General features: G+C 65.2%; 434 protein-coding genes, 1 other RNA gene, 1 pseudogene and 1 riboswitch (2 of these 437 cut by a window edge). Of the genes and pseudogenes, 212 read left to right on the forward strand and 224 right to left on the reverse strand.

The window, feature by feature from the left end; translation table 11 throughout:
* The 12 genes from ACMG4O_RS00815 to urtE all read left to right on the forward strand — a co-directional run.
* Positions 1 to 716, forward strand: the 3' portion of a protein-coding gene (locus ACMG4O_RS00815; RefSeq protein WP_370209788.1) for an ABC transporter ATP-binding protein. Its footprint begins 55 nt before the window's first position; 716 of the gene's 771 nt are visible here — the last part of the coding sequence; its start codon lies beyond the left edge, outside the window; it ends in the stop codon at positions 714 to 716.
* Positions 713 to 1492, forward strand: a complete 780-nt coding sequence (locus ACMG4O_RS00820; protein WP_214012434.1) for an ABC transporter ATP-binding protein — start codon at positions 713 to 715, stop codon at positions 1490 to 1492. The genes ACMG4O_RS00815 and ACMG4O_RS00820 overlap by 4 nt, the downstream gene beginning before the upstream one ends.
* Positions 1492 to 3306 (forward strand): AMP-dependent synthetase/ligase, encoded by a 1815-nt coding sequence (locus ACMG4O_RS00825; RefSeq protein ID WP_414434182.1) that lies wholly within the window; start codon positions 1492 to 1494, stop codon positions 3304 to 3306. The genes ACMG4O_RS00820 and ACMG4O_RS00825 overlap by 1 nt, the downstream gene beginning before the upstream one ends.
* Before the next feature lie 28 nt (positions 3307 to 3334).
* Positions 3335 to 4549 carry an ABC transporter substrate-binding protein gene (locus ACMG4O_RS00830; protein ID WP_414434183.1) on the forward strand — a complete coding sequence of 405 codons (1215 nt, stop codon included), beginning with the start codon at positions 3335 to 3337 and terminating at the stop codon, positions 4547 to 4549.
* A gap of 258 nt (positions 4550 to 4807) precedes the next feature.
* A complete protein-coding gene (gene atzF / locus ACMG4O_RS00835) occupies positions 4808 to 6577 on the forward strand; it encodes an allophanate hydrolase (RefSeq protein WP_194854985.1) in 1770 nt (589 codons plus the stop codon).
* Complete coding sequence (uca, locus tag ACMG4O_RS00840) at positions 6570 to 10208, forward strand: urea carboxylase (RefSeq protein WP_414434184.1); 3639 nt, start codon at positions 6570 to 6572, stop codon at positions 10206 to 10208. Before atzF ends, uca begins: the two co-directional genes overlap by 8 nt.
* On the forward strand, positions 10205 to 10927 hold the full coding sequence (locus tag ACMG4O_RS00845; RefSeq protein ID WP_414434185.1) for a GntR family transcriptional regulator: 723 nt from the start codon (positions 10205 to 10207) through the stop codon (positions 10925 to 10927). Before uca ends, ACMG4O_RS00845 begins: the two co-directional genes overlap by 4 nt.
* A 42-nt stretch (positions 10928 to 10969) precedes the next feature.
* Positions 10970 to 12271 (forward strand): urea ABC transporter substrate-binding protein, encoded by a 1302-nt coding sequence (gene urtA / locus ACMG4O_RS00850; protein WP_414434186.1) that lies wholly within the window; start codon positions 10970 to 10972, stop codon positions 12269 to 12271.
* A gap of 87 nt (positions 12272 to 12358) precedes the next feature.
* On the forward strand, positions 12359 to 14059 hold the full coding sequence (urtB, locus tag ACMG4O_RS00855) for an urea ABC transporter permease subunit UrtB (RefSeq protein ID WP_414434187.1): 1701 nt from the start codon (positions 12359 to 12361) through the stop codon (positions 14057 to 14059).
* Positions 14059 to 15198, forward strand: coding sequence for an urea ABC transporter permease subunit UrtC (gene urtC / locus ACMG4O_RS00860; protein ID WP_414434188.1), 1140 nt, complete (start codon positions 14059 to 14061; stop codon positions 15196 to 15198). Before urtB ends, urtC begins: the two co-directional genes overlap by 1 nt.
* A complete protein-coding gene (gene urtD / locus ACMG4O_RS00865) occupies positions 15185 to 16021 on the forward strand; it encodes an urea ABC transporter ATP-binding protein UrtD (protein WP_414434189.1) in 837 nt (278 codons plus the stop codon). The genes urtC and urtD overlap by 14 nt, the downstream gene beginning before the upstream one ends.
* Positions 16022 to 16087: 66 nt before the next feature.
* Entirely contained in the window at positions 16088 to 16783 is a 696-nt protein-coding gene (urtE, locus tag ACMG4O_RS00870; RefSeq protein ID WP_414434190.1) for an urea ABC transporter ATP-binding subunit UrtE, read from the forward strand.
* 18 nt (positions 16784 to 16801) lie between these two features.
* Here the strand turns inward: urtE and ACMG4O_RS00875 are convergent, their stop codons facing one another.
* Both ACMG4O_RS00875 and ACMG4O_RS00880 read right to left on the reverse strand, forming a co-directional pair.
* Entirely contained in the window at positions 16802 to 17167 is a 366-nt protein-coding gene (locus ACMG4O_RS00875; RefSeq protein ID WP_414434191.1) for an MmcQ/YjbR family DNA-binding protein, read from the reverse strand.
* Positions 17167 to 17517, reverse strand: a complete 351-nt coding sequence (locus tag ACMG4O_RS00880; protein WP_414434192.1) for a winged helix-turn-helix transcriptional regulator — start codon at positions 17515 to 17517, stop codon at positions 17167 to 17169. The genes ACMG4O_RS00875 and ACMG4O_RS00880 overlap by 1 nt, the downstream gene beginning before the upstream one ends.
* A 93-nt stretch (positions 17518 to 17610) precedes the next feature.
* Here ACMG4O_RS00880 and ACMG4O_RS00885 point away from each other — a divergent pair, with 93 nt between their 5' ends.
* A complete protein-coding gene (locus tag ACMG4O_RS00885) occupies positions 17611 to 17937 on the forward strand; it encodes a nuclear transport factor 2 family protein (protein WP_414434193.1) in 327 nt (108 codons plus the stop codon).
* 82 nt (positions 17938 to 18019) lie between these two features.
* On the opposite strand, the gene ACMG4O_RS00890 is transcribed toward ACMG4O_RS00885, so the two are convergent.
* The 8 genes from ACMG4O_RS00890 to ACMG4O_RS00925 all read right to left on the reverse strand — a co-directional run bounded on the left by ACMG4O_RS00890 (position 18020) and on the right by ACMG4O_RS00925 (position 22499).
* Positions 18020 to 18415 carry a hypothetical protein gene (locus ACMG4O_RS00890; protein ID WP_414434194.1) on the reverse strand — a complete coding sequence of 132 codons (396 nt, stop codon included), beginning with the start codon at positions 18413 to 18415 and terminating at the stop codon, positions 18020 to 18022.
* A gap of 337 nt (positions 18416 to 18752) precedes the next feature.
* Positions 18753 to 19454 carry a DJ-1/PfpI family protein gene (locus tag ACMG4O_RS00895; RefSeq protein ID WP_414434195.1) on the reverse strand — a complete coding sequence of 234 codons (702 nt, stop codon included), beginning with the start codon at positions 19452 to 19454 and terminating at the stop codon, positions 18753 to 18755.
* Positions 19455 to 19589: 135 nt separating this feature from the next.
* Positions 19590 to 19943 (reverse strand): nuclear transport factor 2 family protein, encoded by a 354-nt coding sequence (locus tag ACMG4O_RS00900; RefSeq protein WP_414434196.1) that lies wholly within the window; start codon positions 19941 to 19943, stop codon positions 19590 to 19592.
* Entirely contained in the window at positions 19940 to 20437 is a 498-nt protein-coding gene (locus ACMG4O_RS00905) for a DinB family protein (RefSeq protein ID WP_414434197.1), read from the reverse strand. Before ACMG4O_RS00905 ends, ACMG4O_RS00900 begins: the two co-directional genes overlap by 4 nt.
* 37 nt (positions 20438 to 20474) lie before the next feature.
* Entirely contained in the window at positions 20475 to 21014 is a 540-nt protein-coding gene (locus ACMG4O_RS00910; RefSeq protein WP_414434198.1) for an AAA family ATPase, read from the reverse strand.
* Between the two features lie 4 nt (positions 21015 to 21018).
* Positions 21019 to 21528 carry a hypothetical protein gene (locus ACMG4O_RS00915; RefSeq protein ID WP_278592615.1) on the reverse strand — a complete coding sequence of 170 codons (510 nt, stop codon included), beginning with the start codon at positions 21526 to 21528 and terminating at the stop codon, positions 21019 to 21021.
* A 90-nt stretch (positions 21529 to 21618) separates the two neighbouring features.
* On the reverse strand, positions 21619 to 22203 hold the full coding sequence (locus ACMG4O_RS00920) for a hypothetical protein (RefSeq protein WP_414434199.1): 585 nt from the start codon (positions 22201 to 22203) through the stop codon (positions 21619 to 21621).
* Positions 22134 to 22499, reverse strand: coding sequence for a winged helix-turn-helix transcriptional regulator (locus ACMG4O_RS00925; RefSeq protein WP_214012452.1), 366 nt, complete (start codon positions 22497 to 22499; stop codon positions 22134 to 22136). Before ACMG4O_RS00925 ends, ACMG4O_RS00920 begins: the two co-directional genes overlap by 70 nt.
* A gap of 94 nt (positions 22500 to 22593) precedes the next feature.
* Here ACMG4O_RS00925 and ACMG4O_RS00930 point away from each other — a divergent pair, with 94 nt between their 5' ends.
* Together ACMG4O_RS00930 and ACMG4O_RS00935 are read left to right on the forward strand one after the other, a co-directional pair.
* Positions 22594 to 23328: an SDR family NAD(P)-dependent oxidoreductase gene (locus ACMG4O_RS00930; RefSeq protein WP_414434200.1), complete on the forward strand. Its 735-nt coding sequence runs from the start codon at positions 22594 to 22596 to the stop codon at positions 23326 to 23328.
* A gap of 275 nt (positions 23329 to 23603) precedes the next feature.
* Positions 23604 to 23732, forward strand: coding sequence for a SymE family type I addiction module toxin (locus ACMG4O_RS00935; RefSeq protein ID WP_414434850.1), 129 nt, complete (start codon positions 23604 to 23606; stop codon positions 23730 to 23732).
* Between the two features lie 588 nt (positions 23733 to 24320).
* Here the strand turns inward: ACMG4O_RS00935 and ACMG4O_RS00940 are convergent.
* From ACMG4O_RS00940 to ACMG4O_RS00960, 5 genes and pseudogenes are all read right to left on the reverse strand, one after another.
* Positions 24321 to 24524 carry a hypothetical protein gene (locus ACMG4O_RS00940; protein ID WP_414434201.1) on the reverse strand — a complete coding sequence of 68 codons (204 nt, stop codon included), beginning with the start codon at positions 24522 to 24524 and terminating at the stop codon, positions 24321 to 24323.
* A 281-nt stretch (positions 24525 to 24805) separates the two neighbouring features.
* Positions 24806 to 25852, reverse strand: a complete 1047-nt coding sequence (locus tag ACMG4O_RS00945) for a DUF4062 domain-containing protein (RefSeq protein ID WP_414434202.1) — start codon at positions 25850 to 25852, stop codon at positions 24806 to 24808.
* A gap of 237 nt (positions 25853 to 26089) precedes the next feature.
* Positions 26090 to 26554 (reverse strand): transposase, encoded by a 465-nt coding sequence (locus ACMG4O_RS00950; RefSeq protein ID WP_414434851.1) that lies wholly within the window; start codon positions 26552 to 26554, stop codon positions 26090 to 26092.
* Positions 26555 to 26629: pseudogene (locus ACMG4O_RS00955) on the reverse strand (hypothetical protein); the annotation flags it as partial. It abuts the gene before it with no gap.
* Between the two features lie 586 nt (positions 26630 to 27215).
* Entirely contained in the window at positions 27216 to 27959 is a 744-nt protein-coding gene (locus tag ACMG4O_RS00960) for a restriction endonuclease (RefSeq protein ID WP_414434203.1), read from the reverse strand.
* Between the two features lie 268 nt (positions 27960 to 28227).
* Here ACMG4O_RS00960 and ACMG4O_RS00965 point away from each other — a divergent pair, with 268 nt between their 5' ends.
* Positions 28228 to 28524, forward strand: a complete 297-nt coding sequence (locus tag ACMG4O_RS00965) for a hypothetical protein (RefSeq protein WP_414434204.1) — start codon at positions 28228 to 28230, stop codon at positions 28522 to 28524.
* Positions 28525 to 28693: 169 nt separating this feature from the next.
* Here ACMG4O_RS00965 and ACMG4O_RS00970 read toward each other — a convergent pair whose 3' ends face one another.
* The 3 genes from ACMG4O_RS00970 to pdxH all read right to left on the reverse strand — a co-directional run bounded on the left by ACMG4O_RS00970 (position 28694) and on the right by pdxH (position 31943).
* Positions 28694 to 29140, reverse strand: a complete 447-nt coding sequence (locus ACMG4O_RS00970; protein ID WP_414434205.1) for a hypothetical protein — start codon at positions 29138 to 29140, stop codon at positions 28694 to 28696.
* A 121-nt stretch (positions 29141 to 29261) separates the two neighbouring features.
* Positions 29262 to 30575, reverse strand: a complete 1314-nt coding sequence (locus ACMG4O_RS00975) for a PIN-like domain-containing protein (protein WP_414434206.1) — start codon at positions 30573 to 30575, stop codon at positions 29262 to 29264.
* A 738-nt stretch (positions 30576 to 31313) separates the two neighbouring features.
* The gene (gene pdxH, locus ACMG4O_RS00980) at positions 31314 to 31943 is read right to left on the reverse strand and encodes a pyridoxamine 5'-phosphate oxidase (protein ID WP_414434207.1); all 630 of its coding nucleotides are present in this window, start codon (positions 31941 to 31943) and stop codon (positions 31314 to 31316) included.
* A gap of 93 nt (positions 31944 to 32036) precedes the next feature.
* Here pdxH and ACMG4O_RS00985 point away from each other — a divergent pair, with 93 nt between their 5' ends.
* The gene (locus ACMG4O_RS00985; protein ID WP_414434208.1) at positions 32037 to 32603 is read left to right on the forward strand and encodes a gamma-glutamylcyclotransferase; all 567 of its coding nucleotides are present in this window, start codon (positions 32037 to 32039) and stop codon (positions 32601 to 32603) included.
* A 1-nt stretch (position 32604) separates the two neighbouring features.
* Here the strand turns inward: ACMG4O_RS00985 and ACMG4O_RS00990 are convergent, their stop codons facing one another.
* Positions 32605 to 33627 (reverse strand): AraC family transcriptional regulator, encoded by a 1023-nt coding sequence (locus tag ACMG4O_RS00990; protein ID WP_067605056.1) that lies wholly within the window; start codon positions 33625 to 33627, stop codon positions 32605 to 32607.
* A gap of 148 nt (positions 33628 to 33775) precedes the next feature.
* Here ACMG4O_RS00990 and ACMG4O_RS00995 point away from each other — a divergent pair, with 148 nt between their 5' ends.
* From ACMG4O_RS00995 to ACMG4O_RS01005, 3 genes are all read left to right on the forward strand, one after another.
* The gene (locus ACMG4O_RS00995; RefSeq protein WP_414434209.1) at positions 33776 to 34978 is read left to right on the forward strand and encodes an alkane 1-monooxygenase; all 1203 of its coding nucleotides are present in this window, start codon (positions 33776 to 33778) and stop codon (positions 34976 to 34978) included.
* A 90-nt stretch (positions 34979 to 35068) separates the two neighbouring features.
* Positions 35069 to 35689 carry a flavin reductase family protein gene (locus ACMG4O_RS01000; RefSeq protein ID WP_414434210.1) on the forward strand — a complete coding sequence of 207 codons (621 nt, stop codon included), beginning with the start codon at positions 35069 to 35071 and terminating at the stop codon, positions 35687 to 35689.
* Positions 35686 to 36135, forward strand: coding sequence for a YchJ family protein (locus tag ACMG4O_RS01005; RefSeq protein ID WP_414434211.1), 450 nt, complete (start codon positions 35686 to 35688; stop codon positions 36133 to 36135). Before ACMG4O_RS01000 ends, ACMG4O_RS01005 begins: the two co-directional genes overlap by 4 nt.
* Here the strand turns inward: ACMG4O_RS01005 and ACMG4O_RS01010 are convergent.
* Complete coding sequence (locus tag ACMG4O_RS01010) at positions 36116 to 36919, reverse strand: siderophore-interacting protein (RefSeq protein WP_414434212.1); 804 nt, start codon at positions 36917 to 36919, stop codon at positions 36116 to 36118. The two genes, ACMG4O_RS01005 and ACMG4O_RS01010, sit on opposite strands and share 20 nt — an antisense overlap.
* A gap of 89 nt (positions 36920 to 37008) precedes the next feature.
* On the opposite strand from ACMG4O_RS01010, the gene ACMG4O_RS01015 reads away from it, so the two are divergent.
* On the forward strand, positions 37009 to 37440 hold the full coding sequence (locus ACMG4O_RS01015) for a MarR family winged helix-turn-helix transcriptional regulator (protein WP_414434213.1): 432 nt from the start codon (positions 37009 to 37011) through the stop codon (positions 37438 to 37440).
* Between the two features lie 216 nt (positions 37441 to 37656).
* On the opposite strand, the gene ACMG4O_RS01020 is transcribed toward ACMG4O_RS01015, so the two are convergent.
* From ACMG4O_RS01020 to ACMG4O_RS01030, 3 genes are all read right to left on the reverse strand, one after another.
* Entirely contained in the window at positions 37657 to 39081 is a 1425-nt protein-coding gene (locus ACMG4O_RS01020; protein WP_414434214.1) for an efflux transporter outer membrane subunit, read from the reverse strand.
* Positions 39074 to 42268: an efflux RND transporter permease subunit gene (locus tag ACMG4O_RS01025; protein WP_414434215.1), complete on the reverse strand. Its 3195-nt coding sequence runs from the start codon at positions 42266 to 42268 to the stop codon at positions 39074 to 39076. The genes ACMG4O_RS01020 and ACMG4O_RS01025 overlap by 8 nt, the downstream gene beginning before the upstream one ends.
* A gap of 82 nt (positions 42269 to 42350) precedes the next feature.
* Positions 42351 to 43538, reverse strand: a complete 1188-nt coding sequence (locus ACMG4O_RS01030) for an efflux RND transporter periplasmic adaptor subunit (protein WP_414434216.1) — start codon at positions 43536 to 43538, stop codon at positions 42351 to 42353.
* A 416-nt stretch (positions 43539 to 43954) separates the two neighbouring features.
* Here ACMG4O_RS01030 and ACMG4O_RS01035 point away from each other — a divergent pair, with 416 nt between their 5' ends.
* Positions 43955 to 44923: an AraC family transcriptional regulator gene (locus tag ACMG4O_RS01035; protein ID WP_414434217.1), complete on the forward strand. Its 969-nt coding sequence runs from the start codon at positions 43955 to 43957 to the stop codon at positions 44921 to 44923.
* A 12-nt stretch (positions 44924 to 44935) separates the two neighbouring features.
* On the opposite strand, the gene crcB is transcribed toward ACMG4O_RS01035, so the two are convergent.
* Complete coding sequence (gene crcB, locus ACMG4O_RS01040; protein ID WP_142949835.1) at positions 44936 to 45322, reverse strand: fluoride efflux transporter CrcB; 387 nt, start codon at positions 45320 to 45322, stop codon at positions 44936 to 44938.
* Between the two features lie 172 nt (positions 45323 to 45494).
* On the opposite strand from crcB, the gene ACMG4O_RS01045 reads away from it, so the two are divergent.
* From ACMG4O_RS01045 to ACMG4O_RS01065, 5 genes are all read left to right on the forward strand, one after another.
* Complete coding sequence (locus ACMG4O_RS01045; protein WP_414434218.1) at positions 45495 to 46409, forward strand: LysR substrate-binding domain-containing protein; 915 nt, start codon at positions 45495 to 45497, stop codon at positions 46407 to 46409.
* Positions 46410 to 46543: 134 nt separating this feature from the next.
* Positions 46544 to 47551 carry an isocitrate dehydrogenase gene (locus ACMG4O_RS01050; protein ID WP_335629612.1) on the forward strand — a complete coding sequence of 336 codons (1008 nt, stop codon included), beginning with the start codon at positions 46544 to 46546 and terminating at the stop codon, positions 47549 to 47551.
* A gap of 112 nt (positions 47552 to 47663) precedes the next feature.
* Positions 47664 to 47933: a DUF883 family protein gene (locus tag ACMG4O_RS01055; protein WP_142949832.1), complete on the forward strand. Its 270-nt coding sequence runs from the start codon at positions 47664 to 47666 to the stop codon at positions 47931 to 47933.
* A 3-nt stretch (positions 47934 to 47936) separates the two neighbouring features.
* Positions 47937 to 48413, forward strand: a complete 477-nt coding sequence (locus ACMG4O_RS01060) for a hypothetical protein (RefSeq protein ID WP_414434219.1) — start codon at positions 47937 to 47939, stop codon at positions 48411 to 48413.
* Between the two features lie 80 nt (positions 48414 to 48493).
* Entirely contained in the window at positions 48494 to 49435 is a 942-nt protein-coding gene (locus ACMG4O_RS01065; protein ID WP_142949830.1) for a cation diffusion facilitator family transporter, read from the forward strand.
* Positions 49436 to 49444: 9 nt separating this feature from the next.
* Here the strand turns inward: ACMG4O_RS01065 and ACMG4O_RS01070 are convergent, their stop codons facing one another.
* On the reverse strand, positions 49445 to 50434 hold the full coding sequence (locus ACMG4O_RS01070; RefSeq protein ID WP_414434220.1) for an aldo/keto reductase: 990 nt from the start codon (positions 50432 to 50434) through the stop codon (positions 49445 to 49447).
* 112 nt (positions 50435 to 50546) lie between these two features.
* Here ACMG4O_RS01070 and ACMG4O_RS01075 point away from each other — a divergent pair, with 112 nt between their 5' ends.
* From ACMG4O_RS01075 to ACMG4O_RS01085, 3 genes are all read left to right on the forward strand, one after another.
* Complete coding sequence (locus ACMG4O_RS01075; RefSeq protein ID WP_142949828.1) at positions 50547 to 51452, forward strand: LysR family transcriptional regulator; 906 nt, start codon at positions 50547 to 50549, stop codon at positions 51450 to 51452.
* A gap of 89 nt (positions 51453 to 51541) precedes the next feature.
* Positions 51542 to 52276, forward strand: a complete 735-nt coding sequence (locus tag ACMG4O_RS01080; RefSeq protein WP_142949827.1) for a glutathione S-transferase family protein — start codon at positions 51542 to 51544, stop codon at positions 52274 to 52276.
* A gap of 109 nt (positions 52277 to 52385) precedes the next feature.
* Positions 52386 to 52721 carry a hypothetical protein gene (locus ACMG4O_RS01085; RefSeq protein ID WP_414434221.1) on the forward strand — a complete coding sequence of 112 codons (336 nt, stop codon included), beginning with the start codon at positions 52386 to 52388 and terminating at the stop codon, positions 52719 to 52721.
* Positions 52722 to 52728: 7 nt separating this feature from the next.
* Here the strand turns inward: ACMG4O_RS01085 and ACMG4O_RS01090 are convergent, their stop codons facing one another.
* The 5 genes from ACMG4O_RS01090 to ACMG4O_RS01110 form a co-directional block, all read right to left on the reverse strand.
* Complete coding sequence (locus ACMG4O_RS01090) at positions 52729 to 53604, reverse strand: CHAD domain-containing protein (protein ID WP_414434222.1); 876 nt, start codon at positions 53602 to 53604, stop codon at positions 52729 to 52731.
* A 146-nt stretch (positions 53605 to 53750) separates the two neighbouring features.
* A complete protein-coding gene (locus tag ACMG4O_RS01095) occupies positions 53751 to 55244 on the reverse strand; it encodes a flavin-containing monooxygenase (protein ID WP_414434223.1) in 1494 nt (497 codons plus the stop codon).
* A gap of 181 nt (positions 55245 to 55425) precedes the next feature.
* Positions 55426 to 57147: a flavin-containing monooxygenase gene (locus ACMG4O_RS01100; RefSeq protein WP_414434224.1), complete on the reverse strand. Its 1722-nt coding sequence runs from the start codon at positions 57145 to 57147 to the stop codon at positions 55426 to 55428.
* A 263-nt stretch (positions 57148 to 57410) separates the two neighbouring features.
* Positions 57411 to 58340, reverse strand: coding sequence for a ferritin-like domain-containing protein (locus ACMG4O_RS01105; protein WP_142949822.1), 930 nt, complete (start codon positions 58338 to 58340; stop codon positions 57411 to 57413).
* 29 nt (positions 58341 to 58369) lie between these two features.
* Positions 58370 to 59215: an SDR family NAD(P)-dependent oxidoreductase gene (locus ACMG4O_RS01110; protein WP_414434225.1), complete on the reverse strand. Its 846-nt coding sequence runs from the start codon at positions 59213 to 59215 to the stop codon at positions 58370 to 58372.
* Positions 59216 to 59295: 80 nt separating this feature from the next.
* Between ACMG4O_RS01110 and ACMG4O_RS01115 the strand changes: the two genes are divergently transcribed.
* Positions 59296 to 59916 carry a TetR/AcrR family transcriptional regulator gene (locus tag ACMG4O_RS01115; protein WP_142949820.1) on the forward strand — a complete coding sequence of 207 codons (621 nt, stop codon included), beginning with the start codon at positions 59296 to 59298 and terminating at the stop codon, positions 59914 to 59916.
* Between the two features lie 4 nt (positions 59917 to 59920).
* Here the strand turns inward: ACMG4O_RS01115 and ACMG4O_RS01120 are convergent, their stop codons facing one another.
* From ACMG4O_RS01120 to ACMG4O_RS01130, 3 genes are all read right to left on the reverse strand, one after another.
* On the reverse strand, positions 59921 to 60376 hold the full coding sequence (locus ACMG4O_RS01120) for a DUF2147 domain-containing protein (protein ID WP_414434226.1): 456 nt from the start codon (positions 60374 to 60376) through the stop codon (positions 59921 to 59923).
* 182 nt (positions 60377 to 60558) lie between these two features.
* Entirely contained in the window at positions 60559 to 61692 is a 1134-nt protein-coding gene (locus tag ACMG4O_RS01125; RefSeq protein WP_414434227.1) for an alanine--glyoxylate aminotransferase family protein, read from the reverse strand.
* A 229-nt stretch (positions 61693 to 61921) separates the two neighbouring features.
* On the reverse strand, positions 61922 to 65212 hold the full coding sequence (locus ACMG4O_RS01130) for a DUF2118 domain-containing protein (RefSeq protein ID WP_414434228.1): 3291 nt from the start codon (positions 65210 to 65212) through the stop codon (positions 61922 to 61924).
* Positions 65213 to 65373: 161 nt separating this feature from the next.
* On the opposite strand from ACMG4O_RS01130, the gene ACMG4O_RS01135 reads away from it, so the two are divergent.
* The 3 genes from ACMG4O_RS01135 to ACMG4O_RS01145 all read left to right on the forward strand — a co-directional run bounded on the left by ACMG4O_RS01135 (position 65374) and on the right by ACMG4O_RS01145 (position 68829).
* Entirely contained in the window at positions 65374 to 66006 is a 633-nt protein-coding gene (locus tag ACMG4O_RS01135) for a TetR/AcrR family transcriptional regulator (protein WP_414434229.1), read from the forward strand.
* A 196-nt stretch (positions 66007 to 66202) separates the two neighbouring features.
* Positions 66203 to 68080, forward strand: coding sequence for a choice-of-anchor I family protein (locus tag ACMG4O_RS01140; RefSeq protein ID WP_414434230.1), 1878 nt, complete (start codon positions 66203 to 66205; stop codon positions 68078 to 68080).
* A 308-nt stretch (positions 68081 to 68388) separates the two neighbouring features.
* Positions 68389 to 68829, forward strand: coding sequence for a MarR family winged helix-turn-helix transcriptional regulator (locus tag ACMG4O_RS01145; RefSeq protein WP_414434231.1), 441 nt, complete (start codon positions 68389 to 68391; stop codon positions 68827 to 68829).
* 19 nt (positions 68830 to 68848) lie between these two features.
* Here ACMG4O_RS01145 and ACMG4O_RS01150 read toward each other — a convergent pair whose 3' ends face one another.
* On the reverse strand, positions 68849 to 69469 hold the full coding sequence (locus ACMG4O_RS01150; RefSeq protein ID WP_067607322.1) for an HD domain-containing protein: 621 nt from the start codon (positions 69467 to 69469) through the stop codon (positions 68849 to 68851).
* 137 nt (positions 69470 to 69606) lie between these two features.
* Here ACMG4O_RS01150 and ACMG4O_RS01155 point away from each other — a divergent pair, with 137 nt between their 5' ends.
* Both ACMG4O_RS01155 and ACMG4O_RS01160 read left to right on the forward strand, forming a co-directional pair.
* Complete coding sequence (locus ACMG4O_RS01155; RefSeq protein WP_214012487.1) at positions 69607 to 70302, forward strand: Crp/Fnr family transcriptional regulator; 696 nt, start codon at positions 69607 to 69609, stop codon at positions 70300 to 70302.
* Positions 70303 to 70426: 124 nt separating this feature from the next.
* Positions 70427 to 70705, forward strand: coding sequence for a hypothetical protein (locus ACMG4O_RS01160; RefSeq protein WP_414434232.1), 279 nt, complete (start codon positions 70427 to 70429; stop codon positions 70703 to 70705).
* 3 nt (positions 70706 to 70708) lie between these two features.
* On the opposite strand, the gene cysQ is transcribed toward ACMG4O_RS01160, so the two are convergent.
* From cysQ to ACMG4O_RS01175, 3 genes are read right to left on the reverse strand one after another with little or no spacing between them, the layout of a single operon-like run.
* Positions 70709 to 71521 (reverse strand): 3'(2'),5'-bisphosphate nucleotidase CysQ, encoded by an 813-nt coding sequence (gene cysQ / locus ACMG4O_RS01165; protein WP_414434233.1) that lies wholly within the window; start codon positions 71519 to 71521, stop codon positions 70709 to 70711.
* The gene (nudE, locus tag ACMG4O_RS01170; protein ID WP_142949810.1) at positions 71522 to 72076 is read right to left on the reverse strand and encodes an ADP compounds hydrolase NudE; all 555 of its coding nucleotides are present in this window, start codon (positions 72074 to 72076) and stop codon (positions 71522 to 71524) included.
* A gap of 56 nt (positions 72077 to 72132) precedes the next feature.
* Complete coding sequence (locus ACMG4O_RS01175; protein WP_414434234.1) at positions 72133 to 73650, reverse strand: flavin-containing monooxygenase; 1518 nt, start codon at positions 73648 to 73650, stop codon at positions 72133 to 72135.
* 133 nt (positions 73651 to 73783) lie between these two features.
* Here ACMG4O_RS01175 and ACMG4O_RS01180 point away from each other — a divergent pair, with 133 nt between their 5' ends.
* Positions 73784 to 74791, forward strand: coding sequence for an AraC family transcriptional regulator (locus ACMG4O_RS01180; RefSeq protein ID WP_414434235.1), 1008 nt, complete (start codon positions 73784 to 73786; stop codon positions 74789 to 74791).
* Between the two features lie 182 nt (positions 74792 to 74973).
* Here ACMG4O_RS01180 and hldE read toward each other — a convergent pair whose 3' ends face one another.
* Positions 74974 to 76401, reverse strand: coding sequence for a bifunctional D-glycero-beta-D-manno-heptose-7-phosphate kinase/D-glycero-beta-D-manno-heptose 1-phosphate adenylyltransferase HldE (hldE, locus tag ACMG4O_RS01185; RefSeq protein ID WP_414434236.1), 1428 nt, complete (start codon positions 76399 to 76401; stop codon positions 74974 to 74976).
* A gap of 161 nt (positions 76402 to 76562) precedes the next feature.
* Between hldE and ACMG4O_RS01190 the strand changes: the two genes are divergently transcribed.
* From ACMG4O_RS01190 to ACMG4O_RS01205, 4 genes are read left to right on the forward strand one after another with little or no spacing between them, the layout of a single operon-like run.
* The gene (locus ACMG4O_RS01190; protein ID WP_142950028.1) at positions 76563 to 77741 is read left to right on the forward strand and encodes a hypothetical protein; all 1179 of its coding nucleotides are present in this window, start codon (positions 76563 to 76565) and stop codon (positions 77739 to 77741) included.
* A 7-nt stretch (positions 77742 to 77748) separates the two neighbouring features.
* The gene (gene lpxL / locus ACMG4O_RS01195; protein WP_414434237.1) at positions 77749 to 78666 is read left to right on the forward strand and encodes an LpxL/LpxP family Kdo(2)-lipid IV(A) lauroyl/palmitoleoyl acyltransferase; all 918 of its coding nucleotides are present in this window, start codon (positions 77749 to 77751) and stop codon (positions 78664 to 78666) included.
* Positions 78663 to 79913, forward strand: a complete 1251-nt coding sequence (locus ACMG4O_RS01200; protein WP_142950026.1) for an O-antigen ligase family protein — start codon at positions 78663 to 78665, stop codon at positions 79911 to 79913. The genes lpxL and ACMG4O_RS01200 overlap by 4 nt, the downstream gene beginning before the upstream one ends.
* Positions 79879 to 80976, forward strand: a complete 1098-nt coding sequence (locus ACMG4O_RS01205) for a glycosyltransferase (protein WP_370202310.1) — start codon at positions 79879 to 79881, stop codon at positions 80974 to 80976. Before ACMG4O_RS01200 ends, ACMG4O_RS01205 begins: the two co-directional genes overlap by 35 nt.
* A gap of 3 nt (positions 80977 to 80979) precedes the next feature.
* On the opposite strand, the gene ACMG4O_RS01210 is transcribed toward ACMG4O_RS01205, so the two are convergent.
* The 9 genes from ACMG4O_RS01210 to ACMG4O_RS01250 all read right to left on the reverse strand — a co-directional run bounded on the left by ACMG4O_RS01210 (position 80980) and on the right by ACMG4O_RS01250 (position 92967).
* Positions 80980 to 82350: a lipopolysaccharide kinase InaA family protein gene (locus ACMG4O_RS01210; RefSeq protein ID WP_414434238.1), complete on the reverse strand. Its 1371-nt coding sequence runs from the start codon at positions 82348 to 82350 to the stop codon at positions 80980 to 80982.
* Positions 82347 to 83261 (reverse strand): glycosyltransferase family 2 protein, encoded by a 915-nt coding sequence (locus ACMG4O_RS01215; protein WP_194855163.1) that lies wholly within the window; start codon positions 83259 to 83261, stop codon positions 82347 to 82349. The genes ACMG4O_RS01210 and ACMG4O_RS01215 overlap by 4 nt, the downstream gene beginning before the upstream one ends.
* Entirely contained in the window at positions 83258 to 84112 is an 855-nt protein-coding gene (rfaP, locus tag ACMG4O_RS01220; RefSeq protein WP_414434239.1) for a lipopolysaccharide core heptose(I) kinase RfaP, read from the reverse strand. The genes ACMG4O_RS01215 and rfaP overlap by 4 nt, the downstream gene beginning before the upstream one ends.
* Positions 84109 to 85209, reverse strand: a complete 1101-nt coding sequence (locus ACMG4O_RS01225) for a glycosyltransferase family 4 protein (RefSeq protein WP_414434240.1) — start codon at positions 85207 to 85209, stop codon at positions 84109 to 84111. Before ACMG4O_RS01225 ends, rfaP begins: the two co-directional genes overlap by 4 nt.
* On the reverse strand, positions 85206 to 86276 hold the full coding sequence (gene waaC, locus ACMG4O_RS01230) for a lipopolysaccharide heptosyltransferase I (RefSeq protein WP_194855166.1): 1071 nt from the start codon (positions 86274 to 86276) through the stop codon (positions 85206 to 85208). The genes ACMG4O_RS01225 and waaC overlap by 4 nt, the downstream gene beginning before the upstream one ends.
* Positions 86277 to 86295: 19 nt before the next feature.
* Positions 86296 to 87342, reverse strand: a complete 1047-nt coding sequence (gene waaF / locus ACMG4O_RS01235; protein ID WP_414434241.1) for a lipopolysaccharide heptosyltransferase II — start codon at positions 87340 to 87342, stop codon at positions 86296 to 86298.
* Positions 87343 to 88266, reverse strand: a complete 924-nt coding sequence (locus ACMG4O_RS01240) for a branched-chain amino acid transaminase (RefSeq protein WP_142950018.1) — start codon at positions 88264 to 88266, stop codon at positions 87343 to 87345.
* Between the two features lie 33 nt (positions 88267 to 88299).
* Positions 88300 to 91167 carry a bifunctional [glutamate--ammonia ligase]-adenylyl-L-tyrosine phosphorylase/[glutamate--ammonia-ligase] adenylyltransferase gene (glnE, locus tag ACMG4O_RS01245; protein WP_194855167.1) on the reverse strand — a complete coding sequence of 956 codons (2868 nt, stop codon included), beginning with the start codon at positions 91165 to 91167 and terminating at the stop codon, positions 88300 to 88302.
* A 66-nt stretch (positions 91168 to 91233) separates the two neighbouring features.
* Positions 91234 to 92967 (reverse strand): GspE/PulE family protein, encoded by a 1734-nt coding sequence (locus ACMG4O_RS01250; RefSeq protein WP_142950031.1) that lies wholly within the window; start codon positions 92965 to 92967, stop codon positions 91234 to 91236.
* Positions 92968 to 93229: 262 nt separating this feature from the next.
* Here ACMG4O_RS01250 and ACMG4O_RS01255 point away from each other — a divergent pair, with 262 nt between their 5' ends.
* The 10 genes from ACMG4O_RS01255 (at position 93230) to ACMG4O_RS01300 (ending at position 105136) form a co-directional block, all read left to right on the forward strand.
* Entirely contained in the window at positions 93230 to 93910 is a 681-nt protein-coding gene (locus ACMG4O_RS01255; RefSeq protein WP_142950016.1) for a TIGR00153 family protein, read from the forward strand.
* Between the two features lie 34 nt (positions 93911 to 93944).
* Positions 93945 to 95213, forward strand: coding sequence for an inorganic phosphate transporter (locus ACMG4O_RS01260; RefSeq protein ID WP_414434242.1), 1269 nt, complete (start codon positions 93945 to 93947; stop codon positions 95211 to 95213).
* Positions 95214 to 95310: 97 nt separating this feature from the next.
* A complete protein-coding gene (gene argA / locus ACMG4O_RS01265; protein WP_414434243.1) occupies positions 95311 to 96657 on the forward strand; it encodes an amino-acid N-acetyltransferase in 1347 nt (448 codons plus the stop codon).
* A gap of 80 nt (positions 96658 to 96737) precedes the next feature.
* Positions 96738 to 98585: a dihydroxy-acid dehydratase gene (ilvD, locus tag ACMG4O_RS01270; RefSeq protein WP_142950013.1), complete on the forward strand. Its 1848-nt coding sequence runs from the start codon at positions 96738 to 96740 to the stop codon at positions 98583 to 98585.
* 34 nt (positions 98586 to 98619) lie between these two features.
* Positions 98620 to 99939, forward strand: coding sequence for a DsbA family protein (locus tag ACMG4O_RS01275; protein WP_255442663.1), 1320 nt, complete (start codon positions 98620 to 98622; stop codon positions 99937 to 99939).
* Positions 99940 to 100012: 73 nt separating this feature from the next.
* Entirely contained in the window at positions 100013 to 100399 is a 387-nt protein-coding gene (locus ACMG4O_RS01280; RefSeq protein ID WP_370185599.1) for an MAPEG family protein, read from the forward strand.
* A 14-nt stretch (positions 100400 to 100413) separates the two neighbouring features.
* Complete coding sequence (locus tag ACMG4O_RS01285; RefSeq protein WP_142950011.1) at positions 100414 to 101406, forward strand: 2Fe-2S iron-sulfur cluster-binding protein; 993 nt, start codon at positions 100414 to 100416, stop codon at positions 101404 to 101406.
* Positions 101407 to 101653: 247 nt separating this feature from the next.
* Positions 101654 to 102955 (forward strand): PqiA/YebS family transporter subunit, encoded by a 1302-nt coding sequence (locus tag ACMG4O_RS01290; RefSeq protein ID WP_414434244.1) that lies wholly within the window; start codon positions 101654 to 101656, stop codon positions 102953 to 102955.
* Entirely contained in the window at positions 102952 to 104595 is a 1644-nt protein-coding gene (pqiB, locus tag ACMG4O_RS01295) for an intermembrane transport protein PqiB (protein WP_414434245.1), read from the forward strand. The genes ACMG4O_RS01290 and pqiB overlap by 4 nt, the downstream gene beginning before the upstream one ends.
* The gene (locus tag ACMG4O_RS01300; protein ID WP_414434246.1) at positions 104588 to 105136 is read left to right on the forward strand and encodes a membrane integrity-associated transporter subunit PqiC; all 549 of its coding nucleotides are present in this window, start codon (positions 104588 to 104590) and stop codon (positions 105134 to 105136) included. The genes pqiB and ACMG4O_RS01300 overlap by 8 nt, the downstream gene beginning before the upstream one ends.
* Positions 105137 to 105932: 796 nt before the next feature.
* Here the strand turns inward: ACMG4O_RS01300 and ACMG4O_RS01305 are convergent.
* The 6 genes from ACMG4O_RS01305 to ACMG4O_RS01330 all read right to left on the reverse strand — a co-directional run bounded on the left by ACMG4O_RS01305 (position 105933) and on the right by ACMG4O_RS01330 (position 111994).
* Positions 105933 to 107150 (reverse strand): heme biosynthesis HemY N-terminal domain-containing protein, encoded by a 1218-nt coding sequence (locus ACMG4O_RS01305; protein WP_414434247.1) that lies wholly within the window; start codon positions 107148 to 107150, stop codon positions 105933 to 105935.
* Positions 107147 to 108139: a uroporphyrinogen-III C-methyltransferase gene (locus ACMG4O_RS01310; RefSeq protein ID WP_414434248.1), complete on the reverse strand. Its 993-nt coding sequence runs from the start codon at positions 108137 to 108139 to the stop codon at positions 107147 to 107149. The genes ACMG4O_RS01305 and ACMG4O_RS01310 overlap by 4 nt, the downstream gene beginning before the upstream one ends.
* Positions 108140 to 108284: 145 nt before the next feature.
* On the reverse strand, positions 108285 to 108989 hold the full coding sequence (locus ACMG4O_RS01315) for a uroporphyrinogen-III synthase (RefSeq protein WP_414434249.1): 705 nt from the start codon (positions 108987 to 108989) through the stop codon (positions 108285 to 108287).
* Positions 108986 to 109921, reverse strand: a complete 936-nt coding sequence (hemC, locus tag ACMG4O_RS01320; RefSeq protein ID WP_414434250.1) for a hydroxymethylbilane synthase — start codon at positions 109919 to 109921, stop codon at positions 108986 to 108988. The genes ACMG4O_RS01315 and hemC overlap by 4 nt, the downstream gene beginning before the upstream one ends.
* Before the next feature lie 256 nt (positions 109922 to 110177).
* Entirely contained in the window at positions 110178 to 110918 is a 741-nt protein-coding gene (locus ACMG4O_RS01325; protein ID WP_067604882.1) for a LytR/AlgR family response regulator transcription factor, read from the reverse strand.
* 50 nt (positions 110919 to 110968) lie between these two features.
* Positions 110969 to 111994, reverse strand: coding sequence for a sensor histidine kinase (locus ACMG4O_RS01330; protein WP_194855178.1), 1026 nt, complete (start codon positions 111992 to 111994; stop codon positions 110969 to 110971).
* Positions 111995 to 112113: 119 nt separating this feature from the next.
* On the opposite strand from ACMG4O_RS01330, the gene argH reads away from it, so the two are divergent.
* The 3 genes from argH to lysA all read left to right on the forward strand — a co-directional run bounded on the left by argH (position 112114) and on the right by lysA (position 115010).
* Entirely contained in the window at positions 112114 to 113502 is a 1389-nt protein-coding gene (gene argH, locus ACMG4O_RS01335) for an argininosuccinate lyase (protein WP_142949149.1), read from the forward strand.
* A gap of 90 nt (positions 113503 to 113592) precedes the next feature.
* Positions 113593 to 113766 carry an LPS translocon maturation chaperone LptM gene (lptM, locus tag ACMG4O_RS01340; protein WP_142949150.1) on the forward strand — a complete coding sequence of 58 codons (174 nt, stop codon included), beginning with the start codon at positions 113593 to 113595 and terminating at the stop codon, positions 113764 to 113766.
* 2 nt (positions 113767 to 113768) lie between these two features.
* Positions 113769 to 115010 carry a diaminopimelate decarboxylase gene (lysA, locus tag ACMG4O_RS01345; RefSeq protein ID WP_194855180.1) on the forward strand — a complete coding sequence of 414 codons (1242 nt, stop codon included), beginning with the start codon at positions 113769 to 113771 and terminating at the stop codon, positions 115008 to 115010.
* Positions 115011 to 115014: 4 nt separating this feature from the next.
* Here lysA and ACMG4O_RS01350 read toward each other — a convergent pair whose 3' ends face one another.
* Complete coding sequence (locus ACMG4O_RS01350; protein WP_414434251.1) at positions 115015 to 115872, reverse strand: 23S rRNA (adenine(2030)-N(6))-methyltransferase RlmJ; 858 nt, start codon at positions 115870 to 115872, stop codon at positions 115015 to 115017.
* A 111-nt stretch (positions 115873 to 115983) separates the two neighbouring features.
* Between ACMG4O_RS01350 and dapF the strand changes: the two genes are divergently transcribed.
* The 5 genes from dapF to ACMG4O_RS01375 are packed head-to-tail and all read left to right on the forward strand — an operon-like array spanning position 115984 to position 119551.
* Complete coding sequence (dapF, locus tag ACMG4O_RS01355; protein WP_194855182.1) at positions 115984 to 116871, forward strand: diaminopimelate epimerase; 888 nt, start codon at positions 115984 to 115986, stop codon at positions 116869 to 116871.
* Positions 116868 to 117581, forward strand: a complete 714-nt coding sequence (locus ACMG4O_RS01360) for a DUF484 family protein (protein WP_194855183.1) — start codon at positions 116868 to 116870, stop codon at positions 117579 to 117581. The genes dapF and ACMG4O_RS01360 overlap by 4 nt, the downstream gene beginning before the upstream one ends.
* Positions 117574 to 118476 carry a tyrosine recombinase XerC gene (gene xerC / locus ACMG4O_RS01365; RefSeq protein WP_414434252.1) on the forward strand — a complete coding sequence of 301 codons (903 nt, stop codon included), beginning with the start codon at positions 117574 to 117576 and terminating at the stop codon, positions 118474 to 118476. The genes ACMG4O_RS01360 and xerC overlap by 8 nt, the downstream gene beginning before the upstream one ends.
* Before the next feature lie 25 nt (positions 118477 to 118501).
* Positions 118502 to 119209, forward strand: a complete 708-nt coding sequence (locus ACMG4O_RS01370) for an HAD family hydrolase (protein ID WP_335629660.1) — start codon at positions 118502 to 118504, stop codon at positions 119207 to 119209.
* A 24-nt stretch (positions 119210 to 119233) separates the two neighbouring features.
* The gene (locus tag ACMG4O_RS01375; protein WP_194855186.1) at positions 119234 to 119551 is read left to right on the forward strand and encodes a YqcC family protein; all 318 of its coding nucleotides are present in this window, start codon (positions 119234 to 119236) and stop codon (positions 119549 to 119551) included.
* On the opposite strand, the gene ACMG4O_RS01380 is transcribed toward ACMG4O_RS01375, so the two are convergent.
* Both ACMG4O_RS01380 and ACMG4O_RS01385 read right to left on the reverse strand, forming a co-directional pair.
* Positions 119548 to 120531, reverse strand: a complete 984-nt coding sequence (locus ACMG4O_RS01380) for a hypothetical protein (RefSeq protein WP_255442528.1) — start codon at positions 120529 to 120531, stop codon at positions 119548 to 119550. The genes ACMG4O_RS01375 and ACMG4O_RS01380 overlap by 4 nt on opposite strands.
* 82 nt (positions 120532 to 120613) lie before the next feature.
* On the reverse strand, positions 120614 to 120814 hold the full coding sequence (locus tag ACMG4O_RS01385) for a hemin uptake protein HemP (RefSeq protein ID WP_142949158.1): 201 nt from the start codon (positions 120812 to 120814) through the stop codon (positions 120614 to 120616).
* Positions 120815 to 120996: 182 nt separating this feature from the next.
* Here ACMG4O_RS01385 and ACMG4O_RS01390 point away from each other — a divergent pair, with 182 nt between their 5' ends.
* A complete protein-coding gene (locus ACMG4O_RS01390; RefSeq protein WP_142949159.1) occupies positions 120997 to 121515 on the forward strand; it encodes a DUF6231 family protein in 519 nt (172 codons plus the stop codon).
* 7 nt (positions 121516 to 121522) lie between these two features.
* A complete protein-coding gene (locus tag ACMG4O_RS01395; RefSeq protein ID WP_142949160.1) occupies positions 121523 to 122194 on the forward strand; it encodes a hypothetical protein in 672 nt (223 codons plus the stop codon).
* On the opposite strand, the gene ACMG4O_RS01400 is transcribed toward ACMG4O_RS01395, so the two are convergent.
* The gene (locus tag ACMG4O_RS01400; protein WP_142949161.1) at positions 122148 to 123557 is read right to left on the reverse strand and encodes a site-specific DNA-methyltransferase; all 1410 of its coding nucleotides are present in this window, start codon (positions 123555 to 123557) and stop codon (positions 122148 to 122150) included. The two genes, ACMG4O_RS01395 and ACMG4O_RS01400, sit on opposite strands and share 47 nt — an antisense overlap.
* A gap of 132 nt (positions 123558 to 123689) precedes the next feature.
* On the opposite strand from ACMG4O_RS01400, the gene ACMG4O_RS01405 reads away from it, so the two are divergent.
* Positions 123690 to 124004 carry a helix-turn-helix domain-containing protein gene (locus ACMG4O_RS01405; protein WP_194855189.1) on the forward strand — a complete coding sequence of 105 codons (315 nt, stop codon included), beginning with the start codon at positions 123690 to 123692 and terminating at the stop codon, positions 124002 to 124004.
* Positions 124005 to 124204: 200 nt separating this feature from the next.
* Entirely contained in the window at positions 124205 to 124525 is a 321-nt protein-coding gene (locus ACMG4O_RS01410) for a helix-turn-helix domain-containing protein (protein ID WP_370184805.1), read from the forward strand.
* Between the two features lie 9 nt (positions 124526 to 124534).
* On the opposite strand, the gene ACMG4O_RS01415 is transcribed toward ACMG4O_RS01410, so the two are convergent.
* From ACMG4O_RS01415 to ACMG4O_RS01430, 4 genes are read right to left on the reverse strand one after another with little or no spacing between them, the layout of a single operon-like run.
* Entirely contained in the window at positions 124535 to 125044 is a 510-nt protein-coding gene (locus tag ACMG4O_RS01415; protein ID WP_142949164.1) for a dihydrofolate reductase, read from the reverse strand.
* Between the two features lie 28 nt (positions 125045 to 125072).
* Complete coding sequence (locus ACMG4O_RS01420) at positions 125073 to 125906, reverse strand: thymidylate synthase (protein ID WP_142949165.1); 834 nt, start codon at positions 125904 to 125906, stop codon at positions 125073 to 125075.
* Between the two features lie 4 nt (positions 125907 to 125910).
* Positions 125911 to 126711, reverse strand: coding sequence for a prolipoprotein diacylglyceryl transferase (lgt, locus tag ACMG4O_RS01425; protein ID WP_142949166.1), 801 nt, complete (start codon positions 126709 to 126711; stop codon positions 125911 to 125913).
* Positions 126712 to 126749: 38 nt separating this feature from the next.
* On the reverse strand, positions 126750 to 127556 hold the full coding sequence (locus ACMG4O_RS01430; protein WP_414434253.1) for a sulfite exporter TauE/SafE family protein: 807 nt from the start codon (positions 127554 to 127556) through the stop codon (positions 126750 to 126752).
* Between the two features lie 72 nt (positions 127557 to 127628).
* On the opposite strand from ACMG4O_RS01430, the gene ACMG4O_RS01435 reads away from it, so the two are divergent.
* Positions 127629 to 128381 (forward strand): NRDE family protein, encoded by a 753-nt coding sequence (locus ACMG4O_RS01435; RefSeq protein WP_370202383.1) that lies wholly within the window; start codon positions 127629 to 127631, stop codon positions 128379 to 128381.
* A gap of 249 nt (positions 128382 to 128630) precedes the next feature.
* On the opposite strand, the gene ptsP is transcribed toward ACMG4O_RS01435, so the two are convergent.
* Both ptsP and ACMG4O_RS01445 read right to left on the reverse strand, forming a co-directional pair.
* Entirely contained in the window at positions 128631 to 130901 is a 2271-nt protein-coding gene (ptsP, locus tag ACMG4O_RS01440; protein ID WP_194855193.1) for a phosphoenolpyruvate--protein phosphotransferase, read from the reverse strand.
* Positions 130902 to 130920: 19 nt separating this feature from the next.
* Complete coding sequence (locus tag ACMG4O_RS01445) at positions 130921 to 131421, reverse strand: RNA pyrophosphohydrolase (protein ID WP_067612855.1); 501 nt, start codon at positions 131419 to 131421, stop codon at positions 130921 to 130923.
* Between the two features lie 172 nt (positions 131422 to 131593).
* Here ACMG4O_RS01445 and ACMG4O_RS01450 point away from each other — a divergent pair, with 172 nt between their 5' ends.
* Both ACMG4O_RS01450 and ACMG4O_RS01455 read left to right on the forward strand, forming a co-directional pair.
* Positions 131594 to 132259, forward strand: a complete 666-nt coding sequence (locus tag ACMG4O_RS01450) for an HAD family hydrolase (RefSeq protein ID WP_414434254.1) — start codon at positions 131594 to 131596, stop codon at positions 132257 to 132259.
* On the forward strand, positions 132256 to 133224 hold the full coding sequence (locus ACMG4O_RS01455; protein ID WP_414434255.1) for an imelysin family protein: 969 nt from the start codon (positions 132256 to 132258) through the stop codon (positions 133222 to 133224). The genes ACMG4O_RS01450 and ACMG4O_RS01455 overlap by 4 nt, the downstream gene beginning before the upstream one ends.
* 592 nt (positions 133225 to 133816) lie before the next feature.
* Here the strand turns inward: ACMG4O_RS01455 and ACMG4O_RS01460 are convergent.
* A complete protein-coding gene (locus tag ACMG4O_RS01460) occupies positions 133817 to 134419 on the reverse strand; it encodes an outer membrane beta-barrel protein (RefSeq protein ID WP_414434256.1) in 603 nt (200 codons plus the stop codon).
* 236 nt (positions 134420 to 134655) lie between these two features.
* Here ACMG4O_RS01460 and ACMG4O_RS01465 point away from each other — a divergent pair, with 236 nt between their 5' ends.
* From ACMG4O_RS01465 to ACMG4O_RS01475, 3 genes are read left to right on the forward strand one after another with little or no spacing between them, the layout of a single operon-like run.
* Positions 134656 to 137172, forward strand: a complete 2517-nt coding sequence (locus ACMG4O_RS01465; protein ID WP_414434257.1) for a heavy metal translocating P-type ATPase — start codon at positions 134656 to 134658, stop codon at positions 137170 to 137172.
* On the forward strand, positions 137169 to 137528 hold the full coding sequence (locus ACMG4O_RS01470) for a cupredoxin domain-containing protein (RefSeq protein ID WP_194855198.1): 360 nt from the start codon (positions 137169 to 137171) through the stop codon (positions 137526 to 137528). The genes ACMG4O_RS01465 and ACMG4O_RS01470 overlap by 4 nt, the downstream gene beginning before the upstream one ends.
* 15 nt (positions 137529 to 137543) lie before the next feature.
* A complete protein-coding gene (locus tag ACMG4O_RS01475) occupies positions 137544 to 137984 on the forward strand; it encodes a DUF411 domain-containing protein (RefSeq protein ID WP_194855199.1) in 441 nt (146 codons plus the stop codon).
* A gap of 117 nt (positions 137985 to 138101) precedes the next feature.
* Here ACMG4O_RS01475 and ACMG4O_RS01480 read toward each other — a convergent pair whose 3' ends face one another.
* Complete coding sequence (locus tag ACMG4O_RS01480; protein ID WP_414434258.1) at positions 138102 to 139988, reverse strand: hypothetical protein; 1887 nt, start codon at positions 139986 to 139988, stop codon at positions 138102 to 138104.
* 204 nt (positions 139989 to 140192) lie between these two features.
* On the opposite strand from ACMG4O_RS01480, the gene ACMG4O_RS01485 reads away from it, so the two are divergent.
* Positions 140193 to 140795, forward strand: coding sequence for a LysE family translocator (locus ACMG4O_RS01485; RefSeq protein WP_414434259.1), 603 nt, complete (start codon positions 140193 to 140195; stop codon positions 140793 to 140795).
* A gap of 94 nt (positions 140796 to 140889) precedes the next feature.
* On the opposite strand, the gene ACMG4O_RS01490 is transcribed toward ACMG4O_RS01485, so the two are convergent.
* On the reverse strand, positions 140890 to 142092 hold the full coding sequence (locus ACMG4O_RS01490; RefSeq protein ID WP_414434260.1) for a class I SAM-dependent rRNA methyltransferase: 1203 nt from the start codon (positions 142090 to 142092) through the stop codon (positions 140890 to 140892).
* Positions 142093 to 142304: 212 nt separating this feature from the next.
* Here ACMG4O_RS01490 and ACMG4O_RS01495 point away from each other — a divergent pair, with 212 nt between their 5' ends.
* Positions 142305 to 143540, forward strand: a complete 1236-nt coding sequence (locus tag ACMG4O_RS01495; protein WP_414434261.1) for an MFS transporter — start codon at positions 142305 to 142307, stop codon at positions 143538 to 143540.
* Here ACMG4O_RS01495 and ACMG4O_RS01500 read toward each other — a convergent pair.
* The 3 genes from ACMG4O_RS01500 to ACMG4O_RS01510 form a co-directional block, all read right to left on the reverse strand.
* Positions 143498 to 144028, reverse strand: coding sequence for a methylated-DNA--[protein]-cysteine S-methyltransferase (locus tag ACMG4O_RS01500; protein WP_414434262.1), 531 nt, complete (start codon positions 144026 to 144028; stop codon positions 143498 to 143500). The two genes, ACMG4O_RS01495 and ACMG4O_RS01500, sit on opposite strands and share 43 nt — an antisense overlap.
* Positions 144025 to 145482: a DNA-3-methyladenine glycosylase 2 gene (gene alkA, locus ACMG4O_RS01505; protein WP_414434263.1), complete on the reverse strand. Its 1458-nt coding sequence runs from the start codon at positions 145480 to 145482 to the stop codon at positions 144025 to 144027. Before alkA ends, ACMG4O_RS01500 begins: the two co-directional genes overlap by 4 nt.
* Before the next feature lie 223 nt (positions 145483 to 145705).
* Positions 145706 to 146350 (reverse strand): TetR/AcrR family transcriptional regulator, encoded by a 645-nt coding sequence (locus ACMG4O_RS01510; RefSeq protein ID WP_067612465.1) that lies wholly within the window; start codon positions 146348 to 146350, stop codon positions 145706 to 145708.
* A 156-nt stretch (positions 146351 to 146506) separates the two neighbouring features.
* Here ACMG4O_RS01510 and ACMG4O_RS01515 point away from each other — a divergent pair, with 156 nt between their 5' ends.
* Both ACMG4O_RS01515 and ACMG4O_RS01520 read left to right on the forward strand, forming a co-directional pair.
* Complete coding sequence (locus ACMG4O_RS01515; protein WP_414434264.1) at positions 146507 to 147625, forward strand: efflux RND transporter periplasmic adaptor subunit; 1119 nt, start codon at positions 146507 to 146509, stop codon at positions 147623 to 147625.
* 2 nt (positions 147626 to 147627) lie between these two features.
* Positions 147628 to 150702: an efflux RND transporter permease subunit gene (locus ACMG4O_RS01520; protein ID WP_414434265.1), complete on the forward strand. Its 3075-nt coding sequence runs from the start codon at positions 147628 to 147630 to the stop codon at positions 150700 to 150702.
* Here the strand turns inward: ACMG4O_RS01520 and ACMG4O_RS01525 are convergent.
* On the reverse strand, positions 150692 to 151441 hold the full coding sequence (locus ACMG4O_RS01525; protein ID WP_414434266.1) for a hypothetical protein: 750 nt from the start codon (positions 151439 to 151441) through the stop codon (positions 150692 to 150694). The two genes, ACMG4O_RS01520 and ACMG4O_RS01525, sit on opposite strands and share 11 nt — an antisense overlap.
* 160 nt (positions 151442 to 151601) lie before the next feature.
* Here ACMG4O_RS01525 and ACMG4O_RS01530 point away from each other — a divergent pair, with 160 nt between their 5' ends.
* The 4 genes from ACMG4O_RS01530 (at position 151602) to ACMG4O_RS01545 (ending at position 155702) form a co-directional block, all read left to right on the forward strand.
* Complete coding sequence (locus ACMG4O_RS01530) at positions 151602 to 152357, forward strand: TSUP family transporter (protein WP_414434267.1); 756 nt, start codon at positions 151602 to 151604, stop codon at positions 152355 to 152357.
* A gap of 77 nt (positions 152358 to 152434) precedes the next feature.
* The gene (locus ACMG4O_RS01535; protein WP_335629491.1) at positions 152435 to 153826 is read left to right on the forward strand and encodes a hypothetical protein; all 1392 of its coding nucleotides are present in this window, start codon (positions 152435 to 152437) and stop codon (positions 153824 to 153826) included.
* The gene (locus tag ACMG4O_RS01540; protein ID WP_414434268.1) at positions 153823 to 154950 is read left to right on the forward strand and encodes a zinc-dependent alcohol dehydrogenase family protein; all 1128 of its coding nucleotides are present in this window, start codon (positions 153823 to 153825) and stop codon (positions 154948 to 154950) included. The genes ACMG4O_RS01535 and ACMG4O_RS01540 overlap by 4 nt, the downstream gene beginning before the upstream one ends.
* Positions 154950 to 155702 carry a VOC family protein gene (locus ACMG4O_RS01545; protein WP_414434269.1) on the forward strand — a complete coding sequence of 251 codons (753 nt, stop codon included), beginning with the start codon at positions 154950 to 154952 and terminating at the stop codon, positions 155700 to 155702. Before ACMG4O_RS01540 ends, ACMG4O_RS01545 begins: the two co-directional genes overlap by 1 nt.
* A 9-nt stretch (positions 155703 to 155711) precedes the next feature.
* Here ACMG4O_RS01545 and ACMG4O_RS01550 read toward each other — a convergent pair whose 3' ends face one another.
* Positions 155712 to 156101 carry a nuclear transport factor 2 family protein gene (locus ACMG4O_RS01550; protein ID WP_194855213.1) on the reverse strand — a complete coding sequence of 130 codons (390 nt, stop codon included), beginning with the start codon at positions 156099 to 156101 and terminating at the stop codon, positions 155712 to 155714.
* Between the two features lie 81 nt (positions 156102 to 156182).
* The gene (locus ACMG4O_RS01555) at positions 156183 to 157094 is read right to left on the reverse strand and encodes a recombination-associated protein RdgC (RefSeq protein ID WP_142949188.1); all 912 of its coding nucleotides are present in this window, start codon (positions 157092 to 157094) and stop codon (positions 156183 to 156185) included.
* A 252-nt stretch (positions 157095 to 157346) separates the two neighbouring features.
* Between ACMG4O_RS01555 and ACMG4O_RS01560 the strand changes: the two genes are divergently transcribed.
* Positions 157347 to 158969, forward strand: a complete 1623-nt coding sequence (locus ACMG4O_RS01560) for a long-chain-fatty-acid--CoA ligase (RefSeq protein WP_142949189.1) — start codon at positions 157347 to 157349, stop codon at positions 158967 to 158969.
* 64 nt (positions 158970 to 159033) lie between these two features.
* On the opposite strand, the gene ACMG4O_RS01565 is transcribed toward ACMG4O_RS01560, so the two are convergent.
* The 8 genes from ACMG4O_RS01565 to ACMG4O_RS01600 form a co-directional block, all read right to left on the reverse strand.
* A complete protein-coding gene (locus ACMG4O_RS01565; RefSeq protein ID WP_142949190.1) occupies positions 159034 to 159390 on the reverse strand; it encodes a YciI family protein in 357 nt (118 codons plus the stop codon).
* A 55-nt stretch (positions 159391 to 159445) separates the two neighbouring features.
* Positions 159446 to 160690, reverse strand: coding sequence for an RNA polymerase sigma factor (locus tag ACMG4O_RS01570; RefSeq protein WP_414434270.1), 1245 nt, complete (start codon positions 160688 to 160690; stop codon positions 159446 to 159448).
* Positions 160680 to 161078, reverse strand: coding sequence for a YciI family protein (locus tag ACMG4O_RS01575; RefSeq protein ID WP_185956931.1), 399 nt, complete (start codon positions 161076 to 161078; stop codon positions 160680 to 160682). Before ACMG4O_RS01575 ends, ACMG4O_RS01570 begins: the two co-directional genes overlap by 11 nt.
* An 81-nt stretch (positions 161079 to 161159) precedes the next feature.
* Positions 161160 to 161720 (reverse strand): gamma carbonic anhydrase family protein, encoded by a 561-nt coding sequence (locus ACMG4O_RS01580; protein ID WP_067611647.1) that lies wholly within the window; start codon positions 161718 to 161720, stop codon positions 161160 to 161162.
* A gap of 210 nt (positions 161721 to 161930) precedes the next feature.
* Positions 161931 to 163241, reverse strand: a complete 1311-nt coding sequence (locus tag ACMG4O_RS01585) for a TRAP transporter large permease (protein WP_067611650.1) — start codon at positions 163239 to 163241, stop codon at positions 161931 to 161933.
* The gene (locus ACMG4O_RS01590) at positions 163238 to 163825 is read right to left on the reverse strand and encodes a TRAP transporter small permease subunit (protein WP_194855216.1); all 588 of its coding nucleotides are present in this window, start codon (positions 163823 to 163825) and stop codon (positions 163238 to 163240) included. Before ACMG4O_RS01590 ends, ACMG4O_RS01585 begins: the two co-directional genes overlap by 4 nt.
* A gap of 76 nt (positions 163826 to 163901) precedes the next feature.
* A complete protein-coding gene (dctP, locus tag ACMG4O_RS01595; RefSeq protein WP_194855217.1) occupies positions 163902 to 164948 on the reverse strand; it encodes a TRAP transporter substrate-binding protein DctP in 1047 nt (348 codons plus the stop codon).
* A 166-nt stretch (positions 164949 to 165114) separates the two neighbouring features.
* Entirely contained in the window at positions 165115 to 166581 is a 1467-nt protein-coding gene (locus tag ACMG4O_RS01600; RefSeq protein WP_414434271.1) for an amidase, read from the reverse strand.
* Positions 166582 to 166771: 190 nt separating this feature from the next.
* On the opposite strand from ACMG4O_RS01600, the gene ACMG4O_RS01605 reads away from it, so the two are divergent.
* On the forward strand, positions 166772 to 167194 hold the full coding sequence (locus ACMG4O_RS01605; RefSeq protein WP_414434272.1) for a VOC family protein: 423 nt from the start codon (positions 166772 to 166774) through the stop codon (positions 167192 to 167194).
* Between the two features lie 13 nt (positions 167195 to 167207).
* Here ACMG4O_RS01605 and ACMG4O_RS01610 read toward each other — a convergent pair whose 3' ends face one another.
* Positions 167208 to 168515 (reverse strand): pyridoxal phosphate-dependent aminotransferase, encoded by a 1308-nt coding sequence (locus ACMG4O_RS01610; RefSeq protein ID WP_414434273.1) that lies wholly within the window; start codon positions 168513 to 168515, stop codon positions 167208 to 167210.
* A 68-nt stretch (positions 168516 to 168583) separates the two neighbouring features.
* Positions 168584 to 169813 (reverse strand): ATP-grasp domain-containing protein, encoded by a 1230-nt coding sequence (locus ACMG4O_RS01615; RefSeq protein WP_142949198.1) that lies wholly within the window; start codon positions 169811 to 169813, stop codon positions 168584 to 168586.
* Positions 169814 to 170025: 212 nt separating this feature from the next.
* Between ACMG4O_RS01615 and ACMG4O_RS01620 the strand changes: the two genes are divergently transcribed.
* Complete coding sequence (locus tag ACMG4O_RS01620; protein WP_194855222.1) at positions 170026 to 171999, forward strand: hypothetical protein; 1974 nt, start codon at positions 170026 to 170028, stop codon at positions 171997 to 171999.
* Here ACMG4O_RS01620 and ACMG4O_RS01625 read toward each other — a convergent pair.
* From ACMG4O_RS01625 to ACMG4O_RS01645, 5 genes are all read right to left on the reverse strand, one after another.
* Positions 171996 to 173093, reverse strand: coding sequence for a histone deacetylase (locus ACMG4O_RS01625; RefSeq protein ID WP_142949200.1), 1098 nt, complete (start codon positions 173091 to 173093; stop codon positions 171996 to 171998). The genes ACMG4O_RS01620 and ACMG4O_RS01625 overlap by 4 nt on opposite strands.
* Before the next feature lie 30 nt (positions 173094 to 173123).
* Entirely contained in the window at positions 173124 to 175073 is a 1950-nt protein-coding gene (locus ACMG4O_RS01630; protein ID WP_255442539.1) for a TRAP transporter permease, read from the reverse strand.
* 75 nt (positions 175074 to 175148) lie between these two features.
* Positions 175149 to 176303, reverse strand: a complete 1155-nt coding sequence (locus ACMG4O_RS01635) for a TAXI family TRAP transporter solute-binding subunit (RefSeq protein ID WP_370183857.1) — start codon at positions 176301 to 176303, stop codon at positions 175149 to 175151.
* A gap of 259 nt (positions 176304 to 176562) precedes the next feature.
* The gene (locus ACMG4O_RS01640; RefSeq protein ID WP_067607036.1) at positions 176563 to 176769 is read right to left on the reverse strand and encodes a transcription antiterminator/RNA stability regulator CspE; all 207 of its coding nucleotides are present in this window, start codon (positions 176767 to 176769) and stop codon (positions 176563 to 176565) included.
* 217 nt (positions 176770 to 176986) lie between these two features.
* Entirely contained in the window at positions 176987 to 177346 is a 360-nt protein-coding gene (locus tag ACMG4O_RS01645) for an STAS/SEC14 domain-containing protein (protein WP_414434274.1), read from the reverse strand.
* 199 nt (positions 177347 to 177545) lie between these two features.
* Here ACMG4O_RS01645 and ACMG4O_RS01650 point away from each other — a divergent pair, with 199 nt between their 5' ends.
* Together ACMG4O_RS01650 and ACMG4O_RS01655 are read left to right on the forward strand one after the other, a co-directional pair.
* The gene (locus tag ACMG4O_RS01650) at positions 177546 to 178598 is read left to right on the forward strand and encodes a methyl-accepting chemotaxis protein (RefSeq protein WP_414434275.1); all 1053 of its coding nucleotides are present in this window, start codon (positions 177546 to 177548) and stop codon (positions 178596 to 178598) included.
* Positions 178599 to 178677: 79 nt separating this feature from the next.
* The gene (locus ACMG4O_RS01655) at positions 178678 to 178851 is read left to right on the forward strand and encodes a YqaE/Pmp3 family membrane protein (protein WP_142949204.1); all 174 of its coding nucleotides are present in this window, start codon (positions 178678 to 178680) and stop codon (positions 178849 to 178851) included.
* A gap of 15 nt (positions 178852 to 178866) precedes the next feature.
* On the opposite strand, the gene ACMG4O_RS01660 is transcribed toward ACMG4O_RS01655, so the two are convergent.
* Positions 178867 to 179745, reverse strand: a complete 879-nt coding sequence (locus tag ACMG4O_RS01660; RefSeq protein ID WP_142949205.1) for a haloalkane dehalogenase — start codon at positions 179743 to 179745, stop codon at positions 178867 to 178869.
* Positions 179746 to 179873: 128 nt separating this feature from the next.
* Between ACMG4O_RS01660 and ACMG4O_RS01665 the strand changes: the two genes are divergently transcribed.
* Together ACMG4O_RS01665 and ACMG4O_RS01670 are read left to right on the forward strand one after the other, a co-directional pair.
* The gene (locus ACMG4O_RS01665; protein WP_414434276.1) at positions 179874 to 180827 is read left to right on the forward strand and encodes an aldo/keto reductase; all 954 of its coding nucleotides are present in this window, start codon (positions 179874 to 179876) and stop codon (positions 180825 to 180827) included.
* Positions 180828 to 181004: 177 nt separating this feature from the next.
* Positions 181005 to 182096, forward strand: coding sequence for an AI-2E family transporter (locus ACMG4O_RS01670; protein ID WP_414434277.1), 1092 nt, complete (start codon positions 181005 to 181007; stop codon positions 182094 to 182096).
* A gap of 16 nt (positions 182097 to 182112) precedes the next feature.
* Here the strand turns inward: ACMG4O_RS01670 and ACMG4O_RS01675 are convergent, their stop codons facing one another.
* Both ACMG4O_RS01675 and ACMG4O_RS01680 read right to left on the reverse strand, forming a co-directional pair.
* Complete coding sequence (locus tag ACMG4O_RS01675; protein ID WP_142949208.1) at positions 182113 to 182373, reverse strand: DksA/TraR family C4-type zinc finger protein; 261 nt, start codon at positions 182371 to 182373, stop codon at positions 182113 to 182115.
* A gap of 40 nt (positions 182374 to 182413) precedes the next feature.
* A complete protein-coding gene (locus tag ACMG4O_RS01680) occupies positions 182414 to 183229 on the reverse strand; it encodes a thioesterase family protein (protein WP_414434278.1) in 816 nt (271 codons plus the stop codon).
* Positions 183230 to 183377: 148 nt separating this feature from the next.
* Between ACMG4O_RS01680 and ACMG4O_RS01685 the strand changes: the two genes are divergently transcribed.
* The 6 genes from ACMG4O_RS01685 to ACMG4O_RS01710 all read left to right on the forward strand — a co-directional run bounded on the left by ACMG4O_RS01685 (position 183378) and on the right by ACMG4O_RS01710 (position 190350).
* Complete coding sequence (locus ACMG4O_RS01685; protein ID WP_194855229.1) at positions 183378 to 184592, forward strand: MFS transporter; 1215 nt, start codon at positions 183378 to 183380, stop codon at positions 184590 to 184592.
* Between the two features lie 120 nt (positions 184593 to 184712).
* Positions 184713 to 186161, forward strand: coding sequence for an alkaline phosphatase PhoX (locus ACMG4O_RS01690; RefSeq protein ID WP_414434279.1), 1449 nt, complete (start codon positions 184713 to 184715; stop codon positions 186159 to 186161).
* Between the two features lie 170 nt (positions 186162 to 186331).
* Complete coding sequence (locus tag ACMG4O_RS01695; RefSeq protein ID WP_414434280.1) at positions 186332 to 187102, forward strand: DUF3348 family protein; 771 nt, start codon at positions 186332 to 186334, stop codon at positions 187100 to 187102.
* On the forward strand, positions 187099 to 189162 hold the full coding sequence (locus tag ACMG4O_RS01700) for a DUF802 domain-containing protein (RefSeq protein ID WP_414434281.1): 2064 nt from the start codon (positions 187099 to 187101) through the stop codon (positions 189160 to 189162). Before ACMG4O_RS01695 ends, ACMG4O_RS01700 begins: the two co-directional genes overlap by 4 nt.
* Positions 189162 to 189833 carry an OmpA family protein gene (locus ACMG4O_RS01705; RefSeq protein ID WP_414434282.1) on the forward strand — a complete coding sequence of 224 codons (672 nt, stop codon included), beginning with the start codon at positions 189162 to 189164 and terminating at the stop codon, positions 189831 to 189833. Before ACMG4O_RS01700 ends, ACMG4O_RS01705 begins: the two co-directional genes overlap by 1 nt.
* Entirely contained in the window at positions 189826 to 190350 is a 525-nt protein-coding gene (locus tag ACMG4O_RS01710) for a DUF2894 domain-containing protein (protein ID WP_414434283.1), read from the forward strand. The genes ACMG4O_RS01705 and ACMG4O_RS01710 overlap by 8 nt, the downstream gene beginning before the upstream one ends.
* Positions 190351 to 190601: 251 nt before the next feature.
* Here ACMG4O_RS01710 and yghU read toward each other — a convergent pair whose 3' ends face one another.
* Complete coding sequence (gene yghU, locus ACMG4O_RS01715; protein WP_414434284.1) at positions 190602 to 191471, reverse strand: glutathione-dependent disulfide-bond oxidoreductase; 870 nt, start codon at positions 191469 to 191471, stop codon at positions 190602 to 190604.
* A gap of 233 nt (positions 191472 to 191704) precedes the next feature.
* On the opposite strand from yghU, the gene ACMG4O_RS01720 reads away from it, so the two are divergent.
* The 5 genes from ACMG4O_RS01720 (at position 191705) to ACMG4O_RS01740 (ending at position 197241) form a co-directional block, all read left to right on the forward strand.
* On the forward strand, positions 191705 to 192406 hold the full coding sequence (locus ACMG4O_RS01720; RefSeq protein WP_414434285.1) for a TetR/AcrR family transcriptional regulator: 702 nt from the start codon (positions 191705 to 191707) through the stop codon (positions 192404 to 192406).
* 131 nt (positions 192407 to 192537) lie between these two features.
* Positions 192538 to 194259 carry a class I adenylate-forming enzyme family protein gene (locus ACMG4O_RS01725; protein ID WP_414434286.1) on the forward strand — a complete coding sequence of 574 codons (1722 nt, stop codon included), beginning with the start codon at positions 192538 to 192540 and terminating at the stop codon, positions 194257 to 194259.
* Between the two features lie 6 nt (positions 194260 to 194265).
* Positions 194266 to 195516 carry an acyl-CoA dehydrogenase family protein gene (locus ACMG4O_RS01730; protein WP_414434287.1) on the forward strand — a complete coding sequence of 417 codons (1251 nt, stop codon included), beginning with the start codon at positions 194266 to 194268 and terminating at the stop codon, positions 195514 to 195516.
* Positions 195517 to 195520: 4 nt separating this feature from the next.
* The gene (locus tag ACMG4O_RS01735; protein WP_414434288.1) at positions 195521 to 196300 is read left to right on the forward strand and encodes an SDR family NAD(P)-dependent oxidoreductase; all 780 of its coding nucleotides are present in this window, start codon (positions 195521 to 195523) and stop codon (positions 196298 to 196300) included.
* A 179-nt stretch (positions 196301 to 196479) separates the two neighbouring features.
* Positions 196480 to 197241, forward strand: a complete 762-nt coding sequence (locus ACMG4O_RS01740; RefSeq protein ID WP_414434289.1) for an SDR family oxidoreductase — start codon at positions 196480 to 196482, stop codon at positions 197239 to 197241.
* 9 nt (positions 197242 to 197250) lie between these two features.
* Here ACMG4O_RS01740 and ACMG4O_RS01745 read toward each other — a convergent pair whose 3' ends face one another.
* The 3 genes from ACMG4O_RS01745 to katG all read right to left on the reverse strand — a co-directional run bounded on the left by ACMG4O_RS01745 (position 197251) and on the right by katG (position 200557).
* Positions 197251 to 197700 carry a nucleoside deaminase gene (locus ACMG4O_RS01745; protein ID WP_414434290.1) on the reverse strand — a complete coding sequence of 150 codons (450 nt, stop codon included), beginning with the start codon at positions 197698 to 197700 and terminating at the stop codon, positions 197251 to 197253.
* A 6-nt stretch (positions 197701 to 197706) separates the two neighbouring features.
* On the reverse strand, positions 197707 to 198237 hold the full coding sequence (locus ACMG4O_RS01750; protein WP_414434291.1) for a cytochrome b: 531 nt from the start codon (positions 198235 to 198237) through the stop codon (positions 197707 to 197709).
* A gap of 139 nt (positions 198238 to 198376) precedes the next feature.
* The gene (gene katG / locus ACMG4O_RS01755) at positions 198377 to 200557 is read right to left on the reverse strand and encodes a catalase/peroxidase HPI (protein WP_414434292.1); all 2181 of its coding nucleotides are present in this window, start codon (positions 200555 to 200557) and stop codon (positions 198377 to 198379) included.
* A 238-nt stretch (positions 200558 to 200795) separates the two neighbouring features.
* On the opposite strand from katG, the gene ACMG4O_RS01760 reads away from it, so the two are divergent.
* Positions 200796 to 201380 carry a TetR/AcrR family transcriptional regulator gene (locus tag ACMG4O_RS01760; protein ID WP_414434293.1) on the forward strand — a complete coding sequence of 195 codons (585 nt, stop codon included), beginning with the start codon at positions 200796 to 200798 and terminating at the stop codon, positions 201378 to 201380.
* Between the two features lie 12 nt (positions 201381 to 201392).
* Here ACMG4O_RS01760 and ACMG4O_RS01765 read toward each other — a convergent pair whose 3' ends face one another.
* Positions 201393 to 201851 carry an AAC(3)-I family aminoglycoside N-acetyltransferase gene (locus ACMG4O_RS01765; protein WP_414434294.1) on the reverse strand — a complete coding sequence of 153 codons (459 nt, stop codon included), beginning with the start codon at positions 201849 to 201851 and terminating at the stop codon, positions 201393 to 201395.
* 122 nt (positions 201852 to 201973) lie between these two features.
* Between ACMG4O_RS01765 and ACMG4O_RS01770 the strand changes: the two genes are divergently transcribed.
* Together ACMG4O_RS01770 and ACMG4O_RS01775 are read left to right on the forward strand one after the other, a co-directional pair.
* Positions 201974 to 202393: a PaaI family thioesterase gene (locus tag ACMG4O_RS01770; protein WP_414434295.1), complete on the forward strand. Its 420-nt coding sequence runs from the start codon at positions 201974 to 201976 to the stop codon at positions 202391 to 202393.
* Positions 202394 to 202406: 13 nt separating this feature from the next.
* A complete protein-coding gene (locus tag ACMG4O_RS01775; protein ID WP_414434296.1) occupies positions 202407 to 202823 on the forward strand; it encodes a PaaI family thioesterase in 417 nt (138 codons plus the stop codon).
* 21 nt (positions 202824 to 202844) lie between these two features.
* Here the strand turns inward: ACMG4O_RS01775 and ACMG4O_RS01780 are convergent, their stop codons facing one another.
* Both ACMG4O_RS01780 and ACMG4O_RS01785 read right to left on the reverse strand, forming a co-directional pair.
* Positions 202845 to 203270 (reverse strand): VOC family protein, encoded by a 426-nt coding sequence (locus ACMG4O_RS01780; protein ID WP_370209494.1) that lies wholly within the window; start codon positions 203268 to 203270, stop codon positions 202845 to 202847.
* Between the two features lie 90 nt (positions 203271 to 203360).
* Positions 203361 to 203783 (reverse strand): helix-turn-helix domain-containing protein, encoded by a 423-nt coding sequence (locus ACMG4O_RS01785; protein ID WP_414434297.1) that lies wholly within the window; start codon positions 203781 to 203783, stop codon positions 203361 to 203363.
* A 75-nt stretch (positions 203784 to 203858) separates the two neighbouring features.
* Here ACMG4O_RS01785 and ACMG4O_RS01790 point away from each other — a divergent pair, with 75 nt between their 5' ends.
* The 4 genes from ACMG4O_RS01790 (at position 203859) to ACMG4O_RS01805 (ending at position 208558) form a co-directional block, all read left to right on the forward strand.
* Positions 203859 to 204338, forward strand: coding sequence for a DUF2938 domain-containing protein (locus ACMG4O_RS01790; RefSeq protein ID WP_370209491.1), 480 nt, complete (start codon positions 203859 to 203861; stop codon positions 204336 to 204338).
* A gap of 171 nt (positions 204339 to 204509) precedes the next feature.
* On the forward strand, positions 204510 to 205619 hold the full coding sequence (locus tag ACMG4O_RS01795; protein ID WP_370209489.1) for a ferredoxin reductase: 1110 nt from the start codon (positions 204510 to 204512) through the stop codon (positions 205617 to 205619).
* A gap of 9 nt (positions 205620 to 205628) precedes the next feature.
* Positions 205629 to 206816, forward strand: a complete 1188-nt coding sequence (locus ACMG4O_RS01800) for a fatty acid desaturase family protein (protein ID WP_370203505.1) — start codon at positions 205629 to 205631, stop codon at positions 206814 to 206816.
* A gap of 116 nt (positions 206817 to 206932) precedes the next feature.
* Positions 206933 to 208558, forward strand: coding sequence for an FAD-NAD(P)-binding protein (locus ACMG4O_RS01805; protein WP_414434298.1), 1626 nt, complete (start codon positions 206933 to 206935; stop codon positions 208556 to 208558).
* A 9-nt stretch (positions 208559 to 208567) separates the two neighbouring features.
* Here ACMG4O_RS01805 and ACMG4O_RS01810 read toward each other — a convergent pair whose 3' ends face one another.
* Both ACMG4O_RS01810 and ACMG4O_RS01815 read right to left on the reverse strand, forming a co-directional pair.
* Positions 208568 to 208978, reverse strand: coding sequence for a GFA family protein (locus ACMG4O_RS01810; protein WP_142949235.1), 411 nt, complete (start codon positions 208976 to 208978; stop codon positions 208568 to 208570).
* Positions 208979 to 209006: 28 nt separating this feature from the next.
* Complete coding sequence (locus ACMG4O_RS01815) at positions 209007 to 209342, reverse strand: hypothetical protein (RefSeq protein WP_414434299.1); 336 nt, start codon at positions 209340 to 209342, stop codon at positions 209007 to 209009.
* 143 nt (positions 209343 to 209485) lie between these two features.
* On the opposite strand from ACMG4O_RS01815, the gene ACMG4O_RS01820 reads away from it, so the two are divergent.
* A complete protein-coding gene (locus tag ACMG4O_RS01820; protein ID WP_414434300.1) occupies positions 209486 to 209728 on the forward strand; it encodes a type II toxin-antitoxin system ParD family antitoxin in 243 nt (80 codons plus the stop codon).
* Between the two features lie 173 nt (positions 209729 to 209901).
* Here the strand turns inward: ACMG4O_RS01820 and ACMG4O_RS01825 are convergent, their stop codons facing one another.
* The 3 genes from ACMG4O_RS01825 to ACMG4O_RS01835 all read right to left on the reverse strand — a co-directional run bounded on the left by ACMG4O_RS01825 (position 209902) and on the right by ACMG4O_RS01835 (position 213072).
* Positions 209902 to 212100 (reverse strand): OsmC domain/YcaO domain-containing protein, encoded by a 2199-nt coding sequence (locus ACMG4O_RS01825; RefSeq protein ID WP_414434301.1) that lies wholly within the window; start codon positions 212098 to 212100, stop codon positions 209902 to 209904.
* Between the two features lie 149 nt (positions 212101 to 212249).
* Positions 212250 to 212558 carry a hypothetical protein gene (locus tag ACMG4O_RS01830; protein ID WP_370233664.1) on the reverse strand — a complete coding sequence of 103 codons (309 nt, stop codon included), beginning with the start codon at positions 212556 to 212558 and terminating at the stop codon, positions 212250 to 212252.
* A 58-nt stretch (positions 212559 to 212616) separates the two neighbouring features.
* Positions 212617 to 213072, reverse strand: a complete 456-nt coding sequence (locus tag ACMG4O_RS01835) for a GAF domain-containing protein (RefSeq protein ID WP_414434302.1) — start codon at positions 213070 to 213072, stop codon at positions 212617 to 212619.
* A gap of 150 nt (positions 213073 to 213222) precedes the next feature.
* On the opposite strand from ACMG4O_RS01835, the gene ACMG4O_RS01840 reads away from it, so the two are divergent.
* Together ACMG4O_RS01840 and ACMG4O_RS01845 are read left to right on the forward strand one after the other, a co-directional pair.
* Complete coding sequence (locus tag ACMG4O_RS01840; protein WP_414434303.1) at positions 213223 to 213663, forward strand: DUF2231 domain-containing protein; 441 nt, start codon at positions 213223 to 213225, stop codon at positions 213661 to 213663.
* Positions 213653 to 214969 (forward strand): PQQ-dependent sugar dehydrogenase, encoded by a 1317-nt coding sequence (locus ACMG4O_RS01845; protein WP_414434304.1) that lies wholly within the window; start codon positions 213653 to 213655, stop codon positions 214967 to 214969. Before ACMG4O_RS01840 ends, ACMG4O_RS01845 begins: the two co-directional genes overlap by 11 nt.
* A gap of 28 nt (positions 214970 to 214997) precedes the next feature.
* Here the strand turns inward: ACMG4O_RS01845 and ACMG4O_RS01850 are convergent, their stop codons facing one another.
* From ACMG4O_RS01850 to ACMG4O_RS01875, 6 genes are all read right to left on the reverse strand, one after another.
* Positions 214998 to 215432, reverse strand: coding sequence for a hypothetical protein (locus tag ACMG4O_RS01850; protein ID WP_414434305.1), 435 nt, complete (start codon positions 215430 to 215432; stop codon positions 214998 to 215000).
* A 223-nt stretch (positions 215433 to 215655) separates the two neighbouring features.
* On the reverse strand, positions 215656 to 216117 hold the full coding sequence (locus tag ACMG4O_RS01855) for a hypothetical protein (RefSeq protein ID WP_414434306.1): 462 nt from the start codon (positions 216115 to 216117) through the stop codon (positions 215656 to 215658).
* A 110-nt stretch (positions 216118 to 216227) separates the two neighbouring features.
* A complete protein-coding gene (locus tag ACMG4O_RS01860; protein WP_414434307.1) occupies positions 216228 to 216878 on the reverse strand; it encodes a DUF1294 domain-containing protein in 651 nt (216 codons plus the stop codon).
* 32 nt (positions 216879 to 216910) lie between these two features.
* Entirely contained in the window at positions 216911 to 217732 is an 822-nt protein-coding gene (locus ACMG4O_RS01865; RefSeq protein ID WP_414434308.1) for a GIY-YIG nuclease family protein, read from the reverse strand.
* 82 nt (positions 217733 to 217814) lie between these two features.
* Complete coding sequence (locus tag ACMG4O_RS01870; protein ID WP_370209746.1) at positions 217815 to 218108, reverse strand: type II toxin-antitoxin system RelE/ParE family toxin; 294 nt, start codon at positions 218106 to 218108, stop codon at positions 217815 to 217817.
* Entirely contained in the window at positions 218109 to 218378 is a 270-nt protein-coding gene (locus ACMG4O_RS01875; RefSeq protein WP_370209745.1) for a type II toxin-antitoxin system Phd/YefM family antitoxin, read from the reverse strand.
* A 238-nt stretch (positions 218379 to 218616) separates the two neighbouring features.
* On the opposite strand from ACMG4O_RS01875, the gene ACMG4O_RS01880 reads away from it, so the two are divergent.
* The 4 genes from ACMG4O_RS01880 (at position 218617) to ACMG4O_RS01895 (ending at position 223885) form a co-directional block, all read left to right on the forward strand.
* Positions 218617 to 219183 (forward strand): sigma-70 family RNA polymerase sigma factor, encoded by a 567-nt coding sequence (locus ACMG4O_RS01880; RefSeq protein ID WP_370209744.1) that lies wholly within the window; start codon positions 218617 to 218619, stop codon positions 219181 to 219183.
* On the forward strand, positions 219171 to 220079 hold the full coding sequence (locus ACMG4O_RS01885; protein WP_414434309.1) for a FecR family protein: 909 nt from the start codon (positions 219171 to 219173) through the stop codon (positions 220077 to 220079). The genes ACMG4O_RS01880 and ACMG4O_RS01885 overlap by 13 nt, the downstream gene beginning before the upstream one ends.
* 315 nt (positions 220080 to 220394) lie before the next feature.
* Complete coding sequence (locus tag ACMG4O_RS01890; RefSeq protein ID WP_414434310.1) at positions 220395 to 222689, forward strand: TonB-dependent siderophore receptor; 2295 nt, start codon at positions 220395 to 220397, stop codon at positions 222687 to 222689.
* Complete coding sequence (locus ACMG4O_RS01895; protein WP_414434311.1) at positions 222689 to 223885, forward strand: PepSY-associated TM helix domain-containing protein; 1197 nt, start codon at positions 222689 to 222691, stop codon at positions 223883 to 223885. Before ACMG4O_RS01890 ends, ACMG4O_RS01895 begins: the two co-directional genes overlap by 1 nt.
* A gap of 62 nt (positions 223886 to 223947) precedes the next feature.
* Here ACMG4O_RS01895 and ACMG4O_RS01900 read toward each other — a convergent pair whose 3' ends face one another.
* Positions 223948 to 224253: a hypothetical protein gene (locus ACMG4O_RS01900; protein WP_414434312.1), complete on the reverse strand. Its 306-nt coding sequence runs from the start codon at positions 224251 to 224253 to the stop codon at positions 223948 to 223950.
* 376 nt (positions 224254 to 224629) lie between these two features.
* Between ACMG4O_RS01900 and ACMG4O_RS01905 the strand changes: the two genes are divergently transcribed.
* A complete protein-coding gene (locus tag ACMG4O_RS01905; protein ID WP_414434313.1) occupies positions 224630 to 224830 on the forward strand; it encodes a SymE family type I addiction module toxin in 201 nt (66 codons plus the stop codon).
* Between the two features lie 194 nt (positions 224831 to 225024).
* Here the strand turns inward: ACMG4O_RS01905 and ACMG4O_RS01910 are convergent, their stop codons facing one another.
* The 16 genes from ACMG4O_RS01910 to ACMG4O_RS01985 form a co-directional block, all read right to left on the reverse strand.
* Positions 225025 to 229122 (reverse strand): hypothetical protein, encoded by a 4098-nt coding sequence (locus ACMG4O_RS01910; RefSeq protein ID WP_414434314.1) that lies wholly within the window; start codon positions 229120 to 229122, stop codon positions 225025 to 225027.
* A 9-nt stretch (positions 229123 to 229131) separates the two neighbouring features.
* Complete coding sequence (locus ACMG4O_RS01915; protein ID WP_414434315.1) at positions 229132 to 229515, reverse strand: DUF6375 family protein; 384 nt, start codon at positions 229513 to 229515, stop codon at positions 229132 to 229134.
* A complete protein-coding gene (locus ACMG4O_RS01920; protein ID WP_414434316.1) occupies positions 229512 to 230417 on the reverse strand; it encodes a radical SAM protein in 906 nt (301 codons plus the stop codon). Before ACMG4O_RS01920 ends, ACMG4O_RS01915 begins: the two co-directional genes overlap by 4 nt.
* A 416-nt stretch (positions 230418 to 230833) precedes the next feature.
* Complete coding sequence (locus tag ACMG4O_RS01925; protein WP_414434317.1) at positions 230834 to 231280, reverse strand: hypothetical protein; 447 nt, start codon at positions 231278 to 231280, stop codon at positions 230834 to 230836.
* 69 nt (positions 231281 to 231349) lie between these two features.
* Positions 231350 to 231655: a hypothetical protein gene (locus ACMG4O_RS01930; protein WP_414434318.1), complete on the reverse strand. Its 306-nt coding sequence runs from the start codon at positions 231653 to 231655 to the stop codon at positions 231350 to 231352.
* A 532-nt stretch (positions 231656 to 232187) separates the two neighbouring features.
* Positions 232188 to 232463: a hypothetical protein gene (locus ACMG4O_RS01935; protein WP_414434319.1), complete on the reverse strand. Its 276-nt coding sequence runs from the start codon at positions 232461 to 232463 to the stop codon at positions 232188 to 232190.
* A 203-nt stretch (positions 232464 to 232666) separates the two neighbouring features.
* Positions 232667 to 234142 carry an aminomethyl-transferring glycine dehydrogenase subunit GcvPB gene (gcvPB, locus tag ACMG4O_RS01940; RefSeq protein WP_414434320.1) on the reverse strand — a complete coding sequence of 492 codons (1476 nt, stop codon included), beginning with the start codon at positions 234140 to 234142 and terminating at the stop codon, positions 232667 to 232669.
* On the reverse strand, positions 234139 to 235515 hold the full coding sequence (gene gcvPA / locus ACMG4O_RS01945; protein WP_414434321.1) for an aminomethyl-transferring glycine dehydrogenase subunit GcvPA: 1377 nt from the start codon (positions 235513 to 235515) through the stop codon (positions 234139 to 234141). The genes gcvPB and gcvPA overlap by 4 nt, the downstream gene beginning before the upstream one ends.
* Positions 235516 to 235667: 152 nt before the next feature.
* Complete coding sequence (gene gcvH / locus ACMG4O_RS01950; protein WP_370212398.1) at positions 235668 to 236054, reverse strand: glycine cleavage system protein GcvH; 387 nt, start codon at positions 236052 to 236054, stop codon at positions 235668 to 235670.
* A gap of 25 nt (positions 236055 to 236079) precedes the next feature.
* Entirely contained in the window at positions 236080 to 237174 is a 1095-nt protein-coding gene (gene gcvT / locus ACMG4O_RS01955; protein WP_414434322.1) for a glycine cleavage system aminomethyltransferase GcvT, read from the reverse strand.
* A gap of 161 nt (positions 237175 to 237335) precedes the next feature.
* Positions 237336 to 240434 (reverse strand): Ig-like domain-containing protein, encoded by a 3099-nt coding sequence (locus ACMG4O_RS01960; protein ID WP_414434323.1) that lies wholly within the window; start codon positions 240432 to 240434, stop codon positions 237336 to 237338.
* A gap of 12 nt (positions 240435 to 240446) precedes the next feature.
* Entirely contained in the window at positions 240447 to 241808 is a 1362-nt protein-coding gene (locus tag ACMG4O_RS01965) for an outer membrane protein transport protein (protein ID WP_414434324.1), read from the reverse strand.
* Positions 241809 to 242254: 446 nt separating this feature from the next.
* Complete coding sequence (locus ACMG4O_RS01970; RefSeq protein WP_414434325.1) at positions 242255 to 243481, reverse strand: FAD-dependent monooxygenase; 1227 nt, start codon at positions 243479 to 243481, stop codon at positions 242255 to 242257.
* A 6-nt stretch (positions 243482 to 243487) separates the two neighbouring features.
* Positions 243488 to 244663 (reverse strand): FAD-dependent monooxygenase, encoded by a 1176-nt coding sequence (locus ACMG4O_RS01975; protein ID WP_414434326.1) that lies wholly within the window; start codon positions 244661 to 244663, stop codon positions 243488 to 243490.
* A complete protein-coding gene (gene pepP / locus ACMG4O_RS01980) occupies positions 244660 to 245982 on the reverse strand; it encodes a Xaa-Pro aminopeptidase (RefSeq protein WP_414434327.1) in 1323 nt (440 codons plus the stop codon). Before pepP ends, ACMG4O_RS01975 begins: the two co-directional genes overlap by 4 nt.
* A 9-nt stretch (positions 245983 to 245991) precedes the next feature.
* Positions 245992 to 246594 (reverse strand): UPF0149 family protein, encoded by a 603-nt coding sequence (locus tag ACMG4O_RS01985; protein ID WP_214012641.1) that lies wholly within the window; start codon positions 246592 to 246594, stop codon positions 245992 to 245994.
* Between the two features lie 197 nt (positions 246595 to 246791).
* Here ACMG4O_RS01985 and ACMG4O_RS01990 point away from each other — a divergent pair, with 197 nt between their 5' ends.
* The 4 genes from ACMG4O_RS01990 to ACMG4O_RS02005 all read left to right on the forward strand — a co-directional run bounded on the left by ACMG4O_RS01990 (position 246792) and on the right by ACMG4O_RS02005 (position 248242).
* The gene (locus tag ACMG4O_RS01990; protein ID WP_083209676.1) at positions 246792 to 247007 is read left to right on the forward strand and encodes a TIGR02449 family protein; all 216 of its coding nucleotides are present in this window, start codon (positions 246792 to 246794) and stop codon (positions 247005 to 247007) included.
* Positions 247004 to 247327 (forward strand): cell division protein ZapA, encoded by a 324-nt coding sequence (locus tag ACMG4O_RS01995; protein WP_142947741.1) that lies wholly within the window; start codon positions 247004 to 247006, stop codon positions 247325 to 247327. Before ACMG4O_RS01990 ends, ACMG4O_RS01995 begins: the two co-directional genes overlap by 4 nt.
* Positions 247328 to 247361: 34 nt before the next feature.
* Positions 247362 to 247545, forward strand: a non-coding RNA gene (ssrS, locus tag ACMG4O_RS02000) — 6S RNA.
* A 133-nt stretch (positions 247546 to 247678) separates the two neighbouring features.
* Positions 247679 to 248242, forward strand: coding sequence for a 5-formyltetrahydrofolate cyclo-ligase (locus tag ACMG4O_RS02005; RefSeq protein WP_414434328.1), 564 nt, complete (start codon positions 247679 to 247681; stop codon positions 248240 to 248242).
* Here the strand turns inward: ACMG4O_RS02005 and ACMG4O_RS02010 are convergent.
* Entirely contained in the window at positions 248227 to 248379 is a 153-nt protein-coding gene (locus tag ACMG4O_RS02010; protein ID WP_185956861.1) for a hypothetical protein, read from the reverse strand. The two genes, ACMG4O_RS02005 and ACMG4O_RS02010, sit on opposite strands and share 16 nt — an antisense overlap.
* A gap of 357 nt (positions 248380 to 248736) precedes the next feature.
* Complete coding sequence (gene ilvA / locus ACMG4O_RS02015) at positions 248737 to 250254, reverse strand: threonine ammonia-lyase, biosynthetic (protein WP_414434852.1); 1518 nt, start codon at positions 250252 to 250254, stop codon at positions 248737 to 248739.
* A gap of 135 nt (positions 250255 to 250389) precedes the next feature.
* Here ilvA and rpiA point away from each other — a divergent pair, with 135 nt between their 5' ends.
* The 3 genes from rpiA to ACMG4O_RS02030 all read left to right on the forward strand — a co-directional run bounded on the left by rpiA (position 250390) and on the right by ACMG4O_RS02030 (position 255961).
* Entirely contained in the window at positions 250390 to 251043 is a 654-nt protein-coding gene (rpiA, locus tag ACMG4O_RS02020) for a ribose-5-phosphate isomerase RpiA (RefSeq protein ID WP_414434329.1), read from the forward strand.
* Between the two features lie 309 nt (positions 251044 to 251352).
* Positions 251353 to 252666, forward strand: coding sequence for an outer membrane protein transport protein (locus tag ACMG4O_RS02025; protein WP_414434330.1), 1314 nt, complete (start codon positions 251353 to 251355; stop codon positions 252664 to 252666).
* A 10-nt stretch (positions 252667 to 252676) separates the two neighbouring features.
* A complete protein-coding gene (locus ACMG4O_RS02030) occupies positions 252677 to 255961 on the forward strand; it encodes an Ig-like domain-containing protein (RefSeq protein WP_414434331.1) in 3285 nt (1094 codons plus the stop codon).
* An 83-nt stretch (positions 255962 to 256044) separates the two neighbouring features.
* Here the strand turns inward: ACMG4O_RS02030 and ACMG4O_RS02035 are convergent, their stop codons facing one another.
* From ACMG4O_RS02035 to ACMG4O_RS02060, 6 genes are all read right to left on the reverse strand, one after another.
* Positions 256045 to 256638, reverse strand: a complete 594-nt coding sequence (locus ACMG4O_RS02035) for a hypothetical protein (RefSeq protein WP_414434332.1) — start codon at positions 256636 to 256638, stop codon at positions 256045 to 256047.
* Between the two features lie 254 nt (positions 256639 to 256892).
* Positions 256893 to 257288: a hypothetical protein gene (locus ACMG4O_RS02040; protein WP_414434333.1), complete on the reverse strand. Its 396-nt coding sequence runs from the start codon at positions 257286 to 257288 to the stop codon at positions 256893 to 256895.
* Between the two features lie 149 nt (positions 257289 to 257437).
* Entirely contained in the window at positions 257438 to 257713 is a 276-nt protein-coding gene (locus ACMG4O_RS02045; protein WP_370202514.1) for a hypothetical protein, read from the reverse strand.
* Between the two features lie 76 nt (positions 257714 to 257789).
* The gene (locus ACMG4O_RS02050; protein ID WP_414434334.1) at positions 257790 to 258746 is read right to left on the reverse strand and encodes an alpha/beta hydrolase; all 957 of its coding nucleotides are present in this window, start codon (positions 258744 to 258746) and stop codon (positions 257790 to 257792) included.
* Between the two features lie 292 nt (positions 258747 to 259038).
* Positions 259039 to 259407: a hypothetical protein gene (locus ACMG4O_RS02055; protein WP_414434335.1), complete on the reverse strand. Its 369-nt coding sequence runs from the start codon at positions 259405 to 259407 to the stop codon at positions 259039 to 259041.
* A 176-nt stretch (positions 259408 to 259583) separates the two neighbouring features.
* Entirely contained in the window at positions 259584 to 260198 is a 615-nt protein-coding gene (locus ACMG4O_RS02060; protein ID WP_370212436.1) for a TetR/AcrR family transcriptional regulator, read from the reverse strand.
* A 181-nt stretch (positions 260199 to 260379) separates the two neighbouring features.
* Here ACMG4O_RS02060 and ACMG4O_RS02065 point away from each other — a divergent pair, with 181 nt between their 5' ends.
* Positions 260380 to 260991 (forward strand): flavin reductase family protein, encoded by a 612-nt coding sequence (locus tag ACMG4O_RS02065; RefSeq protein WP_414434336.1) that lies wholly within the window; start codon positions 260380 to 260382, stop codon positions 260989 to 260991.
* Positions 260992 to 261009: 18 nt separating this feature from the next.
* Here the strand turns inward: ACMG4O_RS02065 and fba are convergent, their stop codons facing one another.
* The 4 genes from fba to tkt are packed head-to-tail and all read right to left on the reverse strand — an operon-like array spanning position 261010 to position 266358.
* Positions 261010 to 262074, reverse strand: coding sequence for a class II fructose-bisphosphate aldolase (gene fba / locus ACMG4O_RS02070; protein WP_142947753.1), 1065 nt, complete (start codon positions 262072 to 262074; stop codon positions 261010 to 261012).
* A gap of 43 nt (positions 262075 to 262117) precedes the next feature.
* Entirely contained in the window at positions 262118 to 263281 is a 1164-nt protein-coding gene (locus ACMG4O_RS02075; RefSeq protein ID WP_414434337.1) for a phosphoglycerate kinase, read from the reverse strand.
* 22 nt (positions 263282 to 263303) lie between these two features.
* Complete coding sequence (locus tag ACMG4O_RS02080) at positions 263304 to 264317, reverse strand: type I glyceraldehyde-3-phosphate dehydrogenase (protein WP_142947755.1); 1014 nt, start codon at positions 264315 to 264317, stop codon at positions 263304 to 263306.
* A gap of 34 nt (positions 264318 to 264351) precedes the next feature.
* On the reverse strand, positions 264352 to 266358 hold the full coding sequence (gene tkt, locus ACMG4O_RS02085; protein WP_414434338.1) for a transketolase: 2007 nt from the start codon (positions 266356 to 266358) through the stop codon (positions 264352 to 264354).
* A 137-nt stretch (positions 266359 to 266495) separates the two neighbouring features.
* Here tkt and ACMG4O_RS02090 point away from each other — a divergent pair, with 137 nt between their 5' ends.
* From ACMG4O_RS02090 to ACMG4O_RS02115, 6 genes are all read left to right on the forward strand, one after another.
* Positions 266496 to 267527 (forward strand): ArsR/SmtB family transcription factor, encoded by a 1032-nt coding sequence (locus ACMG4O_RS02090; RefSeq protein ID WP_414434339.1) that lies wholly within the window; start codon positions 266496 to 266498, stop codon positions 267525 to 267527.
* The gene (gene metK, locus ACMG4O_RS02095; protein WP_142947758.1) at positions 267520 to 268668 is read left to right on the forward strand and encodes a methionine adenosyltransferase; all 1149 of its coding nucleotides are present in this window, start codon (positions 267520 to 267522) and stop codon (positions 268666 to 268668) included. The genes ACMG4O_RS02090 and metK overlap by 8 nt, the downstream gene beginning before the upstream one ends.
* Positions 268669 to 268682: 14 nt before the next feature.
* Positions 268683 to 268758: riboswitch (S-adenosyl-L-homocysteine riboswitch) on the forward strand.
* Positions 268759 to 268778: 20 nt separating this feature from the next.
* A complete protein-coding gene (ahcY, locus tag ACMG4O_RS02100; RefSeq protein WP_194856124.1) occupies positions 268779 to 270167 on the forward strand; it encodes an adenosylhomocysteinase in 1389 nt (462 codons plus the stop codon).
* A gap of 14 nt (positions 270168 to 270181) precedes the next feature.
* Positions 270182 to 271012 carry a methylenetetrahydrofolate reductase [NAD(P)H] gene (gene metF / locus ACMG4O_RS02105; protein WP_194856125.1) on the forward strand — a complete coding sequence of 277 codons (831 nt, stop codon included), beginning with the start codon at positions 270182 to 270184 and terminating at the stop codon, positions 271010 to 271012.
* 89 nt (positions 271013 to 271101) lie between these two features.
* A complete protein-coding gene (locus tag ACMG4O_RS02110; protein ID WP_142947761.1) occupies positions 271102 to 272049 on the forward strand; it encodes a DegV family protein in 948 nt (315 codons plus the stop codon).
* A 263-nt stretch (positions 272050 to 272312) separates the two neighbouring features.
* Positions 272313 to 273197, forward strand: coding sequence for an alpha/beta hydrolase fold domain-containing protein (locus ACMG4O_RS02115; RefSeq protein ID WP_414434340.1), 885 nt, complete (start codon positions 272313 to 272315; stop codon positions 273195 to 273197).
* A 156-nt stretch (positions 273198 to 273353) separates the two neighbouring features.
* On the opposite strand, the gene ACMG4O_RS02120 is transcribed toward ACMG4O_RS02115, so the two are convergent.
* From ACMG4O_RS02120 to ACMG4O_RS02130, 3 genes are read right to left on the reverse strand one after another with little or no spacing between them, the layout of a single operon-like run.
* A complete protein-coding gene (locus ACMG4O_RS02120; protein ID WP_142947763.1) occupies positions 273354 to 274373 on the reverse strand; it encodes a helix-turn-helix domain-containing protein in 1020 nt (339 codons plus the stop codon).
* A gap of 43 nt (positions 274374 to 274416) precedes the next feature.
* Positions 274417 to 275226, reverse strand: coding sequence for a 2,5-didehydrogluconate reductase DkgB (gene dkgB / locus ACMG4O_RS02125; protein WP_142947764.1), 810 nt, complete (start codon positions 275224 to 275226; stop codon positions 274417 to 274419).
* 59 nt (positions 275227 to 275285) lie between these two features.
* On the reverse strand, positions 275286 to 276164 hold the full coding sequence (locus tag ACMG4O_RS02130; RefSeq protein ID WP_370202819.1) for a LysR family transcriptional regulator: 879 nt from the start codon (positions 276162 to 276164) through the stop codon (positions 275286 to 275288).
* Positions 276165 to 276278: 114 nt separating this feature from the next.
* On the opposite strand from ACMG4O_RS02130, the gene ACMG4O_RS02135 reads away from it, so the two are divergent.
* Both ACMG4O_RS02135 and fghA read left to right on the forward strand, forming a co-directional pair.
* Positions 276279 to 277388 (forward strand): S-(hydroxymethyl)glutathione dehydrogenase/class III alcohol dehydrogenase, encoded by a 1110-nt coding sequence (locus ACMG4O_RS02135; protein WP_142947766.1) that lies wholly within the window; start codon positions 276279 to 276281, stop codon positions 277386 to 277388.
* Positions 277389 to 277405: 17 nt separating this feature from the next.
* A complete protein-coding gene (gene fghA, locus ACMG4O_RS02140) occupies positions 277406 to 278266 on the forward strand; it encodes an S-formylglutathione hydrolase (protein ID WP_414434341.1) in 861 nt (286 codons plus the stop codon).
* Between the two features lie 2 nt (positions 278267 to 278268).
* On the opposite strand, the gene ACMG4O_RS02145 is transcribed toward fghA, so the two are convergent.
* The 10 genes from ACMG4O_RS02145 to ACMG4O_RS02190 form a co-directional block, all read right to left on the reverse strand.
* The gene (locus tag ACMG4O_RS02145; RefSeq protein WP_414434342.1) at positions 278269 to 279609 is read right to left on the reverse strand and encodes an amidohydrolase; all 1341 of its coding nucleotides are present in this window, start codon (positions 279607 to 279609) and stop codon (positions 278269 to 278271) included.
* 146 nt (positions 279610 to 279755) lie between these two features.
* On the reverse strand, positions 279756 to 281078 hold the full coding sequence (locus tag ACMG4O_RS02150; RefSeq protein WP_414434343.1) for an MATE family efflux transporter: 1323 nt from the start codon (positions 281076 to 281078) through the stop codon (positions 279756 to 279758).
* Positions 281075 to 281371: a YrhK family protein gene (locus tag ACMG4O_RS02155; RefSeq protein ID WP_370186166.1), complete on the reverse strand. Its 297-nt coding sequence runs from the start codon at positions 281369 to 281371 to the stop codon at positions 281075 to 281077. The genes ACMG4O_RS02150 and ACMG4O_RS02155 overlap by 4 nt, the downstream gene beginning before the upstream one ends.
* 75 nt (positions 281372 to 281446) lie before the next feature.
* Positions 281447 to 282556: a patatin-like phospholipase family protein gene (locus tag ACMG4O_RS02160; RefSeq protein WP_414434344.1), complete on the reverse strand. Its 1110-nt coding sequence runs from the start codon at positions 282554 to 282556 to the stop codon at positions 281447 to 281449.
* 36 nt (positions 282557 to 282592) lie between these two features.
* The gene (locus ACMG4O_RS02165) at positions 282593 to 283381 is read right to left on the reverse strand and encodes a hypothetical protein (protein WP_194856135.1); all 789 of its coding nucleotides are present in this window, start codon (positions 283379 to 283381) and stop codon (positions 282593 to 282595) included.
* 37 nt (positions 283382 to 283418) lie between these two features.
* Entirely contained in the window at positions 283419 to 284477 is a 1059-nt protein-coding gene (locus ACMG4O_RS02170) for an AI-2E family transporter (protein ID WP_414434345.1), read from the reverse strand.
* A gap of 12 nt (positions 284478 to 284489) precedes the next feature.
* The gene (locus ACMG4O_RS02175; protein WP_414434346.1) at positions 284490 to 285467 is read right to left on the reverse strand and encodes a calcium/sodium antiporter; all 978 of its coding nucleotides are present in this window, start codon (positions 285465 to 285467) and stop codon (positions 284490 to 284492) included.
* A gap of 53 nt (positions 285468 to 285520) precedes the next feature.
* Entirely contained in the window at positions 285521 to 286096 is a 576-nt protein-coding gene (gene rsmD, locus ACMG4O_RS02180; protein WP_414434347.1) for a 16S rRNA (guanine(966)-N(2))-methyltransferase RsmD, read from the reverse strand.
* On the reverse strand, positions 286093 to 287478 hold the full coding sequence (locus ACMG4O_RS02185; protein ID WP_370201775.1) for a M16 family metallopeptidase: 1386 nt from the start codon (positions 287476 to 287478) through the stop codon (positions 286093 to 286095). The genes rsmD and ACMG4O_RS02185 overlap by 4 nt, the downstream gene beginning before the upstream one ends.
* Entirely contained in the window at positions 287475 to 288797 is a 1323-nt protein-coding gene (locus tag ACMG4O_RS02190; protein ID WP_414434348.1) for a M16 family metallopeptidase, read from the reverse strand. Before ACMG4O_RS02190 ends, ACMG4O_RS02185 begins: the two co-directional genes overlap by 4 nt.
* Positions 288798 to 288945: 148 nt before the next feature.
* Between ACMG4O_RS02190 and ftsY the strand changes: the two genes are divergently transcribed.
* The 8 genes from ftsY (at position 288946) to trmB (ending at position 295344) form a co-directional block, all read left to right on the forward strand.
* Positions 288946 to 290118, forward strand: a complete 1173-nt coding sequence (gene ftsY / locus ACMG4O_RS02195) for a signal recognition particle-docking protein FtsY (RefSeq protein WP_414434349.1) — start codon at positions 288946 to 288948, stop codon at positions 290116 to 290118.
* A gap of 9 nt (positions 290119 to 290127) precedes the next feature.
* Entirely contained in the window at positions 290128 to 290808 is a 681-nt protein-coding gene (gene ftsE / locus ACMG4O_RS02200) for a cell division ATP-binding protein FtsE (protein WP_142947777.1), read from the forward strand.
* Entirely contained in the window at positions 290798 to 291781 is a 984-nt protein-coding gene (ftsX, locus tag ACMG4O_RS02205; protein ID WP_414434350.1) for a permease-like cell division protein FtsX, read from the forward strand. The genes ftsE and ftsX overlap by 11 nt, the downstream gene beginning before the upstream one ends.
* 240 nt (positions 291782 to 292021) lie before the next feature.
* Positions 292022 to 292885 carry an RNA polymerase sigma factor RpoH gene (rpoH, locus tag ACMG4O_RS02210; RefSeq protein ID WP_142947779.1) on the forward strand — a complete coding sequence of 288 codons (864 nt, stop codon included), beginning with the start codon at positions 292022 to 292024 and terminating at the stop codon, positions 292883 to 292885.
* Between the two features lie 153 nt (positions 292886 to 293038).
* A complete protein-coding gene (locus ACMG4O_RS02215; RefSeq protein ID WP_194856873.1) occupies positions 293039 to 293407 on the forward strand; it encodes a DUF423 domain-containing protein in 369 nt (122 codons plus the stop codon).
* Positions 293404 to 293601, forward strand: a complete 198-nt coding sequence (gene thiS, locus ACMG4O_RS02220) for a sulfur carrier protein ThiS (protein ID WP_194856872.1) — start codon at positions 293404 to 293406, stop codon at positions 293599 to 293601. The genes ACMG4O_RS02215 and thiS overlap by 4 nt, the downstream gene beginning before the upstream one ends.
* A 142-nt stretch (positions 293602 to 293743) precedes the next feature.
* Positions 293744 to 294523 (forward strand): thiazole synthase, encoded by a 780-nt coding sequence (locus ACMG4O_RS02225; RefSeq protein ID WP_142947782.1) that lies wholly within the window; start codon positions 293744 to 293746, stop codon positions 294521 to 294523.
* An 89-nt stretch (positions 294524 to 294612) separates the two neighbouring features.
* On the forward strand, positions 294613 to 295344 hold the full coding sequence (gene trmB / locus ACMG4O_RS02230) for a tRNA (guanosine(46)-N7)-methyltransferase TrmB (RefSeq protein WP_414434351.1): 732 nt from the start codon (positions 294613 to 294615) through the stop codon (positions 295342 to 295344).
* Here trmB and ACMG4O_RS02235 read toward each other — a convergent pair.
* Positions 295341 to 295955, reverse strand: coding sequence for an outer membrane beta-barrel protein (locus ACMG4O_RS02235; RefSeq protein ID WP_414434352.1), 615 nt, complete (start codon positions 295953 to 295955; stop codon positions 295341 to 295343). The genes trmB and ACMG4O_RS02235 overlap by 4 nt on opposite strands.
* 169 nt (positions 295956 to 296124) lie before the next feature.
* On the opposite strand from ACMG4O_RS02235, the gene ACMG4O_RS02240 reads away from it, so the two are divergent.
* Positions 296125 to 296718 (forward strand): exopolysaccharide biosynthesis protein, encoded by a 594-nt coding sequence (locus ACMG4O_RS02240; RefSeq protein WP_323745398.1) that lies wholly within the window; start codon positions 296125 to 296127, stop codon positions 296716 to 296718.
* 24 nt (positions 296719 to 296742) lie between these two features.
* Here the strand turns inward: ACMG4O_RS02240 and ACMG4O_RS02245 are convergent, their stop codons facing one another.
* Entirely contained in the window at positions 296743 to 298047 is a 1305-nt protein-coding gene (locus ACMG4O_RS02245) for an MFS transporter (protein ID WP_414434353.1), read from the reverse strand.
* A gap of 98 nt (positions 298048 to 298145) precedes the next feature.
* Between ACMG4O_RS02245 and ACMG4O_RS02250 the strand changes: the two genes are divergently transcribed.
* A complete protein-coding gene (locus ACMG4O_RS02250) occupies positions 298146 to 298661 on the forward strand; it encodes a hypothetical protein (RefSeq protein ID WP_370183762.1) in 516 nt (171 codons plus the stop codon).
* Between the two features lie 43 nt (positions 298662 to 298704).
* On the opposite strand, the gene ACMG4O_RS02255 is transcribed toward ACMG4O_RS02250, so the two are convergent.
* Entirely contained in the window at positions 298705 to 299268 is a 564-nt protein-coding gene (locus tag ACMG4O_RS02255) for a type 1 glutamine amidotransferase domain-containing protein (protein ID WP_067606006.1), read from the reverse strand.
* 174 nt (positions 299269 to 299442) lie between these two features.
* On the opposite strand from ACMG4O_RS02255, the gene metX reads away from it, so the two are divergent.
* The 6 genes from metX to ACMG4O_RS02285 all read left to right on the forward strand — a co-directional run bounded on the left by metX (position 299443) and on the right by ACMG4O_RS02285 (position 307445).
* Positions 299443 to 300594, forward strand: a complete 1152-nt coding sequence (gene metX / locus ACMG4O_RS02260; RefSeq protein WP_142947787.1) for a homoserine O-succinyltransferase MetX — start codon at positions 299443 to 299445, stop codon at positions 300592 to 300594.
* A complete protein-coding gene (metW, locus tag ACMG4O_RS02265; RefSeq protein WP_142947788.1) occupies positions 300587 to 301177 on the forward strand; it encodes a methionine biosynthesis protein MetW in 591 nt (196 codons plus the stop codon). The genes metX and metW overlap by 8 nt, the downstream gene beginning before the upstream one ends.
* Positions 301178 to 301207: 30 nt before the next feature.
* Entirely contained in the window at positions 301208 to 301807 is a 600-nt protein-coding gene (gene rdgB / locus ACMG4O_RS02270) for an RdgB/HAM1 family non-canonical purine NTP pyrophosphatase (RefSeq protein ID WP_335628359.1), read from the forward strand.
* 4 nt (positions 301808 to 301811) lie between these two features.
* Positions 301812 to 302951, forward strand: coding sequence for a radical SAM family heme chaperone HemW (gene hemW / locus ACMG4O_RS02275; protein WP_142947790.1), 1140 nt, complete (start codon positions 301812 to 301814; stop codon positions 302949 to 302951).
* Positions 302952 to 303174: 223 nt separating this feature from the next.
* Entirely contained in the window at positions 303175 to 304365 is a 1191-nt protein-coding gene (locus ACMG4O_RS02280; protein ID WP_414434354.1) for an efflux RND transporter periplasmic adaptor subunit, read from the forward strand.
* A gap of 8 nt (positions 304366 to 304373) precedes the next feature.
* Positions 304374 to 307445 carry an efflux RND transporter permease subunit gene (locus tag ACMG4O_RS02285; RefSeq protein ID WP_142947791.1) on the forward strand — a complete coding sequence of 1024 codons (3072 nt, stop codon included), beginning with the start codon at positions 304374 to 304376 and terminating at the stop codon, positions 307443 to 307445.
* 138 nt (positions 307446 to 307583) lie between these two features.
* Here ACMG4O_RS02285 and ACMG4O_RS02290 read toward each other — a convergent pair whose 3' ends face one another.
* Together ACMG4O_RS02290 and mutM are read right to left on the reverse strand one after the other, a co-directional pair.
* Positions 307584 to 307919: a hypothetical protein gene (locus tag ACMG4O_RS02290; protein WP_335628355.1), complete on the reverse strand. Its 336-nt coding sequence runs from the start codon at positions 307917 to 307919 to the stop codon at positions 307584 to 307586.
* 159 nt (positions 307920 to 308078) lie between these two features.
* On the reverse strand, positions 308079 to 308888 hold the full coding sequence (gene mutM, locus ACMG4O_RS02295; protein WP_194856226.1) for a bifunctional DNA-formamidopyrimidine glycosylase/DNA-(apurinic or apyrimidinic site) lyase: 810 nt from the start codon (positions 308886 to 308888) through the stop codon (positions 308079 to 308081).
* A gap of 86 nt (positions 308889 to 308974) precedes the next feature.
* Between mutM and ACMG4O_RS02300 the strand changes: the two genes are divergently transcribed.
* The 4 genes from ACMG4O_RS02300 to ACMG4O_RS02315 all read left to right on the forward strand — a co-directional run bounded on the left by ACMG4O_RS02300 (position 308975) and on the right by ACMG4O_RS02315 (position 314266).
* A complete protein-coding gene (locus ACMG4O_RS02300; protein WP_414434355.1) occupies positions 308975 to 310939 on the forward strand; it encodes a hydantoinase/oxoprolinase family protein in 1965 nt (654 codons plus the stop codon).
* An 87-nt stretch (positions 310940 to 311026) separates the two neighbouring features.
* A complete protein-coding gene (locus ACMG4O_RS02305) occupies positions 311027 to 312250 on the forward strand; it encodes a fatty acid desaturase (protein WP_414434356.1) in 1224 nt (407 codons plus the stop codon).
* A gap of 165 nt (positions 312251 to 312415) precedes the next feature.
* Positions 312416 to 314089 carry a sodium:solute symporter family protein gene (locus ACMG4O_RS02310; RefSeq protein WP_414434357.1) on the forward strand — a complete coding sequence of 558 codons (1674 nt, stop codon included), beginning with the start codon at positions 312416 to 312418 and terminating at the stop codon, positions 314087 to 314089.
* 45 nt (positions 314090 to 314134) lie between these two features.
* Positions 314135 to 314266 (forward strand): putative transporter small subunit, encoded by a 132-nt coding sequence (locus ACMG4O_RS02315; RefSeq protein WP_228548060.1) that lies wholly within the window; start codon positions 314135 to 314137, stop codon positions 314264 to 314266.
* A gap of 63 nt (positions 314267 to 314329) precedes the next feature.
* Here the strand turns inward: ACMG4O_RS02315 and ACMG4O_RS02320 are convergent, their stop codons facing one another.
* The 14 genes from ACMG4O_RS02320 to radC all read right to left on the reverse strand — a co-directional run bounded on the left by ACMG4O_RS02320 (position 314330) and on the right by radC (position 325703).
* Entirely contained in the window at positions 314330 to 316075 is a 1746-nt protein-coding gene (locus ACMG4O_RS02320; RefSeq protein ID WP_414434358.1) for a hypothetical protein, read from the reverse strand.
* 5 nt (positions 316076 to 316080) lie between these two features.
* Entirely contained in the window at positions 316081 to 316359 is a 279-nt protein-coding gene (locus tag ACMG4O_RS02325; RefSeq protein WP_414434359.1) for a hypothetical protein, read from the reverse strand.
* A gap of 3 nt (positions 316360 to 316362) precedes the next feature.
* Entirely contained in the window at positions 316363 to 317031 is a 669-nt protein-coding gene (locus ACMG4O_RS02330; protein ID WP_370203767.1) for a tetratricopeptide repeat protein, read from the reverse strand.
* Positions 317032 to 317095: 64 nt separating this feature from the next.
* A complete protein-coding gene (locus ACMG4O_RS02335) occupies positions 317096 to 317965 on the reverse strand; it encodes a type II secretion system F family protein (protein ID WP_414434360.1) in 870 nt (289 codons plus the stop codon).
* Entirely contained in the window at positions 317958 to 318875 is a 918-nt protein-coding gene (locus tag ACMG4O_RS02340) for a type II secretion system F family protein (RefSeq protein WP_414434361.1), read from the reverse strand. The genes ACMG4O_RS02335 and ACMG4O_RS02340 overlap by 8 nt, the downstream gene beginning before the upstream one ends.
* The gene (locus tag ACMG4O_RS02345; RefSeq protein ID WP_414434362.1) at positions 318872 to 320035 is read right to left on the reverse strand and encodes a CpaF family protein; all 1164 of its coding nucleotides are present in this window, start codon (positions 320033 to 320035) and stop codon (positions 318872 to 318874) included. The genes ACMG4O_RS02340 and ACMG4O_RS02345 overlap by 4 nt, the downstream gene beginning before the upstream one ends.
* Before the next feature lie 3 nt (positions 320036 to 320038).
* A complete protein-coding gene (locus ACMG4O_RS02350) occupies positions 320039 to 321232 on the reverse strand; it encodes an AAA family ATPase (protein WP_142947802.1) in 1194 nt (397 codons plus the stop codon).
* Complete coding sequence (locus ACMG4O_RS02355; RefSeq protein WP_194856216.1) at positions 321229 to 322401, reverse strand: type II and III secretion system protein family protein; 1173 nt, start codon at positions 322399 to 322401, stop codon at positions 321229 to 321231. The genes ACMG4O_RS02350 and ACMG4O_RS02355 overlap by 4 nt, the downstream gene beginning before the upstream one ends.
* On the reverse strand, positions 322391 to 323290 hold the full coding sequence (gene cpaB / locus ACMG4O_RS02360) for a Flp pilus assembly protein CpaB (RefSeq protein WP_414434363.1): 900 nt from the start codon (positions 323288 to 323290) through the stop codon (positions 322391 to 322393). The genes ACMG4O_RS02355 and cpaB overlap by 11 nt, the downstream gene beginning before the upstream one ends.
* Before the next feature lie 45 nt (positions 323291 to 323335).
* Positions 323336 to 323794, reverse strand: coding sequence for a TadE/TadG family type IV pilus assembly protein (locus tag ACMG4O_RS02365; RefSeq protein WP_414434853.1), 459 nt, complete (start codon positions 323792 to 323794; stop codon positions 323336 to 323338).
* 15 nt (positions 323795 to 323809) lie between these two features.
* The gene (locus ACMG4O_RS02370; protein WP_414434364.1) at positions 323810 to 324061 is read right to left on the reverse strand and encodes a hypothetical protein; all 252 of its coding nucleotides are present in this window, start codon (positions 324059 to 324061) and stop codon (positions 323810 to 323812) included.
* 430 nt (positions 324062 to 324491) lie between these two features.
* On the reverse strand, positions 324492 to 324662 hold the full coding sequence (gene rpmG / locus ACMG4O_RS02375) for a 50S ribosomal protein L33 (protein ID WP_067609584.1): 171 nt from the start codon (positions 324660 to 324662) through the stop codon (positions 324492 to 324494).
* Between the two features lie 17 nt (positions 324663 to 324679).
* The gene (gene rpmB, locus ACMG4O_RS02380) at positions 324680 to 324916 is read right to left on the reverse strand and encodes a 50S ribosomal protein L28 (RefSeq protein ID WP_414434365.1); all 237 of its coding nucleotides are present in this window, start codon (positions 324914 to 324916) and stop codon (positions 324680 to 324682) included.
* A 112-nt stretch (positions 324917 to 325028) separates the two neighbouring features.
* Positions 325029 to 325703, reverse strand: coding sequence for a RadC family protein (radC, locus tag ACMG4O_RS02385; RefSeq protein WP_142947808.1), 675 nt, complete (start codon positions 325701 to 325703; stop codon positions 325029 to 325031).
* 140 nt (positions 325704 to 325843) lie between these two features.
* Between radC and coaBC the strand changes: the two genes are divergently transcribed.
* The 5 genes from coaBC to slmA all read left to right on the forward strand — a co-directional run bounded on the left by coaBC (position 325844) and on the right by slmA (position 331015).
* Positions 325844 to 327040, forward strand: a complete 1197-nt coding sequence (gene coaBC / locus ACMG4O_RS02390; protein WP_194856212.1) for a bifunctional phosphopantothenoylcysteine decarboxylase/phosphopantothenate--cysteine ligase CoaBC — start codon at positions 325844 to 325846, stop codon at positions 327038 to 327040.
* A 25-nt stretch (positions 327041 to 327065) separates the two neighbouring features.
* On the forward strand, positions 327066 to 327518 hold the full coding sequence (gene dut, locus ACMG4O_RS02395; protein WP_414434366.1) for a dUTP diphosphatase: 453 nt from the start codon (positions 327066 to 327068) through the stop codon (positions 327516 to 327518).
* Positions 327519 to 327583: 65 nt separating this feature from the next.
* A complete protein-coding gene (locus ACMG4O_RS02400; RefSeq protein WP_414434367.1) occupies positions 327584 to 329470 on the forward strand; it encodes a hypothetical protein in 1887 nt (628 codons plus the stop codon).
* A 19-nt stretch (positions 329471 to 329489) separates the two neighbouring features.
* Positions 329490 to 330389 (forward strand): acetylglutamate kinase, encoded by a 900-nt coding sequence (gene argB, locus ACMG4O_RS02405; protein WP_142947812.1) that lies wholly within the window; start codon positions 329490 to 329492, stop codon positions 330387 to 330389.
* Positions 330390 to 330427: 38 nt separating this feature from the next.
* The gene (gene slmA / locus ACMG4O_RS02410; protein WP_142947813.1) at positions 330428 to 331015 is read left to right on the forward strand and encodes a nucleoid occlusion factor SlmA; all 588 of its coding nucleotides are present in this window, start codon (positions 330428 to 330430) and stop codon (positions 331013 to 331015) included.
* Here the strand turns inward: slmA and ACMG4O_RS02415 are convergent.
* Genes ACMG4O_RS02415 through rph form a run of 3 tightly spaced genes read right to left on the reverse strand, consistent with a single transcriptional unit; the run spans position 331012 to position 333022 of the window.
* On the reverse strand, positions 331012 to 331635 hold the full coding sequence (locus ACMG4O_RS02415; protein WP_142947814.1) for a hypothetical protein: 624 nt from the start codon (positions 331633 to 331635) through the stop codon (positions 331012 to 331014). The genes slmA and ACMG4O_RS02415 overlap by 4 nt on opposite strands.
* Before the next feature lie 2 nt (positions 331636 to 331637).
* Positions 331638 to 332285, reverse strand: a complete 648-nt coding sequence (gene pyrE, locus ACMG4O_RS02420; RefSeq protein WP_370203802.1) for an orotate phosphoribosyltransferase — start codon at positions 332283 to 332285, stop codon at positions 331638 to 331640.
* A gap of 17 nt (positions 332286 to 332302) precedes the next feature.
* Positions 332303 to 333022, reverse strand: a complete 720-nt coding sequence (gene rph, locus ACMG4O_RS02425) for a ribonuclease PH (protein ID WP_142947816.1) — start codon at positions 333020 to 333022, stop codon at positions 332303 to 332305.
* A gap of 152 nt (positions 333023 to 333174) precedes the next feature.
* Here rph and ACMG4O_RS02430 point away from each other — a divergent pair, with 152 nt between their 5' ends.
* Positions 333175 to 334038, forward strand: coding sequence for a YicC/YloC family endoribonuclease (locus ACMG4O_RS02430; RefSeq protein ID WP_414434368.1), 864 nt, complete (start codon positions 333175 to 333177; stop codon positions 334036 to 334038).
* A gap of 12 nt (positions 334039 to 334050) precedes the next feature.
* Here the strand turns inward: ACMG4O_RS02430 and ACMG4O_RS02435 are convergent, their stop codons facing one another.
* The 3 genes from ACMG4O_RS02435 to ACMG4O_RS02445 are packed head-to-tail and all read right to left on the reverse strand — an operon-like array spanning position 334051 to position 335806.
* On the reverse strand, positions 334051 to 334461 hold the full coding sequence (locus ACMG4O_RS02435; protein WP_414434369.1) for a DUF6691 family protein: 411 nt from the start codon (positions 334459 to 334461) through the stop codon (positions 334051 to 334053).
* Positions 334458 to 334895 carry a YeeE/YedE family protein gene (locus tag ACMG4O_RS02440; protein WP_185956864.1) on the reverse strand — a complete coding sequence of 146 codons (438 nt, stop codon included), beginning with the start codon at positions 334893 to 334895 and terminating at the stop codon, positions 334458 to 334460. Before ACMG4O_RS02440 ends, ACMG4O_RS02435 begins: the two co-directional genes overlap by 4 nt.
* Positions 334892 to 335806, reverse strand: coding sequence for an MBL fold metallo-hydrolase (locus tag ACMG4O_RS02445; protein WP_370201943.1), 915 nt, complete (start codon positions 335804 to 335806; stop codon positions 334892 to 334894). Before ACMG4O_RS02445 ends, ACMG4O_RS02440 begins: the two co-directional genes overlap by 4 nt.
* A 178-nt stretch (positions 335807 to 335984) precedes the next feature.
* On the opposite strand from ACMG4O_RS02445, the gene ACMG4O_RS02450 reads away from it, so the two are divergent.
* On the forward strand, positions 335985 to 336266 hold the full coding sequence (locus ACMG4O_RS02450; RefSeq protein ID WP_414434370.1) for an ArsR/SmtB family transcription factor: 282 nt from the start codon (positions 335985 to 335987) through the stop codon (positions 336264 to 336266).
* Here the strand turns inward: ACMG4O_RS02450 and ACMG4O_RS02455 are convergent.
* From ACMG4O_RS02455 to ACMG4O_RS02465, 3 genes are all read right to left on the reverse strand, one after another.
* Positions 336229 to 337878 (reverse strand): alpha/beta hydrolase, encoded by a 1650-nt coding sequence (locus ACMG4O_RS02455; protein ID WP_370201945.1) that lies wholly within the window; start codon positions 337876 to 337878, stop codon positions 336229 to 336231. The genes ACMG4O_RS02450 and ACMG4O_RS02455 overlap by 38 nt on opposite strands.
* A gap of 91 nt (positions 337879 to 337969) precedes the next feature.
* The gene (locus ACMG4O_RS02460; protein ID WP_142947842.1) at positions 337970 to 338593 is read right to left on the reverse strand and encodes a carboxymuconolactone decarboxylase family protein; all 624 of its coding nucleotides are present in this window, start codon (positions 338591 to 338593) and stop codon (positions 337970 to 337972) included.
* The gene (locus tag ACMG4O_RS02465) at positions 338590 to 339621 is read right to left on the reverse strand and encodes an AraC family transcriptional regulator ligand-binding domain-containing protein (RefSeq protein ID WP_414434371.1); all 1032 of its coding nucleotides are present in this window, start codon (positions 339619 to 339621) and stop codon (positions 338590 to 338592) included. Before ACMG4O_RS02465 ends, ACMG4O_RS02460 begins: the two co-directional genes overlap by 4 nt.
* Before the next feature lie 148 nt (positions 339622 to 339769).
* Here ACMG4O_RS02465 and ACMG4O_RS02470 point away from each other — a divergent pair, with 148 nt between their 5' ends.
* A complete protein-coding gene (locus tag ACMG4O_RS02470; RefSeq protein ID WP_228548057.1) occupies positions 339770 to 340630 on the forward strand; it encodes an SDR family oxidoreductase in 861 nt (286 codons plus the stop codon).
* A 4-nt stretch (positions 340631 to 340634) separates the two neighbouring features.
* Here ACMG4O_RS02470 and hmpA read toward each other — a convergent pair whose 3' ends face one another.
* On the reverse strand, positions 340635 to 341852 hold the full coding sequence (gene hmpA / locus ACMG4O_RS02475; RefSeq protein WP_414434372.1) for an NO-inducible flavohemoprotein: 1218 nt from the start codon (positions 341850 to 341852) through the stop codon (positions 340635 to 340637).
* A 100-nt stretch (positions 341853 to 341952) separates the two neighbouring features.
* Between hmpA and ACMG4O_RS02480 the strand changes: the two genes are divergently transcribed.
* Positions 341953 to 342390 (forward strand): RrF2 family transcriptional regulator, encoded by a 438-nt coding sequence (locus ACMG4O_RS02480; RefSeq protein WP_142947846.1) that lies wholly within the window; start codon positions 341953 to 341955, stop codon positions 342388 to 342390.
* On the opposite strand, the gene doeB is transcribed toward ACMG4O_RS02480, so the two are convergent.
* Positions 342391 to 343380 (reverse strand): N(2)-acetyl-L-2,4-diaminobutanoate deacetylase DoeB, encoded by a 990-nt coding sequence (gene doeB, locus ACMG4O_RS02485; RefSeq protein ID WP_414434373.1) that lies wholly within the window; start codon positions 343378 to 343380, stop codon positions 342391 to 342393. It abuts the gene before it with no gap.
* A 100-nt stretch (positions 343381 to 343480) separates the two neighbouring features.
* Here doeB and gmk point away from each other — a divergent pair, with 100 nt between their 5' ends.
* The 6 genes from gmk to ACMG4O_RS02515 all read left to right on the forward strand — a co-directional run bounded on the left by gmk (position 343481) and on the right by ACMG4O_RS02515 (position 350908).
* A complete protein-coding gene (gene gmk / locus ACMG4O_RS02490) occupies positions 343481 to 344113 on the forward strand; it encodes a guanylate kinase (protein WP_142948012.1) in 633 nt (210 codons plus the stop codon).
* 46 nt (positions 344114 to 344159) lie between these two features.
* The gene (gene rpoZ, locus ACMG4O_RS02495; protein ID WP_142947848.1) at positions 344160 to 344423 is read left to right on the forward strand and encodes a DNA-directed RNA polymerase subunit omega; all 264 of its coding nucleotides are present in this window, start codon (positions 344160 to 344162) and stop codon (positions 344421 to 344423) included.
* Positions 344424 to 344627: 204 nt separating this feature from the next.
* Entirely contained in the window at positions 344628 to 346742 is a 2115-nt protein-coding gene (locus ACMG4O_RS02500) for a RelA/SpoT family protein (protein ID WP_142947849.1), read from the forward strand.
* A gap of 13 nt (positions 346743 to 346755) precedes the next feature.
* Positions 346756 to 347142 carry a RidA family protein gene (locus ACMG4O_RS02505; protein WP_142947850.1) on the forward strand — a complete coding sequence of 129 codons (387 nt, stop codon included), beginning with the start codon at positions 346756 to 346758 and terminating at the stop codon, positions 347140 to 347142.
* Between the two features lie 277 nt (positions 347143 to 347419).
* Positions 347420 to 349204 carry an alpha/beta hydrolase gene (locus tag ACMG4O_RS02510; RefSeq protein WP_414434374.1) on the forward strand — a complete coding sequence of 595 codons (1785 nt, stop codon included), beginning with the start codon at positions 347420 to 347422 and terminating at the stop codon, positions 349202 to 349204.
* Between the two features lie 246 nt (positions 349205 to 349450).
* Entirely contained in the window at positions 349451 to 350908 is a 1458-nt protein-coding gene (locus ACMG4O_RS02515; RefSeq protein WP_370210147.1) for an alpha/beta hydrolase family protein, read from the forward strand.
* A gap of 76 nt (positions 350909 to 350984) precedes the next feature.
* On the opposite strand, the gene ACMG4O_RS02520 is transcribed toward ACMG4O_RS02515, so the two are convergent.
* Both ACMG4O_RS02520 and purE read right to left on the reverse strand, forming a co-directional pair.
* On the reverse strand, positions 350985 to 352091 hold the full coding sequence (locus ACMG4O_RS02520) for a 5-(carboxyamino)imidazole ribonucleotide synthase (RefSeq protein ID WP_142947853.1): 1107 nt from the start codon (positions 352089 to 352091) through the stop codon (positions 350985 to 350987).
* Positions 352092 to 352098: 7 nt separating this feature from the next.
* Positions 352099 to 352590 (reverse strand): 5-(carboxyamino)imidazole ribonucleotide mutase, encoded by a 492-nt coding sequence (purE, locus tag ACMG4O_RS02525; RefSeq protein ID WP_067610214.1) that lies wholly within the window; start codon positions 352588 to 352590, stop codon positions 352099 to 352101.
* Between the two features lie 329 nt (positions 352591 to 352919).
* Between purE and ACMG4O_RS02530 the strand changes: the two genes are divergently transcribed.
* Positions 352920 to 353354 (forward strand): CBS domain-containing protein, encoded by a 435-nt coding sequence (locus tag ACMG4O_RS02530; protein ID WP_414434375.1) that lies wholly within the window; start codon positions 352920 to 352922, stop codon positions 353352 to 353354.
* 206 nt (positions 353355 to 353560) lie between these two features.
* On the opposite strand, the gene ACMG4O_RS02535 is transcribed toward ACMG4O_RS02530, so the two are convergent.
* Positions 353561 to 354379 carry an NAD-dependent epimerase/dehydratase family protein gene (locus tag ACMG4O_RS02535; protein ID WP_414434376.1) on the reverse strand — a complete coding sequence of 273 codons (819 nt, stop codon included), beginning with the start codon at positions 354377 to 354379 and terminating at the stop codon, positions 353561 to 353563.
* A 51-nt stretch (positions 354380 to 354430) separates the two neighbouring features.
* Between ACMG4O_RS02535 and ACMG4O_RS02540 the strand changes: the two genes are divergently transcribed.
* The gene (locus ACMG4O_RS02540; protein WP_142947856.1) at positions 354431 to 355333 is read left to right on the forward strand and encodes a hydrogen peroxide-inducible genes activator; all 903 of its coding nucleotides are present in this window, start codon (positions 354431 to 354433) and stop codon (positions 355331 to 355333) included.
* 1 nt (position 355334) lies between these two features.
* Positions 355335 to 357413 carry an ATP-dependent DNA helicase RecG gene (gene recG / locus ACMG4O_RS02545; protein WP_414434377.1) on the forward strand — a complete coding sequence of 693 codons (2079 nt, stop codon included), beginning with the start codon at positions 355335 to 355337 and terminating at the stop codon, positions 357411 to 357413.
* A 175-nt stretch (positions 357414 to 357588) separates the two neighbouring features.
* Here the strand turns inward: recG and ACMG4O_RS02550 are convergent, their stop codons facing one another.
* Together ACMG4O_RS02550 and ACMG4O_RS02555 are read right to left on the reverse strand one after the other, a co-directional pair.
* Positions 357589 to 358065: a hypothetical protein gene (locus ACMG4O_RS02550; protein ID WP_414434378.1), complete on the reverse strand. Its 477-nt coding sequence runs from the start codon at positions 358063 to 358065 to the stop codon at positions 357589 to 357591.
* Positions 358066 to 358183: 118 nt separating this feature from the next.
* Positions 358184 to 359185, reverse strand: coding sequence for an AraC family transcriptional regulator ligand-binding domain-containing protein (locus ACMG4O_RS02555; protein ID WP_414434379.1), 1002 nt, complete (start codon positions 359183 to 359185; stop codon positions 358184 to 358186).
* A gap of 96 nt (positions 359186 to 359281) precedes the next feature.
* Here ACMG4O_RS02555 and ACMG4O_RS02560 point away from each other — a divergent pair, with 96 nt between their 5' ends.
* Positions 359282 to 361000, forward strand: coding sequence for an alkyl sulfatase dimerization domain-containing protein (locus ACMG4O_RS02560; protein ID WP_414434380.1), 1719 nt, complete (start codon positions 359282 to 359284; stop codon positions 360998 to 361000).
* Between the two features lie 101 nt (positions 361001 to 361101).
* A complete protein-coding gene (locus ACMG4O_RS02565) occupies positions 361102 to 361971 on the forward strand; it encodes an RsiV family protein (RefSeq protein WP_194856189.1) in 870 nt (289 codons plus the stop codon).
* 3 nt (positions 361972 to 361974) lie between these two features.
* On the opposite strand, the gene ACMG4O_RS02570 is transcribed toward ACMG4O_RS02565, so the two are convergent.
* On the reverse strand, positions 361975 to 362865 hold the full coding sequence (locus ACMG4O_RS02570; protein ID WP_142947862.1) for a LysR family transcriptional regulator: 891 nt from the start codon (positions 362863 to 362865) through the stop codon (positions 361975 to 361977).
* Between the two features lie 115 nt (positions 362866 to 362980).
* Here ACMG4O_RS02570 and ACMG4O_RS02575 point away from each other — a divergent pair, with 115 nt between their 5' ends.
* A complete protein-coding gene (locus ACMG4O_RS02575; RefSeq protein WP_142947863.1) occupies positions 362981 to 363757 on the forward strand; it encodes a ferredoxin--NADP reductase in 777 nt (258 codons plus the stop codon).
* A gap of 95 nt (positions 363758 to 363852) precedes the next feature.
* On the opposite strand, the gene ACMG4O_RS02580 is transcribed toward ACMG4O_RS02575, so the two are convergent.
* Positions 363853 to 364305: a PA2169 family four-helix-bundle protein gene (locus tag ACMG4O_RS02580; RefSeq protein ID WP_370212064.1), complete on the reverse strand. Its 453-nt coding sequence runs from the start codon at positions 364303 to 364305 to the stop codon at positions 363853 to 363855.
* 215 nt (positions 364306 to 364520) lie between these two features.
* On the opposite strand from ACMG4O_RS02580, the gene ACMG4O_RS02585 reads away from it, so the two are divergent.
* Positions 364521 to 365141: a DUF4190 domain-containing protein gene (locus ACMG4O_RS02585; RefSeq protein ID WP_142947865.1), complete on the forward strand. Its 621-nt coding sequence runs from the start codon at positions 364521 to 364523 to the stop codon at positions 365139 to 365141.
* A gap of 3 nt (positions 365142 to 365144) precedes the next feature.
* Here the strand turns inward: ACMG4O_RS02585 and ACMG4O_RS02590 are convergent, their stop codons facing one another.
* Both ACMG4O_RS02590 and prlC read right to left on the reverse strand, forming a co-directional pair.
* The gene (locus tag ACMG4O_RS02590) at positions 365145 to 365345 is read right to left on the reverse strand and encodes a YheV family putative metal-binding protein (protein ID WP_142947866.1); all 201 of its coding nucleotides are present in this window, start codon (positions 365343 to 365345) and stop codon (positions 365145 to 365147) included.
* A 5-nt stretch (positions 365346 to 365350) separates the two neighbouring features.
* Complete coding sequence (prlC, locus tag ACMG4O_RS02595) at positions 365351 to 367387, reverse strand: oligopeptidase A (RefSeq protein WP_414434381.1); 2037 nt, start codon at positions 367385 to 367387, stop codon at positions 365351 to 365353.
* A 50-nt stretch (positions 367388 to 367437) separates the two neighbouring features.
* On the opposite strand from prlC, the gene ACMG4O_RS02600 reads away from it, so the two are divergent.
* Complete coding sequence (locus ACMG4O_RS02600) at positions 367438 to 367971, forward strand: gamma carbonic anhydrase family protein (protein ID WP_414434382.1); 534 nt, start codon at positions 367438 to 367440, stop codon at positions 367969 to 367971.
* On the opposite strand, the gene ACMG4O_RS02605 is transcribed toward ACMG4O_RS02600, so the two are convergent.
* The 6 genes from ACMG4O_RS02605 to ACMG4O_RS02630 form a co-directional block, all read right to left on the reverse strand.
* The gene (locus tag ACMG4O_RS02605) at positions 367968 to 368954 is read right to left on the reverse strand and encodes a lipid A deacylase LpxR family protein (RefSeq protein WP_142947869.1); all 987 of its coding nucleotides are present in this window, start codon (positions 368952 to 368954) and stop codon (positions 367968 to 367970) included. The genes ACMG4O_RS02600 and ACMG4O_RS02605 overlap by 4 nt on opposite strands.
* A gap of 134 nt (positions 368955 to 369088) precedes the next feature.
* Positions 369089 to 369904 (reverse strand): shikimate dehydrogenase, encoded by an 816-nt coding sequence (aroE, locus tag ACMG4O_RS02610; protein WP_414434383.1) that lies wholly within the window; start codon positions 369902 to 369904, stop codon positions 369089 to 369091.
* Positions 369901 to 370809, reverse strand: a complete 909-nt coding sequence (gene hemF / locus ACMG4O_RS02615; RefSeq protein WP_370210090.1) for an oxygen-dependent coproporphyrinogen oxidase — start codon at positions 370807 to 370809, stop codon at positions 369901 to 369903. Before hemF ends, aroE begins: the two co-directional genes overlap by 4 nt.
* A gap of 1 nt (position 370810) precedes the next feature.
* Complete coding sequence (locus ACMG4O_RS02620) at positions 370811 to 371380, reverse strand: L-threonylcarbamoyladenylate synthase (protein WP_194856181.1); 570 nt, start codon at positions 371378 to 371380, stop codon at positions 370811 to 370813.
* Positions 371381 to 371430: 50 nt separating this feature from the next.
* Positions 371431 to 372510, reverse strand: a complete 1080-nt coding sequence (gene dprA / locus ACMG4O_RS02625; RefSeq protein ID WP_414434384.1) for a DNA-processing protein DprA — start codon at positions 372508 to 372510, stop codon at positions 371431 to 371433.
* A gap of 45 nt (positions 372511 to 372555) precedes the next feature.
* The gene (locus ACMG4O_RS02630) at positions 372556 to 373629 is read right to left on the reverse strand and encodes a LysM peptidoglycan-binding domain-containing protein (protein ID WP_414434385.1); all 1074 of its coding nucleotides are present in this window, start codon (positions 373627 to 373629) and stop codon (positions 372556 to 372558) included.
* A 152-nt stretch (positions 373630 to 373781) separates the two neighbouring features.
* Between ACMG4O_RS02630 and def the strand changes: the two genes are divergently transcribed.
* From def to ACMG4O_RS02655, 5 genes are read left to right on the forward strand one after another with little or no spacing between them, the layout of a single operon-like run.
* A complete protein-coding gene (gene def / locus ACMG4O_RS02635) occupies positions 373782 to 374288 on the forward strand; it encodes a peptide deformylase (RefSeq protein WP_142947875.1) in 507 nt (168 codons plus the stop codon).
* An 8-nt stretch (positions 374289 to 374296) separates the two neighbouring features.
* Positions 374297 to 375241: a methionyl-tRNA formyltransferase gene (gene fmt, locus ACMG4O_RS02640; protein WP_142947876.1), complete on the forward strand. Its 945-nt coding sequence runs from the start codon at positions 374297 to 374299 to the stop codon at positions 375239 to 375241.
* Positions 375234 to 376568: a 16S rRNA (cytosine(967)-C(5))-methyltransferase RsmB gene (gene rsmB, locus ACMG4O_RS02645; protein WP_414434386.1), complete on the forward strand. Its 1335-nt coding sequence runs from the start codon at positions 375234 to 375236 to the stop codon at positions 376566 to 376568. Before fmt ends, rsmB begins: the two co-directional genes overlap by 8 nt.
* Entirely contained in the window at positions 376565 to 377941 is a 1377-nt protein-coding gene (gene trkA, locus ACMG4O_RS02650; protein ID WP_142947877.1) for a Trk system potassium transporter TrkA, read from the forward strand. Before rsmB ends, trkA begins: the two co-directional genes overlap by 4 nt.
* Before the next feature lie 12 nt (positions 377942 to 377953).
* A complete protein-coding gene (locus ACMG4O_RS02655) occupies positions 377954 to 379405 on the forward strand; it encodes a TrkH family potassium uptake protein (protein ID WP_142947878.1) in 1452 nt (483 codons plus the stop codon).
* 1 nt (position 379406) lies between these two features.
* Here ACMG4O_RS02655 and ACMG4O_RS02660 read toward each other — a convergent pair whose 3' ends face one another.
* Positions 379407 to 380444: an amidohydrolase family protein gene (locus ACMG4O_RS02660; RefSeq protein WP_414434387.1), complete on the reverse strand. Its 1038-nt coding sequence runs from the start codon at positions 380442 to 380444 to the stop codon at positions 379407 to 379409.
* Between the two features lie 62 nt (positions 380445 to 380506).
* On the opposite strand from ACMG4O_RS02660, the gene ACMG4O_RS02665 reads away from it, so the two are divergent.
* A complete protein-coding gene (locus ACMG4O_RS02665; RefSeq protein ID WP_414434388.1) occupies positions 380507 to 381307 on the forward strand; it encodes a crotonase/enoyl-CoA hydratase family protein in 801 nt (266 codons plus the stop codon).
* A gap of 80 nt (positions 381308 to 381387) precedes the next feature.
* Here ACMG4O_RS02665 and ACMG4O_RS02670 read toward each other — a convergent pair whose 3' ends face one another.
* A complete protein-coding gene (locus ACMG4O_RS02670; RefSeq protein ID WP_142947881.1) occupies positions 381388 to 382536 on the reverse strand; it encodes an alkane 1-monooxygenase in 1149 nt (382 codons plus the stop codon).
* Between the two features lie 206 nt (positions 382537 to 382742).
* Here ACMG4O_RS02670 and ACMG4O_RS02675 point away from each other — a divergent pair, with 206 nt between their 5' ends.
* A complete protein-coding gene (locus tag ACMG4O_RS02675; protein ID WP_067606955.1) occupies positions 382743 to 383408 on the forward strand; it encodes a GntR family transcriptional regulator in 666 nt (221 codons plus the stop codon).
* 7 nt (positions 383409 to 383415) lie between these two features.
* On the opposite strand, the gene ACMG4O_RS02680 is transcribed toward ACMG4O_RS02675, so the two are convergent.
* A complete protein-coding gene (locus ACMG4O_RS02680) occupies positions 383416 to 384012 on the reverse strand; it encodes a TetR/AcrR family transcriptional regulator (protein ID WP_414434389.1) in 597 nt (198 codons plus the stop codon).
* 53 nt (positions 384013 to 384065) lie between these two features.
* On the opposite strand from ACMG4O_RS02680, the gene ACMG4O_RS02685 reads away from it, so the two are divergent.
* Positions 384066 to 384488, forward strand: a complete 423-nt coding sequence (locus ACMG4O_RS02685) for a PaaI family thioesterase (RefSeq protein WP_414434390.1) — start codon at positions 384066 to 384068, stop codon at positions 384486 to 384488.
* 900 nt (positions 384489 to 385388) lie between these two features.
* Here the strand turns inward: ACMG4O_RS02685 and ACMG4O_RS02690 are convergent.
* From ACMG4O_RS02690 to ACMG4O_RS02715, 6 genes are all read right to left on the reverse strand, one after another.
* Entirely contained in the window at positions 385389 to 386096 is a 708-nt protein-coding gene (locus ACMG4O_RS02690) for a hypothetical protein (RefSeq protein WP_414434391.1), read from the reverse strand.
* 206 nt (positions 386097 to 386302) lie between these two features.
* A complete protein-coding gene (locus ACMG4O_RS02695; protein WP_414434392.1) occupies positions 386303 to 386941 on the reverse strand; it encodes a hypothetical protein in 639 nt (212 codons plus the stop codon).
* 224 nt (positions 386942 to 387165) lie between these two features.
* Positions 387166 to 388305 (reverse strand): acyl-CoA dehydrogenase family protein, encoded by a 1140-nt coding sequence (locus tag ACMG4O_RS02700; protein ID WP_414434393.1) that lies wholly within the window; start codon positions 388303 to 388305, stop codon positions 387166 to 387168.
* A 104-nt stretch (positions 388306 to 388409) separates the two neighbouring features.
* Complete coding sequence (locus ACMG4O_RS02705; protein ID WP_335628293.1) at positions 388410 to 388859, reverse strand: OsmC family protein; 450 nt, start codon at positions 388857 to 388859, stop codon at positions 388410 to 388412.
* Positions 388860 to 388942: 83 nt separating this feature from the next.
* Positions 388943 to 391996 (reverse strand): Ig-like domain-containing protein, encoded by a 3054-nt coding sequence (locus tag ACMG4O_RS02710; RefSeq protein ID WP_414434394.1) that lies wholly within the window; start codon positions 391994 to 391996, stop codon positions 388943 to 388945.
* Between the two features lie 164 nt (positions 391997 to 392160).
* A complete protein-coding gene (locus tag ACMG4O_RS02715; protein ID WP_194856493.1) occupies positions 392161 to 393006 on the reverse strand; it encodes an esterase/lipase family protein in 846 nt (281 codons plus the stop codon).
* Between the two features lie 201 nt (positions 393007 to 393207).
* On the opposite strand from ACMG4O_RS02715, the gene ACMG4O_RS02720 reads away from it, so the two are divergent.
* The gene (locus tag ACMG4O_RS02720; RefSeq protein ID WP_194856494.1) at positions 393208 to 394128 is read left to right on the forward strand and encodes a hydroxymethylglutaryl-CoA lyase; all 921 of its coding nucleotides are present in this window, start codon (positions 393208 to 393210) and stop codon (positions 394126 to 394128) included.
* Here the strand turns inward: ACMG4O_RS02720 and ACMG4O_RS02725 are convergent.
* On the reverse strand, positions 394118 to 394993 hold the full coding sequence (locus ACMG4O_RS02725; protein ID WP_414434395.1) for a thioesterase family protein: 876 nt from the start codon (positions 394991 to 394993) through the stop codon (positions 394118 to 394120). The two genes, ACMG4O_RS02720 and ACMG4O_RS02725, sit on opposite strands and share 11 nt — an antisense overlap.
* Before the next feature lie 170 nt (positions 394994 to 395163).
* On the opposite strand from ACMG4O_RS02725, the gene ACMG4O_RS02730 reads away from it, so the two are divergent.
* Positions 395164 to 395967, forward strand: coding sequence for an SDR family oxidoreductase (locus ACMG4O_RS02730; RefSeq protein ID WP_414434396.1), 804 nt, complete (start codon positions 395164 to 395166; stop codon positions 395965 to 395967).
* A gap of 33 nt (positions 395968 to 396000) precedes the next feature.
* Here the strand turns inward: ACMG4O_RS02730 and ACMG4O_RS02735 are convergent, their stop codons facing one another.
* From ACMG4O_RS02735 to ACMG4O_RS02745, 3 genes are all read right to left on the reverse strand, one after another.
* Complete coding sequence (locus ACMG4O_RS02735; protein ID WP_142947893.1) at positions 396001 to 396549, reverse strand: YggT family protein; 549 nt, start codon at positions 396547 to 396549, stop codon at positions 396001 to 396003.
* A 96-nt stretch (positions 396550 to 396645) separates the two neighbouring features.
* On the reverse strand, positions 396646 to 397455 hold the full coding sequence (gene proC, locus ACMG4O_RS02740; protein WP_067608471.1) for a pyrroline-5-carboxylate reductase: 810 nt from the start codon (positions 397453 to 397455) through the stop codon (positions 396646 to 396648).
* 16 nt (positions 397456 to 397471) lie between these two features.
* The gene (locus tag ACMG4O_RS02745; RefSeq protein ID WP_142947894.1) at positions 397472 to 398167 is read right to left on the reverse strand and encodes a YggS family pyridoxal phosphate-dependent enzyme; all 696 of its coding nucleotides are present in this window, start codon (positions 398165 to 398167) and stop codon (positions 397472 to 397474) included.
* An 81-nt stretch (positions 398168 to 398248) separates the two neighbouring features.
* On the opposite strand from ACMG4O_RS02745, the gene ACMG4O_RS02750 reads away from it, so the two are divergent.
* The 3 genes from ACMG4O_RS02750 to ACMG4O_RS02760 all read left to right on the forward strand — a co-directional run bounded on the left by ACMG4O_RS02750 (position 398249) and on the right by ACMG4O_RS02760 (position 400947).
* Positions 398249 to 399283, forward strand: coding sequence for a type IV pilus twitching motility protein PilT (locus ACMG4O_RS02750; protein WP_142947895.1), 1035 nt, complete (start codon positions 398249 to 398251; stop codon positions 399281 to 399283).
* 13 nt (positions 399284 to 399296) lie between these two features.
* Positions 399297 to 400421 carry a PilT/PilU family type 4a pilus ATPase gene (locus ACMG4O_RS02755; RefSeq protein ID WP_370183907.1) on the forward strand — a complete coding sequence of 375 codons (1125 nt, stop codon included), beginning with the start codon at positions 399297 to 399299 and terminating at the stop codon, positions 400419 to 400421.
* A gap of 103 nt (positions 400422 to 400524) precedes the next feature.
* Complete coding sequence (locus ACMG4O_RS02760) at positions 400525 to 400947, forward strand: OsmC family protein (protein ID WP_414434397.1); 423 nt, start codon at positions 400525 to 400527, stop codon at positions 400945 to 400947.
* A gap of 20 nt (positions 400948 to 400967) precedes the next feature.
* Here the strand turns inward: ACMG4O_RS02760 and ACMG4O_RS02765 are convergent, their stop codons facing one another.
* A complete protein-coding gene (locus ACMG4O_RS02765; RefSeq protein ID WP_414434398.1) occupies positions 400968 to 401822 on the reverse strand; it encodes a pirin family protein in 855 nt (284 codons plus the stop codon).
* 34 nt (positions 401823 to 401856) lie between these two features.
* The gene (locus tag ACMG4O_RS02770; RefSeq protein ID WP_414434399.1) at positions 401857 to 402861 is read right to left on the reverse strand and encodes a glutathione S-transferase family protein; all 1005 of its coding nucleotides are present in this window, start codon (positions 402859 to 402861) and stop codon (positions 401857 to 401859) included.
* 103 nt (positions 402862 to 402964) lie between these two features.
* On the opposite strand from ACMG4O_RS02770, the gene ACMG4O_RS02775 reads away from it, so the two are divergent.
* From ACMG4O_RS02775 to ACMG4O_RS02785, 3 genes are read left to right on the forward strand one after another with little or no spacing between them, the layout of a single operon-like run.
* Positions 402965 to 403846 (forward strand): LysR family transcriptional regulator, encoded by an 882-nt coding sequence (locus tag ACMG4O_RS02775; RefSeq protein WP_414434400.1) that lies wholly within the window; start codon positions 402965 to 402967, stop codon positions 403844 to 403846.
* Between the two features lie 20 nt (positions 403847 to 403866).
* Positions 403867 to 404586, forward strand: a complete 720-nt coding sequence (locus tag ACMG4O_RS02780; RefSeq protein WP_414434401.1) for a hypothetical protein — start codon at positions 403867 to 403869, stop codon at positions 404584 to 404586.
* Between the two features lie 58 nt (positions 404587 to 404644).
* Positions 404645 to 405187, forward strand: a complete 543-nt coding sequence (locus tag ACMG4O_RS02785; RefSeq protein WP_142947902.1) for a DUF4136 domain-containing protein — start codon at positions 404645 to 404647, stop codon at positions 405185 to 405187.
* Here ACMG4O_RS02785 and ACMG4O_RS02790 read toward each other — a convergent pair.
* Both ACMG4O_RS02790 and ACMG4O_RS02795 read right to left on the reverse strand, forming a co-directional pair.
* The gene (locus tag ACMG4O_RS02790) at positions 405156 to 406508 is read right to left on the reverse strand and encodes a sensor histidine kinase (RefSeq protein WP_414434402.1); all 1353 of its coding nucleotides are present in this window, start codon (positions 406506 to 406508) and stop codon (positions 405156 to 405158) included. The two genes, ACMG4O_RS02785 and ACMG4O_RS02790, sit on opposite strands and share 32 nt — an antisense overlap.
* The gene (locus tag ACMG4O_RS02795; protein WP_194856504.1) at positions 406505 to 407167 is read right to left on the reverse strand and encodes a response regulator; all 663 of its coding nucleotides are present in this window, start codon (positions 407165 to 407167) and stop codon (positions 406505 to 406507) included. The genes ACMG4O_RS02790 and ACMG4O_RS02795 overlap by 4 nt, the downstream gene beginning before the upstream one ends.
* Positions 407168 to 407256: 89 nt before the next feature.
* Between ACMG4O_RS02795 and ACMG4O_RS02800 the strand changes: the two genes are divergently transcribed.
* Together ACMG4O_RS02800 and dsbG are read left to right on the forward strand one after the other, a co-directional pair.
* Positions 407257 to 408081 carry a prolipoprotein diacylglyceryl transferase family protein gene (locus ACMG4O_RS02800; RefSeq protein WP_414434403.1) on the forward strand — a complete coding sequence of 275 codons (825 nt, stop codon included), beginning with the start codon at positions 407257 to 407259 and terminating at the stop codon, positions 408079 to 408081.
* A gap of 3 nt (positions 408082 to 408084) precedes the next feature.
* Positions 408085 to 408696 (forward strand): thiol:disulfide interchange protein DsbG, encoded by a 612-nt coding sequence (gene dsbG / locus ACMG4O_RS02805; RefSeq protein WP_414434404.1) that lies wholly within the window; start codon positions 408085 to 408087, stop codon positions 408694 to 408696.
* On the opposite strand, the gene ACMG4O_RS02810 is transcribed toward dsbG, so the two are convergent.
* From ACMG4O_RS02810 to pyrR, 3 genes are read right to left on the reverse strand one after another with little or no spacing between them, the layout of a single operon-like run.
* Positions 408686 to 409966, reverse strand: a complete 1281-nt coding sequence (locus ACMG4O_RS02810) for a dihydroorotase (protein WP_370211295.1) — start codon at positions 409964 to 409966, stop codon at positions 408686 to 408688. The two genes, dsbG and ACMG4O_RS02810, sit on opposite strands and share 11 nt — an antisense overlap.
* Entirely contained in the window at positions 409956 to 410963 is a 1008-nt protein-coding gene (locus tag ACMG4O_RS02815; protein WP_194856763.1) for an aspartate carbamoyltransferase catalytic subunit, read from the reverse strand. Before ACMG4O_RS02815 ends, ACMG4O_RS02810 begins: the two co-directional genes overlap by 11 nt.
* On the reverse strand, positions 410960 to 411469 hold the full coding sequence (gene pyrR, locus ACMG4O_RS02820; protein ID WP_185956868.1) for a bifunctional pyr operon transcriptional regulator/uracil phosphoribosyltransferase PyrR: 510 nt from the start codon (positions 411467 to 411469) through the stop codon (positions 410960 to 410962). The genes ACMG4O_RS02815 and pyrR overlap by 4 nt, the downstream gene beginning before the upstream one ends.
* 132 nt (positions 411470 to 411601) lie before the next feature.
* Here pyrR and ACMG4O_RS02825 point away from each other — a divergent pair, with 132 nt between their 5' ends.
* On the forward strand, positions 411602 to 412147 hold the full coding sequence (locus ACMG4O_RS02825) for a cytochrome b (RefSeq protein WP_370185149.1): 546 nt from the start codon (positions 411602 to 411604) through the stop codon (positions 412145 to 412147).
* A 31-nt stretch (positions 412148 to 412178) separates the two neighbouring features.
* Entirely contained in the window at positions 412179 to 412763 is a 585-nt protein-coding gene (locus tag ACMG4O_RS02830; protein WP_142947909.1) for a YceI family protein, read from the forward strand.
* Positions 412764 to 412779: 16 nt separating this feature from the next.
* On the opposite strand, the gene ruvX is transcribed toward ACMG4O_RS02830, so the two are convergent.
* The 4 genes from ruvX to gshB form a co-directional block, all read right to left on the reverse strand.
* The gene (ruvX, locus tag ACMG4O_RS02835) at positions 412780 to 413187 is read right to left on the reverse strand and encodes a Holliday junction resolvase RuvX (protein WP_370202132.1); all 408 of its coding nucleotides are present in this window, start codon (positions 413185 to 413187) and stop codon (positions 412780 to 412782) included.
* A gap of 13 nt (positions 413188 to 413200) precedes the next feature.
* Entirely contained in the window at positions 413201 to 413764 is a 564-nt protein-coding gene (locus ACMG4O_RS02840) for a YqgE/AlgH family protein (RefSeq protein WP_142947911.1), read from the reverse strand.
* Between the two features lie 69 nt (positions 413765 to 413833).
* Positions 413834 to 414703 (reverse strand): energy transducer TonB, encoded by an 870-nt coding sequence (locus ACMG4O_RS02845; protein WP_370202131.1) that lies wholly within the window; start codon positions 414701 to 414703, stop codon positions 413834 to 413836.
* Between the two features lie 7 nt (positions 414704 to 414710).
* A complete protein-coding gene (gene gshB / locus ACMG4O_RS02850) occupies positions 414711 to 415655 on the reverse strand; it encodes a glutathione synthase (protein WP_414434405.1) in 945 nt (314 codons plus the stop codon).
* A 307-nt stretch (positions 415656 to 415962) separates the two neighbouring features.
* Here gshB and pilG point away from each other — a divergent pair, with 307 nt between their 5' ends.
* The 14 genes from pilG to gloA are packed head-to-tail and all read left to right on the forward strand — an operon-like array spanning position 415963 to position 432920.
* Complete coding sequence (pilG, locus tag ACMG4O_RS02855) at positions 415963 to 416340, forward strand: twitching motility response regulator PilG (protein WP_067606169.1); 378 nt, start codon at positions 415963 to 415965, stop codon at positions 416338 to 416340.
* A gap of 57 nt (positions 416341 to 416397) precedes the next feature.
* On the forward strand, positions 416398 to 416766 hold the full coding sequence (gene pilH / locus ACMG4O_RS02860) for a twitching motility response regulator PilH (protein ID WP_067605340.1): 369 nt from the start codon (positions 416398 to 416400) through the stop codon (positions 416764 to 416766).
* A gap of 13 nt (positions 416767 to 416779) precedes the next feature.
* A complete protein-coding gene (locus ACMG4O_RS02865) occupies positions 416780 to 417328 on the forward strand; it encodes a chemotaxis protein CheW (protein ID WP_067605338.1) in 549 nt (182 codons plus the stop codon).
* Between the two features lie 51 nt (positions 417329 to 417379).
* Positions 417380 to 419404 (forward strand): methyl-accepting chemotaxis protein, encoded by a 2025-nt coding sequence (locus ACMG4O_RS02870; RefSeq protein ID WP_370185141.1) that lies wholly within the window; start codon positions 417380 to 417382, stop codon positions 419402 to 419404.
* A 31-nt stretch (positions 419405 to 419435) separates the two neighbouring features.
* Positions 419436 to 420311: a CheR family methyltransferase gene (locus tag ACMG4O_RS02875; protein WP_142947915.1), complete on the forward strand. Its 876-nt coding sequence runs from the start codon at positions 419436 to 419438 to the stop codon at positions 420309 to 420311.
* 28 nt (positions 420312 to 420339) lie between these two features.
* Positions 420340 to 426867: an Hpt domain-containing protein gene (locus tag ACMG4O_RS02880; protein ID WP_414434406.1), complete on the forward strand. Its 6528-nt coding sequence runs from the start codon at positions 420340 to 420342 to the stop codon at positions 426865 to 426867.
* A complete protein-coding gene (locus ACMG4O_RS02885; RefSeq protein ID WP_194856856.1) occupies positions 426867 to 427904 on the forward strand; it encodes a chemotaxis protein CheB in 1038 nt (345 codons plus the stop codon). The genes ACMG4O_RS02880 and ACMG4O_RS02885 overlap by 1 nt, the downstream gene beginning before the upstream one ends.
* Before the next feature lie 9 nt (positions 427905 to 427913).
* Positions 427914 to 428369, forward strand: coding sequence for a chemotaxis protein CheW (locus tag ACMG4O_RS02890; RefSeq protein WP_142947918.1), 456 nt, complete (start codon positions 427914 to 427916; stop codon positions 428367 to 428369).
* Entirely contained in the window at positions 428366 to 429358 is a 993-nt protein-coding gene (locus tag ACMG4O_RS02895) for an MBL fold metallo-hydrolase (RefSeq protein ID WP_370211449.1), read from the forward strand. The genes ACMG4O_RS02890 and ACMG4O_RS02895 overlap by 4 nt, the downstream gene beginning before the upstream one ends.
* Before the next feature lie 25 nt (positions 429359 to 429383).
* Positions 429384 to 430367 carry a lysophospholipid acyltransferase family protein gene (locus tag ACMG4O_RS02900; protein ID WP_370185132.1) on the forward strand — a complete coding sequence of 328 codons (984 nt, stop codon included), beginning with the start codon at positions 429384 to 429386 and terminating at the stop codon, positions 430365 to 430367.
* An 18-nt stretch (positions 430368 to 430385) separates the two neighbouring features.
* Positions 430386 to 430871, forward strand: coding sequence for an FKBP-type peptidyl-prolyl cis-trans isomerase (locus tag ACMG4O_RS02905; RefSeq protein ID WP_414434407.1), 486 nt, complete (start codon positions 430386 to 430388; stop codon positions 430869 to 430871).
* A 53-nt stretch (positions 430872 to 430924) separates the two neighbouring features.
* On the forward strand, positions 430925 to 431401 hold the full coding sequence (locus ACMG4O_RS02910) for an NfeD family protein (protein ID WP_067612209.1): 477 nt from the start codon (positions 430925 to 430927) through the stop codon (positions 431399 to 431401).
* On the forward strand, positions 431398 to 432357 hold the full coding sequence (locus ACMG4O_RS02915; RefSeq protein ID WP_142947922.1) for an SPFH domain-containing protein: 960 nt from the start codon (positions 431398 to 431400) through the stop codon (positions 432355 to 432357). Before ACMG4O_RS02910 ends, ACMG4O_RS02915 begins: the two co-directional genes overlap by 4 nt.
* Before the next feature lie 17 nt (positions 432358 to 432374).
* On the forward strand, positions 432375 to 432920 hold the full coding sequence (gloA, locus tag ACMG4O_RS02920) for a lactoylglutathione lyase (protein ID WP_194856859.1): 546 nt from the start codon (positions 432375 to 432377) through the stop codon (positions 432918 to 432920).
* A gap of 57 nt (positions 432921 to 432977) precedes the next feature.
* Here gloA and ACMG4O_RS02925 read toward each other — a convergent pair whose 3' ends face one another.
* Complete coding sequence (locus tag ACMG4O_RS02925) at positions 432978 to 434666, reverse strand: amidase (RefSeq protein WP_194856860.1); 1689 nt, start codon at positions 434664 to 434666, stop codon at positions 432978 to 432980.
* A 243-nt stretch (positions 434667 to 434909) separates the two neighbouring features.
* A complete protein-coding gene (locus tag ACMG4O_RS02930) occupies positions 434910 to 435626 on the reverse strand; it encodes a 16S rRNA (uracil(1498)-N(3))-methyltransferase (protein WP_414434408.1) in 717 nt (238 codons plus the stop codon).
* 88 nt (positions 435627 to 435714) lie between these two features.
* Here ACMG4O_RS02930 and ACMG4O_RS02935 point away from each other — a divergent pair, with 88 nt between their 5' ends.
* Positions 435715 to 436707: a YheT family hydrolase gene (locus tag ACMG4O_RS02935; RefSeq protein ID WP_414434409.1), complete on the forward strand. Its 993-nt coding sequence runs from the start codon at positions 435715 to 435717 to the stop codon at positions 436705 to 436707.
* Here ACMG4O_RS02935 and ACMG4O_RS02940 read toward each other — a convergent pair.
* Both ACMG4O_RS02940 and ACMG4O_RS02945 read right to left on the reverse strand, forming a co-directional pair.
* Positions 436704 to 438038 carry a hypothetical protein gene (locus ACMG4O_RS02940; protein WP_414434410.1) on the reverse strand — a complete coding sequence of 445 codons (1335 nt, stop codon included), beginning with the start codon at positions 438036 to 438038 and terminating at the stop codon, positions 436704 to 436706. The two genes, ACMG4O_RS02935 and ACMG4O_RS02940, sit on opposite strands and share 4 nt — an antisense overlap.
* Entirely contained in the window at positions 438035 to 438733 is a 699-nt protein-coding gene (locus ACMG4O_RS02945) for a TetR/AcrR family transcriptional regulator (protein ID WP_142947929.1), read from the reverse strand. The genes ACMG4O_RS02940 and ACMG4O_RS02945 overlap by 4 nt, the downstream gene beginning before the upstream one ends.
* Before the next feature lie 114 nt (positions 438734 to 438847).
* Here ACMG4O_RS02945 and ACMG4O_RS02950 point away from each other — a divergent pair, with 114 nt between their 5' ends.
* From ACMG4O_RS02950 to ACMG4O_RS02985, 8 genes are all read left to right on the forward strand, one after another.
* A complete protein-coding gene (locus ACMG4O_RS02950; protein WP_370185123.1) occupies positions 438848 to 440290 on the forward strand; it encodes a coniferyl aldehyde dehydrogenase in 1443 nt (480 codons plus the stop codon).
* A gap of 90 nt (positions 440291 to 440380) precedes the next feature.
* Entirely contained in the window at positions 440381 to 440950 is a 570-nt protein-coding gene (locus ACMG4O_RS02955) for a Tat pathway signal protein (protein ID WP_414434411.1), read from the forward strand.
* Positions 440951 to 440990: 40 nt separating this feature from the next.
* Positions 440991 to 442601 (forward strand): GMC family oxidoreductase, encoded by a 1611-nt coding sequence (locus ACMG4O_RS02960; protein WP_335628266.1) that lies wholly within the window; start codon positions 440991 to 440993, stop codon positions 442599 to 442601.
* 58 nt (positions 442602 to 442659) lie between these two features.
* Positions 442660 to 443151, forward strand: coding sequence for a pantetheine-phosphate adenylyltransferase (gene coaD, locus ACMG4O_RS02965; protein WP_067610341.1), 492 nt, complete (start codon positions 442660 to 442662; stop codon positions 443149 to 443151).
* A 44-nt stretch (positions 443152 to 443195) separates the two neighbouring features.
* A complete protein-coding gene (gene ggt, locus ACMG4O_RS02970; RefSeq protein ID WP_414434412.1) occupies positions 443196 to 444863 on the forward strand; it encodes a gamma-glutamyltransferase in 1668 nt (555 codons plus the stop codon).
* 34 nt (positions 444864 to 444897) lie between these two features.
* Entirely contained in the window at positions 444898 to 445695 is a 798-nt protein-coding gene (locus tag ACMG4O_RS02975) for an AraC family transcriptional regulator (RefSeq protein ID WP_414434413.1), read from the forward strand.
* Positions 445696 to 445730: 35 nt separating this feature from the next.
* Positions 445731 to 446096: a VOC family protein gene (locus ACMG4O_RS02980; protein WP_414434414.1), complete on the forward strand. Its 366-nt coding sequence runs from the start codon at positions 445731 to 445733 to the stop codon at positions 446094 to 446096.
* Between the two features lie 98 nt (positions 446097 to 446194).
* Positions 446195 to 446617 carry an SRPBCC family protein gene (locus ACMG4O_RS02985; RefSeq protein ID WP_142947936.1) on the forward strand — a complete coding sequence of 141 codons (423 nt, stop codon included), beginning with the start codon at positions 446195 to 446197 and terminating at the stop codon, positions 446615 to 446617.
* On the opposite strand, the gene ACMG4O_RS02990 is transcribed toward ACMG4O_RS02985, so the two are convergent.
* Positions 446614 to 446699: the 3' portion of a monovalent cation:proton antiporter-2 (CPA2) family protein gene (locus ACMG4O_RS02990; protein WP_414434415.1), read on the reverse strand. The gene runs 1696 nt beyond the window's last position; 86 of the gene's 1782 nt are visible here — the last part of the coding sequence; its start codon lies beyond the right edge, outside the window; the stop codon is at positions 446614 to 446616. The genes ACMG4O_RS02985 and ACMG4O_RS02990 overlap by 4 nt on opposite strands.

The raw sequence follows: 446699 nt of genomic DNA on the forward strand, positions 1-446699 counted from the left end.
TGGACGGCGTCAGCTTCGACGTGGAACCCGGCGAGGTATTCACCCTGGTGGGCCCCAACGGGGCCGGCAAGTCCACCATCTTCAATCTGATCAGCCGCCTCTATGAACCCGGCGGCGGGCGGATCATTTTCGACGGCCAGGACATCACCGGCCGCCCGGCCCACGACGTGGCCGGGCTGGGCATCGCGCGCACCTTCCAGAATATCGAGCTGTTCGACCATTCATCGGTGCTGCAGAACCTGCTGATCGGCCGCCACTGCCGCCGCGATACGCGCTGGTTCGAAGAGTTGTTTTTCCTGCCCAAGGTACGGCGCAGCGAGCGCGAACACCGCCGTCAGGTGGAGGAAGTGATCGACTTTCTCGACCTGGCCGCCTACCGCGACAAGCTGATCGCCGGCCTGCCCTACGGGGTGCGCAAGGTGGTGGAAATGGCCCGCGCCCTGTCCAGCGAGCCCAAGCTGATTCTGCTCGACGAGCCGGCCTCCGGTCTGAGCGTGGAAGAAACCCAGAACATGGCCTGGTGGATCGAGGATATGCAGAAAGACCTGGGCCTCACGGTCCTCATGGTGGAGCACGATATGAGCCTGGTATCCCGCGTCTCCAACCGGGTACTGGCGGTGGCGGAAGGCCGACCGCTGGCCATGGGCACCGCCGCCGAAGTGCAGGCAGACCCGAAGGTGATCGAAGCCTATCTGGGCACGGAGGAAACCGCATGAGCGATGCCTCCCCACTGCTGCAAGTACAGAACCTGGAAGCCTTCTACGGGCCGGTGATGGCCCTGCGGGGCGTGTCCATCGACGTCTTCGAAGGCAAGGTGGTGGCCATTCTGGGCGCCAACGGCGCCGGCAAGACCACGCTGATGAAAACCATCTCCGGCACCCTGTCGCCGCGCAAGGGCAGCATCAGCCTGGCCGGTGAATTCATCCAGGGCAGCGACCCGGACAAGCTGGTGCGGAAGGGCATCGCCCATGTGCCCGAGGGCCGCGAAGTGTTCCCGTTCCTCAGTGTGGAAGAAAACCTGAGCATGGGCGCCTATACCCGCCGCGACAAAGCGGAGATCCGCCACGACATGGAAATGGTCTATGACTATTTCCCGATGCTGCTGGAGCGGCGCAACCAGCCCGCCGGCACCCTGTCCGGCGGCCAGCAGCAAATGCTGGCCATCGGTCGGGGGCTGATGTCGCGGCCGTCGCTGATGCTGCTGGACGAGCCCTCCCTGGGCCTGTCGCCGCTGCTGGTGCAGGAAATCTTCGAGATCATCCGCCGCCTCAATAAAGAGCAGGGCGTAACCCTGCTGCTGGTGGAGCAGAACGCCCGGGTGGCCTTGAACACCGCCGACCACGGCTATGTGCTGGAAACCGGCCGCATTGTCATGGACGGCAGCGCCCGGGACCTGCTCGCCAGCGACGACATCCAAGAATTTTATCTGGGCCAGTCGGCGGGGGATGACCGACCGGAAAAACGCTGGAAACGAAAGAAGACCTGGCGCTGATGATGACTGCAACCGAAACCACTCCGACCCTTCTCCACGGTTGCGACACCGTGGTCAAACTCTGGCGCCAGCAGTGCCTGGAACGGGGCGAGCGCATCGCCCACCGCGAAAAGGACCTGGGCATCTGGCAGAGCTACAGCTGGCGCGACTACTACGAACACGCCCGCGCCATTGGCGTGGCATTGCTGTCGATGGGCCTGGAACGGGGCCAGCCGGTGTCGATCCTCAGTGAGGACAATAAGGAATGGCTCTACTGTGATCTGGGCATCGCCGGCGCCGGCGGTATCAGCAACGGTGTCTACACCACCGACAGCGCCGAGCAGCTCGCCTACCTGGTCAACGACAGCGGCTCCGCGTTCCTGTTCGTGGAGAACGACGAACAGCTGGACAAGTACATGACCGTGCGCGACCAGGTGCCCACCCTGAAGAAAGTGATCGTGTTCGACCGCAAGGGCCTGCGCGATTTCCAGGACCCCATGGTGATGTTCCTGGATGAGCTCTACGAGCTGGGCAACGGCATCGCCGACGCGGAACAGCAGTTCAGCGCCAGCATCGAGCAGAGCCGGCCGGACGACATCCGCATGCTGATCTACACCTCCGGCACCACCGGCGCCCCCAAGGGCGCCATGATCAGCCATCAGAACGTGCTGTTCCAGATGGCCGCCGGCGAAGCGCTGCTGGAAGCCCGCCAGGAAGACGATCAGCTTTGCTTTCTACCGCTATGCCATATTCTTGAGCGGTTGGTGTCGGTGGAAGTGCCAATCTATAAAGGCTGCACCGTCAACTTCGCGGAAAGCCCGGAAACCGTGTTCGAAAACCTGCGCGAAGTGTCGCCGCATACCTTCGCCGCCGTGCCACGCCTGTGGGAAAAGATCTACAGCTCGCTGATGACCCTGCGCGACGAAGCCACCGGCTTCGGCCGCTGGTGCTTCGACCACGCCCTGGCCGCCGGCCGGGCCTGGCACTGCGAAAAACAGCGCTCGCCGCTGAACGCCGTGCGCTATCAGTTCTGGAACCTGTTGGTGCTGCGCAATGTGCGCGACCTGATCGGCATGTCACGGCTGCGCCGGGGCACCACCGGCGCCGCGCCTATTTCACCGGACCAGATACGCTGGTTCCGCGCCCTGGGCGTGCCCCTCTATGAAGGCTACGGCATGACCGAGACCACCGGCGTGGTGTCGCTCAACAGCCGCGAGCGGGAACAGGTGGGCAGCGTCGGCGAGCCCCTCCCGGAGACCCAGGTGCGCATCGCCGACAACGGCGAAGTGCTGGTGCGCGGCGGGCATGTGTTCGCCGGCTACTGGCGCAAGCCGGAAAAAACCGCCGAGGACATCCGCGACGGTTGGCTGCACACCGGCGACGTGGGCCGCCTGGAAGACGGCATGCTCACCATCACCGGCCGCCTCAAGGACATCATCATCACCGCCGGCGGCAAGAACATCACGCCCGCGGAAATCGAGAGCCGGCTGAAATTCTCGTCCTATATTTCCGATGCGGTGGTGATCGGCGACAAACGCAAATACCTGACCTGCCTGATCATGATCGACCAGGAAAACGTGGAAAAGTACGCGCAGGATCGTCAGGTGCCATTTTCAAACTTCGCGTCCCTTTGCCGTGCCAAAGAGGTGGTCGATCTGATCGACGGCATCATCAAGGACGTGAACAAACAATTCGCCCAGGTGGAACAGATCAAGTATTTCCGCCTGATCGATGTGCTGCTCACCGCCGAGGATGAGGAGCTGACCGCCACCATGAAGTTGAAGCGTTCCTTCGTGGAGAAAAAACACAAACACCTGATCGATTCCATGTACTAATTGTCCGCGTACGATAGGAGAGTGCATCATGAAGAAGCTCTGTCTGGCTGCCCTGGCTGCTGTAAGCCTGCTGGGTTGCAGTGATACCAAGGAAGAAGAAAAAACCGCTGAAAAAGCCGCCGAGCCGGTTCGCGGCGTCACCGACACCGAGATCAAACTGGGCGGCATGCACGATCTGTCCGGGGTGTTCGCGGCGTTTTCCTCACCCGCCGTCCAAGTGGCGAACGACATGTTCGACGAGGTCAACGCGGAGGGCGGCATCCACGGCCGCAAAATCCGCTACATCGTCGAAGACCACGCCTACCAGGTGCCCAAGGCCACCCAGGCGGTGAACAAGCTGGTCACCCGGGATGAAGTGTTCGCCATGCTGATGAGCCTGGGCACGCCCCATAACCTGGCGGCGTTCCCGGTAATGGACAGCAACAACGTGCCCAGCATTCTGCCGCTGGCGCTGTCCCGTCCGATGGAAACCGAAGGCGATTTCTCACGCCGCTTCGTGTTCGGCCCCAGTTACTACGAAGGCGTGCTCAAAGGCGCCAGCTGGATGGCCGACGAGTACGACATGGAAAAAGCCTGCGTGATGTACATTCCGTCCGACTTCGGTGAAGAAGTGAACCAGGCCATGAAAGACGCCGCCGAAGAGAACGACGCCCTGGAACTGGTGGAAAGCAGTTCCCACCGTCCGGACGAAAGCGACTTCAGCGGCACCCTGGCGCGCCTGCGCGACGCCGGCTGCGAACTGGTGGGCGTGGCCCTGCCGATCCGGCCGATCATCACCGTGGTCGCCACCGCCAAGCAGATGGGCTGGGACGACGTGAAGTTCCTGGTCTCCCAGGCCGGCTTTCACTCCGCCGTGGCCGCCGCGCCGGGTGGTGTTACCGAAGGCCTCTACGGCGTGTCGCCCTGGCAGGACATCGTCAGCCGCATGAAGGACGTGCCGGAAGCCAAGGAGTGGGCCGATCAGTACAAAGAGGAATACGGGTCCGTGCCCAGCGGCGGCGCCGTGCTCGGCCGTGTCGGCGCTGAAGTGACCATCGAAGCGCTGCGCAAGGCGGGCCCGGATCTGACCACCGAATCGTTCCTGGCCGCCATGGAGTCCCTGGACTTCAGCGACCCGGTCACCGGCGTGGACATCAAGATGAGCGCCGACAACCACCGTGCCGGCAACGACATCATTCTCTCCAAGGTGATCGACGGCATCTGGGAGCCGGTCACCACCCTGGAAGATTCCGTCTCCGAGTAAGCCTCCGCCCGGGGCGTCCCGCGACGCCCCGGCATCAACCGGCGCCTCCCCGGAGGCGCCGCGTTCCTGGCGCCAGACGCCCAACAATCGGGCAAACGCCCCACAACGATGCAGCCCGGCGCTGCCCGACGCCTCTGCCGGCCTTCCCCTTCTAGCGAAAAACACCCTCTTTTTCAGTGATTTAGACACCGCGCCCCACGCTGGCACCCGCCTTGCACTGATCGGCATACCCACTGGTATACAACGAGGTATGCGATCGTGCTTGGCTGGACCATCGATCAATGGCGCGCCGCCTACCGGAAAAAGAACGTCACTCCGGTATCGGCCATGAAAGCTCTTTCCGCTCAGCTGCAGGACAGCGAGCGGGCCCTCTGGATCCACCTGCTGGACGAGTCCAGCCTGCTGGCCCAGGCGGAGCGCCTGAGTGATCCCAGCCTGCCGCTGTACGGCGTGCCGTTCGCGGTCAAGGACAACATCGACGTGGGCAGCCTGCCCACCACCGCCGCCTGCCCCGCCTACACCTACACCGCCAAGGAAACCGCGCCGGCGGTGCAGGCGCTGCTCGACGCCGGCGCCATCCTGGTCGGCAAGACCAACCTGGATCAGCTCGCCACCGGCCTGGTGGGGGTGCGCTCGCCCTACGGCGAAGTGCCCAACCCGTTTAACCCGGACTATATCTCCGGCGGCTCCAGCGCCGGTTCGGCGGCGGTGGTCTCGCTGGGCCTGGTACCGTTCGCCCTGGGCACCGACACCGCCGGCTCCGGCCGAGTGCCGGCGGCGTTTACCAACACCGTCGGCCTCAAGCCCACCAAGGGCAGCATGAGCACGCGCGGCGTGGTGCCCGCCTGCCGCACCCTGGACTGCATCAGCGTGTTCGCGCTGAGCGTGGAGGACGCCCAGAACGTCTACGACCTGTTCCGCGGTTACGACGAACTGGACGGCTACGCCCGCCCGGCGCCGCAGCCGCTGCCCGCCGCCCTGCCGGAACGGCCGCGCCTGGGCATTCCCAAGGACACACCCTGGTTCGGCGACCAGCGCGCCGCCGCCGCCTGGCAGCGCCACCTGGAAGAGCTGGCGGAAATCGCCGAGCTGATTCCGCTGGATACCGGCGTGCTGCGCGAAACCGCCGAGCTGCTCTACCAGGGCCCCTGGGTCGCCGAACGCTACACCGTGGCCGAGCCGTTGCTGGAAAAAGACGCGCTGCTGCCGGTGATCCGCGATGTGATTCTACCCGCCAGAGACATGAGCGCCGCCGACGGCTTCCGCGCCCAGTACCGCCTGGCCGATCTGCGCCGCGAGGCCGATCAGCTGATGGCGAAGGTGGACGCCCTGGTGGTGCCCTCCACGCCGGGCATCCATACCCGCGCGGCGGTGGCCGAGGAACCGGTCAAGCTCAACAGCCAGCTCGGCACCTGGACCAACTTCGTCAACCTGCTGGATATGTGCGCCCTGGCCCTGCCCGGCGGCTTCCGCGACGACGGCCTGCCGGTGGGCGTCACCCTGATCGGCGGCGCCTGGCAGGACGGCGCCCTGGCCGAGTTCGGCCGCCGCTGGCAGCGCCACCGCCCCTGGAAGGCCGGCGCCACCGACAACGCCCTGCCCGTCCCGGCGGAGCCGGAAGCCGGCAGCGACGACGGCATGGTCACCGTGGCGGTGGTGGGCGCCCACCTCACCGGCATGCCGCTCAATCACCAGCTCACCGACCGCGGCGCCGTGCTGCTGGAAAGCACCCGAACCGCGCCCTGCTACCGGCTCTACGCCCTGGCCAACACCACGCCGCCCAAGCCCGGGCTGATCAAGGGCGCCGACGGCGCCGCCATCGAAATCGAACTGTGGAAGCTGCCGGTCAGCGAATTCGGAAGCTTCGTGGCGCTGATCCCGGCACCGCTGGGCATCGGCACGCTGGAAACCGAGGACGGCCGTCAGGTGAAAGGCTTCATCTGCGAAGGCTGGGCCATCGACGACGCCACCGACATAACCGCCCTTGGGGGGTGGAGGCACTACATAAGAGGTTTGAGCAATGCATAAAAAAGGGCTAAGCAAAGTTCTGATCGCCAACCGGGGGGAGATCGCGGTACGCATCTGCCGCACGCTCAAGGAAATGGGCATCGCCTCGGTGGCGGTGTACTCCGACGCGGACCGTAACAGCCAGCACGTCGGCGCCGCCGACGAAGCGGTGGCGCTGGGCGGCCAGACCGCCGCCGAGAGTTACCTGCGCAGCGAGCTGATTCTGCAGGCCGCCAAGGACACCGGCGCCCAGGGCATCATCCCCGGCTACGGCTTTCTGTCCGAGAACGCGGACTTCGCCGAAGCCTGCGCGGAAGCCGGCATTCAGTTTATCGGCCCGACCCCGGACCAGCTGCGCCGCTTCGGCCTCAAGCACGAAGCGCGCGCCCTGGCGGAAGCCGCCGGCGTACCGCTGGCGCCGGGCACCGGACTGCTGCAAAGCCTGGACGAAGCGAAAAGCGCCGCCGCCGAAATCGGCTATCCCATCATGCTGAAAAGCACCGCCGGCGGCGGCGGTATCGGCCTGAGCCGCTGCGACAACGAGCAGGAACTGGCGGACGCCTTTGAATCGGTGAAACGCATGGGGGAAAACTTTTTCTCCGACAGCGGCGTCTTCATCGAACGCTTCGTGGCCCGTGCCCGCCATGTGGAAGTGCAGATCTTCGGCGACGGTCACGGCAAGGTGCTGGCCCTGGGCGAGCGCGAATGCTCCCTGCAGCGCCGCAACCAGAAAGTGGTGGAGGAAACCCCGGCGCCCAACCTGCCCCAGGCCACCCGGGAACAACTGCACGCCAGCGCCGTGCGCCTGGGCGAGTCGGTGAATTATCAGTCCGCCGGCACCGTGGAATACATCTACGACGACGAACGCGACGAATTCTATTTCCTGGAAGTGAATACCCGCCTGCAGGTGGAGCACGGCGTCACCGAGGCGGTGTTCGGCGTCGACCTGGTGGCCTGGATGGTGATGCTGGCCGGCGGCGAACAACCGCCGCTGGACGCCGACTACCGGAGCCGTGGCCACGCCATGGAAGTGCGCATCTACGCCGAGGACGCGCTCAAGGATTTCCAGCCCAGCCCCGGTGAACTCACCGAGGTGTCGTTCCCGGACGACATCCGCCTGGACGGCTGGGTGGACACCGGCACCCAGGTGAGCCCGCACTACGACCCGATGCTCGCCAAGGTGATCGTGCACGGCGACGACCGCCCGGCGGCGCTGAAGAAAATGCAGGACGCCCTGGCCGCCACGCGGCTTTCCGGCATCGCCACCAACCTGGATTACCTGCGCCGCATTCTGATCGACCCGAACGTGGTGGAAGGCAAGGTCTCCACCCGCTACCTGGAAAGCTTCCAGTACACCCCCACCGCCTTCGAGGTGGTGGAGCCGGGCACCTACACCACGGTGCAGGACTACCCCGGCCGCGCCGGCTACTGGGACATCGGCGTGCCGCCGTCCGGGCCCATGGACGATTACGCCTTCCGGCTCGGCAACCGCATTGTCGGCAACCACGCCAGCGCCGCCGGCCTGGAGGCCACGCTGGTGGGCCCGTCGCTGAAATTCCACAGCGACACCGTGGTGGCGCTCACCGGCGCCGCCTGCGACGCCACCCTGGACGGCGAGCCCGTACCCATGTGGCGGCCGGTGCCGGTGCAAGCCGGCCAGACGCTGGCCACCGGCAAAGCGTCCAGCGGCTGCCGCACCTATATCGCGGTGCGCAACGGCATCGACGTGCCCGACTACCTGGGCAGCAAAGCCACCTTCGTGCTCGGCCAGTTCGGCGGCCACGGCGGCCGCACCCTGCGCAAGGGCGACGTGCTGTCGATCTGCCAGCCGCAGCTGGCCGGCTGCCCGACGCCGGCGCCGGACCATGAGCCGGCCCCGGCCCCCGAGGCGATGATTCCGGACTACCCGCAACAGTGGGAAATCAAAGTGCTGTACGGCCCCCACGGGGCGCCGGACTTCTTCACCGAAGAGGCCATCGAACAGTTCTTCGAAGCCGACTGGCAGGTGCACTACAACTCCAACCGCCTGGGCATCCGCCTGGTGGGCCCCAAGCCGAGCTGGGCGCGCACCGACGGTGGCGAGGCCGGGCTGCACCCGTCCAACCTGCACGACAACGAATACGCCATCGGCTCGATCAACTTCACCGGCGACTTCCCGGTGATCCTCACCAAGGACGGCCCGAGCCTGGGCGGCTTCGTCTGCCCGGTGACCATCGCCAAGGCGGAGCTGTGGAAAGTGGGCCAGCTCAAGCCCGGCGACAGCATCCGCTTCACGCCCGTCGCCTTCGCCGAGGCCCTGGCGCTGGAACAGGCCCAGGACGCGGCTATCGAAAAGCTGGCGCCGGTGCCGGTGGTGTCGCCGGATCTCCACGACGCGACCGATCCGGCGTTCACCTCCGCCACCATGGTCGCCGAGCTGGACGCGGCCGGCCATGTGCCGCGCATCACCTACCGCCAGGCCGGCGACAAATACATCCTGATCGAATACGGCGACAACGTGCTGGATCTGGCCCTGCGGCTGCGCGTGCACGCGCTGATGGAAAACCTTAAAGACCAGCCGGTGCCCGGCATCCTGGAACTGTCCCCGGGCGTGCGCAGCCTCCAGGTGCACTATGACTCGCGCCTGCTGGATCAGGCCGGCCTGGTGAAGGCGCTGCTGGAGCGTGAAAAAGCTATCGGCTCCGTGGACGACATGGAAGTGCGCTCCCGGGTGCTGCACCTGCCACTGGCGTTCGAGGACAGCGCCACCCTGGACGCGGTGCAGCGCTACCAGGAGACCATCCGCTCGGACGCGCCCTGGCTGCCCAACAACGTGGAATTCATCCGCCGCATCAATGGCCTGGACAGCACCGAGCAGGTCAAGGACATCGTCTTCAAGGCCAGCTACATGGTGCTGGGCCTGGGCGACGTTTACCTGGGCGCGCCCTGCGCCGTGCCGGTGGACCCGCGCCACCGGCTGATGACCTCCAAATACAACCCGGCGCGCACCTACACCGCCGAGGGCACCGTGGGTATTGGCGGCGTCTACATGTGCATCTACGGCATGGACTCGCCGGGCGGCTACCAGCTGATCGGCCGCACCCTGCCGATCTGGAACAAACACCTTAAGAACCGCCAGTTCCAGCCCGGCGAACCCTGGCTGCTGCGCTTCTTCGACCAGGTGCGCTACTACCCGGTGAGCGAAGCGGAACTGGCCGGCATGCGCGACGCCTTCCGCGAAGGGCGCCTGGAAGTGGAGATCACCGAGGAGACCTTCAGCCTGGCCGAGCACCGCCGCTTCCTGGAGAGCATCGAGCCGGAAATGGAAGCCTTCCGCGCGCACCAGCAGGCCGCCTACCGGGAAGAAGTGACCCGCTGGCAGAACGAAGACGAACAGATCGAATCCGCCTTGATGGGCAGCAGCCCGGACATCGGCGACGTGGACGGCCACCTGGTCAGCGCCGAGATCAGCGGGAACGTCTGGAAGCTGCTGGTGGAAGAGGGCGCCAGCGTGGAAGCCGGCCAGACCCTGGTGATCGTGGAAGCCATGAAGATGGAATTCGAGATCACCGCCAGCGTCGCCGGTACCGTCACCGGGCTGCACTGCAAACCCGGCACCGTGATCAACGCCGGTGACCCGGTGGTGGTGATCGACACGGAGAGCGCGGCATGAAGATCGGGCTCAAGAGCGGCCGCGGCGAGAACCTGGCCGAGCGCATCTACCGGCAATTGAAGAAAGACATCTTCGATTTCCGGCTGCTGCCCGGCGACCGCTTCAGCGAAAACGAAATCGCCGAACGCATGGGCGCCTCGCGCACCCCGGTCCGCGAAGCCCTGTTCCGGCTGGAGCGCGAGACCTATGTGCAGGTGCTGCAGCGCAGCGGCTGGCAGGTGAAACCGTTCGACTTCGACTACTTCGAGGAGCTCTACGACGTGCGCACCGTGCTGGAATGCGCGGCGGTGCGCCGGCTGTGCGACCTGCAGCAGCCGGAGATCCTGCTCGAGGACCTGATGCGTATCTGGCGGGTCCCGCCCGCCGAACGGCTGCGCGACGTGAGCACCCTGTCCGGCCTGGACGAGCGCTTCCACGAAACCCTGGTGGAGGCCGCCGGCAACACCGAGATGGCGCGCATCCACCACGACCTTACCGAACGGCTGCGCATTATCCGCCGCCTGGATTTCACCAAGCCGCCGCGGGTCGACGCCACCTACGACGAGCACGGCCGCATTCTCGACGCCATCGCCCATCACCGCACCGAGCAGGCGCTGATGATGCTCAAGGCGCACATCGAGACCAGCCGCAACGAAGTCAGAAAAATCACCCTGCACATGCTGCACGAAGCGCGCGCCAAGGGCCGTGAGCCCGAAGCCGCCGATAACAATTTCCAGTGAGACCTAACCATTTACGGATCGGAAAAGAGAAAGGGGAACACCATGAAGACCAAAAAATTCAGTCTTAAACGTCTGGCCCAGGCGGGCATCGCCGCCGGCGCCATCTCCTACAGCGGCCTGGTGATGGCCGCCGACACCATCAAGGTGGGGGTGCTGCACTCCCTGTCCGGCACCATGGCGATCAGTGAATCCACACTGAAGGACACGGTGCTGATGATGATCGAAAAGCAGAACGAAAAAGGCGGCGTCATGGGCAAAAAGCTGGAGCCGGTGGTGGTGGACCCCGCCTCCGACTGGCCGCTGTTCGCGGAGAAAGCCCGCCAGCTGATCACCCAGGACAAGGTAGACGTGATCTTCGGCTGCTGGACCTCGGTGTCGCGTAAATCCGTGCTGCCGGTGGTGGAAGAACTCAACGGCCTGCTGTTCTACCCGGTGCAGTACGAAGGCGAGGAGTCCTCCAAGAACGTCTTCTACACCGGCGCCGCGCCCAACCAGCAGGCGATCCCGGCGGTGGACTACCTGCTCGACGACCTGGGCATTGAGCGCTTCGTGCTCGCCGGCACCGACTATGTGTACCCGCGCACCACCAACAAGATCCTCGAGGCCTACCTGCAGTCCAAGGGCATCGCCGAGGACGACATCATGATCAACTACACCCCGTTCGGTCACTCCGACTGGCAGTCGATCGTGTCGCGCATCAAGGAGTTCGGCGGCGAAGGCAAGAAGACCGCCGTGGTCTCCACCATCAACGGCGACGCCAACGTGCCGTTCTACAAAGAGCTTTCCAACCAGGGCATGGACGCGTCCGACATTCCGGTGATCGCCTTCTCCGTGGGCGAGCAGGAACTGTCCGGCATCAACACCGGCCCGCTGGTCGGCCATCTGGCCGCCTGGAACTACTTCCAGAGCGTCTATACGCCGGAGAACAACCAGTTCATCGATCAATGGCACGACTACATCGGCGATGACGACCGCGTCACCAACGACCCCATGGAAGCCACCTACATCGGCTTCAACATGTGGGTGAAAGCGGTGGAGAAAGCCAAGTCCACCGACACGGACAAAGTGGCCAAGGCGATGATCGGCGTGGAAACCCCCAACCTCACCGGCGGCACCGCGGTGATGAACAAGAACCACCACCTCTCCAAGCCGGTGCTGATCGGTGAAATCCAGGACAACGGCCAGTTCGCGGTGGTCTCGCAGACCGACGGCGTGGTGCCCGGAGACGCCTGGTCCGACTATCTGCCCGACTCCAAGAACCTGATCGCCGACTGGACCGACCCGGTCAACTGCGGCAACTACAACACCAAAACCAAAACCTGCGGCGGCCAGACCGCCAAGTAAGCAGCAGCGGGTGATGCCCGCCCGGCGGGCCGGTGCGCCGGCCCACCTTTATCTCCGCGAAGGCCAGGACCAAACCGAGGGACCACCATGCCAAGGGTTCTACTACTGATTTTTATGCTGCTCGGCGCGAGCGGTACGGCGGTGGCGCAAACCAGCGCCGCGCCGGCCGATGACGCCGGGCAGACCACGATGGCTTCGCCCGACGGCGAAGACCGCCCATCGGAGTCGGTGGCGCCCGGCGTTTCCAAGGAGGAAGCGCTGCGAACGTCATTGGCCAAATTCAAGAGCCGCAATTTCGATGTCAAAGCCGAAGCCATTGAGACCATCGCCCGCTCCGGCCACGAGCGCGGCGAAGCGCTGCTGCAGGCCCTGCTCGACCGCGAGCTGCTGCACGACCTGGCCGGCGACCGCATCGTGCTGGGCGAACAGAGCGAACAGGGCTGGGCCCTGCGCGACCCGATCAGCGAAGAGGACGTGGGCAGCGCCGAGGCGCGTGCCGCGCGCCCGGTGATCATCAACAACCGGCTGCGCCAGCAAATCCGCGACCTGAAATCGGTCACCGCGCTGGCCAACCCCAATCCGCTCGCCCGCCGGGAAGCGGCTCAGCGCCTGGTGGGCAACACCGACCCGGTGGTGCTGGACGCGCTGCGCCTGCGCCAAGCGGAAGAGGCCAACCCGCTGGTCAAGGGCGTCATCGACACGGCCCTGAACATCGCCGTGCTGCGCGACCCGGCCAGCCAGCTCAACGAGCGCCTGAACGCCATCGACGCGGTGGCCGGCAGCCTGGAGCCGGCGGTGCGCAACGTGCTGCGAGACCGCCTGGCGCAGAGCGACGCCGCCGCCGAACGCAACGCCGCGGAACGGGCACTGAAGAAAATCGACCTGCGCACCGAACGCTACGAAACCGCCGACACCATTTTCTTCGGCCTCAGCCTGGGCTCGGTGCTGCTGCTGGCCGCCATCGGCCTGGCCATCACCTTCGGCGTCATGGGTGTGATCAACATGGCCCACGGCGAGCTGATCATGCTGGGCGCCTACACCACCTTCGTGGTGCAACAGATTTTTCCCGACGGCCACGAGTGGTCGCTGCTGGTGGCGCTGCCCACCGCCTTCCTGGTGTCCGCCGTCGTCGGCATCGTCATCGAGCGCGGCGTGATCCGTTTTCTGTACGGACGGCCGCTGGAGACCCTGCTCGCCACCTTCGGCGTCAGCCTGATTCTGCAGCAGGCGGTGCGGGTGATTTTCTCGCCGCTCAACCGCAGCGTGGTGACGCCGGAATGGATGAGCGGCGCCCTGCAGATCAACCCGATCTTCTCGCTCACCTATAACCGGCTCTACATCATCGTGTTCGCGCTGATCGTGTTCTTCGCCCTGCAACTGGTGCTGAAGAAAACCCGCCTCGGCCTGCAGGTGCGCGCGGTCAGCCAGAACCGCGGCACCGCCCGCGCCATGGGCATCCGCAGCGAACGGGTCAACGCGCTCACCTTCGGTCTGGGTTCCGGCATCGCCGGTATCGCCGGGGTGGCGCTGGCGCAGCTCACCAACGTGGGCCCCAACCTGGGCCAGTCCTACATCATCGACTCCTTCATGGTGGTGGTGTTCGGCGGCGTCGGGAACCTGTGGGGCACGCTCACCGCCGCTTTCAGCCTGGGCATCGCCAACAAGATCATCGAGCCCATGGCCGGCGCCGTGCTGGCCAAGATCATGGTGCTGGTGTTCATCATCCTGTTCATTCAACGCAAACCGCGCGGGCTGTTTCCGCAGCGCGGCCGGGCCGCGGAGGAATAATGCGACATTCGGATCTCACCACCGCGCTCACCGACCGCACCGCCAAGACCTTCCTGGGCATTCTGTTTGGGGCGGTGCTCATCGTCGCCCTGCTCAACCTGCTGGTGCCGGCGGAATCCGGTCTGCACGTGAGCAGCTATACCGTCAGCCTGCTGGGCAAATACCTGTGCTACGCCCTGCTCGCCCTGGCGCTGGACCTGGTGTGGGGCTACTGCGGCATTCTCAGCCTCGGCCACGGCGCCTTCTTCGCCCTGGGCGGCTACGCCATGGGCATGTACCTGATGCGCCAGATCGGCGACCGCGGCGTCTACGGCCACCCCACCCTGCCGGACTTCATGGTGTTCCTTAACTGGGAGGAGCTGCCCTGGTACTGGCACGGCTTCGACAGCTTCGGCTTCGCCATGCTGATGGTGGCGCTGGTGCCCGGCGTGCTGGCGTTCGTGTTCGGCTGGCTGGCGTTCCGCTCGCGAGTCACCGGCGTCTATCTGTCGATCATCACCCAGGCGCTCACCTACGCGCTGATGCTGGCGTTCTTCCGCAACGAACTGGGCTTCGGCGGCAACAACGGCCTCACCGACTTCAAGGACATCCTCGGCTTCTCGCTGCGCGAGGACAGCACCCGGGTGGCGCTGCTGATCGCCTCGGCGGTGGCCCTGGCCGGCGCCTTCGTGCTCAGCCGCTGGATCACTGGCACCCGCCTGGGCCGCACCGTGATGGCGGTGCGCGACGCGGAATCCCGCGCCCGTTTCCTGGGCTACCGCACCGAACACTACAAGCTGTGGATCTTCACCGTCAGCGCCATACTCGCGGGCATCGCCGGGGCGCTCTATGTGCCCCAGGTGGGCATCATCAACCCCGGCGAATTCTCGCCGCTCAACTCCATCGAGCTGGTGGTGTGGGTGGCCGTGGGCGGCCGCGCCACGCTCTACGGCGCGGTCATCGGCGCCATCCTGGTGAACTACGGCAAGACCGTGTTCACCGGCGTGATGCCGGAAGCCTGGCTGTTCGCCCTGGGCGGCCTGTTCGTGGCGGTCACCGTGTTCCTGCCCCAGGGGCTGGTGGGCCTGGCCAAGAGCCTGCTCAAACGCAAACGGCAACCCGACGCCACCGATAAGGAGGCCGACCATGAGCCTGCGTGACACCTTCCGCCGCGACCAGGTGTTCGCCCCGCTTCGGCCGGGCACCCGCCCGGTGCGCCCGGGGCAGCTGGACACCGGCGGCAAGCACATCCTCTACATGGAAGACGTCACCGTCAGTTTCGACGGCTTCAAGGCGCTCAACGACCTGACGCTCTACATCAAGCCCGGCGAGCTGCGCTGCATCATCGGCCCCAACGGGGCCGGCAAATCCACGCTGATGGACGTGATCACCGGCAAGACCCGGCCCGATACCGGCAGTTGCTTCTTCGGCCAGACCATGGACCTGACGCGCATGACCGAAACGGAGATCGCCACCGCCGGCATCGGCCGCAAGTTCCAGAAGCCCACCGTGTTCCCCGAACACACCGCCCTGGAAAACCTGGAGCTGGCCATGGCCGGCCCCAAGGGCACCTGGCATACGCTGCTGCAGCCGGTCACCGGCCAGCAGTACGACTGGATGGCGCAAACCCTGGAGACCGTCGGCCTGCTCGCGCAGAAAGACCAGCTCGCCGGCGCCCTCTCCCACGGCCAGAAACAGTGGCTGGAGATCGCCATGGTGCTGATGCAGAAGCCCCGGCTGCTGCTGGTGGACGAGCCCATCGCCGGCATGACCCGCCAGGAAGTCGAGCGCACCGCCGAGCTGCTGCAAAGCCTGGCCGGCGAGCACTCGGTGATGGTGGTGGAGCACGATATGGAGTTTATTCGCTCGATCGCCAATACCGTCACAGTGTTGCACCAGGGCAGTGTGTTGGCCGAGGGCAGAATGCAGGACGTGCAGAATGATCCGAAGGTGATTGAGGTTTATCTCGGGGAAACGGGGTAATTCAGTTAAGAGTTAACAGTGAATAGTTAATAGCGGGCGGCCTGGGGTCGCCTGGGAGAACAGCGCATGTTGAGTGTGAGTGGGTTGAATCAATATTACGGCGAATCCCACACCCTTTGGGATGTCGACCTGAACTTGGAGAAAGGTGAGTGTTTGTGTGTGATGGGGCGGAATGGGGTGGGGAAGACTACCTTGTTGAAGTCGGTGATGGGGTTGTTGCCCGCCGCTACGGGCAGGATTGAGTTTGATGGTAAGGACCTGAGCAAGAAAGCGGCCGAGGAGCGGGCGCGGGCGGGTATTGGCTATGTGCCGCAGGGGCGGGAGATTTTTCCGTTGCTTACCGTGGAGGAGAATCTGGAAACGGGGCTGCAGGCCCGGGCCGACCGGAGTCGCAAAATCCCGGCGCGTATCTATGAGCTGTTTCCGGTGTTGCATGACATGCGTCACCGGCGCGGGGGTGATTTGTCCGGCGGCCAGCAACAGCAGCTCGCCATCGGCCGCGCGCTGGCCCTGGACCCTACCCTGCTGATCCTCGACGAGCCCACCGAAGGCATTCAGCCCAACATCGTCGACATGATCGGCAAGGTAATCAAAACCCTGAACAAGGAAGAAGGCCTCACCGTGCTGCTGGTGGAACAGAAACTCCATTTCGCCCGCGCCACCGCCGACCGCTTCGCCATCATCGACCGGGGCAGCAAGGTGGCCGAGGACGACATCGGCGCGCTCAGCGATGAGCTGGTGAAGAAGTACCTGACCGTGTAGCGGCGGGCGTCGCTTCGGCTATTTCTGATTGAGGCCGAGCTCCCGATGCAGCTTCTTGGTCAGCCCCAGGGAGACGATTCGGTGCGACTCCTTGAGGTAGTATTGGAGCGTCTCATCCGTCTCTTCAGGCGCATCGTACTGTTGTATCCACCGCATCCCCCGGGACGCCAGATAGGGCGCCGGCCGGAAACCCGGCTGATCCCGCAGAATCTCGAAGTTGAGTTCCGACGCCTTAAACGTAAAGGCGGGTTGGCCGGTCTTTTCCCAGCCCCCGATAGCGAAAACCTTGCCGCCCACTTTCCAGACGTGAGCGCCGCCCCACTGGACCACATAGGTTGTGGCGGGTAACGAACGACAAAAGCAGTTGAATTCCTTGTAGGTCATCACGGCTCCCGTCCATTAGCCGCGGCCGATTGCTTCCCTTCACGCCAGGAAAGCAGCGCATCCAGCACCGGGCAAAGGGCCTGCCCCCAATCGGTGAGCTGGTACTCCACCTTAGGCGGCACTTCCGGGTAGACCGTTCTGAGCACCAGGCCGTCCGCTTCCAGTGCGCGCAGCTGTTGCGCCAGCATCTTTTGCGAGATACCGGGGATGGATTTTTCCAACTCCGAATAACGCCGCACCTGGCCACCGAACAGGTGGAACAGAAGAATCAGCTTCCAGCGCCCTTCCAGCACCTTCATCGCCGCCGCCACGTCCGCAGCCGCTGTCTCCGGCGTATACGCCTTACCCATAGGTAACCCACTTACTTTTTCGTGCGTTCTTGATGAAGGGGCGCGCCCTGATCAAACTTCAGGACCCTCCATTCACCGTCAAAGGAACCGCCAATGGCCATTCATTTCCCGGCGCCCATCGCGCTCTTCTTCCAGCTCAGCAACGACAAGGACAGCGCCTCACTGGACCGCTGCTTCGCCACGGACGCTTCCGTTCATGACGAGAAGCATACCTATAATGGGATCGCCGAGATCACCGATTGGTTTATCGAATCCAAGAAGAAGTACAGCTATACGGCGGAACCACTGGAAATGGAAGAGGCGGATACCGCCGTGATCGTTCGCGCGCGGGTGTCCGGCAACTTCCCCGGTAGCCCGGCGATGCTTCGCTATACCTTTGAGCTGGGAAACGACAAGATTCGGTCTCTCGATATCGGTTAGCCGTCCAGTCATCCGGCTTCATTCAGACCGCCGCCTTGCCCTGATTGATCATCTTCTGAGGGCCCGAACGCCACTCACCTTTTCAAGAACTTCCCGATCTCTTCGGCAAGCAGATCAAGGAATGCTTGCCGATCGGCCAACGGCTCCACCTCATCCGGCGGTGGCAGGTCCATGAAAGAGAAATGCCCGGCCCCTCGGTCACACGTACATCCAACGGCAAGCGGCCGCTCAAGGCACCAACCAGAACGTCCACATGGGCGGCCGGGGTGATCGAATCCCGCGAGCCTGCCCAAGCAAGAATGGGCGTCTGCACGGCATCCAGCGCCCCTTCGACCTGGAAAAAGCCCATCGGCGGAGTCAACAGAACTAGCCGGGTGAGTCGCCCGTCAGGCACGATCTCGACATGGCGGCCGGCGGCCAACCAGATCTGACCACCAGCCAACGCGAGCAGGGCCGCCGCACCGAGTGAGTGACCCACGCCCACCACCGTCGATCCGGACGGAGCAACGCTATCGAGGGCAAGGGTCAGCCTCCGCGCCCAAAGACGTAACTCGTCCTACCTGGGCATCGACGCGTCTAGCCCGGTGAAATGCGGTGCGACCACCGAGTATCCGGATTCGGCGAGAGAGGTCAGAAGCGGAAGATGGCGCTCCGGATTGCCGCCCGCCCCTACCGCAAAGAGCAACACAGGGGCGCCGGGCGCGGATTCAAGCACCGTAACCTTGAAGGGCTCCGACCCATCCGTAAGGCTCAATGTCGACATCTGATCTTCATCCTCTCCCACCTCCGCTTACGTTGTAGCCAGCTTCCATGCATCAGGTCTTGTCTTCAGGTACGTAGGCCTCAATATCAGACCACGGAATCAGGCGGTTGAGCTGAATGGTTTCAAACACGGTCTTTGCTTTGCCGGTTCCAGCCATCATCGACAGCATCACCAAAGCGGACTGGTAGGAAGGAATGCCACCATTGCTGGAGATACGGTTTCGATCAACCACCACATTCTGATCAAAGACCACGTCGATCTCAGGAAACTCACGTTCGAGCTGTTTCTCTCCGCCCGCCCAGGTGGTGGCACGGTAGCCATCCAGAAGTCCTGCGTGTGCGTACAGAAACGCCCCCGAACAGTTACTTCCCAACCATGCAGCGGTCTTCGCCTGGCTTCGTAGAAACGCGGTTAAATCCTCATTCTCGAACAACCAATCCATATCGTAGGCACTGGCAACGATTAACGCATCCAGCTTGGGTGCGTCGTATATGGTTGCATCGACAGGCAAGCGAATTCCTTCCTCGGTGGTAATCACCGGCTTCCGCTCTACGCCAATAAATACAACTTCGTAATCAGAGAACCACGACTTTCGCGTCGCAACCCCGAAGACTTCCGCCGGCGCTATGACATCGCTGGTAAGAACCTTGTCGAAGACCAGTATGCCGATACGCTTGTCATCAGCGAACGCGGGCGCCGCGAACAGCATATTTACCATGACAACCACCACAATGGCGGTCAGTTTATTAATCATTATCGTTGTCCTCCCTGTTACATACGCCTGGATCGTACCATTAGGTCGTCCAACCATGGGGGCGGCAAATTCAATTTCTCGATATCGATTAGGCGGATCCGACCCAGACGCCCCCGCCGTCCATTACCCCTGGATCTAGGCATAAGAGGCGAACACCTGCGTAACTTTCCCGTGGCCGTCAAACAGGAACGTCTCCGCCACCTCGTTGCCTGTTGCGCCGAGGTAGTAGAGCGTGAGCCAGGAGACGCCCCGCAGCACCTTGAGCAGCTCAAAGCGGAGGTCCGGGTAAGCGTGCAGTGCGCCCTGCCAATACTCACCGACCGCAGCCTTGCCTTTCAGGGTCCCTGACGGCTCCGCGAGCCGCTTGGCGATCAACGGCGAATTCATCTCGAAATCATCGGTATAGTGAGAAAGGATGCGATCGAGATCGTGCGCGTTCCACGCCTCGATCCACTCCGCCGCGAACGCATTCGCTTGCTTCTGGTTCATGGTTTCATTCCGATAAGGTCGGTAACGCCCACATCGACGCCGAGCTGGGTAAGAAGGGTGGTAATCTGACCGCGATGGTGCGTCTGATGATTAAAGAAATGGGACAGCGCAAACCAGAGCGGGTAACGACGAGGCTCCGGGTTCACAATACTGGTGTACACCAGATCGCCCTCCATGTCTTCCGGCGAAAGTGACGCCACCCAGTCGATGATGCGTTCGTCCTCCGCAGCCCGTTCACCCCGCAGCACGCTGAAGTCCGCGTACAGCTCCTGGTCGAGCGATCGGACCGAAAAAGGCTCACCGGTAAACCGCCCCATCCAGATCCGGTCCGCGAGCAGAATATGGTTAAGCGTGCCATGGATCGACCTGAAGAAAGCCCCCATATCACGCTTCCGATCTTCATCCGACAGGCCAGCGCAGCCGTCGTAGACCTTCTGGTTCATCCAGCGGTTGTACCGCGCCATCGTTTGAACATGGACCAGGCTCACATCCATACCCTCCTCGGGCACTCATCCGTTTGTCAGTATCCACCTAAACACCTGGGTGCCCAATAGCTTCCAGAATAAACGAAGCACGCGCCGCGACGCCGGCGCGTGGCACCTCCACCGTTTGGTACCCCCACCGCGCATACCAGCGCTTCATGCCCTCGAACACCGCCACGGACTCCTCGGACGTCTGATCGCGCTCCGAATCCATGGCGTAGATCGCCTCCCAGGGCGGCAGGAGGAACACGGTGTCATTGTAGGGAAACGTCTGGACCAACCTGGCGATCTCATCCCGCCAGAGCCCAGACTCCAGGTCCAGCATGTAAAGCGCGTCCAGCACGCCCCGGTCGAAAAAGGTGATGCCATCATGGTCCGTCGCGGCGCTGTATTGCTGCATATCCGAGTCCAGAATGGCGCGCGCGAAGGAGACGGGATCCGGCCGTGGCGAAAGCCCCGCAGCCAGCCGCTCCTTGATCAGGCGCCGGGCCGCCTCCGGCGCGATGCGATAGCCCCGTTCCGCCAGGGCGTCGAGCAGCGTGCTCTTACCGCCCCCGGGCCCACCGGTCACCACGAATCGCCGGTTCATCGCCCTACGGCCCGCAACGCCACTCACCCTGCCAGTCACGCTGAGCGCCGTCGGCCCGGTCATACGTCAACGTCGCCGGCCTGGGCGGCGACTCCCCGCCTTCGGTGGGCTCACCGGTGACCTCGATGTGGACCGTCTTGCCCTTACCGCTGAAGGTCGGCGACGCCGTCATACCATCGAAGCCACCAGGCGCGGACACGCGCTCGACATAGCCGGCGACCTTGACCACCCCCTGGGCCGCATCCGATGAATCGACGTTACCCCGGGCGAATAGCAGCGGACCCGCCTGCTCCGCTATGAACTGGCACGCCAGTTCACCGGAGAGGTTGGCCCCGCTGATATCCTCCGCAGGCAGCGCGTTTAATGTGATCTCCGAGCCATCGCCTCCCCGAGTTGGCGCGGCCAACTCCCCCGATCCCGGAACAGGGTCGGAGCAACCCGCCATCAGCGCGAGCGCCAGCAGGCTGAACGTCAGGGTTCCGATCAGGTATGTCTGGTTTTTGGGGCAAGCCATATTTCCTCCTTGAGAGTCGATGGCGATGGTGGGGGACGGCGCCCGGCGGCGTGCTTGCTGTTTCGGAAACGGCCAGGCACCTAAAAGAACCTATCTCTTACCAAAGTAGGCATTCAGCGATTTTGCATCGCTCTCGCAAGAATGTTCACGCTTACGGACAATAAAGCTCTCATAATCGCCGTCCTTTGCCCTGACCAGTAGATAACAGGACCAGCCGCCACTTCGGCCGATGGATATCGACCAAAACCGGTCGATTTGCTCTGGAGCCAGCGAAACGACCTCTCCGTTCTTTCTCGCCAAAGTCACTCCGCTTTCGTCATATGCGATTCGGCCAAACCTGTCGCCAAGAGAGTCATACTCCCAACAAAAAAGCGCCAAGCCTGCCAACAGCGCCGAAATAAGCTTCAGCAGAGACTTTCCATGTTTGAAATAGCTGTATAGCAGGCCGAAAGGAATGAGCCAGAAGTAAAAACGCAACATACCCAGGCCTGTGTAGAAAACATTTTCCGTAAAGCTGTAGGCGTACTCGATTTCCATATCAATCCAGGTCAGCAGGTTCGACGAATAAAGCACCTTTTTGCGGTAACCGCCGCCGGGCGTCGCTTCTACCGGCTGGCTTTCCGGCGGTCCATCGCTGCGGCAATGTCCTCTTCGTACGTCTCGCCCCAGCCGCAAAGCGGCTCCATGGCCCGCACCAGACTCGCCCCGAAGGGCGTCAGCGAGTAGTCGACGCGCAGCGGTATCTCCCCATAGTCGGTTCGCCGGACGATGCCGTCGGACTCCAGCTCCTTCAACTGTTGGATCAGCATTTTGTCGCTCACGCCCCGGACGCTTCGCTTGAGCTCGCCGTAACGCGTCGCGCCCTTGTTTAAAAAGAACAAAATCAAAGGCTTCCACTTCCCGGAGATCACGTGCAGCGTCGCATCCAGGCCGCAAATGAAACGTGGGTTTTCTGAGTGTTCGTTCGCCATAACGGGTACTTACCAAAAGGTGCATACTTGAACATTTGTAAGTGGCTTATATATCGTGAAGGCGAATCGAGTCAACACATACGGAGACCCAACGATGAGTCGGCTACACGGTAAAATCGCATTGATCACAGGCGGAGCCAGCGGCATCGGCCTGGCCTCGGCCCAACGCCTTATCGAAGAAGGCGCCTTCGTCTTCATTACCGGACGGCGCCAGGACGCCCTCGACAACGCGGTTGAGGCACTGGGACCCAACGCCCGGAGCATCCAAGCGGATGTGACTAAGCCGGAGGATCTCGACCGCGTCTTCGAAACGATCCAGAAAGAAAAAGGATACCTGGACGTCCTGGTGGCCAACGCGGGCGTCGGCGAATTCGCCAGCCTGGGCGAGATCACCGAGGCGCACTACGACTACATCTTCGACATCAACGTCAAAGGCACCCTCTTCACCGTCCAGAAGGCCCTGCCCCTGATGAAGAACGGCGGCTCCATCATCCTCACCGGGTCCACCGTCGGCAGCATGGGTACCCCCGCCATGAGCATCTACAGCGCTTCCAAGGCGGCCATCCGAAACCTGGTGCGCAGTTGGGCCTATGATCTGAGAGGCACCGGCATTCGCGTGAACGTCATGTCTCCTGGCCCGACCCAAACAGACAAACTGATGGAGCTGCTCCCACCCGAGGCCCTGAGCGAGATGAAACAGACCGTACCGCTTGAGCGTCTGGGCGCCCCCAGGGAAACCGCGGGCGCGGTGGCGTTCCTGGCATCCGACGACAGCAGCTTTATGACGGGGAGCGAAGTGTTCGTTGATGGGGGCTACGCGCAGGTTTAGAGGTTAGCCGGGACGGGCAAAACCGCACCCCGGAAGCATTGCGGTTTTTTTGTGCCCGAAATACGGGAATGTAATGGTCGGGAGGTCCGGCGAATAGAACACCTGCTTGCAGGGAATAGTCGGAGCAGTACCTGTTGCTGTTTCTAGCCTCCCGACCGCCCTACTTACGCAACCTAGAAATTGCACAACAGGAGCATAACCATGAACAACCGCACCCTGAAAGTCCGAAAAGGCCACTGGGACTCTATCCCAAAACGCACCCCAGCGGGAATCGCGTGGCGCCGTTCATTCTTCTGAAAGGTCTCTGGCTGGAAAAAGCCGGCTTCTCCATCGACACACCAGTATCGATCACGTTTGAGGACGGACGTCTGTCGATTGTTCGAGACCGTAATAGCTGGGACTGAAAGGTGGGCCTCGGAGAGTTGAGAGGCCTTGCCAAATTGCGCCAACATTTAGAGGCGACCTTTGCGCAGAAAAGCTGAGGATAGGCCCTTCAGGGTCGGAAAAAAATGGCATAACAGGTTAGGTATAGTCTAGCAACCTGCTGGCGCCCAAGAATAAAGGAGAACCTAAATCCAATTGATATATCAAGCAGCCGAACCAAGCCGATGGGAACGACCCGAATTGCTCAGGCCGGTACTTGATCAGCATTCAGCACACCAAAATCCCCATCAACCACTGGATCACAATTCCGATCATAAGGTGTAGAGCAAGCCAAATCGAAGAGCTAAATCTGGTCGCAAAGATAACAAAGTCATACTTCCAAACTGAAGTGAAAACTCCTCAAATTGCGGCTCCGTATAGTAAGAAGACCAGCAGAATCGCGCCGTTCGCCTCGTCAGTACCACCCTGAAGTGTATATGAGAGGTCACTGTAGACGACCAACCCCCAAAAAAAGCAAATATGACACGTAAAACCATCATGGAGAAAGTGACACTAACCGCGATTTTGAATACCGAAGGTAAAGATAGCCGGATGACCAGTCCCGTAACTCATAATGATAGATAATCCAGAATGCCATTGAGCATCATACCAACAGCAACAAGAAGCAAAACCCAGAGCAATGATCCAAAATAGAGGCCAGACCAACCAGGCTTACAATTGGCGTGCCATTTACGGCAGGCGCTCCAGTTGCGACTGTCAGGAACGCAGAAGCCAAGCCAGAAACCAGCATAGATCGGATAAAGCAATGCCATTACAGGTCTTCCCAATGATTCCGGTAAAAATACTATCGAAGGAAAACAGTCAGTCTGCACCTCCATCCTTGATGCGTTTGAGCCGCCGAATAAATTTTAGTCGGAATTCTGGAGCAAGACATTCTTCCACGTGCTCGGTAACACGGCGAATAAAATAGCTGGCTGCACAGATTAATGCGATCCAACCAAGAACATTCAGGCAACACCATTGCTTGGGGTTTCCGCAGACCATTACTCTTTCCTAACACCGCACCCACCTGTCAACCCTACGTCATAACGCCTTAATCAATCAGCGCTTCTTCCGTCTGCTGCGTTGACCGGTTAGTTTCTTTACGAAGCGCCTTTATCTGTATTAGATACTGCTCGCCAAAAGGCGTTAATTTCCAGTAGGTGTTGGTATCAGAAACAGCTCTTTTCTTCTGCCCGGGTTCCATTAACCCTAATGCCTGAAGCTGGACATGTATTTGATCTTCGCATACGTACGGAACTGACATATTTCGAGGCGAATTTAAATCTCGAACATCTGCGGGAATTGCGTGATAGTAAGCCAGTTCAATTTTCTCGTTCAGCTCATTGCTTGTACATTCACCTGACAACGCCGGGCCACAGTAAGCGAATATGTTGTCCCAGGAAACTTCTACTGTTGTTCTTTCGCCACTCCTCTCCTTTTCTTTGATCACGTTTACCGGGACCGCATATTTATCACTACCACCTTCTAAACCCTCAACATTCTTTGGCTCATAAGAGTGGGAAACTAGCGCCTGCATCTCTAGCTCGGCCACTCTTGCCCTAAGCCTCTCCATCTCTGCTACCATTTTTTGGTCAACAGCAAACCTACCTGGGACCCATCCATCAGAACGATGCTTTTTCTTTAGTTGAACCATGCTCCGTGAAACCTTCCCGCCTAAATCAGGAGCCGTAGTCCAAAACTTACAGTGCTTTTCTTGAGCTTTTCCTCTAAAAGATTCCAGTTTCGCTCTTCCTTTATCGCTCCCTTCTGTTCTGTTTGCGGGTAGCGCTTCTGGATCTTCATGAAGAAAACAGAGAATCGGTTTTTTTTGGGAGACTGCATAGTCAAACTCCATCTCTGTATAACCTATGCCATCCTGATTCGATGAACCATATTTTCCTGCTAGGATTAAAACATAATAATCGCAGCCGTCTATTACCTCTGTAATCAACGACCATGCATCTTCATCAGTCGCAGGAAATAACTCCATACCGGCAGGAATACAATCCAACTCAAGCAGCGCATGTATTACCTCTTTTCTTTCTTCCACTAGATCTCTATATGTAGACGAAACAAAGACTTGATGTTTTCTTTCCATCTCCTACTCCTGCACTTAAACAAACCTAATCCAGAGCTCCGCGAAAAAGTCGGAGTATAGCGAAAAGCTGATCTTCCCGCGACAAAATGGATAGGTTTCGTTTGACATTACCACCCTCTCGTATTCTGCCGGCGAAATATACCCAATGCCAGAGTACAACCATTTCTGATTATAGAACTGGTTGATGTAGCCGATCAGAAACACTTTCAGTTCCTGCTCGCTTTTGAACGATACGCATCAAATGAACTTCGCCTTGAGGCTGTGGAAGAACGACTGCATATGCGCATTGTCCGTACACTGGTTGGGCCGATTCATGTTGGGCCGGATTCCGTGCCTGTCCAACTCGCTCTGGATCATGTGTGCACCGTATTCGACGCCTCTGTCCGTGTAGAAGATCAACCTCGGATTGAGCGTCCTCACTCGCAATGCGTAACGTAACGCTTGCAGGGTCAGGTCCGCTGTCTTCCTGCTACCCAAAGACCAGCCAATTATCTTTCGCGAATACACATCGAGTACAACCGCCAGGTATCGCCACTCATTTCCAACCTGGATATAGGTGAGACCCGCGCCCCATTGCTGGTTCAGCCCCGCCGGAACCAGCTGATTCAGCCTGATATGCCGGTCACTCTCATAAAACCGCCCAATGCTTGGGGTTCGGCAGTATACCCTGCAAGCACGCTCGGTCCGCGAAGCCTCGCGCATCAGACTTTTCACACGTTTACGACCAGCGCTGGTGCCCTCACGGTGCAAGATCTGGTGCACTCTTGAGCTACCATAGAAGCCCCGGTTGGCCTAGTGGATTTGCCGCACCTTTTTTGCAAGTCACGGTTGGTCCGCGATTGCCGCGACTCCTCACGCTTACACCAAGCGTAATAGCCACTCCGTGAGACGCCCAACCAGCGGCAAAGGTATCTGAACCTAGTTCTCGTCCGTGAGCTTGGATCAATCCAAACCTTTCTAATGTCCATCCGCCAGAAACTATTACCACTTTCTTGGAAGGTCGTTCTCCTTATTCAGGCCGGCGTTGTCCCGCTCCAGCCTATCCAGTCATTTTATTTGCTCAGCCATAGCGCTTGCTTGTTTTTCATCACATGCATACGTTCTCGACCATCTGGCCTGATTTCGCCTTAGCACATTCCTTACGCTACCGTGAAAGCATAAATGGATGGGGATCCTGGCCTATAGCGACCTGCTGGACCTCAACGCCTTACTGATGACTCAGGTCGACAGCCTTCACCTTGAAATCCGCCAAGTACTGCCAGGCTTTACTCAGATGCTTATATCTGGGCATTGCCCACCTCCTCTCGTTAGGAGAAGGTGTCCACTAAAGCGGGGGAACTACAAAGTCTATTGCTGCTGCTTGTTAAGTGCATTCGAAAGGTACGTTCTTCTCCTGTAGCCATTTGGAAGAGAGTCTAATTATTCTTTCTAAATTGTCCAAATATTCTCCCTGGTCATCTACGAACTCTGTTATAATTTTAGATCTCATACTAAAGTCATCATTTTTACCACACAGATAAACCCTATAAGGCCCCGGCTCTACTTTATTCAGATCCAAATCCTTTTTTGATTCCCTTAGCAGCCAAGCGAGTGCCATAGCCCTTTGCCCGTCCACGCCTTTAATGCCATATTCTAGAAATCCAAATTTTAGATATTGTCCACTTTTTGAATATGCCTGATTTACTAACTCATCATAAGTTCGGTTCAAATTGACCAGTTCTTTCTCTAGGTTTTCGGCTCTACAAATAAGGATTTCTTTTTTAGCTAACTCCTTCAGCTCATCTAAAGAGGTTAAAAGTATATTGCTTTTTTTTGACTGTTTTATAGCTCCAGATTGAAAGCCTTTTTTTGATATAAGAACACCCTTATCGGCTCCAATATCACTAACAATTGACTGAAGGGCTAGTACTTTTTCTTTCGGCACTGAAGAATTCCAGTATTTGCATTCAACCACCCATTGGCAATCAATACCATTTTGTTTAAATGTCACAAAAACATCTACTTCATGAGTACCTCTTACACCTTCAACATATTTCCCGATTTCAGCTGTCCAACCAATACTATTAAATATTACTGCTGTATCTTCTTGATACTTTTGCCAACTCATATAACTTTCTCGTTGTTGATTTGCAATTAACCCGAAGTTCAGTCGCGCACTTTAGCGAATGGGCTGAAGTGATACATTAACTGATACCTGCCCAGCATGACTTGCCCGCAACATGGTTATAGGCACCTGAGTGGGTAAGAAAATATCGAGGGACGCCACAGTAAACGACATTCAATCGGGGTGTCTGGGAGAAGCACGCCACTCGATATTTGAGCCTTCCAACCGCCCTACTTAAACAACCTAGAAATTGCACAACAGGACCATAACCATGAACAACCGCACCCTCAAAGCCCGAAGCGGCGACTGGGACTATATCCCGAAATGGGCACGCTCCAGGGGAAGTCGCTCGCCCCTATTTACTACTCTGAAAGCTCTATGTTTGGAACAAGCGAACTTTAACGTCGATACGCCGGTATTAATTACAGCTGAGGACCGGCCGCTGTCGATTTTTCAAGGTCTCAGCCACTTAATTGCAGCGCGGGTCTCGGCGGTTCTTTTCGAGTTTCGCCATCTGACCGCAAAAAAGCAATGGCGCGATAGCGACAGAAGGTGGAGATTGAAGTAGGGAAAGGAGCGAATTGAACCGTTAACAATCTCGACGAATAACATATTGCACCACTCTGCAATGAACTAAAATATGTGCATGTGCGGTCAAAGCCATTAACACACAATTATAAGAGGTTCAAATATCACACTATCGACGATAGCCGCAGAAGGCGGGCCTTACCAGCGCGCTATTGATAACATCTGTTAAGCGAGGTTTTAACTTCTTCCAGCTCGTTTCTTAGCTCTTGTAACTTCTGTGTCTTGTCAATATCTGTATCAATTGGTGCTGTTACGCTAGCTGCCTTTATGAAACAGTATAACGTGCCAATAAAGCCAACAGGTCCAAAAACCGGGATCACTGACACAGTTATCAGGCCCAACGGAAGCCAGATCAGACCTTTTAATTGCTCACGATGTGCAGCATAAATAGGCGCCGAGAGATAAGTAGAACGATTCGCACCTTCAGACGTTAACGCATTATATTTTGAGATTTGGCATGTAAGGATTTTCTTCTTAGACTTAAGCGAGCGTTTAGCATATCTAGCACTAACCTTAGTGTAAGAAACTGGCACACACTTCAAAATAAACCAAACAAAAAAGCGCCAATAACGCTTTGAATTATTGGCGCCCACCATTCATTCAAAATTCATTGAAATTCCATCAACCACCTGTCTTTAAAATTTCCTCTAACGCCAGCAACAGAGATTCGATTCGGTAAGCGCCAATTCGACGTCAAAGCCAGCTTTAAAATTCATTTTAATCTTCAGGCTCGTCACCATCATATCCTTTTTCTATTAAATCAAGTAGGCGCCTAATTTCTGCGCTCATTTCTTCAATATCAAAAAACTCGTCGTTGCGTTTCCGACCTAGTATTTTAGCTAACTGTTCTTCATCTATATGCGCAATACTATTGATGCGATTAGAAATTTCTTTCCAGCGCTCAATTTCTCTAGGTGAGATGCCATCCATAGCGTCCACAACTCCTTCCCGCCGCTTATCATGATGAGCCGAAATACTGCTAATATGAGCCTGTAAATCTCTAAATCTTTCGCTGCTGACAGACGGCGCCCCATAAAGATCCATGAGATCAGACAGCTGCCTAGACGGCAAACGGTGTATTTTCTCATTAACATGTGGAGCACTTGCATCTTCAATAGAGCTCTCACTGACATCAACAGCTAAGTTCGATTTTCCATCCTCCAAAAACATTGAAGTCCGATACATATGGAAGTTTTTAATATTTGACTCTCGGTATATCTCTGCCTGCAACTCAGCCAAAGGGCCAATGGTTTTTTCTCCTTTGGATCTAATCTTATACCACCAATCTTCTTTAGCGTCGTCAGTAACAAAAACGACATGTTTAACATCATCGCTTTTTGACTTTTCGATCAACTGTTTCCAAACTATTAAGTCGCCATATTCACGTTGGTAGTAGAGGCCGTCATAAACAAAACACGACTCATCATCCGCCCCGCCTTTTCCTACATCCTTAAAACCAGGGGGTATTTTTTTATTGAAACGATTCTCACCTTCCCTATATAGATCGTCTAACCATTTTTGATCTTTTGGTTTATCGCCAACCCTCTGATCGAATAATTCATTAAGTCTGTCTCTAACCTCATCATGGGATCTAACGCATGGTTGCTCATCATCCCAAGACTGAACAGACTTTTTATATTTTGATATACTTTTTTCTATTTCTTTTTCTAATTTTTCAGTGTTTTCAAACAATTTTGGGAAGCGGCGCTTAAGAGCAAGCCTTTCAAAATCACCTTTAAATACATTCTGTATTTTTTTTAAATTATCTTCGATATCATTAAAAACGGCCTTCTCATTTTTTATAACTTCTAACCTGCGCCTTTGATACTCCAAACCTACATGGTAGGGGATCCATATTTTTTTATTAATAGCCTGTAATATATCAAAAAAATCTTCTCTAGTTTTTTTAGCATATCCGTAGAGATTCAAAAGCACGTTTGCGTCGAGCACAAAAAGCGTCTTCTCATCTTTCCACAATTTCTCTAACGTAGACTCATCTATGCTGTAGAACCCTTTAAAGTTATCTTTCATCTAAAGCCCTTGGTTAGCACTGTTCTTATAATGAGATTACAGTGCATCAAATGTTACACGCAAGACTAACGTTTGAATGAGAGCAACAGAGGCGTAGCGAGGAGTAGTGAGAGCCATCAGATTAATAGACGATAATCTCGGCATTAACATACCACCACCTAAGGTTTTTGGGTCATTAAAATCAGTCAAGGCGCTACACACTTCTATCTCGATAATCTGGCAAATTACTCGCACAAATAAGGCCATTGATCGGCGGCATTTTCTCTGGCGTGGCATCAGCGACGGTTTTCACGTGCGGCGATACCTTTATTGCACTCACACTTTTCAACTAAACAAAAAGGCGCAGCGACATCCTGAGCGCCCTCTTGGACGGGCATCCAATCTTCCCAACTACATATGAGCTCGGTAGGCACATTCACATCGGGAACGCAGCGCTGATAATCTTTCTGCTGCGCCGCAGAGGATACGAGCTGAAGATACTCCATGACCCGGTTTCGGATTCGAGCATCCACAACTTTCTTGGGAGGTCGGTCAGCCATCACTGTCCTTGTTTTAATAGCCTTACACGCCAACCCAAGCATCCGATGGTCGGCTGGCGCGTTATCACATTATTAATATTTCGATGAACTAAGATAAAACCAGAAAATTCCGCGGGGCACAAATGCGGCCATGAGGCTCGTGGAGGGATACACTCGCTCCCACGGCACACGCAGGAGCGGTATTAAATGCGGCTCTGGATCAGGGGGCCAGGCGCTCGCGGGCCCACTCACTGCCGTCCTTGATATATCGAAACCGGTCATGCAACCGACTAGGCCGCCCATGCCAGAACTGAATCTCCTCGGGCACGATGCGGTACCCCCCCCAGGTCTCCGGCATAGGGATGGTCTCGCCTTCCGGATACTGCTCAGCCAGCTTGGCCATATCCGCTTCCAACTGCTCCCGGCTGGCGGGCCGGCTCTGATGGGAGACAGCGGCGCTGAGCTGGCTGCCCCGTGGGCGGCTGGCGAAGTAGTCGCGGGATTGCTGGGCGGGGATTTTCTCGGCGCGGCCATTGACGATCAGCTGGCGGTCGAAGGGGCCCCAGAACATGACGAAGGAGACGTTGGGATTGGCGGCGATGTCGTCGCCTTTGCGGCTGTCGTAGTGGGTGAAGAAGACGAAGCCGCCGTCTTCGATGCCTTTGAGCAGCACCACGCGGCTGGAGGGGCGGCCGTCAGCGGAGACGGTGGCCAGGGTCATGGCGTTGGCCAGGGGCAGCTCGGCGTTGATGGCGTCGTCGACCCAGCGGCGGGCTTGTTCCACCGGGTCCGCCAGCAGATCAGCTTCGGTGAGGCCGGGGGCGTGGTATTCCTGGCGTACGTCTTTCATGGGGTGCTCTGCTCCGCGTTGTGGTGGGTTTTATTGTACGGAAAAGGCGTGGTGGGTGCGTTAGGCCGGGCGGGTTTGGGTTAGAATCTGGGGATGTCTTTCGATACCACCGAACTCAATAAAACCCGCCAGGACCTGAGCGGCCGGGCCGATGTCTGGCTGTTCGGCTACGGCTCGCTGATTTTCAAGGCGGACTTTCCGTTTCTGGAGCGCCGGCCCGCCAGCATCGAAGGCTGGGCGCGGCGGTTCTGGCAGGGCTCCCACGATCATCGCGGCACGCCGGAGCGCCCGGGCCGGGTGCTGACGCTGGTGGAGAGCCCGGGGACGGTGTGCGCGGGCATGGCTTACCGGGTGGCGCCGTCGGTGTTCGAGCATCTGGATGTGCGCGAGAAGAACGGCTATTTGCGGTTCGCCACGCCGATGACGTTCGCCGACGGCGGCCATGAAGAGGGGCTGGTGTACATCGCCACCGAGGATAACGCGGCCTTTCTGGGGCCGGCGCCGGAGGACGAGATCGCGCGGCACATTCATCGCAGCCACGGGCCCAGCGGGGCCAACCGGGATTATCTGCTGCATCTGGCCGAGGCGCTGCGCGAGCTGGGCGCCGAGGACGAGCATGTGTTCGGGCTGGAGCGGCGGTTGCTGGCGCTGGCGCCGTAGCTCAGGGCGCGCGACGCATTCTTAGCGGCGTGGTGCCGAACCAGCGCTGGAAGGTGCGGCTGAAGTTGGAGGGGTCCTGGTAGCCGAGCTTTTCGGCGATGCGCTCCACCGGCAGGCTGGTTTCCAGCAGGTACCAGGCGGCCAGTTCGCGGCGCACGTCGTCGAGCAGCTCCTGGAAGCTGGTGCCTTCGGCCTTGAGCTTGCGGATCAGGGTGCGGCGGGACATGGCGAATTCCTCGGCGGTGTCGTCCAGGGTCGGGTAGTCGCCGTCGCGGTCGAGCAGCATCACGCCGATGCGCTGGCTGAGCGGGCCGCCGCTCTGGATCTGCCGTAGTTGGTGCTCACAATCCCGCAACGCCGCGCGGTGCGTGGTGGGGTCGGCGGTCAGGCAGGGGGTGTCGAGCAGCGCGGCGGGCAGCGTGATGGTGAGCTGGCCGGTGCCGAAGGTCACCGGGCAGCCCAGATATTCCTCGTACACCGACGCCCAGGCGGGCTCGTCCAGCGGCAGGGTGACGGCCACGTCGCGCAGCCGCCGCGAGGTCACCGTGTCCACCAGCTGAAAGTAGGTGGCGAGGATCGAGCCGGTGACGAATTCGCGGATCTCGGCCAGGTCCACCTGCTCGTCCAGCGTCAGCACGGCGTGGTCGTCGAATTCCTCGAAGCGCACCCCCACCAGCTGGAACCTTACCCCCACGTAGCGGGACACCACCCGCAGCACTTCGCGCAGGTCCGGCGCGGACACCACCGCGTAGCCCAGCGGCCCGTGGGCGGACACCGAGGTGACGCCGGCGGTCTCCAGGCCGATCCAGGGCTGGCCGGTGAGGTCGATGGCGCGGCGGATCAGGCGCGACATCTGCTCCAGGCTCAAATAGCGGTGATCGCCCAGCAATTGCTCCCATTGCAGGCGGGTGTCCTGGAATATCACCGCGTTATCGAAGCCCCGCTCATGCAAATACGCGCACAAAAGACGCGGATAGGTGGGGTGAATCGCGGGGCGCAGCCGGTTTGTGATCTGCACGGTCATGGGTGCCGCTCCCTGGAAGCCTTCCCTCCAAGGTAGTGAATGTCAGCCGCCTTGTCACTTTATGACGATTTATTGCCACTCTAAGCGGTGCCGGTTGGCCCCGGACAGGCGGAGGATGGAACCATTACATAACAAAGAGGTGAGGTTTATGAGCAAGGCAGGTGTATTCACCGGACCGTCCGGTGTGATCTACCGCGACCGCAAACGGCATCTGTGGTTTTCGTCGCTGTTCGTGCCGGCCATCGTGTTCGTGGGCCCGGCGCTCTATTTCGCCACCGGCAACAACGCGCTGATGCTGTGGCTGCCGCTGGCGTTCTACTACCTGACCGTGCCGGTGCTGGACATGCTGATCGGCGAGGACACCAGCAACCCGCCGGAAGAGGTGGTGCCGCAGCTGGAAAACGACCCCTACTACCGCTGGATTCTGTACGCCCTGGTGCCGCTGATCTGGGGCGCTTGGTTCTACGGCGCCTGGTTCGTGGGCACCCAGAACCTGCCCTGGCACGGCGTGCTGGCGATGATCTACCTGATCGGCGGCACCTGCGGCGTGGGCATCAACCTGGGCCATGAGCTGGGCCACAAGAAGGGCAAGGGCGAGCGCTGGCTGGCCAAGTTCGTGCTGGCACCCTGCGCCTACGGCCACTTCTTTATCGAGCACAACAAGGGCCACCACAAAGACGTGGCCACCCCGGAAGACCCGGCCTCCTCACGCATGGGCGAGAGCATCTGGAAGTTCGCGCTGCGCGAGCTGCCCGGCGCCGCCAAGCGCGCCTGGCGCCTGGAGAAGGACCGCCTGAACGCCCAGGGCAAATCGGTCTGGTCCCTGGAGAACGAGATCATCCAGCCGGCGATCATCACCCTCGTCGCCTGGGGCACCGTGCTCGCCATCTTCGGCATCGGCCTGCTGCCCTACATTCTGGGCACCGCCTTCTGGGGCGCCTTCCAGCTGACCTCCGCCAACTACATCGAGCACTACGGCCTGCTGCGCCACAAGAAGGCCAACGGCCGCTACGAGCGCACCCAGCCGCACCACAGCTGGAACAGCAACCATATGTTCTCGAACTGGGCCACTTTCCACCTGCAGCGCCACTCCGACCACCATGCGCACCCGACCCGTCGCTACCAGAGCCTGCGCCACTTCGAGAACCTGCCCGAGCTGCCCAACGGCTACTTCGGCATGTTCTTTATCAGCTACTTCCCGCCGATCTGGTACAAGGTAATGGACAAGCGTCTGCTGGAACACGCCGGCAACGACGCCCGCAACATCAACTTCGACCCGGCCAAGCGCGAGAAGCTGATTCGCAAGTACGGGATCAAGCACGGCGATGCCCCGCCCAAGGTGGCGGCTTGAGTTGATAGTTGATAATTGACAGTTGATAGCTGCAAGCGCGGGCTCGGCCCGCGCTTGTCGGTTATAGCCCGCCCCAAGTAGCATTGCTCAATGACTACTGAGACCCATTTCTACGAACCCTCCGCCGGCCACGGGCTGGCCCACGATCCTTTCAACGCCCTGGTGGCGCCCCGGCCGATCGGCTGGATTTCTTCGCGTAGCCGCGATGGGGTGCTGAACCTGGCGCCGTACAGTTTCTTCAACGCCTTCAACTACAGGCCGCCGCTGGTGGGCTTCGCCAGCATCGGCTACAAGGACAGCGTGCGGAACATCGAGGAGACCGGGGAGTTCGGCTGGAACCTGGCCACCCGGCCACTGGCGGACGCGATGAACCAGAGCTGCGCGGCGGTGGGCCCGGAGGTGGACGAGTTCCAGCTGGCCGGGCTGACGCCGGAGCCGTCACGGGTGATCGGCGTGCCCCGGGTGAAGGAGACGCCGGTGTCGTTCGAGTGCCGGCTCAGCCAGATTCTGCGGCTCACCGGCGCCGACGGCACCGAGACCGACACCTGGATGGTGTTCGGCGAGGTGGTGGGCGTGCACATCGCCCGCCATCTGCTCAAGGACGGCGTCTACCAGACCGCCGACGCCGAGCCGATTCTGCGCGGCGGCGGCCCGGCCGACTACTTCGGCATCAGCCCGGATACGTTCTTTCAGATGTATCGCCCCAAATGAGTGAGCACGTCCCCTGCCCCTGTGGCTCCGGCCTGGACTACGCCCAATGTTGCCGGCTGCTGCATCATGGCAAGCCGGCGTCCTCGCCGGAGGCACTGATGCGCTCGCGCTACAGCGCCTTCGTGCGCGACAACGCGGACTATGTGCGCGCCAGCTGGCACCCGGATACCCGGCCCTCCGAGCTGACGCTGGAAGGCGGCGATCAATGGCTGGGCCTGGAGATCGTTGACGCGAAGCAGGACGGCGACGCGGGGCAGGTGCACTTCCGCGCCACCCACCGGGATGGCGATGGCTTCGCGGTGCTGGAGGAGCGTTCGCGCTTTGTGCGCGAGAACGACCATTGGTTCTATCTGGACGGCGAGCACACTGTCACGCCGCTCAAGCCCGGCCGCAACAACCCCTGCCCCTGCGGCAGCGGCCGCAAGTTCAAGAAGTGCTGCGGCTGAGTGCCTCTTTATCCTTGCGCTTTTCGAGCTGGTGGCGGTCTTCGGTGAGGCCGATCTGCCAGTAGCCGCTGGCGTAGAGGCGACGACGCTCGATCGGGCGTTCCTGGGTGAGGTAGCGCCGCACGGCGCGCACCGCGCCGCTTTCGCCGGCCACCCAGACCGACGGCGAGCCGTCCAGCCAGGGTAGCCCGACGATGGTGTCCACCCAGCCCATGGCCGGCTGTTCCGGGTGGGGGTTCACCCGCCAGATCACTTCCATGCCGGGCGGGAACGGCAGGGCCTGCCGGTCCGCGTCGTCGAGGATATCCAGCACCGCGTAGCCGCGGGCGTTGGCGGGCAGGCGTTCGATGTTGGCGCCGATGGCGGGCAGCGCGGACATGTCGCCGGCGAACAGGAACCAGTCCGCGTCGAAGTCCGCGAACTTGGGCGCGCCGGGCCCGGCGAAGCCGACGCGGTCACCGGGTCGGGCGGCGGCGGCCCAACCGGAGGCGGGGCCGTGGTCGGCGTGCATCATAAAATCCACCGCCACTTCGCCGCGTTCGTGGTCGAAGTGGCGCAGGGTGTAGGTACGTACTATGGGTCGTTCTTCCGGAGGCGCGTCGCCGAGCGGCGGCAGCGGGATCTCCGTTTGCCCCGGGCGGGGAATCAGCAGTTTGAAGTTGGCGCTTTCGTGGTTCTTCGGGAAGTCGCTGAGATCGCCGCCGCCGAGCACCACCCGTTTCATGTTCGGGGTGACACTCTCGGTGCGCAGCACTTCCAGAATACGGGGGGCCGGTCTAGGCATGGGTTACCTCATGGTGGTGGCGCTTGTGGCGCCCGTCTAACTAGTGGACAATATCAACCATAATTTCACTAGTTGATGTTGTCAACCATATGAATGACGATTCCGATATCCGCCAGGTGCTCTGGCAACTGGCGTTTCAATTCAAGGTCAACTCCAAGCGCGCGGTGCGCGATTACGATCTGCCGCTGAACGGTATGCACATACGCCTGCTGCAAATGATTCGCCGCCATCCCGATTGCACCGCCCAGCAGATCGCCAGTGTTACCGGCCGCGACAAGGCGCAGATCACCCGGGTGATCAAGGAGCTGGAGGGCATGGCGCTGATTACGCGCACGCCGGACCCGGGGGACCGTCGGGCCCAGCTTCTGTCGCTTAATGAGAAGGGGCGGGGTTTGATGGCTCGCATCAAAGACGCCGAGGACGAGGTGAAAAAGACACTTCTCAAAGGCATTAATAAGAAAGACCAAAATACCTTTATTGAAATCGGTAATCGGATGTTGGATAACCTTCGCGAACATTAGAACCGGCTTGTGGGAGCTTGCCTGCAAGCGAAAGGCCGGCTTTGCCGGGTGGCTGTAAGCCACCCTTTCGCGGGCGGGGCCCGCTCCCACAAGCCCGCTCCCACAAGGCCCGCTCCTACAGCACTCGCTCCCAAAGAGCACCTTCCCTCAAAGTCTTAAAAAAAGGGGCCGTCCTGGCCCCTGGGGTAAGAAAACGAATCAGCGCGTCGTTTTCGGTTAATCGTTTGCCGAGGCGATGGGCGCCGCGTCGCCGGGGGCGCCGGCCAGGGCGCGGTAAATGTTGACCATGGCCAGGGTTTCGGCGGTGCGGCTTTCGATCAGCGCGTCGCGGGTGTCGATCAGCTCCTGCTCGGCGGCGAGCACTTCGAAGAAGCCGATAAAGCCCTGCCGGTAACGGGTGCGAGCGAGCTCGGCGGCTTCACCGGCGGCGTCGGTGGCGGCGCCCAGGCGTTCGCTGCGTTCGCGGCTGCGGGCGTAGCGCACCAGCTGGGTTTCGGTTTCTTCCAGCGCCAGCAACACGGTCTGCTCATAGTTGGCCAGGGCCGCCTGGCTGTCCGCGTCGGCGGCGTCGATGCGGCTGCGCACCCGGCCGAAGTCGAGGAAGGTCCAGTCCACGCCCAGCGCCACCCGTCGGGTTTCCGCGCCGGCGCTGAACAGGTCGCCGCTGTCGCTGGCCACGGAGCCGATCAGCGCGTCCAGGCTGAAGCTCGGGAACAGGTCGGCGGTGGCCACGCCGATGCGGGCGCTGGCCGCGGCCAGGCGCCGTTCGGCGGCGCGGATGTCCGGCCGGCGGCGCAGCACCTCGCCGGGGCTGCCCACCGGGATCACCGGCAGGCTTTCCGGCAGCGGCGCCGGCGGCGCCAGCTCGTCCACCAGCGCTCCCGGGTTCTGCCCGGTGAGCACGGCGATGCGGAACATGCGCGCCCGCACCGCCGCCTGCAGATCGGGGATCACCGCGCGGGTGGCCTCCAACTGGGATATCGCGCGGACTTCGTCGAAGGCGGTGCCGCGCCCTGCCCCCACCCGCGAGCGCACGATCTCCAGGGACTGGCGCTGGTTGTCCACGTTGCTGCGCGCCACCAGCAGTTGCTGTTGCAGGCCGCGCAGCTCGAAGTAGCTGGTGGCCAGCTGACCGACCAGCGCCACCTGCAGCGCGGCCAGGTCGGCGCCGGCGGCGCCCAGCTCGGCCCGCTGCGCTTCGCTGGCGCGGCGCAGGCGGCCGAACAGATCCAGCTCCCAACTCAGACCGGCGGCCGCCTGATACAGCTCAACGCGGTCGTCACCGGCGCCCGGCGGCGTGCGCTCCACATCCGCCAGGTGCTGTTCGGCGGCGGACGCGGAAACGCCCACATTGGGCAGTTGCTCGGCACGGCTGCCGCGCAGCAGTGCTTCGGCGCGCTGGTAGCGGGCCAGCGCGGCTCGCAGGTCGCGGTTGGCGTCCAGGGTCTGGCGGATCAACCCCGCCAGCATCGGGTCGTCGAAGCCGGCCCAGAAGCGCTGCTCGTCGGCGCTGCCGGACGGCGTTTGCGGTGCCTCCAGGAAGCGCTCCGGCGCGTCCGGTTGCACCGGTTGATAGTCCGGCCCCACGGCGCAGCCGGAAAGCCACGCCAGTGCCGTCAGCAGGACAATGGATTTATGCATGATTGTCTCCAGAAGTCTGGCCGTGCGCTTCGCCGTCCATGGTTGAACCGTGATGGCTCACCGGCCGGCCGCCGCCGGCCAGCTTGCGCAGGGCGACGTAGAACACCGGGGTCAGGAACAGGCCGAACAGGGTGACGCCGATCATGCCGGCGAACACCGCCGTGCCCAGTGCCTGGCGCACTTCGGCGCCGGCGCCGCTGCCCAGTACCAGCGGCACCACGGCGGCGGTGAAGGTGATCGAGGTCATGATGATCGGGCGCAGCCGCAGGCGGCAGGCTTCCAGCGCCGCTTCCACGGTGCCCTTGCCTTGCAGCTCCAGCTCGCGGGCGAACTCGACGATCAGAATGGCGTTCTTGCACGCCAGCCCGATCAGCACCACCAGGCCCACCTGCACAAAGATGTTGTTGTCGCCGCCGGCGAACCACACGCCGATCAGCGCCGAGAGCATGCACATGGGCACGATCAGGATCACCGCCAGCGGCAGGGTCCAGCTTTCGTACAGCGCCGCCAGCACCAGGAACACCAGCAGAATGGAAAGCGGGAACACCACCAGCGCGGCGTTGCCCTGGGTGGCCTGCTGGTAACTCAGGTCGGTCCATTCGAAGTCCATGCCCGGCGGCAATACCTCTTCGCCGAGGGCGGTGAGGCCGGCCATGGCCTGGGCGGAGGACAGCACGGTGGGGTCGGTTTCGCCGGCCAGGTCCGCCGCCGGGTAGCCGTTGTAGCGCAGCACCGGATCGGGCCCGAAGGTCTCGGTGAGCGTGACCATGGAACCGATCGGCACCATTTCGCCGCGGTCATTGCGCGTGCGCAGACGGGCGATGTCTTCCACGCTTTCCCGGAACGGCGCGTCCGCCTGCGCCATCACCTGCCAGGTGCGTCCGAAGCGGTTGAAGTCGTTGACGTAGGTGGAGCCCAGGTAGGTCTGCAGGGTGTCGAACAGCTCCGTCACCGACACGCCCTGGGCCTTCGCTTTCAGCCGGTCCACTTCCGCGTCGAGCTGCGGCACGTTGGCCTGGTAGCTGCTGATCGGGAAGCCCATGCCCGGCGTCTGCGCCACCGCGCCCTGGAAATTGTTGACCGCGTCCTGCAGGGCGCCGTAGCCCAGATTGCCCCGGTCCTCGATAAACAGCTGATAACCGGAGCCGTTGCCCAGGCCGAGGATCGGCGGCGGCATAAAGGAAAACGCCAGCCCTTCCTTCAACGCACCGATCTTCTGGTTGATCTCCGCGTTGATTTCCGAGGCGCTGCGCTCGCGCTGCTCGAACGGCTTGAGCGGGAAGAACACCACGCCGGTGTTGGACGTATTGGTGAACTGCAGCGCGTTCAAACCGGGAAACGCGATGGCGTGCTCCACGCCTTCGGTGTTCATGGCGATGTCCACCACGTCGTTGAGCAGCTCGTCGGTGCGCTGCAGCGAGGCGCCCTCCGGCAGCTTCACCCCGGCCATAAGGTAGAGCTTGTCCTGGATCGGAATAAAGCCTGGCGGCACCACCTGGAACATGGCGCCGGTGCCGGTGAGCAACAGGATATAAACCAGGAACACCGCACCGCGTTTGCCCAGCGCCCGGGACACCGCGCCCTGGTACTTGTTGGAGCTTTTATTGAAGAAGCGGTTGAACGGCCGGAACAGCCAGCCGAACAGCGTGTCGATCACACGGGTAAGCCGGTCCTTGGGCGCGTCGTGGGGCTTGAGCAGCATGGCCGCCAGCGCCGGCGACAGGGTCAGCGAATTGATCGTGGAGATCACCGTGGAGATGGCGATGGTCACCGCGAACTGCCGGTAGAACTGACCGGTAACGCCGTCGAGAAACGCCATCGGCACGAACACAGCGCACAGCACCAGGCCGATGGCGACAATCGGGCCGGATACTTCCTTCATGGCCTGGTGGGCGGCGGCCAGGGGCGTCAGCCCCTCTTCGATGTTCCGCTCCACGTTCTCCACCACCACGATGGCGTCGTCCACCACGATGCCGATGGCCAGCACCAGGCCGAACAGCGTCAGGGTATTGATCGAGTAGCCGAGCAGATACAAGGCGCCGAAGGTACCGACCACGGACACCGGCACCGCCAGCAACGGAATGATCGAGGCGCGCCAGGTCTGCAGGAACAGGGTTACTACCAGTACCACCAGCAGCACCGCTTCCAGCAGCGTCTTGATCACCGACTTGATCGAATCGCTGACGAAGATGGTGGTGTCATAGACCGCTTCGTACTCCACCCCTTCCGGGAAACGCGGCTCCAGCTCGTCCATGATGCCGATCACCTGCTCGCGGATTTCCAGGGCGTTGGCGCCGGGGGCCTGGAAGATACCGATGGCCACCGCGTCCTTGCCGTCCAGCTGCGCGCGCAGGGTGTAATCGCCGGCGCCCAGCTCCAGGCGCGCCACATCGGAGAGCCGCACAATCTCGCCGTCGTCGCCGCTCTTGAGCACGATGTCGCCGAACTCCTGCACGGTGCGCAGGCGGCCGCGGGCGTTGATCAAAGTCAGGAAATCACTGTCGGGCATCGGCTCGGCGCCCAACTGACCGGCGGACACCTGCACGTTCTGCTCGCGCATGGCGCCCACCACATCGCTGGCGGTGAGCCCGCGCGAGGCCACCTTGGCCGGGTCCAGCCAGGCGCGCATGGCGTAGTCGCCGCCACCGAACACCTGGGCGTCGCCCACGCCCTGAACCCGCGCCAGCCGGTCCTTCACATGCAGCCGCGCGTAGTTACGCAGATAGAGGGTGTCGTAGCGGCCGTCCGGCGAGGTCAGGTGCACCACCATCAAAAAGGTGGGCGACTGTTTCTGGGTGGTCACGCCCTGGCGGCGCACCGCTTCCGGCAGCCGCGCCAGCGCCTGGCTGACCCGGTTCTGCACGCGCACCGTGGCGTCTTCCGCGTCGGTGCCGGGGCGGAAGGTAATGGTCATCTGCAGCACGCCGTCGGAGCCGGCCACGGATTTGAAGTACATCATGTCTTCCACGCCGTTGATGGATTCCTCCAGCGGCGTGGCCACGGTTTCAGCGATTTCCTTGGGGTTGGCGCCGGGATACACCGTGCGCACCACCACCGAGGGCGGCACCACTTCCGGGTATTCACTCACGGGCAGGTTGGGAATCGAGATCAACCCGACCGCGAAGATTATGATGGACACCACCGCCGCGAAGATCGGTCGGTCCACGAAAAAGCGTGAAAAATTCATCGCAATAGCTCCCATGCGGCGGGCCGCCGGCCCGCCGGATGCAGTCGTTCCCCGAGAATTAAGGTTTTAGGGTGGTAAGGCTTCAGGGCTGCGACGCGGCGACGGCCTTGTCGTCGAGGGCCGGCGCGTCGCGCATGGCGACGTCGCGGGGCGCCACTTGCATGCCCGATCCGAATACTTTTTGCAGGCCGTTGACGATCACCCGATCGCCGCTTTCCAGGCCCGATTCGATCACCAGCAGCTGGCCCACCTGGCGGCCGGTGACCACCTGACGACGGCCCACTTTGTTGTCGCCGTCGATCACGTAGACGTAGCGACGGTCCTGGTCAGTGAGCACCGCTTTGCGGTTCACCAGCAGAGCGCTGTCCAGTTCCGCCACCGGCATTTCCACGCGTGCGAACTGGCCGGGTTTAAAAGCGCCATTCGGGTTCTCCAGCACGGCGCGGTACTGCAGGGTGCCGGTGTTCGGGTTCAGCCGGTTGTCGATAAAGTCCAGCGCCCCCTGGTGCGGGAAGCCGTCCTCGCCCACCAGGCCGATGCGTACCGGCTCGGTCTTTCCCGGCTCAAGCGACTGGCCGCTCCGCACGGCGCTGTCCTCGTTGCTGTCGAAATACACGTACAGCGGATCCACCGAGACCAGCGTGGTCAGCAGCGTCTGGTCGGCGCTGGCCAGGTTGCCCTTGGTGACCAGGGCGCGACCGGCGCGGCCGTCCACCGGCGCGGTGACGCGGGTGTATTCCAGGTTCAGTTCGGCGCTCTGCAGCGCGGCCTGGGCCTGCTGCACACTGGCGCGGGCATTAAGCAGGGCGGCGCGGCGCTGGTCGTACTCCTCCTGGGAAATGGCGCGGCTCTCCAGCAGACGCTGGGCGCGGCCGGCTTCACCTTCGGCCAGCTGCAGCCGGCTGCGCGCCTGCTCCAGTTCGGCGCGCGCCGCCCGGGCGCGGGCCTGGTAAGGGCGCGGGTCGATCTGGAACAACAGGTCACCGGCTTTCACCAGCTCGCCTTCCTCGAACGCCACTTGATCGATGTAGCCGCTTACCCGCGGGCGCAGCGCCACGGTCTGCGGTGCTTCCACCCGGCCGGTGAAGGTTTCCCTCAGGGTGACCGGCTCGGCGAGTACGCGCGCGACGTCCACCTCCGGCGGTTCGCCGGCGTGCTGCGCTTCGCTGCGCGCGTCGCAGCCCGCCAGGAACACCATGGCCAACAGCAAGGGCGTCAGCCCCCAGAACAAGCCCGCGTCGCTGGCGGACTCACCGTTAAAAATATCCATGTCGTTTCTCTCCACCTGTAATAAAAAGCCACATGTAATAACGGCCACATTGAACAAGGGTCCGCCTCGCGGCCTGGCCTTGGCACTAATCGAACGGGTCGACCCGAACTCGACAGGACGGTAATTCCTCAAGTTAGATTCAGGTCAATTAAAAAATGAATGCTTTCGTCTATGGCGACGATGAAGCGCCACTTTAGGGAGAGGGCATCGGACGGCGGTAGCGTATTCCTGCCGCGTGCTTGCCCGATTCTGTTAAGCAGGGAAAGGTTCACGAAACTGTTATCTGCGTATTCCTTCCACGGGTTGCGCGATCCTGCAGGGTGCTTGCCCAAAACTGCAGGCCGTGTACGGAGTCGCTTCACGCCACCGTCGCCGGGCGTATACTGAGCCGCAAGCCAATTCGGGAGGGTTACGACGTGAAGGCAAGCACTTCCACCGTGAGCACGGAAAACGAAGCCGCCGAAGAACTGCGACTTCTCGGCGAGATTCTGTCTCGCAAGATTCTGCCCTGGGCACCGCTGGACGGCCTGCAGCCCACCCCCATCGAAGGCCTGGAACTGATTCGCTCGGACACCCCCACCACCTGTGTGTCGTCGGTGTACGAGCCTTCCCTGTGCCTGATCGCGCAGGGCGGCAAGACCGTCTGGCTGGGCGACAAGGAAATCGTCTACGGCCCGTTGAGTTGTCTGGTGTCGTCGGTGCATTTGCCGGTGCTCGGCCAGGTCACCCAGGCGAGCCCGGACAAACCCTATCTGGGCGTCAAGCTGTCGGTGGACCCTCAGGAAGTCACCGATCTGATCATCGAGTTGGGCGACGATCTCAGCGAACCGGAAGAAGAGTGCCCCGATATCTCCTGCGGCCTGTGCCGCACCCAGGCGGAAAAAGGCATGGTGGAGGCGGTCACCCGCCTGGTGTCACTGCTGGACAGCCCGGCGGACGCGCGCATCCTGGCGCCACTGGCGCGCCGCGAGATTATTTATCGGGCGTTGATCGGCGAGACCGGACCGAGAATGCGCCGCTTCGCGTCGGCGGACAGCCAGGCGCACCGTATTTCCAAAGTGATCGCCGTGCTCAAGGATCGCTTCACCGAGCCGCTGCGCATTCGCGAGCTGGCGGAACAGGCGAACATGAGCGAGTCGTCCCTGTTCCACAGTTTCAAGCAGGTGACGCGCATGTCGCCGCTGCAGTTCCAGAAGAAGCTGCGCCTGCACGAAGCCCGGCGCCTGATGCTGAGTGAGGGGCTGGAAGCGGCCACCGCCAGCTTCCGGGTGGGGTATGAAAGTCCGTCCCATTTCAGCCGCGAATACAGCCGTCTGTTCGGCGCGCCGCCGCGGGCGGACGTGATCAAACTGCGCGGCGAGACGCCGCAGGCGGTGCGCCTCTAGGCCTAACAGGGGCTACAGCCGGTCGCGCACCAGCGCCACCATGGCGAAGCCCAGGCCGGTCATCGCCAGGGAGCCGGCCACGTGCACGGCGATGCCGGCCAGCGCCACCGCCCAGCGGCCGCTTTGCAGATGCTCGAACATCTCCGCGGAAAAGGTGGAGAACGTGGTCAGCGCGCCGAGAAACCCGGTCACCAGGAACAGCCGCCATTCCGGCGCCAGCGCCGGCAGCCAGGCGAACACCCCCAACGCCAGGCCGATCAGCCAGCCGCCCAGCAGGTTGGCCGCCAGCGTGCCCAGCGGCAGCGCCGGAAACAAGGCGTTCAGCCACAGCCCCAGCAGCCAGCGGGCATTGGCGCCCAGCGCAGCGCCGCCACTGATCGCCAGTACGTATAACCACATGCGTTCGTTTCCCCAGCGGATGGAAAGGTCTATTAGCATGCCATTCCATGGGCGCGAACGTTACCCCTGGTTACCTCATTTGCACCGGCTATAACACTGAACGGTGACAACACTATGGCGTCCGCCGCCAACAGGGGTATTGTGGTAAAAAAACAACCCGCCGGTGAATGCTATGGACCGGATCCGCAGCGAGGACCTCAGGGACTTTCTTACCGTCGCCGAGGAAGGTGATTTCGCCCGCGCCGCCCAACGCCTGGGTCGCCATCCCATGTTGTTGAAGGAGAGCGTGCGGGAACTGGAGCGCGACATGGGCGCGCCCCTGCTGATCGTTAACGCCACGGCGGTGAGCCTGACCGGCGCCGGCGACGCCCTGGTGATCAGCGCCCGGGCGTTGCTCGCCAGCCAGGAAGCCAGCCGCGCGCCGCGCACGCGCCTGCCGGCCAACGGCCAGCTGCGCATCGGCGTGCCCGCGGCGCCCTTGCCGCCGCTGGTGCCCCGCATTCTCAGCGCCTTCCGCGCGCTGTTCCCGCGTATCGCCCTGAACATTCGCGAGGCCTCGGACGACGCCCAGTTACACGAACTGGAGGCGGGCCGGCTGGATATCGGCTTCGTGCACTCCGCGCAGAGCCCGGCGGCGCTGCCCTGGGAAGCGCTCACCGAGGAGCCGCTGTGCGTGATACTGCCGCCCCGACACCCGCTGCTGACGCTGCGCACCGTGGCCCTGGAGCTGCTCGCCGCGGAGCCCTTTATCCTGCCGCCGGCGGGCCTGGCCGACGGCTTCGTGGCGCGCATCACGCAGCTGTGCGCGGAAGCGGACTTCCGGCCCCGCGTCAGCCACCAGGCCCACCAGTTGTCCACCACCGCCGGTCTGGTGGCGGCCGGCCTGGGCGTGGCGATCGTGCCCTGCGCCCCGGACACCGACGATCAATATGGGGCACTGCTGCGCCCCCTGACGGTTCACGGGCGACCGGCACCGGCCACCCTGCCGCTGCTGCTGGCGCGCGGCAAAGGCCCGCCGGGCGTGGTGCTGGGCCAGTTTCTCGACACCGCGCGCCAGCTCGCCGGGCACCCGCCGACGACCCACTGAGCGTGGCACGGTCCTTGTATCCCTGGGGCCACGCCTGCACAGAAGCGGCCCTGTTCGTATAGACTAAGGTCGCTTGCGGCGCCCCCGCACGCTTGCTTGAATAGCGTCCCGAAAACCGGCAATCAGGAGTTCCCATGGCGGCAACACGCGTTACAGTCATCCCCGGCGACGGCATCGGCCCGGACATCATGAGCGCCACCATCCGTGTCCTCGACGCGCTCGATTGCGGCCTCACCTATGACTACGCGATCGCCGGGCAAACCGCCCTGGACAAAGGCGAGGACCTGGTGCCCCAGGAAACCCTGGACCTGATTGAAAAGAACCCGGTGGCGCTGAAAGGCCCGATCACCACACCGGTGGGCAAGGGCTTCAGCTCGGTGAACGTGACCCTGCGCAAGCACTTCGACCTGTTCGCCAATCTGCGCCCGGCGCTGTCCATTCCCGGCGTGCGCTCGCGCTACGACAACGTGGACATCGTCACCATCCGCGAAAACATCGAAGGGATTTACTCCGGCGAAGGCCAGACCGTCAGCGACGACGGCGAGCGCGCCGAGCTGCGCAGCGTGATCACCCGCAAGGAATCCAAGCGGTTGATGCGCTTCGCCTATGAAGCGGCCCGCCGGCTCAACCGCCGCAAGGTGACGGTGGTGCACAAGGCCAACATCATGAAGTCCACCTCCGGCCTGTTCCTGGACGTGGCGCGCTCCATCGCCAAGGAGTACGAGGACATCGAGCACGAGGAGATGATCGTCGACAACTGCGCCATGCAGCTGGTGATGAACCCGCACCGCTTCGACGTGATCGTCACCACCAACCTGTTCGGCGACATTCTCTCCGACCTGTGCGCCGGCCTCACCGGCGGCCTGGGCCTGGCGCCCGGCGCCAACGTGGGCGAGCACAAGGGCATCTTCGAAGCGGTGCACGGCAGCGCGCCGGACATCGCCGGGCAGAACATCGCCAACCCCACCGCCCTGATGCTGGGCGCGGCGATGATGCTGGAATACCTGGAACGCAACGAAGACGCCGAAAGGATGCGCAAAGCGATCCGCTTCGTGGTGGGCGAAGGCAAGGTCACCACGCCGGACCTGGGCGGCAAGGCCTCCACCTCCGAATTCACCGACGAGGTGATCCGTAACCTCTGAGCTTTTATCCGGCGCTTTATCAATCTTTTGCATGTGTCCGTAGGCAGAGGCTCTGTTCATCCTCTATGCTCGAATTCCACTTACGGATTCTTCATCGCAACAGGAGGTTGTAATGAGTCAATCGCCGGAAACCGAAGCACTCAAGAAGGACATGGACCAGCTGCGCCGCGATCTGGGCGCGCTTACCGAAGCGTTTAAACGCAACTCCCAGCAACGCGCCCAGGCCGGCGTGGAACACGCCCGCGATCAGTTCGACCAAGTGCGCCGTCAGGCCGAAGGCCAGGCCGAGCAAGTGGGTTCGCACATCAAGGAGCGCCCCTTCACCAGCGTGCTCAGCGCGTTCGGCGTGGGCCTGCTGATCGGCAAACTGATCAGCCGCTGATCGATGAATATACGCGGCCCCCTGTCCAGCCTGTTCAGCCTTAACGCGCTGGTCTGGCTGGCCATGCTCACCGGCTTCGCGGCCCTGCTTTGCCTGGCGGCCGCCGCCTGGTTCGCCATGGCGCCGTCCCTGGGCGCGCCCCTGGCGTCCCTGTTCACCGGCCTCGGCCTGCTGGTCATGGCGGTGCTGCTCGTGGTGGTGGTGCAACGTACCACCCACAAATCCGGATCCAGCGGCAAGGACAGCCGCGAGCTCTCGCGCCAGGACGAGCGCATTGAGGACAATCTCCGGCCCCTGGTGGGCGACCGCGCCGCGCAATGGACCCGGGAGCACACCGGCACGGTGGTGGTCGGTGCGCTGGCCGCCGGCATCCTGCTGGCCGCCAGCCCCAACGCCCGCCGTCTGGTTACCCGGGCGGCGGGCCCGGTGCTGACCCGCAAGGCCATGGACGCCTACAAGGATTTCTCCGACCAGGGTTGAAACCCTCGGTAACCATGGTGCCGTTCCGCGCGCCGGGATTTGCGCTAGACTGCGCTTTTTAACGGCAACCGGAGCGGGCCATGAAAAGCGAGCGCGGCGCACTGATTCTTTCCGTGGTGATGTCCCTGGTCGTGGGCGCCGCCGCGGTCACCGCCGCGTCCCTGACCCAGTCCAAGGCCATCCTTCTGGATGGCCTGTTCAATCTCATCTACTTTCTGGTCGCCCTGGTGACGGTGCGCATCAGCGTGCTGGCGGCCCAGCCCGACGACCGCAAATTCCCATTCGGCTACGGCTACTTCGAATCCCTGGTGAACGCCGGCAAGGGCCTGCTGATTCTCGGCGTGGCGCTGTTCGCGCTGGTCGACGCGGTGCTGGCGCTGCTCGCCGGCGGCCGGGAAATCGTCGCCGGCCCGGCCATCGGCTACGCCGTGTTCGCCACCCTGGCCTGCTCGCTGACCGCCTGGGCGCTGCACCGCAGCCGCCGGCACGTGGACAGCCCACTGATGCGCGCCGATTTCGAGAACTGGCTGGTGAATGCGCTGATCTCCTCCGGCGTGCTGCTCACCTTCTGCATGATCCCGGTGGCGCGCTTCTTCGATCGCGACGACATCGTGCCCTACGTGGATTCGGTGCTGGTGATCGCGGTGGTGCTGTTCTGCCTGAGCGTGCCCATCCGCATGGCCAAGGGCGCGATCATGGAGCTGCTCAACCGGGCACCGCCCCGCGAGCTGCGCCGCCCGGTGCTGGCCGCCATCGACGCGGCGCTGGCCGACCTGCCCGTGCGCCAGTGTCAGGTGCGCATGGTGCGCCCGGGCCGCCAGCTGTATGTGATGATCCATGTGGTGCTGCCGGCGGATTTTCCGCTCACCGGGCTGCCGCAGCTGGACACCCTGCGCGAGCGCCTGACCAGCGCGGTGTCGGCGGTCTACCCGCACCAGGTCACCGACACCCTGTTCACCGCCGACGCGAAGTGGGCCGAGCCCTGCGAGGCCATGCCGGTGGTGTCCACGCCCCGGCGCTAGCCGCCGCGTTCAACGCCCCAGCGTGGCCATGCCCGCTTCGCCGTAGCGTTCACCGGCGGCGGCGTCCATCGGGAAGATGCGCGCCAGGGCCTGTTGATCCTCCTCGCTGAGGGTGAGGCCCAGGGCGCCCAGGTTTTCCTGCAGATAGCGCCGCCGCTTGGTGCCGAAGATCGGCACGATGTCCTCCCCCTGGGCCAGCACCCACGCCAGCGCCAGCTGTGAGGGAAGCACCTGTTTGGCCTCGGCAAGCGCCGTCACCTGGTCCACCAGGTCCAGGTTGCGCTGAAAATTAGCGCCCTGGAAACGGGGGTTGTGCCGGCGAAAATCGTCGCTGTCGAAATCCTCGGGAGAACGGAGCGCACCGCTGAGAAAACCTCGCCCCAAAGGGCTGTAGGCAACGAAGCCGACGCCCAGCTCCCGACAGAGAGGAAGCATTGAGGCCTCCGCGTCCCGGGTCCAGAGCGAATATTCCATCTGCAGCGCGGTGATCGGATGGACCTGGTGGGCGCGCCGCAGGGTGTCCGGGGCCGCTTCGCTGAGCCCCAGGTAGCGCACCTTTCCTTCCTCCACCAGCCTCGCCATGGCGCCCATGGTGTCCTCGATGGGCACCTCCGGATCAATGCGGTGCTGGTAATAAAGGTCGATATGATCCACGCCCAGGCGCTTGAGGCTGCCCTCCACGGATCGCCGCACATAATCAGGGCTGCCGTCGACGCCACGGGAATGCGGGTTATCGCTGTCGCGGACCACGCCGAACTTGGTGGCCAGGAAAACCCGGTCACGGCGTCCGGCGATCGCTTTACCCACCAATTCCTCATTGGTGTACGGACCATACATGTCGGCGGTATCGATCAGGGTGACCCCCTGATCCAGCGCCGCGTGCAGGGTGGCGATGGACTCCCGGTCGTCGCGGCCACCGTAGAAATCACTCATGCCCATGCAGCCCAGCCCCAGGGCGGAGACTTGCGGGCCGTCCCGGCCCAAACGTCGTTCTTGCATTGCCGATACTCCTGTCGATGACGGGTCCCCAGTCTGTTCCATTCAGGAATGGCGGATAAACCGCCTCACATGGTTAACTCTATTCAGATATCTGAACAATCGAGACCGCATCATGGACCGCTTCAAAGCCATGCAGGTGTTCACCCGGGTGGTGGAAGCCGGCAGTTTTACCCGCGCGGCGGAGACCCTGGAAATGCCCCGCGCCACCGTGACCACGGCGATACAACAGCTGGAAGCCCATCTGGGCGTGCGTCTTCTGAACCGCACCACCCGGCGGGTGGCGGTCACCGTGGACGGCGGCGCCTACTACGAGCGCTGCCTGCATCTGCTGGAAGCCCTGGCCGACACCGAGGCGATGCTCACCCAGGGCCAGCGGCCGTCCGGACGTCTGCGGGTCAACCTGCCCGGCCGACCGGCGCGCCTGCTGATCATTCCCGCCCTGCCCGCCTTCTGCGACCGGTACCCGGAGCTCAATCTGGAGATCGGCGTCAGCGACCGCCCCGTGGACCTGATTCAGGAGGGCCTGGATTGCGCCCTGCGGGTAGGGCCGTTGCCGGATTCCGGCCTGGTGGCGCGCCGGGTCGGCGAGCTGCAGGAGATCAGCTGCGCCGCGCCCGGCTACCTGCGGCGTTTCGGTACGCCGACCGTGCCCGCCGACCTGGCCGGCCACCAGGCGGTCCACTACCACGCCGGTCGCACCGGCCGGTCCCTACCCTGGGAATACCTCGAGCACGGCGTGGTGCGCGAGATCACCCTGCCCGCCCGCATCACCACGGATAACACCGAGGCGTACATGGCGGCAGCGCTGGCCGGGCTCGGTTTGGTCCAGGCGCCGCTGCACGGCCTGGCGGATCACCTGCGCCGGGGCGAGCTGGTGGAAGTGCTCCCCGACTACCGGCCGGCCCCGTCACTGATGTCCGTGGTCTATCCCCATAACCGGCACCTGTCCGGGAAGGTGAAAGTGTTCGTCGACTGGCTGGTTGAGTTGCTGCGCGATCAGCCCGGCATCACACCGTAAAACCGCAATGAGAATAGATTTGTCAGCGCCCGCGCTTTGAACTACCGTTCCAGCAACGAGCCCATCCGGGCCGCGCTGGGAGGAAAACCATGCGCTATGAACTCTTCTACTGGCCCGGCATTCAAGGACGCGGCGAGTTCGTCCGACTCGCCCTGGAAGATGCCGGCGCGCCCTATCTCGATGTGGGGCTGGGCGACGCCCGCGACGGTCTCGGCCTGCCCGCCATCGACAGCTACCTCAACGGTGACGCCACCCCGCGCCCGCCGTTCGCGCCGCCCTTTCTGAAAGCCGGCAATCTGGTGATTTCCCATGTGGCGAATATTCTCCAGTTCCTCGGCCCGCCCCTGGCCCTGGTGCCCGACAACGAGCCGGCGCGCTACTGGATCCACGGCCTGCAACTGACCGTGAGTGACTGGGTGGCGGAGATCCACGACATTCATCACCCGATCGGGCCGTCGCTGTATTACCACCAACAGGAAGCGGAAGCGCGCCGCCGGGCGGTTGCCTTCCACCAACAGCGGCTGCCACGCTTTCTCGATTATTTCGAGCGGGTTCTGGAACTGAACCCGGCCGGGCCGGAGTATCTGGCCGGTGGCGAGCACTGCTACGCGGACCTGTCGCTGTTTCAGGTTATTCGCGGTCTGCAGTACGCGTTTCCGAGAACCATGAACACGCACAGGGCGCGCATTCCCAGAACGCTGACGCTGGTTGAACGGGTCGCGGCACGGCCGGGCATCCAGGCGTATCTGCAGTCGGATCGACGCCAGCCGTTCAACGAGAGCGGCATCTTCCGCCACTACCCGGAGTTGGATACCGTCGCCTGAACCGGCGCTCTTTACAGGAGTTTGCGTTTGCAGCGCGCCCCTGTGTTGTCGAAGCCGGCGACGCGGCGCACTCTGTCCAGTGAAGCGTCACACACATGGAGCGTACTGAATGAGAGCCATTGAATGGGATTCGCCCGGCGACCAGAGCGTCGCCGAGTACTACGCCAAGGACCCGAACATCGACGCCACGCCCCACAAGGGCAGCGTGCTGTCGGCCCGTTTCCAGGGCCTGGTGGCGCGGGTGCGGGTGGACGCCTACACCGACGGCACCAGCTACGGCGACGTGGTGGCGTTGATCGATCCGGAAACCGGCAAGCGGCTCACCGCGCACCAGGGTATCGCGGTGGGCGACACGGTCGCCCTGCCGGATGCGAAACGGGCCTTCGAGCCCAACCTGGAACCGGAAGAGGACGAGGACGAGGACGGCGACGAAGAGCGGGACTGAAACCCGCTCAAGCGGCGCCGGCCGCGCCGGCCAGGGCTTTGCGGAACGCCTTGGGCTTGAGGCTGTAGCAGCGGCGGGTGCGCTTGCGGCACTCCGCCACCCGGTCCGCCTCCAGGCGGGCGATCAGCTGGCGCACGATCACGAAGGGTTCTTTATCCTCGCTGTCTTTTTTGCGCTTGCGCAGATGCTCGTCAAGCACATGCAGATCGTGCAGCTCGCCGAGCAACTTGCCCAGCTTGCGGAACTCCTTCAGTGAAAGGGCGGAGTCGTCCAGGCTGCTTTCCAGCGGTTCCAGCTGATAGAGCTGATACTTAACCCGCTTGCGGAACCGGTGCCAAAGCTCCGGCTGGTTCTCCACCACCGCTTCCAGCCCCTGCTGCCGGCCGTCGGCATAGAGCCGGCCGAAGCCTTTCTTGATCAGCTCCGCATTATCCGCTTCGATGTTCAGGTTGCGCCACAGGTAGAGGTCGGCGCGGAACACGCCTTCCAGACCTTCCGGCATCGCCGGCGACGCCAGTTCCTGCTCGGCCGCCAGGGCCTGGGCGCGCACCGCGTCGATGGCCTCGCTTTCGTAGTCGCGGGCGCCTTTGCGCAAACTCTCCAGGGTTTCGCCCATCACCTGCGTATCGCGGGCGCCGGCCAGGGCCCGTGCCGCCATGCGCAGGGCTTTGTCCTGCCGGCGCGCGGTCTTCTTGTCGACCACACCGGCCATCACCCGCCAGATCGCCCGCAGCCGCTTCACGGCCACGCGCACCTGGTGCACCTGCTCCGGGGTCAGGCTGGTCTGACCTTCAAGCACGGAAAGTACGGTTTCGTCCTGATCGCAGGCGGCGCCGGCGAGGCGTCCCGGCAAATCCGAAGCGGATGTCGCGGCTTTGCTCATGGAGGGCTCCGATGTTGGCGGTTCTAATGGGGAGCCCGATTATGAATTTTTCCGGCGACAATTACCGTGACAACTAAATGACAGCGCCCGCGAACGAAAACGCCCGCCGAAAGGCGGGCGTTGAACGAGGGCGGGCCGCGTCGGTGTCAGCCGCGTGACACGCCCAGGCGACGGCGTTTACCGCCCTCCGCCTTGACGAACTCCAGGGCGTCATCGTTGAGCCGGCCATAGCGCAGGCGCGGCAGATCGTAGAGGTAGTTGCTGAGTACCTTCCAGGGGGCCTTGTCGCCCTGGCGCGGCAGCCGGTGGGCGGCGCGCTGCACATAGCCGGACTGCAGGTCCAGGAAGGTCTTGTCGGTGTCGCTGCCGTCGTGGTCCTTCGGGGTGACCTGCTGCAGCCCCTTGCGGGACATATAGTTGAGCAGCCGGCACACGTACTCGGCGGCGATGTCCGCTTTCAGCGTCCAGGAGGCGTTGGTGTAACCGAACACCATGGCCATGTTGGGCACGTCGCGCAGCATCACGCCTTTGTACACCAGCACGTCGCGGGGCTCGCGGGTCTCGCCGTCCACCGACAGCTCGGCGCCGCCCAGCAGCTGCAGGTCCAGGCCGGTGGCGGTGATGATGATGTCCGCGTCCAGCTCTTCGCCGGACTTCAGGCGAATGCCGTTTTCGGTGAAGGTATCGATGTGGTCGGTGACGATGGACGCTTCACCACGGCGCAGCACCTTGAACAGGTCGCCGTTGGGCACCGCGCACAGGCGCTCGTCCCAGGGGTTGTAGCTGGGCCGGAAGTGCTTCATGTCGATGTCGTCGCCGAGCTGACGGCGGGCGGCGGCCAGCAGGGCCCGGCGCACCAGGCCCGGGCGCTGCTTGGACAGCCGGTAGACCAGACGCTGCAGGCCGATGTTACGGGCCCGCGCCATGCGGTAGACCACCATTTCCGGCAGGAAGCGGCGCAGCTTCACCGACAGTTCGTCGCGCTCCGGCACGGTGGCGATGTAGGTCGGCGAGCGCTGCAGCATGGTGACGTGCTCGGCGTCCTTGGCCATGGCCGGCACCAGGGTCACCGCGGTGGCGCCACTGCCGATCACCACCACTTTCTTGCCGCTGTAATCCAGATCCTCCGGCCACTGCTGGGGGTGCACCAGGCGCCCTTTGAACTGATCGGCGCCGGGGAAGTCCGGCGTGTAGCCGGCGTCATAGTTGTAGTAACCGGTGCAGCAGAGCAGAAACTGGCAGGTGAAGACTTCGCTTTCACCACTGCCTTCGTTTTCCACGCGCACGGTCCATTGACCGTCGCGGGTGGAGAAGTCCGCGTCGACCATGCGGCGCTCGAAATAGATCTTGTCGTCGATGTTGTATTCGGCGGCGGTGTCGGCGATGTATTCGCGGATCGACGGGCCGTCGGCGAGCACCTTGGGTTCGGTCCAGGGGCGGAAGTTATAGCCCAGGGTGTACATGTCGGAATCCGAACGGATACCGGGATAACGGAACAGGTCCCAGGTGCCGCCGATGCGCTTGCGGCGCTCGATCAGGGCGAAGCTGCGGTCCGGGGACTGACGGCTCAGGTGACACGCCGCGCCCACCCCGGACAAACCGGCGCCGATAATCAGCACGTCGAAATGGTTATTGGACATTACTACCTCCAGCGCCGGTCCGCCGGCAGCGCGCTTCGCGCGGCTGCCGGGCGGCCAGGCTTACATTGCTCAATGGCATCTTTTCCTGGGGGGCAATAATGCCTTCGCCCGCCCGTCACCGAAAGTGCAGAGTGGGCCGTTCCGTCGTCGCTACGGCCAATCCGCTGGCGCGATCCTCCCTTCAGGCAGGCACCAGCTGATAGTCCCGCTCCTCGAACTGCGCCATCTGCCTTTGGTACTGGGTGGCGAAGCCCGGAAACATGGTGGCGTTGAAGCCGTCCTCGGTGAGGTACCAGCTCTTGCAGCCGGAGTTCCAGTTGGTTTTGGCGAGGCGCTTTTGCAGGCGCTGGTTATGGCGCTGCTGAACGTCTTCCTTCACATCCAGCATTTTCAGATTGCCGTCGAGGATGCGCAGAATGCCCTTCACCGCATAGTCGAGCTGGGACTCCATATACACCAGCGCCGAGTTATGGCCCGGGCCGGAGTTAGGGCCGAAGGTGAGGAACAGATTCGGGTAGCCGGCCACGTTAATGCTCTTGTAGGCCTGGGCGCCGCCCTGCCATTCCTCGTCCAGCCGGCGGCCGTCCAGACCCTTGACCGGAAAAGGCGTGCCGCTCTTGCTGACGTCGAAGCCGGTGGCGAACACGATGCAATCCAGCTGGTGCTCGACGCCGTCCGAGGTGCGGATGCCGTTCGGCGCCAGCCGCGCGATCGGCCAGGTAATCAGTTCGGCGTTGTCTTTCTGCAGGGCCGGGTAATAGTCGTTGGAGACCAGCACCCGTTTGCAGCCGATGCGGAAGTCCGGGGTCAGCTGCCGGCGCATCCAGTCGTCTTCCACCTGGTTATGCAGGTGCGCCAGACTGAGACGCTCGGCCACGCGGGTCAGCGGCGAGTTCCAGATCACTGCCATGGCCATGGTTTCGTGGGTCCAGAACAGCGCCTGGCGCACCGCCTTTTGGCTGGCGGGTACTTTCTTGAACAACTTCTTGTGCCAGTCCGGCGTTTTGAAATCCGGACGCGGCACCACCCAGCCCGGTGTGCGCTGGAACACTTTCAACTTGCCCACGGTTTTTACCAGCTCCGGAACAATTTGAATGCCGCTGGCGCCGGTGCCGATCACCGCCACGCGCTTGCCGGTGAAGTCGTAGTCGTGGTCCCAGCGCGCGCTGTGAATCTTCTTGCCTTTGAATTCGTCCAGGCCTTCGATGTTCGGAAAGCTGGCGTTGGACAACGGCCCCTGGGCCATCACCGCGGTGCGACCGCGCACCACCTCGCCTTTTTCCAGCGTGGCTTCCCACAGACCGGCTTTTTCCTGGAACGACAAATCGGTGACGTTGCAGTTGAAGCGAATGTGTTTTTCCAGATCGAATTCGTCCACCAGATAGTGGATGTAATCGAGAATCTCGTTGCTGCCGGAAAAGCTGCGCGACCACTCCGGGTTGGGCGCGAACGAATAGGAGTACAGATTGGACGGAATGTCGCAGGCGGCGCCCGGGTAGGTGTTGTCCCGCCAGGTGCCGCCGACGCGGTCGCCCCGTTCCAGAATCACGAAATCATTGACCCCCGCCTGCTTCAGCCGGATCGCCATGCCCAGCCCGGCAAAGCCGGCGCCCACGATCACCACCGAGGCCGGCTTCGCCTGGCGCTTGGCGGCGGCTTTTTGGGGCGCCGCTTTCTTCGCGGTGGCCTTTTTAGCCGGGGCTTTTCTGGCGGCGGCTTTCTTGGCCGTCGCCTTTTTAGCTGTCGCCTTCTTCGCGGTGGCCTTCTTCGCCGCCGCTTTCTTGCGCGGCGCTTTGGCGGCGGCATTCTTAGCGGCGCCGTTGTTAGCCGCGTTGTCTTGCGCCTTCACTTCAGGCTGGTCCGCCACACGGCTTTCGTTGCTGTTGGGGGTGTCGTCATTCATAGGAATTCACTGGCTGAAAGATCGGATTGAAAGGGTCATCGCTTGGCAAGCGGATGTAGGAGCAGGCTTTGTGGGAGCGGGCCCTGTGGGAGCGGGCCCTGCCCGCGAAAGGGTGGCTTTAGCCACCCGGCAGGATCCCAGAGACGCTGTTTGGTGTGCCCTCCCAGGCCTCTCTGGAATCCAGCCGGCCGGCGTTGCCGGCCTTTCGCTTGCAAGCAAGCTCGCACAATCTTGCTGGCGTAGTACCGGGAAATTCCGGGCCGTTACGCTGTGGGTTTGTAGGTAATGCCCTTCACCCAGGTCGGCACGCGGGACGGCATCACCCATTCCGGCACGCGGTCGGTGAGCTTGACCATGGCGTCCACCGGCGCGTGGTACATGCGGTTGCGGCGGTTCACCACCATCCGGCCGTGGCGGCTGATGATCTGGTACCAGGGGTTGTTGCGCCCTTCCTGGGTGCGGCCGCCGATGCGCTCGAACTTTCTCATCGCCGCGTAGAGGCGCTCTTCGCCGAGGCCCATCTCGATGATGTTGTCGCGCATGCGGTTGAGCAGCGGCACATAGGAGGCGACGCCGAGAATCAAACGCGGGTCGGCGATGGTGCCCAACGCTTTCAGGGTCTTCAGGTAGAGCGGACCGTGGCCCTGCATTTCCAGCACGTGGAAGCCCACGCCCAGGTGGCGGGATTCGTCGTCGTTGATCTTGGCGAACGCCTGGTGGCACACCGGGTCGTCCACGGTTTCCAGCAGGAAGGTGCAGAGCGCGCCGTCCAGGGCGATCTCCAGCATCGGAATCACCGAGCCCAGCACTTCCAGGGGCATGTCGTCGCTGTAGCGGTCCAGCCACTGGATCACCAGCTTCAGGTTCTTGTTGGGCTCGGGAATGTTGTCGCCGTCGAGCATGCCCCAGCGCTTCATCAGCGCCATTTCCGCATTGGCGTGGCGCTGCTCCTCGGCGTGGAAGTAGGTGTAGATTTCCTTGAGCGTGTCGTTGGGCGCTTTCTTGGCCATGGCCGCGAACCCGCGCGCGCCGACGTGCTCGATCCACATCAGATCGGCCATGAAGGCTTTCAGCTTGGGCCACTGCTCGGCGGTGATCCTGTCGGCGCCGGGAGCGTCCCAGTCGATGTCCGCCAGGGCCCACTGGCTGGCTTTGACTTTGGCGAGCATTTTTTCGAGATCGATGGAAGCCATGCGTGTCTCCTTCCGGTACGGAACGGGGTTCAGGGTTTGGCCAGCGTGAAGCGGCTCAGCAGGCCGGCTCCGCGCGCGTAGGTGGCGGGCAGATAGCGTTTGGCGCGCCAGATCAGGCGGGCGTCCACCTGCGGCAGCACATAAAGACGGCCCTTATCCAGGGCTTTCAGGGTGGTCGCGGCGACGCCCTCGGCGGACACGCCGGTGAGCGACACCCATTTGTTCATCAGCGGCGTCACCGAATCGTCGATGCGGCCGTCGCGGAAAATATTGGTCTTCACCACCGTGGGGCACAGCGCGGTGACGGTGATGCCGGCGCCGGCGGTTTCCGCCGCCAGCGTTTCGGACAGCGCCAGCACCGCCGCCTTGCTGGCGTTGTAGGGGCCCATGCTGGGCGCGGCGGCGAAGCTGGCGGTGGAGCACACATTGATGATGCCGCCGCCACCGCCGGCGCGCAGGCGCGGGGTGAACACGTGGCAGCCGTGCACCACGCCCCACATATTAACGCCCATCACCCAGTGCCAGTCGTCCATGGAGATCTCGCCCACCGGCTTGCCGCCGGCGCCGACGCCGGCGTTATTGATCACCAGGGTGGGCTCTTCGCCGAACCATTCCCGGGCCTGGTCCGCCAGGGCTTCCACCTGTTCCAGCACGGACACGTCGCAGGGCACCGCCAGGGCGTGGCCGCCCTGCTCCCGGATCGCCTCGGCGGTGGCCGTGGCGGTGGCCGGGTTAAGGTCGCTGCACACCACCCGGCCGCCGCGGCGCGCCAGCTCCAGCGCGAACGCCCGGCCGATGCCGCTGCCGGCGCCGGTAACCACGGCGCGGCTGCCTTTGGAGAGCTTGTTACTGGTAAACACTTTGCTGCTGAGCATCAGGGCGAACCTCGCCGAATTGACCGTGACATTGATTAATGGCAACTTAGTCCGACTAATTGTTCGGATTCAACTCGGATATGCCTCGTAAACCCCAGCAGCCGCGCGCCCACGCCACCGTCGGCGCCATCGTCGAAGCCGGCTTTATCTCGCTCGCCCGCAACGGCGTGGAAAACACCACCACCCGGCATATCGCCGATATCGCCGGGGTCAGCGTGGGGTCGCTCTATGAGTATTTCGCCAATAAGGAAGAAGTGTTCGATGCCATGCACGAGCACATGGTCCGGGAGGTGGTGGGCATGGTGCGGCCGCTGATTCCCACGCTGGTACGCATGGACATCCGCGAGCTGGTGGCGGAACTGCTCTATCGGTTCCGTGACTTACTGGAGCGCGACGACGGCCGCTACCTGCGCTACATGAGCTACGCCGCCTACTTCGCGCCGCGCGATCAGATCGAGCCGATCAACCGGCTGCTGATGGATTTGCTGATGAAGTACGTGATGCACCACCCGCAGTTGGTGCGGCTGGGCAACCTGCCGGCGATGGGCTTCATTATGATTAACGGTGGGGTGTTCACGGTGATTCGCTATCTCACCGAGCCCAACCCCACCGTCACCTTCGACGACCTGGTGCGCGGCCTGGGGGACATGGTCGCGCACTTCGTGGACGGCGAGCTGCAACGGGCGGGCAGCGCCGACTGAGCGGTTATTTCAGCAGGTCGGTTTCCAGATTGGGGGCGTCACGGTCCACGCGCTGCCAGGTCTGGCTGCGGCCCAGCAGGCTGATACCCAGATAGCCGCGCGCTTCCAGGGTGTTCTCGTCGGTCAGGGTGGCGCGGGCGCTGTAGGTCTTGCCGTTGTCCGGGGAATAGATGGTGCCGTCTTCCCACTCGTTGTCGCCGGCGTACTCCAGCCCCTTGAGCACGGTCACGCCGAGCAGCCGGCGGCCGCGCAGCTTCTCGTCCGGGTTCTCGGTGTCGTAGCGGGCTTCGCCGCTGCGCGAGCCCACCACGGTGCCCACCCAGGCGTCGCCCTCTTTATGAATCTGCACATAGCCGCCGGTATCGGTCTCCCAGATACCTTCAATGGCGTTTTCGCCGTCGGCGGCCCAGGCGGTGGCGCCGAGGGCCAGCAACACGGTAATCAGGATGGCACGGATCATGGGTCGGTCCTCTACTTCAGAACGGTCTTTAGGGGCAACATTTTGCAGCGCGCAAAAGAGTAAACAAAGTCGACCCTGTTGTCTGTCACTTTAGAGGGAAGAAACGGGGCGGGGTTCTTAAAACAAGATCAAATCGCCCCCGCGCGGACGGCGGGGGCGGAAGGCGGAACCGGCGGCGGCCCTCAGTCGAGGATTTTCGCCAGCGCCTGCTCCAGGTTTTCCACGGTGCGCTCGATGTTGTTGAGCTTGTCGAGCCCGAACAGGCCCACGCGGAAGGTCTTGAAGTCGTCCGGCTCGTCGCACATCAGCGGCACGCCGGCGGCGGTCTGCAGGCCTTCGCCGATAAACTTCTTGGCGTTGTGCATGCCGTCGTCGCCGGTGTAGCAGACCACCACGCCGGGCGCCTGGAAGCCGGTGGCCGCCACGCTCTGAATGCCGTAGCGGGTGAACAGCGCGCGCACCCGGCCGCCCAGCTCTTCCTGCAGCGCCTGTACCACCGGGAAGCCCTGGGCGCGAGTCTCTTCCATGATGTCGCGGAAGCGCGCCAGGCCGTCGGTGGGCAGGGTGGCGTGGTAGGCGTGGCCGCCGTCCTCGTAGGCACGCATGATGCCCAGCCAGCGCTTCAGGTCGGCGGCGAAGCTGGTGCTCTGGGTGTCCTCCAGGCGGCGCAGGGCTTCTTCGCCCAGCATCACCAGGGCGGCGCAGGGCGATGAGCTCCAGCCCTTCTGCGGCGCGCTGATCAGCACGTCCACGCCGCGCGCCTTCATATCCACCCACAGGGCGCCGGAGGCGATGCAGTCGAGCACGAACAGGCCGCCCACTTCGTGGACCGCCTCCGCCACCGCGTCCAGGTAGTCGTTGGGCAGCAGCATCCCGGCGGCGGTCTCCACATGGGGCGCGAACACCAGGTCCGGCTTCTCGGCGCGGATCGCCGCCACCACCTCCTCGATGGGCGCCGGCGCAAACGGCTTGGGCTCGCCCTCGCCCTCCACCTGCCGCGCCTTCAGCACGGTCTCGGCGGCGGGGATCGAACCCATCTCGAAAATCTGGCTCCAGCGGTAACTGAACCAGCCGTTGCGGATCACCAGGCATTTCTTGCCGGTGGCGAACTGACGCGCCACCGCTTCCATGCCGTAGGTACCGCCGCCGGGCACCACCGCCACGGCCTCGGCGTGGTAGGCCTGTTTCAGGGTGGCGGAAATATCCCGCATCACCTGCTGAAACGCCTGGGACATATGATTCAGCGACCGGTCCGTGAACACCACGGAGTATTCGAGCAGACCGTCCGGGTCTATCTCGGGCACCAGTTGAGACACAAGCACTCTCCCGACTTCAGTTCGTTTGCATGGTTTAGCGATAGGATAGTTGTTATAGAGCCGTGAGTCCCGGCCTGCAAGCCATCGAGCCCAAGGAAAGGGAAAGTGAATAGTTAAGAGTGAACAGTTAACAGTTAACAGCGAAACAACGCGGGCACGGCCGGTCCGCCGTCACAGGCCCCTACCCGCGCACTATTAACTGTTCACTATTCACTGTTAACTGCTTTCCTCACCATGTGTCGATCATCGGCCGGCGCTTGCCGGCGATGGGTTCGCGGCCGCCGGCGGGCGCGGCGCGCAGGCCGCGCAGCACCCAGGCGCGGGAGTCGGCCGGGTCGATGACGGTGTCGATCTCCAGGGCGGCGGCCATGCTCAGGGCCTCGCCGCGCTCGTAGAGTTTGCCCACCAGCTCGTTGAACAGCGCCTGGCGCTTCTCCGGGGTCTCCTGGGCGTCGAGCTCTTTCTTGTAGGCCAGGTTGACCGCCCCTTCCAGGCCCATGCCGCCGAATTCACCGCTCGGCCAGGAGGCGCAGAAGAACGGTGCGTGAAAGGAGCCGCCGGTCATGCCCTGGGCGCCCAGGCCGTAGCCCTTGCGGGTGACCAGGGAGAACAGCGGCACGGTGAGGCTGGCGGCGGTGACGAACATGCGGCAGGTGTGGCGCACCATGGCGGTCTCTTCTTCCTCGGGGCCGACCATGAAGCCCGGCGTGTCGCAGAAGCTGACCATCGGCACGCTGAAGGCGTCGCACAGCTGCATGAAACGCGACGCTTTGTCGGCGCCGGCGGCGTCGATGGCGCCGCCGAGCACTTTCGGGTCGTTCGCGATCAGGCCCAGCGGACGGCCCTCGACGCGCACGAAGGCGGTGATCATGCCGGGGGCGAAATCCGGGCGCAGCTCAACCACGGAATCGGTGTCGGCGAACACGTTAATCAGGTGGCGCATGTCGTAGGCGTGCAGCCGGTTTTCCGGCACCGCCCGGCGCAGCCAGCGCTGGTCCTCGCAGGTCCAGTCGGTGATGTGGCCCTGAAAATAGCTCATCAGCTTCTTGGCCAGCGCGGCGCCCTCTTCCTCGTCCCTGACCACGCAATCGATCACGCCGTTGGCGCGCTGCACCGAGACCGGGCCCACCTCTTCCGGCTTGAACGAGCCCAGGCCGCCGCCTTCGATCATGGCCGGGCCGGCCATGCCGATGCAGGCGTTCTCGGTGGCGATCATCAGGTCGCTGCAGCCGGCAAACACGGCGTTGCCGGCGAAGCAGCGTCCGGACACCACGGCGATGCGCGGCACCAGGCCACTCAGGCGCGCGTACTGCAGGAAGCTGGGACCGTCCAGGCCGGCCACCTTGGTGGCGTTGTCGGTGTCGCCGGGGCGGCCGCCGCCGCCTTCGGCGAAGAAGATCACCGGCAGTTTCTGCTGCTCGGCGATCTCCAGAATGCGGTCGGTCTTCTTGTGGTTCATGGTGCCCTGGGTGCCGGCCAGGACGGTGTAGTCGTAGGCGAGCACCGCGCAGTGGCTCCTGTCCTCGCCGAACAGGTCGCCATTCACCGAGCCGATGCCGGTGATCAGGCCGTCGGCGGGGGTGTTCTGGATCAGATCGTCCAGTGAGCGGCGGGCGCGCTGGGCGGCGATGGTGAAGCCGCCGTATTCGATAAAGCTGTCGGCGTCGCAGATCGCCGCCACGTTCTCCCGGGCGGTGCGCTGGCCGGTCTTGCGGCGCTTGGCCACCGCGTCCGGGCGCTGCTCGTCGCGCAGCAGGGCGTCACGGCGCTGCAGTTTGGCGAGATCCGGGCGGATGTAGTCCAGGTCGATCTCTTCCGCTTCCTGGTCGGCGTCGCCGGCCACCTCGCCGGGCTCGATAAAGTACAGCGGGTCGCCGCTGCCGACCGCGTCGCCCACCGCGAACGCCACCCGGCGCACCGTGCCGCTGACGCCGGCTACCACCTGGTGCTGCATTTTCATCGCTTCCACGAACGCCACCGGCTGGCCTTCGCGGACGCTGTCGCCCTCATCGACCATCAGCTCCACCACCACGCCCTGCATCGGCGTGGTCACCGCTTCGGTGCCCGCCGGCCCCTGAACGGCCGCCTGGGTGGTGGCGGCGCCGGCCTCCTCGGCGGCGCCGAAATGCAGCGACGGGTGTTCGCCCTCGCCCACCAGCTCGGCCATGTGATCGTCGACGAAGCGGGTATAGACGTCGTTCGCCGTCACCTCGTCGCGGCGCAGCAGGTTCTGCAGAAAGCCGATGTTGGTATCCACGCCCTCGATGCGGAACTGGCACAGCGCCCGGTAGCCGCGCCGCACGGTGGTGGCGTAGTCACCGCGGCCATGCACGATCAGCTTGGCGAGCAGGGAGTCGTAGTGGGGGCTGGTGCGGTAGCCCCGGTAGCCGAAGGTGTCCACGCGCAGGCCCGGCCCGGTGGGCGGCTCGAAGGTGGCCAGGGTGCCGCCGGCGGGCCGTGCCTCGCCGCTGGCTTCCATGGTCTCCATATTGACGCGCAGCTGCATGGCGAAGCCCAGCGGCTGCGGCGGGCGGGTCAGGCCCAGGTCCGCCAGGGAGGCGCCGCCGGCCACTCTCAGTTGCGCCTGCACCAGGTCCACGCCGGTGATCTCTTCGGTGACGGTGTGCTCCACCTGCAACCGGGGGTTGGCTTCGATAAAGGCGAAGCTGCTTTCGTCCGCGTCCACCAGAAACTCGAAGGTGCCCAGGCTGCGGTAGCCGACTTTCGCCGCCAACCGCAACGCCGCGTCGAGCAGCTGTTGGCGGGTATCCTCGGAGAGCGTCGGGCTGGGCGCCACCTCCACCAGTTTCTGGTTACGCCGCTGCAGGCTGCACTCGCGCTCCCACAGGTGGACCGGCGTTTCGCCGCCATCGCCCAGCACCTGCACTTCGATGTGCCGGGCCCGCTCGATAAAGCGTTCCACATAGACGGCGTCGTTGCCGAAGGCGGCGCCGGCTTCCGCCTGGCAGCGCTTGAACGCCTCGGCCAGATCGTCGCCGGGGCGCACGATGCGCATGCCGCGCCCGCCGCCGCCGGCGATCGCCTTGACGATCACGGTGGCGCCGTCACCGAGACCGTCGCGGAACGCCCGGGCCTGCTCCAGGGTGGTGTCGGCGCCGGTGCCGGGGACCACCGGCACCTGGCACTCCTCCGCCAGCACCCGGGCGCGGGCCTTGTCGCCGAGCAGGGCCAGGGTGTCCGCGTCCGGGCCGACGAAGATCAGGCCGGCGTCCACGCAGGCGGCGGCGAAATCGCGGCTCTCGCTGAGAAAGCCGTAACCCGGATGCACCGCGTCGCAGCCCTGCTCCAGCGCCACCTTTACCAGCTGCCCGCCGTCCAGATAGGCGGCCACGCCCTGCCCGGACAACGCCACCGCCCGGTCCGCCACCCGGGTGTGCAGGGCCCGTTCGTCGTCGGCGGGGTAGATCGCCACGGTGGCGATGTCCAGGTCCGCGGCGGCGCGGGCGATGCGTACGGCGACTTCGCCGCGGTTGGCAATCAGCAGCTTTTTAATGGTCATGAAGCGGGGTCCGTCTTGTTCTGGGGCGGGTACGACACGCCGAGGCGCCGTCCGGGTCAGGGGCAACATAGCCAGATACTGACTTACACGTCAATTAGCATTGACAGTGGTTTTATTTACTTCCAGATTAATTGCCACACGCACAGGAGAGGAGCCGGCGCTTGGCCAGACCGAACAAAAAATCGCAACTGGGCCAGCCGCCGATGAAGACGCGGATCAAACAGGCGGCCCGCGATTTGTTTATTCAGCGCGGCCTGGCCGACGTCAGCTACGGCGACATCGCCGAGGTGGTGAACACCACGCGGGCCAATCTGCATTACCACTTCGGCAACAAGAACGCGCTGATCGAGGCGGTGTTTCAGGAGATCTTCGACAGCCTGGAAGAGCAGTTCCAGGAAGTGTGGGCCAAGCCCGGCCTGACCCTGGATCAGCGCATCGGGCTCACCGCCGAGGACTGCCAACGCCGCTTCTATGAGTTCAACAAAGACGCCAAGGGCCGCAACCCCTGGAGCCTGTCGGCGCGGGCCCGGTTCGAAAAGCATCTGCTGTCGCCGCGCATTCAGGCGGGTATTTCCGAAATGTCCCGCCACTTCGAGGACTACGTGGCCCATGCGGTGACGCTGGCGATCGGCGCCGGCGAGCTGCGTCCGGACACGCCGGTGCGCCAGGTGGTGATGCTGATCACCCCGCTTTGGTATTTCGGCTCCCTGCTCACGCAGCACAGCGGCCTGAACAAACTGCTGGACCATTACAAGGCGGTCGCCGACACCATCGCCGCCGCTTACGGAGCCTAGGGCAAGGCATCTCTAACGGCAGCACCACCAAGGTCTCTGGCATCCCGCCGGCCGGCAAAGCCGGCCTTTCGCTTGCAAGGCAAGCTCCCACAAACCACCCAACCTCAAGGAACCTTCAAAAGTTCGTCATTGCCTTGTCATACGTTTTCGGCCCACTGCCAGGGTACCGATAAACGAATAATGACGAGGTAACTCCATGAAACTCTGGCTTGCTTTGGGGGCCGGCGCCCTTGCCGCCGCCCTGCTCGCCGGTTGCGGCGGTGACGACAGCAACGACAACCTGCCCTCCTCCGAACCGCCCGCCGTCACCGGCGTAAAACTGAACTTCATGGGCCGCTACAGCACCGGCCAATTCGATGAGAGCGCGGCGGAAATCCCCGCCTACGACGCCGGCACTCAGCGTCTGTTCGTGGTCAACGCCCAGAAAGGCGCGCTCGACGTGCTGGGCATGAACGACCCGGCCAACCCGGCGCTGGTGGATACCCTGACCACCTCGGACATCGCCGCCAACACCGAAGTAAACAGCGTGGCGGTACGTGATGGTCTGGTTGCGGTCGCGGTGCAGGCGCCGGTCAAGACCGACGCCGGCTTCCTGGCCCTGTACGACGCCGAAACCTTGGAGTTGATCAGCTTTGTCGAGGTCGGCGCGCTGCCGGACATGGTGGCGTTCACCGCCGACGGTCAGTACGTGCTCACCGCCAACGAAGGCGAGCCCAGCGACGACTACAGCGTGGATCCGGAAGGCTCGGTGAGCGTGGTGGACATCAGCGACCCGCAGAACCCGGTGGCCGCCACCGCGGATTTCACCGCCTTCAACGGCCAGGAAGACGAACTGCGCGACCAGGGTGTGCGGATCTTCGGCCCCGGCGCCAACACCGCCCAGGATCTGGAGCCCGAGTACATCGCGCTGGACGCCGACGGCGCCACCGCCTGGGTGGTGCTGCAGGAGAACAACGCCCTGGCCAAAGTGGACATCGCCAGCGCCACCGTGACCGACATCCTGCCGCTGGGTGAGAAAGACATCAGCCAGGACGGCAACGCCATCGACGCCAGTGACGATGATGGCGTAATCAACATCCGCACCTTCGACGGTGTGGTCGGTCTTTACATGCCGGACGCCATTCACGCCTACAGCGCCAGCGGCGACACCTATCTGGTTACCGCCAACGAGGGCGACGCGCGCGCCTGGGGTGAAGACACCGCCGAGTACTTCGGCACCGAAGGCGCCGGCTGCGCCGGCGACCCGAGCCTCGGCTTCGTGGAAGAATTCCGCGTCAAGCACCTGGTGCACGCGGACGGCTTCGACCGCCGCTGCGGTGATGACCTGCCGCCCCAGCTGCGCGCCCTGGGCGCCGGCGGCCTGCTCAACCCCACCACCTTCGGCTACTGCGGTGCGGTGGACGGCGATCCGGGCGACTGCCGCGAGGACGACGTGCTGGGCCGTCTGAACATCACCTGGACGGAAGGCTACCGCACCGACAGCAACGGCGACCCGGTGATGTTCACCGCCGCCGGCGTGGAAGACCCGGCCGGTGATCGCATCATGTACGACACCCTGTACGCCTACGGCGGCCGCTCGTTCTCAATCTGGGATGCCGAGGGTGCCCTGGTGTGGGATTCCGGCGACGACATCGAACAGTTCATCGCCAGCGATGACTGCATGGCCGGCGCGCAGCGCAACATTCCTTGCGCCGAGTACTTCAACAGCGGCCACGACGAAGGCAGCGACTTCGACAGCCGCAGCGACGCCAAGGGCCCGGAGCCGGAAGGCCTGACCATCGGCACCCTGGGCGGCAAGACCTTCCTGTTCCTGGGCCTGGAGCGCATGGGCGGCATTCTGGTCTATGACATCACCGACCCGACCGCGCCGGTGATGCAGGACTACCTGAACACTCGCGAGGACTGGGTCACCGAGGACACCGAATCGGTGCTGGCCAGCGCCGGCGACCTGGGCCCGGAAGGCCTGGTGTTCATCCCCGCCTCCGACTCCCCCAACGACAAAGCGCTGCTGGTGGTGGGCTACGAAGTGAGCGGCACCACCGCGGTCTACGAAGTGGAAGCGCTGCGCGACTGACGCTCCTCGCCGGTCCGCCTCCGAACGCCCGACGTGCCACGCACGCCGGGCGTTTTTCGTTGGCGGTGCGCGCGCCGTCCGCCAGGGTCAGGTTGCGTGTAAAGACGCCTTCACGCCCCGGCCGATATCCAGGCGTTAGCCTTGCGCTTCTCTACACGGCACGGCCCTGCTCTGCGGTCGACGGCTATACGGGTTACACTTTGCTGGCCCGACGACGGCGCCCCTGGGGAAAACGCTTGCAAGGCGCGCCGATCAGGGTCAACTTTTGTGACCTATACACCCGAAATCGAGACTGGTGGTGAACCAATATGGTTGAAGACGCTTCGCTGGACCGGCTGAACCAGTGCCTGGAAACCCTGCATTTCGCCTTCCGGGGCCTGGTGGCCGAACCCGACAGCATATTGAAAAGCCAGGGATTGTCCCGTATTCACCACCGATTGCTGTTTTTTATCGGCCGCAACCCGGGGCTCAGCGTCAACGAGCTGGTGGAGAGCATGCGGCTGACCAAACAGGCCATTCATAAGCCGCTGAAATCCCTGGTCGAGAAAGACATGGTCGCGGTGACCCGGGACGCCTCGGACAAGAGGGTGAAACGGCTGGCGCTGACCTCCCAGGGCGTGGCACTGGAATCGCGCCTTACCGGCATCCAGCGGGAGCTGCTCACCCACGCCTTCGATGAGGTGGGCGAAGAAGGCGCCGAGGCCTGGTTCCGGGTAATGGAGACCATGGCCCGACGCCTCGGCGTCTGACGCCGACGGAGTCACCGAATCAGGCGGTCTGGCGCTGTTCCTGCTGGTCCGCGTCGAGTTTGTTCTTGTACAGCGAGCGCTTGGGCTTGGCCATCACCCGGCGCAGCATCGGCTCGAAGAACGACAGCGGCAGGGTCTCCTGCTCCGGGTCGAAAGCGGCGGCATCGTACTTGGCGCAGAACTCCACGGTGCGGTCGAAACACGGGTGGTCACGGTATTTCTCGCGCAGCTCCGGGTCCAGGCCCAGGTGCTCGAAGAAGTAGTAGCCCTGGAAGATGGCGTGGTGTTTCACCATCCAGTGGTTTTCCTCGCTGACGAACGGCTCCAGCAGGGCGGCGCCCACGTCGGCGTGATTGTAGGGGCCCAGGGTGTCGCCGATGTCGTGCAGCAGGGCGCACACCACGTACTCCTCGTCCTGGCCGTCGCGGTGCGCCAGGGTGGCGGTCTGCAGGCAGTGGGTGAGGCGGTCCACCGGGAAGCCGCCGCAATCGCCTTCCAGCAGCTGCAGGTGGGTGATGACGCGATCGGGCAGTTCCTTGGCGAAACCGCCGAAGGCCTGGCCGATGATCTTCCAATCCTCGGCGGTGCCCTCTTCCATATGCTTGAACTGAGCGCGCGGCTCGTCGTGATGACCGTCCATACTTCTCTCCTCGGCTGGGGCTTGAACGCCCTGGCGTTTATTGGATGTATGATGGGGAGTCTAGGCCGCGCGCCGGACTGAGACTGTCAACGGTTTGACAGTTGGCGCGCGAGGCGGTGTTACGGGGTGTCCGGGCGATGGTCGATCACGTTCTCGAAGTACTGAAAAGCTGCTCGCTGCTGTCCGGGCTGCCCGAGGCGGCGCTGCGCGAGGTGGCGCCGCTGGCCCGGGTGCGGCCGTTCCGCGCCAACGAGGTGCTCTACCAGCGCGGCGAGGTGCAGTCGGCGCTGTCGGTGGTGGGTGCCGGCAATGTGCGCATCGGCTCCACCAACGCCGAGGGCCGGGAAATCATGCTCACTCTGTTCGAGCCCGGCGCCTGGTTCGGCGACACGGTGTTTTCGCCGGGCATGCCCCGGGTGTTCGGCGCCACCGCCCACACCGACGGCGAGCTGGTGGAGGTGCCCGGCCAGGACTACCGCGCCCTGCTGGCGCGCTATCCGGAGGCCTACCCGCGCACCCTGGACATGCTCAGCCGGCGGCTGTGGTCGGCGATCTCCATCATCGAGGACAACGCCCTGCGCGACATGCCCGGGCGGGTGGGCCGGCGGCTGCTGTTCCTGGCGCACATGCACGATCCCCAGCGCGGCCCCGGCCCGGTGACCTTCAAACTGACCCGCGAGCACATCGCCAACATGATGGGCATGACCCGCCAGGGCGTGCACGGCGTGCTCAAGGCCCTGGAGCAGCGCGGGCTGATCCGGTTCAGCTACGGGCGCATCACGGTGCCCGACCCGGACGCCCTGAAGGCTTACCTGGACGAACGTGCCGGGTAGTAACTATTACCTACATGATGGCACTTTGGCATTAGTTTTGTGACGCAATTAAAGGAAATCCTACTAGCGGTCGATAACATTCGGTAACAGACACCAACAGACGGAAATATTCCGGCCGTACCGAGTGAAAACGATGCCTAGCCTGCTCAACGACCTGCCCCTGGCGCTCACCCTGCCCGATTACAATCTCTGGGAAATGCTGGCGATTCCGCTGGGCGCGCTGGTGATGGTGGCGGCGGTTCTCTGGACCGGTCGGATTCGCCAGCGCCTGCTGGTCAATGTGCTGGCGCTGGGCATCATGATGCCGCTGGTGCATCTGTGCATGATCACCGCCGGCGCCCACCTGCTCAGCCAGCGCCTGCAACTGGTGCTGCTGGACGTGATGCCGACCTGGCTGACCTGATCGTCAGGCCAGCGCGGGCTCGATAAAGCGCCAGTCTTCCGCTGACTGCCCGAGCACCAGAAAGTGCGGGTTCAGCACATCCGGCTTGTTATAGCTCAGGGGCTCAAAGTGAGTGTTCACTACCACCCCGCCGGCGGCGTTGACCACCGCGTGGGCGGCGGCGGTGTCCCACTCGCAGGTGGGCGCCAGGCGCGGGTAGATGTCCGCCGCGCCTTCCGCCACCAGACACAGCTTCAGCGATGAGCCCATGGAGGTTTTCTCCACCGGGCCCAGCTGCCCCTCGATCAGGCGCTCCAGCGCCGCCACCTGCTCGGCGCCGTGGCGGCGGCTGGCCACCATCACGATCGGCGCGTGCCGCTCCCGACAACGGATCGGCGAGCGCTGGCCGCCCTCTCCCTTGAACGCCCCCAGGCCGCGGCCGCCGGAGTAGGTGATCGCGGTGACCGGCACGTGCACCACGCCCAGCACCGGCACGCCGTCTTCCACCAGGGCGATGTTGACGGTGAACTCGCCGTTGCGCTTGATGAATTCCTTGGTGCCGTCGAGCGGGTCCACCAGCCAGAAACGGGGCCAGTCCTTGCGGTCTTCATAGGCGATGCCGCCGGACTCCTCGGAGAACACCGGAATCTCCGGGGTCAGGGCCTGCAGGCGCGCTTCGATCAGGTTGTGGGCGGCGCGGTCGGCCTCGGTGATCGGGCTGTTGTCGTCCTTGTGGTCCACGTCCACGTCGCCGCGATTGTAGATTTCAAGGATGGCGGCGCCGGCGTCCACGGCGATGGCGGATACCGGGCCCAGCAGGGCGTTCAAATCGTTCATTCAGCGGTCCATCAAACGTTGGGTCATCAACAGGGCGGCGATCACGCGGGCTTCGGTCACATCCTCGCGCTGCAGCAGCTCATCCAGCCGTGACAGTTTCCAGGGAATCACTTCCAGGGGTTCGGGTTCGTCGCCGGGCAGGCGCTCTTCGTAGAGGTCCTCGGCCAGAGCGACGGTAATATGGTGGCCCATGTAGCCCGGGGACAGGGTCATGCGCTTGAGCAGGGTGAGCTTCCGGGCGCCGTAGCCGGCCTCTTCCTTCAGCTCACGGTTGGCGGCGTCGCGCCAGTCCTCGCCGTGTTCGTAGGCGCCCTTGGGCAGGGTGATCTGATACTCGTCGACGCCGGCGCCGTACTCGCGGATCAGCACCACGGTGTCGCGGTCGAGCATCGGCACGCACATGACGCCGGCGATCGGCGGGGTGCGCAGGCGTTCGTAGGTGCGTTCCACGCCGTTGCTGAAACGCAGGTGCATCTCCTCGATGCCGAACAGGCGGCTTTTCGCCACCAGGCGGGTATCGAGGATTTCCGGTTTGCGGTTGCCTTCGCGGGTCATGGCCACTCCTTTGCGACGGCGTTAAGCCTAACCGCAAAGGAAGTGGAACCCAACATTCAGGAGGCGGCTTTTTGCGCCTGGCGGACCTTTTCCCAGTGGTAAACGCGGTCCTCGACGCGGCGCGTTTTCAGCCAGTAGCGCCAGGTGCTGTAGGGCCAGATCGCCACGTTCTTGCCGTCCGCCTGCTGGTACCAGCTGCTGCAGCCACCCTGCTGCCAGACGGTGCCCGACACGTCTTCCTGGAGCTTGTCGTTGAAGGCGTCCATCTCGGCGCGCTTCACGTCCAGGTAGTCGCCGCCCTTGGCGTCCAGCTTCTGGATCGCGTCGCGGATGTATTCCGCCTGGCACTCGATCATGAAGATGATGGAGTTATGGCCCAGGCCGGTGTTGGGGCCGACCATCTGGAACATGTTCGGGTAGCCCGCCACGGTGATGCCCAGGTAGGCCTCGGAGGCGTCCGCCCAGTCGTCCTGCAGCTTGCGGCCGTCCAGCCCGGTGATCGGGAAATCCTTCATGTAAATGCGCGGGTCGACGATAAAGCCGGTGCCCAGGATCAGGCAGTCCATCTCCCGTTCGCTGCCGTCGGTGAACACGATGCTGTTCTCGCGCACTTCCTTGACGCCCTCGGTGAACAGCTCCACGTTGTCGCGGTTGAAGGTCGGGTAGTAGCGGTTGGAGATCATGATCCGCTTGCAGCCCAGGGTGTAGCTGGGGGTCAGCTTGCGGGCGGTCTCCTTGTCCTTGACCTGGAAACGGATGAACTGCTTGACCACTTTTTCCAGCAGGCCCGCCAGGCGCGGGTGGAAGATCGGCACCACCCGGGATTCGTTGCTCCAGTAGAGCCGCACCCGGTGCAGCTTGCGCAGCAGCGGGAAGCGCCGGAACAGGGTCTTGGTCAGTTTGGAGTAGGTGCGCTCGTCGCGGGGGATGATCCAGCCCGGGGTGCGCTGCACCACGGTGAGACGCGCCACTTCCGGGGCGATCTGCGGCACGTACTGAATGGCGCTGGCGCCGGTGCCCACTGACACCACCTTCTTGCCGGTGAGATCGTAATCGTGGTCCCACTGGGACGAATGGAACACCTTGCCCTTGAAGCGGTCCAGGCCGGGAAAGTTGGGAATCTGCGGCACATGCAGGGGGCCGCTGGCGAGCACCCAGTGCTGGCACACCACCTGGCTGCCGTCTTTCAGGTCCAGGGTCCAGAGCGCCTTGTCCTGGTCGAAGTGGGCGCCGCACACCTCGGCGTTGAAGCGGGTCTTTTCCTGAATACCGTGCTTCTCGGTGGTGCGCAGGATGTAGTCCTGGATCTCCTTCCAGCCGCTGTAGCGGGCGGACCAGTCCGGGTTGCCCTCGAAGGAGAAAGAATACATGTGCGACTGCACGTCGCAGGCACAGCCCGGGTAGCTGTTATCGCGCCAGGTGCCGCCCACCTGCTCGGCTTTCTCCAGCAGTACGAAATCCTCGATGCCGGCTTCGCGCAGCTTGATCGCCATGCACAGGCCGCCGAAACCGCCGCCCACGATGGCCACTTTCACCGGCCGTGCGTACTGATAGACCTTCGCTCGACTGTTCATCTTGTTCTCCCTATTACCGACCACGGTCGTTGAACCTGTTGGTCATCACTGCCCGGCACTTTACCTTGTCCCGGCCCCGGATAAAGGTGTTAAGCTGACCGGAAAATTGATAATTCCGGCCAAGGCGTTTCCCATGCCCCTGCGTTCCATTCTTGCCCTGATGTCCACCGTGGATGTGCTCGAAGAGCGGGGCGTGGACTGCGCCCCGGTTCTCGCCCGCCACGGCCTGGAGCCGGAGCGCCTGGATCCCAACGGGGAGATCGAGCGCGACCGCGAGCTGGCGGTGCTCACCGAGCTGCTGCCGCTGGCCCGGGACCCGCTGTTCGGCTTTGAGATGGGCAAGCGCTTCGGGCTGGCCGGCTACGGCCCGCTGACCATGCTGCTGATGACCAGCCGCACCGCCTTCCAGGGCTTTCAGATCGGCGTCCGCTACCAGGCGCTCACCTACCTCTACGGCAAGCTGTCGCTGGTGCCCGGCGAGGACACCACCAAACTGATCCTCGAGCCGGTGCCGCTGCCGGACAGCGTGCGGCGCATCCTTATCGACCGGGACATGACCGGCACCTTCAACCTGGTCAACGAAATCCAGACCCAGCTGGGCCTCAACCTGGCGCCGCTGGAAGTCTGGCTGCCGTTTCCCGAACCCGCCGAAGCGTCCATCTACGAGGATTTTTATCGGGCGCCGGTGAAGTTCGACCAGCCCTGGTGCCAGGCGACCATCCGCAACCAGGATATGGCCCAGCCCCTGCCCGGCTACAACCGCACCGCCCAGGAGATGTACCAGAACCAGTGCGACGCCCTGCTGGCACGGCGCCAGGCGGAAGCCCCGGAGGGCCTGCCCGACCGCGTGGCGGCCTATCTGGAGTTGTTTATCGGTGAGTTCCCCGGCGCCGACCGGGCCGCCGCCACCTTCGACATGCCCGAGCGCAGCTTCCGCCGCCGGCTCGGCGACGCCGGGCGCAGCTATCAGAAGATTCTCGACGGGGTGCGGCTGGAGAAGGCGCGCGGCTACCTGGCGGATTCGTCACGCAGCGTGGAGGAGATCGCCGGCCTGCTCGGCTACAGCGAACCGGCCGCCTTCATCCGCGCCTTCGAACGCTGGACCGGGCAGACCCCGTCGCGCTACAGAAAGACCTTGTAACCGCGGGCCTTGTGGGAGCGGGCCTTGCCCGCGAAAGGCAAGCGAAGCTTGCCGGCAGGATTCCAGAGACGCTGTTTGTGCGGCCGTCAGAACGGCCTCTGGAATCCTGCCGGGTGGCTGAAAGCCACCCTTTCGCTTGCAGGGCAAGCTCCCACAAGCGGCCCCGCTTTTGAAGCGCGGTGCTATTCGGAGCGAATCTTCTGCACGATATGGGTGGTGGAAATGTTCTCGACGAAGTCGAGGACTTCCACGCGGCCGCCGTGGCGTTTGACGATGTCGGCGCCCACCACCTGGTCGACGCTGTAGTCGCCGCCTTTGACGAGAATGTCCGGGCGCACCTTTTCCAGCAGCGGCTCCGGCGTATCGGTGTCGAAGGCGACCACGTAATCCACCGCCTCCAGGGCCGCCAGCACCGCCATGCGGCGCTCCAGGGAGTTGATCGGGCGGCCCGGCCCCTTGAGCCGGCGGATCGAGTCATCGCTGTTGACCGCCAGCACCAGCCGGTCGCCGAGGCGGCGGGCGGAGTCCAGATAGCCCACATGGCCGGCGTGGATGATGTCAAAGCAGCCGTTGGTGAACACGATCTTCTCGCCCTGGGCGCGGGCGTCCCCGATGGCGATCAGCAGCTGCTCCTCGGTCATCGCGCCGCGGCCGGGGCCGCCGGCCTGGTGCACCGCGCGGCGCAGCTCCGGGGCGGACACCACCGCGGTGCCCAGCTTGCCGACCACGATGCCGGCGGCGATGTTGGCCAGCACCACCGCCTCGGCCAGGTCGGCACCGGCGGCCAGGGACACCGCCAGGGTGGAGATCACGGTGTCGCCGGCGCCGGTCACGTCGAACACCTCACGGGCGTGGGCCGGCAGATGCAGCTCCGTCTGGCCGGCGCGCAGCAGGGTCATGCCCTTCTCGCTGCGGGTGATCAGCAAGGCGCCCAGATCCAGCTCGGCCATCAGTGCCTGGCCTTTTTCCAGCAGGGTCTTTTCGTCCGGTACCGGGCCCACCACGGCCTCGAACTCGGCCAGGTTGGGGGTCAGCAGGGTGGCGCCCCGGTAGCGGCTGAAATCACTGCCCTTGGGGTCCACCAGCACCGGCACGCTGGCCTCGCGGGCCAGGGCGATCAGCCTGGGGCAGTCGCGCAGGGCGCCCTTGGCGTAATCGGACAGCACCAGGGCGCCGCAGCCGGCCAGCCGGCCTTTGACCTTCTCGGCGAACGGCGCCGGGTCCTGGTCCTGGAAGGACTCCTCGAAATCCAGCCGCAGCAGTTGCTGCTGGCGGCTGATCACGCGCAGCTTGGTGATGGTGGGCAGCCCGGCCACTTTCTGGAAGTCGCACAGCACATCGGCGGCACCCAGGCGTTGCTCCAGAATGCCGGCGGCCTCATCCTGGCCGGTGAGCCCCACCAGTTCCGCCCGGGCCCCCAGGGCGGCCATGTTGAGCGCCACGTTGGCGGCGCCGCCGGGGCGGTCCTCCAGTTCGGTGACGCGCACCACCGGCACCGGGGCCTCCGGAGAGATACGTCCGGTCGGGCCGTGCCAATAACGGTCCAGCATCACGTCGCCGGCGACCAGCACGCGGGCCTGGCCAAAGGGGGGAATTCGCGGGTTGTGCATCACCTACTCCTGCGCCACGGGGAGCCTCAAACTGGCGCGCAGTGTAGCATAGCGGTGGATGCGAGCAGCCCCGCTGAGTACACTTTGCCGCTTGCCGGGCGGGTGCGGCCGGACCAGGGCCCTCCCCGGCGCGACTACGATTCGAGACAGGACATAATTCTATGACGGCTTTGCGCCACAACGCACTGCAGGGAAGGTGGCTGAGACTGTGGCTGACGGTCTCTTTCGCGGTCATGTTCACCGGGCCCTTCCTGTTCCACTCGCGGGTGGCGCTGCTTAACGTGGTGGACGTCCTGTTCTTCCTGCCGTCGCTGACGCTGCTCACCCGCGCCCTGGTGAGCGGCGACCGGCGCCTGCTGCTGGACCCCTGGCTGGTGCCGTTGTACGCCTTTCTGGGCTGGACCCTGCTGACCATGGTCTGGGCCGAGGACGCCAACAGCTCGCGCACCATCCGCGCCGCCGTGGAAATCATCATCCTGGTGGGCATTCTCCGCTGGGTGCATCTTTATTACCGCCACACCCTGAAACAGGCGCTGGCCAACGGCGCCATGACCGCCATGGTGGTGCTGGCGGTGATCATGGTCAGCTATTACACCATTCAGCCGCTCACCAGCCCGCTGTTCAGCCAGCCCGCCAGCCTGATCTTCAACCTGCCCCAGCCGGGTCCGCTGCTGGGCACCATGGCGCTGGTGGCGCCGTCGTTCATTCTGCTCGCCCAGACCCTGGACGAGGGCTTCACCCCCAAGGGCGCCCGCCGCGGTGCCGGCGCGCTGGTGGGTTTCACCTTCCTGGTGGCGGTGCACTGGCAGTCCGGCGCCATGCTGCTGGTGCTGGCCCTGGGCTGGGTGCTGCTGCGCTACCAGCAGCGTCTGCTGGCCGCCCTGGCCGGCGCCGTGGCGCTCTACCTGGCGCTGGATTTCGAGGTGCTGCGCCAGGCCGGCATGTATTTCAGCCACCCGCTGTTCGGCAACGGGCTCAGCCAGGAGGGCGGTGACTCCCTGCTGGTTTCGATTCCGGACGGCCTGCGCGTGCTGCCGCACCCCAACAACGTGCTGCTGGCGGTGGTGCACAGCACCGGCCTGATCGGCCTGGCGCTGTTCATCGCCGCCTGGGCGGTGCCCGCCTGGCGGCTGCCGGACGCCGGCCGCGAACAGCGCGAGGGCGCGGTGTTCCTGGTCGCCCTGCTGCCCGGCCTGCTCACCATGCTGAGCGCCGGCGCCTACCTGCTGGTGCCGTTCCACCCCAGCTGGATGTGCCTGTGGCTGCCCCTGGCGCTGATGCTGGCCAGCCTCAGCAACCGCGACACCATGCGCCGGCCGGTCCGCGCCGGTCAGGGCTAACCGCGCCATGGGGAAGCGCCGACACCGTCCGGTCTCACCGTCCGATCCGCGCCTGTGGCCCACGCGCCTGGGCCTGGCCCTGTTCTGGCTGATCGGCCAGCTGCCCTGGGACTGGCTGCTGGCCGCCGGCCGTGGCGTCGGCCGCCTGGCCTGGTACCTGGCCGCCTCACGCCGGCGGGTGGCGCTCACCAACCTGCGGCTGTGCTTTCCGGAGCTTTCCGAGCAGGAGCGCGAGGCCCTCGCCCGGCGCGTCATGATCAGCACCGGCGAGGCGATTCTGGAAATGGCCGGCGCCTTCCATAACCAGCGCATCGACCTGGACAAGCGGCTCACCGTCAGCGGCCTGGAGCATCTGGAAACCGCCCGCCGCGAAGGGCACGGCGTGATGCTGCTGGGCATGCACTTCAACAGCATCGACGTGGGCAGCCGCCTGCTCGGCAAGTTCTTCCGTTTCAGCGTGGTCTACCGCCCCAACGACAACCCCCTGCTCGATCATCTGATCACCAAGGGCCGCGGCACCTGGGTCAACCATTCCGTGGACCGCAACGACATCCGACAGACCGTGCGCCTGCTGCGCCAGGGCGAGGTGGTCTGGTACGCGCCGGACCAGGACTACGGCACCGCCCACGCGGTGTTCGTGCCGTTCTTCGGGGTGCCGGCGGCCACCATCACCGCCACCAGCCGCATCGCGCGCATGGGCAAGGCCAAGGTGATTCCCTGCGCCCACTACCGCCTGCCCGGCGGCCGCTACGAGATCGAGTTCGGCGCGCCGCTGGAGGATTTTCCCTGCGGCGACGACGAGGCGGACACCGCCCGCATCAACCGCACCATTGAAGGCTATGTGCGCAAACACCCGGAGCAGTATCTCTGGGTGCACAAACGCTTCAAACACCAACCGCCCGGCCAGGACCATCCGTACCGATGACCCGACCCCGCTCCGTCTCCGATTCCACAGGCTCCGCCCCGGTGCTGTTCAGCGGCTGGCTGACGCTGTGCTTCAGCCTGATGTTTTCCGGCTTGCTGGTATTCCCGTCCCGCACCGGTTTGATGAACGCCCTGGACGCGGTGTTCTTTCTGCCGGCGCTGATCTATGTGGCGGTGGCGTCCCGGCACCAGCCGCTGGCACTGCTGAAACGGCACGGCTGGCTGCTGGCGTTTCTGTGCTACGCCACCTTCTCCACCTTCTTCGGGCCGGCGCCCAACCCCAGCCGCTTCGGCCGCGCCCTGATCGAGATCTTCACCCTGTTCGCGTTCGTGGAGCTGGCCGTGCAGCGCTACCCGCGCGCGTTCTGGGGCGCCCTGCTGATCGGCACCGGGGTCGCCGCGGTGGCCGCGCTGGTGGATTTCTTCGCCTACTATTTTATCGTCGACCGGCCGTTCAGTTCGCAGCTGTACGGTGTGTTCGAGGTATTTGAAATCCGCCCCTGGCTGGTGCTCGACACCAACCAGCTTTACGCCAGCATGTACTGCATCACGCTGCCGTTCTTCGCTTTCTTCGCCAGCCGGCAACTGCCGCCGGGGCGTTTGACCCGGCTCGCCCCTTACCTGATCACCCTGGCGCTGCTGGTGTATCTGGCCGCCAACCAGCGCCGCTCCACCCTGGTGGCGCTGGCGGTGGGCTGCATGGCGCTGCCGATCATTACCATGAAACGGCGGCTGCTGGTGCCGCTGGTGGCGGTGGTGCTGGTCGCCGCCGCCGCGCTGGCCCTGAACCCGGAAATGATCACCGAGCGGGGCACCAGCCAGCGCCCGCAGCTCTGGTCCGCCACCTGGGAAATGATTCTGGAAGCGCCGGTGACCGGCCACGGCATGGCCAACGAAACCCGCGAGCTGCACATCGTGGTCGACGGCGAGCCGGTGGTGCAGGACCATCCGCACAACTATTTCCTGTCGCTGCTCTACCACATCGGCTTTCTGGGGCTGGGGCTGTGGGTGATGCTGTGGGCGCCGGCGCTGTGGCGCGGCTGGCGGCGCTACCCGCAGCGCATTTCGGTGTTGGCGGCGGCCATGGCCACCGGCTTCAGCGCGGTGCTGTTCGACGGCATTCATCCCTATACGCCGTTTATGTATAACTGGCCCAGCGTGTGGATCCCCATGGCGCTGCTGGTCGCCTATGTAAGACAACAGGAGACACGCAATGAAAGTGGTTCAGGTATGCAAATACCGCAATGACACCGTGGAAGGCGTGGATCTGTTCGAGGAAGTGATCCGCGCCGCCCAAGGCCACGACCGCAGTTTTTATATCTTCCACGGCGAGGCCGGCAACCTGGGCGAGCGGCTCGGCTGCGAGACGGTGGCGTTCAATTTCAGCAAGTCGGACATCAAGCGCATTCGCCCCTCGGCGGTGCTCAAGGTGCTGCGCCAGCTGCGCCGGGATAAACCGGATGTGATCATCACCCACCGCATGAAGCCGTCGGTGTTCGTGGCCTGGTGCGCCCTGTTCCTGCCCGGCGTGCGCAAGATCTCGGTGGTGCACAACATGGGCGAATTCAAGCGCCCGCGCCGGCGCCTGTTCGCCAAACTGCTAATGCGCGGCTGGAAGTTCGCCGCCTGTTCCGAGGCGGTGCGCCAGGACATGCTGCTGCGCGGCTTCACGCCGGACGAAGTGGTGGCGATCCCCAATTCCGTGAACGAAAAGATCGTGCGCGACAACCTGCTAGACCGGGAGCAGGCGCGCCGCGACCTGGGCGTGCCGGTGGACGCGCCGAGGGTGATCGGCACCGTCGGCCGCATGCGCCCGGTGAAAGGCCATAAATACTTGATCGACGCCATGCGCCAGATGGACAACCCGCCCCATGTGGTGGTGATCGGCGACGGTGAGCTGCTTGACGAAATGCGCGAGGCGGCGAAGCAATACGGCCTGGCGGACCGGCTGATTTTCGCCGGCGGCCGCAAGAACGCCTACCGCTATGTGTCCGCGTTCGACGCCTTCATCATGCCGTCGCTGCGCGAGGGCCTGCCCATCGCCATGCTGGAAGCGATCGCCGCCGGGGTGCCCGGCTACGGCACCCCGGTGGGCGGCATTCCAGAAATACTGCGGGACAAGCGCTGGCTGTTTGAAAAGGAAAGCACGGAGGCGGTGAAAACGGTGCTGGAGTATCTGGGCAGCGCCACGCCGGAACAGCTGGAAGAAACCCGCCGCGAGCAGTACCGCATTTTCGACGAATCGTTCAGCATCGAAAGCTACCACGCCCGCTTCCGGTCTCTGATGGAAGGCGGCGACGGCCGGCTGTAACCGCTAGCGGGCCGGCGGCTTTTCCTCGAACTGAACCCAGTTCCGTTTGAAACGCTTGAGATCCCGGGCCTGTTTGCGGGCCCGGCGCCGGCTGACACCACTGAAGCCGGCGCCGTCCAGGTCGATGAAGTGCACCCGGTCCTGGTCGTCGACGAGAATATTCTGCGCCTTGGCGTCGCCGTGCCAGAAGCCGGTCTCGCCGAGCCGCTTCAGCCACAGCTCCACAGATGGCGCCACGCGCCGGGCCCGCTCGCGCTGTTCCTCCATCAGAGTGCTCAACGCCAGCGTGCCTTCCAAGCGCGGAAAGGCGATCACCGCCTCGCCGTCGGCGCAGCGGCGCAGCATCGCCGGGCGCGGCGTGGGCACGCCCAGCAACGCCCAGGTCCAGCCCATCACCCAGGAAATGTCCGCGCGGGTCTTGAACAGCGCGCGGCGCAGGCGGGTCTTCGGGCCGCTTTCCCGGTAGTGCTTCACGATCCACTGGTCGTTGCCGTACACGCTCACCCGGCTGCCTTCCTTGATCAGCGCCAGACTCTTCGGGTCACGCAACCAGGCCGACAGGGCCTCGAACTCCTCGCGGTTCAGCGAACGGCGGTACAGCCATTGTTCCTGCTGTTCATGCCAGACGCCGATGGCGGAGCTTTCCCGGCGCCACTTTTTCATCGCGCTGCGCAGTCGCCGGTCACTGCGGCGGCGCACCATGGCGGCCAGCGGTTCACTGCGCAGCCCCTCCTGACGCAGCCGCACCGCCACCTGCTCCTGCAGCCGGTCACGCAGGTCCAGCGGTGCCTGGGCGCAGAACAGCGCCAGGTTGTCGAGAATCGCCGGTTCGTAGCGCAGGCCGCCGGGCAGCGGCACCACTTCGCCGGCGTCGATGACGAGAAAGCGTTCGCCGTCGAACAGAAAATTATCCAGATGCAGATCCAGCTGCCGCAGGCCGGCCCGGTAGAGCAGGAACAGGCTGTCGAGCAGGTCACCGGCGAGCGCCAGACCTTGCTCGCCGCGCAGGGTCGCCTGGCCGGACTGGCCGCCCACCCACTCCTGGATCAGCACCGCGCCCCGTTCCGGGCCCTGGTTGCCGACGGTCTCGAAAATCAGCCCCGGCGTCGGCACCCCGGCCTCCACCAGGGCGCCGTGGCGGGCCAGCTCGCGGGCGGCTTCGTCGGCGTGGCCGGCGAAGAACAGCTTGGCGAACACGGTGGCGCCGCGCCAGCGGGCGCGCACCGCGATACGGCGGCCGGGCAAATGACGCAGCACCGCCTCGGCGCGCAACGGCTCACCGTCGATATCCAGGGTAAAGCCGCCGGACCGCGCCCAGTCCAGGGCGGCCAGTTGCGGCCAGGTGAGCGGTGTGTCGGCGGCGCTGGTGGTCACGATCGCTTCCCCCGGCGAACAAAACTGGCAAGGTACCGGCGCAGATAGCGCGGCTGCAATGCCCGCCGCCAGTCGGCGCCGAGCGCGCGGTGAAAGAAAAAACGCACCTGGTCGGGCCGGCCGCCGCGGGCCGCCAGCTTGAGCAGCGACAGGGCGCGCCGCGCCCGGTAACCGCGCCGCAGCTCGCCGGCCCAGTCGGGCAGGCCGTTGTCGTCGAAGATGGCGCGCTCCAGGTCCATGCCCAGCGCCAGCGCCGCCGCCACGTCGTTGCGGCGGCTGCCGCCGTGGTGGTGTACCCGCAGCACCGGCTGGTCGCTTTTGCAGGCGTCGTAGCAGGCCATCAGATGGGCGAACACCGGCATGTCCTCGGTGTGCGGCAACGGCGACGCCAGCGGCGCGCTGTCGAACACCGACCGGTGCAGGGCGCAGGCGCCGTTGGACAGGCTCAGTTGTTTGTCCAGGTAGGCGGCGAAATTGGCTCGGCGGCTGTCGCTCACCGGCCCCGGCGCGACCCGGCGCTCGCGCTCGCCGTGGCGGGCCAGATGGCCGGCGATGGCGACGCGGCTGCGCGGGTGGGCGGCGATCAGATCGGCGAACACCCGCAGGGCGCCGGGCAACAGTTCGTCGTCGGCGTCGAGAAACACCAGCCAGTCGTGGCGGGCCAGGGCCAGCCCTTTGGCCCGCGCCGCCGCCGGCCCCTGGTTGGGCTGGCGATGATAGGTCAGCCGCTCGCCGAACTCGGCGCTCAGCTTGTCCATCACCGCCGGCGTGTCGTCGGTGGAGCCGTCGTCCACCACCAGCACTTCCACGTCGGCGCCGTCCTGGGTGCACGCCGAGGTCACCGCCCGGCGCAGGAAGTGGGCGTAGTTGTAGGCGGGAATCACGATGGAAAACGCCGGCGCGCCGCTCATATGTCCTTCCCCGGATGCTCGCAGTAGCGCAGCGGGAAGCTGGGTTCGATCTCGAAATAGCGCCGGTAGATTTTCTCCGCTTCCTTGCGGCTGGCGCGCCACAGGGCGGCGTGCTCGCGCAGCGCCTCACGCAGCGGCTGGCCGGTGTAGGCGCGCACGAAACGCAGCAGGTCGCGGTGGGTCAGGTCCAGCCGGGCGGTGGAGTAATACAGACCGCCCACGTCCTTGTTGCGCCAGCGGCGCGGCACCTTGTTGCGCACCTGGGAGCGGTGCAGATCAATCAGATACAGGGGCGCGCCGGCGTCGTGCCCGGCCACCGCGCCACGGTCGATGAGGAAATGACCCAGGTAGAAATCCCGGTGGTTCACGCCGGCGCCGTGCATGGCCCGGGCGATCTCGCCCACCCGGCGGATCAGCGCCCACTTGAAGGGCGCCGGGCCCGGGTCCAGGCGCCAGGCCTCGCCCAGCTCTTCCAGGCTGACCGTGTCGCTGAGCTCATCGGTGACCAGAAACGATTCCTGCCGCGCCGGGTTGGCGCCGCGGCAGCCGTAACCGGCGATGGTCAGGGTGTCGATGCCGGCGGCGGCCACGGCGCGGATCGCGCGCACCTCGGACATGGCGCCCAGCACCGGCGCCTTGGCCTGGGTCAGGTTCTTGATGATCTCTCGCCAGCCGATGCCGCCGTGGTACTTGAGAAAGTAAGACCGGCCGGCGGCCTCGAACCGCAGCGTGCGCCGGCCCTCGCGGGCCCGGTAGACTTCGCCGGTCTGGGTGGCGGCCTGGGCGAACGGCTCCCGCCCGCGCCAGGCGGCGGCCAGATCGTCGCGCAGGAACAGGGCCCGGGCGCTCATTGCCCTGCCCCCGGCGGCTCGCCTTCGATGGCGTCCACCGCGTGGTCGGTGAGGCTGTAGATGTCGGCCTGCTCGGCGAAGCGGGCCGCCTTTTCCCACCAGGCGGGCCGGTCCAGGGCCAGCAATTCCCGCGCGGCGGCGGCCAGCGACTCCGGGGTGGGATCGTCGAGCACCCGGCCCAGGTCCGCGTCGCGGATGTAGTCGGCGTAGCCGCAGGCGCGGGTGGTCAGCACCGGCAGGCCGGCGATGGCCGCTTCCAGCAGCACGGTGCCGGTGTTCTCGGCGTAGGCCGGGTGCACCAGCAGGTCCGCCGCCCACAGCCAGGCCGGCACGTCGTCGCGGCCGCCCATGAAGTGCACCCGCCCTTCCAGGCCCAGGCGTCGCGCCTGGCGCTGGTAGGGCGCCGCCTTGTCCTCGCCGACCACGAACAGGCGGGCGTCGCCGGGCAGCCCGGCCAGGGCCTGCAGGGCCCGGTCCAGGCCCTTGGTGCGAAAGCCGGAGCCCACGAACAGCAGCATCGGCGTCACCTCACTGATGCCCAACTCGGCGCGCAGGATGGTGCGGCGGTGCAGGTGGTCGGCGGGCTGCGCGCGGTCCCGCCGGATGCCCGGCGTCAGCGACACGAAGCGGGCGTCCGGGGTGCCGTAGTGGCGCTGGTAAAGCGCCTTCTGCGGCGGCGAGATGGAGAGCACCCCGGTGGTGGCGTCCGCCCCGAACACGGCGGCTTCCATGGCCAGCTTGCTGCGGTAGCGCGGCAGTAATGTCTTCAGGCCCTGGTAGCGGTCCGCCAGACAGCCGTCGGCGGCGTAGTACCAGTCCAGCCCCGGCATCTTGTTGAACCCCACCACCCGGTCGAAACCGTCCAGCAGCGCGGTCACGCGGCGCGCGAAATCCGCGTCGCTGGCGTGGTTGCTGCGGGCGGCGGACGGCAACGTGCGCACTTCCAGGCCGTCGACGGGGGCCGGGTCGCCGTGCCAGGCGCGGGTGAACACCGTCACTTGATGACCGCGCTCCAGCGCCTTGGTGGCGATCGCCACCATGTCCCGTTGCAGACCGCCGTAGGGAAAGTATTCGAACAGCAGGAACGCCAGCTTCATCGGCCGCCCCCCGTGGCCGGCACCCGGTCGGCGGCTCCGTCCGCTGTGACTTCCATCAACGCCTGCCAGACGCGGTGCGGCTTGAGGCTGCTGAAACAGGGCGGGTTCACCCCCTGGCCCAGGTTGCCTTGATAGGTGCACTTTTCCTGGACGCAGGGGGCGCAGGGAAACTCCGCCGCCAGGGAGCGGGCGCGCGGCCCCCAGACGCCGGTCAGGCGCGGGTCGGTGGGGCCGTACAGCGCCACGCCGGGCAGCCCGGCGGCGGCGGCCAGGTGGGCCAGGCCGGTGTCGACGGCGACGAAGCCGTCCCAGGCCAGCATCCGGTCGGTGAGCGTGGACAGGGACAGGCGCGGCAGCACCTCGACGCCGGCCAGCCCTTGCGCGATGCGCTCGGCGCGGGCGCGCTCGGTGTCGTTGCCCCACGGCAGCCACACCCGCTGGCCGGCGCCGGCGGCCCGTTCCGCCAGGGCGCGCCAATAGGCTTCCGGGTAGTGTTTGGTGGGCCAGGTGGTGCCGTGGCAGAACACCAGCTCGGCGCCGGGCCCGGCCAGCGGGCGCGGCGCGCGGGTGCGGCGCAGGCCGTAATCGGGGGCGCTGTCCGGGGCGGTGTAGCCGAGGGCGGCGGCGAACAGTTGCCGCACCCGGGTCACCGCATGGCCGTCGCGGGGCACCGGCAGCGGCCGGTCCAGCGCCAACGCCGACCAGGGCTCGCGGGCGGAGGCCTTATCCAGGCCGAACTTGGGGCCCCGCGCCAGGCGGGTGATAAAGGCGCTTTTGATCAGGCCCTGGGCGTCGATCACGGCGTCGTACTCGCGTTCGCGCAGGGCGTTCTTGAAGGTGGCCCACTCGCCGCTGCGGCGGGCGCGCCAGGGGTGCCGGCGCCAGCGACGCAGGGCGCAGGGCAGCACCCGCTCCACCGCCGGGTGGCGGCCGGCCAGGTCGGCGAAGCCCTCTTCCACCACCCAGTCCAGCCGCAGGCCGGGGATCGCCCGCGCCGCGTCGGTGATCGCCGGCAGGCTGTGGATCACATCGCCCATGGAGGAGGTTTTGATCAGCAGAACACGCATACCGCCCGTCCGTCGTGGTTCATCGCGGCACGCCCGGCAACCGTGCCAGGGCCTGAATCACCCGGTCCGGCTCCAGTTGGCGAAGACAATTGAGGTGGCCCAGCGGGCATTCGCGCTGGAAACAGGGGCTGCATTCCAGCCCCAGCCGCTCAATCGCCACCGCTTCGCCCAGCGGCGGCGTAAAGCCGGGTGAAGTGGAACCGTACACCGCCACCAGCGGCCGGCCCAGGGCGGCGGCGATGTGCATCAGGCCGGAATCGTTGCTGACCACGGCGTCGGTGACCGACAGCAGGTCCACCGCCTGCTCCAGGCTGGTGGCGCCGGCCAGGATCGCCGCCTCGCCGCGCTGGGCCTCGGGCAGCGCCTCGATGATCTGCTCGGCCACCGGCCGGTCCTTGCCGGAGCCGAACAGCCACACCCGGCCGCCCTGCCCGATCCAGTGGCGGGCCACGGCGGCGTAGTGGTATTCCGGCCAGCGTTTGGACGGGCCGAATTCGGCGCCGGGGCACAGCCCCAGCACCGGGCGGTCGTCGGCGAGCCGCTGGTCGGCGCGGGCGGCGGCCACGGCGTCACTGTCCACGCGCAGCCGGGGCGGCTGAATCGTTTCCAGGGGCGGCGGCGGCGCGTCCGCGTCCAGGGCCAGCGCCACGAAGCGCTGCACCATCAGGGGGTAACGCTCTTTGTCCAGCTTGCGCACGTCGTTGAGCAGGCCGTAGCGCATTTCGCCGCGCCAGCCGGTGCGCACCGGAACGCCGGCCCAGAACGGGATCAGGGCGGACTTGAGGGAATTGGGGAGCACGAAGGCGCGGTCGTAGCCGCCGCGCAGGGCGCGGCCTTCGGCGCGCCGCTGGCGCAGCTTCAGTTCGCCGTGGCCGAACGGCAGATCCAGTGCCTGGCGCACTTCCGGCATGCGCGACAGCAGCGGCCGGCACCAGGCCGGCGCCAGCACATCAATATCGCAGGGCCGCTGCCGCTGCAGTTCGGCGAACAGCGTCTGGGCCATGACCATGTCGCCGACCCAGGACGGGCCGACGACCAGGATGCGTGGGCGCCGCGGTTCAGACACTCAGGAAACGTGGGTCAGCCATTCCTGGTGGCGGTCGTGCTTGTCGCGCACCAGATCGAAATAGACGGTTTGCAGCTCTTCGGTGATCGGCCCGCGCTTGCCTTCACCGATGATGCGGCCGTCCAGTTCGCGGATCGGCGTCACTTCCGCGGCGGTGCCGGTGAAGAAGGCCTCGTCGGCGATGTAGAACTCATCGCGGGTAAGGCGCTTCTCGCGCACCGTGTAGCCGTGTTCCTCGGCCAGCTGGATGATGGTCTTGCGGGTGATGCCGTCCAGGCAGGAGGTCAGCTCCGGGGTGTACAGCACCTTGTCGCGGATCAAGAACACGTTCTCGCCGGAACCTTCCGCCACATAGCCTTCGTTATCCAGCAGCAGCGCTTCGTCGGCGCCGCCGGACAGGGCTTCGTTCAGGGCCAGCATGGAATTGATGTAATTGCCGTTGGCCTTGGCCTTGCACATGGTGATGTTGACGTGGTGCCGGGTGTAGCTGGAGGTGCGCACCTTGATGCCCAGCTCCAGGGCTTCCGGGCTCATGTAGGCGGGCCATTCCCAGGCGGCGACCATGACGTGCACTTTCAGGTTGTGCGCGCGCAGGCCCATGCCTTCGCTGCCGTAGAACACCATCGGCCGCAGGTAGGCGTGCGGCAGTTTGTTCTCGCGCACCGCGTCGATCTGCGCCTGGTTGATCTGTTCCTTGGTGTAAGGAATCTTCATGTTCAGGATGTGGGCGCTGTTGAACAACCGGTCGGTGTGTTCCTTGAGCCGGAAAATGGCCGGGCCCCGCGCGGTCTCGTAGGCCCGCACGCCTTCGAACACGCCCATGCCGTAGTGCAGGGTGTGGGTCAGCACATGGGTCTTGGCTTCGCGCCAAGGCACCATTTCATTGTCCAGCCAGATAAAACCGTCTCGTTGAGCCATCGACATGGCGGTCACACTCCCAATCCACAGGTAGAGCTGTTATTTCGAAAGATCGAACCAGTGTTGCCAGATCGTCCGCACGCCGTCCCGCAATTCGCGGAACTCACCGTCGCCGACGATGGACTTTTCCTTGCGCAGTGACGCGCGATGGGCCGCGGACCGGTAGGCCAGGTAGGCTTCCCGAAGCAGGCCGGCATCCTGGGCCGGCATCAATTCCAGAGCGGCGAGGGTTTCAAGCAGCCGCACATTGTCGGTGAAACGGGTCAGTTCACCGTGACGGGAGGCCCATCGTAGAACCCCGTATTGGACCATAAATTCGATATCGACGATACCACCCGGGTCCTGCTTGAGATGGAAGCAGCCGGGCTGGTTGGAGGCCAGGTGATCGACCATCTTGTCGCGCATGGCGAGCACGTCCACGCGCAGGGCCTCCTGGTCCCGCTCGCGGCACAGCACCTCGTCGCGGATCGCCTCGAAACGCTGGCGGGCACGGTTGCAACCGGCCACCACCCGGGCGCGCACCAGCGCCTGATGCTCCCAGGTCCAGGCGTCCTGCAGCTGGTATTTGCGGAACGCCTCCATGGACGACACCAGCAGCCCGGCGCTGCCGCTGGGCCGCAACCGGGTGTCCACTTCATAGAGCTGGCCGCTCATGGTGCGGGTGGAAAGAATGTGCACGATGCGCTGGCCCAGGCGGGCGTAGAACTGCTCGTTGGAGACCGGCTTGTCGCCGTCGGTGCTGCCGCCGCTGGCGGCGTCGTGCAGGAACACCAGATCCAGGTCGGAGTTGTGGCCCAGCTCGATGCCGCCCAGCTTGCCGTAGCCCACCACCACGAAGTCCGGGCTGCACGGCTGGCCGTCGTCGCGCAGCGGGCGCCCGTGGCGCTCCACCATGGGTTCCCAGGCCAGCATCACCACCTGGTTGAGAATGCTTTCCGCCAGCCAGGTCAGGTAGTCGCTGACCTTCATCAGCGGCAGCACCTCGGTGACTTCGGAGGCCGCCACGCGCAGCAGGTGGGCCTGCTTGAAGTTACGCAGCACCTCCATCTGCTGTTCCAGGTCGTCCTCGGCCACGCGCAGCAGTTGCTGGCGCAGCTCGTCGTCCAGCTGCGAGCGGGCCGGCGGTGAATACAGGGTGCTGACGTCGAGCAGTTCGTCGAGCAGCACCGGATGGCGGGCCAGGCGCTCGGCGATCCAGGGGCTGGCGCCGGACAGCTTCACCAGCTGCGTCAGCGCGCCCGGGTTTTCCACCAGCAGGGCGATATAGGCACTGCGGCGCAGCACCGATTCCACGAATGAGATCAGCCGCGCGGCGGTGACCGCGCCATGGCCCTGATAGCCGAGCGCTTCCAGCAACAGCGGCATCAGCTTGTCGAGCCGGTCGCGGCCGATGCGCTGCATGTTCTCGACGCTGCGCGAATGGCGCAGGTTCTCCAACTGATCCAACACCTCGCCGGCCTGCTGGACGCCGATCGCCTCCAGATGCGCCACCGCGGCGTCACGATCCACGTCGCCCCGCCACAGGTCGAGCAGCTCCTGGTCGCCCTCGGACACTTCCGCCTCCTGCTGGGGATCGGCGATCACCTGGCTGAAGTGGTAGCGCACCTGCTCCCGGTGGCGGCGCAGCGCCCGTTCGAACGGCGCCCGGGCGGAGAAATCCATGGCGAAGGTGAGGCGCTGCCAGCCCAGCTCGTCGTCGGGCAGGCGCTGGGTCTGGCGGTCGTTGACCGCCTGCAGGCGGTGCTCCACGTCGCGCAGAAAGACATAGGCGTCGGCCAGTTCGGCGACCACGTCCTCGGGCAGCATGCCCTCCTCCACCAGCATCGGCAGCACTTTCATCAGGTTCGGGTCGCGCAGGCTGGGCAGCTGGCCGCCGCGGATCAGCTGGAACGCCTGGACGATGAACTCCACTTCGCGGATGCCGCCGGCGCCCAGTTTGACGTCCGCCTGCATGCCCTTGCGGTTCACCTCACGCTCGATCAGGCCCTTCATTTCGCGCAGCGATTCAAACGCGCCGTAATCGATATAGCGGCGGTAGACGAAAGGGTTGAGCCGCTCGATCAGGCGCGCGCCGGCGTCCAGATCGCCGGCCACCGGGCGCATCTTGATCAGCGCGTAGCGCTCCCATTCGCGGCCCTGGTTTTCGTAGTAGCTTTCCATGGCGTCGAAGCCCACCGCCAGGGCGCCGCTCTTACCCCAGGGGCGCAGACGCATGTCGACGCGGAACACGAAACCGTCGCCGGTGGTCTGGTCGAGGGCCTTGATCAGCTGCTGGCCCAGGCGCAGGAAGAACTGGTGGTGGGTGAGATTGCGGCGTTCGCCTTCGATTTCGCCTTCGTCTTCGTAGGCGAAGATCAGGTCGATGTCCGAGGACAGGTTCAGCTCGCGGGCGCCCAGCTTGCCCATCGCCAGCACCACCAGCTTGACCGGCCGGCCCTGCTCGTCGCGGGGCGTGCCGTTGCGCTCGCAGGCCCACTGGTAGAGTTTTTCCAGGGCGGTGGCGATCAGGGTGTCGGCGAGCAACGACAGGTCCGCCACGGTGGCGTGGTAGTCCGCCAGCCCGGTGAGGTCCCGCCAGATCAGGCGCACCATATGGCGGTGGCGAAGGCGGCGCAGCGTGGCCTTGAGGGCGTCCTCGTCGTCACAGGCCATCACCGCCTGGCTGATCTCCTCGCCCAGCCGCCCGGGCTCGAGACGCGCCTTGAGCGCGCAGCCGGCCAGCCAGTCCCCCAGGTCCGCGTCGCGAATGAATTGCTCCGCCACGTAATCGGAGCCCGCCCAGACACGGGGCAGGTCTTTGAGAAGGGCGTCGGGGAGAACATGGCCCACTTCCTGGAACCGCTGCCAGTGCCGGGTCACCAACACGGAGAGTTCGTCGGGCAGGCCGGAATAGTCCGGATCAGTCATGGCCGGTATTGTCCACGGGCAAAGCGGAAAACGCCAATGTTAACGCAGTGCGCCACTCGCCGCCCCCTAGAGCAGGACGTCCTGGGAGGGGGTGACGCGCAGCACCTCTTCGATGGTGGTCAGACCCTTGGCCACTTTCTGGGCGCCGCTGATGCGCAGCGGCTTCATGCCGCCCTTGATGGCCTGCCGGGTGATCGCCTCGAGATCCGCGTTGCGCCCCACCATGCCCTTCAGGGTGCCGTGCAGCGGCATGGTCTCGTAGACGCCCATACGGCCCAGGTAGCCGGTGCCGCGACACTCCAGGCAGCCCACCGGCTGGCAGACGGTGTCCGGCACGCTCATCTTGAAGGGGCGCACCAGTTCCTGCCAGGCCGCCTCGTCGGGGCGGGTCTCGGTCTTGCAGTGCGGGCACAGGGTGCGCACCAGGCGCTGGGCCATGACGCCGATCACGGTGGCGGAGATCAAATAGGACGGCACGCCTAGGTCCGCCAGCCGGGTGATCGACGAGGGAGCGTCGTTGGTGTGCAGGGTGGAGAGCACCAGGTGGCCGGTGAGCGCCGCCTGGATCGCCATGTCCGCGGTGGCCAGGTCGCGGATCTCACCGATCATGATGATGTCCGGATCCTGGCGCAGCATCGCCTTGACGCCCTGGGAGAAGCCCACCTCGATGTTGGCCTGCACCTGCATCTGATTGAAGCTGGGCTCCACCATTTCAATCGGGTCCTCGATGGTGCAGACGTTCACTTCGCTGGTGGCCAGCTGCTTGAGGGTGGAATAGAGCGTGGTGGTCTTGCCCGAGCCGGTGGGGCCGGTGACGAACACGATGCCGTGGGTGTGGGCGGTCATCGCCTGCCAGTGCTGGTAGTCCTCCTTGCTGAAACCGAGCTGCGAGAAACTGCGCACCAGCACGTCCGGGTCGAACACCCGCATCACCATCTTTTCGCCGAAGGCGGTGGGCAGGGTGGAGATACGCAGCTCCACTTCGTCGCCGTCCGGGGACTTGGTCTTCAGGCGGCCGTCCTGGGGTTTGCGCTTCTCGGCCACGTTCAGCCGCGACAGGATCTTCAGCCGGCTGGTGACCGCCGCCATGATGGTGGCCGGCAGCTCGTAGACGTCGTGCAGCACGCCGTCGATGCGGAAGCGCATCTTGCCCAGGTCCCGGCGCGGCTCCAGATGGATGTCACTGGCGCGCTGGGAAAACGCGTACTGCAGAATCCAGTCGACGATATTGACGATGTGCTGGTCGTCCGCGTCCGGGTGGCCCTTGCCCACTTCCAGCAGCTGCTCGAAGTTGGTGATGCCGGAAAGCTCCTGGCCGCCGCTGCGGGCGGCGCCGGCGATCGAGCGGCTCAGGTTGTAGAACTCGATGCGGTAGCGGCGCAGTTGCTCCGGGTTGGCGAACACCACCTCCAGGGCGCGGTCGCCCAGCACCTGCTTGAGATGCTCCTGCCAGTCCGGTTTGAAGGGCTGATCGCAGGCCACCACCACCCGGTCGCGGTGGCTTTCCACGGCGACGATGCCGTGCCGTTCGGCGAACGCGTAGCTCATCACCCGGGTGATCTGATCCACATCCACCTTGAGCGGGTCGATGTGATAGAGGGGCAGGCCGCTTTTCGCCGCCAGCCAGTCGCTGAGGAATTCCACGTCCATGATGCGCTGGCCGTGGGCGCGGTCCACCAGGCGGTACTTGGCCACCACCTGCAACGGGTGCCAGTTGAGTTCCTTGTTTTCCCTGGGCGTGGTGGAAATAACGTTGAACTCTTCCCGGGTCACGCGCTGCTCGTCGAGCAATTCGCGCATTACCCAGCGAACGTCCACTTCCTGGCCGCGCAGATGCGCGGGAACGGCGCTGGCATTCACGGTGGTGCTCCCCCGTCTTTTGATTGTCTGTATCCGTTTGCCGATTACTGTAGACCGAGCCGGCACTTGCCGCCATCCCCGTTCCGGAGGAACCTGAACCAGGCCCGCCCAGGCGGGCTCCGGGCGGGGCGTTGGAATTGACGGAAGCTTCCCTCTATACTCGCGCCCCATCATTATGACCGTTCCGTTACAGGGTAGTCCCATGTCCTTCGGAAGCTCGATCGCCGGCCTGTTCGGCCGCTCACCGATCAAACCGCTGCAACAGCACTACGACACCGTGCACGAATGCGCACTGGGCCTGGGCGAGTTCTTCGCCGGGGTCAGCAGTAACGACTGGGAAAAGGCCAAGGCCGCCCGTCAGCGCATCGCCGACCTGGAAAACCAGGCGGACACCCTGAAAAAAGAATTCCGCCTCAATCTGCCGAAAAGCCTGTTCCTGCCGGTGTCCCGCACCGACCTGCTGGAGCTGGTGAGCGTCCAGGACAAGGTGGCCAACAAGGCCAAGGACATCGCCGGCCTGATGCTGGGCCGGCAAATGACCATTCCGCAGCCCATCGCCGAGGCCATGAACGTCTATCTGCAAGGCGCCATCGAGACCTCGGCCCAGGCCCAGAAAGCGATCAACGAACTCGACGAACTGGTGGAAACCGGCTTCAGCGGCCGCGAGATCCAGCTGGTCGAGGAGCTGATCGAGGACCTGGACCGGCTGGAACGGGCCAACGACGAGCAGCAGATCCAGATCCGTTCGCAGCTGTTCAAGCTGGAATCCGAGCTGCCGCCGGTGGACGTGATCTTCCTGTACAAAATCATCGAGTGGATCGGCGATCTGGCCGACCGCGCCCAAAAAGTGGGCGGCCGCCTGCAACTACTGCTGGCCCGCTAAAGCCTGACCCAAGCACCCTGACCAGAGGTTCGCTATGGAGTGGATGCTCGAACACAGCATGCTGATGCTGATCATCGCCGGCGCGGTCGGCTTTCTTATGGCGTGGGGCGTGGGCGCCAACGACGTGGCCAACGCCATGGGCACCTCGGTGGGGGCGGGCGCCCTCACCGTCGGACAGGCGGTGATGATCGCCATCGTCTTCGAGTTCGCCGGCGCCTATCTGGCCGGCGGCGAGGTGACCGCCACGGTGCGCAAGGGCATCGTCGATGCCAGCGTCTTCAGCGAGACACCGCACTATCTGGTCTACGGCATGCTGTCGGCGCTGCTGGCGGCGGGCATCTGGCTGGTGGTGGCGTCCTGGTTCGGCTGGCCGGTGTCCACCACCCACTCCATCGTCGGCGCCATCGTCGGCTTCGCCGCCGTCGGCGTGGGTATGGACTCGGTGCACTGGGACAAGGTCGGCTCCATCGTCGCCAGCTGGGTGACCTCGCCGCTGCTGGCCGGCTTCATCTCCTTCTTTCTGATCAAGAGCGTGCAACGCCTGGTGCTCAACCAGGACGACCCCTTCCAGCGCGCCAAGAAAGTGGTGCCCTTCTATATGTTCATGGTCGGTTACGTGATGACCGCCGTGACCCTGGTCAAGGGCCTCAAACACATCGGTCTGGACATCAGCTTCGCCGCCAGCCTGGGCTGGGCGTTGGTCGGCGGCCTGATCGTGGCGGTGATCGGCGCCAGCATTCTCAGCCGCATCCAGCCTGACCCGGAAGCCGACAAGGATTTCCGCTTCCACTCCGTGGAGCGCATCTTCGCGGTGCTGATGATCTTCACCGCCTGCGCCATGGCCTTCGCCCACGGCTCCAACGACGTGGCCAACGCGGTGGGCCCGCTGGCCGCCATCAACAGCGTGATCGCCAGCGGCGGCCAGATCGGCAAAGAAGCCGCCATGCCCAGCTGGATCCTGCTGGTGGGCGCCATGGGCATCGTGTTCGGCCTGGCGATTCTCGGCGCCCGGGTGATGGCCACCGTGGGCACCAAGATCACCGCCCTGACCCCCAGCCGCGGCTTCGCCGCCGAGCTCGGCGCCGCCACCACCGTGGTGCTGGCGTCCGGCACCGGCCTGCCGATCTCCACCACCCACACCCTGGTGGGCGCGGTGCTCGGCGTCGGCATGGCGCGCGGCATCGGTTCCCTGAACCTGCGCACCGTGGGCACCATCTTTACCTCCTGGGTGGTGACGCTGCCGGCGGGCGCCCTGCTTTCCATTCTCTTCTTCTACTTCTTCAAGGGTCTGTTCGGGGCCTGAGGCGGCTCTGGCGGGAGCGGGCCCTGCCCGCTCCCACAGGCCTTGCCTGCTGAATCTGATCTGGTCCGCACCGCCCGGCGGTGGCTATACTCCCCCAATGTCATCGAGCCCAGAGAATCCCGTGCCCAGCACCCCCAGCGCCAGCGACCAGGTCAACTGGTTCCGTAATTCGTCGCCGTACATCAACGCCCACCGCGGGCGCACCTTCGTGGTGCTGCTCGGCGGCGAGGTGCTGGACACGCCGCGCCTGCCCACCCTGGTGCACGACCTGGCGCTGCTCAACGCCCTGGGCGTGAAACTGGTGCTGGTGCACGGCGCCCGGCCGCAGATCAGCCAGCGGCTGGAAGCCGCCGGTCTGGAAAGCCGCTTCGAGCACCACACCCGCATCACCGACAGCAACGCCCTGGAGGCGGTGATGGCGGCGGTGGGCGCCCTGCGCTTGAAGCTGGAAGGCCTGTTCTCCATGGGGCTGGCCAACTCGCCGATGCACAACGCCGCGATCCAGCTGATCAGCGGCAACTTCGTGATCGCCAAACCGGTGGGCGTGCGCAACGGCTTTGACTACCAGCACACCGGCGAGGTGCGGCGCATCGAAGTGGACGCCATCCGCCAGCAGATGGACGCCGGCAATGTAGTGCTGCTGTCGCCGCTGGGCAGCTCGCCCACCGGCGAGCTGTTCAACCTGAACGCCGAGGACGTGGCCTCCACCGCCGCCATCGCCCTGGGCGCCGACAAGATGATCGTGCTCGGCGACGGCATCCGCATCGAGGACAGCCAACAGCGCCTGCTGCGCGAGCTGTCGCCCCAGGAAGCCGGCCGGCTGCTGGGCGAGGAGCGCTTCACCGACAGCGCCGTGGAACGCCAGCTCACCGCCGCCTACCACGCCGCCAGCAACGGCGTGGCGCGGGCCCACCTGCTCGACGCCAGCGAAGACGGCGCCCTGCTCAAGGAGCTGTTCACCCGCGACGGCTGCGGCACCATGGTCACCCGGGAAACCTACGAAACCCTGCGCGGCGCCCGCATCGACGACGTCGGCGGCATCCTCGAGCTGCTCGAACCCCTGGAGCAGAACGGCGTTCTGGTGCGCCGCTCACGGGAACTGCTGGAAAACGAAATCCAGCGTTTCGTGATCATCGAACGGGACGGCATGGTGATCGCCTGCGCGGCGCTCTACCCGTTCGCCGCCGACCACACCGGCGAGCTGGCCTGCGTGGCCGTGCACCCGCACTACCGCAACAGCGAGCGCGGCCTGCAGATGCTGCGCTACCTGGAACGGCGCGCCCGGGAGCAGGGCCTGAAAACCCTGTTCGTGCTCACCACCCACACCGCCCACTGGTTCCGCGAGCAGGGTTTCGACCCGGCCGGCGTGGAAGCCCTGCCCGAGCAACGGCAGCAGCTCTACAACTGGCAGCGCAACTCCAAGGTGTTCGTGAAGCGTCTCTAGCGGATAGCGCACGCATATCGGCCTTTAGCCCGGGGTGCGCTACAATCCTCGCTTTCCGATCCGAAAGCGAAGAGACCACCATGCCCCAGTACCGCTCCCGCACCACCACCCATGGCCGCAACATGGCCGGCGCCCGGGCGCTTTGGCGCGCCACCGGCATGAAGGACGATGACTTCGGCAAACCGATCATCGCCATCGCCAACTCCTTCACCCAGTTCGTGCCCGGGCACGTGCATCTGAAGGACATGGGCCAGCTGGTGGCCGGGGAAGTGGAAAAGGCCGGCGGCATCGCCAAGGAATTCAACACCATCGCGGTGGACGACGGCATCGCCATGGGCCACGACGGCATGCTCTATTCGCTGCCCAGCCGCGACATCATCGCCGACTCGGTGGAGTACATGGTCAACGCCCACTGCGCCGACGCGCTGGTGTGCATTTCCAACTGCGACAAGATCACCCCGGGGATGCTGATGGCCGCCATGCGCCTGAACATTCCGGTGATCTTCGTCTCCGGCGGCCCCATGGAAGCGGGCAAGACCAAACTGGGCGAGCACAAGCTGGATCTGGTGGACGCCATGGTGATGGCCGCCGACGACAAGGTGGACGACGCCACCGTGGCTGAGGTGGAACGCTCCGCCTGCCCCACCTGCGGCTCCTGCTCCGGCATGTTCACCGCCAACTCGATGAACTGCCTGACCGAGGCGCTGGGTCTGTCGCTGCCCGGCAACGGCTCGCTGCTGGCCACCCACGCCGACCGCCGCGAGCTGTTCCTGGAAGCCGGCCGCCGCATCGTCGATCTGGCCAAGCTGTATTACGAGCAGGACATGGAGAGCGTGCTGCCGCGCAACATCGCCTCCTTCAAGGCGTTCGAGAACGCCATGAGCCTGGACATCGCCATGGGCGGCTCCACCAACACCGTGCTGCACCTGCTGGCGGCGGCCCAGGAAGGCGGCGTGGACTTCACCATGGAGCACATCGACCGGCTCAGCCGCAAGGTGCCGTGCCTGTGCAAGGTGGCGCCGGCCACCCAGAAATACCATATGGAAGACGTGCACCGCGCCGGCGGCGTGATGGGCATTCTCGGCGAACTGGACCGGGCCGGCCTGCTGCACCGCGACCTGCCCATGGTGCATTCCGCCACCGTGGCCGAGGCGCTGGAACACTATGACGTAATGCGGACCGGCGACGCCGGGGTGAAGAAGATGTTCACCGCCGGGCCGGCGGGCATCCCCACCCAGACCGCGTTCAGCCAGGACACCCGCTGGGAAAGCCTGGACACCGACCGCGCCGAGGGCTGCATCCGCGATCTGGAGCACGCCTACAGCCGCGACGGCGGCCTGGCGGTGCTGTACGGCAACATCGCCGAGCGCGGCTGCATCGTCAAAACCGCCGGCGTGGACGATTCCATCCTCACCTTCAGCGGCCGGGCGCGGGTGTTCGAGTCACAGGATTCGGCGGTGCGCGCCATCCTCGGTGACGAGATCGTCGCCGGCGACGTGGTGGTGATCCGCTACGAGGGACCGAAAGGCGGCCCGGGCATGCAGGAAATGCTCTACCCCACCAGCTACCTGAAATCCAAGGGTCTGGGCAAAAGCTGTGCGCTGCTCACCGACGGCCGCTTCTCCGGCGGCACCTCCGGGCTGTCCATCGGCCACGCCTCGCCGGAGGCCGCCGAGCAGGGCGCCATCGGCCTGGTCCGCGAGGGCGATATGATTGACATCGACATCCCCAACCGCACCATCCAGTTGCGCGTGGACGACGCCGAGCTGGCCCAGCGCCGGGAAAAAATGGACGCCAGCGGCAAGCTCGCCTGGCGCCCCCGCGAGATGCGCCAACGCAAGGTGTCCACGGCCCTGAAGGCCTACGCCGCCCTGACCACCAGCGCCGACCGCGGCGCGGTGCGCGATCTCAGCCAGATCGGCGAGTAAACACAGACACAGCGACCACAGGGAAGGAGCCGCCATGAGCCGCCTACAGCGCAAATTGATGCCGGTCGCGGCCGGCCTGATCACCGGCGCCGGCACCCAACGCTGGCGCCACCGGCTGGCGGAGTGGCGGCGGCGCCTGCGCGGCCGCCCCCACGAGGCGACTTTTTACTTCCGCATCGACGACCCCTACTCCTGGCTGCTGGCCCAGGTGCTGCCGCGCTTCGCCGAGCACTTCGGCGTGCGCGTCACCCCCCGGGTGATGCTCTACCTGGACCGCTCCATGTACCCGGAGCCGGACATGCTGCGCGAGCTGGCGCCCCGGGACGCCGCCGCCCTGGCCGGGCTGCACGATCTGAGCTTCCCGGCGGACTGGCGCATCCCCGACCGGGAGACCGCCCTGGCGGCCACCCGCTGCCTGCTCAAACACGAACACGACGAGCGCTTCTGGAGCCTGGCCCACGCGCTGTCCGACGCGCTCTGGCGCGGCGACCAGGAGGCCCTGCAACGGCTGGTGAAAGACCACGGCCAGCAGCCCGAGGACCAGGCCCAACTGGCCCTGGAAGCGCGCCGCGACCAGTTCCTGAAGGACGGCCACTACCTCACCGGCACCCTGCATTACGGCGGCGAGTGGTACTGGAGCCTGGAGCGCCTGGACCACCTGGCCCGCCGCCTGGAGACCCTGGGCCAGGGCGGCGGTCCCTGGCCGCTGGATTACGGCCGCGCCAAACAGGCACTGTTGCCCGGCGCTCCGGCGGCCCCGGCCGACGACGGTGAAGCGCGGCCTGAGCTGGAGATGTTCTTCTCGTTCCGCAGCCCCTATTCCTATATCGCCCTGCCCCGCGCCTACGCCCTGGCCGACCACTACGGCCTGACGCTGCGGCTGCGCCCGGTGCTGCCGATGGTGATGCGCGGGCTGAGCGTGCCGCGCGCCAAGCGCTTCTACATCCTCACCGACGCCGCCCGCGAGGCGCGCCTGCACGAGGTGCCGTTCGGCCGCGCCTGCGACCCGCTGGGCAAGGGCGTGGAGCGTTGCATGGCGCTGTGGCCGTTCGCGGAGAAAGAGGGCCGTTTGCGCGAATGGCTGCTGCACGCCGGCGAAGGCATCTGGAGCCAGGGCGTGGACGCGGCCAGCGACGCCGGCCTGCGCAAGCTGGTCACGGCGGCGGGCATGAACTGGAACCGGGCACGCCGCTGGCTGGACGACGACCAGTGGCAGCGCGACGCCGAGGCCAACCGGGAAGCCATGGTGGCCGCCGGCAGCTGGGGCGTGCCCAGCTTCCGCGTCAACGGCCGCCTGGTGTGGGGCCAGGACCGCTTTGCCCTGATTGAACAGACATTACAATCCGGTCATTGATCGCGGCCCGGAATATAGCGACTGTAGGCGCGGGCAAAGCCCGCACCCACAAACAAAGAAGAGGCGGATAACAATGACGTTAGCGTATTGGTGTGTTCTGGCGGCGATTCTGCTGCCCTATGCCTTCACCGGCTTCGCCAAGTTCCAGGGCGGTTTCGGGCTCAACGAGAACAAGAACCCCCGCGAGTTTCTGGAAAAACTGAGCGGCGCCCGCAAGCGCGCCCACTGGGCCCAGCAGAACAGCTTCGAGATTCTGCCCGGTTTCGCCGCGGCGGTGATCATCGCCCACCTGGCCGGCACCGCGCCGCAGGCCACCATCGACGGCATCGCGCTGGCGTTCGTGCTCAGCCGGGTGCTGTTCGGCATCTGCTATATCGCCGACTGGGCCAGCGCCCGCTCCCTGGTGTGGTTCTTCGGCATGGGCTGCATCGTCGCCCTGTTCGTGGGCGTGGCCGGCTGAGCCGACCCCCGCTGATGACCTTCCGCGTGGGGATCAACCGCCGTCATGTCTTGAACTGCGCGCCGGATGTCCCCATCCTCACCGCGGCCCGCGAAGCGGGCTTCGGTTTTCCACACGCCTGCCGCAACGGCGTCTGCCTGCGCTGCCAGGGCCGCCTCACGGTCGGGGCGGTACGCCACGGCGGCAGCGGCGACATCATCCACGCCCACGAACCCGGTGCCGACCGGGTGCTATACTGCGTGGCCATTCCGATCAGCGATTGCGAGATCGACGTGCCAGAGACGACCGCACCGGGCGAGCTGCCCGTGCACCAAGTGCAATGCCAGATTATCGAGCGCGAGCCGCTCAACCACGACGTGACCCGCGTATGGCTGCGCCTGCCCGCCGGTAAGGCAATACGCTGGCACGCCGGCCAGTACCTGACGCTGGTGCTGCCCCACGGCGAGTATCCGTTCTCCATCGCCAATCCGCCCGGCGGCCGGGATCTGGAGCTGCACGTCCGCCACGGCGACGACAACAGCGCCGCCCACGCCATCATGGCGGACCTGAACGATCGGGCCACGGTGACCGTGAGCCTGCCCGGCGGCCGCCGCTTTATCGACCGGGCCCTGGACCGGCCGCTGTGGTTCATCTGCGGCTCCACCGGCTTCGCGCCGGTGAAGGCGATGATCGAGCGGCTGATCGAGCTGGACTACCCGCACCCGGTGCGCCTGTTCTGGGGCGCCCGCGTGGAGGAAGATCTCTACCTGCCGGACCTGCCCGCGCAGTGGCGCCGCCAGCTGGCGGATTTCCACGCGGTCACCGCGCTGTCGGACATGAGCCGCCCCGGCCACGCCCAGGGCCTGGTCCACGAAGCCGCCCTGGAAGCCCTGGCCGAACCGCTGGCGCCGCTGTTCTATGTGGGCGGCTCCCCGGCCATGGCCTGGTCGGTGTTCGACGACCTGGTGGCGGAAGGCGTGCCGGCCAAGAACATCCACTCCGACGTGTTCGATTACGCACCGCGCTAGACCTCCTTGTGGGAGCGGGCCCCGCCCGCGAAAGGCAAGCGCGGCTTGCCGGCAAAGGTTGCCCCGCAGGATTCCAGAGACCTTTAAAAGCAACTTGTTAACGACGCCTCTGGGATCCTGCCGGCCGGTTGCACCGGCCTTTCGCGGGCGGGGCCCGCTCCCACAGGGTGCTCCGGATCACAGGTCCAGCTTGCGGCTGATCACCCCCGGTCGGCACAATGAGCCATCGTTCATCGACGGTTACCCCATGGAAGAAGCCCGCCGACAGTCGTCCGACACCCTGGTGCCGTGCCCGCAGTGCGACCTGATCCTGTCGGTGGCGCCGCCGGCGCCGGGGGAATGGGTACGCTGCCCGCGCTGCCGCCACCCGCTGGCGCGGCACACCGTCAACGACCAGACCAGCCCGGCCCTGGCCGCCAGCGCCCTGATCCTGCTGGCCGTGGCGCTGGCGTTCCCCTATATCCGTTTCGAGAAGAACGGCGTCAGTGACCAGATGGGCTTGCTGGACGCCGCCACCCAGCTGGCCGCGTTCCATCACCCGGCCCTGGCGGTGGTGGTGTTCGCCACCATCGTGGTGGTGCCGGCCTGTTTTCTGGTGGCGCTGCTGTGGGTGCACGCCAGCCTGGCGCGCGCCACGCCGCTGGCCGGCACGGCGATGCTGGTGCGCGCGCTGCCGCGCTGGCGCCCCTGGATGATGGCCGATGTGTTCGCCATCGCCGCCCTGGTCAGCCTGATCAAGATCGCCGGCATGGCCCAGGTCACCCTGAAACCGGGCTTCTGGGCGTTCTCCGGCTTCGCGCTGGCGCTGCTGGTGACCGTGCAGCGTTTGCATCCGCTGGCGCTGTGGGTGCGCCTTACCGGGCCGCCGCAGGCGCCGCCGGGCACCCGGCCCGGCCTCACCGCCGGCGAACAGGGGCTGATCGGCTGCGAGCAGTGCGGCCAGCTGCAACCGGTCGACGGCCACAGCCGTTGCCGGCGCTGCGGCGGCGCCCTGCACCCGCGCCGGCCGGCCAGCCTGCAACGCACCTGGGCGCTGCTGATCGCCGCCACCCTGTGCTGCTTCCCGGCGCACCTGTATCCGATCATGACCACCACCAGCCTGGGCAACACCCAGCCGGCCACGATCATTTCCGGGGTGATGCAGTTTCTTTCCCACGGCGACTGGCCGATCGCCTTGATCATCTTCTCCGCCAGCGTTCTGGTACCCTTTGGCAAGATCATGGCGCTCGCCTGGCTGTGCCTGGCGGTGCGCCGCGGCGCGCCGGTGGATATGCACGCGCAGATGCGCCTTTACCGAATCACCGAATGGGTGGGCCGCTGGTCGATGATCGACGTGTTCGTGGTCGCCATCGTGGTCGCCCTGGTGCGCCTGGGTAACCTGATGTCGATCACCCCGGGCCCCGGCGGCGTCGCCTTCGCCGCCGTGGTGGTGCTGACCATGCTGGCCGCGTTCAGTTTCGACCCGAGGCTGCTGTGGGACCGCCAGCCGCCCAGTGACGCGCCGTCCGACCCGGCGCGACCCGCAACCCCGACAATGGCAGAACGATGACCTCCAAGCCCTCCCGCGCCATCGCCGAAACCTTGCCCCGCCTGTCACCGGTGTGGCTGATCCCGCTGGCCGCTCTGCTGATCGGCCTGTGGCTGGCGTTCGATCACCTGTCCGGACAGGGCCCCACCATCACCCTCAAGATGGACGACGCGGAAGGCATCGAAGCCGGCAAAACCGCGATCAAGACCCGCAGCGTGCAGGTGGGCACGGTGGAATCCGTGTCCCTGTCCGAGGACCTGCGGCACACCCTGGTCACCGCCCGCATGCAGGACGGCAGCGACCGCATGCTCAACGAGGACACCCGTTTCTGGGTGGTCAAACCGCGCATCGGCCGCGAGGGCATCAGCGGGCTGGGCACGGTGTTGTCCGGCGCTTACATCGAGCTGCTGCCCGGCGACAGCGACGAGAAGAAACGCCGCTTCACCGTGGAAGACCAGCCGCCGGTCACCGAGGCCGGCGCCGAAGGGCTCTACCTGACCCTGTTCAGCGAACCCGGCAACAGCGTCACCACCGGCGACCCCATCACCTTCCGCAGCCTGACCGTGGGCCGGGTGGTGGAAACCGAATTCCTGGCCGACGAAAAGCGCATCCGCCACCGCATTTTCGTGGAGCAGCCCTACGACGTGCTGGTCACCGACACCACCCGTTTCTGGAGCGTGTCCGGGGTCGGCTTCCAGCTCGACACCCAGGGCTTCCGGGTCAACCTGCAGTCCCTGGAGACGCTGCTCGGCGGCGGCGTCTCCTTCGGCGTGCCCGACGACACCATGCCCGCCGGCACGCCGGTGGAAGACGGCCGCGAATACACCCTCTACCCGGATCAGGAAGCGGCCCGCCGCGGCCTGTTCGACCAGTACCTGGAATACGTGCTGCTGGTGGAGGACACCGTGCGCGGCCTGCGCCGGGGCGCGCCGGTGGAATACCGGGGCGTGCGGGTGGGCACCGTGGAACAGGTGCCCTGGCGGTTCACCGCGGAACAACCGGATTCGCTCAACCGCTTCTCGATTCCGGTGCTGATCCGCATCGAACCGCAGCGCATCGCCGGCGACGGCGACGTGCTGCTGGACGACTGGCGCCGGCGCATGGAGCGCATGTTCCAGCGCGGCCTGCGCGCCAGTCTGAAATCCGGCAACCTGCTCACCGGCGCCCTGTTCGTGGACGTACAGGTGCACCAGGATGCCCCGGAATATCGCGATGAACGCTTCGAGAACGTGCCGGTGTTCCCCACCGTATCCGGCGGGCTGGCGCAGATCGAAGGGCAGATCGCCCAGCTTCTGGAAACCCTCAACGGCCTGCCGCTGCAGGACATCGCCGAAGGCCTGGACCGCAACCTGGCGGCCTCGGAAGGCGCCCTGCGGGAAATCGCCGCCACCGCCGACCGGCTCGAAAAACTGCTCGGCGGGTCGGACATGCAGCGCCTGCCCGGCCGCCTCAACGACACGCTGTCCTCCCTGGAAGACACCCTGGACGGCCTGTCCGCCGGCGGCGACGGCCGCCAGATCGGCGACACCCTGCAGCGCCTGGAAAAAGTATTGCGCGACGTGGAGCCGGTGCTGCGCACCCTGCGCCAGCAACCCAATGCTCTGATCTTCCAACACGATCCGCCGGCGGATCCCGTGCCCAAGGCCCAGCCCCATGACTAACCGTTCAACGCTTCCCCTCGCCGCGCTGCTGCTGGCCATCAGCGCCCTGCTCGGCGCCTGCGCCAGCGGCGGCCCGGCCAGCGAACACAGCTACCTGCTGCCCGCCGCCGGCGAGCCCGCCGCCAGCGACCGGCTGCCCCGGGTGCGGGTGGACGTGGCCGGCTACCTGGACCAGGCCGGCCTGGTGGTGGAAACCGCGCCCACCTCGGTGCACGCCGCCCGCCAGCACCTCTGGGCGGAACCGCTGCCGAGCCAGCTACGGCGCGCCCTGCGCCACCACCTGGCCGCCGCCGGCGCGCCCACCCGGGGCCGCCTCGGCGTCAGCGTGACCCGCTTCCAGGGTACCGCCGACGGCAACGCCCGCGTCAGCGGCCAGTGGCACTACCGGGCCGAGCCCTCGGAGCAAGAGGAAAGTCTGGAGCGAAGCGGCCGCTTCGACCTCACCCGCCCCCTCAGCCGGGACGGCTACCCGGAGCTCGTCACCCGCCTCGACGCCGCCTGGCGGGCGGTCGCCCAGCAGATCGCCGACGCACTCCGGTAGCTAACTTTGTGGGAGCGATTTGTGGGAGCGGGCCCAGCCCGCGAAAGGGTGGCGCCAGCCACCCGGCAGGATTCCAGAGACCCTTCTCTGGAAGCTCACGCCCTCCATCCGGGGTCGCGTGTCTGTGTTCTGCCCTTCCGGGAACGCTGTGAATACGTCCCTGTACGCTCCCTGTCGAACGTCCTGTTCTCCAGGGTCCCGGAAGGGCAGAACACAGACACGCTTGCTTGGTGGCATCCAGGGCCCCGGGTTATCGCTGGCGCCGAACCTTTCTATAGAATGGGGTTTTGTGGGAGCTTGCCTTGCAAGCGAAAGGCCGGCAAAGCCGGCCGGCGGGATTCCAGAGACGCTGTTTGTGCCGCCGTTAGCAATCTCTCTGGCATCCTGCCGGGAGCTTCGCTCCCTTTCGCGGGCCGGGCCCGCTCCCACAAACCGAGCTTCGTAGAATGGTCCGGGCGGCTTTTGTGACCCGTGGCGGTGACGCTGCCAAGTGAGCGGGGCAATGGTGGTGCCTGGAGGGAGCTGTTTGGCCAGGGAGGGCCAAACTAACAGCGGCCAGGGGTGAGGCAAGCGTGTTGCGAAGCACTGCTTCGCGCGCCGCCGAACGCCGCCCATCTGTGATGGGTGGCCGGGCCCGCTAGCGGGGCTTGAGCGATCCCGGAAGGCACCACCATTGCACCGCGTCTCCGATACGGAGCACCGGACACCTGAAGAACCAGGTCTCTGGGATCCTGCCGGGTGGCTGAAAGCCACCCTTTCGCGGGCTGGGCCCGCTCCCACAAGCCCACCAACCCGGTCAGGGCAGTGGGAGATCGGGGAGCTGGCCGTCGAGTTCGGCGACGCGGCGTTCCAGGACCTTGGCGGCTTTGACCTGATCGCCCAGCGCCAGGTAGAGCCGCGACAGCTCCGCCAGGGCGGTGGCGCTCTGGCTGGAATTGGCCGCCGCTTCGAAGAAGTTCTGCGCCTTGCCCCACAGCCGCGCCTTGAGCGCCACCCGCCCGGCGGTGACCAGCACCGCCGCGTTGCCGGGGCGGTCCACCAGCCACTTTTCCAGGTTCTGCAGCAGTTCGTCCGGGGACACGTCGTCGATGGCTTCCAGCACCGGCGGCAGGCGGTCGTCCCAGTCCCGTTCCAGCTGCTCCTTGACCAGCGACAGGGCGCGGCTACCTTCACCGAGCTGCGCCAGGAAGCCGGCGTAACGGGCCACCATGGCCGGATCCTGCTTGAGCGCGCTGGGCACCTGCTTCCACAGGTCACGCAGCTCCCGGGCGCGGCTGTCGCCGTCGTTGAAGCCCGGCTTCTGCGCCAGTTGCTGCACCCGGGCCAGCCAGGCGCGGCGCTCGCGGCGGGCCGCGTAGGCGTCGCCGAGGGCGCGGCGCAGACGCGGTGCCAGGGCGCACAGCGCCGGCCAGTCGCGCTCGCGTTCCAGCACGTCGGCGTATAGCGCCAGAATGCGTTTGTTGCCGGGCGCCTGTTCCACCAGACCTTTCAGCTCCCGGTGGGCGGCGGCCGGGCGGCCGTCGTCGAGGGCAAAGCGGGCCCGCATCAGGCCACTGAAGCTGTCGCCCCGGCGGCTCTTGGCGGCGTTTTGCAGGTACTCTTCCAGGGCCTCGCCGTCGCCGCGCTGGCGGGCGCATTCCGCCGCCAGCAACCAGGCCACCAGGGGCCAGTCTCCGTCGCGGCCGGCGGCGGTGAGCAGCCGTTCGGCCTTATCCAGTTCGCCGTCCATCAGCAGAATAAAGCCGCTTTTCAGGCGGCGGCGGGCCACGCCGCGGCGAAACCGCCGGGTGGCGCGCACCGGCTCCGCCAGGTTCCAGGCCAGGTTGCCCAGCAGGGTCAGAACAACCAGAGCCACCGCGCCCAGGATCAGCGCCAGCAGCGCGAAGCCGAGCGTGGACTCCAGGCGCCATTGGTCGCGGATCACCAGCAGGTAGCCGGAATCGGCGGCCATCCAGCGGCCCAGGAAGGTGGCCGCCAGCAGGACGACGACAATCAGCAGCAGCGCTTTTTTCATCGGCCGGCCTCCCCGGCCGTGCCGTCACCGCCGCTTTTCAGCAGGTCGCGCTTGAGGCCGCGCACCGCGTCCAGGCCGGCGCCGATTTCCGGCAACGCCTGCTCCACCTGCTGGCCGCCCAATTCCTCCAGGGCGGCGCGCATCTGGCGCACCCGGCCCTGATCTTCCTGGAACCACTGGTTGAGCATGGCGGCGGCGTTATCCAGCGCCTGCCGGTAGGCCTGCACGCGCCGCTGCATCAGCGCCAGCTGCGCCTGCTGCAGGCTGGCGTCCAGGGTCAGGCGCACGGTGGACGCCTGGGTTTCGGTGAGCGGCAGCGGCACCTCGCCTTCGTGGCGGCGCACCGTCACCGGCAGATGGTTGAGCAGCCGCTGCCACCAGCCGGCGTCCTGTTCGGTGTCCTCGGCGGGCGGCGCCTGGCGCTCCGGCACCGCCAGCTCCGGGATCAGCGCCTGCAGCGCGCCGAGGCGCAGTACCATGGCCTCGACGTCCACCTGGCGGGCGCCGTTGAGTTTTTCGATGTCCACCGCCAGCGCCTTGCGGGCCGGCAGCGCCTGCGGGTCGTCGAGACGCGCCAGGGTCTGGTCCGCGGCCTGCAGCAGGCGGCGTGCGGCCTCGGCGTCGCCGGTGAGCATCAGGCGCTGGCCGGCCAGCGCGGCCAGGGATTCCGCTTCGTTGATCAGCCACAGACGCTGCCCGCCCTGGCGCACATCGGCCAGGGCCTCCCGGTCGCGGGCGCGGGCCGCTTCGATGCGGTCCTGGGATTCGCGTATTTCCTGAAGCGCCCGGTCGCGGCGCTGGGATTCCCGGTTCAGTTCACTGCGCAGGTCGCTGATCTCGCCCTGGCTGTCCCGGCGGTCCTGCTCCAGCACCCGCCATTGTTGCCAGCCCCACCAGCCGGCGGCGGCCAGAGCGGCGAGGACAATAAGCACGATAAGCAGCGGCCAGAGGCTCAAGCCCTGCTGGCGGTGAAAAGCGCGGTGCGTCATGGGGTCTCCCTTTTGTTGTTGCCGCCGGCGGCGGACGATCCCGGTCGTTCCCTAGAAAAGCTGGTGGCGGAATGGGTAAACGATAAAGAGACCGACCGGCGCCGTCCAACCTCTTATGGTCACACGTTCGCGCCGGAAGGCCCCGTCAAGACGGCGGCACGGCCGCCAGCATGTCGCTGTCATGGGCGCTGGCGGCCACCTCCAGCGGCCCCGGATGCTGCTCGGCCACGGCGGCGGCCACCCGCTCGCCGGCGGCGATCACCGTGGCACCGGCGGGCACCAGCGCGGCCATCGCCCGCCAGCCCTCGACGCTGGTGATCATCACCGTATCGGCGCCTTCGGGCCAGTGGCGGCCGGGGGCGGGCAGGCGCCGGTAGAACGGCACCACGTCCACGCCGGCGCCTTTTTCCCGCAGCCGCGCCGCCAGCCAGTCGCGGCCGCTGTCGCCCCGGCAGATCAGAATACGTTTTTCCGCCACCGAGGCCAGGCAGGGCAACGCCAGCACCGCCTCGGAATTAAAGCCGCTGCGCGGGTATTCCGGAGTCAGCCAGGCGTCGCGGATCACCGCGGCGGTGGACTCCCCCACCGCCAGCCAGTGCACCCCCACCGGCCACTGCGGCCAGAGGTCGGCGAAGGCGTTCAGGGCATGGTGAGCGGCGTTGGCGCTGACGAAAAACACCGCGTGGTAGAGGTCCAGATCGAACAGCAGCCGGCGGTGGGCGTCGGCCAGCGGCAGCGGCTCGATGGCCAGCGCCGGCACCGCCCAGGCCCGATGGCCGGCGTCCACCAGCCGCGCCGCCAGGGGCTCGCCCTGGCCGGCGGGCCGGGTTACCACCACGGCACGGCTCATGCGCGGTCGTACAGCTCGCGCAGGATCCGGTCGGCGCCCTGCTCCAGCAGCGATTCGGCGATGCCGATGCCCAGCGCCCGGGCGTCGGCGCGCGGGGCCCGGGCCTCGGCGCGCAGCACCGTGGTGCCGTCCTCGCTGGCCACCAGGCCGCGCAGCCACAGCCGGCCGTCATCCTCGAGCAGCGCGAAGCCGGCGATCGGCACCTGGCAGCCGCCTTCCAGGCGGCGGTTCATGGCCCGCTCGGCGGTGACCCGGTCCCAGGTCAGGGCGTCGTTGAGGGGGGCCAGCAATGCCTGAGTCTCGGCGTCGTCCGCGCGGCACTCAATGCCCACGGCGCCCTGGCCCACCGCCGGCAGGGATTCCTCCGGCGGCATGTCGTAACGGATGCGCTCGTGCATTTCCAGACGCTTGAGGCCGGCGGAGGCGAGAATAATGGCGTCGAACTCACCGGCGTCCAGCTTGCCCAGGCGGGTCTGCACGTTGCCGCGCAGGCTGGACACTTTCAGGTCCGGCCGGTTGGCCATCGCCTGGGACTGGCGGCGCAGGCTGGAGGTGCCCAGCCGGGCGCCCTCGGGCAGGCCCATCAGGCTGTCGTAGTGGTTGGAAACAAAAGCGTCGCGGGGGTCTTCGCGCTCGCAGATCACCGGCAGCGCCATGCCCTCGGGCAGCTCCATGGGCACGTCCTTCATGGAGTGCACGGCAATGTCCGCGCGCCCGTCCATCATCGCCTCTTCCAGCTCCTTGACGAACAGCCCCTTGCCGCCGATTTTCGCCAGCGGCGTATCCAGAATCTTGTCGCCCTGGGTCTTGATCCGCACCAGCTCCACGCGCAACCCCGGATGCAGCGCCTCAAGCCGTTTCTGAACGTACTCGGCCTGCCAGATGGCCAGCGGGCTGGAACGGGTGGCGATGCGCAAAATCTCGCGAGACATGGAAGCTCCTGGGCGGGGAATGGATGGGGCGTAGTGTAACGGAAAGAGCCGGGCGGCGCCGAACACAGCGGCGCCGGTTAAGAGTTAATAGTTAACAGTGAATAGTTAATAGCGAAAACACCGAGTAGGGAGGTTTAGGGGTAACAGCCCGCACCGTGGCCCCGTCGCGGGCACCCACCAAGCAGCCGGCAAGGCGCCCCCTCGCGAACTATTAACTATTCACTGTTAACTCTTAACTGTTAACTCTTAACTGTTTTCATCCGCGTTTGACGAGGGCGCGGCGGAGGCCGGGCATGTGGCGGCGGCTGACGTTGAGCGGTTCGTCGACGCCGCGCAGGCGGACTTCGAAGCGGCCCTGGCTGGAGCATTCCAGGCTTTCGATAAAATGCAGCGAGGCCAGGGTGCTGCGGTGGATGCGCACGAACAGGTCGCCGAATTCGTCTTCCAGGGCCTTGAGCGGTTCGTCGATCAGCACGTAGCCGCCGGCGTGGTGCACCGCCACGTATTTCTGGTCGGCCTGGAAGTAGCGCACTTCCTCCACCGGCACCAGCTCCAGGCCGCGGTGGGTGCGGGCGCTGAGGTGGCGGCGGCGGCCGCTCTGGTTGGCGGCCATCTTGTGGCTGAGTTCGGCGATCTGCACCCGGTTGAGGGCGCGGGCCTTATCCAGCGCGCGCTTGAGGTCCTGGGCGCCCACCGGCTTGAGCAGATAATCCACCGCGTGCACGCGGAACGCCTGCAGGGCGTGTTCTTCGTAGGCGGTGCAGAAGATCACCGCCGGCGGGTTCTCCATCTTGTCCAGGTGGGCGGCGGCTTCCAGGCCGTCCATGTCGGGCATGCGAATGTCCATCAGCACCACGTCCGGGCGCAGCCGCCCGGCGCTCTCCACCGCTTCGCGGCCGCTGGCGGCTTCCGCGCTGACTTCCATGTTGGCCATCTCCACCAGACGTTTCAGGCGCATTCGGGCCAGGGCCTCGTCGTCGCAGACCAGGACCTTCATTTTCGCGATGTCGTCCATGGGTTCCCCTTCTTCTTATTCACCCGGTTCTTTTATTGGAGCGGGTAGCTGATTTCAATCTCGTAGTGTTGTTGTTGCGAACGGGCCGACACCGACACGCTGGGGCCGTGCAGGGCCTCCAGCCGGTGGCGGATGTTGTCCAGCGCCATGCGGTTGCCCTGGTGCTCGCTGGCGCCCTCCTGCTTGGGGTTGCCGACGCGCAGCACCACCCGGCCCTGTTCGATGGCGGCGGCGATGCGCACCACCCCGCCGCCGGTGAGCGGCTGGATGCCATGATAGATGGCATTTTCCAGCAGCGGTTGCAACGTCAAAAGCGGCAAGGCCACGGATTCGGGCTCCAGTTCAATGCGCCACTCCACGCCCAGACGCTCGCCCAACCGCAGCTGCTCGATGCGGATATAGCGCTCGCACAGGGCCAGTTCCTCGGCCAGGGTGACCTCGCTGCCACTGTCCTTGAGGCTGGCGCGGAACAGGGAGGACAGATCTTCCACCGCCTGCTCGGCGGCGTCCGGATCGATGCGGATCAGGGTGGCGATGATGTTCATGGAGTTGAAAAGGAAATGCGGTCGGATGCGCGACTGCAGCGCCTGGATACGGGACTTCAGCTCCGCCCGGTCCTTGACCCGCAGCTGCTCCTGCACATAGAAGTAGCGCATCACCAGCCCGGAGATGATCGCCGCGATCAGCACGTTGGCGAGAATATCCCAGTGCCACAACGGCGGCATGGCGGCGGCGGACACCCAGGACATCAGCGCCCGCGCCAGCAGGCTGAACACCAGGGTGTCGAAGGCCACCAGGGCCACCACCGACAACGCCGCCCAGGCCTGCGGCAAACGGTTGAGCCGGCCGCGCAGCTGGCACACCAGCGCCGCCGAGGTGAGCGCGATCCACTGAATAAACAGCGACGTCAGCGCCAGCCGCTCGAACCCGAACGGCTCGAAGTAGCCGGCCACCAGGCTGATCACGATGGCCATCAATTCCGACGCCACCACCACCACCAGCACGGCGCGGGTGGTACACAGGTCGGGCAGAAAGACGTTGTTTTGCGGTTCGGACATGGGCGCTCTTGTTGTCGGAAGGGGCTCGACGCTTTCGGGTACGATACCACCGTCCGGCGATGCTATACTGCGCGCCCTGTCAATTCCCGTATTCCCGCAAGCCGGACGTGAGCAGCAAGATGAGCGACAACCAGCAAAACCAACTCTGGGGCGGCCGCTTCAGCGAGTCCACCGACGCCTTCGTGCAGGCGTTCACCGCCAGCGTCGGCTTTGACCGCCGCATGTACCGCCAGGACATCCAGGGCTCCCAGGCCCACGCCACCATGCTCGCGGAAGCCGGCGTGCTCACCGGCGAGGAGCGCGACGCCATCATCCAGGGTCTGGATGAGATCCGCGCCGAGATCGAGGCCGGTGAATTCGAATGGTCGGTGGCGCTGGAAGACGTGCACATGAACATCGAGGCGCGCCTCACCGACAAGATCGGCATCACCGGCAAGAAGCTGCACACCGGCCGCTCCCGCAACGACCAGGTGGCCACCGACATCCGTCTGTGGCTGCGCGACGAGATCGACCTGATCGACGGCGAAATGGAACGGCTGATGACCGGCCTGCTGGACCAGGCGGAGCGCGAGGCGGCCACCATCATGCCCGGCTTCACCCACCTGCAGACCGCCCAGCCGGTGACCTTCGGCCACCATCTGCTGGCCTGGTTCGAGATGCTCAAGCGCGACCGGGAACGGCTCGCCGACTGCCGCAAGCGGGTCAACCGCATGCCGCTGGGCGCCGCCGCGCTGGCCGGCACCACCTACCCGATCATCCGCGAGCGCACCCGCGAGCTGCTGGGCTTCGACGAGGTCTGCGAAAACTCCCTGGACGCGGTCAGCGACCGGGATTTCGCGATTGAATTCTGCGCCCTGGCGGCGCTGTGCGTGACCCACCTGTCGCGCATCAGCGAGGAGCTGGTGCTGTGGACCAGCGCCCAGTTCAACTTCATCGACCTGCCCGACCGCTTCTGCACCGGCAGCTCGATCATGCCGCAGAAGAAAAACCCGGACGTGCCGGAGCTGGTGCGCGGCAAGACCGGCCGCCTCAACGGCCACCTGATCGCCCTGCTCACCCTGATGAAGAGCCAGCCGCTGGCCTACAACAAGGACAACCAGGAAGACAAGGAACCGCTGTTCGACGCGGTGGACACCCTGGCCGGCTGCCTGCGCGCCTTCGCCGACATGATTCCGGCCATCGAGCCCAACCGGGAAGTGATGCGCGAGGCGGCCCGCCGCGGCTTCGCCACCGCCACCGATCTGGCCGATTATCTGGTGCGCAAGGGCGTGGCCTTCCGCGACGCCCACGAGATCGTCGGCAAGGCGGTGGCGCTGGGCCTTGAGAAAAAGAAGGACCTGAGCGACATGAGCCTGGCCGAGCTGCGCCAGTTCAGCGATCAGATCGACGACGACGTGTTCGAGGTGCTGACCCTGGAAGGCTCGGTGAGCGCCCGCGATCACATCGGCGGCACCGCCCCGGACCAGGTGCGCGCCGCCGTCAAACGCGGCCGCGACGCGTTGCGCTGAGCGCGGCCTGGGCGTGGCCGCCGCATCGTGTCACCGTGTAGAAGCGGCTATACTGCACGCCATTGCACCCATGACGCCGGAGTAGATCGCATGCGCGCGGTTTTTCTGTTGATAGTGATGACGGCCCTGCTCGCCGGCTGCGGCCAGAAAGGCCCGCTCTACAAGGCGGAAGACCGCCCCGAGTCGGCCCAGCCGCTGGGCGGCGACCGCCTGGACGGCGACACCGAAAACGACGACTCATCCAAGGACGACGACCAGGAATGACCATGGATCCCTTCTCCTACCGCGACGGCGAACTGTTCGCCGAAGAGCTGCCCGTGGCCCAGCTGGCGGAACGCTTCGGCACGCCGCTGTACCTGTATTCCCGGGACGCCCTGGAGACCCATTACCACGCCTTCGATGACGCCTTCGGCGAGCATCCGCACCGGGTCTGCTACGCGGTCAAGGCGAACAGCAACCTGGCGGTGCTGCAGGTGCTGGCCCAGGCCGGCGCCGGCTTCGATATCGTCTCCGGCGGCGAGCTGGAGCGGGTGCTGCGCGCCGGCGGCGAGCCGCGCAACATCGTCTTTTCCGGGGTCGGCAAAACCGCCGGGGAAATGGCCGATGCGCTCAAAGTGGGCATCCACTGTTTCAACGTGGAGTCCGCCGCCGAGCTGGAACTGCTCAACCTGGTGGCCGGCGAGCTGGACCGGGTGGCGCCGATCGCGATCCGCGTGAACCCGGACGTGGACGCCCAGACCCACCCCTATATCTCCACCGGCCTGAAAGAGAACAAATTCGGCGTCGACATTCAGAAAGCGCCGGCGCTCTACCAGCGCGCCGCCGAGCTGCCGCACATCAAGGTGCTGGGCATCGACTGCCACATCGGCAGCCAGCTGACCCGCCTGGCGCCGTTCGAGGACGCCCTGGAGCGGGTGCTGAAACTGCTCGGCGACCTGCAGGCCCTGGGCATCGAGATTCACCATCTGGATCTGGGCGGCGGCCTGGGCGTCACCTACCAGGACGAGGCCCCGCCGGCCCGCTCCGACTACGTGCAGGCGCTGCTCAAGCACATCCCCGGCGACCTGCCGGTGCACATCGAGCCGGGCCGCTCGATCGCCGCCAACGCCGGTCTGTTCATCACCCAGGTGCTGTTCCTCAAGCCCACCGAGCACCGCAACTTCGCGGTGGTGGACGGCGCCATGAACGATCTGATCCGCCCCAGCCTGTATTCCGCCTGGCAGGAGATCGTGCCGGTGACCCCCCACGACGCCGACTGCCGCGACTGGGACATCGTCGGCCCGGTGTGCGAAACCGGCGACTTCCTGGGCAAGGACCGGGCACTGGCGCTGGAGGCCGGCGACTACCTGGCGGTGCGCTCCGCCGGCGCCTACGGCTTCGTGATGGCGAGCAACTACAACAGCCGCAACCGGCCCGCGGAAGTGATGGTGGACGGCGACCAGGCGTTCCTGGTGCGCGCCCGCGAAACCGTGGACGAACAGCTGCGGCTGGAAACCCTGCTGCCCTGAGCCGTTAGCGGACGGCGTGCTCCAGCAGCACGCCGGCATCGCTCTGCAACCGGTAACCCCCGCCACCCTGGCTCAGCTTGCCGTGCAGGAACGGCAACGCTTCCTCCATTTGCCCGGCCAGGGTCCAGGGCGGATTGAGCACCACCAGCCCGGAGCCGGTCATGCCCCGGGCGGCGCCGTCATTGAGCACATTCAATTCCACCCGCAGGTGCTTGTCCGCCAGCCCCATCAGGCCGCGCGCCAGATAATCCGCCCGGCGCCGCTGCAGCATCGGGTACCAGACCACGAAGCAGCCAGTGTTGAACCGTTTCACCGCCTCACGCACGCCGGCCACGGTGGCGCGGTCGTCGCCGCTCAACTCGTAGGACGGGTCCACCAGCACCAGGCCGCGCTTGTGCGCCGCCGGCAGCAGCGCCTTGACCCCCGCCCAGGCGTCCTGCTTGTAGACCCGCACCCGGCGGTCGCCGCGAAAATGGGCCTCCAGCAGGGCCGCGTCGGTGCTGTGCAGCTCGGTGACCTGCAACCGGTCCTGGTCGCGCAGCAGCGCGGCGCTGATCGCCGGCGAGCCCGGGTAATGGCTGAGCCCACCGGGCCGGCTGAAGCGGCCGACCAGATTCAGATAGCGGTTGATCGCCGGCAGGCCGGTGCTGGCGCCGTACAGACGCGCGATGCCCTCCTGGTATTCGCCGGTCTTCTGCATGTGCTCGGACGCCACCTCATAGACCCCGGCACCACCGTGGGTGTCGTGCACCACGAACGGCTTGTCCTTGAGCAGCAGATGGTCGAGCACCGACACCTGCACCAGGTGCTTGAGCACATCGGCGAAGTTTCCGGCGTGGTAGCTGTGACGATAGGAAAGCATGAGGCATCCGAAAGATTGGGGGCTGCATTGTAGCGTCTCCTTCACCGCTGTTCCTAACCGGCCCGCGGCCTTACAATAACGCTTTCCCGTAACCCGACTCCGGACGCCGCCATGCGACTGCGCTTTACCAAAATGCACGGCCTGGGCAACGACTTTCTGGTACTCAACGGCTGCGACCAGCCGCTGCCCGAGGACGGCCCGCCGTTATCGGTGGCGGAGCTGCGCCGCCTGGGTGACCGGCACTTCGGGGTCGGCTTCGACCAGATGCTGGTGGTGCAACCGCCGCGCCACGAGGGCGTGGATTTCCGCTACCGGATCTTCAATGCCGACGGCTCGGAAGTGAGCCAGTGCGGCAACGGCGCGCGCTGCTTCGCGCGCTTCGTGCGCGATGAAGGGCTCACCGACAAGCACCGCATCCGGGTGGAAACCGCCGCCGGCGAGATGACCCTGAACGTCACCGACGACGGCCTGGTCACCGTGGACATGGGCGCGCCGCTGTGGGCGCCGGAAGCGATCCCGTTCCTCGCCAAACAGGAAGCGGACACCTACGTGCTGGTGTCGGGCAACAACGCCTACGAGATCTCGGCGGTGGGCCTGGGCAACCCGCATCTGGTGATGCTCACCGAGAACGTGGACAACGCCCCGGTGGCCACCCTGGGCCCGGAGCTGGAACACCACGAGCAGTTCCCCGAGCGGGTCAACGTGGGCTTCATGCAGATCGTCAGCCGCCGCGAGATCCGCCTGCGGGTGTTCGAGCGCGGCGCCGGCGAGACCCTGGCCTGCGGCTCCGGCGCCTGCGCCGCGGTGGTGTGCGGCCAGCGCCGCGGTCTGCTCGACGACACCGTCACCGTGCATCTGGCCGGCGGCGACCTGCAGGTCCACTACAACGGCAGCGGCGGCATCCGGATGACAGGCCCCGCCAGCCGTGTCTATGATGGCGAAATCGACGTAGCGGGCCCGCCCTCGGACCAGGGCCCCACCACGGAGCCTTCGGCATGACCGACGACACCAAGCTGAGCGCCGACAAGGTGGCCGCCTTTCTGCGCCAGAACCCGGAATTCTTCCAGCAGCGCTCCGACCTGCTGGAACTGATGCGCCTGCCGGACCCGCGCGGCCCGGCGGTTTCGCTGCTGGAGCGCCAGGCGGCGATCCTGCGCGAGCGCAACCAGGAGCTGCGCGAGCGGCTCAACGGCCTGATCGACGTGGCCCGGGAAAACGACCAGCTGTTCGAGCACACCCGCCGCCTGACCCTGGCGCTGCTGGAAGCGCGCAGCACCGACAAGCTGCTGCGCCAGCTGCTGCGCAGCCTGGAAGAGGAATTCCGCTGCGACACAGTGGCCCTGCTGCTGCACGACCGGGAAGCCAAGCTGCTCGGCGAAGTGCGCAAGCAGGTGCGCTTCGTCGACCCGGACGACCTGCCGCAGCCGCTGGCGCCGCTGCTGCGTACCGGCAAGGCGGTGTGCGGCGTGCTGCGCGGCGAGGAGCTGAAGGCCTTGTTCCAGGACCAGGCCGAGCAGGTGCGCTCCGCCGCCGTGGTGCCGCTGGAGCACAATGGCCGGCTCGGCATTCTCGCCATCGGCAGCCGCGACGCCATGCATTTCCGCAGCTCCATGGGCACCCTGTTCATCACCCATATCGGTCAGGTGCTCAGCCGCCGGCTGGTGGATGTCAGCCGGCCGGCCTCGCCGCGCCAGGCGCAACGTGCCTGAGCGCGGCGACGACACCCTCACCGCCTTCGTGCGCCACCTGGCCAGCGAACGGCGGCTGTCCCCGCATACCGTCAAACACTACCGGCGTGACCTGGAACGGGCGGCGCCCCATCTGCCGCCCTGGACCCAAGTCACGGTGCACGACGTGCGCGCCTTGGTGGCGCGGCTGCACCGCCAGGGTCTGGGCGGGCGCAGCCTGCAGCGTCTGCTCTCCACCCTGCGCACCTTCTACACCTGGATGAACCGCGAAGGCCTGGCCCGGGACAACCCGGCGCTGGACGTGCGCGCGCCGAAAAGCGGCCGGCGCCTGCCCAAGGCCCTGGACGCGGACCAGACCCGCCAGCTGCTCGACGCGGAAGGCGGCGAAGGCCCCCTGGGGCTGCGCGACCAGGCGATGCTGGAACTGCTGTACGCCTGCGGCCTGCGCCTGGCGGAGCTGATCAGCCTCAACCTGGACAGCATCGACCTGGCCGGCGCCCAGCTGGTGGTCACCGGCAAGGGCAACAAGACCCGCTGGCTGCCGGTGGGCACCCCGGCGCTGAACGCGGTGCGCGCCTGGCTGAAAGCCCGCCCCCTGTTCACCGCCGACGCCGACGAGCCGGCCCTGTTCCTGAGCCGGCGCGGGCGGCGCATCAGCCCCTCCAGCGTGCAGCAGCGGCTGCGCCGGGCGGCGCTGGCCCGGGGCCTGGACGACAACCTGCATCCGCACAAGCTGCGCCACTCTTTCGCCACCCATGTGCTGGAGTCCTCCGGCGACCTGCGCGCGGTGCAGGAGCTGCTCGGCCACGCCAACCTGAGCACCACCCAGGTCTATACCCACCTGGATTTCCAGCACCTGGCCAGGATCTACGACGGCGCCCACCCCCGTGCCCAGCGGCGCGAGGAAGACGACTGACCCGCAACCCCTTATTATTGAGCCCATGACCGGACTGAAACTGATCACCTTCGACCTGGACAACACCCTGTGGCCGGTGGACGAGGTGATACGGCAGGCGGAAAAGACCTGCAGCGACTGGATCGCCGAGCACCACCCCTCGGCCGCCGCCGCGCTCACCGCGGAGCGGGTGCGCACGGTGCGCGACGAGCTGGTGCGCGCGCATCCGGATTACCTCAACAACCTGACCCGCCTGCGCCGCGACGCCATGGCCCGGGCCTTCATCGACGCCGGTTTCAAGGAAAAGGAAGCGCGCCACATCGCCGCCGACGCCTTTCAGGTGTTCCACGACGCCCGCAACCGGGTGACGTTCTTTCCCGGCGCCCTGGAGGTGCTGGAAACCCTGGCGGACAGCTACACCCTGGGGGCGCTCAGCAACGGCAACGCCGACCTCAAGCGGATCGGCATCCGCGAGCTGTTCGGCTTCCACCACTCCGCCGAGAGCATCGGCCGGCGCAAGCCCGACCCGGACATGTTCCAGGCCGCCCTGCTGAGCGCCGGCGTGCGGCCCGAGCAGGCACTGCACGTGGGCGACCACCCGGTGGAAGACGTGGACGCGGCGCGCCAGCACGGCTTCCACGCGGTATGGGCCAACCTGATCGACCTGCGCTGGCCCGGCGACCTGGACAAACCCGAGCACCATATTCACCATCTGCGCGAACTGACCGACCTGCTGCCCCTGTTCGATGACTGACGCCAACAACTGAAGCCGAGACCCATGACCGATACCCGCGGCCAACTGAAGACCCTGCTCGACGACATGCAGAGCGAACTGCAAACCCTGGGACTGTGGGAAGGCCACCCCCCGGAACCGGAAGCGTTCGAAAGCAGCACGCCGTTCTTCGCCGACCGCATGGATTTCAGCCAGTGGCTGCAGTGGGTGTTCATCGCCCGCTTCCGCGCCCTGCTCGCCGAGCAGCATCCGCTACCGGCGCAGTGCGACGTGGCCCCCATGGCCGAGGAAGCCCTCAAGGAGTTCCCCCAGGACACCGATAACCTGGTGGCCCTGCTGGCCGAGTTCGACGACCACTTCTAAGCCATCCGCTGACCAGGGGCGCCTTCGCGGATCAGGCTGTCGCTGAGCAGCGCCAGCCAGGCGTCTTCGTCGTCGCCGGCGGACAGGGTCCACAGCCAGCGGCCCTGGGCATCGAGCCCTTCCAGGGCGGTGACCACGCGGCCGGGCCCGGGCCGGCGCAGCCGCCAGACACTGGCCACCCGGCCCATATCCAGCGACACCAGCACACCGTTGTGGGCCAGATGGCAGTGGCCCTTCTGCCAGCGCGGCGGCGACCAGGGCGCGCTCAGACACAGGCGCACGCCGTTGTTGCCGGTGCATACGGTGAAGGCGCGCCGGCGCTGGCCGGCCAGCGCCAGCAGCGCCGGCACCGTTTCCATGCGCACCGGGCAGGCGAACTTATCGCGCACCGCCTGGTAAAGCACCTGGCGGCGGTCGCCGAGGCCGGCCATCAGGTCGCGGAAGCCGTCGTCATCCAGTTGCGACCACTGCCGCTCCAGCTCGGCCACCGCCGGCGAAGCGGCCCGACGGTCGCGGCGCGGCGGCGGCGCGCCCAGCTGGCGCTGGTCCGGATGCAGCATCGCGCAGACCAGTTCCTCGAACGCCAGCCCGCCGGTTTCCGGCGCCACCGCCATCTGCTGCACCGGTGCTCCGTAGCGGTCGAAGAACAGCAGGCTGCGCGCCGGCAGGTCGGCCACCGGCGCCAGCACCGCCATCACCGAATGCCACAGGGGCAGGTTCAACTGCTGGCTGAGCCGGCACTGCTCGCCGCGGGATTCCAGGCAGGCCTCCTCGTCCAGCAGGGTGGGATAGCGCATCGACTGGGACACCCGCGCCCCGTCGGCGAAGGTGGTGACCACCAGCGCGCCGAGCCGGTAGAGCCCCTTGAGGATGGCCAGCGGCTCGTCCTGCAGACGCAGCACCCGGTCGCCAAGGGCGGCGCGGCAGTGATGAAAAGTGGTGGAAACGTCGTTGGCGGACGCCAGAGTGGTGACCGTCACAGCGGACCTCCTGGGGTAACAGGGTGTGGGCAGCTGGCGTCGGCTGGCGTTCCACAGTCAGGGAGAACGGGGGAGCCTTTTGCTATTTGGTGAGGATCAACCGGTTGTTGGCGGTGCGGCGCAGCAAATAGCGTTCGCCGCCGTGCTCGATCCACAGCTTGCCGTCACGGTTGAGCAGCGCCACGCTGGTCGCCACGCTGTCGTCACTGATGGCGATGCTGCGGCCTTGCTTGGCCACGGTGGGGGCGCTCGCTTGGCGGGGTGCAACGGTTCCTTGAGTCATGACGCTTCTCCTTGAGTTTCGTGGCTCGAAAGAATATGAGAATGATTATCATTAAGTAATCCGATACCGTCAAGCACCCTGGCACGGTGAGCAAACAATTTTTAACAGCGGGCGACTCAAAGGCCCCGCTTTGGCGACCGGCGGCTATGGAGCTTGTCGCTCCAAGCGCCTAGACTGACCCTATGAATACAGCTATCGCCTCAAAAGCCATCGAAACGCCCCAGGAAAAGCTGGCGGCGATCCTCGACAGCCATCAGCCGCGCAGTCTGCTGACCGTCAGTCTCAACCCCGTGCCCGTGGCCCAACACTGGTGCGACGATCACGATTGCGAGTTGATCAGCATTCAGGAGCTGGACCCGTTCAAACAGTTGGAAGCCGTGCGCCGGGTGGATATGGCGGTGGTCGCCGACCAGCTTGAATACATGAACCAGAAGGACGGCGAAGCCCTGCTCGGCCTGCTGCGCAATCTGCACACCGATTCCATGGTGGCGGTGTACCAGCCGCGCCTGGCGCCGGAAAAACTGCGCTGGCCGCACAACGGTTTCCTGGCTCTGGGCTGCCGCGAGGAAGGTCACTTCGCCCAGGACGGCCGCGAGCTGGATATCTACAGCTACGATCTGGACGACTATAATTTCCGCCGCCAATGGAATAACCCGCGCTTCTGGGCCAACCCGGAGCACTGGGGAAAATACTGGTGGTAAGCCGCTCTTGATCCTTCAGCGCCTCAAAGAATCACTCTATTTCTGGCGCCGCCATCTGGCGGCGCTGTTCGTTATCAGCGCGCCCTTCGCGCTGATCGGCGAGGCGTTTCAATGGCTGGTGGGGCCGGTGATCGTCAACGACGCCGGCGGCCAGGTGGTGGGCTTCAACGCGGCCAGCATGCTGTTTCTGATGATGCTGCGGCCGCTCGCCGAGGGCGCGCTGATCTTTCAGTTGTCGATCATTCAGCGCGGTGACGGCCAGGGCCCCTGGCACAGTATTCTTGCCGCCTTTCTGCGCTTTCCCTATCTGCTGGGCACCTACTTCCTGATGGCCCTGGCGGTGTCGGTGGGCTGGATGCTGCTGTTCTTCCCGGCGTTCTGGATCTACGCCCGGCTGTGCTTCGCGCCATTCCGGGTGATGCTGCGCGGTGACACACCCCTCAACGCCCTGCGTACCTCCTTTACCCGCAGCGGGCCCTGCCAATGGCACCTGCTGGCGGCGATCCTGCTGGCCGGCACCCTGGTGTTCGCCGTGGCCGGCTTCACCAACAGCCTGTTGGTGGGTGTGCTCGGCGACCATCCCGGTGTGCTGTTGGTGGCCAGCCTGGTGGTGAGCCTGGCCGCCACCCTGGTCAACGTGGTGGCGTTCCGCTTCTGGACCCTGCACGACCAGGACTGACCAGCCGCCAGGCCCGAAACCCTTCCTCGCTGCCCAACGCCTCGGCCGCCCGGCGCAGCCGCTCGCGGGTGATGTCCGCGATCGTCGGCCAGCGCGGCTCGCCGGTGGCGTCGCCGCGCTGCACCAGCAGGAAGCGGCGGCCGCCGCCGTCGGCGAGATTCTCGGCGAGCACCGCATGGCCGGTGCTGCCGCTGCCGGCGAAAAAATCCAGCACCAGATCACCGGGACCGGTGGCCAGCCGCAACAGAAAGCGCAGCAAGGCGGTGGGTTTCGGGTAGGTGAACGGCACCCGGGCGCCGAACAACGCCTGCAGTTCCCGGGTGCCGCTGCGCGCGGTGCCGAAGGCGGCGCCGTCCAGCCAGGTGGTGGCCACCTCGCCGTAGGGCTGCTTTTCCTTCAGGAACACCTTGAGCTGCGGCCGGGCGCGCCCGCTCCGACCGAACAGAATGCGGCCGTCGGCCTGCAGCTCGGCGAAGCGCTCCGGCCCGGTCCGCCAGCACCGTCCGGGCGGCGGCTGGAACACCTCGCCGGTGAGCGGATTGGTGATCGGATAGGTCAGCGCCGGACGCACGTTGGGGGCGTCGAACGGATCCGCCTTCCAGGGCCCGCGCGGGTCGTTATCCGGATTGTGGTAGCGCCCCGCCCGCACCGCCACCGGGTAGGCGGCGAAGCCCGGCAGGGAACGCCACAGTGCCTCGTTGGCGGCGGTGAGCCGGCGCTGGGCCTGACGCCGCCGCCGTGCGTAGGCGACCACGTATTCGTGCTGCACGCAGAGGTCGGTGTCGTTCTGGCGCGAGGTGCGCGACTGCCAGGCGAACATGGCGACGAAATTGGCGGCGCCGAAGATTTCGTCGAGCACCAGCCGCAGGGTGTGCACCTCGTGGTCGTCGATGCTGACGAACAGCACCCCGTCGTCGCGCAGCAGCTCCCGGGCCAGCACCAGGCGCGGATAGATCATGTTCAGCCAGGGCCCGTGCCGGCGCCCTTCGTCGTCGGCGGCGCCGGGGCCGTCACCGCGACGGGCGCGGAAATTATCCTCGTACAGGAAGTCGCCGCCGGTGTTGTAGGGCGGGTCGATGTAGATCATCTTCACCCGCTTCAGATAGCGTTTTCGCAAACGCTTGAGCACCGGCAGGTTGTCGCCCTCGATCACGCCGTGGGGCATCCGGGCGGCCTCCAGGCTCGCTTCCGGGCAGGGTTTGAGCACCGCCGCCGCCGGGCTTCGCAGCGCCGCCAGCATCGCCGCTTTGCCCGGCCAGCTGAGCTGGTAGGCCTCCACGGCCCCCGCATCCCAGCGGCCGGTCTCTTCGGGGTCCCGCAATGCCAGCGTTTCCATGGCATCCCGCCGTTGTTGCTCGTCCATTCCCTATTCATGCCCTTGCAGAACCCCTCTACGCAAAGTATAAACATAGGGATTAGCGCATAAGCAATGGATATATATTGCTTATGCGCAAACCGCAAAGTATAAAAACCCGCAAGCGCAGAGGGAATTGCAATGATGGATGTAGGCAGCATTCTTAGAGAGCAGCGCCGGAACCGGAACGAAACGCTGCAAGTGGTGGCGGCCCGTGCCCACACCGACGCCGGCAACCTGTCGCGTATCGAACGCAACAAGCAGCAACTGACCGTGGTGCAGCTGGTGCGGCTTTGCGACGCCCTGGGGCTGCCGCTGGACGAATTCGCCCGGCGGCTGGACGCGGTGCGGATCAAACCGCGCCGGGTTCGCGACCCCGGCGGTCAGTACGAAACCGCCCGGCGGCGCCTGGCCCTGGGCCTGCCGGTGCTGACCGGCGGTCGCCGGCAAGCCTGACGCCGGCGGGCCGCCGGCCCGGCGTTTCGACAACGCCACAACGGCATTACGACTTGCGCCGATTCAACCTCAACGCCCCACTATTTGCTAATACGCAATACCGATAATTTGCGCTATTGCAATTAACACATTGAGGAGGCAAGAGCGCATTCCGAATACTGGGCGGCATGGATATCGGCGGCATTCTCAAAGCAAGGCGCGTGCGCAGGGACGAAACCCTCGAGGACGTGGCGTTTCGGGCGGGCACCGACGCGGGCAATCTGTCGCGCATCGAACGCAACCGGCAGGATGTGTCGGTGCAGCGTCTCGGGCGTCTTTGCGATGCCCTGGAGATGTCGCTCACCGAACTGTTCGAGGAACTGGAAGGCAAGGCCAAGACGCCGCATCTGCGCGATCCGGCCAGCGCCTTCGACAAGGACACCCGCCAACTGATCGAGCTGTCCGACAAACTCAACACTAACGGGCGCCGTCTGCTGGTGGACCTGGCCGCCCGCCTCGCCGAGACCAAAGGGCTCTACTGAACCCGCCCCCTAAGCCCGGTCGTAAACGATAAACGAGTAATCGTAGGGGTTGGGGCCTTCCGCCGCGTAATCCTCCCGCGCCACCTCGCGCCATTCGGCGGCGTCGAAATCCGGGAAGCGGGTGTCGCCCTCCACGTCCGCGTGCACCTGGGTGAGATAGAGACGGTCCGCGCGCGGCAGCGCCAGCCGGTAGATCTGGGCGCCGCCGATCACCACCACTTCGTCGTGCCCTTCCACCACCACCAGATGCCCGGCCAGTTCCAGAGCCTGGTCCAGATCCGCCACCACCTTGGCGCCCGGCGCCGAATAGTCCGGCTGGCGGGTAATCACGATGTTGGTGCGCCCGGGCAGCGGCCCCTTGAGGGACTCCCAGGTATTGCGCCCCATGATGATCGGCTTGCCGAACGTGACCTTCTTGAAGTACTTCAGGTCGTTGGGCAGGTACCAGGGCAAAGCGTTGTTGCGCCCGATCACATTGTTGGCGGCCTTGGCGGCCATCATCGCCAGACGAAACGTCATGGTGGTTCCTTATTGCACGGCGGCGGAGTTACACCGCGATCGGCGCCTTGATGCCGGGATGCGGGTCGTAGCCCTCGAGGGTGAAGTCCTCGAACCGGAACGCATAGAGATCACGGACCGCCGGATTCAGGGTCATGGTCGGCAGAGGGCGCGGCGCGCGGGCCAGCTGTTTGTCCGCCTGTTCCACATGGTTGCTGTAGAGGTGGGCGTCGCCCAGGGTGTGCACGAACTCGCCCGGTTGCAGATCACAGACCTGGGCGATCATCAGGGTCAGCAGCGCGTAGGAGGCGATATTGAACGGCACGCCCAGGAAGATATCGCCGCTGCGCTGGTAGAGCTGACAGCTCAGCTTGCCGTCGGCCACGTAGAACTGGAACAGGCAGTGGCACGGCGGCAGCGCCTGGCGGCCGTTGGCCGCGTTCTGCTGCGGCGACAGGCGCGGGTCCGGCAGCACCGCCGGGTTCCAGGCGCTCACCACCAGCCGGCGGGAATCCGGGTTGCGGCGGATCTCCGCCACCACCTCGTCGATCTGGTCGATCACGCCGCCGTCCACGGTGGGCCAGCAGCGCCACTGCTCGCCGTAGACCGGGCCCAGATCACCGTCCGGGGTGGCCCATTCGTCCCAGATGCTGACGCCGTTTTCCTTCAGATAGCGGATGTTGGTGTCGCCGGCCAGAAACCAGAGCAGCTCATGGATGATCGATTTCAGGTGCACCTTCTTGGTGGTCACCAGGGGAAAGCCCTCGGCCAGGTCGAACCGCATCTGGTGGCCGAACAGCGAATAGGTGCCGGTGCCGGTGCGGTCGCCCTTATAGGTGCCTTCGTGCCGGGCCCGGTGCAGCAGTTCCAGATATTGCTTCATGGCGTCAGCCTCTCTTCAGCGGACGGTCGTCGTGCTTGTAGGCCCAGGCGATCATGGCGGCGCCGATCACGATCATCGGAATGCTCAGCAGCATGCCCATGGTCAGCCAGCCGCCGGCCAGATAACCCAGGTGCGCGTCGGGCTCGCGGAAGAACTCCACGAAGGTCCGCGACAGGCCATAGCCGACCCCGAACAGGCCGGTCACCGCCCCGGCCGGGCGCGGCCGCGCCGAGTACAGCCACAGCACCAGGAACAGCACGATGCCTTCCAGGAAGAATTCATAGAGTTGCGAGGGATGCCGCGCCACGCCCATGGGATCGGACGGAAACACCATGGCCCAGGGCGCGTCCGAGGGCCGGCCCCACAGTTCGCCGTTGATGAAATTGCCGAAGCGGCCGGCGCCCAGGCCGATGGGCACCACCGGCACGGCGAAATCCGCCACCGAGAAGTAGCGCTTGCCGAATTTACGGGCCAGCAGCCAGAACGCGAACAGCACGCCCAGGGCGCCGCCGTGGAAGCTCATGCCGCCGGTCCAGATGGCGAACAGCCAGAGCGGGTCGTCCAGGAACTTGCCGAAGTTATAGAACAGCACATAGCCGACCCGGCCACCCAGGATCACGCCCAGCGCCACATAGAACACCAGGTCGCTGACCTGGTCGCGGGTCCAGCCGCTGTCCGGCCGCCCGGCGCGCCAGATCAGCAGGCACCAGCCGCCGACGAAGCCGATCAGGTACATCAGGCCGTACCAGTGAACCTGCAAGGGACCCAGCGCTATCGCCACCGGGTCGATCTGGGGAAACTCCATGCCAATACTCCGTCAGCGCGGCCCCGGAATGGGCCGCGTCAGTTCAGTATCAATTCCACGCCGATCACGATCAGCACGGCGGCGAAAATGCGCCTCAGGGTCGCCGAAGGCAAGCGGTGGCTGAGCCGCGCGCCCACCCGCGCCATGGGAAAACTGGTTACCACAATGGCCAGGGCCGCGGGCAGGTACACATAACCCAGACTCCAGGGCGGCAATTCGGTTCGCCCCCAGCCGGTGGCCACGAAGCCGGCGCTGCCGGCCAGCGCGATGGGCAGGCCGCAGGCGGCGGAGATCGCCACCGCGTTCTGCATCGGCAGCCGGCACCAGGACAGAAAGGGTACCGTGAGTGAGCCGCCGCCGATACCGAACAGGCTGGAGATGCCGCCGATCACCGAGCCCACCCCGGCCAGGCCGACGCCGCCGGGCACCCGCTCGGGCAGGCCGTCCCCGGCGCTCACCGCGCGCCGCCGGCTGAGCAGCATCTGCGCCGCGATCAGCACCGCGAACACGCCGAACAGGCGGGTCAGCGCGGCGCCGGACAACCGGTCGGCGACCACCGCGCCGAGCAAGGCGCCCACCACGATGCCCCCCGCCAGCCGCCAGGCCAGCGGCCAGCGCACGAAACCGGCCACATGGTGGGCGCGCACCGAACTGCCGGCGGTGACGATGATGGTGGCCAACGAGGTACCCACCGCCATCTGCGCCACCACCGCGTCATCGAACCCCATCACGTGGAACAGATAGATCAGCGGCGGCACGATCACCACGCCCCCGCCCAGGCCCAGGGCACCACCCAGCAAACCGGCGAACACGCCGATCAGGGCGCAGATCAACACAAGCGTCATTCATGTCCCCTGCTGGAAATGGCGGTTATGCTAGCAGCCCCGTTTTGTTATGTCCCAGGGAACCGGTTACCCATGTGCATTGTGCTATTCGACTGGCGGCCCGGCGCGGCCACGCCGCTCTCCGTGGCCGCCAACCGCGACGAGTTCCACGCCCGCCCCACCGAGGCGGCGCGCTGGCGCGGCGACGTCTTCTGCGGCCTGGATATCCGCGCCGGCGGCACCTGGCTGGGCATCCACCGCGACGGCCGCTTCGCGGTGATCACCAATTTCCGCGAACCGATCGCCGAACCGGGCGGCGGCGAACGCTCCCGGGGGCTGCTGCCCCAAGCCTTTCTGGAAAGCCGCGACACCCCGGAAGCCTTTTGCGCTGCCCTGGCCGATGAACAGCACCACTATGCCGGGTTTAATTTACTGGTCGGTGACCGCCGCACGCTCTGGTATCTGAGCAACCGGGGCGCCGCGCCCCGGCCGGTGGACCCCGGCCTGCACGGCCTCTCCAACGGCCTGCTCGACGAGCCCTGGCCCAAGGTGGCGCGCGGCAAGGCCAACCTGGACCGCGCCCTGGGCCGGGAAGCCGGCCTGGAAGGACTGCTCGACGTGGTCAACGACCGCCATCAGCCGGCGGACTCGGAACTGCCCGACACCGGCGTCAGCCGGGAACTGGAACGCCTGGTGGCGCCGGTGTTCATCCAATCCGACCAATACGGCACCCGCGCCAGCTCGGCGGTGCAGCTGCACCAAGACGGCCACATCGAAATGGCCGAGCAAAACTGGCGCCCCGACGGCCAACCCGACGGCCCGATCCGCTACAGCCAGGCACTCTAAAACCCATGAGCGTCTCTGGTATCCCGCCGGGTGGCTAAAAGCCACCCTTTCGCGGGCAAGGCCCGCTCCCACAAATCTTGCTTCGTAGCGCAGCTTGGCGGCTGGCACCATTAGTGAGGTTCGGTCTCGGTGGCCGGTGTCCAGGACTGTGTGAGGCAGGGAGCCGAACACAAGCCTCCAGGGATGGATTCACGGCGGGTCCTGGACACCGGCCACCGAGACCGAACCGGGCTACGGAGCGCCAACCCGTCACCCGCTTTTGCGGTGACGGATCAGCTCGCCGAGGCCGGCCTTGGTGAGCTGCAGGTCCACGTAGGAGGCGATCACCTCGCCGTTGTCCATCGCCAACACCTCATTGAGCAGGCGGCGCAGGAAGCCCATGTTGACCTGACGCACGGCGGCCTTAACGCGCAGCAGGTTGGAGGCGTTCATCGACAGGGCGTCGTAGCCCATCGCCATGATCAGCAACGCCGAGGCCGGGTCGCCGGCCATCTCGCCGCACACCGACACCGGCTTGCCTTCCTCATGGGCCTGCTCCACCACATGCAGCAGCGCGTGCAGCACCGCCGGGTGGAAGGAGTTGTACAGGTCGGAGACCTGGCGGTTGTTACGGTCCACCGCCAGCAGGTACTGGGTCAGGTCGTTGGTGCCCACGGACAGAAAGTCGACCCGCTGGGCCAGCGCCCGGGCCTGGTACACCGAAGCGGGCACCTCGATCATCACGCCCACCGGCGGCATCGCCACGTCCACGCCCTCTTCGCGGACTTCCAGCCAGGCCCGGTGAATCAGGTGCTGCGCTTCCTCGGCCTCGAACACACTGGTGATCATCGGCAGCATGATGCGCAGGTTGTCGAAGCCCTCCGAAGCCTTGAGCATGGCGCGCACCTGGACGATGAAAATCTCCGGGTGATCCAGGGTCACGCGGATACCGCGCCAGCCAAGGAAGGGGTTTTCCTCTTCGATGGGGAAATAGCTGAGCGCCTTGTCGCCGCCGATATCCAGGGTGCGCATGGTCACCGAATGGGGCGCGAACGGAGACAGCTGCTCGCGGTAAATCAGCCGCTGCTCCTCTTCCGACGGGAAGCGGTCGCGCACCATGAACGGAATTTCCGTGCGGTACAGCCCCACCCCTTCGGCGCCGCGCTCGATGGAGCGGTTGATGTCGGTCATCAGGCCGGTGTTCACCTGCAGACAGATGCGTTGGCCGTCCTCGGTCTGCGCCGGCAGGTCGCGCAGTTTTTCCAGGCCCGCCAGCAGATGTTTCTCTTCGGCGATGATGTCCTGGAACTGTTCCTTCAGTTCGGCGGTGGCGTTGGCGATCACCCGGCCGCGGAAGCCGTCGATGATCAGTTCCTTGCCGTCGAGCTTCTTCAGCGGCAGGTTCTGGCAGCCCACCACCGTGGGGATGCCCATGGCGCGGGCGACGATCGCCATGTGCGAGTTGCGCGAGCCGCGCGTGGTGACGATGCCGGCGAGACGCTCCTGGGGCATCTCCATCAACATCGGCGCGGAGATGTCCTCGCCCATCAGGATGCAGGCGTCCGGGAATTCGATCTGCCGCCGGTTGCGGCTCTGCAGCTGGCCCAGCACCCGGCGGCCCAGGTCGCGCACGTCGGCGGCCCGCTCCCGCAGATAGGGGTCGTCCATCATCTCGAAGTTGTGCACATGGGCGTCCACCACCATGCGCAGGGCGCCCTGGGCCCAGTGCCCCTCGCGGATCTTCGCGACCACCTCGGCGGGCAGGGCGTGGCGGTCGAGCATGCGCAGGTAGACGTCGAACAGCGCCTGTTCCTCGGCGCCCAGGCTCTTCTTGGCGCGCTCGGCCAGATCGCGGATTTCCTGGCGCACCCGCACCAGGGCCTCATCGAGCAGGGCGATCTCCGCGTTGACGTCCTCCACTTCCCGGTCCGGCACCGAGGACAGGTCGGTTTCCGGGAACAGCAGCACCGCCTGGCCGATGGCCGCGCCGGAGGCGCCGGACTGGCCGTCATAGATGGTGGGCAGTTTCTCGTGGGCGTCGAGCTGTTCGAACAGCGCGCCGGAGGCGTGGGCGTGGGCGATCACCGCCGACAGCTGCGCCGAGATGGTGACCAGGAAGGCCTCCTCGCTCTGGTCGAAACGGCGCGCGTCGCGCTGCTGCACCACCAGGATGCCGAGCACGTCACCGTGGTGCATCACCGGCACGCCGAGGAAGGCGTGGAAGGGGTCCTCGCCGGTTTCCGCCAGGTAATGGAATTTCGGGTGCGAGAAGGCGTCTTCCAGGTTGATGGGCTCCTCGCGCAGGCCCACCTGCCCCACCAGACCCTCGGAAAGCCCCAGGCTGACCCGGCCGATCGCCTCGCGCTTGAGGCCCTCGGAGGCCATCAGCACGTAACGCTCTTCGCTGTTGTTGCGAAGGTAGATGGAACACACCTCGGTGCCCATGGCATCGCGCACGCGCTTGGCCATCAAATCCAGAGCGGACGGGATGTCAGGCGCGTTGTTCACTTCCTGCACGATGCGGCGCAGGGTATCGAGCATGCGGATTCCTCTTAGGCTTCTAGTGCTTCTGCAAGGCACGCAAGGCCGGTGCCAGCTCGCGCAGGGCCCGGGCGTACACCCCGCGCTTAAAGTGCACCACTTTGCGAATCGGGTACCAGTAGTTCACCCAGCGCCAGTCCTGGAACTCCGGCACCGGTGAGCGGGCCAGGTCGATGGCCGCTTCGCCCGCCTCCAGACGCAGCAGATACCACTTCTGCCGCTGGCCGATGCAGGTGGGGCGGTTACGCGGCGGACGCAGAAAGCGGCGCGGCAGGCGGTAGGTCAGCCAGCCTTCGGTGGTGGCGAGAATGCGCACATGCTCGCGCAACAGGCCGGTTTCCTCTTCCAGCTCCCGGAACAGGGTCTCTTCCGGGCTTTCACCGGGCATCATGCCGCCCTGGGGAAACTGCCAGGCATCGCGGTTGCCCACCCGGCGACCCCAGAACACCCGGCCGTCCGGGCCGGCGATCACAATGCCGACGTTCAGCCGGTATCCTTTGTCGTCAATAATGCCTGTCATTGTCTTCAATCCCGTGGAAACGACGAGAGCCCGCCGTCCCCCAATTACTGCCATTAAACCTTGCCGGGCCCGGGGCAATCAATCGGCGCCCTGAATCAGGCGGATCGCCGGCACCGGTTCACGGTGCGCCCATCGCCTCTGCTAAGCTAGCGACCCTGACAGGGGAGGGCCCATGACACTGGCTATTTTCGACTTGGACAACACTTTGATCGCCGGAGATTCCGACCATCTCTGGGGGGAATTCCTGATCGACCAGGGTATCGTTGATGCTGATGGCTTCAAAGCCGCCAATGACGGTTTCTTCCAGGACTATCAGGACGGCCGGCTGGACATCTTCGCGTACCAGGAATTCATGCTCGGCGTGCTCAAGGGGCGGCCGCTGGAAGAACTCGACCGCCTGCGCCAGCGCTACATGGACACGGTGATCGACAGCATCTGGCTGCCCGCCGCCGAGCAGCTGATCGCCGACCACCGCGAGCGCGGCCACACCCTGATGATCATCACCGCCACCAATGATTTCATCACCGCGCCCATCGCCGCCCGCCTGGGCGTGCCGTGGCTGATCGCCACCCAGGCGGCTACCGACGCCGACGGCCTCTACACCGGCCGCGTCAAAGGCATCCCCAGTTATCAGTACGGCAAGGTGGAGCGGCTCTCCGAATGGCTCGTCGAACACCAGGAAACGCTCGACGGCAGCTACTTCTACAGCGATTCCCACAACGACCTGCCCCTGCTGCGCAAGGTGGATCACCCGGTGGCCGTGGACCCGGACCCGACCCTGGAACGCCACGCCCGGGAACTGGGCTGGCCGATCCTGTCGCTGAGGGCGCCGTCGTGATCCGCCGTTTCCGCCTCGCCGCCGTCCTGATCGCCACCACCGCGGTCGCCCTGCCCGGCTGCGACCGGCCGCCCGAAGAGGACACCGCCGCGCGCCCGCCGACGCTCGCGCAAAGCGCCGACCAGCCCCTCGAACTGACCACCGACAGCGGCGCCCCCCTGGAAAGCCGGCGCGGCGAGTGGCGCGACGCGCTGCGTGCCCTGCTGGCGGCGCCGGACGCGGACACGCTGGCCACCGCCGACCGCCGCTGGCGCGACCTGTACGACGCCTTCAACCGCCACTACCTGACCCTGGCCGCGCAGGCCTGCGCCGGCGACCGCCAGACGCCGCTGCAGCGCCTGGACGCCTGGCCGCTCTACCCGGCCTATGTGGACGCCCTGCCCGCCTGGCCGGACTCCGGCATCGTCAACGACCCGGCCCTGGAGCTCAGCGCCGCCAGCCTGCGCCGCCAGCAAGGCGCCACCGCCGACGGCGAAGTGGCCCTGGGGTTCCAGCCGATCCGCCTGCTGATCGCCGGCGCCGAAGGCGCGCCCCGCCAGGCCAAGGACCTGCGCGCGGAAGGGGATGAGCCGGCGGCGGCCCTGCGCGAACGGCGCCGCACCTACCTGAAACTGGCCGCCGACCAGCTGCAGGCGGACCTCAACGCCCTCCACCGGGACGACGGCCTCAGCCTGACATCGCTGCGCTGCGCCCTGGAAACCCTGGACGACCGCCTCGCCGCGCTCCAGACCCACCGCCAGGCCACCGCGCCCGAGGAAGGCCTGTACATTCCCTCGGTCAGCGTGGAGATCCTCGAGGAAACCCAGCCGAAGGCGGCCCTGACACAACTGAGCGCCGACGCCAACCGCGACGCCCGCGCCGCCCTGGAAAGCGGCTACCCCGGCTTCCAAACGGCCCTCGACCAGGCTGTGGAAGAAGACAGCTGGGCCCCGCTCGGCGAATGGCTGCACGCGCACGGCGGCTAACCCGGTTTTGGAGCCAACCTTGTGGAAGCGGGCCTTGTGGGAGCGGGCCCTGCCCGCGAAAGGGAGCGAAGCTCCCGGCAGGATCCCAGAAACCTGGATCTCCCGGTGTCCGGTGCTCGGTATCGGAGACGCGGTGCAATGGTGGTGCCTTCCGGGACCGCTCAAGCCATCCCTGGCCGCTGTTAGTTTGGCCCTCCCTGGCCAAACAGCTCCCTCCAGGCACCACCATTGCCCCGCTCACTGGGCAGCGGAACCGCCACGGGTCAGGTTGACCGTGTGAAAACACCGCCCGGACCGTTGCAGAAAGGTTCAGCGCCAGCGATAACCCGGAGAATTGGAATCTCCCCACCGAGCGGGTCTGTGTTCTGCCCTTCCGGGACCCTGGAGAACAGGACGTTCGACAGGGAGCCCCCAGGGACGGGTTCACGGCGTTCCCGGAAGGGCAGAACACAGACACGCTCCCCCAGATGGAGAGAACCTGCTGGAGATATCCGCCCCGTCAAAAAGGGGCACAAAAAAAGCGCGGCCGTAGCCGCGCTGGTCCGCCTTCCTTGGCGGGAGTCTTCGTCCTGAAGCAGGATCGGGTCCGGGCTTAGAAGTTGTAGCGCCCGAACACACCGATGTTGTCGGAATCGTCGGTGAAGGCCACCCGGGCGCCCACGTCCCAGGAGCGGTTCAGATTGACCAGGCCCTGGCCGTAGACACCGAAGTTACCGTCATAGATATCTTCGTAGAGCACGCCGCCGGACAGCTCCAGCACCTCGGTGGTCTGATGACGCAGGCCGCCGCTCACCGCGTAGCCCCACTCTTCGTCATTGAAGTCGTTGTCGTCACGGATCACGTCGGCGGTACCGACCAGATCCAGGCCGCGCTGCAGCGGAGTGTGGAAGCCGGCGCCCACGTACAGGCGGTTGCCGTCCACGTCGTCGCTGCCCGGGCTGTCGTAGTCGCCGTCGTAGAAGCTGGCGCCGCCGCGCAGGAACAGATGCTCGTCCAGGGCGAAGGAGCCTTCACCGCTGAGCACGTCCACATCCGGGCCGTTGTCGTAATCCCAGTTGTCATAACCGAACTGACCGTAGGTGTACGAGAAGCCGTTGTCGCGAACCGGCGTGGTCTGCTGGCTCTGGGCCTGGGCGTTGATGCTGGCCAGGGAAGCCGCGGCGATCGCGGATGCCATCAGGGTCTTCTTCAACATTTCCATGTCCTCGCTTTCAAATGGTCGATCAGGATGAGCGCCATCATCCACCTGCCCGCGACCCTCTACCAGTACCGGCCTCGCGCTTTATGACCCTTTTATAAAAGTTTTCATTTTCACGCTTTTTTGTCGTTTTTCAGGCGCGCCGCAACGCCTTGCTTGACCTTGGGGTTGCCCCAAGGTTTAACACTGGTCACTGATCGTTGTTCCCGTTGATCAATACGGAAGCCACCACCATGCGCACGCATCACTTGCCGATTCAGGGCGCCACCTGCCAGGGCTGCGCCAAAAAAATCCGGACCGCCCTCGGGGCGGTGCCCGGCGCCGACGAGATCCAGGTGGATCTCGATGAACAGACGGTCACCGTGCGCGGCGACGCCCGGCCCGAGGCACTGACCCGCGCCCTGGCGGAGAGCGGTTACGGCGTGAAACCGGCGCCCGAGCCGGAGCCCGAGCCCGAATCCGAATCCGAAGGCAGCGACAGTGCCCGGTCCGGCGGCGACATCCAGCTGGCGATCACCGGCGCCACCTGCGCCTCCTGCGTTCGCAGCATCGAAACCGCCCTGGGCGGCGTGGCCGGCGTCCGCGAGGCGAGCATGAACCTGGCCGACCACAGCGCCCGGGTAAGCGGCCAGGCGGCGCCGCGGGATCTTATCCGCGCGGTGGAAAGCGCCGGCTACGGCGCCAGCGTGATCGACGACCCGCGCCGCGCCGACCAGGAACGGGAGGAGCGCGAGCAGGCCCACTACCGGCAGCTGCTGCGCCACACCGGCTACGGCCTGGGCGTGGGCGCGCCGCTGATGCTGTGGGGCCTGCTCGGCGGCAGCATGACGGTGCAGCCGGGCACCTGGAGCCAGGCCGCCTGGCTGGCGGTGGGCGTGATCACCCTGGCGGTGCTGGCGGTGCCCGGGCGGCCGTTCTTCGTCGGCGCCTGGAAAGCCCTGCGCCACCACAACGCCAACATGGACACGCTGATCGCGCTGGGCACCGGCACCGCCTGGCTGTACTCCATGGTGGTGGTGCTGGCGCCGGGGCTGGTGCCGGAAGCGGCCCGCCATGTCTATTTCGAGGCCAGCGCCATGATCATCGGCCTGATCAGCCTGGGCCTGGCCCTGGAAGTGCGCGCCCGGGGCAAGACCAGCGCCGCCGTCAAACGCCTGCTCGACCTGCGCGCCAAAACCGCCCGCGTTCTGCGTGACGGCGGCGAACAGGACATTCCGGTGGAACAGGTGGTGGCCGGCGACCGCGTGCGGGTGCGCCCGGGCGAGAAAATCGCCGTGGACGGCGAAGTGGAAGAAGGCAGCAGCCGGCTGGACGAGTCCATGCTCACCGGCGAGCCGATGCCGGTGGCCAAGGGCCCCGGCGACAGCGTCGCCGCCGGCACCCTGAACGAGGGCGGCACGCTGATCTACCGGGCCACCCGGGTGGGCGCGGACACCGCCCTGGCGCGGATCATCGAGCTGGTGAAAAAAGCCCAGGGCACCAAGCCGCCGATCGGGCGTCTGGCGGACCGGGTGTCGGCGGTGTTCGTGCCCGCCATCATGCTGATCGCGGTGGCCGCCGCTCTGGCCTGGTTCAATCTGGGGCCGCAGCCGCCGTTCTCGCACATGATGGTGGCGGCCACCACGGTGCTGATCATCGCCTGCCCCTGCGCCCTGGGCCTGGCCACGCCCATGTCGGTGATGGTGGGCGTGGGCAAGGCCGCCGAGTACGGCATCCTGATCCGCCAGGGCGAGGCCCTGCAGACCGCCGCCGACCTGGACACCGTGGTGCTGGACAAGACCGGCACCATCACCGAGGGCCGCCCGGCGCTGACCCGGGTGCTGGCCGCCGACGGCGACACCGAGGAGGAAGTGCTGACGCTGGCCGCCAGCCTGGAAGCGGGCTCGGAACACCCGCTGGCCCGGGCGATTATGACCGCCGCCGAGGAACGCGGCCTGTCACCGCGGTCGGTCAGCGACTTCCAGGCGCTTAACGGCAAGGGCGTCAGCGCCCGGCTCGACGGCGCCACCCTGCGGCTGGGCAACCGCCGCTGGCTGGAGCAGGAAGGGGTCACCCTGGCGCTGCAGGACCAAGCCGCCGCGCTCAGCCAGGACGCCGCCACGCCGCTGTTCCTGGCCCGCGACGACCGGGTGATCGGCGTGCTGGGCGTCGCCGACCGCATCAAGGACGACGCCGCCGAGGCGATCCGCCGGCTGCGTGAGCGCGGCCTGCGGGTGATCATGATCACCGGCGATATCCAGGCCAGCGCCGACGCCATCGCCCGCCAGGCCGGCGTCGACGAGGTGCTCGCCGAGGTGCTGCCGGAGGACAAGGCCCGCGAAGTGAAGCGGCTGCAGCAGGACGGCGCCAAGGTGGCGATGGTGGGCGACGGCATCAACGACGCCCCGGCCCTGGCCCAGGCGGACGTGGGCTTCGCCATCGGCACCGGCACCGACGTGGCCATCGAGTCCGCCGCCGTCACGCTGATGAGCGGCTCGCTGCACGGCGTCGCCGACGCCATGGCGATCTCCCGGGCGACGCTGGGCAACATCAAGCAGAACCTGTTCGGCGCCTTCGTCTACAACAGCCTGGGCGTGCCGGTGGCCGCCGGTCTGCTCTACCCGTTCACCGGCTGGCTGCTCAGCCCGGTGATCGCCGGCGCCGCCATGTCGCTGAGCTCGGTGACCGTGGTCAGCAACGCCAACCGGCTGCGCTTCTTCAAACCCAACAAAGCGGACCGCCGCACGGCCGAGGGGAGGCACGACTCATGAGCTGGTTGATCAATCTCTCCGGCCTGGCGCTGATGGCGCTGATCGTCTGGTGGTTCTGGCTGGCCGGCGCCGGCAAGGCACGGCGCGCCACTCACGGCGCGGTGGATATTATCGTCGACGACGGGGTCTATGAGCCGGCGGTGATCGAGAGCAACGCCGGCGAACCGCTGTCGCTGCGCTTCGAGCGACGCGACGCCAGCCCCTGCGCCGAACAGGTAGTGTTCCACGGCCTCGACGTCAGCGAGTATTTACCGGTGGGGGAAACCACCACGGTGACGCTGACGCCGGAGCAACCGGGCACCTACCGCTTTACCTGCCAGATGAATATGTACCAGGGCAAACTGATCGTTCACTGACACGAGGATAGAACCATGAAGCGTTTACTGACCGCCGCCGGCCTGCTGGTGGCCAGCTCCTTGGCCGTCGCCGAGGCCCCCGAGGCCGGCACCCTGGAGGTGTATAAATCACCGACCTGCGGCTGCTGCGAAAAATGGGCGGACCACATGCGCGACAACGGGTTCGACGTGGTCACCCACGACGTGCAGAACCTGCAGCCGATCAAGGAAAAAGCACAGCTGCGTCCGGGGCTCGGCTCCTGCCACACCGCCTTTATCGACGGCTACGCCATCGAGGGCCATGTGCCGGCGGAAGACGTGCGCCGCCTGCTGGAGCAGAAACCCGATGCCCACGGGCTGACGGTGCCGGCCATGCCGGTGGGGTCGCCCGGGATGGAGATGGGCGACCGGCAGGACGATTACCAGGTGCTGCTGTATGGCGAGGACGGCGTTAAGGTGTTTGCCGAGCATCCTTGAGGGTTCGGGTCTGATGGTGGGCTCCGTAGCCCGGCGCCGGGAGCGGAGCCCTTGTGCGAGCGGGCCCCGCCCGCGAAAGGCAAGCGGAGCTTGCCGGCGGGATACCAGAGACCTGTCTTATTCCTCCTGATCCGTGGTGCGGCTGCGCAGGTATTCGACCAGCGCCGCGCGGCCCTGGGCGTCATCGCCCTGGTCCAGGTTCTCGGGGAAGTAGAAGGGATGCGGGGCCTGCTCGCCCCGGGCCGGGTCGAGCAGGCGGTCGAGGCCGTCCCGGGCGTCGCTGCCGCGCACCGAGCCGTCGTGCAGGAAGCGGGCCTTGCCGTCCAGGGCCAGCAGCAGCGGCTGGGCGAAGCCGCGCCGGCCGCCGCGCAGGGTGGCGTCGAGGGCGACCACGGAGTCGTCGTAGGCCGGCGCGGGGCCGCCGCGGGCGTCCTGGACGTCGCTGAAGTCGCTCACCGTGGACCGTTCGAACAGCACCAGCAGCTCGTCGTTGTAGGCCGGGTAGAGGGTTTCGATGGGGACCACCTCGGCGGAGACCGGTTGGTTGGGGTCGGCGGTGTGGCAGGCCACGCAGCCGGCGCCGCCGTCTTCCCGGCCGGTGGTGAACAGGGCGCGGCCGGCGGCCACCTGGTCGGCGTCCAGATCGTCGGGGGCGGCCGGCGCCGGCAGTTGGTCGGTGTAGGCGCGCAGGTCATCCAGTTTCCGCTGGGCGACGCGGCGGCCCACCGGGCCGGCCGGGGCGCCCACCGGCAGGTCGGTGCGCTCCACCTCGACGAACGGAATCACATCGGTGGCGGCCATGCCCTCCGGGATCACCCCGGTGTCGCGCAGCACCGCTTCGTAGCGCCGGGCGATCTCGTCGCCCAGGCGGCCGGCGACCACGTTCAGGAAGGCACGCCCGGATTCGGTGAGCAGGCTGGTGGGTTCCATGGCGACGGTGTAATCCAGATTGTTGAAGTCGTCGACCTTCTCGAAGATGCCGGCGTGGCTGCCCGGCGCCGCCAGGTCGGTGCGGAAGAACGGCGGCGTGATGGAGGCGTTGCCGAGGCCGTCCGGGGTGCCGTCGAACGAGGTGCGCGGGTAGTAGCGCCGGGTCTCGCCGTCCTGCTGGTAGGTGCCGGTAAGGTACTCGCGGGCGGCGGCGGTGGCCTCCTCAACGGTGCCGTCGGCGGGGATGCCGGCGAAGTCGCCGCGCCCGACGGTGACGCCGTCATAGGGCTCCGGCTCCGGCCCGGAGGGCAGCAGGCCGTCGAGCAGGCCGCCCTGGTCGTCGTCGCCGCCGGCGTCCGGCTGGTCCAGGCGCAGCTGCAGCAACGGCAGGTAGGCGAGCGGGTTATTGGCGGTGGCGAACAGCGCGCCCACATCCAGGTCGCGGGCGATGACGCCGTCCACCGGTTGCCCGGCGGACCCGGCGCCGGCCACGCCTGGGGCCAGCACCTCGCCGTCGGTGCTGGCGTGGCAGAGCGCGCAACTCACCCCGAGCCGGTCGCCGGCGGCCAGGTTGAGGCCGCCGCCGGTGAAGCCGTCGCTGCTGCCCAGGGGCTTGCGTTCGCCGTCGGCGCGGAACGGCACCAGCCCGATCACCGCGCCCTGGTTGAGCCAGGCGTTGAGGCGGGTCGGCTCCGCCAGCACCGTATCGGCCGGCTCGGCGCCGGCCTCGATGCGGGCGGCGGCGTTGCGCAACGCCTCGGCCTGTTGCGGCTCAAGCGCGGCGGTGTTGATGTTCAGCCCCATTTCCAGGGCCTGCAGCGGCGTCATGCCGCTGTCCTCGATGCCCTGGGGCAGGCGCATGGCGCTGGTCCAGAAACCCTGGTTGCCGAACGTCTCGAAGCGGAATATCTCGCGGCCCCGGTCCACCGCCGTGGGGGCGGCGTCACGCTGTTGCGGCGCGTTGGCAGTGGTCTCGCCGCCGGAGCCACTGTCACCGCCACAGGCGCTTAATGCGAGCAAAGTGCACAGCGCCATCGCGGCGCCGCGCCCGGTGTGCATGGAAATACCTGACATTGTTGTTCTCCCGATACCTGCTTTTTATGCACAGCAAAATCCGCGTGGGCGGATAAATAACCACAAAGGTAGGGAGAGTAATCAGAAAGGCCGGAGAGCGGCCACAGCGCCGGCGACAGGTTTGCAATAAAGGAAAAAACAACACCTAAGTTTACCTAACGCATATAAAAGGCATCATCACTTCCAGAGGCGACGAGGATACCCATGCTTGCTGTAAACGACTGGCTGCTGTTGATCGGCGTGTGCGCGCTGGGCGCCATGACCCCGGGGGCCAGCCTGGCGGTGGTGACCCGCCACACGCTGCGCGGCTCGGCACGGGCCGGGGTGGGCGCCGGGCTGGCCCACGCCGCCGGCATCGGCGTGTACGCGGTCGCCACGGTGGCGGGGCTGGCGGTGGTGCTGCGCGGTTTTCCGCAGCTGGAAATCGCCATCCGGCTGGCCGGCTCATTGTTTTTATTATGGCTGGCACTGGGCAGCTGGCGCGCCGCCGCGCGCCCGGCGCCGGAGCCGGACGCCGGGGCCGGTGGCAACGCGGTGCGCGACGGCTTTCTGATCGCGTTTCTGAACCCCAAGGTGGCGCTGTTCTTCCTGGCGCTGTTCAGCCAGTTCGTAAGCGCGGACATGGCCATGGCCGCCCGGGTGCAGGTGGCCGCCACGGCGGTGGTGATCGACGGTGGCTGGTACAGCCTGGTGGCGCTGTTACTGGCGCGCGGGCCGGTGCTCGCGGCCCTGCGCCGGCACCACGGCAAGGTGGAACGAACCACTGCCGGGGTGCTGGTCGTCGTGGCGCTGGCGGTCTGGTTTTAAGGGCTGCAAGCCTCAAGCCGCAAGCGACAAGCAGGCCGTACCGGAGGATGGCTGTTCGCTTGCCGATTGAAGCTCGCGGCTTGCCGCTGTTCCGTTAAAAACGGAACAGCAGTCGCGCGAACCAACTCTTGAGGTAGGCGGTTTCCGGAATCGCCGGGTGCACCGGGTGATCCGGCCCCTGCCCTTCGAAGCCGATCACCTGCAGTGAACGGTCGATGTGCCGGGCGGAGGAACGCACCACGTCGAGCAGTTTGTCCGCCGGCAGGTGCATGGAGCAGGACGCGGAAATCAGATAGCCGCCCGGCTTCACCAGCCGCACCGCCAGTTCGTTGATGGCGTGGTAGCCGGCCAGGCCGTTCTTGAAATCCTTGCGCCGTTTGATAAAAGCGGGCGGATCCAGAATCACCAGATCGAACTTTTCGCCGTCGGCGAGCAGTTGCTTCATGGCGGTGGTGGCGTCGCCTTCCAGGGTGCGCAGCTGCTCCGCCACGCCGTTCATTTCCGCGTTGCGGTGCATGTATTCCAGCGCCAGCGACGAGCTGTCGATGCCGGTCACTTCGGCGGCGCCGGCCATGGCCGCCTGCACGCCCCAGCCGCCGCAGTAGGCGAACACATCCAGCACCCGGGCGCCTTTGGCCAGCGGCGCCATGCGCGCCCGGGCACTACGGTGATCGAAGAACCAGCCGGTCTTTTGCCCTTCGCGCAGCGGCGCCTGGAAACGGCCGCCGTTCTCGTGCAGTTCCACACTTTCCGGCACCTCGCCTTTAAGGGCGCGGGTGTAGAGCGGCAGGTCTTCCAGTTCGCGCACGCCGGCCTCGTTCTTGACCACGATATTGGCCGGCGACAGCACCGCGTCCAGCGCCGTCGCCACGGTGTCCAGATGGGCCTCCATGCCGGCGGTGCCCGCCTGCATCACCAGGGTGTCCTGGTAGCGGTCCACCACCAGGCCGGGCAGGCCGTCCGCCTCGCCGTGCACCAGCCGGTAGCCGGGCTGCGGATAGAGCGTCTCGCGCAACGCCAGCGCCTGCTCGATGCGCTTCTTGAAGAAGCTGCGCGACGGTTCCTGTTTCACGTCACGGCTGTACAGGCGGGCGGCGATCAGTGAATTGGGGCTCATAAAGGCCCGACCGAGCGCCTTGCCACGGCTGTCTTCCACCACGCAGGCGGTGCCGGCGGGCAGGCTTTTGAGCGGGCTGTGGGCGGTGTCCACTTCGTTGGCGTAGATCCATTCATGGCCGGCCTTGAGGCGGCGTTCCTCGTTTTTCTTGAGGCGCAGGGTAGGGGTGTCGTCGGTCATGGGTGGCTCGCTCGCGCAAAAGCGGCAGTTTATCACGGCACCGGGCGCCGTGAGTGCAATGACCGCTGATGGCGCGCCTGACATACCCTTTGGTATGCGAGCGCCGCGCGGCTGAGCTACACTCGACCGGGTAACTCGGGTAAAGCCGCTTGCCCTTCCTGGCCGGGCGGCGAGAGATAATAACGAAGCGCTCAGCGCCCTTGAGGATCACCATGCGTTTTTTCCAGCAGCGTCCCCCCTTTGTCCTGATGGTCGCCACCGGTGCCATGTGCACCGTGGTGGTGCTGGTGTTCGCGCGCCTGTGCTACGGCCTGGTGCTGCCGGCCATGCGCGACGGCCTGGGGCTGAGCTATGCCCAGGCCGCCAACCTGAGCACCGCCACCGCGCTGGGCTATCTGCTGCTGGTGATGGTGGCGGGGGTGTTCGCCGCCCGTTTCGGCGGCAAGCAGTCGGTGCTGCTGGGGCTGGTGCTGGTGACGCTGGGCTTTATCGGTCTCAGCCAGGCCAGCGATTACCGGGTGCTGCTGGCGCTGATGGTGATGCTCGGCATGGGCACCGCCTTCGGCTACACGCCGTTGATTTCGCTGCTCGCCAATACCTACCCGAAGCGGCGCGGCTCGGTGATCGGCTTCACCAACAGCGGCGTGGGCGCCGGCATGCTGCTGGCCGGCGCGCTGGTGCCGGCGCTCACCCAGGCGGACACCAGCGACGGCTGGCGCCATGTGTGGCTGAGCTTCGCCGCCGGCGGCGCCCTGGTGACCACCCTGGTGCTGCTGTTTCTGCGCAACCCGGAGCGGCCCATGGCCGCCAGCACCGACGCCGCCACCGGTGTCGGCGGCCCCGGCGAACCGATCTTCCGTAACCCCCATGTGGTCACCGTGGGGCTGGTGTACGGCGTGCTCGGGCTCACCTACATCGTGCAGGTCACCTTTATGTACAGCTTCGCGCTGGACGGCGGCCTGACGGCGCTGAGCGCCGGGCATCTGGTGTCGCTGATGGGGATTCTGTCGATCTTCGCCGGGCCGTTCTGGGGCTGGCTGGCGGACCGGCTGGGCTATTCCAACGGCCTGGTGCTGTCCATGTCGCTGTCGCTGCTGGCCACCGCCCTGCCGGTGATCTGGCCTCAGCCCTGGGCGTTCGTCGCCCACTTCGTGATTCTGGGGCTGTGCGTGGCCGGCCTGTTCACCTCCATTCTGGCGGCGTCCACGGAGACCGTGCCGCCCCATCAGGCGCCGGTGGCGGTGAGCTTCGTCACCCTGTTCTATGCCACCGGCCAGTTCCTGGGGCCGGCGCTGGCCGGCCTGGTGGTGGAGTGGAGCGAAGGCTTCCGGGTGGCCTTCGCCGGCAGCTGCCTGGTGATGGTGGGCGGCGTCTACCTGTGCTGGCGCACCCGCCGCCACCAGGGCTACCGGGCGGTGCCGGCCAGCGCCTGCGCCGCCGGCGAATAAGCCTCCGGTTCGCGGCCGCTTTCCCAGTCCAGCAGCCAGGCCTTGCGCCCCACGCCACCGGCATAACCGGTCAGTGAACCGTTGGCGCCCACCACCCGATGGCAGGGAACCAGTAACGACCAGGGGTTTCGCCCCACCGCGGCGCCCACGGCGCGCACCGCCGCCGGGCGCCCGAGACGGGCCGCCAGGGTGCCGTAGGTCCAGGTCTCGCCGGCGGGGATACGGCGCAGCTCCGCCCATACCGCCTGTTGAAAGGCGGTGCCCCGCCGCGCCAGCGGCAGGTCGAAGCCGGCGCGCCCCTGGTCCTCGAAGTAACCGCGCAACTGCTCCGCGGCGCGGGCCAGCAAGGGGTTGTCCGGACGGTGGGTCCAGCCGGCCGGGTCCGGGTGGTATTTCTGGCCCTCGAACCAGACCCCCAGCAGAGCCCGTTCGTCGGCGGCCACCAGCATGGCCCCCAGGGGGCCGGGAATCGCTACATAGTCCGTCATTGTCGCTCTCCTTTCTCTTCGCCTTTCTCCAGGCTTTGCCAAAGGTGCATCACCGCGTAGGCCCGCCAGGGGCGCCAGGCCTCGGCGCGCTCGCGGGCGCGCGCCGGGGACGTTTCGCCAAGGGCCTTGAGCACGCCGTAGTCGGCGGCGGGAAACGCGTCCGGCCAGCCCAGGGCGCGCATCGCCAGATATTGGGCGGTCCAGTCGCCGATGCCGGGCAGCGCCTGCAGGCGCGCCAGGGTGTCTTCCACCGCCGCGCCCGGCGCCAGCACCAGATCGCCGTCGGCGCAGGCCCGGGCGAGCACCTGTATCGCCTTCACCCGGGTGCGGATAATACCCAGTTCACCGAGGGTGTCGGCGCGGCTCTCCGCCACCCGTTCGGCGTCCGGAAAGGTATGAGTCAGGCCGGCGAAGGGGGTCGCCAGCGGCTCGCCGAGCGCGGCGGCCACCCGACCGGCCAGGGTGCAGGCGGCGCGCACCGTGATCTGCTGGCCGAGCACCGCACGCACTGCCGCCTCGAAACCGTCGAACGCGCCGGGCACGCGCAGGCCCGGATGCGCCTCGGCGAGTTCGCCGAGGCGGGCGCTCACTTCCTGCGGCTGGCAGCCGAGATCGAACAACCGCTGCAACCGTCCCAGCACCTCCGGCACCGCCCTTGCCAGCGACGCGGACAGGGTCACCGCCAGCAGCGGCCGGCCCGGCACCGGCCGCACCGCCAGCCAGCCGCGCAGCGCCTGGCCCTGGCTCGACAACGCCACGGTGCGCCGGTAGACGCCGTCGTCCACCGCTTCGACGCCGGCGATGGCGCGCTGGCCGAGAAACGCCAGCAGGCGGGGCCAGTCCAGCGGCGGGCGGTAGGCGAGCTGAAAATCCAGGCTGTCCTGGTGACGGCTGGTCGGCAGGCGCCGCAGTTGCGAGGGCTGCAGCCGGTAGCGCTGGCGGAACAGCGCATTAAAGCGGCGCACGCTGCCGAACCCGGCGGCCAGCGCCACTTCGGTGACCGGCAGGCCGGTGTCGGTGAGCAGCCGCTTGGCCAGCAGCAGGCGCTGGGTTTGGGCGTAGGCCACCGGCGAAACGCCGAACTCATCACCGAAGGTACGCCGCAGGTGGCGGTCGCTGACGCCCAGCTCCGCCGCCAGGGCGCCGAGGTGGTTGTCGGTGAGGCCGCCTTCGTCGATGCGCGCCGCCACCGCCCGCGCCAGCCGGCGGCGGGCGTCGACGCTGGCGTGGCCGGGCGCCAGCTCGGGGCGGCAGCGCAGGCAGGGGCGATAGCCGCCGGCTTCGGCGGCGGCAGCGCTGGGGAAAAAGCGGCAATTGTCCCGCCGCGGTACGCGAGCCGGGCACACCGGCCGGCAGTACACCCCGGTGGTCACCACGGCGACGAAGAACTGCCCGTCGAAACGGGCGTCGCGGGCGGTCAGCGCCTGATAACAGACATCGTCATTGATCCACATGGGGCCATCATAGACGGTGCGGGGGCGCTCGACTCGCCGTTTTCGGACCTGGCTGTGGGAGCTTGCTTGTGGGAGCGGGCCCTGCCCGCGAAAGGCCGGCTTGCCGGCCGGCAGGATGCCAGAGACGCCGATTGTGCGGCTGTTAGACAGGGCTCTGGAATCCTGCCGGGAGCTTCGCTCCCTTTCGCTTGCAAGCAAGCTCCCACAATCCCGGGCCGCTCTGTCAGGAGGGAGCCACCCCATAGCCTTTCAGGAAGACGCGCACCACCTCGCGGACGTGCGCCTTGGCGTCCTGCTCGGTAGGCGCTTCGCCGCAGCCGATCACCAGCTGCATGTGGCGGCAGCTCTGCAGCATGCCGAAGAACAGCTCCGCGGCGGCGGCGGGATCGCCCAGCCGCACCAGACCGCGTTCGCGGGCCCGGGTGAGCAGGCGCTCCATTTCGTTGAGGGTGCGCTGCGGTCCCGCCTCGAAAAACAGCCGGGCCATCTCGGTGTCCTGGCCGGCCAGACTCGCCATCAGTCGCTCCAGGGCGATGGCCTCTTCGCTGTTGATCAGAGTGACAAAGGCGTGACCGATGCGCTCCAGGACCACGGTCAGGTCGTCGCCGGCCTCCAGGGAAAAGATCGGGAAGGGCATCATCCCTTCGCACTTGGCTTCCACGGCGGCGGCGAACAGCGTCGCCTTGTCGGAAAAGTGGCTGTAGACGGTGAGCTTGGAGACACCGGCCTCGGTGGCCACCGCGTCCATGCTGGTGCCGGCGAACCCCTGGGCGATGAACAGCGCCTTGGCGGCATCGAGAATCGCCTCGCGCTTGGCCGGGTCCTTGGGCCGTCCACGCAGAGCCGTCTGGGAGTCGTTATCAGGCATGCTTCTCCAAACCTTCGGCCAAACAAATAGTGGCCCCAAGAGATAGTGGACCAAAGAGTTCAATAAACTTACTATACCGGCGAGTATAGCATTGCCCGGGGGCGGTCGGCGCCCTTTTTACGTCATTCCACAAACCATGCTCTGGGGGTTTCCGGCATGTCGCGTTATCCACTGCTCGCTCTACTGCCGTTGGCCTTGGTGATGGCCGCCTGTTCCCCGGCGGAGCCCGAAAGCGACACCAGCCCGCGTCCGGCCCTGGTGGTCCAGCCGGGTACCGGCGACGCCCTGCGCGATATTTACCCCGGCGAGGTGCGCGCCCGTTACGAGCCGGAGCTGGCGTTCCGCATCGGCGGCAAGATCAGCCGCCGCATGGTGACCGTGGGCGACCGGGTGGAAGCCGGCCAGCCGCTGGCGGAGCTGAACGCCGAGGACGTGCGGCTGGAGCTGGACGCGGCCCGCGCCCGGCTGGCCTCGGCCCGCTCGGACCAGCGGCTGGCGCGCAGCGAGCTGGAGCGCTACCGCACCCTGCTCGAGCGGCAGGTGATCAGCCAGTCCCAGTTCGATTCCGTGGAGAGCCGCGCCGAGGCCAGCGACGCCCAGCTGGAGCAGGCCCGCGCGCAGCTCAAGGTGGCCAGCAACCAGGCCGATTACGCGGTGCTGGAAGCGCCGGAAACCGGCGTCATCGCGCAACGTCTGGCGGAGGCCGGTCAGGTGGTGGCCGCCGGCCAGGCGGTGTTTGTGCTGGCGGTGGACGGCGACCGGGAAGTGGTCATCGATCTGCCGGAGCAGGATGTGAAGCGGTTCCAGGTGGGCGACGAGGTGGCCATCGAATTGTGGTCGCGCCCCGGCGAACCCTTCCCGGGACGCATCCGCGAGCTGGCGCCGGCGGCGGACCCGAGCTCGCGAACCTTCGAGGCCCGCGTCGCCTTCGACGACGACACCGCGGACGCCGAGCTGGGCCAGAGCGCGCGGGTGCTGGTGGACCACGCCAACGGCGGCGCCGATGTGCTCACGGTGCCGCTGGCGGCGGTCACCGCCGACCAGGGCGAAAGTTTCGTGTGGGTGGTGAACCCGGATGACGCCACGCTGGTGAAAACCCCGGTGCGCACCGGCGCCTACCGGGAAGACCGGGTGCCGGTGCTGGAGGGCCTGTCGGCGGACGACTGGGTGGTGGCCGCCGGCACCCAGGTGCTGCGTGAAGGGCAGAAGGTGCGCCCGGTGGACCGGCGGAACCGTCAGGTCAGCCTGGGTGACGGCCAGGAAGGTGGAGAGTAGCGATGCGCTTCAACCTTTCCGAATGGGCCCTGCGAAACCGTGCCCTGGTGCTCTATGCGATGATCCTGCTGGGCGCCCTGGGCGCCCTCTCCTATTCGCAGCTGGGCCAGAGCGAAGACCCGCCCTTCACCTTCAAGGTGATGGTGGTGAACACCGTCTGGCCGGGCGCCAGCGCCGAGGAGGTGAGCCGCCAGGTCACCGAACGCATCGAGAAGAAGCTGATGGAGACCGGCGACTACGACCGCATCACCTCGTTCTCCCGGCCCGGCCAGTCGCAGGTGCTGTTCGTGGCCCGCGACGACATGCACTCCTCGGAAATCCCCGACCTCTGGTACCAGGTGCGCAAGAAGGTCGGCGACATCAAGCACACCCTGCCCCCGGACGCCCAGGGGCCGTTCTTCAATGACGAGTTCGGCACCACCTTCGGCAACATCTACGCGCTCACCGGGCCCGGTTTCGACTACGCGCTGATGAAGGATTACGCCGAGCGCCTGCAGCTCGCCCTGCAGCGCGTGGAGGATGCCGGCAAGGTGGAGCTGGTGGGCGTCCAGGACGAGAAAATCTGGGTGGAGCTGTCCAACACCAAGCTGGCGTCCCTGGGCATTCCCATGGGCGCGGTGCAGCAGGCGCTGCAATCGCAGAACGCGGTGGCCCAGGCGGGCTTCTTCGAGACCCCCAGCGACCGGGTCCGCCTGCGGGTGTCCGGCCAGTTCCGGTCGGTGGAGGAGATCCGCCGTTTCCCCATCGACGTGAACGGCCGCACCCTGCGCCTGGGCGACATCGCCGAGGTGTTCCGCGGCTTCAGCGACCCGGCCGAACCGCGCATGCGCTTTCTGGGCGAAAACGCCATCGGCCTGGCGGTGTCGATGAAGGACGGCGGCGACATTCTCGCCCTGGGTGAAAACCTGGACGCCGAATTCAAGCGCCTGCAGGACACGCTGCCGGCGGGCCTGACGCTGAGCAAGGTGTCCGACCAACCGGCGGCGGTGGAGGCCGGCGTCGGCGAATTCGTGCAGGTGCTGATCGAAGCGCTGGTGATCGTGCTGCTGGTGAGCTTCTTCTCGCTGGGCGCGCGCACCGGCCTGGTGGTGGCGCTGTCGATTCCGCTGGTGCTGGCGATGACCTTCGCGCTGATGCACTACTTCCACATCGGCCTGCACAAGATCTCCCTGGGCGCGCTGGTGCTGGCGCTGGGCCTGATGGTGGACGACGCCATCATCGCCGTGGAGATGATGGCGATAAAAATGGAGCAGGGCTTCAGCCGCTTGAAGGCGGCCGGCTTCGCCTGGACCAGCACCGCCTTCCCGATGCTCACCGGCACGCTGATCACCGCCGCCGGCTTTCTGCCCATCGCCACCGCCGAGTCCGGCACCGGCGAATACACCCGCTCGATCTTCCAGGTGGTGACGCTGTCGTTGCTGGTGTCCTGGATCACCGCCGTGGTGTTCGTGCCCTACCTGGGCGACAAGCTGCTGCCGGAGCTGGCCCGCCGCGACGCCGACGGCAAGGTGCACGATCCCTATCAGAAACCCTTCTACCAGCGCTTCCGGCGGCTGGTGCTGTGGTGCGTGCGCTACCGCAAAACCGTGATCACCCTGACCCTGCTGATCTTCGTGGGCTCGCTGGCGCTGTTCCGGCTGGTGCCGCAGCAGTTCTTCCCGCCCTCGGCGCGGCTGGAGCTGATGGTGGATCTGAAGCTGCACGAGGGCGCCTCCCTGGAGGCCACCCAGGCGCAGACGGAACGGCTCGAGAAACTGCTCGACGACAACCCGGACATCGACCACTACGTGGCCTATGTGGGCGCCGGCTCGCCGCGCTTCTATCTGCCGCTGGACCAGCAGTTGCCGGCGGCCAGCTTCGCCCAGTTCGTGGTGCTCACCGACAGCATCGAACAGCGCGAGGAAATCCGCGCCTGGTTGATCGACACCATGCGCGAGCAGTTCCCCACCCTGCGCAGCCGGGTGTCGCGGCTGGAGAACGGCCCGCCGGTGGGCTACCCGATTCAGTTCCGCGTCTCCGGCGAGCACATTCCCAAGGTCCGTGAGCTGGCCCGCGACGTGGCCGCCGTGGTGCGCGACAACCCGGCGGTGACCAACGTGCATCTGGACTGGGAAGAGCCCAGCAAGGTGGTGCGCCTGAACGTGGACCAGGACCGCGCCCGCGCCCTGGGCGTGAATACCGCCGACCTGTCCCGGGCGCTGCAGAGCTCCCTGTCCGGCGTGGCGGTGAGCCAGTACCGCGAGGACAACGAGCTGATCGACGTGGAAGTGCGCGGCGACGCCCGCGAGCGCGAGGCTCTGGGGCAACTGGGCAACCTGGCGGTGCAGACCGAGACCGGCCGCAGCGTGCCGCTCAATCAGGTGGCGACCCTGGAGTACGGCTTCGAGGAAGGCATCATCTGGCACCGCAACCGGCTGCCCACGGTCACCGTGCGCGCCGACATCTACGGAGACGAGCAACCCGCCACCCTGGTCGGTCAGTTGCAGCCCAAGCTGCAGGGCGTGCGCGAGGCGCTGCCGCCGGGCTATCTGCTGGAGGTGGGCGGCACCGTGGAGGAATCCGCCCGCGGCCAGAGCTCGGTGAACGCCGGCCTGCCGCTGTTCGTGCTGGTGGTGATCACCCTGCTGATGCTGCAGCTGCGCCGCTTCTCGCTGACCACCATGGTGTTCCTCACCGCGCCGCTGGGTCTGATCGGCGTGACCCTGTTCCTGCTGCTGTTCGGCGAGCCGTTCGGCTTCGTGGCGATGCTCGGCACCATCGCGCTGACCGGCATGATCATGCGCAACTCGGTGATCCTGGTGGATCAGATCGAGCAGGACATCAGCCAGGGCCGCAGCCAGTGGGACGCGATCATCGAGTCCACGGTGCGCCGTTTCCGGCCCATCGCGCTGACCGCGCTGACCGCGGTGCTGGCGATGATTCCGCTGTCACGCAGCGACTTCTTCGGCCCCATGGCGGTGGCGATCATGGGCGGGCTGATCGTCGCCACCGCGCTGACCCTGCTGTTTCTGCCGGCGCTGTACGCGGCCTGGTTCCGGGTCAAGGAGACCCACAACGACGAGCCGGTTACTCAGTGAACCGGACCCCGTCGAGCACCGTCTGCAGCGTTTCCAGGGCCTCGGTCTGGCGGTCCGCCGCCTCGCCCTGGCCGCCGCTGCCGCGGGCAATCAGATCGATGGCGTAGCAGGACTCGGTGTAGGTGGCGCGGTAGCTGCGGATGGTGGTGTATTGGTCGCCTTCGGTGCGCGTCACGTCGAAGCGGGTGAACGCCACATCGTCGATGGTCTGCGTCTGCTTGCTCTCCTGGTCGACGCCCTCGGGCAGGTCCTTGCAGTGGGTGAGCGCCTTGGTATTGCGGCTGGCGCCGAGCTGAAAGCGCGCGTCCACCTCACCGGGTACTTTCAGGGTCAGCAGGCGCTGGCCCTCCCGGCCGTCGGCGAAGGCGTGCCATTGCGCCGTGTCCCCGGCCTCGCCGTCTTCAGTGGGCACCTGTTGCAGGGATTCCGGGTAGTTCACCGCAATGCGGAATCGGGTGTCGGTGAAGGTGGCGGCGTCCTCACCGGTGGCGGCGGCATCCGGTTGCTGGGCGGACTCATAACCGCCACCGGCCTCTTCCTCACTGCCGTCGGCGGGGCCGCCGGTTTGCTCGGCGCCGGTCTCTTCGCCGGGCCGGGATTCTTCAATGGGCGGATGCGGAACGGTCTCTTCGTCGTCCGCCGCCTTTTTGGCGTCGTCCTCGTCCGGCGGCTGGCAGCCGGCCAGGAATAACGTGCCGGTGAGCGCACCGGTGGCCAGTAAAACGGTGAGATTTCGCATGGTACTGCTCCTTTTCGGGTATCGGCTGCCGTCCTTGGGCAACCACGACTAACGCTTTTCATCCTACGCCCCGCCGCGCCGGACAACGCCCCCGCTTAACACTGTTTAACAGCGGCGGCGCCGTTCACGTTAAACTCGTGGCCTGGAAGGGAGGCGAAGCGTGGAACTGGAACTGTCGCTATTACTGATACTGGGTGGGGTCGCCCTGCTGGCGGGCTTTATCGATACCCTGGCCGGCGGCGGAGGCCTGCTGACCCTGCCGGCGCTGTTGCTGGCCGGACTGAACCCGGTAAACGCGCTCGCCACCAACAAGCTGCAGGGCACCTTCGGCTCCGGCATGGCCACCTTCATGCTGCTGCGCCGGCGGCGCTTCGCCGAAACGCTGGCGGGGCTGAGGCGTCCGTTCCTGTGGTCGCTGGGGGGCAGCGCCTTGGGCACGGTGCTGGTGCAGCTCACCGACAGCGACGCCCTGCAGGTGCTGGTGCCGGTGGTACTGGCGGTGATCGCGCTGTATTTCCTGTTCAGCCCCGGCGCCGGCAGCGTGACCCGGGCACCGCGCCTGTCCGCGCGCCTGTACGAGCGCACCGTGGTGCCGGTGATCGGCTTCTACGACGGCTTCTTCGGGCCGGGCACCGGTTCGTTTTTCTCGCTCACCGGCGTCGCCCTGCGCGGCCAGGATCTGATCACCGCCACCGCCCAGGCCAAGGCGCTGAACTTCGCCAGCAACATCGCCTCGCTGACGCTGTTCGTGGTCGGCGGCAAGGTGCTGTGGGTCACCGGCGCGGTGATGATCGCCGGCCAGATGGCCGGCGCCTGGCTCGGTTCCCACGCGGTGCTGCGCGGTGGCGCGCGTTTGATCCGGCCGTTGATCGTGATCGTCTGCCTGGCCATGCTGCTTCGCTATCTGTTCGGTTGAGCGCCGGTCGCTTGATTCCTGACCCACGGGTCATACACTGATGACGCCATAATACCAACGAGCTCGGGACCTTCTTCATGGGTGACACATCCAGGCGTGATTACCGTCGGCCGGACGGCGAGACCCTTTACTGGCCGATGGGCCCGTTCAAACTCCGTCTGCCCTTCCTGCATTACCGCTTCGAATGGCCCGATTATTTCCAGGGTCTGCTGATGTGCGCGGTGGATCTGGCCGCGATTCCGTTGATGACCGAACTGCTGGGCATGCCGTTCGAGGCGGCGCTGGCGGTGGTGCTTTTGAACGGCTTTCTCTACCTGTTGCACCACCTGCTGGGCGACCCGGTGGTGCCCGGCTGGATCACCCCGGCGATCCCTCTGTTGATGGCCTACTGCGCCAGTTTTCCGGAGGGCGAGGCCCGGGTGCATGCGCTGATCGCGTTTCAATTGTTACTGGGTGTGTTCTGCATCGGGCTGGGCGCCACCGGGTTATCCAGGCGGGTGGTGAGCCTGGTGCCGCCGGCGATCAAGGCGGGCATCATCATGGGCGCCGGCATCGCCGCGGTGATTTCGGTGTTCGAGGTGGGCGGCCGTTTCGAGAGCTTTCCGTGGACCATTTCCATCGCCATCGGCATCGCCTTCTATCTGATCTTCTCCAAGCACTTCGCGGTGCTGAAAACCCGCAATGCCTTCTGGTCCACCCTGGGCAAGCTGGGTATTTTTCCGATCATCGCCCTGGCCATCGTGCTGGCGCCGCTGTTCAGCGAAGCGCCCTGGCCGACCATCGAATGGGGCTTCACCACGCCGGACTTCGCCACCCTGTGGAACGAGTACACCGTGTTCGGCCTGGGCCTGCCGTCGCCGGAAATGTTCCTGCAAGCGATCCCCACCATGCTGGCGGCCTACATCGTGCTGTTCGGCGACGTGCTGCAGGGCAAGGCGCTGCTCAAGGAAGCGGACGCCAGCCGCCAGGATGAGAACGTGGACTACAACCCGGACCGCGCCCACATGATCTTCGGCGGCCGCAACGCCACCATGAGCATCATCGGCCCGGACGTGGCCATGTGCGGCCCGCTGTGGGCCGCCATGCACGTGGTGATCGTGGAGCGCTTCAAGGAAGGCCGCAAAGCGATGGATTCGATCTTCGGCGGCGCCGGCTCGTTCCGCTGGGGCACCAACACCGGCCTGCTGCTGATGCCGATTGTCAGCCTGGTGGAACCGATCCTGGGCGTGGCCCTGGCGCTGACGCTGCTGATCCAGGGCTACGTGAGCGTGCGCATCGGCATTCTCGAAGCGCGCAGCCAGCGCGACCTGGGCATCGCCGGGGTGGTCGCCGCGGTGCTTGCCACCAAGGGCGCCACCTGGGCGTTCGCCGTGGGCGTGGCGCTGTGCATCCTGATTTACGGTCGCCGCTTCTTCAGCGGCGAGAACGACCAGACCTTCACCAAGGACAACGACGAGGAAACGCAATGAAAACCCGTGCCGCAGTACTGCGTGAGATGGGCGCCCAGCGCCCGTTCAAGGACTCCCAGCCGCTGAAAATCGAAGAGGTGGAACTGGACGCCCCGGGCCACGGCGAGATTCTGGTGCGGGTGCGCGCCGCCGGCCTGTGCCACTCCGACCTGTCGGTGATCGACGGCAACCGGCCCCGGCCGCTGCCCATGGCGCTGGGCCACGAAGCCGCCGGCGAGGTGGTGGAAGTGGGCGCCGGCGTCGCCGATCTGGAAGTGGGCGACCATGTGGTGTTCTCGTTCGTGCCCAGCTGCGGCACCTGCGACTACTGCCTGGGGGGCCGCGCGGCGCTGTGCGCCCCCGGCGCCAAGGCCAACAACGACGGCGTGCTGCTGGGCGGCGACCGCCGCCTGCACCAGGGCGACGCCACCATCAACCACCACCTGGGTGTGTCCGGCTTCGCCGAACACGCAGTGACCTCGCGCCGTTCCGCGGTGAAGATTCCCAAGGACCTGCCGTTCGAGATCGCCGCCGTGTTCGGCTGCGCGGTGCTCACCGGCATGGGCGCGGTGGTGCACACCGCCGGCCTGCGCGCCGGCCAGTCGGTGCTGGTGGTGGGTCTGGGCGGCGTGGGCCTGTCCGCCGTGCTGGGAGCGGTGGCCGCCGGCGCCCGTCAGGTGATCGCCGCCGACATCGCCGAGGACAAGCTGGCGCTGGCCAAATCCATGGGCGCCACCCATGTGGTCAATTCCAAGGACGCGGACGCGGTGCAACAGGTCAAGGACATCAGCGGCGGCGGCGTGGACATCGCCGCCGAGTTCGCCGGTGTCGGCCCGGCGCTGGAATTCGCCTTCGCCGCCACCGGCAAGGGCGGCAGCACGGTCACCGCCGGCCTGCCCCACCCGGACACCCGCCTGGCGGTGAGCCCGGTGCAGATGGTGGCCGAGGAACGCCGCTTCCTGGGTTCCTACCTGGGCGGCCATGTGCCGGCGCTGGATATCCCCGAGTACATCGCGCTCTATCAGGCCGGCTGCCTGCCGGTGGACAAGCTGCTCACCCACCGCATGAAGCTGGAAGACATTAACGAAGGCTTCGACCGGCTGGCCGACGGCGACGCCATCCGCCAGGTGATTCTGTTCGATTGATGGCGACCCCGAGGCTGCGGCAGGTGTGCCTGGTGGCGCCGGCGCTGGCGGCGCCGGAGCGGGCACTGGCCGCCGTGCTCGGCGCGGCGCCCTGCCACCGGGACCCGCACCTGGCCCGCTACGGTCTGGAGAACGTGATCTTCCGGCTCGGCGACCGCTTTATCGAAATCGTCGCGCCGACCGAGGACGGCACCGCCGCCGGCCGCTTTCTGGATCGCAGCGGTGGCCGGGGCGGCTATATGGCGATCTTCGATTGCGAGGATCCGGAGCGCCGCGCCCGGGACGCGGAAGCGCTGGGGGTGCCGGTGGTGAACCGCCTGCGGGTGGACGCCTACCTGGGCGTGCAGTTGCACCCCAAAGGCTGCCGGGCGGCGATGATCGAGTTCAACCGCACCGACGGCGGCGCGGCCCTGGACGGGCCTTACTGGCCGGCCGGGCCCGACTGGCAGGCGGCGCCGTCACCGGATCCACCCTGCCGTCTGCACGCCGTCACCCTGGACAGCCCCACGCCCGGCGATCTGGCCGCCCACTGGGGAAGCCTGCTCGGTATAACGGTGGCGGACGATCACCGCGCCGATGCCGGCGGCGTGGCGCTGCGGTTCCAGCCCGGTCGGAAGGAGTGCCTGAGTGCGCTGTCACTGCGTAGCGCCGACCCGGACCTTCTGCTGGCACGGGCCGGAGCCGAGGGGCTGGCGGTGGATCGGGGCGGCTTTGAACTGGCCGGCGTGCGCTGGCAGCTCGAGCAAGGGTAACACCCGCGACTAGCCCAGCTTCTTGAGCATGGCGCCCATCATTTCGTGGATCTTATTGACCGCTTTCAGCGGTCGCACCATCACTTTGAAGTCGTCGATGCGGCCGTCTTCGTCGCAGTGGATCATATCGATGCCGTTGAGCTGGATGCCGTCCAGCACGGTGGTGAATTCCAGCACCGCGTTGCGGCCGTCGAGGATTTCCCGCTCATAGCGGAAATGCTCATTGTTGAGCGTGTGCAGGGCGGCGGTGAGGTACATTTTGGTGATCGCCTTACCTTCCTGCGGGGTGTGCACCACCGGCGAGTGGAACACCACGTTGTCGGCGAGGATATCGTTGAGCGCCTCGGCGTCCTTGGTGTCCACCAGCCGGTGCCAGCGTTCGATGGTCTGCTCGATCATGTCGGGCCCTGAATGTTGTTGTTGGAGAGCCCAACATAGCCCGGCGGGGAAGCCGGGCGCCATGGTGGTTTGCGTCGAGAATCAGGCGGCGCCGATGCTCTCGGCTTTCACTTCGAAGTAGTCGTACAGGCTGTCCAGGGCGGCGCGCAGGGTGGCGCCCTGCAGGCTGAGGCGGGCCATCAGCTCTTCCAGGGCGTCCTCGGCGTTGATGTTGTCGATGTTCTCCTGGATCAGGTCCAGCGGCTTGAGCCGCTTGATGGCCAGGTCCTGCTGCAGGTCGAATTCCATTTCGTCGTTCCAGCACAGGTTCACCTTCACCGCCGCCAGCTGTTCCAGGTGGGCGAGGATTTCCTCGCGGCTCAGGTCCAGGGCGGTGATGCGCACGCTGGCGCCGTCGCCGTCCTTGAACTCGCAGCGGTCGCCGATGGTGAACCCCTCCGGCAGCGACGCCGGGTCGCGCAGCCATTCGCCGAAGGCGGCGGTGGTGGCGCTGGCCGCGGTGGGCCGGGTCACCGGCAGGGAGTCCACCGCCTTGCGCAGGGCGGCGACGATCTGCTCGGCGCGGCTGTCCGAGGCGCTGTCCACCAGGATGCGGCGGCGCTCCAGGTCGATCAGCACGCCGGTGCGGCGCGAGCGAGTGAAGGCGCGCGGCAGCAGCTCGAAGGTGATCTGGTCCTTCAGCTCGGCGCGCTCACGGCGGCCCACCGGGCGGCCTTCCTGCTCGCGGATCTGTTCCACCTTTTCGTCCAGTTCTTCCTTGATCACCGGCCCGGGCAGCAGGCGGGCGATCTCCTGGTGCACGCAGTAGAGGAAGCCGTCCGCCACCACCACCATGCGGTCTTCGCCCTTGAGCGGCGGCACGAAACCTTCACTGCTCAGGCTCTGGCGGCCGCAGGGCGGGCAGCGGTGCTGCTCGAGGCGCTCCTCCAGTTCCGCCGCCGACCAGGGGAAGGGCTCCGCGCCCAGGAAAACGGTGAGGTTCTTGATCCACATAGATAAGGGGTATCCGGAAACGTAGGGTTGGCAAAGGGCGCTCACATTAGCCCAGGGCCACAGCGCTCTCAAGGGCACGGTTGGGTCAAGCGAACTTATTCAGTTTCCGGCCACGAACACGTTTCCTTCACGACGTCGCGACTGCCGGTCCTTGAAGGTACCCAGTTGAAGCGAATTTATTTGACATGGCACGGGGATATCGCAAACCTCGGTAGCCGAAAACAACAACCGCCAAGCCTCGGGAGAGAAAACATGCTAGGCCAAATGATGAACCAGCCGCTGTTGATCAGCGCACAGATCGCCCACGCCGCCCGCTACCACGCCGATGGAGAGATCGTCTCCGTGGAGACCACCGGCGGCCTCCACCGCACCAACTGGGGCGAAGTGGAACGGCGGTCCCGCCAGCTGGGTTCGGCGCTGCTGGGCCTGGGCCTGAAACAGAGCGACCGGGTCGCCACCCTGGCCTGGAACAACTACCGCCACCTGGAAGCCTATTTCGGTGTGTCCGGTGCCGGCCTGGTGTGCCACACCATCAACCCGCGCCTGTTCCCGGAACAGTTGGTGTATATCCTCAACCACGCCCAGGACCGCGTCCTGCTCATCGACAAGACCTTCCTGCCGCTGATCGCGGCGATCAAGGACAAGCTGGAACACCTGGAGCACGTGGTGCTGCTGAGCGGCGAAGACGCCGAAGCCGCCGAGAAAGTGCCCGGCATCAAGTTCTACGACGACCTGGTGGATTCCGGCAACGCCGATTTCCAATGGCCGGAATTCGATGAGAACACCGCCTCCAGCCTGTGCTACACCTCCGGCACCACCGGCAACCCGAAAGGCGCCCTCTACTCGCACCGCTCCACGGTGCTGCACTCCATGGCCGTGGCGCTGCCGGACAGCCTGGATCTTTCCGCCCGGGATTGCCTGATGCCGGTGGTGCCGATGTTCCATGTGAACGCCTGGGGCATCCCCTACGCCGCCGCCATGGTGGGCAGCAAGATGGTGCTGCCCGGCCCGGGTCTGGACGGCGACAGCCTGAAGAACCTGATCAACAGCGAAAACGTGACCTGCGCCGCCGGCGTACCGACGCTGTGGCAGGGTCTGATCGGCGCGCTCAAGAAAGCCAACGAGAAGGTGCCCAGCCTGACCCGCACCGTGATCGGCGGCTCCGCCTGCCCGCCGTCCATGATCGCCACCTTCCGTGACGACTACGGCGTGGACACGCTGCACGCCTGGGGCATGACCGAAATGAGCCCGGTGGGCTCGGTGAGCACCCTGCTGCACAAGCACACCCAGCTGTCCGAGGAAGAGCAGGCCGCGATTCGCGCCAAACAGGGCCGCCCGCCGTTCGGCGTGGACCTGCGCATCGCCGACGCCGACGGCAACGAGCTGCCCATGGACGGCGAAACCCAGGGTGACCTGTACGCCAAGGGCCACTGGGTGATCAGCGCCTACTTCAACGTGGACGCCGAGCCGCCGCACGTGGACGGCTGGTTCCCCACCGGCGACATCGCCACCCTGGATGAGAACGGCATCGTCACCATCAAGGACCGCTCCAAGGACGTGATCAAGTCCGGCGGCGAGTGGATCAGCTCCGTGGAGCTGGAGAACATCGCCGTGGGCATGCCGGAACTGGCCGACGCCGCGGTGATCGCCGCCACCCACAAAAAGTGGGACGAGCGCCCGCTGCTGATCGCCGTGAAGGCGGAAGGTCAGGACCCGTCCGAAAAGGACATCCTGGCCGGCTACGAGGGCAAGATCGCCTCCTGGCAGCTGCCCGACGCGGTGGTGTTCGTGGACGAACTGCCGCGCAACGCCACCGGCAAGGTGCTCAAGAACAAGCTCCGCGATCAGTACGGCGACTACCTGATCAAAGAGTAAGCTGCGGCGTTAAGCCCGTTACGCCGCGCCCCCTGGGGCGCGGCGTCTTCCTTACCTTCTCCGTTTACCCTTCCCCGTTCACCTGAAGCTCTCTGACCGGCCGCACTTCGATACTGCCGACCCGGGCCGGGGGAATGTTCTCAGCGATGCGGATGGCCTCGTTCAAATCGCGGGCGTCGACCAGGTAAAAGCCGGTGAGCTGTTCCTTGGTCTCCGCGAAGGGACCGTCGGTGACCGACGTCTTGCCGTCACGCACCCGCACCGTAACCGCGCTGCGGACCGGCTCCAGGGGTTCGCCGCCGAGCATGTGGCCGCTTTCCGCCAGCGAGTCCGCGTAGGCCTGGCATTCGTCGTCCTCGGGACTGTCGGGCAGGCTGTGCAGCGAGGCTTCCTCGGCGTACACCAGACACAGGTATTTCATCGGTACTCTCCTTGGCCTTATCGGCCTTATTGATGGGTGGATTATCCCTGGTCGTTCAGCGGGCGGCGGATTCAACATCCAGCGCCGCCAGCCGCTTTTCCAGGAAGGCGCGCTGGGCGCCCTGCTGGCACAGCGCCAGCGCCTCGCGGTAGCCAGCGCGGGCCTCTTCGATGTGGCCGGCACGGCGACAAAGGTCCGCCCGCGCGGCCCGGGCCAGGTAGTAGCCGTCCAGGCCGCCGTCGGCGAGCAGTCCGTCGATCAGCGCCAGCCCGGCCTCGGGGCCGTCGCGCATGGCCACCGCCACCGCCCGGTTGAGCGCCACCACCGGCGACGGCGCGGCGCGCAGCAGCACGTCGTAGAGCCCCACGATCTGTTCCCAGTCGGTGTCCTCGGGACGGGCCGCCTCGGCGTGCACGGCGGCGATCGCCGCCTGCAGGCTGTAGGGCCCGAAGCGACGCGAACGCAGCGCCTGCTCCACCAGTTTCTCGCCCTCGGCGATCAAGACCCGGTCCCACAGCGTCCGGTCCTGGTCGTCCAGCAGCACCGGGTCGCCGGCGGCGTCGGTGCGCGCCGCCCGGCGCGCCTCGGTGAGCAGCATCAGCGCCAGCAGGCCGGCCACTTCCGGCTCCGGCAGCAAGGACAGCAGCAGACGGCCCAGCCGCAGGGCCTCGCTGGACAGATCGGCGCGGGTCGGCGCGTCACCGGACGACGGGAAGTAGCCTTCGTTGAACACCAGGTAGATCACCTGAAGCACGCTGTCGAGCCGCTCCGCCAGCTCGCTTTTCTCAGGCACCCGGTAGGGGATGCCGGCGTCACGGATCTTGGCCTTGGCACGCACGATGCGCTGGGCCACGGTGGGCGTGGGCGTGAGGAAGGCGCTGGCGATCTCCTCGGTGGTGAGATCGCAGACTTCGCGCAGTGTCAGCGCCACCCGCGCCTGCTCGGACAGCGCCGGGTGGCAGCAGGTGAAGATCAAACGCAACCGGTCGTCCTCGACGCTCAGGTCCAGGTCCGGCATTTCGGTGGCCTGCTCGAAGCGCAGCGCCAGCTCTTCCAGGGAGGCGTCGAAGCGGGCGCGGCGGCGCAGCCGGTCGATGGCTTTAAAGCGCCCGGCACTGATCAGCCAGGCGCGCGGATTGTCGGGCACCCCGTCCACGGGCCATTGCGTGACCGCCGCGGTGAAGGCGTCCTGCAGCGCCTCTTCGGCCAGATCGAAATCGCCCAGCAGACGGATCAAGGTGGCCAGCACCCGGCGTGATTCCTCCCGGTACAGGGCTTCGATATGACGGCTAATCGACAAACGCTTCCCTCCCTTGAGCGTCCCCCTGGCGACTCCAGGGCGCCGGCTCGCTGAGCGGGCGCACCTCCACGCAGCCCAGTCGCACCAGCGGCAGGCCGGCGGCCAGCCGCAACGCCTGGTCCAGGTCGCGGGCGCGCAGCAGCACCACCAGCGCCAGTTGCTGGTCCCCGGGAACGGCGGCGCCGTCGCGCAACCGCAGGCCGCCGTCGCGGTGGCGCAGGGTGGTCGCCAGCCGCGCCGACGGCAACCACTGGCCCCACTGATAGTGCTGCTCGGTGATCAGGGCTTGCCGGTAGTCGCAGGTCTTCGCCAGCAGAGTATCCCGCTCGGCGCGCGGCAGTGACGCCAACCGGTTCTCATCCACGTACACCAGGCAAATATAATCCATCTCGATTCTCCGGGAGCAAACGCCATTGGGCATCGATACTCCACAGTCGAACCGGCGGACGTCGTTTCGACAGCGCCGGGATCACTCCGCCTCGCCCACCTCCCGGCGCAGCTGCTGGAAGAAATCCGGCTGCGCCCAGGCGCGAAAGTCGCCCCGTTGATAGGCGAGCGCGTTCTTGTAGTAGGCGAGCGCGTTGATCCGGTTGGGCTCGCCGCAGTCGCGGGTTTTCACCACCCGGCCCGGCGCGCCCATGACAATGGAGTTGTCGGGAATCTCGGTGCCCTCTTTCAGAAAAGTATGGCCGGCGATGATGCAGTTATCGCCGATCACGCAACCGTCCATGATGGTGCTGTTGATACCCACCAGGCAGTTGTCGCCGATGGTGCAGCCGTGCAGCGTCACATGGTGGGTGATCGAGCAGTAATCGCCGATGCGCGTGCCGGTGTGGTTGCCGATATGCACCATGACGAAATCCTGCAGGTTGGTGTAGCGGCCGATGCGGATGTCATAGAGCTCGGCGCGCAGCGCGGCGTTGATCCACACCGAGGCGCCTTCCGCCAGTTCGATGTCGCCGTACAGCCAGGCGGACTCATGGATATAGGCGGCCTGGTCGGTGCGCGCCTGGGGGTCGATGTAGCCCACTTCTCTCTCCCGGGTTTTTATTGTGTCCGGGAGTATGGCAAACGGGTGCTACGGCGGGTAGGTTTGTGGGAGCTTGCCTGCAAGCGAAAGGGCGCGGAGCGCCCGGCAGGATTCCAGAGACCTTGAAAAGAGGAACAACAACGCCTCTGGTATCCTGCCGGGTGGCTAAGGCCACCCTTTCGCGGGCTGGGCCCGCTCCCACAAACGCGGTCAGAACATCAGGTCGGGCAGATAGGTCGCGATCTCCGGGAAGATCATGATCAGCGCCAGGCCGACGATCTCCACCAGCACGAACGGAATCACCGACACATAGATGTCCTTCATGGTGATACTCGGCGGCACCACGCCCTTCAGATAGAACAGGTTAAACCCGAAGGGTGGCGTCATGTAGCCGATCTCCATGTTGATCACGAACAGGATGCCGAACCACACCGGGTCGAAGCCCATGGACTGCACGATGGGCAGGAACACCGGCAGCGTGATCAGCATGATGCCGACCGGGTCCAGCACCATGGCCAGGAAGAACACGATCACCATCATGGTGATGATGACGGCCCAGGGGCCACCCGGGATGCCGGTGATCATGCCTTCGATCAGCTCCTGCGCGCCCATGCTCTGGTAGGCGGCACTGAACGCGTGGGCGGCGAACAGAATCCACATGATCATACCGGTGAGCTTGAAGGTGCGGATCGAGGCGTCGCGCATCAGTTCCCAGGAGAACTTGCGGTACACCAGCGCCGACACCAGCGCGCCGAATACGCCCACGGCGGCCGCTTCGGTGGGCGTGGTGACGCCGGCGATGATCGAGCCCAGGGTCACCACCACGATGATGATGGGCAGGATCACGGCGCGCAGGGCGAGCATTTTTTCTCGCCAGGAGGCGCGCTCGTCCTTAGGCAGGGCCGGGGCCAGATGCGGCTGGAAGTAGCAGCGCACGATGATGTAGATGCAGGTCAGCACCATCAGCAGGATGCCCGGCAGCACGCCGGCGGCAAACATCTGCCCCACGGACACGCCGGTGATCAGCGAATAGAGGATCATCAGGATGCTGGGTGGAATCAGAATGCCCCAGCCGCCACCGGTGTTGATGCAGCCGAGCACCATGCGCTTGTCGTAGCCGCGCTCGAGCATGGACGGCAGCGCGATGGTGCCCATGGCCACCACGGCGGCGCCGGAGATGCCGCACATGGCGGCGAAGATAGCGCAGATACCCAGGGTGCCGATGGCCAGGCCGCCGCGCAGGCCGCCCCACCACAGGTACATCATGCGGTAGAGGTCCTTGGCCACGCCGGTGCGTTCCAGCACCATCGCCATGAACACGAACAGCGGTATCGCCACCAGGGTGAAGTTGCCCATGGTGCTCCATATCTGCGAAGCGACCATGTAGAAGGCGTCCGGGCCCCAGGTGAAATACAGGAAGATCACCGAGACCCCGCCCAGCACGAAGGCCAGCGGCAGGCCGAGCACCAGGAAGAACAGCAGCGAGCCGAAGAACAGCAGGGTAATCATTTCGATGCTCATCGGTGCTGCTCCTTCACATCGGCTTCGATGTTGTCGGCGACACCTTCACCGTCGTCGAGACCGTCTTTCAATACGTCGGCGTACCGCGGGTTGATGGCCACGGCGATGTCACGCAGCAGCTTCACGGTGCCCTGCAGCAACACCAGCGTCACCGCCAGCGGGATAAAGGCCTTGACCGGCCATACCGGCGGGTTCCAGGCGGAATAGGTGGTTTCCTGGCCCTGGAAGGATTCCCAGGCCATGGACGTACCGAAATACAAAAACGCGAGAATAAAAATGTAGAACACCACGGAGGTGAACACATCGATCACCGCCTGAACGCGCGGCGAAAAATGGGAATACAACAGGTCCACGTTGACGTGACCCCGGTGCGCCATCACATAACCGCCCGCCATGATCGAATAGATGGCGAACAGGAACTGGGCGAACTCGGTGGTCCAGACCGTGGGGGCGTCAAACAGGTAACGGCAAATGACCTCGAACAGAAGCAAAGCAGTCATGGCGAAGATCAGATGGGCGATCCAGCGGCCAAGAAAGTCGTTCAGGCGGGTCACCCCGTTTATCAGCGTCTGCAGGAAGGACATGATTCCTCCGCGGGGGGCTCAATAGTCGGACAATAAAAGGGGGAGCCGCATGGCTCCCCCGGGGCGCTCTCGGGTGTTACAGGTAGCCGAGATCGGACAGGAAGCCTTTCAGCTTCTCAACCACTTCGGCGGCCTTGTCGCTACGCTTGGCTTCCTCGTCCCACATTTTCTGGGCGGTTTTAGCCAGCTTGTCTTGCACGTCCTGGGGCATGGTGTTGATCTGCACGTCCTGCTCGGCCATTACCTTGGCCAGCGTGATGCGCTCTTTGTAGAGGTATTCGCTGGTGCGAATCCAGAACTGCTCGTTGAGCGAATCCTTGACGATCTTGGCCATGCCTTCGGGCAGCTTGTCCAGCGCCTTCTGGCTGACAATGAAGGCGTCGGTACCGGCGATGTTCAGAGCCGGCTGTACGTGGTACTTGGCCACTTCGTAGAGACCCATGCTGGCGGCACCCTGGGCGGCGCCCCAGTGCGCACCGTCAACCACGCCGCTGGACAACGCCTGATACAGCTCGCCGCCCGGGATGTAGGTGCCCGCCGCGCCGGCTTCACTGAGGAACTTCTGCAGCGCGCCGGAAGAGCGGATCTTCAGGGAAGTGAAATCATCCCAGCTTTCGATCGGCTTCTTCACCACCATTTCGGTGGGGTACACCTTGTCGGTGGAGTAGTAGACGTTGTGCTTGGCCGCTTCCTCACGAAGCATGTCTTCAAAGCCCATGTTCTTGTGGAAGTAAGCCGCTTCCCAGACGTTGCGGAACGCGAACGGCAGGCCCGAGGCGATACCGGCCAGGCTCATCTTGTCCTGGGCATACGCCGGGGAGATGGTGCCCATCTGAATCACGCCACGGCTGACCGCGTTAAAGGTCTCCTGGGCCTTGAACAGAGCGCCGGCTTCGTAAAGCTCGAGCTCCAGTTTGCCGTCGGTGCGCTCTTCCAACACCCGCTTGATACGCTTGAGGCTGTCCTCGTAGGAGCTGCTGGAACCGGGCCAGTGCGACTGCACTTTCCAGGTGATGGTGTCCTCCGCGGCCTGGGCCAGGGGAGAGAAGACCGTGGCTGTCGCGAAAGCCAGAGCCGAACCGCCGATCATCAATTGCTTGCGGAATACGCTGAGCAGAGTCATGGAAAACTCCTGTTGTTGTTGTGCTGCTTATCTCACAAATTCCGCATGGTTATTTCGCATAGCGGAATAGCGAGGGCGTAAAATGAAACCAGGATCTGAAATGTAGCACAGCTTTCCGCCGCACCACACCCTCAATTTGTCGCAAGGTATATTCAGTGTCACCCCTTCACGCCGGCGCCGCCAGCGGTGCCTGCGGCAGCGGCTCGACCAGGCTCTCCAGGGCGGCGGCGAACGCCAGCACCGTGCGGTCCTCCAGATAGGGCCCGATCACCTGCACCGCCAGGGGCCGGCCATCCTCGGTGAGGCCGATGGGCACCGTGGCGGCGGGCAGATAGACGGCACCCGCCAGCCCCACCCACACCAGGATATCCATGTAGGGCTGCTCCACCCCGTTCACGGTGAGGGTGCGCTGGTCCGGCCCCGGCGTGTGGCGATGGCTGAACGGCAGGGTCTGCACCACCGGGCACAGCATCACGTCGAAGTCCTGGAAGAAGCGCGCCCAGGCGGCGCGCATCACGCTGCGCTGCTCATGGCTGCGCTGCCAGTCGGCGTGGGACTGGGTGGCGCCCCTGGCGAACAGGGTGCGATAGCTGTGGTCGTCCGCCGGCGCCTGGCCGGCGGCCTCGCGCAGCTGGTCGTAGAGACCGCTGGGCAAGCCTTCGCCCATGGTGCCGGTGAGCAGCCGGTAGTAGATATCGTGGGCCTCGCCCAGGGTCACGCCGTCGGGGCGGGCGCCGGCGTCCACCGAGGCGCCCAGCTCCGCCAGCCGGGCGCTCAGGCCTTCCAGAGCGTCGACGATGGGCCGGTCCACCGGGCAGCGCGGGTCGTCCAGCCAGGTGGCGACGCGGAAGTCCTTCAGCGCCCGGTGGCGGGCCGGCGGCAACTCCAGGCGCCAGGCGGTGGCCTCCTCTTCGTCCGGGGCGGCGAGAATAGTGAGCGCTTGCTCGAGATCCGCCACGTGCCGGGCCAGCGGGCCGGCCACGGACAGGTCACGGCGCGCCAGCGCACCGGGCGGGCCCGGCACATGACCGCGGGTGGAAATCAGGCCGAAGCTCGGCTTCAGGCCACAGACACCGCAAAACGCCGCCGGGGTGCGGATCGAACCGCCGATGTCGCTGCCCAGCTCCAGGGGCGTGAAGCCGGCGGCCAGCGCCGCCGCCGCGCCACCGGAAGAACCGCCCGGCGTCAGGTCCGGGTTCCAGGGGTTGCGGGAGGTGCCGTAGATGTCGTTGTAGGTCTGCAGGTCCGAGGCGTAGGCGGGCACATTGGTCTTGCCGAAAATCACCGCGCCGGCGTCCAGCAGCCGCTGCACCGCCACGCTGGTGCGCTCCGAGACATGCTCGCGCAGCGCCTCGATGCCGGCGGTGGTGGGCCAGCCGGCGATTTCGTAGGTCTCCTTGACGGTCATCGGCACGCCGTGCAGCGCGCCCCAGTCCTCGCCCCGGGCCAGGGCGCGGTCCGCCTCGCGGGCGCGCTCGCGGGCCTGCTCGAAGCGGCGCACCACCACCGCGTTCAGGGCGCCGTCAAGGCGCTCGATACGGTCTATGAAATGCTCCAGGGCGGCCTCGGCGGTGACCTCCCCGTCCTTGATGCGCCGGGCCAGAGCCGAAGCGCCGATAAGGTGTAAATCCATGTGCTCTCTCTTTGGGTACGCAGCGCACCACTATCATTATTTTGGAATGCAATTTCGTTTTTATCAGAGTCGGCGAAGGGCGGCAATCGCTGGCGAAGCCCTCCAGCACCGTGACAGAATCCGCTTCCAATCGTGCACCCGCAATCGGCGGAGCACCATGCTTCCCGTCACAGCCGGCAAGGAGATCCCTATGAAATACCTGCACACCATGGTGCGCGTCAGCGACCTGGACGCGTCGTTGCGCTTCTATTGCGAAGGGCTGGGGCTGCAAGAGAACCGCCGCAAGGAGGTGCCCGGCGGGCGTTTCACGCTGGTGTTCCTGGCCGCCCCGGAGAGCCCGGACGCGGAGCTGGAACTGACCTGGAACTGGGACCCGGAGGAGGACATGGGCTCGGCGCGCAACTTCGGCCATCTGGCGTTCCGCGTCGACGACATCTACGCCCTGTGCGAACACCTGCAAGGCATGGGCTACACCATCAACCGGCCGCCCCGGGACGGCCACATGGCGTTCGTGCGCTCGCCGGATCTGATCTCCGTGGAGCTGCTGCAGAAAGGCGACGCCCTGCCCCAGCGGGAACCCTGGGCGTCGATGGAAAACACCGGCACCTGGTAGCCGGCGCCGCCGGTTACTGCGGTGTCGCCTCGCCGACCACCCAGGCGGCCATTTTTTCCACGGCGGTGACACAGCGGCCGCAATGGCGACGCAGAAAGGCGTCGTCCAGGGGGCGATCGCGGGCTTCCCGCGCGGCGGCGGCCAGCGCCTGCTCGCCGTCGAAGTCGACGAACGCCAGCCGCAGGGTCAGCTCCTCCGCCGGCCGCCCGAAGGCTTCGACGGGCAGCGTCGCCACGCCGGTCTCTTCCAGCAGCCGCTCGCACAGCGTGCCGCTGTCGCGGATGCCACGGCCGGCCAGCCGCGCCGCCAGCGGCGAGAAGTCGGGAAACAGATAAAACGCGCCGTCGGGCATCTCCAGCTCCACCCCGGCGTCACGCAGGGCGGCCACATGATGCCCGGCGAGCGCCGCCAGAATGCGGCGCGACTGGAACAGGTAGTCCTCCAGCTCGGTGCCGCCCTGGAAGGCGGTGATCGCCGCGTGCTGAATCGGCGCCGCCACCGAGGTGTAGGTTTCACTGGCCACCGTGGCCATGGCCTGGCGCAACCAGTGCAGGTTGTCCGGAAAGGCGAAGGTGCCCAGCCGCCAGCCACCGGCGCCGCACCATTTGCTCAGCCCGCTGCTGACGATGGTGCCCTCCGGGTAGTAGCGGGAGATGGACTGGTGCGCGCCGTTATAGTCCAGCTCGCCGTAGATCTCGTCGCTGAGCAGAATCAGACGGTGGCGCCGGGCCACCTCGGCCAGCGCCCGCAGCTCCTGTTCGTCGAAGCCGTAGCCGTGGGGGTTGGCCGGCGAATTGAGGATCACCAGACGCGGGCGCCCCGGATCCCGGGCGCACAGATTTTCCAGGGCCTCGGCGGTGGGCTTCCAGCGGTTGGCGCGGGTGGTCGGCAGCCAGTGCACCTGGCGCCCGATGATGCGCGCCTGCGGCGCGTAGGACACCCAGCTGGGCGTGGGGATCACCAGGTCGCCGTAATAGACCAGCTGCAGGATGAACATCAGCTCCTTGGAACCGGGGCCGATCATGATGTTGTCCGGGGAGAACGACACCCCCTGCCAGCGCTGCCAGTAACCGGCCACGGCGCGGCGCAGGGCCGGCAGCCCCAGCACCGGCAGGTAGTCCTTGGCGGCGGCGTGCTCGCGCAGGGCACCGACCACGGAGGGCGGCACCGGAAACGGCGACTGCCCCAGGCCCAGCTTGAACACCGGACGCCCCTGGGCGAGCAACTCGTTACTGAGTTCGTTGATGGCGAGGGTGGCGGACACCCCCAGGCCACGGACATTGAGGTTGAGGTTAACGCTGGGGTGGAACTCCGCGGTCATCGTCGGGGCCTTCTGGCTGAAGAAAGACAAACCCCGACGATACCGCCTTTAGGCGTGGATGAAACCGCTTAGATATAGAAATCCAGATCTTCCTGGTGCTTGAGCAGATCGCGAAGCTGGTAGGGGTCGTCGCCGTGGAAATACACCAGGCCCCAGTGGGTGCCGAAGGCGGTGCGTTTGGTAACGGTTTCTTCCAGCGGCGCGGTGAGCTCGTGGAAATCGAAGTACGGGTGCTCCAGGGTTTCTTGCGGAATTTCCAGCTGGCTGACCACACGGCGGCGCGGGTACACGCCGAAACAACCGGCGTGCCCTTTGGCGTCGACTACTTCCTTGGGGAAGAAATCGACAATTTCCTGCTCGGTGGTTTTCGGGTCGAACACCAGCACCATGGCCTGGTAGGCGTTGAAGCCGTAAACCTTTTCCAGCAGCTCGAACACCTTGAAGCCCGGCGGGCGATAGGCCACTTCGCCGAAGTACATGGTGCCGTCGCTGGTGACGAAGTATTCCGGGTGGATAAAGCCGGATTTCAGATCGAAAGTTTTGATCAGCTTTTCGATTTCCTGTTCGATGCGCGGGCGCCAGCTTTCCAGGTCCGGGGTGGCGGGCACGAACACGGAATAACCCAGCGTCACGTACTCGGAAATATTCAGGAAGCGGATCTTGCCGTCGTGGATCCAGGCTTCCACGGCGAATTCCCAGCCGTCCAGGTGGCTTTCCATCAACACCGGGAATTCTTCGTCCGGGATGGTATCCACTTCGTCCGGCGTGCGGATCACGCGGTGGCCGAGACAGCCGGCCTTGTCGAACGCTTTCAGGTGAATCGGATCGTTCGGGTCGCCGTCCAGCTTGAGCAGCGTCTGATTCACCCGCTTGAGAAAGCGGATCACGTCTTCACGGTCGTGGGCCTCTTCGAAAATGCCCACGCGAATGCCACCCAGTTGCGCGCGCCGTTTCATCAAGGCTTTGTCGCGGAACAAGACCGACTGGCCGTACAGCCGCGGGTTGTCCATCAGCACCGAGTTGATCGCCCCGGACCATTCCACCGTCTCCTCGAACAACGGGATCGCCACGTCGACGCCTTCCGCCTGAAGCTTTTCAGCGATTTCCATGGAGCGGTCGTTGAGCCGTTCGAAATCCCAGCTCATGAAGGGAATGTCGTGCTCTTCGGCGAACGCGCGGGCCCAGTCCGGCGCCACCACCACAAACCGGCGGTCGAACTTTTCCAGTGCTTCGATGGCGTTCAGGCTCCAGCCCAGCAGGGCCACGTAACCTTTTTGCGGATCTTTCTTGGCCGTCATGATCATCTCCTTGTTTCGGGCCGACCGTAGAGAGGGGGCGCGGCATGCCACCGCGGGGTTCGGCGTGGCGTCCTTGCACACCGGGTCGCTGACCCTTTTTACAGGGTAGCAGAACGCAGCGCTTGCCGCGTCAAGGGTTCCGGGTTCATCTTGGGGTATAGTGTCACGCGGGCCGCCCTACCGGCGGCAAACGAGCCCGACCCGGGGATATCATGAGCACCAGCGATACGCAGCACGACGACGCCACACCGGACCTGGCGGGACGCTTCGACCAGGCCCTGGAACAGGTGAGCCAGGCCAGCCGTTTCGCCAAGGCACTGCACACCGGCAAGGTCCTGCAACTGGCCGGCCGCCTGTTGTGCCAGCCCGAGGGCGCCGAGCAGCTGTATCAGCGCGCCACGGCGATCGAACATTCGGGCCTGTTTTCCGGCACCGACTGGGCCAACCCAGAGATTCTGCAGGCGGACATCACCGTTCAGACCCTGCGGCTGGGTGCGCCGGACGACATCACCCTGGAAGCCCTCAGTGAATTGCGCCTGCTGGCGGTGGCCCAGGGCGAGCTGCCCCACGACGCGCTGTCCGCGGAACAGGCGCACCATTATCTGGCCCAGGTGCTGGCGCTGAACCTGGACCTGCTGTTCGAGACCGGCGGCGAAGCGATCCGCGTGCGCCAGGGCCGCATGGCGGTGGCGGTACGCGGCGTGCTGCAGTTGCTGGTGTCGCGCATCGGCTACGACAACATCATCGACCGGCTGATCGAGGAGATCTGGCGGATTCTGGCCCAGCGGCCGGTACGGGTGGACCACCTCAAGGCGATGATCACGCAGATCGCCGCCTGCCTGTACAACCCGGCGATCACGGTGTCCAACAGCCGCGGCGCGGACCGTTTGGTGAGTGCCCTGTTCGGGCCCACCCAGGCGTCCGTGGAGGACCCGGGGCTGGAGGTGTACGCCGAGCGGTTGGCGGGCATGGACAGCCAGGCCCTGCAGCAGGAGGCCAACGGCTTCGCCCGCGCGATGCACGACACCGGCCTGGTGTCGGCGTATCAGCCGGTGTTCCTGCGCTTCGCCGTGTCCCAATCCACCGACCTGGTGAGCGCCGCCCTGGGCCTGAGCGCCACCGGCCGCGACGCCCTGCTCTGCTACCAGGATCTGGTCTACGCGCTGATCGACGCCTCGGTGTTTCCGGAAACCGCCCAGGCCGCCTACGGGCTGGCGCTGATGCTGGAGCGCGGCGTGCTGTTCGCGCCGCCGGTGGCGCCGGCGCTGTGGCGGCAGCTGGGCCAGACCCTGAGCGCCAACGCCGACGCCGCCATCGTCCAGGCACTGAGCGACATCCGGCCGGCCAAGGTGCAGCTGATCGCCGGCGTGCTCGGCGTGCTCGGCCTGCCGCTGGGCGTCGGCCAGGGCAACAACCCCACCTGCCAGTCGGCGCGGGCGATTTCCATGTGGGCCTACAACGATCCGGACTACCTGCTGCAGATGATCGTCTGGGCCACCCGCGACGACGACCTGGTGATGCACTTCGAGGGCCAGCGTCTGTCCTCCAAGGAGCTGGCGCTGACCACGCCCGCGATCGCACCGCTGGACGTGGACGCGGTGTCGGCGGTGCTGGTGCCCCACCTGGACCGCATCTATCACGCCATGGGCGCGCTGTGCGCGGACCGTGGCGACGACCCGCACCGCTGGATCAATCCGGAATTCCACGGCTGGTGGGTGGGCCGCGGGTTCAAGCTGGCGGTGGACCTGCCCACCGGCAAGCTGAGCCACTACGACGATTTCGTGCGTTACTTCTACGCCTGCTACCACCCGCTGCACAACGGCAACCAGCCGTTGATCTATCCGCAGCCGGTGGGCCTGGCGGTGACCGACAGCGCCGCCCGTTTCGTCGGCTGGCACGCCATCACCATCCAGCGGGTGACGCTGGATCAGGACGAAGTGATGCGGGTGTACTTCTACAACCCCAACAACGACTCCGGGCAGGACCTGGGCAACGGGGTGAAGGTGTCCACCGAAGGACGCGGCGAGCGCTTCGGCGAATCGTCCCTGCCGGTGGCGGAGTTCGTGTCACGCCTGTACATCTTCCACTACGATCCGCTTGAGCACATCGACCCCGCCGGCGTGCCGGCGGAGGACGTGGCGGAAGTGGAAGCGCTGGCGCGGGGCAGCTGGGCGCTGGAGCGCTAGTCTTCCCGGAAGGCGTCGCGGTGGAACCCGGCGGCCTCTTCCACTTCGTTGATGCCCGGCGCCCAGGGGTCCTGCGGGTCGGCGCCGGCCATCACTTCCAGGGTGGCGTGCACGCCGCGGGCCAGGGATTCGGTGTGGTAGCCGCCCTCCAGCACCATCGCCAGCCGGCCGCCGCAATGGCGGTCGGCGATCTCCCGCACGATGCCGGTCATTGAGGCGAAGCCCTCGTAGCTGACGTTCATGGCCAGATCAAAGCGGTGCGCGTCGAAGCCGGCGGACACCAGCACCAGGTCCGGCCGGAAAGCGTCCGCCGCCGGCACCAGAATATCCCGGAACGCCTTGAGCATGGCCATGTCGCCGGTGCCGCCGGGCAGCGGCACGTTCACCGTGTAGCCCTCGCCCAGACCGCCGCCCACTTCGGACAACGAGCCGGAGCCGGGATAGAACGGCGCCGCGCGGTGGGTATCAAAAAACAGAACGTCCGGGTCGGCCCAGAAAATTTCCTGGGTGCCGTTGCCGTGGTGCGCATCCCAATCCACGATCAGCACGCGCCGGCAGCCGAGCGCCGCCTGGGCATGGGCCGCCGCCACCGCCACGTTGTTGAAGAGACAGAAGCCGCGGGCGCGCACGGATTCGGCGTGATGGCCCGGTGGCCGGACCAGGGCGAAGGCCCCGGCGGCACGGCCCGCGACCACCGCCTCCACCGCCGCCACGGCGGTGCCGGCGGCTACCTCCGCGGCCTCCACGCTGCCCGGCGACACCGCCGTGGTGTCCATGTCCAGCCAGGCGTTTTCGCCGCGCATGGCGTAAATGCCGTCCAGGTAGGAGGTGGTGTGCACCCGGGCCAGTTCCGCCCGGGTGGCCACGCGCCCGGCTTCCAGACGGACGCCCGGCACCGGCTCACGCTCGAGCAGATCGAGCACGGCGGTGAGCCGGCCCGGGTGTTCCGGGTAGCTCCACTTGGCGCCCAGCCCGGAAAGAATTTCCCGCACCCGGCGGTCCAGCCGCCCCGGCAGGAAGGCGGCATCCGGGTCGGGCCGGTGATCCAGCATGCGCGGATCCTGGAACAGTATCACTTCACGGTCACCGATCATGGCGCCCCCGTCCGAGAAAACCTTCTTTCCTTATACAGGTTCCCGGCGGGACGACAAGAGCCCGCGATTGATCCACAGCGCCAGCCCCAGGGCCGGCACGGTCAACGCCAGGCTGAGCGCGAACATGGCGCCGTGACCCAGCGGCATGGCGCCGCCGCCGGGCACGGCGAACGCCAGCCCGCCGACGATCAGCATTAACCGGATCGGCCATTGCAGGAGCCGCTGCGTGGACAAGCTGCCGATGCCCACCAGATAGCCCTGAATGGCGCTGGCGATCAGCACCACACCGACCAGGGCCTGCGCCAGTACCAGCGCGATTTCCTGCCAGCCGCCTTGCAGAATCAGCGCCGGGTTCAGCACGAACAGGAACGGCACGAAATAAATCACACTGCCCAGACGCATGGCGTTAAGGCCGGTTTCCATCGGCTTGGAGCCGGCCACCGTGGCCGCCGCGAAAGCGCCCAGCGCCACCGGCGGCGTGATGTAACTGAGCATGCCCCAGTAGAGAATGAACAGGTGCACGGCCAGCGGATTCATACCCCCGCCCTGAATCAATGCCGGCGCCAGCGCCACCGCGAGGAAAATATAGGCGGCGGTCACGGTCATGCCGATACCGAGAATAAAGCTGGTCACCGCGCCCATCAGCAACAACACCAGCGGGTTGCCGCCGGCGATGTAGATCAGGTCGTTGGCGATGGTGCCCGACAGCCCGGTGACCGACAGCGCGCCCACCAACAAGCCGACGCCGGCCAGAATGGTAATCAACTCGGCAAACAGCTTGCCGGCACTGGAGAAGAAGTCGGTGACGTCGCGCCAGCCCCAACGCTGATACGGCAGAATCTGGTTGATCACCAGCAGCAGCGCGGTGGCGTAGAACGGCGCGATCGCTTCACGGCGCAGCCAGAACAGCATCCAGATCAGCAACACGAACACGAAAATAAAGTACCAGCCTTCCTTAAGCGTCTGCTTGAGTGACGGCAGTTCCTCTTCGGGCAGGCCCTTGAGTTCATGTTTCGCGGCGTAGGCGTCGATCTGCACGAACAGACCGAGATAGAACAAAAGCGACGGCACCACCGCCGCCAGCGCGATGGTGCTGTAGGGCGTATTCAGGAAGCTGGCCATGACAAAGGCGGTGGCGCCCATCACCGGCGGCATCAGCACCCCGCCGGTGGAAGCGCACGCCTCCACGCCGGCGGCGTAGGAGCGGCCGATACCGACCCGGCGCATGGCGGGAATAGTGAGCACCCCGGTGGTCAGCACGTTGGTGATCACGCTGCCGCTCATGGAGCCCATCAGGCCGCTGGAGAAGATCGATACCTTGGCGGGCCCGCCGCGCACATGGCCGAGCAAGGCGAACGCCAGGTTGATAAAGAACTTCCCGCCACCGGTTTTTTGCAAGGCCACGCCGAACAGCAGAAAGCCGATCACCAGATTGGCGAACGCCTGCAACGGAATGCCGAACACGCTTTCACGGCTCATGGCGTGGTAAATGGCGGTCTGGCTCGGTGAGGACGGAAAGCCCTGAATCGGCCCCGGCATGATGTCGGCGACCATCGGGTAGCAGCCGGCCACGCCGACAATCAACGCCAGCGGCCAGCCGCCGGCCCGGCGCACCGCCTCCACCGTCAGCCCCCACAATACGAAACTCATCACCGTGGCGGTTTGCGGCGCGGCGTATTCCCAGCCGTTGTCGAGAATGCGCTCGGCGTTATACACAAAGTAGCCGCAGGTCCCCACGGCCAGCAAAAACAGCAGCACGTCGTACCAGGCCACCCGTCGGCGGTCGCCACCGGAAAACGCGGGCCACATGATGAACACCAGCGGCACCATCAGCGCCACCACGGTGTAGAGAAACTGGCTCTCCACCGCGGTGACCAGACTGAAATAGCCCAGGTTAAGAACGTAATCGAGGGTCAGAACGGTGAGAACCAGGGTCGCCAGGCGCGGCAGCCAGGGCCAGAGGCCCTGTAAGTCGCGCACGCCCGACACCTGCTTCGCCGTTGGCTCACCCGTATGATGAGAATCCACGGCAGAACTCCTTGAAGCGGGACAGACTTAGCGGAACACCGGGTTCATGCCCTCGGCTTCCAGCGCCTCGGCGCGGGCCTTCATCCAACCCTCGCGGAACGCCTCATCGTCCTCGGGCGCGTCGCTGGTGTAGGCCTTCCAGGTGTTTTGCAGCACCTGCTGGCGTTTCACCAGACGGTCCTGGTGGGCCTGCATCTCATCGGTCCAGTGGCCGATTTCCTTGTAGTAGGCCACCACTTCATCGTGGAACGGGATTACCCACTGCATGTTCTGCTTTTCCAGGGCGTAGCCGGAGTTGCCAGGCGCCGCATCCTTGTATTTGTCGTGATCCTCGATCAGCACTTTGATAAGACCGCCCGCCAGACCGCTTTGCTGATCCGCGTTGGCGACCAGAATCGGATAGGGGTAGCTGGCGCCCACCCAGGGGTTGTCCTTGCCATAATCGCCGGCGGCGGCGGTGACTTGATGGGGCTGGAAATAGGGTGCCACGGCCTGCAAACGCTTCCAGCCCTCCTTGTTCTCGGGATCGAGCCGCGGCCAGACAATACCACGCGGGCTGGCGGCCAGTTGTTGCGCCGGCGGCGCCACCGACATGGTGAATCCGGTGTCGCTCTGGCCGGCGATCACGCCGTCGAACGCGCGCCCGTAACCGGGGAATTCAACCCGCTCCACGTCGTCCCAGGTGAGCCCGCCGAACGCCAGAAACGCTTCCGTGCCCAGATTGAGGGCGTCGTCACCGCGAATGTAGGAAACTTTCTTGCCCTTGAGGTCCGCCGGTGTTTCCACTTCGATGTCACCGGCCACGGCGACGCCGAGACCGAAGCTGGCGATGGAGGTGGCGATCACCCGGATCGGCTGCGGCCCCCATTGGCGGTCAGCGAACATCAGCACGCCTTCCGAACCGTAATAACTGGCGATACCACAGGCACACAGCGGCACCCGGCCGGTGCGCAGCGGCGTCATACGGGATACATCGTTTTCGCCGGGGAGAATACGCACCGACACGTCGTATTCGTTTTGCAGAAGATTGCCCACCGACACCATCTGGGTGTAGCCGGCGGAGCCGGTGCCGTAGGCGGTCATGGCGATGGTGCCGGGCAGCTTCACATCGTCCGCCGCCTGGGTCAGGCCGGCCAACACCAGGGCGGCCAGACAGAGTGCGCCTCGCTGGAAAAGGGTCATGGTTGCTCTCCGTTTACGCATTGTTGTTGTGATAGCTATTCCGCATAGCGAAATAGGCGTCCAATAACGTTCTCGGTTAGAGCCTATACCCGGGAGAGAGGAGGGGAAAGTGACCGCGTCGACAATCCTGGCGGAGAGCGCGCCGCTCGAGTGCGGGGCAAAGGCTGGGCACTAAACAGCGGGCATAAAAAAAGCGGGGCCCGAAGGCCCCGCTTTTCCTGCCCGGCGCGGTTAGGCGCGGGCGGCTTCCAACATCGCTTTATACGGCGACGATGTTCTCTGCCTGAGGACCTTTCTGGCCCTGAGTTACAGTGAACTCAACGCGCTGGCCTTCGGCCAGGGTTTTGAAGCCTGAGCCCTGGATAGCGCTGAAGTGTGCGAACACGTCAGGGCCGTTTTCCTGCTCGATAAAACCAAAACCTTTAGCTTCGTTGAACCACTTAACGGTACCGGTGGTAGTGGACATAATAGTCTCCTGATCATTCAGAAAGTAATGGAAGCCCGCTGGGGGCCGATTGTGCTGGAAGTCTTACGGTTACTTATGAAGGTCAGGACGAACGCTAACTGGTAGGGCATCGAACAGGGATTCATAAATACGTGCATACTTTCAAGCTGTGACCAAGGATACACGCCTTCCGGCCCCTGTCAAAACTATTTCGCTCCGCCCGGCATGCCGGGCCCGGTCACTCCCGGACCCAGGCCAGCGCGGCGCTCTTTTCCTCCAGGGGAAACGCCTTTACCTCCACCGAGGGCATCAGCCGGTCGGCCACGGACGCAATTTTGTGCACCCAGGAGCGGTCCGAAACCACCGCCTCCCGCTCGAAGCGCCGCCAATTTCCGAGGCCGAACTTCATGTCCTTGAACAGGGCTTCCAGACCGATGCCGCCCAGGGACACCAACTCCACATAGAGACGAATCTTGTCGTGCCGGGTCAGCCGGTCCTCGATCTCCGCCAGCACCCGGTCGAAGGTCTCGTTGTCCACCTTGCCGTCGATACGCAGCCCGACGATGTGGTCTTCCTGAAGCTCGATCAATTCCATCATGACACCACTCCTTTTGTGTCTTGCCTTACCCGTTTAGATGCGGCGGCTCTAAAGCTTTCTCAAGAGGCGCCGATAAGATTTGATAACCCTTCCTTTAAACTTTTTATTTCCCCTTATAGGTCAACGGGTTAGGCCTGCTTCTTGCAACCTCCGCCTGGCCCCCGGGCGCTCTGTGTCAATGCATCAAAAGGAGCAGGACATGCAAGACAAAACCATCCTGAAGCTGGCCTACGACATCTCCCAAATGACCCGCGACAAGGTCGGCGCCATTGAGTCGATCATGACCACCACCAAGATCCTGGCCCTCAATGCGCGCATCGAAGCCGGCCGCGCCGGCACCGCCGGTGCCGCCTTCGGCGTGGTCGCCGAGGAAATCGGCAATGTCTCCGAGCAGATCAATCATATTGCCGCGGATTTCCGCGACGCGGTGGAAGCCCACACCAGCGAGATCGAGGAAGCCGGCGGCCGGATGCTGATCGATTTTCGCGGCCAGCGTTTCACCGACCTGTCGTTGAACGCCATTGAGATCATCGACCGCAACCTGTTCGAGCGCTCCTGCGACGTGCGCTGGTGGGCGACCGACAGCGCTCTGGTCAGCGCCGCCGCCAACCCCGGCGACGTCCCGGGGCTGGAGCACGCCAGCCAACGGCTGGCGACCATCCTGCGTTCCTATGTGGTGTATCTGGACTTATGGGTTACCGACGACCGCGGCCGGGTGATCGCCAACGGCCGGCCGGATCGCTACCCCGGCGCCGTGGGCCTGGACGTATCACGCAGCGCCTGGTTTCAGCAGGCCATGCGCACCGCCAGCGGTGACGAGTTCGCGGTCACCGATATCGCCCGCAACCCGGCGCTGGACGACGCGGCGGTGGCCACCTATGCCACGGCGATCCGTGACGGCGGCCAGGAGAACGGTGACGCCATCGGCGTGCTGGGCATCTTTTTCGACTGGACGCCGCAAGCCGGCGACGTGGTCAACGGCGTCGGGCTCAGCGACGAGGAACGCGGCGCCTGCCGGGTCATGCTGCTGGACGCCCAGCATCGCGTTATCGCCGACGCCAGCGGCAAGGGCGAACTGGGAGACCATTACCCGCTGAACACCCGGGCGCCGGACGGCGGCACCCTGGAGCGGGGCTACTACGTGGACGGCGACCGCCTGGTGGCCTTCGCCCTGACCCCCGGTTACGAAACCTACCGGGGGCTGGGCTGGTACGGCGTCATCGAATGCGATCTGACGCGGCGGGCGGAGTAAGCAAAGGTATCTGGAAAAAGCACCGGACCGGTTGCACACTGGCGGAGACCAAGGACACAACCTTCGAAGGAGTCGTACCATGCCGTTTACCGCCACCGACCCGATCAAGATCATCTTCGCGATTCTGCTGCCGCCCGTGGGCGTGTTTCTGGAAGTGGGCTTCAAGGGCCATTTCTGGCTGAACATCCTGCTGACCCTGCTCGGCTACATTCCGGGCATCATCCACGCGCTCTACGTGATCTTTAAGCACTGAGGCCGGCCGGCGGCGTCACAGCGCCGCCAGCCAGCGGGCCACCGCCTGACCGATCTCCACCGGTGAATCTTCCTGCAGGAAGTGGCTGCCCTGGACGGTGACCTCGGTCTGGTTCGGCCAGCTGCGGCAGAACTCCCGCTGCCGTCCGATCAGAATGGAACCCGGCTCGGCGTTCACGAACAGCTTGGGCACCGGGCTCGCCGCCAGCCAGCGCCCGTAGTTTTCCACCAGCCGGATCATCTCCGGCGGCTCGCCTTCCATGGGGATCTCACGCGGCCAGTTGAGGGTGGGCTGGCGGTCTTCCTCCAGCTCGAAGGGCCGACGGTAGTGGGCCATCTCCACATCGGTGAGGCCGCGCAGCACCGAACCGGGCAGCACCGCCTCCACGAACATATTGCGCTTGAGAATCAGGTCCTCGCCTTTTTCCGAGCGGAACCCCTGGAAGATGCCGCGGGCGGCTTCCGGCCAGTCGTCCCAGGTCATCGGCATGACGATGGCTTCCATATAGGCGATCGCCTTGACCGCGTCCGGGTGCTGGCTGGCCCAATGAAAGCCCAGACCGCTGCCCCAGTCGTGCACCACCAGGGTGACGTTCCGGTCCAGACCCAGCGCCGCCAGCAACCCGTCGAGGTAATGGTAGGCGGTCAGAAAGCCGTAACGACCGGGGCCGTCGCTGGCCGGCAGCTTTTCCGAATCGCCCTGGCCGATCAGATCCGGCGCGATCACCCGGCCACTGCCGACCAGCTCCGGAATCACATTGCGCCACAGGTACGAGGAGGTGGGGTTGCCGTGCAGCAGCACGATCGGGTCGCCCTCGCCTTCGTCCACATAGGCGATGCGCTTGCCGTCGACGTCCTGGAAATGTTTCTGGTAGGGCATCTGGTCCGAAATCATGGCGGCGGTCTCCTGCTGATGAGTGGGCCCCAGCTTAACGAACGGGCAAGAATTTAACAGTATCCCGCTAGCCCCCGGGGCGGCCGACTGTTTAGGGTAAGCGAAGCCCAACAAGGAAGGAGTGACCCATGAAGACCCTGACATTCGAAAACGGCGACACCATGCCGATGCTCGGCCTGGGCACCTGGAAGTCCGACCCCGGCGACGTGTACGGCGCGGTCAAGGAAGCCCTGCAACAGGGTTACCGGCACATCGACTGCGCCCGCATTTACGGCAACGAGGCGGAAGTGGGCCAGGCGCTGGCGGAATCCTTTGCCGCCGGCACCGTCAGCCGCGAGGACCTGTGGATCACCTCGAAGTTGTGGAACAGCGCCCACGCCCCGGAAGACGTGCAGCCGGCCCTGGAAAAAACTCTCGACGACCTGCAGCTCGACTACCTGGATCTCTACCTGATGCACTGGCCGGTGGCGTTGACTCCGGGCATCAGTTTTCCGAAATCCGGCGCCGATATCCTGGACCCCGAGGACATGCCGGTGGCCGACACCTGGCGCGCCATGGAAGCGCTGGTGGACGATAATCTGACCCGCCAGATCGGCGTGTCCAACTTCAGCGTGCGCAAGCTCACCGCGCTGCTGGAAACCGCCCGCCACCGGCCGGCGATGAACCAGGTGGAGCTGCACCCCTATTTGCAGCAAGCGCCGTTGGTGCGCTTCTGCCATGACAACGGCATTCAGGTCACCGCCTATTCACCGCTGGGCTCGTCCGACCGCCCGGACAATTTCAAAGCCAAGGACGAACCGGTGTTGCTGGAAGACCCGGTGATCAAGACCATCGCCGAGCGGCACCAGGCCACCCCGGCCCAGGTGCTGATTAGCTGGGCGCTGCACCGCGACACCGCGGTGATCCCCAAATCCGTGAACCCGGAACGCCTGCGGCAGAACCTGGCCGCCGCCGATCTGAGGCTCAGCGACGACGACCTCAACGAGATCGCCGACCTGGACCGCCACCGGCGCTACGTGGACGGCGCCTTCTGGGCCCAGGAAGGCAGCCCCTACACCCTGGCGACACTCTGGGACGAATAAACGCCCAACCGATCCCGTGTGGTGCCGCCGGCGCCACGCGGTTCACGCCTTTACCCTTTTTTACCGCCCCGCCATCCGGATCACTTAACCGCCCGCACCCGGCATGCAATCATTGGCAGCCATAACGACAGCGCGCCACGGAACGCCCGCGCCGCCCGGCTAACAATGGACACCCCGATGCCGTTAAACACCCCGCCCAAAGTGGACCGGAACAGGCCCAAAGCCAACTTCGAGTCGGTGAATGTGCGTTCCGCCATGCTCACCGGTATTTTTCTGCTGCTGGTGATGTACACCCTATACGCCGCGGCCACTCTTTTTATGCCGCTGATGGTGGCGTTTCTCACCAGCCTGATTTTCACCCCGGTGGTGCGCGCGCTGCGGGTGCTGAAAATCCCGCCGCCGGTGAGCGCGGCGGCGGTGGTGATCGGCGTACTCGGCCTGGGCTTCGGCGCGCTGTACGGTCTCTCGGAGCCGGCCATGGAATGGCTGCAAAAAGCGCCCCGCGATCTGCGTCAGCTGGAACAGGAATTCCACCAGTTCAGCGAGCCCATGCAGCAGCTCAAGCTGGCCAACGCCCAGATCGAGGACATCACCCCCGGTGATGAAAACCAACAGAAGGAAGAAGCCCCCACCTGGAGCCCGGTGAAGTGGATTCTCTCCGGCACCTGGTCGGCGCTGTACGGCATCACCCTGAGCGTGATTCTTCTCTATTTCATGCTGGCCTCCGGCGACACCTTTCTGCGCAAGCTGGTGCGGGTGATTCCCCAGTTCGAACATAAGAGAGCGGCGGTGGAAACCGTGCGCCAGATCCAGACCAGCGTATCGGTGTACCTGGGCACCATCACCATCATCAACACCTGTCTGGGCGCCGGCGCGGCGTTAATTCTTTATCTGCTGGACATGCCCAACCCGATCCTCTTCGGGGTGATGGTGGGCATGCTCAATTTCGCGCCCTATATCGGGCCGATCGTCAGCGGCGTGATATTGCTGTTCATCAGCAGCCTGAATTTCGACGGCCTCACCCAGGTGCTGTTGCCGCCGTTTCTGGTGATGGTGTTGAACGTGCTCGAGGGTCAGTTCATTACCCCGACGGTGGCCGGCCACCGCCTGGCCCTGAGCCCGGTGGCGGTGTTCCTGTCGATCCTGCTGTGGGGCTGGATGTGGGGCGTGGTCGGCATCCTGATCGCGGTGCCGCTGCTGGTGTGCATCAAACTGGTGTGCGACAACGTTTCGTCGCTGCGGCTGTTGTCCGAATTTCTGGGACGCTGACTCAACGCCCTTCGCCTCAACGAAGCTGGCTGTCTTTACTGCCGCGCCGGTTGTAGCCCTCGGAACGGGCCTCGTCGCGCTCGCCCTGGCACAGCGTGCACAGGCGCACGCCGGGCAGCGCCTGACGGCGCGCTTCGGGGATCGGTGCCTCGCACTCTTCGCAATGCGTCAGGCTCTCGCCGGCGGGCAGACGGCTGCGGGCGTGTTGCACCGCCGAATCCACGGTGCTGTCGATCTGATCCTGAACGGCCCCTTCCGGGGCCCAGCCGGTCGCCATGGCGTCCTCCTGATGGCCTTTCATCCTAATGTAACGTCAATCATCCGCCGGCATAAAGCGGCATCGCCAGGGTGGCCTGCAGCACCCGCCCCACCGGGCCGTCCTCGTCGTACAGGGTGGTGTCCACCAGGCCGGTGCCGTTGTCCTGCATGCGGGCGCGGGCGTCGAGCCCCAGCCAGTCGCCGCGCGGGTCGCGGTGCAGGTACAGACTGAGATCCGAATTGATGCTGCCGACATCCGGGGCCAGCCGCAGCTGAGCGATGCCGTTGCCGAAATCGGACAAGGTGGCCGCGCGCACCAGCGACGAGCAGGGCTCACCGGCCACCACCGGCACCGGCAGCGACATCCACACCCGGCCCTGGCCCTGGCCGCCGACCCCGTCGAGCACGCAGATGCGGGCGGTGGTGTGCAGCCCCCGGGGCGTCCAGCCGCCGCCCTTGCCGTCGCCGCCCACCTCGGCCAGGGTCATCACCGGGCGGTCGCCGCGCGGTTCCAGGCCGCCGGTTTCAAACCGGCCGAAGTCGGGCACCTCGGCGCCGGCCTGCTCCAGGAACAGGCCGCTGGCCCGGCACACCTCGACGCCGTCGGCGAGCAGCGACGCCTGCAGCACCCGCAGGCGCCGCCCGGCGCGCACCACCGCCAGCTCCGCCGTCAGCGGCGCCGCCGGCACCGGTCTCAACAGATCCACCGTGAGGCGGCTGAGCCGCAGCCCGGTGTCCGCGGTGGCCTGCTCCATCAACAGCGCCAGCAGCCCGGTGGGCGAGCCGCCGTGCAGATGGCTGGGGCTCCAGGGTCCGCCGGCGCTGGCGGTGGGTACGTAGGTCTCGCCCTGGCGGACAAACAATGACTGATCCACTTCCGATACTCCCCTTTCTGGTCCCGATGCAAACGCCCAAGCCTAACCCAGACGGCGCCCTGGCGGGGAACGAAACACTGGGTGCGGCGAGCGCCGTGCGCTACAGTAGCGCCCGCGCCAAACGCCCCAGACCATGGATTCGCTGCCTATGTCCGCCACATCCCAGCCGCCGAGCCGTCCCAACATCGTGATCATGGTGGCGGGCGGTATTCTGGTGGCGCTGGTGGCGATCGTGTTCGCGCGGCTCGCCTACGGCCTGATTCTGCCGCCGATGCGCGACGATCTGGGATTGAGCTACCGGCAGGCCGGCACCCTGGGCACCGTCACCGCGCTGGGCTATCTGCTGTTCGTATTGCTGGGCGGCATCGCCGCCAGCCGCTGGGGCGCGCGCAACGCGGTGGCCACCGGCCTGCTGATTCTCACCGTCGGCTTCGCCGGCCTGGCGCTGGCCAGCGCCTACCCGGTGGTCGTCGGCCTGATGGCGCTGCTGGGGCTGGGCACCGCCTTCTGCTTCGCGCCCATGGTGTCGCTGCTGGCCACCTGGTATCCGGAAAAGCGCGGCATGGTAATCGGCTGCATGGCCGGCGGCGTAGGCGCCGGCATCTTCGTCACCGGGCTGCTGGTGCCCTGGCTGTCCGACCAGTTCGGTGAGCACGGCTGGCGCCTGGCCTGGGGCCTGTTCGCCGCCCTGGCGGCGGTGGCGGTGGCGCTGGTCCTGGCGGCGGTGCGCGACCCGGCGCCGGTGGCCCACGACCATCCGGACCGCCCGGCGCCGGCGGACAAATGGCGCATCTACCGCAACCCGCGCGTGATCATCATGGCGGCGATCTACGGCATCATCGGCATGGTCTACATCATTCAGGCGATCTTCATGGTCAGCTACGTGGTGGAGTCCGGCTTCGACGAAGCCACCGCCGGCTGGCTGATGGCCATGTCCGGCCTGCTGTCGGTGGCCGCCGGCCCGCTATGGGGCTCGCTGTCCGACGTGTGGGGCCGGGGCAACGCCCTGACCCTGGCGATGGCGGTGGTCACCGTGGCCATGGGGCTGCCGCTGATCGACCAGAGCCTGGCCATGTTCTTCGCCCATTTCCTGCTCATGGGCTGCGCGGTGAACGGCGTGTTCACCATGGTCCAGGCCGCCAGCACCGACCAGGTGGCGCCGCGCCATATCCCCATCGCCTTCAGCTACGTGACGGTGTTCTTCGCCGGCGGCCAGTTCCTGGGCCCGGCCATCGCCGGCTGGCTGATCGAAGCCACCGGCGGCTTCCGCCTGGCGGTGGCCTTCACCTGCCTGGCGCTGCTGGTGGGCCTCTACCTGGCGCAGAAGATCCGCCGCTTCCCCGCCGGTCTGGCGGTGGACTGACCGCCTTCGGTAACCGTTCGGTTCGACTTTTGTTACCGACCGCCACCGGCGCCGCCGGCATCACCGGATTGTCATCATCGGCGGCCAGCCTGTCCGCCGTTATCGACTCCGGACCGGCTTATGAACTCCGTAACCCTGACCCGACGCAAACTGATCCAGGCCATGTTCTACGGTGCCGGCGCCGCGATGATCACCGCCTGCGGCGGCGGTTCCTCGTCCTCGGGCAGCCCGGCGGGCACCCCGTCACCGACCCCCAGCCCGTCGGAGCCGGAGCCGCCCGCTCCCGAGCCGCCGGTACCGCCGGCCACCATGCTGCCCCTGGAAGCGGGGCCGCTGGCCGGTATCGGCGAGCTGGTGGAAAGCGACGTGGACGGCATTCTGATTCCCGAGGGGTTCTCGATCCGCCGCGTGGCCCGGCACCTGGAAGATCCGATCTCCGGTCTGCCCAACCTCACCGGCTTGCTGCGCGACAACTGGCACATTTTCCCGGACGGCGGCGCGGTGTTCCCGGTGCGGGAGGACGGCGGCTGGGTCTATGTCTCCAACAGTGAAATCGCCCCCGGCGGCGGCGTGGGCGCGTTGCGGTTCGACCGCGACGGCACCGTCATCGACGCCTACCGCATCCTGCGCAACACCCGCCGCAACTGCGCCGGCGGCGCCACGCCCTGGGGCACCTGGTTGTCCTGCGAGGAGACCACCGACGGCCAGGTCTATGAGTGCCACCCGCTGGGGCCCGCGTCCCTGGCGCGGGCGCATCCGGCGCTGGGTATTTTCAACCACGAAGCCGCCGTGGCGGACTGGGACACCCGCACCCTCTACCTGTCCGAGGACGACGGCAACGGCCGTCTGTACCGCTTCCGGTCCGCCGGCGTGGTCACCTCGATCACCGGGGAACCGGGCCTGGACCTGGATAACGGCGTGCTGGAGGTGTTGGAGGTGGACGGCTTCGCCAACGGCGCCTACCAGGAAGACCTGGACCAGGCCCGCCGCCTGCACAAGGTGCGCTGGGTGCCGGTGCAGGACCCGCACCGCGCCCAGGAAACGGTGCGCGCCGAGATCGAGGCGGCCACCGGCCAGGGCGCCCCGGGCACCCGCTTCAAAGGCGGCGAAGGCCTGTGGGTGCAGACCCTGCCGGAGGGCCGGCGGCCCGACATCGCGGGCAGCGCCAACCCGCTACGCGCGGTGGTGTTCCTGGCCTGCAAAGGCGACAACCGGGTCTACGCCCTGGACATCGACAACGACCAGATCGAAGTGGTGTTCGACAACGAACAGCTGATCGGCAGCGGCGAAGCGCCGTTCAATGACGTGGACAATATCGTCGTCGGCCCGGCCGGCGATGTGGTGGTGGCGGAAGACGGCGACCTGATGCGTCTGATGGTGATGGTGCCCAACCAGCCCGCCAGAATCCTGCTGCAAATCCCCGGCGGCGGCAGCGAACTCACCGGCCCCGCCTTCACCCCGGACGGCTCGCGGCTCTACTTCAGTTCCCAGCGCGGCCCCTCCGCGCTGCTGCTGCCCACCGGCGCCACCTACGAGCTGACCATCCCGGAAGCCTTCCGCCGCGCCTGACCCGCGCCCCCTGCCCCGTCCGCCCCGCCGCGCCCTTTCCAGGGCGCCGGTCGGGCGGCTACATGCCGCCATTATCATCGCCGGCCGTTCCTGATTAGAATGTGCGGCTTCCCGGCGCCAGGGCGCGTCGGGCCCTCTATTCTCCATGGATGTCCAACCAGGGCGCGGCGATGAGCAACGGCAGGCCCAACAGCGTGAACAACACCGGCCCGCTGCGGCGGCAGCTGGCGGGCCTGGGCGTGCGCGCGGCCGGCGCGCCGCTGCCGTGCTTCGGCGAACGGCTGGCGCGGCTGTTCGACCTGTCCGACACCGTGGCGCTGGACGCCGCCAACGTGGCGTCCCGGGACGGCTATTTCGGCGCCGACGGCAAAGCCGCCGAGCGGCTGCGCGCGGAGCTGGAGAAACTGCGCCAAAGCCAGCGGGACGCCATCGAAGCCAGCGTCACCGCCGAGCGCATCGGCACCCGCAACGGCCTGCCGGCGCCGGAAGCCGGCCCGAGCCCGGCCGAGCCGCCGGATTTCGAGCCCTACCGGCGCTTCTATCAGAGCAAGCAGCGGCAGATGGCCGCCGCCGTGCCGCCGCTGCGGCTGAAAGCCCGTGGCGCCCTCACCGACCACGGCCCGGCCCTGGCGCGGCTGGCGCGCATCGACGCGGTGCTCGACAACACCCTTACCGGCTACGCCCGCAAGGGCTTCGGTGCCGTGCCCGGCGTGCTGGAAAAGCGCTTCCTGGCGCTCTGGCCGGACCGCCAGCACAGCCTGCTCAGCGATACGCCCGGCGACGATCCCCGGGACTGGATGAAGGAAGGCGCCTGGCTGCATCGCTTCTGCCAGGAGATGAAGACCCTGTTGCTGGCGGAGCTGGACACCCGCCTGGAGCCGGTGCAGGGCTTGCTCATGGCGCTGGAAAGCGCGCACAACGACCCACAAGGACCTCAATGACACGCTTTTTATTCGCACTGGTATGCCTGCTCGGCGCGGCCACCGTGGCCTGGGTGGGCATCGGCTTTCTGGGTACCAACCTGGTGGCCCTCACCGCCACCCTGCTGATCGCCTTCGTGTACGCCTTCGGCTTCCTGGAGCTGCGCCGCTTCCGCGCCGACAGCGCGCAACTGGCCCGGCAACTGGAGACCCCGCCCGGTGACGGCGACGCCCTGGAGCGCTGGTTGGCCGAGCTGCCCGCCGCCCTGCGCGGCGCCGTGCGCCGGCGCGTGGACGGGGAAAGCACGCCGCTGCCCGGCCCCATGCTGACACCCTACCTGTCCGGCCTGCTGGTGATGCTGGGCCTGCTGGGTACCTTTATCGGCATGATCGTCACCCTGCAGGGCGCGGTCAGTGCCCTGGAAGGCGGCAACAACCTGGCCGCCGTGCAGAGCGCCCTGGCGGCGCCCATCGCCGGGCTCAGCCTGGCCTTCGGCACCTCCATCGCGGGTGTCGCCGCCTCCGCCATGCTGGGGCTGGGCGCCACGCTCAGCCGCCGCGAGCGCACGCTCGTCGGCCGCGACCTGGACGCCGTGCTGCGCCGGGATCTGCGCGCGTTTTCCCTGAAACATCAGCAGCAGGAGGCGTTCCGCGCCCTGCAGTCTCAGTCCGACGCCTTCCCCGCCGTGGTGGATAGCCTGCAGGCGCTGACCCGGCGCCTGGAACAGATGGGCGATCAGCTCAACAGCGCGCTCACCGACAACCAAAAGCAGTTCCACGAGCAGACCGCCGAGCACTACCGGCAACTGGCGGCGTCCGTCGGCGACAGCCTGAGCACCAGCCTGGCGGACAGCAGCCGGCTGGCGGCGGAGAGCGTCCGCCCGGTGATCGCCGAGGCCCTGGAACGCCTCAACGACCAGGCGGCGCAGAGCCACCAGCGCCTCAGCACGCTCACCGAAAGCCAGCTGAGCCGGATCGCCGAGCGCTTCGACACCACCACCGAGCAAGCGGCGCGCCACTGGCGCGAGGGCCTGGCCGAACATCAACAGACCGCGCAAAGCCTCACCGACAAGGTGGCCGCCGCCCTGCAAGCGCACAACGACCGCTTCCAGGCCCACGGCGACGCCCTGCTGACGCAAATCCGCGACGACCAGCAGCAGGCCCGGGCCGACAACCAGCAACGGCTGGCGGCCATCACCGAGCGCTTCCAGGAAGCCGGCGACGCCACCGCCGAGGGCTGGCGGGAAGGCCTCGAGCAACAACAGCAGACCCTCGCCCGCCTGGTCAGCGACCTCGGCGACACCCTGCGCGGCCACACGGACCGCTTCCAGCACACCGCCAGCGGCCTGGTGGAAGGACAACGGGAAGGCCTGGACACCTTGCTCGCCCGCACCGGCGAGCAGCTCAGCGCCTTGCGGGATCAGGAGGCGGCGCGCGGCGACGCGGCCACGCAGCGCCTGGCCGATCTGGAAGCCACCGTCACCCGCCACCTCACCGAGCTGGGCACCGCCCTGGAGGCACCGATGACGCGGCTGATCGAAACCGCCTCGGAGACGCCCAAGGCGGCCGCCGAAGTGATCAGCCGCCTGCGCGAGGAAATGGCGCAAAGCAGCGAACGGGACAACGAACTGCTGGAGGAACGCCGCCGCATCATGGGCGAGCTGGACGCCCTGCTCACCGCCCAGCAGCAGGCGGCCGGCGTGCAGCGCGACGCGGTGGAAACGCTGATCCGCGACGCCGGCGGCGTGCTCAAGGAGGTCAGCGATACCTTCGCCGGCCAGGTGGACGCGCAGACCGCCCGCCTGGACGACGCCGCCGCCGATATCGCCGGCGGGGCCCACGAGGTGGCCAGCCTGGGCGACGCCTTCGGCACCGCGGTGAACCTGTTCAGCGAGTCCAACGGCAAGCTGCTGGATAACCTCAGACGCATCGAGACGTCCCTGGAACAGTCCGCCGCGCGCAGCGACGAGCAGCTGGCCTACTATGTGGAGCAGGCCCGCGAGGTGATCGATCTGAGCCTGAGTTCGCAGAAGGAAGTGATCGACGCCCTGGCCGCCCTCAAGCACAACGAGGCGCGCTGATGGACGAGCTTCACGACGCGTCCCAGGACGGCGCTCAGTCCACCCCGGTGTGGGCGATCTTCTCGGATCTGATGGCGGCGCTGGTGGGCATCTTCGTGCTGCTGCTGGTGTGGGTGATCGGCATTCAGCTGGAACTGAGCCAGTCGCTGGAGCAGGAACGCGCCAAACTGCAGGCCGAGCAGCAACGCCGCCAGGCGTTGGAAGAGGCGCTCGCCGACCCGCTCGCCAGCGGCCGCATTTCGTTCCAGAACGGCCGCATCGGTATTAACGGCAGCGTGCTGTTCGCGCTCAACGCGGACCGCCTGCAGCCGGAGGGCCGCGCGCTGCTGGAAAGCCTGGTGGAACCGTTGCGCACCTACCTGGCACAACACGACGAGCTGCTGATGGTGAGCGGCTTCACCGACGACCTGCCGATCCAGCAGGGCAACCCGCGCTACGCGGACAACTGGGGCCTGTCCGCCCAGCGCGCGCTCACGGTCACCCGCACCCTGATCGATCAGGGGCTGCCGGAGGCGCGCATTTTCGCCGCCGCCTTCGGCGACAACCAGCCGGTGACCCCCAACGTGGACGACGCCGCCCGCGCCAAGAACCGGCGCGTGGAAATCACCACCGTACCGCGCGCCGACGCCACCGCCGGCGAACCGGAGCAGACCGGACAACGCGATGAGTGAGGTGCTGGCGCAACTGGAAGCCCTGCGCCAGACCGGCGCCCACCACCGCGACCCGGTGCGCTTCGCCTATCTGGAGAGCTTCGCCACGCGCCTGGCCGAAAGCCGTCGCGCGCCGTCGCAAAAGCATCAGGAAAAACTGGAACAGGCGCTCGCGGACTACCGGGCCCGCTCGGACGCCGACGACGATGAAAGCCAGGGCGATCGCGCTACGCCGCGGTACGAATCCCCGCTGGCCACGTTGCTGACCCGGCTGCGTGGCGATGGCGAAGCGCCCATGGAGCTGAAAGCCCTTGCGCCGATCCGCGAGGCCCAGGCCCGACAGCAGTTGGCCGCGCGCATCCAGCACGCCATCACCCACGTACCCGGCGACGCCGGCCCGCTCAACGCGCACCGGCAGGTGGCCCGTGCGCTCGCCGCGCTGCAGGACATCTCACCGGAATACCTGGAGCATCTGGTCACCTACCTGGATGACCTGATGGTATTGGAGAAAATCCCCGCCACAAAACGATCTTCGTAAGCACGGGTTTTTGGCAAGTCATTTGGAGCGGGACCCGCTGCGAAAGGGACCACCTTGTGCGAGCGGGCCCAGCCCGCGAAAGGCAAGCAACGCTTGCCGGCAGGATCCCAGAGACGCCGTTTATGGCGCTGTTAAAAAGCCTCTGGAATCCAGCGGGGCAACCTTGGCCGGGAGCTTCGCTCCCTTTCGCGGGCGGGGCCCGCTCCCACAAAGGCCGCCACCACAAGGGCCCGCTCCCACCAGTGTCGCGGCTATGAGTCTTCCAGCTTGTCCTGGGTGCGCAGCTGGAAGTCGCTGGCGTCGTGGCGCTCGCGCAGCTGTTCGCCGGGCTCGCCCCAGGCGCGGTTGACCATGCGGCCGCGCTGCACGGCGGGGCGCTCGGCGATCTCCGCTTCCCAGCGCAGCACGTTCTTGTAGGTGTGCGCTTCCAGGAATTCGGCGGCCTCGTACACCTTGTTGGTGACCAGGGCGCCGTACCAGGGCCAGACCGCCATGTCGGCGATGGTGTAGTCGTCGCCGGACAGGAAGCGGTTGTCCGCCAGGCGGCGGTCGAGCACGTCCAGCTGGCGCTTCACTTCCATGGTGTAGCGGTTGATCGGGTATTCGTATTTCTCCGGCGCGTAGGCGTAGAAGTGGCCGAAGCCGCCGCCCAGGAACGGCACCGCGCCCATCTGCCAGAACAGCCAGTTCAGGCATTCGGTGCGCTTGGCCGGATCAGTGGGCAGGAAAGCGCCGAACTTTTCCGCCAGGTAGAGCAGGATGGCGCCGGACTCGAACACGCGCACCGACGGGTCCTGGCTCTGATCCACCAGGGCCGGGATCTTGGAGTTGGGGTTGATGTCCACGAACCCGCTGCCGAACTGCTCGCCCTCGGTGATGCGGATCAACCAGGCGTCGTACTCCGCGCCTTCGAAGCCCTTTTCCAGAAGCTCTTCCAGCAGCACCGTCACCTTGACGCCGTTGGGCGTGGCCAGGGAATACAGCTGCAGCGGATGCTTGCCCACCGGCAGGTCTTTGTCATGGGTGGGGCCGGCGATGGGCCGGTTGATGCTGGCGAATTTGCCGCCGCTTTCCGCGTCCCATTTCCAGACTTTCGGAGGCGTGTAGGTGTCGTCGCTCATAACTACTCTCTCGATCAGACAAACGAAGTAATACCCGGGTTCAGGGGCAAAGAATGACAAGATAACGCTCAAGACGGCGGCAAGATAGCCGCGTGATGCCCCATAACCCGCCGATCCTTGCCCGATCCTGGCGCCGCTCGAAGCGCGCCGCCGGCCGCTTTCTTCCGCCCCTGAAACAACTGTGCTAACGTCCGAGCGACCTTCCCGGACCGACCTGATTGTGGAGAAGACGCTTGCCGGCGGAACCTGAACACAACGATAAAACCGCCCTCGACAGCGAGCAGCAACTGGTGGAAGCCACGGTGGACGGCGTGCAGGACAGCGCGCTCACCGAGACGCGCCGCAACCAGATCTGCGACGCCGCGTTGTCCCTGTTTCTGGAAAAGGGCTTCGACGCCACCACCATCCGCGACATCTGCGCGCGCTCCGGCGTGAACCAGGCGAGCATCTACGATTACATCGCCAACAAAAACGACATCCTGCGCCGGCTGCTCAACAAACTGTGGTTCGCCCAGGACGTGCCGACCCTGGCGGAGCGTCTGGAGCGCGACCCGGACGTGCCGTTCGAGGATCAGGTGGCGGCGTTCTTCCAGGACGTCTGGACCAAGAAGCGCCAGGGCACCCTGCTGATCTACCGCTCCATCCCCCACCTCCGCGACGAAGACCGCAAGACCATGCGCGCCCGCGACGAGACGGTGCTCAATGCCTTAGCCGACCAGCTGCGCGAACGCACCGGTCTGCCCGAGGACGACCCGCGCGCCGAAGTGGTGGCCAATATGATCGTCTTCCTGGCCGCGTTCGCGCCCATGCGCGACTGGCTGAACCGCGACATCGACGACACCGTGATCCTCAAGACGGTGGCCGCGGCGGTCCGCGCCATGGTCGACCAGCTGGGCGAAAAGCCAATTAATTCAGACGCTTACCCGTCGAAATAGCATTCCATTATTCCTGATTCCGGTGTGACCCACCGGTCAACGTCGCTTGACTTGCCGCCACCATCCGCCTTAGCTTGATTCCTGACAAGTGTCAGCCAGCCCACGGCGCTCGCCGTGCATAAGGAGAACAATTGACGCCCGAAGACGCCCAGGCGCATATCGCCGCCAGCGATCCCCGCTTCGCGCTCACCGAGGCGGTGATCGGCGGAGTCCGCTATCCGGTATTCGCCAACGCCCCGGCACACCTGCGCGTGCTGCTGGAAGACGCCGCCCCCGCTTATGGGGACCGCGACGCCCTGGTCTACCAGGACGAACGCTGGCGCCACGCCGAGCTGTGCCGGGAGGTGCGGCGCGTCGCTAACGCCCTGGCCGACGACCTGGGCGTGCGCCAGGGCGACCCGGTGGCCATCGCCATGCGCAACTACCCGGAGCTGCCGATCCTGATTCTGGCGGTGGCCGCGCTGGGCGCGGTGGCGGTGCCGATGAACGCCTGGTGGTCGGAGCAGGAGCTGGCCTACGGCCTGACGGACTGCGGCGCCCGGGTGGTGTTCGCCGACGGCCCGCGCCACCAGCGCATCGAGAAGCTGGCCGCCGACAACGGCCTGACGCTGATCGCGGTGCGCGACGCCGAAGCCCTGCCCGGCCGGCCGCGCTATGAACAACTGCGCGACGGCGGCCGCGACGACCGCTGGCCGGATGTGACCATCGCCCCGGACGACGACTTCGCCGTGCTGTACTCCTCCGGCTCCACCGGCAACCCCAAGGGCGTGGTGCTCACCCATCGCGGCGCGATCTCGGCGGTGTACTCCTGGATCATGGCGCGGCTGATGGCGCCGCTGGTGGCGGACCCGCCGCCGCCCCTGCCGGAGCCGGACAAGGTGCAGCCGCCGTCGTTTCTGGTGGTGACGCCGCTGTTCCATGTCACCGCCTTGCAGTCGAATTTCCTGCAGGGCCTGGCCAGCGGCGCCACCCTGACCCTGATGTACAAGTGGGACTCACAAGAGGCGGTGCGCCTGATCAAGCGCGAGCGCATCACCCGCTTTACCGGCGTGCCCACCCAGTCCGCCGAATTGATGGATACCGCCCGCGCCCTGGGCGAAAGCCTGGACACCCTGGAAGCGATCGGCGGCGGCGGCGCCAAGCGGCCCGCCGCCCAGGTGGGCCAGCTCGCCGAGGCGTTCCCCGCCGCCGCCATTGCCTCCGGCTGGGGCATGACCGAGACCAACGCCCTGGGCATTCTGATCGGCGGCCCGGACTATGTGGCCCACCCGGAAGCCGCCGGCCGGCCGACACCGCCGCTGCAGGAAATGCGCATCGTCGACGGCGACGGCGTTGAGGTGCCCACCGGCGAGATCGGCGAGCTGACGGTGAAAAGCGCCGCCAATATGCGCTGCTATCTGAACCAGCCCGAAGCCACCGCCGACACCGTCCGCGACGGCTGGCTGTACACCGGCGACCTGGCGCGCATCGACGAGGAAGGCCTGATCTACATCGTCGACCGCAAGAAGAGCATCATCATCCGGGGCGGCGAGAACATCGCCTGCCTGGAAGTGGAAGGCGCCCTGCACCGCCACCCGGACGTGGCCGAAGCCGGCGTCTTCCCGATTCCCGACGAACGCCTGGGCGAGATCGTCGGCGCCGGCGTGCAGCTCAAGCCCGGCGCCCGCGTCGACGAAGCCGGGCTGCAAGCCTTCCTGGCCGACCATCTGGCCCGTTTCAAGATTCCCGACCGTCTCTGGCTGCGCAGCGAGCCGCTGCCCCGGGGCGGCACCGACAAAACCGACCGCCGCGCTCTGCGCGCACAATGCCTGGCCGCCGACACCGAGGCGGGCGCACCCATCAACGAGGAGTAAACACCCATGGGTAACGATACCGATCTGAACAACCTGGCCATGTCCGAAGACGCGCGCCCGCTGCTGGACGCCCTGGCCAAGCACATCCGCGAGAACGTGGATCCGATCACCGAGGAATTCCACCGTCTGGGTGAAGGCCGCGCGGAGCGTTTCAGCTATGCCCCCGGCCAGCTGGAGCTGCTGGAAACCGCCAAGAACAAGGCCCGCGAAGCCGGCCTGTGGAACTTCTTCCTGCCCAACGCGGAAACCGGCGAAGGCCTGTCCAACCTGGACTACGCCTACATCGCCTTCGAGCTGGGCAAGAACCCGCTGGCGTCACAGACACTGAACTGCTCCGCGCCGGACACCGGCAACATGGAAGTGCTGGAGCGCGTCGGCACCCCCGAGCAGAAAGAACAATGGCTCAAGCCCCTGCTGGCCGGCGAGATCCGCTCCTGCTTCGGGATGACCGAACCGCACGTGGCTTCTTCCGATGCGCGCAACATTGAAACCAGCGCCGTGCTGGACGGCGACGACTGGGTGATCAACGGCGAGAAATACTACATTTCCGGCGCCGGCGACCCGCGCTGCAAGATCATGATCTGCATGGTCAAAACCAGCCCGGACGCCCCCACCTTCCGCCAGCAGTCACAGATTCTGGTGCCCATGGACGCCCCCGGCGTGCACGTGCTCGGCCCGATGCGCGTCTTCGGCCACGACCACGCACCGCACGGTCACATGCACATCAAGCTGGACAACGTGCGCGTGCCCAAGGAAAACATTCTGTGGGGCGAAGGCCGCGGCTTCGAAATTTCCCAGCTGCGCCTGGGCCCGGGCCGTATTCACCACTGCATGCGCTCCATCGGTTCCGCCGAAAAAGCCCTCGACCTGATTCTCGAGCGCGGCATGAACCGCGAAGCGTTCGGCAAGCAGATCATCAATCTCGGCAAGAACATGGAAACCATCTCCCGCGCCCGCATCGAGATCGAAGCGATGCGCATGATCGTCCTCAAAGCCGCCAAGGCCATGGACGTGATGGGCAACAAAGAAGCACGCATCTGGGTCTCCATGGCGAAAGCAATGGTGCCGGAGAAGTGCTGCCAGATTATCGACCAGGCGATCCAGATCCACGGCGCCACCGGCGTCAGCCAGTGGTCACCGCTGTCCGAGATGTACATGCAGCAGCGCACGCTGCGCCTGGCCGACGGCCCGGACGAAGTGCACCACAACGTGGTCGCCCGCAACGAAGTGAACCGCTACAACCAGACCGGAGCCTGAAGCCATGGTGGAAACCAAGCTGTTCGATCTGACCGGCAAAGTGGCGCTGTTGACCGGCGCCTCCAAGGGCATGGGCAAGGCCATGGCGTACGCCCTGGCCGCCCACGGTGCCACCGTGGTGATCTCCGCCCGTACCCAGGAGACCCTCGACGAGGCCGCCGCTGAGATCAACAAAGCGGTGGGCGCCGAGCGCGTGCACGCGGTGGCCGCCAACGCCAGCCGCAAACAGGAACTGGAGACGCTGGTGGAAAAGACCCACCAGCTCGCCGGGCCGGTGGACATTCTGGTCGGCAACGCCGGCGTCAATGTGCACTACGGGCCGATCTCCGAGATCCCCGACGACGCCTACGAAAAAACCATGCAGGTGAACGTGCAGGCCAACCTGTGGCTGGCCCGCCTGGTGGCACCGGACATGATCGAAAAAGGCAACGGCTCGATGATGTTCACCGCCAGCGTCGGCGCCTTTAAGCCGTCCGACACCCTGGGCGTGTACGGCACCTCCAAGCTGGCGCTGATCGGCCTGGTGCGCAACCTGGCGCTGGAATACGGGCCCAAGGGCATCCGCGCCAACGCCATCTGCCCGGGGCTGGTGCGCACCGATTTCGCCAAGGCGCTGTGGGATAACCCGGAAGCGGTGAAGCGCGCCAATTCGCAGATTCCGCTGCGCCGCCTGGGCGAAGCGGATGACTTCGAAGGCCTGGCCGTGTTCCTCGGCTCCGACGCCAGCCGCTACATGACCGGCCAGGCGCTGACCGTCTGCGGCGGCTCCTTTATGTGGAGCTGAAATTGTAGGAGCGGGCCCTGCCCGCGAAAGGCCGGTGTAACCGGCCGGCAGGATGCCAGAGACGCCTTTGATGTTCCGCTTTTTGAGGCCTCTGGGATCCCGCCGGCAAGCGGAGCTTGCCTTTCGCGGGCGGGGCCCGCTCCCACAAGGCTCGCTCCCTAGCGACATAGGAGAATGACATGGAACTGAAAGATCGTATCGTGGTTGTAACCGGCGCGGCCGGTGGTATTGGCCGGGCCTTGGCGCAAGCGTTCGCCGAAGCCGGCGCGAAGAAAATCGTGTGCGTGGATCTGGACGGCGACGGCGCCGAGGCCACCGCGAAAATGGTGGACGGCATTGGCCGCAAGGTGGACGTGTCCAACGAAGACGACATCAAAGCGCTGATCGACGACACCGAAAAAGACGTGGGCCCGATTGATCTGTTCTGCTCCAACGCCGGCATCTCCGTGCCCGGCGGCCCGGAAGTGGCCAACGACCAGTGGCAGAAAATCTGGGACATCAACGTGATGGCGCACATCTACGCGGCGCGCCATTTGGCGCCCAAGATGATCGAGCGCGGCGGCGGTTATTTTCTCAATACCGCTTCCGCCGCCGGCCTGCTCTCGCAAATCGGCTCGGCGCCCTACGCGGTCACCAAGCACGCCGCCGTGGGCCTGGCGGAATGGATCGCGCTCACCTACGGCGACGACGGCATCAAGGTATCGGTGCTGTGCCCGCAGGCGGTGCGCACCAACATGACCAAAGGCAAGGAAGACCACGTGGCCAGCGTGGACGGCATGATGGACCCGGAGCCGGTGGCCCAGGCCTGCCTGGAGGCCATTGAGCAGGAAACCTTCCTGGTGCTGCCGCACAAGGAAGTGCTGCAATACATGCGCAACAAAACCGAAAACTACGATCGCTGGATCGGCGGCATGCGCAAACTCAACCGCAAGTACCGGTAGAGGCCGCCGCTAGGCTTCACCGATATCTTCGTTCCAAAGAGCCGGATGGTCGCGGATAAAATTTTCCATTAACGCCGCGCCTTCCGGATCATCCAGATCGATCACCGTGACCCCGTTGTCACGCAGCCACTGCACGCCGCCCGCGAACGTCCGCGACTCCCCCACCACCACGGTGCCGATTTTGAACTGGCGCACCAGACCGCTGCAGTACCAGCACGGCGCCAGGGTGGTAACCATGATGGTATCCCGGTAGTTGGGCTGTCTGCCCGCTTTGCGAAAGGCGTCGGTTTCCGCGTGCACGGACGGGTCGTTCTCCTGCACGCGGCGGTTATGGCCGGCGCCCAGCAGGGTGCCGTCGGCACGGAACAGGGCGGCGCCAATCGGGATGCCGCCTTCCTCAAGCCCCTGCCGCGCTTCGTCCAGCGCCACACGCAACATCGCCGCATAGTCCAAGCGCATAATCCGTCACCCCCACATGCGCGGCAGCACGTCGGTCTGATCCGCCGCCTTGCGATGGCGCGCCACCATGACAATGTGACCCACGATCATCAGCAGCAACAACCAGCCGGCCCAGCCATGGAACAGATTGGCGGGCACCTGCATCCACTCGATTTCCTCGCCGCCGAGACCGCCCATCAGCGGAATGCCGAACGGCTCGAACGGATTTCCGCCGCCGTACTGGCGCAGCAGGGCGAAAGCGGGAATGCCCAACAGCAGCGCGTAGAACGCCAGGTGCCCCAACCTGGCGGCAAGGCTCACGGACGGCGGGCGCCGGGACAGATTGATCAGCGCCCACAGGGCACGCAGGATGATCAGAACAAACAGCAGGAAACCCAGCGGCTTGTGGGTGCCCCAGAAAAATTCTTCCACGGCGGTGTCGGACAGCAGCGCGTGGGCGCCGGCGCTGAGAAACTGCCACACCAGAAGCAACGCCATGCCCCAGTGCAATACCCGGCTCACCGTGCCGTAGCGGTCGTTGGAATCCTGAATCGGCATACCTTCCCCCCTCTGACTGAATGGCACCTGTCTGAATAGACCCATTGATTGTAAGGCGGTTCCAGCCTGATACCTTCCTTACAAAACAAAAGGGGCACGCCAGGCGTGCCCCTCGGGTTGGGGTATAACAGCGCTGCGATCAGTCCAGGTCGAAGCGGCCCAGGTTCATTACCTTGTCCCAGGCGGCGACGAAGTCCTTGACGAACTTCTTCTCCGCGTCGTCCGCGCCGTAGACTTCGGAAAGCGCGCGCAGCTGGGAGTTGGCGCCGAACACCAGGTCCAGACGGGTGCCGGTCCACTTCAGCTCGCCGCTGCTGCGGTCACGGCCTTCGAACAGGTAGTCATCGTCCTCGGACTGGGGCGCCCAGGCGATGCCCATGTCCACCACCACCTTGAAGAAGTCATTGCTGAGCGCTTCCGGGCGGTCGGTGAAGACACCGTGTTTGGAACCGTCGAAGTTGGCGTTCATCGCACGCATGCCACCCACCAGCACGGTCATTTCCGGCGCGGTGAGGGTCAGCAGCTGGGCACGGTCGATGAGCAGATGCTCCGCGGGCAGGGAATACTTTTCCTTGCGGTAGTTGCGGAAGCCGTCCACGAAGGGTTCCAGATATTCGAAGGAATCCACGTCGGTCTGCTCCAGGGAGGCGTCCGTGCGGCCGGGGGTGAACGGCACGGTGACGTCGTGGCCGCCGTTGGCGGCCGCTTTCTCCACGCCCGCGCAACCGGCCAGCACGATCAGGTCCGCCAGCGACACTTTCTTGCCACCGGACTGGGCGTTGTTGAACTCGCTCTGAATGCCCTCCAGGATCTTCAGAATCTTGTCCAGTTGCTGGGGCTCATTCACCTCCCAGTTCTTCTGTGGCTCAAGGCGCAGGCGCGCGCCGTTGGCGCCACCGCGCATGTCGGAACCGCGGTAGGTGGAGGCGGACGCCCAGGCCACTTTCACCATGTCGGGAATGCTGAGCCCGGAATCCACGATCTTGCCCTTGAGGCTGGCGATGTCCTTGTCGTCGATCAACGGATGGTCGACCTTGGGCACCGGGTCCTGCCAGATCAGTTCTTCCTGCGGCACTTCCGGGCCCAGGTAACGTTCAATCGGGCCCATGTCCCGGTGGGTGAGCTTGTACCAGGCGCGGGCAAAGGCGTCGGCGAACTCTTCCGGATTTTCATAGAACCGGCGGGAGATCTTGCCGTACTCCGGATCGAAACGCAGCGACAGGTCGGTGGTCAACATGGTCGGCTTACGCTTCTTGGTTTTGTCCTGGGCGTAGGGAATGTCCGCGTCCGCGTTCTTGGCCACCCATTGCTGGGCACCGGCCGGGCTCTTTTCCAGTTCCCATTCGTGCTTGAACAGGTTGTCGAAGAACAGGTTGGACCACTGGGTGGGCTTCTGCGTCCAGGTCACTTCCGGGCCACCGCCGATGGTGTCGTCGCCGAAACCGGAGCCGTGGCGGCTCTTCCAGCCCAGGCCCATCATTTCAATCGGCGCCGCTTCCGGCTCCGGGCCCACCAGTTCCGGGTCGCCGGCGCCGTGGGTTTTACCGAAGGTGTGGCCACCGGCGATCAGCGCCACGGTCTCTTCGTCGTTCATCGCCATGCGGCCGAAGGTTTCGCGGATGTCGTGGGCCGCTTTAAGCGGATCCGGCTCGCCGTTGGGGCCTTCCGGGTTCACGTAGATCAAACCCATCTGCACCGCCGCCAGCGGGTTTTCCAGCTCGCGGTCGCCGGAGTAACGCTTGTCGTCCAGCCAGGAATCTTCCACGCCCCAGTAGATGTCGTCCTCGGGTTCGTAAAGATCTTCGCGGCCGCCGGCGAAGCCGAAGGTTTTGAAACCCATGGATTCCAGCGCCACGTTACCGGTGAGCACGATCAGATCGGCCCAGGAGATCTTGTTGCCGTACTTTTTCTTAATCGGCCACAGCAGACGGCGGGCCTTATCCAGGTTGACGTTGTCCGGCCAGCTGTTGAGCGGCGCGAACCGCTGCGTACCGGTACCCGCGCCGCCCCGGCCATCGCCGATGCGGTAGGTGCCGGCGCTGTGCCAGGCCATGCGAATGAACATCGGGCCGTAGTGGCCAAAGTCCGCCGGCCACCAGTCCTGGGTGTCGGTCATGAGATCAGTCAGGTCTTTTTTCAGCGCCGCCAGATCCAGGCTTTTGAAGGCTTCCGCGTAATCAAAGTCCTCGTCCATCGGGTTGGACATGGACGAATGCTGATGCAGGATGTCCAGCCGCAGCTGATTGGGCCACCAATCCCGGTTGGTGACGCCGCCGCCCGCGACATTGTTGTTATGGAAGGGACATTTGCTCTCGGACATGATCGTTCTCCTTGCTTTTCATCGCGCGGGGTCGCGCCGTCATCGCTCGGGTCGCCATTAGGCTGCCAGTACTAACTTACTTGTATTACCTTCCACCCCTACCCTGCCAATACAGCCTGACAAATACCCTGATAGCTTTTGTTACTAAGAGTGGTGTCCGCGTGAAGGAAGGGTCATGCAGCATCGGGGATTTCCATCTAGACTGGTCCACTGAATCCAGCATCCGGAGCCGCCGTTCATGGGAGCCCGCCCCAAACACCGCGATCGCCTGGTACGCGCCGCCGCCGAGCTGTTCCGTCAGCGCGGCTACGCGGCCACCGGCATCAATGACATTCTAGGCCTCGCCGAGGCGCCCAAGGGCTCGTTCTACCACTATTTCCCCGGCGGCAAGGAAGCGCTGGGCGCGGAAGCCGTCCGCTACGCCGGCGACCGGGTCACCGACACCCTGCGAACCCTGCAGCGGGACCACCGCACGCCCGCCGCCGCGCTGCGCGCCTACGGGGCGCTCCTGGCCGGCTGGCTGAAGGATTCGGACTACCGGGACGGCTGCCCGCTGGCCACCACCGTGCTGGAGGTGACGCCCCAGTCCGAACCGATCACGGCAGCCGCTCGGGAAGCCTACACCGCCTGGCGCCGGACCCTCGCCACCCTGATCGACCCTGATAACGCGGACGGCGCCCAAGCCCAACGCCTCGCGTCGTTGGCCATCTCCGCCCTGGAAGGCGCCCTGATCCAGGCGCGGGTGGCCCGCGACCCGGCGCCGATCCACGACGCCTGCGAGGAGATCGCGGCGCTGATCGATGCCCTCCAAGACACCGTCTGAACGGCCACCCGCCTACACCTCAATGTCGAAATGCAGCACGTCCTCGCGCACACCCAGCCTGGTGTACAGCGCGATGGCCGGGTCATCGCCGTGGTCCGCCTGCACGAAAATCACCCAGGCGCCGCGCTCACGCCCAATCTTTTTCAGTGCCTCGATCAGCGCGGTGGCGATGCCCCGCCGACGGTGGGTCTCGGCCACGGCCAGATCATAGATATAGATCTCGCTGCGCCGCTGTTCGAATTTCTTCAGCTCGTAGGCGGCCAGACCGCCCACCACCCGGTCACCGTCCAGGGCCGCCAGCGCGATGAACGAATCACCGCCGAGCAGTGAGCGCCAGTAGGCTTCGTCAGGCCGATGGGCGCCGTAGGTCTCGCGGTCCTCAAAGGCCTCGCCAAACACGTCCATCAGGCCCGCCATCAGGGCGGTGTCGTCCGGTTGGATGCGGTGGATCAGGAAGCGGCTGCGGGTCATGGGGCTTTCCAGTGATCAGGTTTTCGGGGGTCGAGCCACGACCTGGATCATAACCCGTGCCGGCATTGACCGGGGAGCACGATTATATAGACTGGTCTATATTAATATTATGGAGCATCGCCATGACCGCCGTCCCCGAAGGCTTCCAGCCCCACACCCGGAAAAGCGGCTTCACCGCACCCTGGGAACCGATCTATCACCGCCCCCACAACAACGGCATCAGCCTGGGCCTGCACGCGCGGGACGCCCACGCCAACAGCCGTGGTTTCGTCCACGGCGGCCTGTTATCCGCCCTATGCGACAACGCCATGGGCCTGAGCTGCCTGCCGCATCTGGAAGACAGCACCCTGCCGTCGCTCAAGGGCCTGGTGACCGTGAATCTGAACCTGGACTTCCTGGGCAGCGCCCGCGTCGGCCAGTGGCTGGAATTCCGCGCCGACGTCACCCGCACCGGCCGCAGCCTCAGCTTCGCCAGCGCCACCGTGCTCGCCAACGGCGCACCCTGCGCCCGCGCCACCGGCGTGTTCAAAGTCCAACGTTGATCCGGAGACACCCATGAACGACCCCACCGCCCTGCTGAATCGAATACGCCAGGTCTCCGCCCTGGCGCCTTTTAATCAATGGCTGGACCTGCAAGTGGAACAGGCCGAACCCGGCCTGGTCACCCTGCGCCTGGACTGGCGCGACGACTTCGCGCAATACAGCGGCCACCTGCACGCCGCGCTGATCGGCGGCCTGATCGACACCGCCTGCGGCTTCGCCGCCGCCACGGTGGCCGGCAACGTCACCGCCTCGCAGTTTTCGGTGCGCTGCCTGCGCCCGGCGGTTGCCGGCGCGTTCCGGGTCACCGGGCGGGTGGTGAAAGCCGGCAAGCGGCAGGTGTTCGCCAGCGCCGAGCTCGGCGACTGGGACGATGAGAACGGGGAACCGTTCGCGGCCGGTGACGCGGTCCTGGTGCCGATACCGGAATGACGACTCCCTTCCTTGAGCGGCTTACCCCTGGCTTCCGGCATCATCTGCCGGCACCGCCGTCGGGTCCATCCAGAACATTTCCCAGACGTGGCCGTCCGGGTCCGCCAGGCTGCGGTTGTACATAAAGCCCAGATCCTGGATCGCGTTGATGTCCGACGTGCCGCCGCTGGCGTCCGCTTTTTCATTGAGCCGATCCACCATCTCGCGATCATCGCAGGAGAGGGCCAGCAGCACTTCGCTGGCGGTGGCCGGCGGGATGGGGCGGTCGGTGAAGGTGCGCCACTTTTCATGGGTGAGCAGCATCACGAAAATGCTATCGCTCCACACCATGCAGGCGGCGGTGTCGTCGGTGAACTGCGGGTTATTCTCAAACCCCAGCGCCTGATAGAACGCCATGGAAGCGGCGAGATCGGCAACGGGCAGATTGACGAAAATCATTCGGGACATGGTCGGTTCCTGCTGGCAATCGAAAGGGGCCCTGCAACGGGCGTCAAAAGCTGGTCGAACCACATGTCCCGGCTTCGACATCCGGGGAGTCTACTTTTTCGCGGACGTTCCGTTTCGGCGCTCGCCGATCACCCCGGCACCCGCCAGCCCCATCAAACGCCGGAACTTGGGGCACTCCAGATGGCTGGGCGCGGAACAGGCCGCCGCGTGGCGCAGCCCGTCACGCATGGCGGTCAGTTGTTTGATCGATTGATCCAGTTCGTCGGCTTTCTCCAGCAACCGCTGCCGTTCGATCCGGGGGCGCCCGTCGGCACCGAACATGGCGGCGATTTCATTCAGGGAGAAACCGGCCGCGCGGCCCAGCGCAATCAACGAAAGCTGCTCCATCACGCCGGCGGCGAACACCCGGTGCAGGCCGCGCCGGCCCACGGAGGCGATCAATCCTTTCTGTTCATAGAAACGCAACGTGGACGCCGGCAGGCCGGAACGGCGCACCACCTCGGAAATATCCATAGCCCTTGACCTCAAGTCGACTTTAAGTAGCAAGCTGCCTTCATCGCCCAACGAAGACACCGACTGGAAGACGCCATGACTCTATTAGCGATTATATTTTTTATCGGCGTGGGAGCCACCGCCATCATGGATTTGTGGGGCTGGCTGCGCAAAAGAGTGTTCGGCGGCAAGGGGCTCGATTACGGCCTGGTCGGCCGCTGGATCGCGCACATGCCGCACGGCCGCTTCCGCCACGACAGCATCGCCGCCGCGCCGAAGAAACCGGGCGAGCGTATGATCGGCTGGGCCGCGCATTACGGCATCGGCATCGCCTTCGCCGGGCTTCTGATCGGGTTATGCGGCGTCGAATGGGCGGCACGCCCCACCCTCGGCCCGGCCCTGGCGGTGGGCATCGGCACGGTGGCGGCGCCGTTCTTTCTGATGCAGCCCGGCATGGGCGCCGGCATCGCCGCCTCGAGAACCCCCAGGCCCAACGCTGCGCGCCTGCAAAGCCTGCTTACTCACGCGGTGTTCGGCCTGGGGCTCTACATCGCGGCCTGGGCCACGTCCTTATAGGCAGCCCGCCCTTTCCTGGCATCGCCGGCAAAACCGTGCTGTTATCGGCTGTAGGGGGAACCGCTCAACATTTGCACAAAATTGCCCTCTTCCCAAACCACGCCAACCTGAGGTAACGTGAACACCTGTACACAAACAGCATAATAACGAGTGAATACAGGAGCCCAGGCCATGACCCAGGCGCAGGACCCGAAACCACGGAAAGGCTGGCTGAACAGGCTGGCGGCGATCACCGACATGTTCGCTTTCCCGCTGCGTACCTCCCATTACGTGGAGCTGGTGAACCCGCTGTGGACCACCCACCGTATGCACGCGCGGGTGGTGGACGTGTGGGACGAGACCAAGGACTGCCGCACCATCACCCTGCAGCCCGGCGCCAACTGGCGGCTGCACCGCCCCGGCCAGCACATCCGCGTGGGCATCCCGGTGGACGGCCGGCACTACACCCGCACCTACACGATCTCGTCGCCGCCGGAGCGGGACGACGGCCGCTTCACCATCACCGTTAAAAAGATCGAGGGCGGGCGCCTGTCGCACCACATCGTGCGCAATCTCAAAGTCGGCGACTTTATTCCGGTGGGCCTGCCCCAGGGCGATTTCTACCTACCGGACGCCTCGCCGATTCAGCCGCTGTTCATCACCGCGGGCAGCGGTATCACGCCGGCCAGAAGCATGCTGCACAGCCTGATCGAGCAGCAGCGTCTGCCGGACACGGTGCACATTCATTACGCGCCGCACGAATTCGACACCATTTTCGGCAAGGAGCTGCGCAAGCTGAACGCCCAGCACCGCCACTACCATCTGCACGAAGTGCACACGCAGAAGGAAGACGACAACGCCGCCTACTTCAGCCGCGAAAAGCTGGAGCAGGCCTGCCCGGACTGGCGCGAACGGGACTGCTACGCCTGCGGGCCGCCGGGGCTGCTGGCCGCCCTGGAAGAAGTCTGGGAAGAGGCCGGCCTCTCCAACCGCCTGCACATCGAACGGTTCCGCGCCGAGCTGGCGCCGATCCCCGACGACGCGGTGGGCGGCAAGGTGCGCTTCGCGCAGAGCGAGCTGGACGTGGACGCGGACGGCCAGACCAACCTGCTGCGCATCGCCGAGGACGCCGGGCTCAACCCGCCCCACGGCTGCCGCATGGGCATCTGCCACACCTGCAACACCACCTTGAAATCCGGCTGCGTGCGCGACCTGCGCAGCGGCGAATACATCAACGAGCCCGGCTCGATCGTGCAGGTGTGCGTGTGCGCCACCGCCGGTGACTGCGAACTGGACATCTAGGAGGTCATGATGAGTAAGCGACAGGGTTTACCCGTGGATCTCACGGAAGAACAAATCGACGAATTCGGCCGCGAGATGGACGCCATCTATTACGAGACCCTGGAATCCCGGGGTGAGAAAGACCGGCTCTATATTCTGCGGCTGATCCGCATTCAGCGCAGCATGGCGCTGTTCGGCCGGCTCACCATCTACGCCAGCCTGTTCCTGCTGCCCGCCTGGCCGCACGCGCTGGCCGGCTGGGGCACCACGCTGATCGTGATGGCGCTGGGCGTGATCCTGCTCGGCCTGGCGAAGATTCTGGAAAACATGGAAATCGCCCACAACGTGCTGCACGCCCAGTGGGACTGGATGAAGGACCCGGAGATCCAGTCCAACACCTGGGAGTGGGACACCATGAGCCCGTCCGACCGCTGGATGCACTCGCACAATGTGGTGCACCACACCTGGACCAACGTGCTCGAGAAAGACCTGGACGTGGGCTACGGCATCATGCGCGTGACGCCGCTGCAGCCCTGGAAGCCCGCCTACCTGCTGCAGCCGGTGTACTTCGTGATGCTGATGCTGCTGTTCGAGGAAGGCGTGGCCCTGCACGAGCAGGCGATCATCGACGTGGGCGAAGGCAAGAAAAAACCCAAGGAAATCCTGCCGCTGATGAAACACATCGGCCGCAAGATCTGGGGCCAGGTGCGCAAGGACTACATCATGTGGCCGGGCCTGGCCGCGCTGGTGTCGATCCCGATCTCCTTCTTCGTGCCGGAATCCCCGCTCACCGTGTTCCTGCTGGTGGCCGGCGCCAACTTCGTCGCCAATATCATCCGTAACATCTGGGCGTTCGTGATTATTTTCTGCGGGCACTTCCCCGCCGACGTCTACAACTTCACCGAGGAACAGGTGGAAGGCGAATCCCGCGGCCAGTGGTACATCCGCCAGCTGCTCGGCTCCGCCAACATCACCGGCGGCCCGCTGTTCCATGTGATGTCCGGCAACCTGAGCCACCAGATTGAGCATCATCTGTTCCCGGATATGTGCAGCAACCGTTATCCGGAAGTGGCACCGCGCGTGAAAGCGCTGGCCGACCGCTACGGCCTGCCGTACAACTCCGCGCCCCTATGGCGGCAGTTCGGCACCACCTGGCTGAAGAACCTGCGCCTGGCGTTCCCGGGCGGCACCCTGCCGCCGGAGCCGGCGCGGGCGTAACCGGCGGGCGGCGCTCGCCGCCTTTCGGGGAAGGTAAAATCAAGTATGGCCCGATGGACAGCAATGCCTCGGGCCGCGCATTCTCGTTGCCCCAGTCATACGGAAATGACCCTGGTATGCAGCGCATTGCCATTATCGGCACCGGGCCCACCGGCCTCTATACCCTTGCCGCCCTGATCGACGGCCAGCAGTCGCTGGCGATCACCCTTTATGAGGCCGGTGACCAGGCGGGCGTCGGCATGCCCTACGACGAGCATGCCAATCACCGGGCCATGCTCGCCAACATCGCCAGCATCGAGATACCGCCGTTAACCTGTACCTATCTCGAATGGCTGCGCGAGCAATCCGCCGGTTTTCTGGCCGGCTACGGCGTGGCCAAGGAGACCCTGCACGACCGGCAGTTTCTGCCACGCGTACTGCTTGGCCATTATTTCCGTGCCCAGTTTCTGGCGTTGGTGACTAAAGCCACGGAGCGCAACCACCGGGTAACGGTGTTCGAAGGTTGCCGGGTCACCGATCTGCAGGCCGGCGACAACGCACTGCGCCTGTGGACCAACCGCCACGCCGAGCCGGCCCACTTCGACCGCGTGGTGATCGCCACCGGCCATGTCTGGCCCTCCACGGCGGAGGGCGGACCCGGCTACTTCCCCAGCCCTTGGAGCGGCCTGATCGGCACCGCCATTCCGGCCGGCGCGGTGGGCGTGCTGGGCACCTCGCTCAGCGGCATCGACGCGGCCATGGCGGTGGCGGTGCAACACGGCTGCTTTCAGGAGCAGTCCGACGCCCCGGACAGCCCGCTGCGCTTCGAACTGAACGGGGACAGCGCGGACCTGTGCATCACCTTGATGTCCCGGTCCGGCCTGCTGCCCGAGGCGGATTTCTATTGTCCGATTCCCCACCAGCCGCTGCGCATCGCCACGCCAGAAAGCATCACCAGGGAAATCGATGCCGGCGCCGAAGGCTTACTGGATCGCGTGTTCACCCTGATGGCCCGGGAAATCCGCGATGCGGACCCGCGATGGAGCGACGGCATCGCCCTGGAAGAACAGAACGCCGACACCTTCGCGGACGCCTATTTCGCCAACCGCGCCGAGCGCAATCCGTTCCGCTGGGCGCAACGCAATCTGCTGGAAGTGGAGCGTAACAAACGCGACCGGCACACCGTGCCGTGGCGCTACGCGCTGCTGCGCCTGCATGAGGTGGTGGAGGACATCGCGCCGCATCTCAACGAGCACGACCGGGAACGTTTCAACACCGGCCTGCGCCGGGTCTTTATCGATAACTACGCGGCGGTGCCGCCGGAATCGATCCGTCGGGTGCTGGCATTGCGCGCCGCCGGCGTGATCGATGTGCTGGCAATGGGCCAGGCGTATCAAATGGACATCGGTGATCACGGCACCGTGATTAAAACGGCCGAAGGTGAGCACCGCTTTCAGGTGTTTATCGACGCCCGCGGGCAGAAGGCCCTGGACCTCACCGACCTGCCCTTCCCCCGGCTGCGGGATCAGTTGCTGGCGCACAGCGACGAACTGCCGCCGGTGGGCGACAACTACACGCTGATGGTGCCGGAGATCGGCGGCCATCGTATCGCGCTCGCGGCACTGCCGTTTCTAATGCACGACCGCCCCTTCGTGCAGGGCATCGCGGTGTGCGCGGAAATCGGTGCCACCATCGGCGGCTCGATTCATCGCGCGGCGCAACGCCGCCGCCCCTGGTTAGCCGGCTACGACGACGAGCATTGAGACACCGGTTTACGGGTTCAGGACCTGGTCCTCGGTGAGGTTCTCGGTGTCCTCCGCGAACGAAAAGAACGAGGGTTTCCGGTCGATAAAAATCTGCCCGGACAGCGTCCAGGCGTCGCTGTCTTCCAGCAGCCCCACCGGCAGGGCGTAGTGGTTTTCTTCGATGTACCGGAAGAAGATATGGGTGCCGCAGTGCTTGCAGAAGCCGCGTTCGGCGAACGACGACGATTGGAATCTGGCGATGTGCTCCTCACCCTGGAAGATGACGGCCTGCTCGCACTCGGCGGCGAACATGGGGCCGCCGCCCCACTGGCGGCACATCTTGCAGTGGCAGACGACAACCTTATCGGTCTTGGGCTTTGCGATAACGCCGACCGCGCCGCAGAGGCAGGCGCCGCGATGTTCGGTTCTGGAATCCATAATCCTCTCCTGGCCGGGTTAGCGGGACCTAGCTGAAAAGCAGGAAAGCACTCAGTGCCAAAGAAGCACCGGAGACCAGCAGGGCGACGGCGAGGGCGAGCCTGTATTTGGCGAACCGGGCCTCCGACTCCCTGGCCGCCATCTCCATGCCGTCCAGGGCCTGCTGCAGTTTGTCCGCCAGCACCTGCACGGCTTCCGCGTTGTGGGTGGCGGCTTCCTGCAGCTCCTGGATCTGCTTGGCCACCACTGGGTCGGCCTGGCCGGCTTCGGCGCCACGGGACGTGAACGCGGGGATCGCGATCGTGGCGATCTGGGCCACGTAGGGCGCGACGGCTTTGAGAATCGGGATCAGGGGCGCTGCCATAGTCTTTCCTCCGGTTTGATCCTCATCCTACCGTTATCCGGGCGCCGCGCCTTCCCCGACTTCGTCGAGCATCTCGCCATCTTGCACAGGGTTGGGCTCCGGAGGCAGAATAATACCAATTATTGGTACTTTCGAGGTGCGCCATGCCAAAGAACACCAGCATCAGCCTCGGCGAGCATTTCGACACCTTCGTCGCGGAGCAACTGAACAGCGGACGCTATAGCTCCGCCAGCGAGGTGGTGCGAGCGGGGCTGCGCCTGCTCGAGGACGCGGAGACCCGCCTCGGCACCCTCCGGAAAATGCTCCAGGACGGCGAAAACAGCGGCGTTGCCGACTACGATTACGACAGCTTCATTGAGGAACTGGACCGGGAAGACACCACCTGATGCCCCCCTTTACGCTTTCCAGGAAGGCCAAAGCGGATCTACGCGCCATCGCACGCTACACGGAACGTCGCTGGGGGCGCGAGCAACGTGCGGCGCCGTGCACATCGTGCGCATTCTGCATAAGCGCATGATGCCCCACGAACACTTTTCCTGAGTGGCTCAAACCAAGCCGATTAGCCAGCCAGATTGATTCCCGCCCTCGCCGCACGGGCGGCGTGCAGCTTCTTGTAGCTTTCGATCAGGCGCTGGTGTTTTTCCAGGCCGTCCAGGCGTGTGTTGGTGGGCGTCAGGCCGTGGAAGCGGACGCTGCCATCCACCGAGCCGACCACCGCGTCCATGGTGTCGTCGCCGTACATCCGGCGCAGGTTGCGCAGGTAGTCGTCCAGCTCCAGCTCGTCGTCCAGAAGGATCTCCAGCACCGCGCTGACCGCGCGGTAGAACAGGTTGCGCTCGACGGTGTTGTCGTTGAACTGCAGGAAGGCTTCCACCCGCTCCAGGGCTTCCTCGTGCTGGCCCAGGGCCAGGTTGATCAGCAGCTTCAGCTCCAGCACGGTGAGCTGACCCCAGACCGTGTTCTCGTCGAACTCGACGCCGATCAGCGTGATGATGTCGGTGTAGTCGTCGATCTGGCTCTCTTCCAGGTGCTCCACCAGATCGGCCAGCTGATCGTCGTCGAGGACGTGTAGATTGAGGATGTCCTCCCGGTAATCCAGCGCCTTGTTGGTGTTGTCCCACACCAGGTCTTCCACCGGGTAGACCTCGGAATAGCCCGGCACCAGGATGCGGCACACCGGCGCCCCCAGGTCTTCGTGCACGGCCATGTAGACCTCCTTGCCCAGGTCCTCGAGGATGCCGAACAGATTCTCCGCTTCCTGCTGGGTGCTTCCGGAGAAATCCCATTCGTGGAAATCGTAGTCGGCGTTGTCGCTGAAGAAGCGCCAGGAGACCACGCCGGTGGAGTCGATAAAGTGCTCCACGAAGTTGTTGGGCTCGCTCACCGCCAGGCTGTTGAAGGTGGGCAACGGCACATCGTTCAGGTTTTCAAAGCTGCGGCCCTGCAGCAGCTCGGTGAGGCTGCGCTCCAGCGCCACCGCCAGGCTCGGGTGGGCGCCGAACGACACGAACACGCCGCCGGTGCGCGGGTTCATCAGCGCCACGCAGGCCACCGGGAACTGGCCGCCCAGGGAGGCGTCCTTCACCAGCACCGGGAAGCCCTGGGCCTCCAGCGCTTCGACACCTTCCACCAGGTTCGGGTATTTCGCCAGCACGTCCGCCGGCACGTCCGGCAGCGCCAGCTCTTCCTCGATGATCTGCTTCTTCACCGCCCGCTCGAAAATTTCCGACAGGCACTGCACCTGCGCCTCCGGCAGCGTGTTGCCGGCGCTCATGCCGTTGCTCAGGTACAGGTTCTCAATCAGGTTGGACGGGAACCACACCGTCTCGCCGTCGGAGCGGCGCTCAAACGGCAGCGAACAGATGCCGCGCGCCTCGTTGCCGGAGTTGGTGTCGATCAGATTGGAGCCGCCCAGCTCGCGCTCGGGATCGAAGATCGCCCGGCAATGGGCATCCAGAATCTCCTCGGGCAGCTCGTCGTTGGGGCCCGGCTGGAACCACTGCTCGTTGGGGTAATGCACGAAGGCGCTGTTGGCGATCTCCTCGCCGAAATACTGGTCGTTGTAGAAGAAGTTGCAGCTCAGCCGCTCGATGAACTCGCCCAGCGCCGAGCACAGCGCGCTCTCCTTGCTGGCGCCCTTGCCGTTGGTGAAGCACATGGGTGACGCGGCATCACGGATGTGCAGCGACCAGACATGCGGCACGATGTTGCGCCAGGAGGCGATCTCGATCTTCATGCCCAGGTCCTCGAGGATCCCGGTCATGGTGGCGATGGTTTCCTCCAGGGGCCGGTCCTTGCCCTCGATGTAGGTGCGCGCCTCGCCGTCCACGCCGGCCATCAGCAGCGCCTGGGCGTCTTCGTCCAGGTTCTCCACCGTCTCGATCTCGAACTCCGGCCCGGTCTGCACCACCTTCTTCACCGTGCAGCGGTCGATGGAGCGCAGAATGCCCTGGCGATCCTTGTCGGAGATGTCCTCCGGCAGCTCCACCTGAATCTTGAAGATCTGGTTGTAGCGGTTCTCCGGGTCGACGATGTTGTTCTGCGACAGCCGGATATTGTCCGTGGGAATGTCCCGCGCCTTGCAGTACACCCGCACGAAATAGGCCGCGCACAGCGCCGACGACGCCAGGAAGTAATCGAACGGGCTGGGCGCCGAGCCGTCGCCCTTGTAGCGGATCGGCTGGTCGGTGACCACGGTGAAATCGTCGAACTTGGCTTCAAGGCGGAGGTTGTCGAGGAAATTGACGTTGATCTGCATGGGGAAACTACCGGTATTAAGGAGTGTGGCGCGCCATGGCCTTCAGTGGGCGCCATTATCCCGGTTTTGGGGCGGTTCGTCTTGGTCCGTGCTGACCGGCGGCCCCGGGGCGGGCTCCATCGCGCGCCCCGCCGCCGGCCTGGCCACCTCTACTTCTTGCCGACGACGTAAGCCGCCACGGCGCCGGCCCCGGCCAGGGCGCCCAGAAGTACGCCTTTAAAGAAACCGGTCTCATGGCCCCGTTGGTAGCCTTTTTCGTCCCCGGCGACGTAGCCTCTGAATTCGTCGCTGCGGTCCTCCGAGAAGACGTACTTGTTCACCTCGTCGGAAATCCCGGGCCTCTCCAGCAGGCGCTGCAGGATTTCCCTGGCCGCCTCCACCGTCATCTCGTTCAGCACCGCGAATGTTTTGAGCCGTTCCTCGTTCTCCAGGGTGTCCCTGATTATTTTTTTACCCATTGCATCCCCCGATATGTCACTGAAAATCCCCAATAGGAGATCAATAAAACCAGAACATTCAGTGAGTTACAAACCCGGAAACCGACGTCAGCGCCATCAATGACGCCATCAGATCCCGCCCGGCGCGGTGCACCTCCTGGATATGCCGGTGGAAGAAGGTCTTGGTCTGCTCGGTCTGCACCACCAGCACGCCGTGCAGCTCACCGTCGTGCTCCAGCGGGATGCCCAGGTAGCTCTTGAAGCGCTCCTCGCCGGAGCCCTCCACGTGGAAGTAGTCGGCGTGGTCCTGGATCACCCGGGCGACGACCGGCAGGCGGGTGCGGGCCACCTTGCCGGTGAGGCCCTGGGCGTAGCTCAGCTGCTTGCCAATCGCGCTCTGGTGCAGGCCGCTGGTGGCGACGATCTCCAGGCTTTGCCGGTCCGGATGGGCGAGGTAGAGGCTGCAGACGTCCACGTCCAGCTTGCGCCGCACGGCGTCCACGCGCTCGTTCATGGGGTCAGAGTGTTTAGTCATGCGAGAGCCGAAGCAATAGCCGTGCCATCGCTCAAACTATTAAAGATATTAAAATTCGCCGGCTATTTGATGGAGCACGCGCTTGCCCCTTTGCATTAGTCGCGAAAGGGGCGTAGCACGGGAAGAGCCTCAAAAAGCGAGAGACACGTCATGGCTGACAACAACGTAACGGATTACCCGCGTGCGCTGCATCCGCTGCACGCCATCCTGCTTGCCTTCCCACTGCCGCTGTTCCTGGGCGCGCTGCTCAGCGACCTGGCCTATTCGTCCACCTATGAAGTGCAGTGGACCAACTTCGCCTCCTGGCTGATCGCCGGCGCCATGCTGACGGGCGCCCTGGTGACGCTGTGGGCGCTGATCGAGTGCCTGGTCAGCGGGCGGCAGCGCACCGGTAAACACTTCGCCTATTTAATCGTGCTGCTGGTGATGATGGCCGTGGGCTTCATCAACGCGCTGGTCCACGCGAAGGACGGCTGGGCGGCCATGCCCGCAGGCCTGTGGCTGTCGGTGGTGGTGACCTTGCTGGCGCTGATCGCCAGCTGGATTGGATATGCGGGGCTGCGCGCCCGGGAGGTGGCTCATGCACGCTAAGACGATTTCAATTCCGGCGCTGGCGCTGTTCGCGCTGGCCACGCTCTCCACCTTGACCGCCTGCGGTGGCGACCCGGCACCGCCGGAGACCGGCCCCAACCCGACGCTGCCCGAACCCAGCCGCGGGCTGCTGCCCAGCATGGACATTTCCACGCCCACCGAATGGGGCGATGAGAAGCCCACGGTGCCGGACGGCTACCAGATCGAAGCCATCGCCAAGGACATGAAGATTCCGCGCCAGACCCTGGTGCTGCCCAACGGCGACATCCTGGTGGCGGAAGGCTCCGGCGGCGGCAAGGCGCCGGCCATGCGGCCCAAGGACGTGATCGCCGGCTACATCAAGAAGCAGGGCACCACCTCGGTGAAACCGGGCAACCGGCTCACCCTGCTGCGCGACGACAACGGCGACGGCCGCTACGAGACCCGGGAAGTGTTCGCCGATAACCTGAACGCCCCCTACGGCCTGGCGCTGATCGACGACACCCTCTATGTCGCCAACCAGGACGCCCTGGTGCGCTTCGACTACAGCGAGGGTCAGACCCGGGCCAGCGGCCCGCCGGAGAAAGTCACCGACCTGCCGGCGAAGATCAACCACCACTGGACCAAGGCGATGACCGCCGGCCCCGACGGTGAATTCCTCTACGTGGGCATCGGCTCCAACAGCAACATCGGCGAACGGGGCATGGACGTGGAGGAAGACCGCGCCATGGTCTGGCAGATCGACGCGGAGACCGGCCGGCACAAGCCCTACGCCACCGGCCTGCGCAACCCCACTGCCTTCGCCATCCACCCGGATACGGACCAGCTCTGGACGGTGGTCAACGAACGGGACGAACTGGGCGCCAACCTGGTGCCGGATTACCTGACCTCGGTGCAAGAAGGCGCCTTCTACGGCTGGCCCTACAGCTACTGGGGCGACAACGTGGACACCCGCGTCAAACCGCCGAAGCCGGAAAAAGTGGAAAGCGCCATCCAACCGGATTACGCGCTCGGCTCCCACGTGGCCGCACTGGGCGTGGACTTCTCCGATGGGAACATGGGCGGGCAGTTCGCGCAGGGCGCCTTCGTCGGCCAGCACGGCAGCTGGAACCGCAGCGTGCCGGTGGGCTTCAAGGTGGTGTTCGTGCCGTTCCAGAACGGCGAACCCGCCGGCGAGCCCATCGACTTCGCCACCGGCTTCCTCAACGAGGACGGCAAGGCCCGCGGCCGGCCCGTGGGCGTCACCGTGGACCCGGAGGGCGCGCTGATCATCGCCGATGATCTGTCCAATACGATCTGGCGGGTCACCCCCACCGGCGGCGACTGATCCGCCCCGCCCTCGCCAGCGGCGTCGCCTAGGCGGCGGCGAAGCCGGCGAACAGCACCAGGAAGCCGCCGATCTCCCCGGCCACCAGGGCCCACATGAAGGCGGTCATCAGCCAGGCGGGCAGAAACCCGGAACCGAACGCGTGCGGCTTCTGCAGCTGGTTGCGCGTGTCCTTGAGGGCGCCGTGCAGAATGTAGCTGCCCACCGCCAACGCGAAGAAGAGCACCGACGCCAACACCGCCAGCACGTTGACCCACTCCGGCCAGACGCTGAGCGAAGCAAAGCGCTCCAGCACCAGGCAGGCGAAGGCGTACATCAGGCTGGCCCGGTGGGCGACATCCACATAGTAATGCGCCCGGGCTTTGTCACTGCCTCTGATCTGAACGTACTTCCAAACCCCGGTCAGCAGACCGGTGAGAAAGAACAGCCCGCAACTCCACAACGCCACTGTGCTCGCGGTCATGGCACCCCCTGTTCGTGGCTATGTCCGTGTAAACCCGTTTCACCGTCCCGACCCCGGTGCATCCCGCGCATCCTCGGTGCCCCAACTAGCGAGCCAATCATGCACCTCGCCGGCGTCCACCACCTTCCCCTGGGCGTCGGCCCCCATGGCCTCCAGCGTCTGCCTGAAGACGAACGGTGGTGACGCTCATGGGGTATCCTCGACACTGTATAACTACGATGCATTACCTCATAGTTTCGGTAATTTTGGCCATTACCGATTCCAGGACTAAAGAGGCAACGACGGCCAGAATCGACAAAAGTACCAGTAACCCCAGTGCTTTGCCCGCCGTCACCAACGCGCCCTTCCACCCCCGGGACATCAACAGATAAGCCGGATAACCGATCAACAGCGAGATCAACGTAAAGCAGACATAAAATATCGCCCGGGATGGAAGCCATCCGCGCGCCAGCGCGTCGGCGTGGATCCAGCGTGCCACGGCGAGCTTGAACGAAACCGGCATCAGCACCTGGAACCAGTCTGAGTCCAGCCAGGCGTCGGGCAGGTACATGACCGAGACCAGAATAACGAAGGAGACAGCGGCCAGGGTGGCCAACGCGGTCGTGGGGCGCGTACCCAGAACCGCGGCTTCGAAGCCGCTCAAACTCTCGTTGTTCTTTATTTCGCCGCTTCGCCAGAAGTCCATTCTATCGACCGTCCGCTAAATAGCTCAGCGCCCAGCTTCCTGAATAAGCAGCGTCCGCACTATCGGAGAAATCGCAAATATTTGTAAGCCATGGCTTATACTTCCCTAGGTTAGGAGGCGAAACCCTGCAGCCATCCTAGAGTGACTTGCGTGAGACCGACCGTGGAACGCAGATCGACCCCAGCGTCCGCACAAAGCAGCCAGCCCAGCGCCCCCAGGTTGGCGGCCACCGCCAGATAAAACACCACCTGGAACTCCGCCTTGCGGGTCTTGTGGCGAAATACTCGTTGCGCCAGCAAAGCACCGGGCCAGCCGCCCAGCAGCTCGAAAAGATGCAGCCGCGCCTCGGAGGTGCGCCAGCCGCCGCGCGTCGCCGCCCGCTTATCCAGGCCGTAAAAAAGAAAGGTGACCACGCTGCCCAGCGTGTAAAAGCCAGCGAGACGCTGCCATTCCGGTGGCGGTACCAGCGCCGCCAATCCGCCGAAGAAGGCGGCAACCACCAGGGCGGCCGGTATCAGCCCACGGCTTTTTTGACGCGCCGGCCGCCGGCGGCTGACCATGAAACGCACGTCCGCCGCGCGCGGCCGCTGCTTTTCATCCCGAACCAACCGATAGGTCAGGGAACGATTCAGCACCGGCCGCTCCTGCCCCCGGGCAAACGCGGAAATATGTACGAACACCGGCTCTTCGCCGCCCGAAGGCGTAATAAATCCGAAGCCTCGATCGTCGTTCCACTTGGTCAGGATCCCCTTGTGCCTCACGCTTATTTTCCTTGTTCTTTTTATTGAATAGACTAATTCTTGTTGTAGCCAAGGGGTACGCGAGACAAAACGGCCTCTTTCCAGAAGCTCTCTCTAGCAATGATCACGTTGTCATCGGTTCTGGCTGGCCTGTACTCCAATAAAGAAATACGAAAGTTCCGGCGTGCGTAATCCATGCCTTCTTCGGCGATAAGCTTCGTTAACTCATCATTCCAGCCATGGCCGGTCTGCACATAACACCGCCAACGTGTCCAGATACCCCAGGTCCCGTATGCCGATCCGACGTACTTTTTACCATTACTTTGATCAACGATGAGGTAAACGCCTTTGACGCTCTCAAGAGCCGCCTTCCAGTCGGGGCGCACGGCGCGAAATATCGCTTCCAACTCCGGAAAATCGCAGGTGATGCTTTCATAGCCGGGGAAACGCTCACCGGTGTAGGGCTCCCTGAGTATCTCCGACACCGACATGTTTTGATAATAGTTTTCCAGCTTGAAGGAGCGCCCCCTGGCTGGCCGGGGAAGATGCACCTTCAGTCGGCCGATCAAGTCGGCGTGCTCTTCGCTCCTTTCCACGGTATAACTATGAGAAAAGTTTACCGCTTCGCGCCCGGTTACCCGGTATATGCCGCCAAAGAGCCAGACATGTGGTTCATGGTAGAAGTCCGCAAAGGCAATGACATAGTCTCGATTGAACTCATCCTTCGCGGAGCGCCACCTGTTCCAATCGTCCCACTCGGATTTGTTCCTGACGAACACATCCAAAGGCTGAACGTCGCCATTCCAGCAAGCAAGATGCAGCTTGTAGCGATCCAGGTTCTTTAAACTTAACAAGGTTGATAACGGAATCGTCATTTATCCCCCATTTTCAAAATGACTAACTGCCCTTTGCCTTGATCAAGTTAAACCCGGCGACCATCCGCTTTCGATCTGACGATTACTGATTCGGCAGTTCGAGCTGCCTCTCGCTTCGCCATACCCGGATAAGCACGACTTCCGTGGCTGTTCTCAGATAAACGACCCTAAAAGGCGGATGGATACGTTCCCGGATATGGTCCATGCCGAATTCCGGCACTGCTCTACCCACATCGGGATGACGCCGCAGTATCTCCGAATCTTCCAGAATGGCGGTGACAAACTCATCGCCGATGTGCGGTACCCCTTCATCCGCGTAATAGGCCTGAATCGCTTTCAGGTCCTCAAGGGCGGAGCGCGCGACACGTAACTCCATTTACTTAAGACCCAGGGCGTTTCGCGCTTCCTCCACGGAAACCGTATCGCCTTCGCGGGCGTCCATCAGCCCCTGTGCCACCGCCTTCACGAACCGCAGCTCCTCCGCGGTCTTCTCGTAATCCTCCAACCCCTGAACGACGGCCACCCCGCGACCACGGCTAGTCAGCAACATAGGGCGGTGGGATTCCTGAACCCGACCAATCACTTTGCCGGGATTAATCTTCAGATCCGAAAGCGGGACAACGTCTTCCGAGAACTTCACGGACATGGTGTGCACCTCAAGAGAAGAATAGGATCCATTAATAGCACCGGTTAACTGGTGCGGTCAACGATACAGATCCGCGCTAACTCAGCAGAGTGTCCTGGGGCGTGATGCTCAAAAAAAGGCGATTTTGAGCAGGTCCACGCCCTCACGCTCATTTTTCGGGAACCTTGAGCAGCACGAGTTGCGCCTTCTCATTCTTTAATTGATAATCACTCTCAATTATAAATACGAATCGAATCCTATGTCCGGCGCCGCCACCGACAGCCAGCCCCTGCTGCCCGGTTCCCAACGGGAACTGGGCGAGCTGTATGCGGCGCACCACGGCTGGCTGACGCACTGGCTGCACGGGCGGCTGCGCTGCCCGCAGGACGCGGCGGACCTGAGTCAGGACACCTTTCTGCGGCTGATTCTGGGTGAGCAATCGCTGGAGGCGCTGCGCGATCCGCGTGCCTATCTGATGGTCATCGCCAGCCGGCTGATGATCAATCGCCACCACCGCAAGCAGGTGGAAGAGGAAGCCCTGCGTCAGGTGGCGATTCTGGTGGAGACCCGCGACGAGCGCGGCCCGGCGGAGATCGCCGCCGCCCGCGACCTGCTGGTGACGGTGCTCAAGCTGCTGGTGGAGGAACTGCCCGAGAAACCGCGCCGCGCCTTCCTGATGGCGCGTCTCGAAGGCCTGACGTATCGGCAAATCGCCCGCCGCCTGTCGGTGTCCGAAAGCAGCGTCAAACAGTACCTGGCCAAGGCCTTCGCCCACTGCCACGCGCGCCTCTACGACAGCCTGGCGGAGGCACCGTGTCCGAGCTGAACCGCATCCGCCAGCAAGCCGCCGAATGGGTGGTCGCCCTGCAGACCGCCGGCGCCGACGAGCGCCCCCACCTGCAAGCGGAGTGCGACACCTGGCAGGCCAAGGACCCGCGCCGCCGCCAGGTGCTCGAGCAGATCCAGCGCCTGTGGCAGGCCACCGAGCCCGCCCAGGAACGTCGCCGCCAACGCCGCCGGCAATTCACCGGCCTGGGCGCCGTGTTGCTCGCGGCGCTGCTCGGGGCGCAACTGCCCTGGGCCTACTGGACCGCCGACCACCGCACCGCAGCCGGGGAGATCCGCACCCTCACCCTGCCCGACGGCAGCCAGGTGGTGCTCAACAGCGGCAGCGCCATCGACCTGGACTACAGCGACACCACCCGCACCGTGGAACTGGTGCGCGGCGAGCTGCTCGCCACCGTGGCCAAGGCCCCGGACCGGCCCTTCCGCGTGGTCACCCGCCACCTCACCGCCACCGCCCTGGGCACCGAATACAGCGTGCGCCTGGAAGACGGCTTCACCCGGGTGGCGGTGCAGGAATCCAGGGTATCGGTGACGCCCCGCCATAGCGACGAGCAGCTGGAACTCAGCGCCGGCCAGCAGGCGGACCTGAATCGCGACGGCGTCCTCGCCCGCGAAGCCACTGCAAGCCAGCGCCCGGACTGGGCCGACGGCCGCCTCGCCTTCAGCAACGCGCTGCTCACGGACGTGATCGAACGTCTCGCCCGCCACCGCCCCGGCCTGCTGACCCTGGACGACGCCCTCGCCCAAAGCCCACGCCGATTTACCGGCGTCCTCCCCGCCGACGACAGCGACGCCGCCCTGGCCCTGCTCGCGGACACACTCAACCTGGAGGTGCGTTACCTCACCCCCTGGTACGTCACCGTCCGGCCCCGATAGAAAACTTCCGGGAGCGAGCTTTTGTAGGAGCGGGCTTTGTGGGAGCGGGCCCCGCCCGCGAAAGGCAAGCTCTGCTTGCCGGCAGGATTCCAGAGACTTTGTTGGCGACACCGTTAGAGAGCTCTCTGGGATCCTGCCGGGTGGCTAACGCCACCCTTTCGCGAGCAGGCTCGCTCCCACAAAGGAGCCCGCTCCCACAAAACAGGCCCGCTCCACAAAAAGTTCGCGCCACCACTGCCCGATTGGCTCCCCTGCTTTGTCTTCATAGGTAAGACACGCGAAAACAACACCGCGAACCCACGCTGGAGCCAAAGAATGAACACCGGAACCACCGCGCCCAAGGCGCTCTTGCTGCTCGGCTTGCTGACCCCGCTATCGCTTATCCAACCGGCCCTGGCCCAAACCCAGGCGTCGCAGGCAATCAACCTGCCCGCCCAGCCGCTGGACCAGGCGGTGATCGACCTGGCCCGGCGGACCGGGCTGGCGATCGGCGGTGACGCCTCGCTGCTGGCCGGCAAGCAGGCGCCGGCGCTGAGCGGCGACTACACCCCGGAGCAGGCCCTGCGCGCGCTGCTGGCCGGCAGCGGCGTCACCGCCGTGCGGGTGGACAGCGGTTATCGATTGGAAGCGGCGCCGGAAGCAGAGAGCAATACCCTGGAAGCGGTGTCCGTCTACGGCCGCCAGAAGAACGACACCGTGGAAGCCATCCCCCAAAGCGTGAGCGTCTACAACCGGGAAAACTTCGCGCTGGCCCAGGCCGACACCGTCGGCGACGTGGTGCGCCTCACCCCCAGCGCCAACCGCTCGGGTTCCGCCCGCGACATGTTCGCCGACGACTTCCTGATCCGCGGCTTCAACGCGGAAGAGTCCGTCAACGGCCTGGGCTTCCGCCAGACCGACCACCCCACCGACCTCGCCAACGTGGAGCGCCTGGAAATCCTCAAGGGCCCGGCCTCGGTGCTGTACGGCCAGATGGAGCCGGGCGGCACCATCAACGTGGTCACCAAGCAGCCGCTGGACTATTACCAGGCGGAAGTGGGCGCCGAATACGGCAGCTACGATTACCACCGCACCACCCTGGACGTGACCGGTCCGCTCAACGACCGGGTGCGCGCGCGCCTCAACCTGGCCCACCAGGACAGCAACGCCTCCATGGACTACTGGGGCTACGAGCGCCTGTTTGTGGCGCCCAACGTCACCGTGGACCTCACCGACACCACCAACCTCACCGTGGAAGGCAGCTACTCCGCCAACGAATGGACCGCCCTGCCCGGCGGCGCCCCGGCGGAAGGCGCCATCGAGCCCAACCCCAACGGCGACTACAGCGACGACTTCAACACCGCCTGGAAAGACGCCACCACCGAGCGGGATTCCCTCTACCTGAACACCCGGCTCACCCAGGCGATCACCGACACCATCGACGCCCGCCTGAGCTACGCCTACACCCGAAACGACCAGACGTTCCAGGAATACGCCCCGTTCGGCCTGGGCGCGGACTTCCGCACCCTCAACCGCATCATCTTCGCCAGCGACGACGCCAAACAGACCGACCACGAAGTGATCCTCGACCTGAGCGGCGAAGCCACCCTGGCCGGCATGACCCACCGCTTTATCGCCGGCGTGAACTACCGGGAATCCGACAGCACCCGCCCCACCCAGGTGTTCCTGATCGACCCCATCGACCTGTACGAACCGGTCTACGGCCCCATGGATCTCAGCACGAAGGCCCGCGACCGTGGCTTCACCCAGACCGACCGCATCCTCGCCGGCTTCGTCCAGGACCGCATCACCCTCGCCGAGAAGTGGACCCTGCTCGCCGGCCTGCGCTACACCGACGCGGAGCAATCCCAGAAAACCACCGACTTCATGGCCGGCGACACCGTCACCCGCGCCGAGCTCGGTGAAACCGCCTGGACCACCCAGCTCGGCCTGGTCTACGACCTCACCGACAGCACCTCGCTCTACACCAGCCGCAACGAAGCCTTCGTGCCCCAGCAGGGCACCACCTCCGGCCGTCAGCCGCTGGACGCGGAAGAAAGCGTGCAATACGAAGCGGGCGTGCGCGTCACCGCCGGCCGCCTCAACATCAACGCCGCCGGCTTCATCATCGAAAAAGACAACATGGCCATCAGCGACCCGCTCAACGCCGGCTTCCAGGTGGCCGAGGGCCGCGCCCGCTCCAAAGGCGCCGAGCTCACCGTGGACGGCTACGCCACCAGCAACCTCTACCTGAGCGCCGGCTACGGCTACACCGACACCGAAGTGCTGCGCACCGACGACGAAACCCTGGAAGGCAACCGCTTTATCAACGTGCCGCTGCACACCGCCGCCCTGCAAAGCCGCTACTACCTCAACGCCGTCACCGGCCTGAGCCTGGGCGGCACCGTCGCCTACGTGGACGAACGCCCCGCCAACGCCGACAACAGCGTCACCCTGCCCGCCTACACCCGGGTGGACCTGGGCGCCTACTACGCCGTCACCGACGCCCTGCAACTGGACCTGCTGCTCAACAACGTCACCGACGAGGAAATCTTCTCCCCCGGCTCGTTCGACGGCGTGATCCGCGAAGAAGGCCGCACCTACCTGGCGCGCGTGAAGTACCTGTTCTGATGCGTAAAAAGCTGGTGCTCCTGCACCGCTACGTCGGGCTGGTGATGGCAGGCTTCCTGATCATCGCCGGCCTCACCGGCGCCCTGCTGGTGTGGTATTACGAGTTGGACGCCCTGATCAACCCGCACTGGCTGCAGGTGGAGCCCCCCGCCGCGCACAGCGAACCGCGCTCGCCCTTCGCCCTGCGCGACCAGGTGGACGCCGCCTACCCGGACGCCAACGTGCACTGGATGATGCTCGCGCCCCCGGACGCCCACAGCCCGGTGCGCTTCTTCCTCAGCGCAAAGGCAGACACGCCCGCGCTGCCCATCGACGAAGTGTTCGTGAACCCCTACACCGGCCAGATCCTCGGCGGCCGCCTGTGGGGCGACCTGAGCCAGGGCGTCAGCAACCTGATGCCCTTCGTCTACCGCCTGCACCACTCCCTGGCCCTGGGCACCATTGGCACCTGGATCTTCGGCGCCATCGCCCTGCTCTGGACCCTGGACTGCTTCGTCGGCGCCTGGCTCACCTTCCCGCCACCGCGCCGCCGCGACGCCCGGCACCGCCCCCGCCGCTTCTGGACACGCTGGGCCAAAGCCTGGCAAATCCGCTGGCGCGTCGGCGGCCACAAACGCACCTTCGACCTGCACCGCGCCGGCGGCCTCTGGCCCTGGGCCCTGCTGCTGGTCTTCGCCTGGAGCGGCGTCGCCCTCACCCTCTACGACCAAATCTACCGCCCCACCACCGGCCTGTTCCTCAGCTTCCAGGAAGACCCACTTGCCGCCGTGCCCACCCGGGCCACCCCCAACCCACAACCGCCCATCGGCTGGGAACCCGGCTACCACGCCGCCCGCCACCACCTGGAAGCCCTGGGCAAAGAGCGCGGCCTCGAAATCCACGCCCTGGAACGCTTCGCCTACACCCCGCACAAGAACGCCCTCAAACTGATGGCGCACACCAGCAGCGACGTGAACGAGCGGTTCGGGGAAACCTGGGTATACGTGGACGCCACGGACGGCGCCCTGCTGGGCCACTACCTGCCCAGCGGGGAAGCGGCGGGGAATACGGTGACGAGCTGGCTGACCAGTTTGCATATTGCGGCGGTGGGTGGGGTGGGTTACCGGGTTGTTGCGACGGTGTTGGGGTTGGCGGTGATCGTGTTGAGCGTCACGGGCGTTTTGGTCTGGTGGAGAAAAAGGTCAGCCAGCGCCTGAGGTAAATGACAAGCATCGGGACGGCAAAGATTAAGCTGTTAGCTCAGTAGCCGAACTACCGACTAGAACAGCCAAGTGCCAACCGTATAGAGTCCAATCAGCATCAACGTGACGGCAAGCGCGACCATCAAAACGACGATTGCGGTCTCAAAGCTCGAACTATGCTCATCGGGCTTTTCGAAGAAGGTACGGCTGAGGCATTTCACGCCAATGTAATCGCCAAGATCCTCCCGTCGAGCCTCGCCATTCTCGATAGCCGCCTCGCAGGCCCCCATGAGGTTACGCAAGCCGGCATCATCACCAACAAGATAATACTCATGCTCCGACCAATCGGCGCCGTCCTTTAAATACGGGCTCCCTGCTTTCATTTTTACATTTCTCCCTTTCCCATCGATCAACCGAGCGGCGCAACTAAATAACACTCTCTAGCATGGTTAAGCGTAAGCAATAGCTTAAATATGTGTAGGAGAAAAGCACTTTAACCGCTCCTGCGCACTGGACGCATTGACAGTACCGCAAATCGAAGTACACTTTCCCATAAGGAGCGTCGAAACTCCCACAAGCGGGCCTCACCGCAACCCGAACCAACCGCGGTATTTTTTTGCCTGAAAACCGGCCTGTAAGGGTCGGGAGGTCTGGGGAATACAACACCTTCGGGAAATACCCAGAGCAGTTCTTGTGGCTGTTTCGAACCTCCTGACCACCCATTGCTTTTAATTCGAAATAAGCACAAGGAGCAACATCATGAAACAGCGCAAGCTGAAGGTCCGCAAAGGCCACTGGGATTACACGCTGAAAAGCGAGCCTTACAGCGGCAACCGCATCATTCCATTTCTTCTTCTCAAAGGTACCTGGCTGGAGCAGGCGGGGTTCAACATCGATACGCCTGTGTCGGTATCCGTTGAAGACGGTCGGCTTTCTATTATTCGAGATAATGGTGAGTAAGAATAGGGGCCCGGCCATTCGCCGGGGCCCAAAAACCTGGACGACCAAGATACAATAAATAGCGCCATTATTTGTAACAGATTTGGTAAACAACCGAAAAGCTGTCTGTTAGCATCACTTTCTTTAACATCCTCATGATGGATCGTCAATAAATCTGGTGAGATTTAAAGACAGCTTTATTTGCCAACGGCAACCTAACCGACATCTTCGAAACGACGATATGAATCTTCTCCTCTTAAATTCTCAGGATTAGCGCATCTCTTTTCTCCAACAATATGTCTAATCGGTATCATCCCTAATCTCTTACCCAGCCTTACAAACAAGTCCTTTCTCAGATATATAAGATCCCGATAGTTATCGAATTCATCACCTCTTGCGCTAACGCTCAAAACGGCGACGTCACCATTCTTGTCCGAGTATATGAACTCTGTAGGACTAAAGCTAAGCTCGAGATCTTTCACAACCCAAGGAGACAATGCCAGCCGATTAGTGCTTTCATTTGAACTGCCCGGATTTTCCCAATAGTACCTAATGGTTGCAGGGAAAATACTCGAGCTATCAAAGATGGGAACTTTCCGCTCAACAGTTCCTCCTTCCAAATAAACTTCATTATTTATCCTGACTTCAGGCTGCTCATATTGTTGCACCTCATGCCCAATCTCGAATCTTACTTCAGATATATCGTTAATTTCGTTGAACGATTCGCAATATAACTCTCCTGAATAGACTCCGGAACTACTAAAGATTTCCGGCCAGTCTATACTCTTTTTCTGGGCCACATATTCCCTAATCTTAGCCTCGCTTTGTTCATAAATAAAAGCAACATCTACTGCACAATAGAAGTTTCTATCTAACTTCTTCGACTGTTCAGAATTGGAACCATATAAAAGAACCCAATCCTGACCATCCGATTGAATTTCGAGAATGCTGGACAGATCGGGGAGCCCACCATCTAATATCCATTCATTTGTCGTAATGGATTCGTCCGAGACAAATTCATAAACGGCGATCTCTGAATCTTTATTTTTATCAGGAAAAAAGGGATCTATATCCGTAGTGAAACGGGTGTCACCATAATATTCCAATTTCGATTCATCACTTAATTGGCCGGCAAGCTCATAATAGGAAATCCAAGAGTACTTCTTACCATATCTTTCAATACGGGATCGTTCCGAACGCGAGAAATGATGCCTGCCTGAATCGATGGACTCTTCTACATTCTTGAATTTTTGATATGACCAGCCCAGATCATAAACTCGCCAAAGTATCTTTCCGCGCGCAACTCTATATCCTTCATGGGAATAATCATAATTTCCCCTGCCTCTCACAAGACGGCCAATCGTGTAGTTTTCGAAATCCATCCTAAAAGGTGAGTCATACCGAGAGCATTCTTCTTCATCCTCTTTAATACACCCCCATTGTCTCTTACGCATATGCGGGAATGGATGCAAGAATAAGCTTTCGTCGAGATCTCTTACACTATAAGGGTGGTGAAAAAGTATCAGCTTTAACGTAGAACTTGCGTACTCTCTTGCTAACAAATGTTTTGTGGCGCCTGAAGCATCTGGAGTGAAAAACACATTATATAATTTTCTTCCATAATTAATTACCGCATCACTATATTCAGGCAAGGTCACCAGAACTGTTGCAAGCGCATAACTTGACGCCAGCAAACGCTCAGAAACATAAAGATCATCTACATTTAGCTGTTCTAATGTGAACTCAAACATCGATTCGGGATCTTGTTGCCCTGCGTGGTATAGTAACTCTGTGGCGCGATCCCGCAGCTCGATCACTGTAGAAGTAAGATGCCAGGAGAAAAAAATAATTCTCAACCGGATCGTTTCCGGATTTAACTTAGTTCCAGATCTCAATTTCGATACAAGGTCGTGCATCGCCGTAGCAGTCTTTGAGCTCTGGCTCCTGATGTACTCAGTCCATGATAGGTCTCTGGCCGCCATCGGAAGATTAAACAATATTTCATTAAAAAATTCAGCGTTTAACGGGTGTCCAACTGCATATCTTAAGGTCAACAGGCGCTCAATATCACTGTTTAACAACCCATCACGTATTATTAAATCTTTATAATTATCAAGTGTCTCTAAACAAATATCATCCTTATCGATTAGGGGCGTTAGTGTAAGCGCAACACCTTGATATTCTTCGGAAAGAGCCTTCCAAAGTTGCTGTCGATACATTGTTTTCGGAACCAGCACCACCAAGGCATGGAGGATATCTTGGGAGAGCGGATGTTGATGCGGTATAGCACCAAACAGTTTTTCTATAACATCGGCTTGGTTAATCCAATCACTTAAACTTTCACCCGAATTACTCGCTAAAAGGTACTCTGCAACAATAAAGCCACCCAGTCGATCATAAACTGGAGTTAATTCATAACAGAACTTCTTACCGCCTTCGTCTCGAAATATAATCCCCTCTTGCGCTAAAAGATTGACCATATCTGAGTCCCAATCATGAAGGGGCAACTGGTTTTTATGCCTGAAGCCCTCCTCGTCTACTGATCGAGCATTTCTTTCCCATAGGCACTCACCTATAAGATGAACAGCTTTCTTTGTATCTTCGAAGCGAATCCTTTTTCTAAGATTGGTCAACCCAGCGATTGAGTTGGCCGTGTGATCTATTTTCTCTCTAAAAAGACTGTATATTGAAGAAGGGAAGTAAGAGACAGGCACTTCATGCTCACCTGCACCATTAGTGACCTCACAAAATATCTTAAGATTCAAAGGGTGGGAAAAGAAGTTTAGAGGTGCAACAACAGGATCTGCTTTTATCTTATAAAGTTGAAAATAATCTTCAATTGCTTTATAAGTCAACGCTTCACCATATCCTTCAGAAAGAACTTCAAAGGCCGATTGCGGTAGTGATTGTCGCGCAAAACTCTCTCTGGCATCGGATCGGTGATTTTGGCTTGTCTGAAGGTAATTTTCCCGGCCTTTTTCTGATGTTCTCAAGGTGCATACCAAAACGACATTCGGATACTTTTTTAAAACTGGAATGATAGATTCAAATAAATACTTCCACTCTCGTGGGTCTTGAGCTTCGTTTAGTCCATCAATGACGATTGGCAAGCGTCTACCTGATCTTTCGCCCGCAAAGTTTACTGCCGAAATCAAGGATTCGAAATTATCAACCTGTTTCTGATAGAAAGCGAAATCATGAGCAATATCGTCTAGCGTCATGCCTTTTTTAAGACGCCGCCCAAGTACGAAAATTCCAGCAGGTCTATCCGGCATTTGAGCTGTAATCTCTATGGCGAGATGTGTTTTTCCACCACCAGCATCAGCTAAAACCGCGATAAACTGCTGGGAAAGCAACTCAACAGCTGATCTGAACAAGTTCCTCAAATCTTTGATATATGCTAAGGCATTAGTAATTATCAAAGCTAGCGATAGGTTAGCCGAACGAAGCTGCATCAAGCTCTTTCGAAGCTCCAGGCTTGACCTAGAATCAATTTCTTTCAGCACCGCCATTACATCTTCAATATCGTCGCCGCATATATCTTCATTGAAAATCTGGCAACACCTGATGAGCCTCAAGCAATATAAATAAAAAGATTCTAGATCATCTCTCCATTTAGTATACTCAGGCTCATCAATCCTGGATATAATATTCTCAGATACTTTATCTAAACTACCTGCGATATCTCTAAACGTTTCCCAAGCTTCTTTTTCGCCCAGCACCTTTCTAATTAATACCTCAGCATCCATTCGCTGATGAACTTGGTGAAGCCAGCGGCTTTTTACGGGAGCAATCGATTTCTCATGCTGCTCAAGCAACATTTCATCTGTCAAAGCAAGCTCGCCAAAATATGAGTTACGCAAATCCAAAGCAGGGCCTGATAGAAGCTCATCTAGATCATTCTGATTCCAAAGGTGCAGAGTAAAACTGTAATTTTTTTTAAGATTATAAAACCATTCTTGATCACATTTAGCTAAGGTTTTATGGGTCCACAGAAACCAATGATCAATATGCGATACATGTTCCTTGGTCTTATCTAATGAATGAGTAATTTGTCTTTTCGCTGCCTCAGTTAGCTTCCCATTTGATTTATAAGAAAACCATTTATTTTGCCATCCAACAGTTTCGTTCCTTTTTGCCAATCGCGGATGGTCGTCTTTTAAAGTTAAGTAAAACTCGACTCCAGGTTGGTTTTTCAGCTCGAACAAAGGCCCTAAACTTCCGAAATTTCTCCTAACCACGCCTCGACACAGCTTCTCGAAATTCTCAGTATCGGCGCCGGGTAAACTTTGAAAGCGGCTCCAATTAAGCATAGTCAAATCCTAATCGTCCTGACTTTCCGGGTAATCATGTGCTGAAAAAACTTTTACCTTCGCACCGTTATGTATTAGAAGAGTAATAAATGCGTTAACATCATCATCTGACGTAATGCGGATATCCTTGTCATGACGAGAGAGATGAGCGTCATACAGCATTTGTCCTAGCTGATCAGGTGTTAGAAAAAAGAGATTTTCTTTACTCAAAAAATCGAGCGTTTTACTATCAAAGCGGTCGGCCTCAACGTCGAACTCTCGGTTATCCCTTAGAAATCTAGTGACTTTCTCAGTCAATCTCTCAAACGCTTCGGCTTCATGTTCTTCCTTAAAACTCCCGATTATAACAAGATTGAGGGAGTGCTCAGACCCGTAGCTATTCCATAATTTCATATCAATTTTCGACCTTCTAATAATCGTTCAAATGAGTACATTATGCCTTTATCACCTATAATCTCGCCGCTACTATCGAATGATGATCGCTTCAATACACCCCTTGCATCTATGTGAGCAAAAGCAATCTGCTCTTCTTCGCTAGGTAAAGGCAATTCACTTCTTACTAATTCGGAATGCGCAGAGCTAATCGATAGCTGTAAACCGCCTTTATAAGAGCCTACCCAGTCCGAAAGCTGATTAAGCGTTTGCTCTGGAACAGCATTTCCTCGCCCATACGGTTCCTCAGGTAGAAGAAGTAGTTCCTTGGCTTGGAACTGCTCCGCAATTTCCGCTGCTTTCGTCAAATCACCAATGGTTTTTTTATTGACGACATAGTTAATCCCGAAAGGGATGTGGCCCTTGATCAAGGCCAACTTTTCAAGGAAAGAATGAAAAGAGCGCCCCCTTATCTTTTCATAAGTCTCGTACACACCATCCATACTCATTCTAAGAAAGTTCACCGACGACTTAAGGTCGTCCAATAGTTGGGAATTCAATCTATGACCATGCGATGTCATGGTGGTAGCAAGGCCGGTATATTTACTTATAAAATGACAAAGTTCTACGATTTTTGGGTAAAGCGTCGGCTCGCCGCCACCAAAGCCAATTCCAAAACAGCCAGCCTCATCCAACTCCAGTGCCCATTTTTTTATAGATTCAAAATCTAATACTGCTGGTGTCTTTGATGCATAGCAGTGAGTACACTTGAGGTCGCATGCATTAGTTAATGCAATAGAAACCTGTCTTGGGCTACGCGTCCAAAGATCTCTTGGAGGAACAATCTCATCCAACAGAATATTAGACCCTGATTTTCGATCAAATATGTGTACACCGTCGGGCCCTAATCTTACTTTTGGCATCTATAATCCACCATAAAAATATTAAATAGTTCAGGAGGCGCAACAATTTCTTCACCATGGACTATAAAAAAATTACCATTAGTCAAACCCAACTTTCAGCACCTTATTAAGGTTGGAGTACTTTCCTTTTTAACACCATACTCATTTTCTATTTTTGTGAGTCCGGCCATCTTAAACTTTTTCTGAATATCTTATTAAGCTCATTATTTATCTTCAGATCGCTGTCGCCCACCACCAGAAATGCTTTCTTATTGTCGGTAGTTTTATTGTGCCTCTCTATCAACCCCTTAGTTCTATCGGTAACTCCTGAGCTGACTATTAGTATCCCAGCTTTGATTGACTCATGAACGTTATAAATAAACTCCCTTGCAGTACCTACGCCACCTAACGCATAGCTAAACGAGTTGCGCGACGGCTTAAAGTGGCTTTGCGTGCTTGAGGCTCGATATTGAGCCTTTTGACCCTTTAACAATATGGCGGCGCCCCAGTGAATCCTCGAACCAAAGTCTGGAGAATTCAGATTCCACGTCTGGCGCGACTGCTTCTACATCCTCACGGTAAAATTCTCGGTCGTAAAACTCGTTCTCGGCGAGGCGCAGCCCAGCGCCTTTCTCGCCCAGCGCTTCGCCCTGCCAACGACCATCGATCGTATCACCTCCAAACATGGTCAAAACCGCGACACGCCTACCACGATTGACCACGCGGATTTTTAGATGCTCACGGTCATACTCAGGATGTGCCGGGTAGTACTTACAACTTGTACTCACTTTGACGCGGTCTCGGAGTCCAAAGTAAAAGGATGTGACCACGCTGAATATCGACACGGCCAAGGCGGCATATGAAACAATATCGCCGTCTTCCATTTTGTTCCCTCTAACATCCATGAGCACCGGAACGCGGTGGTGTCCTAGTGCTTATCTCGGAAAGTGGCTCTAACTCCCAGAAATGTACTGAACCGCAGTAATCGCTAAGGCAATAACAGCAATAACATTTGACAAAATTGCATGACGCCTAGCCTTTCTGGCCTCTCGTTCTGACTCATAAGCTCTTTTCTCCATCGAGGCAGCATGCTCATTCGCTTCCCGCAAAAGCAAGGTATGCTCATTCAGAAGTGACTCAAGCCTCACAGAGGCTTGCTTTGCTTTCTTATCAACTCTCGCCTCTTCGAGAGCCTGTTCTTTAGCAACCTGCATGACCTGATACGCCGACGAAATTCTTTTTGTGATGTCATCTTCCATATATCATTTAACGCTCGAGTTAAACGGCGGCGATATCAGCCACCTTGAACGGATTTTAAGCTGAGAGCAGATCTCTAAGAGCCTTTACGGTGGCATCGCCCATTAACTTCTCCGCATTGGCTCACCTAACTTTGAGCGAAGGGATGTCTCCTAGAACATCTCGCAGAGGCCGGAATGTCCGGAGCAACTTTAGCCGACTCTATATATGGCTGCCAACTCACGAAGAAATACATTAGGTGGACCTCCTGCGGCGCTTGGTTAGTTTATAACTAACAGCAAGATTAGGATGGGGTTTATTTCAACCGCAAACTTAGAAAACATAAGTTTCATCTAAGCCTCCTTATTTGCTACCCGGAAAAAGCCGGGCCTCGCCGTACTCAATATGAGCAGAGCACGCCTTGTGCAGGAGGTCCACCTAATGCATCTTTTCTTCTAGCAAATCCTTGGGTCTCTGTTCGCTCGTTAATCAGCTTCACGCCTCGTATGAAGCTCTCATCACGCGCCTGCCGTGTGGATGGGCTTGTTATTGATCTTAGCTGCGGGTGGCCTGAAATACATTCCCTTCGTGGAACGATACATAATCGCCTCTACAAACCCCTTCAGCTTCTGTACTGGGCTCGGGACCAATCCTTGTAACAATGCCGCCGAGCTCGCCATTTTCGTCTTCTTCAACGATAACATCGAACTCATAGCCTCCATGTTGTAGTCTGACCTCATCTCCAATAGAAATGGGCGAATCCATATCCACGGGCACATTATCTACATAGAGAATTGAACCAGCGTTTTCATCCCAAGAAAGATCATCCATATCTATCTCCTAGAAACCGGCGTTAGGCCGTGTGCGCATTTACCTAATAACGAAATCCCAGACATGCGCGCAGGGATTGGATAGAGTAAAAGCGTGACCACCATCACAAGTCAACACGTGTATCCGCTTGTCGCGCAGACACAAAAAAGGGGCCAGAAAAGGCCCCTTCAAATAGTAACGACTAACTAACACTTAAAGCACCGTCAGTCCTCACTCCAAACCAAATCCAACTCCTTCGCCGCCTTCACCTCATCCAGCCGCCGCACGGGCTGGGTGAACGGCGCTTCGGTGACGGTCTCGGGGTTGGTGTTGGCTTCTTCCAGGATTTTGGCCATGGCGTCGATGAAGTCGTCCATGGCTTCCTTGGTTTCGGTTTCGGTGGGCTCGATCAGGAAGCATTCGGGCACCAGCAGCGGGAAGTAGATGGTGGGGGCGTGCTGGTTGTAGTCGAGCAGGCGCTTGGCAATGTCGAGCGCGGTGACGTGGTTGTCCTTGGCTTGTTTGGCGAAGGTGAGGATGAATTCGTGGCTGGCGCGGCGCTCGGGGTAGGCGGCCTGGCAGCCGATGGCTTCGAGGCGCTTGAGCAGGTAGTTGGCGGCGAGGGTGGAGTATTCGCCGACGCGGATCATGCCTTCACGGCCGAGCACCATGGCGTAGAAGTAGGCGCGCAGCAGGACGCCGGCGTTGCCCATGAAGGCGCTGAGGTGGCCGATGCTGGTGGGCAGGGTGTCGGTGTCGATCCAATGATAGTCGCCGGATTCTTCATCCAGGCCCGCCATGGGGGTGGGCAGGTAGTCCAGCAGGCGCTGGGAGACGCCCACCGGGCCGGCGCCGGGGCCGCCGCCGCCGTGGGGGGTGGCGAAGGTTTTGTGCAGGTTCATGTGGATGACGTCGAAGCCCATGTCGCCGGGGCGCACTTTGCCGAGGATGGCGTTGAGGTTGGCGCCGTCGTAGTAGAGCAGGCCGCCGGCGTCGTGGACGGCTTTGGAGATGGCTTCGATTTGCCGCTCGAACACGCCGCAGGTGGACGGGTTGGTCATCATCAGGCCGGCGGTTTGCGGGCCGCAGGCTTCCTTGAGGGCTTCCAGGTCCACGTCGCCGTCTTTGCCGACGGGCACTTCGCGGACCTTGTAGCCGCACATGACGGCGGTGGCCGGGTTGGTGCCGTGGGCGGCTTCCGGGATCAGGATTTCGGTGCGGGCGTCGTCGCCGCGGGCTTCGTGGTAGGCGCGGATCATGGCGACGCCGGCGAATTCACCCTGGGCGCCGGCCATGGGGGCGAGCGAGACGCCTTTCATGCCGGTGACTTCCTTGAGGAAGTTCTGCAGCTCGTACATACAGGCCAGGTAGCCCTGGCTGTGGCTGGCCGGGGCCAGCGGGTGCCGGTTGAGGAAGCCGGGCAGCATGGCCGCGCGGTTGGCGCCGCGCGGGTTGTATTTCATGGTGCAGGAGCCGAGCGGGTAGAACTGCTTGTCGATGGCGAAGTTCTTGGTCGACAGGTTGGTGTAGTGGCGCACCACTTCCAGCTCGCCCACTTCCGGCAGGCCGGGTTTGTTTTTGCGGCGCAGGCTGGCCGGAATCGCGGACAGTTGGTCCTCACTCACGGGCTTGGGCGCTTGCGCGATGGCGCTGCGGCCCGGCCGAGAGTGTTGGAAGATCAGCGTGGTTTCGTTGCTCATGCCATTTCCCTCAATTCGGTAAGAACGTCTTCAAGCGCCTGCGCGAAGAGGTCCAGATCCCCTTCCGTGTGTACTTCGGTGCTGTTCACCAGAATGGCGTTCTTCATCGAGTAATCCTTGGCGAGGCTGAGGCCGCCGAGGATGTCTTTTTCCGCCAGGCGGGCGAGCACGGTGTCGGCGTCCTGGGGCAGCGTGAGGGCCACTTCGTGGAACACCGGGGCGCTGAAGGCGCGCTCGACGCCGTCGAGGGCGCAGAGTTTGTCGGCCAGTTTCTGGGTGTTGGCGTGGCAGTGGCCGGCGACGCTGGCGAGGCCGTCCGGGCCCAGCAAGGACACGTAGATGGTGGCGGCGGTCATGGCCAGGCCCTGGTTGGTGCAGATGTTACTGGTGGCCTTGGAGCGGCGGATGTGCTGCTCGCGGGCTTGCAGGGTGAGGGTGAAGCCCTGCTTGCCTTCCATGTCCACGGTGCGGCCGATGATGCGGCCGGGCATCTGGCGGACGTGTTTTTTCTTGCAGGCCATGAAGCCGAAGTAGGGGCCACCGGAGCTGAGCGGCACGCCCAGGGGCTGACCTTCGCCGACCACCACGTCCGCGCCCTGCTCGCCCCATTCGCCCGGGGGCGTGAGGATTGCCAGGGAGGTGGGGTTGGTGACGGCGATCACCAGCATGCCGTTGGCGTGGGCCCAGTCGGTGAGGGCGTCCACGTCTTCCAGGCTGCCGAAGTAGTTGGGCTGGCTGATCACCAGGGCGGCGTAGTCGTCGCCTGCGAACGGGCTGAGACTGTCGACCAGGGTCTGGCCGGCGTCGGTGCAGAACGGCACGGAGACCAGCTCCACGTCCTGGTTGCTAACGATGGCTTCGCAGGCGCTGCGGTAGCGCGGGTTGAGCGCGTCGGGCACCAGCACCTTGCGGCTTTTCGATTTGCGGTTGGCGCGCAGGCTCATGAGCACCGCTTCGGCCAAGCCGGAGGCGCCGTCGTAGACGGACGCGTTGGAGACGTCCATGCCGGTGAGCCGGGCGATCAGGGTCTGGTATTCGTAGATCACCTGCAGGGTGCCCTGGCTGGCTTCCGCCTGGTACGGGGTGTAGGCGGTGTAGAACTCACCGCGGGTGGCGATTTCCCATACCGCCGCCGGGATGTGGTGCGCGTAGGCGCCGCCGCCCAGGAAGCTGAGCGCGAAGCGGTCCTGCTCGGCGCGCTCGGCCATCAGGCGGGTCACTTCCATTTCGCCGCGCCCTTCGGGCAGGGCGTCGAGGCCGTGGCCGGCTTTCAGGTGGGCGGGGATTTCATCGAACAGGTCCTCGATGCTGTCGGCGCCGATGGCCTGGAGCATGGCCTGGACGTCGTCCGGGGTATGGGGGATATAGGGCATTGGGCGTTACCGGATAATTAGGTGGTAAACAGGATGGTCAGGGCGTTCTAAAAGGGGCTGCAAGCTACAGGCTTCAAGCTGCAAGCAGGCCCGAGTGGGTTTCCAGCTTGCGGCTTGTCGCTTGAGGCTTGCAGCTGCCCGGCTCCGCCGGGCTACTCGCTGTCGAGCTGCGCCTGGTACTGGTCGGCGGTGAGCATTTCTTTGAGCTCGCCGCTGTCGGCCATTTTGATCTTGAACAGCCAGCCGCCGGCGTAGGGCTCGTTGTTGACGAGCTCGGGCTCGTCTTCGAGCGCCTCGTTGACGGCGACCACTTCGCCGGACACCGGCGCGTAGATGTCGGAGGCGGCTTTCACGGATTCGACCACGCCGGCTTCGTCGCCGGCGGCGAATACCACGCCCTCTTCGGGCAGTTCCACGAACACCAGGTCACCCATGGCGTCCTGGGCGTGGTCGCTGATGCCGACCACGGCGATGTCGTCTTCCACGCGCACCCATTCGTGGCTGTCGCGATAGCGCAAATCGGCGGGGATCTCGCTCATTGGTATTTCTCCTTGGCCGTGATCGTTATAACGGTTTGTAGGTGGCTTTGCCGTTGCGGACGAACGGCGCCCGCACCACCTGGGCGTTGAGACGTTTGTTGCGTATTGCCACTTCCACGGTGCCGGTGGTGCCGGCGGGCAGCCGGGCCAGCGCCACCGCTTTGCCCAGGGTGGGCGAAAAGGTGCCGCTGGTGATTTCGCCGTCCGGGCCGACGCTGCCGCCGGGCACGTGCACTTCCTGGTGGGCGCGCAGCACGCCCTTGCCTTCCAGCACCAGGCCGAGCAGCTGCCGGTGGCCTTCGCTTTTCTGTTTTTCCAGGGCGGCGCGGCCGACGAAGTCGCGGTCGGCGTCGTCCAGGGCCACGGTCCAGCCGAGGCCCGCTTCCCAGGGCGTGATGTCCTCATCCATGTCGTTGCCGTACAGGTTGAGGCCCGCCTCCAGGCGCAGGGTGTCGCGGGCGCCCAGGCCGGTGGGCCGCACGCCGGCGTCCACCAGGCGCTGCCACAGGTCTTCGGCCTTGCTGCCGGGCAGGATGATCTCGGCGCCGTCTTCACCGGTGTAGCCGGTGCGCGCGATCAGCCATTCGCCGACGTATTCGAAGCCGAAGAACGGCAGCCCGGCCACCGCCTTGGCGCCGGCCTCGCAGAGTACCTTTTCCAGGATCGCGCGGGCCTCGGGGCCCTGCACCGCGATCATCGCCAGGTCGGGGCGCTCGTGGATGTCCACGGCGAAGCCGCCGGCCTGATTTTCCATCCAGTCCAGGTCCTTCTCGCGGGTGGCGCAATTTACCACCAGCCGGTAGTCGTTGTCGCCTTTGTAGACGATCAGATCGTCCACCACCCCGCCGCGCTCGTTGAGCATGCAGGTGTAGATCGCGCGGCCGGCTTTGACCTTGTCGATGTCGTTGGCGAGCAGGTGGCGCAGGTAGGCGCGGGCGTCGCCGCCGGTGACGTCCACCACCGTCATGTGGGAGACGTCGAAGGCGCCGGCGTGCTGGCGCACGCCATGGTGCTCTTCCAGCTGGGAGCCATAGTGGATGGGCATGTCCCAGCCGCCGAAATCCACCATCTTGCCGCCGGCGGCGAGATGGGCGTCGTAAAGGGGTGTGCGGTGACCCATGTCGTGATTACTCCAAATCCCGGGCCATCGCCGGGCTGTTCACGGTAGGGGTGAAGGATAACGGACCAGCGGGTGTAAGCCTAGGTGGGAAGGGGTTTTGGGGGTGGTTGTGGGGGCGGGCCCACAAAGGCCCGCTCACACAACGCCACCCACCAAGCCGGTCAGGGCTTGATGGGGGTGGACAGGTAGTTGAGGAAAGTGCCGCCCGTCGGGATGGTCAGGTACACCTTGCCGTCCAGGCCGAGGGGGATGTTGCCCAGGACCACTTCCAAGTCCAGCGCGTTCTGGCTGATCTGCTCGATCTGCAGGCGCCCGTCGTCCAGGAAGGTGACGTCGCCGGCCAATTCCAGACTTAAATCATAACTGTGCAGATTATGGGTCAGGGTGGCGGGTATCAGACCCGTGACTCGCGGCGCCAGCTTGGGCACGTCCAGGTAGAGCTCCAGTTTGGTGAGAAACTGCGGGCCGTCCTGACCTTCCACGATCCACCCTTTAACGCGGCCGTAGTGCGGCGCGCCGCAATCGCCGCCCGACGGCGTGCAGGTGTAGCGGATACGCATCAGTTGCGGCCCGGTGGGCGCCGGCGGCGCGCCAATCCCCAGGAGCACCAACGCCCCGGGCAACTTGGTGTACACCACGGCCTCCGAGATGGCGATGCGCGTGGGCAGGATATAAACCAGCACGCCGCCGTTATCCAACACGGTCTGGGGGATGTTCGGGTCGTTGTAGGCGGCCACTTCCGCCGGAGTTTTATACCCCGCCACTTCCACATTCAGGTTACCCGTGATGTAGGCGTACTTATCGTCAGGGCACTCGAGCGGGGTATCACCGTCAAACCCACAACCCACGTTGGCGTCCTGGACGGCGGCGCCGGAACCAGCGGTACCGTTGTTCTGGTCGTTGGCCGCCGGATTACGCAGGATCTGCGCGCTGTTGCGCTCCGCTTCCGGCGTCTGCGACGGCAGGCGTTCGCCGTCATCGTGCAGGAAGTTGGCGTTTACGTCCGAGGTGGGCAGGTTGCGCAGCTGCTGCAGCACGTCGTTGGTGGCCGCCACGCCACGGAAGAAGATCGGCAGGTCCGGGCCGCCTTCGGTGGGCGCCGGGGCGTCGTCCGGGTTCTGCGCCAGCAGCTTGGTCTGCAGCGGCAGGCCGCGGGTGTCGCAGATGGCGTTGCTGCCGCAGGCGGGGTTGTTCGCCACGGAATTCAGCACGTAACGGTAGAGCGCGCCTTCCTGCCAGGGCTGATCCGGGATGAACGTCACGCTGCGACCGCTGACGGTGATCTCGCCGTCCACATCGCCGGTGGGGCTGCCGGCGGCATCCACTTGCTGCACCTGGAAGGTGCTGGCGTTGATGCTGGCCGGGGCCATCGCCTGGGAGAAGGTGACGATGATCGGACGGTTGGCCGGCTGGCGGGCCAGCGGCAGGTGGTCGTCACCGCTCTTGCCACCCTGGCAGCGACCGGCGTCGTTGTTGGCCAGATTGAAGCCGGTGGGGATACACGGGAAACCCGGGTAGGCGGTCAGCGCCAGCGGCGCCTGGGCGTCGCTGCCGATGTAGGCGGGCAGCGAGAAGCTCAGGGTTTCACCCAGCGCCGGGTTGCCGGCGATGTCGGTGATGCCGTCAGTGAACTGCACCTGGTAGTCGGTGTTGTGCTGCAGCGAAGGCTGCGGCTGGATCACCACGGAGACGCCGTCCAGGTAGTACTCGAAGTCCACCGGGTTGCCGTCGGCGGTGACGCGCAGGGTGTCGCCTTCGATCACGGAAGTGGGGTCCAGCGGCTCGCTGAAGTTGAGGATGATCGGGTCGCCGGGGCGCTGCTTGTTGGCATGCTCGCCGGGCTGCCAGGCGGCCAGCTCGGGGCTGCTCATGTCGACTTCCATTTCCGGGGCGTTGGGCTGGTCCGGGTAGGATTCCATGTGGAAGCTGAGTACGCCGTAGGCGGTTTCGGTGCCGAGCACTTCCGGTTCCACCACGCCGACGGCGTCGACGATCAGGCTGCCTTTCGAGGTGTCGCCGATGGCGTAGCCCACCAGTTCCACTTGCAGCAGGGTCTGGTTGAAGGCGCCGTTGGCGCGCTGCACCTCGGTGTCGAAGGCCACGTCCATGGTCAGGCGCAGCTGCTTGGGCGCGGACGGGTCGTCGCTGTACGGGTTGGGCAGCAGGTAGCCGTTGGCGTCGCCGAGGAAGGTGACGGTGACTTCGCCGGAATCAAAGCCGGCGGGCACTTCGCCGCCGATGCGCACGTCCAGCGGGTCGCCCTTGAGCAGCGAGCCCTTGGGCACGCGCAGCGGGGTTTTGTCCGGGAAGTTGGGGGCGAAACCGAGCTCGGCGAACACATTGCCCTGCTGCTTGGAGACGGTGTTGTCACCCAGCAGCTTGGCAATCAGCGGCACGCAGTTGATCGGGTCGCCGGTGATCGGCGAGGTCTGCACGCCGTCGTCCAGGCAGCCGAGCACCGGGTCGGCGGGCGCCGCTTCCTGCACCAGGGTTTCGCGCGGTTTGGTGTTGCGCGGCGAGAAGGTGCGGGTGAAGCCGCCGGCCAGCTCTTCGCCGTAAAGGTTTTGCACGCCGTTGCTGAGTTCCAGGGTGACGTCGCTGCCGCTACTCAGCTCGTTTTGCGGGTCGATGCTGATGTGGCGGCCGTCCACGCGCAGGTAGGCGGGCACCGTTTCGCCGTCCTGGGTGAGGGTGACGGTGTCGCCGTAGACCACGGTCTGGCGGTCCAGCGGCTGGGTCATCACCAGATTCACCGAGGAGAAATCCAGGAACGGCAGGTCGTCGCCGTCCGGGCTGACGCTGGCCACCTCGAAGGTATCGCTGAGCTGGCGCAGGGCGCGCGGTTTGCCTTCCAGGGCGGCGCGGGTCTTGAAGTCCACGCTGCCGTCGGGGAGCGCGGCGTCGCCGCTGTCGGTGCGGATGTTATTGAGAGTGAGCGCGTACTCACTTTTCACCGCCAGGGCCGGATTGGGCATCAGCACGGCGCTGCGGCCCTGGTCGGCGCTTTCCACGGTGAAGTTCACCGGGCCGTCCGGGCCGGTGAGCGTGAAGTTGGACGCGTCCACCTCCACCGGGTCGGAGAAGCGCACCACCACCGGGGCGTTGGGGGAAACTTCCGCCTGGCCGTCGAACGGGTAGCTGTAGACCACCTCGGTTTCCTGCCAGTTGTCGAAACTTACCGTTTGCTCGTCACTGCTGCTGCCGCCGCAGGCGGCCAGTATCGCGGTGCCCGTGAGCACTATCAGCTTGCGCATATCCATGACCGACCTCCGTTAGAATTTCAGCGTGACCGAACCGGAGAAGACGTGGACGTCGCCGTCCGCTTCCACGGTTTCGTAGGGTTCCGGGTAGGTGGGCGAGTTGGTGGCGTAGAGATCGAACTCGCGGGCTTCAAGTTTCTGGTACTGGTAACCGAAGTCGAAGCGCACCGGGTAGGCCAGGAAATGCGGGTTCTTGTACTTGGCGGTGAGGCCCAGGCCGACGATCCACTTGTCCGCGTCCAGGTAGTTCACGTCCAGGGACGCATTGGATTCCAGCGGGGACTCGCTGTAGGCGACGCCGCCGGTGAGCATAAAGGTGTCGTTGAGCTCGAACTCGGCACCCAGACGCGGCACCACGATGTCCTGGAATTCCAGGGTGCCCACTTCGCTGTTCACCGCCTGGTCCTTGATGGTGTCGTCGTCGAACTCTTCTTCCAGGTCGGACCACTGCTGCATTTCCACCGAGGCGCCCACGCGGAAGCGCTCGCCGCCGTAGAGCAGGCCGGCGGAGTAGATGTTGGGCTGGTAGGAGTCCAGGGTGGTGACTTTCAGGTTCAGGCCCGGGGGCGCGATGGTGCCGGGGATCACGGTTTGCGCGTCCACGGTGGTGTTGGTGTTGGAGTAGCCGCGGAACGCGAAGGCGGTTTCGAAGCCGTCCAGCCAGCAGCCTTCGTTGTCGGGGCAGAAGGTTTCCGCCATGTCCACGGTGGCGCTGAGAATCGGGCGAATCGACGGCTTGGCGGAGACGTTCAGCTCTTCGTAGCGGGTCTCGCCGGCCAGGTTGGTGGTGGCCACCAGCTCCGCTTCCGAGTGCAGTGTAATGCGCGCGGAGGCGCCCACGTCGATGCCGCGCCACAGGGTGGTGGCGCCGCCCAGGTTCAGGAACAGCGGCTGCCGGCCGTATTCGAAGTACTGCCCTTCCCGGGAGGTCTGGGACTCAAACGCCAGCATCTCCTCGCCGTACTTCTCCACGCCGATCATCACGCCGAAGAAAATCGGGTGATTGAATTTGGTGAGCGAGGAGAGATCGGTCTTCATGCCGATCAGGGTGTGCTGGGAGGGCGAATCCTGCAGCACGTCGCCGCCGCTGCGGTTGGGCGGGTTGGCACCGCCCAGGCTGGTGGCGCGCAGTTCGTGGTCGGCGTGCAGCAAGCCCATGGTCAGCTCACCGCGCGGGTCCTTGGTGAGGTAGGCCGGGTTGTAGTACACGGCGGAGACCTGGGTGTTGAACATGGACAGGGCCTGGGCGGAGGCCACATCGGAGGGCAGCACCCCGTAGGTGGTGCCGATGTTGCCCATGCTGGCGTAGGCGGCGGTGGTGGAACCAATGGCAAGCGCCAGGGCAGCGCCCCGGGCGACGATTTTATTGTTCATGGCGAACTACTCCGTCAGGCCGTCTCGGGGAAGAACGGCGGCTTTGTTATTTACAGGTGTTCACTTAACGGGCGCGCAGTATGTGCGACGAATTAGAAACAAAACACTGGTTAACGCTACATTTCGTGCACTTTTGTTAACCGTTTCCGTTAGTCAAAACCTTTTACTGATGCGGATTTTATAGGCTAATAATTAAGTATCGGCTCTGGGTGCCCCTCTACCATAAGACCTTATTAGAATCGCTGTAGACCGCGTGATCAGCGGGCTGCGGCGCCAGGGCCAATAACGGACAGAAAATACGGCTTGTGAATAAACGTCAACGTATCGGAACCACAAAACTTGTAAAAGATGCGTGAGGACAAACGGAGGCCGCGTTGTCAATGTTTACGTCATTGACAGCTGTGTACATCGGGAAATAAGCGACGCGGCCCCCCCGGGGCCGCGGGTCAGGGTCGGGCGTTGCGGGGGAGGTCGCCGGCGCGGCCCAGGGCGCGGTGCATAAAGGCGTGGCGGGCGGGGGCGAGGCGGTTGACCAGGCCCAGGCCGGTGTTGCGCAGCCAGCGGACGGCGGGCTCGGGGCGTTCGAACAGCAGCTTGAAGCCGCGCATGGCGTTCTGCATCAGCAGGTTGTCGGCGCGGCGGCGGCGCTCGTAGCGCGCCAGGATGCTGGCGTGGGCCACCGGCAGGCCGGCGACGCGGGCGCGCCCCAGCTCTTCGGCGAGCACGGCGGCGTCGAGCAGGCCCAGGTTGATGCCCTGCCCCGCCAGCGGGTGGATGACGTGGGCGGCGTCGCCCACCAGCGCCAGCGAGCGGCCCTGGTAGCGGCTGGCGTGGCGCTCTTCGATCGGGAACACGGCGCGGCGGCTGACCACCCGGGCGGCGCCCAGCACCTCGCCGGTGGCCTGGCTGAGCGCGGCGCCGAAGGCGTCGTCGTCCATCGCCATCAGCGCGTCGCTGCGTTGCGGCCAGGCGGACCAGACGATGGAGCAACGGCGACCGTCGTGGCCGAACAGGGGCAGCAGCGCCAACGGGCCGGAGTCCATGAACACCTGGCGGGCGCAGCCGCCGTGGGGTTGGTCGGTTTCGATGGTGGCCACCAGAGCGCGGTGGCCGCTGTCGCGGGCCGGAGCAGGAATACCGGCGGCGTCGCGCACCCGCGAGCGGGCGCCGTCGGCGCCCACTAGCAGATCGGCGGTGAAGACCTGGTCGCCGGCGCTCACCCGCCAGCCGTCGCCGTCCCGGGTCAGCTCATCCACCGGCACGCCGCAGTGCCAGGCCAGGGTCTCGCGCTCGCCGGCCGCTTCGAACAGCGCGGCGGTGAGGTGATCGTTCTCCAGCAGCCAACCCAGGCACTCCGCGCCGGCGTCGGCGGCGCTGAAGCGTACCTCGCCGGTGCCGTCCCGGTCCCACACCTGCATGCTGGCGTAGGCCTGCACCCGTTCCGGGTCCAGACGATCCCAGACCCCGGCGTGGCGCAGCAGCCAGTGGCTGGCCTCGCTGAGCGTGGACACCCGCGGCGCCGACTCGCCGCCGGGCCGCAGCGGCTCCGGGCCGGCGTCCAGCACCCGTACGGAAAAGCCCTGGTCCGCCAGCAGCAGCCCGAGCAAACCGCCGGCCATGCCGCCGCCGACGATCAGGATATCCGTGTGGAGCGCGTCCGAGAGGTTATTCATGGCGTTTTATCCCAGCCCCATGGCCCGGCGGGCGAAGCCCTTGCGGGCGGCGGGCAATAGATCCAGGGCCAGCAGTCCGAGCTGGCGGCTGTGGGCGAACAGCGGCTGACGCACGCGGAACAGCTCCGGCAGCCAGCGCGAGGCGTGGCCGATCTGGCTCTGGTCGGCGCGGCGGTCGGCGGCCCATTGCTCGAGCAGCGCCAGGCGGCCGGGCTGCGCTTCGCCGCCGACGCGGCGGGCGAGCAGCTCCAGGTCGCGCAGGGTCAGGTTGAAGCCCTGGCCGGCCACCGGGTGCAGGGTGTGGGCGGCGTTGCCGACCACCGCCGCGAACGGCACCGCCTGGGCGCAGGCTTCGCTGAGCACCAGCGGGTAGCGGGCGCGCTCGCCGACGCGGGTGAGGCGCGGCATGGTGGCGCCCAGCCGCTCGCGCAGGGCGGCCAGGAAGGCGTCGTCGTCCAGGGCCAGCCACTGATCCACGTCTTCGCGGGGGCCGGTCCAGACCAGCGCCATGCGCTCGCCGGGCAGCGGCAGTAGCGCCAGCGGGCCTTCGTCGAGGAAGCGCTCGAAGGCCTGGCCCCGGTGCGGCTCCGCCAGCCCCAGGTTGGCGATCAGGGCGTCGTGGCCGATGTCCTGGTGGCGGGCGCTGATGCCGAGCCAGTCGCGGGTGCGCGAGCGGGCACCGTCGGCGGCGATCAGCAGCGGCGTGTGCAGCTCTTCACCATCGTCCAGCGTGGCCTCGAAACCGTCACTGGTGCGGCGGATGCCGGTGAGCGAGGCCGGCGCGCGCAGGGTGATGGCCGGGTCACGCTCCACCGCCGCCAGCAGCACATGGCCGAACCAGCGGTTTTCCACTACCGCGCCCAGGCGCGGCAGGGATTGTTCGTCGGCGGTGAGCCGGGCCAGGCCGAGACGGCCGCGCCGGGACACGTGCACGGTGTCGATGCCGGCGGCGTTTTCCAGCACCGCGTCCTGCAGGCCGAGCGCGTCGAGAATCGCCAGGCTGCCGGCGGACAGCGCCGTGCTGCGCGCGTCGAAGCTGGGCGTGTCCGGCGCTTCGCCGGCGGCCAGGGCGTGGCTCTCCACCAGCGTCACCCCGGCGGCACCGTGGTGGCGCAGCAGCAGCGCCAAGGCCGCACCGGCCATGCCGCCGCCGACGATCAGCGGCGCCCCGGAAGCGTTCATGCGCGCGCCTCGCGCATCAGGGCTTCGATGTCGTCGATGTTCTTGGGCACGTCGCGGGTGAGCACGTCGCAGCCCTCTTTGGTGACCAGCACGTCGTCCTCGATGCGGATGCCGATGCCGCGCCAGCGGTCTTCCACGGTGTCGTCGTCCGGGGCGATGTAGAGGCCCGGCTCCACGGTGAGGGTCATACCCACTTCGAGTTGGCGCCATTCGCCGCCGATGCGGTAGTCGCCCACGTCGTGCACGTCCAGGCCCAGCCAGTGGCCGGTGCGGTGCATGAAGAAGCGCTGGTAGCTCTGCTCTTCGATCAGGTCGTCGACGTGGCCGGCCAGCAGGCCGAGATCCACCAGCCCTTCGGTGAGAATGCGCACCACGGTTTCATGGGGCACGTTCCAGTGGTTGCCGGTGTGGGTGGCTTCGATGGCGGCGTACTGCGACGCCAGCACCAGCTCGTAGAGCGCGCGCTGCTCGCCGCTGAATTTGCCGTTCACCGGGAAGGTGCGGGTGATGTCCGAGGCGTAGTTGTGCAGCTCGCAGCCGGCGTCCACCAGCACCAGGTCGCCGTCCTTGAGCGGCGCGCTGTTCTCGATGTAATGCAGGATGCAGCCGTTGGGGCCGCCGCCGACGATGCTCGGGTAGGCCGGGCTGCGGGCGCCGTGGCGCATGAATTCGTGCAGGTATTCCGCTTCCAGCTGGTACTCGTACATGCCCGGGCGCACCGACTGCATGGCGCGTACGTGGGCGCCGGCGGAGATCTGCGCCGCCTGGCGCATCAGGTCCGCTTCCGCCTTGCTCTTGAACAGGCGCATGTCGTGCAGCAGGTGCGAGAGCGCGACGAATTCGCCGGGGGGCTGGGCGCCGGTGCGCACCCGCTCGCGGATGGTGTTGACCCAGCCCATCAGGCGGCTGTCGAAACCGGCGTCACGGCCCAGGTCGTAGTAGACCCGTTCGCGTCCTTCCACCAGGCCGGGCAGGATGTCGTCGATGTCGTTGATGGGGAAGGCGTCGTCGGCGCCATAGTCCGCCACCGCCCCTTCCGGGCCGGCGCGGTAACCGTTCCAGATTTCCCGGGCGCGGTCGCGCTCGCGGCAGAACAGTACGTATTCGCCGTGTTCGCGGCCGGGCAGCAGCACCATCACCGCTTCCGCTTCGGGGAAGCCGCTCAGGTACCAGAAATCACTGTCCTGGCGGTAGGGGTGTTCCACGTCCCGGTTGCGGGTGCGCTCCGGCGCGGCGGCCAGGATGGCGATGCTGTTGGGCTCCATCTGCTCCATCAGCTCGCGGCGGCGGCGCTGGAATTCCTGCAGACGAATGGTCATGGGCTCTCCTCAGTGCCGGGTGGGCGGCGTTTCCGGTTCGGCGGCGTCGCCGGGGCCGGGCTTTTTCGCGGCCTGCTGTTTCATCACCAGGTCGGTGTAGATCATCAGCGCGGACATGCGGCAGTGCTCGGCGACCTGCTCGAACATGCGCTCTTCTTCCTCGCCGGTTTCTTCCGGCGTGGTCACCTGGCTGACCGCGGACAGGTCGGACAGCGCTTCCTGCACGCCGGGCGACAGCTCGGTGTCGGCGACGCCGGCGGCGCCGGTGCCGAAGCCCACCAGGAAGCCTTCGCTCCACTGGCCCAGGGCGGCCACGCGCAGGTCCAGGTCGTCCTCGTCGGCGGGCAGCAGCAGGGGCAGCTCCAGGCCGGTGCCGGAAAAGCCTTCCATAGTCTGATCGCGCCAATCGATCAGGGCGCGGGACAGTTCCGGCGGCAGCCCCTCGGGCTGCTCGGCGTGGGCGGCCAGGGTGCCCAGCAGGGCGCTGTCCTCATGGCCGTGGCCGGTGGCCAGCAGGCCGCAGACCACGCCGTGCAGTTCGCTGGGCGAGTTGGGGATGCCGGCCTGGGCGGCGGCGCGGGCGAGTTCGTCGAAGTCGGGCAGTTCGGGCATGGGGTTCTGTCTTACTCTTTAATGACTTTCTGCAAAGCGGCGCTAAGTCCCTAACGCACCTTGAATTCCGTTGACCCTTCGCAGGGTCGAACCTATAGTACAAAAAGCCGTCAATGGCGGCGGGCAATCTTCCTTCCCGCCTGCGATTCGGACCCGGATCGGGGGCTCAACCTTAGGCGAACAGCGACCAATTTGCCATGACGATGGAACAACAACTCCGGCAACTGGAAGCCCGGGTGGACGAGCTGCTGCGTATCTCCGCGCATCTGCGCCAGGAGAACCGGCTGCTGCGCGAACGGGAAACCCGCCTGCTCGATGACCGCGCCCAGTTGGTGAAGAAAAACGACCTGGCCAAGGCCCGCGTTGAAGCCATCATAACCCGCCTGCAGTCCCTTGAGCAGGAGGATTCATGAGCGACGGCCATTCCCTGGTGATTCATATCCTGGATAAGGAATACCGGGTCGCCTGCCCACCCGGCGAGCAGGACAACCTGCTGCGCGCCGCCCGCTATCTCGACAACCAGATGCGCGAAGTGCGCCAGGCCAATGTGATCGGCCTGGAGCGGATCGCCATCATGGCGGCGCTGAACATGAGCCACGAACTGCTGGAAGCCCGCGAACAGCTGGGCGACGACAGCGGCAATGACGAGCGCATTCAGGGTCTGCTGAGCCGCCTGGACAACGAGATCCGCGCCTTCGAGGAAGGCAACGACGAGACGTCTGTCAAGCCCTGACCGTCACCCCCGCCCCTGTTATACTCTCGACAAGTGTTCCCTGGACCGTGCGCCAGCCGGGTTACGTCCCTGCCGATGCTTTACCATTAGGGGTCCAAATTGGTGTGCCTGTGCGCATGTCCGCCTTCGAGCGGAAAGCCTGAGGGCATTAACCTGCGGGCTCCGCCTTGAACTTTTCGGTTCAAGGGCAACACCCGCAGCGGCGGTTCGGGGAACACGCTTTATAAAGACAGTGGATAGTTGGCAGTTAACAATTAATAGTTAACAGTTAATAGCGGCGCGTTTAAGGGCGCTGGGTGCTATCCATGGACGCCTTCCTTTTTTATGAGTTCTGAACCTTCTAGAAAGCAGATGCGGCGAGCGCTTCGGGCGCGGCGGCGGGCTGTGTCCGCCGGTGAGCGGCGGCGGGCGGTGCGGGGGTTCGCGCGGAATTTGCCGGGGGCGCTGGGGGCGCGGCGGTTTCGGCATTTCGGGGTGTATCAGGCCGGGGACGGAGAGCTGGATCCCCTGCCCGCCCTGAAGCATTCCCGCTTCGGCGAGGTGGCGTTATATCTTCCGGTGTTGGATCGCGTGCATCGCGGGCGGCTGCATTTTCATTTGTGGCGGCGCGAGCGGCGGCTGAAGGCGAACCGTTTCGGTATCGGCGAGCCCCGTCGCCGGGAGCGGGCGCGGGCGGCCTGGGCGCTGGATGCGATTCTGGTGCCGCTGGTGGGCTTCGATGACCGGGGCCACCGGCTGGGCATGGGCGGGGGGTTTTACGACCGCGCACTGGCGGATCTGGCGCGCCGGCCCCGGCGGCCGCGACTGATCGGCGTGGCGTTCGAGTTTCAGCGCCAGCCCAGGCTGCGCGAGGCAGCCTGGGACCAGCCTCTGGATCAGGTGGTGACCGACGTTCGGCGTTACTTACTGTCGTAATTGCTGAACTGCATGCCCGCGGAGTTCGCGAAGCGCTCCAGATCAGAATCGTTACCGCCGTGGGTGATGGTGCTGATCAGCACCCCAAGAGCAAATACGAATGCGAGGACGACAAGTGCGTCCGGCTTCTTCTTCATTGTGTTTCCATTCCCCAAATTTCAAGAAAGCTCGGTACAGTGGAGCCCAGTACAAATGCGGACCGCCGTTTTCTGGCCCCCCGGTATGGCCGGAGTGGTACGGCGTTTTCCGCTTCCCCTAAACCCGTGTCGGGCGAAAGACTCATCATGGTAGGCCATTTGTTTCGTAACAAGATGAGAACCGGGTCAAAATTCGGGCATTCAGCCCACTCAAGTCAAGGAGTTACGGCCCCTTCCTCACGCTTCTTAACAAAACTACAGCCCAACATTCAAATTCACGGGGCCTTCACCGCACATTAACGCATAAGGCGTTGTTCGCAGTGAAGGCCTGATTCGATAGGACCGGCCTGCCCGGTTTTAGTTCAGAAACAGCCGGTAGGCCGGGTTATCACTCTCTTCCACCATCGGGTAAGGCACCTTCTTCAGGTCCTTGCGCAGGTTGCCCCGGTCGCCGAACGACACCTGGAAGCCCACCAGCACCCGCCCGTAGGCGGCCCCGTGGTTGCGGTAATGGAACACGCTGATGTTCCATTTCTGGCCCAGCGACATCAGGAATTTGACCAGGGCGCCGGGGCGCTCGGGAAATTCCACCCGGAACAGCATTTCGTCCAGGTCCTGCCGCGAGGTGTGCCCGCCCACCATATGGCGGATGTGCAGCTTGGCCATCTCGTTGCCGGTCATGTCGACCACCGGGTAGCCGGCGTCGCGCAACTCCCCGATAAGCGGAGCAAGGTCCGTGCCACCGGGGCGGATCTGCACGCCGACGAAGATGTTGGCCTCGTGCTCGCTGGAATAGCGGTAGTTGAACTCGGTGATGCTGCGCCGGCCCAGGGCCTGGCAGAACGCCCGGAAGGCGCCGGGCTTCTCCGGGATGGTGACCGCCAGGATGGCCTCGCGCTGCTCGCCCAGCTCGGCGCGCTCGGAGATGTGGCGCAGGCGGTCGAAGTTCACGTTGGCGCCGCTCTGGATCGCCACCAGCGTCTTGTTTTCGGCGCCGTGCTTGTGCACCCAGTTCTTGAGGCCGGCCAGGGCCAGCGCGCCGGCGGGCTCGCAGATGGCGCGGGTGTCCTCGAAGGAGTCCTTGATGGCGGCGCAGATTTCGTCGGTGGTGGCGGTGATCACCTCGTCCACGTGGTCGCGCAGAATGCGGAAGGTTTCCTTGCCGATCTGGCGTACCGCCACGCCGTCGGCGAACAGGCCCACTTCGGAGAGCGTCACCCGGCGCTTGCGCAGCATGGCCGCCTGCAGGCAGGCGGCGTCCTCCGGCTCCACGGCGATGATCTTCACCTCCGGGCGCACGTATTTCACGTAGGCGGCGATGCCCGCCGCCAGGCCGCCGCCGCCCACCGGGATAAAGATGGCGTCCAGGTCGCGGCTCTGCTGGCGCAGGATCTCCATGCCCACGGTGCCCTGGCCGGCGATTACGTCCGGGTCGTCGTAGGGGTGCACGAAGGTCAGGCCTTCTTTTTCCTGCAGCTTGGTGGCGTGGGCCAGGGCGTCGTCGAAGCCGTCGCCGTGCAGCACCACCTTGCCGCCGCGCTCGCGCACGGATTTCACCTTGATCTCCGGGGTGGTGCGCGGCATCACGATCACCGCGCGCACGCCCATGGCGCTGGCCGCCAGGGCCAGACCCTGGGCGTGGTTGCCGGCGGAGGCGCAGATCACGCCCTTGGCGCGCTGCTCGTCGCTGAGGCTGGCCAGCTTGTTGTAGGCGCCACGCAGCTTGAAGGAGAACACCGGCTGCAGATCCTCGCGCTTGAGCAGCACGCGGTTGCCGATGCGTCGGGAGATCAACGGGGCCGCATGGATGGGCGTTTCCAGCGCCACGTCGTAGACGCGGGATTGGAGAATCCGTTTTACGTATTGATCAAGCATCGCAGGCATGGAAGATCCGGAAGGGTAAAACCGCTAGTTTACGGGGCGCGGGGCGGGAGCGTCCATTGCGCTGTCCTGTATCGGCGGGCCAAGCGCCCGTATAATCGCCGCACCCTTGCATCGCGGAGACCGACCATGGACCAGAACGCTCTGAAGAAACAGGTGGCCGAAGCCGCCCTGCGCTACGTGCCGGAAGGCGAAGTGGTGGGCGTGGGCACCGGCTCCACCGCCAACTTCTTCATTGACGGCTTGGCGGCCATGAAGGACCGCATCGCCGGCGCCGTGGCCAGCTCCGAGGCCACCGCCGAGCGCCTGCGCGGCCACGGCATCCCGGTGCTGGCGCTGAACGACGTGGACCGCCTGCCGGTGTACGTGGACGGCGCCGACGAGGTCAATGAGCACCGCGAGATGATTAAGGGCGGCGGCGGCGCGCTGACCCGGGAAAAAATCGTCGCGGCGGTGGCCAAGGATTTCATCTGCATCGTCGACGGCTCCAAAAAGGTGAAGCTTCTGGGCGCCTTTCCGCTGCCGGTGGAAGTGATCCCCATGGCGCGCTCCTACGTGGCGCGCAAGCTGGTGGGGCTGGGCGGCCGGCCGGAATACCGCGAAGGCTTCGTCACCGACAACGGCAATATCATCCTCGACGTCCATAATCTGGACATCGTCAACCCGCTGGAACTGGAAAAAACCCTCAATAATATTACCGGCGTGGTCACCAACGGGCTGTTCGCGCTGCGCCCGGCGGATGTGGTGCTGGTCGGCGAGGGCGGCGGCGTTTCCGTGTACTAGAGCCTATTGTGCATTATGACACCTAAAACCTGGTACGAACGCTCCTCTTAACCGGCCCATTACGTTCGGCTACCCTCCCGCTACGTTCCGTAAAGTAACCCGTCCCCCGCCTACCGTTCACAACCTTTTTCATACGGCATTCACCACCGCTTTGTTTTATTGGTTGCATATGAGGCGAGAGCGTTGTTCGCGGTCACCCCCGCAAAAACGCCTTTCGTCATCTTTCGCTGGCGCCCCTACCCGGAAAAACGTCCAGTGAAATAAAAGAGCTTAAATAAGCCCAATAACAAGATCCGGAGAGTCTTTATTATGTACCGATCCCTCCAGCAGTCCGCCCGGAGTGTTGCCGCCGCCGTCGCCCTTACCGCCAGTGTTCCCGCGCTTGCCGGCATGGGTAATACCGCCAATACCTACGGTCTTTTCCCCGTTGACGTCGGTACCGCCCAGGCGCTTTCCATGTTCAACGCCCAGGCTTCGGCGCTGTATTACAACCCGGCGTATCTGACCATGGACCCGCGCGGCGAATTGACCGCCGGCCTGCTGCACGGCGAGCAGGAGCTCAAGAGCGACGACACGGTGGTCAACGACACCCGCTCCCAGCAGCAGCTGATCGCGCTGAAAACCAACCTGTCCGAATTGACCAAGGTGAACCACCCGCTGTATTTCGCGATCATCGCCGGGGTGGAGAAGTTCGGTGAAGAGATGCTGGCGTTTAATTCCAGCACCTCCGATGAAGGGCAGTTCCTTAATTACGGCCGCCAGCCGCTGTTCCTGAACGTCGGCGGCGGCACCCAGTTCTTGAACGGCATCAACGTGGGGGCCTCGGTGCATATTTCCCTGCGCTCGGAAGCCACCCTCAACGCCAGCTCCAACCTGGCCGGTGAAACCCAGTACGAAGAGCTGGACGTGACCGCCAAGCCGGTACTGCGCCCGGTGCTGTCCACCTCCCAGGAGTGGGGCAAGATCATCTGCGGCCACAACGACGACTGCTGGATCGGCGGCCTGGAAACGGCCCTGACGTTCCGCGGCCACACCGAGGCCCGCACCTCGGTGGAATCCAACATCGTGATTCCCGGCACCGTGCCGGACCCCGGCATTCTGCTGGCGATCGACACCATTGATTCCTACCAGCCGGACATCTTCGCCGCCGGCCTGAAGTACAACTTTACCGACAACTTCCGCATGGCCGTGACCGTGGAGCAGCAGAACTGGTCGGATCTGACCGAGGAGCTGCAGCGCGATACCGTCAAGGACCAGGCCAACGCCCAGTTCAAGGACATCACCGTGCCGCGCTTGGGCGCCGAGTGGGACGTGAACCAGCATCTCACCCTGCGCGGCGGCGTGGCGTTCCAGGAATCACCGCTGGAGAGCATCCGCACCGAGGATGTGAACTACCTGGATAACGACAAAGTGATCTTCGGCCTGGGTTCCTCGCTGGTGATCGACAACCCGCCGATTCTGGCCTACCCGATGCGTCTCGATTTCGGCTACCAGTTCCAGCAGTTGGAAGACCGCGATTTCGAATTGACCAGCAGCCGGCCGGGCGTGACCAACCCCTTTGCCACCGTGACCGCGGGCGGCGAAGTTCATGTGTTCAGCGGTTCCCTGACGCTTAAGTTCTAGGAGGTGCGCCATGCGCTATAAAGCTCTAATAACACTGACCGCGGCGGCGACCCTGTTCGGCTGCGGCGGTGACGACAGCGGCGACAACCCCAACGTGCCGGATTTGCGCGCACCGGAATCCGGCAACGCGGCGCTGTTTTTCACCTATCCGTTGGATGACCAGCAGGACGTGGCGCCCAACGCCCCGGTGGTGTTCAACTTCGGCGCCGCCTTGCAGGTGGCGCCGTCCAACTTCCAGTTCACCGACGCCAACGGCGACCCGGTGCCGTTCGAGTTCAGCCTGGTCGACGACGGCCGCGGCGTGGTGCTGCGCCCCCAGGAGAAACTGGACCCGATCGCCGACTACCAGGTGGTGCTGCAAGGCATCGACGCCAATGGCGAAGAGGTGGGGCTGCCCGACGGCGCGCTGAATTTCACCACCCGCGCCGCGCTGGACGGCGCCGTGGACCTGCAGAAAGAAAGCCCGGACTTTGAAGTGGCGTCGATCTTCCCGGACGACGAGACCCAGTTCAAAACCATGGACTTCTCCGCGTTCCGCCTGCGCACCAGCCATCCGATGGACGAGGAGACCGTGGTCTACGGCGACACCGTGTCCCTGACCCGCGACGGCGAACTGGTGCCGGCGGTGCTGCTGTCGGCCGGCAACGCCCTCACCGTGGACCCGGTGGACGACATGACCCCCGGCGCTGAGTACCTGCTGAGCGTGGACGGCGTGGTGAGCCGCTTCGGCGACCCCATTGCGTCCTTTGAGCGCACCGTGACGCCGATCAAGACCAGCTCGCCCACCGGCAAACGGGAGACCCTGGTCACCGAGGTGCCGGCGGCGGACCCGAACCTGAGCTGCCTGGCCGACAACGTGCGCGTGTCGCCGCTGACCGGCGAGCCGATCAACTGCGTGCCGGTGATCGGCACCCTGCTGGAAGACCAGACCGTCTCCAAGCAGACCGGCAACGTGTTCGGCGAGCTGGCGTTCCCGCCCGCGTTCCCCGACGTGACCCCGCTGCGCGTGGCACGCGGTTCCCGGCTGGTGGGCGACGCCCTGGAAGTCCTCGTCGGCGGCCAGGTGCCGGTGGGCTTTAACTCCGGCGACGTAACCGTGGAAATGGTCGCCGACGCCACCGGTTACCTGTTCCCCAACCCCACCTCGGCTTCCCCGAACGCGGCCAAGAACCTGCGTCTGTTCCTGGATCTGTCCACCACCACCGACGATGCCCGGGCCAACGGCGCGTTCACCCAGAACCTGCTGCATGTGGAACTGGTGGGCCGCGCCATCGTGCGTGACGGCGTGCTGCGCGCCGACGCCATCAGCGTGGTGGAACCGCGCGTGCTCGGCGTGGAGGACAACTACGGTCTGCTGAGCTTCCGCATGGAGTCCTACCGCGACCAGACCACCGCCCCGGACCCGCTGGATGATCAAACCCGCCCGATGCTGCAGGCGTTGACCCAGGACGACGGCAGCCGGCAGCTGTCCTGGCAGCCCGGCGAGTTCGCCGACCGCATGGTCCCCGGCGAGCCCATCGTACTGCTGTTCACCGAAGCGCTGGACCCGAACAGCATCGTCGAGGGTGTCAGCCTGCGCCTCACCAAGGGCGGCATGGACGAGCCTTTTTCCTGGAAACTGGACGGCAACGCGCTGGTGATCACCCCGGACGACCCGGTGGATTACGGTGTGGAGTACGTGGTCGAGACCACCACGGACATCACCGACCTGAGCGGCAACCCGCTGATGAACCTGAACCCGCTCGACGGCACCAATCAACTGACCTTCACCCTGCCCACCTACGTGGAGGGCGAGGACGTGCAGCGCGGGCCGTTCGCCACCACCGTCTACCCTGGTTTCCCCTGCGCCACCAGCGACGAGCTGGATCTCAACGCCTTCGGCGGCATGGGTAGCCAGGGGGTGTGCGTGTCCTCCAGCCCGGAAAGCGAGCAGGTGGAAGTGGACCGCATGCCGATTACCGACATGCCCGCCAACCGCGCCATCCGCGTGCGCTTCTCCCAGAATATGGACCCGGCGTCCATCGAGCTGGGCCGCACCTTTATCGTCGAGGAGGTGGACGGTGGCGCCGTGGAAGGCAGCCTTGAGGTGGGCGTGCGGCACCTGACCTTCACCCCGGATCAGCCCTGGGAAGCGGGCACCCTGTACCGCTACACCCTAGCCTCGGAAACCAGCGGCTGCGCCAGCGCCATCTGCTCCGAGGACCAACTCCCGCTGCAGACCGCGCTGCTGCTTGGCAACGAGAGCGACCAGGGCGGCCCGAACATGGACATCCTGTTCCGTGGCGCGGCCGCCACCGACAATGTGTTCCAGGAGCTGAACAACCTGCCCAGCGTGGACGTGAATTACAACTTCGCCATCGACGGCGGTGAATCGCCGGTTACCGACGACAACCTGCCGGTACCGCCCAACGCCACCCGCATTCTGCCCAACCAGGGCGGCGCAGGGGACGAAAATACCGGCGGCGGCCTGGTGACGGCGGCCAACACCGGTTGCGGCTTCGAAGGCGCACCCCCTTACTCCGAGGAAGACTTCGAGCAGTGCGACGCCCGCCGTCTACTGTATGCCGCCGGCGCCTTGAACACCGAGATTCTCGGTTTCGTCGAAGCGGAAGAGCTGCCGGATTACGTCGACTCCGACCGAGGCGGGGTGGCGGTCCGAATCCTGCCCACTACCTTGGGTCTGACCAACCTGGACGCCACCGCGGTGATCGGCGTGGACCTGAACGCGGCGGACGGCGAAACCACCCTGGCCACCCTGCCCGTCCTGGGCGATGCCCTGGATACGGTGCTGGAAGGTCTGGGCGATATTCCGTTGATAGGCGGCGTGCTGGACACCGTTCTAGGTCCAACACAGGATATCGGTCTGATCCCGATCGAAACCGCCACCGGACCCAATATCATGCGAGTGCGTTACGAGCCCGACGCCAACAATGAGCGAACTGAAGCGCCGGTGGGCTACATTGTTCCGGGCGACAACCCGGAAGCGGGCGATCTACCCAGGTTTGTCATTGAGTTCGATTTACTCTTCGATGCCCCGCAACTGTCGCTGCCTCTGGGCCTCGACCACAACGCCAAAGGCCTGCCCATCGGGCAAATAGTTCTGGAAGGCCCTATGGATTTCCTACCTGATGGCCGGTTGTTCATCAGCCTGAAAAGCCGGGAGCCCAAAGAAGTAAATCTTGATATTACATTGGGGCCATTGTCAGGAGGCCAGGTGCGGCTTCTTATCCCAGAACAAGGCATCAACTTGAGCTACCAGAGCGTTTCCATCAAGAAGAGCGCTCAACAGAATTGATCTGCCTTCATGGTCAGTGAAGTGATGGGGCCCGCCAGGGCCCCTTTTTTATCGACGCACCGGGGTGTGCGCCGACGCCGCACTTACTCCCAGAATTTGTACCAGGGCTTGTTCCCTTCGCCGTTATCGGCATTGGCATTAGCGTTCTGTGACGCTTCAATGCCCCGCTCACTGGCCTTCACTTCACCGCTGACTCTGGCGTTGGCCGCCGCGTCGCGGTTTGATTCGGCCTGCTCTTGCATCGCCTCCCGGCGCTCGCGGGCGTCTTCCCTGGCAGCCTCGGCACGGGCTTCGGCCTCTTCACGCTGCGTTTCAGCGCGTTCTTTCACTTCTTCGCGTTTGGCTTCGGCTTTGTCCCGCTCCGCTTCGGCGCGCTCTTCGGCCTTCTCGCGTTGCGCTTCGGCCCGTTCCTTGGCTTTTTCACGCTTGGCTTCCGCTTTCTCGCGCTGCGCCGCGGCTTTATCGCGCTGCGCCGCGGCTTTCTCGCGAGCCTGCTCCGCGCGGGCTTCCGCGTCCCTCTTCATGCCGTCCCGTTGTTCCTCAAGACGCTTCTCGGCACCACTGGTGTCCACCCGGACACCGGTCTCGGCGTTAACGCCCAGGGTGGCGTCCGCCGCGAACGCGGGCATGGAAAGCACCAGCACCAGGGGCGATACCGCTAAAAGTATCCTTTTCATAAACCGCTCCTTTTTCACGATCGTAAGTCAAGTAAGTACTCCTAACCGCACGGACGGTCCGTACGGCGGAGCGCACCCTAGCATTGAAATGCGTTTTGTTTTGAAAGGAAAAAGCGGAAGAACGTAAAAGTGGGGACTGCTTCCGCCCACGGCCGGCGGCCTGGGCGTTTTTCAAACAAAAAACGGGCCGCGTCGCGACCCGTTCCGCCTTGCCAGTCCGGCGCGACGGCGTTCGCCGCCGCCCGGACGTGACCTTACTGCTGCTTCTGAGTAGCCTTGTTGTACTCTTTCTGGACGTTATCGGGATCGTCCATGTGCTTACGCTCTTCCAGGTAGTCGCCGCCCTCTTTCTTCATGCTGTCGGCCTTCCCTTCGGCGTTGCGCTTTTCCTGCATGGCCTTCTCGTACTGCTTGTTGACGCGATCAGGGTCGTCGATGTTCTTGCGCTCTTCGGAGTAATCCGGGTTGGGCGCGGCGTCCTTGTTACGGTCGCCCATGGCCTCGTCCTGCATCGCCTTTTTGTACTCGCGGTCGATCTGCTCGCTGGTGGACTCCGCCATAGCGGCGGGCGCGGCCAGCACGCCGGCCAGCGCGAAGGTGCAGGTCAGCAGTGCGGATTTCTTGATGGTACCCTTCTTGATGGTTTTCATTACTTTTCTCCTTGTCTCACGACAGATGGTCTCGCGACCGGTAAAAATATGAATTCAGTAGCCCTAAAATGGGCCAAACGGGGGGATATTCAAGTGAAGAAAAGTAATTCTGGGCCGCATTTAAAACAATTTTAATTATAGAACGCCGTTCAGGGGTCGTATCCCCAGGGCTGGCGGGCCCTTTCCTTGACCGCTTCGTGGCGTTGCCGGGCTTCGATGTCGCGGCGTTCCAGCCGCTCCTGAACCGCGCGGCGGTTCTCGCGGGTCCGGGTGTCCAGCTCACGGGAGCGGCGGTCGACGTCTTCGCGGACGGTCTCGCGGCGCTCCTGAAGGCGCTGGTCCAGATCGTCCGCCGGACCGGCGACCGGGGTGCCCAGGGCGGCCAGCGCGATCAGGGTGGCGAGGCAGGGTCTCAGACCGTTCATCGGTGTCTCCGTTAGCGTACTCGCTTCATTGTGCGCCACCCCGGTTAACGGCGCGCGAAGACCTGCCCAGCCGCCGCTATTCCGCTAAGTAACGATCAATGATCCGCAGTATTTTTTCCCGGTATTCCTCGTGTTCATTGGCAAGGTGGTGGCGGGCGCCGTTGAGCATGTGCACGTCCGGCTCCTGAAACTTGTCGCGAATCACGCCCAGGTTGTGACGCCAGTCCACGGTCTCGTCCCGGTCGCCCTGGATCACCACCGGGGATATTTTCACCCGGTTGGCCGCTTCGAAACCGGGGATCCATTTTTTCAGGGCGGTCACCCAGCCGGCCGGTAACCGGTGGTACTGCAACGGGTCCTTGTTCTCCAGAAAATCGAGAAAGTCCGCGTCGCCGGAATTCACCGTGAACACCCGTTTGATGGACTTCGCGAACGGGCGCACCAGGGTGTGCAGCCAGCGCGCGGTGCTCCATTTGAAAGGCCGCACCAGCGGCGCCAGCAGAATAATCTGCTCAAAGGGACTGTCGTCCGCGTCGAAACCGTGGTGCAGCAGGTAGTCCATGACGATGGCGCCGCCGGTGCTCTGCGCGATCACATGCCAGGGCCGGGGGAAGTCGTTGCCGGCCTGCTCCAGGCATTGCTCCAGCACTTCGCGGTAGATGCGGAAGTCCTGGATTGCGGCGCGCGGACCTGAACTCAGCCCGTGGCCGGGCAGGTCGTAGGCGAGCACCGCGTAGCCCAGTTCCAGCACATGGGCGATCAGATGCTGGTACAGCCCCACATGGTCGAAGTAGCCGTGGCAGATCAGCACCGTGCCACGGGCCACCGCCGGCCGCCAGCCGTGCACGCTGATGGTGTGTCCGGCGGCCTCGAAGTAGCCGAAGCCGTGCTCCAGGTCCGGTAGCCGGCTGCTGAAATCCAGGCCGTAGTACTCCGCGTAGCGCCGGCTCACCTCGTCCAGGGGGTCGAACGCCTGCCAGTTGAGCGGCCGCCAAGAGCGGGTGATTTCTTCGCGGGAAAACGGAAACGGCATGGTGTTTGGGCAAAGCTGGAAAATGAGGCTCTGATGATAACAACCGCAAAGCCCTCGACGAAGCAGTCTTTGTGGGAGCGGGCCTTGCCCGCGAAAGGGAGCGCAGCTCCCGGTCGGATGCCAGAGACATCTCTGACGTCAGCACCAACCACGTCTCTGGGATCCTGCCGGCCGGCTTTGCCGGCCTTTCGCGGGCTGGGCCCGCTCCCACAAACTCGCTCGCACAGCGGGGCGCATAAAAAAGCCCCGGTCGGGGACCGGGGCCAGGCTCAAGGCAGATGTTCGGGTTGGCTTAGCTCTGGTTGAGCTCGCGGTTGATGTTTTCCAGGCTGTCCAGGTTCTTACGCTGCTCCAGGTAGTCCTGGTTGCGGCCCTGGGGGTTGCCTTCGGCTTTCACCACGGCGCGCTGTTCCTGGATGTCCTGGAACTGGGCGGCGATGAAGTCGGCCTGGTCCAGGTTTTCGCGGGCGGCCAGGTAATCCACCGGCGCGCGGCCGCTGTCACGGGCCTGGCGACCCTGCTCCACCGCCTGCTGGTAGGCGGCGTTGATGTTCTCGAAGCTGTCCATGTTCTGGCGCTCGCTGAGGTTCTGGGCGAAAGCCGGGGCGGCGCTCAGGCTCAGGGCGGCGGCAACTGCGGATGCGATGATTGCGTTTTTCATGGTCCTTTCCTCACTCATTCGGTCGTTCCAAATGCGTGGCGGGGCCCTGTGTCTGCTTGGTCTCCCACGCTTGATGGGGACCATTATGTTGACTGGTTACGATATTGTCAACTTGTAACCTGTTAACCTTTCGCTATCGCCGCGATAGCCGTCACCCGCGTCGCCGGCGCCGCCGGTCAGGGCGCCAGGCTGCGCAGGATCAGGCCGGTTACCGCCGCCAGGTTGCGCTTCAACTCGTCCGGGTCGTTGAGTTCCAGCAACACCGGATGGCCGTACACCGCCGCGGTCTTGCGGATCGCGATGGTCACTTCGTCCAGCGGCGTCTTGCGCTCGAACTCACCGCTTTCGCGGCCGTCGGCGACGATGCGGCGGATCGCCTCATAGATAATGTCGTCGTGCACGCTCATGTGGTGCCACTGGTTTTCGATCGCCACCACCACGATGTCGTGCATGCGCCGCTCCTTGAGGAACAGCTCCAGACCCTTCTCCAGAAGGCAATCGAGCAGATCGCGCAGGCGCTGGGTGGCGCTGTCGTCGCGCTCGGCGATCTCCTTCAGGGCGACGTCGATCTTGGCCAGGGTCATGGCGCACACCGCTTCGCCGATCGCCTGTTTGGAGTCGAAGAAGCGGTACAGGTAGGCGCTGGAGACCCCCACCGCCTTGGCGATGTCGGTGACCGAGGTCTTGCGGTAACCGTGGGCGCTGAACAGCTCGTTGGCGAGCTCCAGTATCTGGTCGCGCCGTTCGTGTTCCGCCGGGCCGCGCTGCCCGGCCGGGTTGTTGTCCGTCATGGTGCTCTCCCGGTGCTCGTCGGCACCTTGTCAAACGACGTCGTCCGGGACGTCATATTCAAGTAATAAATATTGTTATATGTAACTTTGGGTAAGCATAGCATAACAGCGCCCCTCTGCACGGCCCCCTCACGCCCGGCGACGATAATCTGCGCCCATATCCACCGTCACGGAGCGCCCCATGCAACTCACCGAAGCCGACCTGGCGGCCTGGCCCCGGCGCCGGCGCGCCGCCCTGGTGAACAGCCTCTCCGGGTTCAAGAGCGCCAATCTGCTCGGCACCCGGTCCGCCGGCGGCCAGGAAAACCTGGCGATAATCAGTTCCGTGTTCCATCTGGGCGCCGACCCGGCGCTGGCCGGCATGATTCTGCGTCCCCATTCCGTGGACCGGCACAGCCTGGAGTACCTGCTGGAGACCGGCGTCTACACGCTGAACCAGGTGCACGAGGGCATCCACGCCGCCGCCCATCAGACCAGCGCGCGCTACCCGCGGGCGGTGTCGGAGTTCGACGCGGTGGGCCTGACACCGGAGTACCGGCACGGCTTCGCCGCGCCCTTCGTGGGCGAGTCGCGGATTAAGCTGGGGTTGCGGCTGGAAGCGAGCCAGACGCTCAAGGTCAACGACACGGTGCTGGTGATCGGCCGTATCGAGCAGATTCTGGTGGCGGAGGACGCCTGGGTGGGCGAGGACGGCTACCTGGACATCGAGGCCGCGGGCACCGTGGCGGTGAGCGGCCTGGACGGCTACCACCGCGCCACGCGGCTGGCGCGGCTGCCCTACGCCAAGCCGTGAGGCCGCGGTGCCGGCGGGTTACTTGATGCGCGGGTCCATTTCGCCGGCTTCGTAGCGCTGGTACATGGTTTCCAGGCTGATCGGCTTGATCTTGTCCGCGTTGCCGGCGGTGCCGAAGGCTTCGTAGCGGGCGATGCAGATATCGCGCATGGCCGACACGGTTTCCTTGAGGAATTTGCGCGGGTCGAACTCGGCCTTGTTGTGGGCCAGGAAGCGACGCACCGCGCCGGTGGAGGCCAGACGCAGATCGGTGTCCACGTTCACCTTGCGCACGCCGTGCTTGATGCCTTCCTGGATCTCCTCCACGGGCACGCCGTAGGTCTCCGGAATCTCGCCGCCGTACTCGTTGATGATCTGCAGCCATTCCTGGGGCACCGAGGAGGAGCCGTGCATCACCAGGTGGGTGTCCGGGATGCGCGCGTGGATCGCCTTGATCTGCTCGATGGCGAGGATGTCGCCGGTGGGCGGGCGGGTGAACTTGTAGGCGCCGTGGCTGGTGCCGATGGCGATGGCCAGGGCATCCACCTTGGTGCGCTTGACGAAGTCCGCCGCCTCTTCCGGGTCGGTGAGCATCTGGTCGTGGGTCAGGGTGCCGGAGGCGCCGATGCCGTCTTCTTCGCCGGCCTGGCCGGATTCCAGCGAGCCCAGGCAGCCCAGCTCGCCTTCCACGGACACGCCGCAGGCGTGGGCCATGTCCACGGTGCGACGGGTCACGTCCACGTTGTACTCATACTCGGTGGGGGTCTTGCCGTCCTCGCCCAGGGAGCCGTCCATCATCACCGAGGAGAAGCCCAGCTGGATCGAGCGCTGGCACACCGACGGGCTGGTGCCGTGGTCCTGGTGCATGACCAGCGGGATGTGCGGAAACTCTTCCGTGGCGGCCAGAATCAGGTGACGCAGGAAGGGCGCGCCGGCGTACTTCCGGGCGCCGGCGCTGGCCTGCACGATCACCGGTGAATTGGTCTGGTCGGCGGCCTCCATGATGGCGCGCATCTGTTCCAGGTTGTTCACGTTGAAGGCCGGCACGCCGTAGCCGTGTTCGGCGGCGTGGTCCAGCAGTTGACGCATGCTGATCAGTGCCATGATGTCTTCCCTTTCGTCTTCGGAGCGAAATGTAGGTGGTGTATTAGTCCCGGGCGCGCTGTTCCAGCACCGCCACCGCCGGCAGGGTCTTGCCTTCCACGAACTCCAGGAAGGCGCCACCACCGGTGGAAATATAGCTGATATCGTCGGCGATGCCGTACTTGTCCACGGCCGCCAGGGTATCGCCCCCGCCGGCGATGGAAAACGCTTCGCTGTCGGCGATCGCTTCGGCCAGCTCGCGGGTGCCTTCGCCGAACTGGTCGAATTCGAACACGCCCACCGGGCCGTTCCAGATGATGGTGCGGGCCTCTTTCATCAGCGCCGCGAACACATGGGCGGTCTGCGGGCCGACGTCGAGAATCAGGTCGTCCTCGGCCACGTCGTCCACCTTCTTGGTGGTGGCTTCGGCGTCCTCGGCGAAGGCCTTGGCCACCACCACGTCCACCGGCAGCGGAATGTGGACTTTTTCCGCCAGCTTCTGCGCCGCCGGAATCAGGTCTTTTTCACACAGCGACTTGCCCACCGGGTGACCGGCCGCCGCCAGGAAGGTGTTGGCAATGCCGCCACCGACAATCAATTGATCCACTTTATCGGCCAGGGCGTCCAGCACTTCCAGCTTGGTGGACACCTTGGAGCCGCCGACGATGGCCACCAGCGGCTTGGCCGGTTCCAGCAGCGCCTTGCCGAGGGCGTCCAGCTCGTTGGCCAGCAGCGGGCCGGCGCAGGCCACCGGGGCGAAACGGGCCACGCCGTGGGTGGAGGCCTGGGCGCGGTGGGCGGTGCCGAAGGCGTCCATCACATAGACGTCGCACAGCGCCGCCATGCGCTTGGACAGCGCCTCGTCGTCTTTCTTTTCGCCCTGGTTGAAGCGCACGTTTTCGCACAGCACCACCTGGCCGTCTTCCAGGTCGACGCCGTCGAGCCAGTCCTTCGCCAGCGGCACCTCCTGGCCCAGCAACTGACCGAGGTGCTCCGCCACCGGCTTGAGGGAGTACTGTTCTTCGTACTCGCCCTCGGTGGGCCGGCCCAGGTGCGAGAGCAACATGACGCGGGCGCCGGCTTCCACGGCGTGGCGGATGGTCGGCAACGAGGCGCGGATGCGGGCGTCGCTGGTGACCTTGCCGTCCTTCACCGGCACGTTGAGATCTTCGCGGATCAGCACCCGTTTACCCTTCAGGTCCAGGTCGGTCATGCGTTTGAAGTTCATCGTCTTGCTACCTCGTTAATGATCACTGGGCACCGGCCAGTGCCGCCACCCAGTCGAGCAGGCGGTTGGCGTAGCCCCATTCGTTGTCGTACCAGGCCACCACTTGCACCATTTCGCCCTGCACCCGCGTCTGCGTGGCGTCAACGATGGCGGATTCGGCCCGGTGATTGAAATCCACGCTCACCAGCGGCTCGTCGTTGTAGCCGATCAACCCGGGTTGTTGCTGGGACAGGGCCCGCAGCCAGGGGTTCAGGGCTTCCGGCGGCGGGGTGCGGTCGAGCAGCAGGGTGAGCTCCACCATGGCCACGTTGAGCGTCGGCACGCGGATCGAGTGGCCGGTGATGCGGCCGTCCAGGGCCGGCAGCACGTTCTGCACCGCCTTGATGGCGCTGCTGGTGGTGGGAATGATGTTCTGGGCGCCGGCGCGGCCGCGGCGCGGGTCCCGGTGCACATGGTCGAGCAGGGTCTGGTCCGAGGTGTAGGCGTGGATTTCCTTCATCAACGCCTGACGGACGCCGAACTCCCGGTCCAGGGCCGCCAGCACCGGGGCGATGCAGTGGGTGGTGCAGGACGCCGCCGACAGCACCCGGCTGTCCGGCTTGAGCGCCTCGTGATTGACGCCGTAGACGATGGTCTGGTCGGCGTAATCGAACGGCACCGCGCCGACGATCACCCGGCCGGCGCCGGCGGTCAGGTGGCGGGCGGCGTCATCGCGGGCGCGGAAGCCGCCGGAGCACTCCAGCACCACGTCCACGCCCAGCTCCGCCCAGGGCAGTTGCTCCGGTTCCGGCTCGCTGAACAGCCGCGGCGCCTGGTCGCCGATGCGCAGGCAGCCGTCCACCAACTCCGCCGGCGCGTTGAGCCGGCCGTGGGTGGTGTCGTAGCGGGTCAGGTAGAGCAGGTCCTCGGCCCGGCCCAGGTCGTTGATCGCCACCAGCCGCACGGGCAGGGCGTTGCCCGCCGCTTCCCGCTCCGCCAGGGCGCGGACGAAGGAGCGACCGATGCGGCCATAGCCATTGATCGCGATCTTTAACATAGGGACCGAACGTCGGGCGCCGGACTCTGGGGTCTCAAATCACACTCTCCACGGCGGCCTGCACCGCCTCGGCGGTAATGTTGAAGTGCTTGTAGAGGTCGCCGGCGGGCGCCGAGGCGCCGAAGCCGGTCATGCCCACGATTTTGCCGTCCAGGCCGGTGAAGCGGTACCAGTAATCGGTGATGCCCGCTTCCACGGCCACCCGGGCGCGCACCGCCGCCGGCAGCACCGCTTCCTGGTAGTCGCTGCTCTGCGACAGGAAGGCGTCGACGCTGGGCATGGACACCACGCGCACGTTCTTGCCGGCGACGCCCAGGGCCTCGGCGGCCTGCACCGCCAACTCCACTTCCGAGCCGGTGGCGATGATAATCGCTTCGGGCTGGCCGTCGCCGGTCTGCAGCAGGGTGTAGCCGCCCTTGGCCACGTTGGCCAGCACCGTGTCGTCGCGGTCCATGCAGGGCAGACCCTGGCGCGAGAAGATCAGCGCGGTGGGGCCGTCGCCGCGCTTCACCGCGTGCTTCCAGGCCACCGCGGTTTCCACCGTGTCGCAGGGCCGCCAGGTGCTCAGATTGGGCGTCATGCGCAGGTTGGCGATCTGCTCGATGGGCTGGTGGGTGGGGCCGTCCTCGCCCAGACCGATGGAGTCGTGGGTGTAGACCAGGATGTTGGGCTGGTGCATCAGCGCCGCCATGCGCACCGCGTTGCGGGCGTATTCCATGAAGGTCAGGAAGGTGCCGCCGTAGGGGCGCAGGCCGCCGTGCAGGCAGATGCCGTTCATGGCGGCGGTCATGCCGAACTCGCGCACCCCGTAATGGATGTAGTTGCCGCTGCAGTCGTCGGCGCTGATCGAGGTGCAGCCTTTCCAGACGGTGTTGTTGGAGCCGCCCAGGTCGGCGGAGCCGCCGGTGAGCTCCGGCAGGCCCGGGCCGAAGGCGTCCAGGGTGTTCTGGCTGGCCTTGCGGCTGGCCACTTTTTCCTTGGCCTGCTGGCACTCGGCGATAAAGGCGTCGGCGCGCTGGTCGAAGTCCGCCGGCAGCTCACCGCGCATGCGGCGCAGGAATTCATCGGCCAGTTCCGGGAACTCGGCGCGGTAGGCGTCGAAGCGCTGCTGCCAGGCGGCTTCTTTCTCGGCGCCGGCGTCGTGGGCGTCCCAGGCGTTGCGGATCTCGTCGGGAATCTCGAAGGGGCCGTGCTTCCAGCCCAGGGCCTCGCGGGTGAGCGCCACTTCATCGTCGCCCAGGGCGGCGCCGTGGGACTCTTCCTTACCCTGCTTGTTGGGGCTGCCGAAACCGATGATGGTCTTGCAGCAGATCAGGGTGGGCTGGTCGGTGTTCTTGCGCGCGTTCTCGATCGCCAGCTTCACTTCCTGGGCGCTGTGGCCGTCCACATTGGGGATCACGTGCCAGCCGTAGGCGCGGAAGCGCTCCACGGTGTCGTCGGTGAACCAGCCTTCCACCTCACCGTCGATGGAGATGCCGTTGTCGTCGTAGAAGGCCACCAGCTTGCCCAGCCCCAGGGTGCCGGCCAGGGACGCGGCTTCATGGGAGATGCCCTCCATCATGCAGCCGTCACCCATGAAGCAGTAGGTATTGTGGTCGACGATGGCGTGGCCGTCGCGGTTGAACTGGGCGGCCATCATCTTCTCCGCGATGGCCATGCCCACGGCGTTGGCGAACCCCTGGCCCAGCGGGCCGGTGGTGGTCTCGATGCCGGGCGCGTCGCCGAATTCCGGGTGGCCGGCGGTGGGGCTGCCGAGCTGCCGGAAGTTTTTCAGATCGTCCAGGCTGACGCCGTAGCCGGTCAGGTGCAGCAGGCTGTAGAGCAGCATGGAGCCGTGGCCGTTGGAGAGCACGAACCGGTCGCGGTCGACCCAGTGCGGGTTGGCCGGGTTGTGCTTCAAGAAGCCGCGCCACAGCACTTCGGCGATATCCGCCATGCCCATGGGGGCGCCCGGGTGACCAGACTTGGCTTTCTGTACCGCATCCATGCTCAGGGCACGGATAGCATTGGCGAGATCACGGGCAGCGGGGGCTGACGACATGCACGGCTCCTGAACGATTTTTGACCAGAGGTGTGAAAAGGGGCGCTATTGTCGCCCAAGCCCGGGGCGGGGGCAAACTCTGGAACCTATATCAATATCTTTTGATGCAGCCCCCGAGGTCCGCTACACTCGCCTCCATGTCTTTACACCCGGCACCGCAGGAACAGGATCTGGACAGCCTGGCGGCCTTTCTGAAGGCGGCCGGCGAACCGCTGCGCCTGGAGGTTCTGCAGGTGCTGGGCCAGAACAGCTTCGGGGTGCTGGAGCTGTGCGAAATCATGGCGATCAAGCAATCGGGCATGAGCCACCATTTAAAGGTGCTGGCCCAGGGCGGCCTGGTGGAGCGCCGCCGGGAGGGCAACTCGATCTTCTACCGGCGCCGCCTGCCGCCGTCGGACGCCGCCACCGGGCCGCTGCAGAGCGCCCTGTTCGAGCGACTCGACGCCACGCCGGCGGACCCGGTCACCCGGCAGCGGCTGGCCGGCGTGCAGGCGCAGCGCGCCGCCCAGAGCCGGGCGTTTTTTGCCCGGCACGCGGACGACCTGGCCCGGCATCAGGATTTGATCGCCGAGCACGACCAGTACGCGGAGCAGGCCTGTGAGTTGCTGGATCGGGCCGCCGACAACCGGGAACCCGGCGAACGGCGCGGCATCGCGCTGGAGATCGGCCCCGGCGAGGGGCGCTTCCTGGCGCCGCTGGCGAGCCGCTTCGAGCGGGTGCTGGCGCTGGATAACGCCGAGGTGATGCTGGCCCGGGCCCGGGAACGGGTGGCCGGCCAGGGGCTGGACAATGTGGAGCTGGTGTTGGGGGAGTGGCCGGAACACGGCGCCCTTTTACCCCGGGTCGACGCGGTGGTGGTCAATATGGTGCTGCACCACCTGCCCTCGCCCTCCGCCGCCCTGGAGGCGGCGGCCCGGCAATTGAACGACGGCGGCGTATTGGTGATCACCGATCTGTGCCGCCACAACCAGCGTTGGGCGGTGGACGCCTGCGGGGATTTCTGGCTCGGTTTCGAAGAAGCCGACCTGGTGAGTTGGGCCGGCCGCGCCGGCCTGGTATTGCGCGAGAGCCTGTTTCTCGCCATGCGTAACGGTTTTCAGGTGCAGGTGCGCAGCTTTCAGCGCGTCACCGCGCATCCATCAAAAAGGGAGCAATCCGGTAATGAGTGAATACAGCATCTTTACCTCCGAGTCGGTCTCCGAAGGCCATCCGGATAAAATGGCCGACCAGATCTCGGACGCGGTCCTCGACGCCATCATCGCCGACGACCCCCACGCCCGCGTGGCGGTGGAGACCATGGTCAAGACCGGTATGGCCATCGTTGCCGGCGAAGTGCGCACCAGCACCTATGTGGAACTGGAAGACATCGTCCGCCAGGTGATTCTCGACATCGGCTACGACAGCTCCGACGTGGGCTTCGACGGCGCCACCTGCGCGGTGCTCAACGGCATCGGCAAGCAGTCCGCGGACATCGCCGTGGGCGTCGACGAAGCCGAGAACAAGGAACAGGGCGCCGGCGACCAGGGCCTGATGTTCGGCTACGCCACCAACGAGACCGACACGCTGATGCCGGCCCCGATCTACTTCTCCCACCGGCTGGTGGAGCGCCAGGCGGAGCTGCGCAAGAGCGGCCGGCTCGGCTGGCTGCGCCCGGACGCCAAGAGCCAGGTAACCCTGCGCTATGAAAACGGCAAGCCGGTGGCGGTGGACGCGGTGGTGCTGTCCACCCAGCACTCCCCGGACATCAAGCTGGCGGATCTGCGCGAAGCGGTGATGGAAGAGATCGTCAAGCCCGTGCTGCCGTCCGAATGGCTGCACGGCGACACCCAATACCACATCAACCCCACCGGCAACTTCGTGATCGGCGGGCCGATGGGCGACTGTGGCCTCACCGGGCGCAAGATCATCGTCGACACCTACGGCGGCATGGCCCGCCACGGCGGCGGCGCCTTCTCCGGCAAGGACCCGTCCAAGGTGGACCGTTCCGCGGCCTACGCCGGCCGCTACGTGGCCAAGAACATCGTCGCCGCCGGCCTGGCCGACAAGTGCGAGATTCAGATCAGCTACGCCATCGGCGTGGCCGAGCCGACCTCTATCTCGGTGAACACCTTCGGCACCGGCAAGCTGGACGACAACCGCATCGCCGCCCTGGTGCGCGAGCACTTCGACCTGCGCCCGCGCGGCATCATCGAGATGCTCGACCTGCGCCGGCCGATCTACCGGCCCACCGCCAGCTACGGCCACTTTGGCCGCGAAGGCTTCAGCTGGGAAAACACCGACAAAGCGGCCGCCCTCAAAGCGGCGCTTTAAACGCATACCACCACACCCCCGAGGGGCGCTGCAGCGGACAACCGCGAGGCTCGGGGGCAGGGTGAGACACGATAACGGCGCCCATTCGCTAACCACGAATGGAGAGACCCATGAACGCAAAAGCGGAAACGCTGCAGGACTATAAAGTCGCGGATATTTCCCTGGCCAAGTACGGCCGCGCGGAAATCGACATCGCCGAAACCGAAATGCCGGCGCTGATGGCGATCCGGGAAAAATACCGCGCCGAACAGCCGCTCAAGGGCGCGCGCATCATCGGCTGCATCCACATGACCATCCAGACCGCGGTGCTGATCGAAACACTGAAGGCGCTGGGCGCGGAAGTGCGCTGGTCCTCGTGCAACATCTTCTCCACCCAGGACCACGCCGCCGCCGCCATGGCCGCCGCCGGCGTGCCGGTGTTCGCCTGGAAAGGCGAGACCGAGGAAGAGTACATGTGGTGCATCGAGCAGACCTGCCGCGACGGCGAAGGCAACCTGTGGGACGCCAACATGATTCTGGATGACGGCGGCGACCTGACCGGCTACATCCACGAGACCTACCCGGAGATGCTGGACAAGATCCACGGCATCACCGAAGAGACCACCACCGGCGTGCACCGCCTTTACGAGATGCTCAAGCAGGGCACCCTGAAAGTGCCGGCGGTGAACGTCAACGACTCGGTCACCAAGAGCAAGAACGACAACAAGTACGGTTGCCGTCACTCGCTCAACGACGCCATCAAGCGCGCCACCGACCATCTGCTGTCCGGCAAGAAGGCGCTGGTGATCGGCTACGGCGACGTGGGCAAGGGCTCCGCCCAGTCCCTGCGCCAGGAAGGCATGATCGTGAAGATCACCGAGATCGATCCGATCTGCGCCATGCAGGCCTGCATGGACGGCTTCGAAGTGGTCAGCGCCTACAAGGACGGCGTCAACGACGGCACCGAAGCCTCCATCAACAAAGAGCTGCTGGGCACCACCGACATGCTGGTGACCACCACCGGTAACTACGACGTGTGCGACGCCAACATGCTCAAGGCGCTGAAGAAGGGCGCGGTGGTCTGCAACATCGGCCACTTCGACAACGAAGTGGACACCGCCTTCATGCGCAAGACCTGGGAATGGGAAGAAGTGAAGCCGCAGGTGCATAAAGTGTGGCGCGACAAGAAAAACCAGGACTTCCTGCTGCTGCTCTCGGAAGGCCGCCTGGTCAACCTGGGCAACGCCACCGGTCACCCCAGCCGCATCATGGACGGCTCCTTCGCCAACCAGGTGCTGGCGCAGATGTACCTGTTCGACCAGGGCTACGCCGGTCACTCCGACACGGTGAAGGAGAAGATGCTCAAGGTGGAAGTGCTGCCCAAGCATCTGGATGAGGAAGTGGCCCGCTACATGGTGCAGGGCTTCGGCGGTGTGGTCACCCAACTCACCGACAAGCAGGCCGGCTATATCGGCGTGGACGTCAACGGCCCCTTCAAGCCGGACCACTACAAGTACTAAGGCGTTTTTGAATCATGTCCAAACGCATCAGCTTTGAGTTTTTCCCGCCCAAGACCGAGCAGGGGCGGGAAAAACTCCTGAACACCCAGCAAAAGCTGCTGGCCAAGAAGCCGGAGTTTTTCTCCTGCACCTTCGGCGCCGGCGGCTCCACGCGGGACTACACCCGGCAGATGGTCGGCCTGCTGCGCGAGCAGCACGCCGACACCGCGCCGCACCTGAGCTGCATCGGCCAGAGCCGTGACGAGATCATGGAACTGGTCAACGGCTACAAGGAAAGCGGCGTGCGCCGCATCGTGGCGCTGCGCGGCGACCTGCCCTCCGGCATGGGCTACGCGCAGAGCGAAGTGAAGTACGCCGACGATCTGGTGGCGTTGATCCGCGAGGAAACCGGCGACCATTTCCACCTGGAAGTGGCCGCCTACCCCGAGAATCACCCGCAGTCGCGCAGCTTCGACGATGATATCGCGCACTTTCAGCGCAAGATCAGCGCCGGCGCCGACAGCGGCATTACCCAGTACTTCTACAACGCCGACGCCTACGGCTACTACATGGACGAGCTGCGCCGGCGCGGTTGCGACGCGCCGGTCTACCCGGGCGTGATGCCGATTCTCAACGTCGCCAATCTGTTCCGCTTTTCCGATAACTGCGGCGCCGATATCCCGCGCTGGCTGCGCAGCCGCCTGGACGACATCCGCGACGACGAGCAGGCGGTGAAAGCGTTCGGCGAGGAAGTGGTGACCCGCCTCTGCGAGCGCCTGCTGGCGATGGGCGCCCCGGGCCTGCACTTCTACACCATGAACCAGTCCGGCCCGATTCTGCGGGTGCTGGATAACCTGGGGCTTTAAGCGTCAAGCTTTAAGCCGAAGGTCTGGACCGGGGAGTGTTGCAGGTCACACTTTTTACGCTAGACTGCGATGAAAAGGGGTGAATAATTATGAGAATCGGTCTGGTCGTTGATTCCGGCTGCGATCTTCCCAAATCCTTTATCGATGAACACGGCATTCTGATCCTCCCGGTCTCCATCCGGCTCGGGGATCAGATCATCGTTGATGAACGGGATCCGGAACGCACCCGTCAGTTTTACGCCACCGAGGCGTCCGAGAAAGCCCATGGCGCGGAATCCATCCCGTTCACCATGGAGCAGATCAAAGCGCTGTTCCTGGACAAGGTGGTGGTGGATTTCGACTACGCCCTGGTGCAGACGGTGCCGAAAAGCCGCAGCCCGATTTTCACCAACGCCACCGAGGCCTCCCACGCCATCCTGCGTGAGTACAAGCCGATCCGGAAGCAGGCCGGCGTGGAAGGGCCCTTCGCCCTGCGCGTCACTGACAGCCAGACCCTGTTCGCCGGCCAGGGCGCCCTGGCGGCGGAAACCATGCGGCTGATCCAAAGCGGCATGAAAATCACCGAAATCCGGCAAAGCGTGGAAGTGCTGGCCTCCAAGGCCACCGGCTACGCGGTGGTGCCGGACATCTACTACCTGCACAAGCGCGCCAAGAAACGCGGCGACAAGAGCGTCAGCTGGGCCGGCGCGATTCTCGGCAACGCCCTGGACATCAAACCGGTGCTCTGCGCCCGCCAGGACGAAACCTTCCCGGTGGCCAAGATGCGCGGCTTCGACGCCGGCGTGGAGGCCATGTTCCGGCACGGCGCCCGCTGCATCGAGCGCGGCCTGATGGCGCCGGTGGTGTGCGTGAGCTACGCCGGCGACGAAAGCCGCATCCGCCAGATGCCCGGCTTCGACCGCCTGGCCGAGGCCGCCAAGCGCCACAAGGTGGAGCTGCTGACCAGCAGCATGGGCCTCACCGGCGCGGTGAACATCGGCCCGGGCGCGCTCAGCATCGGCATGATCGTCGACGACCCCGCCTTCACCACCGAATAAACCGGTTGCTTGTGGGAGCGGGCCTGTGGGAGCTTGCCTTGCAAGCGAAAGGGAGCGAAGCTCCCGGCAGGATGCCAGAGACCTTTTTTGTTCTCCCTGTCAGAGCTCTCTGGAATCCTGCGGGGCAACCTTTGCCGGCCTTTCGCGGGCAGGGCCCGTTCCCACAAGGTCGCCACCCACATGGTCATTCAGCGGTCACCCTCACCCACCATTGATTGATTCGCGGTTAGCGTAATCCACAGTCATAACCGTGGAGCTCCTTGATGAGATTAACCCTGCTGTTTCTTTGCACGCTGGCGGTCACCGGCTGTGTGCGCCATCTGGGCGCGCCGGAGGGCGAGCCGCCGGCGCTGCCCGAGTTCGACGTCGCGGTGATCGAGGATCGGGTTTACACCCCCGACGACTGGCCGCAAACGCTACATGCGGACATCTACCGCCCGGAGCCACCCGGCCGGTATCCGACGGTGCTGGTGGTGCATGGCGGCGGCTGGGAACGGCGCTCGCCGGAGGACACGGCGGGGCTTGCCAGGCAACTGGCCGAGCAGGGCTTCGTGGCGGTGAACATCGAGTACCGCTTCGCGCCGGAGTACACCTTCCCGGCGCAGCTCCACGACCTGCAGATGGCGATGCGCTGGCTGCATGTGCACGCGGACGATTACGGCATCGACCGGTCGCGGGTGGGCGCCTGGGGCTATTCGTCCGGCGCCCACCTGGTGACGCTGCTGGCCACCGTGGCGGCGGACACGGACAGCCCGCTGAACGAACCCTACGGCGGCCCGGTGACCCGGCCGCGGGCGGTGGTGGCCGGCGGCACGCCCACGGATCTGCGCAAGTTCGAGGGCGGCACCCTGGTCCCGCAGTTCCTGGGCGGCCCGCAGGAGAGCAACGCCGCCACCTACGCGGCCGCCTCGCCGGTCACCCATGTGGGCGCCGACACGCCGCCGCATCTGCTCTATCACGGCACCCTGGATTCGGTGGTGCCGGTGGACCACGCGCAAGACTACCGCACCGCGCTCAACGCCAACGGCGTCGACAACGAACTGCTGCTGTTGCGCGGCAAGGGGCATGTGGCGGCGTTTCTGTTCGGCGGCGCCGCCGAGGACGCCGGCGCCTCGTTCCTGGCCCGCACCCTGACACCCGCCCATTAAAAAGCCCCGGGGAGAACCCCGGGGCTTGCTCACAACCCAAATATGCAAAAGATAGCGTTCCGCTAACTCGCCCACGCATTGTGGCGGCCCGCCCGGCGGAACGCTTGCACGCTTGTTTCCCGCCCCGTTGATGATTTGTCCCGCCGGCGTTTCCGCTCAGAGACTGAGCAGCCAATCGCGAAACTCCGGCCGCGACGGCCCGTCGCCGTCCGCCCGCGAGCGGCGGAGGCGGGCGGAGCGGCCCTGTTCCATGGCCTCGCCGGGGGTCATGCCGAAACGCTGGCGGAACAGCCGGCAGAAATGGCTCTGGCTGTCGAAACCGCACTCCAGCGCCACCTCCACCAGACGCCGTTGCCCCAGATCACGCTCGGCAAGCTCACGGAAGGCCCGGTCCAGGCGCTGTTCGCGGATATAGCCGGCGACGCCGCCGAACGGCTCGAACAGCCGGTACAGCCGGGTGCGGGAAAGGCCGAACCGCCGGCACAGCCGCGCCGGCCCCAGCCCCGGGTCGTCCAGGTTGTGAACGATGAAAGCGCGCACCGCGTCGCGGGCGGCGTCCTCGAACGGCATCGCCGCGTCTTCGCGCACCGGGCCCTGGCAGAAGGCGCCGGCCACCGCGCCCACCAGGGTGCGGTTGATGGCCGGCAGGTCGTCCACGGAGGCGTCCGCCAGCGACGTCCAGACACTGGACAGGTGGTTGGCGAGAATAGTGGCCAGCGGGGTGCCGGCGCGCAGCACCGTGCCCGGCCGGTAGTCGGCCGGTTTGGTGAGGGCGAAGAAGCGGTCTCGGGGGATCACCAGCGACAGGTTGCCGGAGCGCGGCGCCAGGGTTTCCAGGCCCAGCCCCATATCCAGCAGGCTGATGTCGCCCGGGCCCACCTGTACTTTGCGGTCACCGTTGTAACCCTGATAACCGCCGTGGGTATACAGCTGCACCAGTAGGTGATCGTCCGAGGTGCGCCGGTCGCGCTGGAAGTGCAGGGGCGTGAACTCACTGCGCGCGATCAGCGTCTGGCCGAGATTGAAACTCTCCAGCCGGCCCTGAAATTCCCGGCCGCCGGGTTCCCGGGCGGCGCGGCAATCGAACAGGGGCTCGACGCTCTGACGCCAGACTTCCAGGCGCTCATCACGGTCGAACTGAAGGGCATCAAGCTTATCGTGGGGAATTCGCTCCATGCCCGCATGCTAGAGCCTGAGGGGCGCTTTGTCTCGCCCGCCGTCAGTCCCAGTCCGGGGCGAAATCCGGGTCGGCGATACGCTCGTTCCGGTTCAGGGCCTCGATGGCGTCCATGTCCGCCTGCTCCAGCGTGATATCCAACGCCGCCATGTTGGCTTTCAGGTGCGCTTCCTTGGTGGACGAGGGAATCACCACGATGTCTTTCTGGTGCAGCCAGGCAAGCACCACCTGGGCGGCGGAGGCGTCGTACTTCTCACCCAGTTTCTTGAGGGTCGGGTCCTCCAGCACCTTGCCCACCGCCAGCGGCATGTAGGCGGTCACGGTGAGACCGGCACGCTGAATCGCGTCGACCACCTTGCGGTTGGTCAGGAAGGGGTGCACTTCCACCTGGTTGGTGACCAGTTCCTCGCCGCCGGGCACGCTGAGCGCCCGTTCCAGTTGCGCCACGGTGAAGTTGGAGACCCCCACGTTCTTGGCCAGGCCCTGCTTTTTGGCCTCGGCCAGGGCGCCGATGTATTCGTCCATGGGCACTTCGTCGTTGGGGCTCGGCCAGTGGATCAGGGCCAGGTCCACCGCGTCCACGCGCAACCGGTTCACGCTTTCCTGCAAACTTTGTAAAAGGTCGTCGTGCTGCAGCCGGTCGTGCCAGATTTTGGTGGTCAGGAAGACCTCGTCGCGGGGTACATCATGGGCGTCCAGGGCGGCGCCCACGGTCTCTTCGTTCTCGTACATCTGGGCGGTGTCGATGTGGCGGTAGCCCAGGTCCAGGGCCTTGTGGATGCTGCCCATCAGCGGCTCGCCCTTGAGCCGGAAGGTGCCCAGCCCCAGGGCCGGGAGGGTTGCCTTGGCCATGTTCTCTCCTTGCGTTCGTGGCTTGTCTGACCTCTACCTGATGATGGAGGCGGCCGCTTTCAAGCGCGGCCGTCCATGCCGGCCACCAGGAAGTCCACGAACTGGCGCACCTTGGGGGACAGATGCCGGTGGCGCGGATAGACCACCCAGACCGCCGTATGGGTGCAGGCGTGGGCGTCCAGCACCGACACCAGCTCGCCCCGTTCCAGGCCCTCGCGCACGTAGTAGTCCGGCAGCTGGGCCAGCCCCAACCCCTTGTGCACCGCATCCAGCAGCGCCAGGCCGGAATTGGCGCGCCAGTTGCCCTCCACCCGCCAGGCCCGGTGCTGGCCGTCCAGGTCGAAGGTCCAGTGGTCGGCGGAACCGAGCAGGCAGTTGTGGCCGGCCAGCTCACCCAGGGTGTGGGGCCGCGGGTGGCGCTGGAAATAGTCCGCCGAGCCCACCACGTACTCCCGGCGCGGGCACAGCTTGCGGGCGATCAGCGAGGAGTCGGGCAGGGCGCCGGTGCGCACCGCCACGTCGAAGCCTTCGTCGACGATGTCCACCGGCCGGTTGGTGAAGTCCATGCGCACCGACAATTGCGGGTGCTCGGCGAGGAAGTCGTTGACCAGCGGGGCGATGAATTTCTCGCCGAAGGTGGTGGCGCAGGTGAGTTTGAGCACGCCGGTGGGCCGGCGCTGGTAGTCGCTGATCGCGGTGAGCGCCTCCTGGAAACCGTCGAACAGCTGGGCGCAGTGCTCGAAATAGACCGCCCCGGCGTCGGTGAGCCGCAGGCGGCGGGTGGTGCGGTAGAGCAGCTGGGTGCCGAGCTGGGTCTCCAGACGCGCCACCAGACGGCTCACGTGGGAGCTGGAGACCCCCAGATTCCGGGCCGCGCCGGCGAAGGATTCGTGCCTCACCACCTCGACGAAGGCCTCGATGCGATCCCAGTGCTGCATTGTTGCTCCTGAGCAATAATCTATTGCGAAATAATGCCTTAAGAGGGCGAAGCGGCGCCAGTACACTGAACCCAAGAACCGACGTAAGACGTCCTGACTGTTACGGAGAAGAGCATGAAATCGAGAGCCGCCGTCGCCTGGGAAGCAGGCAAACCCCTGGTGATTGAAGAGATCGACGTGGCCGGCCCGAAAGCCGGTGAAGTGCTGGTGCAGATCGTCGCCACCGGCGTCTGCCACACCGACGCCTACACCCTGTCCGGGAAGGACCCGGAGGGGCTGTTTCCGTCCGTGTTCGGCCATGAGGGCGCGGGCATCGTCCAGGAAGTGGGCGAAGGCGTCACCAGCGTCAAACCCGGCGACCATGTGATTCCGCTCTACACCGCCGAGTGCGGCAAATGTAAGTTCTGCCTGTCCGGCAAGACCAACCTGTGCTCGGCGGTGCGCGCCACCCAGGGCCAGGGCCTGATGCCCGACGGCACCCGCCGCTTCTCGCTGAACGGCACCGAGCTGAACCACTACATGGGCACCAGCACTTTCTCCGAGTACACCGTGGTGCCGGAAGTGTCCCTGGCCAAGGTGAGCAAGGAAGCGCCGCTGGACAAGATCTGCCTGCTCGGCTGCGGTGTCACCACCGGCATCGGCGCGGTGCTGAACACGGCCAAGGTGGAGCCGGGCTCCACGGTGGCGGTGTTCGGCCTGGGCGGCATCGGCCTGTCGGTGATCCAGGGCGCGGTGATGGCCAAGGCGGAACGGATCATCGCCATCGACGTGAACAACGACAAAGAGAAGATCGCCCGCCAGTTCGGCGCCACCGACTTCATCAACCCCAAGGACTACAGCAACTCAATCCAGGAAGTGATCGTCGAGCTCACCGACGGCGGCGTGGACTATTCGTTCGAGTGCATCGGCAACGTCAACGTGATGCGCTCGGCGCTGGAGTGCTGCCACAAGGGCTGGGGCGAATCGATCATCATCGGCGTGGCCGGCGCCGGCGAGGAAATCAGCACCCGCCCGTTCCAGCTGGTCACCGGCCGGGTCTGGAAAGGCTCCGCCTTCGGCGGCGTCAAAGGCCGCACCGAGCTGCCCGGCTACGTGGACCGCTACATGAAGGGCGAGATCAAGATCGACGAGTTCGTCACCCACACCATGCCGCTGGATGACATCAACAAGGCGTTCGATCTGATGCACGAAGGCAAAAGCATCCGGTCGGTCATTCTTTACTGATTGCGGGAGCACTCGCTATGACTCATCCCGACGAACTGGAACTGGTCGCGGCGAACAAGAGCTTCGGCGGCTGGCTAAAGCGCTACAAGCACCACAGCAAGGTGCTCGGCTGCGAGATGATCTTCGCCATCTACCTGCCGCCGGCGGCGGAGGAGCAGGACGTGCCGTTGCTGTGGTGGCTGTCCGGCCTGACCTGCACGGATGAAAACTTCATGCAGAAGGCCGGCGCCCACGGCACCGCCGCGGAGCTGGGCTTGGCGATCGTCTGCCCGGACACCAGCCCGCGCGGCACCGACCTGCCCGGCGAGCACGACAGCTATGATTTCGGCTCCGGCGCCGGCTTCTACGTGAACGCCACCGAGGCCCCCTGGAACCGCCACTACCGCATGTACGACTACGTCACCGAAGAGCTGCCGGCGCTGGTCGCTCGGCATTTCCCGCTCAACGGCCAGCAGTCGATCAGCGGCCATTCCATGGGCGGTCACGGCGCCCTGGTGTGCGCGCTCAAGAATCCCGAGCGCTATGCCTCGGTATCCGCGTTCGCGCCCATCGCCAACCCCACGCAGTGCCCCTGGGGGGAGAAAGCGCTGGGCGGCTACCTGGGTGACGATCGTGACACCTGGAAGGAATGGGACGCCTGCGAACTGATCGCCACCGGCGCCCCGGCGCCGGCGGAAATCAAGGTGGACCAGGGCGAGGCGGACAACTTCTACCAGGACGGGCAGCTGCGCCCGGAAGCCCTGGAAGAAGCCTGCAAAAAAGCCGGCGTGCCGCTCACCCTGCGGATGCTGCCGGGCTACGACCATTCCTATTTCTTTATCGCCAGCTTTATCGACGACCACCTGCGTTACCACGCCCACCATTTGCGCAGCGGGTAGCGTTATTCGGGCTTCAAGGCGTCGAGCAGCAACAAGCTGTTGGCTTTTACGGCGGTGGTGATCGCCAGGCGCGGGTTGATGATCTCGAACTTGGGATTGTGGTTGAGCGGTGGCAGCTCGCCCGTTGCCATATAGTTCTTCATCACGTCCGGGGCGCCGCCGCCCACTTCCATGAACAGGGTGCGGGCGTCCTCGATGCCGGCCACCAGCATGGGGAAGTCCTCGGAGCCCATCACCGGCGGGAAGCCGGGCATCAGCGCTTCTTTGCCGAGGCCGGCGGCCAGGGTTTGCTGGGCCTGTTCGGCCAGCGCTTCGTCGTTGTAGACCGGTTCGGAGTACCCCTTGAGGGTGTATTCCGGCATTTTGTCGTCGGCGACGCCGGCGGCCCGGGCGATGCCGTTGGTTTCCCGTTTGATGGCGTCGAGCATCTGTTCGCGCACCGGCTTTTCGTACCAGCGCAGGTTGAGCTTGAGGGTGCCGTTGTCCGGGATCACGTTGTTGGCTTCGCCGATCTGGCTGGCGCCGACGGTGAGCACCGCCGGTTTCTGCGGATCCACGTTGCGGCTGACGATGGTCTGGTAGGCCATCACCGAGCGCGCGCCCATTACCACCGGGTCGATGGTGTTGTGCGGCGCGGAGCCGTGGCCGCCGACGCCGTGCAGGGTGACGTCGAGTTGATCACTGCCGGCCATGCGGCGTCCGGCGCGCACCGCCACGGTTCCGGCGGGCCACACCGGGAACACGTGGGCGCTGATCAGCAGCTCCGGCTTGGGCACCCGGTCGTAAAGGTCGTCGTCGACCATGGCCTGAGCGCCTTCGAGCAGTTCTTCCGCCGGCTGGGCGATCAGCACCAGGGTGCCGGACCAGGCGTCGCGGGTCTCTCGCATCACTTCGGCGATGCCCAGCAGCCAGCTGACGTGGGCGTCGTGCCCGCAGGCGTGGGCAACGTGAGCTTTGCCGCCGTCGTCCAGGGTCACCTGCTTGCGGCTGGCGTAATCCAGGCCGGTGTCCTCCTTCACCGGCAGGCCGTCCATGTCGCTGCGGAACATCACCACCGGGCCATCGCCGTTTTTCAGCACCGCCGCCACGCCGGTGCCGCCGATACCGGTGTGCACCTGGTAGCCCAGTTTCTTGAGGCGTTTGCTCACCAGTTTGGCGGTTTCGGTTTCCTGGAAGCCCAGTTCCGGGTTGGCGTGCAGGTGCTTGAAGGTGCTCACCAGGCGGTCGGCCTGGGCTTCGGCCAGTTGGTTGACACGTTGGGTGGTGTCGGCCAGGGCGGGGGTTGTCGCGGCGGTTAGTGCCAGGACCGCTGCAAGGGCAGCGCGGTGTAGGTTTTTTAGCATTTTGGGGCTCTCCCGGTTCATCGTTGTTGTTAGGTTAGAGAGTCGCTTTTGGCGAGGTCTCTGGAATCCTGCCGGCCGGCTTTGCCGGCCTTTCGCGGGCTGGGCCCGCTCCCACAAGCCCGCTCGCACAGGCCGCCCACACATGGCTACCGGGAGCCCGCGAGGGCGCGGCGGTAGCCCAACCAAGCCATGGCGCCGGCGAGGGTGTTGCCGAGGGCGGCGCCGATCGCCAGGCCGGTGAGGCCGCCCAGCCAGGCGCCCAGGGACAGCAGCGGCAGGTAGCAGGCGAACAGGCGCAGGAAGGAGATGGTCATGGCGCGCACCGGCCAGCCCAGGGCGTTGCTGGCGGACACCACCAGCATACACACGCCCAGCAGGCCGTAGCTGGGCGGCAGGAAGCGGATCAGCACGGTGAGGTGGTCACGCACGGCGCCGTCTTCCACCAGCAGGCCGGCCAGGGGCGCGGCCAGCGCCGCCAGCACCAGCCCCAGGCCCAGCTGCCAGAACACCACCATGCGCGCGGCGGTGGCCATCACCCGCTCCACTTCCTGCCAGCGGCCGCCGCCGTAGCAGCGCCCCAGCCAGGGCGGCAGGGCCATGGTCATGCCCAGCACCAGCACGATGGAGAAGCTTTCCAGGCGGCTGGTGAGGCCCCAGGCGGCCACCGCGGATTCGCCCAGCCGCGCCACCAGGCCGGTGGCGAGCATCGCCGCCAGCGGCGGCATCAGCTGGCTGATCATGGCCGGGCCGGCGATGGCGGCGAACGGGCCGGCGGACTCGCGTACTTCGCGGAGCACGTCGTCGCGCTCCAGCCAGCCGCGCCCGCGCAGCGCCAGGGCGGTGATCAGGCCGCCGGTGGAGAACGCCGCCAGGGACGCCCAGGCGGCGCCCTCCAGGCCCAGCGCCGGCACCGGCCCCAGGCCGAAGATCAGAATCGGGTCGAGCACCAGGTTCACCAGGCTGGTGACCATCATCATGGTGCCGGGGAAGCGGGTGTTACCGTGGGCGCGGAACAGGCTGTAGCCGAAGTAGGCCATCGCCCCCACCCAGGAGGCGCACAGCTGCACGGTCCAGAACGGCCGGATCACCTCGCGCAGGCGGTCGCTGGCACCGAGCAGCGCGAACGCCGGGTCCTGGACCGCCCACAGCAGCAGGGCCAGCGCCGCCATCACCGCGCCGCCGCCGGTGAGCACCAGCACGCCCAGGCGCCCGGCCCGCTCCTCCTGGCCGGCGCCGATGGCGCGGGAGATCAGCGCGGCGATGGCGATGCCCATGCCCACCTGGATGCCGATGGTGAGAAACACCAGCGGGAAGGTGAACGACTGGGCCGCCAGGGGCTCGGTGCCGAGGCGCGCCACGAAGACGCTGTCGACCAGGTTGAAGCCCAGCAGCGACAATACGCCCAGCGTCATCGGCCAGGTTTGCTGCCAGATCCGGCGCGACAGGCCGGTTTGCTCGTCGTCGGTCATTCGGGCGTTTCCTGGACATCGCCGGGCGCCCTTCCCTTGGCGCGCTCATAGGTGACGATGGCCGCGCCGATGCTGCCCAACAGCATGCCCACCGAACCGATAATGAACAGCCACACCCCGGCCGGTTTCAGCGACTCCCACAGGAAGAACACGCTGCCGACCACGAAGGTGGTGTTGCCCAGCAGCCCCATGGCCAGATGAAACCACTGGTATTGGTGCACGAAGGCCCGGGTGAGCGCCCAGGTGGAGTGGGCGCGCCGGGCGCTTCGGCGAACGCTTTGCGTTTTGCTCATGCGGTTGTTCCTCGTTGCCAAGGGACGGCGGAGCGGGAGACTAACACAACGCCGCTACGACCCGGTTTCCCGCCGCTAGAAGGGCTGCAGCCGGGCCGCCAGGGCGCCGCCGCCGTCACGGCCGCGCTCCACCAGCTCAAGAAATTCGTCGCCCAGGCGGCGGCTCTCGTCGATGGCCCGGTGCCAGTACCGCTCACGGCCTTCGTCATCGCCCAGATAGGTTTTGAAATCGGTGCGGTCGGGCAGCTTGCCGTGGGGCAGCCGCGCCAGGTAATCGGCGGACGGCGCCACCAGCAGGGTACGGGACAGCCGCCCGGCGTCGCCGTTGCGCCAGCGCAGCGGCTTGTCGAACCAGCCGGGGATCACCCGGTTGGTGAAGTGCGGGTACAGCACCAGGTCGTCGTCGGTGCGATACGGCAGGTCCAGGTGGTAATCCAGCAGGCCGCCGTCCCGGTAGACGCCGGCGGGCCCACCAGGCAGGTCGCGCACGCCCTCCAGGACCATGGGAATGGCGGCGCTGGCCAGCAGCGCGGCGCGCAGGTTCTCGCCGCTCAGGCCGATGTGGTGGGTGGCGAAGTCGTTGAGGTCCGACAGCGGCAGCGGCGCCTCGCCGGGGTACACCAGGCCGCGCTCCATAAACACGCCCAGGGCGCGGCGGCTGAGCAGGTTGCCGCCGATCACGCCGGCCAGCCCCAGGCCGAGGCCCAGGCGGCCTTCGCCGCTGATCGGACGGCGGCTGCGGATCACCACCACCACCAGCCGGTAGTCCGGGTTGTCGAGCACCGCCGGATCGCTGTCGCCGAGCAGGTCATCAAGCATCAGGGCGCAGCGGCGGGTGACTTCACGGGGCGTAATGCCTTTGGGAAACCGCTGGGCGCTGTAGAGCTCCGCCAGGCGGCGCAGGCGGTCGGCGGCGTCCTCGCCGTCGGCGGCGCCGGCCACGGCGGCGAACCGCCAGCTGCCGATGGAGGCGCCGATCAGCGTGCGCGGGCGCGGCGCTTCGGGCAGGAACCGCCCGAAAATAGCCTGGTCCAGGCCGCTGATGCCCACGGCCTTGGGGCCGCCGGCCGCGCCGGGCACCACACTGATATCCTCGGCGCGCAGGCCGTGTTCAAGAAGGTGTTGCCGGGCCTGGGCCCCGGCGCGCAGAACCAGAGCCGGTTCGCGGGTGTGAATGGCAGGCAAAACAATCCCCCGGTGTGTGTGACCGGGGGAATGCTATCAGATGCGCTCGTGGGGGTGGCAGTAGATCACCAGTTCGCCGTCGGCGTCGTCGACGTTGGTGGGCACGTTGAGCGGATCGTTGACGGCCAGGATCACGTCATAGGCGCGGCCGCCGCTGAGCGAGCAGTCCACCCGGTCGATCTCTTCCTCCGGGTCGGTACCGTTTTCCACCACCACCAGGTTCAGACTGCCGGCGTCCGTGGACTGATAATCCGTGGCCTCGCCGATGGTCAGGTCGGTGGCGAAGTATTCCCCGTCACTGGAATCGTTGTAGCGCAGATCCAGAGAGAAGGTATTGAGAATATTGGAATTCACCGTGTTGATGACCCGGAAGCGGGCGGTGCCGGTTTCCACATCGGTCTGGTCCTGCTGGAACAGGCCCACGTCGATGGAGCCGGTGGTGGTGTCGCCGTAGGACACCGCCGTGTAGCTGGTGTCGTTGGCCAGCCGCGCGCGGTCGCTGAACAGGCTGGCGCCGTTCTGATTGACGCCGCGCAACTGCACGCTGTTGTCTTCGTTGTCGTTGGCGTCGTCGATGCGGACATTGAGCTCCGGGGCTTCGTCCTCGCGGGAGTAGCCCACGTCGTCGACGCTGTCGGATTCGTCGCCCTCGACGGTGAAGTCCACGGTCAGGTTGCTCTGATCCTCGGCGCCCTGGCTGGTGATCTGGTTGTAGTAGTAGATCGAGCTTTCCGAGCGCAACGAGTCGAAAAGACCACCCTCGTCGTCACAGCTGGACGCCAGGGCGGCGGCCACCACCACCGGCACGAAGAATCCCACGTTCATGTTGTTCTCCTGGTTCGTTCCTTGAGGTATGGACCCGTCAGCCGGGCCCCGGTTCCACGTTGAATTCCTGGATGAAGATTTGCCAGAAGGCGACGAACAGGCCCGCCAGCAGCGGCCCCAGCGCGAAACCGGTGATGCCGAACAGCGCCAGCCCTCCCAGAGTGGAGAACAGCACCAGATAATCCGGCAGCTTGGTGTCGCGGCCGACCAGAATCGGCCGCAGGATATTGTCCACCAGACCGATCACGATGGCGCCGAAGGCGGTCAGAATCACCGCGTCGACAATCTCGCCCACCGCATACAGATACAACGCCACCGGCACCCAGATCAAGCTGGCGCCCACCGCCGGAATCAGCGACAGCACCGCCATCACCACGCCCCAGAGCACCGCCGCCGGAATCCCCAGGAACCAGAAGATCAGGCCGCCCAGGGCGCCCTGAATGGCGGCCACCACCAGGTTGCCCTTGATGGTGGCGCGGGTGATTTCGGCGAATTTGTTGAACAGCATGCGCTCGCGGTCGTCGCCCAGCGGCAGGGCGCGGATCAACATCTGAATCAGTTTGTTGCCGTCGCGGAGCAGAAAGAAGGTCAGGTAGAGCATCAGGCCCAGATCGATAAAGAAGCGGAAGGTGTTCTGCCCCACCGCCAGGGCCCGTTTGCCGAGAAACTGGCCGGCACTCTTCAGGCCGACCATCACCTGATCGCCCAGGTTGGAGAAATCCACCCCGAACCGTTCCAGCCAGTGGTACGCCAGCGGAAACCCTTCCCGGAAGGTGGCGATGTACTCGCTCGGATCCAGCCGGCCTTCCTGAAGCTTCTGGTAGACGGACAACCCTTCGGTGATGAACGACGCCGCCACCAGCAGCACCGGAATCACCACCATCACGGTGCACACCAGCAGGGTGACCAGCGCCATCAGGGTAGGGCGGTTGGGCCATTTTGCCAGCAGCCGCTGCTGCATGGGGTAGAAAATCACCGCCACCGCGCAGGCCCAGAAAATGGGCGCGTAGAACGGCTTGAGCAACACAAAGAAGCCCAGCGTGACCAGGACCAGCAGCGCCAGAAACGAGTTCTGCTGTAACGGGGGGCGATGCATGTATGACTCCTGTCAGCCGGACGGCACCAGGGTGGACACCAGGTAACCGGTATAACCCAGATAAATGGACAGCAAAATAGCGCCCTCAATGCGGTTGATGCGCCCGGTGCCGACCCCCCGGAACCCGTAGCCCATCAGGAACAGCGCCACGGTGAGCACCGTCATCACCACCCAGTCCCGGTAAAACACGGCGGGCTCCGCCGGCACCGGCGTGATCGCACCGGCGATCCCCACCACCGCCAGGGTATTGAACAGGTTCGAGCCTAGCACATTGCCCAGCGCCAGATCGTGCTCGTTCTTGCGTACCGCCGCCAGCGCCGACGCCAGCTCCGGCAGGGAGGTGCCCACCGCCACCACGGTCAGGCCGATAACCAGATCGCTGACGCCCAGGCCCTCGGCGATGCTCACCGCGCCCCACACCAGCAGGCGCGAGCTGGCCACCAGCAGCACCAGCCCGAACACCAGCCAGAAGATGGCGCGACCCAGCGGCATGGGTTCCTCGGCGGCGGCGTCCACGTCGCCGACAATGGGATCGCCCTTGCCGGTCATGCCCTGGTACACCGACCAGCCCATCAGCATAAAGAACACCGCCAGCAGCACCACGGCGTCCAGGTGGCTGACCTGGCCGTCGTAAAGCTGGTAACCGGCCAGCAGCATGATCACCGCCAGCACCGGCAGCTCGCGCCGCAGCACCGAGGAGTGCACCGAGATCGGGCTGAGCAGCGCCACCAGGCCCAGGATCAGCGCGATATTGGTGATGTTGGAGCCGTAGGCGTTGCCCAGGGCCAGGCCCGGGTTACCGTCGACGGAGGCCAGCGCCGAGACCACCATCTCCGGCGCCGAGGTGCCGAAGCCGATCACCAGCATGCCGACCAGCAGCGTGGGCATGCCGGCGTGCCGGGCGGTGGCTGAAGCACCGTCCACGAAACGGTCGGCGCTCCATACCAGAACCACAAGACCGGCGATCACCGCCCCCAGAGCAAGCCACATAGTCAGACACCTTCGTTATTGAAAACCAAAAACCAACCACACCGGCCCGGCGCTCAGGGTCGGCGGTAGAGTTGGGCACGTACGTCGCCACCGTCCTTCTCGCGCAGGCGCTCCCAGGATTCGGGCACCGCCGGCGCCGCGTCGTGACGGCGCGATTCTACATAAATCCGCGCATCGGGTTTCAGCAGCCCGAGCGCCTCCAGTGCCTCGCAGGCCGGCGCCGCCAGACCCAGATCATAGGGTGGATCGATAAACACCAGATCGAAGCGCTCCTCGCAGCGCGCCAGCCATTTGAGCGCCTCGGCGCAATGAACGCGCACCCGCTCGCCGAACAGCGGCGTCAGCTGCCGACTGAGGTCCGCGCAGCGGTCGCGCTTTTTCTCCACCAGCAGGGCCTGGCCGGCGCCGCGGCTCAGGGCCTCGGCGCCCAGCGCGCCGGACCCGGCGAACAGGTCCAGCACCCGGGCGCCGGGCAGTTCCGCCTGCAGCCAGTTGAACAGGGTTTCGCGCATGCGATCCGAGGACGGGCGCAGGTCGCCGCGCTGGTCGACGAAATGCAGCCGGTGGCCGCGTCGCTCGCCACCGATGATGCGCACCTGCCCTTTGCTGGTTTTGCCTCTTGCCTTCATTGCCGGTCCGTTTGCGGCGCGCGGGGGCCGATGCTGACGATGGCCAGCCGGTCGGCGTCCAGCGCCCGCTGGAACGCCGCGCGGATCTCTTCCACGGTCACCGCCTCCACGCGCTGGTTAAAGCGCTGCAGGTAGTCCAGCGGCAAATCATAGAAGCCGATGGCGCCGAGCTGGCCGATGATATCGCTGTTGTCGGCGGTTTCCAGTGCCCGGCTGCCGAGAATGTTGGCCTTGGCGGCCTCCAGCTGCGCTTCGGTGGGGCCGTTTTCGATGAAGTCCCGCACGATGCCCATGGACAAAGCCAGCGCCTGGTCGGCGTTGTCGTTGGCGGTCTGCAATTGCAGGATAAAGGGGCCGCCGGCGGCCATCGGCTTGAAGAAGCTGGACACCCCGTAAACGTAGCCTTTCTCTTCCCGCACTTTCTGCGTCAGCAAGGACGCGAAGCCCCCGCCGCCGAGGATGTAATTGCCCACGTACAGCGGCACATGGTCGGGGTTGCCGCGCCAGGTGGCCTGGTTGCCGATCAGGATGTGGGTCTGGTTGGACGGGAAATCCACGTGTTCGGTGACACGCTCCTTGAGACGCTCGGCCCGGGCCAGCTCCGGGGCCGCGTCGCCGCGCGGCAGGGCCTCGCTGAGCTGTTCGGCGATCGCTTCCGCCTGCTCGCGGCTGACGTCACCGACCAGGGCGATGACGGCGTTGCCGGCGGCGTAATAGCGCTGATGGAACGCCACCAGATCGTCGCGCTCGATGCCGGGCAGGCTTTCCAGCGTGCCGGACTGCGGATGGCCGTAAGGATGATCGCCGAACAGGGTGCGCTGGAACGCCTTGTTGACCTGCGGCCCGGGCACCTGCTTCTCCATCTTCAGGCCCTGCAGGGCACTGGTGCGGATCCGCTCCAGGGCGTCCTCGGGAAAGGTGGGGGTGCCGATCACCCGCGCCAACAGGTCCACGGCGTCGTCACGCCAGCGCGGCCGCGACAGGGTGCGCAGGCTGATCACGCCCATGTCCTGATAGCTGCCGGTGGAGAAGCGGGCGCCGCGATCCTCGAAACCACGGGCGATGTCGTCCACGCTCAGCCCTTCGGCGCCCTCGCCCAGCAGGGCGCTGGTGAGCGCGGCCACGCCGGGCTGGTCGCCGTCGCGGGCGCTGCCGGCGTCCATCACCAGGCGCACGTCGAGCATCGGCAGCGCCGGCGAGGGCACGAACATGACCTTGGCGCCCTGTTCGGTACGCCAGGACTGAATCTCCAGTTCCGGCGCCGCCGGCGTCGCCTGGCCGACCTGCTCGGCGGTGGTCGGGAAGCCGGCGCAGCCGGCCAGCAGCAGCGCCGCCACCCATACCGCCACTGGGGCGGACAAGCCTTTTATCGTCTGCATCATTCTTCGCCCTCCGGAATCACATGGGCCACGGCGCTGCGTTCCGCCACCAGCCACTTCCGTGCCGCTTGCTGAACCTGCTCGGGGGTCACCGCTTCCAGGTTGTCATCGAATTGCCCGGCCAGCCGCCAGTCCAGGCCCAGCACCGACAGGGTGCCCAGCTCCATGGCCTGGCCCATCACCGAGTCGCGCTGGTAGATCTGCTCCGCCAGCACCCCGGCCCGTACCCGGTCCATTTCCGCCTCGCTGGGCGGCTGCTCGGCGATCTTCTTGATCTCCGCTTTGATCGCGGCCTCAAGCTGGTCGAGGCTCACCGCCGGGTTGGGCGTGGCGGTGATGGTAAAGGTGCCGTTGCCGCGCTGCAGGCCGTCGTAACCGGCCCCCAGGCCGGCGGCCAGGCGCTGGCCGCGCACCAGGTTGCTCTCCATGCGGGCGCTGGTGCCGCCGTCGAGCACCCCGCCCAGCATGGTCAGGGCATAGAAGTCGTCCTGATGGTCGGCGGTGGTCAGCGACGGCACGTTATAACTCATATAGAGCGCCGGCACCCGCACCGGCAGCCGCAGGGTCATGCGCCGCTCGCCGGGGGGCGGGTTGAGCGTGGTCTCCGGGCGCGGCGGCGTTTCGCCGCGGGGCAGATCGGCGAAGAACTTTTCCACCAGCGGACGTACCTGCTCCGGGGTCACGTCACCGGCGATCACCAGGGTGGCGTTGCCGGGCACGTAGAAGCGGTCATACCAGTCGCGGGCCTGCTGCGGCTGCAGCTGGGCCAGCTGGTCGCGCCAGCCGATGATCGGGTGGGCGTAGCCGGTGCCGGGCCGCGCCACCGCCTGGAATTTTTCCCAGGCCAGCGCCGTGGGCTTGTCGTCGGTGCGCTGGCGGCGCTCTTCCATCACCACCTGCAGTTCGCGGCGGAAGGATTCGTCGTCGATCTTCAGGTTTTTCAGGCGCTCCGCCTCCAGTTCCAGGGCCAGCGGCAGCCGCGACGCCTCGTACTGCTGGAAATAGGCGGTGAAGTCGTAGCTGGTGAAGGCGTTGTCGCTGCCGCCGAAGCGGGCCACGGTGCGCGAAAACTCGCCGGCGTCGAGCCGCTTGCTGCCCTTGAACATCATGTGCTCGAGCACATGGGCCAGGCCGGTTTCATAGGGGGCCTCATCGATGCTGCCCGCCTTGAACCAGACCATGACGGTGATCACCGGCGCGCGGTGATCCTCGCGTACCAGCACGTCGAGGCCGTTATCGAGCTGGAACTCGTGGGTCGGCAGTTCGGCGCGGGCGGTGAGCGTGATCAGGCTCAACCCCAAGGCGATCAACAGTGGTTTCATCCGCAATCCTCTACGCTGTTTATGGCGGGCAGCAATGACAATGGTAGGATAGCCGCGCGCCCGTGATGAGCGGGCAAGGCATTTCCGGGCTCCCACCCTACCCCATCAGGCGGGCGGGTGGCTCCCAACCCGATGGATACGACTGACCATGAACGACGAAGTTTCACGCGACGACGATCGCGACCCGGCCGAGGACAGCGCCCGCACGCCCCGTGACGACGAACCGCGCGGCGGCGCCAGGAAGGCCGGCCTGTTCTCGCGCATGTTCGGCAAGCAGCCGCAACCGTCCGAACCCGAGCCGGACAGCGCCGAGCCGGCGGAAGCCCCGGCACAGCCCGAGCGCCCGGCCAGCGAGCCGGTAGCCGCGCCCGAGGAGGCGCCCGCCGAATCCGACGGCGGTTTCTGGGCGCGCATGAAGCAGGGCATGAGCAAGACCAGCAAGAACCTGGGCAAGGGCCTGGCGGACCTGCTGGTGGGCGCCAAGGAGATCGACGACGAGATCTTCGAGGAAATCGAGACTCAGCTGCTGGTGGCGGACGTGGGCGTGGAAGCCACCGACACCATCATCGGCAACCTCACCGACCGGGTCGGCCGTCAGGAACTGGTGCACGCGGACGCGCTCTACGAAGCGCTGCAGGAAGAGCTGCGCAACCTGCTGGTCCCGGTGGACCGGCCGCTGGAAATCGACACCTCCAAAAAGCCCTATGTGATTCTGATGGTGGGCGTGAACGGGGTCGGCAAGACCACCACCATCGGCAAGCTGGCCTGCCGCTTCAAGGCCGAAGGCAAGAACGTGATGCTGGCCGCCGGCGACACCTTCCGGGCCGCCGCCGTGGAGCAACTGCAGGTGTGGGGCGAGCGCAACAGCATTCCGGTGGTCGCCCAGCACACCGGCTCGGATTCCGCCAGCGTGGTCTACGACGCGGTGCATGCGGCCCAGTCCCGGGGCGCCGACGTGCTGATCGCGGACACCGCCGGCCGCCTGCACACCCGGGGCAACCTGATGGAAGAGCTGTCCAAGGTCACCCGGGTAATGAAGAAGCTGTCGCCGGACGCACCCCATGAGGTGCTGCTGGTGCTGGACGCCGGCACCGGCCAGAATGCCATCAATCAGGCCGAGGAGTTCCGCGACACCGCCGGGGTCACCGGCCTGGTGCTGACCAAGCTGGACGGCACCGCCAAGGGCGGCATTCTGTTCGCGCTGGCCAAGCGCACCGGCCTGCCGATCCGCTTTATCGGCGTCGGCGAACAGCTGGAAGACCTGCGCCCGTTCAACGCCGAGGAATTCGTCCAGGCGCTGTTCGAGGACGTGGCCCGATGAAGGACTCCCATGATCAAGTTTGATCGGGTCAGCAAGCGCTACCCGAACGGCAAGGACGCCCTGCGCCGCATCAACTTCGAGCTGCCCGCCGGCCAACTGACCTTTCTCACCGGTCACTCCGGCGCCGGCAAGTCGACGCTGCTCAAGCTGATCATGATGATCGAACGCCCCACCCAGGGGCAGGTGTTCGTGGAAGGCCAGAACCTGAACGGCTTCAGCACCCGGCAGGTGCCCTTCCTGCGCCGCAAGATCGGCATGGTGCACCAGAACCACCAGTTACTGTTCGACCGCAGCGTGTTCGACAACGTGGCCCTGCCGCTGGTGATCGCCGGCTTCGCCCGCGCCGACATCGGCAAGCGGGTGCGCGCGGCCCTGGACAAGGTGGGCCTGCTCAACAAGGAAAAGCTCAACCCGATCATGCTGTCCGGCGGCGAGCAGCAGCGCGTGGGCATCGCCCGGGCGGTGGTCAACAAGCCGCCGCTGCTTCTCGCCGACGAGCCCACCGGCAACCTGGACCCGGCGCTCAGCGCCGAGATCATGGACCTGTTCCATGACTTCGCCCGGGTCGGCGTGGCGGTGCTGATCGCCACCCACGACCTGTCGCTGATCGCCCGCCACCGGCACCGCCTGCTGACGCTGCGCGAAGGCCGCCTGATTCACGACGGCGAGGACGACGACCATGGCGCCTAACAGCCCCCGCGCCCGCCGGCCCGGCGGCGCCCGCAGCACGCGCACCTCCCTGGGCGACCGCCTGCGGGCCTGGCGCCACCACCACCGGGACTCCCTGCGCGACGCCCTCAACCGGATGCGCGCCGCCCCCTCCAGCGCCCTGATGACGGTGCTGGTGATCGCCATCGCCCTGGCGCTGCCCGCCGGGCTGGCGGTGCTGCTGGACAACGCCCGCGTGATCACCAAGGGCTGGGACGGCAACGCCCACCTGTCCGTGTTCCTGGAAATGGACGTGGACGAGGACCGGCAACGGCGGCTGGCCGACGACTGGGCGGACTTCGACACGGTGAAACGCACCGAGGTGATCACCCGCGCCCAGGCCCTGGACGAGTTCAAGGCGCTGTCCGGCTTCGGCGACGTGCTCGAAGCCCTGCCGGACAACCCGCTGCCGCCGCTGATCGTGGTCTACCCGGACAACACCGCCCCCGGCCAGGTGGAGGCGCTGCAAACCCGGCTCAACGCCCTGCCGGAAGTGGACAACGCCCAGCTCGACGTGGCCTGGGTGCGCCGCCTGCACGCCATTATCGAGCTGGGGGACCGGCTGATCGGCGTGCTTACCCTGGGCCTGGCCGCCGCCGTGGTGCTGGTGGTGGTGAACACCATTCGCCTGGCCATCGAAAGCCGGCGCGAGGAGATCGTGGTGATCAAGATCGTCGGCGGCACCGACGGCTTCGTGCGCCGCCCGTTTCTGTACAGCGGGTTTTGCTTCGGGTTCGCCGGGGGCGTGCTGTCCCTGGTGCTGGTGGGCACCGCGCTGTGGTGGCTGGGCGGGCCCATCGACGAGCTGCTGAACCTCTATGAAAGCGAGCACTCGCTCACCGGCATGAGCCCGTCCACCGTGCTGGTGTTGCCCCTGTTCAGCGGCACCCTGGGGCTGCTGGGCGCCTGGCTGGCGGTGAGCCGGCATCTGGGCGATGTGGAGCCGCAGTTCTGAGCCCTGCTTTGGGGCCGCCGCTTTTTTTCGTTTCTTTACCCCTCCGGAGGGAAATCTCTCCTACATTGGGTGTCCCAGCATTGACCGGGATCACGGAACGGTCACCCGCTTCGGGTAGCCTGGATCCCCCGTCCGGCCCCGTCATTGAGAGGATGAATGACGGGGAACCAATCCGGCTATTAGCACTCCAAGAATCCGAGTGCTAACATCATGCCCAACCCAATAAGGGAGAAGGGAGACATGAAAACACAACTGCAACAGGCTAACGCATTACCGCTGGCGGTCCCGGGTCACGACCTGGATGCCTATATCCGCGCGGTGAACAGCGTGCCCGTGCTCAGCGTCGACGAAGAGCGTCAGCTGACCGAGCGGTTGTACTTCGACGAAGACCTGGACGCCGCCCGTAATCTGGTGCTCGCCCACCTGCGCTTCGTGGTTCACATCGCCCGCAGCTACACCGGTTACGGCCTGCCCCTGGGCGACCTGATCCAGGAAGGCAACGTCGGCCTGATGAAGGCCGTGAAACGGTTCGACCCGTCCAAGGGCGTGCGGCTGGTGAGTTTCGCCGTGCACTGGATCAAGGCCGAAATCCACGAATACGTGATCAAGAACTGGCGCATCGTCAAGGTGGCCACCACCAAGGCCCAGCGCAAACTGTTCTTCAACCTGCGCGGCCAGAAGAAGCGTCTCGGCCGCCTGACCACGGAAGAAGCCCAGCGCGTGGCCGACGATCTGGGGGTGACCGCCACCCAGGTGAAGGAGATGGAAGGCCGTCTCGGCGCCTTCGACGCCAGCTTCGACGGCCCCACCAGCGACGACGAAGACAGCCCGATTCCGTCGCCGGCGGCCTATCTGCACAGCGACAACAGCGACCCGGCCGACCTGGTCGCCGCCGAGGACGATCAGCAGCGCAGCTCGCGCCAGCTGGGCTCGGCGATCATGACCCTGGACGAGCGCAGCCGCGACATTCTCGAGCGCCGTTGGCTGGCCGACCAGAAGTCCACCCTTCAGGAACTGGCTGACGAGTACGGCGTTTCCGCCGAACGCATCCGCCAGCTCGAGAACAACGCGCTGAAGAAGTTGCGTAACGCCATCGCTGCCTGATTTGGCGGCGGGCGACTCTGATCGATCTGCCTTGCAAGCAAGCCCCGCCGTGTCCCGGCGGGGCTTTTTTATGGGCGCGGCGGGGTTGAGGACGCCCCCTTTTGACTCCACATCTTTTATACTGCCGCCCACACTCATTACACACTGCCGATTATGAAACTGCTGCTGATTCTGGGCGCGCTCAACGGCGCCCTGGCCGTGCTGCTCGGCGCGTTCGGCGCCCACGGGCTGAAGGCCCGGGTGGACGGCCCGATGCTGGAAATCTGGGGCACCGCCAGCCAGTACCACTTCTACCATGCGCTGGCGTTGCTGCTCACCGGGCTGCTGGCCAAGCAGTTCGGCGCGTCCGGGCTGGTCGCCGCCGGCTGGATTCTGTTCGCCGGCATGCTGGTGTTCAGCGGCAGTCTTTACGTGCTGGTGCTGAGCGGCCAGAAATGGCTCGGCGCGGTGACCCCGCTGGGCGGCCTGGCACTGATCATCGGCTGGCTGTGGCTGACCTGGTCCCTGGTGAAAGCGCTATGAATCTGACCGTTAACGGCGCCCCCCACACCTTCAACGGCACCACGGTGACCGATCTGGTGGCGGAGCTGAACCTCACCGGCCGGCGGCTCGCCGTGGAGGTGAACCGGGAGATCGTGCCGAAGAGCGAACACGACACCCATACCCTGCGAGAGGGCGACACCGTTGAAGTCGTCCATGCGATCGGAGGGGGGTAAATCGCGACCGAAGCAAGCTTCGCAGCGCGATTTACGACCGGACACGGATGTCCGGGCCGGGCGACCCGACAGGCACGGCGTCGCGCCAGAGATGGCGGGCACGGCCCACCAGAATGCAGAACCTTCCAACACGGAATCGACCATGAGCGAAGATCTACTCACCATCGCCGGCAAGACCTACGCCTCCCGGCTGCTGATCGGCACCGGCAAGTACAAGGATTTCGAGGAAACCCGTGACGCCATCGAGGCCAGCGGCGCGGAGATCGTCACCGTGGCCCTGCGGCGGACCAATCTGGGCCAGAATCCGGACGAACCCAACCTGCTGGATTTCGTCAGCCCGGAGCGCTACACCATTCTGCCCAACACCGCCGGCTGCTTTAACGCCGAGGACGCGGTGCGCACCTGCAAGCTGGCCCGCGAGCTGCTCGACGGCCACAGCCTGGTGAAGCTGGAGGTGCTGGGCGACCAGAAGACCCTCTACCCGAACATCGCCGGTACCGTGAAGGCGGCCCGGGAGCTGGTGGACGACGGCTTCCAGGTGATGGTCTACACCAACGACGACCCGATCGTCGCCAAGGAGCTGGAAGACATGGGCTGCGTGGCGGTGATGCCGCTGGGCTCGCTGATCGGCTCCGGGCTGGGCATTCTCAACCCGCACAGCCTGCTGCTGATCATGGAGCAGGCCAAGGTGCCGATCATCGTCGACGCCGGCGTGGGCACGCCCAGCGACGCCACCCTGGCCATGGAGCTGGGCTGCGACGGCGTGCTGCTGAATTCCGCCGTGGCCCACGCCAACAAGCCGGTGCTGATGGCCGGCGCCATGAAAAAAGCCATTGAAGCGGGCCGCGAAGGCTTCCTGGCCGGACGCATGCCCAAGCGGGTGTACGCCAACCCCTCGTCGCCCGGCGAAGGGCTCATTTAGCGCGCTCCGTGGGAGCGGGCCTGCCCGCGAAAGGGTGGCGTCAGCCACCCGGCGGGATACCAGAGACGTTGTTTCGGACCGTAATAGCCATGCTCGATTTTCTACACCAGGACAAAGACCCGGAAACCGGCAAGGTGATGCGCCGGGTACGCAGCTTCGTGCTGCGCGAAGGCCGGCTCACCCATGGCCAGCGCAAGGCGCTGGACACACTGTGGCCCCGCTATGGCCTGGAACGGGCCCAGGGCGTGCTGGATGCGCGGGCGGAGTTCGGCCGCGACGCGCCCCGGGTGCTGGAAATCGGCTACGGCATGGGCCAGTCCCTGGCCGGGATGGCGGAAGCGGAACCGGACAAGGACTTTATCGGCATCGAGGTGCACCGGCCCGGTGTCGGCGCCCTGCTGCTGGAAATCCAGGAGCGCGGCCTGAGCAACCTGCGCACCTACTGCGACGACGCCGTGGACATCCTCAAACTGTGCATCCCTGACGGCTCCCTGGACCGGTTGCAGCTCTATTTCCCCGACCCCTGGCACAAGAAAAAGCACCACAAACGGCGCATCGTGCAGCCGGACTGGGTGGCGCTGGTGAACACCAAGCTGCGCCCCGGTGGCGTGCTGCATATGGCGACGGACTGGCAGGATTACGCCGAGCACATGATGGCGGTGATGAACGACTCAGCCGGCTTCGTGAATACGGCGGGCGAGGGCGGTTTCGCGGAGCGCCCGGGCTGGCGCCCGGAAACCAAATTCGAGCGCCGTGGCGCCGGTCTGGGCCACGGCGTCTGGGACTTACTGTTCGAGAAGACCGGGCAGGAGGGCGCTTAGAAGCGCCACTCGAAGCCGAGCCCGAGGCTATCGAACTCGAGGTCTTCACTGGCGTCGTCCACCTCGAAACTATAAAGGTTGTACGAGGCAATGAAGGACGCGGTTTCGCCCATCGCCCAGCGAGCCCGCAGGCCATAATAGAAGTCACGGGCGTCTTCAGTGACGGTGGTACTGAAACGCCCCTGATCCACTTCCACATCGGCATCGATGCTCTGGTTGCCGAAGGTGCCGCCAATGGCGAAGCCGTCGGTGACCGGCCACATCAGGTCCGCGGCGAAATAAATACCGTCGCCGTCCACCTTCACCGTGGTGGCGCCGATGCTGGAATCCGCCTCGCCGCCGCCCAGGAAGCGCTGGCCGAAACGCAGCGTCACATAGCGATTGAAGGCATAGCCCACGTACAGATCCGCGCCCCAGGCGGCGTCGGTCGATTCCATCGGCGGTCCACCCTCCTTTTCAATGAATTCACCGATGTTGCTTTCGTCCCGGGAGGCGCCAAGGCCAAATACGCCCCCGCTGCCGTCGGCGGCCGCGGCCTGGGCCGCGATGGGGGTAAGCATCAGGGGAGCGGTGGTGGCAAGCAACAGAAGTTGTCGTTTTATCGGTTTCAAAGGGAATCTCCATTTATCCCGTTATTATTGAATAAAGCCTACTGACTTTACCCAAAATCGTTATAAAAGGTAAATCTTCACGCCGGTTTGATAGCCGGGCCCGACCGTTTTGCGACAGGCTAAGCGGGACTTGGAACGTCACCCGTTTCCACAAGGATCAGGAGAACCCGTGCCCGCGAACGAACCGGCCCTGGGGCTGACAGACATTCTCGTTAAGCTGGCGGACGAGCCGGACGGCAGCGAGCTGTCGCTGGTGTCCGTGGTGGAGACCATGCAGGGGCGGGGCTTCGGGCCCTTGCTGCTGGCGCCGACGCTGATGGTGCTGCTGCCCACCGGCGCCATCCCCGGGGTGCCCACGCTGAGCGCGCTGCTGATCATGCTGGTGGCCGGCCAGCTGGTGTTCGGCAAACGCGCCCCCTGGGTGCCCGGGCGGCTGCGCCAGATGTCGTTCGAGCGGGCCAGGTTCCGCGCGGCGGTGGAGAAGGTGCGGCCCTGGACGGAGCGCATCGACCGGCTGCTCAAGCCCCGGCTGCGGGCCCTCACGGTGTGGCCGTTCAACCGCCTGGGCGCGGCGCTGTGCCTGGTGTTGGCGGCGGCGATGATACCGCTGGAACTGGTGCCCTTCGCGGCGGCGGTGCCGGCGCTGATCATCGCCTTCTATGCCCTGGCGCTGGCCGCCCATGACGGCGCTCTGGCGCTGTTCAGCCTGGCCGGCGTGGTGGCCGCGGGCGCGGCGGCGGTGTACTTCTGGCCGCTGTTCTGAGCGCCGTGAAACCGCCGCCCGCGACTACTCCACTTCCTTAAGCTTCCAGGACCAAAACGTCCCCAGAACGCCCATGGCGCCCAGCAGCAACAGCGCCCACTGGGCACCCAACAGGGACACCGCCGCGCTGACACCGCCCAGCACCAGCAGCAGCACGCCGATCACGGTGTTGCTGACGGCGGTGTAGTCGGTGCGCTTGGTGCCGCCGGCCATGTCCACCAGATAGGTCTTGCGGCCGATGCGGACGCCGGAATGGGCGATGCTGAGCACGAGGAACGCCACCGGATAGAACCAGGTGAGCCCGTTCCAGGCGGGGTCGGCGAGGGCCACCGCCGCCACGCCCAGACACACCAGCGCCGCCAGGGCACCGCCGCGGATCATCACCTGGCGGCTGGAGGCGTCCGCCATATAGCCCCAGACGCTGGCGCTGACCGTGCTGGCCAGGCTGGACGCCACCAGGAAGCCGCCCAGCAGGGCGGCGCCGTCGGCCCGGTTCTGGGCCAGCACCACCAGAAACGGCGACCCCAGGGCGGACGCCATCAGCAGCGCCCGGGCGATCACGAAGTCGCGGAAGGGCGCGTCACTGACCAGCAGGCCGAGGCTCTCGAACGCCTGGCGCAGGGCGTGGCCGCCGCCGGCGGTCTCGCCTTGGAACTCGTCCACCTTGGCGAACACCGTGGCCGCCAGCCACCAGGCGAGGCCGGCGGCGAGCAGCAGCACCGTGTAGAACAGCATGCCCGGCTCGCTGTCGCCGCCGAACAGGGACACCCCCACCGCCAGCGTCGCCGCCCCGGACAGGGTGGACGCCAACCCGGTGAGGCGGCCCCGGCGGGCCTTGGGGATGCACTTGCCCTGCACGTCCTTCATCGCCACCGAGCAAAAGCCGCGCCCCAGGCTGAACACCACCAGCAGGCCGACGATGGCGAGCCCGGCGGCCAGGCCCTGCAGCCACCAGACCGCCGCCGCCATGGCCAGCACACAGGCCCCCTGCAGCACCGAGCCGAACACCCAGAACCCCTTGCGCACCGGGTGGCGGCGCATCCAGGCCCCGATCGCCAGCTGCGGGATCAGCGAGCCGGATTCACGGATCGGCACCAGCAGGCCGGCCAGCGCCCCGGGCGCCCCCACCGCGCCGATCAGCCAGGCGAGCACGGTCTTGGGGTTGATCAGCAGGTCGCCGATCTTGGTCAGCACATTGGCGAGAATGATCTTGAAGAAATTACCGGGCACTTCCCGGCAGGCTTCTTCGCTGATGTCGCGGCAGGTGCGCGCGTCTTCTTCATTGGCGACCAGCGCGTACAGCCGGTCCAGTGGTTCACGACGACTCATCGTCTCCCTTCCCTCTTTCTCTACCCCTTGTTTACGCTCCCCCGGGCACCATGTGTTTTCCAAAGGATAAGTGATCCGGCGATAAGGAGCGCATCACCATGTTTAGAGTGTATTACCTCGTAAACAGCATGGATCAGGTGAAAACAGCCCTGAAAAACATCGAACAGTCGGAAATCGGCACTAATCGGGTGCACGTCATGGCCCGCGACAACGGCGAACTGAGCCGCGAGGGTATCCATGCGACCACGCCATGGGAAGACACCAACATCATGACCACCGGCTTCTACGGGGCCGTGGTGGGCGCGGTGATCGGCCTGCTGGTGGGCTGGGCACTGAGCGGTATCGACCCCTGGGGGCTGGAAATCGGCTTCTGGGGCGTGATGGTGAGCGTGTTGTTCTTCGGTTCACACGGGGCCTGGGCCGGAGGTATCCGTGGGATCTCCCACGCCAATTACCATCTCAAGCCGTATCTGGACGACATTCGAAAGGGGCATTATCTGATTATCGTCGATGTGGACCGGGAGGAGCAGCGCAAAAAAGTGCACCGTCTGCTGGACCACAGCCTGGACGTGGAACGCCAGGGCGACGAAAGCGCGTTCAGCCCGCTGCTGTAGGCCAGGGAAGGAACGGAGCCGCCCGGGGGCGGCCCGCCACGCCTCAGGCGTGCTGCTTCTGGTGGCGGCCTTCCGCCAGTTCTTCCATCAAGCGTTTGCAGAAGGCGTCCAGGTCCTTGGGCGTGCGGCTGGTGACCAGGCCGTTGTCGACCACCGCTTCCTGGTCTTCCCAGGTGGCACCGGCGTTGCGCAGGTCCTGTGCCACCGAGGGCACGGACGTCAGGGTGCGGCCCTCGACCACGCCGGCGTTGATCAGAATCCAGGGCGCATGGCAGATCGCCGCCACCGGTTTGCCGGCCTTGAAGAAGGCGCGCACGAAGTCCAGCGCCTGTTCATTGAGGCGCAGCTCATCCGGGTTGAACAGGCCCCCGGGCAGTACCAGGGCGTGGTAGTCCTCGGGCTGGGCCTGGTCCAGGGCCTTGTCCACCTCATAGGTGTCGCCCCAGTCCGTTTCCGCCCAGGCGCGAATGCCGTCCTTGCTGGGCGCTATCACGTGCACCTCGACGCCGTAGCTGCGCAGGGTGGATTGCGGAACCGCCAGTTCGGATTCCTCGAAGCCGTCGGTGGCGAGGATCGCCACCCGTTTGCCGTCCAGTTGCTTGCTCATGATGCTCTCCTTTGACCGCTCTCGGTTTGAAACGAGCCGGACCCATGCTAAAGCGTGCGCGCCGGCGCGCCTGCCCGGCGCCGATAAAAAACTGCAAAAGCTGGCCGCTCGCTCGCGTTGCACGGCCAGGGGGCGGTCGATAGACTTTGCCCCACCTTTGGATGGTTGCCCGAAATGCCCGAAACGATTCCCCAGGACTCCGTAGGCCTGGTACAACCGCAAACCCTGCACGTGGACCAGCCCCTGGAGCTGGAGTGCGGACGGGTGCTGCCGTCTTACGATCTGGTCTACGAGACCTACGGCACCCTCAACGCGGACGCCTCCAACGCGGTGCTGATCTGCCATGCGCTGTCCGGCCACCACCACGCCGCCGGCTATCACAGCGCCGATGACCCGCGTCCGGGCTGGTGGGACAGCTGCATCGGGCCGGGCAAGCCGATCGATACCAACCGCTTCTTCGTGGTCTGCCCCAACAACCTGGGCGGCTGCCACGGCTCCAGCGGGCCCGGCTCCCAGAACCCGGAAACCGGCCAGCTTTGGGGGCCGGACTTCCCGATGATGACGGTCAAGGACTGGGTGAAAAGCCAGGCCCAGCTGGCGGACGCCCTGGGCATCCAGCGCTGGGCGGCGGTGGTGGGCGGCAGTCTGGGCGGCATGCAGGCCCTGCAGTGGTCGATGGATTTCCCCGACCGGCTGGCCAACGCGGTGGTGATCGCGGCGGCGCCGAAGCTGTCGGCGCAGAATATCGCGTTCAACGAGGTGGCCAGGCAATCGATCCTCACCGACCCGAATTTCCACGGCGGACGTTACTATCTGCACGACACCTACCCGCGCCAGGGGCTGATCCTGGCGCGCATGGTCGGGCATATCACCTATCTCAGCGACGACGCCATGCGCATGAAGTTCGGCCGTGACCTGCGCTCCGGGCGGTTTCATTTCGGCTTCGACGTGGAATTCCAGGTGGAGTCCTACCTGCGCCACCAGGGCGAGACCTTTTCGCGCAATTTCGACGCCAACACCTACCTGTTGATGACCAAGGCGCTGGATTACTTCGACCCGGCGCGGGAGTGCGACGGCACCCTGGAGGACGCCCTCGCCGACACCCGTTGCAACTTCCTGGTGATGTCGTTCAACTCCGACTGGCGCTTCTCGCCGGAACGCAGCCGGGAAATCGTCAACGCCCTGGTGCAGGTGGGCCGCAACGTGAGCTACGCGGAGATCGACACGCCCAAGGGCCACGACGCCTTCCTGCTGCCGATTCCGGAGTACCGCAAACTGTTCGGCGCCTATATGGGCCGTGTCGCGGAGGCCACTTCCAATGCGTGATGATCTGGCCCTGATCAGCCGCTGGATTCCCAAGGGCGCCCGGGTGCTCGACCTGGGCTGCGGCGACGGCGATCTGCTCGCCCATTTGCAGGACGACAGGCAGGTGAACGGCTACGGCCTGGAGATCGACCAGGACAACATCGCCGCCTGCTTCGCCAAGGGCGTCAATGTGATTGAACAGGACCTGGACAAGGGCCTGGGCAACTTCCAGAGCGACCGCTTCGACTATGTGGTGATGACCCAGGCGCTGCAGGCGGTACTGCGCCCGGACAGCATTCTCGACGAGATGTTGCGGGTGGGCCGCGAAGCGATCATCACCTTCCCCAACTTCGGGCACTGGCGGGTGCGCTCCTATCTGGGCTTCAAGGGCCGCATGCCGGTGTCCTCGGCGCTGCCCTATGAGTGGTACGACACGCCCAACATTCACCTGTGCACGGTGAAGGATTTCGAAGCCCATTGCCGTGAGCGGAACATCCGCATCATCGAGCGGCAGGTGGTCAATCGCCATCACCGCAGCGGCCGGCTGACCCGGGCCTGGCCCAACCTGTTCGGGGAAATCGCCATTTACCGGGTGACGCTCTAATCACTCTCTCGGATCACCAGGATCTCGACCATGGATACTCTCGTACTCGCCTCCGGCAACCAGAAAAAGCTGGATGAGATGCGCGCCATTCTGGAACCGCTGGCGCTGAAGGTGGTGCCGCAAAGCGACTTCCAGGTGCCGGAAGCGGAAGAAACCGGCCTGACGTTCGTTGAAAACGCCATCCTCAAGGCGCGCAACGCGGCGGCGCACACCGGCCTGCCGGCGATCGCCGACGATTCCGGCCTGGAAGTGGACGCGCTCAACGGCGCGCCGGGCATCTATTCGGCGCGTTTCTCCGGCGCCGACGCCAGCGACGCCAAGAACAACGCGCTGCTGATCGACATGCTCGGCGATCTGCCGGACGCGCCCCGCACCGCCCGCTATCAGGCGGTGCTGGTATTGATGCGCCACCCGGACGACCCCACGCCGCTGATCTGCCAGGGCACCTGGGAAGGCGAGATTCTGCTCGCTCCGCGCGGCAACGGCGGCTTCGGCTACGACCCGCATTTTCTGATTCCGGAGCTGGGCGTCACCGCGGCGGAAATGGAGCCGGCGGAGAAGAACCGCATCAGCCACCGCGGCCGTGCGTTGAAGGCCTTGATGGACGCCCTGCGAGAACCCTCTGAGTAACCCCATGCTCGCCGCCCCGCCGCTGACGCTCTATGTGCACGTGCCCTGGTGCGTGCGCAAATGTCCCTACTGCGACTTCAACTCCCATGAGCGCCAGTCGGAGCTGCCGGAGCGCGCCTACCTGGACGCCCTGCTCGCCGACCTGGACCAGGACCTGCACTGGGTGCGCGGCCGCCCCCTGGAGGCGATCTTCATCGGCGGCGGCACGCCCAGCCTGATGAGCGCGGACTTCTACGCCGCCCTGTTCGAGGGGCTGCGGCAACGGCTGAGCTTCAGCGACGGCATCGAAATCACTCTGGAAGCCAACCCCGGCACCCTGGAAACCGGCCGCTTCGCCGGCTTCCGGGCGGCGGGCATCAACCGGCTGTCGATCGGGGTGCAGAGTTTCAATGCGCGGCATCTGCAGGCGCTGGGCCGCATCCACGGGCCCGAAGAAGCCCTGCGCGCCGCCGCCGACGCCCGCGACGCCGGCTTCGACAATTTCAATCTGGACCTGATGCACGCCCTGCCGGGGCAAACGCCCGCGCAGGCGCTGGATGACCTGCGCCAGGCGGTGGCGCTGGAGCCCACGCACCTGAGCTGGTACGAGCTGACCATCGAACCGAATACCGCCTTCTTCCGCGCGCCGCCGGAGCAACCCGACGGTGACAGCCGCGCCGACCTGGAAGAGCAGGGGCTGGGCTTGCTCGCCGCGCAGGGCTTCGAACGCTACGAAGTGTCGGCGTTCGCGCGGCCCGGGCGGCGCTGCCGGCACAACCTGAATTACTGGCGGTTCGGCGATTATCTGGCGATCGGCGCCGGCGCCCACGGCAAGGTCACCACCGACCGGGAATTACTGCGTTTTCAGAAAACACGCATGCCCGAGCATTATCTGGCCGACCCGTTGAACGCGCGGCGCGCCCTCACCGTGATTGATGAACCGCTGCTGGAAGCCTTGCTGAACGGGCTGCGTCTGGTGGAAGGCGTACCGATTACGATGTTGTCGCAACGCACCGGTCTTGAGGCCGAGACCATCAACGCGGCGCTGGCGTCCAGCCGCGCGCAGGGGCTGCTGGTGGCGGACGAACAGCGGGCCGCCTGCACCGAGCTGGGCTTTCGTCATTTGAATACGGTTCTCGAGCGTCTCGCCACGCAAGTCGGATGACGCAGCCGGACTGTCATGATCCGGCGCTTGATGCCTGTTTAATTTCTGTTCACACTTCGGGGTCGATTCAGTCCGTCGATCATCGACAAGGATGCAAACAGCGCGTTTCTGCAGAGACGTGCGCAACAAGGACCATTGCCTGACGACGGGGCCGCCGGATGAATCCCCCCTCCGCCTACGGGCAAACAACTAAAATACAGCCGCACATCAGGGGTTTAGGTCAATGAGTAAGCGCATCTTCAGCAAGCGCATGGTGATCATGCTGATCATCCTGGCTGTCGTCTTCGGCCTTATTTTTGGCTTCAAGGCGTTCATGGGCAAGATGATGAACGACTTCTTCGACAACATGCCGCAGCCCGCCGCCGCCGTTTCCACCTACGAAGCCCGCCAGGACAACTGGGCGTCGATTCTGGAAGCCGTGGGCACCGTCAACGCCGTGAACGGCGTCAACGTGACCGCGCAGGTGCCCGGCGAAGTGGAAGCGATCGAGTTCGAATCCGGTGACTCGGTGAAGAAGGGCGACGTGCTGATCCGCCTGGAAGCCGCCGCCGACCGCGCCCAGCTCAATGCGCTGGAGGCCACCGCCGGCCTGGCCCGCCAGGAGTACGACCGCTACCAGCGGCTGTTCAAGCAAGGTTCGATTTCCCGCTCCGAACTGGACAACCGCCGCGCCCAGCGCGACCAGGCGGTGGCCCAGGCGCAGGCCCAGCGCGAACAGCTGAACTATAAAACCGTGCGTGCGCCCTTCGACGGTGTGCTCGGCATTCGCCAGGTGGATCTGGGCCAGTTCCTGCAGGCCGGCACGCCGGTGGTGAGTCTGAACCAGCTGCAGCCGATTTTCGTCGACTTCGCCCTGCCCGAGCAGGAGCTGAGCCGCATCGAGAAGGGCCTGAAGGTACGCGTAACGCTGGACGCCTACACCGACCAGCAGTTCGAAGGGGAAATCTCCGCCATCGAGCCCGGTGTCAGCGAAGCGACCCGTAACGTGTCCGTGCAGGCGCGCTTCGAGAACGAAGACAACAAACTGCGCCCCGGCATGTTCGCCAGTGTCGACATTCAGCTGCCGCAATCCGAGGACGTGGTGGTGATTCCGCGCACCGCGATCAGCTACGCGCCCTACGGCAACGCCGTGTTCGTGCTCAAGGACGCGCCGCAGAAAGGCGAGAGCGACGAGAATGAAGAGAGCGACGCCGACAGCGAGAAAAAAGCCGAAGGCGCCGACAAGATCGTCAAGAAGCGGTTCGTGAAACTGGGCCGCCGGCGCGGCGATCTGGTGGCGGTGATCGACGGGCTCAAGCCCGGCGAAGTGGTCGCCACCAGCGGGCTGCTGAAACTGCGTAACGATGCCGCCGTGACCATCGAGAACGATGTGCAGCCCTCCGCGGATGCGACGCCGACACCCGGCAACAGCTGAGGATAGCCATGAAATTCACGGACATCTTCATCAGCAAGCCGGTGCTGGCCTCGGTGGTCAGCCTGTTTATCTTTCTGCTCGGGTTGCGCGCCGCCACGGAACTGAACGTGCGTCAGTATCCGGAACTGGAAAACGCCGTAGTCACCGTGACCACGGTCTACACCGGTGCCGACGCGGATTTGATTCAGGGCTTTATCACCACGCCGCTGGAACAGGAAATCGCGTCCGCCGACGGCATTGATTATCTGGTCTCCACCTCGCTGCAGAGCGCTTCGTCGATCCAGGCCTACATCCGTCTGGGCGAGGACCCCAACGAGGCGCTCACGCAGATCGTGGCCAAGGTCAACAAGATGCGCAGCGAGCTGCCCGAGGAAGCGGAGGACCCCACCATCGAACTGGCGGTGGGCCAGAACATCGCCTCCATGTATCTGTCGTTTTCCTCGGAGATTCTCGACAACAACCAGATCACCGACTATCTGGTGCGCGAGGTGCAGCCCAAGCTGGCCACGGTCAACGGCGTGCAGCGCGCGCGGATTCTCGGTGACCGCACCTTCGCCATGCGTGCCTGGCTGAAGCCGGAGCGGATGGCGGCGCTGGGTATCACCCCCTCGGAAGTATACGGCGCCCTGCAGCAGAACAACGTGCTGGCCGCGGTGGGCGGTACCAAGGGCTCCAACGTGGCGCTGGACCTGAAAGCAGCCACCGACCTGAACACCACCGAGGAGTTCGAACGGCTGATCATCCGCTCCGAAGACAACGCCATCGTGCGCCTGGAAGACGTGGCGGACGTGGAGCTGGGCTCGGAGTCTTACCAGTCGTCGGTGACCTTCAACGGCAAGCAGGCCACCTTCATGGGCATCGAGGTGGCCACCGACGCCAACGCCCTGGATGTGATCGAGGAAGTACGCGGCATCCTGGAAAACGAAGTGTTCCCGCAACTACCGGAAGGCATGGCCGGGGACATTCCCTATGACGGCACCGAGTACATTCAGGATTCCATCGACGAGGTGGTGAAAACCCTGATCGAGGCGGTGCTGATCGTGATCGCGGTGATCTACCTGTTCCTGGGGTCACTGCGCTCGGTGCTGATTCCCGCCATCGCGGTGCCGCTGTCGATGGTCGGCGCGTTGTTCCTGATGTTGCTGATGGGCTTCTCCATCAACCTGCTGACGCTGCTGGCGATGGTATTGGCCATCGGCATCGTGGTGGACGACGCCATCATCGTGCTGGAGAACATCCACCGACACGTGGAAGAGGGTCTGTCGCCGTACGACGCCGCCATCAAAGGCGCCCGGGAACTGGCCTGGCCGGTGGTGGCGATGACCACCACGCTGGTGGCGGTGTACCTGCCGATCGGTTTCATGGGCGGCCTCACCGGCACCCTGTTCGTGGAGTTCGCGTTCTCGCTGGCCGGCGCCGTACTGTTGTCCGGCGTGGTGGCGCTGACGCTGTCGCCGATGATGTGCGCCAAGATTCTCAAGGAGCATGACCCGGACCGCACCGGCAACCGCTTCGAGCGCTGGGTGAACCGACGTTTCGAGAAGCTGGAGAAAAGCTATGAGCGGCGTCTGCACGGCGCGCTCAACGAGCTGCCGGTGATCTATGTGTTCGGCGCGGTGATTCTGGTGTCCTGCTACTTCCTGTTCGTGACCTCGCCCAGCGAGCTGGAGCCGGCGGAAGATCAGGGCTTCGTGCTCACCTCGTCCACCGCCGACCCCTATGTGACGCTGGATTACCTTGAGCCGTTCACCCGCGAGTTCAACGACATCGCCGACACCATGCCGTCGGTGGACAATGTGTTCCTGCTCAACGGTATCGGCGGCGGCGGCTCCACCACCGCCTCCAACACCGCGCTGGCCGGTTTCGTGCTGAAAAGCTGGAACGAGCGCGAGCAGAGCACCGCCGAGGCCAAGAACGAGCTGTCCGAGAAGATCAACAGCATCGCCGGCCTGCAGGTGGCGGCGTTCGTGCCGCCCTCGCTGCCCACCGCCGGCGGCGCGCTGCCGGTGGAATTCGTGATCGGTACCACCGAGCCCACCGAAAACCTGCAGGAGTTCGCCAACGAGGTGCTCGAGAAGGCGCGCGCCAGCAACAAGTTCATCTTCATGGACACCGACCTGAAGATCGACAAGCCGCGCTACAACATCCTGGTGGACCGGGAGAAAGCGGCCAGCCTGGGCATCACCATGCAGCAGCTCGCCCAGGAACTGGGCGCCATGCTGGCCGGCGGCTACGCCAACCGCTTCTCCCTGGAGAACCGGTCCTACAAGGTGATCCCGCAGGTGGAGCGGGGCAGCCGCCTGACGCCGGAGCAGCTCAAGCAATACTACGTGCGCACCGGCCAGGGCGACCTGGTGCCGCTGGCCACCGTGATCAGCCTGGAAGAAACCGTGCAGCCCCAGCAGCTGAAGCGTTTCCAGCAGCTCAACGCGGTGACCATCTCCGGCGTACAGCGCCCCGGGGTGACACTGGGCGAAGCACTGGGTGTGCTGGAAAACGCCGCCGACGAGGTGCTGCCTTCCGGCTATTCCGTGGATTACTCGGGCCAGTCCCGTCAGTTCATGAAGGAGGGCAGCGATCTGATCGTCACCTTCTTCTTCGCACTGATCGTGATCTATCTGGTGCTGGCCGCGCAGTTCGAATCCTGGCGCGACCCGATCATCATGCTGATCACCGTCCCCATGTCGGTGTGCGGCGCGATGATCTTCGTCAGCCTGGGCCTGACCACCCTGAACATCTATACCCAGGTGGGCCTGGTGACGCTGATCGGGGTGATATCGAAACACGGTATTCTGATCGTGGAGTTCGCCAACAAGATGCAGCTGGAAGGCATGGGCAAGCGGCGCGCCATCGAACACGCCGCCGCCGTGCGTCTGCGCCCGGTGCTGATGACCACCGCCGCCCTGGTGCTGGCCATGGTGCCGCTGCTGATCGCCGCCGGCCCCGGCGGCGGCGCGCGCTTCGCCATCGGCCTGGTGGTGGCCGCCGGCATGACCATCGGCACCCTGTTCACGCTGTTCGTGGTGCCGGCCATGTACATGCTGCTGGGCCGCGACGAAGGCCACGAAGAAGCCGCCTGAACCTGTGCGAGCGGGCCCTGTGGGAGCGGGCCCCGCCCGCGAAAGGCCGGCAAAGCCGGCCGGCGGGATACCAGAGGCCCCACAAAAAAGCCCGCCGTGGATTCCACGGCGGGCTTTTTATTGAAAGCGGTGTCGGGATCAGTCGCGGTTGGCCTGACGGATCGCCTGATCGGTCTGATTCCGCTCGTGCTGGCTGGGCGTGCAGCCAAGGCAGCGCACGAAGGCGGTGGCGCCGGGATCCACGACCAGTGTTTCTCCAGCTTCCTGAGCATTCCCCCCGATCAGGCTGAACGGCAGCGTCACCACATAGATCGCCGCGCCGCCGACAGTGGCCGCCGTCATCACCGGGCGCACGATCAGGGCATCACCGAACATGGCGAACGCGGAAGGCCGGGCGCCTTCCAGATCCATGTCCCGGGCCTGGGCGGCACTGGCGAACGATAGCGTCGAGGCGAGGGCAGTGGCCGCAACCACGCGCAGGGCTCGCTTCATCGTGATTCCCTCTTGTTTTTTGTCGCACCCATTGTCGTTCCTAAGTATTTGTTCTTCCCACAATCAGATCACAATCTACATCTTTGTTATTACACCGGCAATATGAGCCCCGGCAAGCGCGATCGGACGAACGGTGCCCGCTCAGCGCTGGCAGCGCGGGCAATAGACGGTGCTGCGCTGGCCGTGGCGGCCGCCGCGCAGCGGCTCGGCGCATTGCGGGCAGGGCTCGCCGGCGCGGCCGTAGACCAGCAGCTGCTGGGCGAAGTAGCCGGGCTGGCCGTCGGCGCTGGTGAAATCGCGCAGGGTGGTGCCGCCGGCCTCGATGGCCTTGGCCAGCACCGAGCGTATCGCCAGCGCCAGACGCTGGTAGCGCGCCTCGCTGATGCGGCCGGCGGGGCGGCTGGGGTGGATGCCGGCCAGGAACAGGCTTTCCTGGGCGTAGATGTTGCCCACGCCCACCACGGTGGCGTTATCCATGATGAAGCTCTTCACCGACACCCGCCGACCGCGACTGCGGCGGTACAGCCAGCCGCCGGAAAAATCCTGGTCCAGGGGCTCGGGGCCCAGGTTGGCCAGCAACGGGTGGGTCAGGGCGTCCGTCAGGTACAGCAGGGCGCCGAAGCGGCGCGGGTCGTTGAAACGCAGCAGCCGGCCGCTGTCCAGGTGCAGATCGATGTGGTCGTGCTTGCGCAGCGGCGTCTCTGCGGGGACCACGCGCAGGGTGCCGGACATGCCCAGGTGAATCCCCAGGTTCAGATCGCCGAGGTCCATCAGCAGGTACTTGGCGCGCCGCCGCAGGCCGACGATGCGCTTGTCGCGCAGCTCGGCGACCCGAGCGTCCACCGGCCAGCGCAGGCGCGGCTCGCGCACGGTGACGGCGGTGAGGGTGCGGCCGGCCACATGGGGCTCGATGCCGCGCCGGGTGGTCTCCACTTCGGGCAATTCGGGCATGGGCTATCCTGGGTGAGGGAGGCTAAGATGACGCCCTGGATTGTAACGGGCACAGGCAACGGAGACATCCTATCCTGGGAGACAACATGTCGTACTGGCTCGGTGTCGACACCGGCGGCACCTTCACCGATTTCGTCCTGCTCGGCGAGGCTACCCCGCGTATCCACAAAGTGCTGTCGACGCCGGCGGCCCCGGAGGAGGCGATCCTCCAGGGCATCCGCGAGATGGGCCTGGAGGATCGCCTGCGCGCCGGTGAGCTGGTGATCGTCCATGGCACCACGGTGGCCACCAACGCGGCTCTGGAGAGCAAGGGCGCGCGCACCGTGCTGGTCACCAACCGGGGCCTGGAGGACGTGCTGCTGATCGGCCGCCAGAACCGGCCGGAGCTGTATAACCTGACGCCTTCCGCGGCGCCCACGGCGCTGGCCGACACCCCGGTGGAGAGGCTGAGCGCCCGCCTGGGCGCCGACGGCACGGCGGTGACCGGCCTGAACGACGCCGACATCGACGACCTGGTGGCCCGCGTACGCGCCCACGACCCGGAATCCGTGGCGGTGAACCTGCTGTTCGCCTACCTGGACCCGGACCACGAGGAGCGCCTGGGCCGCGCCCTGGAGGACGCCGGCCTGGCGGTGAGCCTGTCCAGCCGGGTGCTGCCCACCCGGGGCGAGTACGAGCGCGGCATGGCCACCTGGCTGAACGCCTGGCTGGCGCCGCGCATTCACCATTACATCAGCCGCCTGAAGGCGCACACCGCGCCCTCGCCGCTGACCATCATGCAGTCCAACGGCGGCACCGTGGCCGCCGACCAGGCGGCCGGGCGCGCCGTGAACCTGTTGCTGTCCGGCCCCGCCGGGGGCCTCAGCGCCGCCCACCGCCTGGGCGGCGCCCTGGGCGAAGACCACCTGATGACCTTCGACATGGGCGGCACCTCCACCGACGTGGCGCTGCTGGACGGCGATATCCGCCTCACCCAGAGCGGCCATATCGGCCCCTACCCGGTGGCGGTGCCGATGGTGGACATGCACACCATCGGCGCCGGCGGCGGTTCCCTGGCGCGGGTCGACGACGCCGGCCTGCTGCATGTGGGCCCGCAATCCGCCGGCGCCGACCCGGGCCCGGCCTGCTACGGCAAGGGGGGCCAGGAGCCCACGGTCACCGACGCCAACCTGGTGCTCGGCCGCCTGCAGCCGGAGTTCGCCCTGGGCGGCAGCCTGGCCCTGGACCGAGGCGCCGCCGAAGCAGCGGTGGCGCGGGTGGCGCGATCACTGGGCCTGGACACGGTGAGCGCGGCCCGGGGCATTATCGAGCTGGCCAATGAACACATGAGCCAGGCGCTGCGGGTGATCTCCATTCAGAAGGGCTTCGACCCGGCGGATTTCCAGCTGGTCAGCTTCGGAGGCGCCGGCGGCCTGCATGTGTGCGCCCTGGCGGAGAACCTGGGCATGCGGCGGGCGGTGATGCCGATCCGCGCCGGCGTGCTGTCCGCCGAGGGGCTGGTGTACGCACCGCGCAAGCGGGAATTGATCCAGGCGCTGCCCGGCGGCGCCGACGCCGCCCGGGTGAACGCCCTGGCGGCGGACCTGGACCGGCGCGGCCGGCGGGAACTGGCCTCGGAAGGGGTGCCCGACAGCGACGTGGTCACCGAAGTGACACTGGACCTGTGCTATCAAGGGCAATCGTCGACCCTCGGCTTGCCCTGGGACGGCGACCCGGAGGCGGCGGAGACCGCATTCCATCGCCTCCACGAGCACCGCTACGGCCACCGGCTGGCGCTGCCGGTGCAGAGAGTGAACGTGCGGGTGCGCTGCCAGGCGCCGGCGCGGCCCCCGGCGCCCGCGCCGCTGGCCGGCGGCGACGGCGCCCCGGCCTGGGAGGCCCGGCTGCCGGGCGTGGACGGGCCGGTGCCGATCTACCGCCGTGACAACCTGGCCGCGGGCCAGGTACTGCGCGGGCCGGCGCTGGTGTTCGAAGCCGTGGGGACGGTTTATCTGGCCCCCGGATGGCAGGCTCAGGTACACTCCGAGGGTCACCTGCTCATGACCCGATAGTCACTACGCTGTACCCGGTGACCGGCGGCCGACACCGCCGACCCCGAAAACCTGGAACCGGAACGGTTCCACAACCGTGTTTCCGCCATGAACGACGTACTGAATTTCTTCTCCGGTGGCCTGCTTTCCGCCGGCCCCTGGGCACTGGTGCTCATCACCCTGGCCATGACCCACGTGACCATTGTCAGCGTGACCGTGTACCTGCACCGCTATTCCGCCCACCGGGCCCTGGAGCTGCACCCGGCTCTCAAACATTTCTTCCGCTTCTGGCTGTGGCTGACCACCGGCCAGAACACCCGCGCCTGGACCGCCATCCACCGCAAGCACCACGCCCGCTGTGACACGGAAGAAGACCCGCACAGCCCCCAGGTGCTGGGCATTCGCAAAGTGCTCAGCGAAGGCGCCGAGCTCTATCAGGCGGAAGCCGTGAACCAGGAAACCCTGGACAAGTACGGCGCCGGCTGCCCGGACGACTGGGTCGAGCGCAATGTCTACAGCCGCTTCACCTTCCTGGGCATCGCGCTGATGGGCGCCATTGATCTGGCCCTGTTCGGCGCCATCGGCATCACCATCTGGGCGGTGCAGATGATCTGGATCCCCCTGTTCGCCGCCGGCGTGATCAACGGCATCGGCCATTACTGGGGCTATCGCAACTTCGAATGCACGGACGCCTCGCGCAACGTGCTGCCCTGGGGTGTGTTGATCGGCGGCGAAGAGCTGCACAACAACCACCACACCTACCCCAATTCCGCCAAACTTTCGATCCGCCGCTTTGAGTTCGACATGGGCTGGGCGTGGATCCGCCTGTTCGAAATGCTGGGCCTGGCGAAAGTAAAGAAGGTAGCGCCCAAGCCGGTGGTCGACCGCGACAACGCCAAACCCGCCGTGGATCTGGATACCCTGCGGGCGGTCTTCCAGCACCGTTTCCAGGTCATGGCCCAGTACCGCCGGGCGGTGATCAAACCGGTGTTCGAACAGGAAAAGGCCCGCGCCTGCGAAGCCACCCGTGGCTTCTACAGTCGTGCCCGCGCCCTGCTGTACCGGGACCAGCGGTTCTTCAAGAGCCGCCACAAGCACCGGCTGGCCAACCTGACCGAACACAACCACACGCTGGCCACCATCTATGAGTACCGGCTGCGCCTGCAGTCGATCTGGAGCCAGACCAGCCGCAACTCCTCCGAGATGCTGGACTCCCTGGCGCAGTGGTGCCGGGACGCGGAAGAATCCGGCATCCATGCGCTGCAGGATTTCGTGGCGACACTGAAGGGATACCGAGTACAGCCGGCCCAGGCTGGCAACCCCGCCCGATAAGCACTAGAGTACCCCTCCCTCGCGGCCTGCCCCCGGCAGGCCGCTCTGTTTTTGCGTCTTTTGTTCAAGACCCTCCAGGGGTTTCTTTGTCGCGCCGTCCACCGGTGGTCGCCATTGGCACCGCCCCGGCCTGCCAGCGCGAGTCTGTTTTATTGGGAGACACATTTGACTGATACCGGCTTTTATCAATTCTCACCCGTCACCATCCTATTGCTTCTCGCCGCCTTCTACGGTGGCACCTACCTGCTGACCCTACTGATCAAGAGCGACCGCCAGGGCAGCGACGCCTTCATGGTCGCCAACCACCGCGTGGGCTTCGGCATGGGCGCCGCCAGCATGACCGCCACCTGGATCTGGGCCGCCTCCTTCTACGCCGCCGCCACCTCCGGCTATACCTACGGCCTGTCCGGCCCACTCCACTACGGCCTGTGGGGCGCGTTGATGATTCTGTTCATCTACCCGTTCGGCCAGCGGTTCCGTAAGCTGGCCCCGAACGGCCACACACTGGGTGAACTGATCCATGCCCGGCACGGCGCCTCCAGCCAGCTGATTCTGGCGTTCTCCAACGTCCTCGGCAGCCTGATCAGCCTGATGGTGAACTTCACCGCCGCCGGCGCTCTGGTGTCGGTTCTGTCGCCGTTGTCGTTTCAAACCGGCGTGATCATCGCCGGCATCGGCGTACTCAGCTACACACTGACCTCCGGCTTCCGCGCTTCGGTGTTCACCGATTTCGCGCAGTTGGTCGCGCTGATGGCGATCGCCGTGGTGATCATCCCCGCGGTGCTGTTCGCCATGGGCGGCCCCGGCACGATCCTGGACGGCATGAGCACCCTGACCGCCGAGCAGCAGAACCTGTTCTCGATGGACGCCATTCTTAACCAGGGTGCGCCCTACTTCGTGGCCGTACTGGCCTACGCCATTGGCAACCAGACCATTTCGCAACGCCTGTTCGCGGTAAACGAAAAGCACATTAAACGCACCTTCGTAACCGCCACCGTGGGTTACGCCGCCATCGTCATCGGCCTGGGCATGATCGGCTTGATGGCGGTGTCCGCCGGCATCGAGCCCATCAACGGCGACATGAACAATCTGATCCCGCAGGTGGTCTCCACCTATCTGCCGCCGGTGTTTATCGCGCTGTTCTTTATCCTGGTCATCGGGTCCCTGTCGTCCACCGCCGACTCCGATCTGTCGGCGCTGTCCGCCATCGTCATGGCCGACGTGTACGGTAAGAACATCGCCAAGGACAACGCCGATCCGAAGAAAATGCTGTTGATCGGCCGCGTCACCATGATCGTCGCCACCGTCTGCGGCCTGGTGTTCGCCAGCTTCGCGCTGGATATCCTGGTGATGCTGGTGTTCGTCGGCGCGCTCTGGGGCGCCATCGTGTTCCCGGTGATCGCCAGCTGTTACTGGAACCGGATCACCAACGCCGCCTTTACCTGGGCGGTGGTGGCCGCGCTGATTATGTTCTGCGTGGCGCGCTTTGATCTGCTACCGATGCAGGGCTTTACCGCGTTGTTGTTCGAGTTCCTCGCGGCCATCGGCGGTGGCGTGGTCATCGGGCTGATGGCCTTCGGCTTCTTCGGCGTACGCATCGGTGCGATTGCCGGCGTGATCGCCTTCCTGGCCACCGCCTGGTTCGGCTTCCACTTCCTGCGCGACTACACCGTGCTGATGGCGTCACTCACCGCCTACGGTGTCAGCACCCTGGTGTGCGTGGCCATCAGCCTGGCCAGCAACCAGCGGTTCGACTTCGACGAGATCGGCAGGCGCGTAAACAACTACGATGACGCCGACGCGCCCGACCTGACAAAAGGCACCGCCACCGCGCAATAAATACACCGGGCCACGGCGATTGCCGTGGTCGCTAAGGAGAAACTTATGGAAACCTGGATATTCGGCGCCTACATACTCGTGTGGCCCGTACTCAGCCTGGGCGTGCTGGTCGTGCTCAGCGCCTCGGTGATGCGTGACCTGCGCGCGGCGAGACGGGAAAAGCGTGATTTGATCTAGTGGCCCGGCCCTACCCGGCAAGAGTGGCTGCCAGGAGCGATGCCCCGAATACCGGGGCTTCCTTCAGCAGCCTTCGGGACCGCAGTACTCGAGAAGCTGAACGTTGTTTTGGTCCGCGCCGGTAATCTCCACTTTTGTGGTGCCCAGCGAAATCCCGATTGCATTGAGGAGCGGGTCAATAAGCGTGGTGCCCAGGGCCTCCACCAAGCCTTCGATCGTTGTCTGAATTAGCTGCTCCAACCCTAGAAGGGTCGTTATGCCTTCGATGATGCCGCTCAAGACATCCCCGACACCATCCAACAAGCAATCCAAAAACCAACTGCATTCATCCTCTTCTTCAAGTAACTCGACATCAATATTCAAACTGCTGAAATCCGCATCGGAAAGCCCCCCTTCGGTAAAGACCGAGGAAGGGTTTTCTTCATCCAGCGTATAGCTCAACTCCACTCTTTCCTGGCCACCGCCGACCGCTAAATCCAAATCGGCGGTGATACTAGCAACTGTAAGACCACCTGGGAGGTCACCGAGAACGGTCAACTCCACTGGCTCTTGCTGCAGGAAGCCTGAGCCATCAATCTGACCGGTCGCAATACGGGCCGCCTGATTTTCAACGTCGATGCCCACAGTGACCAAATTGGATCCGGTGCCGCGCGCACACCGGGCCCACACAAGCTCGCCTGTGCCACCACCGGCCTGGACCGCCAGGGGCAGCCTGACGGTCAGCAAATTAAGGATGTTGAGATCACTGGAAATCGTAAGCCCCACATCAGGCGCATGGAATCTTGTTTCCCACTCCCCATCTTCACCAATACGAGCCGGCCCAACGACCACGCTCGGAGCTTTACCCACAAACAGCTCGATCTTTGTTTCGGTAACGCCGGGAATATTGATCTGTGTGTCCGGCAATGCACCCTCTATCAGGGTGCCTTCAACGAGGTTCAGGGCCAGTGCCATGACGGTGTCGTATAGCGGCAAACGACTGTTTTCAGGTATCTCTCCGGAGCCGACAATATCGATAACATCCGCCAGTTTGACGGTTTCCACGCCGGCGCCGGCGATCAGTTGATCCATAGCACCGCCAACACCGGCGAGCGGATCCGCCGCCGAATCCAGAGCGCCAAGCAAGCTACCCACCAACACATCCGTGGATAACAATTCCTCGACGGTATCAACACCGACGCCATCGAGAACATCGCCCAACTTGACGGTGGTTTCCGCCAGGCTGGAGAACTGCGTGGGGTCAATATTGAAGGGTGTTCCGCCGTTGAGAATCGCGCCCAGCAAAACATTGAGCAGGTTGGCGGTTTGTTGCGTGCCGCCGACAACGGCGGTACTGCCGGCCGCGCTCAGCGTTCCTATCAGTTCTTTTCTGGCCGCGGCGCCGACAGACATCGTCACGGTACCGAAGGTACTCTCAGGCAGCAGGAGAGAAATCGGCTCTTCCCGCTCATAGGTCACCGCGACACCATTACTGCGCCGCAGATCGGTCACCGGCTCAAAAGAAAGCACTTTTTCATCGTCGCTTTCGATCACCCCGGGTTGCACGGCGAGCGCACTGGCGTCACCGGAAAAGCCTTGCTGCTGAGCCGCAATCAAGGCTCTGTCGTTTATATCCTGGAGTGTCACGAACTCACCCCCGCAGGCTTGTGCGGCGTCGGCGGCAGCGGTAGCGGCGGCGTTGACCTGGCTTTGCATTTCCTTACGCAGCGAGAACAGGCGGGCGCCGTCGAGTGCCATGACGCCAAGCAGAATCACCAGCAACATCAGCAATGGGGTGATAACGGTGAGCGCGCCTCGCTGCCGAAACATCAGCCTTACTCCTCGTCCCGGGTCTGTTCGCCGAAGCTTTCCGGAATCGGTTGTTTAAAGCTGTCCGCCAGGCGGCGCTGCGTGTCGATGTAGACCGACACGGAAAGCTCGCTTTTTTCCGCCGGCGGCGAACGCCGCTGCTGTTCCAGGGCGCGCTGAGTCGCGGCGCCGACTTGGTGCTCCTGTTCGGCGTCGACCACTTTGCCGGACACGCCGAACTCCGGTCTGCCGTCGGCCATCGCCGCCAGCGGTATCAAGGTGAGTAGAGCCATGACCAGTTTCATAGTTTATCTCCCGAATTGCTCGGCCAGCCGTTCCGCGTAAGCCCGCTCTTCACTGCTCAGGTCGTATTGTTTCTTCATCCATTCCAACCCGCCCCAGTTGTCGGTGAGCAGGTACGCCACCGCCAGGTTCTGGCGTACCGGGCCCTTGCCGTCGCCGAGTTCCATGGCGGTGCGCAGTTCATAGGCGGCGTCTTCATAGTCACCGACCATAAGCAGCACGTAGCCGTAGTCATTGCGCACCTGGGCCGAAGCCGGCGTGCGTTCGCGGGCGATCTCAAGGTGATGAAGCGCTTTCAGTACTTTGTCCTGTTTCAGCAGGACCATGCCCAGACCGTGGTGGCTGCGGCCGGTGCCGCAGCGGTCCACCAGGCCCTGGAAAATGGTCTCCGCCTCTCCCAGATGGCCGGTGGACGCCTGCAGCTGACCGTAACGCACCCAGTGGTCGACGGTTTCCATGGGCTTGGCTTCCAGCTGCGCCAACGCGGCGTGGTTGCGCTCCCGGTTCATCAGGTTGTCGACCATGTCGAGCTGCACCTGTTGTTCCGGCTGGATGCGGGCGGAGCAATTCAACCGGTCCAGATCGTACGGGTCGCCGGCTTTTTCGCTGGGCGGCTGCGAAGCGCAACCGGCCATCAGCACGCTGGCCATGATCCCCATCGCTATTTTTTGCATCCGTTGCTCCTGGTCTTCGTTGTTCGTTCGAGCGCGCACCCGCGCTTGTTGTTAAAGAATACCGCTAACGAGAAAGTGCGTCGGCGATAGAGATCACCGCCGGCCCGCCGATCAAAATGAACAATGCGGGCAACATAAACGCCATCATAACCACGGTCATTTTGGCGCCGATACGGTTGGTTTCCTCGCGTACACGGTTACGTTCCACGTTCTGTGCTTCTTCGATGATTTGATCGAGGCTGAGGGAAACACCGGCGCCAAGCTGGCTGCTTTGCTTCATCAGCACCACATAGTTACGCAATACGGGAATGCGACGGTTTTCGCCGAGTTCATCCAACGCCTGGGAGCGTTCAGCACCCGATTCCATCAGCCGGTTGAAGCGGTCGAGGCGGGCGGAAAGCATCGGCAGAAGCGGCCGGGCCTGATTGGCGATCAAGCGCAGCACTCGCTCCAGGGACAGCCCGGCCTCCATCAACATGCGTGTCAGATGGCACAGCTCCACGGCCTCCAGATTCTGCCGTTGTTCGGCGCGTTCCCCAATTGAGCGGATAGCGCGCCTGGGCACCAGAAACGACAGGGCCGCCACGATCATTCCCCCGATCGGCCCAAAGAACACGAAGCCGATGATCACAACCACCGCCGGCAGAATCCAGCAGAACAGCAGGTAAAGAAGCTGCGCCTGCTCGTGGGTGCGCCCGGTGGCGGCATAGGCCTCGCGAATGTCCTCGAAATCACCCCGTGCAATGGGCGACTCGGTGAACTGGCTGGCGAGCCTGGACAACCAGAAGCTGGAAGCCTTTTCATCCTGATCAGCGAGGCGATGCAGACGTGCATTGATACGGGCACGACGGGCCCACTGCGGCGCTTTCGCCCAGGCCACCCAGATGGCGAGGAAAGAGATCGCGGCCGCGGATATAAACCAAACACTATTCACGTCCGACCCCCTGGATCATCCGCCAGATAATGATCACGCCCAGGGTCTGAAGGCCACCGGCAATGGCGAGCATCGTATGCCCGGTGTCGGTGTCCAGCAGAACCCGGGAGTAGTTCTCGTTAATCAGAATCATGTACGCGGCCAACCCCAGCGGCAACAGCGCAAAGGCGGCGGCGGTAAAGCGTGTTTCCGCGGTGGCCGCCATGAATTCGCGGCGCAGTTCCTGTTGCGAGCGCAGCGAGGTGGCCACCTGGGTCAGCACCGGGCGAATCGAGGAGCCGAAGCGCGACGACGTCCGCAACGCGATGGAGACCAGAACCAGGGAAGGTATCCGGTAGAGGCCGCCGAAGTCCTCGAACAGGCTGGTGTAGTCGCGGCCCGCTTCCACCGCGTTACGTAAACGGAACGCCAGCGGATCAAAAACCGGCGGCGCATCGTTGAAGGATTCCACCAACGCATTGTCCAGCGAGCGCCCGGCGCTCAAATAGCGCAGGGTGGTGTCGATCAAACCGGGCAGCTCTTCGTAAATACGTCGCCGTTGCTGTTGGAAGCGAAAGCGCCAGTACATCCACAACGCGATGGCGATCAACCCGGCGGTGATCAGCGCGACCAGCGGACCGTTCAGAATCAACACCACTGCCAGAAACAGCGCGACGATCAAACCGAATACGATCAGCTGGCCACGCGAAAGGTGAATATCCGCGCGGATCAGCACACTCTCCAACGGCGTAACGGTTACCCTGGCGGCGGTCTCGACACCCACGTCCGCTCGTGTTTCCAGGCGCCGACGGATGCCGTCATTCAGCGACCGCTTGATACGACGCCGCGCCCACAGCCACTGCAGCACCACCGTGATCAGCGCGAGCACGGCCAGCGTTTGCGCGGCGGCGAGCAGGGCCAGGGGGCTCATTGCTCGTGGCTCCGGTACAGGTAGTCCATGTGATACGCGTCGGTCTCGGTGGGCGTGAGCGCGACGACCTCGCTGACCATGCGGCGGCCATCGGGCATCCGCACCAGCTGAATAATGATGTCCAGGGCGGAACCGATGAGCCGGCTGATGGCACGCTCGCTGGCGTCGTAACCGCTGACCGCCAGCAGGGTTTCGATCCGCACCAGGGCGTCCCGGGTGGTGTTGGCGTGGATGGTGCTCATCGAACCTTCGTGGCCAGTGTTCATGGCCTGCAGCAATTCGATGATTTCCGCGGAACGCACCTCGCCGAGAACAATGCGGTCCGGCCGCATCCGCAGGGAGTTCACCACCAGCTCCCGGGCGGTGATACGGCCTTTGCCTTCGGTGTTGGCCGGGCGTGTTTCCAGGCGCACGACGTGGGGATGGTTGAGCACCAGCTCGGCGGAGTCCTCGATGGTGAGGATCCGTTCCGCGCGAGGGATGTACTGGCTGATCAGGTTCAGCATGGTGGTCTTACCGGTACCGGTGCCGCCGCTGATAATAATATTGCGGCGCGATTCCACCGCGCGGATCAACACGTCCAGACAGGCGTCGGTCATCGAGCCGTTTTCGATCAACTGCTGGGCGGACAGGTGGTTACCGGTGAACTTACGGATACTGATGGTGGGTCCGTCCAGAGCCAGCGGCGGAATGATCGCGTTGACCCGCGAACCGTCCGGCAACCTGGCGTCCACCATCGGGCTGGCTTCGTCCAGGCGCCGGCCCAACGGCGCCAGCATGCGGCGAATCACCCGGGTGACGTGGTCATCGTTGATGAACCGGGTGTTGGCTCGCTGCAGAACCCCGGCCACCTCCACGAAAACGTGCTCCGGGCCGTTCACCAGAATGTCGTTGACGCTGGTGTCCGCCAGCAACGGCTCCAGCGGGCCGAAGCCGGTGACTTCATCAAGGATATCGCGGACCAGCTGATTCAGATCCTGGGTGGATAGCGGCACCCGGTTATGGGAAATGTACTGCCCGACATGGTTGCGGGTGAATTCGGCCAGGGCATCACGGGTCGCCTTGCCGACTTCGATGCCTTCTTCATCCAGACGCTCCACCACCCAGCGATGGGTCCGCTCTTTGAGCTGCTGGTACTCCTGATCGAAACGACCGGCCACGGCTTAACTCCCCAGCAATCGCGTCAGAAAACCACCGCGTCGCGGTTCGTCGCTCTGGCCGTGGCCGTCGAGCGCATCCAACAGGTCGCCCAGCCGGCGGCTGTAGGCACACCGGGGCGACTGCTCGAGAATCGGCCGACCACTGTTCACCGCCAGCAGGCGATGACGCCAATCCATCGGCAAGGTGCCCGCCAGCGGCGCGCCGACGGTATCACTCAGCTCGTCGGCGTCCGGCGGCACGCCACTGTCGTAACCGTCCACCACCAGCCCGATATGGCCCTCACGGCCGAGATGGGAGCCCCAGTCATGGACCAGGGCCCGGGCGGCGTGGGCGTGATCCACCAGCGGGTGAATGCCGACCAGAAGATGGCGGGTGTGCACGCCCAGGGCTCGCACCCAGTACTCGCTTTGCAGCGAGGCCACGTTGATGGTGATGTGATCGAACATCTGCATCAGGCGGTTCAGCGCGATGAACAGGTCCGCGCTGCGGTCACCGTCCAGGGTCTGGCTGCCGATGCCGCCGGAAAGCAGCCGCAGGCCGGGCCGGAACTCTTCCAGCGCCGTGTCGATCAGCGTCTCATCCAGGGTTTCCGGGTTGGCGAGCAGGTTATCCAGGGTGAATTCGCTGCTGGCGTCGAGATAAAACACGCCCCGCTCGCGGGGCTGGGTATCGATGGCTAGGCAACGCCAGTTGGGCTGACGCTGATTGATGCCGGTGGCGAGATTCTGCGCCAGGAAACGCGTGTCCACGGTGGGATCAGCGCCGGTCACCAGCGTCAGGTTGTTCACCGAAGAGCGGCTTTCGTCACCGTAATGCCCGCTGCGCACCAACTGATGACGGCGCAGCCGGTCGCGGATTTCCCCCGCGTCGTTGCCGGCCAGGAAGCTGTCCCGGGCGCCGGCGCGCATGCTTTGCAGCAGCAGTTCCTGGTTGGAACGGGTGCACACCGTGATCACCGTGACCCAGGGCCGGGCACTGGTTAGCGCGGTGATGATCGCCAGGGATTGATCCATATCCGCTTCATTGATCTCCACCAGCACCACATGGGCGGTGGTCGCTTCCAGCAGGCGCAACACCCGGGTGAGATCGGCGCGGCTGACGAATTCCACGCGGAACGGCTCTTCGATAACCCGGTCCAGCCAGGCTTTGATACCGGGGTCGTCGACCACCGAAAGGACAATATCGTTATCGCTCACCAGCTCACTCCATGACGAATGGGTTGCGAGCCACCACGCGGCTCGGTGGCCATATCCAGCCATTGCGTGCTGCTTTCCCGGTAGGCGCCACCGGGCAGGGTCACCGGCGGATCACCCGCCTTGCGGGGGGTCACCAGATGGGGGGTGACCACCATCACCAGCTCCTTGTCGTCCCGGGAAATACGGCTGGAGCGGAAGAAAGCACCAAGCACCGGAATATTGCCCAGGCCCGGAATGCGGTCGCTGTTGTTAATGGTGCTGCGGCTCACCAGACCACTGATGATGAAGGTTTCACCGGGGGCCAGAGACACCGTGGTTTCCGCCCGCCGGACGCGCAGCCCGGGCACGGCCACGCCGCCGGTTTCCACGCCGGCGGAAAAATCCAGTTCACTGACTTCCGGCGCCACCTTGAGAATGATCTGCTCGTCGCTGATCACCGTGGGCGTCAGGCTCAGGCCGACCCCGAACTCCTTGAATTCGATCTGGATGCCATCGGTATTACTCCGGGTGGGCACCGGGAATTCGCCACCGGAAAGAAACGACGCACTCTGGCCGCTCAGGCTGGTGAGCGACGGCTCCGCCAGGGTGTAGGCGAAACCACCGCCTTCCAGCGCATTGATGATGGTCAGAGAGTTACTGCCGAAACCGAACAGGTTAAAACCGTCGGAGCTGAGCGGGTTCTGGGCGGCTCCCGGGCCCGAAAAGCCCCGGTAACCGGTGCCCGGCGGCGCGATGCCCACGGCGGAGTCACCGCCGTCGAACAGATTGGCGTAATAAACGCCCAGACTGTTCAGTTCCGAGCGGCTCACTTCCAGCACACGGATGTCGGTCTGCACCTGGGTGCCGTAGGGCAGATTGCCGCCCAGAGTGGTGGCCACCGCCACGCTGCTGCGCATCGGCCGGCTCTCGCCCCGCTGCCAGATAGTGATCTCGGAGGAGCCTTCCTTGAAAGCCGTAACCAGTACTTCCTGGCTACCGCTGACGGTGAGCTTGGCGACCTCCGGGTTGGAGGTCGCCACCTTGGTGATCGGCGCGGAGAAGTTCAGTACTTTCTGGTCGCCGGGCGCCATGCGCATGGATTCATCCATGGCGGCGGCCTGGCCGCCGGCAAACAGCGTCAGCACCAGCAGCAGCCGCGCCCCCAGGCCGATGCGTTGTTTATTGCACATAGGTGCTCCTTGATTCCGCGCCCTCGAAAACCTGCACGCGCTGGCCCGGAGAAGGCTTCGGCGCGGCGGCCGGCGCGGGTTTTTCGCGCTCGGGGAAGAAGTCGTCGAAGTAGAAGGGTTTCTGTTCCGGCTCGTCGGCGGCGGCGAGGGCCTTCTCACCCTCGTCCGCCGGCTCGTCCGAGTCCCTGGCCGGTGTTTCGCCGCGCTCACCGGCCACCACCGCGAGGCGCACCTTGCCTTCGGAGGACGCCAGCATCAGCGCGGAAATGCGATCTTCCGGCACCGACAGGACGGCGGTGTTGTTGCGGCGACGGGCGGTTTCTTCCGCGTCGTCGGCGCCGGCGGACAGCGAACCGTAGACCGCCAGCACCGGCACGTCGCGCAGCATCACCAGGGCCACCGGCGCGTCTTTGTCGGAACGGCGGAACGCGGTGACCACATCGACCCGGTCCCCGGGCTGCAGCAGCCCCCCGGCGCCGACCACGTCGTCGACGGCAATAGCGATGGCGCGCTGGCCTTCCGGCAGGTTGGCGGGCAGGGAACCGCCGCTTTCCAGGTGATGGCTTGAAAGAAGTTCGCCCGGACGGGCATAGCGACGCAGCTCACGACCGAAGACGTCTTCTTCCGCGGACAAGGCGTCGCTGATCTGGTTGGGTGAGGTCACCACGGCGAGGCTTTCTTCACTGAGCGCCTCGCCGGCGTTCATTGGCTGGCGCAACACCCAGTATTCATAGGACGGTGCGGCCTGTTCCCGGTCCGCCTGCCCGGTGGTGTCCGTCGATGTGACGGTCACCGGTTCCGGATCCCGGCTGAGCCCCACCAGCGCCAGAACCAGCGCCAGAAAGGCCAGCACCAGGGCCGGCAGCATATATAAAATCTTTGATCCCATATCCCCTCCGAAACATCCGTGTTCGACGACTGCTTATCATTCTAGTCAGAAGGCGGCGCGGGCCTCCGCTTCCAGCGTGTCCGGCAACGGCGGAAAGGTCCCCAGCAGGCCGAAGCTCATTACCGGCACGATGGGGTTTTCCTTGTAGTTGTAGGTCACTCCGCAGCGGAGCATCTCCACGCCCCCCACCGCTTCCACGGCGCAGGAGGCCGCGCCGTCCTCCAGGCTGGAGAGCGGCCCGGGAAGGGTCGCCAACAGCCCGGTCATGGCCTGGCTGGCGCGGTTCACCACCGCGCCCTCCATTTGCTCCCCCTGGAAGGCGGAACGGTCCACGTACAAGGCCGTGGCCACCGCCCGGTCCACCACGTTCTGCAGCCGGTACTGGCTGAAGAACACGATGCCGTAGATGGCGGAGGCGTAGAGCATCGCGACCACGAAGGGGAACAGCATCAGAAACTCCAATGCCACTGCCCCTTCGTTTTTACGACGACAGAAGATTAACATCGACAATGACGGCTATTAGGTGCCGGTGCCAGTGCCAGTGCCGCCGCCCCCGGCAGCATCGGTGAAGAGTTGCTCAAATACTTCAACCAACTTATCGCCGGCACCAGAAGTGGCTAGAAAACCTACAATCACAATGATGGCGGCGGCGAGCACGATGTACTCGAGCGCGCTGGCGCCACGCTGTTTGTCGGCCTGGGTACGGCCACGGCTGAACAGCCGGGCGGCCAGACGTTGTGAGGCAGTGGTAAAGATGGTCAGTGATTTCATGTCAAACTCTCCCTTACACCCAAGCTGCGATCAGTGACGATTCCTTTCCGATAGTAGGTATTATGTGAACCACTTCACAAGTACCCACTTTTGCATATCCTTCGCCCAAACCCTTTAAAATCAACAAGTTACGCAAAACGTCGGCGGATATCCGGTGTTATGAAAGCGATGACCGGTTGTTCTTATTCTTTTGTTACCGCCTTTATCGTTACGTTTCCACCTTTACGGCGGCGTTAACATCGCTCTGCCAGTATGCGTCTTTTGCTACTCGTACAAAAAGACCAACTTTGTACTGTTATGAAATTTATTGTTATTGACGTGATGAAGCAGTGAAGCATGGTCAGGGCCAGGGCGAACGCACGGACATAAAAAAACCCGGTGTGACCATCAGCCACACCGGGTTTTCGTTGTCCCTTGCCAGGCAGGACGCTTACTTGATCTTGGCTTCCTTGTAGATCACGTGCTTGCGGACCACGGGATCAAACTTCTTGGTCTCCATCTTTTCGGGATGCAGACGCTTGTTCTTGGCGGTGGTGTAAAAGTGCCCGGTCCCCGCTGAGGACACCAGACGAATTTTTTCACGAATCGGACCAGATGCCATGATTCAGCTCCTTGGGCTCAGGCGCGCGCGCCGCGGCTGCGGATATCGGCCAACACGGACTCGATACCCTTCTTGTCAATGATACGCATCCCTTTGGAGGACACACGCAGGCGCACGAAGCGCTTTTCGCTCTCCACCCAAAAGCGATGGTAGTGGAGATTCGGCTCGAAACGACGCTTGGTCTTGATGTTCGAGTGGGACACGTGGTGGCCCGTTACCGGCCGCTTCCCGGTTACCTGGCAAACTTTGGACATGATCTTGCTCCCGTGATGCAACACAATTGGGGCGGGGCAGCCCCGGAAAAGGCGCGTTTTATACCAAAACCCGGGGCGGGGATCAAGCCATTCCGGCATTTACCGGCAAATATCACACCCAGCCGCGGCGGCTGAACGACTCCCAGTGGCCGTCGCCGATCACCAGATGGTCGAGGATGCGCACGTCGATCAGATCCAGCGCCCGGCGCAGCCGCTCGGTGACATCGCGGTCCGCCTGGCTCGGCTCCGCCACCCCGGAGGGGTGATTATGGGCCACGATCACACTGGCGGCATTGTATTCCAGGGCCCGGCGGACCACCTCCCGGGGGTAGACGGCGGCACCGTCCACGGTGCCGTAGAACATCTTCTCGAAGCCGATCACCCGGTGCTTGTTATCCAGGAACAGCACCGCGAACACTTCGCAGGGCTCGCCGCGCAGCTCGGCGGTCAACAGCCGCGCCGCCGGCTCCGGGTTGTCCAGGCTGAAGCCCCGCTCCAGCTCCGTGGCCAGGTAGCGCCGCCCCATCTCCAGAGCCGCCAGCACCTGGGCACAGCGGGAATCCGCCATGCCCGGCAGACGCGCCATGCGCTTGGGCGTCAGATCCAGCAGCCCGCGCAGGCCGCCGCTGCGGTCGAGAATGTCGCGGCCCACGTCGACGGCGGTTCTGCCCCGGCTGCCGGTGCGCAGAAAGATCGCCAGCAGTTCCGCGTCGCTGAGCGCGCCCGCGCCCCGCCCCAGCAGCTTTTCCCGGGGCCGTTCCTGTTTCGGCCAGTCGCTGATCGCCATACTCACCTCCCTGTGTTTGCTCATACCTTGGTGCTACCCTATGACGCCCCTAGTCTGCACAACCCCCCCGGGGCGAGGGCAGACGACATCCACCATGGTTTGTGTCAGCCACAGCCCAAAATACTGTACGGAATGACAGCATGCAGCGACTGGTCAATAAACGGATCCTCCTCGGTGTCACCGGAGGCATTGCCGCCTACAAGAGCGCGGATCTGGTCCGCCGGCTGCAGGACGCCGGCGCCGAAGTACGCGTGGTCATGACGCAGGGCGCCTGCGAGTTCATCACGCCGCTTACCATGCAGGCGCTGTCCGGGCACCCGGTGCACACCGACCTGCTGGACCCGCGCGCCGAGGCCGCCATGGGCCACATCGAGCTGGCCCGCTGGGCGGACCTGGTGCTGATCGCTCCGGCCTCGGCGGATTTCCTCGCCCGCCTGGCCTACGGCCACGGCAACGACCTGCTCGCCACCCTGTGCCTGGCCACCGGCGCCCCGGTGGCGGTCGCCCCGGCCATGAACCAGCAAATGTGGGCGGATCAGGCGACCCAGAAGAACCAGCTGATCCTGCAGGAGAAGGGCATCCATATCTTCGGCCCCGGCGCCGGCAGCCAGGCCTGCGGCGAAGTGGGCCCGGGGCGCATGCAGGACCCGGCGGAGATCATTCGGCAGGCCGCGGAAGTCTTCGACTACGATCTCCTCACCGGCAAACATCTGGTGATCACCGCCGGCCCCACCCGGGAGCCGATCGACCCGGTGCGCTACCTGACCAACAAGAGCTCCGGGAAAATGGGCTTCGCGCTGGCCCAGGCCGCCGCCGAAGCGGGGGCGCGCGTGACCCTGATCGCCGGCCCGGTGGCCCTGGACACCCCCAACCGGGTCAACCGCATCGACGTGGTCCGCGCCGAAGACATGCACGAGGCCAGCCTCAAGGCGGTGGAGGAGGGCTGCGACATCTTTATCGCCACCGCCGCCGTGGCGGATTACCGGCCCACCGTCACCGCCGACCACAAGATCAAGAAATCCACCGAGGAGATCCACCTCACCCTGGTGAAGAACCCGGACATCATCGCCGCCGTGGCCTGCCACGCCAAACGGCCCTTCACCGTGGGCTTCGCGGCGGAAACCCAGGACGTGATTGAATACGCCCAGGGCAAGCTGAAGAGCAAAAAACTGGATATGATCGCCACCAACGACGTGTCCGGCACCAATGTGGGCTTCAACAGCGACAATAACGCCCTCACGGTGATCTGGCCGGGCGGGCACAAGGTGCTGCCGCTCGCCTCCAAGGCGCAGATCGCCAAACAACTGATCGAGCTGATCGCGATCCGCCAGAGCTGAAAACCACTGACCGCTGAGACCATCGATGCAACTGCAATACCGGCTTCTTGATGCCCGCCTGGGCGACCAGTTTCCACTGCCCGCCTACGCCACCGACGGCTCCGCCGGCCTCGACCTGCGCGCCATGGTGGAGGCCCCCCTGACCCTGAACCCCGGCGACACCGAGCTGCTGCCCACCGGGCTGGCCATCCACATCGGCGACGCCGGCTATGCGGGGATGATCCTGCCGCGTTCCGGGCTGGGCCATAAGCACGGCATCGTGCTCGGCAACCTGGTGGGGCTGATCGACTCGGACTACCAGGGCCAGTTGATGGTGTCCTGCTGGAACCGGGGCAACAGCGCTTTCACCATCGAGCCGGGGGAGCGCATCGCGCAGCTGGTGATCGTGCCGGTGATGCAGGTGTCGCTGACGCAGGTGGATGAGTTCGACGACAGTGCCCGCGGCGAGGGCGGCTTCGGCCACAGCGGCCGCCAGTAAGCACCACGGGCCTCACCGAAACGCCGCGACCACAGAACGGCGACGGGACGGCTAGGGGGGAACGAATGGGGAACGAACACAAGGTTCTGACCAGGCCGGCATGGCTGCTCGCACTGCTGGGCCTGGTGCTGGTCGGCGCCGGCGCCGCTTTGTGGCACCAGCATCAGCACGACCAGGCGCAGACCGCGGCCGCGGATCAGGCCCGGCGCCTGGCCAACAGCCTGGCCGGGGAACTCGGCCAGCGCGTGAACCGCCACCGCGAGCAACTGGAACAACTCGCCGGACGCCCGGATTCGCCCGCACCGACCTTCGACCAGCCCCTGACACCGACCCCCTGGCGGGACAACACCCGCCAACTGCGCGTCCCCGACGGGCACCCCGGTGAGGAGCGGCTGTCGTTCACCCTGCGCGAACTGCTGCACAACCTGCGCGAACGGGGGGAAGTGGTGGTCTCCAGCAAGGGCGGTGAACAGCCGGCGTTGCTGATGGCACGCACCACACCCGGCGGCGCCATGATCCTGGAACACGACCTGAGACCCTGGCTGCGCAGCCTCGATCAACGCCTGCCCCAAGGCAGCGCCCTGACACTGAGCCAGGGCGACCTGACGCTGATCCGCCGCGGCCAGACCGGGGGCGCCAGCGCCACCGCCAGCGCCCGGGGCGGTCCCTTCAACCTGACCCTGGCGGTGCCCCCCACGCCGCCGTCCTGGCAAAGCCTGCTGTTGCCCGCAGGCATCAGCGCGGCACTGATACTGCTGGTGATCTACGCGGTGTTCGCGCGGCTCGCCCGGCGACAGCCCTCGCCGGCGGCCAGCGCCGTTCGCCGCCCGGACAGCGCGCCCGCGCGTCCCGCGGCGCCGGCGGCGTCGTCCCTGCCACCGGCCCCGGAACCGGAGCCGGAAACACCCAGCGAGCCGGAACCCGGCCCCGCCCCGCCGCAAGCGCTGTTCGGCGCCGACGGCATTCGCGCCACCGACGAGGCGCCCCTGGACGGCACCGCCCTGGAGCAGCTCGGCCGGGCGATCGGCAGCGAGGCGGGCGCGGCCGGTCAGCACACCCTGTTTGTGGTCTGCACGGGCGAGGCGGACGCCAAGGCGGCGCTGATCGACGGCCTGATGGCCAGCGGCCGCCAGGTGGTGGATCTGGGCGAGGCCCCGCCGGCGGTGCTCCATTACGCCACCGAAGTCTTGGAAAGCCAGAGCGGCGTCTGCCTCACCGGCGACGGCGACCAGCGGGCTCTGGACGTGGTCATCAATGGCGAGCTGCTCCACAGTGACCGGCTGCTCACCCTGCGTGATCGGCTGCTGGCACGGAATCTGGATGAGGGCAGCGGGGAACGGGAACAGCGCGACCTCAACGACCGCTATCTGAACGCCGTGGCGGACGACATTATTCTCGCGCGCCCGATGTCGGTGGCGGTGCAGGGCACCGGCGCCACCGCCGGCCTGGCGCCACGGTTGCTCGGCGAGCTGGGCTGCAAGGTGGTCGCCGTGGAGGGCACCGACGTGGACGCCCTCGCCCGCACGGTGGGCGAGCAAAACCTGAATCTGGGCCTGGCGTTCGACGCCGGCGGCGGCCTCTCCCTGGTCGCCAGCGACGGCCGCCTGATCGCCGCCGACCGGCTGCTGATGCTGCTGGCCCGGGATCTGCTGGAGCGCAATCCGGGCGCCGATGTGCTGTTCAACATGACCGATAATCAGGCGCTGGCCGACCTGATCCGCAAGCAGGGCGGCCGGCCGGTGATGGACGACGGCGGCCCGGCCCGCCTGCGCGCGCGCATGAAAGAATTGGCCGTGCCCCTGGCGGGAGAGGCGAACGGGCATATATTCTTCGCCGACCGCTGGTACGGATTCAGCGATGCCCTCTACGCCGCCGCCCGACTTTTGGAGGTACTCTCCCTGCAGGCGGGCAACAGCGCCGAGGCGTTCGCCCCTTACACGGATACTTTTTGACCGGTTGGAGAAAGCAGACATGGACACCAAGAGCGCCCAGGAAACCGCCCGCGTTCTGATTGAAGCGCTGCCTTATATTCAGCGCTTCGCCGGCACCACCGTGGTGATCAAATACGGCGGCAACGCCATGGAAAACGACGAGCTGAAGAACAGCTTCGCCCGCGACGTGGTGATGATGAAGCAGGTCGGCATCAACCCGGTGATCGTCCACGGCGGCGGCCCGCAGATCGCCGATCTGCTTAACCGGCTCGGCAAGGAGAGCAAGTTCGTCCAGGGCATGCGCGTCACCGACCGGGAAACCATGGACGTGGTGCAAATGGTGCTCGGCGGCCTGGTCAACAAGGACATCGTCAACCTGATCCAGCACAACGGCGGCCAGGCGGTGGGCCTGACCGGCAAGGACGGCCGCCTGATCAAGGCGCGCAAGATGCTGCTCAAGAACCTGGACGCCGACGACCCGGAGCTGCAGGCTTCGGAAATCATCGACATCGGCCATGTGGGCGAGGTGCAGGGCATCGACACCAAGGTGCTCGACCTGCTCGGCGGCAGCGACTTCATTCCGGTGATCGCGCCGATCGGCGTCGATGAGGACGGCACCAGCTACAACATCAACGCCGACCTGGTGGCGGGCAAGGTGGCGGAAGTGCTGCGCGCCGAAAAGCTGATCCTGCTCACCAACGTGGCCGGCCTCAAGGACAAGGAAGGCCGCGTGCTCACCGGCCTCACGGCGGACCGGGTCAACGCGCTGATCAAGGACGGCACCATCCACGGCGGCATGCTGCCGAAGATCCGCTGCGCCCTGGAAGCGGTGGAGAACGGCGTGCACACCTCGCACATCATCGATGGCCGGGTGGCCCACGCGGTGTTGCTGGAGATTCTTACCGACAAGGGGGTCGGTACTCTGATCAGTAAGCATTGATCAGCAAAAACTAAAAACGCCTAAAACGGGAACAACGCATGACAGAACAGACTCCGTCCAGAAAGGAGCAAATCCTGCAGGCCCTGGCGCACATGCTGGAAGCGGAACCCGGCGGGCGGATCACCACCGCCGGCCTGGCCCGGGAAGTGGGGGTGTCCGAAGCCGCGCTGTATCGGCATTTTCCGAGCAAGGCAAAGATGTTCGAGGGGCTCATCGACTTCATCGAAGAGGCGATCTTCTCACGAATTAACCGCATCACCGGCGAAGGGGACGCGCTCACCCAGGTGGAGCAGATTCTCACGCTGATCCTGGCGTTCACCGAGCGCAACCCGGGCATCACCCGGTTGCTCACCGGCGACGCCCTCACCGGCGAGAACGAGCGCCTGCACCGGCGCATCCAGCAGTTCTACGACCGGGTGGAAAGCCAGCTCAAGCAAGTGGTCCGTGACGCCGAGTTCAAGGAAGGCAAGCGCACCGCGGCCACGCCCACCATCACCGCCAACCTGCTGCTGGCGGTGGTGGAAGGGCGCATCGCCCAGTTCGTCCGTTCCGGTTTCAGGATCCGCCCCGGCCAGGACTGGCCCGAGCAATGGGCGCTGCTCGCCCCCACGGTGTTCCGCGATTAAGAGCCCGCCAGCTCCTCCAACCGCTCAATAATCGGCGCGTACTGCTCGCGCACCGCCTGCTTGTCCTTCTCATAGCCGGCGATTTCCTGGCGCACATGGGCCATGCGGCGCTGGTACTCTTCGATGGCCTGGCGGGTGCCCTCCGGCACCGGCCGGCCGGCGCGCTCGGCGCGGGCGGCCAGGCTGACCTCCTGGTCGCGTTTCTCTTCCAGCTGCGCCAGGGTGTTGGTGGCGTAGCTGATGCGCAACTCAAGCGCTTCGATCTGGCGCTCGCGGGCACGCACCGCGTCCTCGGGCCCGGCGTAGAGCCGCTCCAGCTCCTTGTCCCGCTCGGCCTGCCGTTGCGCCTGCTGCTCGGCCGCCATCGCCTGGCGGCGGCGCGCCTGCTCTTCCGGGGGCGCCGGCGGCTCGCGGCGCAGCACGCGGCCGTTATGGTCGAGCACCTGGTAGCCGGCGTGGATGGCCTGCTCGTTGAGCGTGGCGCTCACCGCCAGGGTGCCGTCCGGCTTGGTATAGCGGTACATCACCTCACCGGCGGGCTCATTCTGCTTGGGCGCCGCCGGCGTCAGCACCGGCAGCGCCAACAACGCCAACACCAGCCCCCACGGCAGCCACCTCACGGTTACCCCTCCACGCCGTAGCGCTTGCGATACTGCTTGAGCGCCACGCGATCCGCATCGCGCCCTTCCTGCTCTTCCAGCCAGACGATGATGTCCGACATGGAGACAATGCTGCGCACCGGCACGCCCAGGCTCTCCTGCACTTCCTGGATCGCCGACAGCTCGCCACGACCGCGCTCCTGGCGGTCCACCGCCACGAACACCCCGGCGATGCTCGCCTCGGTGCGCTCGAACAGCTCCGCCACCTCGCGGATCGCGGTGCCGGCGGTGATCACGTCGTCGATCACCAGGGCGCGGCCCTCCAGCGGCGCGCCCACCAGCCAGCCGCCTTCGCCGTGGTCCTTGGCTTCCTTGCGGTTGAACGCCCAGGGCAGGTCCCGGCCGTGGTGCTCGGCGAGCGCCACGGACACCGCCGCCACCAGCGGAATGCCCTTGTAGGCCGGGCCGAACAGCATGTCGAACTCAATGCCCGACTCGACGATGGCGTCGGCGTAGTAGCGGCCCAGCCGGGCCAGCGCCTCGCCGGTGTAAAAGGTGCCGGCGTTAAAAAAGTACGGGCTGATGCGCCCGGATTTCAGGGTGAACTCCCCGAACTTCAGCGCCTGGCGCTCCTCGGCGAAGCGCAAAAAGTGCTTCTTGTAGTTTTTCATTCTGTTCCCCACCGGGCTTACCAGCCCAGCACCTCCTGCTGCTTGCGGACGATTTCACCAATGCCTTTCTCGGCCAGGCCCAGCAACTGATCGGACTGCTGACGGGTGAACGGCTCGTCGCCCTCGGCGGTGCCCTGAATCTCCACGAAGCCACCATGCTGGGTCATTACCACGTTCATGTCCGTGTCGGCGTTGGAATCTTCGGGATAATCCAGATCCAGCACCGGTTCTCCCTTATAAATCCCCACCGACACCGAGGCAATCAGACCGTTGAGGGGGTCTTCCTTGATGCGCTTGCGCTCCAGCAGCGTGGTGAAGGCGTCCACCAGCGCCACGCAGGCCCCGGAGATCGACGCGGTGCGGGTGCCGCCGTCCGCCTGGATCACGTCGCAATCCAGATAGATGGTGTGCTCACCCAGCTTCTTCAGGTCCACGGCGGCGCGCAGGGAGCGCCCGATCAGCCGCTGGATTTCCAGGGTGCGGCCGCCCTGCTTGCCGCGCGCCGCCTCGCGGCCGGAGCGGGTATGGGTGGAGCGGGGCAGCATGCCGTACTCGGCGGTGATCCAGCCCTGGCCCTTGCCCTTGAGGAAACGCGGCACGCCATCCTCCACGGACGCGGTGCACAACACCTTGGTATTGCCGAAGGACACCAGCACGCTGCCTTCAGCGTGCATGGTGAAATCGCGTACGAAGGATACGTCGCGCATCTGGTCGAGCTGGCGGCCGGAAGGGCGCATGAAAACTCCTTGATTCGGGATCGAATGGCCCGCCATTGTAGCGAACCCCCGCCCATCAACGCGAGGCGGGGCGCCGGTGAATGCTTCCAGTCGCTTGACCCGCTACACTAAGCCCCACTTCGCCGCACTCACCCACCACCCCAGGGACGCCCATGATTCGTAGCATGACCGCCTTCGCCCGAGCCGACCGCCACCTCACCGGCGCCAGCCTGGCCTGGGAAATCCGCTCGGTGAACCACCGCTACCTGGAAGTGGGCCCGCGCCTGCCCGAGGGCCTGCGCGCCCTGGAGAACGACGTGCGCGAACGCTGTCGCCAGCGGCTGGGCCGCGGCAAGGTGGACGTAACCCTGCGCTACCAGACCGAAGAAGGCGAAGCGGAACTGGAACTCAACGAAACCCTGGTCAAGCACCTCGCCGAGGCGGCCCGCCGCGTCGACGACCTGGTGCGCCACGCCGGCCAGGTGAACCCGCTGGAAATCCTGCGCTTCCCCGGCGTGCTCTCCACCCGCGAAGTGGACGCCGACACCCTGCACGCGGAAGCCCTGGCCGCCCTGGACGAAGCCCTGGACGCCCTGATCGCCACCCGCGACCGCGAAGGCGAGCAGCTGGCGCGCATGGTGCGCGAGCGCCTGGACGGCGTCGGCGAGCAGGTGGTCCGTATCCGCCAGGCCCTGCCCGCGATCCGCGAGGCCCTGCGCGACCGCCTGCGCCAGCGTGTCCAGGAGGCAGTGGAAAACCCCGACCCGGAGCGCCTGGAACAGGAACTGGTGCTGGCCGCCCAGAAAATGGACGTGGACGAAGAACTGGACCGCCTGGAAACCCACGTGGCCGAAGTGCGCCGGGTGGTGGAAAAAGGCGGCCAGGTGGGCCGCCGTCTGGACTTTCTGATGCAGGAACTCAACCGCGAAGCGAACACCCTGGCGTCAAAGTCCGTGGACGCCGAGACAACCGCCGCGGCGGTGGAATTGAAGGTGTTGATCGAGCAGATGAGGGAGCAGATTCAGAATATCGAGTGATCGCCGGCGGCCCTACGCCGGCAATCGCCGGAACCCCCACATCCCCACCAGCAAACCCACCACGAACAACACCGGCTCCCACAGCCCCATCACCAGCGCGGCGATGCCCGGGCCGGGGCAGTAGCCGGCCAGCCCCCAGCCGATGCCGAACAGGGCCGCGCCGCCGAGCAGGCGGCCATCGATATCGCTGCGGGTGGGCAAATGGAACTGGCCTTCGAACAGCGGCCGGTCCTGTTTGAGGATAAAGCGGAAACTGATCAGGGTAACCAGCACGGCGCCGCCCATGACGAACGCCAGGGTGGGGTCCCAGGTGCCGGTGATGTCCAGGAAGTTGAGCACCTTGGCCGGGTTGGTCATTTGCGAGATGGCCAGGCCGAGACCGAACAGCAGGCCGGCGATCAACGCGGCGATATTCTTCTTCATGCGCCCACTCCCAGTAAATGCCGGATCACGAACACGGTGAGGATGCCGGTGGCCATGAAGGTGGCCACCGAGGCCAGCGAGCGCGGCGACAGCCGGGCCAGGCCGCAGACGCCGTGGCCGCTGGTGCAGCCGCTGCCCAGCCGGGTGCCGAAACCGACGATCAGGCCGGCCACCAGGAATACCGGCCAGGGCATGTCCGACTGGAAGGCCAGGCTGCCGGGCACCAGCCAGAACGCCAGGGCGGCGCCGCCGAGCAGGCCGGCCAGGAACAGCCAGCGCCAGGCTCTGTCGCCGCCCGGCTCCACCGTGGCGCCGGCGACGATGCCGCTGATGCCGGCGATGCGCCCGTTGAGCCACAGCAGCAGCGAGGCGCTGGCGCCGATCAGCAGACCGCCGATCAGGCCGGCCCAGGGGGTGAAGTTCACGATGGTCATACCGGGAGCTCCTCGTCGTGCGCGGTCTGGGAGAACCCTTCCGGGTGGTTCAGGGGCACCTTGATGTAGCGCCGGCCGTTGTCGTCGGCGGGCGGGGTGTGGCCGGCGCGGACGTTGATCTGCACCGAGGGGATAATCAGATCGGGCAGGCCGAGGGTGGCGTCGCGCTCGGTACGCAGCTTGACGAAGTCGTCCTCGGAGCGGCCGCCGCCGACATGAATATTGTCGCGCTTCTGGTCACCCACGGTGGTTTCGTAACGGTAGTCGCGACCGCCGGGCCGGTAGTCGTGCAGCACGAACAGGCGGGTGTCGTCGGGCAGCTCGAACAACCGCTGGATCGACTGATACAGGGTATGGGCGCTGCCGCCGGGAAAGTCGCAGCGGGCGGTGCCGCCGTCGGGCATGAACAGGGTGTCGCCGACGAAGATAGCGTCGCCGATCTGATACGTCAGGTGGTCCGAGGTGTGCCCGGGCGTGGGGATGGCACGGGCCTCGATATTGCCCACCCGGAAGCTTTCGAAATCCTCGAACAGGTGCTCGAAGGGCGTGCCGTCCGCCTGGAAGCCGCGTTCGAAGCCGTAGACGTCCTTGAAGTGCTTCTGCACCTGGCGAATGCCGACACCGATGCCGGTGGTGCCGCCCAGCTGCCGGTGCACATGGGCGCCGCCGGCCAGGTGGTCGGCGTGGGCATGGGTCTCCAGCACCCACTCCACCTCCAGCCCCTGATCGCGGATGAAACCGATCAGTTCGTCGGCGGTATCGGTGCTGAGCCGTCCGGACTCGGCTTCGTAGTCGAGCACCGAATCGATCACCGCGGCGCGGCGGGTGTCCGGGTCCCAGACCACGTAGGAAAAGGTGGAGGTGGGCTCGTGAAGAAAGGAGCGAACCTGGGGGCGTTGCGCGGCTGCCATGAAAACCTCCTGGGTGACATCCATTTAATTCTTTATAGTCCGCGCCCTTTTATTAGTCAAATCTAATATAGAGAAATTTACATTACATATTCCTAATGCTATTTTGAGGTCAAATCATTGAAGCGATGCCATGACCGACACACGCCTTAAAAACAGCCCCCCAAAGCCCGATGAAGCCATGGCCGAGCACGCCGCCGACGCCGCCCGCCTGCTCAAGTCGTTGTCCCACGAGAAGCGCCTGCTGATTCTCTGCATGCTGGTGGAGGGCGAGATGACGGTGGGCGAGATCAACGCCCGGGTGGCGGGCAGCCAGTCAGTGGTCTCCCAGCACCTGGCGGTACTGCGCCGCGACGATCTGGTACAGACCCGCCGCGACGCTCAGACGATCTATTATTCCCTGCGGGGCACCCGGGCGACCCGCATTATCGAGGTGTTGCACGACCTGTTCTGCGACCGCTGAAACTCCTCGAGATCGTGCGCCAAACACCGAAACCCAGCCCCAACAGAAGGGCCGATAGGGGTATCGACCCGCCCCCGGACCCAGCAACCGGAGCGGAGCCGCCGCTGTTTTTCGCGGGGGCGCCGTCATTGGTGTCATCTTCAGGGGGAACATTAGGGAAGGGCTCGAAGGGGTCTTCATCCGGCACCACCGGTGCTACCGGCGGCGCAAGCCCCGCCGCCAGGAACACATCATCCAGCTGGAGCCAGGCATCATCACCGCCAGGCTGCAATCCGGCAAAGACACGTATAACATTATGGTCGCCCGTGTTAAACGGTAATTGATATAGCGCATAGTCCGCGCTTGCACTTATCGGCGTATCCACCAGCGTAGTCCCGTCCATTCCACGAACCCCCAGAAGAGTCAGCTTGGATCCGGATGTTCTTATCCAGGCGGACAGGTGGTAATCGGTTTTCTTGGCGACGGAGATCTCCTGGTACAGCTCGTTCCATTCGGTGTTGCTGTTGCGGACCCACCCATTGCTCACGCCCTGGTGTTCTAGCTCCAGCCCTCGATCCAGGCCACACTGACCCAGGCACTGCCAACCATTATTATCGGCATTTCCCAGAACGCCTTCCGTCTCGAAGTCACCGTTCACCAACCTATTGCTAGGCTCCGGCGGATTATCGAAGACACGCATTAGTTCTGGTAATTCCTGCCGGAAACTACGAATCCAGTAGCCCGGCGAATGCATGCCGTCACCATAGGGGTGAAACTGGTGGACTATTCCCAGTTGGTTGAGCCGATCATGCATGGCGAAATTCATTCGGTGCACCTCGGCTTCCTGAATCCAGCCCATGAACAGATTGACGGGGTTGTACTCGTTCTGATTATCGAGGACCCCACGGTTTCCGTTGCCGAAGTAGAAAGAGAGATGCATCCCCGCCAGATTGTGCGCCAGGTTGAGGGGGTTATGAGCTTGGCGGACCTCCGTATCGAGAGGCCAGATCCCAAAGATCGAGTAAGGCACTCTTGCGTCAATAACCGGTGAAACACCGATCCAATTCGAAATCAACTCTCTGCTGGTGTCGACTGCACCGGAGAATGCGGCGGCGGCGATGAATTGATCCGGGTGCCTCGCCGCGTAACTCATCGCGCCATAGCCTCCCATCGAAAGGCCAACCACTGCGCGCCCCTCGCGGCGGGCGTCGGTTGTAAAGGTGCTATCTACCCAGGGCACAAGCTCTTCAAAGAAAAAAGTCTCCCACTTCGGGGTGCCGTCTATACCAGGGACGGCCGCATCAGCATACCAGCTCCCTTTTCCCATCGACGGCTGGACGATGATTACGTCACGGTCGCCAACAATTTCCTGCACCCCCCATACCGTCCAGTCTTCATGGGTTCCGCCACCACCATGGAGCAGGTAAATAACCGGATATCCTGAAACAGTATTGGAATATCCGGTAGGCAACATCACCCTTACAGTGGTTGCATCCACAAGGTTATCGGAGACGATATCGAAGTCTATAATTTGTTGGTTTACCCGCTCGCCATCAGACACCTGAAAGGAGTAAAGTGGCGTACAAAAGAAAAGAAAAATAATAACCAAAAAATGGGGCGATCTGATCATCATGGCGCCTCGCAACTGTTGAAAATATGCGTAACGCCAAATCATCGCATTGTTGGAAGGATCAAATCCGGACAGCCAGGGTCACCGGATCCGCCTATCCCTTCGGCAGGCGCGCATAGAAGCCCTGTAACGTCTTCTCGGTGGCCGTTTCCAGCTCGATACCCGCGTTAATCAACAAGCCAGCGACCATTACATAATGGCCAACAAGCATAATTATTTCGATTACTTGCCTCTTGTTATACTTCTGGTTCAGCGCAAGCCAGTTGTCTTCATCAATAGGACGCTGCTGGCACAGCTGATCGCATACCTTCACCAGCAGTCGATCATCCTGGTTCAGGATGTCACCGGACGGTTTCGTGATCTCGATGATTTCATTATCGCTAACACCAACTTTCAGCGCCATTTCCACATGTTGACCCCACTCATAGCGACTTCTGCAGTGCCAAGCCACACGCAGGATCACTTTCTCCCTGTCCGTGGCGGGGAGCCGACCGAAAGGCATCATCTGGGAGGCGAAAATCAGCCATGGCCAGAAAAGCCGACCGTTAATGCCCAACACCGGAAATATATGCGGCAGCTCCGGCCGGCCAAAAAGTCGAGCCACGCCTGACAGACTGCGCAGCAGCAGAGCCCGCTGCCGCCGCGGCGGGGCGGGAATGCGAACGTAATCAGGGCCCGCCCAGCCGCTCTCGGGTCGTAATAGGTCTGCATCTTTCATAAGTTGTGATTTCCTCGCTGGCGATATTCTCCAGGTGTTAAACCAGTCCGCTTCTTGAACCATCGGATAAGGGATTGCCTTGACTGAAAGCCCAACTGAAATGCTGTTACCTCCAGTGTCTGGCGGCTATCCAATATCAAGTCAGGCGCCCTCTCCATACGGATTTCGTCGATTAGACTCCGGAATTTAACGTTATGGGCATCCAGTCTCCGATGCAGAGTGCGGCCGCTGATGCCCAACTGCTCCGCCACATCGTCCAAACCAGGGGGACTGTCGACAAACATGGCACGTGCAAGTCGCATGACGGTCTTCGGTAACGCCGTGTTTTGTTGCCGCTGTCGCATTAGAACATCGGCGTGTTGCGCCAGCGCGGTCTTAATGCCAGGGTCACCGTGGCCAAGCGGCCGGTCCATCAATGTCCGGTCAAAACAGATGCCCGCTTGTGGCTGATCAAAATAAATTGGGCTTTGGAAAAGTTGTTGGAGACGTGACCGCGCCTCTTTCGTTTCAGGTGGTGGGTGAGTAAATTTGACTTCAAGGGGAACCACGGGGGCCGGTTGCAACAGGGTACGGGCAAGCACCGTGAAGCTACCCAGGACATAGTCGTAAGCATGCCTGCGAAAAAGAGGGGTGCCCGCCAGGCACTCCCAAGCAACATGGACCCGGCCTGGCAGGTAGGCCACCTTGCTGCGCCCGAAGCTACTAAGCAGCCCATTATAGCGGACGATCAAATCCAAAACGTCCGCGAAGCGTGTGCAGCTCTGGCTAAGGTAGCCAAGAACCCCAAACGCGGCCGGCTGGGTGCTCTCCGCCATCACCAGCCCGAACGGGTAACCCGGGAATCGCGCGTCGAGCTGTGCCAGGAGTTCTTCGAGCATGGAGATCGGCAGTGTGGCCTCCGCGCCGATCGGCGGGTTCTTCCGCCCCAGCCTGAGCAACCATTGCTCGACATCAAGACCATTGGCCTGTGCGGTGCGGGCGAGATGCTGGAGGTGGGGGGCCGCCACCCAATTATCGTTATCATCCACGGCAATTCTCCTAACGATATCGCCGAGTATGTCACACCTTCGGTCACACAAGACGCTTTGGCGCTTTTGGGCCCTTATTGTGGCGCGATGGGTTACCGATAGCAGCCAGACAGCATGGCATCATGCCCGCCTTAAATAGGAGATCTTCATGAAGTCACTGCGCAATAGGCTCTGCTTGGTTACCGGAGCCGCCAGCGGGATTGGCCGGGCAACGGCGGAGTTGCTCGTAGACGAAGGCGCCAGGCTGTGCCTGACCGACATCAACCGGCCGTCACTGGACGCTGTGACGCAAGAGCTAACGGAGAAGGGCGGACGGGTATTATTCCATCGGGCGCTTGACGTCTCCGATCCATACGCGGTGCAGGCCTTCGCCGACGATATCCATAAGCAACATGGTTGTGTCGACGTGGTAATGAACATTGCGGGCATCTCGACCTGGGGTACGATCGAGAATCTGGAGCTAACGCATTGGAATCAGATCATCGAGGTCAATTTATTAGGGCCGGTTCATATCATCCACGCGTTTTTGCCACCGATGATCAAGGCTGGCAGGGGCGGTCACCTGGTCAATGTGTCCTCCGCCGCGGGTCTGTTCGGCTTGCCCTGGCACGCCGCCTATAGTGCCAGCAAGTTCGGCTTGAGAGGCATCAGCGAAGTGCTGCGCTTCGACCTTCGCCAACACGGCATCGGTGTAAGCCTAGTTTGTCCCGGGGCAGTGGACACCGGCTTGGTGAAAACTATCAATGTTGTCGGCGTGGATCGGGATGACCCCGATGTACAGGCCTTGACGCGACGCTTCCAGCGGCACGCCAAAACCCCCGAGCACGCGGCAAAGAAGATTATTGCCGGGGTTAAGAAGAATCGCTACTGGATATTTACGTCCCTTGATATCCGCCTAGGCGTGCTTGCCCAGCGTTTTTGCCCACTGCTCTATGAAGGGGCCATGAAATGGCTGAGCCGCATCGTATTCAAAGTGTATAAAGATACCGATAACGGCTCGCTCAGGTGATGACTCAGGCCGCCAGCGCCGCCGGTCCGAAGAACTCATAGTGAACCCTGTCCATCGGCACGCCGCGCCGGCTTAGCAGCGCGTGGACGTGGCGCAGCATGGGTTCCGGCCCGCACAGATAGTAGTGGGCGCCGTCCACGGTGAGCGCGTCGAGCAGCGCCTCATCGATCAGGCCGTTGCTGTGGTAACCCCGGCCCGGTTCGTCGCCGGCGAGCGGGTCGCTGTAGCGCACATGCACTTGCAGGTTGGGGTGCGCGGCGGCCAGCGCCCGCACTTCCTCGCGGAACGGATGCACCCGGCTGTTCAGCGCCCCCTGGATCAGCGTCACCGGACGGCTGGCCGGCGACGCCGCCAGGCACTGGTGCAGCATGGACAGCAACGGCGTGATGCCGACACCGCCGGCGATCAGCACCACCGGCGCCTCCTGCTCCCGGGTATCGAGCACGAACTCTCCGGCCGGCGGCGCCAACTCCACGTGGTCACCCTCTTTGAGGTTGGCGTGCAGGTGGTTGGAGCAGACCCCGTCCGGGGCACCGTCCACCGGCGCCGCTTCCCGCTTGACGCTGATCCGGAAGTGCTGGTCGCCGGGCGCGTTGGACAGGCTGTAGTTGCGCATCACCGGGCCGGCGCCGGGCACGTCCACGCGCAGGGTGATGTACTGGCCGGGTTTGTGCGGCTGCAGCGCGGCGCCGTCGGCGGGCCGCAGGTAGAAGGAGGTGATGTTGTCACTCTCCGCTTCGCGGCGCGCCACCACGAACGGCTTGAAGCCCTGCCAGCCGAACCGCTGCTTCTGCTCTTGGTAAATGTCCGCCTCCCGGCCGATGAAGATGTCCGCCAGGGCGCCGTAGGCGGCCGCCCAGGCGTCGATGATGTCATCGGTGGCGGCGTCGCCGAGCACTTCCTTGATCGAGGCGAGCAGGTTCTCGCCGACGATCGGATAGTGCTCCGGCCGAATCCCCAGCGACACATGCTTCTGCGCGATCAGCTCCACCGCGTCGGTGAGCGCCGCCGGGTTGTCCACGTGTTGGGCGTAGGCACAGATGGCACCGGCCAGGGCGCGCTGCTGAGACCCGGACCGCTGATGCGCCGGATTGAAGTAGGGGCGCACTTCCGGATTGTGCTCGAACATGCGCTGGTAGAAATGGCGGGTGAGGGTTTCCCCGTGTTCCTGCAGCACCGGCACGGTGGCTTTGATAACGGCGAGTTGATCGGCGGTCAGCATGATTCCAGGTCTCCTGTTGCTCCGGACTTAAAAGAGGCGTTTTACATACCTCTTTTAAACAGGAATACTATATACCTCTTTAAAAGCGGTCAACGACTTTATGCAACTGACGACCCACACCGATTACTCCCTGCGTCTGCTGATCTATCTGGGGCTGTCCCGCGACAAGGCCCCGGCCACGGTGCAGGAAATCGCGCTGAGCTACGGCATCTCGGCGAACCACATCGCCAAGGTGGCGCAGACACTGACGCGGCTGGGCTATGTGAAGAGCCTGCGCGGGCGCGGCGGCGGCCTGGTGCTGGCCGGCGATCCGGAACGGATCTCGGTGGGCGAGGTGGTCAGGCAGACCGAGAATCTGAAGCTGCTCGAATGCTTCGGGGAGAATTCGTCCTGCCCGATCGACCCGGCCTGCACCCTGAAAAAAGTGCTGGGCCGGGCGCAGGAGGCGTTTCTGCAGGTGCTGGACGGCTACACGCTGGCGGAACTGATCACCAACGACACCGAACTGCGGGGCCTGCTGCTCCCCGCCAGTGCCTGACTACAACGGCACCGCCAGCACCGCGAAGGTGTCGCCCATGGCCACCTTGGCGGGGTGACGGCGGCCGATCAGCAGGCCATCCACCGGGGCGCGGTATTCCGCCGGTTCGGCGCCGGTGCGCTCCATGGAATAGACCCGCGCCATCACCGCGCCGGCTTTCACCGGCGCCCCCAGGTTGACCGCGAATTCCAGCAAGCCGGCGTGTTCGCTCTGCAGGTAGTGGGCGCTGTCGGGAATCTCCAGCATACGGGTAGGCGACATTCGCGGCTCGCCGGGCAGAATACCGGCCCAGCGCAACACGTTGTCCACGCCCTGCTCCGCCAGCGCCACGGTCTCCGGCGTGGTGGTGCCGCCGCCGCCCAGCTCGGTGCTGATGAACACCTTGCCCTGGGCCTCCACCACGGTGTCGTAGAGCGCGTCGCCTTCCAGCTCCGCCATCAGCAGGGTGTTGGGGGCGCCGAAGGCGCGCGCGCCTTCCAGGCAGCGGCGCGCCAGGTCGGCGTCGGCCAGCCGGTGGGTGGCGGCGAACGGCAACAGATCCAGGGTGCGGCCGCCGGAATGGATGTCCAGCGCCAGATCGCACAGCGGCACCAGGTAGCGGGTGAAATAGTCGGCGATGCGCTGGGTGAGGCTGCCGGTGGGGCTGCCCGGAAACGCCCGGTTCAGGTTGCCCTTGTCGAGCGGCGAGGTGCGGGTGCCGTTAAGCACCGCCGGGTGGTTCATCATCGGCACGATGATCACCCGCCCACGGATGTCCTCGGCGCGCAGGCGGCCGGCCAGCTTGAGCAGGGCGGTGATGCCTTCGTACTCGTCGCCGTGGTTGCCGCCGGTGAGCAGGGCGGTGGGGCCGTCGCCGTTGCGCGCCACCGTGATCGGAATCATCAGGCTGCCCCAGGCGGAGTCGTCGTGGGAGTGCGGCAGCTTGAGAAAACCGTGTTGCACACCGTCGCGGTGGAAATCCACGGTGGCGGTGATCGGGCTGTCCTGCATGGTGTCTCCTTCGGGCTTGGCCATGACGGGCCGCGGACTTCCCCCTATAATGCCCGTTTTCGCGGGCAGTGAGACCCCGGCAGACAGGAACCGCATGCGTATGACCGACAAAGGCACTCTCTATATTGTGTCGGCCCCCTCCGGCGCCGGTAAAACTTCCCTGGTGGCGGCGCTGGTGGAAAAGCTGCCCCGCCTGCGTATCTCCGTATCGCACACCACCCGGCCGCGCCGGGAGGGCGAAGTGGAAGGGGTCAATTACCACTTCACCAGCCGCGAGACCTTCGTGCGCATGGTGGAAGAGGGCCGGTTCCTGGAGCACGCCGAGGTGTTCGGCAACCTGTACGGCACCAGCGCCGACTGGGTGGCGGAGACGCTGCGCGGCGGCGAGGACGTGATTCTCGAGATCGACTGGCAGGGCGCCGCCCAGATCCGCCACCTGCTGCCGGAGGCGGCCAGCATCTTCATCCTGCCGCCGTGCCTGAAGACCCTGGCCCAGCGCCTGCGCACCCGCGCCTCGGACGACGACCACGTGATCGAGAAGCGCCTCGCCGGGGCCCGGGAAGAGATGAGCCACTACGGCGAGTTCGACTATCTGGTGGTCAACGACAACTTCGAACGGGCCCTGCACGAGCTGGCCGCCATCGTCGAAGCGCGCCGTCTGACCACCGACCGCCAGGCGGTACGCCAGGCGGCCACGCTCGCCGACTTGTTGTCCGGTACTGAAACCCAGTAGAATCGCGGGCCGCACTAGGTGCGCGCCCCCGCAATAGGAGATCGACATGGCCCGTGTAACCGTAGAAGACTGCCTGGAAAACCTGGATAACCGCTTTGAGCTGGTTCTGGTATCCAGCCGGCGCGCCCGCCAGCTGCAGACCGGCGGCAAGGAGCCGCGCGTGGCCTGGGAAAACGACAAGCCCACCGTGGTGGCGCTGCGCGAGATCGCCGCGGGGGAAGTGACCTCCGAATCGGTTGAAAACCCGATCGCCGATCAGGGCGCCGATGTGGACGACCTGGCGATGCTGACCCAGTCGTTCGGCGAGTAACGCCAAAGTGACGTGAGGGGCCGCGATGCCGCGCCCCTCGCTCCGCAACACTTCCCTGACAAGCCTTCATAGCGCCCGCCTTTCAGACCGAAAACCCCTGCCTTTTCAAGCGCTCACGGCGGTAACGTAGACAAATCACCACGCCAAACCTAAGCTAGGAATTATCGTTCACTTCGATTCGCCCTGGTGGCGTGGCGAGGAATCTTGCCCTCGATCAACAACCTGAAAAAACGGTTACGCAGCTACCTGACGGAAGAGCAAATTTCACAGGTGGTTCGCGCCTACTATTTTGCCGAGAAAGCCCACGAGGGCCAGTACCGGCGAAGCGGGGATCCCTATATCACGCATCCGCTGGCGGTGGCGAACATCCTGGTGGACATGCACATGGACTACGCCTCGCTGATGGCGGCCATGCTGCACGACGTGATCGAGGACACCGGCGTCTCCAAGGAGCAGCTCGCCGAGGCGTTCAGCGAGGAAGTCGCCGAGCTGGTGGACGGGGTCTCCAAGATCGCCCAGATCAAGTTCGAATCGAAAGCGGAGCAGCAGGCCGAGAATCTGCGCAAGATGATGCTGGCCATGACCCGCGACATCCGCGTGATCCTGGTGAAGCTGGCCGACCGTCTGCACAACATGCGCACCCTGCATGTGATGCGCGCCGAGAAGCGCAAGCGCATCGCCACGGAAACCCTGGAAATCTACGCGCCGATCGCGTTCCGGCTGGGCATGTACAACATGCGCGTGGAGTACGAGGATCTCGCCTTCCACAATATCCACCCGATGCGCGCGCGGCTGATCGGCAAGGCGGTGCAATCGGCGCGCGGCAACCGCCGTGAGATTCTCTCCTCGATCAAGACCAGCCTGGAGCGCAGCCTCGAGGAAGAGGGCATCCAGGCCCGGGTGCTGGGCCGGGAAAAGCATCTGTACAGCATCTACCAGAAGATGAAGGAACAGCATAAGCCGTTCGCGGACATCATGGACGTGTTCGGCTTCCGCATCATCGTCGACCGGGTGGACACCTGCTACCGGGTGCTGGGCGCGGTGCACAATCACTTCATTCCGATTCCCGGCCGCTTCAAGGATTACGTGGCGATTCCCAAGGCCAACGGCTATCAGTCGCTGCACACCACGCTGAAGGCGCACTCCGGCATTCCGCTGGAGATTCAGATCCGCACCGAGGAAATGGAAGCGATGGCCAACAACGGCATCGCCGCCCACTGGCTGTACAAGTCCCACGACGAGCCCGGCTCGCCCACCCACACACGGGCCCAGTCCTGGATGAAGCGGCTGCTGGAAATCCAGCAGAAAGCCGGCAACTCCATGGAGTTCATCGAGAACGTAAAGGTGGACCTGTTCCCGGACGAGGCCTACGTGTTCACGCCCAAGGGCGACATCAAGGAACTGCCCGCCGGCGCCACGCCGGTGGACTTCGCCTACGCGGTGCACACCAAGGTGGGCACCCGCTGCGTGGCGGCGCGCATCGACGGCAAGCTGGCGGCGCTGTCCACGCCGCTGGAATCCGGGCAGACGGTGAAGATCATCACCGCCCCCAACGCCACCCCCAACCCGGGCTGGCTGAATTTCGTGGTGACCGGCAAGGCGCGCTCCAACATTCGCCACTTCCTCAAGCAGCAGCGCCGCGAGGACGCCGCCGAGCTGGGCCAGCGGCTGCTGGAGAAAGCGCTGATCCCCTACCAGCTGGATCTGTCGCTGTTATCGGAAAAAACCCTGCAACAGGAACTGAACAACAACCACTACGGCACCGTGGACGAACTGCTCGAGGACATCGGCATGGGCAACCGGCTGGCGCCGCTGGTGGCGCGCAAGCTGGCCGGTGCCCGTGGCGAGAACCGCGACCCGGAGGACGACCGCCTGCCCCTGGCGATTCGCGGCAGCGAAGGGCTGATGGTGACCTACGCCAAATGCTGCTACCCGCTGCCCGGCGACACCGTGATCGGCCACCTGAGCGCCGGCAAGGGCATCGTGGTGCACCGCGACACCTGCAAGAATCTGCTCGCGGAAATGCGCGACGCGCCGGAAAAATGCATTCCACTGAACTGGGACAAGGACGTGGAGCAGGAATTCACCGCCGCGCTGCGCATCGAGCTGGTCAACAAACGCGGCGTGCTGGCGACCCTGGCCAACGTGGTCTCCGAGCTGGGCTCCAACATCGACACCATCGACATGGCCGGCAAAGACCCCACCCTGTCGATCATCAACGTCACCCTCACCGTGAAACACCGGGTCCACCTGGCGCGCATCATCAAGCGGTTGCGCACCGTGGACAATGTTGTGAGGATTCACCGCATCAGTGCCTGAAGGAAACAGCAGCATGTCCAATCGTTCCGTGATCAAAACCGACCGGGCGCCCGCCGCCATCGGTCCCTACTCCCAGGCCATCAAGGCCGGCTCCACCGTCTACCTGTCCGGCCAGATCCCGCTGGACCCGGCCACCATGGAACTGGTCGGCGGCGGCATGGACGCCCAGGTACGGCGTGTCTTCGATAACCTCAGCGCGGTCTGTGACGCGGCCGGGGGCGCCCTGCACGACATCGTCAAACTGAACATCTTTCTCACCGACCTGAGCCATTTCAATCTGGTCAACGAGATCATGAAAGAATACTTCCAGGAGCCCTACCCGGCCCGTGCCGCCATCGGCGTGGCCGCCCTGCCCAAGGGCGCCGAGGTGGAAATGGACGCGGTGATGGATATCGCCTGACCGGCGCCGCGCACCAAAACGACGCCAGAGGGCGCCCCACCGGCGCCCTTTTTTTGTGCCTGGAACGGTACGGATCGTCCCGCAACGGACGCTTTCATCACCTGATCTTCACTCTCCCAACGCTTTTTACAATTAAAAATACCCCTATAAAAACAATCACTTTTACATCAATTAAGTAAACTCAAATGCCTTCCCGCAAGGCCGGTGGCACTCAACTTGCCTGAGTACGCCCGTCCTGATTGGACACTTGCCGCCTTACCTTCAAGGGGAAAACATTATGAGCAGCACCTTTCGTTCTCTGCCCGGAAACGGGCTGGGTCTGGTCTTCCTGTCGGCCTTTCTGTTCCTTGCCGGCTGCGGAGGCGACTCTTCATCCTCCTACGTGGAAGACACACCCGACGCCAAGACCACCCCGGACGCCGTAAGCACCGGCGTGGCAGCGGACCCCTCCACCGCCGGTCCGTTCACCGTCGCCGAAGAGGAATACAACTTCGGCCGCATGACCGTCATGGACAACAAAAACGGGGACAGCTACGACACCGACATCCACGGCTACATCCAGTACCCCGAGGGTCAGACCGGCCCCTTCCCGGTGGTGCTTTTCCTGCACGGCCGCCACGGCACCTGCTACGACGGCTGGGGGATCGACGACGACGATTGTGCCAACCCGATCCCCAGCTACCGGGGTTACGAATACATCTCCCGCAATCTGGCCAGCCACGGCTACGCGGTGATTTCCGTGGACGCCAACGACATCAACGATAACGACAGCGGCCCCAGCAACGGCGACACCGGGGCACTCGCCCGGTCCATGCTGGTGGTGCGTCACCTGGACGAATTCCGCACCATCAACGCCTCCGGCGGCAACAGCCTGGACATGCTGACCGGCAAACTGGACATGAGCGAAATCGGCATCATGGGCCACTCCCGCGGCGGTGAAGGCGTGAATCAGACCGTGATCTACAACCGCAACCAGCCCGAGCCGCACAACATCACCGCGGTGTTCTCGCTGGCGCCCACCGACTACAACACCCAGACGGTCAGCAACGTCACCTTCCTGGCCCTGGCCGGCTACTGCGACGGCGATGTGGAAGATCTGATGGGCAACTTCGCCTACGACACCAGCCGCTACGCCGTGGATAACGACCCCTATCCCAAGTTCCAGCTGATTCCCATGGGCGCCAACCACAACTACTACAACACGGTCTGGACCACCGACACCCGCCCGGACGACTGGACCATTCTCGACAGCGACGGCGACGACCCCTGGTGCGGCGAGAACGCCGCCGGTAACGGCCGCGACACGCCGGAAGTGCAGCAGGCCCAGGGCCTGTTCTTCATCGCCTCGTTCTTCCGCTACTTCATCGGCGGCGAACAGGAATTCGGCGCCTACTGGAACGGCCAGACCTCGGTGCCCGGCAACACCTGCCCGGACGGCACCGGCCCCTGCGACGACCGCTATCTGCTGAGCATCCACGCCCCGGCGGCGGACCGCCTGGTGATCGACGACACCCTGGACCCGGCCAGCCTGACCACCAACAACCTGGGCGGCGCGGTGCGCTTCGACGGCTTCTCCTCGTTCGGCATCTGCCAGACCAACGGCCGGCCCGGCGAGGGCTGCGACGTGGCCACCCCCACCTTCAACATCGCCGAGCAGCTGTTCATGGCCTGGGACACCGCGGCCACCTACCGTTCCGAATTGCTGGGCGTGAACGCGGTCGACTACCAGGTGCTGTCGGTGCGCGTGGGCGTGTCCCACGGCGACGCCGACAACACCGCCGGCCAGGACTTCCAGGTGATCCTTGAGGACATGGACGGCAACCGCGTGTCCGCCCTGGCCAGCGACTACACCGAAAGCCTGTTCTACCCGCCGGGCCGGGAATTCTACGACGAGACCAACCACGGTTCGCAGAAGACCACGCTCAACGCCGTGGACATTCCGCTGACCGCGTTCGAAGGTGTGGATTTCACCAACCTCAACGCCATCGAGCTGGCCTTCGACCAGACCCCCGCCGGCACCGTCCAGGTCACCGACCTGGTGCTGCAGCGCGTCGACTTCTAACCCTGACGGTTCGGGCTGGGCCTGAGCGGGCCCAGCCCGCGAAAGGGTGGCTTTCAGCCACCCGGCAAGCGCCCACAAGGCTCCTTCACGACCACCTCTCAAATTCCCCGTTCGGCCTCTCAGGTTATTGACAGCTTTTATTCATCGGGCGGATATTAACCGCTGCTTTCTTTTAGAAAACTATTTCGCATAGCGAAACACAAAGAACAAAAGACCCACAATTCCAATAAAACAGGGAGAGCAGCAATGAGCACTCATTTCACAATACCCAGGATCGGGCTTCTGGCCGGCCTGCTGAGCGCCGGGTTGCTGGCCGGCTGCGGCGGCGACAGCAGCAGCTCCGGCGTCGGCGAGCCGTCACAACCGGCGCGCGTCCAGGACACCCGCACTTTCACAGCCAGCGAAACCCAGGCCGCCGCCTTCGACGCGGAAGGCGGCGTCACCGGCCACGATGACGCCGAACAGTGGTCCGGCATCCGCCCCAACGGCGCCAGCTACCGCATTGAGGTTCCGGCCGCCTGGAACGGCCGCCTGGTGATGTACGCCCACGGCTACCGGGGCGAGGGTTCCGAACTCACCGTCGGCAACCCCAGCATTCGCCAGTGGCTGCTGGATAACGGCTACGCCTGGGCCGCCTCCAGCTACTCCACCAACTTCTACGACGTGCGCACCGGCGTCGAGGACACCAACGAACTGGCGCTGGCGTTCACCGACATCACCGGCCTCACCGACCCGGACCGCCTCTACATTATCGGCCACTCCATGGGCGGCCATGTCACCGCCGCCGCCATCGAGGACGAAACCCTGGCCACCGCCAACAACCCGGTGCAGTACCACGGCGCCGTGCCCATGTGCGGCGTGGTGGGCGACACCTTCGAGTTTGAATACCTCACCCAGGCGACCATGGCGGCGCAGCACTTCGCGCATATGAAAAACCCCGACGCACCGCCGCTGACCGGTATCCCGGCCACCAATTTCGATGCCGGCGCCATCAACTCGGTGATCTGGACGATACCGCCGATCCCGCCGTCGACGGACAATCCGACCGGCTCGCTTGGTGTGCCCACCGCCGAGGGGGAACAGTTCCAGGCGCTGATGCGGAATCTCTCCGGCGGCGAACGCCCGGTGGCCGACATCGGTTTCACCACCTACTACTGGCATGTGGTGATGGGCACCGGCGGCCGCGACGGCACCGTCAACGGCATTCTGGCCCGGGACCTGACCGGCAACGCCGGCGTCACCTACCAGTTCGACAACTTCCCGCCGCTTAGCACCGAGGAACAGGCCTTCAACGACACCATTCTGCGCGTGGAGAGTAATCCGTCCGCCAACGGCCTGCGCAACGACGGTCTGCGCTGGATTCCGGTGATCAACGGGGAATTCAACATTCCGGTGGTCAGCCTGCAAGGGCTGGGTGACTTTTACGTGCCCTTCCGCCACGGCCAGATCTACCGCGAGCGGGCCGAGGCCAACGGCAACGACACCTGGCTGGTGCAGCGGGCGATCCGCTCACCGGGCCACTGCGACTACACCGCGGAGGAACAGATCAACGCCTTCGAGGACATGGTGGCCTGGGAGCAGGGCGGCCCTAAACCGGCCGGCGACGACTTCCTCGATCCGGCCACGGTGGCCGCCGACGACTTCGGCTGCCAGTTCACCACCACCGACCGTTCCGGCGTGCCGGCTTGCACCACCCCCCCGTAAGGGCTTTCCGACGCCGTAAACGACAACGCCCCGCATTCGCGGGGCGTTTTCTTTGCAGCGGAGCGACGGCACACGCTCAGTCCAGCGCCAGCTCCGAGTCGAGGATCGCCTCGAAGCCTTCCGGCAGCACGTCGGCCCAGGCGTTCAAGCCTTTGCGCAGACCTTCCAGGGTCGGCGCCACCAGGTTGGCGTGGCCCACCTTGCGGCCCGGGCGCACGCTCTTGCCGTACCAGTGGACCACACCGGGGTGCTGCAGCCAGGCCTGATCAAAGGGCGTGCCGATCAGGTTCACCATGGCGCTGGGGCCGTGCACGTTGAGCGAGTGCAGCGGTACGCCGGCCAGGGCGTGCACGTGCAGATCGAACTGCGACCAGTCGGCGCCCTCGTGGGTCCAGTGGCCGGAGTTGTGCACCCGGGGCGCAATCTCGTTGACCAGCAGACGGCCGTCTTCCTCGAAGAACTCCACCGCCATGACGCCGGCGTAATCCAGCTTTTCCATGATTCGCCGCAGGATGTTCTCCGCCTCCGGCTGCAGCGCGGCGCTGGCGTTGGCCGGCGCCAGGCTCAGGCGCAGGATGCCGTCCACGTGCCAGTTGCGGGTGAGCGGGTAGAACAGGGTCTCGCCGGCCGGGTTGCGGGCGCCGACGATGGACAGCTCGCGACGGAACGGAATCTTCTTCTCGACGATGGCGCGCCCGGCCAGCTCTTCCGCCGGCACCGCGGACAGGTCGCCGCCGTCGCCGACGATCCAGGTGCCGCGGCCGTCGTAGCCGCCGCTGCGCGCCTTCACCACCACCCCGCCGAACTCGGCGGCGGCGTCCGCCAGATCCTCTACCCGGTCCAGGTTGCGCCAGGGGGCGGTGGCGATGCCCAATTCATCGAGCATTGATTTCTGCGTGTAGCGGTCCGGGATCACCGCCAGGGCGCCGCGCGCCACGCAGCGGTCACTGGCCGCCAGCCGCGCGGACAGACCGCTGTCGGGGAACGCCTCGCGCTCCACGGTGACCACCGGGTAGCGCTCCAGGCACTCTTCCCAGGTGATCGGCACCGCCAGATCGGAGGTGCCGGGCAGCAGCAGGGCGCGCTCCGGGTCGTAACGGTCCACCACCAGGCCCAGGCGGGCGGCGGCCTCCGCCATCATCAGGCCGAGCTGGCCACCGCCGAGTACCAGTACACGATTCATGCCGCGCTTACCCCTGACCCAGTTCCGCGTCCGCCAGCACCTGATCGGCGCGGGCCGCTTTCCAGTCGGCGATCCGTTTCTGCAGGGCCGGGTCGTCGCTGCCCAGCATCTGCGCCGCCAGCAGGCCGGCGTTGTAGGCGCCGGCGGAACCGATGGCCAAGGTGCCCACGGCCACGCCCTTGGGCATCTGCACGATCGACAGCAGGCTGTCCAGGCCGGACAACGAGCGGCTCTGCACCGGCACGCCCAGCACCGGAAGCGGCGTCATGGCGGCGATCATGCCGGGCAGGTGGGCGGCGCCGCCGGCGCCGGCGATGATCACCTTGTAACCCTGATCCGCCGCGCTCTTGGCGAAGTCGTACATGCGTTGCGGGGTACGGTGGGCGGACACCACCTCCGCCTTCCAGCTCACACCGAACTGGGTGAGGGCGTCGCAAGCCTCTTTCATGGTCTCCCAGTCGGACTGGGACCCCATTACAACCGCTACCGATACCGTCATTGCTTCACTCCCGTGCGGAGGCCACTTTCAAGGGCGCACACTCTACCGATTCCACCGCCCGGCACAAGGGGACCAACGGCCTGGAGCCGCCGGAAGCCGGGCGAAGGCGCCAACAATACCGCAGCCGGGCGGCGAGGCCCAGTGCCGGTGAATCCGTCCCCTTATAAGCCCCCGGCATGAACAAGGGGTGATTATCAGCAATCGTTCTCATAGGGATTTGCCCACCGGCGGCACCGTTTGTGATGCTGCATTCCGGCGCCGGCAAGGATTCGCGGCGCCGGCCGAAAGGCATTTGCAGCAAAGCAGTCGCAATAGAAGGAGTTATGGCTATGAAAGTACAGGACGTAATGAGCGAATCCCCCCGCACCCTGAATACCGATGCCAGCGTGGAAGACGCCGCCAAAATGATGCGCGACCTCCATGTGGGCGTGCTGCCGATCGCGGAGCACGACCGCCTGGTGGGCATCACCACCGACCGGGACCTGGTGATCCGCGCCCTGTCGGAAAGCAAAGGTCCGGACACGCCGGTGAAGGATTGCATGACCGGTCTGGTGCTGTACTGCTTCCAGGACGACGACGTCGCCGACGTGGCCGCCAACATGCAGGAGCAGCAGGTGCAGCGTTTGATCGTGCTGGACGACCGGGACAGCAAAAGCCTGGTGGGCGTGATCTCGCTGTCCGACATCGCCAGCAAAGGCAAGGACGACGAGCGCATCCAGTCCGCGGTGTCCTCCTGCAGCACCCAGTACCAGCGCGTGGCCTGACCACGCCGACACCTCCTCGACACAGGCCGGGCCCTTGCCCGGCTTTTTTGTGCTTGGCCATTCGCCTTGTGGGAGCGGGCCGGGCCCGCGAAAGGGTGGCTTTTAGCCACCCGGCGGGATCCCAGAGACTTTTCAAACGGCGGAATAAACAGCCTCTCTGGGATCCTGCCGGGAGCTTCGCTCCCTTTCGCGGGCTGGGCCCGCTCCTACAAGAGCGTGGCGTAGCCCGCGCGGAAGTCGGGGTAGCGGAGGGTGTAGCCGCCGTCGGCGATAAAGCGGCTGTAGACGCGCTTGCCGCTTGGCTTGGCCTCCGGCACCGGCAGCGACAGACCCTGCTGCTGCGCCAGCCACTGGTACACGTCCAGGTTGCTGGCCGGGCTGTTGTCGGTGCCCACCACCAGCGGCGGCACCGTCTCGCCGGACAGCCAGCGCCCCACCAGATTGCCCAGCAGGCCGACGCAGTCGTCGCGGTGGATGCGGTTGCTCCATTTCGCTTCCGGCAGCGGCTCGTCGCCGCCCGCCATGCGCGCCACCTTGGTGAGCAGGCGGTTGCGGCCGGGGCCGTAGATGCCGCTGAACCGTACCACCGTGGTCAGGCCACGGGTGCTGATCTCCTGCTCGGCGGCCAGCACCACCTTGCCGTTATAGCGGGTCGGCGCCGGCGGTGTGGTCTCGTCCACGTCGCCTTCCAGGTCACCGAACACGGCGCTGCTGGAGACGAACAGAATCGGCGGCAGGGGCTGCTGTTCGGCCAGCGCGTCGAGCAGATTGAGCGGCGCGCGCACATAGGCTTTCAGGTACCCTTCCTCCGAGTACTCACTGGGGGTCATGATGATCACCAGCAGGTCGACCCGGTCCGGCGGCAGCAGGCGGGCGCCGTCGAGCAGGTCCTGGCTGTACAGGTCCACGCCGCTGGGGGCGTCGCTGCCCCGGCGTATGCCGCTGACGCGGTGGCCGGCGGCCAGCAGGTTTTCCGCCAGGCCGCGGCCCAGGTCGCCGAGACCGGCAATTAGAATATGGCTCATAGTCTTTGAGTCCGGCACAATGGCCTATCATCGAAAAAAGTTTTTACGCTTATGACACTAACAGAACTGCGCTATCTGGTCGCACTGGCCCGGGAACGTCATTTCGGCCACGCCGCCCAGGTCTGCAACGTCAGCCAGCCGACGCTGAGCGCGGCGATCAAAAAGCTGGAAGAGCAGCTCGGCATGCCATTGTTCGAACGGCGCCCCCGGGAGGTGGTGGTCACCCCCCAGGCGGAGCCGATTATCGCCCAGGCCCAGCGGGTGCTGGAGCAGGCCGACCTGCTCGAGCAGATGGCCATGAGCCAGCGCGATCAGCTGGGCTCGCCGCTGCGGGTGGGCGCCATCTTCACCGTGGCGCCGTACCTGTTCCCCACCATGATACCGCGGGTGCGGGCGGAAGCGCCGGACATGCCGCTGTTTATCGAAGAAAACTACACCCATGTGCTGCGTGGCAAGCTCGACCGTGGCGAGCTGGACGCCATCATCGTGGCGCTGCCATTCTCCGGCGGCGGCCTGGTGCGCGCGCAGATGTACGAGGAGTCCTTCTCGGTGCTGCTGCCCGGCGACCACCCCTGGACCAAGCAGAAGCAGATCCAGCCGGAACAGATGCTCGACGAGACCCTGCTGCTGCTCGGCGAAGGCCACTGCTTCCGCGACCAGGTGCTGGAGCTGTGCCCGGCGATCGATTCCGAGCGCCAGCGCAACCTGGTACAGATCGAAGGCGGCTCGCTGGAAACCCTGCGCCACATGGTCGCCTCCGGTCTCGGCATCACCGTGTTGCCCAACTCCGCGCTCTACCAGCACGGCTACGACAAGAGCACCTTCGCGGTGCGCCCGTTCGCGGCGCCGGTGCCGTCACGCACCATTGCCCTGGTGTGGCGCGACAGCTTCCCGCGCCCCAAGGCCATCGAAGTGCTGCGCCACGCGGTGCCCCGCGAGGGCCTCGCCGCCTGATATGAGCCCGCCCGCCGCCCTGGAGACGATCGACATTACCCGTCTTAAGGGTGTCGGCCCCCGGGCGGCGGAACGGCTGGCCCGGCTCGGGCTGGCGACCCTGGAAGATGTGCTCTTCCATCTGCCGTTCCGCTACGAAGACCGCACCCGCATCACCCCCATCGGCAGCCTGCGCCCGGAACAGGGCGTGGTGATCGAAGGCGAGGTGATGGCCGCCGACGTGGTGTTCGGCAAACGCCGCTCGCTGCTGTGCAAGGTGGCCGACGGCACCGGCCTGGTGGCGCTGCGCTTTTATCACTTCAGCGCGGCGCAGAAGAACGCGCTGGAAAAAGGCCGCCGCATCCGCGTCTACGGCGAGCCCCGCCCCGGCGCCGCCGGCCTGGAGTTCTACCATCCGGAATACCAGTCCGGCCCGGATATCCCACCGCTGGAAAAAGCCCTGACGCCGGTCTACCCGACCACCGAAGGGGTCAGCCAGAAGCTGCTGCGCAATCTCGCCGCCCAGGGCCTGCAGTGGCTACAGACCCATGCGCCGGAAGAGTTGATCCCCCGGCAACTGCTGGATCAGAGCGGCCTGCCCGGCCTGGCCCAGGCCCTCACCAAGCTGCATCACCCGCAACCGGACGACCCGGTGGACCTGCTGCTGGACGGCAAACACCCGGCGGTGAAGCGCCTGGTGATGGAAGAGATGGTCGCCCACCAGTTGGGCATGCTGGCCAAACGGGCCGGCCAGAAGGCGCTGTCGGCGCCGGTGCTGAGCGGCGAGGCCCTCACCGGCAAGCTGCTCCAGGCGCTGCCGTTCCAGCTCACCGGCGCCCAGCAGAGGGTGATCGGGGAGATCCGCGCCGACCTGGCCCGCCAGCACCCGATGCTGCGCCTGATCCAGGGGGACGTGGGCTCCGGCAAAACCCTGGTGGCCGCCGCCGCCGCCCTGGTGGCGATCGAATCCGGCTACCAGGTGGCGTTGATGGCGCCCACGGAACTGCTCGCCGAGCAGCACCTGGCCAATTTCCGCCACTGGCTGGCGCCGCTGGGCATCGACGTGCACTGGCTGGCCGGCAGCGTCGGCGCCAAGGCGCGCCGGGAGACCCTGGCGGCCCTGGCCGAAGGCCGCGGCGCCCTGGTGGTGGGCACCCACGCCCTGTTCCAGGACGCGGTGGTGTTCCAGCGCCTGGGGCTGATCATCATCGACGAGCAGCACCGTTTCGGCGTGCAGCAGCGGCTGGCGCTGCGCGAAAAAGGTCGCTTCGGCAACCAGGTGCCACACCAGCTCACGCTCACCGCCACGCCGATTCCGCGCACTCTGGCAATGAGCGTGTACGGCGACCTGGACACCTCGGTGATCGACGAAATGCCGCCGGGCCGCAAGCCGATCCAGACCCTGGCGCTGCCCACCTCGCGCCGTGACGACGTGGTGGCGCGCATCCGCGCCGCCTGCCAGGAGGGCACCCAGGCCTACTGGGTGTGCACCCTGATCGAGGAATCCGACGAACTGCAGGCCCAGGCCGCCGAAGCCACCTTCGAAACCCTGCAGGACGCGCTGCCGGAACTCACCGTGGAACTGGTGCACGGGCGCATGAAAGCCAAGGAGAAAGCCGAGCGGATGGCCCGTTTTTCCAGCGGCGAAGCGCAGCTGCTTGTAGCCACCACCGTGATCGAGGTGGGCGTGGACGTGCCCAACGCTACCCTGATGGTGATGGAAAACGCGGAACGGCTGGGGCTGGCGCAATTGCACCAGCTGCGCGGCCGCGTGGGGCGCGGCGGCGAGCAGAGCTACTGCCTGCTGCTCTATCAGACGCCACTGTCGTTCACCGCCAAGAAGCGCCTGGCGGTGATGCGCGACACCAGTGACGGCTTCGTGATCGCCGAGGAAGACCTGAAATTACGCGGCCCCGGCGAGTGGCTCGGCACCCGCCAGACCGGCGACCTGGCGTTCCGCATCGCCGACCTGGTACGCGACGAGGCGCTCATGGCGCCGGCCCGGGAGGTGGCGGCGGCATTGCTAGAGCAATACCCCGACCGCGTGGAGCGCCTGCTGCGCCGCTGGCTGCGCGGCGGCGAGCATTTCGCGGACGTCTGACTTGTAGGAGCGGCATTTGTGGGAGCGGGCCCTGCCCGCGAAAGGGTGGCTTCTAGCCACCCGGCGGGATACTAGAGACCTCTCTAACGGCGGTATAAACAAGGTCTCTGGGATCCTGCCGGCAAGCGGAGCTTGCCTTTCGCGGGCAGGGCCCGCTCGCACAAGGATCGCCAGGCTATTGAGTATCGGCGTCCGGGCTGGGGGCGGTCAGGTCGCGCCAGGCCTGCTTGGTGGATTGCCAGGCGCTGCCGAAACGCTGCTTGGCTTCTTCCCAATTATCGGCGCTGGCGGCCTGCAGTTCCTGGTATTCGGCCTGCAGTTCCTCACGCTCGTCCTTCAGCTCGCTGAGGGTTTCCTGCTTTTCCAGGCGCGCCTCCTGGGACAGGTTCTGCCAGCCCCGATCGATCTCTTTCTGGGCTTCATCAATTTCCTCATCCAGGTTGGCCAGCGCCCGGCGGGCCATCTCCACCGCTTCGTTCTTCTGCTCCACGGAGAAGTTCTTGAAGGCCTCCCAGGTGTCACGCATCTGCGCGGAGACGTTTTCCTGATCCGGCTGCTTGATGTTGGGCGTTCCCTCGGTGGTGCTCTGTGCCCAGCTGGTGGCGGTGGTGACCATCATCAGGGTCGCCGCCAGAAGCAATGACTGTCGCATCGTTATTCGCTCCATGATTTTTTCGAGTTACCCGTGTACATGGAGGCAGTATTGCCGCTGGCAAGGCAGAGCGGGGAAAAATTGTGCAAAACAGGGCGTCAGCTCTGAAAACCGGGCGTCAGCGCTGCCGGAAGCGGTCCGGGCTGACGCCGTACCAGCGCTTGAAGGCCTTGCTGAAATTGCTGGCGTCGGAGAACCCCAGCTGGTCGGCCACCTCCGCCACCGAGCGCTCGCTGCTGCGCAGCAGGGCGGCGGCCCGCTCGGCGCTGTGCTCCTCGATAAGACGGCGGTAGCCGCTGCCGGCTTCGGCCAGATGGCGGCGCAGCGAGCGCTCACTCAGGTTCACCGCCGCGGCCAGCTCGCCCAGGGTGGGCGGCCCGCCGGGGCGCACCCGCAGCAGGCCGCGCAGGGTCTGGACCAGCGGCGGCGAGCGGTCGAGCTCCGCCAGCGCCTGCTCGGCCAGTTGCTGGTGCTGCCGGGAGAGGCCGTCGTCGCCCAGGGGCAGGGGCGTGTGCAGCCGCGCCCGGTCGTGCCAGACCACGTCGGCGTCGGCGCCGAACACCACCTGTCGGCACAGCCTGGCCTGCCAGGGGCGCGGGTCCGCCGGCTCGGAACGGCGCAGCGCCACTTCGGTGACCGCGCCGGCCGGCGCCACCCGGAGCAGGTGCTGGACATGGGCGGCGATAAAGGCGTCCAGGGCGCAGGGGTGCACCGGCGTGCCGTCCAGCGGCCGGATCGCCAGCCCCTCGGCGCCGGGCCGGTGCACCCGGGACACCGTGACGCTGTTGGAGACCAGCGCCTGAAAGCGCACCGCGAAGTCGATCACGTGGTCCAGGCTCGGGGCGGTCTGCACCAGCAGGCCGAGTATCCGCAGGTGCATGGGCTGCGCCGCCAGGCCCACGTACAAGCCGATGGCCGGGTCACCGCTGAGCCGCTCGGCGGCGGCCCACAGCCGGCCCATCGCCGCCACGGTCACCCGGCCACCGGGGTTGGCGGTCAGCCAGGCGCGCTCCAGGCCCGCTTCACGCAGCGCCAGGTCGCCGTCCAGGCCCCGGCGCGCCAGGGTGTCGAGCACAGCCAGCGGCCAGGCGGCCACGGTGGTGGCGGTGAACGGCGCCATGGTCAGCGGCCACCAGCCGGTGGCCGCTTGCCACCTTGGTGGCCCGGCCCGGCGGCGCTAGCCTGCCTGGCACTCTCAGAATAAGGACAAGATTCCATGCGATACCCGGTTCTGTTTTTTGTTATGGCGGTCGGCGCGGCCGCCCTGGCCGCCTGCGGCGACAGCTCCGCCCCCGAACCTCGGGCCACCCCGGCCCCCGACGCGCTGCGCGAACACAGCAAGCTGTTCGAGAAAGAGGTGGTGGAAGTCACCGACGGCGTTCACGTGGCGGTGGGCTTCGGCCTCGCCAATTCCATTATGCTGGAAGGCGACGACGGCATCATTATCGTCGACACCATGGAAACGGTGGCGGAAGGGGAAGCGGTGCTGGCCGCCTTCCGCGAGATCACCGACAAGCCGATCGCGGCGATCATCTACACCCACAACCACGCCGACCATGTGTTCGGCGCGCGGGCCTTCGCCGCCCCCGGCGAGGTGCCGGTGTACGCCCACCAGAGCACCGGCTATTACATCAACCGGGTGGTGAATCAGATCCGGCCGATCATCACCACGCGCTCCATGCGCATGTTCGGCCACCATCTGCCCGAGGGCGAGCGCATCAACGACGGCATCGGCCCCCATCTGGGCGTCAGCGAAGAGAGCACGCTGTTCGCCCTGCCGCCGGACCACACCGTGGATGAGCGCCTGGAAACCACCATCGCCGGCATCAAGCTGGAACTGGTGCACGCCCCCGGCGAGACCGAGGATCAGCTGTTCGTATGGCTGCCGGAGAAGAAGGTGGTGCTCAGCGGCGACAACATCTATCAGACCTTCCCCAACCTCTACACCATCCGCGGCACCTATTACCGGGACGTGCAGAAGTGGGCCGCCAGCCTGGACAAGATCCGCGCCCTGGACGCCGCGTTCCTGGTGCCCAGCCACACCCGTCCGCTGAGCGGCCGCGAGCGCATCCACGACACCCTCACCGATTACCGCGACGCGATCCAGTACGTGCACGACCAGACCCTGCGCCACATGAACAAGGGCCTGACCCCCGATCAGATCGTCGAGCGCGTGCAGCTGCCGCCGCATCTGGCGGAAAGCCCCTGGCTGCAGGAGTTCTACGGCAAGGTGAGCTGGTCGGTGCGCTCGGTGTTCGACGGCTACCTGGGCTGGTTCGACGGTAACCCCAGCACCCTGCAGCCGCTGCCCGGCGAGCAGCAGGCGCGCCACATGGCCGAGCTGGCCGGCGGCGAGCAGGCCCTGGCGGACAAGGCCCGCGCCGCCCTGGAGCAGGGCGACGCCCAGTGGGCGCTCAGCCTCAGCGACCACCTGCGCGCGCTGCGCCCGGACGACGACGCGGTCAATCAGCTGCGCGCCGAAGCCCTGCGCCGGCTGGGCGAGGTGGAAGCCAACCCCAACGCCCGCAACTACTACTTCACCGCCGCCCGGGAAGAAGCGGACGGTCTGAACCCCGGCTTCCGCACCGAGCCACCGGAAGGCTTTCTCGACACCCTGCCGATCGACAACTTCCTGGCCGCCATGCCGGCCTTCCTGAAGGCGGAAGACACCCTCGATGTGCACGAGAAGCTCGGCTTCCAGTTCGCCGACAGCGACCGACGCTTCACCCTGGAAATCCGCCGGGGCGTGGCCCAGGTGCGCCCGGGCCTGGCGGAAGACACCGTGGCGGTGCTGCACACCCGCGAACCGGTCTGGAAGGCGATCGCCGCCGGCAACCGCAGCGCGGTGACCGCCCTGGCCGGCGACGACCTGGATATCGACGGCGACAAGATCGCCGCCCTGCGCCTGCTCGGCTATTTCGAAAAAGTGGACTGAAAACGGTTTCGGCACGGCTTCCCGGGTTGCCCGGTAACGGGCAATCAGGGCATGCTCGGTGGCTGTCCACGACGGACCCGCCACTCACTCAGGAAGCTGTCATGCCGGAACGCCGCTGCAACGTATTATCCCCCTGGTTACGAGCCGGCGCGCTGGCCGCGCTGCTGGCCCTGAGCGCCTGTGACAACGGCCCGGAGCAACCCGAAGGCGAGAAGCAGCCGGCTCCGGCCGATAACGGCGCCGCGCAGCAGAGCGAGCCGCCGGCAACGGCGGCGCCCGAGGGCAAGCTGGAAACCCGCGAGGAAACCCTGCGCCGCCGCGCCGACAACTGCAGCGGCGACGACTGCGCCAAAGTGGCCGTGGACCTGAAGCTCTACGAAGGCCACCCGGAGCTGAACCAGGCGGTGCGCCGCCGCATGATCCGGCAGCTGAGCGGTAACGGCGAGGACCAGGGGGCCCCGCCGAAAACCCTGGAAGAGGCCGCCGACCGCTTTCTCACCACCGCCGCCGGGATTCCCGGCGACGGTGCCCGGGGCTGGGAGCTCAGCGGTGAAAGCCGCCAGCTGGGCCGCTGGAAGGACCTGCTGACGGTGGCCATCGACAGCTACGAATTCACCGGCGGTGCCCATGGCCTGCCGGTGACACGCTGGCTGAACTGGGATCTGGCCGCGCACCGCCCGGTGTCCCTGGGGCAGGTGATTAACCCGGGCCAGGAAGACGCCTTCGAAGCGGCCGCGCGCCGCGCCCACGAACGCTGGCTGGAAAAGGAAGTGGATTCCGACGAGGACTTCCGCCAGGCCTGGCCGTTCCAGGAGAGCAGCGACTTCCGGCTCACCCGCAAGGGCCTAGTGCTGCATTACGACGTCTATTCCATCGCCCCCTATGTGATGGGCCAGCCCACCCTGACGCTGCCGTGGAAAGACCTGGAAGGGGTGATCCGCGAAGAATACCGGCCGGACGGCGGCCAGTAGCCCTCAGCCCTGATCGCGGGATTCCCGGCACAGTTGCAGCCAGCGCTCCACCCCCGGGCTGCGGTACTTTTGCCGGTGCAGCACGAAATAGAACTCGCGGCTGAAATCCCGGTGCGGCACCGCCAGGGGCACCAGCGACCCGCGCCGGAAGGCCTCGCGCAGTGACACCCGCGACAGGCAACTGATGCCCAGGCCGGTTTCCACCGCCCGCTTGATCGCCTCGGTGTGCTCCAGCTCCAGCAGCAGGTTAAGATCCGGCAGGATGCCGTGCATGCCGCGCTCGAAGGTCTGCCGCGTGCCGGAGCCGGACTCGCGGACGATCCAGGTGGCGGCTTTCAAATCATGGTCGTCCAGGCGCGGCTTGCCGGCCAGGGGGTGGTCCGGGGCGCAGAACACCACCAGCTCGTCCTCGCGCCAGGGCAGCAGCTCCAGGTCGCGGTGGTTCATTTCCCCCTCGATCAGCCCCAAATCCAGATCAAACCCCAGCACCCGGTCGACGATGGCGCGGGTGTTGGCCACCTCCAGTTGCACCCGGGCGCCGGGCTGTTCGGCCATATAACGGGCCATAATACTCACCGCCAGGTAGTTGCCGATGGTCAGGGTCGCCCCCACATTAAGCTGCCCCAGCTCCTGATGGGCCAGCAGCCCGGCCTCCAGGTCACGGGCCTGGCCCAGCAGGGCCTCGGCCCGGGGCCACAGCTGGCGGCCCAGCTCGTTGAGGCGCAGGCGCTTGCCGGCGCGCTCGAACAGCTTGATCTCGAACTGCGACTCAAGCTCCTTGAGCGCCCCGGAGGCGGCGGACTGGGACATGCTGAGGTGATCCGCGGCGCGGCTGACGTTTTCGAAGTGGGCGGTGGCGAGGAACACCTCGAGCTGGCGGAGGGTGTAGCGCATAGCGGCCTCATCGGTATAATCGATATCAAATATCGGGATAACCCATTTTACCGATATCTCCCGGGTGATTATATTCTCACCAACTGGATATTTCGGAATAAAAGCGTATTAGCATATGTCAAATTTGAATACTGAAACCGTCACCAGCGTTCGCCACTGGAATGAAACCCTGTTCAGTTTCACCACCAGTCGCGATCCCGGCTTCCGCTTCAAGAACGGTCATTTCACCATGATCGGCCTGGAGCAGGACGGCGGCCGTCCGCTGCTGCGCGCTTATTCCATCGCCAGCGCCAACTATGAGGAAGAGCTGGAGTTCTTCAGCATCAAGGTGCCGGACGGCCCGCTCACCTCGCGGCTGCAGAAAATTCAGCCCGGCGACAAGATCTATGTGAGCCGCAAGCCCACCGGCACCCTGGTGGCGGACCATCTGCTGCCCGGCAAACGCCTGTGGCTGCTGTCCACCGGCACCGGCCTGGCGCCGTTCCTGAGCATCATCAAGGATCCGGAGATCTACGAGCAGTTCGACCAAGTGATCCTCACCCACGGGGTGCGCTACACCTCGGAGCTGGCTTACCGCGACGTGATTGAGAACGAGCTGCCGGACAACGAATTCTTCGGCGATATTATCCGCAACCAGTTGCTCTATTATCCGACGGTGACCCGCGAGCCGTACCGCAACAAGGGCCGGCTCACCGATCTGATGACCAGCGGCAAGCTGTTCGACGATCTGGAGCTGCCCAAGCCCAATCTGGAAGAAGACCGTTTCATGCTGTGCGGCAGCCCCGCCATGCTGAAGGACTTCACCAACATTCTGGATGACTGGGGCTTCCGCGAATCCCGTGGCGGTCACATGCACGAGTACGTGATCGAGCGCGCCTTCGTCGAGAAATAACCGAATGCGGCGCGTCGGCCGTTAGTCCGGCCCGGCAATAAAAAACCCGGCACAGGCCGGGTTTTTTATTGCATCGGGTTGTCAGCAAAACGGGCTCACGCCTTGGCGCGTTCAGAATCCCGCAGTGCTTTTATCTTGTCGTGGTTTTCCTTCACACCCTGGTACTGCTTTTCCACCACGGCGCGCACCGTCTCCGGCAGCTCTTCATCGAGCGCCTTCTGGTAGTTGTGCTTGGCCACATCCTCACCGCGTTCGCATTCGTTAAGCACGGTTTCGTCGGTGCGGTCCATCAGCTTCGCTTTCAGATCCACCCAGCGGCGGTGCAGCGTGCCGGCCACGCTGGTGCTGTCTTCCGGATCGCCGCCCTGGGCGCGCACCAGTTCTTGCAGCTCCTGGGCCGCCGTGGCGCAGCTCTGGGCGCGGTCTCTGCAAATCTGCTGCAGTTCGGGTTTTTCCATTTGTTCGGCGCAAGTGCGAAAACCTTCTTCGCCGTCCCGGCAGGTTTCAATCAAGGCGTTAAGTACTTTGGTTACCTTATCGTCGGACATGAGAGAACTCCTTTCTCATCGGTTTCGCTCACCATGAGAATCACGGTGGGAAAATCATAGTGCGCCCTGCGGGGCGGACTTGCCGACCCCCAATCACACCGCTTTACCTTCTTTTGCATCGGGTGGGAATCGGCCGCCGCGGAACTGTGACCGCCGGCCGGGACAATCACCGCCGACAACGCTAACGTGGCCGCCTTTGATTATCAGGGGGCCGCATGCCGCAATATCTGAGCACCATCATCAACCTTCTGCCCGTTGTTATACCGGCCATTGTCGGCCTGGTGCTGGGCATCGTCTTCAGAAGCCGGGCGCGCAAAGCGTCCCTGCTGGTGATACTCGCCAGCGTGGTGTTACTGCTTCAGGCCGTGTTCCAGGTGGTGACCAATCATTTTCTGGTGCCGCTCAGCGGCAACGGGCTACTGTCCTGGGAAGCCTATTCGATGATTGTGTCGGCGGGTTATTTCGTGTTCGGCGCGACCACTCTGGGGCTGCTGCTGGCCGCCGCTTTCGTTGAGCGCGACCCCTACCGGCCGGCGGTGCCGGCCGCCGAAGCGACACGGACCGGGGAAGCGGTGCAGCCGCATCGCGGCACCCTGGTACTGACGCTGGGCCTGATCAGCATGCTGCTGTTCTCGCCGCTGGGGGTGGTCGCCTGGGTATTGGGGGTCCTGGAGCTGAAAGCCATGGATCGGGGCGAGCGTGACCCCGGCGGGCGGGGCACCGCCATCGCGGGCATGATTTTCGGCATCATCGCCACCGTGATGATGGTGGTGTTCCTGGTCGCCGCCGCGGTGTTCGTCTACGCCTACTTGAGCTCACCGGGCTGGCGTTACTGATACCTAACGCCGGGGCTTTAGCGTCACTGTCTGCTCATTGGCGTCGGTGGCGTCCGCCGCCGCGGGTGGCTGGTCCAGGTCGCGGACCAGCCCGCAGGCGACACACTCCATCCAGGTACTGTCGTCGTCACTGCAGCGCTGGATACGGTCCATGGCGCCGCAGCCGGGGCAGGTCGCCCCGGCGATGAACTGACGTTTAACCATAATCGCTAACCTTCGATGCCGCTGTGGCGAAGCAACGGCTCGACACTGGGTTCGCGGCCGCGGAAATCCACGAACAGTTCCATCGGCTCGCGGCTGCCGCCACGGGCGAGGATCTTGTCGCGGAAATCGCGACCGGTGGCTTCGTTGAACGGGCCTTCCTCCTCGAAGCGGGCATAGGCGTCACAGGAGAGCACTTCTGCCCACTTGTAGCTGTAGTAACCGGCCGCGTAGCCGCCGGCGAAGATGTGCCCGAAACCGTTCTGGAAGCGGTTGAAGGCCGGCGGCTTGATCACCGACACCTGCTCGCGCACTTCATCCAGCACCTGCTGGATATTCAGGCCTTCGCGGTACTCCGCGTGCAGGCGCATGTCGAACAGCGAGAATTCCAGTTGGCGCATCATGCCCATGGCGCTCTGGAAGTTCTTGGCGGCGAGCATCTTGTCCAGGGTTTCCCGGGGCAGCGGTTCGCCGGTTTCGTAGTGGCCGGAAATCAGCGCCAGGCCCTCTTCGGTCCAGCACCAGTTTTCCAGGAACTGGCTGGGCAGCTCCACCGCGTCCCAGGCCACGCCGTTAATACCGGAGATGCCGGCCACTTCCTGCTCGGTGAGCATGTGGTGCAGCCCATGGCCGAACTCGTGGAACAGGGTGACCACTTCGTCGTGGGTGAGCAGGCCGGGCTTGCCGCCGGCCGGCGGCGCGAAGTTGCAGGTCAGGTAGGCGACCGGGGTCTGCAGTTCGCCGTCCAGACGGCGGCGGCGCACCCGGGCGTCGTCCATCCAGGCCCCGCCGCGCTTGCCGTTGCGTGCGTACATGTCGAGGTAGAAAGCGGCGCGCACGCTGCCGTCGTCGTCCACCAGTTCAAAGAAGCGCACGTCCGGGTGCCAGGTGTCCACGTCGTCACGCTGGCGGAAACGAATGCCGAACAGCTTGCCGACCACCTGGAACATGCCGTCGATCACTTTCTCCGCCGGGAACCAGGGGCGCAGCGCTTCGTCGGAAAGATCGTAGCGGGCCTCGCGCAGGCGCTCGCTCCAGTAGCCCAGGTCCCAGGGCTGCAGGTCGTCGGCGCCCTGCTCGGCGGCGAACGCCTTCAAGGCCGCCACTTCCCGTTCCGCCTGGGGTTTGGCGCGGCGGGCCAGGTCGTCGAGGAAGCCGATCACTTCCTCCACGTCGCGGGCCATCTTGGTGGCCAGGGATTTATCCGCGTAGTTGGCGAAACCGAGCAGGTTGGCCTGCTCGTGGCGCAGCTTGAGGATCTCGTCCATCACCGCGCCGTTGTCGTATTCATCGGCCTGCGGGCCCTGGTCGGAAGCGCGGGTGGTGAAGGCCCGGTACATCTCTTCACGCAGGGCGCGGTTCTCGGCGTGGCTCATCACCGCGAAGAACACCGGGAAGTCGAGGGTCAGCAGCCAGCCCTGTTCCAGGCCCTCGGCGCGGGCGCGGTCGGCGGCGCCGGCCAGGGCGGTATCCGGCAGCCCGGCCAGTTCCGCTTCATCGGTAACGTGCTTCTTCCAGGCCTGGGTGGCGTCCAGCAGGTTGTTCTCGAAGCGGGTGGTCAACTCCGACAGCCGCTTGGCGTTCTCCATGTATTGCGCCTTCTGCGCTTCGGGCAGGGCCACGCCGGAGAGGCGGAAATCACGCAGCGTGTTGTCGATGTCTTTCTGCTGGGCCGGTGTCAGGGTTTTGAATTCGTCGCTGTCGCGCAGCGCCTGGTAGGCGGCGAACAGCTCGCTGTTCTGGCCCACTTCGGTGCTGTACTCGCTGATCAGCGGCAGGCAGGCGTTGTACGCTTCGCGCAGCGCTTCATCCTGGGCCACGGCATTCAGATGCCCCACCGGGCCGAAGGCCTTTTCCAGGCGCTCGTCTTCCTCAGCCAGGGTCAATTCCAGAGCCCGGTAGCTGAAGTCACCGTCGGCCAGCACCTTGCGGATGCGCTCGCGGCCCGCTTCCACCAACTGTTCCACCGCCGGTTTCACGTGCTCCGGGCGGATTTCGGAGAAGGGCGGCAGGTCCGGGTAATCAATCAGCGGGTTGTGACTCATGGTGCCTCTCGTTATAACGGGTCTGATTCGTCTTGATGAATGGGTGTGAAATGGGGATTCGAAGCTTCCAGAACAAGGTGCCACGCCAGGGTGAACGGGTTTTCGTCGACCCGGCCTCCACCGTGATCGGCGAGGTGACCCTCGGCGACGACAGCTCCGTGTGGCCCGGCGCCGTGGTGCGCGGCGACATGCACCGCATCGTTATCGGCGCCCGTACCAGTGTGCAGGATAACGCCGTGCTGCACATCACCCACGACTCCGCCTTCAACCCCGGCGGCTTCCCGCTGACCCTGGGCGACGACGTCACCGTGGGCCATCAGGCGATGCTGCACGGCTGCACCATCGGTGACCGGGTGATGATCGGCATGCAGACCATGATCATGGACGGCGCGGTGGTGGAAAGTGACGTGATGCTGGCCGCCGGCAGCCTGGTGAGCCCCGGCAAACGGCTGGCCTCCGGCTGGCTGTACCGGGGCCGGCCGGCACGGGCCGTGCGCGAGCTCACCGCCAAGGAAATCGAGTTCCTGCCCTATGTGGCCGGCAACTATGTGAAGCTGAAGGACCAGTACCTGGACGAGGCTTAGATGGCCCACATAAAGGACATGTTGCCGAAGCTCAGTGGGTCGTTGTTATCCCGCACCGGCGAGGTGGAGGTCTGCACCGTCATGGTGAAGCTGAACTCGCCGGAGCGCACCCCGAAGCCGGTGATCACCGCGCCGACGGCGTCGCGGGCCTCGATGTTATAGCGGCCGGCGTTCTCTTCCAGGTAGGAATAGCCCACGTACTGACCGCTCAAACCGAAGAACACTTCCCAGCCGAACCCCGGGTTATCGAACAGGCCCACCAGCGAGCCGGCGGTGCCGAGGCCGGCGTAGTCGGGAATGAAGTTGCCGGGCAGGTTGCGGCCGAAGCGGATAAAGCCGCCGACCTGGGCGCCGCCGTCGAAGTTGTTGGCGTCGATGCCCCAGGCGGCGCCCAGTTCGGTCTGGTAGCCGGCGTCGTTGGTGGTGCGGAACAGACGGTGCGCATGCAGGAAATAAACGCCGCCGATGCCGTCGTGACCGAGCTGGTCGTCCCAGCCCTGGGGCTCGTTGGCGCCGACCACTTTATGCACGAACTTCTGCGACTGCTCGGCACCGGAATCCGGCCCGACGATGCCGGCGCGCACGCCGTAGCCGAACAGGTTCTTCTTGTCCCAGCTGAACAGACCCAGTTCCAGGTTGGAATAACCCACATAGGGCAGGTCGTTGTAATCCGGCGTCGTCCGTTTGATGTCGGACGGCGTGATCATGATCTGCTGCAGGCTGACGGTGAGCGCGTGCCGCTCATCGGAGGCCGACACCCCCGGCAGCGGGTCCAGCGCCCGGGCCACGCCACAGGTCAGGCCGCCGTTGGCCTGGCAATCCGACTGACCGTCACCGACCCAGCTGAAACGGACGCCGTTGGTGTAGTTTTTGTCCTGGCCCAGGAAAGCGTCGTTATCCCAGGAAAAACCGAAGGTGTTGGCCTGAACCAGACCACAGACAAGACTCGCGGCAAGCAATACCACCAAGCGTGGCAAAAACATGAGTTTTCCTCAGCGCATAAAAGACAAAAAGGCCAGCCCAGGCAGGGGCGGCAATTGGCGAATATTTCAGCGGGTTTCGGCCAGCACCGCCAGCCGCAACGCGACAAAGTTTGTAAAATGGCGCGTGGGGTCACTCAGGCGCCGCGCAGCCCGGCCAGCACCGGCGCGGTATCCGGGCGCCAGCCGCGCCACACCTGGAAGGCTTCCGCCGCCTGCTCCACCAGCATGCCCAGACCGTCGCACACCGCCGCCGCCTCATGGCGTTGCGCCCAGCGCATGAACGGGGTGGGCTGGGCGCCGTACACCATGTCGTAGGCCACCGACCCCGGCGCCACCAGGGCCGGATCAAGCGCCGGCATGTCGCCGTGCAGCCCGGCGGAGATCGCATTGATCAGCACGTCGAACGGTTGTTGCAGCTGGTCCAGGGCGGCGGCGTGCATCGGCACGCCCTGGCCGGCGAAGCGCTCCACCAGCGCTTCCGCGCGGCCCAGGGTGCGGTTGGCGATTACCACCTCCGCCGGGCCCTGGGCCAGCAGCGGGCCGAGCACGCCGCGCACCGCGCCACCGGCGCCGAGCACCAGCACCCGGCGGCCCGCCAGGGCCCAGCCCTGGTTGCCGCGCAGGTCGGCCACCAGGCCGGCGCCGTCGGTGTTGTCGCCGTGCAGGGCGCCGTCGACCCGCCACAGGGTGTTCACGGCGCCGGCCTGGCGGGCCCGCTCGGTGAGCCGCTCGCACAGGTCGAAGGCCTGCTCCTTGAACGGCACGGTGACGTTGGCGCCGCGTCCGCCGGCGTCGAAGAACGCCGCCACCGCCGCCGGGAAGCCGTCCACCGGCGCTTCGATGCGCTCATAGACCAGGTCCTCGCCGCGCTGGGCGGCGAAGGCGTGGTGGATGTCCGGCGAACGGCTGTGGCTCACCGGATTGCCGAATACCGCGTAACGGTCGCTCATAGCCACTCCCGGTGGATCAGGAATTTCTCATGCAGCTCGGCTTCTGGCGAACCGGGTTCCGGCCGCCAGTCGTAGTCCCAGCGCACCAGCGGCGGCAGCGACATCAGGATCGACTCGGTGCGGCCGCCGGACTGCAGGCCGAACAGGGTGCCCCGGTCGTAGACCAGGTTGAATTCCACGTAGCGGCCGCGGCGATAGAGCTGGAAGTCGCGCTCGCGCTGGCCATAGGGCAGCGCCTTGCGGCGCGCCATGATCGGCCGGTAGGCGCCGATAAAGCCGTCGCCGATGCTGCGCATCAGCGCGAAGCTGTGCTCGAAGTCGAGGCGGTTGAAGTCATCGAAGAACAGCCCGCCCACGCCGCGCGGCTCGTCGCGGTGCTTGATGTAGAAGTAGTCGTCGCACCAGCGCTTGAACTCCCCGTAGAGGTCGTCGCCGAACGGCGCGCAGGCGTCCCGGGCGGCCCGGTGCCAGGCCACCGCGTCTTCCTCGAAGCCGTAAAAGGGGGTCAGGTCGAAGCCGCCGCCGAACCACCACACCGGCGCTTCGCCTTCTTTTTCCGCGACGAAGAAGCGCACATTGGCGTGGCTGGTGGGCACATAGGGGTTGTGCGGGTGAATCACCAGCGACACGCCCATGGCCTGGAACGAACGCCCGGCCAGCTCCGGCCGGTGGGCGGTGGCGGAGGGCGGCATCCGTTCGCCGAACACATGGGAGAAATTGACCCCGCCTTTTTCGATCACCGCGCCTTCGGTGAGCACGCGGCTGCGGCCACCGCCGCCTTCCGCCCGGTCCCAGGCGTCTTCCTCGAAGCGGCCCTGGCCGTCCTCGCTCTCCAGTTCCGCGCAGATGCGGTCCTGCAGATCGAGCAGATAGTCCTTCACCGCCTGGGGGGATACGTCATTCATGTCAGTCTCGCAGGGTACGGCCGCTTTGCAGATCAATGATGGTGGACGGCTTGCCGCGCGGGTCGCAATCGCCGGTGACGATAAAATCCAGATCGCCACCCAGCGCCTTGCCGACCTGGAACCGGTTGCGCCCGGGCGGCCGCCCGGCCCGGTTGGCGCTGGTGGACACGATCGGCGTGCCCACCGCCGCCGCCAGCGCCCGCGCCAGCGGGTGGGCGCTGACCCGCACCGCCACCTTGGGGTGGACGCCGCGAATCCACGCCGGCACCCGCTCGGTGGCATCCAGCAGGTAGGTCACCGGCGCCGGCCAGGCCTGGCGCAGCCGTTCCCGCTGGGCGTCGTCCAGGTGCACCAGGCCGTCGAGCTGGTCCAGGTCCGAGGCGACCAGAATCAGGCCTTTCTCCACCGGCCGCTGTTTGATCGCCAGCAGCCGCCGCACCGCGTCCTCATCAAAGGGGTCGCAGCCCAGGCCGTAGACGGTCTCGGTGGGGTAGGCGATCACTCCGCCGGCGCGAATAATGTGCGCGGCACTGAGCAGATGCTGGCCGGACGCCGTTGTTTGCGGGGTCATCACCGTTCCTCGTGTGGTTACTGGCCGCGAAGGTACCCAAGCCCGGACGGTCAGGCAAGCCCGCGATGGCGGCTGTAGCCGCCGGCGACCCGCTTGATCCTGCCTTCCAGCTCCAGGTCGGCGAGCTGTTCCGCCAGTTCGGTCATCGGCAGGCCGCTGCGGCTGGCGAGATCGTCCAGGCCGTTGATGCCGGTGGTGAAGTGCGCCAGCAGACCCTGGGTGTCGTCCGGGCGGCGGGCCGCCGACAGCGCCGGGCTGTCCTCCAGGGTGCGGCGGAAGTCGCCGAAGGCGTGCAGCACATCGTCGACGCTCTCCAGCCAGTTGGCGCCGTCGCGCAGCAGCCGGTGGCAGCCCTTGCTGAGCGGGTTGTGCAGCGAGCCGGGAATGGCGAACACCTCGCGGCCCTGCTCGGCGGCGGTGCGGGCGGTGATCAGCGAGCCGCTGCGCAGCGCCGCTTCCACCACGATGGTGCCGAAGCTGAGGCCGCTGATAATCCGGTTACGCGCCGGAAAGTACTCCCTGCGCGGCTGGCTGCCGGGGGCGAACTCGGTGACCAGAACACCGCCCCCTTCGATGATCTGCTGCGCCAGCTTGCGGTGGTGGGGCGGGTAGATCCGGTCCGGGCCGTTGCCGAGCACCGCCACGGTGGTGCCACCGGCGGCCAGGGCGCCCCGGTGGGCGGCGGCGTCCACGCCCAGCGCCAGGCCACTGGTGATGGCGAAGCCGGCGGCGGCCAGCGAGCGGGCAAAGCGGAAGGCGTTGTCGGTGCCGTCGGCGGAGGCCGCGCGGGCGCCCACCATGGCCAGCTGCGGGCCGGCGAGCACCGCCGGGTCACCGCGTACCGCCAGCACCCCCGGCGCGTCCGGCAGGTCCGCCAGCAGCGGCGGGTAGTCGTCGTCACCCAGGGCCAGCCAGCGCCAGCCGAGCCCCGACAGGGCCGTCAGAGGGCCGTGCAGGTCCTCCGGGTGCCGCAGCCGCCGATCCGGCAAGCGGTTTTTATTGGGCAGCCAGGACCGGAAGCGGTCCAGCGGGGTATCGTCGGGGGCGTGTTCACGCAATATCCGGCCGAGGAGGGCCGAGTAGGGTGAAAAGGCGGCGCACAGCACCAGCCGTTTGAGTTGGGCATCCATCGCGCACCTCCCTGTGCGCCGTGCTAGACGGTTTTCAGAATCGAATCAGTAGCTGCCTTCCGGGCTCTCCACGATGTCCTGCATGTAGATCGGCCGGGTGGACTCCATGATCAGGCCGTAGCTGACCTTTTCATGGACCCGGAACAGCACCAGGGTGCCGGCCTTGGTGCGCGGCAGACGCACCATTTCATCCTGCTGGCGGTCGCGCACCAGCTCGCCCTGCTGGAAGATTTCCAGCACATGGCCGGGTTCCATGCCCTCGCGCTCGCCCTTGTTGATCACCACCACGTCGTTGCGCGCCACGCTGTTGATGCGGTCGAAGAAACGAATGATGTTGCCGGTGATTTTCTCGTCGGGGGCATGGGGGTAAAGCACCGCGCGCACTTCCCGGTCCGGCTGCTGGAACAGGCGGTCGTCCACGCGCACGTCCTCGGAGGAGCGGATCACTTCCAGGGTGGTCATGTCCTCTTCCTGATCGCGGACGCTGGCCAGGCCGATGCGGCGGGCTTCGTAGCCGAGCACTTCCTGGGTCTGCGGGTCCACGTATTCCTCGCCCACCCGGTAGATGCCGTAGCGGCGCTGCAGGTCGGCGAAGCGGTCTTCCGGATCCCGGGCGTAGACGGTGTCGCCCATGCCGAACACCACCCGGCGGTCCTGTCCGCCGATCAGGTAGGGGGCGGCGAGAATCTCGTCGCGGTCCATCACCAGGGCGTCCTTCAGGTAGCTCTGGATGGCGCTCATGGGAATCGCGGGGATGGCGCTGTCGCGGTCCACTTCGCGGACGCGGGGGGTCAGCTTGACGGTGCCGTCGGAGAGTTTGGTGCGCTTCACGTTATCCCGGTTAACCGCCAGGCGCGGCTCGCCATCCTGCCAGAATAGGCGGATTTCATCGCCGGGATAGATCAAATGCGGGTTGTCGATATCCGGGTTGTCGTGCCAGAGTTCCGGCCACTGCCAGGGGTTCTCGAGAAAACGACCGCTGATGTCCCAAAGGGTGTCGCCCTTTTTGACGTAATACACATTAGGATGGTCGTCTCGTAGCGCGATGGTGTCGGCCATGACGGCGGACGTCACCACCAGCAACCCCACGTACAGGATTCGCTGCAGCGATTTCATCATCAGCGGATTCCTTTTATCATTATTGGTGTCCGCGGAACGGCGAACACACCCCCGGATCGAGCACAGTCGTTTTTGGATATTAGCAACGCTATCATATATTTAGCAACCGACTTTAAAGCACCTTCCCAAGTGTTTGAAAACTCAGGAGCCCCATGGCCAAGCTTGAGATACTCGAATTCCCAGACCCACGCCTTCGCACGGTAGCAAAACCGGTCGAGACGGTGGATGACGCGCTTCGCAAACTGATCGACGACATGATTGAAACCATGTACGAGGCGTCGGGAATCGGGCTGGCGGCGTCCCAGGTGAACGTGCACAAGCGGGTTCTGGTGATCGACGTGTCGGAGACCCGTGACCAGCCGCAGGTGTTCATCAACCCGGAGATCACGCCCCTCACCGAGGATCTGGCCCCCTATGAAGAGGGCTGTCTGTCGGTGCCCGGCTTCTACGAGAAGGTGGAGCGCCCCTCGCGGGTGCGCATCAACGCCCTGGACCGCAACGGCGAGCCGTTCGAGATCGAGACCGACGGGCTGCTGGCCACCTGCATTCAGCATGAGATCGACCACCTCAACGGCAAGCTCTTTGTCGACTATGTGTCCCGCCTGAAGCGTGATCGGATCAAGAAGAAGCTTCAGAAAGTACACCGCCAACAGGCCTGAGAACTGATTTGAAACCGCTTCGCCTTGCCTTCGCCGGCACCCCGGATTTCGCCGCCGTCAGCCTGCAAGCGCTGCTCGACGGCCCGCACACCGTTGCCGCGGTGCTCACCCAGCCGGATCGCGGCGCCGGCCGCGGTAAGAAAGTGCAGCCCGGGCCGGTGAAAAAACTGGCCCTGGCACACGACCTGCCGGTGCTGCAGCCGGACACCCTCAAAACCGACGAGATTCAGAACCAGCTGCGCGATCTGGCGCTGGACGCGCTGATCGTGGTGGCCTACGGCCTGATCATCCCCCGCGCGGTGCTGGCCCTGCCCCGGCTCGGCTGCGTCAACGTGCACGGCTCGCTGCTGCCGCGCTGGCGCGGCGCCGCCCCGATCCAGTGGGCGATTCAGGCCGGCGACCGGGAAACCGGCACCACCATCATGCAGATGGACGCCGGCCTGGACACCGGCCCGATGCTGCTCAGCGAGTCGCTGACCATCGGCGCCCGCGAGACCGGTGGCGAGCTGCACGACCGCCTGGCCGAGCAGGGCGCCCGCCTCCTGAGCACCGTGCTCGAGGATCTGCCCGGCTACCTGGAAAAGGCCCGGCCGCAGCCGGAGGACGGCGTCACCTACGCCGCCAAACTGACCAAGGCCGGCGCCCGGCTGGACTTCCGCCTGCCCGGCGCCGCCCTGGTCAACCGGGTGCGCGCCTTCAATCCCTGGCCGGTGGCCTGGGTGGACTTCGACGGCCAGCCCCTGCGGATCTGGGACGCCGAGGAAGTGCCGGACACCGGCGAACCGGAACCCGGCCGCATCGTCACCGTCAGCGACGATGGCCTGACCGTGGCCTGCGGCGACGGCGCCGTTCTCTTGAGTCGGGTACAGCTGCCCGGCAAACGCCCCATGACCGTGGCCGAGGTACGACGCGGCCACCCGGAGCTGTTCCAGCCGGGGGCCACCCTTGAGTAAGGCGCCGGATCCCCGGCTGGCGGCGGTGCGCGCCCTGGAGCGGGTACTGCCCGGCGAGGGGGACGGCGCCAGCCTCCGCGAAGTGCTTGCCCGGGGCGTGCCCGACGGCGCCGCCGGCGGCCTGATGCGCGACCTCTGCTTCGGCGTCTGCCGCCACCTGCGGCCGCTCAATCAGTGGCTCAACGGCCAGCTCGACAAGCCCCTCAAGCCCAAGGCCCAGGCGGTGCGCCTGGCGGTGCTGTGCGGCCTCTATGAACTGTGGTTCACGGAGCGCCCGGCCCACGCGGTGGTGAACGCCTACCCGGAGCTCTGCCGCCAGTTGAAAGCGGGCTGGGCCAGCGGCCTGATCAACGCCCTGCTGCGCAAGGCCGACGGCCTGGACCCGGCGCGGGTGTTCGCCGACTACGACCCGGCGGTGCGCTATTCACTGCCCGGCTGGCTGTGGCGGTCGTTCCAGCAGGACTGGCCGGAACAGGCCGACGACCTGGCCCGGGCGGCCCTGGCGCCGCCGCCGTTCACCCTGCGCGTGAACCGCCGCCAGCAGAGCCGCGAACAGGCCCTGGCCGCGCTCGGCGACGGCGCCCGGCCCGGCGATCTGTCGCCGTGGAGCCTCTACCTGTCGCCGCCGCGCCCGGTGTCGCAGCTGCCCGGTTTCGACAGCGGCGGCTTCTCGGTGCAGGACGAGGCCGCCCAGCTGCCGGTGGAACAGCTGGCGGCGCCGGACGGCGGCCGGGTGCTGGACGCCTGCGCCGCCCCCGGCGGCAAGACCGGCCAGATTCTGGAAGCGTTTCCCAACGCCCGGGTCACCGCCCTGGACCTGTCCGCGCGCCGTCTGGACCGGGTGCGCGACGCCCTGCGCCGCATCGGCGCGGAAGCGGAGCTGTTACAGGGCGACGCCGCCGAGCCGGCCGCCTGGTGGGACGGCGAACCCTTCGACGCCATCCTGCTCGACGCGCCCTGTTCCGCCAGCGGTATTCTGCGCCGCCAGCCGGACGTGAAATGGCACCGCCGGCGCACCGACCTGCCACCCTTGGTGGATTTACAAGCGCGCATGCTGGATGCACTATGGCCGCTTCTGCGCCCCGGCGGCCGGCTGGTGTACGCCACCTGCTCGGTGCTGCGCGATGAGAACGACCGCCAGATCGCGGACTTCCTGGCGCGCACCGACGACGCCGAGGACCGCACCGAGCAGCCGGCCGACGCCGCCCCGGTGGCGGCGGGATGGCAACTGCTGACACGGGATAACGGGCCCGACGGCTTTTATCTGGCCTGCCTGCATAAACGCGGGGCGGCCGACGACAACAAGGTGACCGACCAGCGATCATGAAGATCATCATTCTCGGTGCCGGCCAGGTGGGCGGCACCCTGGCGGAGAACCTGGCGGGGGAACGCAACGACATCACCGTCATCGACATCGACGGCGAACGCTTGCGGGAACTGGGGGACCGTCTGGACATTGGCACCGTGCTCGGCATGGGCTGCTATCCCTGGGTGCTCAAGGAAGCCGGCGCCGAAGACGCCGACATGCTGATCGCCGTCACCAACTCCGACGAGGTCAACATGGTCGCCTGCCAGGTGGCCTACACGCTGTTTCGCACCCCCACCAAGATCGCCCGTATCCGCACCGCCCACTACACCAGCCGCGCGGACAAGCTGTTCAACGAAAACGCCATTCCCATCGACGTGATCATCAGCCCGGAGCAGGTGGTCACCGACTACATCAAGCGGCTGATCGAGCACCCCGGCGCCCTGCAGGTGGTCAACTTCGCCACCGGCCGCGTGCAGCTGGTGGCGGTGCGCGCCTATTACGGCGGCCCGCTGGTGGGCAACGAACTGCGCGAGCTGCGCAAGCACATGCCCAACGTGGACACCCGGGTGGCGGCGATCTTCCGGCGCAACCGGCCGATCATTCCCGAGGGCAACACCGTCATCGAAGCCGATGACGAAGTGTTCTTCATCGCCGCCAAGAACGACATCCGCGCGGTGATGAGCGAGCTGCGCCGCCTGGAGCACAACTACAAGCGGGTGCTGATCGCCGGCGGCGGCAACATCGGCTACCGGCTGGCGAAGAGCATCCAGCACCGCTACAACGTGAAAATCATCGAGCGCTCCCCGCAGCGGGCCGAATGGCTTGGCGAGCGGCTGGGCCACACCGTGGTGCTGCAGGGCCTGGCCACCGACCGCGACGAACTGCTCAAGGCCAACATCGAGAACACCGACGTGTTCTGCGCCCTGACCAACGACGACGAAGCCAACATCATGGCCTCGCTGCTGGCCAAGCGCCTCGGCGCACGCAAGGTGATGACGCTGATCGCCAACCCGGCCTATGTGGATCTGGTGCAGGGCCACGACATCGACATCGCCATCTCGCCACAGCAGTCCACCATCGGCAGCCTGCTCACCCATGTGCGGCGCGGCGACGTGGTCAACGTCTACTCCCTGCGCCGGGGCGCCGCCGAGGCCATCGAGGCGATCGCCCACGGCGACGCCAAGTCCTCCAAGGTGGTGGGCCGCGCCATTGAGGACATCGATCTGCCGGAGGGCACCACCATCGGCGCCGTGGTGCGCGGCGAGAAGGTGCTGATCGCCCATGACGATATCGTCATCGAGCCGGACGACCACGTGATTCTGTTCCTGATCGACAAACGCCGCATTCGGGACGTGGAAAAACTGTTCCAAGTTGGTTTCACGTTCTTCTAGGGGACCCTGCCCATGCACTTCGCGCTGATCTCGAAGATTCTGGGCCTGCTGCTGGTGGTCTTCAGCTTCACCATGATGCCGCCGGTGGCGGTGGCCTATCTGTACCGGGACGGCAGTGAAGGGCCCTTCCTGGTGTCGTTCACCATCTCCATGCTGCTGGGGCTGGCGCTGTGGCTGCCGTTCTTCCGCCAGCGCGCGGAGCTGCAGGTGCGCGACGGCTTCCTGGTGGTGACCCTGTTCTGGTCGGTGCTGGGGGTGATCGGCGCGCTGCCGATGCTGATCTCCGAGGCGGTGCCGGTGGGCTTTACCGATGCGGTGTTCGAATCCGTTTCCGGCCTCACCACCACCGGTGCCACGGTGCTCTCGGGCCTGGACGATCTGCCCAGATCAATGCTGTTCTACCGCCAGCAACTGCAGTGGCTGGGCGGCATGGGCGTTATCGTGCTGGCGGTGGCGATCCTGCCGATGCTGGGCATTGGTGGCATGCAGCTGTACAAGGCGGAAATCCCCGGCCCGATGAAGGAGTCCAAGCTGACGCCGCGCATCGCCGAAACCGCCAAGGCGCTGTGGTACGTCTACCTGGCCATCACCATCGCCTGCGCGCTGGCCTACTGGCTGGCCGGCATGACTGTGTTCGATGCCATTTGCCACAGTTTCAGCACTGTTTCCACCGGCGGCTTCTCCACCCACGATGCGTCCATGGCGTACTGGAACAGCACGCCCATCGACATTATCGCCACCGTGTTCATGCTGATCGGCGGTATTAGTTTCGCGCTGCATTTCGCGGTGTGGCGCGGCAAGAGCCTGCTCGCCTACATGCGCGACCCGGAATGCCGTTTCTTTCTCGGCCTGATGCTCCTCTACATGCTGATGGTGGGCGGCGGCCTGCTGGTTTTCGGCGTTCATGAAGCCCCCGGGGAAGCCACCCGCCACGCGGCGTTCCAGGTGGCGTCGTTCGGCACCGGCACCGGCTTGACCAGCACCAACGCCGCGGCCTGGCCGGGTTTTATTCCGCTCTTGCTGGTATTCACCAGCTTTATCGGGGGCTGCGCCGGCTCCACGGCGGCGGGCATGAAAGTGGTCCGCGCCGCTCTGGTATTCCGCCACAGCATCCGCGAACTGCGCCGGTTGATTTACCCCAACGGCGTGTTCGCGCTGCGTTTTGGCAAGCATGTGGTCAACGATCGGGTGCTGCAGGCGGTGTGGGGGTTTGTCGGCGTGTATATTACCCTGTCGGTGATCTTCACCCTGCTGTTCACCACGACCGGCATGGACCTGACCACCGCGGTGAGCGCGGTGGCCGCGTCGATCAACAACCTGGGCGTGGGCATCGGTCAGGTGGGCGGCGGCTTCGCCAACATCACCGACGAAGCCAAGTGGATGATGACCCTGCTGATGCTGCTCGGCCGCCTGGAGATCTTCACCTTCCTGGTGCTGTTCACGCCGCTGTTCTGGCGCCAGTAGCTCAGGGCACGTCGAGCCGGTAGACGCGCTTGGCGGTGTCGTAAAACAGCGCCTGCTTCTCCGCCTCGGAGCACGCCCCGGCCAGCCGTTTAAAGGCGTTCCACAGCACCGCGTAGGAACAGGACAGCTGGTCCACCGGGAAATTGCTCTCGAACATGGCGCGCTCCACGCCGAAGGCGTCCACGCACACCTGGAACCAGGGCCGCCACAGGTCGGCCAGTTCCCGGGAAGAGGGCGGCCGGGGCCGCTGATCCAGCTCAAAGCCGCAGCTGTGCATGCCCAGCCCGCCCAGCTTCACCGACACATTGGGGCAGGCGGCCAGCGCCTCTATGGCGCGGCGCCACGCACTGAACACCTGCTCGCCCCGGCCGGCGTAATCGCCCACGCCCAGCACGCCGCCGACATGGTCGAGCACGATATTGGTTTCTGGAAAGGCCCGCGCCAGGTCAGTCAGGTCGTCGATCTGGTGGAAGTAGTTCCAGCAATCAAAGCTCAGCCCCAGCGGCGCCAGCTCGGCGAAACCGCGTCGCAGATCCTGGTCCAGCAGCAGGCCCGCCGGCAGCACCCGCCGGGTGGTGCGGATGTTGGGGTCCGGGTCCCAGACGCTGGACTGGCGGATGCCCCGGAAGCGCCCCTTGCCGGCTTCCAGGTGGGCCTCCAGCACGCCTTTCACCGCCGCACCCTGGCGCAGATCCGTGTAGCCGACAATGCCGGTGCACACCCGCCCGCCGGTGGCGGCGGCCACGCTCTCGGCGAATACGGTTTCGCCCACCGGGCGCAGCGCCTCGTCGCCATCGCTGTAGTACCCTTCGGAACACTCCACGAACACCGTGGCGCGCACGTCGTGGCCGGCGGCCAGGTCGCGCTCGATGTCATCGCGCAGGTAGCGCGGGCGCGGCGCGTCCCAAAGATGGTGGTGCGGGTCGATGATGGCCCGCTCCGGTTCCAGAATCGGCTCCTGGTGCAGGGCCAGCCAGTCGAGGTCCGGGGCGGGCAGGATCACCCGGCCGGTGGAGGAGGCAGACGTATCGCGGCTCATTGAATTAGGCTCTCCCGATGGGTCGTTATTATTTACCCATCCAACATTAGCATGGAGTTCCCATGAGCGAATTGATCCAGTACCAGCGCGACGACGGCATCGTCACCCTCACCCTCAACAGCCCGGAGACCCGCAACCCGATCTCCGACGACGACATGATCGAGGCGCTGCTGGCCGCCCTGGAGCGGCTGGAAACCGACCCGGACGCCCGCGTGGCGATCCTCACCGGCGCCGGCAGCGCCTTCTCCAGCGGCGGCAACGTCAAGAAGATGGGCGCCGCCGGCGGCCTCAACGACGCCCGCCCGGCCAAGACCCGGCTCAACTACAAGCAGGGCATCCAGCGCATTCCGCTGGCGTTCGAGAAACTGGAAGTGCCGGTGATCGCGGCGGTGAACGGCCCGGCGGTGGGCGCCGGCTGCGATCTGGCCTGCATGTGCGACCTGCGCATCGCCGGCGAAAGCGCCTGGTTCGCGGAGAGTTTCGTGAAGCTGGGCATCATCCCCGGCGACGGCGGCGCCTGGCTGCTGCAGCGGGTGGTGGGCTTTTCCAAGGCGGCGGAGATGGCGCTCACCGGCGACCGCGTCAAAGCGGACCAAGCGCTGGCCTGCGGCCTGGTGTCCCGGGTGGTGCCGGACGACCAGCTTCTCGACGAAGCCCGCGCCCTGGCGCAACGCATCGCCGTGAACCCCACCCAGGCGGTGCGCATGACCAAGCGGCTGCTGTGGGCCGGCCGCTCCCTGCGCCTGGACGCCCTGCTGGAAATGTCCGCCGCCATGCAGGCGCTGGCCCACTCCACCTCCGACCACCAGGAAGCGGTGCAGGCCTTTATCGATAAGCGCGCGCCGGACTTCACCGGCGACTGAACGCGCTAAAGGGAGCCCCAAAAAAAAGCCCCGCGGGGTAGCGGGGCAAAAGGGGTCGAATCGCTCATCCCGAGCAAAAATCAGGCGATGTTGTTGACCCGTCGTTCGCCACGGAACAGCTGGTCCATTTCCCCCTCGTAGTAGGCTTCCACACGGGGGTTCATCACTTTCTTCCACAGCGGCGGCACCAGCGCCAGCACGTACATGGCGGCGTAACCGCCCGGCAGCTGCGGGCTCTCTTCGTAGTGGCGCAGCACCTGGTAGCGGCGCTTGGCGTAGGCGTGGTGGTCGCTGTGCCGCTGCAGCTGGAACAGCGCCAGATTGGTGAGCAAGTAGTTGGAGTTCCAGCTGTGCGCCGGGGTCACCCGCTCGTAGCGGCCCTTGTCGGTGACCCGGCGGTGCAGGCCGTAGTGCTCGATGTAGTTGATCACTTCCAGGGTAAAGGCGGCCACGAAGCTCTGCGCCAGGAAGAACAGCACGCCCATCCAGCCGAACGCCAGACCGAAGGCCACCGCGAACAGCGCGGAGATCGAATACCACCAGATCAGCTCGTTGTGGCGGCTGAAGTTCTTCTTACCCTTGCGCTCCAGATACTGCTTCTCCAGCTTCCAGGCGTTCAGGAAGTTGTGCTTGAAGGCGCGCGGCAGGAACTCGTACAGGCCCTGGTTGTACTGGGACGAGGACGCGTCTTCTGGCGTGGACACATGCACGTGGTGGCCACGGACGTGCTCCACCTTAAAGCCGGCGTAGGTCACCGAGGAGAGCAGCAGGCCGCCCATCCAGTTCTCCAGCTTGGGATCCTTGTGCACGAACTCATGGCCCAGGTTGATGGCGATGATGCCGCCCACGGTGCCAATGGAGACAATCCAGCCGAGCTGGCCGAGCAGGGAGTAGTCGTTGTTCACGAACACCCAGCCGGAGAAGAACAGCACGCCCAGCCAGATAAAGCCCATCAGGAACAGCGCGCTGGTGTAGATGCGCTCCTGGCTCATGGAAGGCACCTGCTGGTGCTCATCCGGGTTGGACGGGTCCTTGCCGATGATGTAATCGAGCACCGGAATGATGCCGAACACCACGAAATACAGGAACCAGGCCCAATAGTCCTGGGTGCCGGACTCGCGGCCGATGAAGGCGCTCATGGGCAGCAACGGCAGCACCGCCGCCCAGAAGGCCAGATAACCCCACTTCTTAAGCTTCAGCATCGTATCGGAATGCATTTTCGCGAACATGGTTCGTCTCCTCCCTGGCCGTGGTCCTCGCCAGGCTCTGTCTTTAGCCAGCAGGCGGTCGGGCGGACGGATCCGGCCGACTCAGCCATTACTTTGTCATTCTTCGATGGCAACATTAACAGCAATTCTTGAATTGTCAAACAACTCAATTCGTGACATAGAAGGAAAGTGCGCGGATAATAGCCGCCAGAACCCGGAGGAGTCCCATGTCGCTGAAAGCAGTGAGTCTCAGTGAACAGATCGCCGAACACCTGAGCGAGCGCATCGTGCGCGGCGACCTCGCGCCCGGCGAAAAGCTGCCGGAAGCGGAGCTCGCCAAAGAGCTGGATGTGAGCACCAACTCACTTCGAGAGGCCTTCAGACTGCTGGAAAAGCGCCACCTGATCCGCCTGCAACCGCGCCGGGGCGCGCGGGTCTGCGAGGTCACGGAAAGCGAGGTCCGCGACCTGTATAACTTCCTGTTTCTGCTGCTCTCCCACCTGGCGGCCCAGGCCGCCCGGGACTGGAAACCCGGCGAGATCGAGGATCTGGCCATGATGCTGCCCGAGCTGGAGCGCCACTACCGCAACGCCGACATGCCCGGCGCCCACCAGGTGGCCTTCCGCTTCGTGGAAATGGCCACCGCCCGCTTCGCCCGCAACCGCTACCTGGCCGACGACATCGAAGACCTGGTGCCCCTGCTCAAGCGCTTTTCGTACATCGCCCTGCAGGAAGACACCACCGAATTCGACATGTCACTGAAGATCTTCCAGCGGCTGCTGGAAAACGTGCTTGCCCGCAACGCCGAGCAAGCCGCCGCCGACATCCGCGAGTACGGCGACAACCAGTGCCGGCTGGTGCTTCGGGCTATTGCTAAGCGGGACGCGGCCTGACCCACTCTTACCCGCCCAGTAACGCCCGCACCGCGGCGTCCGCCAACGCGTCCCGATGCTCCAGCGGGCTGGCCGGCATCAGCCCGTCCAGCCAGGGCCGGACCAGATAATCCACCGGGCCGAACACCAGGGCCAGCACTAGAGCGGGACGTCCCGCCAGATGTCGGCTCTCCGGCCAGCGTTTCAGCCAGTCCCGCAGGGCCGTGAAGTAGCGGCCGTTGGCGTCGCGCAGTAAAGGCCCGGCCGTGCTTTCCAGGCGCGGACGAGCCGCAAGCAGGAAACGCGACCAGTCCGGATGCGCCACGACCCAGTCCAGATAATCCTCCACCAGCGCGCGCAGACCCGCCTCGGCGGACTCCCCCTTGGCCATGGCCGCCATCGCGATCTCGCCGAAATGCTCCACTCCAGCCACGAAAAGAGCGGCGAACACACCCTGCTTGTCGCCGAAGTGGTGATAAAGGCTGCCCACGCTGACGCCGCTGCGGAGGCGAATCGCATCGATGGTGACCGCATCCATGCCGCTTTCGGTGGCGCAGGCCAGCGCCGCCGCCAGTACACGCTCCCGGGCGCCGGCGCGGGGCCGCGCTGGACTTGCTTCGCTCATACTAGAACCTTATTCTAGAATAATATTCTAATTACCATTCTGGAGGAGTCGCCATGACACCGCAAGACATGCAGGCCCTCGGCGAACGCGTCCTGGCGGCGCAGCCGTTCAGCCGCTTCCTGGGCGCGCGCCTGGATCGTTTCGTGGAAGGAGAGGCCCAGCTTTCCCTGGCACTGCGCCCGGAGTTCCTGCAGCAACACGGCCGCCCCCACGGCGGCATACTCAGCTATCTCGCTGACAACGCCCTGACCTTCGCCGGCGGCTCCTTATACGGCGACGGCCTGACGCTGGAGTTCAAAATCAACTACACGAAGGCGGCCAAGGGCGACACCCTGGTGGCCCGCGCCCGGGTGGAAAGCTCTGGCCGCCAAGCGGCGGTGTGCCGCTGCGACCTGTTCTCGGTGGCGGAGGACGGCTCGGAAACCCTGTGCGCGGTGGCCCAGGGCACCATTATGGCGCCGGCGACCACGGGTTAAGGGCGCCCAAGAAGACTATCTCAGCCACTTGCCAAGTTTCTCCCTGGTCTCACTGTAGCTGCAGGTTCTTGCCTGAGGAACAGCACTCTCCACTCTATGTCGCCCTTCAAGCATCTTCGCTGTATAGCAGAGCGACCGCGCGTCTCCCAAATCCAGTTCAGCCAGAACCTTCTCTGTCTGGCGCTTAAGAAGCGCCACCTGACCAAGGCTTTTAATAGACGCAGCGTTAACCATTACTTCGCACCAAAATGAAAGCAGTCACAACTAATACGAAAATCAATAAGCCTAGTCGGAGATCATTGCGCGCCTTCAGCAGCTTTCGATTATCGAACTTGTTGAGGTGCCGCCCAAGGACGACTGGGAGGTAAGTACCAATATTAAAGAACATATTGGGTGAGCACCAAGACGCCCAATGATCTGGTGCTTCTGTTCTCCAAACCGAAAGAAACCGAGCACCGAGGACAATCAAAGCCATAAAGGAAAAGAATACCAAAACAATAAATAATTCATGCACAGCCTAACCATCTCCAAGTACTGACGCTGACTCGGCCTTGGGAAACCACTCGGTATGCAGGTCGCCCTGACGGCCAAAATAGGTAACTCGCTTGCCTCTAAGGTGAGCGATATACTCGTGTACGCCCGCTTATGTTGCGTGCCCGCAAAAATCCCGAAATTTCTCACCGTTCTTCTAGCTATCGAGAATAGTCGCCTTCGAACCGCCCGCGCTGAAGTCCTACACTATCGGAGGTAGAGACTCTAGCTTGATAAACGATGACCACGAAATTCCGCCTACAAAGCCAAATCATGCATCACCGACGTAAGCCGCGAGAATCCAACGCAAGGGTTCATCGACCAATCTGAACAAACACGGCGCCGGGAGACCAATGCTTTACGGCCGCTTTAAGTGTCTTCATGGCTCGATTGATGTTGCAAGCCAAGCAGAATCACGTTTCTTCCGCCACACGTCGAACATAGCCAGTTCGTCCCAACCTTAATTTCGCTATTCCATAGCTCCAACTTCGCATTACAGTTAGGATTGCCGCAACCAATTACCTCTACACGCGGCGTCCATATCGCCTTCCCACCTTTATCCAGCACGACGTCGTATTCGGCCAAACAGCTTATGCATTTAGCTACAAATTTCTCTCCGTCAGAAGGCAGGCTTCGGGTTATCATGCTTTCGCACTTCTCACACTGGATCTTGCTGGTGACTCGGAAGTCGAGATTAAAGACAGGAGAGGCCAGGACTTCATCAAGAATATGAGTCAGCTCTCGGCAACGCTTTACTATTTTCTCATCAGAGACACGCTTTTCTGAATCTACTTGTTCACGAGTTGGTGCGTGCAAGTAAGACCCAAGGCGATCATAATAGCGCTTAATCTCTTTTAGTGTCAGAACCCGGTCATGGCCGAGGAAACGCATCCTCGGCGCATACTCTCCGTACTTCACCTCCTCCCCGATACTCAGAGATGAGCTTTTGTCTGCTAAAGGGTCAATCTCGAGAAGCATTTTAAGCAGCTTCCCGGGCTGCCATGTGTAAAGCGCGCGGCCTGGAAGCTCTTCTCTGTAAGAATCTGCGCGCTCATAAACCAAAGATTCCAGCGCCATGCGCAGCTCGAGTGCTGCGTATCGACCTCGACTGATTCCCGGATCGTCTAAGTGATCATTTGCGCGCTGAAGCGCCCTTCGAGCCTCATTCCGATAATTCATATGATTTAGGCCCCGCTACGTGCTGGCTCCCTCGCTATACACACGCACAAAGTTTATATATACGAATGACTACGCTTTTTAGGCGTAACACTTCTCGTATCATTTTACTCACTCTGGGATGCTCGCTTCTTGAGCATCTCAATCTTGTAATCAAAAAATAAGGAAACCGCAAACTCAATCACACGATCACCCTTTAATGGCTCACCGTCATAGCTTTCTACGTATCGCTTGAAGTAGACGTAAGCTTTCTGACTGTATTCATCCACAGTCTCAGGGGAGTGTGTAGCCAGAATTTTTCTGCTATGCGCGAGAACATCAAATTCAGCACCTTTGTTGGCCATCGATGCCACTATATATGCCGAAGTCAGTTTGTCAGAATAATACTGAAGCTTGTTTAGGACAGCCGCATCTGATGCATTTTTCAAACTGGCAATTGTCTTTTTAAGCTGCTGTTCTCTTTCGTAAATTTCCGCTTTGATCTTCACTTGCTGCGTTCCCAGAGAGGCAAGGTCTGCCGTAATCTGCGCTTTTTCCTTCCGCAGGCTATCGACAGATTCATTTAGCTTGCGAACCTCTGAGGACAAATCCTGGGATTCGACCCTAAGGCTTTGAAGTTCTATTTCTTTCTCAAAGACTGGATGAATCGTGTGGAAGTATGCCCACACGCCAAATATAACTCCGGCACTAGTTGCCAATTTCGCGATAACATCAAACACCCCATCACCTTGGCTGAAGAGCTTCATAGATTACCGTTCATTTATATGCCTACCTCTCAACGCCCAATGGCAATAGCGTGTAGTTGCGTTGAGTGACGATAAAGCAGGCCGTATCTTGTTAAACTAAGCTTAAAAGCTCGAAACTTAAAAAATTTGGAAGGTAACAAAAACTCATCGCATAAAGAACGCGGCCGAAGCCGCGTTCTTGATACGATTGAAGCTGAGGCTTGGGGTCAGCAAGCCCCGGCCGGTTACCGCCCCAAAATATCCCGAGCGATAATCTCCTTCATGATCTCGCTGGTGCCGCCGTAAATGCGCTGGATGCGCGCGTCGACGAAGTCGCGGGAGATCGGGTATTCCTGCATGTAGCCGTAGCCGCCGAAGAGCTGCAGGCACTGGTCCGCCACCTTGCCTTGCAGCTCGGTGGTGGTGAGCTTGGCGATGGAGGCGTTGGTGGTGCTGAGTTCGCCGCGGTCGTACTGCTCGATGGATTGTTCGCAGAACGCTTTGTTGACCTGCACCTGGGCGTGCAGGTCGGCGAGGACGAAGCGGGTGTTCTGGAATTTGCTGATCGACTGGCCGAAGGCCTGGCGTTCCTGGGTGTAGGCGATGGTGCGGTCGATCATGCCTTCGCAGGCGGCGACGGCGCCGAGCGCCAGAATCAGGCGTTCGCGGGGCAGTTCGTTCATCAGGTTGGCGAAGCCGCGCCCTTCCCCGCCGAGGATCTGGTCGGCGCCGACCTTGACGTTCTCGAAGAACAGCTCGGAGGTGTCGGCGGCGTGGTGGCCCATCTTTTCCAGGTTCCGGCCGCGGGCGAAGCCGGGCAGGCTGGTGTCGACGGTGAAAAGGGTCATGCCCTTGGCGCCGGCGTTGGGGTCGGTTTTGGTGGCGAGCACGATGACGTCGCAGTGCTGGCCGTTGGTGATGAAGGTTTTCTGGCCGTTGATCACGTAGCCGTCGCCGTCTTTTTCGGCGCGGGTTTTCATGCCCTGCAGGTCGGAGCCGGCGCCGGGCTCGGTCATGCCGATGGCGCCCACGGCTTCACCGCTGACCATCTTCGGCAGCCAGGTCTGTTTCTGCTCTTCGGTGCCCAGGTGGAGGATGTAGGGCGCGACGATGTCCGAGTGCACGGAGAGGTTGGAGGCCAGGGCGCCGAAGCCCATGCGCGAGGCTTCTTCCACCATGATCGCGGAAAGGCGGAAGTCCGCGCCGAAACCGCCGTACTGTTCCGGGACGTCGACGCACAGCAGGCCGTTTTCGCCCATGCGGTTCCAGAGGTCGCGGGGGAGTTTTTCGTCCTTTTCCCACTGGTCGTAGTGGGGCGCCACTTCCTTCTCGAGGAATTTGCGGACGTTATCGCGGAACAGATCGATTTCGTTCTGATCGAGCATGACTGACCCTTTTGGCTGGACACAAAAGGGTATTTTAACCGCTCCCGCCCCGGGGGTCGCCGTCCGGCCGTGGCCGGCCGGTCACGGCGTTCCCGGGCCGGAACTCAGGATTCCGGCTCGACGGTGACTTCCGAGCGCAGGGAGTTGGCGACGAAGCAGTTGCGGTGGGCGCTGTCGTGGAGCTTGGCCAGCGCGGCGGGATCGATGTCTTCCTCGAACACCACCTTGGGGCGCAGCGTGATGCGGGTGATCGCGAAGCGGCCTTCGGCGTTCTTCTCCACCACGCCGTGGGGCCGGTCCACGTAGCTGAGCACGCGCAGGCGCTGTTTGGCGGCGATCGACAGGAAGGTGAGCATGTGGCAGCTGGCGGTGGCGGCGATCACCGCTTCGTCCGGGTTCACCCGCGAGGCGGTGCCGAAGTATTCCGGCGAGCCGGAAGCCTGCACCACCTCGCCGCCGGCGAAGGTCCATTCATGGGAACGGTCGAAGGTTTCGTAGTCGAAGCTGGCCTGCGGCGGCAAATGCCAGGCAACGGTGGCGCCATATTCACTCATGGTGGACTCCTTCTGCTTGTTGTCCTTCTACCATGCTACCGAAGCGCGCCGGGGGCAATATTGAGCAGGGTCAATAATGCCGCTCAGCGTTTGAGCGGCACCCCCAGGTACTGAAGTTTCACCGCGCCGGCGGGGATCTGTAGATGGATGCTGGCGCCCAGGAAGCCGAGCAGCTCGGTGAGTTCTACGGAGATCGGAATCACGTTGCCGTTCACCTGGTTGATCACCATGCGCCCGTTGGGCAGGAAGGTCACCGGGCCGGTGAGCTCCATGGTCAGCGGGTAGCTGTGCTGGTTGTGCTGGCCGCCCAGCGGCGCTTCCAGGTAGGGCGCATCCAGATAAAGGTCGACGTCGGCGCGGAATTCCGGGCCCTGGTCGGTGGCGACGATCCAGCCGGGGATCAGGCCGCCGTCCTCGGGGTGGCGCATGCGCATGACCTGGGTGCCGGTGGGGCTTTCGATGGGGATGCCGCCTTCGATCAGCACGTCCGCTTTCACCGTTACCGAGGAGGCGAGGATCTGCGTGGGGTAGAGGCCCACGCGCACCGCCGGCAGGCGTTCCTCCTGCTCGGTGCGCGGGTCGTCGTATTCGCCGGGGCCGATCACTTCGGAGTTGAGCGCGCCGACCACCTGGATGTCGCAACGCTCCGGCGTGTCGCAGGCGAGGCGCGGATTCTGGGTCAGGGTGCTGCCGCCGAGCACTTCCAGGCGGGTGGTGTTGACCGCCGGCTCGCCGTCGCCGTAGCCGGGTTCGCCGTCGTCGAAGAAGCCGTTGGCGTTGACGTCCGCGGTGGGCAGGTTGTTGAGCGCCTGGAACACGCTGTCGGTGACCGGCGCGCCGCGGAAATGGATCTCCAGGTCCGGGCCGCCCCAGTCCGGTTCCGGGCCTTCCAGCAGGGCGGTCTGCAGGCGCTTGCCGGCTTGCGAGCAGATCGCTTCGCCGGAGACACAGTCGTCCGGTTGCTGCCCGGAGGCGCGGTTCACCGATTGCAGGGTGTAGCGGTAGGCGGCGCCGTCTTCCCAGGGCTGGTCGGGAATGAAGGTGAGGGTGCGGGCCTCGACATTCAGACGGCCGGGCACGGCCGCGTCGCACTGGTACTTGCGCTTGTCGCCGTCCGGGATGGCCACCGGGTTGCCGTCGCCGTCCACGGCCACCCTCTCGACGCGGAAGCTGCCGCTGCCGCAGGTCTCACCAAGCTGCACCGAGGCGGGGTCGATATCCTGGGACACCGTGACCCGGATCGGCCGGTCGGCGGGCAACGTGGGCACCGGCAGATGGTCGTCGTCGTCGCGCCCGCCTCGGCAGCGACCGTGGTCGCCTTCGGCGATATGCCAGCTGGCCTTGTCCACGGCGCAGGGGAAGCCGGGGTAGGTGGTGATCAGCACCGGCGCCACCGGGTCGCCGACCAGGGCCGGCAGCCGGAAGGTGCGGCTGGCCGGCTGCACCGGGTTGGCGGGCTCGGCCAGGTCGGTGGCGCGGTCGCTGACCGCCAGGGTGTAGCGGTCGCCGGGTTGCAGCGGCCGGTGCGGGCGCACCACCACCGAGGCGCCGTCCAGCGACCAGTCGAACGGCTCGTCGACGCCCTCGCGGGTGAGCGACAGCGCCTGCTCCAGGCTCTCCGGGTCCAGCGGCTCGCTGAAATTCATCACCAGGGCGTCGCCGGGCTGCACCGTGGCGGCCAGGCCGTCCTCCGCCATCGGCATGGTGGATTGCAGGAAGGGCGCGCGGGTGTCCGGTATCGGCGCCGGGGCGTTGTTCTGGTCCGGGTAGGATTCGGTGTGCAGGCTGAGCAGGCCGAAGGCGGTTTCCTGGCCGAGCACTTCCGGCTCGACCACGCCCAGGGCGTCGATCACCAGGCGCTGGCCCTCCACCTTGGCGACACCCACCAGCTCCACCTGCAGCAGGGTCTGGCTGAGCGCGCCGTTGGCTTCCGGGTTTTCCGCCGTCATCGCCACGTCCATGAACAGACGCACCTGGCGCGGCGCCTCCGGGCGCCGGCTGAACGGGTTGGGCAGCAGGTAGCCGCTGGCGTCGGACAAAAACGTCACGGCGATGTCGCCGGTTTCGATGCCCGCCGGCACCGCGCCGGCCACCTTCACTTTAACGTTGCTGCCGGTGAGCAGGCTGCCGCGCGGGATGCGCAGCGGCGACACGTCCGGGTAGTGCGGCAGGAACGCCAGTTCGGTGAACACATTGCCGCTCTGCTGGGTGGCGTCGCCGTCGCCCAGCAGCACCGCCTCAATGGGCACGCAGTTCATCGCCTGGCCGGTGAGCCTGGAGCGGCGGCCATCCGGGTCGGCGCAGGGGTCGTCGCCACGGCCGGACGCCGGCGGCGTCTCCTGGACCATCACCGTGCGCGGCCGGGAATCCCGCGCCACCCAGCTGCGCTGCAGCCCGCCGCCGGCCAGGGCGGCGCCCTGGAAGCCACGGATCGACGGCCCCAGGGTAAGGGTGTAGCGCTCTCCGGGCCGCAGGTCCTGTCGCGGGTCCAGGGTGACGGCGTCGCCTTTGGCGAGCATGATCGCCGGCACCAGCTCGCCGTCCCGGGTCAGCGAGATGGATTCCCCGTAGGTCAGGGTGTCCGTGTCCAGCATCTGGTTGAAGCGCAAACGCAGGGTGGAGAAGTCCATGAACGGCAGGTCGTCGCCGTCCGGCAGCACCTCGCGCAGCCGCAGCACGGTATCAAAGCCCCGCTGCCCATTGGCGCCGCCCGAGGCCAAGCGGGTTTCGAAGGTGAGCGCGCCGTCGGGGAAGGCCAGCGGGCCGGCCTCGGTCTCCAGGCCGTCCAGCGTCAGCCGGTAGCGGGTGCCCGGGCGCAGGTCGCCCTGCGCCGGGCGCACCAGCAGGCCCAGCCCGCCGTCCACCGGCTCCGGGGCGGCCAGGGCCACGCTGTTGCCGTCGGCGTCGCTGAGCCGCACGCCATCGGCGCCGCCGGTAAGCGGATGAGAAAACCGCAGCACCACCGGGCTGGCCGGGGACACCCGGCGCTGGCCGTCATGGGGGTAGCTGTAAAAGACTTCCGCCGGGGCCGCGCCGAGGTGGTTGGTGGGCCCTTCTTCGGCACCGCCGCAGGCGGTCAGCCCGGCCAGGCAGAGCATCATCAGCGGGAAAAGCGGGGCGAATCGAATCGAGCGCATGGGCGTCCTTCTCCATGGGCCGGGCCGCTGGGGCGACCGGCGCGTTATTGTTTTACTGAGCCTGAATGGTACGTCTGTACTATATTGTACTATCGTACCAATCATTGGCCAGTAAAAGTCAACGCGCCGTGCTCGATTTCACATTCTCCGCCCGGTGATGCCCCTTAATCCGCCTTCAGGCGCTCGCACACGGCCCGCGCCACCCGCGGGCTGTAGAGCAAAGCGCAATGGCCCAGGTAGGGCAGGTGCAGGTTCTCCTCCGCGTCCGCCAGGGTGGCGGTGGAGGCGGGCATCACGAAGTTGTCCAGCTCTGAGTAGAGGCAATAGAAGCGTGCCTCGCCCGGGCACTGGCCGCCTTCCGCCAGTTCCTCGAGGAAGGGGCTGCGGTAACGCATCTGCGCGGCCGCGCCCCGGGCCGGGAACAGCGAGGAAATGCGGGTGCCGTAGTGGGGGCTGCCCAGAGTGATCACCTTGTTCACCTTGCCGGCCAGGCCCAGGTTCTTCAGGGCATAGCGGGTCAGCGGTCCGCCCATGGAGTGGCACACCAGGTCCACTTGCTCGGCGCCGGTGCGCGCCAGCACATTTTCCACGTGGCGGGCGACCTGGGCGGCGAGCTTGCGGGCGTTGATGTGCGGCGGCGTGTAGCTCACCGCGTAGACGTTGCGGAAGCCCTGGCGCCGCAGCCGCCACTGCATCCACAGAAAGTTGGCGCTGTTGCCGCCGTAGCCGTGCACCAGGATCACCGGGCGGTGATCGCAGGCGCGCGCCCGCTTGGGCGAGGCGTCGTGGAGCAGACGCAATGGATAGGTGCCGCTGAGGAAGGTGAGGCTGGCCGCTTCCACCAGAATCGCCCGGGCCACCGCGCTACCGCGCAACGGGTCGCGCTCGCCCTCCGCCGGGGGCGCCTGGAAGTTACGCCGGTCGTAATGCCAGACCAGATAGAACGCCAGCGTTACATAGGTGGGGATCAGTATCACCACCACCAGAATCAGCGAAAGAATCCAAATCATCGTCGTGCTCCCTGGTCCCCGGGGTCGTGCCGGTATGGAAAACGCTCTGACACTAACCAGCGGCCATCCTGGACACAACGCACCCTGCCCGATTGTCGGACCAGCCCGGCCATTGACTTCCCGGCGGCGGCGCGCCCCGGATGCAGCGGACCCGCCGCCGTGGCACACTTCCGTTCCTTAACTCTTCACGACGGGCAAGGCATGAAAGACAGGGCGATCGTTAATGAAGTGGGGCTGCGCGACGGCCTGCAGAATCAACCGGTGACGGTGGGCACCGAGGCCAAGGCGGCCATCGCACGGGCACTGGTGGGCGCCGGTGTGCGCTACCTGGAGCCGGTCAGCTTCGTCAGCCCCAAGGCGATTCCGCAGATGGCCGACGCGGCGGCGCTGACGCCGCTGCTGCCCCGGGACGAGGGCCTGCACTACACCGCCCTGGTGCCCAACCTGAAGGGCTACCAGCTGGCCCGCGACGCCGGCTACCCCACCGTGGCGCTGGTGCTGTCCACCACCGACACCTTCAACCAGCGCAACCTGAACATGAGCCTGGAGCAGGCGACGGCCAGTTGCGAGGCGATCATCCAGGCCGCCCGCGCCGACGGCGTGGCCACCCGCACCTATATTTCCGGCGCCTTCGCCTGCCCCTACGACGGGCCGGTGCCGGTGACGCTGCCACAGCGTCTCACCGAACGCATGTTCCAGGCCGGCAGCGACGAGGTAGCCATCGCCGACACCATCGGCGCCGGCAACCCACAGCAGATGAAGGACATCATGGCGCCGCTGATTCGCGACTTCGGGGCGGAGCGGTTCTACGTGCACCTGCACGACACCCGTGGCCTGGCGGCGGCCATGGCCTGGGCCGCCCTGGATCTGGGCGTGCGCCGCTTCGATGCGTCGCTGGGCGGCCTGGGCGGCTGCCCGTTCGCGCCGGGCGCCACCGGCAATGTGGCCACCGAGGATCTGGTCTACCTGCTGGAAAGCTGCGGCCTGGATACCGGCATCGAGATCCAGGCGCTGCGTGAGGCGGTGGCGCTGGCCGCCGAGGCCACCGAGCGGCCGCTGGGTGGCCGCATTCTCACCTGGATCGAGAGTCAGGAAGCGCGCGGCAAACAGATCACGCTGTAGGCGGCTGCAGCACCGCCATCTCGGCGCGCAGCGCGTCGGGCACCGGGGTGGGCCGGTGGGTGTCGCGGTCGATCAGCACCATCACGCTTTCCGCCATGGCCACCGGCCGGCCGTCCACAGCGGCGCGCCCGCGCAGCACGAAGGAGCTGTTGCCGATGCCGGCCAGCTCGGAGCTCAACGCCACTTCGCCCATGCCGGTGTCCCAGCGCTGGTAGCGGATGTCGATGCGCGCCACCAGCAGCCCCAGGTTCGGCTGGCGCAGCATGGTCACCGAGCCGGCCCGGGCCTGCTCCAGGTAACGCGCCTGGGCCAGCTCGGAGAGCCGCCGGTCCGGGTCCAGGTCCGCGTAGCGGGCGGTCAGGGCCACCTGGCGCGGCCCCGGCTCGAAGGTTTCGGTCTCTTCCGGCAGCTCCGGCCAGGGCAGTAGCGGCTGGCCGTCCACCTGCTCAGCGGCCAGGGCCCGGCGCGCCGCCTCCGGCAGCGCCACCCAGCCGGCTTCCCCCCAGGCGCCCATCAGGCACTCCTGCACGCCCACGCATTCGCCGCTCTGGAACAGCGCCTGCACCAGACGGTAGCTGTCGTCCTCCACCGCCACCAGGCGCACGGCGGCGGTGACTTCGTGGGGGTAGTGGGTCTCGCGCAGAAAGTGGGTCACGGTGCGGCGCGGGCGCAGCAGCACGTCGTCGGAATACCAGGCCCGGTCTCCGAGCACCGCCATGTGGAAGCGGGTGCGCGCTTCGGTGTGAAAGCTCTGCACCGCCACGTTGTTTACGTGCCGTTCGGTGTCCAGGTGGCTGTAATGCGGGTTGAATCGGATCGAGAACGGGTAGGCGCCGGTCTCCAACTGCCAGGGCTGTGTTTTCACTCGAGGGCTCCACGACTGCGTTTCACGGATCAAACGCGCATCAAAGGGCAAAGCCCGGCGCCGCGCAACCCCGGTGTCCGAAGCCGCCGGCTTTTCGTCGCAAACGGTGGTTGCGGGTACCGGCCCGGCCCCGAATGATGGTCGCAAACCCTATAACGAGGAGCCCGACAATGAGCGAACCGCAAACCCGTAGCGTGCAGCAACTGATGGATCTGAGCGGCCGTACCGCCCTGGTTACCGGCGGGTCCCGGGGGCTGGGGCTGCAGATGGCCCAGGCCCTGGGCGAAGCCGGGGCGCGGCTGGTGATCAGCTCACGCAAGGCGAATGAGCTCGAAGAAGCCGCCGAACAACTGCGCGCCGCCGGTATCGACGTGACCCCTCTGGCGGTGGACCTGTCCGACGAGGACGCGGTGATGGGCCTGGCGGACCGGGCACTGGAGGTGCTGGGCCGGGTGGACGTTCTGGTCAACAACGCCGGCGCCTCCTGGGGAGCGCCCGCCGAGGATTATCCGCTGGAAGGCTGGGACAAGGTGATGACGCTGAACGTGCGCAATCTGTTCCTGCTGACGCGGGAAATCGGCCGGCGCAGCATGATCCCCAACGGCGGCGGCCGGGTGGTGAACGTGGCGTCCAACGCGGCCCTGGGCGGCAACCGGGACTTCATGCAGGCGGTGGGCTACAACACCAGCAAGGGCGCGGTGGTGACCTTCACCCGCGCGCTGGCGGCGGAATGGGGCGCCTACAACATCACCGTCAACGCCATCGGCCCGGGCGTGTTTCCCAGCAAGATGTCGCGCTATCTCACCGATCGGCACGGCGTCGAGGCGCTGGCCGCGCGGGTGCCGCTCAACCGGGTCGGCGACGAGGAGGATCTGAAAGGCACGGTGCTGCTGTTCGCGTCCGACGCCGGCAAGCACATCACCGGCCAGTTCCTGGTGGTGGACGGTGGCGCCAGCGCCATGATCGCCGGCTGAACCGGCGCCCGGGGAGGGCGCCGGCGAGTCCGGTCAGTGCAGCTGGAACAGAATCTTCAGCAGCTGCACGCCGAGCAGCACGATCAGCGGGCTCAGGTCGAGCCCGCCCATGTCCGGCAGCAGGCGGCGCACCGGCGCCATCAGCGGCTCGGTGATCTGGATCACCACCCGCACCACCGGGTTGGAGGGGTCCGGCGCCACCCAGCTCAGGATCACCCGGACCAGCACCGCCCAGAACACGTAATCCAGTATCAGCGACGCCAGTTCCCTGAGCGTGTAGACGAGCAGTTGCGGCCCGATACCCGCCGGCAGGCCGCCGGTCTGGATGGTCAGCAGCATCAGCGCCTTGGCAACGATCAGAATCAGGATCAGCACCAGGGAGGCGATGTCCAGGCCCCGGTAGCCGGGAATGATGCGGCGCAGCGGTGCCAGCAACGGGTTGGTGGCGCGCAACACGAATTGCGAAATGGGGTTGTAGAAGTCCGCGCGCGCCAACTGCAGCACGAAGCGGGTCAGAACGATGAAGATGTATACGCTGAATGCGAAATCAATCAGGAAGACCGCGGCGCCCTGAGGATTCATGACGACTCCAGACTGTTCGTGTGGCGACAGAGTATTGGGGTAAAGGCGGCCGGTTTCAAATTTTTGGCCGGGCGGCGCCCGCCCGACCCCCGGGCATCAGCCGGAAAGCTGCTCGGAGCGCTCGCGGGCGGCGGCCACGGCGGCCTGCACCTGCTCGCGCAGGCCCGCCTCTTCGAACACCTGCAGGGCGGCGGCGGTGGTGCCGCCGGGGCTGGTGACCCGCTGGCGCAGCACGTCGGGGCCGTCCTCGCTGGTGATCGCCAGCTGGGAGGCGCCCCAGGCGGTCTGCAGCACCAGCTGCCGGGCGGTGGTGGCGGACAGCCCCTGGGCCCGGGCGGCGTCGATCAGCGCCTCCATGAGCAGGAAGAAGTAGGCCGGGCCGGAGCCGGACACCGCGGTGACCGCGTCCAGCTCGCCTTCGGTCTCGAACCAGAAGGTCAGGCCCACGGCGCTGAGAATCTGCCCGGCCATCTCTTTCTGCTCGGCGCTCACGTCCGGCGCGGCGTACAGCCCGGTGGCGCCGGCCTGCACCAGCGACGGGGTGTTCGGCATGCAGCGCACGATGGGCGCCTCGCCGAGCCAGTTACGCAGGTTGTCCACGGTGACGCCGGCAGCGATCGAGATGATCAGCGGCTGGCGCTCTTCGATGATCTCGCGCAGGGCGGCGCAGGCGTCGCCCATCACCTGGGGCTTCACCGCCAGCACCAGCACGTCCACGCGGCGGGCCACGTCCAGGTTGTCGCGGCTGACATGAACGCGGTGCAACTGGGCCACTTCGTCGAGGCGGTCCTGGGAGGGGTCGCTCATCCAGATGCGGGCCGGGCGGATCCCCTTGGCGATCATGCCGCCCGCCAGACTGTTCGCCATGTTACCGGCGCCGATGAAGCCGATCAGTTGTTGTGCCATAAGCTGCGTCGTCCTTTCAGCGAGTGTCCTTGGGCGGACGCGGGCCGAACAGGGCGGTGCCCAGCCGCACCAGGGTGGCGCCTTCTTCGATGGCCACCGTGTAGTCCGCGCTCATACCCATGGAGAGGGTGTCGAGGGCCGGCATTGTATTGCGCAATTGTGACAGTGTCATGGCGAGGGCGTGGAAAGCGGCGCGGTTGTGGTCGTCGCTGTCGGCGCGGGGAATCGCCATCAGCCCGCGCAGGCGCAGGCGCGGCCAGTCGGCGAACCCGGCGGCCAGCGCCGCGACCTGATCCAGCGCCACCCCGCTTTTGCTGGCTTCGTCGTCCACATTGACCTGGATGCAGACGTTGAGCGGCGGCAGGTGGTCCGGGCGCTGCTCGTTGAGCCGGCGCGCCACCTTGGCGCGGTCCACGGTGTGCACCCAGTCGAAATGGGCGGCGATGTCGCGGGTCTTGTTGGACTGGATCGGGCCGATGAAATGCCACTCCAGGCCCCGGTCCGCCAGGGCGGGCATCTTGTCGAGGGCTTCCTGGAGGTAGTTTTCACCGAAATGGCGCTGGCCCTGGTCGGCGAGCGCGGCGATCTCGTCGGCGCCGCGGGTCTTGCTGACCGCCAGCAGGGTAACGCTTTGCGGGGCCCGGCCGGCGCCGGCGCAGGCGGCGTCGATCCGTGCGCGAATCGAGGTTAGCGGGGTATCGGTTTCGGGCATGATTGAATGGCTCACGGCGAGCGGTTAGTTTAAGGACCTATACCGTCCTGCGAAATTCTACTGAGAAGAATACATAAACCCATGGATATCACCGAACTGCTTGCCTTCAGCGCCAAAAACGGCGCCTCGGATTTGCACCTTTCCGCCGGCCTGCCCCCGATGATCCGGGTGGACGGCGACGTGCGCCGTATCAATCTGCCGGCCATGGAGCACAAGGAAGTGCACGCGCTCGTTTATGACATCATGAACGACAAGCAGCGCAAGGATTACGAGGAATTCCTGGAGACCGACTTCTCCTTCGACGTGCCCGGCGTGGCCCGTTTCCGGGTCAACGCCTTCAACCAGAACCGCGGCGCCGGCGCGGTGTTCCGGACCATTCCCTCCAAGGTGCTGACCATGGAGGACCTGGGCATGGGCAAGGTGTTCCAGAAGATATCCGATTTCCCACGCGGCATCGTGCTGGTGACCGGGCCCACCGGCTCGGGTAAATCCACCACCCTGGCGGCGATGATGGACTACATCAACGAGAGCCGCTACGAGCACATCCTCACCATCGAGGACCCGATCGAATTCGTGCACGAATCCAAGAAGTGCCTGGTCAACCAGCGGGAAGTGCACCGCGACACCCTGGGCTTCGCCGAGGCGCTGCGCTCCGCCCTGCGGGAAGACCCGGACATTATTCTGGTGGGTGAATTGCGCGATCTGGAAACCATCCGGCTGGCGCTCACCGCCGCCGAGACCGGCCACCTGGTGTTCGGCACCCTGCACACCACCTCGGCGGCCAAGACCATCGACCGGGTGGTGGACGTGTTCCCGGCGGAAGAGAAATCCATGGTCCGCTCGATGTTGTCGGAATCCCTGCAGGCGGTGATCTCGCAGACGCTGATGAAGAAAAACGGCGGCGGGCGGATTGCCGCCCACGAGATCATGATCGGCACCGCCGCGATCCGGAACCTGATCCGCGAGGACAAGGTGGCGCAGATGTACTCCGCCATCCAGACCGGCGGCGCCCTGGGCATGCAGACCCTGGACCAGTGCCTGCAGGGCCTGGTGAAGAAAGGCCTGGTGGCCCGTCAGGCGGCCCAGGAAAAAGCCAAGAACCCGGACGCCATCTGATTGGGGCAAGCGCATGGAATTTGAAGATCTTCTTAAATTAATGGTGCAGAAAGGCGGCTCGGACCTGTTCATCACCGCCGGCGTGCCGCCGAGCATGAAAATTCACGGCAAGGTGCTGCCGGTGACGCGCAACGCCCTGACCCCGGACATGACCCGGGACATCGTGCTCAGCACCATGAACGAAAAGCAGCGCAAGGAATTCCTCGAACACCACGAGTGCAACTTCGCGATTTCCGCCCGCGGCATCGGCCGGTTCCGGGCCAGCGCCTTTTACCAGCGCAACCTGGTGGGCATGGTGCTGCGCCGCATCGAGACCAAGATTCCCAACGTGGACGAGCTGCGCCTGCCGCCGGTGATCAAGGACCTGGCGATGACCAAGCGCGGCCTGGTGATTTTCGTCGGCGCCACCGGCACCGGTAAATCCACCTCGCTGGCGTCGATGATCGGCCACCGCAACAAGAACTCCAAAGGGCACATCATCTCCATCGAGGACCCGATCGAATTCATCCACCAACACCAGGGCTGCATCGTCACGCAACGGGAAGTGGGCATCGACACGGAATCCTTCGAGGTGGCGCTGAAGAACACCCTGCGTCAGGCGCCGGACGTGATTTTGATCGGCGAGGTGCGCAGCCGCGAGGTAATGGACCACGCCATCGCGTTCGCCGAGACCGGCCACCTCTGCCTGGCCACCCTGCACGCCAACAATGCCAACCAGGCGCTGGACCGCATCATTCACTTCTTCCCGGCGGATCGCCATAACCAGCTTTACATGGACCTGTCGCTGAACCTGCGCGGCATCGTCGCCCAGCAGCTGATCCCGACGCCGGACGGCAAGGGCCGGCGCGCCGCCATCGAAGTGCTGCTCAACACGCCGCTGGTGTCGGACCACATCCGCAAGGGCGAGATTCATCTGCTCAAGGCGCTGATGGGCAAGTCCCGGGAACAGGGCATGCAGACCTTCGACCAGGCGCTCTACGATCTCTACGACGCCGGCGAGATCACCTACGAAGACGCCATCGCCCACGCCGACTCGCCCAACGACCTGCGCCTGATGATCAAGCTCGGCAACGAAACCGACGCCACCAGCCTGGATCACGCCACGCGCGGCCTGACCATCGAAGGCGACCACGACTAGCCGGCGTTTATCCTTCTTTTACGGTCGGCCGGGCAAGAGTGCACCTATCCTTCACGGACGGGCTCCCACTCTTGCCCGGACATTCGTATCGGGAGGCAACGTCATGAACAAGTTCGCATCCGCCCACTGGGAAGGCGACATCAAGAAGGGCAAAGGCACCATTTCCACGCAAAGCGGTGCCCTCAAGGAACAGCCCTACGGTTTCAACACCCGCTTCGAGGACGAGCCCGGCACCAACCCGGAAGAGCTGATCGGCGCCGCCCACGCCGGTTGTTTCTCGATGGCGTTTTCGCTGGAGCTGGGTAACGCCGGCTACACCGCCGACAGCATCGAGACCAAGGCGAAAGTGACCCTGGATAAAGACGGCGACGGCTTCAGCATCACCAAGATTCATCTGGATATGAACGCGAAGATTCCCGGCATCGACGACGCCGAGTTTCAGAAAATCGCCAACGGCGCCAAGGAAGGGTGTCCGGTGTCCAAGGTGCTCAACGCTGAGATCACCCTGGACGCCAAACTCGGCTGAAGAACTGTGCGAGCGAGCCCTCAGGCCGGCTCAGCCAGCGTGCCGGCCCGGTAGTCCCGCAGCGCCTGCTCGATCTCTTCCTGAGTATTCATCACGAAAGGACCGTACTGGGCCACCGGCTCGCCGATCGGCTTGCCCGCCAGCAACAACAGCCGGGCACCGTCCTTACCGGCGGCGAGCGTCACACGATCGCCGTCGCTCAGCGTGCCGGTGTGCTCCAGGCGCAGCGTCTCGCCGTTCACCGTCAGGCTCCCTTCGAACAGATACAGCAGCGCGTTGTAGCCGCTTTTCACCGGCACGGTCAGGCTTTCACCGCCGCGCAACTTCACGTCCAGGTAGAGCGGATCGGTGCTGCCGCCGACCACCGGCGCGGTGATCGTTTCACCGTTGAGCGTCACCTCGCCGGCCACCGCCTTGACCTGCCCGCCGCCGGGCAGATCCAGACGCGGCATCTCGGTGTCGGTGATGTCCCGATAACCGGCCGGCTTCATCTTCTCCGCCGCCGGCAGGTTGATCCACAGCTGGAAGCCGCGCAGCAAACCGTCCTGCTGCTGGGGCATTTCCTCGTGGATGATGCCGCGCCCGGCGGTCATCCACTGCACGCCGCCCTGCTTGAGATCGCCTTCGTTACCCAGGTGATCACGGTGCTTCATGTGTCCTTCCACCAGGTAGGTGACAGTCTCGAAGCCACGGTGCGGATGGGCCGGGAAACCGGCCACGTAGTCGTCCGGATTGTCGGAGGAGAACGCGTCCAGCATCAGGAACGGATCCAGCCGCACCGCCGGGTTGTGGCCCAGCGCGCGCTTCAGGCGCACGCCGGCGCCATCGGATGTATCCAGGGCACGGAACGTATTGAGTATGCGACGCTCTTTCATGGTTGCCTCCTGTTGGCTGTCCTCCGGGGTACGCTCAGGCGCCCCGGATCTCCCGTTCGCCCAGCCGGTCGCGGTCATGGGCGGCGGAAAGATCCTGTTCCGGGCCGATCGAGATGATCCCGTGGGGGTTCACCGTCGGGTGGCTGCGGAAATAATGATTGCGGATATGATCCATATCCACGCTGCCGGCCACGCCGGGCAGCTGGTAGAGCTCGCGCAGCAGACCGCTCAGGTTGGGATAGTCGGCGATCCGACGGCGGTCGCACTTGAAGTGCGTGACGTAAACCGGATCGAACCGCACCAACGTGGTCCACAGGCGCAGATCCGCCTCGGTGAGCGTGTTGCCCACCAGATAACGGCTTTTACCGAGCCGCTCTTCCAATTCGTCGAGGGTGCCGAACAACGCCTGCACCGCCTCGTCGTAGGCCTGCTGGCCGGTGGCGAAGCCGGCCTTGTAAACGCCGTTGTTCACCTTCTCGTAGACCGGGCTGTTCACCGCCTCGATCTGGTCACGCAAATCACTCGGGTAGTAATCCCCCGGCCGCGCACCGACCCCGTCAAAGGCACTGTTGAACATGCGGATAATGTCGGCGGACTCGTTGCTGACAATGGTTTCGCGCTGCTTGTCCCACAGCACCGGCACGGTGACGCGCCCGGTATACTTACCGTCGGCCTTCAAATACAGCTGATACAGCTTGTCCAGGCCGTACAGCGGGTCGCCGGTGGCCCCGGGAAAGTCCTCGCGCAATTCCCAGCCGTGCTCCAGCATCAGCGGGTGCACCACGGACACGTCAATGTGCTTCTCAAGGCCTTTCCAGGCGCGCATCACCAGCGCCCGGTGGGCCCAGGGGCAGGCGTAGGACACATACAGGTGGTAACGCCCGCTCTCCGCCGGGAAACCGCCCTCGCCGGTGGGGCCGGCTTCGCCGTCGGCGGTCACCCAGTTACGGAACTGGCTTTCCGAGCGCTTGAAATGGCCACCGGTGCTCTTGGTGTCGTACCACTTGTCTTGCCACTGTCCTTCTACCAGCAGTCCCATGGGACCTCCTTGGAATCATTGCTTGAAGCTGACCTCTATTATTGATTCTGAAAAGGCGATATAAAACAGCACATATTTGTGAAATATGGTCAATTGATTCGATATGTCGACGAAAATCACCCTGGACCAATGGCAGGCCCTGATCGCCGTGGTGGACGAGGGCGGCTACGCCGCCGCCGCCGAGGCGCTGGATAAAAGCCAGTCCGCGATCAGCTACGCGGTGCAGAAAATCGAGACCGAGCTGGGCGTGCGCGCCTTCGCCCTGGAGGGCCGCCGCGCCAAACTCACCGAGACCGGCAACCTGTTGTACCGCCAGGCCAAGGTGCTGGTGGACGAGGCGGGCCGCATCGAGAACACCGCGATCCGCTTCGGCCACGGCTGGGAGCCGCTGGTGCGGCTCACCGCCGACGGCCTGTTCCCCCAGGACCAGGTGCTCTGCGCCCTGGTGCGGCTGGCCAGCGAAAGCCCGCTGACCCGGGTGGAGTTCCAGGAAACCGTGCTGTCCGGTTCCGAGGAGGCGCTGCTGCGCCACGAGGCGGACGTGGTGATCACCGGCCGGGTGCCGCCCGGCTTCATGGGCGATCATCTGTCGCGGATCCGCTTCGTGGCGGTGGCGGCGCCGGAGCACGCGTTGCACCATCAGGGGCCGCTGGAGCTGGACCACCTGCGCCCGCACCGCCAGCTGGTGATCCGCGATTCCGGCAAGCGCCGGGTGGACTCGGGCTGGCTGGGCGCCGAGCAGCGCTGGACCTTTTCCCACGGCAGCGCGCGCCGCCAGGCGCTGCTGCGCGGCCTGGGTTTCGCCTGGGTGCCGGAGACCGAAATCGCCGCCGACCTGGCCGAAGGCCGCCTGCTGCCGCTGCCGCTTAAAGAGGGCGTGGAGCGCTTCCACGACCTCTATCTGGTCTACGCCGACGGTCAGTACGCCGGCCGGGCCGCACGCTTTCTCGGTGAATGCCTGAGGGCGGAAGCCGAACCCGTTTAACTGGTAGGAAAGAGAACACCATGACACCGAACACCACCGCGATTCGCATTGAGAACCGCTATAACGGCCCGCCGGGCTCCGCCAACGGCGGCTATATTTGCGGCCGCATGGCCGAGCACGCCGGCACGGCGTGCGTGGAAACCCGCCTGATGGCGCCGCCGCCGCTGGACACCGACCTGCCGCTGCGGTTGGACAACGCGCAGTGGTTCGCCCTGCACGACGACCAGCCGGTGGCCCGCGCCCGCCAGGCCAGCCTGCCGGAACTGAACGTGCCGGTCCCGGCCACCGTGGACGAAGCGCGGGAGGCGGAAACCCGCTTCAGCGGTTTCGTCGACCATCCTTTCCCGGGCTGCTACGTGTGCGGCCCGGACCGGGACGACGGCCTGCGGCTGTTCCCCGGCTGGCTGGACGACCGCCGCGCGGTGGCTTGCCCGTGGACACCGGCGGCCAGCCACGGCGACGATCGGGGCCGGGTGACGCTGCCGCAGGTGTACGCGGCGCTGGACTGCCCGGGCTCATTCACCCTTGAAAAGGACCCGGACACCTGGGTGGTGCTGGGCAGTTTCACGGTGCAGGTGGACGCGCTGCCGAACGTGGGCGAGACCTATGTGGTGAGTGGCTGGCCGCTGGGCCGCGAAGGGCGCAAACACTTCGCCGGCACCGCGGTGCACGACGCCGCCGGTCGCTGTCTGGCCCGCGCCCATGCGGTCTGGGTGCAGATTCCGGCCGGTTCCCGTTGACGTCACCCTCGCGGAAGCGCTCTATACTGTTTGAGAATGATTCCCAGGGAGTTGTCCAATGCGAGCCTTACACAGCCTGCCCTTGATCGCCGCGCTCGCCCTGTTGCTGGGCGGGTGCGTGTCGCCGGTGGTGATCGACCATCGCGCCGGCACCGATTTCAGTCAGTACCGCAGCTACGCCATTGAGGCGCCGGACGCCGACCAGGAGGCGCTCAGCCTGAACGGCCAGCGGGTGCAGGAAGCCGTACACCGCGAACTGGCGGACGGACCGCTGACCCGTGCCGACCTGGATCAGGCGGACCTGGCGGTGCGCTATGCCTTCGTGCCGGTGGAGAAATTCCAGGGCAGCACCCTGCAGTTCGGCTTCGGCTGGTTCAACCGGGGCTACGGCATCGGCGCCACCACCCCGGTGGAAGGCGAGACCTACGAAGAGCACAAGCTGCAAATCGCCCTGGTCGAACGCAGCAGCAGCGAAGTGGTCTGGGAAGCCACCAGCCGCGACACGCTCTACGAATCGATGAGCAGCGAACGCCGCAAGGAACGCATCGACGTGATGGTGGCGGAGATGTTCAATCGCTTCCCGCCGGGCGCGGCGAACTAAGCCACCGCAGGGTCACGCGCAGGCCGCCGCTGTCGGCGGCGTCCAGCGCAATGGCACCGCCGGTGCGCGCCATCACCGAGGCGACGATGGCCAGACCCAGCCCCTGGCCCTCGCCACCGCCGCGCCAGCCCCGGTCCAGGGCGCGGGCGCGCTGATCCGGGGCCAGCCCGGGGCCCTGATCCTCGACGGTCACGGCAATGTCTCCGCCGTTCTGTCCGCTCTCTACCCGCACCCCTATCTCGCCGCCGGCCGGGCTGTGCCGGACAGCGTTCTCCAGCACATTGCGCAGCGCGATCCGCATCAGGCCCGGTCCGGCCGGAGCGGCCCGCCGCAACGCCCGGTCATCGTCCGCGTCCAGGTGAACGGTGAGGCGCTTTTCGAGGCTGGCGGGCCGCAGTTCTTCCAGCACCGTGGCGAGCAGATCGCCGAGCGCTTCGGGCGGCTCCCGGCGCCGGCTTTCCGCGCCCTCTTCCCGGGCCAGGGCCAGCAGCTGGTCCAGGTTGTTGGCCAGCCGCAGCACCGCCTGCCGGGCCTGCGCCCGGGCATGGGCGGCGCGCTCGCCGTCTGTCATATCGGCGACCTGAAGCTGGGTGCGGATCGCCGCCAGCGGCGTGCGCAGTTCATGGGCCAGGTCGTCGGTGAGGCGCCGTTCGCGCAGCAGGGCATCGCGGGCGTTGCCGAGCCAGTGGTTGAGGGTGTCGACCATGGGCGCCAGTTCCACCCCGCCTTCCGGCACACTCAGGGGCGCTTCGTCGGTGACCCGGCGCCGGGACAGGTCGGCACGCAGCTCGGCCAGCGGCGCCAGGGCGCGCCCCACCGCCCACCACACCAACGCCAGGCTGGCCAGCAGGCCCAGGCCCAGAGTCACCAGCAGCACCAGCGCCACCTGGCGCATAAAGGCGGTGCGCCCGGCCATGCGTTCCGCCGAGGTGACGCGCAACTCGCCGTCGCTGACGGTGAACACCCGCCAGGTTTCGCCCTCGACCTGTTGCTCGCCGAAGCCGTCCTCGGGCAGCGCCAGCCCGGCGCTGGGGGCGCCGCCGGAACGGGCCAGCACCTCGCCGCGCAGGCTGCTGATTTCACAGGCGATGCCGCCCAGGGGCAGGGCGCCGGACTCCTGCAGTTTCAGGTCGCCGGCGGCGTCGCTTTCCAGCAGCGACACCACCATGCGCGCGGACGCCGCCAGGCGCTGGTCCAGCACCCGCGCGACCCGGTCACGAACCTCGCCGTGCAGCCACACCGCCAGCACCAGCCACAGCACCGACAGCCCCAGCCCCATGCACAGCAGCAAGCGGCCGCGCAAACTGGCGGGCCCGATCATGGCGGGGTCCCCAGCCGGTAGCCCTCACCACGCACGGTGTCGATCAGGGCGTCGCCGAGTTTGCGGCGCAGGTTGTGGATGTGCACCGCCAGGGCGTTGCTCTCCACGCCGTCGGTCCAGCCGTAGACCCGGTCGGCGAGCTGAACCGGGGTCAGCACCTGGCCACGGCTTTGCAGCAGCGCCTGCAGCAGGGCCCGCTCACGGCGCGGCAGGGTGACCGCCTCGCCGTGCAGCCAGAGCCGCTGGGCCGCCGGTTCGAACCGCAGGCCGCCGTACTCGATCACCGGCGCGGCGCGGCCGGCGGCGCGGCGCATCAAGGCGTGCAGGCGGGCCACCAGCTCGTCCAGGTCAAAGGGCTTCACCAGGTAGTCATCGGCGCCGGCGTTCAATCCCGTCACCCGGTGCTCGACGCCGTCCCGGGCGGTGAGCACCAGCACCGGCTCGTCCCGCCCCAGGCGGCGCCAGCGCGCCAGCAGCGACAGCCCGTCCTGGTCGGGCAAACCCAGATCGAGCACCACCAGGTCAAAGGCGGTACTGTCCAGGGCGGCGTCGGCATCGGCGGCGCGGGTCACCCAGGCCACGGAAAAGCCGTGGGCCTGAAGACCGGCCTGCACGCCGTCGCCGAGCAGGGCGTCGTCTTCGATCAGTAGTAGATGCATAGGAAACCAGAATGCGGGCGCCGGATTAACCCGGCGTTAATCATGGTCGGGAATGCTGGGCCCGGCAACCAGGACACCCAAGAGGCCCCATGAACGCTTTGCAACTCGGACCCTTCGCGCTACCGCTCGCCCTGCTGCCCTGGCTGGTGGGCCTGATCGCCGCCTGGCTGGTGGCCTGGTACCGCCGCCGCCGTGGCCACGGGGACGCCGAGCCGCTGCTATGGCGCATCGGGCTGCTGGCGCTGATCGGCGCGCGGGTGGCGTTCGTGGCGCGCTACCACGACCGCTTCGCCGGGCCGCTGGAAATGATCGACCTGCGCGACGGCGGTCTCTGGTGGCCCGGCGCCGTGGCCGGCGCCAGCCTGGCCCTGGCCTGGGCGCTGCGCGGCCGGGCCGGCCGGGAACAGGACGCGCCGCTGTCCGAGAGCTGGCGCGCCCTGCTCACCGGCGCGGTGGCGGCGGTGCTCACCGCCAGCGTGACCCTGGCCGTGAGCAGCACCGACCAGCCGGCGCCGGAGATGACCCTGCACCGGCTGGACGGCACCCCCGTGGCGCTTTCCGCGTTGTCCGAGGACCGCCTCACCCTGGTCAATCTGTGGGCCAGCTGGTGCCCGCCCTGCCGGCGCGAGATGCCGGTGCTGGAACAGGGCCAGAGCGACTATCCGGAGGTGCGTTTCGTGTACGCCAACCAGGGTGAGTCGGCGGAGATTATCCGCGGCTATTTGCTGGAAGAGGGTTTGCGCCTGGACAACGTGGTGTCGGACCCGCACAGCGACCTGGCCCGGGCCCTGGGCGGCAGCGGCCTGCCCACCACGGTGCTGATCGGCCGCGACGGCACCCTGGTCAACAGCCATGTGGGGCCGCTTTCCCGGGCCAGCCTTCATCATTTTATTAACCCGCACCGTCAGGAGTAGCCCATGCACACTCGACCGACCGTCCGACAGACCCTGGCGCTGGTGGCGCCGCTGCTGATCGCGCTGACGGCGGCGTTGTTCAGCCCGCCGGCCAGCGCCCAGATCAGCGAGGAGCAGGCCCGGCAGGTACGGTCGCTGCTGGCGGACAGCCACTGGGTGGCGGAAGGGCCGGAAAATCCGGAGCGGGTCGCCTACATGTTCACCGACATGGAATGCCCGTACTGCGCGCGCCAGTGGGAGGCGATGCGGCCCTTTATCGACGACCCGGACAACGTCACCCAGGTGCGCCATATCATTGTCGGCATTCTCAAACCGCAGAGCCACGCCAAGGGCGCCGCGGTGCTCGCCGCCGACGACCCGCTGGCGGCCCTGGAGAAAGGGCAAAAAGAGTTCGACGCCGGCGGCCTGGCACCGTTGCGGGATATCCCGGAGGACATCAGCCGGGCGCTGGGGGAGAACCGAATGCTGATGCAGCGGCTGGGCATTCGCGGCACGCCGGCGACGATCTTCACCGATACCCGGGGGCAACTGCAGTTCGCCCCGGGTTTGATGGGCGAGTCGCTGCTGGCGACCCATCTGTTTCAGATGGAAGCGGACGCCGGCGTCAGTCGCTGAGCCAGCTGACCTTGCCCTGGCAGACGGTGAGCTTGACCACCCCGGGCAGGGTGGCGTTGCGCCAGGGCGAGTTACGGCCCGCCGACAGCCAGTGGCTGGCCAGGCCGCGGCTTTCATCGGCGGCCAGCACGCACAGGCTGGCCGGGCGGCCGGCTTCCAGCTGCCCCGCCTGAATACCCAGGCAGCGGGCCGGCGCGGCGGTGACCGCGTCCAGCGCCCGGTGCAGCGGCAAAGCGCCCTCCGCCACCAGCTTGAGAATCAGCGGCAGCAGGCTGTCCAGGCCGGAGATGCCCGGTTTGGAGGCCGGGAACGGCGCCGCCTTGCTCGACGACCCCACCGGCTGGTGCTGGGAGCAGATGGCGTCGATGGTGCCGTCCGCCACCGCCGCCAGCAGCGCTTCCCGGTCGGCGGCGCCGCGCAGTGGCGGAATCACATGGCAGTGGCTGTTGAAGCCTTCGATGGCGGACTCGTCCAACAGCAGATGGTGAATACTCACATCGGCGGTGACCGGCAGGCCCCGTGCCTTGGCTTCGCGCAGCAGCCACAGGGACTGGCGGCTGGAGATCTGCTGGAAGTGGGCGCGCACGCCGGTGGCTTCCACCAGCAGCAGGTCGCGGGCCAGGTCCACCGACTCCGCCACGGCGGGGATGCCGGGCAGACCCAGGCGGGTGGCCACCGGCCCGTCGTGGGCGCAGCCACCGCCGGCCAGGGCCGCGTCCTGAGGACGGAACATCACCGGCAGATCAAAGGTGGCGGCGTACTCCAGGCCGCGCTTGAGCACCAGGGCGTCGACCACACGGGCGCCGGCCTGGCCCACGGCGATGCAGCCGGCCCGGGCCAGCGTCGCCATCTCCGCCAGCTGATTGCCTTCCAGCCCCTGGGTGAGCGCGGCCACCGGCAGCACCCGGGCGAAGCCGGCCTGGCCGGCCTGCTCGCGGATCAGCCGCACCACCGCGGTGGAGTCCACCGGACCGCAGTCCGGCTGCGCCGCCATGTGGGTGATGCCGCCGCCGGCGGCGGCGCGGGTTTCCGAGGCGATGTCGCCGGCGCGGCCGCTGCCGGGCAGGGACAGGTGCACGCAGGCGTCCACCAGACCGGGGATCACCCAGTGGCCCTCGGCGTCGATAAGCTCGGCGCCGGGGGCGTCCAGGCTGGCGCCGATGCGCACCAGCCGGCCGTCTTCCACCAGCAGGTCGGCCACTTCGTCACGGCCGGAGAGCGGGTCGATCACCCGGCCCTTGCGGATCAGCAGATGGGCTCTAGCGGCCATGGTCGCCTCCGTGGTCCGGGTTGCTTTCCTGGCCGCTGATGGTCATCGACATCACCGCCATACGCACCGCGATGCCGAACGTCACCTGGTTGAGAATCACCGAGCGCGGGCCGTCGGCCACTTCCGAGGCGATCTCCACGCCCCGGTTGATCGGCCCCGGGTGCATGACGATGGCGTCCGGGCGGGCGTGGCGCAGCTTCTCGTTGTTGAGGCCGTAGAGGCGGAAGAATTCGCCCTCGCTGGGCAGCAGCGCGGAATCCATGCGCTCCTTCTGCAGGCGCAACATGATCACCACGTCCACGTCCTTGAGGCCCTGGGCCATGTCGGTGAACACGGTGACGCCGAGCTGCTCCACGTCGGTGGGCAGCAGGGTGCGCGGGCCGATCAGCCGCACTTCCTCGGCGCCGAGGATATTGAGCGCGTGGATCTGCGAGCGCGCCACCCGCGAATGCAGGATGTCGCCGACAATCGCCACCCGCAGGCCGGCGAAGCCGCCCTTGTAGTGGCGGATGGTGTACATATCCAGCATCGCCTGGGTGGGGTGGGCGTGGCGGCCGTCACCGGCGTTGATCACCGCCACTCTCGGCGTCACCTCATTGGCGATGAAGAAGGGCGCGCCGGAATCCTGATGGCGCACCACGAACATGTCGGCGGCCATTGCCTCCAGGTTGCGCAGGGTGTCGAGCAGGGTTTCGCCCTTGCTGGTAGCCGACTTGGCGATGTCCAGGTTGAGCACGTCGGCGCTGAGCCGCTTGGCGGCCAGCTCGAAGGTGCTGCGGGTGCGGGTGCTGGATTCGAAGAACAGGTTGACCACCGTCTTGCCGCGCAGCAGCGGCACTTTCTTGATCGCGCGTCCGCCCACGTCGACGAAGCTGGCGGCGGTATCAAGAATGTCTTCAAGCAGGGAACGGGGCAGGTGTTCAACGGAAAGAAAGTGTCGCAGCTTTCCGTCTTCGGTGAGCTGCACGCGGGAGGAGGGCGGCGGCGCAAGCGTCATTCTTCGGGCCTTATGTCTCTGATCTCCGCAGTCAAAGGCGCGGGCCCGGCCAATTCTACCCGTTGATGGGGCGGCAATGCCAAAGTTTCCCCGCAAATATCGGCGCGGATCGGCAATTGCCGGTGGCCGATATCGAACAGCACCGCCAGACGGATGGACGCCGGGCGGCCGAAATCGAACAGTTCATTCATGGCAGCGCGGATGGTGCGGCCGGTCATCAGCACGTCATCGACCAGGACCAGATTGGCGCCGTCCACGTCGAACGGCAGGTCGGAAGGCTTCACCGAACGCTTCAGGCCGCGGGTGTCGAAGTCGTCCCGGTAGAAGCTCACGTCCAGACGCCCCAGCGGCAGGGGCGTGGGCAGCCGCTGGTTGAGGGCTTCCGCCACCCAGGCGCCGCCGGACTGAATGCCCACCAGTGACGGCGGGGGCTCGCCGCTGTCCAGGGCCAGCGCCTCGGCCATGCCGTCCAGCAGGCTGTCTATTTGTGCTTGGTTCCAGCGCAACGCGGTTCTCCCCAGCGGTTCAGAGCGACAGAATATCAGGCGCCCCGGAGTGGGCAACACTACAGTTTTTTCGATCTAACAGCACTAATCGACACGCTGGCCCGTTCACGTTCACTGGGCCACTCTTCGGTTATGAAACTACGCAATGACAAGGCTCGCTACGGCTGGGTCGCGATCGGCCTGCACTGGCTGGTGGCGCTGGCGGTGTTCGCGCTGTTCGGGCTGGGGCTGTATATGGTGGAGCTCAGCTATTACGACCCCTGGTACCAGAGCGCGCCGGACCTGCACCGCGGTGTCGGCCTGACGCTGCTGGCGGTGGTGCTGATCCGCCTGGCCTGGCGCGCCCTGTCACCGCCGCCGGCGCCGCTCGCCGGCCACCACCGCTGGGAGCGAATCGGCGCGCGGCTGGCGCACTGGGGGCTGCTGGGGTTGCTGTTGGTGGCGATGGTCAGCGGCTATCTGATCAGCACCGCCGACGGCAGCGGCATCGACGTGTTCGGGCTGTTCCAGGTGCCGTCGCTGACCGGGCGTCAAAACGGCCTGGAAGACAGCGCCGGCCTGGTGCACTACTGGAGCACCTGGGCGCTGGTGGTGCTGGCCGGGCTGCACGGCCTAGCGGCGCTGAAACATCACTTTATCGACCGGGATGCGACACTCAAACGGATGTTGCGCCCGTAACCCTGCGACCAAGACCGGAAAGGAGAACACCATGCTGAAACACCGAATTCTGATCCCGCTGCTGGCGGTGCTGCTGAGCACCCCGGCCTTCGCCGACAAGCCCGGCGGCACCTACCAGTTCGATACCGAGGGGCAGCACCAGTTCATCCTGTTCAAGATCTCCCACCTGGGCTACAGCTGGCTGTACGGCAACTTCAACGAATTCACCGGCAGCTTCACGGTGGACGAGGAGAACCCGGAGAACAGCAAGGTGCGCGCGGAGATCCAGACCGCCAGCATCGACAGCAACCACGCCGAGCGCGACAAGCACCTGCGCAGTGACGACTTTCTGGATGTGAGCGAATACCCCACCGCCACCTTCGAGAGCACCCGCATCGAACAAACCGGCGAACGCACCGCCAAGATCACCGGCGACTTCACCCTGCACGGCGTCACCAAGCCGGTGACCCTGGACGCGAAGATGATCGGCTACGGTGACGATCCCTGGGGCGGTTACCGCATGGGTCTGGAAGCCAGCACCACGCTGAAGCTGGCGGACTTCGGCATCACCAAGGACCTGGGCCCGGCTTCCGAAACCGTGGAGATTATTATTTCCGTGGAAGGCGTGCGCCAATAACCGAGTGGACCACTCGCTAAGGCGCCACCGGCGTGGCGCCGCCCAGGTAGCCCTCGGCGATCACCGCCGCCGCCATGGAATCCACTTTGGGATCGGCGCGGCGGGTGCCGGTGCGCTCCCGGGCTTCCCGGGTGGAGAGCCGTTCGTCGATCATCCATACCCGAATGCCGAAGCGGCCGTGCAGCCGGCGGGCGAATTTGCGCGCCCGCTGGCTGGATTCGCTTTCACTGCCGTCCATGTTCAGCGGCAGCCCCACCACCAGCGTCTCCGGGCGCCATTCCTCCATCAGGGCCGTCACCCGATCCCAGTCCGGCTGGCCGTCACGGCAGGCCAGGGCGGGCAACGGCGTGGCGGTGCCGGTGATGGCGTTGCCGCTGGCGACGCCGATCTTATGGGTACCGTGGTCGAACGCGATCAGGGTCAATCGGGCCTCGCCATCAGCCGTGGCCGACCTGGGTGGCGATCAGGCTCATATCCACGCCCAGGCGGGCGGCGGCGGCGTGCCAGCGCTGATCGAAGGGGGTGTCGAGCACCAGTTCGGGGGTGCTGGCCACGCTCAGCCAGACGTTGTCCGCCAGCTCCTGTTCCAGCTGGCCGTCGTCCCAGCCGGCGTAGCCCAGGCACACCAGCGTGGCCTCCGGGCCCTCGCCGATGGCGATCGCTTCCATGATGTCCCGGGAGGTGGTCAGGCACAGGCCGTCCGCCAGCGTCACGGTGCTGTCCCAGTGGCGCGCGGTGGCCCGGTGCAGCACGAAGCCGGCGTCCTGCTGGATCGGGCCGCCGGCCACCACCTGGTGCTGCTCGGAGGGCGGCACCTCCACTTCGATGTCCATGTCCACCAGGATATCGAGCAGGCTGAGCGACACCGGGCGGTTGAGCGTCAGGCCCATGGCGCCGTCGTCGCCGTGCTCCACCACATAGGTGACGGTGTGCTCGAAGTTGGGATCGTCCATCTGTGGCATGGCGATCAAAAGCTGATGTTTGAGGCTGGCGTTGTCCATGGCCCCAGTATCCGGGGGCGGCCCGGCGAGGGCAAGGGACAGCCGGCCAGGAAGTGGTTTCAGCGGCGCTTACTTGGAGGAAACCCGCCGGTTGGCGTCGAATTTCCAGGTGCGGATGATTTCCAGCACGTCCATGCGCTCGCGCATGTCCTGCGTGAAGGGTTCGAACGGGGCCGCCAGACGCACGCTCTGCACCGCCGCCTGGTCGAGGAAATCATGGCCGGAGGATTGCAGCACCTCGACCTCCTCGATGCCGCCGTCGCGGCGCAGCGCCACCATCAGCCGCACGCCGCCGAAGGTGTTGCTGTCCAGCGCCCGGCGCGGGAAATGGCGGGTGCCGGTGGCTTCCACCTTGCGGCGGAACGCCTCGATGTAGGCGGCCTCGTAGTGGGCCTTGGCGGACACCGAGGTGAGCCGGCGCACCCGGGGGCGTTTGGCGTAGGCCTGCTTCTGCTTGTCCAGGCGCGCCTGCAGGCTGGCGATCTCACGGCTGAGCTCGTCCACGTTGTCCCGGTCCGCCTTGCGGCGCGGGTCGTCCTGGTTGCGGTCCTGCTGTTCGCTGGCGATGTCGCGCTCGCTGCGCGCCCGGGTGACGATAATCTTCTGGCGGGTGACCGGCGTCGGCTGGCGCGCGGTGGGCTCCTGGAGCTGCACCTGGCGGCTGTCCGGGTCGCTGAAGGGGGCTTCCTCGGTGGTGGTCAGCTCGCTTTTGTCCTCTTCGGTGCCGGAGCCCACCTGGTTCGCCTGGGCGATGAAATCCGCCTCCTCGGGGGCGTCGTCGGCGCGGTGCATGGCCAGGGTCACATCCAGGCTGTTGGGCGCCGCGCGCGGCTCTTCCGGCGCGAAGCCGACGCCGAACAGCAGCACGCCGTGCACCGCCAGGGCGAGAAACAATGTGAAGCCAAGCCGGTCGCCGGCGGTTACCTGAGGTGCTGCCATGGTGTCGTTATTTTAGTTCCAGCAGGGCGTCGAACAACTGTCCGGCGATGTTGATGCCGAAGATCTGGTCCAGCTCGCGCACGCAGGTGGGGCTGGTGACGTTGATCTCGGTGAGATAATCACCGATCACGTCCAGGCCCACGAAGTATAGGCCCTTGCGCTTGAGGGTGGGGCCCACCTGTTCACAAATCCAGCGGTCGCGGTCGGTGAGCTCGCGCCCTTCGCCGGTGCCGCCGGCGGCCAGGTTGCCGCGGAATTCGCCCTCCTTGGGAATGCGCGCCAGGGCGTAGGGCACCGGCTCACCGTTGATCATCAGGATGCGCTTGTCGCCCTGCTTGATCTCGGGCACGAAGCGCTGGGCCATGATCGGCGTTTTGCCGTCCTCGGTGAGCACGTCGATGATCACGCTCAGGTTGGAGCTGCCCGGCTCGATGCGGAACACATTGGTGCCGCCCATGGCGTCGAGCGGTTTCATCACGGTGTCACCCTGCTCCTTTACAAACTCCCGCAGCAGGGCGGCGCGGCCGGACACCAGGGTGGGCACGCAGCACTGGGGGAAGTCCGTGGCGAACAGCTTTTCGTTGCTGTCGCGGACACTGGCCGGGCGGTTGGCCACCAGCACGCCTTCGCGCTCGACTTTCTCGAGCAGGTAGGTGGCGTACAGGTAGGCGGCGTCGAAGGGCGGATCCTGACGCATCAGGATCATGTCCATGCCGGTCAGGTCCCGGGGGGCCGGGTCGCCCAGGGTGAACCAGTCCTGGTTGTCGTCGCGCACCGTCAGGTCGGAGGTCACGGCGAACACCCGGCCGTCGCGGACGTAGAGGTCGGCGGGCTCCATGTAGTGCAGGGTCCAGCCGCGTCGCTGCGCTTCCAGCAGCATCGCCAGGGTGGTGTCTTTCCAGGGCTTGATCTGGGCGATGGGATCCATCACCACGCCGATGTTGAGGCTCATGGTTGCTCCAGGACGACCGGGGAAGGGGGTTGCCCGGCAATGTTAGCAGTGCGTCGCCCGCCCCGCTACGGGACGCTTTTCTCAGGTCTCACAGGGCCTTATAGATTGAATGTAGAATCTGTGTTAAAACCTCGGCTTGGGCTGTTTCACCCATAAGGTCCTCGGAAGAACCCCTTAGAAAAGGGGCGGTGGCATGTAGTGGGGGGAACACGAAGGATCGCGGGCCCTGCCTATCGCATGACAACAAAGGCTCATAATTAAAAGACGTTGCGGCCTGTAACGGTTCACGGTTTAAAGGCAGTTCTCCATGACTGACAATTTCCAAGACCTCAAGGTGATGGTGATCGACGACTCCAAGACCATTCGTCGCACCGCCGAGACCTTGTTGAAAAAAGCGGGTTGTGAAGTGATCACCGCCACCGACGGCTTCGATGCCCTGGCCAAGATCGCCGACAGCAAACCCAGTATTATCTTCGTGGACATCATGATGCCGCGACTGGATGGCTACCAGACCTGCGCGCTGATCAAGAACAACAGCGCATTCAAGGCGACCCCCGTCATTATGCTCTCTTCCAAGGACGGTCTGTTTGACAAGGCCAAGGGTCGAATCGTGGGCTCTGACGAGTACCTGACCAAGCCGTTCTCCAAAGACGAGCTGTTGGGGGCGATTCGCCAGCACGTCTAGCGCTCGCCGCGGGGCGATCCCGCGGGCGGTCGCGGTGCTCAACCTGAAGAGGAAAAGATGGCACGCATTCTTATTGTCGATGACTCTCCCACCGAGTGTTACAAACTGCGGGAGATTCTGGAAAAGCACGGCCACCACGTACTGGAGGCCGCCAATGGCGCCGACGGCGTGGCCATGGCACGCTCGGAGCTGCCGGACCTGGTGCTGATGGACGTGGTGATGCCGGGGCTGAACGGCTTCCAGGCCACCCGACAGCTCACCAAAGGCGCCGATACCGCCCACATTCCGATCATTATCGTGACCACCAAGGATCAGGAAACCGACCGGGTCTGGGGCAAACGCCAGGGCGCCAAGGATTATCTGACCAAACCGGTGCATGAAGACGTACTGTTGAAAACCGTGGATCGGCAACTGGCCGACCAATGAACACAGAGGTGTCATGAGCGCAGCCGCATCCGCCGCCTTCATCAAGCTGGCGGACTATTTCGTCCGCTGCCGTCGGCAGGCCGCCAGCCTGCCGATGCAGGAAGACGCGGTCCAATACTGGAGCGGCGTCGGCTTTACGCTGGACGAGCGCTTTTACGTGGCGCCCATGGATGAAGTCTCGGAAATTCTCTCGGTGCCGGCCTATACCCGGGTGCCGGGGGTGCTGAACTGGATGAAGGGCGTCGCCAATGTGCGCGGGCGCCTGATGACGGTGATGGATCTCAGCCGCTTTCTCGGCAAGACCTCGGAATTGCAGGAGAAGCGGCGCCGTCTGCTGGTGCTGGATCAGGACGATCTGTACACCGGCGTGATCGTGGACGAAGTGCTGGGGATGCAGCACTTCCCCATCGAGGCGTATCAGGAGCAATCGCCGCTCGCGGAACAGGATGTGGGTCCGTATCTGCGTGGCGGTTATCAGAGGGACGGGGAATTCTGGTCCGTGTTCAGCCTTTCCCGGCTGGCACAGGACCCGCGCTTCATGCAGGCGGCCCGAACGGGCTGAGCGGCGTGCCGCGCAGGGGAGATAAGAACAGAGCCAGGCCAGGAGCCAGTTATGAAGTTCAAACCGGGAAACGTGTTCAGCAAGGTGCGGGGGGGCGCGGGCAGCAACCCGTTGAATATTGCGCTTTATATCGGGCTGGCCATTTTTGTTGCCCTAGCGCTGGCCAACTTCCTGTTGTCGGCCACCACCGCGAACCGGGCGCAGGAAAACATCACCGAAGCCTCGGAATTGCGCGTGGTCTCGCAGCAGATCGCCAAAAACGCCCTGGAGGCGGCGTCCGGTAACGCCGACGCCTTCGAGCTGCTGGAGGCCGCGCGCGGCGACTTCCAGTCGGCCTGGGACGGCCTCAAGCAGGAGCCGGTGGCCAACGAGCAGGTCAAACAGCGGCTGCAGGCCCTGTGGGATCAGGTGCGCCAGGACACCGGCACGATTCTCAACGGGCAGGACACGGTGCTCGACCTGCACGAGGTGGCCGACACCCTGGCCCAGGCCATCCCGCAGCTGCAGTCCGAGTATCAGGCGGTGGTCGACATCCTGGTGGACACCGGCGCGCCGCCGGAGCAGGTGGCCTTCGCCCAGCGCCAGATCTGGCTCACCGAACGTATTCTGCGCTCCATCTCCCGGGTGCTGGAAGGCGACGACAACGCGGTGATCGCGGCGGACAACTTCGGCCGCGACGCCACCGAATTCGGCCGCGTGCTCAACGGCATGCTGGCCGGCGACGAAGCCATGGGCGTGCAGCAGATCGTCAACCCGCAGGCGCTCAACTATCTGGACCGCACCTCACGGCTGTTCGACGAGTTCGTTAACCAGTCCGTGGACGAGATTCTCGAGACCGCCCCGGAACTGTTCCAGGTGGCCAGCGCGGCGGACTCCATCTTCCGTAACTCCCAGGACCTGCTGCAGGAATCCACCAACCTCAACGCCCAGTTCGAGCAGACCACCACCGGCCTGTTCCCGTCGCTGTGGCTGGGGGCGGTGAGCGCCGCCATCGCCGTGTTGCTGTTCTTCCTGATCATGCTGCAGCGTAACCGTGAGGCGGCCCGCCGCCGGAACGAACTGGAAAGCGAGAACCAGCGTAACCAGGCGGCGATTCTGCGCCTGCTGGACGAGCTGGGCGACCTGGCGGACGGTGACCTGACCGTGGAAGCGACGGTGACCGAGGACTTCACCGGCGCCATCGCCGACTCCATCAACTACTCCATCGACCAGCTGCGCAGCCTGGTACAGACCATCAACAACTCCGCCGTGCAGGTGGCCTCGGCCGCCCAGGAAACCCAGTCCACGGCGATGCATCTGGCGGAAGCCTCCGAGCACCAGGCCCAGGAAATCGCCGGCGCCTCGGCGGCGGTGAACGAAATGGCGGTGTCCATTGACCAGGTATCCGCCAACGCCGCCGAATCCGCCGCGGTGGCGGAAAAAGCGGTGGCGATCGCCAACAAGGGCGCCGAGGTGGTGCAGGCCACCATCCACGGCATGGACACCATCCGCGAGCAGATTCAGGAAACCTCCAAGCGGATCAAGCGCCTGGGTGAATCCTCCCAGGAGATCGGCGACATCGTGAGCCTGATTAACGACATCGCCGACCAGACCAACATTCTGGCACTGAACGCGGCGATCCAGGCCTCCATGGCCGGGGAAGCGGGCCGCGGCTTCGCGGTGGTGGCGGACGAAGTACAACGCCTGGCGGAACGCTCCGCCGCCGCCACCAAGCAAATCGAAACCCTGGTGAAAACCATTCAGACCGACACCAACGAGGCGGTGATCTCCATGGAAGCCACCACCGCCGAGGTGGTGAAGGGGGCGCGCCTGGCCCAGGACGCCGGTGTGGCCCTGGAAGAGATCGAGAACGTATCCAAGAACCTGGCGGATCTGATCCAGAACATTTCCAACGCGGCGCGCCAGCAGGCGGCCTCGGCGGGTCACATCTCCAACACCATGAACGTGATCCAGGAAATTACTTCGCAGACTTCCGCCGGTACCACCGCCACCGCCCGCTCCATTGGCGACCTGGCGGAAATGGCGCAGGAAATGCGGAATTCAGTCGCCGGCTTCCGCCTGCCGGAGCATTCCTGAACCGGCGTAAGCCGGTTCCGGAGACGGAACCATGGGTTTTGCAGTGACAGATCGCTGGTCGATCAAGAGCGCCCCCGCCATGGATGCCGAGCAGTTCCAGCTCTGGCAGGCCCTGCTGGAGGAGCGCACCGGGATGACGCTGGCGCCGGAGCGCAAGCAATTCCTGGAAAGCAGCCTCAATATCCGCATGCGCGAGCTGGGGCTGGACGACTACGACACCTACTACCAGCAGCTGGTCACCGGGGCCACCGAGTCCCGCGCCATGGAGTGGTCCACCCTGGTGGACCGGCTGACGGTGCAGGAAACCAGCTTCTTCCGTCACCCCGGCTCTTTCGCGCTGGTGGAAGACTACCTCGGCCAGTTCGCCGCCGAGCGGGGCACCGGCGCCACCCTCAACGCCTGGAGCGTGGGCTGCTCCACCGGCGAGGAAGCCTACTCCCTGGCGATGTTGATCAGCGAGCGGTTCCGTGCCCACGGCAAAGCGCTGTTCTACGGCATCACGGGCACCGACATCAGCCTGCCGACGCTGGCCAAGGCGCGCCGCGGGCTGTTTCCCCGGCGCCGTGTGGAGCAGATCGACCCGGCGCTGCGCGAACGCTATTTCAAGGACGCGGACACGCACACCATGCAGGTGGCGGACGGTCTGCGCGAGCGGGTCTGCTTCGCCCATCTGAACGTGCTGAATCTGGATCAGGCACCGATGGACGACATGGACCTGATTTTTTGCCAGAACATGCTGATTTACTTCCGCCGCTGGCGGAAGCGACAGATCGTTAACCAGTTGGCCGGGCGCCTGGCGCCCGGCGGATTGCTGGTGCTGGGCCCCGGCGAAATCACCGATTGGCACGACCCGCGCCTGGAAAGGGTGCACTTCGCCGACACTCTGGCGTTCCGGCGCCGGCAATGAGAGGCCTGAGTTCCATGGGGGAAAGGGCATGAGCGACCGTCACGACTATCTGGCGCTGGACTGGGTCCGGGGGGAAATTCAGGAGACACTGAATCAAGCCCAGCAGGCCCTGGAAGCGTTCGTGGACAATCCCAACGATTCCACGCGCATGCGCTTTTGCCAGACCCACCTGCACCAGGTGTGCGGTACCCTGCAGATGGTGGAATTCTACGGCGCCGCCCTGCTCGCCGAGGAAATGGAAAAGCTGGCCCGGGCACTGGTGGACCAGCGCGTCGGCAACGTGGCCGACAGCCAGGAAACCCTGATGCGGGCGATCCTGCAGTTGCCACCCTACCTGGACCGGGTAGCCAGCAGCCGGCGCGACCTGCCGCTGGTGCTGCTGCCGCTGCTCAACGACCTGCGCGCCGCCCGCGGCGAGGCCCTGCTGTCCGAGACCGCGCTGTTCAAACCCGACTTGCAGCACGCCCAGGGCGACGGCCGCCTCTCCGACGCGGTGCTCAACGACCCGCGCTTCGCGCAACTGGCCCGCAAGATACGGCAGATGTTCCAGCTCGCCCTGGTGGGGGTGATGCGCAACGAGGACATGGACCGCAACCTGGCCTATATGCGCAAGGTGTTCGCCAAGCTTGAGCAGGTCACCGGGGAGGCCGCCCGCGGGCCGCTGTGGCGGATCGCCGACGCCCTGGTGGAGGGCCTGCAGGAGGACGCCATCGCGCTGGGCACCTCGGTGAAACAGATGCTCGGCCAGATCGACCGCACCCTGCGCGAGCTGGCCGCCGACGGCGTCGACAGCCTGGAACGCCCGGCGCCCACGGAACTACTCAAGAACCTGCTGTATTACGTCGCCAAGGCCGACCACGACAGCCCGCGCATCCGCGAAGTGCGCGCCGGCTTCCGGCTCGACGACGCGCTGCCGTCGGAAGACCTGGTCAACGCCGAACGCGAGCGCCTCACCGGCCCGGACTCCATGGCCATGAGCTCGGTGGTCACGGCGCTGTCCGAGGAGCTCACCAAGATCAAGGACGCCCTGGAGCAGTTCGTCCACCAGGGCGATTCCGACCCGGCCACGCTGGCGCCGGAGGCGATCCGCCTGAAACAGGTGTCCGACACCGTGGCCATGCTCGGCCTCGGCCAGCCGCGCACCCTGGTGGAAGAGCAGCTCAAGGTGATGGAGGCGATCGTCGACGGCCGCCGGCCCGCGCACCGCGACACCCTGATGGACGTGGCCGGCGCGCTGCTCTACGTGGAAGCCACCCTGGCCGGCATCGGCGGCGACAGCCGCCGGCCGGCCCCGGCCACCGGCGCCGACCTGCCCCGCCATGTGGGCCAGGCCCTGGACGCGGTGCTGCGCGAATGCCGCGCCGGCCTGGAAGAGGCCAAGGACGGCATCATCGAATTCATCGCCTCGCACTGGGACCACCAGCACCTGAAAACGGTGCCCGACCGTCTCAACGCGGTGCGCGGCGGGCTGGAGGTGGTTCAGCTCGACCGCCCGGCGGACATTCTTCGCCAGTGCGTGCGCTTTATCCAAGAGCAGCTGATGGCGGAGCAGTCCAAGCCGGACTGGCGCAGCATGGACACCCTGGCCGACGCCATCACCTCGGTGGAGTACTACCTGGAGCGTCTCAGCGACGACCCGGAAACCCGCGATGACATCCTCGGCCTGGCGCGGGCCAGCGTCAGCGACCTGGGCTACCCGTTGCCGGAGCCCGTCGACGAGGCGGAAACCGAAGAGCCGGATGACGTCGAAGACGCGCTGTCCGATTCGCTGAATGAACCGCTAGGTGAACCGCTGAATGAGCCGCTGGATGAACCACCGGTGCTGCTCTCCGAAGAGGCCCCCCAGGACGAAGACGCGCTGCAAACGTCGCCCGACGAAGCGGTGGCGCCGGAGCCCGCCGACCAGGGCGGCATCGAGGAGCACGACGAAGAGCTGATCGACGACGAAATCATCGAGATCTTCGTCGAGGAAGCCGAAGAAGTGCTCGAGGCCCTGGATCAGTATTTCCCGCGCTGGGCGGCCAACACCGGCGACGAAACCGCGCTGGTGGAATTCCGCCGCGCCTTCCACACCCTCAAAGGCTCCGGCCGCATGGTGGGCGCCACCACCGTGGGGGAGCTGGCCTGGTCGATCGAGAACATGATGAACCGGGTGATCGACGGCGCCATCGAGCCCGACGCCACCCTGATTGAATTGGTGCGCACCGTGCACGGCCTGATCCCGGACCTGGTGGACGCCTTCGCCCACCGCCGGCCGATGCCCTACGACGTGACGCCGCTTCAGGAAGCCGCGTTCGCGCTCGCCGACGGCCAGCACCTGGACGCGGTACCGAGCATTGACCGCCCGGACGCGCCCCGGGAGTCGGAAACCGGCACCGGGCCGGAGCCCGAACAAGCCCCCGACGCGACGCCGCCCCTGGACGACGACCCGCTGGCGGACCTGGATGCCCTGGATTTCCAGATCCCCGAGGAGACCGAAGCCGCCGGCGACGCGGTCGACCCGGTGCTGCTGGATATCTTCCGCAGCGAGGCGGCGCGCAACCTCGGACTGGTGCGCGAGTGGCTGGACCAGATCGACCCGGACTTCGCCGAGCACCCCCTGGACGACCAGGTGCACCGCGCCCTGCACACCCTGAAGGGCAGCGCCCGCATGGCCGAGATCAACGCCATGGCGGAGCTGGCGGAACCGGCGGAGAAGCTGGTCAAGGAGCTGGTCAACGGCGGGCGCCGCGCCGACGCCGAGACCGTGGAAATGATCGACCAGACCCACCGGCTGCTGGACGCCGGCCTGGCACAGTTGCACGACGGCGCCCTGACGGAATTGCCCGGCGACGCCGCCACCCTGATCGAACGCCTGGTGCAGGCCCGCGAAGCGCTCAACGAGCACCGCGACGGCGCCGACCCGCATATTCTTTCGGTGTTCCTGTCCGAAGGCATGGACCTGATCATCGACACCGACAACCTGCTGGAACAGTGGGCCGAAGAGCCGGGCCACACCGAGGAGCTGGCGCGCCTGCGCGACGAACTGGAGCTGCTCGCCAACAGCGCCCGCACCGCCAACCTGGATGAAATCCACGGCCTGGCCAAGGCGCTGGCCAGCGTCTATTCCGGCGTCAACCAGGGCCGCCTGCCGTTCAGCGAAGCCTTGCTGGAACTGGCGCGCGAGGGCCACGAGGCCCTGATGAACATGATGGACTGTCTGGCCGCCGGGCAGACCGTGCGCCCGGAACTGGGCCTGGTGGACAGCCTGCGCGACCTGGCCGAAACCCCCGGCCCGGACGGCCCCGGCGGCGGCGTGCCGGCCCCCGCGGACCGCGCCGCCGGCGACGACGCGCCCCTGGACCCGGAGCTGGTGCTGCTGTTCCTGGAAGAAGCGGAAGACCTGCTGCTCTCGTCCAGCGAACACCTGACCGCCTGGGAGCACGGCGAAGCCGACAGCCTGGCGGCCCTGCAACGGGACCTGCACACCCTCAAGGGCGGCGCCCGCATGGCCGGCGTCACCGCCGTCGGCGATCTCGCCCACGAGCTGGAAAACCTTTACGAAATGGCCGGCGCCCCCAACCAGCCGGCGCCCGCGCCCTCGCTGTTCGACGTGCTGCACCGGGGCCACGACCGGCTGGCGGACATGATCGACACGCTGCGCAGCGGCGGTAAGCCTGAGCCCGCCCCGGCGGTGATCGAGGCGCTGCGCCAGGCGATGTTGCGCCAGGCCCCGGACCCGGCCGCCGCCCCCGACGCCCCGGCGCCCGCCGACGGCACCCAGGGGGACCCGGAACTGGTGGCGATCTTCCTGGAGGAAGCCCACGACATTCTCGAGTCCGCCGGCCGCAGCCTGGACACCTGGATCACCGACACCGGCAACAGCCTGGAAATCCAGTCCCTGCAGCGCGATCTGCATACCCTCAAAGGCGGCGCCCGCATGGCCGAGGTGCAGCCCCTCGGCGACCTGGGCCATGAACTGGAAACCCTCTACGAAGCCCTGGCCCTGGACCGCCTGCCGGTGCAGCCGGTGCTGTTCGACCTGCTGCACCGTTGCCACGACCGGCTGGCGGAAATGGTCGACCAGCTCGGCGCCGGGCAACCGCTGACCGGCGGCGACGACCTGATCACCGCGCTGCACGATTACCTGCGCGACCCGGGCGCCTTCACGCTGCCCGCCGCGTCCGCCGAACCGGCGCCGGCGCCAGCGCCGTCCCAACCGGTCGAGGCCGACGCCGACGCCGCGCCCGACACGGTGCTGCCTGACGAAGTGGACCTGGAGATTCTCGACGTCTTCCTGGAAGAGGCCGAGGAGCTCTGCGAAATCATCGACGGTTGCCTGGTGTCCTGGCGCGATCACCCGGAAAGCCGGGATTTCAGCGACGACCTGAAACGGGCCCTGCACACCCTGAAGGGCGGGGCGCGGCTGTCCGGTCTTAATGAGCTGGGGGAGATGAGCCACCGGTTCGAAACCCTGATGCACAACCTGGAAAGCCAGCGGCGCGACCCCGACGAAAGCGATTTCCAGGCGATGACGGTGGAGTTCGACGCCCTCAACGAGCGCCTGGTGGAGCTGCGCCGCGCGGCCGCCGCCCAGCCGCTGCCGGCACAGCCGCCGGCGACCCGCGAGACCCGCCCGGAAACCAGCGCGCAACCCGGCGTTAAACGCGAGGAACGGCGCCCCCAGGCGCAACCTCAGGAAATGGTGCGGGTGGGCGCCGATGTGCTGGAAGCGCTGGTCAACCTGGCCGGCGAGACCTCCATCAACCGGGGCCGGGTGGAACAGAGCATCAGCGAGTTCGGTTTCAACATCGGCGAGATGGGCGCCACCGTGGTGCGCCTCTACGAGCAGCTGCGCCGGCTCGACGCCGAGACCGAAGCGCAGATCATGTCCACCTACCAGAAGGGCGTGGACAGCGGCGAAATCGACGGCCGTTTCGACCCGCTGGAAATGGACCAGTATTCGGAACTGCACCAGATCACCAAACAGCTTTCGGAATCCGCCTCGGATCTGCTGGATCTGAAGAACACCCTGCTGGATCGCACCCGCGACACGGAAACCCTGCTGCTGCAGCAACAGCGCATTAACACCGACCTGCAGGAAAAGCTCATGCGCACCCGCATGGTGCCGTTCTCCCGCCTGGTGCCGCGCCTGCGGCGCATCGTGCGGCAGGTGTCCGGCGAAGTGGGCAAGCGTGTCGCCTTCGACGTGATCAACCCGGAAGGCGAGCTGGACCGCACCCTGATGGAGCGCGTGGTGGCGCCGCTGGAGCACATGCTGCGCAACGCCGTGGACCACGGCATCGAGGACCCGGAGCAGCGCCGTGGCGCCGGCAAGGAAGAGAGCGGCCACGTCAGCCTGGAGCTGTCCCGCGAGGGCGGCGAGGTGGTGATCACCCTGGCCGACGACGGCAAAGGCATCGACACCGACGCGGTACGCCGCAAAGCCATCGAACGGGGTCTGATGGCGGAGAACACCCCGCTGCCCGACCACGAAGTGCAGCAGTTCATCTTCCACGCCGGCTTCTCCACCGCCAGCCAGGTGACGCAGCTGTCCGGCCGGGGCGTGGGCATGGACGTGGTGGCCAGCGAGATCAAACAGCTGGGCGGCTCGGTGACCATCGACTCGCGGCCCGGGCAGGGCACCCGCTTCGTGGTGCGTCTGCCGTTCACCCTGGCCATGAACCGGGCGCTGATGGTGCGCGTCGGCGAGGACGCCTACGCCATCCCGCTGAACCAGATCGAAGGCATCGTGCGGGTCAGCCCCTACGAGCTGAGCGACTATTTCCAGGCCCGCCAGGAAGGCGGCCTGCCGGCCTACCGCTACGCCGGCCAGGAATACGACCTGCACTATCTGGGCCGCTTCGTGCACGACGTGGCCCAGCCGCACCTGGACAACCACAGCCAGCCGATGCCGGTGCTGCTGATCCGCAGCGCCGATCACACCGTGGCGCTGGTGGTGGACAACCTGATCGGTTCGCGGGAAGTGGTGGTCAAGTCCGTGGGGCCGCAGCTGGCCAGCGTGGCCGGCATCAGCGGCGCCACCATCCTCGGCGACGGCGCGGTGGTGATCATTCTCGATATCCACTCGCTGATCCGCGCCGCCCAGGCCCAGCAGGCGGCCCTGCCGCAGGCTCAGGAAGCGCTGCCCGCCGAGCCGGAAACGCCGGATTACGAGCACGAGCGCCGCGTGGCACCGCTGGTGATGGTGGTGGACGACTCGGTGACGGTGCGCAAGGTGACCGGCCGCCTGCTGGAACGCAGCGGCTTCGAGGTGATCACCGCCAAGGACGGTATCGACGCCATCGCCACCCTGGAAGAGCACACCCCCGCCGCCATGCTGCTGGACATCGAGATGCCGCGCATGGACGGCTTCGAAGTGGCCACCCACGTGCGCCACGACGAACGCCTCAAGGACGTGCCGATCATCATGATCACCTCGCGCACCGGCGAGAAACACCGGGAGCGGGCCTTCGACATCGGTGTGAACTGCTATCTGGGCAAGCCGTTCCAGGAGAGCGAGCTGCTGGTCACCCTGCGTGAGCTGCTCGGCGAGACCCGGGAGACCAGCCACTGATGGCCGCCCCGGGCCGGGTCGGCGTGATCGCCGACGATACCCTGCAGGGGCATCTGCTGGCGGGCGCCATCAAGGGCCAGGGCTACCGGGTGGTGGTCAACACCGACCCGGAACATCTGGAAGACCGCTGGCTGGCGGCCGACGCCCTGGACCTGTGGGTGGTGGACCTGTCCCGGGAGGACCGCTGGCAGCGCTTTCTCGACGGCCTGCTGGAAAACGCCGCCGCGCCCCTGCTGTTCTGCGACGGCCAGGCCCCGGCCCGCACCGCCGACCATTACCCGCGCTGGGAGCGGCGCCTGATGACCAAGCTGGTGGGCTATATCGGCGCACCGGGGCTGGAGGAAAACCTGGCCGCGGTGCCGCAAACCCCGCTGGCGGCGCCGATTCCCGAACCGCGCGAATTCCGCGCCCTGGCCGGCGACACCACGGCGCAAAGGGTGTGGGTGCTGGGCGCCAGCCTGGGCGGCCCGGCGGCGGTGAAACAGTTTCTCGACTGTCTGCCGGAACACCTGCCGGTGGCGTTCGTGCTCGCCCAGCACATCGACGGCGGCTTCCTGGACACCCTGTGTCAGGTGCTGCGCCGGGACAGCCCGTTCCACTGCCAGGTGGCCGGGGACGGTGACCGGCTCGGCCACGGCCGGGTGCTGGTGGCGCCGGTCACGCAAAGCCTGGTGTTCGACACCGACGGCGTGGCGCGGCTCACCGGCGAGCCCTGGGAAGGCCCCTACGCGCCCTGCATCGACCAGGTGATGAGCAGCCTGGCGCAGGGCTTCGGCCACTGCGACGGCGCCATTCTGTTCTCCGGCATGGGCAACGACGGCGCCATCGCCGCGCCCCGGCTGGCCGCCCAGGGCGCCGCCATCTGGGCGCAGTCAGCGGACAGCTGCGCGGTCAGCAGCCAGCCGGATTCGGTACGCGAAACCGGCTGCGTCGGGTACAGTGGCACACCGGAACAATTGGCGCGGCAACTGGTCGACCGAGTGCGCCGGGAAGTGGCCGAGACGGCCCGTGTTTCCGGTGAACCAAGAATAAGTTGAGGAAGTCGCATGTCCGAGGCGCAAATTCCCGAGTCCCTACCCAGCCTGCTGATCCCGATGAACGGCCGGCCCTGGCTGATTCCCAACATCGTGGTGGCGGAGGTGATTCCGCTGCGCCAGCCGGACCGGCCCGGTCACGGCCCGGAGTGGCTGCTCGGCTGGATTAACTGGCGCGAGCAGGACCTGCCGCTGATCTCCTATGAAAAGCTGAACGAGTCCGGCCAGGTGGCCATCGGCCCGGACGCGCGCATCGCGGTGATCAACACCGTTTCCGGCGTGTCCCGCTTTTACGCCGTGGTGGTGCAGGGGATTCCCCGCCTGCTGCGCGTGGACAAGGGCGACCCGGTGGAAGAGCCCGGCGACACCGGCCCGGCGGAAGCCATGTACGTTCAGGTGGGCGGCGACCTGGCGGTGATCCCGGACCTGGACGCGGTGGAAGGCGCCGTCGCCGGGCTGTCGCGATGACCGACTGGGCACGCCTGGAACAGCTGGCGGCGGAGCGGCCCCACGACGGGCGGCGCTTTATCAACCGCTATCCCACCCCGCACCACGGCCTGCGCGAGTTCCTGCGCTGGCAGCGCCAAACCGGCGGCCGCTTTCCGCGCCGCCTGCCGTTTCCACTGCGCCGGCCGGACCCGGCGGAGCTGGCGGCGCCGGCGCCGCAACCGCGCTTTACCTGGATCGGCCACGCCACCTATCTGATTCAATACCAGGGCTGGAACCTGCTCACCGACCCGGTGTTCGCGGAACGCTGCTCACCGCTGTCGTTCGCCGGCCCCAAACGCGCCGTCGCCCCGGCGCTGGAGATTGACCAGCTGCCGCCGATCCACGCCGTGCTGGTGTCCCACAATCACTATGATCATCTGGACCGCACCGCCGTGGACGCGCTCAACCGCCGTTTCGGCGACCAGGTGCTGTGGTTCGCGCCCACCGGCGTGGGCGCCTGGCTGCGCCGGCGCGGCATCGGCCGGGTGGTGGAATTGAGCTGGTGGCAGCACCACCGGGAAGGGGAGGTCGACGCCTTCTGTGTTCCGTCCCAGCATTTCAGCGGCCGCGGCGCCCGTGACCGCAACCGTACCCTGTGGTGCGGCTGGCGGCTCAACTGGCCCGACTTCAGCCTGATGTTCGCCGGCGATACCGGCTACGCACCGGTGTTCGAGGAAATCGGCGACGTGCTGGGGCCGGTGGACGCGGCCCTGCTGCCGATCGGCGCCTATGCGCCACGCTGGTTCATGGCGCCGGTGCACATCAATCCGGACGAGGCGGTGCGCATCCATCTGGACCTGCGCGCCCGCCAGTCCCTGGCCATGCACTGGGGCACCTTCGTGCTCACCGACGAGCCCCTGGACGAGCCGCCCAAGGCGCTGGCCGCCGCCCTGGCGCGCCACGGCGTGGCGGCGGACGCTTTCCGCGTACCGGGGCATGGCGATACCCTGACTCTGGAAAGTCTCTGAGCGTGCATTGGGAGGAGCCGCGACCATGAAGACCCAGCGTGGACGACGCCTATGGTGGCTGATCCGCTTGATCGCCTGGCTGCCGCTGCCGCTGGCCGCCGGCCTGGGGGCGATACTCGGTGATCTGATCACCCGGGTACCGCTGCGCTATGCCAGCGCCTACCGGGTGGTGCTGATCAACCTGCTGGCCACCCAGCCGGGTATCAGCTTCGACCAGGCGCGCGCCATCGGCCGGCAGAGCCTGCGCGAGCTGGGCCGCTCCTTCTGTGAATTCGCCCATGTATGGAGCCGGCCGATCGACGAAACCATGGCGCGGATCAGCCACATTCACGGTGAACAGGAATATCTGGACGCCTGCGCCAGCGACCGGCCGGTGCTGCTGCTGTCGCTGCATCTGGGCAGCTGGGAAACCATGAACCCCTATCTGGGACGCCAGGGCACCAACATCATGTATCAGCCGCACCCGGCAACGCTGGTGGACGAATTGGTGAAGCAAGCCCGCGAGCGCAGCGGCTGCCGGCTTATTCCGACCAACAACCAGGGCATCAAACACGGCCTGGCGACGTTGCGGGCCGGCGGCACCCTGGCGCTGCTCGCCGATCACAACCCGGGCAACCGCAGTAACCCCTACGCGCCGTTCTTCGGCCATCCGGTGCCGACCCCGGCGCTGGTCGGCAAGCTGGTGCAGCGCTTCCGGCCACGGGTGTTCGTGGTGTCCTGTTACCGGGGCGAGGGCGGCATCAAGGATGTGGAAATGCACTTCAAACCGGCCCCGGAAATCGAAACCGCCGCCGACACGCACACCCTGCTCTGCGCCATGAACCAGGCCCTGGAGACGTGCATTCAAAGCAACCTGTGCCAGTACCAGTGGACCTATAAACGCTTTAAATGGCGCCCCGGCGGCCGCCGGCTGTGGTACCGCCAATCCTACCCGCTGCTGCGCCGCGCCGCCCGGGGCGAGGACAGTGCGTCCCTCGGCCTGGCGCCGGACACCACCCCGAACCCCTGATCCGGAGACACCCCCCGCATGCCGATTGAAAAAGACAAGGTCGTCACCCTGCACTACACCCTGATCGACGCCGACAACGACCTGACCCTGGAAAAAAGCAGCGCCGACGCGCCGATGGTCTACCTGCACGGCGCCGGCAATATTCTCGCCGGCCTGGAGCAGGCTCTGGAAGGCAAGGACAGCGGCGACCGCCTCACCGTCTCCCTGGACCCGGAGCAGGCCTACGGCCGCCGCGACGAGTCGCTGCGCCAGCGCCTGTCCGCCAAGTACCTCAAGCACGCCGGCAAACTGAAACCCGGCAAGATCGTGCGGGTGCAGACCGAGCAGGGCCCGCGCATGGTGACGGTGCTCAAGGTGGGCCTGAAAACCGTGGACGTGGACGCCAACCACCCGTTTGCCGGGCGGCCTCTGCGTTTCGAACTGGAAGTGATCGATGTGCGTGACGCGGACGCGGACGAAAAAGCCCACGTCCACGTGCACGGGCCGGGCGGACACGCCCACTGACGTCTAAAGGTGCTACTGTTGGCGGCCAATCAAACACTGCGGGGCGATGAAGCATGCCGGAATACAGCTATTGGATTATTTTCGGGCTGATCCTGATCATCGGCGAGTTCGTGGTCTCCGGTCTGGTCCTGATTTTCCTCGGGCTGGCGGCGGTGATCGTCGGCGGCCTGGCCTACTTCGGCCTGATTAACGACCTCACCTGGGAAATCACCCTGTTCGCGGTGCTCAGCCTGGCGCTGCTGGCCGGCGCCCGGCGCTTCCTGCGCGACTGGCTGTTCGGCAAGGAGACCCAGGGCCGCACCAGCGACGACAGCGCCGGCCTGGTGGGCGGGCGTGCCACCGTCGAGGCGGACTTCGTCGACGGTGTCGGCTCGGTGCGCTACCGGGGCGCCCGCTGGCAGGCGCAATCGGACCAGCCTTTGAAAGCCGGCCAGATGGTACGCATCAGCAAACACGAAGGACTCTGGCTCACGGTTCAGGCCTGGTCCGATACTTCTTCCACGGACCAAGAAAAGGACTCTGAACAATGATGGGACTCATTATTCCCGCCCTGCTCGCGCTGGCGGTGATCACGCTGCTGTTCATGACGGTACGCATCGTGCCGCAACGGCAAATTTACGTGGTGGAACGGCTCGGCAAGTACCGCACCTCCCTGGAGGCCGGCCTGCACATCCTGATGCCCTTTATCGACCGCGTCGCCTACCGTCACTCGCTCAAGGAAATCGTCCGCGACGTGCCGCGCCAGAGCTGTATCACCAAGGACAATATCGAAGTGTCCGTGGACGGCGTGATGTATCTGCAGGTGGTGGACGCCAAGGCGGCGAGCTACGGCGTCGACGACTACGTGATGGCGTCGCAGCAACTGGCGCAGACCACCCTGCGTTCGGTGATCGGCAAGATCGACCTGGACAAGACCTTCGAGGAACGCGGCGAGATCAACATGGAAGTGGTCAAGGCCGTGGACGAGGCCGCCCAGCCCTGGGGCGTCAAAGTGCTGCGCTACGAAGTGGCGGACATCAACCTGCCGGCCTCGATCAAGGACGCCATGGAGAAACAGGTGCGCGCCGAGCGGGAGCGCCGTGCGGTGGTGGCGGAATCCGAGGGCGACCGGCAAGCCGCGATCAACCGATCCGAAGGTGACCGCCAGGCGGCCATCAACCGCTCCGAGGGTGAGAAGCAGGAAATGATCAACATTTCCGAAGGTGAGAAGCTCAAGCAGATCAACGAAGCGGAAGGCCGTGCCCGTCAGATCGAGCTGCTGGCCCAGGCCACCGCCACCGGTCTGCGTGAAGTGGCCCTGGCGGTCAAGGAAGACGGCGGCGACGAAGCGGTGAGCCTGCGCATCGCCGAGCAGTATGTGGCCGCGTTCGAAAAACTGGCCAAGGAATCCACCACCCTGTTGCTGCCTTCCAACCTCAGCGACGTGGGCGGCACCGTCGCCGGCCTGCAGAAAATTCTCAAAAAGATCGACGCCACCGCGCCCTGATAGAAAGGTAATGTTCCATGCCACGTCATTTTGAAAACGCCGAAGGTCTTTGTCAGCAACCCGACGCGGAAACCCAGCGTTATCTGTTCAACCAGACCATGCTGCGAATCAAGGATCCGAAAGTCAGCCTGGACTTCTACACCCGGGTGCTGGGCATGCGCCTGGTGCGCAAACTGGATTTCCCGGAAATGAAATTCAGCCTCTTTTTCCTCGCCTATCTGGGCGACGAAGAAGCCGCCCGGGTACCCGAGGATGACGCCAAACGGCTCACCTACACCTTCGGCCGCGAAGCCATGCTGGAACTGACCCACAACTGGGGCAGCGAGGACGACCCGGACTTCCAGTACCACAACGGCAACGACGAACCCCAGGGCTTCGGCCATATCGGTGTCACCGTCCCCGACGTGTACGCCGCCTCACAACGGTTCGAAAAACTTGGCGTCCCGTTCGTGAAAAAACCGGACGACGGCAAAATGAAAGGCCTCGCCTTCATCAAAGACCCGGACGGCTACTGGATCGAAATTATCCAGGCCGACATGATGGAAAAGCAGCAGAAAGGTTAGCAGAACTTCTGGGGAGGGATGGGGGAGCGGGCCATGCCCGCTCCCACCATTCCTGGGTTACAACTCCGGGGTAAAGGTCGGCGCCACCCGCGGCTGGAACTGCTCCTGATAGGCGTACGCCAGCTTGATCAGGGTCTCCTCATCAAACTCGCGGCCCAGCATCTCCATGCCCACCGGCATGGCCGGCTCCAGGTCTTCCGCCATGCCGGCCGGCATCACCAGCGCCGGGAACAGCGAGAACGGGCTCAGACGGTTGTTGCTGCCGGCGGAGGGACTGTTGCCCAGATCGCCGGCCAGACCGGTGATGGCCGGGTAGAGCAGCACATCGTAGGCTTCGCCCAGCGGATTACCGTCCACGTCCAGATTATCCAGCGCCCGCATCAAACGTTCGCGTACGAACACCGGCCGTTCAATCGTGTTCTTTTCGTACACCACCCGTTGCTCGTCGGTCAGGTTGTTCAGGTCGATGCCGCCCCGGAACTCAAGGCCGGACTTGTAGCTGTCGAGGTAACCGCCGCTGGCGACCAGCTCGTCATAATCGAGGATGTGGCCGTCCATGGTGTTCGGCCAGCTGTTGAGGTATTCCTCCAGGTCGTGGCGGAATTCGTAGCTGGACATGGACTGGTAGTCGCCGAGGATGGTGCCGAGGTCGTCGATGGTCACGTCTTCCACCACGGCGCCGGCGGCTTCCATGTTGGCGATCGCCTGATCCATCACCGCCAGCACGCTGTCGTTGGTGCCGAAAAGATCACGGACCACGCCGATGCGCGCGCCGTCCAGACCGTCGGCGTCGAGGAATTCGGTGTAGGTTTCCGGCACGCCGGTAACCTGCTCATATTCCTCTTCGTTGTTGATCAGGCGGGCGTCGATTTCAAAGCTGACCCGCTGGTTGCTGGCCGGTGAGGTGTCGAAGCCGACCATGGCGTCCATCAACAACGCACAGTCTTCCACGGTACGGCACATGGGCCCGCCGGTGTCCTGCCAGGTGGCCAGCGGCATGATGCCGTCCAGGCTTACCAGACGCAGGCTGGGACGAATGCCGACCAGACCGTTCAGGCTGGAGGGCACGCGCACGGAGCCGCCGGTGTCGCTGCCGGTACCCAGCAGGGCCAGGCTGGCGGCGATGGCGGTGCCGGTGCCGGTGGACGAGCCGCCGGAGCCCTTGGTCAGATCGTAGGGGTTTTTGACCAGGCCGCGCACCGAGCTTTCGCCACGGAAACCGAACGCGAATTCATCCATGTTCGCCTTGCCCAGCACAATGGCGCCGGCCTCGCGCATCCGGCGCACCGTGTAGGCGTCCCGGGTGGGCTGATTGTACTGGAACGCCAGCGCACCACCGGAGGTGGGCATCTGCTCCGTATTGAAGTTGTCCTTGGGCAGAACCGGCACGCAGTACAGCGGGCCATCAATGCCGGTGACCGCGAAGTTCAAATCCTTTTCCCGGGCGTCGATGATCGCCTCCGGGTTGATCGCCACCACGCTGTTCAGTTCGGTGGTGGAGCCGGTGTCGTCATAGGCTTCGATACGGTCAATGTAACCCTGAACCACTTCCTCACAGGTAACGCCACCGGTTTCCAGAGAGGTATGCAGATCGGCGACGGTCGATTCAACAAACGAAAACGCGACGCCATCGTCGCCACCGGACGGCGGTGTGCCCGCATCGTCGGACGAAGAGGATGAGCCGCCGCAACCGCTAAGCAGCGCTGCGAGCACCGCGGAGCCCACCAGTAATTTGGGATCAAACATGAACATTCCTCAGGCAGAATCAAGACAAGGCACCCCATAGAAGGAGGCCGTAAAACACAACAAAAAGCGGGCGTCCGGGCAGAGGATCGGAAACGCCCGAAGCAATTGCATCAAGAAACATGCCAGAGTTTGGAAAGGCTTTAGCGGCGCGGTTTTACAAGAAGGGATAGAACTTTCAGGGCAATAAAACAGGTAAAATTAGATGTATTTTGGTGCACGGAATGCCCCGTTCGGAGGCTCCGGTCAGGACAGCAGCGTCCATAGCGAAGCGAGCAACGCCACCGGCGCGGTTTCCGCGCGCAGCACCCTTTCGCCGAGCGCAAAGCCGTGGAAGCCCGCCTGCCGGGCGGCCGCCAGTTCGTCGTCGGAGAAGCCGCCTTCCGGGCCGGTGAGCAAGGCGATGTCGGTGGCGTCGCGCACCGCGCCGGCATCCAGCGCCCGTTCGCCGGGATGGGCGATCAACTTCAGGCCCCGAGCCTGTTCCATGAAGGTGTTCAGAGGCATAACGCCGTCCACCACCGGCGGCCGATTCAGCCCGCACTGTTCGCAGGCGCTGATTACCACCTGCCGCCAGTGCTCCAGCTTCTTGTTTTCACGGTCGCCCTTGAGGCGCACTTCGGTGCGCTCGCTCTCCAGTACCCGGATCGCCGCCGCGCCCATTTCCACCGCTTTCTGAATCGCGAAGTCCATGCGGTCGCCTTTGATCAGCGGCACACCCAGGGTCACCGGGCGGGGCGCGGTACGGTCGATGTCCACGAAGGTGTGCGGCAGCACGGTGACGGTTTTCTTGTCCACCGCTTCCAGGGTGGCGGACCATTCACCGCCTTCGCCGTTGAACAGGGTGAGAGGGTCGCCGGGACGCATGCGCAGCACCTTGCCGATATGATGGCTGGCCTGCGGGCCCAGCTCGGCGGCGTGGCCGGCCTGGAAAGGTTGCGGATCAAAGAAGCGACGGCTCATGGGTTTCGGTCCTGGTCAGCGGGGACGAAGCAGGCGTGAAAGGCTAACATAGGCGGCCGTTGATTCACTGGACAGAGACTCCCAACCCATGGGCGAAATCATTCCGGCCGCCTTCCAGCCGCCGGCCTGGCTGCGCTCGGCGCACCTGCAGACAATGTGGTCGACCTTCTTCCGGCGCCCCGAGCCGCTCAGCCGGCGCCGGGAAACCCTGCCGCTGGCGGACGGCGACCATCTGCTGCTGGACTGGGCCGGGCCGGCGCCGGAAACCGGCGCCTTGAGAGTGTTGCTGCTGCACGGCCTGTCCGGTTGCAGCGACTCCCATTATATTCGCGGCACCCAGGCGCGGCTGGCGGCGCTGGGGATCACCTCGGTGGCGATGAACTCGCGCGGCGCGGCGGCGCCCAACGACACCGCCCTGTGCGCCCACGCCGGCGAGATCGAGGACCTGGACGCGGTGATCCAGGCGCTGCGCCGGCGCGACCGGCACGGCCCGCTGATCGCCATGGGCGTGTCCCTGGGCGGCAGCCGCGTGCTCAACTGGCTGGCGCGGGCGGACGACGGTTCACTGAGCGCGGCGGTGGCGGTGTGCAGCCCGCTGCGCCTGGATCTGTGCGCCAACCGCATGGACCAGGGCCTGTCGCGGATCTACCGGCGCCACCTGATCACCAATCTGCTGGCCACGCTGAAACGGCAGCGGCGGCACCTGGAGCGGGTCGATCCGGCCCAGGCGAAGCGGCTGGCGGCGCTCAACCTGCGCGGCATCCGGTCGTTCTGGACCTTCGACGAACGGGTGATCGCACCGCTCTACGGTTTTCGCGGTGCCGCCCACTACTACGCCGAAGCCTCCGCCGGGCCGCGCCTTCGGGCGATCCGCACCCCGACCCTGATGATCCAGGCCGAGGACGACCCCTTCATGACCCCGGCGATGCTGCCGGCCCTTGGCGAGCTGGGCCCCGGCGTCACCCTGGAACTCTCTTCCGGCGGCGGCCATGTGGGCTTTGTCGGCGGCCGTCCCCGGCACCCCGAATTCTGGCTGGAGCAGCGGCTGGCGGCGTTCGCCAGCGGCTTTCTGCCGGTCTAGCCCGCCGGCGCCAACAGCAGGGTCAGCAGGGCGCCCAGCCCGCCGGCCACCAGCAGCGCCGCCGCCGACAGCGGCCAGTTCCAGCGCAGCGCGCCGACCCGCGCCGGATAGCCGGTGAGGCGCTCGAGCAACAGGGCATTGGCGGAATAGGGCGTGCCGGCGATGGTCACGCCCCAGCCGCACACCATCGCCAGCGCCAGGCCCAGGGCCGCGCCCTGCGGCCAGATCGGCGCCAGCACGCCGCCCACCAGGGCGCCGGTGACAATCGGGTTGAAGCCGACCAGCCCGGCGACGAAAAACAGCCAGGGCACCAGCAGCGCGGCCAGCGGATACCCCCAGACCGGCAGCACGAAATCCGCGCCCAGCCCGCGCGCCGCGAAGGTGCTCACCAGCGCCCCCAGAAAGGCGGAGCCGCCGACGATCACCAGCTCGTTGGTGACCGGCGCCAGGGACGGCAACGACGGGCGGTGCCGCCGCCAGCGCTCCACCAGCAGCCCCAGCACCACGGTGGCCAGACAGCTCAGGGTCACCGCCCGGGAATAGCTGAGCCCGGCGAGACCGCTCAATCCGAAGGTGGCGGCGCAGATAGCGGCGATCACCGCGGCGAACCGCAGCCAGGGCGCCCATCCCGTGGACGGTGCCGGCTCACCGTCGGCGGCGGCCGGCTCCGGGTCGCGCAGAAGCGCGCCGCCCAGCAGGTACAGCAACGCCAGCGGCAGGCTGCAGGCAATCAGCTGCCAGCCCGGCAGGTCGGGCAGGAAGGTGAGGGTCACCACCACCGAAATCGACAACGGCGAGCAGATCGGCGAGGCGCCGAAGCCGCGCAGGGTGGCGCGGGCGGCGTTGCGGGTGACGGCGGAATCGCCGCGCTCGCTGATGCGGCCGCCCACCAGGGCGCCCACCACGCCCACCGAGCCGAAATTCAACGGCACCGACAGGAAGGCCGTGCCCAGGGAAAGGCTGAAGTAGCGGCCCAGAGGCCGGCCCGCGAACAGGCTGCCGGAGATCCGGCCCAGATCCGGAAAGCGGCCCAGCACCGAGGACAGCAACATCACGGTGAGAATCAGCGCGGTCAGCCGGGTCATGGCGTCGGCGGCGTCGATCAGCACCACCGGGCCGTCCGGCAGGGCCAGCACGGCGGCGACGACGACCAGCACAAAGATCGCCCGCGCCATCCGGCGCAGGTCGCGCCAGCCCAGCACGATGGCCGCGAACACGGCGGCGGCGCCCACCACGCCGGCACCGGGCAGCGGCGCCAGCACCCCCGCCGCCAGCGCCAGCCAGGCCAGCGCCGAGCGGGGCCGGGCCAGAGCGGTGACCGGCGCCGTCATGCGCGCCGCGCCGGTGGCGCCTCCGCCGCCGCGAACAGCAGGTCCATGGTGGTGTCGCCGGTGCGGAACTCCTGCTTCATGGCGTCCAGATGATCAAGCGCCTCGCCGCGCAAGTAGGGCGCCTCCAGACAGATAATCTGGTAGATGCCCTGGCGCAGCAGGGTGCGGTCCAGCGCCTCGTCGCCGGTGGCGTCCGGGTTCAGGCCGTGGGTGAAACCGGGCCACGACGCCGCCAGCACCCAGGTGTTGACCAGCAGGCCGCGCAGCTCTTCGTCGCTGGCCTCGATCAGACCGCTGTCGCGCAGGCTGCGGTAGATCACCAGGCCGCGCTCCAGGCTGTCCTGGACGAACACCTTGTAGCGCCGGCGCAGCTCCGCGTCCTGGTGGAGAAAGTGGGCCAGGTCCCGGTGCAGGAAGCGGGCCTGCCACATGGACTCCAGGATGCCCTCGAAATAGCGCATCTTGTCCTGCCAGGTGAGCGGCCCTTCCGGCACCGTCAGCAGATCGCGGATCTGCTCCTGGTAGCGTTCGAACAGCGCCGCCACGATCGCCGCCTTGTTGCGGTAGTGGTAGTAGAGGTTGCCCGGGCTGATGCCCAGACCCTCGGCGATGTGGTTGGTGGTGACGTTGCGCTCGCCGGCACGGTTGAACAGGTTCAGGGCGGTATCCAGGATGCGCGTTTTCGTGTCGGTCATAACGGGCCAAATCAAAGCGTACTGCGGGGACGATGAAACAGTCTGTTGACTCCTAGAGTAATTACTCTAAAAATCGAGGACAGTCTAATAAACAAACGCCCAGGGAGGCGCATTATGGTCGCCGAGATCAAAGAACTCCAAACCGAGCATGCGCAGATCGAGCGCATGAAGCGCATTTTCGCCGCCCAGAAAGCGGCGTACCGCCGCCAGCCCTACCCCACCGCCGAGCAGCGCCATGAGCATATTCAGCAGCTCAAGCCGATGCTGCTGGACAACATGGACGCCTGGGTGGAGGCGCTGAACGCCGACTTCGGCAACCGCTCCGCCGACGAAACCAAGCTGGCGGAAATGCTCACCAGCGTGGAAGGCATCAAGTACCACGCCAAGCATCTGCGCAAATGGATGAAGCCCTCCAAGCGCAAGGTCGGCGCCGCCCAGTGGCCGGGCAAGGTGTGGGTGGAATACCAGCCGCTGGGCGTGGTGGGCATTATCGTGCCCTGGAACTACCCGCTGTACCTGGCCATCGGCCCGATGCTGGCGGCGCTGGCCGCCGGCAACCGGGTGATGATCAAGATGAGCGAATCCACGCCGCGCACCGGCGAACTGCTCGAGGAACTGATCGGCAAGACCTTCGCCGAGGACCACGTGGCCGTGGTCAACGGCGAAGTGGACGTGGCGGCGGCGTTCTCCAGCCTGCCGTTCGACCACCTGCTGTTCACCGGCTCCACCACCGTGGGCAAGCACATCATGCGCGCCGCGGCGGAGAACCTGACCCCGGTGACCCTGGAGCTAGGCGGCAAGAGCCCCTGCATCATCGGCGAGGATTTCCCGATGAAGGACGCGGTGGAACGCATCGCCTTCGGCAAATGCCTGAACAGCGGCCAGACCTGCGTGGCGCCGGACTACATCATGGTGCCGGAACATCGGGTGCGGGAATTCGTCGACGCCTGGAAAGCCCAGGTCACCGAGCTCTACCCGACGCTGCGCGACAACCCGGACTTCACCAGCATCATCAACGAGCGCCAGTACCGCCGCCTGAACGGCTATCTGGACGACGCCCGTGAAAAAGGCGCCGAGGTGATCACCATCAACCCGGCGGACGAGAACCTGGACGGCAGCCGCAAGATCCCGCACACCCTGGTGCTCAATGTCACCGACGACATGAAGATCGCCGAGGACGAAATCTTCGGCCCGCTGATGCTGGTGGTGCCCTACAAGACCCTCGACGACGCCATTGATTACGTCAACGACCGGCCGCGCCCGCTGGCGCTCTACTACTTCGACTGGAACGCCCGCAACGGCGAGCACGTGCTGCACCACACCCATTCCGGCGGTGTCTGCCTGAACGACACCATCACCCAGGTGGGCGTGGACGACATGCCGTTCGGCGGCGTCGGCCCCTCCGGCATGGGTCACTACCACGGCCCGGAGGGCTTCCTCACCTTCTCCAAGGCCAAGGGCGTGTACAAGAAGGGCAAGATGAACGCCACCAAGCACATCCTGCCGCCCTACGGCCGTGGCATGCATAAGTTCATCTACAAGTTCATGTTGAAGTAAAAACCGCTGACATAACCGGCGCCCCGTCCGTCAGGGCGGGGACGGTCCGCCAGCCAACAACAAGAAGACAGGCCAGCCGAGGATCCGTGAATGGACCAGGACAACATGCCAGGCTCCGGCGTCGACCGCCGGGGCTTTCTGAAACTCAGCGTCTGGGGCGGGGCGGCACTGGCCGTCGGCGCCGGCGCCAGCACACTGCTTACCGGCTGCAGCTCGGACCCGGGCCCGGCCAGCGGCTACAAACACCTCCGCGATAAAGACGTCACCCTGCTGCGCCCGCTGATGGCGCCGCTGCTGGGCGGCGGTCTGGAGGCGGTGGACGGCGCCGGGCCGGACCAGGCCCTGCAGGCGTTCGACCGCCTGCTGCAGGGCGGCACCGACGGCCAGCGCGGCCAGCTGTTCCAGCTTCTGGATTTACTGCAGCTGGGCGCGGCGCGCTGGTGGATCACCGGCACCTGGGCGCACTTCGAGGAGCAGGGCGACGCGCAACTGCGCGACACCCTCGCCCACTGGGCCAACAACGACGGCGGCTTCCCCAAGCTCACCTTCAAGGGCCTGACCCAGCCGATCGTGATGGCCTGGTACGTTACCCCGGAAGCGGGCCGGACCACCGGTTACCCCGGCCCGCCCGTGGTCGGGTCCGGCACCGCCAGCGCCTGACAGCGCCCGTTCCCCTGACAAAACAATAAGGAGCCGGGTCATGCAGGACCTGTCCACACTTAAGATTCAGAATATCGCCGACCCCTGGGACAACGCCGGGGAAAAATGGAACCTGATCGACGGCGCCACCGTCAGCGACGACCGCACCCTGGAGGCCGATGTGGTGATCATCGGCACCGGCGCCGGCGGCGGGGTGAGCGCGGAGATCCTCAGCGCCGCCGGCCTCAAGGTGATTCTGGTGGAGGCCGGGCGCCTCACCAGCTCCCGGGATTTCAATCTCAATGAGGGCGACGCCTACCGGCAGCTGTACCAGGAGGGCGCCATGCGCGCCACCAAGGACGGCGCCATCACCATTCTGCAGGGCCGCACCGTGGGCGGCACCACGGTGGTCAACTGGACCTCCAGCTTCCGCACCCCCAAGGAAACCCTCAACCACTGGCGTGAGCGCTTCGGCGTCGACAACACCAGCCGCGCGGACCTGGACCCCTATTTCCAGCGCATGGAAAAGCAGCTCGGCATCGAGCCCTGGGCGATGCCCGCCAACGCTAACAACGACGTGATCAAACGCGGCTGCGAAAAACTCGGCTGGGACTGGTCGGTGATTCCGAGAAACGTGCGCGGCTGCTGGAATATCGGCTACTGCGGCATGGGCTGCCCCACCAACGCCAAGCAGTCGATGCTGGTGACCACGCTGCCCGCCGCCATGGAGGCCGGCGCCACCCTGATCCACAGCGCCCGCGCCGACAAGCTGGTGCACGACGGCACCCGGGTCAGCGCGGTGCAGGTGACGCCCCTGAACCACGACCGCAACCCCACCGGCGCCACCGTGACCCTGAAAGCGCCCACCATCATCGCCGCCGGCGGCGGCATCCAGACCCCGGCGCTGCTGCTGCGCTCGGAGGTGCCGGACCCGGACGGCCGGGTGGGCAAGCGCACCTTCCTGCACGTCACCAGCTTCGCCTTCGGCCGCTACGACCGGGAGATCGCCCCCTACTACGGCGCGCCCCAGTCGCTGCACTCGGACCAGTTCACCTTCACCGGCGGCGTGGACGGCCCGATCGGCTACAAGCTGGAGATGATGCCGCTGCACCCCGGCCTCACCGGGGCGCTGCTGGGCGGCTTCGGCGAGCAGGCCCGCGAGCACATCACCGCGCTGCCCAACACCGCCGCCTCCATCGCCCTGATGCGCGACGGCTTCCACGAAGAGAGCCCCGGCGGCACCGTGGAGCTGCGCGACAACGGCGAGCCGGTGCTCGATTACCCGGTCACCGACTATCTGCTCGACGGCGCCCGCCGCAGCCTGTACAGCCAGGTGGAAATGCAGTTCGCCGCCGGTGCCCGGGCGGTGCGGCCCGGCCACATCCGCGCGCCGTTCTATACCAGCTGGGCGCAGGCCCGCGAGGCCATGGCGGACCTCAGCTACCAGGCCCTGGACGTGCCGCTGGGCAGCGCCCATGTGATGGGCGGTTGCCCCATGGGCGACAAGGACCGCGGTCTGGTGGACGCCCAGGGGCGCTACCGCCATCTGGAGAATCTGTATGTGTTCGACGGCTCGGTGTTCCCCACCAGCCTGGGGGTGAACCCTCAGTTGAGCATCTACGGGTTGAGCGCCCGCAACGCCACCGCTCTGGCGGAGCGGCTGCGGGCCTGAATCGTAAACCGAGTTGCGTTATGCTTGGCGCCCGATCTCTGGAGAAAGCGAGCCGAGCATGACCAACCGTGTTGTTTATCCGGGCACCTTCGACCCCATCACCAACGGCCATAAGGACCTGATCGAACGGGCCGCCAGTATGTTTGACGAGGTGGTGGTGGCCATCGCGGCCAGCGAGAAGAAGGGCCCGCTGTTCTCCCTGAACGAGCGGGTCAAGCTGGTCGAAGACAGCATCGGCCATCTGGACAACGTCAAGGTGACCGGCTTTTCCAAGCTGCTGGCCCATTTCTGCCGGGACCAGGAAGCCAATATCCTGCTGCGCGGCCTGCGCGCGGTGAGCGACTTCGAATACGAATTCCAGCTCGCCAACATGAACCGCCAGCTGGCCCCGGAACTGGAAACCGTGTTCCTGACGCCGGCCGAGCATTTGTCCTTTATCTCCAGCTCCCTGGTCCGCGAGATCGCGCTGCTCGACGGCGATGTGCGCAATTTCGTGCCGCCCCATGTGGTGGAAGCGCTGGACCTGAAGAAGCAGCAGCGGGGCGGCTGACCGTTTCTCGCCCCTGATACCCCGTTCGCCAGAAGGAGGCCGCCATGCGCTGGTTTTTCCCGCTTTTGTTGCTGTTCGCCGTCACCGCCCAGGCCGCCGGACCGGGCAAGGCGGCGATCGCCAGTGCCCACCCGCTGGCCACCGACGCCGGCTTCCAGATGCTCGAGCAGGGCGGTAACGCCTACGACGCGGCGGTGGCCGTGGCGGCGGCGCTGTCGGTGGTGGAGCCCTATTCCGCCGGCATGGGCGGCGGCGGCTTCTGGTTGCTGCACCGCGAAAAGGACGACCTGCAAACCATGCTGGACGCCCGCGAGACGGCGCCGGCGGCGGCCACCGAGGACATGTACCAGGACCAGGACGGCCAGGTGGTGCGCGACCGCGCCGTCAACGGCGCCCTGGCGGCGGGCATTCCCGGCCAGGCGGCGGCCTTCGCCTACCTCGCCGAACACTACGGCGAGCTGCCCCTGAAAACCACGCTGGCGCCGGCCATCAAGCTGGCGCGCCAGGGTTTCGAGGTGGAAGACCACTACCGGGCGCTGGCCGGCTACCGCCAGGACGTGCTCAACCGCTACCCCACCGCCGCCTCGGTGTTCCTGGATGACGGCGAAATACCGGCCAACGGCACCCTGATCCGGCAGCCGGATCTGGCCCGGGTTCTGGAGGCCCTGGCCGAGCAGGGGCGAGACGGTTTTTACCAGGGCCCGGTGGCGGAAAAACTGGTACGCGGGGTGCGCGAGGCCGGCGGCATTTGGACAAAACAGGACCTGAACAACTATCGGGTCAAGGAGCGGGCGCCGGTGGTGGGCCACTACCGAGGCGCCCGCATCGTCACGGCCCCACCGCCGTCCGCCGGCGGGCTGGTGATGCTGGAAGCGTTGAACATTCTCAATGAATTCAACGGCGGCGAGATTAGTGAGGACTTACTTCCTCACCTCACCGTGGAAGCCTGGCGGCGCGCCTATCAGGACCGGGGCCGCTATATGGGCGACCCGGATTTTGTTTCCATACCTGTGGATAACCTGTTGAGTAAATCCTACGCCGAGCAGCGGGCCGCCTCCATAAAGCTGGATAAGGCCACCCCCAGCAGCGAGCTGGGCGAACCCGTCGCCACCGGCGAAGGCTTCCATACCACCCACTTTTCGGTGCTCGACGGGGCCGGCAACCGGGTGGCCGCCACGCTCAGTATCAACCTGCCGTTCGGCAGCGGCTTCATGCCCGCCGGCACCGGCGTGATCCTCAATAACGAGATGGACGATTTCTCCGCCAAGCCGGGCAGCCCCAACGCCTATGGCCTGGTGGGCAGCAAGGCCAACGCGGTGGCGCCGGGCAAGCGGCCGTTGTCCTCGATGACGCCCACCTTCGTGGAGTTCGACGACCGGGTGGCGATTCTCGGCACGCCGGGCGGCAGCCGTATCATCACCATGGTGATGCTGGGTGTGCTCGAGGCGGCCAATGACACCCCGGTGGACGACTGGGTGAGCCGGGTGCGCTTTCACCACCAGTTCCTGCCCGATCAGGTTCAGGCGGAACCCGCCTTCCTCGACACCGAAGCGGCGAAAAGCCTGCGCCTGCGCGGCCACGACGTGGTCTCCGTAGACCGCGAGTACGGCAACATGCAGGCGATTCTCTGGCGGCACAAAGACAACAGCGTCACCGCCGCCAGCGACCCGCGCGGCATCGGCGCGGCGCGGGTCGGCGCCGACGCGGACTGACCCCGGTGACGGCCGCCGCGGGGTGTGCTCCACTATGCCCATGGACACCACCTTCGCGGCCCAGACTCTGCACTGCTACCCGCCGGCGCCGGCCCTGCGCGGGCTGGTCAGCCATTACTGGCTGAGCCGCGACGGCGGCGGCGACCGCCACCGGGTGCTGCCGGACGGCTGCGTGGACCTGGTGCTGCGCCTGCGCGACGGCGATGGCGCCTGGCAGGCGTTCGGCACCAGCACCCGGCCATCGGACGTGCCGGTGGAGCCCGGCTGTGTCTATTTCGGTATCCGCTTCCAGCCCGGCCAGAGCCGCCATTTCCTACCCCTGCCCGGGCGTTTGCTCACCGACACCGCCCAACCCCTGGCCCGGCCCGCCGGCTTGTCGGCGGAGCGCCTCGCCGAATTGATCGCCCGCCCCGACTCCGCCTTTGCCGTGGACCGGCTGCTTTCCCGGTGGCTCGCCGGGCAGCCGCCCCAACCAAGACGCCTGGACGGGGCGCTGACGCTGCTTTCCCGTGCCGCCCCCGGCGTCACCGTGAGCGCGCTGGCGGCGCGCCTGAACCTGAGCCGCCGGCAACTGGAGCGCGACTTCCTGGAGTGGGTCGGCGTGCCGCCCAAGGTGTTCATGGGCATCCGCCGCAGCCAACAGGCCCTGGCGTTGCTGAGCCGACCGTCACCCGCCGCGCCGCTGGCCGACATCGCCCTGGCCGCCGGCTACGCCGATCAGAGCCATATGACCCGGGAGCTGAAACGCTACCTGGGCGTCACCCCGGGGGCGCCCCGGCTGCCGATGCACGATGTCGCCTTTATTCAAGAGCAGGCCGGCGCGCCGGCCTAGAGTGGGGCTTCTTCTCAAGCCAAAGGAGCAACACGATGAAACTCTGGTCCGGTGTGGTCACCGAGCACTCGCAGGCGTGCCGGGATTTCTACGTGCGCCTGTTTCAGTGCCGGGTGCTGTTCGACAGCGACTGGTTCGTCCTGCTGGAGCTGGGCGGCGGCGAGCTGGGTTTTCTGGCCCCGCAACAGGAGGCCCAGGCGGCGGCGTTTCAACGCCCGTTGCGCGACGGGCAGGGCCTGTGGGTCACCATCGACGTGGACGACGCGGACGCCGAATACCGGCGGCTGCAGGCGTTGGGGGTGCCGATCGAGGTGGCGATCCGCGATGAAGCCTGGGGCGACCGGCACTTCGTCATCCTCGACCCGGCCGGCATCGCCGTGGACGTGGTCCAGCACGGCTAACCATAAAACAACACAATCACCGGCGTCTGGCCTTTTGGAACCTGGGCAAGACGCCGGGGGCCGCTCAGAATCGTTCTTTTTTCAGACACGGAGCGCCCATGGGCCAGCAACGCATCGAAATCGACAAGGAATTTCCGTTCCCGGTCAGCGACCTGTTCAACCACCTCAGTGAGCACGAGAACCTGTCCGCCCTGTTTGCCCCGGCCAAGGTGCGGCGCGTCAAGGAGGGGGACGTGGAGCCCAACGGCGTGGGGTCAGTGCGCCGGCTGTCGCTGCCGCTGACGCCGGCCTTCGAAGAGACCGTCACCGAGTTCGAGCGCGACCGCCGCATCGCCTACCGCATCACCAAGGGCAGCCCGTTGCGCGATCACCACGGGGTGATGGTCTTTTCCGAGACCGCCGGCGGTTCCCGCCTGCACTACACCATTGTCTTCAAGGGCAAGCTGCCGCTGATCGCCGCCGTGATCAAGCCGGTGCTGGACCGCGCCATCCGCAAGGGCCTCAACGACCTGCGGCTTTAAGGGCCCCCGTCGCGGCGGCCGTCGTCACTGCCGGCTTCGAGGAGGGATTCCAGTTCCTCGCGGCCGCGGGCGGAGAGCTCGA

This window comes from Alloalcanivorax venustensis (genome assembly GCF_047495515.1).
In the GTDB taxonomy this organism is placed as follows: Bacteria; Pseudomonadota; Gammaproteobacteria; order Pseudomonadales; family Alcanivoracaceae; genus Alloalcanivorax; species Alloalcanivorax venustensis.

Excerpts from the sequence above, each read along its gene's own strand:
- ACMG4O_RS00820 (WP_214012434.1), top strand. The coding sequence starts at position 713 with ATGAGCGATGCCTCCCCACTGCTGCAAGTACAGAACCTGGAAGCCTTC.
- ACMG4O_RS00825 (WP_414434182.1), top strand. The coding sequence starts at position 1,492 with ATGATGACTGCAACCGAAACCACTCCGACCCTTCTCCACGGTTGCGAC.
- ACMG4O_RS00830 (WP_414434183.1), top strand. The coding sequence starts at position 3,335 with ATGAAGAAGCTCTGTCTGGCTGCCCTGGCTGCTGTAAGCCTGCTGGGT.
- uca (WP_414434184.1), top strand. The coding sequence starts at position 6,570 with ATGCATAAAAAAGGGCTAAGCAAAGTTCTGATCGCCAACCGGGGGGAG.
- ACMG4O_RS00845 (WP_414434185.1), top strand. The coding sequence starts at position 10,205 with ATGAAGATCGGGCTCAAGAGCGGCCGCGGCGAGAACCTGGCCGAGCGC.
- urtA (WP_414434186.1), top strand. The coding sequence starts at position 10,970 with ATGAAGACCAAAAAATTCAGTCTTAAACGTCTGGCCCAGGCGGGCATC.
- urtB (WP_414434187.1), top strand. The coding sequence starts at position 12,359 with ATGCCAAGGGTTCTACTACTGATTTTTATGCTGCTCGGCGCGAGCGGT.
- urtC (WP_414434188.1), top strand. The coding sequence starts at position 14,059 with ATGCGACATTCGGATCTCACCACCGCGCTCACCGACCGCACCGCCAAG.
- urtD (WP_414434189.1), top strand. The coding sequence starts at position 15,185 with ATGAGCCTGCGTGACACCTTCCGCCGCGACCAGGTGTTCGCCCCGCTT.
- urtE (WP_414434190.1), top strand. The coding sequence starts at position 16,088 with ATGTTGAGTGTGAGTGGGTTGAATCAATATTACGGCGAATCCCACACC.
- ACMG4O_RS00875 (WP_414434191.1), bottom strand. The coding sequence starts at position 17,167 with ATGACCTACAAGGAATTCAACTGCTTTTGTCGTTCGTTACCCGCCACA.
- ACMG4O_RS00880 (WP_414434192.1), bottom strand. The coding sequence starts at position 17,517 with ATGGGTAAGGCGTATACGCCGGAGACAGCGGCTGCGGACGTGGCGGCG.
- ACMG4O_RS00885 (WP_414434193.1), top strand. The coding sequence starts at position 17,611 with ATGGCCATTCATTTCCCGGCGCCCATCGCGCTCTTCTTCCAGCTCAGC.
- ACMG4O_RS00895 (WP_414434195.1), bottom strand. The coding sequence starts at position 19,454 with ATGATTAATAAACTGACCGCCATTGTGGTGGTTGTCATGGTAAATATG.
- ACMG4O_RS00900 (WP_414434196.1), bottom strand. The coding sequence starts at position 19,943 with ATGAACCAGAAGCAAGCGAATGCGTTCGCGGCGGAGTGGATCGAGGCG.
- ACMG4O_RS00905 (WP_414434197.1), bottom strand. The coding sequence starts at position 20,437 with ATGGATGTGAGCCTGGTCCATGTTCAAACGATGGCGCGGTACAACCGC.
- ACMG4O_RS00910 (WP_414434198.1), bottom strand. The coding sequence starts at position 21,014 with ATGAACCGGCGATTCGTGGTGACCGGTGGGCCCGGGGGCGGTAAGAGC.
- ACMG4O_RS00915 (WP_278592615.1), bottom strand. The coding sequence starts at position 21,528 with ATGGCTTGCCCCAAAAACCAGACATACCTGATCGGAACCCTGACGTTC.
- ACMG4O_RS00925 (WP_214012452.1), bottom strand. The coding sequence starts at position 22,499 with ATGGCGAACGAACACTCAGAAAACCCACGTTTCATTTGCGGCCTGGAT.
- ACMG4O_RS00930 (WP_414434200.1), top strand. The coding sequence starts at position 22,594 with ATGAGTCGGCTACACGGTAAAATCGCATTGATCACAGGCGGAGCCAGC.
- ACMG4O_RS00940 (WP_414434201.1), bottom strand. The coding sequence starts at position 24,524 with ATGGCATTGCTTTATCCGATCTATGCTGGTTTCTGGCTTGGCTTCTGC.
- ACMG4O_RS00945 (WP_414434202.1), bottom strand. The coding sequence starts at position 25,852 with ATGGAAAGAAAACATCAAGTCTTTGTTTCGTCTACATATAGAGATCTA.
- ACMG4O_RS00950 (WP_414434851.1), bottom strand. The coding sequence starts at position 26,554 with ATGCGCGAGGCTTCGCGGACCGAGCGTGCTTGCAGGGTATACTGCCGA.
- ACMG4O_RS00960 (WP_414434203.1), bottom strand. The coding sequence starts at position 27,959 with ATGAGTTGGCAAAAGTATCAAGAAGATACAGCAGTAATATTTAATAGT.
- ACMG4O_RS00965 (WP_414434204.1), top strand. The coding sequence starts at position 28,228 with ATGAACAACCGCACCCTCAAAGCCCGAAGCGGCGACTGGGACTATATC.
- ACMG4O_RS00970 (WP_414434205.1), bottom strand. The coding sequence starts at position 29,140 with ATGGTGGGCGCCAATAATTCAAAGCGTTATTGGCGCTTTTTTGTTTGG.
- ACMG4O_RS00975 (WP_414434206.1), bottom strand. The coding sequence starts at position 30,575 with ATGAAAGATAACTTTAAAGGGTTCTACAGCATAGATGAGTCTACGTTA.
- pdxH (WP_414434207.1), bottom strand. The coding sequence starts at position 31,943 with ATGAAAGACGTACGCCAGGAATACCACGCCCCCGGCCTCACCGAAGCT.
- ACMG4O_RS00985 (WP_414434208.1), top strand. The coding sequence starts at position 32,037 with ATGTCTTTCGATACCACCGAACTCAATAAAACCCGCCAGGACCTGAGC.
- ACMG4O_RS00990 (WP_067605056.1), bottom strand. The coding sequence starts at position 33,627 with ATGACCGTGCAGATCACAAACCGGCTGCGCCCCGCGATTCACCCCACC.
- ACMG4O_RS00995 (WP_414434209.1), top strand. The coding sequence starts at position 33,776 with ATGAGCAAGGCAGGTGTATTCACCGGACCGTCCGGTGTGATCTACCGC.
- ACMG4O_RS01000 (WP_414434210.1), top strand. The coding sequence starts at position 35,069 with ATGACTACTGAGACCCATTTCTACGAACCCTCCGCCGGCCACGGGCTG.
- ACMG4O_RS01005 (WP_414434211.1), top strand. The coding sequence starts at position 35,686 with ATGAGTGAGCACGTCCCCTGCCCCTGTGGCTCCGGCCTGGACTACGCC.
- ACMG4O_RS01010 (WP_414434212.1), bottom strand. The coding sequence starts at position 36,919 with ATGCCTAGACCGGCCCCCCGTATTCTGGAAGTGCTGCGCACCGAGAGT.
- ACMG4O_RS01015 (WP_414434213.1), top strand. The coding sequence starts at position 37,009 with ATGAATGACGATTCCGATATCCGCCAGGTGCTCTGGCAACTGGCGTTT.
- ACMG4O_RS01020 (WP_414434214.1), bottom strand. The coding sequence starts at position 39,081 with ATGCATAAATCCATTGTCCTGCTGACGGCACTGGCGTGGCTTTCCGGC.
- ACMG4O_RS01025 (WP_414434215.1), bottom strand. The coding sequence starts at position 42,268 with ATGAATTTTTCACGCTTTTTCGTGGACCGACCGATCTTCGCGGCGGTG.
- ACMG4O_RS01030 (WP_414434216.1), bottom strand. The coding sequence starts at position 43,538 with ATGGATATTTTTAACGGTGAGTCCGCCAGCGACGCGGGCTTGTTCTGG.
- crcB (WP_142949835.1), bottom strand. The coding sequence starts at position 45,322 with ATGTGGTTATACGTACTGGCGATCAGTGGCGGCGCTGCGCTGGGCGCC.
- ACMG4O_RS01045 (WP_414434218.1), top strand. The coding sequence starts at position 45,495 with ATGGACCGGATCCGCAGCGAGGACCTCAGGGACTTTCTTACCGTCGCC.
- ACMG4O_RS01050 (WP_335629612.1), top strand. The coding sequence starts at position 46,544 with ATGGCGGCAACACGCGTTACAGTCATCCCCGGCGACGGCATCGGCCCG.
- ACMG4O_RS01055 (WP_142949832.1), top strand. The coding sequence starts at position 47,664 with ATGAGTCAATCGCCGGAAACCGAAGCACTCAAGAAGGACATGGACCAG.
- ACMG4O_RS01060 (WP_414434219.1), top strand. The coding sequence starts at position 47,937 with ATGAATATACGCGGCCCCCTGTCCAGCCTGTTCAGCCTTAACGCGCTG.
- ACMG4O_RS01065 (WP_142949830.1), top strand. The coding sequence starts at position 48,494 with ATGAAAAGCGAGCGCGGCGCACTGATTCTTTCCGTGGTGATGTCCCTG.
- ACMG4O_RS01070 (WP_414434220.1), bottom strand. The coding sequence starts at position 50,434 with ATGCAAGAACGACGTTTGGGCCGGGACGGCCCGCAAGTCTCCGCCCTG.
- ACMG4O_RS01075 (WP_142949828.1), top strand. The coding sequence starts at position 50,547 with ATGGACCGCTTCAAAGCCATGCAGGTGTTCACCCGGGTGGTGGAAGCC.
- ACMG4O_RS01080 (WP_142949827.1), top strand. The coding sequence starts at position 51,542 with ATGCGCTATGAACTCTTCTACTGGCCCGGCATTCAAGGACGCGGCGAG.
- ACMG4O_RS01085 (WP_414434221.1), top strand. The coding sequence starts at position 52,386 with ATGAGAGCCATTGAATGGGATTCGCCCGGCGACCAGAGCGTCGCCGAG.
- ACMG4O_RS01090 (WP_414434222.1), bottom strand. The coding sequence starts at position 53,604 with ATGAGCAAAGCCGCGACATCCGCTTCGGATTTGCCGGGACGCCTCGCC.
- ACMG4O_RS01095 (WP_414434223.1), bottom strand. The coding sequence starts at position 55,244 with ATGTCCAATAACCATTTCGACGTGCTGATTATCGGCGCCGGTTTGTCC.
- ACMG4O_RS01100 (WP_414434224.1), bottom strand. The coding sequence starts at position 57,147 with ATGAATGACGACACCCCCAACAGCAACGAAAGCCGTGTGGCGGACCAG.
- ACMG4O_RS01105 (WP_142949822.1), bottom strand. The coding sequence starts at position 58,340 with ATGGCTTCCATCGATCTCGAAAAAATGCTCGCCAAAGTCAAAGCCAGC.
- ACMG4O_RS01110 (WP_414434225.1), bottom strand. The coding sequence starts at position 59,215 with ATGCTCAGCAGCAAAGTGTTTACCAGTAACAAGCTCTCCAAAGGCAGC.
- ACMG4O_RS01115 (WP_142949820.1), top strand. The coding sequence starts at position 59,296 with ATGCCTCGTAAACCCCAGCAGCCGCGCGCCCACGCCACCGTCGGCGCC.
- ACMG4O_RS01120 (WP_414434226.1), bottom strand. The coding sequence starts at position 60,376 with ATGATCCGTGCCATCCTGATTACCGTGTTGCTGGCCCTCGGCGCCACC.
- ACMG4O_RS01130 (WP_414434228.1), bottom strand. The coding sequence starts at position 65,212 with ATGACCATTAAAAAGCTGCTGATTGCCAACCGCGGCGAAGTCGCCGTA.
- ACMG4O_RS01140 (WP_414434230.1), top strand. The coding sequence starts at position 66,203 with ATGAAACTCTGGCTTGCTTTGGGGGCCGGCGCCCTTGCCGCCGCCCTG.
- ACMG4O_RS01145 (WP_414434231.1), top strand. The coding sequence starts at position 68,389 with ATGGTTGAAGACGCTTCGCTGGACCGGCTGAACCAGTGCCTGGAAACC.
- ACMG4O_RS01150 (WP_067607322.1), bottom strand. The coding sequence starts at position 69,469 with ATGGACGGTCATCACGACGAGCCGCGCGCTCAGTTCAAGCATATGGAA.
- ACMG4O_RS01155 (WP_214012487.1), top strand. The coding sequence starts at position 69,607 with ATGGTCGATCACGTTCTCGAAGTACTGAAAAGCTGCTCGCTGCTGTCC.
- cysQ (WP_414434233.1), bottom strand. The coding sequence starts at position 71,521 with ATGAACGATTTGAACGCCCTGCTGGGCCCGGTATCCGCCATCGCCGTG.
- nudE (WP_142949810.1), bottom strand. The coding sequence starts at position 72,076 with ATGACCCGCGAAGGCAACCGCAAACCGGAAATCCTCGATACCCGCCTG.
- ACMG4O_RS01175 (WP_414434234.1), bottom strand. The coding sequence starts at position 73,650 with ATGAACAGTCGAGCGAAGGTCTATCAGTACGCACGGCCGGTGAAAGTG.
- ACMG4O_RS01180 (WP_414434235.1), top strand. The coding sequence starts at position 73,784 with ATGCCCCTGCGTTCCATTCTTGCCCTGATGTCCACCGTGGATGTGCTC.
- hldE (WP_414434236.1), bottom strand. The coding sequence starts at position 76,401 with ATGCACAACCCGCGAATTCCCCCCTTTGGCCAGGCCCGCGTGCTGGTC.
- ACMG4O_RS01190 (WP_142950028.1), top strand. The coding sequence starts at position 76,563 with ATGACGGCTTTGCGCCACAACGCACTGCAGGGAAGGTGGCTGAGACTG.
- lpxL (WP_414434237.1), top strand. The coding sequence starts at position 77,749 with ATGGGGAAGCGCCGACACCGTCCGGTCTCACCGTCCGATCCGCGCCTG.
- ACMG4O_RS01200 (WP_142950026.1), top strand. The coding sequence starts at position 78,663 with ATGACCCGACCCCGCTCCGTCTCCGATTCCACAGGCTCCGCCCCGGTG.
- ACMG4O_RS01205 (WP_370202310.1), top strand. The coding sequence starts at position 79,879 with ATGAAAGTGGTTCAGGTATGCAAATACCGCAATGACACCGTGGAAGGC.
- ACMG4O_RS01215 (WP_194855163.1), bottom strand. The coding sequence starts at position 83,261 with ATGAGCGGCGCGCCGGCGTTTTCCATCGTGATTCCCGCCTACAACTAC.
- rfaP (WP_414434239.1), bottom strand. The coding sequence starts at position 84,112 with ATGAGCGCCCGGGCCCTGTTCCTGCGCGACGATCTGGCCGCCGCCTGG.
- ACMG4O_RS01225 (WP_414434240.1), bottom strand. The coding sequence starts at position 85,209 with ATGAAGCTGGCGTTCCTGCTGTTCGAATACTTTCCCTACGGCGGTCTG.
- waaC (WP_194855166.1), bottom strand. The coding sequence starts at position 86,276 with ATGCGTGTTCTGCTGATCAAAACCTCCTCCATGGGCGATGTGATCCAC.
- ACMG4O_RS01240 (WP_142950018.1), bottom strand. The coding sequence starts at position 88,266 with ATGTCGATGGCTCAACGAGACGGTTTTATCTGGCTGGACAATGAAATG.
- glnE (WP_194855167.1), bottom strand. The coding sequence starts at position 91,167 with ATGACTGATCCGGACTATTCCGGCCTGCCCGACGAACTCTCCGTGTTG.
- ACMG4O_RS01250 (WP_142950031.1), bottom strand. The coding sequence starts at position 92,967 with ATGCGCGAATTGCTCGACGAGCAGCGCGTGACCCGGGAAGAGTTCAAC.
- ACMG4O_RS01255 (WP_142950016.1), top strand. The coding sequence starts at position 93,230 with ATGTCCTTCGGAAGCTCGATCGCCGGCCTGTTCGGCCGCTCACCGATC.
- ACMG4O_RS01260 (WP_414434242.1), top strand. The coding sequence starts at position 93,945 with ATGGAGTGGATGCTCGAACACAGCATGCTGATGCTGATCATCGCCGGC.
- argA (WP_414434243.1), top strand. The coding sequence starts at position 95,311 with ATGTCATCGAGCCCAGAGAATCCCGTGCCCAGCACCCCCAGCGCCAGC.
- ilvD (WP_142950013.1), top strand. The coding sequence starts at position 96,738 with ATGCCCCAGTACCGCTCCCGCACCACCACCCATGGCCGCAACATGGCC.
- ACMG4O_RS01275 (WP_255442663.1), top strand. The coding sequence starts at position 98,620 with ATGAGCCGCCTACAGCGCAAATTGATGCCGGTCGCGGCCGGCCTGATC.
- ACMG4O_RS01280 (WP_370185599.1), top strand. The coding sequence starts at position 100,013 with ATGACGTTAGCGTATTGGTGTGTTCTGGCGGCGATTCTGCTGCCCTAT.
- ACMG4O_RS01285 (WP_142950011.1), top strand. The coding sequence starts at position 100,414 with ATGACCTTCCGCGTGGGGATCAACCGCCGTCATGTCTTGAACTGCGCG.
- ACMG4O_RS01290 (WP_414434244.1), top strand. The coding sequence starts at position 101,654 with ATGGAAGAAGCCCGCCGACAGTCGTCCGACACCCTGGTGCCGTGCCCG.
- pqiB (WP_414434245.1), top strand. The coding sequence starts at position 102,952 with ATGACCTCCAAGCCCTCCCGCGCCATCGCCGAAACCTTGCCCCGCCTG.
- ACMG4O_RS01300 (WP_414434246.1), top strand. The coding sequence starts at position 104,588 with ATGACTAACCGTTCAACGCTTCCCCTCGCCGCGCTGCTGCTGGCCATC.
- ACMG4O_RS01305 (WP_414434247.1), bottom strand. The coding sequence starts at position 107,150 with ATGAAAAAAGCGCTGCTGCTGATTGTCGTCGTCCTGCTGGCGGCCACC.
- ACMG4O_RS01310 (WP_414434248.1), bottom strand. The coding sequence starts at position 108,139 with ATGACGCACCGCGCTTTTCACCGCCAGCAGGGCTTGAGCCTCTGGCCG.
- ACMG4O_RS01315 (WP_414434249.1), bottom strand. The coding sequence starts at position 108,989 with ATGAGCCGTGCCGTGGTGGTAACCCGGCCCGCCGGCCAGGGCGAGCCC.
- hemC (WP_414434250.1), bottom strand. The coding sequence starts at position 109,921 with ATGTCTCGCGAGATTTTGCGCATCGCCACCCGTTCCAGCCCGCTGGCC.
- ACMG4O_RS01325 (WP_067604882.1), bottom strand. The coding sequence starts at position 110,918 with ATGAAGGTCCTGGTCTGCGACGACGAGGCCCTGGCCCGAATGCGCCTG.
- ACMG4O_RS01330 (WP_194855178.1), bottom strand. The coding sequence starts at position 111,994 with ATGTCCGAACCGCAAAACAACGTCTTTCTGCCCGACCTGTGTACCACC.
- argH (WP_142949149.1), top strand. The coding sequence starts at position 112,114 with ATGAGCGACAACCAGCAAAACCAACTCTGGGGCGGCCGCTTCAGCGAG.
- lptM (WP_142949150.1), top strand. The coding sequence starts at position 113,593 with ATGCGCGCGGTTTTTCTGTTGATAGTGATGACGGCCCTGCTCGCCGGC.
- lysA (WP_194855180.1), top strand. The coding sequence starts at position 113,769 with ATGGATCCCTTCTCCTACCGCGACGGCGAACTGTTCGCCGAAGAGCTG.
- ACMG4O_RS01350 (WP_414434251.1), bottom strand. The coding sequence starts at position 115,872 with ATGCTTTCCTATCGTCACAGCTACCACGCCGGAAACTTCGCCGATGTG.
- dapF (WP_194855182.1), top strand. The coding sequence starts at position 115,984 with ATGCGACTGCGCTTTACCAAAATGCACGGCCTGGGCAACGACTTTCTG.
- ACMG4O_RS01360 (WP_194855183.1), top strand. The coding sequence starts at position 116,868 with ATGACCGACGACACCAAGCTGAGCGCCGACAAGGTGGCCGCCTTTCTG.
- ACMG4O_RS01370 (WP_335629660.1), top strand. The coding sequence starts at position 118,502 with ATGACCGGACTGAAACTGATCACCTTCGACCTGGACAACACCCTGTGG.
- ACMG4O_RS01375 (WP_194855186.1), top strand. The coding sequence starts at position 119,234 with ATGACCGATACCCGCGGCCAACTGAAGACCCTGCTCGACGACATGCAG.
- ACMG4O_RS01385 (WP_142949158.1), bottom strand. The coding sequence starts at position 120,814 with ATGACTCAAGGAACCGTTGCACCCCGCCAAGCGAGCGCCCCCACCGTG.
- ACMG4O_RS01390 (WP_142949159.1), top strand. The coding sequence starts at position 120,997 with ATGAATACAGCTATCGCCTCAAAAGCCATCGAAACGCCCCAGGAAAAG.
- ACMG4O_RS01400 (WP_142949161.1), bottom strand. The coding sequence starts at position 123,557 with ATGGACGAGCAACAACGGCGGGATGCCATGGAAACGCTGGCATTGCGG.
- ACMG4O_RS01405 (WP_194855189.1), top strand. The coding sequence starts at position 123,690 with ATGATGGATGTAGGCAGCATTCTTAGAGAGCAGCGCCGGAACCGGAAC.
- ACMG4O_RS01415 (WP_142949164.1), bottom strand. The coding sequence starts at position 125,044 with ATGACGTTTCGTCTGGCGATGATGGCCGCCAAGGCCGCCAACAATGTG.
- ACMG4O_RS01420 (WP_142949165.1), bottom strand. The coding sequence starts at position 125,906 with ATGAAGCAATATCTGGAACTGCTGCACCGGGCCCGGCACGAAGGCACC.
- lgt (WP_142949166.1), bottom strand. The coding sequence starts at position 126,711 with ATGGAGTTTCCCCAGATCGACCCGGTGGCGATAGCGCTGGGTCCCTTG.
- ACMG4O_RS01430 (WP_414434253.1), bottom strand. The coding sequence starts at position 127,556 with ATGACGCTTGTGTTGATCTGCGCCCTGATCGGCGTGTTCGCCGGTTTG.
- ACMG4O_RS01435 (WP_370202383.1), top strand. The coding sequence starts at position 127,629 with ATGTGCATTGTGCTATTCGACTGGCGGCCCGGCGCGGCCACGCCGCTC.
- ptsP (WP_194855193.1), bottom strand. The coding sequence starts at position 130,901 with ATGCTCGATACCCTGCGCCGCATCGTGCAGGAAGTGAACAACGCGCCT.
- ACMG4O_RS01445 (WP_067612855.1), bottom strand. The coding sequence starts at position 131,421 with ATGACAGGCATTATTGACGACAAAGGATACCGGCTGAACGTCGGCATT.
- ACMG4O_RS01450 (WP_414434254.1), top strand. The coding sequence starts at position 131,594 with ATGACACTGGCTATTTTCGACTTGGACAACACTTTGATCGCCGGAGAT.
- ACMG4O_RS01460 (WP_414434256.1), bottom strand. The coding sequence starts at position 134,419 with ATGTTGAAGAAGACCCTGATGGCATCCGCGATCGCCGCGGCTTCCCTG.
- ACMG4O_RS01465 (WP_414434257.1), top strand. The coding sequence starts at position 134,656 with ATGCGCACGCATCACTTGCCGATTCAGGGCGCCACCTGCCAGGGCTGC.
- ACMG4O_RS01470 (WP_194855198.1), top strand. The coding sequence starts at position 137,169 with ATGAGCTGGTTGATCAATCTCTCCGGCCTGGCGCTGATGGCGCTGATC.
- ACMG4O_RS01475 (WP_194855199.1), top strand. The coding sequence starts at position 137,544 with ATGAAGCGTTTACTGACCGCCGCCGGCCTGCTGGTGGCCAGCTCCTTG.
- ACMG4O_RS01480 (WP_414434258.1), bottom strand. The coding sequence starts at position 139,988 with ATGTCAGGTATTTCCATGCACACCGGGCGCGGCGCCGCGATGGCGCTG.
- ACMG4O_RS01485 (WP_414434259.1), top strand. The coding sequence starts at position 140,193 with ATGCTTGCTGTAAACGACTGGCTGCTGTTGATCGGCGTGTGCGCGCTG.
- ACMG4O_RS01490 (WP_414434260.1), bottom strand. The coding sequence starts at position 142,092 with ATGACCGACGACACCCCTACCCTGCGCCTCAAGAAAAACGAGGAACGC.
- ACMG4O_RS01495 (WP_414434261.1), top strand. The coding sequence starts at position 142,305 with ATGCGTTTTTTCCAGCAGCGTCCCCCCTTTGTCCTGATGGTCGCCACC.
- ACMG4O_RS01500 (WP_414434262.1), bottom strand. The coding sequence starts at position 144,028 with ATGACGGACTATGTAGCGATTCCCGGCCCCCTGGGGGCCATGCTGGTG.
- alkA (WP_414434263.1), bottom strand. The coding sequence starts at position 145,482 with ATGTGGATCAATGACGATGTCTGTTATCAGGCGCTGACCGCCCGCGAC.
- ACMG4O_RS01510 (WP_067612465.1), bottom strand. The coding sequence starts at position 146,350 with ATGCCTGATAACGACTCCCAGACGGCTCTGCGTGGACGGCCCAAGGAC.
- ACMG4O_RS01515 (WP_414434264.1), top strand. The coding sequence starts at position 146,507 with ATGTCGCGTTATCCACTGCTCGCTCTACTGCCGTTGGCCTTGGTGATG.
- ACMG4O_RS01520 (WP_414434265.1), top strand. The coding sequence starts at position 147,628 with ATGCGCTTCAACCTTTCCGAATGGGCCCTGCGAAACCGTGCCCTGGTG.
- ACMG4O_RS01525 (WP_414434266.1), bottom strand. The coding sequence starts at position 151,441 with ATGCGAAATCTCACCGTTTTACTGGCCACCGGTGCGCTCACCGGCACG.
- ACMG4O_RS01535 (WP_335629491.1), top strand. The coding sequence starts at position 152,435 with ATGGGTGACACATCCAGGCGTGATTACCGTCGGCCGGACGGCGAGACC.
- ACMG4O_RS01540 (WP_414434268.1), top strand. The coding sequence starts at position 153,823 with ATGAAAACCCGTGCCGCAGTACTGCGTGAGATGGGCGCCCAGCGCCCG.
- ACMG4O_RS01545 (WP_414434269.1), top strand. The coding sequence starts at position 154,950 with ATGGCGACCCCGAGGCTGCGGCAGGTGTGCCTGGTGGCGCCGGCGCTG.
- ACMG4O_RS01550 (WP_194855213.1), bottom strand. The coding sequence starts at position 156,101 with ATGATCGAGCAGACCATCGAACGCTGGCACCGGCTGGTGGACACCAAG.
- ACMG4O_RS01555 (WP_142949188.1), bottom strand. The coding sequence starts at position 157,094 with ATGTGGATCAAGAACCTCACCGTTTTCCTGGGCGCGGAGCCCTTCCCC.
- ACMG4O_RS01560 (WP_142949189.1), top strand. The coding sequence starts at position 157,347 with ATGCTAGGCCAAATGATGAACCAGCCGCTGTTGATCAGCGCACAGATC.
- ACMG4O_RS01565 (WP_142949190.1), bottom strand. The coding sequence starts at position 159,390 with ATGAAATACCTGTGTCTGGTGTACGCCGAGGAAGCCTCGCTGCACAGC.
- ACMG4O_RS01575 (WP_185956931.1), bottom strand. The coding sequence starts at position 161,078 with ATGGATTATATTTGCCTGGTGTACGTGGATGAGAACCGGTTGGCGTCA.
- ACMG4O_RS01585 (WP_067611650.1), bottom strand. The coding sequence starts at position 163,241 with ATGAGCATCGAAATGATTACCCTGCTGTTCTTCGGCTCGCTGCTGTTC.
- ACMG4O_RS01590 (WP_194855216.1), bottom strand. The coding sequence starts at position 163,825 with ATGTCCTTCCTGCAGACGCTGATAAACGGGGTGACCCGCCTGAACGAC.
- dctP (WP_194855217.1), bottom strand. The coding sequence starts at position 164,948 with ATGACTCTGCTCAGCGTATTCCGCAAGCAATTGATGATCGGCGGTTCG.
- ACMG4O_RS01600 (WP_414434271.1), bottom strand. The coding sequence starts at position 166,581 with ATGGATTTACACCTTATCGGCGCTTCGGCTCTGGCCCGGCGCATCAAG.
- ACMG4O_RS01605 (WP_414434272.1), top strand. The coding sequence starts at position 166,772 with ATGAAATACCTGCACACCATGGTGCGCGTCAGCGACCTGGACGCGTCG.
- ACMG4O_RS01610 (WP_414434273.1), bottom strand. The coding sequence starts at position 168,515 with ATGACCGCGGAGTTCCACCCCAGCGTTAACCTCAACCTCAATGTCCGT.
- ACMG4O_RS01615 (WP_142949198.1), bottom strand. The coding sequence starts at position 169,813 with ATGACGGCCAAGAAAGATCCGCAAAAAGGTTACGTGGCCCTGCTGGGC.
- ACMG4O_RS01620 (WP_194855222.1), top strand. The coding sequence starts at position 170,026 with ATGAGCACCAGCGATACGCAGCACGACGACGCCACACCGGACCTGGCG.
- ACMG4O_RS01625 (WP_142949200.1), bottom strand. The coding sequence starts at position 173,093 with ATGATCGGTGACCGTGAAGTGATACTGTTCCAGGATCCGCGCATGCTG.
- ACMG4O_RS01635 (WP_370183857.1), bottom strand. The coding sequence starts at position 176,303 with ATGACCCTTTTCCAGCGAGGCGCACTCTGTCTGGCCGCCCTGGTGTTG.
- ACMG4O_RS01640 (WP_067607036.1), bottom strand. The coding sequence starts at position 176,769 with ATGTCCACTACCACCGGTACCGTTAAGTGGTTCAACGAAGCTAAAGGT.
- ACMG4O_RS01645 (WP_414434274.1), bottom strand. The coding sequence starts at position 177,346 with ATGATGGAATTGATCGAGCTTCAGGAAGACCACATCGTCGGGCTGCGT.
- ACMG4O_RS01650 (WP_414434275.1), top strand. The coding sequence starts at position 177,546 with ATGCAAGACAAAACCATCCTGAAGCTGGCCTACGACATCTCCCAAATG.
- ACMG4O_RS01655 (WP_142949204.1), top strand. The coding sequence starts at position 178,678 with ATGCCGTTTACCGCCACCGACCCGATCAAGATCATCTTCGCGATTCTG.
- ACMG4O_RS01660 (WP_142949205.1), bottom strand. The coding sequence starts at position 179,745 with ATGATTTCGGACCAGATGCCCTACCAGAAACATTTCCAGGACGTCGAC.
- ACMG4O_RS01665 (WP_414434276.1), top strand. The coding sequence starts at position 179,874 with ATGAAGACCCTGACATTCGAAAACGGCGACACCATGCCGATGCTCGGC.
- ACMG4O_RS01670 (WP_414434277.1), top strand. The coding sequence starts at position 181,005 with ATGCCGTTAAACACCCCGCCCAAAGTGGACCGGAACAGGCCCAAAGCC.
- ACMG4O_RS01675 (WP_142949208.1), bottom strand. The coding sequence starts at position 182,373 with ATGGCGACCGGCTGGGCCCCGGAAGGGGCCGTTCAGGATCAGATCGAC.
- ACMG4O_RS01685 (WP_194855229.1), top strand. The coding sequence starts at position 183,378 with ATGTCCGCCACATCCCAGCCGCCGAGCCGTCCCAACATCGTGATCATG.
- ACMG4O_RS01690 (WP_414434279.1), top strand. The coding sequence starts at position 184,713 with ATGAACTCCGTAACCCTGACCCGACGCAAACTGATCCAGGCCATGTTC.
- ACMG4O_RS01695 (WP_414434280.1), top strand. The coding sequence starts at position 186,332 with ATGAGCAACGGCAGGCCCAACAGCGTGAACAACACCGGCCCGCTGCGG.
- ACMG4O_RS01700 (WP_414434281.1), top strand. The coding sequence starts at position 187,099 with ATGACACGCTTTTTATTCGCACTGGTATGCCTGCTCGGCGCGGCCACC.
- ACMG4O_RS01705 (WP_414434282.1), top strand. The coding sequence starts at position 189,162 with ATGGACGAGCTTCACGACGCGTCCCAGGACGGCGCTCAGTCCACCCCG.
- ACMG4O_RS01710 (WP_414434283.1), top strand. The coding sequence starts at position 189,826 with ATGAGTGAGGTGCTGGCGCAACTGGAAGCCCTGCGCCAGACCGGCGCC.
- yghU (WP_414434284.1), bottom strand. The coding sequence starts at position 191,471 with ATGAGCGACGACACCTACACGCCTCCGAAAGTCTGGAAATGGGACGCG.
- ACMG4O_RS01730 (WP_414434287.1), top strand. The coding sequence starts at position 194,266 with ATGGGTAACGATACCGATCTGAACAACCTGGCCATGTCCGAAGACGCG.
- ACMG4O_RS01735 (WP_414434288.1), top strand. The coding sequence starts at position 195,521 with ATGGTGGAAACCAAGCTGTTCGATCTGACCGGCAAAGTGGCGCTGTTG.
- ACMG4O_RS01740 (WP_414434289.1), top strand. The coding sequence starts at position 196,480 with ATGGAACTGAAAGATCGTATCGTGGTTGTAACCGGCGCGGCCGGTGGT.
- ACMG4O_RS01745 (WP_414434290.1), bottom strand. The coding sequence starts at position 197,700 with ATGCGCTTGGACTATGCGGCGATGTTGCGTGTGGCGCTGGACGAAGCG.
- ACMG4O_RS01750 (WP_414434291.1), bottom strand. The coding sequence starts at position 198,237 with ATGCCGATTCAGGATTCCAACGACCGCTACGGCACGGTGAGCCGGGTA.
- katG (WP_414434292.1), bottom strand. The coding sequence starts at position 200,557 with ATGTCCGAGAGCAAATGTCCCTTCCATAACAACAATGTCGCGGGCGGC.
- ACMG4O_RS01760 (WP_414434293.1), top strand. The coding sequence starts at position 200,796 with ATGGGAGCCCGCCCCAAACACCGCGATCGCCTGGTACGCGCCGCCGCC.
- ACMG4O_RS01765 (WP_414434294.1), bottom strand. The coding sequence starts at position 201,851 with ATGACCCGCAGCCGCTTCCTGATCCACCGCATCCAACCGGACGACACC.
- ACMG4O_RS01770 (WP_414434295.1), top strand. The coding sequence starts at position 201,974 with ATGACCGCCGTCCCCGAAGGCTTCCAGCCCCACACCCGGAAAAGCGGC.
- ACMG4O_RS01775 (WP_414434296.1), top strand. The coding sequence starts at position 202,407 with ATGAACGACCCCACCGCCCTGCTGAATCGAATACGCCAGGTCTCCGCC.
- ACMG4O_RS01780 (WP_370209494.1), bottom strand. The coding sequence starts at position 203,270 with ATGTCCCGAATGATTTTCGTCAATCTGCCCGTTGCCGATCTCGCCGCT.
- ACMG4O_RS01785 (WP_414434297.1), bottom strand. The coding sequence starts at position 203,783 with ATGGATATTTCCGAGGTGGTGCGCCGTTCCGGCCTGCCGGCGTCCACG.
- ACMG4O_RS01790 (WP_370209491.1), top strand. The coding sequence starts at position 203,859 with ATGACTCTATTAGCGATTATATTTTTTATCGGCGTGGGAGCCACCGCC.
- ACMG4O_RS01795 (WP_370209489.1), top strand. The coding sequence starts at position 204,510 with ATGACCCAGGCGCAGGACCCGAAACCACGGAAAGGCTGGCTGAACAGG.
- ACMG4O_RS01800 (WP_370203505.1), top strand. The coding sequence starts at position 205,629 with ATGAGTAAGCGACAGGGTTTACCCGTGGATCTCACGGAAGAACAAATC.
- ACMG4O_RS01805 (WP_414434298.1), top strand. The coding sequence starts at position 206,933 with ATGCAGCGCATTGCCATTATCGGCACCGGGCCCACCGGCCTCTATACC.
- ACMG4O_RS01810 (WP_142949235.1), bottom strand. The coding sequence starts at position 208,978 with ATGGATTCCAGAACCGAACATCGCGGCGCCTGCCTCTGCGGCGCGGTC.
- ACMG4O_RS01815 (WP_414434299.1), bottom strand. The coding sequence starts at position 209,342 with ATGGCAGCGCCCCTGATCCCGATTCTCAAAGCCGTCGCGCCCTACGTG.
- ACMG4O_RS01820 (WP_414434300.1), top strand. The coding sequence starts at position 209,486 with ATGCCAAAGAACACCAGCATCAGCCTCGGCGAGCATTTCGACACCTTC.
- ACMG4O_RS01825 (WP_414434301.1), bottom strand. The coding sequence starts at position 212,100 with ATGCAGATCAACGTCAATTTCCTCGACAACCTCCGCCTTGAAGCCAAG.
- ACMG4O_RS01830 (WP_370233664.1), bottom strand. The coding sequence starts at position 212,558 with ATGGGTAAAAAAATAATCAGGGACACCCTGGAGAACGAGGAACGGCTC.
- ACMG4O_RS01835 (WP_414434302.1), bottom strand. The coding sequence starts at position 213,072 with ATGACTAAACACTCTGACCCCATGAACGAGCGCGTGGACGCCGTGCGG.
- ACMG4O_RS01840 (WP_414434303.1), top strand. The coding sequence starts at position 213,223 with ATGGCTGACAACAACGTAACGGATTACCCGCGTGCGCTGCATCCGCTG.
- ACMG4O_RS01845 (WP_414434304.1), top strand. The coding sequence starts at position 213,653 with ATGCACGCTAAGACGATTTCAATTCCGGCGCTGGCGCTGTTCGCGCTG.
- ACMG4O_RS01850 (WP_414434305.1), bottom strand. The coding sequence starts at position 215,432 with ATGACCGCGAGCACAGTGGCGTTGTGGAGTTGCGGGCTGTTCTTTCTC.
- ACMG4O_RS01855 (WP_414434306.1), bottom strand. The coding sequence starts at position 216,117 with ATGGACTTCTGGCGAAGCGGCGAAATAAAGAACAACGAGAGTTTGAGC.
- ACMG4O_RS01865 (WP_414434308.1), bottom strand. The coding sequence starts at position 217,732 with ATGACGATTCCGTTATCAACCTTGTTAAGTTTAAAGAACCTGGATCGC.
- ACMG4O_RS01870 (WP_370209746.1), bottom strand. The coding sequence starts at position 218,108 with ATGGAGTTACGTGTCGCGCGCTCCGCCCTTGAGGACCTGAAAGCGATT.
- ACMG4O_RS01875 (WP_370209745.1), bottom strand. The coding sequence starts at position 218,378 with ATGTCCGTGAAGTTCTCGGAAGACGTTGTCCCGCTTTCGGATCTGAAG.
- ACMG4O_RS01880 (WP_370209744.1), top strand. The coding sequence starts at position 218,617 with ATGTCCGGCGCCGCCACCGACAGCCAGCCCCTGCTGCCCGGTTCCCAA.
- ACMG4O_RS01890 (WP_414434310.1), top strand. The coding sequence starts at position 220,395 with ATGAACACCGGAACCACCGCGCCCAAGGCGCTCTTGCTGCTCGGCTTG.
- ACMG4O_RS01895 (WP_414434311.1), top strand. The coding sequence starts at position 222,689 with ATGCGTAAAAAGCTGGTGCTCCTGCACCGCTACGTCGGGCTGGTGATG.
- ACMG4O_RS01900 (WP_414434312.1), bottom strand. The coding sequence starts at position 224,253 with ATGAAAGCAGGGAGCCCGTATTTAAAGGACGGCGCCGATTGGTCGGAG.
- ACMG4O_RS01905 (WP_414434313.1), top strand. The coding sequence starts at position 224,630 with ATGAAACAGCGCAAGCTGAAGGTCCGCAAAGGCCACTGGGATTACACG.
- ACMG4O_RS01910 (WP_414434314.1), bottom strand. The coding sequence starts at position 229,122 with ATGCTTAATTGGAGCCGCTTTCAAAGTTTACCCGGCGCCGATACTGAG.
- ACMG4O_RS01915 (WP_414434315.1), bottom strand. The coding sequence starts at position 229,515 with ATGAAATTATGGAATAGCTACGGGTCTGAGCACTCCCTCAATCTTGTT.
- ACMG4O_RS01920 (WP_414434316.1), bottom strand. The coding sequence starts at position 230,417 with ATGCCAAAAGTAAGATTAGGGCCCGACGGTGTACACATATTTGATCGA.
- ACMG4O_RS01925 (WP_414434317.1), bottom strand. The coding sequence starts at position 231,280 with ATGGAAGACGGCGATATTGTTTCATATGCCGCCTTGGCCGTGTCGATA.
- ACMG4O_RS01930 (WP_414434318.1), bottom strand. The coding sequence starts at position 231,655 with ATGGAAGATGACATCACAAAAAGAATTTCGTCGGCGTATCAGGTCATG.
- ACMG4O_RS01935 (WP_414434319.1), bottom strand. The coding sequence starts at position 232,463 with ATGGATGATCTTTCTTGGGATGAAAACGCTGGTTCAATTCTCTATGTA.
- gcvPB (WP_414434320.1), bottom strand. The coding sequence starts at position 234,142 with ATGAGCAACGAAACCACGCTGATCTTCCAACACTCTCGGCCGGGCCGC.
- gcvPA (WP_414434321.1), bottom strand. The coding sequence starts at position 235,515 with ATGCCCTATATCCCCCATACCCCGGACGACGTCCAGGCCATGCTCCAG.
- gcvH (WP_370212398.1), bottom strand. The coding sequence starts at position 236,054 with ATGAGCGAGATCCCCGCCGATTTGCGCTATCGCGACAGCCACGAATGG.
- gcvT (WP_414434322.1), bottom strand. The coding sequence starts at position 237,174 with ATGGGTCACCGCACACCCCTTTACGACGCCCATCTCGCCGCCGGCGGC.
- ACMG4O_RS01960 (WP_414434323.1), bottom strand. The coding sequence starts at position 240,434 with ATGGATATGCGCAAGCTGATAGTGCTCACGGGCACCGCGATACTGGCC.
- ACMG4O_RS01965 (WP_414434324.1), bottom strand. The coding sequence starts at position 241,808 with ATGAACAATAAAATCGTCGCCCGGGGCGCTGCCCTGGCGCTTGCCATT.
- ACMG4O_RS01970 (WP_414434325.1), bottom strand. The coding sequence starts at position 243,481 with ATGAATAACCTCTCGGACGCGCTCCACACGGATATCCTGATCGTCGGC.
- ACMG4O_RS01975 (WP_414434326.1), bottom strand. The coding sequence starts at position 244,663 with ATGAACGCTTCCGGGGCGCCGCTGATCGTCGGCGGCGGCATGGCCGGT.
- pepP (WP_414434327.1), bottom strand. The coding sequence starts at position 245,982 with ATGACCATTCGTCTGCAGGAATTCCAGCGCCGCCGCCGCGAGCTGATG.
- ACMG4O_RS01985 (WP_214012641.1), bottom strand. The coding sequence starts at position 246,594 with ATGCCCGAACTGCCCGACTTCGACGAACTCGCCCGCGCCGCCGCCCAG.
- ACMG4O_RS01990 (WP_083209676.1), top strand. The coding sequence starts at position 246,792 with ATGACGATGGAACAACAACTCCGGCAACTGGAAGCCCGGGTGGACGAG.
- ACMG4O_RS01995 (WP_142947741.1), top strand. The coding sequence starts at position 247,004 with ATGAGCGACGGCCATTCCCTGGTGATTCATATCCTGGATAAGGAATAC.
- ACMG4O_RS02005 (WP_414434328.1), top strand. The coding sequence starts at position 247,679 with ATGCGGCGAGCGCTTCGGGCGCGGCGGCGGGCTGTGTCCGCCGGTGAG.
- ACMG4O_RS02010 (WP_185956861.1), bottom strand. The coding sequence starts at position 248,379 with ATGAAGAAGAAGCCGGACGCACTTGTCGTCCTCGCATTCGTATTTGCT.
- ilvA (WP_414434852.1), bottom strand. The coding sequence starts at position 250,254 with ATGCTTGATCAATACGTAAAACGGATTCTCCAATCCCGCGTCTACGAC.
- rpiA (WP_414434329.1), top strand. The coding sequence starts at position 250,390 with ATGGACCAGAACGCTCTGAAGAAACAGGTGGCCGAAGCCGCCCTGCGC.
- ACMG4O_RS02025 (WP_414434330.1), top strand. The coding sequence starts at position 251,353 with ATGTACCGATCCCTCCAGCAGTCCGCCCGGAGTGTTGCCGCCGCCGTC.
- ACMG4O_RS02030 (WP_414434331.1), top strand. The coding sequence starts at position 252,677 with ATGCGCTATAAAGCTCTAATAACACTGACCGCGGCGGCGACCCTGTTC.
- ACMG4O_RS02035 (WP_414434332.1), bottom strand. The coding sequence starts at position 256,638 with ATGAAAAGGATACTTTTAGCGGTATCGCCCCTGGTGCTGGTGCTTTCC.
- ACMG4O_RS02040 (WP_414434333.1), bottom strand. The coding sequence starts at position 257,288 with ATGAAAACCATCAAGAAGGGTACCATCAAGAAATCCGCACTGCTGACC.
- ACMG4O_RS02045 (WP_370202514.1), bottom strand. The coding sequence starts at position 257,713 with ATGAACGGTCTGAGACCCTGCCTCGCCACCCTGATCGCGCTGGCCGCC.
- ACMG4O_RS02050 (WP_414434334.1), bottom strand. The coding sequence starts at position 258,746 with ATGCCGTTTCCGTTTTCCCGCGAAGAAATCACCCGCTCTTGGCGGCCG.
- ACMG4O_RS02055 (WP_414434335.1), bottom strand. The coding sequence starts at position 259,407 with ATGAAAAACGCAATCATCGCATCCGCAGTTGCCGCCGCCCTGAGCCTG.
- ACMG4O_RS02060 (WP_370212436.1), bottom strand. The coding sequence starts at position 260,198 with ATGACGGACAACAACCCGGCCGGGCAGCGCGGCCCGGCGGAACACGAA.
- ACMG4O_RS02065 (WP_414434336.1), top strand. The coding sequence starts at position 260,380 with ATGCAACTCACCGAAGCCGACCTGGCGGCCTGGCCCCGGCGCCGGCGC.
- fba (WP_142947753.1), bottom strand. The coding sequence starts at position 262,074 with ATGGCACTGATCAGCATGCGTCAACTGCTGGACCACGCCGCCGAACAC.
- ACMG4O_RS02075 (WP_414434337.1), bottom strand. The coding sequence starts at position 263,281 with ATGAACTTCAAACGCATGACCGACCTGGACCTGAAGGGTAAACGGGTG.
- ACMG4O_RS02080 (WP_142947755.1), bottom strand. The coding sequence starts at position 264,317 with ATGTTAAAGATCGCGATCAATGGCTATGGCCGCATCGGTCGCTCCTTC.
- tkt (WP_414434338.1), bottom strand. The coding sequence starts at position 266,358 with ATGTCGTCAGCCCCCGCTGCCCGTGATCTCGCCAATGCTATCCGTGCC.
- ACMG4O_RS02090 (WP_414434339.1), top strand. The coding sequence starts at position 266,496 with ATGTCTTTACACCCGGCACCGCAGGAACAGGATCTGGACAGCCTGGCG.
- metK (WP_142947758.1), top strand. The coding sequence starts at position 267,520 with ATGAGTGAATACAGCATCTTTACCTCCGAGTCGGTCTCCGAAGGCCAT.
- ahcY (WP_194856124.1), top strand. The coding sequence starts at position 268,779 with ATGAACGCAAAAGCGGAAACGCTGCAGGACTATAAAGTCGCGGATATT.
- metF (WP_194856125.1), top strand. The coding sequence starts at position 270,182 with ATGTCCAAACGCATCAGCTTTGAGTTTTTCCCGCCCAAGACCGAGCAG.
- ACMG4O_RS02110 (WP_142947761.1), top strand. The coding sequence starts at position 271,102 with ATGAGAATCGGTCTGGTCGTTGATTCCGGCTGCGATCTTCCCAAATCC.
- ACMG4O_RS02115 (WP_414434340.1), top strand. The coding sequence starts at position 272,313 with ATGAGATTAACCCTGCTGTTTCTTTGCACGCTGGCGGTCACCGGCTGT.
- ACMG4O_RS02120 (WP_142947763.1), bottom strand. The coding sequence starts at position 274,373 with ATGGAGCGAATTCCCCACGATAAGCTTGATGCCCTTCAGTTCGACCGT.
- dkgB (WP_142947764.1), bottom strand. The coding sequence starts at position 275,226 with ATGGCCAAGGCAACCCTCCCGGCCCTGGGGCTGGGCACCTTCCGGCTC.
- ACMG4O_RS02130 (WP_370202819.1), bottom strand. The coding sequence starts at position 276,164 with ATGCAGCACTGGGATCGCATCGAGGCCTTCGTCGAGGTGGTGAGGCAC.
- ACMG4O_RS02135 (WP_142947766.1), top strand. The coding sequence starts at position 276,279 with ATGAAATCGAGAGCCGCCGTCGCCTGGGAAGCAGGCAAACCCCTGGTG.
- fghA (WP_414434341.1), top strand. The coding sequence starts at position 277,406 with ATGACTCATCCCGACGAACTGGAACTGGTCGCGGCGAACAAGAGCTTC.
- ACMG4O_RS02145 (WP_414434342.1), bottom strand. The coding sequence starts at position 279,609 with ATGCTAAAAAACCTACACCGCGCTGCCCTTGCAGCGGTCCTGGCACTA.
- ACMG4O_RS02150 (WP_414434343.1), bottom strand. The coding sequence starts at position 281,078 with ATGACCGACGACGAGCAAACCGGCCTGTCGCGCCGGATCTGGCAGCAA.
- ACMG4O_RS02155 (WP_370186166.1), bottom strand. The coding sequence starts at position 281,371 with ATGAGCAAAACGCAAAGCGTTCGCCGAAGCGCCCGGCGCGCCCACTCC.
- ACMG4O_RS02165 (WP_194856135.1), bottom strand. The coding sequence starts at position 283,381 with ATGAACGTGGGATTCTTCGTGCCGGTGGTGGTGGCCGCCGCCCTGGCG.
- ACMG4O_RS02170 (WP_414434345.1), bottom strand. The coding sequence starts at position 284,477 with ATGCATCGCCCCCCGTTACAGCAGAACTCGTTTCTGGCGCTGCTGGTC.
- ACMG4O_RS02175 (WP_414434346.1), bottom strand. The coding sequence starts at position 285,467 with ATGTGGCTTGCTCTGGGGGCGGTGATCGCCGGTCTTGTGGTTCTGGTA.
- rsmD (WP_414434347.1), bottom strand. The coding sequence starts at position 286,096 with ATGAAGGCAAGAGGCAAAACCAGCAAAGGGCAGGTGCGCATCATCGGT.
- ACMG4O_RS02185 (WP_370201775.1), bottom strand. The coding sequence starts at position 287,478 with ATGATGCAGACGATAAAAGGCTTGTCCGCCCCAGTGGCGGTATGGGTG.
- ACMG4O_RS02190 (WP_414434348.1), bottom strand. The coding sequence starts at position 288,797 with ATGAAACCACTGTTGATCGCCTTGGGGTTGAGCCTGATCACGCTCACC.
- ftsY (WP_414434349.1), top strand. The coding sequence starts at position 288,946 with ATGAACGACGAAGTTTCACGCGACGACGATCGCGACCCGGCCGAGGAC.
- ftsE (WP_142947777.1), top strand. The coding sequence starts at position 290,128 with ATGATCAAGTTTGATCGGGTCAGCAAGCGCTACCCGAACGGCAAGGAC.
- ftsX (WP_414434350.1), top strand. The coding sequence starts at position 290,798 with ATGGCGCCTAACAGCCCCCGCGCCCGCCGGCCCGGCGGCGCCCGCAGC.
- rpoH (WP_142947779.1), top strand. The coding sequence starts at position 292,022 with ATGAAAACACAACTGCAACAGGCTAACGCATTACCGCTGGCGGTCCCG.
- ACMG4O_RS02215 (WP_194856873.1), top strand. The coding sequence starts at position 293,039 with ATGAAACTGCTGCTGATTCTGGGCGCGCTCAACGGCGCCCTGGCCGTG.
- thiS (WP_194856872.1), top strand. The coding sequence starts at position 293,404 with ATGAATCTGACCGTTAACGGCGCCCCCCACACCTTCAACGGCACCACG.
- ACMG4O_RS02225 (WP_142947782.1), top strand. The coding sequence starts at position 293,744 with ATGAGCGAAGATCTACTCACCATCGCCGGCAAGACCTACGCCTCCCGG.
- trmB (WP_414434351.1), top strand. The coding sequence starts at position 294,613 with ATGCTCGATTTTCTACACCAGGACAAAGACCCGGAAACCGGCAAGGTG.
- ACMG4O_RS02245 (WP_414434353.1), bottom strand. The coding sequence starts at position 298,047 with ATGAGTCGTCGTGAACCACTGGACCGGCTGTACGCGCTGGTCGCCAAT.
- ACMG4O_RS02250 (WP_370183762.1), top strand. The coding sequence starts at position 298,146 with ATGTTTAGAGTGTATTACCTCGTAAACAGCATGGATCAGGTGAAAACA.
- ACMG4O_RS02255 (WP_067606006.1), bottom strand. The coding sequence starts at position 299,268 with ATGAGCAAGCAACTGGACGGCAAACGGGTGGCGATCCTCGCCACCGAC.
- metX (WP_142947787.1), top strand. The coding sequence starts at position 299,443 with ATGCCCGAAACGATTCCCCAGGACTCCGTAGGCCTGGTACAACCGCAA.
- metW (WP_142947788.1), top strand. The coding sequence starts at position 300,587 with ATGCGTGATGATCTGGCCCTGATCAGCCGCTGGATTCCCAAGGGCGCC.
- rdgB (WP_335628359.1), top strand. The coding sequence starts at position 301,208 with ATGGATACTCTCGTACTCGCCTCCGGCAACCAGAAAAAGCTGGATGAG.
- hemW (WP_142947790.1), top strand. The coding sequence starts at position 301,812 with ATGCTCGCCGCCCCGCCGCTGACGCTCTATGTGCACGTGCCCTGGTGC.
- ACMG4O_RS02280 (WP_414434354.1), top strand. The coding sequence starts at position 303,175 with ATGAGTAAGCGCATCTTCAGCAAGCGCATGGTGATCATGCTGATCATC.
- ACMG4O_RS02285 (WP_142947791.1), top strand. The coding sequence starts at position 304,374 with ATGAAATTCACGGACATCTTCATCAGCAAGCCGGTGCTGGCCTCGGTG.
- mutM (WP_194856226.1), bottom strand. The coding sequence starts at position 308,888 with ATGCCCGAATTGCCCGAAGTGGAGACCACCCGGCGCGGCATCGAGCCC.
- ACMG4O_RS02300 (WP_414434355.1), top strand. The coding sequence starts at position 308,975 with ATGTCGTACTGGCTCGGTGTCGACACCGGCGGCACCTTCACCGATTTC.
- ACMG4O_RS02305 (WP_414434356.1), top strand. The coding sequence starts at position 311,027 with ATGAACGACGTACTGAATTTCTTCTCCGGTGGCCTGCTTTCCGCCGGC.
- ACMG4O_RS02315 (WP_228548060.1), top strand. The coding sequence starts at position 314,135 with ATGGAAACCTGGATATTCGGCGCCTACATACTCGTGTGGCCCGTACTC.
- ACMG4O_RS02320 (WP_414434358.1), bottom strand. The coding sequence starts at position 316,075 with ATGTTTCGGCAGCGAGGCGCGCTCACCGTTATCACCCCATTGCTGATG.
- ACMG4O_RS02325 (WP_414434359.1), bottom strand. The coding sequence starts at position 316,359 with ATGAAACTGGTCATGGCTCTACTCACCTTGATACCGCTGGCGGCGATG.
- ACMG4O_RS02330 (WP_370203767.1), bottom strand. The coding sequence starts at position 317,031 with ATGCAAAAAATAGCGATGGGGATCATGGCCAGCGTGCTGATGGCCGGT.
- ACMG4O_RS02340 (WP_414434361.1), bottom strand. The coding sequence starts at position 318,875 with ATGAGCCCCCTGGCCCTGCTCGCCGCCGCGCAAACGCTGGCCGTGCTC.
- ACMG4O_RS02355 (WP_194856216.1), bottom strand. The coding sequence starts at position 322,401 with ATGTGCAATAAACAACGCATCGGCCTGGGGGCGCGGCTGCTGCTGGTG.
- cpaB (WP_414434363.1), bottom strand. The coding sequence starts at position 323,290 with ATGGGATCAAAGATTTTATATATGCTGCCGGCCCTGGTGCTGGCCTTT.
- ACMG4O_RS02365 (WP_414434853.1), bottom strand. The coding sequence starts at position 323,794 with ATGTTAATCTTCTGTCGTCGTAAAAACGAAGGGGCAGTGGCATTGGAG.
- ACMG4O_RS02370 (WP_414434364.1), bottom strand. The coding sequence starts at position 324,061 with ATGAAATCACTGACCATCTTTACCACTGCCTCACAACGTCTGGCCGCC.
- rpmG (WP_067609584.1), bottom strand. The coding sequence starts at position 324,662 with ATGGCATCTGGTCCGATTCGTGAAAAAATTCGTCTGGTGTCCTCAGCG.
- rpmB (WP_414434365.1), bottom strand. The coding sequence starts at position 324,916 with ATGTCCAAAGTTTGCCAGGTAACCGGGAAGCGGCCGGTAACGGGCCAC.
- radC (WP_142947808.1), bottom strand. The coding sequence starts at position 325,703 with ATGGCGATCAGCGACTGGCCGAAACAGGAACGGCCCCGGGAAAAGCTG.
- coaBC (WP_194856212.1), top strand. The coding sequence starts at position 325,844 with ATGCAGCGACTGGTCAATAAACGGATCCTCCTCGGTGTCACCGGAGGC.
- dut (WP_414434366.1), top strand. The coding sequence starts at position 327,066 with ATGCAACTGCAATACCGGCTTCTTGATGCCCGCCTGGGCGACCAGTTT.
- ACMG4O_RS02400 (WP_414434367.1), top strand. The coding sequence starts at position 327,584 with ATGGGGAACGAACACAAGGTTCTGACCAGGCCGGCATGGCTGCTCGCA.
- argB (WP_142947812.1), top strand. The coding sequence starts at position 329,490 with ATGGACACCAAGAGCGCCCAGGAAACCGCCCGCGTTCTGATTGAAGCG.
- slmA (WP_142947813.1), top strand. The coding sequence starts at position 330,428 with ATGACAGAACAGACTCCGTCCAGAAAGGAGCAAATCCTGCAGGCCCTG.
- pyrE (WP_370203802.1), bottom strand. The coding sequence starts at position 332,285 with ATGAAAAACTACAAGAAGCACTTTTTGCGCTTCGCCGAGGAGCGCCAG.
- rph (WP_142947816.1), bottom strand. The coding sequence starts at position 333,022 with ATGCGCCCTTCCGGCCGCCAGCTCGACCAGATGCGCGACGTATCCTTC.
- ACMG4O_RS02430 (WP_414434368.1), top strand. The coding sequence starts at position 333,175 with ATGATTCGTAGCATGACCGCCTTCGCCCGAGCCGACCGCCACCTCACC.
- ACMG4O_RS02435 (WP_414434369.1), bottom strand. The coding sequence starts at position 334,461 with ATGAAGAAGAATATCGCCGCGTTGATCGCCGGCCTGCTGTTCGGTCTC.
- ACMG4O_RS02440 (WP_185956864.1), bottom strand. The coding sequence starts at position 334,895 with ATGACCATCGTGAACTTCACCCCCTGGGCCGGCCTGATCGGCGGTCTG.
- ACMG4O_RS02445 (WP_370201943.1), bottom strand. The coding sequence starts at position 335,806 with ATGGCAGCCGCGCAACGCCCCCAGGTTCGCTCCTTTCTTCACGAGCCC.
- ACMG4O_RS02450 (WP_414434370.1), top strand. The coding sequence starts at position 335,985 with ATGGCCGAGCACGCCGCCGACGCCGCCCGCCTGCTCAAGTCGTTGTCC.
- ACMG4O_RS02455 (WP_370201945.1), bottom strand. The coding sequence starts at position 337,878 with ATGATGATCAGATCGCCCCATTTTTTGGTTATTATTTTTCTTTTCTTT.
- ACMG4O_RS02460 (WP_142947842.1), bottom strand. The coding sequence starts at position 338,593 with ATGAAAGATGCAGACCTATTACGACCCGAGAGCGGCTGGGCGGGCCCT.
- ACMG4O_RS02470 (WP_228548057.1), top strand. The coding sequence starts at position 339,770 with ATGAAGTCACTGCGCAATAGGCTCTGCTTGGTTACCGGAGCCGCCAGC.
- hmpA (WP_414434372.1), bottom strand. The coding sequence starts at position 341,852 with ATGCTGACCGCCGATCAACTCGCCGTTATCAAAGCCACCGTGCCGGTG.
- ACMG4O_RS02480 (WP_142947846.1), top strand. The coding sequence starts at position 341,953 with ATGCAACTGACGACCCACACCGATTACTCCCTGCGTCTGCTGATCTAT.
- doeB (WP_414434373.1), bottom strand. The coding sequence starts at position 343,380 with ATGCAGGACAGCCCGATCACCGCCACCGTGGATTTCCACCGCGACGGT.
- gmk (WP_142948012.1), top strand. The coding sequence starts at position 343,481 with ATGACCGACAAAGGCACTCTCTATATTGTGTCGGCCCCCTCCGGCGCC.
- rpoZ (WP_142947848.1), top strand. The coding sequence starts at position 344,160 with ATGGCCCGTGTAACCGTAGAAGACTGCCTGGAAAACCTGGATAACCGC.
- ACMG4O_RS02505 (WP_142947850.1), top strand. The coding sequence starts at position 346,756 with ATGTCCAATCGTTCCGTGATCAAAACCGACCGGGCGCCCGCCGCCATC.
- ACMG4O_RS02510 (WP_414434374.1), top strand. The coding sequence starts at position 347,420 with ATGAGCAGCACCTTTCGTTCTCTGCCCGGAAACGGGCTGGGTCTGGTC.
- ACMG4O_RS02515 (WP_370210147.1), top strand. The coding sequence starts at position 349,451 with ATGAGCACTCATTTCACAATACCCAGGATCGGGCTTCTGGCCGGCCTG.
- ACMG4O_RS02520 (WP_142947853.1), bottom strand. The coding sequence starts at position 352,091 with ATGAATCGTGTACTGGTACTCGGCGGTGGCCAGCTCGGCCTGATGATG.
- purE (WP_067610214.1), bottom strand. The coding sequence starts at position 352,590 with ATGACGGTATCGGTAGCGGTTGTAATGGGGTCCCAGTCCGACTGGGAG.
- ACMG4O_RS02530 (WP_414434375.1), top strand. The coding sequence starts at position 352,920 with ATGAAAGTACAGGACGTAATGAGCGAATCCCCCCGCACCCTGAATACC.
- ACMG4O_RS02535 (WP_414434376.1), bottom strand. The coding sequence starts at position 354,379 with ATGAGCCATATTCTAATTGCCGGTCTCGGCGACCTGGGCCGCGGCCTG.
- ACMG4O_RS02540 (WP_142947856.1), top strand. The coding sequence starts at position 354,431 with ATGACACTAACAGAACTGCGCTATCTGGTCGCACTGGCCCGGGAACGT.
- recG (WP_414434377.1), top strand. The coding sequence starts at position 355,335 with ATGAGCCCGCCCGCCGCCCTGGAGACGATCGACATTACCCGTCTTAAG.
- ACMG4O_RS02550 (WP_414434378.1), bottom strand. The coding sequence starts at position 358,065 with ATGCGACAGTCATTGCTTCTGGCGGCGACCCTGATGATGGTCACCACC.
- ACMG4O_RS02555 (WP_414434379.1), bottom strand. The coding sequence starts at position 359,185 with ATGGCGCCGTTCACCGCCACCACCGTGGCCGCCTGGCCGCTGGCTGTG.
- ACMG4O_RS02560 (WP_414434380.1), top strand. The coding sequence starts at position 359,282 with ATGCGATACCCGGTTCTGTTTTTTGTTATGGCGGTCGGCGCGGCCGCC.
- ACMG4O_RS02565 (WP_194856189.1), top strand. The coding sequence starts at position 361,102 with ATGCCGGAACGCCGCTGCAACGTATTATCCCCCTGGTTACGAGCCGGC.
- ACMG4O_RS02570 (WP_142947862.1), bottom strand. The coding sequence starts at position 362,865 with ATGCGCTACACCCTCCGCCAGCTCGAGGTGTTCCTCGCCACCGCCCAC.
- ACMG4O_RS02575 (WP_142947863.1), top strand. The coding sequence starts at position 362,981 with ATGTCAAATTTGAATACTGAAACCGTCACCAGCGTTCGCCACTGGAAT.
- ACMG4O_RS02580 (WP_370212064.1), bottom strand. The coding sequence starts at position 364,305 with ATGTCCGACGATAAGGTAACCAAAGTACTTAACGCCTTGATTGAAACC.
- ACMG4O_RS02585 (WP_142947865.1), top strand. The coding sequence starts at position 364,521 with ATGCCGCAATATCTGAGCACCATCATCAACCTTCTGCCCGTTGTTATA.
- ACMG4O_RS02590 (WP_142947866.1), bottom strand. The coding sequence starts at position 365,345 with ATGGTTAAACGTCAGTTCATCGCCGGGGCGACCTGCCCCGGCTGCGGC.
- prlC (WP_414434381.1), bottom strand. The coding sequence starts at position 367,387 with ATGAGTCACAACCCGCTGATTGATTACCCGGACCTGCCGCCCTTCTCC.
- ACMG4O_RS02600 (WP_414434382.1), top strand. The coding sequence starts at position 367,438 with ATGGGGATTCGAAGCTTCCAGAACAAGGTGCCACGCCAGGGTGAACGG.
- ACMG4O_RS02605 (WP_142947869.1), bottom strand. The coding sequence starts at position 368,954 with ATGTTTTTGCCACGCTTGGTGGTATTGCTTGCCGCGAGTCTTGTCTGT.
- aroE (WP_414434383.1), bottom strand. The coding sequence starts at position 369,904 with ATGAGCGACCGTTACGCGGTATTCGGCAATCCGGTGAGCCACAGCCGT.
- hemF (WP_370210090.1), bottom strand. The coding sequence starts at position 370,809 with ATGAATGACGTATCCCCCCAGGCGGTGAAGGACTATCTGCTCGATCTG.
- ACMG4O_RS02620 (WP_194856181.1), bottom strand. The coding sequence starts at position 371,380 with ATGACCCCGCAAACAACGGCGTCCGGCCAGCATCTGCTCAGTGCCGCG.
- dprA (WP_414434384.1), bottom strand. The coding sequence starts at position 372,510 with ATGGATGCCCAACTCAAACGGCTGGTGCTGTGCGCCGCCTTTTCACCC.
- ACMG4O_RS02630 (WP_414434385.1), bottom strand. The coding sequence starts at position 373,629 with ATGATGAAATCGCTGCAGCGAATCCTGTACGTGGGGTTGCTGGTGGTG.
- def (WP_142947875.1), top strand. The coding sequence starts at position 373,782 with ATGGCCAAGCTTGAGATACTCGAATTCCCAGACCCACGCCTTCGCACG.
- trkA (WP_142947877.1), top strand. The coding sequence starts at position 376,565 with ATGAAGATCATCATTCTCGGTGCCGGCCAGGTGGGCGGCACCCTGGCG.
- ACMG4O_RS02655 (WP_142947878.1), top strand. The coding sequence starts at position 377,954 with ATGCACTTCGCGCTGATCTCGAAGATTCTGGGCCTGCTGCTGGTGGTC.
- ACMG4O_RS02660 (WP_414434387.1), bottom strand. The coding sequence starts at position 380,444 with ATGAGCCGCGATACGTCTGCCTCCTCCACCGGCCGGGTGATCCTGCCC.
- ACMG4O_RS02665 (WP_414434388.1), top strand. The coding sequence starts at position 380,507 with ATGAGCGAATTGATCCAGTACCAGCGCGACGACGGCATCGTCACCCTC.
- ACMG4O_RS02670 (WP_142947881.1), bottom strand. The coding sequence starts at position 382,536 with ATGTTCGCGAAAATGCATTCCGATACGATGCTGAAGCTTAAGAAGTGG.
- ACMG4O_RS02675 (WP_067606955.1), top strand. The coding sequence starts at position 382,743 with ATGTCGCTGAAAGCAGTGAGTCTCAGTGAACAGATCGCCGAACACCTG.
- ACMG4O_RS02680 (WP_414434389.1), bottom strand. The coding sequence starts at position 384,012 with ATGAGCGAAGCAAGTCCAGCGCGGCCCCGCGCCGGCGCCCGGGAGCGT.
- ACMG4O_RS02685 (WP_414434390.1), top strand. The coding sequence starts at position 384,066 with ATGACACCGCAAGACATGCAGGCCCTCGGCGAACGCGTCCTGGCGGCG.
- ACMG4O_RS02690 (WP_414434391.1), bottom strand. The coding sequence starts at position 386,096 with ATGGCGCTGGAATCTTTGGTTTATGAGCGCGCAGATTCTTACAGAGAA.
- ACMG4O_RS02695 (WP_414434392.1), bottom strand. The coding sequence starts at position 386,941 with ATGAAGCTCTTCAGCCAAGGTGATGGGGTGTTTGATGTTATCGCGAAA.
- ACMG4O_RS02700 (WP_414434393.1), bottom strand. The coding sequence starts at position 388,305 with ATGCTCGATCAGAACGAAATCGATCTGTTCCGCGATAACGTCCGCAAA.
- ACMG4O_RS02705 (WP_335628293.1), bottom strand. The coding sequence starts at position 388,859 with ATGAGTGAATATGGCGCCACCGTTGCCTGGCATTTGCCGCCGCAGGCC.
- ACMG4O_RS02710 (WP_414434394.1), bottom strand. The coding sequence starts at position 391,996 with ATGCGCTCGATTCGATTCGCCCCGCTTTTCCCGCTGATGATGCTCTGC.
- ACMG4O_RS02715 (WP_194856493.1), bottom strand. The coding sequence starts at position 393,006 with ATGATTTGGATTCTTTCGCTGATTCTGGTGGTGGTGATACTGATCCCC.
- ACMG4O_RS02720 (WP_194856494.1), top strand. The coding sequence starts at position 393,208 with ATGAAAGACAGGGCGATCGTTAATGAAGTGGGGCTGCGCGACGGCCTG.
- ACMG4O_RS02730 (WP_414434396.1), top strand. The coding sequence starts at position 395,164 with ATGAGCGAACCGCAAACCCGTAGCGTGCAGCAACTGATGGATCTGAGC.
- ACMG4O_RS02735 (WP_142947893.1), bottom strand. The coding sequence starts at position 396,549 with ATGAATCCTCAGGGCGCCGCGGTCTTCCTGATTGATTTCGCATTCAGC.
- proC (WP_067608471.1), bottom strand. The coding sequence starts at position 397,455 with ATGGCACAACAACTGATCGGCTTCATCGGCGCCGGTAACATGGCGAAC.
- ACMG4O_RS02745 (WP_142947894.1), bottom strand. The coding sequence starts at position 398,167 with ATGCCCGAAACCGATACCCCGCTAACCTCGATTCGCGCACGGATCGAC.
- ACMG4O_RS02750 (WP_142947895.1), top strand. The coding sequence starts at position 398,249 with ATGGATATCACCGAACTGCTTGCCTTCAGCGCCAAAAACGGCGCCTCG.
- ACMG4O_RS02755 (WP_370183907.1), top strand. The coding sequence starts at position 399,297 with ATGGAATTTGAAGATCTTCTTAAATTAATGGTGCAGAAAGGCGGCTCG.
- ACMG4O_RS02760 (WP_414434397.1), top strand. The coding sequence starts at position 400,525 with ATGAACAAGTTCGCATCCGCCCACTGGGAAGGCGACATCAAGAAGGGC.
- ACMG4O_RS02765 (WP_414434398.1), bottom strand. The coding sequence starts at position 401,822 with ATGAAAGAGCGTCGCATACTCAATACGTTCCGTGCCCTGGATACATCC.
- ACMG4O_RS02770 (WP_414434399.1), bottom strand. The coding sequence starts at position 402,861 with ATGGGACTGCTGGTAGAAGGACAGTGGCAAGACAAGTGGTACGACACC.
- ACMG4O_RS02775 (WP_414434400.1), top strand. The coding sequence starts at position 402,965 with ATGTCGACGAAAATCACCCTGGACCAATGGCAGGCCCTGATCGCCGTG.
- ACMG4O_RS02780 (WP_414434401.1), top strand. The coding sequence starts at position 403,867 with ATGACACCGAACACCACCGCGATTCGCATTGAGAACCGCTATAACGGC.
- ACMG4O_RS02785 (WP_142947902.1), top strand. The coding sequence starts at position 404,645 with ATGCGAGCCTTACACAGCCTGCCCTTGATCGCCGCGCTCGCCCTGTTG.
- ACMG4O_RS02790 (WP_414434402.1), bottom strand. The coding sequence starts at position 406,508 with ATGATCGGGCCCGCCAGTTTGCGCGGCCGCTTGCTGCTGTGCATGGGG.
- ACMG4O_RS02795 (WP_194856504.1), bottom strand. The coding sequence starts at position 407,167 with ATGCATCTACTACTGATCGAAGACGACGCCCTGCTCGGCGACGGCGTG.
- ACMG4O_RS02800 (WP_414434403.1), top strand. The coding sequence starts at position 407,257 with ATGAACGCTTTGCAACTCGGACCCTTCGCGCTACCGCTCGCCCTGCTG.
- dsbG (WP_414434404.1), top strand. The coding sequence starts at position 408,085 with ATGCACACTCGACCGACCGTCCGACAGACCCTGGCGCTGGTGGCGCCG.
- ACMG4O_RS02810 (WP_370211295.1), bottom strand. The coding sequence starts at position 409,966 with ATGGCCGCTAGAGCCCATCTGCTGATCCGCAAGGGCCGGGTGATCGAC.
- ACMG4O_RS02815 (WP_194856763.1), bottom strand. The coding sequence starts at position 410,963 with ATGACGCTTGCGCCGCCGCCCTCCTCCCGCGTGCAGCTCACCGAAGAC.
- ACMG4O_RS02825 (WP_370185149.1), top strand. The coding sequence starts at position 411,602 with ATGAAACTACGCAATGACAAGGCTCGCTACGGCTGGGTCGCGATCGGC.
- ACMG4O_RS02830 (WP_142947909.1), top strand. The coding sequence starts at position 412,179 with ATGCTGAAACACCGAATTCTGATCCCGCTGCTGGCGGTGCTGCTGAGC.
- ACMG4O_RS02840 (WP_142947911.1), bottom strand. The coding sequence starts at position 413,764 with ATGGACAACGCCAGCCTCAAACATCAGCTTTTGATCGCCATGCCACAG.
- ACMG4O_RS02845 (WP_370202131.1), bottom strand. The coding sequence starts at position 414,703 with ATGGCAGCACCTCAGGTAACCGCCGGCGACCGGCTTGGCTTCACATTG.
- gshB (WP_414434405.1), bottom strand. The coding sequence starts at position 415,655 with ATGAGCCTCAACATCGGCGTGGTGATGGATCCCATCGCCCAGATCAAG.
- pilG (WP_067606169.1), top strand. The coding sequence starts at position 415,963 with ATGACTGACAATTTCCAAGACCTCAAGGTGATGGTGATCGACGACTCC.
- pilH (WP_067605340.1), top strand. The coding sequence starts at position 416,398 with ATGGCACGCATTCTTATTGTCGATGACTCTCCCACCGAGTGTTACAAA.
- ACMG4O_RS02865 (WP_067605338.1), top strand. The coding sequence starts at position 416,780 with ATGAGCGCAGCCGCATCCGCCGCCTTCATCAAGCTGGCGGACTATTTC.
- ACMG4O_RS02870 (WP_370185141.1), top strand. The coding sequence starts at position 417,380 with ATGAAGTTCAAACCGGGAAACGTGTTCAGCAAGGTGCGGGGGGGCGCG.
- ACMG4O_RS02875 (WP_142947915.1), top strand. The coding sequence starts at position 419,436 with ATGGGTTTTGCAGTGACAGATCGCTGGTCGATCAAGAGCGCCCCCGCC.
- ACMG4O_RS02880 (WP_414434406.1), top strand. The coding sequence starts at position 420,340 with ATGAGCGACCGTCACGACTATCTGGCGCTGGACTGGGTCCGGGGGGAA.
- ACMG4O_RS02885 (WP_194856856.1), top strand. The coding sequence starts at position 426,867 with ATGGCCGCCCCGGGCCGGGTCGGCGTGATCGCCGACGATACCCTGCAG.
- ACMG4O_RS02890 (WP_142947918.1), top strand. The coding sequence starts at position 427,914 with ATGTCCGAGGCGCAAATTCCCGAGTCCCTACCCAGCCTGCTGATCCCG.
- ACMG4O_RS02895 (WP_370211449.1), top strand. The coding sequence starts at position 428,366 with ATGACCGACTGGGCACGCCTGGAACAGCTGGCGGCGGAGCGGCCCCAC.
- ACMG4O_RS02900 (WP_370185132.1), top strand. The coding sequence starts at position 429,384 with ATGAAGACCCAGCGTGGACGACGCCTATGGTGGCTGATCCGCTTGATC.
- ACMG4O_RS02905 (WP_414434407.1), top strand. The coding sequence starts at position 430,386 with ATGCCGATTGAAAAAGACAAGGTCGTCACCCTGCACTACACCCTGATC.
- ACMG4O_RS02910 (WP_067612209.1), top strand. The coding sequence starts at position 430,925 with ATGCCGGAATACAGCTATTGGATTATTTTCGGGCTGATCCTGATCATC.
- ACMG4O_RS02915 (WP_142947922.1), top strand. The coding sequence starts at position 431,398 with ATGATGGGACTCATTATTCCCGCCCTGCTCGCGCTGGCGGTGATCACG.
- gloA (WP_194856859.1), top strand. The coding sequence starts at position 432,375 with ATGCCACGTCATTTTGAAAACGCCGAAGGTCTTTGTCAGCAACCCGAC.
- ACMG4O_RS02925 (WP_194856860.1), bottom strand. The coding sequence starts at position 434,666 with ATGTTTGATCCCAAATTACTGGTGGGCTCCGCGGTGCTCGCAGCGCTG.
- ACMG4O_RS02930 (WP_414434408.1), bottom strand. The coding sequence starts at position 435,626 with ATGAGCCGTCGCTTCTTTGATCCGCAACCTTTCCAGGCCGGCCACGCC.
- ACMG4O_RS02935 (WP_414434409.1), top strand. The coding sequence starts at position 435,715 with ATGGGCGAAATCATTCCGGCCGCCTTCCAGCCGCCGGCCTGGCTGCGC.
- ACMG4O_RS02940 (WP_414434410.1), bottom strand. The coding sequence starts at position 438,038 with ATGACGGCGCCGGTCACCGCTCTGGCCCGGCCCCGCTCGGCGCTGGCC.
- ACMG4O_RS02945 (WP_142947929.1), bottom strand. The coding sequence starts at position 438,733 with ATGACCGACACGAAAACGCGCATCCTGGATACCGCCCTGAACCTGTTC.
- ACMG4O_RS02950 (WP_370185123.1), top strand. The coding sequence starts at position 438,848 with ATGGTCGCCGAGATCAAAGAACTCCAAACCGAGCATGCGCAGATCGAG.
- ACMG4O_RS02955 (WP_414434411.1), top strand. The coding sequence starts at position 440,381 with ATGGACCAGGACAACATGCCAGGCTCCGGCGTCGACCGCCGGGGCTTT.
- ACMG4O_RS02960 (WP_335628266.1), top strand. The coding sequence starts at position 440,991 with ATGCAGGACCTGTCCACACTTAAGATTCAGAATATCGCCGACCCCTGG.
- coaD (WP_067610341.1), top strand. The coding sequence starts at position 442,660 with ATGACCAACCGTGTTGTTTATCCGGGCACCTTCGACCCCATCACCAAC.
- ggt (WP_414434412.1), top strand. The coding sequence starts at position 443,196 with ATGCGCTGGTTTTTCCCGCTTTTGTTGCTGTTCGCCGTCACCGCCCAG.
- ACMG4O_RS02975 (WP_414434413.1), top strand. The coding sequence starts at position 444,898 with ATGCCCATGGACACCACCTTCGCGGCCCAGACTCTGCACTGCTACCCG.
- ACMG4O_RS02980 (WP_414434414.1), top strand. The coding sequence starts at position 445,731 with ATGAAACTCTGGTCCGGTGTGGTCACCGAGCACTCGCAGGCGTGCCGG.
- ACMG4O_RS02985 (WP_142947936.1), top strand. The coding sequence starts at position 446,195 with ATGGGCCAGCAACGCATCGAAATCGACAAGGAATTTCCGTTCCCGGTC.